At 40.9% G+C, this 461,373-nt stretch carries 370 protein-coding genes, 5 tRNA genes and 2 pseudogenes (2 of these 377 cut by a window edge); 208 read left to right on the top strand and 169 right to left on the bottom strand.

Going from position 1 to position 461,373, the window contains the following annotated elements; genetic code table 11:
• From AC6JAD_RS06810 to AC6JAD_RS06730, 17 genes are all read left to right on the top strand, one after another.
• Positions 1 to 1,249: the 3' end of an RHS repeat domain-containing protein gene (locus tag AC6JAD_RS06810; RefSeq protein ID WP_461304541.1), read on the top strand. The gene continues 3,134 nt to the left of window position 1, outside the view; 1,249 of the gene's 4,383 nt are visible here — the last part of the coding sequence; the start codon falls outside the window, past its left edge; it ends in the stop codon at positions 1,247 to 1,249.
• A gap of 627 nt (positions 1,250 to 1,876) precedes the next feature.
• Positions 1,877 to 2,560 carry a hypothetical protein gene (locus AC6JAD_RS06805; RefSeq protein ID WP_461304540.1) on the top strand — a complete coding sequence of 228 codons (684 nt, stop codon included), beginning with the start codon at positions 1,877 to 1,879 and terminating at the stop codon, positions 2,558 to 2,560.
• Positions 2,560 to 3,492 carry a hypothetical protein gene (locus AC6JAD_RS06800; RefSeq protein WP_461304539.1) on the top strand — a complete coding sequence of 311 codons (933 nt, stop codon included), beginning with the start codon at positions 2,560 to 2,562 and terminating at the stop codon, positions 3,490 to 3,492. The genes AC6JAD_RS06805 and AC6JAD_RS06800 overlap by 1 nt, the downstream gene beginning before the upstream one ends.
• A 7-nt stretch (positions 3,493 to 3,499) precedes the next feature.
• A complete protein-coding gene (locus tag AC6JAD_RS06795; RefSeq protein ID WP_461304538.1) occupies positions 3,500 to 3,964 on the top strand; it encodes a hypothetical protein in 465 nt (154 codons plus the stop codon).
• Positions 3,961 to 5,214 (top strand): hypothetical protein, encoded by a 1,254-nt coding sequence (locus AC6JAD_RS06790; RefSeq protein WP_461304537.1) that lies wholly within the window; start codon positions 3,961 to 3,963, stop codon positions 5,212 to 5,214. Before AC6JAD_RS06795 ends, AC6JAD_RS06790 begins: the two co-directional genes overlap by 4 nt.
• Complete coding sequence (locus tag AC6JAD_RS06785; RefSeq protein ID WP_461304536.1) at positions 5,202 to 5,528, top strand: hypothetical protein; 327 nt, start codon at positions 5,202 to 5,204, stop codon at positions 5,526 to 5,528. Before AC6JAD_RS06790 ends, AC6JAD_RS06785 begins: the two co-directional genes overlap by 13 nt.
• The gene (locus tag AC6JAD_RS06780) at positions 5,512 to 5,988 is read left to right on the top strand and encodes a PulJ/GspJ family protein (RefSeq protein WP_461304535.1); all 477 of its coding nucleotides are present in this window, start codon (positions 5,512 to 5,514) and stop codon (positions 5,986 to 5,988) included. The genes AC6JAD_RS06785 and AC6JAD_RS06780 overlap by 17 nt, the downstream gene beginning before the upstream one ends.
• Positions 5,978 to 7,108, top strand: a complete 1,131-nt coding sequence (locus AC6JAD_RS06775; RefSeq protein WP_461304534.1) for a type II secretion system F family protein — start codon at positions 5,978 to 5,980, stop codon at positions 7,106 to 7,108. Before AC6JAD_RS06780 ends, AC6JAD_RS06775 begins: the two co-directional genes overlap by 11 nt.
• A 96-nt stretch (positions 7,109 to 7,204) precedes the next feature.
• Positions 7,205 to 9,604, top strand: a complete 2,400-nt coding sequence (locus AC6JAD_RS06770) for a heavy metal translocating P-type ATPase (protein ID WP_461304533.1) — start codon at positions 7,205 to 7,207, stop codon at positions 9,602 to 9,604.
• A 113-nt stretch (positions 9,605 to 9,717) separates the two neighbouring features.
• Positions 9,718 to 9,888, top strand: a complete 171-nt coding sequence (gene ccoS, locus AC6JAD_RS06765; protein ID WP_461304532.1) for a cbb3-type cytochrome oxidase assembly protein CcoS — start codon at positions 9,718 to 9,720, stop codon at positions 9,886 to 9,888.
• Between the two features lie 40 nt (positions 9,889 to 9,928).
• Positions 9,929 to 12,133: a cytochrome-c oxidase, cbb3-type subunit I gene (gene ccoN, locus AC6JAD_RS06760; protein ID WP_461304531.1), complete on the top strand. Its 2,205-nt coding sequence runs from the start codon at positions 9,929 to 9,931 to the stop codon at positions 12,131 to 12,133.
• Between the two features lie 3 nt (positions 12,134 to 12,136).
• Positions 12,137 to 12,331 (top strand): cbb3-type cytochrome oxidase subunit 3, encoded by a 195-nt coding sequence (locus AC6JAD_RS06755; protein ID WP_461304530.1) that lies wholly within the window; start codon positions 12,137 to 12,139, stop codon positions 12,329 to 12,331.
• Complete coding sequence (locus AC6JAD_RS06750; protein ID WP_461304529.1) at positions 12,328 to 13,275, top strand: cbb3-type cytochrome c oxidase N-terminal domain-containing protein; 948 nt, start codon at positions 12,328 to 12,330, stop codon at positions 13,273 to 13,275. The genes AC6JAD_RS06755 and AC6JAD_RS06750 overlap by 4 nt, the downstream gene beginning before the upstream one ends.
• A gap of 1 nt (position 13,276) precedes the next feature.
• The gene (ccoG, locus tag AC6JAD_RS06745; protein WP_461304528.1) at positions 13,277 to 14,698 is read left to right on the top strand and encodes a cytochrome c oxidase accessory protein CcoG; all 1,422 of its coding nucleotides are present in this window, start codon (positions 13,277 to 13,279) and stop codon (positions 14,696 to 14,698) included.
• Positions 14,699 to 14,856: 158 nt separating this feature from the next.
• Positions 14,857 to 15,303 (top strand): FixH family protein, encoded by a 447-nt coding sequence (locus AC6JAD_RS06740; protein ID WP_461304527.1) that lies wholly within the window; start codon positions 14,857 to 14,859, stop codon positions 15,301 to 15,303.
• Positions 15,303 to 16,010: a sulfite exporter TauE/SafE family protein gene (locus AC6JAD_RS06735; protein WP_461304526.1), complete on the top strand. Its 708-nt coding sequence runs from the start codon at positions 15,303 to 15,305 to the stop codon at positions 16,008 to 16,010. Before AC6JAD_RS06740 ends, AC6JAD_RS06735 begins: the two co-directional genes overlap by 1 nt.
• 18 nt (positions 16,011 to 16,028) lie before the next feature.
• Complete coding sequence (locus AC6JAD_RS06730; protein ID WP_461304525.1) at positions 16,029 to 16,172, top strand: hypothetical protein; 144 nt, start codon at positions 16,029 to 16,031, stop codon at positions 16,170 to 16,172.
• A gap of 28 nt (positions 16,173 to 16,200) precedes the next feature.
• Here AC6JAD_RS06730 and hemN read toward each other — a convergent pair whose 3' ends face one another.
• From hemN to AC6JAD_RS06700, 6 genes are all read right to left on the bottom strand, one after another.
• Positions 16,201 to 17,562 (bottom strand): oxygen-independent coproporphyrinogen III oxidase, encoded by a 1,362-nt coding sequence (gene hemN / locus AC6JAD_RS06725; RefSeq protein WP_461304524.1) that lies wholly within the window; start codon positions 17,560 to 17,562, stop codon positions 16,201 to 16,203.
• A 7-nt stretch (positions 17,563 to 17,569) separates the two neighbouring features.
• Entirely contained in the window at positions 17,570 to 17,857 is a 288-nt protein-coding gene (locus AC6JAD_RS06720; protein WP_461304523.1) for a hypothetical protein, read from the bottom strand.
• A 130-nt stretch (positions 17,858 to 17,987) separates the two neighbouring features.
• Positions 17,988 to 18,764, bottom strand: a complete 777-nt coding sequence (locus AC6JAD_RS06715) for a class I SAM-dependent methyltransferase (protein ID WP_461304522.1) — start codon at positions 18,762 to 18,764, stop codon at positions 17,988 to 17,990.
• Between the two features lie 103 nt (positions 18,765 to 18,867).
• A tRNA-Ala gene (locus tag AC6JAD_RS06710) sits at positions 18,868 to 18,941 on the bottom strand.
• A 56-nt stretch (positions 18,942 to 18,997) separates the two neighbouring features.
• Positions 18,998 to 19,756 carry a universal stress protein gene (locus AC6JAD_RS06705; protein WP_461304521.1) on the bottom strand — a complete coding sequence of 253 codons (759 nt, stop codon included), beginning with the start codon at positions 19,754 to 19,756 and terminating at the stop codon, positions 18,998 to 19,000.
• A 109-nt stretch (positions 19,757 to 19,865) separates the two neighbouring features.
• On the bottom strand, positions 19,866 to 20,657 hold the full coding sequence (locus AC6JAD_RS06700; protein ID WP_461304520.1) for a universal stress protein: 792 nt from the start codon (positions 20,655 to 20,657) through the stop codon (positions 19,866 to 19,868).
• Positions 20,658 to 20,740: 83 nt separating this feature from the next.
• Between AC6JAD_RS06700 and AC6JAD_RS06695 the strand changes: the two genes are divergently transcribed.
• A complete protein-coding gene (locus AC6JAD_RS06695) occupies positions 20,741 to 21,244 on the top strand; it encodes a GNAT family N-acetyltransferase (protein ID WP_461304519.1) in 504 nt (167 codons plus the stop codon).
• Here the strand turns inward: AC6JAD_RS06695 and AC6JAD_RS06690 are convergent.
• Positions 21,234 to 22,967, bottom strand: a complete 1,734-nt coding sequence (locus AC6JAD_RS06690; RefSeq protein ID WP_461304518.1) for a T9SS type B sorting domain-containing protein — start codon at positions 22,965 to 22,967, stop codon at positions 21,234 to 21,236. The two genes, AC6JAD_RS06695 and AC6JAD_RS06690, sit on opposite strands and share 11 nt — an antisense overlap.
• A gap of 92 nt (positions 22,968 to 23,059) precedes the next feature.
• Between AC6JAD_RS06690 and AC6JAD_RS06685 the strand changes: the two genes are divergently transcribed.
• The 3 genes from AC6JAD_RS06685 to AC6JAD_RS06675 all read left to right on the top strand — a co-directional run bounded on the left by AC6JAD_RS06685 (position 23,060) and on the right by AC6JAD_RS06675 (position 25,825).
• Positions 23,060 to 24,403, top strand: a complete 1,344-nt coding sequence (locus AC6JAD_RS06685; RefSeq protein ID WP_461304517.1) for an MATE family efflux transporter — start codon at positions 23,060 to 23,062, stop codon at positions 24,401 to 24,403.
• Positions 24,404 to 24,559: 156 nt separating this feature from the next.
• Positions 24,560 to 25,009 carry a 6-pyruvoyl trahydropterin synthase family protein gene (locus tag AC6JAD_RS06680; protein ID WP_461304516.1) on the top strand — a complete coding sequence of 150 codons (450 nt, stop codon included), beginning with the start codon at positions 24,560 to 24,562 and terminating at the stop codon, positions 25,007 to 25,009.
• A gap of 63 nt (positions 25,010 to 25,072) precedes the next feature.
• The gene (locus tag AC6JAD_RS06675; RefSeq protein ID WP_461304515.1) at positions 25,073 to 25,825 is read left to right on the top strand and encodes a UDP-2,3-diacylglucosamine diphosphatase; all 753 of its coding nucleotides are present in this window, start codon (positions 25,073 to 25,075) and stop codon (positions 25,823 to 25,825) included.
• 84 nt (positions 25,826 to 25,909) lie between these two features.
• On the opposite strand, the gene AC6JAD_RS06670 is transcribed toward AC6JAD_RS06675, so the two are convergent.
• From AC6JAD_RS06670 to recJ, 3 genes are read right to left on the bottom strand one after another with little or no spacing between them, the layout of a single operon-like run.
• Complete coding sequence (locus AC6JAD_RS06670; protein WP_461304514.1) at positions 25,910 to 26,524, bottom strand: peptidoglycan-binding domain-containing protein; 615 nt, start codon at positions 26,522 to 26,524, stop codon at positions 25,910 to 25,912.
• 55 nt (positions 26,525 to 26,579) lie between these two features.
• Complete coding sequence (locus tag AC6JAD_RS06665) at positions 26,580 to 26,933, bottom strand: hypothetical protein (protein ID WP_461304513.1); 354 nt, start codon at positions 26,931 to 26,933, stop codon at positions 26,580 to 26,582.
• Positions 26,934 to 26,987: 54 nt separating this feature from the next.
• Entirely contained in the window at positions 26,988 to 28,679 is a 1,692-nt protein-coding gene (gene recJ / locus AC6JAD_RS06660) for a single-stranded-DNA-specific exonuclease RecJ (protein ID WP_461304512.1), read from the bottom strand.
• 207 nt (positions 28,680 to 28,886) lie between these two features.
• Between recJ and AC6JAD_RS06655 the strand changes: the two genes are divergently transcribed.
• From AC6JAD_RS06655 to AC6JAD_RS06640, 4 genes are all read left to right on the top strand, one after another.
• Entirely contained in the window at positions 28,887 to 29,078 is a 192-nt protein-coding gene (locus AC6JAD_RS06655) for a hypothetical protein (RefSeq protein WP_461304511.1), read from the top strand.
• Between the two features lie 12 nt (positions 29,079 to 29,090).
• A complete protein-coding gene (locus AC6JAD_RS06650) occupies positions 29,091 to 30,947 on the top strand; it encodes a tyrosinase family protein (RefSeq protein ID WP_461304510.1) in 1,857 nt (618 codons plus the stop codon).
• 188 nt (positions 30,948 to 31,135) lie between these two features.
• Positions 31,136 to 32,644 (top strand): T9SS type A sorting domain-containing protein, encoded by a 1,509-nt coding sequence (locus tag AC6JAD_RS06645; protein ID WP_461304509.1) that lies wholly within the window; start codon positions 31,136 to 31,138, stop codon positions 32,642 to 32,644.
• Positions 32,645 to 32,728: 84 nt separating this feature from the next.
• The gene (locus AC6JAD_RS06640) at positions 32,729 to 33,319 is read left to right on the top strand and encodes a carboxymuconolactone decarboxylase family protein (protein ID WP_461304508.1); all 591 of its coding nucleotides are present in this window, start codon (positions 32,729 to 32,731) and stop codon (positions 33,317 to 33,319) included.
• A gap of 50 nt (positions 33,320 to 33,369) precedes the next feature.
• On the opposite strand, the gene AC6JAD_RS06635 is transcribed toward AC6JAD_RS06640, so the two are convergent.
• From AC6JAD_RS06635 to AC6JAD_RS06620, 4 genes are read right to left on the bottom strand one after another with little or no spacing between them, the layout of a single operon-like run.
• Entirely contained in the window at positions 33,370 to 33,942 is a 573-nt protein-coding gene (locus tag AC6JAD_RS06635) for a uracil-DNA glycosylase family protein (RefSeq protein ID WP_461304507.1), read from the bottom strand.
• Positions 33,942 to 34,613 (bottom strand): 16S rRNA (cytidine(1402)-2'-O)-methyltransferase, encoded by a 672-nt coding sequence (gene rsmI, locus AC6JAD_RS06630; RefSeq protein WP_461304506.1) that lies wholly within the window; start codon positions 34,611 to 34,613, stop codon positions 33,942 to 33,944. Before rsmI ends, AC6JAD_RS06635 begins: the two co-directional genes overlap by 1 nt.
• A 3-nt stretch (positions 34,614 to 34,616) precedes the next feature.
• Positions 34,617 to 34,970: a DoxX family protein gene (locus tag AC6JAD_RS06625; protein ID WP_461304505.1), complete on the bottom strand. Its 354-nt coding sequence runs from the start codon at positions 34,968 to 34,970 to the stop codon at positions 34,617 to 34,619.
• Positions 34,971 to 34,989: 19 nt separating this feature from the next.
• On the bottom strand, positions 34,990 to 35,781 hold the full coding sequence (locus AC6JAD_RS06620; RefSeq protein ID WP_461304504.1) for a DUF8457 domain-containing protein: 792 nt from the start codon (positions 35,779 to 35,781) through the stop codon (positions 34,990 to 34,992).
• A gap of 100 nt (positions 35,782 to 35,881) precedes the next feature.
• On the opposite strand from AC6JAD_RS06620, the gene AC6JAD_RS06615 reads away from it, so the two are divergent.
• The 28 genes from AC6JAD_RS06615 to AC6JAD_RS06480 all read left to right on the top strand — a co-directional run bounded on the left by AC6JAD_RS06615 (position 35,882) and on the right by AC6JAD_RS06480 (position 78,971).
• On the top strand, positions 35,882 to 36,523 hold the full coding sequence (locus AC6JAD_RS06615) for a thymidine kinase (RefSeq protein WP_461304503.1): 642 nt from the start codon (positions 35,882 to 35,884) through the stop codon (positions 36,521 to 36,523).
• A 15-nt stretch (positions 36,524 to 36,538) separates the two neighbouring features.
• Positions 36,539 to 37,651: an alanine racemase gene (alr, locus tag AC6JAD_RS06610; protein ID WP_461304502.1), complete on the top strand. Its 1,113-nt coding sequence runs from the start codon at positions 36,539 to 36,541 to the stop codon at positions 37,649 to 37,651.
• A gap of 79 nt (positions 37,652 to 37,730) precedes the next feature.
• A complete protein-coding gene (mscL, locus tag AC6JAD_RS06605; RefSeq protein ID WP_461304501.1) occupies positions 37,731 to 38,138 on the top strand; it encodes a large conductance mechanosensitive channel protein MscL in 408 nt (135 codons plus the stop codon).
• Positions 38,139 to 38,270: 132 nt separating this feature from the next.
• Positions 38,271 to 39,260 (top strand): aspartate-semialdehyde dehydrogenase, encoded by a 990-nt coding sequence (locus AC6JAD_RS06600; protein WP_461304500.1) that lies wholly within the window; start codon positions 38,271 to 38,273, stop codon positions 39,258 to 39,260.
• A gap of 67 nt (positions 39,261 to 39,327) precedes the next feature.
• Positions 39,328 to 39,729 carry a DoxX family membrane protein gene (locus AC6JAD_RS06595; RefSeq protein ID WP_461304499.1) on the top strand — a complete coding sequence of 134 codons (402 nt, stop codon included), beginning with the start codon at positions 39,328 to 39,330 and terminating at the stop codon, positions 39,727 to 39,729.
• Between the two features lie 107 nt (positions 39,730 to 39,836).
• Positions 39,837 to 41,231, top strand: coding sequence for an Ig-like domain-containing protein (locus AC6JAD_RS06590; RefSeq protein ID WP_461304498.1), 1,395 nt, complete (start codon positions 39,837 to 39,839; stop codon positions 41,229 to 41,231).
• Positions 41,232 to 41,255: 24 nt separating this feature from the next.
• Positions 41,256 to 42,854, top strand: coding sequence for an FG-GAP-like repeat-containing protein (locus AC6JAD_RS06585; RefSeq protein WP_461304497.1), 1,599 nt, complete (start codon positions 41,256 to 41,258; stop codon positions 42,852 to 42,854).
• A 95-nt stretch (positions 42,855 to 42,949) separates the two neighbouring features.
• On the top strand, positions 42,950 to 43,327 hold the full coding sequence (locus AC6JAD_RS06580) for a DoxX family membrane protein (RefSeq protein ID WP_461304496.1): 378 nt from the start codon (positions 42,950 to 42,952) through the stop codon (positions 43,325 to 43,327).
• An 89-nt stretch (positions 43,328 to 43,416) separates the two neighbouring features.
• Positions 43,417 to 45,579: a prolyl oligopeptidase family serine peptidase gene (locus AC6JAD_RS06575; protein WP_461304495.1), complete on the top strand. Its 2,163-nt coding sequence runs from the start codon at positions 43,417 to 43,419 to the stop codon at positions 45,577 to 45,579.
• Between the two features lie 88 nt (positions 45,580 to 45,667).
• Entirely contained in the window at positions 45,668 to 46,603 is a 936-nt protein-coding gene (locus AC6JAD_RS06570; protein ID WP_461304494.1) for an ABC transporter ATP-binding protein, read from the top strand.
• A gap of 31 nt (positions 46,604 to 46,634) precedes the next feature.
• On the top strand, positions 46,635 to 49,430 hold the full coding sequence (locus AC6JAD_RS06565; RefSeq protein ID WP_461304493.1) for a triple tyrosine motif-containing protein: 2,796 nt from the start codon (positions 46,635 to 46,637) through the stop codon (positions 49,428 to 49,430).
• 244 nt (positions 49,431 to 49,674) lie between these two features.
• Complete coding sequence (locus AC6JAD_RS06560) at positions 49,675 to 52,722, top strand: SusC/RagA family TonB-linked outer membrane protein (RefSeq protein ID WP_461304492.1); 3,048 nt, start codon at positions 49,675 to 49,677, stop codon at positions 52,720 to 52,722.
• Between the two features lie 9 nt (positions 52,723 to 52,731).
• Positions 52,732 to 54,201 (top strand): RagB/SusD family nutrient uptake outer membrane protein, encoded by a 1,470-nt coding sequence (locus AC6JAD_RS06555; RefSeq protein ID WP_461304491.1) that lies wholly within the window; start codon positions 52,732 to 52,734, stop codon positions 54,199 to 54,201.
• Between the two features lie 10 nt (positions 54,202 to 54,211).
• Positions 54,212 to 56,236 carry a PKD domain-containing protein gene (locus AC6JAD_RS06550; protein ID WP_461304490.1) on the top strand — a complete coding sequence of 675 codons (2,025 nt, stop codon included), beginning with the start codon at positions 54,212 to 54,214 and terminating at the stop codon, positions 56,234 to 56,236.
• Between the two features lie 13 nt (positions 56,237 to 56,249).
• Complete coding sequence (locus AC6JAD_RS06545; protein WP_461304489.1) at positions 56,250 to 57,893, top strand: glycoside hydrolase family 16 protein; 1,644 nt, start codon at positions 56,250 to 56,252, stop codon at positions 57,891 to 57,893.
• 9 nt (positions 57,894 to 57,902) lie between these two features.
• Positions 57,903 to 60,194: a beta-glucosidase BglX gene (gene bglX, locus AC6JAD_RS06540; RefSeq protein ID WP_461304488.1), complete on the top strand. Its 2,292-nt coding sequence runs from the start codon at positions 57,903 to 57,905 to the stop codon at positions 60,192 to 60,194.
• Positions 60,195 to 60,953, top strand: a complete 759-nt coding sequence (locus tag AC6JAD_RS06535; RefSeq protein WP_461304487.1) for a glycoside hydrolase family 16 protein — start codon at positions 60,195 to 60,197, stop codon at positions 60,951 to 60,953.
• A 7-nt stretch (positions 60,954 to 60,960) separates the two neighbouring features.
• Positions 60,961 to 61,770 (top strand): T9SS type A sorting domain-containing protein, encoded by an 810-nt coding sequence (locus tag AC6JAD_RS06530; RefSeq protein ID WP_461304486.1) that lies wholly within the window; start codon positions 60,961 to 60,963, stop codon positions 61,768 to 61,770.
• A gap of 31 nt (positions 61,771 to 61,801) precedes the next feature.
• Entirely contained in the window at positions 61,802 to 65,200 is a 3,399-nt protein-coding gene (locus AC6JAD_RS06525; RefSeq protein ID WP_461304485.1) for a T9SS type A sorting domain-containing protein, read from the top strand.
• A 23-nt stretch (positions 65,201 to 65,223) separates the two neighbouring features.
• Positions 65,224 to 66,084 (top strand): T9SS type A sorting domain-containing protein, encoded by an 861-nt coding sequence (locus tag AC6JAD_RS06520; RefSeq protein ID WP_461304484.1) that lies wholly within the window; start codon positions 65,224 to 65,226, stop codon positions 66,082 to 66,084.
• 118 nt (positions 66,085 to 66,202) lie between these two features.
• Positions 66,203 to 67,093: a pirin family protein gene (locus tag AC6JAD_RS06515; RefSeq protein WP_461304483.1), complete on the top strand. Its 891-nt coding sequence runs from the start codon at positions 66,203 to 66,205 to the stop codon at positions 67,091 to 67,093.
• Positions 67,094 to 67,464: 371 nt separating this feature from the next.
• The gene (locus AC6JAD_RS06510) at positions 67,465 to 70,488 is read left to right on the top strand and encodes an RHS repeat domain-containing protein (protein ID WP_461304482.1); all 3,024 of its coding nucleotides are present in this window, start codon (positions 67,465 to 67,467) and stop codon (positions 70,486 to 70,488) included.
• Positions 70,489 to 70,499: 11 nt separating this feature from the next.
• Positions 70,500 to 74,576 (top strand): DUF6443 domain-containing protein, encoded by a 4,077-nt coding sequence (locus AC6JAD_RS06505; RefSeq protein WP_461304481.1) that lies wholly within the window; start codon positions 70,500 to 70,502, stop codon positions 74,574 to 74,576.
• The gene (locus AC6JAD_RS06500; protein ID WP_461304480.1) at positions 74,554 to 74,904 is read left to right on the top strand and encodes a hypothetical protein; all 351 of its coding nucleotides are present in this window, start codon (positions 74,554 to 74,556) and stop codon (positions 74,902 to 74,904) included. The genes AC6JAD_RS06505 and AC6JAD_RS06500 overlap by 23 nt, the downstream gene beginning before the upstream one ends.
• A gap of 119 nt (positions 74,905 to 75,023) precedes the next feature.
• Positions 75,024 to 75,944, top strand: coding sequence for a hypothetical protein (locus AC6JAD_RS06495; protein WP_461304479.1), 921 nt, complete (start codon positions 75,024 to 75,026; stop codon positions 75,942 to 75,944).
• A 296-nt stretch (positions 75,945 to 76,240) separates the two neighbouring features.
• Entirely contained in the window at positions 76,241 to 77,503 is a 1,263-nt protein-coding gene (locus tag AC6JAD_RS06490; protein WP_461304478.1) for an RHS repeat-associated core domain-containing protein, read from the top strand.
• 1 nt (position 77,504) lies between these two features.
• Positions 77,505 to 77,888 carry a hypothetical protein gene (locus AC6JAD_RS06485; protein ID WP_461304477.1) on the top strand — a complete coding sequence of 128 codons (384 nt, stop codon included), beginning with the start codon at positions 77,505 to 77,507 and terminating at the stop codon, positions 77,886 to 77,888.
• Between the two features lie 591 nt (positions 77,889 to 78,479).
• Positions 78,480 to 78,971 (top strand): hypothetical protein, encoded by a 492-nt coding sequence (locus tag AC6JAD_RS06480; RefSeq protein ID WP_461304476.1) that lies wholly within the window; start codon positions 78,480 to 78,482, stop codon positions 78,969 to 78,971.
• Between the two features lie 209 nt (positions 78,972 to 79,180).
• Here AC6JAD_RS06480 and AC6JAD_RS06475 read toward each other — a convergent pair whose 3' ends face one another.
• Positions 79,181 to 83,143: a M4 family metallopeptidase gene (locus AC6JAD_RS06475; protein WP_461304475.1), complete on the bottom strand. Its 3,963-nt coding sequence runs from the start codon at positions 83,141 to 83,143 to the stop codon at positions 79,181 to 79,183.
• 211 nt (positions 83,144 to 83,354) lie between these two features.
• Between AC6JAD_RS06475 and AC6JAD_RS06470 the strand changes: the two genes are divergently transcribed.
• Positions 83,355 to 83,819, top strand: coding sequence for a hypothetical protein (locus AC6JAD_RS06470; RefSeq protein WP_461304474.1), 465 nt, complete (start codon positions 83,355 to 83,357; stop codon positions 83,817 to 83,819).
• Between the two features lie 4 nt (positions 83,820 to 83,823).
• Here the strand turns inward: AC6JAD_RS06470 and AC6JAD_RS06465 are convergent, their stop codons facing one another.
• The 10 genes from AC6JAD_RS06465 to pdxA all read right to left on the bottom strand — a co-directional run bounded on the left by AC6JAD_RS06465 (position 83,824) and on the right by pdxA (position 91,455).
• Complete coding sequence (locus AC6JAD_RS06465) at positions 83,824 to 84,282, bottom strand: 3-oxoacyl-ACP synthase (protein ID WP_461304473.1); 459 nt, start codon at positions 84,280 to 84,282, stop codon at positions 83,824 to 83,826.
• Positions 84,263 to 84,952, bottom strand: coding sequence for a monofunctional biosynthetic peptidoglycan transglycosylase (gene mtgA / locus AC6JAD_RS06460; RefSeq protein WP_461304472.1), 690 nt, complete (start codon positions 84,950 to 84,952; stop codon positions 84,263 to 84,265). Before mtgA ends, AC6JAD_RS06465 begins: the two co-directional genes overlap by 20 nt.
• A 49-nt stretch (positions 84,953 to 85,001) precedes the next feature.
• On the bottom strand, positions 85,002 to 86,126 hold the full coding sequence (locus AC6JAD_RS06455; protein ID WP_461304471.1) for an NAD(P)/FAD-dependent oxidoreductase: 1,125 nt from the start codon (positions 86,124 to 86,126) through the stop codon (positions 85,002 to 85,004).
• The gene (locus tag AC6JAD_RS06450; RefSeq protein WP_461304470.1) at positions 86,123 to 86,359 is read right to left on the bottom strand and encodes a hypothetical protein; all 237 of its coding nucleotides are present in this window, start codon (positions 86,357 to 86,359) and stop codon (positions 86,123 to 86,125) included. Before AC6JAD_RS06450 ends, AC6JAD_RS06455 begins: the two co-directional genes overlap by 4 nt.
• A 93-nt stretch (positions 86,360 to 86,452) precedes the next feature.
• Positions 86,453 to 87,805, bottom strand: coding sequence for an acetyl-CoA carboxylase biotin carboxylase subunit (gene accC / locus AC6JAD_RS06445; RefSeq protein ID WP_461304469.1), 1,353 nt, complete (start codon positions 87,803 to 87,805; stop codon positions 86,453 to 86,455).
• Positions 87,806 to 87,875: 70 nt separating this feature from the next.
• Positions 87,876 to 88,364 carry an acetyl-CoA carboxylase biotin carboxyl carrier protein gene (gene accB / locus AC6JAD_RS06440; RefSeq protein ID WP_461304468.1) on the bottom strand — a complete coding sequence of 163 codons (489 nt, stop codon included), beginning with the start codon at positions 88,362 to 88,364 and terminating at the stop codon, positions 87,876 to 87,878.
• 28 nt (positions 88,365 to 88,392) lie between these two features.
• The gene (locus tag AC6JAD_RS06435; protein ID WP_461304467.1) at positions 88,393 to 89,391 is read right to left on the bottom strand and encodes a beta-ketoacyl-ACP synthase III; all 999 of its coding nucleotides are present in this window, start codon (positions 89,389 to 89,391) and stop codon (positions 88,393 to 88,395) included.
• A gap of 179 nt (positions 89,392 to 89,570) precedes the next feature.
• The gene (gene rpmF, locus AC6JAD_RS06430; RefSeq protein ID WP_461304466.1) at positions 89,571 to 89,768 is read right to left on the bottom strand and encodes a 50S ribosomal protein L32; all 198 of its coding nucleotides are present in this window, start codon (positions 89,766 to 89,768) and stop codon (positions 89,571 to 89,573) included.
• Positions 89,769 to 89,776: 8 nt separating this feature from the next.
• Positions 89,777 to 90,310, bottom strand: coding sequence for a YceD family protein (locus tag AC6JAD_RS06425; RefSeq protein WP_461304465.1), 534 nt, complete (start codon positions 90,308 to 90,310; stop codon positions 89,777 to 89,779).
• Positions 90,311 to 90,390: 80 nt separating this feature from the next.
• Positions 90,391 to 91,455: a 4-hydroxythreonine-4-phosphate dehydrogenase PdxA gene (gene pdxA, locus AC6JAD_RS06420; protein ID WP_461304464.1), complete on the bottom strand. Its 1,065-nt coding sequence runs from the start codon at positions 91,453 to 91,455 to the stop codon at positions 90,391 to 90,393.
• Positions 91,456 to 91,513: 58 nt separating this feature from the next.
• Here pdxA and AC6JAD_RS06415 point away from each other — a divergent pair, with 58 nt between their 5' ends.
• Complete coding sequence (locus tag AC6JAD_RS06415; protein ID WP_461304463.1) at positions 91,514 to 92,104, top strand: riboflavin synthase; 591 nt, start codon at positions 91,514 to 91,516, stop codon at positions 92,102 to 92,104.
• On the opposite strand, the gene AC6JAD_RS06410 is transcribed toward AC6JAD_RS06415, so the two are convergent.
• The 3 genes from AC6JAD_RS06410 to mce all read right to left on the bottom strand — a co-directional run bounded on the left by AC6JAD_RS06410 (position 92,085) and on the right by mce (position 92,974).
• Complete coding sequence (locus AC6JAD_RS06410) at positions 92,085 to 92,312, bottom strand: PID-CTERM protein-sorting domain-containing protein (RefSeq protein ID WP_461304462.1); 228 nt, start codon at positions 92,310 to 92,312, stop codon at positions 92,085 to 92,087. The genes AC6JAD_RS06415 and AC6JAD_RS06410 overlap by 20 nt on opposite strands.
• A 111-nt stretch (positions 92,313 to 92,423) precedes the next feature.
• Positions 92,424 to 92,497 (bottom strand) — tRNA-Ile (locus tag AC6JAD_RS06405).
• Positions 92,498 to 92,572: 75 nt separating this feature from the next.
• Positions 92,573 to 92,974 carry a methylmalonyl-CoA epimerase gene (gene mce / locus AC6JAD_RS06400; RefSeq protein WP_461304461.1) on the bottom strand — a complete coding sequence of 134 codons (402 nt, stop codon included), beginning with the start codon at positions 92,972 to 92,974 and terminating at the stop codon, positions 92,573 to 92,575.
• Positions 92,975 to 93,066: 92 nt separating this feature from the next.
• Here mce and rbfA point away from each other — a divergent pair, with 92 nt between their 5' ends.
• Positions 93,067 to 93,462 carry a 30S ribosome-binding factor RbfA gene (rbfA, locus tag AC6JAD_RS06395; protein WP_461304460.1) on the top strand — a complete coding sequence of 132 codons (396 nt, stop codon included), beginning with the start codon at positions 93,067 to 93,069 and terminating at the stop codon, positions 93,460 to 93,462.
• Positions 93,463 to 93,466: 4 nt separating this feature from the next.
• A complete protein-coding gene (locus tag AC6JAD_RS06390; protein WP_461304459.1) occupies positions 93,467 to 94,672 on the top strand; it encodes an ABC transporter permease in 1,206 nt (401 codons plus the stop codon).
• Here the strand turns inward: AC6JAD_RS06390 and dusB are convergent.
• Positions 94,669 to 95,661 (bottom strand): tRNA dihydrouridine synthase DusB, encoded by a 993-nt coding sequence (gene dusB / locus AC6JAD_RS06385; protein WP_461304610.1) that lies wholly within the window; start codon positions 95,659 to 95,661, stop codon positions 94,669 to 94,671. The genes AC6JAD_RS06390 and dusB overlap by 4 nt on opposite strands.
• Before the next feature lie 161 nt (positions 95,662 to 95,822).
• Between dusB and lepA the strand changes: the two genes are divergently transcribed.
• On the top strand, positions 95,823 to 97,619 hold the full coding sequence (gene lepA, locus AC6JAD_RS06380) for a translation elongation factor 4 (RefSeq protein WP_461304458.1): 1,797 nt from the start codon (positions 95,823 to 95,825) through the stop codon (positions 97,617 to 97,619).
• A 183-nt stretch (positions 97,620 to 97,802) separates the two neighbouring features.
• Positions 97,803 to 99,167, top strand: a complete 1,365-nt coding sequence (locus AC6JAD_RS06375; protein ID WP_461304457.1) for a putative outer membrane beta-barrel protein — start codon at positions 97,803 to 97,805, stop codon at positions 99,165 to 99,167.
• Between the two features lie 31 nt (positions 99,168 to 99,198).
• Here AC6JAD_RS06375 and AC6JAD_RS06370 read toward each other — a convergent pair whose 3' ends face one another.
• Positions 99,199 to 99,432 carry a hypothetical protein gene (locus AC6JAD_RS06370; protein WP_461304456.1) on the bottom strand — a complete coding sequence of 78 codons (234 nt, stop codon included), beginning with the start codon at positions 99,430 to 99,432 and terminating at the stop codon, positions 99,199 to 99,201.
• Between the two features lie 20 nt (positions 99,433 to 99,452).
• A complete protein-coding gene (locus AC6JAD_RS06365; RefSeq protein ID WP_461304455.1) occupies positions 99,453 to 101,282 on the bottom strand; it encodes a cation:proton antiporter in 1,830 nt (609 codons plus the stop codon).
• A 138-nt stretch (positions 101,283 to 101,420) separates the two neighbouring features.
• Here AC6JAD_RS06365 and AC6JAD_RS06360 point away from each other — a divergent pair, with 138 nt between their 5' ends.
• The 10 genes from AC6JAD_RS06360 (at position 101,421) to AC6JAD_RS06315 (ending at position 113,234) form a co-directional block, all read left to right on the top strand.
• Positions 101,421 to 102,269 (top strand): universal stress protein, encoded by an 849-nt coding sequence (locus AC6JAD_RS06360; protein ID WP_461304454.1) that lies wholly within the window; start codon positions 101,421 to 101,423, stop codon positions 102,267 to 102,269.
• Entirely contained in the window at positions 102,266 to 104,455 is a 2,190-nt protein-coding gene (locus AC6JAD_RS06355; RefSeq protein ID WP_461304453.1) for a SulP family inorganic anion transporter, read from the top strand. Before AC6JAD_RS06360 ends, AC6JAD_RS06355 begins: the two co-directional genes overlap by 4 nt.
• Before the next feature lie 77 nt (positions 104,456 to 104,532).
• Positions 104,533 to 105,393 (top strand): MBL fold metallo-hydrolase, encoded by an 861-nt coding sequence (locus AC6JAD_RS06350; protein ID WP_461304452.1) that lies wholly within the window; start codon positions 104,533 to 104,535, stop codon positions 105,391 to 105,393.
• Positions 105,394 to 105,403: 10 nt separating this feature from the next.
• Complete coding sequence (locus AC6JAD_RS06345) at positions 105,404 to 107,074, top strand: S8 family peptidase (RefSeq protein ID WP_461304451.1); 1,671 nt, start codon at positions 105,404 to 105,406, stop codon at positions 107,072 to 107,074.
• Entirely contained in the window at positions 107,074 to 108,867 is a 1,794-nt protein-coding gene (locus AC6JAD_RS06340; protein WP_461304450.1) for a M1 family metallopeptidase, read from the top strand. The genes AC6JAD_RS06345 and AC6JAD_RS06340 overlap by 1 nt, the downstream gene beginning before the upstream one ends.
• A gap of 72 nt (positions 108,868 to 108,939) precedes the next feature.
• Positions 108,940 to 109,296, top strand: a complete 357-nt coding sequence (rnpA, locus tag AC6JAD_RS06335) for a ribonuclease P protein component (RefSeq protein WP_461304449.1) — start codon at positions 108,940 to 108,942, stop codon at positions 109,294 to 109,296.
• On the top strand, positions 109,293 to 110,144 hold the full coding sequence (locus AC6JAD_RS06330; RefSeq protein ID WP_461304448.1) for a DUF4349 domain-containing protein: 852 nt from the start codon (positions 109,293 to 109,295) through the stop codon (positions 110,142 to 110,144). Before rnpA ends, AC6JAD_RS06330 begins: the two co-directional genes overlap by 4 nt.
• Positions 110,145 to 110,209: 65 nt before the next feature.
• Positions 110,210 to 110,767 (top strand): hypothetical protein, encoded by a 558-nt coding sequence (locus AC6JAD_RS06325; RefSeq protein ID WP_461304447.1) that lies wholly within the window; start codon positions 110,210 to 110,212, stop codon positions 110,765 to 110,767.
• Positions 110,768 to 110,779: 12 nt separating this feature from the next.
• Positions 110,780 to 112,402, top strand: coding sequence for a S41 family peptidase (locus AC6JAD_RS06320; RefSeq protein WP_461304446.1), 1,623 nt, complete (start codon positions 110,780 to 110,782; stop codon positions 112,400 to 112,402).
• Positions 112,403 to 112,406: 4 nt separating this feature from the next.
• The gene (locus AC6JAD_RS06315) at positions 112,407 to 113,234 is read left to right on the top strand and encodes a sterol desaturase family protein (RefSeq protein WP_461304445.1); all 828 of its coding nucleotides are present in this window, start codon (positions 112,407 to 112,409) and stop codon (positions 113,232 to 113,234) included.
• A gap of 56 nt (positions 113,235 to 113,290) precedes the next feature.
• Here the strand turns inward: AC6JAD_RS06315 and AC6JAD_RS06310 are convergent, their stop codons facing one another.
• The 6 genes from AC6JAD_RS06310 to AC6JAD_RS06285 all read right to left on the bottom strand — a co-directional run bounded on the left by AC6JAD_RS06310 (position 113,291) and on the right by AC6JAD_RS06285 (position 122,199).
• Positions 113,291 to 118,030, bottom strand: coding sequence for a DUF8693 domain-containing protein (locus tag AC6JAD_RS06310; protein WP_461304444.1), 4,740 nt, complete (start codon positions 118,028 to 118,030; stop codon positions 113,291 to 113,293).
• A gap of 174 nt (positions 118,031 to 118,204) precedes the next feature.
• On the bottom strand, positions 118,205 to 119,491 hold the full coding sequence (locus AC6JAD_RS06305) for an ammonium transporter (protein ID WP_461304443.1): 1,287 nt from the start codon (positions 119,489 to 119,491) through the stop codon (positions 118,205 to 118,207).
• 138 nt (positions 119,492 to 119,629) lie between these two features.
• Entirely contained in the window at positions 119,630 to 120,070 is a 441-nt protein-coding gene (locus AC6JAD_RS06300; RefSeq protein WP_461304609.1) for a GNAT family N-acetyltransferase, read from the bottom strand.
• A gap of 1 nt (position 120,071) precedes the next feature.
• The gene (locus tag AC6JAD_RS06295) at positions 120,072 to 120,983 is read right to left on the bottom strand and encodes a cation diffusion facilitator family transporter (protein ID WP_461304442.1); all 912 of its coding nucleotides are present in this window, start codon (positions 120,981 to 120,983) and stop codon (positions 120,072 to 120,074) included.
• A gap of 4 nt (positions 120,984 to 120,987) precedes the next feature.
• Positions 120,988 to 121,419, bottom strand: a complete 432-nt coding sequence (gene rpiB, locus AC6JAD_RS06290; protein WP_461304441.1) for a ribose 5-phosphate isomerase B — start codon at positions 121,417 to 121,419, stop codon at positions 120,988 to 120,990.
• A 540-nt stretch (positions 121,420 to 121,959) separates the two neighbouring features.
• A complete protein-coding gene (locus AC6JAD_RS06285) occupies positions 121,960 to 122,199 on the bottom strand; it encodes a DUF2007 domain-containing protein (protein ID WP_461304440.1) in 240 nt (79 codons plus the stop codon).
• Between the two features lie 82 nt (positions 122,200 to 122,281).
• Here AC6JAD_RS06285 and rnr point away from each other — a divergent pair, with 82 nt between their 5' ends.
• From rnr to AC6JAD_RS06260, 5 genes are all read left to right on the top strand, one after another.
• Positions 122,282 to 124,471, top strand: coding sequence for a ribonuclease R (rnr, locus tag AC6JAD_RS06280; RefSeq protein ID WP_461304439.1), 2,190 nt, complete (start codon positions 122,282 to 122,284; stop codon positions 124,469 to 124,471).
• Positions 124,472 to 124,575: 104 nt separating this feature from the next.
• The gene (locus AC6JAD_RS06275; RefSeq protein ID WP_461304438.1) at positions 124,576 to 125,100 is read left to right on the top strand and encodes a lipocalin-like domain-containing protein; all 525 of its coding nucleotides are present in this window, start codon (positions 124,576 to 124,578) and stop codon (positions 125,098 to 125,100) included.
• A 47-nt stretch (positions 125,101 to 125,147) separates the two neighbouring features.
• Positions 125,148 to 125,639: a hypothetical protein gene (locus AC6JAD_RS06270; RefSeq protein WP_461304437.1), complete on the top strand. Its 492-nt coding sequence runs from the start codon at positions 125,148 to 125,150 to the stop codon at positions 125,637 to 125,639.
• Between the two features lie 104 nt (positions 125,640 to 125,743).
• Positions 125,744 to 126,421, top strand: coding sequence for a head GIN domain-containing protein (locus AC6JAD_RS06265; protein WP_461304436.1), 678 nt, complete (start codon positions 125,744 to 125,746; stop codon positions 126,419 to 126,421).
• Positions 126,422 to 126,534: 113 nt separating this feature from the next.
• Positions 126,535 to 127,221 carry a LysE family translocator gene (locus AC6JAD_RS06260; RefSeq protein WP_461304435.1) on the top strand — a complete coding sequence of 229 codons (687 nt, stop codon included), beginning with the start codon at positions 126,535 to 126,537 and terminating at the stop codon, positions 127,219 to 127,221.
• A 50-nt stretch (positions 127,222 to 127,271) separates the two neighbouring features.
• On the opposite strand, the gene AC6JAD_RS06255 is transcribed toward AC6JAD_RS06260, so the two are convergent.
• Positions 127,272 to 127,342 (bottom strand) — tRNA-Cys (locus AC6JAD_RS06255).
• Between the two features lie 55 nt (positions 127,343 to 127,397).
• Positions 127,398 to 127,754 carry a dihydroneopterin aldolase gene (folB, locus tag AC6JAD_RS06250; RefSeq protein ID WP_461304434.1) on the bottom strand — a complete coding sequence of 119 codons (357 nt, stop codon included), beginning with the start codon at positions 127,752 to 127,754 and terminating at the stop codon, positions 127,398 to 127,400.
• Between the two features lie 94 nt (positions 127,755 to 127,848).
• Between folB and AC6JAD_RS06245 the strand changes: the two genes are divergently transcribed.
• Positions 127,849 to 129,882 (top strand): glutamine--tRNA ligase/YqeY domain fusion protein, encoded by a 2,034-nt coding sequence (locus AC6JAD_RS06245; RefSeq protein ID WP_461304433.1) that lies wholly within the window; start codon positions 127,849 to 127,851, stop codon positions 129,880 to 129,882.
• A 70-nt stretch (positions 129,883 to 129,952) separates the two neighbouring features.
• Here the strand turns inward: AC6JAD_RS06245 and AC6JAD_RS06240 are convergent, their stop codons facing one another.
• A complete protein-coding gene (locus AC6JAD_RS06240) occupies positions 129,953 to 130,918 on the bottom strand; it encodes an SPFH domain-containing protein (RefSeq protein ID WP_461304432.1) in 966 nt (321 codons plus the stop codon).
• Between the two features lie 81 nt (positions 130,919 to 130,999).
• Here AC6JAD_RS06240 and AC6JAD_RS06235 point away from each other — a divergent pair, with 81 nt between their 5' ends.
• Positions 131,000 to 131,677, top strand: coding sequence for a hypothetical protein (locus AC6JAD_RS06235; protein ID WP_461304431.1), 678 nt, complete (start codon positions 131,000 to 131,002; stop codon positions 131,675 to 131,677).
• Here AC6JAD_RS06235 and gltX read toward each other — a convergent pair.
• Together gltX and AC6JAD_RS06225 are read right to left on the bottom strand one after the other, a co-directional pair.
• Entirely contained in the window at positions 131,674 to 133,185 is a 1,512-nt protein-coding gene (gltX, locus tag AC6JAD_RS06230) for a glutamate--tRNA ligase (protein ID WP_461304430.1), read from the bottom strand. The genes AC6JAD_RS06235 and gltX overlap by 4 nt on opposite strands.
• Before the next feature lie 40 nt (positions 133,186 to 133,225).
• Positions 133,226 to 134,266, bottom strand: coding sequence for an alkane 1-monooxygenase (locus AC6JAD_RS06225; protein ID WP_461304429.1), 1,041 nt, complete (start codon positions 134,264 to 134,266; stop codon positions 133,226 to 133,228).
• Between the two features lie 52 nt (positions 134,267 to 134,318).
• On the opposite strand from AC6JAD_RS06225, the gene AC6JAD_RS06220 reads away from it, so the two are divergent.
• From AC6JAD_RS06220 to AC6JAD_RS06205, 4 genes are read left to right on the top strand one after another with little or no spacing between them, the layout of a single operon-like run.
• On the top strand, positions 134,319 to 137,756 hold the full coding sequence (locus AC6JAD_RS06220; protein WP_461304428.1) for a DUF4175 family protein: 3,438 nt from the start codon (positions 134,319 to 134,321) through the stop codon (positions 137,754 to 137,756).
• Positions 137,749 to 138,165: an rRNA maturation RNase YbeY gene (gene ybeY / locus AC6JAD_RS06215; protein WP_461304427.1), complete on the top strand. Its 417-nt coding sequence runs from the start codon at positions 137,749 to 137,751 to the stop codon at positions 138,163 to 138,165. The genes AC6JAD_RS06220 and ybeY overlap by 8 nt, the downstream gene beginning before the upstream one ends.
• Before the next feature lie 45 nt (positions 138,166 to 138,210).
• Complete coding sequence (mnmG, locus tag AC6JAD_RS06210; RefSeq protein WP_461304426.1) at positions 138,211 to 140,082, top strand: tRNA uridine-5-carboxymethylaminomethyl(34) synthesis enzyme MnmG; 1,872 nt, start codon at positions 138,211 to 138,213, stop codon at positions 140,080 to 140,082.
• Positions 140,083 to 140,118: 36 nt separating this feature from the next.
• Positions 140,119 to 140,967: a class I SAM-dependent methyltransferase gene (locus AC6JAD_RS06205; protein WP_461304425.1), complete on the top strand. Its 849-nt coding sequence runs from the start codon at positions 140,119 to 140,121 to the stop codon at positions 140,965 to 140,967.
• Between the two features lie 145 nt (positions 140,968 to 141,112).
• Here the strand turns inward: AC6JAD_RS06205 and AC6JAD_RS06200 are convergent, their stop codons facing one another.
• The gene (locus tag AC6JAD_RS06200) at positions 141,113 to 142,267 is read right to left on the bottom strand and encodes a DNA polymerase III subunit (RefSeq protein ID WP_461304424.1); all 1,155 of its coding nucleotides are present in this window, start codon (positions 142,265 to 142,267) and stop codon (positions 141,113 to 141,115) included.
• 97 nt (positions 142,268 to 142,364) lie between these two features.
• Between AC6JAD_RS06200 and AC6JAD_RS06195 the strand changes: the two genes are divergently transcribed.
• The 3 genes from AC6JAD_RS06195 to AC6JAD_RS06185 all read left to right on the top strand — a co-directional run bounded on the left by AC6JAD_RS06195 (position 142,365) and on the right by AC6JAD_RS06185 (position 146,211).
• Positions 142,365 to 143,552 carry a phosphoglycerate kinase gene (locus tag AC6JAD_RS06195; protein ID WP_461304423.1) on the top strand — a complete coding sequence of 396 codons (1,188 nt, stop codon included), beginning with the start codon at positions 142,365 to 142,367 and terminating at the stop codon, positions 143,550 to 143,552.
• 88 nt (positions 143,553 to 143,640) lie between these two features.
• Positions 143,641 to 145,209: a LysM peptidoglycan-binding domain-containing protein gene (locus AC6JAD_RS06190; protein ID WP_461304422.1), complete on the top strand. Its 1,569-nt coding sequence runs from the start codon at positions 143,641 to 143,643 to the stop codon at positions 145,207 to 145,209.
• Between the two features lie 18 nt (positions 145,210 to 145,227).
• Positions 145,228 to 146,211, top strand: coding sequence for a DUF4837 family protein (locus AC6JAD_RS06185; RefSeq protein ID WP_461304421.1), 984 nt, complete (start codon positions 145,228 to 145,230; stop codon positions 146,209 to 146,211).
• A gap of 77 nt (positions 146,212 to 146,288) precedes the next feature.
• Here the strand turns inward: AC6JAD_RS06185 and tatA are convergent, their stop codons facing one another.
• Positions 146,289 to 146,474 (bottom strand): twin-arginine translocase TatA/TatE family subunit, encoded by a 186-nt coding sequence (tatA, locus tag AC6JAD_RS06180; RefSeq protein ID WP_461304420.1) that lies wholly within the window; start codon positions 146,472 to 146,474, stop codon positions 146,289 to 146,291.
• Between the two features lie 104 nt (positions 146,475 to 146,578).
• On the opposite strand from tatA, the gene AC6JAD_RS06175 reads away from it, so the two are divergent.
• The 14 genes from AC6JAD_RS06175 to AC6JAD_RS06110 are packed head-to-tail and all read left to right on the top strand — an operon-like array spanning position 146,579 to position 161,468.
• Positions 146,579 to 147,445 (top strand): M23 family metallopeptidase, encoded by an 867-nt coding sequence (locus AC6JAD_RS06175; protein WP_461304419.1) that lies wholly within the window; start codon positions 146,579 to 146,581, stop codon positions 147,443 to 147,445.
• A gap of 2 nt (positions 147,446 to 147,447) precedes the next feature.
• Positions 147,448 to 148,941 carry a GH3 auxin-responsive promoter family protein gene (locus tag AC6JAD_RS06170; RefSeq protein WP_461304418.1) on the top strand — a complete coding sequence of 498 codons (1,494 nt, stop codon included), beginning with the start codon at positions 147,448 to 147,450 and terminating at the stop codon, positions 148,939 to 148,941.
• A 27-nt stretch (positions 148,942 to 148,968) separates the two neighbouring features.
• Positions 148,969 to 150,642, top strand: coding sequence for a DUF6909 family protein (locus AC6JAD_RS06165; protein WP_461304417.1), 1,674 nt, complete (start codon positions 148,969 to 148,971; stop codon positions 150,640 to 150,642).
• A gap of 14 nt (positions 150,643 to 150,656) precedes the next feature.
• Entirely contained in the window at positions 150,657 to 151,676 is a 1,020-nt protein-coding gene (gene rfbB, locus AC6JAD_RS06160) for a dTDP-glucose 4,6-dehydratase (protein ID WP_461304416.1), read from the top strand.
• Positions 151,673 to 152,530, top strand: coding sequence for a glucose-1-phosphate thymidylyltransferase RfbA (gene rfbA / locus AC6JAD_RS06155; protein ID WP_461304415.1), 858 nt, complete (start codon positions 151,673 to 151,675; stop codon positions 152,528 to 152,530). The genes rfbB and rfbA overlap by 4 nt, the downstream gene beginning before the upstream one ends.
• A gap of 2 nt (positions 152,531 to 152,532) precedes the next feature.
• Positions 152,533 to 153,078, top strand: coding sequence for a dTDP-4-dehydrorhamnose 3,5-epimerase (gene rfbC, locus AC6JAD_RS06150; protein ID WP_461304414.1), 546 nt, complete (start codon positions 152,533 to 152,535; stop codon positions 153,076 to 153,078).
• Entirely contained in the window at positions 153,075 to 153,935 is an 861-nt protein-coding gene (rfbD, locus tag AC6JAD_RS06145; protein WP_461304413.1) for a dTDP-4-dehydrorhamnose reductase, read from the top strand. Before rfbC ends, rfbD begins: the two co-directional genes overlap by 4 nt.
• Positions 153,936 to 153,938: 3 nt before the next feature.
• Complete coding sequence (locus tag AC6JAD_RS06140) at positions 153,939 to 154,940, top strand: hypothetical protein (RefSeq protein ID WP_461304412.1); 1,002 nt, start codon at positions 153,939 to 153,941, stop codon at positions 154,938 to 154,940.
• 42 nt (positions 154,941 to 154,982) lie between these two features.
• Positions 154,983 to 156,293 (top strand): MATE family efflux transporter, encoded by a 1,311-nt coding sequence (locus tag AC6JAD_RS06135; RefSeq protein WP_461304411.1) that lies wholly within the window; start codon positions 154,983 to 154,985, stop codon positions 156,291 to 156,293.
• The gene (locus tag AC6JAD_RS06130; protein WP_461304410.1) at positions 156,293 to 157,225 is read left to right on the top strand and encodes a sulfotransferase family protein; all 933 of its coding nucleotides are present in this window, start codon (positions 156,293 to 156,295) and stop codon (positions 157,223 to 157,225) included. Before AC6JAD_RS06135 ends, AC6JAD_RS06130 begins: the two co-directional genes overlap by 1 nt.
• Positions 157,222 to 157,911, top strand: a complete 690-nt coding sequence (locus tag AC6JAD_RS06125; protein WP_461304409.1) for a sulfotransferase family 2 domain-containing protein — start codon at positions 157,222 to 157,224, stop codon at positions 157,909 to 157,911. The genes AC6JAD_RS06130 and AC6JAD_RS06125 overlap by 4 nt, the downstream gene beginning before the upstream one ends.
• Positions 157,912 to 157,914: 3 nt before the next feature.
• The gene (locus AC6JAD_RS06120; protein WP_461304408.1) at positions 157,915 to 159,180 is read left to right on the top strand and encodes an O-antigen ligase family protein; all 1,266 of its coding nucleotides are present in this window, start codon (positions 157,915 to 157,917) and stop codon (positions 159,178 to 159,180) included.
• Positions 159,143 to 160,243 (top strand): DUF1972 domain-containing protein, encoded by a 1,101-nt coding sequence (locus tag AC6JAD_RS06115; RefSeq protein ID WP_461304407.1) that lies wholly within the window; start codon positions 159,143 to 159,145, stop codon positions 160,241 to 160,243. The genes AC6JAD_RS06120 and AC6JAD_RS06115 overlap by 38 nt, the downstream gene beginning before the upstream one ends.
• Positions 160,230 to 161,468 carry an O-antigen ligase family protein gene (locus AC6JAD_RS06110; protein WP_461304406.1) on the top strand — a complete coding sequence of 413 codons (1,239 nt, stop codon included), beginning with the start codon at positions 160,230 to 160,232 and terminating at the stop codon, positions 161,466 to 161,468. Before AC6JAD_RS06115 ends, AC6JAD_RS06110 begins: the two co-directional genes overlap by 14 nt.
• Positions 161,469 to 161,474: 6 nt before the next feature.
• Here the strand turns inward: AC6JAD_RS06110 and AC6JAD_RS06105 are convergent, their stop codons facing one another.
• The 4 genes from AC6JAD_RS06105 to AC6JAD_RS06090 form a co-directional block, all read right to left on the bottom strand.
• Entirely contained in the window at positions 161,475 to 162,212 is a 738-nt protein-coding gene (locus tag AC6JAD_RS06105) for a glycosyltransferase family 2 protein (RefSeq protein WP_461304405.1), read from the bottom strand.
• Positions 162,209 to 163,279, bottom strand: a complete 1,071-nt coding sequence (locus tag AC6JAD_RS06100) for an NAD-dependent epimerase/dehydratase family protein (protein ID WP_461304404.1) — start codon at positions 163,277 to 163,279, stop codon at positions 162,209 to 162,211. The genes AC6JAD_RS06105 and AC6JAD_RS06100 overlap by 4 nt, the downstream gene beginning before the upstream one ends.
• 127 nt (positions 163,280 to 163,406) lie before the next feature.
• Positions 163,407 to 164,468: an NAD-dependent epimerase/dehydratase family protein gene (locus tag AC6JAD_RS06095; RefSeq protein WP_461304403.1), complete on the bottom strand. Its 1,062-nt coding sequence runs from the start codon at positions 164,466 to 164,468 to the stop codon at positions 163,407 to 163,409.
• A gap of 27 nt (positions 164,469 to 164,495) precedes the next feature.
• Positions 164,496 to 165,995 carry a glycosyltransferase family 39 protein gene (locus AC6JAD_RS06090; RefSeq protein WP_461304402.1) on the bottom strand — a complete coding sequence of 500 codons (1,500 nt, stop codon included), beginning with the start codon at positions 165,993 to 165,995 and terminating at the stop codon, positions 164,496 to 164,498.
• A gap of 135 nt (positions 165,996 to 166,130) precedes the next feature.
• On the opposite strand from AC6JAD_RS06090, the gene AC6JAD_RS06085 reads away from it, so the two are divergent.
• The 6 genes from AC6JAD_RS06085 (at position 166,131) to AC6JAD_RS06060 (ending at position 173,002) form a co-directional block, all read left to right on the top strand.
• Positions 166,131 to 167,231: a glycosyltransferase family 4 protein gene (locus AC6JAD_RS06085; protein ID WP_461304401.1), complete on the top strand. Its 1,101-nt coding sequence runs from the start codon at positions 166,131 to 166,133 to the stop codon at positions 167,229 to 167,231.
• A 61-nt stretch (positions 167,232 to 167,292) separates the two neighbouring features.
• Positions 167,293 to 168,513 (top strand): O-antigen ligase family protein, encoded by a 1,221-nt coding sequence (locus AC6JAD_RS06080; RefSeq protein WP_461304400.1) that lies wholly within the window; start codon positions 167,293 to 167,295, stop codon positions 168,511 to 168,513.
• A gap of 47 nt (positions 168,514 to 168,560) precedes the next feature.
• Positions 168,561 to 169,862 (top strand): UDP-glucose dehydrogenase family protein, encoded by a 1,302-nt coding sequence (locus tag AC6JAD_RS06075; RefSeq protein ID WP_461304399.1) that lies wholly within the window; start codon positions 168,561 to 168,563, stop codon positions 169,860 to 169,862.
• A gap of 17 nt (positions 169,863 to 169,879) precedes the next feature.
• Positions 169,880 to 170,884 (top strand): UDP-glucuronic acid decarboxylase family protein, encoded by a 1,005-nt coding sequence (locus AC6JAD_RS06070; RefSeq protein ID WP_461304398.1) that lies wholly within the window; start codon positions 169,880 to 169,882, stop codon positions 170,882 to 170,884.
• The gene (locus tag AC6JAD_RS06065) at positions 170,884 to 172,230 is read left to right on the top strand and encodes an exopolysaccharide biosynthesis polyprenyl glycosylphosphotransferase (protein ID WP_461304397.1); all 1,347 of its coding nucleotides are present in this window, start codon (positions 170,884 to 170,886) and stop codon (positions 172,228 to 172,230) included. The genes AC6JAD_RS06070 and AC6JAD_RS06065 overlap by 1 nt, the downstream gene beginning before the upstream one ends.
• Positions 172,211 to 173,002: a glycosyltransferase family 2 protein gene (locus AC6JAD_RS06060; protein WP_461304396.1), complete on the top strand. Its 792-nt coding sequence runs from the start codon at positions 172,211 to 172,213 to the stop codon at positions 173,000 to 173,002. Before AC6JAD_RS06065 ends, AC6JAD_RS06060 begins: the two co-directional genes overlap by 20 nt.
• A 2-nt stretch (positions 173,003 to 173,004) precedes the next feature.
• Here AC6JAD_RS06060 and AC6JAD_RS06055 read toward each other — a convergent pair whose 3' ends face one another.
• Positions 173,005 to 174,312 carry a phenylacetate--CoA ligase family protein gene (locus AC6JAD_RS06055; protein ID WP_461304395.1) on the bottom strand — a complete coding sequence of 436 codons (1,308 nt, stop codon included), beginning with the start codon at positions 174,310 to 174,312 and terminating at the stop codon, positions 173,005 to 173,007.
• A gap of 68 nt (positions 174,313 to 174,380) precedes the next feature.
• Between AC6JAD_RS06055 and purD the strand changes: the two genes are divergently transcribed.
• Positions 174,381 to 175,652: a phosphoribosylamine--glycine ligase gene (gene purD, locus AC6JAD_RS06050; protein ID WP_461304394.1), complete on the top strand. Its 1,272-nt coding sequence runs from the start codon at positions 174,381 to 174,383 to the stop codon at positions 175,650 to 175,652.
• Between the two features lie 41 nt (positions 175,653 to 175,693).
• Here the strand turns inward: purD and AC6JAD_RS06045 are convergent, their stop codons facing one another.
• Positions 175,694 to 175,954 carry a DUF6341 family protein gene (locus tag AC6JAD_RS06045; RefSeq protein WP_461304393.1) on the bottom strand — a complete coding sequence of 87 codons (261 nt, stop codon included), beginning with the start codon at positions 175,952 to 175,954 and terminating at the stop codon, positions 175,694 to 175,696.
• A gap of 40 nt (positions 175,955 to 175,994) precedes the next feature.
• On the opposite strand from AC6JAD_RS06045, the gene AC6JAD_RS06040 reads away from it, so the two are divergent.
• The 3 genes from AC6JAD_RS06040 (at position 175,995) to AC6JAD_RS06030 (ending at position 178,689) form a co-directional block, all read left to right on the top strand.
• Entirely contained in the window at positions 175,995 to 176,918 is a 924-nt protein-coding gene (locus AC6JAD_RS06040; protein ID WP_461304392.1) for a DUF6427 family protein, read from the top strand.
• Positions 176,919 to 177,015: 97 nt separating this feature from the next.
• Positions 177,016 to 177,627, top strand: coding sequence for a DUF4254 domain-containing protein (locus AC6JAD_RS06035; protein WP_461304391.1), 612 nt, complete (start codon positions 177,016 to 177,018; stop codon positions 177,625 to 177,627).
• Between the two features lie 27 nt (positions 177,628 to 177,654).
• Positions 177,655 to 178,689 carry a glycosyltransferase family 9 protein gene (locus AC6JAD_RS06030; protein WP_461304390.1) on the top strand — a complete coding sequence of 345 codons (1,035 nt, stop codon included), beginning with the start codon at positions 177,655 to 177,657 and terminating at the stop codon, positions 178,687 to 178,689.
• A 6-nt stretch (positions 178,690 to 178,695) separates the two neighbouring features.
• Here AC6JAD_RS06030 and AC6JAD_RS06025 read toward each other — a convergent pair whose 3' ends face one another.
• Positions 178,696 to 179,745, bottom strand: coding sequence for a 2Fe-2S iron-sulfur cluster-binding protein (locus AC6JAD_RS06025; RefSeq protein WP_461304389.1), 1,050 nt, complete (start codon positions 179,743 to 179,745; stop codon positions 178,696 to 178,698).
• 187 nt (positions 179,746 to 179,932) lie between these two features.
• Between AC6JAD_RS06025 and porW the strand changes: the two genes are divergently transcribed.
• The 16 genes from porW to AC6JAD_RS05945 all read left to right on the top strand — a co-directional run bounded on the left by porW (position 179,933) and on the right by AC6JAD_RS05945 (position 194,226).
• Entirely contained in the window at positions 179,933 to 182,509 is a 2,577-nt protein-coding gene (gene porW, locus AC6JAD_RS06020) for a type IX secretion system periplasmic lipoprotein PorW/SprE (protein ID WP_461304388.1), read from the top strand.
• Positions 182,510 to 182,514: 5 nt separating this feature from the next.
• Positions 182,515 to 182,958, top strand: a complete 444-nt coding sequence (locus AC6JAD_RS06015; RefSeq protein WP_461304387.1) for a bactofilin family protein — start codon at positions 182,515 to 182,517, stop codon at positions 182,956 to 182,958.
• A 12-nt stretch (positions 182,959 to 182,970) separates the two neighbouring features.
• Positions 182,971 to 183,189, top strand: a complete 219-nt coding sequence (locus AC6JAD_RS06010) for an AtpZ/AtpI family protein (RefSeq protein WP_461304386.1) — start codon at positions 182,971 to 182,973, stop codon at positions 183,187 to 183,189.
• Positions 183,189 to 183,575, top strand: coding sequence for a DUF6168 family protein (locus AC6JAD_RS06005; RefSeq protein ID WP_461304385.1), 387 nt, complete (start codon positions 183,189 to 183,191; stop codon positions 183,573 to 183,575). Before AC6JAD_RS06010 ends, AC6JAD_RS06005 begins: the two co-directional genes overlap by 1 nt.
• A gap of 102 nt (positions 183,576 to 183,677) precedes the next feature.
• On the top strand, positions 183,678 to 184,775 hold the full coding sequence (gene atpB / locus AC6JAD_RS06000) for a F0F1 ATP synthase subunit A (protein WP_461304384.1): 1,098 nt from the start codon (positions 183,678 to 183,680) through the stop codon (positions 184,773 to 184,775).
• Between the two features lie 32 nt (positions 184,776 to 184,807).
• Positions 184,808 to 184,999, top strand: a complete 192-nt coding sequence (atpE, locus tag AC6JAD_RS05995; protein WP_461304383.1) for an ATP synthase F0 subunit C — start codon at positions 184,808 to 184,810, stop codon at positions 184,997 to 184,999.
• Between the two features lie 86 nt (positions 185,000 to 185,085).
• The gene (locus tag AC6JAD_RS05990) at positions 185,086 to 185,583 is read left to right on the top strand and encodes a F0F1 ATP synthase subunit B (RefSeq protein ID WP_461304382.1); all 498 of its coding nucleotides are present in this window, start codon (positions 185,086 to 185,088) and stop codon (positions 185,581 to 185,583) included.
• Positions 185,584 to 185,590: 7 nt separating this feature from the next.
• Complete coding sequence (atpH, locus tag AC6JAD_RS05985) at positions 185,591 to 186,127, top strand: ATP synthase F1 subunit delta (protein WP_461304381.1); 537 nt, start codon at positions 185,591 to 185,593, stop codon at positions 186,125 to 186,127.
• A gap of 71 nt (positions 186,128 to 186,198) precedes the next feature.
• Positions 186,199 to 187,773, top strand: coding sequence for a F0F1 ATP synthase subunit alpha (atpA, locus tag AC6JAD_RS05980; protein ID WP_461304380.1), 1,575 nt, complete (start codon positions 186,199 to 186,201; stop codon positions 187,771 to 187,773).
• A 70-nt stretch (positions 187,774 to 187,843) separates the two neighbouring features.
• Positions 187,844 to 188,719: an ATP synthase F1 subunit gamma gene (gene atpG / locus AC6JAD_RS05975; RefSeq protein WP_461304379.1), complete on the top strand. Its 876-nt coding sequence runs from the start codon at positions 187,844 to 187,846 to the stop codon at positions 188,717 to 188,719.
• Between the two features lie 98 nt (positions 188,720 to 188,817).
• A complete protein-coding gene (locus AC6JAD_RS05970) occupies positions 188,818 to 189,333 on the top strand; it encodes a hypothetical protein (protein WP_461304378.1) in 516 nt (171 codons plus the stop codon).
• 3 nt (positions 189,334 to 189,336) lie between these two features.
• Positions 189,337 to 189,771 (top strand): dUTP diphosphatase, encoded by a 435-nt coding sequence (gene dut / locus AC6JAD_RS05965; protein ID WP_461304377.1) that lies wholly within the window; start codon positions 189,337 to 189,339, stop codon positions 189,769 to 189,771.
• 36 nt (positions 189,772 to 189,807) lie between these two features.
• Positions 189,808 to 190,824: a sugar nucleotidyltransferase gene (locus tag AC6JAD_RS05960; RefSeq protein ID WP_461304376.1), complete on the top strand. Its 1,017-nt coding sequence runs from the start codon at positions 189,808 to 189,810 to the stop codon at positions 190,822 to 190,824.
• Positions 190,825 to 190,841: 17 nt separating this feature from the next.
• Positions 190,842 to 192,215, top strand: coding sequence for a tetratricopeptide repeat protein (locus AC6JAD_RS05955; RefSeq protein ID WP_461304375.1), 1,374 nt, complete (start codon positions 190,842 to 190,844; stop codon positions 192,213 to 192,215).
• A gap of 5 nt (positions 192,216 to 192,220) precedes the next feature.
• Positions 192,221 to 193,000, top strand: coding sequence for a lipoprotein insertase outer membrane protein LolB1 (lolB1, locus tag AC6JAD_RS05950; RefSeq protein ID WP_461304374.1), 780 nt, complete (start codon positions 192,221 to 192,223; stop codon positions 192,998 to 193,000).
• Positions 192,997 to 194,226, top strand: a complete 1,230-nt coding sequence (locus AC6JAD_RS05945; protein ID WP_461304373.1) for a murein hydrolase activator EnvC family protein — start codon at positions 192,997 to 192,999, stop codon at positions 194,224 to 194,226. Before lolB1 ends, AC6JAD_RS05945 begins: the two co-directional genes overlap by 4 nt.
• Position 194,227: 1 nt before the next feature.
• On the opposite strand, the gene AC6JAD_RS05940 is transcribed toward AC6JAD_RS05945, so the two are convergent.
• The 5 genes from AC6JAD_RS05940 to AC6JAD_RS05920 all read right to left on the bottom strand — a co-directional run bounded on the left by AC6JAD_RS05940 (position 194,228) and on the right by AC6JAD_RS05920 (position 201,395).
• Positions 194,228 to 194,650 (bottom strand): hypothetical protein, encoded by a 423-nt coding sequence (locus AC6JAD_RS05940; protein ID WP_461304372.1) that lies wholly within the window; start codon positions 194,648 to 194,650, stop codon positions 194,228 to 194,230.
• Positions 194,651 to 194,655: 5 nt separating this feature from the next.
• The gene (locus AC6JAD_RS05935; protein ID WP_461304371.1) at positions 194,656 to 196,047 is read right to left on the bottom strand and encodes an MBL fold metallo-hydrolase; all 1,392 of its coding nucleotides are present in this window, start codon (positions 196,045 to 196,047) and stop codon (positions 194,656 to 194,658) included.
• 96 nt (positions 196,048 to 196,143) lie between these two features.
• Positions 196,144 to 199,743 carry a S8 family serine peptidase gene (locus tag AC6JAD_RS05930; RefSeq protein WP_461304370.1) on the bottom strand — a complete coding sequence of 1,200 codons (3,600 nt, stop codon included), beginning with the start codon at positions 199,741 to 199,743 and terminating at the stop codon, positions 196,144 to 196,146.
• A 147-nt stretch (positions 199,744 to 199,890) separates the two neighbouring features.
• Positions 199,891 to 200,400 carry an acyl-CoA thioesterase gene (locus tag AC6JAD_RS05925; protein ID WP_461304369.1) on the bottom strand — a complete coding sequence of 170 codons (510 nt, stop codon included), beginning with the start codon at positions 200,398 to 200,400 and terminating at the stop codon, positions 199,891 to 199,893.
• Between the two features lie 62 nt (positions 200,401 to 200,462).
• Positions 200,463 to 201,395 (bottom strand): HU domain-containing protein, encoded by a 933-nt coding sequence (locus tag AC6JAD_RS05920; RefSeq protein WP_461304368.1) that lies wholly within the window; start codon positions 201,393 to 201,395, stop codon positions 200,463 to 200,465.
• Between the two features lie 147 nt (positions 201,396 to 201,542).
• On the opposite strand from AC6JAD_RS05920, the gene dprA reads away from it, so the two are divergent.
• Positions 201,543 to 202,649, top strand: coding sequence for a DNA-processing protein DprA (dprA, locus tag AC6JAD_RS05915; protein ID WP_461304367.1), 1,107 nt, complete (start codon positions 201,543 to 201,545; stop codon positions 202,647 to 202,649).
• A 53-nt stretch (positions 202,650 to 202,702) separates the two neighbouring features.
• On the top strand, positions 202,703 to 203,482 hold the full coding sequence (locus AC6JAD_RS05910; protein WP_461304366.1) for a hypothetical protein: 780 nt from the start codon (positions 202,703 to 202,705) through the stop codon (positions 203,480 to 203,482).
• Here the strand turns inward: AC6JAD_RS05910 and trpS are convergent.
• Complete coding sequence (gene trpS / locus AC6JAD_RS05905) at positions 203,479 to 204,450, bottom strand: tryptophan--tRNA ligase (protein ID WP_461304365.1); 972 nt, start codon at positions 204,448 to 204,450, stop codon at positions 203,479 to 203,481. The genes AC6JAD_RS05910 and trpS overlap by 4 nt on opposite strands.
• Positions 204,451 to 204,705: 255 nt before the next feature.
• Between trpS and AC6JAD_RS05900 the strand changes: the two genes are divergently transcribed.
• The 4 genes from AC6JAD_RS05900 (at position 204,706) to AC6JAD_RS05885 (ending at position 213,814) form a co-directional block, all read left to right on the top strand.
• Complete coding sequence (locus AC6JAD_RS05900; protein WP_461304364.1) at positions 204,706 to 205,281, top strand: lysophospholipid acyltransferase family protein; 576 nt, start codon at positions 204,706 to 204,708, stop codon at positions 205,279 to 205,281.
• A gap of 222 nt (positions 205,282 to 205,503) precedes the next feature.
• Positions 205,504 to 209,058 (top strand): RHS repeat domain-containing protein, encoded by a 3,555-nt coding sequence (locus tag AC6JAD_RS05895; RefSeq protein WP_461304363.1) that lies wholly within the window; start codon positions 205,504 to 205,506, stop codon positions 209,056 to 209,058.
• A gap of 12 nt (positions 209,059 to 209,070) precedes the next feature.
• Complete coding sequence (locus AC6JAD_RS05890) at positions 209,071 to 213,264, top strand: DUF6443 domain-containing protein (protein ID WP_461304362.1); 4,194 nt, start codon at positions 209,071 to 209,073, stop codon at positions 213,262 to 213,264.
• 4 nt (positions 213,265 to 213,268) lie between these two features.
• Positions 213,269 to 213,814 (top strand): hypothetical protein, encoded by a 546-nt coding sequence (locus AC6JAD_RS05885; RefSeq protein ID WP_461304361.1) that lies wholly within the window; start codon positions 213,269 to 213,271, stop codon positions 213,812 to 213,814.
• Positions 213,815 to 213,952: 138 nt separating this feature from the next.
• Here AC6JAD_RS05885 and AC6JAD_RS05880 read toward each other — a convergent pair whose 3' ends face one another.
• The 4 genes from AC6JAD_RS05880 to recA all read right to left on the bottom strand — a co-directional run bounded on the left by AC6JAD_RS05880 (position 213,953) and on the right by recA (position 217,696).
• Positions 213,953 to 214,258: a hypothetical protein gene (locus tag AC6JAD_RS05880; protein ID WP_461304360.1), complete on the bottom strand. Its 306-nt coding sequence runs from the start codon at positions 214,256 to 214,258 to the stop codon at positions 213,953 to 213,955.
• A gap of 114 nt (positions 214,259 to 214,372) precedes the next feature.
• Positions 214,373 to 216,004, bottom strand: a complete 1,632-nt coding sequence (locus tag AC6JAD_RS05875) for an outer membrane beta-barrel protein (protein ID WP_461304359.1) — start codon at positions 216,002 to 216,004, stop codon at positions 214,373 to 214,375.
• A gap of 25 nt (positions 216,005 to 216,029) precedes the next feature.
• Positions 216,030 to 216,566 (bottom strand): RNA polymerase sigma factor, encoded by a 537-nt coding sequence (locus tag AC6JAD_RS05870; RefSeq protein ID WP_461304358.1) that lies wholly within the window; start codon positions 216,564 to 216,566, stop codon positions 216,030 to 216,032.
• Positions 216,567 to 216,688: 122 nt separating this feature from the next.
• Complete coding sequence (recA, locus tag AC6JAD_RS05865; RefSeq protein ID WP_461304357.1) at positions 216,689 to 217,696, bottom strand: recombinase RecA; 1,008 nt, start codon at positions 217,694 to 217,696, stop codon at positions 216,689 to 216,691.
• A gap of 164 nt (positions 217,697 to 217,860) precedes the next feature.
• Here recA and trhO point away from each other — a divergent pair, with 164 nt between their 5' ends.
• From trhO to AC6JAD_RS05835, 6 genes are all read left to right on the top strand, one after another.
• Positions 217,861 to 218,892: an oxygen-dependent tRNA uridine(34) hydroxylase TrhO gene (trhO, locus tag AC6JAD_RS05860; RefSeq protein ID WP_461304356.1), complete on the top strand. Its 1,032-nt coding sequence runs from the start codon at positions 217,861 to 217,863 to the stop codon at positions 218,890 to 218,892.
• 85 nt (positions 218,893 to 218,977) lie between these two features.
• A complete protein-coding gene (locus AC6JAD_RS05855) occupies positions 218,978 to 220,225 on the top strand; it encodes a PSP1 domain-containing protein (protein ID WP_461304355.1) in 1,248 nt (415 codons plus the stop codon).
• The gene (locus tag AC6JAD_RS05850) at positions 220,218 to 220,706 is read left to right on the top strand and encodes a gliding motility lipoprotein GldH (protein WP_461304354.1); all 489 of its coding nucleotides are present in this window, start codon (positions 220,218 to 220,220) and stop codon (positions 220,704 to 220,706) included. Before AC6JAD_RS05855 ends, AC6JAD_RS05850 begins: the two co-directional genes overlap by 8 nt.
• Before the next feature lie 6 nt (positions 220,707 to 220,712).
• Entirely contained in the window at positions 220,713 to 223,037 is a 2,325-nt protein-coding gene (locus tag AC6JAD_RS05845) for a transglycosylase domain-containing protein (RefSeq protein ID WP_461304353.1), read from the top strand.
• 98 nt (positions 223,038 to 223,135) lie between these two features.
• Positions 223,136 to 223,837: a CoA transferase subunit A gene (locus AC6JAD_RS05840; protein WP_461304352.1), complete on the top strand. Its 702-nt coding sequence runs from the start codon at positions 223,136 to 223,138 to the stop codon at positions 223,835 to 223,837.
• Positions 223,837 to 224,493, top strand: coding sequence for a CoA transferase subunit B (locus AC6JAD_RS05835; RefSeq protein WP_461304351.1), 657 nt, complete (start codon positions 223,837 to 223,839; stop codon positions 224,491 to 224,493). The genes AC6JAD_RS05840 and AC6JAD_RS05835 overlap by 1 nt, the downstream gene beginning before the upstream one ends.
• A gap of 498 nt (positions 224,494 to 224,991) precedes the next feature.
• Here the strand turns inward: AC6JAD_RS05835 and AC6JAD_RS05830 are convergent, their stop codons facing one another.
• Positions 224,992 to 226,680, bottom strand: coding sequence for an ABC transporter ATP-binding protein (locus AC6JAD_RS05830; protein ID WP_461304350.1), 1,689 nt, complete (start codon positions 226,678 to 226,680; stop codon positions 224,992 to 224,994).
• 479 nt (positions 226,681 to 227,159) lie between these two features.
• Here AC6JAD_RS05830 and AC6JAD_RS05825 point away from each other — a divergent pair, with 479 nt between their 5' ends.
• From AC6JAD_RS05825 to AC6JAD_RS05815, 3 genes are all read left to right on the top strand, one after another.
• The gene (locus AC6JAD_RS05825) at positions 227,160 to 231,086 is read left to right on the top strand and encodes a M36 family metallopeptidase (protein ID WP_497866142.1); all 3,927 of its coding nucleotides are present in this window, start codon (positions 227,160 to 227,162) and stop codon (positions 231,084 to 231,086) included.
• 103 nt (positions 231,087 to 231,189) lie between these two features.
• Entirely contained in the window at positions 231,190 to 234,405 is a 3,216-nt protein-coding gene (locus AC6JAD_RS05820) for a choice-of-anchor B family protein (protein WP_497866141.1), read from the top strand.
• Between the two features lie 208 nt (positions 234,406 to 234,613).
• Positions 234,614 to 237,127 carry a M43 family zinc metalloprotease gene (locus AC6JAD_RS05815; RefSeq protein ID WP_461302081.1) on the top strand — a complete coding sequence of 838 codons (2,514 nt, stop codon included), beginning with the start codon at positions 234,614 to 234,616 and terminating at the stop codon, positions 237,125 to 237,127.
• A gap of 54 nt (positions 237,128 to 237,181) precedes the next feature.
• Here AC6JAD_RS05815 and AC6JAD_RS05810 read toward each other — a convergent pair whose 3' ends face one another.
• The 3 genes from AC6JAD_RS05810 to AC6JAD_RS05800 are packed head-to-tail and all read right to left on the bottom strand — an operon-like array spanning position 237,182 to position 239,574.
• A complete protein-coding gene (locus AC6JAD_RS05810) occupies positions 237,182 to 237,895 on the bottom strand; it encodes a 3'-5' exonuclease (protein ID WP_461302082.1) in 714 nt (237 codons plus the stop codon).
• 53 nt (positions 237,896 to 237,948) lie between these two features.
• Complete coding sequence (locus tag AC6JAD_RS05805; protein ID WP_461302083.1) at positions 237,949 to 239,088, bottom strand: serine hydrolase domain-containing protein; 1,140 nt, start codon at positions 239,086 to 239,088, stop codon at positions 237,949 to 237,951.
• Positions 239,089 to 239,097: 9 nt separating this feature from the next.
• On the bottom strand, positions 239,098 to 239,574 hold the full coding sequence (locus AC6JAD_RS05800) for a methylated-DNA--[protein]-cysteine S-methyltransferase (RefSeq protein WP_461302084.1): 477 nt from the start codon (positions 239,572 to 239,574) through the stop codon (positions 239,098 to 239,100).
• A gap of 118 nt (positions 239,575 to 239,692) precedes the next feature.
• Here AC6JAD_RS05800 and AC6JAD_RS05795 point away from each other — a divergent pair, with 118 nt between their 5' ends.
• Positions 239,693 to 241,909 (top strand): tetratricopeptide repeat-containing hybrid sensor histidine kinase/response regulator, encoded by a 2,217-nt coding sequence (locus AC6JAD_RS05795; RefSeq protein WP_461302085.1) that lies wholly within the window; start codon positions 239,693 to 239,695, stop codon positions 241,907 to 241,909.
• On the opposite strand, the gene AC6JAD_RS05790 is transcribed toward AC6JAD_RS05795, so the two are convergent.
• Positions 241,906 to 243,012 carry a CNNM domain-containing protein gene (locus AC6JAD_RS05790; protein ID WP_461302086.1) on the bottom strand — a complete coding sequence of 369 codons (1,107 nt, stop codon included), beginning with the start codon at positions 243,010 to 243,012 and terminating at the stop codon, positions 241,906 to 241,908. The genes AC6JAD_RS05795 and AC6JAD_RS05790 overlap by 4 nt on opposite strands.
• 42 nt (positions 243,013 to 243,054) lie before the next feature.
• The gene (locus tag AC6JAD_RS05785; RefSeq protein WP_461302087.1) at positions 243,055 to 243,579 is read right to left on the bottom strand and encodes a DinB family protein; all 525 of its coding nucleotides are present in this window, start codon (positions 243,577 to 243,579) and stop codon (positions 243,055 to 243,057) included.
• Between the two features lie 158 nt (positions 243,580 to 243,737).
• On the opposite strand from AC6JAD_RS05785, the gene AC6JAD_RS05780 reads away from it, so the two are divergent.
• On the top strand, positions 243,738 to 244,163 hold the full coding sequence (locus AC6JAD_RS05780; RefSeq protein ID WP_461302088.1) for a hypothetical protein: 426 nt from the start codon (positions 243,738 to 243,740) through the stop codon (positions 244,161 to 244,163).
• Between the two features lie 10 nt (positions 244,164 to 244,173).
• Positions 244,174 to 245,427 (top strand): hypothetical protein, encoded by a 1,254-nt coding sequence (locus tag AC6JAD_RS05775; protein ID WP_461302089.1) that lies wholly within the window; start codon positions 244,174 to 244,176, stop codon positions 245,425 to 245,427.
• Here the strand turns inward: AC6JAD_RS05775 and hemB are convergent.
• From hemB to hemA, 8 genes are read right to left on the bottom strand one after another with little or no spacing between them, the layout of a single operon-like run.
• Positions 245,414 to 246,406 (bottom strand): porphobilinogen synthase, encoded by a 993-nt coding sequence (gene hemB, locus AC6JAD_RS05770; protein WP_461302090.1) that lies wholly within the window; start codon positions 246,404 to 246,406, stop codon positions 245,414 to 245,416. The two genes, AC6JAD_RS05775 and hemB, sit on opposite strands and share 14 nt — an antisense overlap.
• Before the next feature lie 9 nt (positions 246,407 to 246,415).
• Positions 246,416 to 247,321 (bottom strand): oxygen-dependent coproporphyrinogen oxidase, encoded by a 906-nt coding sequence (hemF, locus tag AC6JAD_RS05765; protein WP_461302091.1) that lies wholly within the window; start codon positions 247,319 to 247,321, stop codon positions 246,416 to 246,418.
• On the bottom strand, positions 247,318 to 248,061 hold the full coding sequence (locus tag AC6JAD_RS05760) for an EI24 domain-containing protein (protein WP_461302092.1): 744 nt from the start codon (positions 248,059 to 248,061) through the stop codon (positions 247,318 to 247,320). Before AC6JAD_RS05760 ends, hemF begins: the two co-directional genes overlap by 4 nt.
• 1 nt (position 248,062) lies before the next feature.
• Complete coding sequence (locus AC6JAD_RS05755) at positions 248,063 to 248,524, bottom strand: DUF6973 domain-containing protein (protein WP_461302093.1); 462 nt, start codon at positions 248,522 to 248,524, stop codon at positions 248,063 to 248,065.
• Between the two features lie 23 nt (positions 248,525 to 248,547).
• The gene (gene hemE / locus AC6JAD_RS05750) at positions 248,548 to 249,585 is read right to left on the bottom strand and encodes a uroporphyrinogen decarboxylase (RefSeq protein WP_461302094.1); all 1,038 of its coding nucleotides are present in this window, start codon (positions 249,583 to 249,585) and stop codon (positions 248,548 to 248,550) included.
• The gene (locus AC6JAD_RS05745; protein WP_461302095.1) at positions 249,572 to 250,228 is read right to left on the bottom strand and encodes a uroporphyrinogen-III synthase; all 657 of its coding nucleotides are present in this window, start codon (positions 250,226 to 250,228) and stop codon (positions 249,572 to 249,574) included. Before AC6JAD_RS05745 ends, hemE begins: the two co-directional genes overlap by 14 nt.
• 20 nt (positions 250,229 to 250,248) lie before the next feature.
• On the bottom strand, positions 250,249 to 251,163 hold the full coding sequence (gene hemC, locus AC6JAD_RS05740; protein WP_461302096.1) for a hydroxymethylbilane synthase: 915 nt from the start codon (positions 251,161 to 251,163) through the stop codon (positions 250,249 to 250,251).
• Positions 251,160 to 252,431 carry a glutamyl-tRNA reductase gene (hemA, locus tag AC6JAD_RS05735; protein ID WP_461302097.1) on the bottom strand — a complete coding sequence of 424 codons (1,272 nt, stop codon included), beginning with the start codon at positions 252,429 to 252,431 and terminating at the stop codon, positions 251,160 to 251,162. The genes hemC and hemA overlap by 4 nt, the downstream gene beginning before the upstream one ends.
• Positions 252,432 to 252,615: 184 nt before the next feature.
• Here hemA and AC6JAD_RS05730 point away from each other — a divergent pair, with 184 nt between their 5' ends.
• The gene (locus AC6JAD_RS05730; protein WP_461302098.1) at positions 252,616 to 253,512 is read left to right on the top strand and encodes an AraC family transcriptional regulator; all 897 of its coding nucleotides are present in this window, start codon (positions 252,616 to 252,618) and stop codon (positions 253,510 to 253,512) included.
• Between the two features lies 1 nt (position 253,513).
• Here the strand turns inward: AC6JAD_RS05730 and AC6JAD_RS05725 are convergent, their stop codons facing one another.
• A complete protein-coding gene (locus tag AC6JAD_RS05725) occupies positions 253,514 to 253,936 on the bottom strand; it encodes an SRPBCC family protein (protein WP_461302099.1) in 423 nt (140 codons plus the stop codon).
• Positions 253,937 to 254,045: 109 nt separating this feature from the next.
• Between AC6JAD_RS05725 and hemH the strand changes: the two genes are divergently transcribed.
• Positions 254,046 to 255,086: a ferrochelatase gene (hemH, locus tag AC6JAD_RS05720; protein WP_461302100.1), complete on the top strand. Its 1,041-nt coding sequence runs from the start codon at positions 254,046 to 254,048 to the stop codon at positions 255,084 to 255,086.
• The gene (locus AC6JAD_RS05715) at positions 255,087 to 256,460 is read left to right on the top strand and encodes an MATE family efflux transporter (protein ID WP_461302101.1); all 1,374 of its coding nucleotides are present in this window, start codon (positions 255,087 to 255,089) and stop codon (positions 256,458 to 256,460) included.
• A 21-nt stretch (positions 256,461 to 256,481) separates the two neighbouring features.
• Here AC6JAD_RS05715 and AC6JAD_RS05710 read toward each other — a convergent pair whose 3' ends face one another.
• From AC6JAD_RS05710 to AC6JAD_RS05700, 3 genes are all read right to left on the bottom strand, one after another.
• Positions 256,482 to 257,468: a T9SS type A sorting domain-containing protein gene (locus AC6JAD_RS05710; protein ID WP_461302102.1), complete on the bottom strand. Its 987-nt coding sequence runs from the start codon at positions 257,466 to 257,468 to the stop codon at positions 256,482 to 256,484.
• Positions 257,469 to 257,589: 121 nt separating this feature from the next.
• Positions 257,590 to 259,650, bottom strand: coding sequence for a M13 family metallopeptidase (locus tag AC6JAD_RS05705; protein ID WP_461302103.1), 2,061 nt, complete (start codon positions 259,648 to 259,650; stop codon positions 257,590 to 257,592).
• Positions 259,651 to 259,725: 75 nt separating this feature from the next.
• Positions 259,726 to 260,304: a hypothetical protein gene (locus AC6JAD_RS05700; protein ID WP_461302104.1), complete on the bottom strand. Its 579-nt coding sequence runs from the start codon at positions 260,302 to 260,304 to the stop codon at positions 259,726 to 259,728.
• A 161-nt stretch (positions 260,305 to 260,465) separates the two neighbouring features.
• On the opposite strand from AC6JAD_RS05700, the gene AC6JAD_RS05695 reads away from it, so the two are divergent.
• Entirely contained in the window at positions 260,466 to 261,407 is a 942-nt protein-coding gene (locus AC6JAD_RS05695) for an NAD-dependent epimerase/dehydratase family protein (protein ID WP_461302105.1), read from the top strand.
• Between the two features lie 25 nt (positions 261,408 to 261,432).
• Here the strand turns inward: AC6JAD_RS05695 and AC6JAD_RS05690 are convergent, their stop codons facing one another.
• The 20 genes from AC6JAD_RS05690 to AC6JAD_RS05595 form a co-directional block, all read right to left on the bottom strand.
• On the bottom strand, positions 261,433 to 261,924 hold the full coding sequence (locus AC6JAD_RS05690) for a nuclear transport factor 2 family protein (RefSeq protein WP_461302106.1): 492 nt from the start codon (positions 261,922 to 261,924) through the stop codon (positions 261,433 to 261,435).
• Positions 261,925 to 261,936: 12 nt separating this feature from the next.
• Positions 261,937 to 262,008 (bottom strand) — tRNA-Arg (locus tag AC6JAD_RS05685).
• Between the two features lie 153 nt (positions 262,009 to 262,161).
• Positions 262,162 to 262,959: a tetratricopeptide repeat protein gene (locus AC6JAD_RS05680; RefSeq protein WP_461302107.1), complete on the bottom strand. Its 798-nt coding sequence runs from the start codon at positions 262,957 to 262,959 to the stop codon at positions 262,162 to 262,164.
• A gap of 3 nt (positions 262,960 to 262,962) precedes the next feature.
• Positions 262,963 to 263,514 (bottom strand): RNA polymerase sigma factor, encoded by a 552-nt coding sequence (locus AC6JAD_RS05675; protein ID WP_461302108.1) that lies wholly within the window; start codon positions 263,512 to 263,514, stop codon positions 262,963 to 262,965.
• A gap of 123 nt (positions 263,515 to 263,637) precedes the next feature.
• A complete protein-coding gene (locus tag AC6JAD_RS05670) occupies positions 263,638 to 266,394 on the bottom strand; it encodes a CHAT domain-containing protein (protein WP_497866132.1) in 2,757 nt (918 codons plus the stop codon).
• 119 nt (positions 266,395 to 266,513) lie between these two features.
• The gene (locus tag AC6JAD_RS05665; RefSeq protein ID WP_461302111.1) at positions 266,514 to 267,776 is read right to left on the bottom strand and encodes a S8 family serine peptidase; all 1,263 of its coding nucleotides are present in this window, start codon (positions 267,774 to 267,776) and stop codon (positions 266,514 to 266,516) included.
• 372 nt (positions 267,777 to 268,148) lie between these two features.
• Positions 268,149 to 269,429 carry an acetyl-CoA hydrolase/transferase family protein gene (locus AC6JAD_RS05660; RefSeq protein WP_461302112.1) on the bottom strand — a complete coding sequence of 427 codons (1,281 nt, stop codon included), beginning with the start codon at positions 269,427 to 269,429 and terminating at the stop codon, positions 268,149 to 268,151.
• 97 nt (positions 269,430 to 269,526) lie between these two features.
• Positions 269,527 to 272,253, bottom strand: coding sequence for a formate dehydrogenase subunit alpha (fdhF, locus tag AC6JAD_RS05655; protein ID WP_461302113.1), 2,727 nt, complete (start codon positions 272,251 to 272,253; stop codon positions 269,527 to 269,529).
• Between the two features lie 11 nt (positions 272,254 to 272,264).
• A complete protein-coding gene (locus AC6JAD_RS05650; protein ID WP_461302114.1) occupies positions 272,265 to 273,917 on the bottom strand; it encodes an NADH-ubiquinone oxidoreductase-F iron-sulfur binding region domain-containing protein in 1,653 nt (550 codons plus the stop codon).
• Between the two features lie 9 nt (positions 273,918 to 273,926).
• On the bottom strand, positions 273,927 to 274,763 hold the full coding sequence (fdhD, locus tag AC6JAD_RS05645; RefSeq protein ID WP_461302115.1) for a formate dehydrogenase accessory sulfurtransferase FdhD: 837 nt from the start codon (positions 274,761 to 274,763) through the stop codon (positions 273,927 to 273,929).
• A 63-nt stretch (positions 274,764 to 274,826) separates the two neighbouring features.
• Entirely contained in the window at positions 274,827 to 276,494 is a 1,668-nt protein-coding gene (locus AC6JAD_RS05640) for a formate--tetrahydrofolate ligase (RefSeq protein ID WP_461302116.1), read from the bottom strand.
• Between the two features lie 68 nt (positions 276,495 to 276,562).
• Positions 276,563 to 277,570, bottom strand: a complete 1,008-nt coding sequence (moaA, locus tag AC6JAD_RS05635) for a GTP 3',8-cyclase MoaA (protein WP_461302117.1) — start codon at positions 277,568 to 277,570, stop codon at positions 276,563 to 276,565.
• A complete protein-coding gene (gene moaCB / locus AC6JAD_RS05630) occupies positions 277,567 to 278,481 on the bottom strand; it encodes a bifunctional molybdenum cofactor biosynthesis protein MoaC/MoaB (RefSeq protein WP_461302118.1) in 915 nt (304 codons plus the stop codon). Before moaCB ends, moaA begins: the two co-directional genes overlap by 4 nt.
• Positions 278,482 to 278,516: 35 nt before the next feature.
• On the bottom strand, positions 278,517 to 278,960 hold the full coding sequence (locus AC6JAD_RS05625; RefSeq protein WP_461302119.1) for a molybdenum cofactor biosynthesis protein MoaE: 444 nt from the start codon (positions 278,958 to 278,960) through the stop codon (positions 278,517 to 278,519).
• Complete coding sequence (locus AC6JAD_RS05620; RefSeq protein ID WP_461302120.1) at positions 278,947 to 280,008, bottom strand: ThiF family adenylyltransferase; 1,062 nt, start codon at positions 280,006 to 280,008, stop codon at positions 278,947 to 278,949. Before AC6JAD_RS05620 ends, AC6JAD_RS05625 begins: the two co-directional genes overlap by 14 nt.
• 33 nt (positions 280,009 to 280,041) lie before the next feature.
• Entirely contained in the window at positions 280,042 to 280,248 is a 207-nt protein-coding gene (locus tag AC6JAD_RS05615; RefSeq protein WP_461302121.1) for a MoaD/ThiS family protein, read from the bottom strand.
• A 10-nt stretch (positions 280,249 to 280,258) separates the two neighbouring features.
• Complete coding sequence (gene mobA, locus AC6JAD_RS05610) at positions 280,259 to 280,843, bottom strand: molybdenum cofactor guanylyltransferase (RefSeq protein ID WP_461302122.1); 585 nt, start codon at positions 280,841 to 280,843, stop codon at positions 280,259 to 280,261.
• Between the two features lie 2 nt (positions 280,844 to 280,845).
• Positions 280,846 to 281,589: a sulfite exporter TauE/SafE family protein gene (locus AC6JAD_RS05605; RefSeq protein ID WP_461302123.1), complete on the bottom strand. Its 744-nt coding sequence runs from the start codon at positions 281,587 to 281,589 to the stop codon at positions 280,846 to 280,848.
• Positions 281,586 to 281,924, bottom strand: a complete 339-nt coding sequence (locus AC6JAD_RS05600; protein ID WP_461302124.1) for a winged helix-turn-helix domain-containing protein — start codon at positions 281,922 to 281,924, stop codon at positions 281,586 to 281,588. The genes AC6JAD_RS05605 and AC6JAD_RS05600 overlap by 4 nt, the downstream gene beginning before the upstream one ends.
• 6 nt (positions 281,925 to 281,930) lie before the next feature.
• Entirely contained in the window at positions 281,931 to 283,109 is a 1,179-nt protein-coding gene (locus AC6JAD_RS05595) for a molybdopterin molybdotransferase MoeA (protein WP_461302125.1), read from the bottom strand.
• Positions 283,110 to 283,318: 209 nt separating this feature from the next.
• Between AC6JAD_RS05595 and AC6JAD_RS05590 the strand changes: the two genes are divergently transcribed.
• From AC6JAD_RS05590 to AC6JAD_RS05565, 6 genes are all read left to right on the top strand, one after another.
• A complete protein-coding gene (locus AC6JAD_RS05590; protein WP_461302126.1) occupies positions 283,319 to 284,026 on the top strand; it encodes a hypothetical protein in 708 nt (235 codons plus the stop codon).
• A 58-nt stretch (positions 284,027 to 284,084) separates the two neighbouring features.
• The gene (locus AC6JAD_RS05585) at positions 284,085 to 284,603 is read left to right on the top strand and encodes a hypothetical protein (RefSeq protein ID WP_461302127.1); all 519 of its coding nucleotides are present in this window, start codon (positions 284,085 to 284,087) and stop codon (positions 284,601 to 284,603) included.
• Between the two features lie 45 nt (positions 284,604 to 284,648).
• Positions 284,649 to 285,218 (top strand): hypothetical protein, encoded by a 570-nt coding sequence (locus AC6JAD_RS05580; RefSeq protein WP_461302128.1) that lies wholly within the window; start codon positions 284,649 to 284,651, stop codon positions 285,216 to 285,218.
• Between the two features lie 22 nt (positions 285,219 to 285,240).
• Positions 285,241 to 286,353, top strand: coding sequence for a DUF2911 domain-containing protein (locus tag AC6JAD_RS05575; protein WP_461302129.1), 1,113 nt, complete (start codon positions 285,241 to 285,243; stop codon positions 286,351 to 286,353).
• A gap of 12 nt (positions 286,354 to 286,365) precedes the next feature.
• The gene (locus AC6JAD_RS05570; RefSeq protein ID WP_461302130.1) at positions 286,366 to 288,621 is read left to right on the top strand and encodes a DUF5916 domain-containing protein; all 2,256 of its coding nucleotides are present in this window, start codon (positions 286,366 to 286,368) and stop codon (positions 288,619 to 288,621) included.
• Positions 288,622 to 288,737: 116 nt separating this feature from the next.
• Entirely contained in the window at positions 288,738 to 290,138 is a 1,401-nt protein-coding gene (locus tag AC6JAD_RS05565) for a tetratricopeptide repeat protein (RefSeq protein ID WP_461302131.1), read from the top strand.
• Between the two features lie 27 nt (positions 290,139 to 290,165).
• Here AC6JAD_RS05565 and AC6JAD_RS05560 read toward each other — a convergent pair whose 3' ends face one another.
• Complete coding sequence (locus tag AC6JAD_RS05560; RefSeq protein ID WP_461302132.1) at positions 290,166 to 290,864, bottom strand: LytR/AlgR family response regulator transcription factor; 699 nt, start codon at positions 290,862 to 290,864, stop codon at positions 290,166 to 290,168.
• Complete coding sequence (locus AC6JAD_RS05555; RefSeq protein ID WP_461302133.1) at positions 290,854 to 291,900, bottom strand: sensor histidine kinase; 1,047 nt, start codon at positions 291,898 to 291,900, stop codon at positions 290,854 to 290,856. Before AC6JAD_RS05555 ends, AC6JAD_RS05560 begins: the two co-directional genes overlap by 11 nt.
• A gap of 289 nt (positions 291,901 to 292,189) precedes the next feature.
• Here AC6JAD_RS05555 and AC6JAD_RS05550 point away from each other — a divergent pair, with 289 nt between their 5' ends.
• The gene (locus AC6JAD_RS05550; RefSeq protein WP_461302134.1) at positions 292,190 to 293,968 is read left to right on the top strand and encodes an FG-GAP-like repeat-containing protein; all 1,779 of its coding nucleotides are present in this window, start codon (positions 292,190 to 292,192) and stop codon (positions 293,966 to 293,968) included.
• Positions 293,969 to 294,143: 175 nt separating this feature from the next.
• On the opposite strand, the gene AC6JAD_RS05545 is transcribed toward AC6JAD_RS05550, so the two are convergent.
• The 11 genes from AC6JAD_RS05545 to AC6JAD_RS05495 all read right to left on the bottom strand — a co-directional run bounded on the left by AC6JAD_RS05545 (position 294,144) and on the right by AC6JAD_RS05495 (position 312,259).
• Positions 294,144 to 294,680: a hypothetical protein gene (locus AC6JAD_RS05545; RefSeq protein WP_461302135.1), complete on the bottom strand. Its 537-nt coding sequence runs from the start codon at positions 294,678 to 294,680 to the stop codon at positions 294,144 to 294,146.
• Between the two features lie 116 nt (positions 294,681 to 294,796).
• Complete coding sequence (locus tag AC6JAD_RS05540) at positions 294,797 to 296,614, bottom strand: FG-GAP-like repeat-containing protein (RefSeq protein ID WP_461302136.1); 1,818 nt, start codon at positions 296,612 to 296,614, stop codon at positions 294,797 to 294,799.
• Positions 296,615 to 296,946: 332 nt separating this feature from the next.
• Positions 296,947 to 298,095, bottom strand: a complete 1,149-nt coding sequence (locus AC6JAD_RS05535; protein ID WP_461302137.1) for a helix-turn-helix domain-containing protein — start codon at positions 298,093 to 298,095, stop codon at positions 296,947 to 296,949.
• Positions 298,096 to 298,323: 228 nt separating this feature from the next.
• Entirely contained in the window at positions 298,324 to 299,748 is a 1,425-nt protein-coding gene (locus AC6JAD_RS05530) for a TolC family protein (protein ID WP_461302138.1), read from the bottom strand.
• Positions 299,749 to 299,759: 11 nt separating this feature from the next.
• The gene (locus AC6JAD_RS05525) at positions 299,760 to 300,437 is read right to left on the bottom strand and encodes an ABC transporter ATP-binding protein (protein WP_461302139.1); all 678 of its coding nucleotides are present in this window, start codon (positions 300,435 to 300,437) and stop codon (positions 299,760 to 299,762) included.
• A 40-nt stretch (positions 300,438 to 300,477) separates the two neighbouring features.
• Positions 300,478 to 302,868, bottom strand: coding sequence for an ABC transporter permease (locus tag AC6JAD_RS05520; RefSeq protein ID WP_461302140.1), 2,391 nt, complete (start codon positions 302,866 to 302,868; stop codon positions 300,478 to 300,480).
• Between the two features lie 29 nt (positions 302,869 to 302,897).
• Positions 302,898 to 305,330, bottom strand: a complete 2,433-nt coding sequence (locus AC6JAD_RS05515) for an ABC transporter permease (protein WP_461302141.1) — start codon at positions 305,328 to 305,330, stop codon at positions 302,898 to 302,900.
• Between the two features lie 30 nt (positions 305,331 to 305,360).
• The gene (locus AC6JAD_RS05510; protein ID WP_461302142.1) at positions 305,361 to 307,769 is read right to left on the bottom strand and encodes an ABC transporter permease; all 2,409 of its coding nucleotides are present in this window, start codon (positions 307,767 to 307,769) and stop codon (positions 305,361 to 305,363) included.
• A 21-nt stretch (positions 307,770 to 307,790) separates the two neighbouring features.
• Positions 307,791 to 310,190, bottom strand: a complete 2,400-nt coding sequence (locus tag AC6JAD_RS05505) for an ABC transporter permease (protein WP_461302143.1) — start codon at positions 310,188 to 310,190, stop codon at positions 307,791 to 307,793.
• A gap of 117 nt (positions 310,191 to 310,307) precedes the next feature.
• Entirely contained in the window at positions 310,308 to 310,985 is a 678-nt protein-coding gene (locus AC6JAD_RS05500; RefSeq protein WP_461302144.1) for an ABC transporter ATP-binding protein, read from the bottom strand.
• Between the two features lie 23 nt (positions 310,986 to 311,008).
• Positions 311,009 to 312,259 (bottom strand): efflux RND transporter periplasmic adaptor subunit, encoded by a 1,251-nt coding sequence (locus AC6JAD_RS05495; RefSeq protein WP_461302145.1) that lies wholly within the window; start codon positions 312,257 to 312,259, stop codon positions 311,009 to 311,011.
• Positions 312,260 to 312,463: 204 nt separating this feature from the next.
• Between AC6JAD_RS05495 and AC6JAD_RS05490 the strand changes: the two genes are divergently transcribed.
• A complete protein-coding gene (locus tag AC6JAD_RS05490) occupies positions 312,464 to 313,816 on the top strand; it encodes a sigma-54-dependent transcriptional regulator (protein ID WP_461302146.1) in 1,353 nt (450 codons plus the stop codon).
• Positions 313,806 to 315,146 (top strand): sensor histidine kinase, encoded by a 1,341-nt coding sequence (locus tag AC6JAD_RS05485; protein ID WP_461302147.1) that lies wholly within the window; start codon positions 313,806 to 313,808, stop codon positions 315,144 to 315,146. The genes AC6JAD_RS05490 and AC6JAD_RS05485 overlap by 11 nt, the downstream gene beginning before the upstream one ends.
• Positions 315,147 to 315,284: 138 nt before the next feature.
• Here the strand turns inward: AC6JAD_RS05485 and AC6JAD_RS05480 are convergent, their stop codons facing one another.
• The 3 genes from AC6JAD_RS05480 to rseP form a co-directional block, all read right to left on the bottom strand.
• Positions 315,285 to 315,569 (bottom strand): GIY-YIG nuclease family protein, encoded by a 285-nt coding sequence (locus AC6JAD_RS05480; RefSeq protein WP_461302148.1) that lies wholly within the window; start codon positions 315,567 to 315,569, stop codon positions 315,285 to 315,287.
• Between the two features lie 116 nt (positions 315,570 to 315,685).
• Positions 315,686 to 315,759, bottom strand: a tRNA-Asn gene (locus AC6JAD_RS05475).
• Positions 315,760 to 315,832: 73 nt separating this feature from the next.
• Entirely contained in the window at positions 315,833 to 317,173 is a 1,341-nt protein-coding gene (rseP, locus tag AC6JAD_RS05470) for an RIP metalloprotease RseP (RefSeq protein ID WP_461302149.1), read from the bottom strand.
• Between the two features lie 150 nt (positions 317,174 to 317,323).
• Between rseP and AC6JAD_RS05465 the strand changes: the two genes are divergently transcribed.
• The 3 genes from AC6JAD_RS05465 to feoB all read left to right on the top strand — a co-directional run bounded on the left by AC6JAD_RS05465 (position 317,324) and on the right by feoB (position 320,421).
• Positions 317,324 to 317,998, top strand: a complete 675-nt coding sequence (locus AC6JAD_RS05465; RefSeq protein ID WP_461302150.1) for an SCO family protein — start codon at positions 317,324 to 317,326, stop codon at positions 317,996 to 317,998.
• 93 nt (positions 317,999 to 318,091) lie between these two features.
• The gene (locus tag AC6JAD_RS05460) at positions 318,092 to 318,319 is read left to right on the top strand and encodes a FeoA family protein (RefSeq protein ID WP_461302151.1); all 228 of its coding nucleotides are present in this window, start codon (positions 318,092 to 318,094) and stop codon (positions 318,317 to 318,319) included.
• 2 nt (positions 318,320 to 318,321) lie between these two features.
• The gene (gene feoB, locus AC6JAD_RS05455) at positions 318,322 to 320,421 is read left to right on the top strand and encodes a ferrous iron transport protein B (protein WP_461302152.1); all 2,100 of its coding nucleotides are present in this window, start codon (positions 318,322 to 318,324) and stop codon (positions 320,419 to 320,421) included.
• A 171-nt stretch (positions 320,422 to 320,592) separates the two neighbouring features.
• Here feoB and AC6JAD_RS05450 read toward each other — a convergent pair whose 3' ends face one another.
• The 9 genes from AC6JAD_RS05450 to AC6JAD_RS05410 form a co-directional block, all read right to left on the bottom strand.
• Entirely contained in the window at positions 320,593 to 320,997 is a 405-nt protein-coding gene (locus tag AC6JAD_RS05450; RefSeq protein WP_461302153.1) for a hypothetical protein, read from the bottom strand.
• A gap of 52 nt (positions 320,998 to 321,049) precedes the next feature.
• Positions 321,050 to 322,210, bottom strand: a complete 1,161-nt coding sequence (locus AC6JAD_RS05445; protein ID WP_461302154.1) for a metal ABC transporter permease — start codon at positions 322,208 to 322,210, stop codon at positions 321,050 to 321,052.
• Positions 322,191 to 323,327, bottom strand: a complete 1,137-nt coding sequence (locus AC6JAD_RS05440; RefSeq protein WP_461302155.1) for a metal ABC transporter permease — start codon at positions 323,325 to 323,327, stop codon at positions 322,191 to 322,193. The genes AC6JAD_RS05445 and AC6JAD_RS05440 overlap by 20 nt, the downstream gene beginning before the upstream one ends.
• Positions 323,328 to 323,335: 8 nt before the next feature.
• Positions 323,336 to 324,070: a metal ABC transporter ATP-binding protein gene (locus AC6JAD_RS05435; protein WP_461302156.1), complete on the bottom strand. Its 735-nt coding sequence runs from the start codon at positions 324,068 to 324,070 to the stop codon at positions 323,336 to 323,338.
• Positions 324,071 to 324,985: a metal ABC transporter solute-binding protein, Zn/Mn family gene (locus tag AC6JAD_RS05430; protein WP_461302841.1), complete on the bottom strand. Its 915-nt coding sequence runs from the start codon at positions 324,983 to 324,985 to the stop codon at positions 324,071 to 324,073.
• 6 nt (positions 324,986 to 324,991) lie between these two features.
• Positions 324,992 to 325,789: a transporter gene (locus AC6JAD_RS05425; protein ID WP_461302157.1), complete on the bottom strand. Its 798-nt coding sequence runs from the start codon at positions 325,787 to 325,789 to the stop codon at positions 324,992 to 324,994.
• 1 nt (position 325,790) lies between these two features.
• Entirely contained in the window at positions 325,791 to 326,447 is a 657-nt protein-coding gene (locus AC6JAD_RS05420) for a metal-dependent transcriptional regulator (RefSeq protein WP_461302158.1), read from the bottom strand.
• 104 nt (positions 326,448 to 326,551) lie between these two features.
• Entirely contained in the window at positions 326,552 to 327,001 is a 450-nt protein-coding gene (locus AC6JAD_RS05415; RefSeq protein WP_461302159.1) for a YHS domain-containing (seleno)protein, read from the bottom strand.
• A 41-nt stretch (positions 327,002 to 327,042) separates the two neighbouring features.
• Positions 327,043 to 327,780, bottom strand: a complete 738-nt coding sequence (locus AC6JAD_RS05410; protein WP_461302160.1) for a TerB family tellurite resistance protein — start codon at positions 327,778 to 327,780, stop codon at positions 327,043 to 327,045.
• Positions 327,781 to 327,957: 177 nt separating this feature from the next.
• On the opposite strand from AC6JAD_RS05410, the gene AC6JAD_RS05405 reads away from it, so the two are divergent.
• The 3 genes from AC6JAD_RS05405 (at position 327,958) to AC6JAD_RS05395 (ending at position 329,815) form a co-directional block, all read left to right on the top strand.
• Complete coding sequence (locus AC6JAD_RS05405) at positions 327,958 to 328,368, top strand: BrxA/BrxB family bacilliredoxin (RefSeq protein WP_461302161.1); 411 nt, start codon at positions 327,958 to 327,960, stop codon at positions 328,366 to 328,368.
• Positions 328,369 to 328,434: 66 nt separating this feature from the next.
• Positions 328,435 to 329,172, top strand: a complete 738-nt coding sequence (locus AC6JAD_RS05400) for a lysophospholipid acyltransferase family protein (RefSeq protein WP_461302162.1) — start codon at positions 328,435 to 328,437, stop codon at positions 329,170 to 329,172.
• Positions 329,156 to 329,815 (top strand): HD domain-containing protein, encoded by a 660-nt coding sequence (locus tag AC6JAD_RS05395; RefSeq protein WP_461302163.1) that lies wholly within the window; start codon positions 329,156 to 329,158, stop codon positions 329,813 to 329,815. Before AC6JAD_RS05400 ends, AC6JAD_RS05395 begins: the two co-directional genes overlap by 17 nt.
• On the opposite strand, the gene AC6JAD_RS05390 is transcribed toward AC6JAD_RS05395, so the two are convergent.
• The 8 genes from AC6JAD_RS05390 to AC6JAD_RS05355 form a co-directional block, all read right to left on the bottom strand.
• Entirely contained in the window at positions 329,816 to 330,883 is a 1,068-nt protein-coding gene (locus tag AC6JAD_RS05390; RefSeq protein WP_461302164.1) for a PA0069 family radical SAM protein, read from the bottom strand.
• A 75-nt stretch (positions 330,884 to 330,958) separates the two neighbouring features.
• The gene (locus AC6JAD_RS05385) at positions 330,959 to 331,693 is read right to left on the bottom strand and encodes a hypothetical protein (RefSeq protein WP_461302165.1); all 735 of its coding nucleotides are present in this window, start codon (positions 331,691 to 331,693) and stop codon (positions 330,959 to 330,961) included.
• Positions 331,694 to 331,794: 101 nt separating this feature from the next.
• Positions 331,795 to 332,577 (bottom strand): enoyl-CoA hydratase/isomerase family protein, encoded by a 783-nt coding sequence (locus tag AC6JAD_RS05380; protein ID WP_461302166.1) that lies wholly within the window; start codon positions 332,575 to 332,577, stop codon positions 331,795 to 331,797.
• 78 nt (positions 332,578 to 332,655) lie between these two features.
• Complete coding sequence (locus tag AC6JAD_RS05375) at positions 332,656 to 334,110, bottom strand: sensor histidine kinase (RefSeq protein WP_461302167.1); 1,455 nt, start codon at positions 334,108 to 334,110, stop codon at positions 332,656 to 332,658.
• Between the two features lie 65 nt (positions 334,111 to 334,175).
• A complete protein-coding gene (locus AC6JAD_RS05370) occupies positions 334,176 to 334,721 on the bottom strand; it encodes a CopD family protein (protein WP_461302168.1) in 546 nt (181 codons plus the stop codon).
• 18 nt (positions 334,722 to 334,739) lie between these two features.
• Positions 334,740 to 337,781 (bottom strand): VPS10 domain-containing protein, encoded by a 3,042-nt coding sequence (locus AC6JAD_RS05365; RefSeq protein ID WP_461302842.1) that lies wholly within the window; start codon positions 337,779 to 337,781, stop codon positions 334,740 to 334,742.
• Positions 337,782 to 337,888: 107 nt separating this feature from the next.
• Complete coding sequence (locus tag AC6JAD_RS05360) at positions 337,889 to 338,692, bottom strand: Rossmann-fold NAD(P)-binding domain-containing protein (RefSeq protein WP_461302169.1); 804 nt, start codon at positions 338,690 to 338,692, stop codon at positions 337,889 to 337,891.
• Entirely contained in the window at positions 338,685 to 341,033 is a 2,349-nt protein-coding gene (locus AC6JAD_RS05355) for a M20/M25/M40 family metallo-hydrolase (protein ID WP_461302170.1), read from the bottom strand. Before AC6JAD_RS05355 ends, AC6JAD_RS05360 begins: the two co-directional genes overlap by 8 nt.
• A 140-nt stretch (positions 341,034 to 341,173) precedes the next feature.
• Here AC6JAD_RS05355 and AC6JAD_RS05350 point away from each other — a divergent pair, with 140 nt between their 5' ends.
• Positions 341,174 to 341,638, top strand: a complete 465-nt coding sequence (locus AC6JAD_RS05350; RefSeq protein WP_461302171.1) for a CBS domain-containing protein — start codon at positions 341,174 to 341,176, stop codon at positions 341,636 to 341,638.
• 2 nt (positions 341,639 to 341,640) lie between these two features.
• Here the strand turns inward: AC6JAD_RS05350 and AC6JAD_RS05345 are convergent, their stop codons facing one another.
• Genes AC6JAD_RS05345 through AC6JAD_RS05335 form a run of 3 tightly spaced genes read right to left on the bottom strand, consistent with a single transcriptional unit; the run spans position 341,641 to position 343,608 of the window.
• Positions 341,641 to 342,330 carry a hypothetical protein gene (locus tag AC6JAD_RS05345; protein ID WP_461302172.1) on the bottom strand — a complete coding sequence of 230 codons (690 nt, stop codon included), beginning with the start codon at positions 342,328 to 342,330 and terminating at the stop codon, positions 341,641 to 341,643.
• 1 nt (position 342,331) lies between these two features.
• Positions 342,332 to 342,682, bottom strand: coding sequence for a DNA gyrase inhibitor YacG (locus AC6JAD_RS05340; protein WP_461302173.1), 351 nt, complete (start codon positions 342,680 to 342,682; stop codon positions 342,332 to 342,334).
• Between the two features lie 11 nt (positions 342,683 to 342,693).
• Positions 342,694 to 343,608: a DUF6268 family outer membrane beta-barrel protein gene (locus AC6JAD_RS05335; RefSeq protein ID WP_461302174.1), complete on the bottom strand. Its 915-nt coding sequence runs from the start codon at positions 343,606 to 343,608 to the stop codon at positions 342,694 to 342,696.
• Between the two features lie 127 nt (positions 343,609 to 343,735).
• Here AC6JAD_RS05335 and AC6JAD_RS05330 point away from each other — a divergent pair, with 127 nt between their 5' ends.
• The 5 genes from AC6JAD_RS05330 to AC6JAD_RS05310 all read left to right on the top strand — a co-directional run bounded on the left by AC6JAD_RS05330 (position 343,736) and on the right by AC6JAD_RS05310 (position 349,530).
• Positions 343,736 to 344,278, top strand: coding sequence for a hypothetical protein (locus AC6JAD_RS05330; protein WP_461302175.1), 543 nt, complete (start codon positions 343,736 to 343,738; stop codon positions 344,276 to 344,278).
• 160 nt (positions 344,279 to 344,438) lie between these two features.
• A complete protein-coding gene (gene ileS / locus AC6JAD_RS05325; protein WP_461302176.1) occupies positions 344,439 to 347,843 on the top strand; it encodes an isoleucine--tRNA ligase in 3,405 nt (1,134 codons plus the stop codon).
• A gap of 1 nt (position 347,844) precedes the next feature.
• Positions 347,845 to 348,228: a TraR/DksA family transcriptional regulator gene (locus AC6JAD_RS05320; protein WP_461302177.1), complete on the top strand. Its 384-nt coding sequence runs from the start codon at positions 347,845 to 347,847 to the stop codon at positions 348,226 to 348,228.
• A gap of 52 nt (positions 348,229 to 348,280) precedes the next feature.
• Positions 348,281 to 348,910: a DUF4097 family beta strand repeat-containing protein gene (locus AC6JAD_RS05315; protein WP_461302178.1), complete on the top strand. Its 630-nt coding sequence runs from the start codon at positions 348,281 to 348,283 to the stop codon at positions 348,908 to 348,910.
• Positions 348,911 to 348,942: 32 nt separating this feature from the next.
• Positions 348,943 to 349,530 (top strand): lipoprotein signal peptidase, encoded by a 588-nt coding sequence (locus AC6JAD_RS05310; RefSeq protein ID WP_461302179.1) that lies wholly within the window; start codon positions 348,943 to 348,945, stop codon positions 349,528 to 349,530.
• Here the strand turns inward: AC6JAD_RS05310 and AC6JAD_RS05305 are convergent.
• The 5 genes from AC6JAD_RS05305 to AC6JAD_RS05285 all read right to left on the bottom strand — a co-directional run bounded on the left by AC6JAD_RS05305 (position 349,527) and on the right by AC6JAD_RS05285 (position 353,615).
• Positions 349,527 to 349,952, bottom strand: coding sequence for a response regulator (locus AC6JAD_RS05305; protein ID WP_461302180.1), 426 nt, complete (start codon positions 349,950 to 349,952; stop codon positions 349,527 to 349,529). The genes AC6JAD_RS05310 and AC6JAD_RS05305 overlap by 4 nt on opposite strands.
• A 20-nt stretch (positions 349,953 to 349,972) precedes the next feature.
• Positions 349,973 to 351,112 carry a PAS domain-containing sensor histidine kinase gene (locus AC6JAD_RS05300; RefSeq protein ID WP_461302181.1) on the bottom strand — a complete coding sequence of 380 codons (1,140 nt, stop codon included), beginning with the start codon at positions 351,110 to 351,112 and terminating at the stop codon, positions 349,973 to 349,975.
• A gap of 87 nt (positions 351,113 to 351,199) precedes the next feature.
• Complete coding sequence (locus AC6JAD_RS05295) at positions 351,200 to 351,772, bottom strand: 5-formyltetrahydrofolate cyclo-ligase (protein WP_461302843.1); 573 nt, start codon at positions 351,770 to 351,772, stop codon at positions 351,200 to 351,202.
• Positions 351,772 to 352,743 carry a succinylglutamate desuccinylase/aspartoacylase family protein gene (locus AC6JAD_RS05290; protein ID WP_461302182.1) on the bottom strand — a complete coding sequence of 324 codons (972 nt, stop codon included), beginning with the start codon at positions 352,741 to 352,743 and terminating at the stop codon, positions 351,772 to 351,774. The genes AC6JAD_RS05295 and AC6JAD_RS05290 overlap by 1 nt, the downstream gene beginning before the upstream one ends.
• Positions 352,740 to 353,615 carry an ATP-grasp domain-containing protein gene (locus tag AC6JAD_RS05285; RefSeq protein ID WP_461302183.1) on the bottom strand — a complete coding sequence of 292 codons (876 nt, stop codon included), beginning with the start codon at positions 353,613 to 353,615 and terminating at the stop codon, positions 352,740 to 352,742. Before AC6JAD_RS05285 ends, AC6JAD_RS05290 begins: the two co-directional genes overlap by 4 nt.
• A 180-nt stretch (positions 353,616 to 353,795) precedes the next feature.
• Here AC6JAD_RS05285 and AC6JAD_RS05280 point away from each other — a divergent pair, with 180 nt between their 5' ends.
• The gene (locus AC6JAD_RS05280; protein WP_497866103.1) at positions 353,796 to 354,350 is read left to right on the top strand and encodes a hypothetical protein; all 555 of its coding nucleotides are present in this window, start codon (positions 353,796 to 353,798) and stop codon (positions 354,348 to 354,350) included.
• Positions 354,351 to 354,398: 48 nt separating this feature from the next.
• On the opposite strand, the gene AC6JAD_RS05275 is transcribed toward AC6JAD_RS05280, so the two are convergent.
• Entirely contained in the window at positions 354,399 to 355,007 is a 609-nt protein-coding gene (locus AC6JAD_RS05275) for a hypothetical protein (RefSeq protein WP_461302185.1), read from the bottom strand.
• Position 355,008: 1 nt separating this feature from the next.
• Positions 355,009 to 355,317, bottom strand: coding sequence for a hypothetical protein (locus AC6JAD_RS05270; RefSeq protein ID WP_461302186.1), 309 nt, complete (start codon positions 355,315 to 355,317; stop codon positions 355,009 to 355,011).
• Positions 355,318 to 355,484: 167 nt separating this feature from the next.
• Between AC6JAD_RS05270 and AC6JAD_RS05265 the strand changes: the two genes are divergently transcribed.
• The 7 genes from AC6JAD_RS05265 to AC6JAD_RS05235 all read left to right on the top strand — a co-directional run bounded on the left by AC6JAD_RS05265 (position 355,485) and on the right by AC6JAD_RS05235 (position 373,935).
• Positions 355,485 to 356,873, top strand: a complete 1,389-nt coding sequence (locus AC6JAD_RS05265) for a cytochrome c peroxidase (RefSeq protein WP_461302187.1) — start codon at positions 355,485 to 355,487, stop codon at positions 356,871 to 356,873.
• A 239-nt stretch (positions 356,874 to 357,112) separates the two neighbouring features.
• Complete coding sequence (locus tag AC6JAD_RS05260) at positions 357,113 to 357,565, top strand: hypothetical protein (RefSeq protein WP_461302188.1); 453 nt, start codon at positions 357,113 to 357,115, stop codon at positions 357,563 to 357,565.
• Positions 357,566 to 357,727: 162 nt separating this feature from the next.
• Positions 357,728 to 359,035, top strand: a complete 1,308-nt coding sequence (locus tag AC6JAD_RS05255; protein ID WP_461302189.1) for a beta-helix domain-containing protein — start codon at positions 357,728 to 357,730, stop codon at positions 359,033 to 359,035.
• 101 nt (positions 359,036 to 359,136) lie between these two features.
• Entirely contained in the window at positions 359,137 to 360,603 is a 1,467-nt protein-coding gene (locus tag AC6JAD_RS05250; protein WP_461302190.1) for a T9SS type B sorting domain-containing protein, read from the top strand.
• Position 360,604: 1 nt separating this feature from the next.
• Complete coding sequence (locus AC6JAD_RS05245) at positions 360,605 to 363,142, top strand: PorP/SprF family type IX secretion system membrane protein (protein WP_461302191.1); 2,538 nt, start codon at positions 360,605 to 360,607, stop codon at positions 363,140 to 363,142.
• Between the two features lie 79 nt (positions 363,143 to 363,221).
• Positions 363,222 to 372,902 (top strand): T9SS type B sorting domain-containing protein, encoded by a 9,681-nt coding sequence (locus AC6JAD_RS05240; RefSeq protein WP_497866099.1) that lies wholly within the window; start codon positions 363,222 to 363,224, stop codon positions 372,900 to 372,902.
• A gap of 46 nt (positions 372,903 to 372,948) precedes the next feature.
• The gene (locus tag AC6JAD_RS05235; protein WP_461302193.1) at positions 372,949 to 373,935 is read left to right on the top strand and encodes a PorP/SprF family type IX secretion system membrane protein; all 987 of its coding nucleotides are present in this window, start codon (positions 372,949 to 372,951) and stop codon (positions 373,933 to 373,935) included.
• Between the two features lie 28 nt (positions 373,936 to 373,963).
• On the opposite strand, the gene AC6JAD_RS05230 is transcribed toward AC6JAD_RS05235, so the two are convergent.
• From AC6JAD_RS05230 to AC6JAD_RS05215, 4 genes are read right to left on the bottom strand one after another with little or no spacing between them, the layout of a single operon-like run.
• Positions 373,964 to 374,809: a 5-oxoprolinase subunit C family protein gene (locus AC6JAD_RS05230; protein WP_461302194.1), complete on the bottom strand. Its 846-nt coding sequence runs from the start codon at positions 374,807 to 374,809 to the stop codon at positions 373,964 to 373,966.
• Positions 374,802 to 375,530, bottom strand: coding sequence for a 5-oxoprolinase subunit PxpB (gene pxpB / locus AC6JAD_RS05225; protein ID WP_461302195.1), 729 nt, complete (start codon positions 375,528 to 375,530; stop codon positions 374,802 to 374,804). The genes AC6JAD_RS05230 and pxpB overlap by 8 nt, the downstream gene beginning before the upstream one ends.
• On the bottom strand, positions 375,530 to 376,261 hold the full coding sequence (gene pxpA / locus AC6JAD_RS05220; protein WP_461302196.1) for a 5-oxoprolinase subunit PxpA: 732 nt from the start codon (positions 376,259 to 376,261) through the stop codon (positions 375,530 to 375,532). Before pxpA ends, pxpB begins: the two co-directional genes overlap by 1 nt.
• A complete protein-coding gene (locus AC6JAD_RS05215; protein WP_461302844.1) occupies positions 376,261 to 377,490 on the bottom strand; it encodes an Nramp family divalent metal transporter in 1,230 nt (409 codons plus the stop codon). The genes pxpA and AC6JAD_RS05215 overlap by 1 nt, the downstream gene beginning before the upstream one ends.
• Positions 377,491 to 377,712: 222 nt before the next feature.
• Here AC6JAD_RS05215 and AC6JAD_RS05210 point away from each other — a divergent pair, with 222 nt between their 5' ends.
• The gene (locus tag AC6JAD_RS05210; protein ID WP_461302197.1) at positions 377,713 to 378,246 is read left to right on the top strand and encodes a hypothetical protein; all 534 of its coding nucleotides are present in this window, start codon (positions 377,713 to 377,715) and stop codon (positions 378,244 to 378,246) included.
• A 69-nt stretch (positions 378,247 to 378,315) separates the two neighbouring features.
• On the opposite strand, the gene AC6JAD_RS05205 is transcribed toward AC6JAD_RS05210, so the two are convergent.
• From AC6JAD_RS05205 to upp, 5 genes are all read right to left on the bottom strand, one after another.
• Positions 378,316 to 379,011 carry an ABC transporter ATP-binding protein gene (locus AC6JAD_RS05205; protein WP_461302198.1) on the bottom strand — a complete coding sequence of 232 codons (696 nt, stop codon included), beginning with the start codon at positions 379,009 to 379,011 and terminating at the stop codon, positions 378,316 to 378,318.
• A gap of 9 nt (positions 379,012 to 379,020) precedes the next feature.
• The gene (locus AC6JAD_RS05200) at positions 379,021 to 380,283 is read right to left on the bottom strand and encodes an ABC transporter permease (RefSeq protein ID WP_461302199.1); all 1,263 of its coding nucleotides are present in this window, start codon (positions 380,281 to 380,283) and stop codon (positions 379,021 to 379,023) included.
• Positions 380,280 to 381,368 carry an efflux RND transporter periplasmic adaptor subunit gene (locus AC6JAD_RS05195; protein WP_497866094.1) on the bottom strand — a complete coding sequence of 363 codons (1,089 nt, stop codon included), beginning with the start codon at positions 381,366 to 381,368 and terminating at the stop codon, positions 380,280 to 380,282. Before AC6JAD_RS05195 ends, AC6JAD_RS05200 begins: the two co-directional genes overlap by 4 nt.
• Before the next feature lie 9 nt (positions 381,369 to 381,377).
• On the bottom strand, positions 381,378 to 382,016 hold the full coding sequence (locus AC6JAD_RS05190; protein WP_461302201.1) for a WG repeat-containing protein: 639 nt from the start codon (positions 382,014 to 382,016) through the stop codon (positions 381,378 to 381,380).
• 539 nt (positions 382,017 to 382,555) lie between these two features.
• Positions 382,556 to 383,209 (bottom strand): uracil phosphoribosyltransferase, encoded by a 654-nt coding sequence (upp, locus tag AC6JAD_RS05185; protein WP_461302202.1) that lies wholly within the window; start codon positions 383,207 to 383,209, stop codon positions 382,556 to 382,558.
• 81 nt (positions 383,210 to 383,290) lie between these two features.
• On the opposite strand from upp, the gene uvrC reads away from it, so the two are divergent.
• From uvrC to AC6JAD_RS05140, 9 genes are all read left to right on the top strand, one after another.
• Positions 383,291 to 385,078 carry an excinuclease ABC subunit UvrC gene (gene uvrC, locus AC6JAD_RS05180; RefSeq protein WP_461302203.1) on the top strand — a complete coding sequence of 596 codons (1,788 nt, stop codon included), beginning with the start codon at positions 383,291 to 383,293 and terminating at the stop codon, positions 385,076 to 385,078.
• Between the two features lie 27 nt (positions 385,079 to 385,105).
• Positions 385,106 to 387,340 carry a patatin-like phospholipase family protein gene (locus tag AC6JAD_RS05175; protein ID WP_497866091.1) on the top strand — a complete coding sequence of 745 codons (2,235 nt, stop codon included), beginning with the start codon at positions 385,106 to 385,108 and terminating at the stop codon, positions 387,338 to 387,340.
• A 162-nt stretch (positions 387,341 to 387,502) separates the two neighbouring features.
• Positions 387,503 to 388,663 carry a homogentisate 1,2-dioxygenase gene (locus tag AC6JAD_RS05170; protein ID WP_461302205.1) on the top strand — a complete coding sequence of 387 codons (1,161 nt, stop codon included), beginning with the start codon at positions 387,503 to 387,505 and terminating at the stop codon, positions 388,661 to 388,663.
• Positions 388,664 to 388,754: 91 nt separating this feature from the next.
• A complete protein-coding gene (gene hppD, locus AC6JAD_RS05165) occupies positions 388,755 to 389,918 on the top strand; it encodes a 4-hydroxyphenylpyruvate dioxygenase (RefSeq protein WP_461302206.1) in 1,164 nt (387 codons plus the stop codon).
• 102 nt (positions 389,919 to 390,020) lie between these two features.
• A complete protein-coding gene (locus tag AC6JAD_RS05160) occupies positions 390,021 to 390,791 on the top strand; it encodes a DUF3108 domain-containing protein (protein ID WP_461302207.1) in 771 nt (256 codons plus the stop codon).
• A gap of 3 nt (positions 390,792 to 390,794) precedes the next feature.
• The gene (locus AC6JAD_RS05155) at positions 390,795 to 391,727 is read left to right on the top strand and encodes a tryptophan 2,3-dioxygenase family protein (RefSeq protein ID WP_461302208.1); all 933 of its coding nucleotides are present in this window, start codon (positions 390,795 to 390,797) and stop codon (positions 391,725 to 391,727) included.
• 13 nt (positions 391,728 to 391,740) lie between these two features.
• Positions 391,741 to 392,976, top strand: coding sequence for a M23 family metallopeptidase (locus tag AC6JAD_RS05150; protein ID WP_461302209.1), 1,236 nt, complete (start codon positions 391,741 to 391,743; stop codon positions 392,974 to 392,976).
• A 184-nt stretch (positions 392,977 to 393,160) separates the two neighbouring features.
• Positions 393,161 to 395,776, top strand: a complete 2,616-nt coding sequence (locus AC6JAD_RS05145; protein ID WP_461302210.1) for a TonB-dependent receptor — start codon at positions 393,161 to 393,163, stop codon at positions 395,774 to 395,776.
• A gap of 102 nt (positions 395,777 to 395,878) precedes the next feature.
• Positions 395,879 to 396,322 carry a hypothetical protein gene (locus AC6JAD_RS05140; RefSeq protein ID WP_461302211.1) on the top strand — a complete coding sequence of 148 codons (444 nt, stop codon included), beginning with the start codon at positions 395,879 to 395,881 and terminating at the stop codon, positions 396,320 to 396,322.
• Positions 396,323 to 396,376: 54 nt separating this feature from the next.
• Here the strand turns inward: AC6JAD_RS05140 and AC6JAD_RS05135 are convergent, their stop codons facing one another.
• A complete protein-coding gene (locus AC6JAD_RS05135) occupies positions 396,377 to 397,438 on the bottom strand; it encodes an endonuclease/exonuclease/phosphatase family protein (protein WP_461302212.1) in 1,062 nt (353 codons plus the stop codon).
• A gap of 127 nt (positions 397,439 to 397,565) precedes the next feature.
• Between AC6JAD_RS05135 and AC6JAD_RS05130 the strand changes: the two genes are divergently transcribed.
• Positions 397,566 to 400,421 (top strand): carboxypeptidase-like regulatory domain-containing protein, encoded by a 2,856-nt coding sequence (locus AC6JAD_RS05130; RefSeq protein ID WP_461302213.1) that lies wholly within the window; start codon positions 397,566 to 397,568, stop codon positions 400,419 to 400,421.
• Between the two features lie 33 nt (positions 400,422 to 400,454).
• The gene (locus AC6JAD_RS05125) at positions 400,455 to 401,924 is read left to right on the top strand and encodes a DUF5689 domain-containing protein (protein ID WP_461302214.1); all 1,470 of its coding nucleotides are present in this window, start codon (positions 400,455 to 400,457) and stop codon (positions 401,922 to 401,924) included.
• Positions 401,925 to 401,990: 66 nt separating this feature from the next.
• Here AC6JAD_RS05125 and AC6JAD_RS05120 read toward each other — a convergent pair whose 3' ends face one another.
• Positions 401,991 to 403,364, bottom strand: a complete 1,374-nt coding sequence (locus AC6JAD_RS05120) for a glycoside hydrolase family 113 (RefSeq protein ID WP_461302215.1) — start codon at positions 403,362 to 403,364, stop codon at positions 401,991 to 401,993.
• A gap of 385 nt (positions 403,365 to 403,749) precedes the next feature.
• Here AC6JAD_RS05120 and AC6JAD_RS05115 point away from each other — a divergent pair, with 385 nt between their 5' ends.
• From AC6JAD_RS05115 to AC6JAD_RS05060, 12 genes and pseudogenes are all read left to right on the top strand, one after another.
• Positions 403,750 to 406,878, top strand: coding sequence for a hypothetical protein (locus AC6JAD_RS05115; RefSeq protein WP_461302216.1), 3,129 nt, complete (start codon positions 403,750 to 403,752; stop codon positions 406,876 to 406,878).
• Between the two features lie 12 nt (positions 406,879 to 406,890).
• Positions 406,891 to 407,388: pseudogene (locus AC6JAD_RS05110) on the top strand (DUF6443 domain-containing protein); the annotation flags it as partial.
• 1,167 nt (positions 407,389 to 408,555) lie between these two features.
• Positions 408,556 to 411,006: an RHS repeat-associated core domain-containing protein gene (locus AC6JAD_RS05105; protein WP_497866289.1), complete on the top strand. Its 2,451-nt coding sequence runs from the start codon at positions 408,556 to 408,558 to the stop codon at positions 411,004 to 411,006.
• 154 nt (positions 411,007 to 411,160) lie between these two features.
• Entirely contained in the window at positions 411,161 to 411,565 is a 405-nt protein-coding gene (locus tag AC6JAD_RS05100) for a hypothetical protein (RefSeq protein WP_461302218.1), read from the top strand.
• A gap of 119 nt (positions 411,566 to 411,684) precedes the next feature.
• Positions 411,685 to 411,939, top strand: a pseudogene (locus AC6JAD_RS05095) (RHS repeat-associated core domain-containing protein); the annotation flags it as partial.
• A 273-nt stretch (positions 411,940 to 412,212) separates the two neighbouring features.
• The gene (locus tag AC6JAD_RS05090; protein WP_461302219.1) at positions 412,213 to 412,671 is read left to right on the top strand and encodes a hypothetical protein; all 459 of its coding nucleotides are present in this window, start codon (positions 412,213 to 412,215) and stop codon (positions 412,669 to 412,671) included.
• Positions 412,672 to 412,674: 3 nt separating this feature from the next.
• On the top strand, positions 412,675 to 413,070 hold the full coding sequence (locus AC6JAD_RS05085) for a hypothetical protein (protein ID WP_461302220.1): 396 nt from the start codon (positions 412,675 to 412,677) through the stop codon (positions 413,068 to 413,070).
• Between the two features lie 153 nt (positions 413,071 to 413,223).
• Positions 413,224 to 414,201 carry an RHS repeat domain-containing protein gene (locus AC6JAD_RS05080; protein ID WP_461302845.1) on the top strand — a complete coding sequence of 326 codons (978 nt, stop codon included), beginning with the start codon at positions 413,224 to 413,226 and terminating at the stop codon, positions 414,199 to 414,201.
• A gap of 3 nt (positions 414,202 to 414,204) precedes the next feature.
• Positions 414,205 to 414,564: a hypothetical protein gene (locus AC6JAD_RS05075; protein ID WP_461302221.1), complete on the top strand. Its 360-nt coding sequence runs from the start codon at positions 414,205 to 414,207 to the stop codon at positions 414,562 to 414,564.
• 504 nt (positions 414,565 to 415,068) lie between these two features.
• Positions 415,069 to 415,620, top strand: coding sequence for a hypothetical protein (locus AC6JAD_RS05070; protein ID WP_461302222.1), 552 nt, complete (start codon positions 415,069 to 415,071; stop codon positions 415,618 to 415,620).
• Between the two features lie 584 nt (positions 415,621 to 416,204).
• A complete protein-coding gene (locus tag AC6JAD_RS05065; protein ID WP_461302223.1) occupies positions 416,205 to 417,092 on the top strand; it encodes a hypothetical protein in 888 nt (295 codons plus the stop codon).
• Between the two features lie 211 nt (positions 417,093 to 417,303).
• On the top strand, positions 417,304 to 417,783 hold the full coding sequence (locus AC6JAD_RS05060; protein ID WP_461302224.1) for a hypothetical protein: 480 nt from the start codon (positions 417,304 to 417,306) through the stop codon (positions 417,781 to 417,783).
• A gap of 277 nt (positions 417,784 to 418,060) precedes the next feature.
• Here the strand turns inward: AC6JAD_RS05060 and AC6JAD_RS05055 are convergent, their stop codons facing one another.
• The 7 genes from AC6JAD_RS05055 to AC6JAD_RS05025 form a co-directional block, all read right to left on the bottom strand.
• Positions 418,061 to 418,672 (bottom strand): hypothetical protein, encoded by a 612-nt coding sequence (locus AC6JAD_RS05055; RefSeq protein WP_461302225.1) that lies wholly within the window; start codon positions 418,670 to 418,672, stop codon positions 418,061 to 418,063.
• Positions 418,673 to 418,733: 61 nt separating this feature from the next.
• The gene (locus AC6JAD_RS05050; RefSeq protein WP_461302226.1) at positions 418,734 to 419,267 is read right to left on the bottom strand and encodes a hypothetical protein; all 534 of its coding nucleotides are present in this window, start codon (positions 419,265 to 419,267) and stop codon (positions 418,734 to 418,736) included.
• A complete protein-coding gene (locus AC6JAD_RS05045) occupies positions 419,268 to 419,882 on the bottom strand; it encodes a hypothetical protein (protein ID WP_461302227.1) in 615 nt (204 codons plus the stop codon).
• Positions 419,883 to 419,921: 39 nt separating this feature from the next.
• On the bottom strand, positions 419,922 to 421,298 hold the full coding sequence (locus AC6JAD_RS05040; protein WP_461302228.1) for a T9SS type A sorting domain-containing protein: 1,377 nt from the start codon (positions 421,296 to 421,298) through the stop codon (positions 419,922 to 419,924).
• Between the two features lie 123 nt (positions 421,299 to 421,421).
• Positions 421,422 to 422,159: a LytR/AlgR family response regulator transcription factor gene (locus AC6JAD_RS05035; RefSeq protein ID WP_461302229.1), complete on the bottom strand. Its 738-nt coding sequence runs from the start codon at positions 422,157 to 422,159 to the stop codon at positions 421,422 to 421,424.
• The gene (locus AC6JAD_RS05030) at positions 422,152 to 424,032 is read right to left on the bottom strand and encodes a tetratricopeptide repeat-containing sensor histidine kinase (RefSeq protein WP_461302230.1); all 1,881 of its coding nucleotides are present in this window, start codon (positions 424,030 to 424,032) and stop codon (positions 422,152 to 422,154) included. The genes AC6JAD_RS05035 and AC6JAD_RS05030 overlap by 8 nt, the downstream gene beginning before the upstream one ends.
• A gap of 424 nt (positions 424,033 to 424,456) precedes the next feature.
• Positions 424,457 to 425,917, bottom strand: coding sequence for an eCIS core domain-containing protein (locus AC6JAD_RS05025; protein WP_461302231.1), 1,461 nt, complete (start codon positions 425,915 to 425,917; stop codon positions 424,457 to 424,459).
• Between the two features lie 888 nt (positions 425,918 to 426,805).
• Here AC6JAD_RS05025 and AC6JAD_RS05020 point away from each other — a divergent pair.
• From AC6JAD_RS05020 to AC6JAD_RS05010, 3 genes are all read left to right on the top strand, one after another.
• Positions 426,806 to 427,783: a helix-turn-helix transcriptional regulator gene (locus tag AC6JAD_RS05020; RefSeq protein ID WP_461302232.1), complete on the top strand. Its 978-nt coding sequence runs from the start codon at positions 426,806 to 426,808 to the stop codon at positions 427,781 to 427,783.
• Between the two features lie 388 nt (positions 427,784 to 428,171).
• On the top strand, positions 428,172 to 428,348 hold the full coding sequence (locus tag AC6JAD_RS05015) for a hypothetical protein (RefSeq protein WP_461302233.1): 177 nt from the start codon (positions 428,172 to 428,174) through the stop codon (positions 428,346 to 428,348).
• Positions 428,349 to 428,426: 78 nt separating this feature from the next.
• Positions 428,427 to 437,267, top strand: coding sequence for an HYR domain-containing protein (locus AC6JAD_RS05010; RefSeq protein WP_461302234.1), 8,841 nt, complete (start codon positions 428,427 to 428,429; stop codon positions 437,265 to 437,267).
• 516 nt (positions 437,268 to 437,783) lie between these two features.
• Here AC6JAD_RS05010 and AC6JAD_RS05005 read toward each other — a convergent pair.
• From AC6JAD_RS05005 to AC6JAD_RS04995, 3 genes are all read right to left on the bottom strand, one after another.
• Entirely contained in the window at positions 437,784 to 439,544 is a 1,761-nt protein-coding gene (locus AC6JAD_RS05005) for a hypothetical protein (protein WP_461302235.1), read from the bottom strand.
• Between the two features lie 503 nt (positions 439,545 to 440,047).
• Complete coding sequence (locus AC6JAD_RS05000) at positions 440,048 to 440,797, bottom strand: LytR/AlgR family response regulator transcription factor (protein WP_461302236.1); 750 nt, start codon at positions 440,795 to 440,797, stop codon at positions 440,048 to 440,050.
• Positions 440,794 to 443,571, bottom strand: coding sequence for a sensor histidine kinase (locus AC6JAD_RS04995; protein ID WP_461302237.1), 2,778 nt, complete (start codon positions 443,569 to 443,571; stop codon positions 440,794 to 440,796). Before AC6JAD_RS04995 ends, AC6JAD_RS05000 begins: the two co-directional genes overlap by 4 nt.
• A 304-nt stretch (positions 443,572 to 443,875) precedes the next feature.
• On the opposite strand from AC6JAD_RS04995, the gene AC6JAD_RS04990 reads away from it, so the two are divergent.
• The 5 genes from AC6JAD_RS04990 (at position 443,876) to AC6JAD_RS04970 (ending at position 452,571) form a co-directional block, all read left to right on the top strand.
• A complete protein-coding gene (locus tag AC6JAD_RS04990; RefSeq protein ID WP_461302238.1) occupies positions 443,876 to 445,903 on the top strand; it encodes a trypsin-like serine protease in 2,028 nt (675 codons plus the stop codon).
• 11 nt (positions 445,904 to 445,914) lie between these two features.
• Positions 445,915 to 446,931: a LamG-like jellyroll fold domain-containing protein gene (locus tag AC6JAD_RS04985; protein WP_461302239.1), complete on the top strand. Its 1,017-nt coding sequence runs from the start codon at positions 445,915 to 445,917 to the stop codon at positions 446,929 to 446,931.
• 89 nt (positions 446,932 to 447,020) lie between these two features.
• Positions 447,021 to 447,572 carry a hypothetical protein gene (locus tag AC6JAD_RS04980; RefSeq protein ID WP_461302240.1) on the top strand — a complete coding sequence of 184 codons (552 nt, stop codon included), beginning with the start codon at positions 447,021 to 447,023 and terminating at the stop codon, positions 447,570 to 447,572.
• Between the two features lie 23 nt (positions 447,573 to 447,595).
• On the top strand, positions 447,596 to 449,089 hold the full coding sequence (locus tag AC6JAD_RS04975) for a hypothetical protein (protein WP_461302241.1): 1,494 nt from the start codon (positions 447,596 to 447,598) through the stop codon (positions 449,087 to 449,089).
• Between the two features lie 521 nt (positions 449,090 to 449,610).
• Complete coding sequence (locus AC6JAD_RS04970) at positions 449,611 to 452,571, top strand: M4 family metallopeptidase (protein WP_461302242.1); 2,961 nt, start codon at positions 449,611 to 449,613, stop codon at positions 452,569 to 452,571.
• A gap of 80 nt (positions 452,572 to 452,651) precedes the next feature.
• Here the strand turns inward: AC6JAD_RS04970 and AC6JAD_RS04965 are convergent, their stop codons facing one another.
• Positions 452,652 to 452,879: a hypothetical protein gene (locus AC6JAD_RS04965; protein WP_461302243.1), complete on the bottom strand. Its 228-nt coding sequence runs from the start codon at positions 452,877 to 452,879 to the stop codon at positions 452,652 to 452,654.
• 697 nt (positions 452,880 to 453,576) lie between these two features.
• On the opposite strand from AC6JAD_RS04965, the gene AC6JAD_RS04960 reads away from it, so the two are divergent.
• Complete coding sequence (locus AC6JAD_RS04960) at positions 453,577 to 454,287, top strand: T9SS type A sorting domain-containing protein (RefSeq protein ID WP_461302244.1); 711 nt, start codon at positions 453,577 to 453,579, stop codon at positions 454,285 to 454,287.
• Positions 454,288 to 455,004: 717 nt separating this feature from the next.
• On the opposite strand, the gene rpsU is transcribed toward AC6JAD_RS04960, so the two are convergent.
• Complete coding sequence (gene rpsU, locus AC6JAD_RS04955; protein ID WP_461302245.1) at positions 455,005 to 455,202, bottom strand: 30S ribosomal protein S21; 198 nt, start codon at positions 455,200 to 455,202, stop codon at positions 455,005 to 455,007.
• A 209-nt stretch (positions 455,203 to 455,411) separates the two neighbouring features.
• Positions 455,412 to 455,606: a cold-shock protein gene (locus tag AC6JAD_RS04950; RefSeq protein WP_461302246.1), complete on the bottom strand. Its 195-nt coding sequence runs from the start codon at positions 455,604 to 455,606 to the stop codon at positions 455,412 to 455,414.
• Between the two features lie 628 nt (positions 455,607 to 456,234).
• Here AC6JAD_RS04950 and AC6JAD_RS04945 point away from each other — a divergent pair.
• Entirely contained in the window at positions 456,235 to 456,609 is a 375-nt protein-coding gene (locus AC6JAD_RS04945) for a nuclear transport factor 2 family protein (protein WP_461302247.1), read from the top strand.
• 69 nt (positions 456,610 to 456,678) lie between these two features.
• Here AC6JAD_RS04945 and AC6JAD_RS04940 read toward each other — a convergent pair whose 3' ends face one another.
• The 3 genes in view from AC6JAD_RS04940 to AC6JAD_RS04930 are tightly spaced (at most 38 nt apart) and all read right to left on the bottom strand, a layout consistent with a single transcriptional unit that may run on beyond the window.
• A complete protein-coding gene (locus AC6JAD_RS04940; RefSeq protein ID WP_461302248.1) occupies positions 456,679 to 458,565 on the bottom strand; it encodes an OmpA family protein in 1,887 nt (628 codons plus the stop codon).
• Positions 458,566 to 458,585: 20 nt separating this feature from the next.
• Positions 458,586 to 459,500, bottom strand: a complete 915-nt coding sequence (locus tag AC6JAD_RS04935) for a PorP/SprF family type IX secretion system membrane protein (protein WP_461302249.1) — start codon at positions 459,498 to 459,500, stop codon at positions 458,586 to 458,588.
• Positions 459,501 to 459,538: 38 nt separating this feature from the next.
• Positions 459,539 to 461,373 carry the end of an NIDO-like domain-containing protein gene (locus AC6JAD_RS04930; RefSeq protein ID WP_461302250.1) on the bottom strand. 1,930 nt of this gene lie beyond the right edge of the window, so only the last 1,835 of its 3,765 coding nucleotides appear in the window; its start codon lies off the right edge, out of view — the gene reads right to left on this strand; the stop codon is at positions 459,539 to 459,541.

Genomic DNA, 461,373 nt, shown 5'->3' with positions numbered 1-461,373 from the left:
TATTATGGAAATTGTATATAATGACCGGCGTCAACGTACCAAAAAAACTGTTTACAACCCCAACGGGAATACCTACTCCACCTACTACCTGAGGGATTTGGGCGGCAACATAACGGCTGTTTACTCTGCAACAAACACCAATGAACCGGATATAAAAGAAATCCCAGTGTACGGCTCGAACAGAATTGGGGATTACTTATTCAATTCTTTTCAGCCGGATCCCCCCTCGGGGAACCAGGGAACCTACCGGTACCAGATCACTGACCACTTGGGCAATGTGAGAGCCGTGCTCTCAAAAGCTATAGACGGAACGCCGATCATGCTGGCCAAAACTGATTATTACCCTTTCGGGATGCCCATGCCCAGCAGGACCCAGGAGGGAAGTTACCGATACGCCTTCCAGGGACAAGAAAAAGACCCCGAAACGGGGATGGAGGCTTTCCAACTCAGGTTGTGGGATAACAGAATTGGACGGTGGCTATCAATTGACCCTGCCGCTCAATTTCATAGCCCATATCAGGGTATGGGAAATAACCCTATAAATGGTGTTGATCCAGATGGCGCTAAGTTTGTGCCCATCGGAAAAATCGCAAAAACACTTTGGGCATTTTATAAAAGGAGAATCGCACGGACAGAAAGAGGAAAAGAAATAATTGATATGATTGAAAATGATGAGGATTGGATAGTCAAGGTAAAATACAAAGAAAGTGCCTTTGGTTTTATTTATGATAGCGATACAAAAACCCTATATTTAGGGGAAATGGGTAGTGGTTTTACAATGGGAGCTCTTGCGACGGAAGGTCTATATGATGGAAATTGGGCTTTTTACCACTCTGACTGGGTTATAGCCGCCCACGAGGTATGGCATTCCTGGGAACACTACATTACCGATAAAATTAACGGACATGGAACATTCAATAGGAATTTACATTACTATAATACCCGAACTGGGGAAAGATTAATGCGCCCAGAAGTGTTAAAAGCAATAGAAACAAATGCTGTGGCCTTTCAAAATTATATATATTCAGTTTATACCGGTAAAGACAACTATCGCAATTCATACTCTCGTTGGGATAACCTATTTGACAACCCCACTACAGAGTTTTTCAACCCCAAGTTTGAAAGAATAACTGAATTTTATTCAACACACATAAATCGTTCAAACATGGAACAAATGCCAACGACTATTATGAAGATTTTTGACGGATATAGACAGACCTTTGGAAAGGATAAATGCGGATGTAAATAAATGTTTGCCCTTTTACAAAATAACAATAAATATTTCCTTCTTGTACTAGGATTGACTCTAATCATCTTACTTGAGCCAATCCTAATTAACTATTATTTGTCAAACCAAAAATTCATTCTATTAGTTAATCCTGATAGATTAATCAATACAAGTTCCTTAACCAAATTTTCTTATTATTTAATAATTCTTGTTTTTATGGCGCTGGCATTGCTTGAGGCAAAAGGAAGGGATCAAACCAAATTAAGGCTAGTTTTATTATGTGAATTTTTTTTGTGGTTAGTAAAATTTCTTTTAGTTAGGAATCACTATTACATTCAGGATAATTTACCCAATATTTTATCTCCAAATCCCGTTCTGTTTATTTATGATTTTATTTCGTTATTTTATAGATTATTCGTTATTTTTTTATTGGTATATAGTATTACAAAAACCATTAGATTTTTAATCGTAACAGTTATTAGTATTGGAGTCACTCTATTTAAACAATGGGTTTTTTCCAAACCTATTATATACTTAGATTGGCTCTAATAATTAATTGTCTTTCTCGATGCCCGAATTAACATAAATAATTATTTTACCTAATTCTCATTCATATAAGAATCCTATCTTTGAGTATAGATTAGACATATGACGCTTAGAAAACTATTCATTATTGTTGGGGGAGCACTAGTAATGAGTGCCTGCAGTACCATCACCCATAAAACCACAACAGAAACCCAGTACCCCGAATTGGGGACATTGGGAGTTTATAAAAACTATGCCTTGCAGACCGTTGCCAATTCCAAAACCGTGTTGGATTTGGAAACCCCCTTGCGGCTAATGGCAGTACAAAAAAAGGTGTCCAAACGAAAAATCTTTACCAAAAAAGACTCCCTTCCCCATACCAAAAAGGATAGCTCGCTCGTTTCCCTAGAAATACTGGATAAGATCGCCATGGTCGATATACTCAATAAAGACAAGGAATTGGTGCGCTACCTCAAAGGAGGTTCCAGTTTTGGTGTGGTAACCGGAATCACGATACACTTTCCAGAAGCTTTAAGAGGCAGTATTGCCAAGGCAGAAGAATTGTATTTGGTTCAGAACAAGGAAAAAACACTTTCCATCGAAATTCGGAACCAAAACAAAGTGGCCCAAACCATCGAATTCAGTCAAGGGAAGATTGTATCTTACGAAGCCTCGCATTTTTGTTGGGGAACGTCCAACGGCTATAAGGTTCGCATTATGGATTTGGTGGAACAAGGTAGTAGCTGTGGCGAAGATCAGTACAAATCGGCCAAGCGGGCAGAACGTAAAACGGAGATTAGATTTTAATGAAACGGATTTTTTTTTACTTAGTGATAGCAGTAGCATTTTATGCCTGCGATGAAGAGGGTGGATTACTCATAGAAACGGACATTAGTAATCGGACGGTCACGCTTATTGCTCCCTCCAATGATACCGAGATCTCATCCAATACGGTCTTTTTCGATTGGGGAACCGTGAACGATGCCACTTCTTACGAATTTCAGATTGCGACACCCAATTTTGAAAACCCAGCACAATTAGTGGCCAATACGGTAGACTCGCTTACCACGAGTCAAGTAGAATTGAATGTGGGCACTTACGAATGGCGGGTGAAAGCTCTAAACAGTAATTCCGAAACAGCCTATAGTTCGGCTGCCTTTCAGGTAGTTCCCATTGAAAACTTTCCAGATAATACTGTCATCCTTTCCAATCCAACCAATAACTTGGTTACCAATAGCGCAAACCAAACATTGGAATGGCAACTCATAGATGGGGCGACGCTTTATCGAATTCAGATCTTGGAAGATGGTTCGGTCATTGACGAACAGACCACTTCTACCAATCAATTTTCGGCCACTTTTTCTGAAGGCGAAAGTACATGGCAGGTGCGTGCCGAAAATGGTACTGAAAATACCTTATATTCTGCTAGGAATATCCTTGTGGATCTAACAATCCCGAATACCGCTTCCCTAACGGCACCGGTTGATGAAACCATACTTACCTCTGGAGACGTTTCTTTTGAATGGTCCCGCACACCTATCTCGGGAAGTATAGAAATAGATAGTATTTATGTGTATCGGGATGAAATCCTCACCGATTTGGTGTTGAAAGAACAAGTTACATCCCCTTTTAATGCCACCTTGGAAAATGACACCTACTATTGGCAAGTTCAAGCTTTCGACGAAGCAGGAAACCAAGGCACAGGAAGTTCGGTATTTAGTTTTACGGTAAACCAATAGCTCTTTCTTGAAAAGCAAAAAGAACATACGGATTTTACTACCTCTGGTAGTTGTTATTTGGGCCCTTCTTATCTACCGAATGGTAGATGCATTTGCCCCAGATGACAACGCTTTGGCGCAAACTCAAATCGGCTCCTTTAAAGCCCCAGATATAAAACCAAAGGAGCAATTCGCACTGCTAGCAATAGAAAGTGATCCATTTCTAGGGACGGTGTATAAAAAAGAACGTAAAAAAACTACTTCGAACACAACATCCAAGCCAAAAGAAGAAATTGCTTGGCCCAATATTCTGTACCAAGGATTGGTTTCGGATGAAGGTTCTGATGACAAAATCTTTGTATTGACAATTAATGGCCAACAGCAATTAATGCGTGAAGGAGAAAGCCTTGAAAATGTACAAGTAATCCGAGGGAATAAAGAAAAAATCACCCTGCGTTTCGAAGGAAAGACTCAAGAATTTTCAATAATGTGATGTGGTCCAAAAAAATAAAAGCTTCTGCCCTTCAGTTTGCCATATTGGCGTCTGTGATACTGGCGTTGCTTTTAGGTTCCTTTATCACATTAACCCATACCCATCGTTATTTTGGTCTTCAGTCACAATTGTTTATGGATGTGGTAATCCAAAGCCAAATGGGGCTGGAACAATCCCTTTTGCCAAGTACACAAATACAGGACTCCATTTCTTTAGAACTGGGCAATTTCACTACTGTTCTTAAAAAAGGATATTGGGGCGGGTTTGTTACAAGCGCTAGCACGAGCAAAGCCAAGAACAAATCTTTTACAAAAATGGCACTGGTTGGAAGTGTAAATGAAGACCCTAAAACTGCTTTACATGTTGCAGATCCGCAACTTCCCTTGGTAGTTGTAGGCGACACCAAAATTGAAGGAGCAGCCTACATATCGGACAAAGGTATAAAAGCTGGGGTCATTTCAGGACACTATTACAATGGCAAAGAACTGGTTTCTGGGAGCATCAGAAGAAGTAATGGATCCTTACCCGAGCTGGACACTCAATGGCAATCCCAAACTGAACAACTATTGCTTCCCGGACCCATCCCATCAGAGTATATGACGGCCCTTAAAGACCGCAATGTCCAATCTTTTCAAGAACCCTCTTTGATAATATATGATACCAATACCATATACCTTACGCAAGAATGTATAGGTAACGTGATACTTAAAAGTGAAACGGAAATCATTATCTCCCGTTTGGCAAAACTAACCGATGTGGTCCTGGTTGCTCCTAAAATTACTATTGAAAATGGCTTTCAGGGAAATGGTCATTTCATGGCCAGTGAAAAAATAATGGTAGAAGAAAATGTGATTTTAGACTATCCGTCCTCATTGGTGTTATTCAATAAAAAGGAAGAAGAAAGTACTCCAATACCGAAAGGAGAAGAGCCCTTGTATATTTCCAAGAATAGCAATGTACAAGGTAATGTGATTTACCTTCCAAAAGCCTTCGAAAACCATTCTAACACCAATGTATACATCCATGAAGATTCGATAGTAAGAGGAAGCATCTACGTTAAGGGAAACCTCGGTATGGCGGGTACCGTAATAGGAAGTACTTATACCAATAGATTCATCACCAATGAATTTGGCTCGCGCTACATTAATCATATTTACAATGGAAAGTTACTAGGCACTAAAATTCATGATGCCTTTTGTGGATTACCTTTTCAGAACACAAAGAAAGGAGTGGTGAAATGGTTGTACTAAAGAAAATACGGGCTGCCACTATCGTAGAGATTTTAGTGGCTTCTGCCATTATAGTAATTGTATTTACAATTTCGAGTTTAAGCTTGAATAATGTGTTTAAAGGTGTGGTAAAAGGAAATGATGCCGAGTTTCAAAACCGAATGAAAGAACTCACTTACCTTGCCAAGCATCAAAAAATATCCATCCCATTTTATGAGGATACGGAACAATGGGACATAGCTATCGAAAAAACAGGCACAGCAATCATGATGGAAGCTGTTCACAAGGCTTCAGAAAAAGGAACACAAAGGAAAATAGGTGAAACAGATCGCTAAAATACCGGCTTTTACCCTCACCGAAATGATGGTTGGAATGGCACTTTCTACAGTCGTCATAGGCTTGGCATATATGATCATGAGTTTAATGGGACGCAATGTATCTGCCATTCAGGATAATTACAGCACTACCACCCAAATCGATTTGTTGGAACAACAAATGACCGTAGACTTTAACCACTATCACGATATTGCTTATGATCCTATTGAACAAGTTTTAAAATTAAAGACCCCGATAGATTCGATCACTTATACTTTTTTAGATAAAGCAATACTGCGCAAAACCGACACCATACTTTCGCAGGATATGGAACCCACCCTATTTTGGCAAGGAACAGAAGTGGTAATGGGTGCTGTAGATGGCCTGAAATTGGAATGGGGTTCTGAAGAAAAGAAATCCTTTTTGTTTCTTTACCAAGAAATCGATGCCGCACGCTATATGACTGCCAATGGGAATTAAGTTAGAGAACATATCGAGTAAACACCAGGGTAAGTCCAAAGAGGAAAAGGTGAGTTTTATGAATAGGGAAATCAGCCTTTTTGGGAAGGGGATGTCCAATCGTGCCAAGGAGGAATTTTATGCCGAGTTAAGTGTCTTGCTTAATTCTGGCATTAACCTAAAAACGGCATTGGATCTTATTTCAGAAATGCAGCGAAAGCCCAAGGATCAAGGATTGATCATGAGGATTTCCAATGAAATTGTGTCGGGAAGCTCTTTATATGATGCTTTAGAGAAGGATTCCAACTTTTCCGCTTATGAATATCAGGCGATAAAAATTGGGGAACGAACAGGAAAACTTCCAAAAATTGTGGAAGACTTGCGGGAATATTTCAACCGAAAGAATGAGCTCCGAAGGCAATTGGTTTCTTCCTTGTCCTACCCAATCATTGTGTTAATATTGGCGGTTGTCGTGGTGTTTTTTATGCTTCGCTATGTAGTCCCAATGTTTGTTGATATTTTCACGCAGAACAAAGTAGAACTGCCTTGGCTCACTCAACAGATCGTAAAATTATCCAATCTGGTCACTGGGAATGGTTTTGTGATTGTTCTTATAGTGAGTGCCATCGGGATTTTCTTTAAATGGGCCTCCACAACCGATTGGTATTATAGATTGATTGGTAAATTTCAATTGAAAATCCCCGTACTCGGGAATTATTTTCAGAAAGTATACCTTATACAGTTTACCCAGGCAATGGCCTTATTGACTAATGCCAAAATACCAGTAGTGAATGGGATTGCACTAGTTAGGGATATGATTCGATTCTATCCTTTGGAAAAAACACTGTATGCCATTGAAAAGGATATCATTCAAGGTACGAAATTGAATGATAGCTTTGCCAAACATCCCTTCTATGACAAGAAAATGATTGCGTTGTTGAAAGTGGCCGAAGAGACCAACCAGACAGAGTATATTTTTCAAAAGTTATACGATCAGTACTCCACCGAGATTAAGTACAAAGGGCAAATGATGACCACGGTCTTCAACTTTATGCTCACCCTTATTGTAGGGGTTATTGTGGCGGTTATACTTGTGGCCATGTACCTTCCTATGTTCAAGCTTAGTAGCCTAATAGGCTAATCGCTCATGGTATATAAGCTAATGCATGATAAATGTCATGGTTTCTCCTGTTTTTATGATTCAATTTTGTAGCTGGTATAAGCAAATTGGATTACTATGTCTACCTGTTTCCACTGTGGGGATACGTGTACTACAGACACCATAACATGTAAGGATAAGTCGTTCTGTTGTAACGGCTGCAAAACAGTATATGAAATCCTTCATGAGCACGATCTTTCCTATTACTACGATTTAGAACAAAATCCTGGTACTTCGCCATCAAGGATAGAGCACAAATTCGACTTCCTTAAGAACGATCAAATAGCAAAGAAGCTATTGGATTTTGATGAAGATGGGGTTCAGGTAATCGATTTGTATATCCCTTCCATTCACTGTAGCTCCTGCATTTGGGTGCTTGAGCACTTAGGGAAGTTGCATCCTTCCATTAAAAATTCGCAGGTAAATTTCCCGAAGAAAAAAGCGCGTATCACCTTTACCGAAGACAATTTTAATCTTTACCAATTGGTTCGTCTTCTTTCCAATTTGGGATATGAACCCTATATCTCCCTAAATGATACCACAGGGAAAAAGAGAAAGACAGATAGAAGCCTAATCTATAAATTGGGTGTGGCCGGTTTTGCGTTTGGCAACATCATGTTCCTCTCCTTTCCGGAGTATTTTGAGGTAAACGAATTTTGGCTGGAACGCTTTAAACACTTATTCCGATGGCTCATGTTTGCCTTTTCGATCCCTGTTGTATTCTATTCGGCTAGCGATTATTTCGTGTCCGCATACAAAGGATTACGTTCCAAAATACTGAATATAGATGTCCCCATTGCCATTGGGGTTTTCGTCCTCTTTATCCGATCTACCTTTGAAATCGCATTGGACGTAGGTACAGGGTTCTTCGACAGTCTTACTGGGCTGGTCTTTTTCTTACTGCTTGGCAAATATTTTCAACAAAAAACCTATGCCTTTCTCTCCTTCGAAAGGGATTACAAATCGTATTTTCCTGTTGCGGTAACGCGTTTAAAAAATGGAGATGAGGAGCAAACCCCAGTTGGGGAATTACGCCGTGGCGATCGCATTCTCATAAGAAATGAAGAATTAATTCCAGTAGATGGTATCCTAATTAAAGGGAATGCCCTTATAGATTATAGCTTTGTTACCGGTGAAGCTGACCCCGTTTCAAAAGTGTCTGGCGATACGCTGTTCGCTGGAGGAAAACAACAATCCGGCATACTGGAATTGGAAGTGGTTAAGTCTGTAGAGCAAAGTTATTTGACCCAATTATGGTCTAATGATATCTTTCAAAAGAAAAGCACAAGCCGGTTTCAGAGCATTACTGATGATATAAGTAAATACTTCACCCCTGCCATCCTGCTCATTGCCTTTTTGGCCGGGACTTTCTGGTTATTCTATGATAGTACCATGGCGTTAAATGTTTTTACCGCTGTACTTATTGTGGCCTGTCCATGTGCGATAGCTTTGGCGGCCCCCTTTACTTTAGGAAACCTACTTCGGATTTTTGGTAAACACCGCCTTTTTCTAAAAAACAGTCCCATTATTGAGCAAATGGCCCAACTTGATACCCTTGTCTTTGACAAGACAGGCACACTTACCAAAGCTCATAAAAATGTGATCACATATAAAGGGGTTACCTTAACAGAGGAGGAACAAAAACTACTCACTAGCACACTACGGGCCTCCAATCATCCTTTGAGCCGCTCCCTATATGAACTCCTTAAAGAAAATGGAATTGGTACGTTGGATGGATATTCTGAAACCATAGGTCAAGGGATTCAGGGCTCTTTCAAAAATGAGCATATTAAAGCAGGTTCGCATGCTTTTGTCTCAGAAAGCTTAAGTAATCAAGCCATCGCTTTTCAAGATAAGATAAACCGAACCACTGTTCATATAAGTACGAAGGATCAATATAAAGGATACTACACCTTCTACAACGATTACCGGGATGGAATGGAAGCCATGTTTTCCTTACTCACTAAAGAATATAAACTCATTGTATTGTCTGGTGACAACGATAGTGAAAAACGATCGTTGCAATCTTCCCTTCCGCCAGAAACACAGTTATATTTCAATCAAAAGCCTGAGGATAAGCTTGTGTTCATAAAATCGCTTCAGGAAAAGGGAGAAAAGGTCATGATGATTGGAGACGGTCTCAACGATGCTGGGGCTTTAGCCCAGAGTGATGTAGGTATTGCTATATCGGAAAATGTAAATGTATTTTCTCCAGCGTGCGATGGTATTCTGGATGCTCAACAATTCGAGCGATTTCCACAATTTCTCTCGCTTTCAAAAAAGGGGATGCAGGTTATTAAGTATGCCTTTTTGTTCTCCTTTCTATATAATCTAGTTGGTTTAGGGTTCGCATTAACAGGCTATTTAAAACCCGTTGTGGCAGCCATACTCATGCCTCTTAGCTCCATTAGCATAGTGGTATTTACAACGGTATTCACTTATGTGCTTGGTAAAAAACTGAACAATAAGAATCGTTAGGGCAATGGCTGGAATTTCACTTTTTTACTGTCATAAATATTTTTCCAAAGCTGACAAATGTCATCTTTTTTCAGGGGATTCCCCTATAGTTTTACACCTCATTTCAGGTAGGTATGAGTATCATTTATATGCTTTTAGCAATTAGTGTAGTCGTGGCATTGGTCTTCTTTGCTGCTTTTATCCATTCCGTTAGGAAAGGACAATACGACGACACCTATACCCCATCTATACGGATGCTGTTCGATGAAGAAGTAACTACCGAAAACGATGATCAAGAAGAATAACTAAAGAAACCAAACAATAAACGAACAATAGTAGATATCTATGGAAGTACAACAGTTTTACTATGATAACAAGATTGTCCGGAAATTCATTGTCGCAACAATGTTCTGGGGAATTATTGGAATGGCAGTAGGTCTTTTGCTGGCCTTCATGTTTTTATTTCCCAATTTAACAGACGGAATATCGTGGCTTAGTTTTGGGCGTTTACGGCCATTGCACACAAACGCCGTGATTTTTGCATTTGTAGGGAATGCCATCTTTGCAGGGGTCTATTATTCCTCCCAACGCCTATTAAAAGCAAGAATGTGGAAGGATTGGTTGAGCAACTTCAACTTCTGGGGTTGGCAGCTTATCATCGTTGGGGCAGCGATTACTCTCCCCTTAGGATACACCACCTCCAAGGAATACGCAGAACTGGAATGGCCTTTCGATATTGCCATTGCATTGGTCTGGGTTGCTTTTGGTGCCAATTTAATAGGAACCATCTTAAAAAGAAGACAGCGCCATTTGTATGTTGCCATCTGGTTCTACCTAGCCACATTTGTTACGGTAGCCGTGCTACATATCGTAAACAGTATCGAAATTCCTGTAAGCGCTTTAAAAAGTTATTCTGTATATGCAGGGGTACAAGATGCTCTTGTACAATGGTGGTATGGTCATAACGCGGTAGCATTCTTCCTCACCACACCATTCTTGGGGTTAATGTACTATTTCGTTCCCAAAGCGGCGAACAGGCCAGTATATTCCTATAGACTATCCATTGTGCACTTCTGGTCCCTTATTTTCATATACATCTGGGCTGGACCACACCACTTATTGTATTCCTCGCTTCCTGATTGGGCTCAAAACCTAGGGGTAGCATTTTCCGTTATGCTCATTGCTCCATCCTGGGGTGGTATGATAAACGGACTCTTGACACTGCGTGGTGCCTGGGATAAAGTTAGAACAGATCCAGTATTAAAATTTATGGTAGTCGCCATTACCGGTTATGGTATGGCCACATTCGAAGGGCCCATGCTTTCCCTTAAAAATGTGAATGCCATAGCCCACTTTAGTGACTGGGTTATTGCCCACGTACATGTCGGTGCCTTGGCTTGGAATGGATTCCTGACCTTCGGTATGGCCTATTGGTTGGTGCCAAAATTGTTTAAAACAAAACTATGGTCCACGAAACTAGCCAACGCACATTTCTGGATCGGCACCTTGGGTATTATTCTTTATGCATTACCCATGTATGTGGCTGGATTTGTCCAAGCTTCTATGTGGAAACAATTCAACCCCGATGGCACCCTAACATATGGTAACTTCTTGGAAACCGTAAGTGAAATTATTCCCATGTACTGGATGCGTGCTATTGGAGGAACCATGTTCATTATCGGAGCTTTAATTGGTGTATACAACATCATCAAAACCGCTAGAGCCGGTAAAAAAGTGACCGATGAACTGGCAGAGGCCGCTCCATTACAACGCGTAACCAAAAAGCGTACCTCTAAGGAAGGTTATCATACTTGGTTGGAGCGTCGTCCAGTAAAACTGACCATCTATGCTACTATAGCTATTCTTATCGGAGGAATTGTTCAAATTATACCATCCCTAATGGTAGATGATTACGTGCCTCAAATTACCAGTGTGAAACCATATAGCCCATTAGAATTGGAAGGTCGGGATCTCTATATTAGGGAAAGCTGTAATGCCTGTCATTCTCAAATGATTAGGCCTTTCCGAAGTGAAGTTGAACGCTATGGCGAATATGCAAAAGCGGGTGAATTTGTGTACGATCACCCATTCCTTTGGGGTAGTAAACGAACAGGTCCGGACCTACTACGAATAGGTGGGAAGTACAGTGATACCTGGCATCTGAACCATTTCTACGATCCCCAGAGCACCTCATCGGGCTCCATCATGCCCTCTTATAAATGGCTTATAAAGAATGAATTGGATAAAGGAAAAACCGAAGCAAAAATGGAGGTTATGCAAACCCTTGGGGTTCCATATACGGTCGAGGATATTGAAAGGGCTCAAGAATGGATGTTGGAGCAAGGAACGCAAATTGAAAAAAACCTATATACAGATCCCGACTTCGCCAAAAGCTACGAAGCCGATAAGAAATATGCAGCCGATAATGGTGAAGAATTCATTGAAATGAGAAATCGGGAAGTAGTGGCCCTTATTGCCTATCTGCAACGACTCGGAACCGATATTAAGGTGAAATTACCTGAAGAAAACACAGCACAACTAAATCAATAAGCCATGTTGAAATTCGTAAAACAAAATTTAGAACAGATCGATGGGGTAGCCATTTATCCTATGATCTCCTTACTGATATTTTTCGTCTTCTTTACGGCCTTGTTTTGGTGGGTATTTACAGCCAAAAAGAAGCATATTGAAGAAGTAAGCAATATTCCACTAGATGATTCAATCATAACCAATGACCAAAACCTATGAGAACGATAGCATCATACATTCGAGTACTCTTTTTTATTACCATAGCGGCAGTATTCCTTTCATTCATTGTTTCCCCAGATGCTCCTTTGGAGGCATTCGGCGAACTGTGGTTTTGGGGTGTTATTGGGTTATTGGCAACACTACTGATTGTTGCCGAAATATGTATAGGAGCATTAAGGGCCATTCTTTTCAGGAGTTTAGACGAAGAAGCAAAGCAAAGGTACGAGGAACAAAAAGCGGCAGACAATGCCAATCAATTTAAGTGGTTCCGCAAGACGTACAAAAAACTTCTGGGTAGCAAACCCATTGAACAAGAACATGAGATCATCTTGGACCACAATTACGATGGTATCAAAGAATTAGACAATAGACTTCCGCCATGGTGGGTATATAGTTTTTATATCACAATTGTTTTTGCGGTCGTCTACCTAGTCCGATTCCATGTTTTCAACGACTATACGCAGGCAGAAGAGTACGATACCGAAGTTGCCATTGCCAAAGCCGAGATTGAAGAATGGAAGAAAACGGCAAAAGATCTGGTAGATGTGAATACCGTGACCTTACTTACAGAAGCTGGTGATCTTAATTCTGGAAGAACCATCTTCGAGGAAAAGTGCGTTGCCTGTCATAAGGCAGATGGCGGTGGAGGAATTGGCCCTAACCTAACGGACGACTATTGGATTTTGGGAGGCGGAATTAAAAACACATTCCAAACCATTTCTGAAGGGGGTAGGACAGGAAAAGGAATGGTCCCTTGGAAAAGCGAATTAAAACCTTCAGAAATTGCACAAGTGGCAAGTTATGTATTGAGCCTTCAAGGAACGACTCCTGCAGAGCCCAAAGAAGCTGAAGGTGAGGTTTGGATCGATCCAGATGCGACCCCCACAGAAGAAGAGCTTCCTATAAAAGTAGAAGATTCAACCATAGTCCAAGAACCCAATTAAATTGGAAACTCCGGAAAACGAAATATTCAGGGATAGTATTAGTACCGTTACCGAAGATGGTAAACGGGCGTGGGTATTTCCTAAAAAACCGGTAGGGAAATATTACGAATGGAGAAAAATAGTGAGCTATGCATTACTCACTATTCTTTTCGTTTCCCCCTTCCTAAAAATTGGGGGAAACCAGTTCTTAATGTTCAACGTTTTAGAACGCCGTTTCAATATTTTTGGGCAACCTTTCTGGCCGCAAGACTTTCATCTTTTCGTGATCATGATGATCATTGGAGTCGTTTTTGTGGTTTTCTTCACCGTGGCATTTGGACGATTATTCTGCGGGTGGATTTGTCCGCAAACCATTTTCATGGAAATGGTCTTTCGACGCATAGAGTATTGGATCGATGGAGATAGAGGAAAGCAAATCCGGCTGACTAAAATGCCTTGGAATGCCGAGAAGATTAGAAAAAGATCCTTGAAATGGTTCATTTTCTTTATCATCTCATTCCTTATTGCCAATGTCTTTTTGGCTTATTTAATAGGCAGTGATCAACTAGTAAGATACGTTACCGATGGGCCCTTGGCTCATCCCAGCACCTTAGTTTCCCTGCTCATTTTTACTTCAGTCTTCTTCTTTGTGTTTGCTTGGTTTCGAGAACAAGTATGCATCATAGCTTGTCCATACGGTCGATTGCAAGGTGTTTTGTTGGACACAAAAAGTATTGTGGTGGCCTATGACCATAAGCGCGGTGAGAAGGAGAAAGGACGGGCCAAATTCAAAAAGAATGAAAAAAGGGAAGAAACTGGCAAGGGAGACTGTATCGACTGTTTTCAGTGCGTTCACGTATGCCCAACAGGAATCGACATACGAAATGGAACACAATTAGAATGTGTTAATTGTACTGCTTGCATTGACGCATGTGACAAAATGATGGATCATGTAGGCCTGCCACAAGGACTTATAAGGTATGCAAGTGAGGAAAATATTGAAAAGAAGGTCAAGTTCCGATTTACCCCGCGCCTAAAAGGGTATAGTGCGGTACTTGGGATACTTACTGCGGTTCTTATTGGGATGTTATTTTTAAGAAATGATGTGGAAGCTAATATATTAAGGCTGCCAGGACAACTATACGAGCATAAGGAAGGAGGTATTATAAGTAACGTGTACACCTATAAATTGATCAATAAAACGACATTGGACATTGAAGACGTGACTTTTAAACTGCTTTCACATAAAGGAACTATTTCGGTCGTATCCCATGAAGAATTCCTAGTTCCGAAGCAAGGTTTGGCAGAAGGCACCCTCTTCATCGAAGTCAATGCAAGCGCTTTAACCGGGGATAAGGATAGACTGGAAATTGGGGTGTATAGTGGAGAAGACCTTATTGAAACAACGACCACCGCCTTTTTGGGCCCAAGAAGCTATAGGTAATTATGGAAACTGAACACAAAAAGAACTGTTGCAAAGACTGTAAGTCTGGACATGAAGGGAACAATCCTACATGTAAGGCCAAATTGATGTTGGAAAAAATAAAAAAGGCCTCCGCTTCTAAAATCGAAAGCAAGGAACAACCGTAAAAAGAGAGTATTATGAAATGGAATTGGGGAACGGGTTTAGTAATTGGAATGATGGCATTTATTGCATTCATTCTCTACTTCGTCATAACTATGACCACCCAAAAGGAATTTGAACATGATCTGGTAACCGAATCTTACTATGCCAAGGAAATGGTATATCAAGAAGAAATTGATGCGGAAACCAATCTTCAGGATTTTAAAGAACCTATGAGGGGTACTAAGGTAAGCGATGGGTGGCAAATTAGTTTTTCACCTGAAATTGATCCTTCGTTAGTGCAAGGAACAGTGTTCCTATATCGACCGTCTAACCAAAAGCTGGATGTGGACTTTCCATTAGTTCTTTCCGGATCCAATTTGCTCATACCTGACAAACAATTGGTAGACGGTCGTTGGAACATTACCATAGACTGGGAGTACAAGGGAAAGCCTTATTTGTATAAACAATCCATCATGTACTAATGTTATACTCTGCCCTCATATTTGGTCTTTTGGGAAGCTTCCATTGTGTGGGTATGTGTGGTCCGATCGCCTTTTTGTTACCCATAGATAGAAAAAGCCCAACAAAACGTTTTTTCCAAATCCTAAGTTATCATTTTGGAAGACTATTGACTTACTCTTTGTTGGGACTGGCCATCGGCTGGATAGGAAGCAACCTTGAGTGGTTCGGTTTTCAACAACAAGTTTCCATAGCCATTGGTATCCTTATGATAACGGTGGTTCTATTGCCAGTAAAAACCTTTAACAAATACAATGTATCAAAGCCCATCTACCGGTTTGTTAGCACTATTAAAAGTGAGTTGGGTGTTCGACTAAAGAAAAAAGATCCAGGCACTTTTTTTACGCTGGGTTTCCTAAATGGCTTATTACCCTGCGGTCTCGTGTATATGGCCATTTTTGGGGCATTGGCCCTTGGCAATACCTTACAAGGAAGTTTATATATGGCTCTTTTTGGGTTGGGCACGATACCATTAATGACCACTGCTGTCTATCTGGGAAACTTCCTTAGCGGAAAGGCAAAACAGCAAATTGTAAAATGGATTCCTGTAGTGGTAGTCCTCATAGGGGTCCTATTCGTTCTCCGGGGAATGGGATTAGACATCCCCTTCGTATCCCCTTCCGAAATGGTAGCCCTCCAACCCGTGGGAGGTGAAAACAATTGTCATTAAAACCTAATTTAAAAGCGTATGGAAATAGTAAGATTACCTTTAGTAGATTGGAGCATGGGAGCTATTCTCATTGCCGTATTTGGCGTCGTCGTTGTGGCCATGGTGTTCATTGTATTAAGTATGACGAACAGTAAAAACAAAAATAATACGGATGGATACTAATGCATAAAGAACCTATAAAGATAGTTCGTTACACAGTCATGGAGAATAGTTTGGTATCTGGCTTTCTTCGTTGAAGCCGTAAATCGAATGGAAGGCATATATTCCGGACATAAGCACGTCCTTCTTGGGTAACCTTAATTCCGTGCGGAAGGAATTCAACCAACCCATCCTTTTCCATTTCCTGAAGTTTAATCAAAACATCCGGCACCTCATCAAAATATAATGAGGTCTTTTCCCACGACGTTTCAAATCGGCACATAATATTCAAAATATGCTGTCTAATGATAAGGTCCTCCTGGGTAAGAAGATGCCCTCGATATATGGGCAAAATACCTTTTTCGACCAATTCCTGGTATTCCTCTACATTCTTAACATTTTGGGCAAATCCATACCAGCTATCACTAATTGCAGATACCCCCAATCCCAGCATTAGATGCGAATTATGGGTTGCGTAGCCCATGAAGTTTCGATGTAGCTTTCCTTGTTCCTGAGAGATGTAAAGGTCATCGGAAGGCAAGGCAAAATGATCCATTCCAATTTCCACATAACCTGCCTTAATCAATAGGTCTTTACCTATCTCGTATTGCAAGCGTTTTTGTTCGGCACTAGGTAAATCCGTGTCCTTAAAACCACGCTGTCCATTCCCTTTCATCCAAGGGACATGGGCATAACTATAGAATGCAATGCGATCTGGACGTAACAATATGGTTTTTTCAATAGTATTTATTACATCTTTCTTTGTCTGAAAAGGCAATCCATAAATGATATCATGCCCTACGGAAATATACCCTTCTTCACGTGCCATGGTCGTTGCATTTACCACATTTTCGAAAGGCTGGACCCTATTAATGGCCTTCTGGACGGTTTCATTATAGTCCTGAACCCCGTAACAGACCCTTTTGAACCCATGCGAGGCAAGAACTTTCAAATGCTCCCTTCTCGTATTGTTGGGGTGGCCTTCAAAACTTCCATCAAAATGTTTCCCTTTTTTGGCGATACTGAAAATTCCACTTAACAACCTATCCAAGTGTTCCGCCGAGAAAAAAGTAGGGGTCCCTCCGCCCAAATGCAATTGATTTATAAGTGGTTTTTCTTGCAACAAACCCACGTACAATTGCAATTCTCGAATTATAGCCCTCAAATAAGGGACCTCTACTCCATGATTTTTGGTAATGCGTTTATTACATCCGCAAAAGGTGCACATGCTTTCACAAAAGGGTAAATGGATGTACAAACTGATCCCTTCTGTATCCCCGCTTTCCTTAAAACTTTCAACTACCGAACCTTTCCAGCCCGAGAGCGAAAAAGTATCCTTGTCCCAATAAGGTACTGTGGGATAACTCGTATACCTAGGCCCTGGAACATTGTATTTGGAAATTAGGGTGCACATATACCCCCTAGAATAAGAAGTTTAATGCTGCCAGTATAGTACATACCACTAAACTAACAATAAGTAGATTGAGAACTATTTTGGGTTTTTGAACCGAAATTATAGAAGCTACTAAGGCATTACACACGGCTACTACCACAAAAATTTGCAGCATTTGTAACAAGGCATTGCCATGGGTGAAAATCGCCATCACTGCCATAGATCCCAAACAAGTAGAAACGATAATTGAAAGTGCTGCGTATAGCATGAAATTCTCGTTCCAATCACGGCTCATTTTATTATAAAGTGCTTTCATCTGTTTTAATTTTTATTTGATGGATCAAAACTAGAATACACTCGAATTTTAAAATATGACGAAAGTCAGTTTTTGGGATATTATGGAAGACCTCAATTATGTAATCATATTCCCTAAATAAGGGTTGTTTCTACGATTTTGAAGCTTTCTTCAATACCACATAGGCATAGCTTGTAAAAAAAGATTTTGGATGGCTTACCAGATAGTTGGTTTTAAGATTGTGCAATTTCTTGAGGGGTTTTATCCTGTTGTAGTAACTATGCCCGAAAAAGCCTCGGTATTCTACAATCTCATATCCCAAGGAAATAAACCTATTCAGTTGTTTGCGGGAAGGGCCATAGCACCAATGATAATACGCTGGGAATTTTCCATATTGGTATCGATCCCTAGGCGAAAAAAGGTTTAATAGTTTATTGGCCAGTCGTTCGGGGATAAGATAATTCACTACAAAAGGAAAGGCAAACAAAGTTGGAAAGAAATGAACGGCCATGCCTTTATCGGACAACAAGCTCAACACATTTTTATGGAAATTTTCGGCATCGTAGATATGCTCTGCTAGCATTTTACTGAAAATAAGATCGAATTCCTGATCCGAATGGAATTCTGGTGAAGAGATATCTGCAAGTATTTTCCTGTAATTCTTGGGCGCTTTGTCCAATTCACCCTGCGATATGTCGAGCAAGGAATAATCCAACCCTTGCTGTGATACATACTCCTTTTCTAACATTGGATTGGCACCTCCCCCTACATCGCATACCTTATTAAGGCTATGTTTTTCGATACATTCTTTTAGGAATGGCACAAATTCGTGCCAGCCTACCTTGGAAGATGCGTATGAAATTTTTGTGCTCAATAGTGCCTTATATGTATCTAAATTGGATGCTAAAATAAGAAAAGCGGGTAACATGAATTCAATAATGGAATTACAGTATATATCATGGCATGTTTTACAATACGTGCTTTTCGGAAACAAAAAAATCCGTACTGTCGCACGGATTTTCTATTTGATGTGGAGAAGATGGGACTCGAACCCACGACCTCTTGACTGCCAGTCAAGCGCTCTAGCCAGCTGAGCTACATCCCCATGAATTTCCAAATGCTGGAAATATCGAAACGTGAATGCGAAAATAAGAAATTTTCCTATTCCCTTTCCTTTAAAATCAATAAAGGTTTAGTGGTATGAAAATCCTTTTTCAAAATCTCATTGTGTATGCCCCACAGCTTTCTAAAGAACCCCATTTTTTCCTTTCTTCTCAAAATACAAAGCATCTCAGGGTTCATGGTATTGAAATGTTCCACAATTCCTTCAAAAACCGTCGCATTCTCTGTGGTCATTAAAGTCCCATTCAACCTTGCAACAGGTTCGCTTAAGGTCCTATCATTGGTAGCGGTATCCGGTGTTACCACTTGTAATAAATGAAGTTTCGAGTGGAATATCCCCAATATAGACTCTAAGGTGTCCGATGTTTCATCGGACTCAATTGGTGCGTTCTTAAAGGCAAACAACATACTGTCGAACCTTCTGAACAAATAGTCTTTGGGCACAATAAGCAATGGAATTTCCGTTTGTCTCACAATTTTACCGGTTACCTTACCCAGATACACCTCATCTCTAATGTCTACACTTTGCGGAGAAAGGATCATGAAGTCAATGTTAAGAACTCGGGAAAGTGAGGCAATACCTTCAAAAATATCCCCCGAAATTCGTTTGGACACTACCTGAATGTCCTTGGTATCTACACTATCCAGAACTTCCCTAAGTACGGCCTCGGTATTTTCATCAGTTTTAATACAAGTAACATACACCCTTGCTTGTGTGAAGCTGGCAAAATTTACCGCATAACGAAGATTGTTTACTCCGTTTGCCACGGAGCCAACAGGAACGAGAATATTTTTCATTTTGAAATAAAAGTAGTTTTTTAGTCTATAGTTATGAATTTTTCAAAAACTGGGTGCAAAAGTACGATTTTTCTGAAAAATTCTCAATAAACCCAAGCTAAAAAACTAGCTATTGGACACTTAGAACCAACAGGGGTTTGGTGGTGTAGAATTGCTTTTTAGGTACCGTGTTCTTTTCCCAAAGCTTTTTGAAAAACCCTCTCTTTCGCCTAACCACGCAAATCATGTCTGGATTATGCGATTGAAAGTGCTCCAGTACGGCCTGAAAAGTGGTTACATTGGTAGATTTGATATAGGAATCGGCAAGTTTCTTAAGTTTCCCACTCACCTTAAGCATGTCGTCATCGGATTCTGGTGTTTCTACATGCAGCAATTGCACTTTCGTATCAAATTGCTGAATAATGCTTCGTATAGGCTCAAGCATTTTCTTCTTTGGAAAATTACCACTTTTAAAAGCCATCAACATCCTAGCAGGGGCTATAAAAGAAGTGCCTTCCGGGACGATCAATGCAGGAATATCGGTATCCTTCACCAACTTTCCAGTGGTGTTTCCCAAATATAGTTCCTCATTAATAGAATTGCTTCTTGGTGAAAGTATCATAAGATCGATTTCCACATGTTTGTTGAAACGCTCGACCGTATCTAACACTCCTCCTTTTACAGGATGCGCAATTACAGTCACATTCTTCTGATCTACTTTGGCCAGTACCTCATCTAAAAGATTTTCGGTGTCTTCCTTAATAATGGTATTTACCTTGGTAAGTCCACCAACTTTCGAAAATTCCTGAAAAACTGACAGCACATAGACATAAGCGCCTAATTTTTCGGCCAAATCTATTGCGTATTGTAATGTGCCTACTGCGCTTTCTGAAGAACCTACTGGAACCAAAATATTTTTCATCTCTGCTACTTTAGGATTATCAAGTGTAATTAACTTTTCAAAGAAATAGTATCTTTAAATCTGTTGCAAAATTAGCGCATATTATGATACAAAAGGGGAAACTTTCCCAAATTGAGGAAATTATGGCCATGACGCAGGCCTGTGCCGTCAAAATGATACAAGAAGGTATTTATCAATGGAACGAACATTATCCAAGTGAAGACGCTTTCAAAAAAGACGTGGAAAGACAAGAACTGTATGTCCTTTCTAATGAAAACAATATCATAATGGGCACATTGGTTATTTCTTCCCTAAAAGATGAGGAATATGAGGATATCGAATGGCTTACGCCAGAAGGCGCCAATTATTACATTCATAGATTGGCCATTCATCCAGACTTTCAACATCAAGGGTTGGCCAAAAAACTTATGGACTTTGCAGAGGAAACCATCAAAAAAATGAATGGTTTATCGGTTAGGCTAGATACCTTCAGTCAAAATCCCAGAAACCAAAGATTCTACGAAAAAAGAGGGTATCAAAGATTAGGGGACATCTATTTTCCGAAGCAAAGTGAATTTCCTTTTTACTGCTACGAGCTTATCTTATGAGGGAAAAATGACCTCGAATCTCTTTTCCATCCCACAATTGGGCGCGATACCAATATTCTGAAGAGGGCAAAGGATTACCCCTATATAAGCCGTCCCAGCCTTGACTGTCTGGTTTTATGATAATCATAAGCTTGCCCATACGGTCATAAATAAAGATGTAGCGAATATTCAAAGGGTCCTCCTTTGGTGGTATGTATTGCCAAAGGTCATTAAAACCGTCTCCATTGGGAGTAAAAAATTGGGGGAACCCCGGTGGTCGCAATCTTAATTGAAATGTTTCTTCAACCACACCACAACCGTTCCTATCGCGCACATATACCGTATAAGTTCCGGCCTCTAAATTGCTAAAGGTATTGTTATCTGAATATCCACCCTGACTATCGAGTAAGGAGAATTCGTAATCCCCAATACCTGAGACTTCTATCGTAACATTGAATCTTTGTCCCACAATTTCGATATCGATATCATTAATAATGGCAGTTTCTGAAGATACTACATTGAATTCCTTAGAGGTTGGGCATTCGATAATAACCCCATCCTGATTCACAATGGTATATGCTTCATAGATGTAGGTTCCGGTGGCAGAAATATCTACTGAAGCAGACTCCGAAATAAGGGTTTCATTCCCCGTGGGTCCAATTTCATACCATCTAAATCCATCTGCCTCATCAGAAGTAGTGATTCTGGTAGGCAATTCATTCTCACATATACTCACAATATCCGGAAAATCGATCTCCGGATTTAAATATACAATCTCTCCAGTATCATCATCGATAAAGGGTCCACAGCCCAATATGGTTGAAAATGATTCTTGCCCACATCCTTGGGCCGCCCCCGCTTTATTGAATGGAATAATACGAATGAAGTAGGTATTATTGGCTTCAAAATTAATTACAAAGGTAGAGTTGGTAAAAAAGATGGTTCCATCTAACACATCATTTTCGAAGGGTGTTCTCCCCATATATACGATATAGCCCGTTGCTCCCGGCACGGCGTCCCATTCCAATAGTGGGGAAAGTTCAACATTGGTGGCTCCGTCTAATGGACTAATTAATTGTGTACAGGTGGGAGGATCCCCCAAATCTGCAGTCGTAAAGCTTTGTTCTTGGCAAGCCAATGCATTCCCATTTTCATTATAGGGGGTGATTTTTACATAAATAAGAACCCCAATGGGCAGGTCTGTGGGAGGATTGTAATTCAACACATTTCCAATATCCTGATTGTTCAAAATATCCCCGGCTCCTGGTGAGGTGCCAATCCGCAACCTATAGCCGGTGGCAAGAGGGGCATAATTCCAAAACAGATTGGTTGAGGTAGGAACATCTATATCACCATCCTGTGGACTCGTAAGTTGAGTACAGGCCGGCACCACAGTAACATTTACGGTTCGAAATGACTCACTCGGACAGACAATATCGTCTTGATTAAAAAAGAAAAGGGTAATAGTGACAAAAACCTCGGTTGATTCCGGTAAACCCAAAGGAGGAACAAATGTAGTAGCATTTCCCACATTTTGATCATTAATGATATCCCCTGCCCCTGGAGAGGTCCCTAAAGAAATTCGATATCCTGAAACCCCTACCACACTTTCCCAACTAATAGATGTAGTAACTGGAACATCTATCGCTCCTGGAAGGGGTTCCAAAAGGGCAGGACACTCTTGCGAGAAAAGCAATGAGTGCACCAAAAGTGTGAGGATAAAAGCAAATCTCTTAATAATCATAGCAACTCCTAAAGATAATCATTTTGAGAATGATATTTTATTTGGTCACCAATATATTGCATTGGCAACAAGATTTCAAGTAATTTTGCGGTTTGAAATCTACAGCAACAGATATTTCATTCTCTAGGATCCAACAACTGGCGATACCTGCAATTATTGCAGGCATTGCAGAACCTGTATTGTCCATTACCGATACCGCCATTGTGGGGAATATTCCGGAATACGGAACCGAATCGCTTGCAGCGGTCGGAATAGTAGGTACTTTCCTCTCTGCGCTTATTTGGATTTTAGCCCAAACCAGAAGTGCCATATCGGCGATCGTTTCCCAAAACCTCGGGGCAGGAAAGATTGAGCAACTGAAAAGGTTCCCAGCTCAGGCAATTGTATTCAACATCGGACTTAGTATTACCGTACTTGCATCCACTTATTTCTTTGTGGAGGAGATTTTTATGTTGTTCAATGCCAAGGGAATGATTCTGGACCTTAGCGTAGACTATTATAATATTAGGGTGTGGGGCTTCCCATTAACTCTATTCACCTTTGCCATATTTGGGCTTTTCCGTGGGTTGCAAAATACCTTCTGGCCTATGATCATTGCCGGGATAGGAACCGTAATAAATATAGCACTGGATTTTGTTTTGGTATATGGTATTCCCGAGTTTATTGAGCCGATGAACGTGGAGGGAGCCGCCTGGGCCAGTCTAATCTCACAAATTATCATGGCGCTACTCTCATTGATTCTCTTGCTGAAAAAGACCAATATTTCCCTGAAATTGGAGAGGAATCTGCATCCAGAAATACAGCGTTTAGCCATCATGAGTGTCAATCTTTTTATTAGATCCATGGCCTTAAACGCTGCCCTTATTTTAGCAACAAGGGAAGCCACCGCGCTAGGGAAAGAATACATTGCTGCCCATGTTATCGCCTACAACATCTGGATATTTGCTGCTTTCTTTATAGACGGATATGGTGCGGCAGGCAATATTTTAGGAGGCAAGCTATTGGGTGAGCAAAACTTCAAAGCCCTTTGGAACCTTACAAAAAGGGTGAATGCCTACAATATTGGGGTGTCCCTTATTTTGATTGTCTTGGGCATAATAGGATATTACGCAATAGGAGGCTTTTTCAATAATGACCCAAAAGTAATTTCCCTTTTCCAGGATGTTTTTTATATGGTACTCATAAGCCTTCCGTTCTGCTCCCTTGCGTTTACATTAGATTCCATCTTTAAGGGACTAGGCGAAATGGGCTTCCTTAGAAACGTACTCTTGGGGGCTACGGTTTTCGGGTTTATCCCCGTACTTTATCTCGGTAAATACCTTAATTGGGAGCTATTTGGTATTTGGCTGGCCATGATTGTTTGGGTGGCCTATAGGGCACTCGCCCTGATCATTAAATTTTGGAGAAAATACATCCCATTGCTCGAAAATAGATAACTTTACACAAAATTATGAATACGTGGATATACTTCAATTTTTAAGTGGAAACGGACTGTTCATGGTCCTTGGACTGTTTGTGGTTTTGGTGGTTCTTTATAATAAATTAAAGGCGAGGCGATACCATAAACCTTCTTCAAAAAAGAAACAATAGCAATGGCAAAGATTAGGATAACAAAAATGTTCTCTTTTGAAACCGGTCATGCCTTGTATGGGTACGACGGGAAATGCAGGAACGTACATGGCCATAGCTATAAATTATCGGTAACGGTTATCGGACAACCCATAGCAGATTCGAACCATGTGAAGTTTGGGATGGTCATCGATTTTGGAGATCTTAAAAAAATAGTAAAGGAAGAAATAGTGGATGTATTCGATCATGCCACTGTTTTTAACAAGAACACACCACATACAGAATTGGCCAAAGAGTTGAGCGATCGGGGCCATAATGTCTTATTGGTAGATTATCAGCCAACCAGCGAAATGATGGTGATGGATTTTGCGGATAAAATCATACGTCGCCTACCCGAAACCATTGCACTTCATTCCTTAAGACTTCAGGAGACCGAAACCAGTTATGCCGAATGGTTCGCAAGCGATAATTAACCTTTATTTTTCGAAACTCAAGAAAGGCTGTTAGCTCGAAACTCTTTTCATTATCTTTATCCAATGCAAATTCCCAAGGGTAAAAAGATTTACTTTTCCAGTGACAACCACTTAGGGGCTCCTACCATTGAAGAGAGCAGGCCTAGGGAATTGAAATTTGTTCAGTGGTTGGATGACATCAAAGAAGATGCTGCCGCCATATTCCTGCTCGGTGATCTTTTCGATTTTTGGTTTGAATACAAAACGGTAGTTCCCAAAGGGTTTGTGAGGGTTCTGGGGAAATTGGCCGAACTTTCCGATAAAGGCATTCCCATTCATTTCTTTGTCGGCAATCACGATCTGTGGATGCGCTCCTATTTTGAAGATGAGCTCAATATCCCGACGTATCGGGACGTCAAGGAATTTACATTTAACGATAAGCAATTTCTAATTGGGCATGGTGACGGAAAAGGACCAGGCGATAAGGGCTACAAGAGAATGAAAAAGGTGTTTACCAATCCTATCTTCAATTGGCTATTCCGATGGTTTCATCCAGAATTGGGCATGCGCCTCGCGCAGTACCTGTCTGTAAAGAACAAAATTATATCCGGGGATGACGACAAGAAATTTTTAGGCGAAGAAAACGAATGGTTGGCACAATATGCGAAAAGGAAACTCAAGGACAAACACTATGACTATTTCGTGTTTGGCCATAGGCATTTACCTATGGAAATAAAAGTGGGAGAGAACTCCACCTACTTCAATCTTGGCGACTGGATTACCCATTTCACCTACGGGGTTTTTGATGGCGAAACCTTTCAATTAAAGGAATATTGAGAATAGGAATACACGCTTGAATCAAATTATTGCTCAACTGGAAGCATAGGTAACACCAAGGTCACCATGATATGTGCAAATACCTTATCGAAGTAAATAATCCAGGGTAATGGCATCTAATTTACCGTCTGGGAACAACCCATTCTTTTCTTCAAAATTTCGTAGGGAGTTAAACGTTTCCGTTCTAAATAACCCATCGTGTTTTATGGAATCACCGTGTTTTATGAGAAGCCGTTGGACTTCGTACACCAAAGCATTCTGCTCTCCCAATCGTAACTCGTTGGCCTTAGGGTTGGCATAAAAAGACTTGAGTATAAGTTGTTTTTTATGGGCCTCTTTGGTCATAATATCCTTTTCCTTCACTTCTTCCTTTGGACGATTTATAAGAGCTTCGAAATAAGAAACCGTTGCCAGCTTCTTTCGGTATTCGGCTACGGCAGCCTTTGTAACTTCATTGTCTTTCTTAGGATTTCGAACATCTATTTGGTTGGTGCTCCACTGCGTGATCACATATCCGTTAACTGCCTCCACGGCTTCATAGTAGTGTAATAAATCGGTGCGGTCTGCGGAATCCAATCTTAGATCACTTGGGATTTGGTATTCATATTCCGCCAATGAGAAACGTTTATACTTTTGGTATACATTGTAACCCATGATTCCCACAATGACAAGCAGTAAAAAGATAATGATCTGTTTCATTTCGGTTAGTTTCCATAAAAATAAGAAACCTTTGCAACAAAAAACAAGACAATACCTAGTTTAAAGAAACTGTACGCAAATACTCCCGCAGATTTAAATGAAAAAGGATCCCTTTTAACAGGTCATCCACTGCCTCTAATTCCGTAGGGCTTATTGCTAAGTCCACTAATTTCGAAGGTGTTTTAAGCAATAGAGATCGGCAGCAATTTGCTTTACAGGAAGCCCGGCAATGGCCTTGTTTTCTAACCTCATCCACTTGTTTGGAAAAATGCAATACCTCTTCCTTCTTTAGATAAAATCCAATATCACGAAAAATGATCTGTACCCTATTATCCAATGTTGTGCCGGATTTCTTCCAATGGAAACCTAGACCAAAGTCATTCTTATATATGGGATCAATTTCTTGCATGGACCGTGTATTTGACCACAAATATACTTATTTAGAATAAATCTAAATAATAAATTACGATTTTATGTCCTTTAACCGCAACTGCAAACTTACCGTCCCCTGCCATTCATTCTCGTCAACCGTATATGCGATCTTAAATGGTTCGCCATTGCATGCGATATCGCTTTTATCACCAAGCCCAAAACCAATCCCTGTAATGGTTTGGGAGTTCCCCTGTTGCATCACCAGTCTTAAATGACTTCCGTCTTCCCCAACCCGCTTTCCATTGCCTGTGTCCGAAATATGGGTGCTCATAAAAACAGGTGTTCTATTCTCTGGACCGAAAGGAGCCAATTGTTTTAAGATTCTATAGAATTTTGGGCTTATATCCTTAAAATGAAGTTCTGCATCTATCGTGATTTCAGGATCCAGTAACTTAGGGTCTATCGTTGATCGTACGGTTTCCTCGAATGCGTTTTTGAACGTTTCGTAATTTTCCTCCTTTAAGGTCAATCCCGCTGCATATTTGTGACCTCCAAACTGTTCAATATGTTCGCTACAGTTTTCCAATGCTTTATATACATCGAAGCCCTTTACCGATCGAGCCGAGCCTGCAAGCGTATCACCGCTTTTGGTAAGGACTAAGGTGGGGCGGTAATAGGTCTCCGTAAGCCGGGAAGCCACAATTCCAATCACGCCCTTGTGCCACTCTTCATTATATACTACCGTGGTAAAACGATCTTCCTCTTTAAGCTCCTCAATTTGTTGCAAAGCCTCCGTAGTAATTCTCTTATCGGCTTCCTTTCTGTCGACATTGTATTGTTCAATCTCTGCCGCCCAAACCGCTGCCTTGTTTATATCACTCTCCACAAGTAACGTGACCGCATGATTTCCATGCTTCATGCGTCCCGCTGCATTAATGCGTGGTGCAATGATAAAAACGACATCGGTAATGGTGAGTTTTTTCTTTTTTACCTGTTTCAGAATGGCTTGAAATCCAATACGAGGGGCTTCATTGATAATCTGAAGTCCGTAATAGGCAAGTATTCTATTCTCTCCGATCATGGGAACAATATCGGCTCCAATGGCCGTAGCCACTAAATCCAAATACGGCGTAATCTCTTGGAAAGGTATTCCCCATTGGGATGCCAATGCCTGAATTAATTTAAATCCCACGCCACAGCCACATAGTTCTTTGTATGGATACGTGCAATCTTCCCTTTTAGGGTCTAAAACAGCAATTGCGCTAGGAATTTCGACCCCAGGCCGATGATGGTCACAAATAATAAAATCGATTCCCTTTTCGGAAGCGTACGCCACCTTGTCGATTGCTTTTATCCCACAATCCAATGCAATGATGAGACTGAAATCATTATCATCGGCAAAGTCGATCCCTTGATAGGAGACCCCATAGCCCTCTTCATACCTATCGGGAATGTAGGTGGCTATAGTTGGTGACAAAGTCTTTAAAAACGATGCTACCAGAGCAACGCTTGTGGTACCATCTACATCGTAATCGCCATACACCAATATATTTTCCTCGGAGCGAATCGCCTTTTCAATCCTCTCTACTGCCTTTCGCATATCCTTCATAAGAAAAGGGTCGTGCAAATCCTCCAACGAGGGCCGAAAGAATTTCTTTGCCTGCTCAAAATCTTCAATACCCCTTTGCACTAGTAAATTAGCTAGGATTGGGTCTATGGTAAGTTCGGTAGCTAGTTTGGTTACCTCCTCTTCAGAAGGCTTTGGTTTTAAATTCCAACGCATAATTCCATTTCATTGTACGTACAAATTACATGAATTCCTTTTTCCCTCAAAAGAATTCAAATCCTAAAAACAAAAAATCACCTCTAGATAAGAAATAAACTCCATGAAAAAGGGGCTTTTTCTGGTGCAGAAATAGTCTTTTACATGTTGATTATGAATTGTTTGGGTTCTATTTTTGGATCGAAGTAGGTTTCAAAAAACACCATTATGAAAAAAGTGAATTATAAAGGGCGAATAATCGAGATCGCAGAAAAGGAAGGAGACAGCCACAAAGCTCTTATAGACGGAAAAGAAGTCTTGGTGAATGAAAAGAATGGAAAATTTGGAATCTTTTACAATCAAAATCACGACACGGTAGAAGCTGCCTTGAAGGCTTTTATCGATACTCAAAGCCAATAAAAGAACCAGATTATGTACAGAAAAGATTTTACACAGCTCACGAGTACCGAAAGAACCGCCTTAGCAAACGCTTTTAATCAGTTATGGACTAATGGTACCATTCAGAACTACGCCAGTCTGCACAACATAAATTTTAATGGAGGTCAAATCCATTGGTGCCCTTCTTTTCTACCTTGGCACAGGGATTTTTTAAGAAAGCTTGAACTCGATCTACAAGCTGTAGATTCTAGCGTTACCTTACCTTATTGGGATTGGACGAGAGCCGATTCGCGGGATTTAGATGTTGGGGTATGGAAGTCCTTTTTTGGTGGTCGCAACAATACGGGAGGAGAATTTGATCATTGGAGTTATACAAGATCTAGTGGGACTGGAGGCAATGTATTGCCTTCACTTGGCGATATAGTTGACGAACTTAAGGAAACCAACTACTTCGAATATAGGAAGATGGAAACAGGGAGTCACCCTCCTGGACATACTTGGATAGGTGGCACCATGGCTACTGGAAACTCCCCCTTAGATCCATTATTCTTCTTACATCACTGCAATTTGGATAGACTATGGGCCGTTTGGCAACAGAACAATCCTGGGGCTGCACAATATGATGATGCGCTAAATACCAGTTCAGATATTAATCCAAATCCAAACGTGGTCGGGCTTAACGATTCCATGCAAGTGGGCACTACGGCCACTCCTAATAGTGTGTTGGACCATACATCCTTGGGATATTTATATGAAAGGGATATTTTGCTTGAGATTGCATGGTACGAAGCTGAAGGAACTGTAATTCAAACTGGCGATGCTAGATCCGCAAATCTATTTATTCGCGACTCCAATTCCGATATAGGAGCATATCCCAGTCCTATTCCACACTGGGAATCCCCTGACATTTGGGTAAGAAATAATGATCCCATAACACCTGGAGAGGATCCAAATGACGGACATCAACACCCCATCGTAAATCAGGTTAACTATTTATACGCAATTGTAAGAAACAATGGAAGCGCGCCCGCCAATAGTGTTTCGGTAGAAGCGTTCAATTGTGCCCCGGGAACCGGTATGATTTGGCCAACAGATTTCAATTCCATGGGGATTCTGAATGTTCCTGGAAGTATTCCTGTAGCTGGCGATGTACGCGTGGGCCCTTTCTTATGGACCCCAACCGTGTTGAATCATGAGTGCCTTATGGTAGTTGCCGACTCCATAGATGATCCAAATGATATCAGGATGTTTCACAGTCCGGAACCACATTGGAAACCCATTCGATTCGACAACAACGTTGGGCAGCGAAATGTGTCTCCTGTTACCGCATTTGCCGGAGGCCTAATAACAGAATCCATTCGCGTTCGTGGTTCTATTATTGAAACCATAAACGATTTCGAGCTGGATGCCACATCCTTCCCTCCCGATACCGAAATCACACTAAGAGTTCCCATTAGTATAACTGATGGAATTTCACTGGAAAACTTCGTCGAGATTAGCCAGAACTCCATATATATTACCTTTTTAATGAACGGTGGCACCACAGGGAAATTAAGGAACTTTACATTGGCTGCCAATGCAGATAAAAACTTCAAACTCAAAATTGATTTTTCTGTGAATGCCGAGCACGAAAAATTATACCCCATGGTGGCTACTCAAATACAGAATGGAGAAATCGCTGGTAGGATAACCTTCGATATTATGTCCATTAAGGATTCTGAAGATTATGTATTCGGAAATCCCAGAAGTCTAGAATTACATACGATTCACTGTCCTTTTTGGGAGGTGATTTCAGACAAAAATAAAATACCCTTTAAGGAGATTCAAGATGGTATTGATCGGGGATATAATGGCTGTGCTTTCTGTTTAAGCGAGCACGATACAGGTTAAATTTAAGAAACGTTGTGGGCATCACCCTCAAAATGAATATAAGTAGATAAGTTAAGTTTAGTTGATTTAGTCAAAAGCCGATAAGGGAATTAGCCCTTTCGGCTTTTCTTGGCTTAAATTCATAAATCCCGACTACGTTTTCTTAAAATTGCTAAAAAATAGGATTATCTTGTATGGAAATGAATTCTATGTTACCAAAATATGCAGCTTCTTTAATCCTATGCCTTGCCCTTACATTTTCATTAATAGCACAGGACGGAACGTTAGATGTTTCCTTTGGAAATGGAGGCGTTTTTGAACTGGAGGATACAAATACCGACGTCCGTGCTGGTGGAATAGCCCTTACCGAAGATCAAAAAATAATAGCGGTTGGCAATATCTCCGATGGTACTGACACTTACAACAGTATTTTAAGACTTAACAGCGACGGCTCGTTAGACACAACTTATGGGACGAATGGCTATACCCTAATACCTTTCGGGCCTTCATTGGCGAATAGGTATATAGAGGTTTTCATACAAGCTGATGGTAAAATTGTTGCTGCTGGGCATGTATTTGGTTCAGAAGATACTATTGTCATTTCAAGGTTTTTGCCGAACGGTTCTTTAGATACCTCATTTGGCGATTCCGGGCACATTATAATTGAGATTTCACCAATCCAATACTTCGGTTCCATTATATCATCGGAAAACTCTTTTTTTGTTACCGGTTTTAGTGGAACTTTAGATATGGAAATGAATTTATTGCTTGCCAAATATGACGCAGATGGTTCATTAGATCCTACATTTGGAAATGACGGTATTGTTCTCGAAGATTATGGCCCTGATTCCGTATGGTCACGAGAAGCTATCCTAGACGGTCTGGGCAACTTGTATATATGTGTAAATACCTCTCCAGCATTTCCAGATGATCCGTATCAAACACAAATATTAAAATACCAGCCGAATGGAGACATAGACACCTCCTTTGGGGAAAATGGAACATTGGTAATCGATACCAACGAAAGTTACACCCGAGGCACCATTCAATTTGATGGAGACGGAAAATTACTGGTCGCCTACACCAATGATAATGGAGATATTTTCTACAATCCTACCTTTATTAGCCGTTATTTGGAAAATGGTGATTTAGACCCCTCTTTCGGATATATGGGAATATCTGAGGTAGATTTCAATGCTTTAATCCCTAGAAAAATTATAGTGCAGCCCAATGGAAGGATCATCCTAGCAGGAAACCTAAGCGGATCGGAAGCAGGCACATTTGCCATTGCCCGTCTGTATCCCAATGGCAGTCCCGATATCTTTTTTGGCGACGGGGGAAAAGTCTCGGAATCTTTCGAAATGACAGACGTACTCTTGCAGGAAGATGGTAAATTACTAGGGTTTGGTCATACGTGGTGGTTTACCAATGAATTGAATTTCGTCTGGGCACGTTATAACAACGACCCCCTTAATGTAGCGGAATTCTCCAACAGCATAACGAGCATATCCCCTAATCCTTCTCAAGGAGAATTTGTCCTTCAATTTGAATCGGAATTAGCCCAAGAACTGCCCTACCAAATTGCTGATGTAACCGGGAAAATAGTTCAGGAAGGTTTTATTTCCGGATCAAAAAGTTCAATTGACCTCAGCAATACCCATAATGGAGTGTATTTCCTGAATATTGAAAATTCTACCTTCAAACTCATTAAGGAATAACCGTACCTAATTTCCTATTTTGTATCATCGGTTTTTCCATTGGGAAATCGTATTTTCGAGGCGCTTAAACATAAATACAAACCTATGCCTTTAGTAACTCCACTTTCTGCAGATCACGATTTAGAAACCAAAGAACTGGCCGAGTTTTTTAATGAAACCCTGGGCTTCTGCCCCAATAGTGTGCTTACCATGCAGCGCAGACCTGCTATAAGCAAAGCATTTATAAACCTAAACAAAGCTGTAATGGCCAATGAAGGCCGGGTAACTTCTGCTTTAAAGCGGATGATTGCTTGGGTAAGCAGCAACTCTACAGGATGTCGCTATTGCCAAGCGCACGCAATTCGAGCTGCCGAGCGCTATGGAGCCGAACAAGAACAGTTGGACAACATTTGGGAATACAGAACCCACCCTGCTTTTAACGATGCCGAAAGAGCTGCATTGGATTTTTCATTGCAAGCTTCCCAAGTGCCAAATCAGGTAGATGAAGAAATTAAAAGACGCTTGTACCAGCATTGGGACGAAGGGGAAATTGTAGAAATGTTAGGGGTAATTTCCTTGTTCGGATACCTAAACCGTTGGAATGACTCTATGGGAACCTCTATCGAAAATGGTGCCGTGGAAAGTGGCGAACAATATTTGGGCAAGCACGGGTGGAACAAAGGGAAACATCTTTAAAACGCAACTCAAAACGAACATATTAACGTCTTGAAATTCTCAAGGCGTTTTTATTTTAAAAGGGTAGAGACTTTTTCCCTAAGAACAGGAATTACCTCTGCCTCGAACCAATCATTTCGTTTCATCCATATCCTGTTTCGTGGTGAAGGATGGGGTAAGGGAAGATAATTGGGAAGGTATTCCGAATAATTCTGAACCGTTTCGGTAAGCGTTCTTTTAGCAGTCTCTTTCAAATAGTATTTCTGGGAATACATTCCAATAAGAAGGACCAGTTCAACTTTTGGCATTTTGGTGAGCAACACTTCATGCCATTGAGGGGCGCATTCAGGTCTTGGAGGTAAATCCCCACTTTTGCCTTTTCCAGGATAACAAAACCCCATGGGTACGATGGCAATATTTGAAGTATCATAAAAGACCTCGGGTGATATATCCAACCATCTTCGTAACTCTTTACCGCTGGCATCATCCCAAGGAATGCCCGAAGCATGTACCTTGGTACCTGGAGCCTGTCCAATAATGACTATCTTAGATTGAATGTTCCCTGTAACCACAGGCCTAGGGCCTAGTGGAAGGTGTTTTGCGCAAATGGTGCATTGTTTTATTTCGGAAAGTAAGTCGTCCATTATTTTTTGCCTTCTACCACAATAACCAGCTCCCCTTTAGGAGCTTTCTTTTCAAAATGGGCCCTTACTTCTTCTATGGTTCCCCGAAGGGTCTCTTCATGTAGTTTAGTCAATTCTCGGGATACAGATATACGGCGATCCACTCCAAAATGTTCGGAAAAGTGTCCAAGTGTCTTTACCAATTTATGAGGGGATTCATAAAAAATCATGGTTCTAGGTTCTTCTGCCAACAATTGAAGTCGGGTTTGTCTCCCTTTCTTTACAGGAAGGAACCCTTCAAAAACAAATCTATCATTTGGGAGACCACTATTTACCAAAGCTGGAACGAAGGCAGTGGCCCCGGGTAAACAATCTACCTCTATCCCTTCTTCTACACAAGCCCGGGCTAACAAAAACCCTGGGTCGCTTATGGCAGGAGTGCCTGCATCACTAATTAGCGCCGCCGTTTCACCTGTCTTAATGCGTTCCACGATTCCCTCCACCGTTTTATGTTCGTTATGCATATGATGCGAATGCATAGGGGTGGTGATATCGAAATGCTTCAATAGTTTCCCACTGGTGCGGGTGTCTTCGGCAAGAATAAAATCCACTTCCTGAAGTACCTCGACTGCACGGTAGCTCATATCCTTGAGGTTGCCAATGGGTGTGGGTACGAGGTATAATTTTCCCATACGTTAGTTTCGAACTTCCTTTCCAAAGAAATAGGAAAGCAATAAAAAAACAAGGGTGCCCAAGGTAAGGGTAACATCATCGCCCAACATATAATGTGCAAAAAATGCCAGAACCACATCGAAAAAGAATCCAGCATATGCCCATTCGGTGAGCCATTTGCTCTTGCGCCATAATACCATAATGACTCCTAGTACTTTTGCAACAGCTAGTGGTATGATTAAATAGGTTGGATAGCCAAGCCGCTCATAAAAGCCCTCTACCATTTCTGTATTGGTGAAATACATATTGGCAGAATAAAGCATTACTGCACATAATAATAGGGTGGCGACCCAATAAATAATCTTTTGAAGTTTCATGTTGGTTGGTCTATTTCTTCTAATTGAAGCTCTTCTCTATGATTTTCATAAAGCGCTTGGCCACATCTTCCTTGTTAAGCCAATAATTGTAATCAGGTTTTACTTTCCCCTTTATAAATGTTTCCGCTTCCTCAAAAGTTCCAAAGGTACTTATCTGAGATAGTACGCGCGTATAATCTTCAGATTTGCCATCGAAAAGGTGCTTTACGAAAGCCAATCGATCGTTCAAGCCAATCTGCAGTCCTTTTCCAACGGCCTCATTTATTGATTTCGGTCTATCCACATCGTTAGTGGTCACTTTTTCCTCAATTTCGGGAGCATTTTCCTCTTGGGTTTTGGTTTCAAAAACCGGCTTTACTTCGGTAGCCACATGGCCCTCCTCCTTACGCTCAAAAACGGGCATTTCCTGATAGGAAGATGCAAATTCTTCCAAGTCATTTTTATGGTACTCCTTCTTCGGCAAAACCTCTTCCAATAGTGCATCTACACTTTGGGTTTCTTCTGGCATTTGAGCCACGATGTCCTTAATTTTCTCGATGGCAGGTTCTACCAGTTCTTCCTTGTGTTCGGGTTGTGGTACGGGTATTGGCTCTTTGAACCAATTGTTTTCCCTATAGCTTTTAGAATCTAACGACTCTTCTGCAGAGTCTCCATCTTCTCCCAACAATTCAACTTCCACATACTCCAGCACAGTAAGCTTCTCAAAAAGCTCACGAGCCAGTTCTTTCATTTTTCGGGTATTGTTTTCGGAATTCTCAGAAAGGATTTGTGCGGCCAATTCCTTAATCTGTAACCGAAGTTTCTTCTTCATAACTTTTCCAATTAAAGTGCCTTCCTATTTTTTGTTTTGTTAAATTTACGCATCCTTTACGTAAACGTCAAAGTTTTACGTTTTATTCTGAAAGTAAGTTATGTTTCTCGAAAATACAGTAAACCAAAAGGAGCAATTTGGATGGATTGAAGTCATCTGTGGCTCCATGTTTTCGGGAAAAACCGAGGAATTGATCCGCCGCTTAAAGCGCGCCCAATTTGCTAGGCAAAAAGTTGAAATCTTTAAGCCTGCCGTCGATGTTCGTTACGACGAGGACAAAGTGGTTTCCCATGACAGTAATGAGATTAGATCCACTCCTGTACCTGCTGCAGCTAACATTCCGATATTGGCTGATGGCTGTGATGTGGTGGGTATAGACGAAGCCCAATTTTTTGATGATGAAATCGTAAAAGTGTGCAACGATCTAGCCAATCAAGGCCTTCGGGTAATTGTCGCCGGATTGGATATGGACTACAAGGGCAATCCTTTTGGCCCCATGCCAGCCCTTATGGCCACCGCAGAATACGTTACCAAAGTACATGCTGTTTGCACACGAACAGGAAACCTTGCCAATTATAGTTACCGAAAAGCCAATAGTGAAGACCTTGTACTCTTGGGAGAAACAGACGAATATGAACCCCTAAGCCGTGCAGCCTTTTACAAGGCACAATTGCGCGAAAAGGTTCGAAAAATGGATGTAAAGGATCCCGAGCAAATCACTCCAAAGAAAAGAGCCCAATAAGACCGATTCCCAAGTATGAGCAAAACGCAAGAAACCGTTCTCGAAATTCATCTCGACGCGCTAGCACATAATTACCATTTCCTTACCTCAAAATTAAAACCCAGAACCAAGGTAATGGGCGTGGTAAAAGCTTTTGGTTATGGTAGTGATGCTTGCGAGATTGCCAAGGAACTGGAACAATTAGGGATCGATTATTTTGCCGTGGCTTACACTAAAGAAGGTATCGCTCTCCGGGATGCAGGTATCACATTACCCATACTGGTGCTCCATCCACAGCCCATACACTTTGATTCCCTCATAGATCGTTGTTTGGAACCCGCTCTTTATAGTGCCCGCATTATGAAAGCCTTTATTGAAGTGGCAGAAAGAAAGCAACAAAAGGACTATCCTGTTCATATTAAATTCAATACAGGGTTAAACCGATTGGGCTTTTGGGAAAACGACACTTCATGGATTGAAGATCGACTCTCTGAAACTAAGGCTGTAAAAGTAAAGTCACTTTTCTCGCATTTGGCAGCAAGCGAGGATATGGATGAGAAGGCGTTCACCCTTCATCAAATTGCAAGTTTCAAGAATATCGCGGTAGACATGACTTCTCGTTTAGGGTATGCACCTTTGCTGCATCAGAGTAACACTTCCGCTATATTAAATTATCCAGAAGCGCAATTCGATGTAGTTAGAACAGGAATTGGACTGTATGGATATGGGAATTCTGAAGCTTATAATGCACAGCTACGACCTGTGGCTACCCTAAAGAGTATTATTTCCCAAATTCATATGATAGAACCTGGAGAAACCGTTGGTTACAACAGGGCCTTTAAGGCTCCTCATTTTGCCAAAACCGCTACCATTCCCATTGGACATGCAGATGGAATCTCAAGAAAACTAGGGAATGGCGTGGGTCATATTCTGGTTAATGGGCAAAAAGCACCCATCATAGGAAATGTATGCATGGACATGCTCATGATAGATATTACTGGAATTGATTGCAAGGAAGGAGATGGGGTAATTGTAATTGGCACCTTACAGCCTGCGAACGAATTAGCTGAAGCTATGGGAAGTATTTCCTATGAAGTACTCACTGCAATCTCTCAAAGGGTAAAGCGTGTTGTTTATCGAAAACGATAAGGGTAATTCCTACACATTGTTGTGAAAGCTAAAGCTTTTATGTAATTTGGGAGTTATTAACCCTCAAAACCAATCAGAAATGCTTAAAGAATTCAAAGAATTTATCATGACTGGCAATGTCATCGACCTAGCTGTAGCCGTAATTTTGGCAGGGGCAATCGGTGGTGTTGTTTCAGGATTTACCAATGACATAATGATGCCAATTATTGGCCATTTTACGGGAGGAATGGACTTTTCCGCCATGAAAATTATACTTGCGGAAGCGGTTGTCGCTGCAGATGGTTCCGTTACCACTCCAGAGAATGCCATTTTATGGGGTAAATGGGTAAATACGCTTATAAATTTAGTTATTGTCGGCTTTGTATTATTTATGATTGTAAAGGCTTACAACAAATCGAAGAAGAAGAAAGAAGAAGCTCCGGCTCCAGACCCAGGTCCTTCCGAGATTGACTTATTGACTGAAATTAGAGACGCGCTTAAAAAATAAGACGCAAAGCGACCGCTACACTACATATTTTAACAAAACCATCCTGTTTTTCGACAGGATGGTCTTTTTTTTCGTTGTAATTTTACAGGCCAATTTCATAAACATTTACATTTGATGGAAAACCGCCCAAAAATGAGAATAGCCGTTGTAGGTGCCACCGGAATGGTAGGCAGCGTAATGCTGAAATTGCTGGAGGAACGACATTTCCCCATAAAAGAAATGCTTCCCGTGGCTTCACAGCGATCTGTGGGTAGGGAAATTGTTTTCAAAGGAAAACTTCACAAGATTATTGGATTGCAGGACGCTATTGATGCAAAACCTGATATTGCCATTTTTTCTGCTGGAGGGAATACTTCTTTGGAGTGGGCTCCAAAATTTGCTGAGGCTGGTACCACGGTAATAGACAACTCTTCTGCTTGGCGCATGGATCCTAATAAGAAATTGGTAGTCCCCGAAATCAATGCAAACTTGCTTACCAAGGATGATAAAATTATTGCCAACCCAAACTGTTCTACCATCCAAATGGTCATGGCTTTAGCTCCATTGCATAAAAAATACCAAATGAAGCGCGTGGTGGTTTCTACTTACCAGTCTGTTTCAGGAACAGGTGTTAAGGCGGTGAAGCAATTGGAAAATGAAATTACGGGACAACGGGGAGAAATGGCGTATCCATACCCCATTCATAAAAATGCCTTACCCCATTGCGATGTTTTTGAAGCTAACGGCTATACCAAAGAAGAGATGAAACTAGCACGGGAACCTCAAAAAATATTGGATGACCGTACTTTCTCGGTTTCTGCAACAGCAGTTCGTATTCCCACAGCTGGAGGTCATAGCGAAGCTGTGAATGTAGAGTTCCGAAATGATTTCGATCTTAAGGAAGTTCGCCAAATCCTTCATGCTACGCCTGGCGTAACTGTTCAGGATAACCCAGATACCAACACCTATCCCATGCCCATATATGCTCATGATAAGGATGAGGTTTTTGTGGGGAGATTGCGAAGGGATGAAACCCAGCCCAACACACTTAACCTTTGGGTGGTAAGTGATAACCTGCGAAAAGGGGCTGCTACCAATGCCATTCAGATCGCAGAATATCTGTTGCACCACGAATTGGTCTAAGGTATTGAATTGTAAGTGTTTTTGAAAAGCTGCGTCTAATCGCCCATAACCATTTCAAAAAACAACAATGAAAATCTTTCACATCATTTTACGCGTAGGGCTAGGAATTATGCTTTTGGCTTTTGGCTTCAATAAATTCTTCTGGTTTTTGCAGGACTTCAATTTCGATGGATTCCCTGTAGCAGAGCATCTCTTTGACACCTTGCGTTATTCATCCCATGAAGAAACTTCAGGGCAAGGCTACATTATGCACCTTGTTGGGCTCACAGAAGTGGTCGTTGGCCTTCTATTGGTAATTAAAAAATGGGTGCCTTTTGCCTTGGTCATGCTTGTCCCAATTTCAATAAACATTGTGTTGTTTCATGCCTTCGTAAATTTACCCAACATTGGACCTGCCATTTTGGTGGCACTTATCAACGCATATTTATTATATAAGCATTGGGATCATTACCGTCCCCTTTTCTCATAAAATTCCCACAAATTCTTATGTAAAGGCTTGTAAACAAAAGTTTTTAGTACTTTTAGGGGATTCTATTTCGAATCCCTTTTTAATAAAAAATTGTTTACAAGCTAATTATGAAAAGAATTTGCCTACGATTCTTTGGATTGTTATCCCTTACTGTTTTGCTTTTTAGTTGCGATAAAGACGATGGAAGTGGAGGTGATGACTATGTCCCTTTAACCATTACCACACAACCCGACAGCGCTGAAGTATTTCAGAATGCAACAGTGGATATCGCCATTTTTTCTAATGACATCAATGTTCCAACAGATGGACAACTGGCTTTAAGCTCCCCTTCTTCGGGAAGCGCTACCATTTTAGACAATGGCACACCTTCCAATGCCTCAGATGACTTGGTTAGATACACCCCAAGCGATACCTTCTCTGGCAATGTCACCTTTCAATATACTATATGCGATGTGAATGGCGAAAGTTGTGAGACCGAAACGGTAACCATAAACGTATTACCCATTTCACCAGTGGTTCTGGATATTGATGCCATTCCATACCCCAAACTTTCCGATTATAATTTCTTTGAAGGAAATATGGCAGACCACACACCCGTTTACGGTGTGCTCCCTTACGAACCGACCAGTACTTTGTTTACAGATTACGCAAAAAAGAAACGCTTTGCCTGGATGCCCATGGGCACCTCAGCTTCCTATGTAAGCGATAGTGATTTATTGGATTTTCCTGTAGGTTCTGCACTTATTAAAACATTTTACTATGAAAATGTGCAGCCAGGAAATACGACACAAATAATAGAAACCCGTTTACTTATTAAGAAATCGGATGGCTGGATCACGGCAGATTACATTTGGAATGATGCCCAAAGTGAAGCGGATTTAGATACTACAGGAGATGGCGGATTTGTGGATATAACATGGCTGCAAGATGGTGTAGAAAAATCGACCAATTACCGTATTCCCGCAGATAGCCAATGTTTTACTTGTCACAAAGCCGACTTTGCCAATGCGCCCATCGGTTTAAAGCCACAAAGCTTGGATTCCGACTACAGCTTCGATGACGGTGTACAGAACCAAATTCAGAAATGGATGGATGTGGGCTACTTAACAGGCACTGTTCCTGCAACCATAAATGGCGTTGTAGACTATAATGACACTTCGCAGCCCATAGATTTAAGGGTTCGTTCTTATTTCGATATTAACTGCGCTAGTTGCCATAGTGATGAAGGACATTGTAATTATCGCGCAGTACGATTTGCCTTCAACGAAACCGAAGATCCCCTTAAAATGGGTGTGTGCGATACACCACAAACCCCTATTCCCGGATACGACAACAGTAAAATTGTTACCCCAGGTGATCCGGACGATTCCGTCCTGTTTTTTAGGATGAGTACCATAGAAGAACAATACAGAATGCCCTTGTTGGGCAGAACTATACAACACGAAGAAGGTGTTGCTTTAATTGAGGAATGGATCAATTCCTTATCAGAAAATTGTAATTAATCAACTATTGAATCTATTAGTATCATGAAAAAAATTATTCTATTAGGAGCACTTTTGACAGCCTTCCCTTTGATGGCGCAAGATGTATCCTTTTCAACACAAGGAATTGCGACCATTGGTTCGTATAGCCGCACAATGGTGGATATGAACGGAGACCATTTAGACGATATTGTTTCGGTTTCCAGTAACAACATTCAAATATTCTTTCAGCAGGAAGACGGTTCGTTCGACATGACTAACATCACTACGACCAATGCTGACAATCTTCCTTCATGGAGTCTTGCTGCCGCAGATTATGACCGTAATGGGTACACCGATCTTTTATATGGAGGTGGAAACGGGGTTACTTTCATGCGAGCAAGCGATGATGGAACTACGTACACGGAAATCTCTGGAAGCGAATACGTGTTTTCACAGCGTTCCAATTTTGTGGACATAAATAATGATGGACATTTGGATGCATTTGTCTGCCATGATGTGGAGCCTAACGTATACTACATAAATGATGGAGATGGAAACTTGACTCACTTTCAAGGTGGATTAGGGGATTACCCAAGTGGTGGTCACTATGGTTCCGTTTGGATCGATTATGATAACGACCGTGATGTAGATTTGTTCATCGCCAAGTGTGGTGGATCTTCTGATCGACGTGATAACGAACTTCACAATAACAATGGTGACGGCACCTTTTCTGAAATTGGAGCCATTGTAGGTTTAGAAGACGATATGCAAACTTGGTCTTCTGCTTGGGCAGATTATGACAATGATGGAGATATGGATGCATGGGTAGGAGCTAGTAGTTTAGGCGATGGTTTCCACCGTTTAATGCGTAACAATGGTGATGGTACATTTACCGATGTAATTACAGGATCTGGATTGGAAGGATTTACAAGTACCGACATCGAAAATGCTACACACGACTTTAACAACGACGGTTATGCAGATATTGCCAGTGCAAATACCATTCTATATGGAAATGGAGACTTAACCTTTACGGTAAGTGTTACCCCAAATTTCATTAATGGTGCATTCGGGGATGCTAATAACGATGGATTTGTAGATGTATTCTTGGGAAGTACTATTCATTTTAACAATGGGAACTCCAATAACTGGTTAAAAGTATATACAGTTGGTACCGAAAGTAATGTAGACGGTCTTGGGGCACGTGTAGAAATCACTTCGGCCTTAGGAACACAAATGAGGGATGTGCGTAGTGGAGAAGGTTTTGGAGATATGAGCAGCATGAACACTCACTTTGGACTGGGAACGGACGAAACAGTAGATATTACTGTTTATTGGACTTCTGGTATCATAGATATTGTGGAAGGCGTAGAGGCCAATCAGGCTATCGAAATCGTGGAAGGAACTACCTTAGGGTTTGATGATACACTAGTAGACAATCTAATTCTGTATCCTAACCCAACCTCAGACATCCTTAATTTAGGAACTGTGACCGAATTTGACAATCCAATCTATACCATTTTCGATATCAATGGGAGACGTGTGGCAAATGCCAAATTAGAATCAGAGTCTATAGATGTTACCCGTTTAGCGCAAGGAAACTATATCTTACGTGTTTTCGATAACAATACAATCAAAACACAGCGCTTCATTAAAAAATAATACAGGGTTGTAAACTCCTGTGCCTGAACACCGCTTCAAAGTTTTTGAGCGGTGTTTTTTTGTATATTTAGAGGACATCAACAACCTCCAGACTTATGAATTCCACATTTACAACCATCCTTCGTGTCGTACTCGGTTTATGCCTTCTAATATTTGGCATGAACAAATTTTTTGATTTTATACACATGTTCGAAATGCCTCCAGCTGCAGCTAATTTTTTAGAATCCCTAAGAAGCACAGGGTATGTCTTCTATTTGGTAGCCATCTTGGAAATTGGTGTGGGTATACTGCTCATTCTAAAAAAATGGGTGCCTTTCGCACTTATAGTATTAGCACCTATATCCATAAATATTCTGTTATTCCATGTATTCTTGAATATCTCCGGGTCCTTGGTTGCGATCCTCATCGTGGTGTGCAATATTATTTTAATCTATAAATACTGGAAAGCCTATCGACCCCTATTTCAATATTAATGAAGTACAGAAGTATTCTAACACAACCCTAACATATTTAGGGCTAATAATTACGTATTTTTAACGTCGTTAAATTCCATCCAAAAAAAATGAAACAGTTATTTTTATCCCTAATCGCACTTACCCTTTTGCATTCTTGTGCGGAAACCGAAAAAAAAGATCCTATTGTTGTGACCTATCATAAGACCAAGAAAGTGGATACCGTAGACACTTATTTCGGTACCGATGTAAAAGACCCTTACCGATGGCTAGAAGATGACATGAGTGAAGAAACCGGTGAATGGGTAAAGTCCCAGAATGCCGTCACATTTGGATATTTAGATTCGATCCCTTTTAGAAAAGAATTGAAAGACCGCCTTTCTTCCCTTTGGAACTACGAAAAGGTAGGATCTCCTTTCAAAGAAGGTGGCTATACCTATTTTTACAAAAACGATGGGCTACAAAACCAGTATGTCATTTACCGCTATAAAACCGGAGAAGACCCAAGCACTGCTGAAGTATTTCTGGATCCAAACACCTTTGACGAGGAAGGAACAACCTCCTTGGGAGGCCTTACTTTTTCGGAGGATGGAAAAACGTCCGCCTATAGTATTTCTGAAGGCGGTAGTGATTGGCGTAAAGTATTGGTCATGAATGCAGAAACCAAGGAGATTATTGAAGACACCTTGGTAGATGTAAAGTTTAGTGGCCTTTCCTGGAAAGGCAATGAAGGGTTCTATTATTCTAGCTACGATAAGCCTAAAGGAAGTGAGCTTTCGGCCAAGACAGATCAGCATAAACTGTACTATCATAAATTAGGCACCCCACAAACGGATGACGCATTGGTATATGGAGGAACAGAAGAAGAAAAGCATCGATATGTAGGTGGATATGTAACGGAAGACAACAAATATTTAGTGGTTACGGCGAGTGTATCTACTTCTGGTAATAAGTTATTCATTAAAGATCTGGAAAACACAGAAGGTGCATTCGTTACTGTTTTAGATCATACGGACAGTGATACATATGTGATGGAAAATGAAGGATCTACCCTTTACCTAAGTACCAATCTAGATGCCCCTAATAAAAAGATTGTAAAAGTAGATGCCTCCAATCCTACGCCAGAAAACTGGGTAGATTTTATTCCAGAAACCGAACACGTGTTGAGCCCGTCTAGCGGTGGAAAGTACTTTTTCGCTGAATATATGGTTGATGCCGTTTCAAAAGTGCTGCAGTATGATTTTGAGGGCAACATGATTCGGGAAATCGAACTTCCCGGTGTTGGTAGTGCCGGTGGTTTTGGTGCCAAGAAAAAAGAAACGGAACTATATTATTCCTTCACAAATTATGTAAATCCATCCACGATTTACAAGTTCGATATGGATAGCGGAAAGTCTGAACTCTATCGAAAATCAAAAATCGATTTCAATCCTGAGGACTACGAAAGCAATCAGATTTTCTATACATCCAAAGATGGAACAAAAGTTCCTATGATTATTACCCATAAAAAAGGAATTGAAATGAATGGTAAGAACCCCACCATACTCTACGGATATGGAGGGTTCAACATTTCCTTGACCCCAAGTTTTAGCATTGCAAATGCAGTATGGATGGAGCAAGGAGGAATCTATGCAGTACCCAACTTAAGGGGTGGTGGTGAATATGGAAAAGAATGGCATAATGCAGGAACACAAATGAACAAGCAAAATGTGTTTGATGATTTTATCGCCGCAGCCGAATATTTAATTGAAAATAACTATACATCCAGAGATTACTTGGCAATTCGCGGAGGTTCTAATGGTGGGCTTTTAGTAGGAGCTACGATGACGCAGCGACCAGATCTTATGAAAGTTGCATTACCTGCTGTTGGAGTACTGGATATGTTACGCTACCATACATTTACCGCAGGTGCTGGATGGGCATATGACTACGGAACTGCCGAGCAAAGCGAAGAAATGTTCGAATATCTAAAAGGATATTCTCCCGTTCACAATGTAAAAGCAGGAACTAGCTATCCCGCTACGCTGGTGACCACAGGTGATCATGATGACCGCGTAGTGCCCGCGCACAGTTTCAAATTTGCTGCAGAACTTCAGGAAAAGCAAGCCGGTCCTAACCCAGTCCTTATTCGAATAGAAACAGATGCAGGGCATGGTGCCGGAACTCCTGTGGCAAAAACCATCGAACAATATGCAGATATTTTCGGGTTTACCCTGTTCAATATGGGGTATGAAGTACTTCCGGAAAAGGTGAATAGCCAGATTAAGGAATAGATTTCGTTTATAATAAAAATATAAGGTTGTCTTATTGAGCATACTTCAAGCATCTCAAAAGACAACCTTTGTTCTTTTGCAATAACATATGCTGCACGTACATATCTCCTCTTTTGCATACGATGAAATCCAAATCCTTGGAGACGTCACATTTTCATTGAAGAAAGGTGAGCATATGGCGGTTCTTGGAGAAAGCGGATGTGGAAAATCGACATTGCTTCATATTATTTACGGATTACTTCATCTAGAACATGGTTCTCTTTCGTGGGATTCCAAACCACTGTTAGGACCAAGACACAATCTCATTCCAGGGGAGCCATTTATGAAATTGGTGGAACAAGAGTTTAATGTGATGCCTTTCATTACGGTAGCGGAGAACATTGCTACGCACCTTAGCCGTTTGGATACAGCAAAAGATGAGCAAAGGGTAGCGGAGTTGTTGGAAGTGGTAGACCTGAAAGCACATAAAGATCGTATGGTAAAAGACCTAAGCGGGGGGATGAAACAGCGTGTAGCTTTGGCCAAAGCCTTGGCAAAGGAACCCGAATTACTATTGTTGGATGAACCCTTCAGCAACATCGATACTTTCAGAAAAAATAAGCTAAGAAGAACCCTGTTCCATTACTTGAAGGAGAAAAATATTAGCTGTATTACGGCCACTCATGATAGCGAGGAAGCATTGGCTTTCTCCGATATATTACTTATACTTCAAGATGGGAAAACCGCAGCCTACGGTGCTCCCAAAACAATCTACAATGCCCTTCCCTCTACTTTTGTGGGTCGTTTCTTCGGAGAGGTCACGGCAATTCCTCCGGGAATCTTTTCTAAGGAAAAACAAATCCTACTTCCACATCAATTGGGCATCACAAATAGTGACTCTCCTATTAAAGTAATGGTAGAGCAAAGCTATTTTAAGGGAGACCATTACCTTGTAAAAGCCAAGTGGAATGAAAACGATGTGTTTTTTAATCACAAAGAATCCCTAGGCCCTGGCTTTATATGCTTTTTGCAAAAAATCCAGTAAATTGTAAGAATAATTTTATTCCCTTAAGAGGTTGTCAAAGTATTTCATTTACACTTTTCTGTCACTGTTTTCGGTGATCATTAATGCGCAAGAGTTACCTCCTGTGATCCAATTTCCACCTGAAGTGTACGGCGCTGACAATCAAAATTGGATGATTTCCCAGGACAACTCCGGAAGTATTTTTGTGGCCAACACAAAAGGCCTACTTGAGTATAACGGTACTTCTTGGAATCTGTATCCTTCCCCAAATGAAAGTATAATTCGATGTGTTAAGGTAATTGGGGAGAAGATATATTCTGGCGCATATATGAATTTTGGGTATTGGTCGCGGAATGAATTGGGAACCTTGAACTACCATTCCCTTAGTGAAGAATTGAACGTTGATATTATAGATGATGAACATTTCTGGAATATCCTGGAGCATCATAAATGGGTGCTTTTCCAATCTTTAAACAGGATTCTAATTCTAGACACGGAAACCAATTCGATTGAGAGCATCAATGCAAACTCGGTCCTGACCAAAATGTACCCCTATAAAGACGATATCTTTTTTCAGGTGATGGGCGAAGGGCTCTATCGCATGGAAAATGGAAGGGGGGTTCTTGTCAATGAATCCGAATCGGCAAAGAACAACCGACTAATAGGGTTGTTCCAATTGGAGGAGTCGCCTGTTTTTATCTCCGAAAACAAGGGATTCTTCAAACTAATAGATGACCAGCTTCTCCCTTGGGATACCCCATCGGATGACGTTCTTTCATCACAGACCATATACAATTCCCTTCAAATGGAAAATGGGAACCTTGTGCTGGGAAGTATTGCCAATGGAATCTTCATTCTTTCTACTAAAGGTGAATTACTTTATAATCTTACCCAAGGCAATAGTTTAAGTAATAACACAGCTCTCAGTGTTTTTGAAGATAAGGATCACAATATATGGGTAGGTTTGGACAACGGTTTGAACTGCGTAAATATGGATGCTCCATTTCAAAATTATACGGACCCAAAAGGCAGATTGGGTACCACGTATGGTTCTGCACTCCATCAAGGAGCCTTGTACCTAGGCACGAACCAAGGTCTATTTTATAAGCCCTTAATGAGTTCTAGTGAGTTTGTACGCATAGAAGGTACCGAAGGACAGGTATGGTCACTTGTAGTAATTGATGATACGCTCTTTGCTTGTCACAATTCAGGAACATTTGTAGTGGAGGGGAATCAAGCCCAATTAATTTCAAATGTGCCAGGAACATGGGACATTAAAAAAGTCCCGGGTCGAACGGACCTTTTGCTTCAAGGAAATTATGAAGGGTTTCATACCCTACAAAAAAGTGACTCCCAATGGTCCTATGGCTCAAAGTTGGAAGGTTTTAACATTTCTGCGAGACAATTCGAATTTGCCTCTAATAATAAGGTGTTTGTAAACCATGAGTACAAAGGTGTATATGAGTTAACCCTAAATCCAGATTTTCGAAAAGTAACTCAATACTCCAAATTGGATAACCCAAAAAAAGGGGCCAATTCCAGTATCGTTAAATTTATGGATACCATTTACCATTCGAGTAGAAATGGTATTTTTTCTTATCATCCCACTTCCGAAGAGTTTATAAAAAATGAGTCCTTGAGTTCTATATATACCCAAGATGAGTTTATCTCAGGAAAGCTCGTGACCACTGGAGACAAACTTTGGGCTTTCTCTAAAAACTATTTATGGTTTGTTACTCAGGAGAAATTGGGAAAATCCTATCGCATTGAAAAGATCTCTATCCCACAGGAAATCCGCAATGAGATGGAGGGATACGAAAATATCGTACTATTTAATGATGACCAGTATCTTTTTGGCACCTCCAGTGGATACCTTATCCTAGATCCATACAAGAACCCCCTAACAGAATTGGATATTTCCATTCATAGGGTACAAAGCTCTCCCTTCTCCGGAGAAACCACCCTTCTTCCTATTTCAGGGAATCAAGTGCTTGCTTCAACGCGGAAGAATATTTCATTTCACTACCGTGTTCCCGAATACCAAAAATACCTAATTACGGAGTACCAATATATGCTCGAAGGAAGCTATGACTCATGGAGCAACTGGACGTTCGATAGCCAAGCCTCTTTCAGAAACTTAGAACATGGAGATTACACATTTAAGGTTCGAGCCAAAACAAATAATACCAATTCTAGAAATATTGCCTCCTATAGTTTCACTATTAAACGGCCTTGGCACTTATCTTATGGCGCCATTGCGGTTTACTCTTTCTTTGGGTTTTTGGTAGTTCTGCTAATTAACAGTCTGTACAAAAGATATTACAGAAAGCAACGGGAGCGTATTTTGGAAAAAACGACCAATGAGTTAGAACTTAAAGAACTGGCTGCCCAAAAGGAAATTATACAGTTAAAAAATGAAAAACTGAATCAGGACATCGAATCAAGAAACAGGGAACTTGCCATTTCTACCATGAATATGATTAGGAAGAATACATTGTTAAACCAAATTAAGAGTCAGCTTTCCAAGGAGCACGATCTTGCACAAAACAGTTCCGTTATAAAATTGATTGATGACAGTATTAATACAAAGGAAGATTGGAAGTTCTTCGAAGAAGCCTTCAATCATGCCGACAAGGATTTCTTCAAAAAATTGAAAGAATTACATCCAGATTTAACTCCAAATGACCTAAGGTTATGTGTATATCTCCGCCTTAATCTTTCTTCGAAAGAAATTGCTCCATTACTCAACATTTCCCCTAGAAGTGTAGAGATAAAACGTTACAGATTGCGCAAAAAGTTAGGCTTGGACAGGGAAACCAACCTTAACGACTATTTTATTGGTCTCTAAAGGCCACATCATTCGTATCAAAAAACACAACATCACTACAACATTCTTCTCTTTTTGATTAATTTTTCGCATTATCAATTAAACAATAATTTGGTTGATTTTTTGGTAAATCCCCATTTTTAGGGGTGTTTTAAGAGCATATCGTCAAATAATACATCATTTTATTGGCTTGTATAATTTTTGTATAACATAAAATTAACCTCATCATAACGTAACAAGGTATATTTCAGCAATTAATCAGCTTATGAAGAATTGCTTCTTTTTTTTATGTGCCTTCATTGTCTCATCCGTCTCTTTCGGACAGACAATTAGTGTGAGTGGAACCGTTCTCCAGAAGGGAACAAACGAACCCCTTTTAAGTGCCTCTGTGGTGCAAAAGGGAACCAATAACGGTGTAACCACAGATTTTGACGGAAACTATACCATTTCCGATGTCTCCCAGGGCGATGTGCTCGTTATCTCCTATCTCGGGTTTATAACCCAAGAAGTAAAAATTTCGTCTACCAATGCCATTACCACCTATTTAGAGGAAGATATTGCTTCTTTAGAAGAAATCGTGGTTATTGGGTACGGAGCTAAACGAAAAAAGGAGATTACTGGAGCTGTAGCCGTAATTTCTGCCGAAACAATCGAAGAATTACAACCCGCTAGGATAGAGCAAGCCCTACAAGGTCAGGTAGCTGGGGTTCAGATTACATCGCAATCCGGTTCACCTGGTAGTGCCTTGGATATTAGAATTCGGGGTATTTCTACCAATGGGGATAACAGGCCCCTTATTTTGGTCGATGGAAACGTAATTGAAGACTTGAGTGTTATTAACCCAGGGGATATCGAGACCATAAATGTATTAAAGGATGCCACAGCGGGTATTTATGGAGTTCGGGCTGCCAATGGAGTAGTTCTAATTACTACCAAGACCGGGAGGAAGCAGTCTCCCTTAACCTTGGAATATGATGTCTATGGAGGAATTCAGGAAACAACTCGAAGTCTTCCGGCATTAAATGCAACCGAATATGCCTTACTGGCCAATGAAGCTTTTGCGGCCAATGGAGAACCTATTGTCTTCAATAACATAAATGGTCTGGGCCGTGGAACCGATTGGCAAAAGGAAGTCTTTTCAAAAGCCCCAATTATTAACAATAGCGTGACCATTAGAGGAGGAACCGAAAAGTCTACCTATTCTGGTGGGGCTTCCCTTTTAACTCAAGACGGTATTGTTGGAGGTGATAAAGCCAATTTCACAAGATATACTGCCAGGCTAAATTATAATACTGATTTACTGGATAACCTAAAATTTAAATCCAGTCTATTATATACCGGGATCAAGCGGAAGACTCTACAGGAAAATGCCATTGGCTCTGTATTGTACAACGCTGTAAATATGGATCCTACCCTATTGCCACGAACCGAAAACGGTTTTACTAGGGCGGAAAACCTTCCCATTGAAGTTATTAACCCTTTAGCTCAAATAGAAAACACCTTTAACAGTACCAAAGTGGACAAGATTAGTGGTGTATTCGGTCTTAATTACCAATTCCTGAACAATTTCACCGCTGAAGTGAATTATCAGTGGAATTACTCCGAAGTACGCGGGCGATTCTATTTCCCAGTAGCCGATTTTGGGGTTCAAGGGGTCTCTGATAAGGTTTTTGATCGTGAAATAAGTGTTTTGGTTGAAAATACCGAGTTCTTTAGGGACTATACTTTTGATGCGTTTGTATCTTACCAAAACAACTTTGACGATGACCATAATGTAAATCTTACGGTAGGGACATCGGTATTCAAAACCACCGGGGACACTTACAGTTTTACTGGGATTGATTTACCCAATCTAAGTTTTGCACAATTAAGCATTAACGATGCCGAAACAGTCGAAGACAACTTCATAAACCGAAGTAACCGCGTATTCGATTCCCGCCTTCTATCCTATTTTGGGCGTCTACAATATGATTACAAAGGAAAATACCTGTTCTCTGCTGTTGTGCGTCGTGATGGCTCCACTGCCTTTGGTCCAGATAATAAGTTTGGTGTTTTCCCATCCTTTTCAGCTGGGTGGATTATATCGGACGAAGGCTTCATGGAAGATAGCAATACGTTCAATTTCCTAAAACTGCGTGGTTCATATGGAATCATTGGTAATGACAGAATCCCTGCATTTGGATTCGCCTCCCTACTCAATGGAGAAGGTGTATATGTGTTCGATGAAGAAAGGGAATTCGGAACGGCTATAGGAGTGATCTCCAACCCAGAAATTAAGTGGGAAGAGCAACAAACATTGGATATAGGGCTGGATGCACGATTTCTTCAGAATAAATTAAGCCTCGAAGTGGACTACTTCAACCGCGAGACAAAAGACTTGCTTCTTGTTGTTCAAACATCGGGTACCACGGGGTCTACTGCACCTGGATCTGGAAATCCATTGGCCAACGCAGGAACCGTAAGAAATACCGGATTGGAAATGGCCATCGGTTATAAAGGAAAATTTTCAGATAATTTCTCATTCAGTGTAAACTACAACGCCACTTGGCTAGAAAATGAAGTGCTAAGCGTAAACAATGGAATTGGATTTGAACCTGGGGGTGCTTTTGGTATCGGTCAGGAATTCCCTGCGCGTATGGAAGAAGGTTTCCCATTGGGTTATTATCACGGCTTCGAAACCGATGGAATTTTTCAGAATACCGAAGAAGTGAACAACCATCCTTCCCAAATTGCCTTGGGGGCGGAAGCACAACCTGGGGATATTCGTTTTGTGGATAAGAATGGCGATGGGGCCATTAATGAAGATGACAGAACCAATATCGGGGATCCCATTCCAGATGTTACTATGGGTCTCAACCTTTCTTTCGAATATAAAAACTTCGATTTTCAATCCTATTTCTTTGCCACACTGGGTAACGAAATTGTTAGGAATTATGAGAGAAACCATCCGCGAACCAACCGCACTACTAATTACTTGAACCGCTGGACGGGACAAGGAACTTCAGATTCCTTCCCTAGGGTAACTACGGGAGCTACCTCTAATTTAATCTTTTCCGATTTCTATGTAGAAGATGGTTCGTTCGTCCGAGCCCAAAACATGCAATTGGGGTATTCGGTTAGTGAGGAAGCGCTAAAGAGATTGGGAATAGACAAACTACGATTCTACGTGTCGGTAAGCAATGCCTTCACGCTAACAAAATATAGAGGATACGATCCTACCGTTTCAACGGGCGCACCTATTGGTGGTGGTTTCGATCAAGGACTGTATCCTACTCCAAGAACCTATTTACTTGGGGTTAACCTGAAAATATAAGATGTCGTCATGAAATTAAAAATCTTTTATACATTCGTTCTTCTCACTGTTTTTGCATGCAGTGACGATTTTGTTGATGTAGAATCACAGGATCAGAACTCAGAAAACTTCTTCAATTCTGAAGCAGACTATCAAAACGCACTTATCGGGGCCTATGACATGCTGCAATCTTCCTATCTCAATGTGATGGTTGGTGAAATTGCCTCCAACAATACACTTGCGGGAGGGGAAAATGCAACCGATGTGGTCGGTATTCAGCAAATTGATGACATGATACACACTCCCGTAAACCAACAATTAAGGGACATCTGGAGCTGGATGTACGCCGGGGTTAATAGGGCCAATTACATTATGGAATTTCAGGATAAAACGGATTTTCCAAATAAAAACAATGTATTGGCTCAGACTAGATTCTTACGGGCCTATTACTATTTCGAATTAACAAAGTGGTTCGGGGATGTGCCTATGGTAGTAGACCAACGTATTGATTTTGCACTGCAAACGCAATTGGACAGGACGCCAAGAGCCGAGGTGTATGCACAGATTGAGGCAGACCTTATCTATGCCTCTAATAACCTTCCATATACACAAGCACAAACGGGACGGATTACCAAAGGTGCGGCACTCGCGTTACTGGGTAAAGCATATCTATACCAAGATAAATTTCAGGATGCGGCCAACACCTTGGATCAACTCATTAACGAAGGTCCGCATAGCCTCATTTCCGATGTTTCCACACTATTCGAAAACGACAATGAAAATACAACGGAATCCGTATTCGAAGTACAATACACGGATGAAGAAGGCGCCGGGTTCGATTGTCTTCAATGTAGCGAAGGAAACGTGGCGGTTGGTTTTAATGGGCCGAGAAACTTCAATGGGCCGTTATTTGAATCCGGATTCAGTTTTAACGTACCTACTCAGGAGGCTTACGAAAGTTACGATGAAAATGACTTAAGAAGGGACATTGCCATCCTAAACATTGAAGCCTTCGCTGAAGCTAATCAAGACTACAACAACGGAGCTGGAGTTACATGGACGGAAGGCTTCGAACACACCGGATACTTTAACAGAAAATACATCCCGAGACAAGGAGACACCAATATTGGTGACCAAAACCTTACCAATCCCAATAATTATCGAGCTATTCGCTTCGCCGACGTATTGCTAATGGCGGCAGAAGCACATAATAGGGGAGCAGGAAACGATGCCATAGCCCTTAATTATGTAAATCAAGTACGCCAAAGAGCTGGATTGGGTGACCTTTCTGTGGGAGGGAATGACCTAACTCAGGCCATTTACCAAGAAAGAAGATGGGAGCTCATGGGCGAAGGCCATCATTTCTTCGATTTGGTAAGAACAGGACGTGCAGGTGGTGATATAGATGGTTTCATGACAGGTAAGCATGAGCTTTTCCCAATACCACAAATTGAAATTGAATTAACAGGAAATCGTTGGGAGCAAAATCCAGGGTACTAAAGAAAAAAGCATGAAGAAAGTAACACATTTCATTGGTATAGTTTGTATGATCCTTCTTTTCGCAGGATGTGCAAACGATGATGACTTGGGCCTAACCGCTGAGACTGCGGTTCCCTCTAATTTGTCCTTACAAATACAATTAACGCAAGACAACTCTGGGCTTGCTACCTTAACCCCGAGTGGGGAATCCTCTTCACTTTTCACCATAGATTTTGGTGACGGATCCGAAACAGCAGAAGTATCTCCGGGTAGCAGTATAGACCATATCTACGCAGAAGGTTCTTACGAAGCTAGACTAACCGCTCAAAACATCAATGGAGAAACGGCTGAGTTTGTTCAGCCTGTAGAAATATCATTTTTACCTCCAGAAAATCTTGAGATTACCCTAAATCGAGTAGCTGGGGATAATTTTTCTATTACAGTATCGGCCACCGCAGATTTGGCGGTAGGTTTCGAAGTGCTATTTGGTGATGTAGATGGAGAGATTCCATCACCCATGATGATTGGAGAAACACTTACGCACACCTACGCAGATGTGGGTGAATACGAAGTGACTGTAACCGCATTAAGTGGAGGTAGCCAAACCATTCAATCTACTGAAACAGTGCTCATCGATGATCCTATTGCTTTGCCTATAGATTTCGAATCTGAGACCGTGGACTATCTATTTACCGATTTTGGAGGTGGATTTGGTTCTGTGATTACAAACCCAGATCCATCAGGCATCAATGCCAGTGCTAACGTTGGGCAATTCTTCAAGGAAGCAGGTGCAGAGGTTTTTGCCGGTACCATTCTTAATCTTGGAGATCCAATAGATTTTAGCAGCGATACTTCCTTTAGAATGGATTCATGGTCGCCAGCTGCGGGTCTTACTGTAAAATTGAAAATAGAAAACGCAGAAGATTCCAATATCTCTGCTGAAATAGATGCCGTAACATCGGCAGTAGGGGCATGGGAAACCTTATTCTTTGACTTCTCCGCCATAGACCTATCCCAGGAATATTCAAGAATTGTAATCTTCTACGATTTTGGAAACCCTGGAGCAGACACTACTTTCTATTTCGACAATATTGCATTGACAACGGTAGCAACCGAGGCATTCGATCTTTTTGAAAACTTTGAAGGAACCCCTCCCGTATTTACAGACTTCGGGGATATTGGGGAAACGGTTGTCACTGCCAATCCTCAAATGGGTGGTGTTAATGAAACTGCCAATAGTGCCCGACTCACCAAGAACATAGGATCCCAGGTTTGGGGCGGAACCTTCTTTGAGCTCACCGATGCCCACATAGAATTTGCGTCCGTAAAGAAAATGAGGTTTAAATCGTATTCGCCATTTGCTGGAAAAGTGATAAAACTGAAATTGGAAAATGCCGATGCAAGTATCACTCATGAGGTCGATGTAAACACTACTGTCGCCAATTCATGGGAAGAACTGGTATTCAATTTTGCCGATGCCCCAGATGCACAGTACAATCGGGTGGTCGTATTCTACGACTTCGGAACTGAAGGCGATGGATCCGAATATTATTTCGACGAAATGGAAGTGGGCGAAGGCGCATTGGTTTCTACCTTGCCCTCAGGCCCTGTAGAGGATTTCGAAGGAACCGCACCCACATTTACCACTTTCGGAAATATTGAAGATGCCCAAGTGGTTGCCAATCCAGACCCATCTGGGATAAATAGTTCGTCCATGAGTGCTAGCCAAGTAAAAACGGCTGGCTCCGAAGTATGGGCAGGAACTTTCTTCGAGGTTTCTTCCCCATTGGACTTGAACAACTTTAGTAAGATAAATGTGATGACCCATTCACCTACATCGGGAATCACCATAAAACTGAAATTGGAAAATGCCGATGCCAGCATTACCCATGAAGTAGATATTGTAAACTCTGTTGCCAATGCATGGGAACAATTGAGTTATGATTTTAGTGGAGCACCCGCAGCAGATTATACCCGAATCGTCATATTCTTTGACTTCGGAACAGCTGGAGATGGCTCTACCTATTATTTCGATGAAATAGAATTAGCAAATTAAAAGCACTTGCGATATGAAGAAGATTATAAAAACCCTTGGAATTTTATCCCTTATTTGCCTAGTTGTGGCATGCCAAGAAGATGATACGGAGTTTGGTGCCATTGTCACACCATCCAACCTTACGGTGAATGTAGCCATAGCCGATGACCAATCAGGGAATGTAACGGTGACCCCAGATTCGGAAGGAGCCACCTTGTATCATGTGTTTTTTGTTGCCGAAAGTGATCCTGTAGTGATTTCTCAAGGACAACAAGCTTCTTATCGCTATACACAATCCGGACAATACTCTCAAGAAATTGTAGTAGTAGCCTTTGGTACCGGGGGAGCATCCAGTACACAAGCAGTTGTGATAGACCTGGATGTGATTTTGGAGATTGAAGCCGTAACGCTTCAGAATATAGCCGGTGATGCCAATGTTGGAAAGCGCTGGGTATGGGATGCATCCAATGCCGGGCATTTTGGTGTGGGCGATCCAGCAGTGGACTTTCCAAATTTCTTTAGTGCCTCACCCAATCAGTTAGATCCTTGCTTATACGATGACACCCTTATTTTTCAGCATGACGGACAAGGTAATTACTCGTTTCAACTTGAAACGGCAGGTTCTACCTTCATTAATTGGGCAGAAGTAAAACGCTTTTTCCCAGACGCCAGTCCCGGGGAATTTGTTGATGAATGTAGGGATATCAATAACCAACTGGCAACAGAAACGGAGTTTGTGATCGTAGAGGAGAATGGAACCTCTACCCTAACCGTGAACAATAGCACCATGTCGTATTGGTCCGGTGCAACTTCATACGAAATAGTTGAACTTACTGAAAATGTATTGACCATTCGTGGGCTTCAAGACCCTTTCGACCCACCTGGATCCCAGCTTGCCTGGTACCATACTTTTGTGCCAGATGACGGAACCCAAGAACCAGAATGTGACTCAGGTCTTACAGGTGATACTGGAAGCGGAAATATGGATGTTCTTGTTTGGGCCGATGAATTTAACGATGATGGGGCTCCCTGTTCCGAAAACTGGACCTACGATATAGGTACCGGAAATGGCGGTTGGGGTAATGGCGAATCTCAGTATTACACCGACAGAGCAGATAATATTATTGTGGAAGATGGTGTTCTGAAGATTACTGCCAAGACTGAGGATTTTCAGGGAAGTAGCTATACGTCTTCCCGTATAAAATCTGAAAACTTATTCGAATTTACCTACGGGAAAGTAGAAGTCCGAGCAAAATTCCCAACTGGTGCAGGAACATGGCCGGCCATTTGGATGTTAGGAGCCAACTTCGATATCATAGGATGGCCCAACTGCGGTGAGATCGATATTGCCGAGCATATCGGAAATGATCAAGACGTGGTATATGGGACACTCCATTACCCCGGTATGTCCGGCGGTAATGCTAACGGGGATGAAATCGACGTTCCCAATGCCTCGACCGAATTCCATAACTATTCGGTACAATGGGACGAAAATGAGATTGTAATTTCCGTAGATGATGTTCCCTATCACACTGTATTAAACAATGGAAACCTTCCCTTTAATGGAGACTTCTTCCTTATTCTAAATGTAGCCATGGGAGGAACTTTTGGTGGAAGTATAGATCCTGCATTTGTAGAATCTACCATGGAAATAGATTATGTAAGAGTATATCAATAAGCCAACACTATGAAAATCTTTGCCAGTATTTTAATCGCTTTTCTTTTTCTCTCCCCGGGGGAAAGAAACCAATCTTCTGAGACCCTCTCAGAAACAAAACCAGACCCTAGTGTTATAGAAAGGAAGGTAGACTCCCTACTAGCTATAATGACTCTTGAGGAGAAAATTGGACAAATGAACCAATACAATGGGTTCTGGAATGTCACGGGCCCCGCACCAGAAGGAGGCGATGCTGCCAAGAAATATGATCACCTGCGAAAAGGATATGTAGGATCCATGTTAAATGTTCGTGGTGTGGAACAGGTTAGGGCGGTTCAAAAAATTGCGGTGGAAGAAACCCGCTTGGGTATCCCACTCATTATTGGGTTCGATGTCATTCACGGTTACAAAACCATGGCCCCGATACCTTTGGGTGAAGCAGCAAGTTGGGATTTGGAGGCGATGGAAGCTTCTGCTCAAGTAGCTGCAAGGGAGGCCGCCGCTTCAGGCATACATTGGACTTTTGCTCCTATGGTCGATGTTTCCCGCGATGCACGATGGGGACGTGTTATGGAAGGTGCTGGAGAGGACCCCTATTTAGGATCCAAAATTGCTGCAGCTAGAGTAAAAGGATTTCAAGGAGATGATCTTTCCTCCGAAAAAACCATCATTGCCTGTGCGAAACATTTTGCTGCTTATGGGTTTGCAGAAGCTGGACGTGATTACAATACTTCAGATATTGGAACCTCTACATTATACAACACTGTTTTTCCACCATTTATGGCGGCTAAAGAAGCCGGGGTAAGGACATTTATGAACTCTTTCAACGATTTAAACGGCATTCCAGCTACAGGTGATAAATTTCTTCAAAGGGACATTTTAAAAGGCCAATGGGACTTTCAGGGTTTTGTGGTTTCCGATTGGGGATCAATTGGCGAGATGATCGCCCATGGATATGCGAAGGATGGAAATCATGCGGCAGAATTAGCTGTTTTGGCTGGTTCAGACATGGACATGGAGTCTTCACTTTATGTAGAGGAATTAGCCAAATTGGTAAGGGCGAACAAGGTAGATGAAGCATTGATAGATGATGCCGCTAGAAGGGTGTTGCGTGTAAAATACGAACTTGGGTTATTTGATGATCCTTTTAAATATTGCGATACCGAACGCGAGAAAAAAGAAATCAATTCCAAGGAAAACCATGATGCCGTTCTCGATGTAGCCAAGAAATCCATCGTACTTCTCAAAAACGAGGGCAATCTGCTTCCCCTAAAAAAATCGGAAGAAAAAATTGCTTTGATTGGACCCTTAGCAGCCGACAAAAACAGTCCTCTTGGAAGCTGGCGTATTGCCGCAGATGATAATACTGCTGTCTCTGTCTTAGAAGGAATGCAAGAATATAAGGGCAATGAGCTAGTCTATGCAAAGGGTGCAGACATTGCTAAAGGACCTACAAGTTTCATCATGGAGGTGGTAATAAATGAAGATGACAAAAGTGGTTTCCCTGAAGCCATAGCAGCAGCCAAAAGTGCCGATAAAGTAATTATGGTACTGGGCGAACTAGGTTTCATGAGTGGGGAAGGCAGGAGTCGTGCCCACATAGATCTGCCTGGGGTTCAATTAGACCTGTTGAAAGAAATTCATAAGGTAAATCCAAATATAATATTGGTATTAAACAACGGCCGTCCACTCGAATTAACATGGGCCGACGAGAATATTCCTGCCATAGTGGAAGCATGGCACTTGGGAAGCCAAAGTGGTCATGCCATCGCTCAGGTGCTGCACGGGGATTATAACCCCAGTGGCAAACTCCCAATGTCATTTCCCAGAAGTTTAGGTCAGGTGCCTTTATATTACAACCATAAAAACACGGGGCGTCCGGTAATTCCAGCTCCCAACTTGGTGTTTTGGTCCCATTATACAGATGAAAAAAATACGGCCCTGTATCCATTCGGGCACGGATTAAGCTATACCACTTTCAAATACAATAACCTCACTGTCGATAACCAATATGCCGCCAACGGGACTGTAACGGTTAGCGTAGAAGTGAGCAACACAGGAAAGATGGAAGGAAAGGAAGTAGTACAACTCTACATTAGGGATTTATATGCTTCTGTAACTAGGCCTGTGAAGGAATTGAAAGGATTCGAACTTGTGAACCTTGCGCCGGGTGAAACCAAAAAGATATCATTTCCACTTACCCAGAAGGAACTGGGTTTCTATAACAATCAAGGAAAATACCTTGTGGAACCAGGCGACTTCGAAGTATTTGTGGGTGGAACCTCAGCAACCGAATACAAAAAATCCTTTGAACTAAAGTAGATGAAACTCCTTTTCCACATATCACTATTAGCAGTGCTTGTTTCCTGCAACTCACAACCGGAATTATTGTTCGAAGATCAATTTGAAGGAAATTCACTCAACGAGGAAATTTGGAATTACGAGCTCGGTGATGGTTGTCCTAACCTATGCGGCTGGGGGAATAACGAAAGACAAGTGTACAACAAAAAGAATCTTCGTTTGGAAAATGGCTTCCTTAAAATTTCTGCCACCTATCAAGATTCCATCTATAACTCCAGTAGGATTACCACCAAGGACAAACTGGAATTTCAATATGGTACTGTTGAAGTAAGAGCTCAACTGCCCCAAGGTCATGGCCTCTGGCCAGCTATATGGATGCTGGGCAATGATATTGACACCAATAATTGGCCAAAATGTGGTGAGATAGATATCATGGAATATGTAGGTCGTGAACCTGGGGTTATTTATACCTCATTGCATACCCCTGCAAGTTTTGGCAACACCATTAACTCCCAGAAAACAGAGCTTCCGGGAGTAGAAGTTGGCTTTCATACCTATAAAATAAATTGGACCGTAGAAGCCATCGACTTCTACATAGACGATGCACACGTATATCACTTTTCGCCCCAAGAAAAAAATGACGAAACGTGGCCCTATGACAAGCCCTTCTATATGTTAATGAATATGGCCATTGGAGGGAATTTTGGTGGCCCCGAAGTAGACGACTCCATATTTCCACAAGAATTCGTGATCGATTATATAAAAATTTACAAACCCTAAAAACGCAATGATGAAAAAATACGCTTGCATACTGCTTTTATTAATTGCACCCCTAGGGTTTGCACAAATAAATCCTATCGATTTTGAAGACTCTGGCAATGGTGGGTTATGGACATGGACGGTATTCGAAAATGATACAAATCCTCCACTGGAAATCATCGCAAATCCAGACCCAACAGGTATTAACACCTCTGCAACCGTTGCTAAGTTTACGGCATTGCAAGCGGGACAGCCCTTTGCTGGCGTAGAATCCATGCACGGATCGGACATCGGAACCTTTTCATTATCCAGTGAAAATGCCATTGTAAAAATTAAGGTGTGGAAATCTGTTATAAGTGATGTCGGCATCAAATTCGCCACACCAGAAGGAGCTTCCACAGGAGAAATCAAGGTTGCTAACACCTTAATCAATACTTGGGAAGAATTGGCTTTCGACTTTACCCCTGTTATTGGGGAACCTTCTTCCAATGGGATAGATCAGATTATTGTTTTTCCCGATTTCAACAATCGCTCTTCCGATAATGTGATCTACTTCGATAGTATTACATTTTCCGATTCCATTTTAGGCAGCAATGACTTAGAAGAGAGCTCGATTTCATCTGCTCCCAATCCCGTCAATGATTCTTGGCATATAAAGTCCAATGAGGTAATAAATACTCTCACTTTGTATAATATATCCGGGCAACGCATAAAAGCAATTACGCTTAATGATTCGTCCGCAAATGTAGATTTGACCCAATTAAAAACAGGGATTTATTTTGTTGAAGTTACTTTTCAATCGTCCCGCAAATCCACATTAAAACTTCTTAAGAACTAGTTATACGCAATTCATATTTAGAAACTCTGTTATGAAAAAAATTACCATCCTAATTGCACTCCTAATAACATCCCTAGGGTATTCCCAGGTGATATTCGATTTTGAAGGTGCAGCCCCAACGTTTAACGATTTTAATGGTTCAGCAACCCAAGTAATTGCGAACCCAGATGCCTCTGGCACCAATACTTCGGCCAACGTGGCGGAAAATACGGTTCCCGGCAATGCGGCTTTCGCGGGGGTTAACATTCCTTTCTCACTCGATATTTCAACCGCCAAAGGATTTATCATGGATGTGTGGTCGCCTTTGGCCAATACACCCGTCCTCTTAAAGCTCGAGAACTCGGTGACAGGAGTGAATGTGGAACGACAAGCAAATACTACCGCCGTGGGTGCTTGGGAAGAACTCTCATTTGATTTTGGGTCTGAAGGGGCACTAACCTTCGATTCAATTACGGTCTTCATGAATTTCAATGTTATAGACCCTAATACACAAGTATATTTCTGGGATAACCTAGAACAATTCATATTGCCTCCCTCCCTTCCCTTTAATTTTGAAGGGCAATCTGTCACATTCAATGACTTCAATGGATCATTTACCCAGGTAATTGGAAATCCAGACCCTACAGGGGTAAACCCTAGTGCCAATGTGGCCGAGAACACCGTTCCCGGTAATGCGGCATTTGCAGGTGTAAATATTCCTGTAGAATACGATATAATTACGGACAAAGGATTCATAATGGATGTGTGGTCCCCATTGGCCAATACCCCGGTTCTTTTAAAACTTGAAAACTCCGTGACTGGAGTAAATGTAGAACGACAAGCAAATACCACGGCAGTGGGCGCTTGGGAAGAACTCTCATTTGATTTTGGGTCTGAAGGGGCATTAACCTTTGATTCCGTAACCGTTTTCATGAACTTCAATGTGGTAGACCCAACTACACAGGTCTACTATTGGGATAATCTGGAACAATTCAATTTGGGAACACCTCCGGCTTCGCTTCCCTTTACTTTTGAAGGTGGCCAGACCCTAACATTTAACGACTTTAACGGATCTGTAACCCAAGCCATAGCTAATCCCGATGCCACAGGTGTAAATACCTCGGCCAACGTAGCAGAAAATACCGTTCCTGGAAATGCAGCCTTTGCAGGTGTAAATATTCCTGTTGCCGTAGATATTTCAATACAGAAAGGGTTCATCATGGATGTGTGGTCCCCATTGGCCAATACCCCGGTCCTTTTAAAACTTGAAAACTCCGTAACTGGAGTGAATGTAGAACGACAGGCAAATACCTCTGCAGTAGGTGCTTGGGAAGAGCTTACCTTCGATTTTAGCACGGAAGGTGCCTTGACTTTCGATTCGGTAACGGTATTTATGAATTTCAATATGGTAGACCCCAATACACAGGTGTATTTTTGGGATAACCTAGAACAATTCGATATCGGTGCCACCGTGGTGCAATTACCTTTCGATTTCGAAAGCACCCCACCCGTTTTTAACGATTTCAACGGATCTTTCACTCAGGTAATCCCTAACCCAGATGCGTCAGGAGTGAATCCTTCTCCCAATGTGGCCGAAAACACGGTTCCGGCCAATGCCGCCTTTGCGGGTGTGAACATTGGCGTAACTACAGATGTGGATATTACAACAGACAAGGGATTCCGTATGGATGTATGGTCTCCATTGGCCAATACCCCTATATTATTGAAACTGGAAAACTCTACCACTGGGGTGAATGTGGAGCGTGAGGTGATTATGACAACCTCCAATGCCTGGGAAGAGCTTACGTTCGATTTCAGCACGGAAGGAGCATTAACTTTTAACTCCATTACCGTGTTTATGAATTTCAACATGGTAGATCCTTCCACACAGGTCTACTATTGGGACAATCTTGAGCAATTCAATTTTCCGGCTACCCTTCCCATCGATTTTGAAGGAAACCAGCCTCCATTGAACGACTTTAATGGTTCTGCCACCCAAGTTATTGCAAACCCGGATGCTTCAGGTGTGAACACCTCTGCTAATGTGGCGGAAAACACAGTGCCTGCAAATGCAGCATTTGCCGGGGTTAATATTCCTGTTACCACTGTGGATATAAGTGTAGACAAAGGCTTCCTTATGGATGTCTGGTCTCCCTTAGCAGATATGCCGGTATTACTTAAACTGGAAAATGCCGTAACCGGTGTGAATGTAGAACGAGAAGCGATCATGACACAAACCAATGCCTGGGAAGAGCTTTTTTTCGATTTTAGCGACGAAGGTGATCTTACCTTCGACTCGGTGACTGTTTTCATGAATTTCAATGTGGTCGATCCGAATGCCCAAATCTATTATTGGGATAATCTGGAACAAATACCTGTAATACTGCCTCCGTCTAATGACCTATGCGAGAATGCCATCGAGATCAACTGTGGCGATATGATCATGGGAACTACGTTGGATGCCACAGACGATACTGCAGCAGCTCCCGATTGTGATACAACAACAAGTGCCCCAGGAGTGTGGTACGTATTTAACGATACTTCAGGATTCCCGGCAGACATCACTATATCTACCTGTAGTGTGAATACAGATTATGATACAAAAATCTCGGTGTACACTGGTGATTGTGGTGCGCCACCATTAACCTGTGTGGTTGGAAATGATGATGATGGAGATTGTACCGATTTCCAATCGAGCGTAAACTTCTTGAGTGACGGAGCTTCGACCTTCTATGTCCTGGTCCATGGATTCTCTGGTGATACAGGTAATTTTGAGTTAACAATGACCTGCGATTTCATCCCGCCATTAAACGACGAGATCGGAGATTCGATCGATGTGGACGAATTGGGATGCCCATACACAGATACCAACGTAGCCTTACAATTTGCTACCCAGGAAGGCGATAATCCCCAGGGATGTACAATAGATGGTGCCAACGGGGTTTGGTATAACATTACGCCCGAAAATGATGGGTTCATCTCTGCAACTTTGGCTTCACCTTCTGGAGCGAGTTTTGTGAATTTCTTTACGGCTCCTAACGAAAGTGCCTCAGTAAGTGATCTTGTATTGGTAGATTGGGTAGATAATCAATGTGCCCCTGCCACTTCCTCAAGTATTCCGGTAACCGCAGGACAGGCCTACTATATCTATGTAGTAAATACAGGAGGTGCCAGCGATGTTTCCATAGATTGCGAAATATTGGGATTGAATGAAAACAACCTATCCAACATTCAGGCCTTTCCAAACCCTATAGATACGGCATGGAACGTTCAGGCGAATGATCCCATTCAGTCCATTTCCATTTATGGTATCCTAGGGCAAAAACTGATGAGCTACCAGCCCAACAGTACTTCCTTCGAAATGGATATGTCATACCTAAACAGTGGAATATACTTAGCAAAAATAACAACCGATAAAGGAACCAAAACGGTTCGTATTCTCAAAAATTAAATAATAACTAAAAACTCGATATTATGAAACAGATTTATGTAACCTTAGTACTACTACTCGCTTTTTCCTTTAGCGTTCAAGCACAAAATACCGTTGAGGTAGATGCCAGCGCTACATGGGTTGGATTTGCCAACGTATTCGATCTTCCGTCAGACGGTGGAGGTTATGTCTTTGGAGAGTCTTGGGGCGTGCCAGACTTAAAAACAACCATCGATGTAGGTGCCGGAACCGTTACCCTACAACCTAATTTTAACACCTATGCAGATAACCCTACAGATCCTTTCTGGGTAAACCAAACTACGGGTGAAGGAAACAAAATTTTCGAAGGAAACACCTTTGTTGAGGACAACACACTTGTAGGAAGCGAACTAACCTTTAACGGATATGTACAGAGTAACGATTTAGATTCAGAATACACCGCTATGGCCTTTATTAAGGTATTTAATGGCGATTTTTCTGTATTGAAGATTGAAACTGCCGAACTAACCGCAGGGCAAAATTTCTCTATAGTGTATACAGATGTAGCTCCAGAAGATGCAGTAGTGCAGTATGGATTCTACGTTTCTGGAGTAAATGCCAACCCGGATGATGAAGGTGCTTTGGGAAGCATCGTAGTAACAGCTCCCCTATTAAGCGTGAACGATTTAAATGCAGTTAATGTTTCTGTATATCCAAATCCATCGGCCCGCGTGTGGAACATTTCCAGTGCGAATCAGAACATTCAAAAAGTGGTGGTATATGATGTGTTAGGGAAAATGGTTGCTCAAACTACAGCAAACAGCAATGAAGTTGCCATTAATAACGAAGCATTGGCGCCAGGGATTTATATGGCCCAAGTAGCTACAGATGCTGGAAAACAATCCATCCAGCTTATCAAAAAGTAATTTTTTTTCATTTTTTATATTTTATTAGGTTTGAGTCAAAGAGGGCGTTTATAACGCCCTCTTTCTATTTCCGAATACTTTCATATTGTTGTAACTTTAAGAGGTAAAATTGCTAGTTATGGGAAACAACAAAATGCTCGTAGGGGAACGTTCCCGGGATCTTGGGAATTTTTTGGTAGGAAGACTGCTTCCATTCAGAAAGAAAAGGCAGGTAGGCCCTTTCACGTTTATAGATCATATGGGACCTTCCGAAATTGGCCCGGGCAAGTATATGGACGTAGATCAGCATCCCCATATAGGCCTTTCTACCCTTACCTATCTTTTGGAAGGGGAAATTGAACACAAGGATAGTACCGGAGCTGTAAAGCACATAGCGGCAGGCGATGTGGGGTTTATGACCTCTGGCAAAGGGGTCTCCCATACCGAACGAACCCCTCAGCACCAACGCAATGGCCAAACGTATCCCGTTCACGGGTACCAAGTATGGGTAGCCATGCCCAAGGAGAAAGAAGAAATGCAACCCCGTTTCGATTTTGTCCCTAAAAACGAGTTGCCCCACTGGAAGGAAAACCATCTTGAAATTACCTTGGTGGCAGGCGAAGGCTTCGGTCGAAAATCCCCACTTCCAGTGCATTCGCCGTTGTTTATGGTAGATGTGTTGGCCAACGAAGAGACCTGCTTAGAGATTCGTGGACAGTTGGAAGGCGAAATCGCCATTGTGGTGACCCATGGAAAAGTCTTGGACGCAGGGGATCGTGTAGAACAGGGCCAAATGCTTATTTCCAAAACCGAAGACGAATGCACCATTACCCTCGAGAAAGGAAGTCGTGTACTGCTTTTTGGAGGGAAACCCTTTCCCGAAGAACGCTTCTTGTTCTGGAATTTTGTGTCCTCTTCTAAAGAACGTCTGGAGAAAGCCAAAGACGATTGGAAGCAAAAACGCTTTCCTAAGGTACCTGGAGATGACACCTATATTCCATTGCCTACACCCAAAGGTCCATTAAGGTAGACGGGGAATTTTAAAAAAGTTTTAAAAATTTAATAGTCAATTATTTAGGTGCTTTTCAGAGCACTGAATTCATGAATTCAGTGCATATATCCATTCCAATAACGTAACATACCTCTTGCATTCAAGACAAATTTTGTACATTTATACAACGTTGAAATTACCAACGTGTTTACTCCCTCCTAACATAGTTGCCAAAATCACTTGGCAGTGTTTATAATGTAGGCCGTCCTTACAACGGCCCAGCGAACATATTATTAATGAAATTAGAGCAAGAGAAGTTATCTCAACTTTATCTGGGGCCAATTTGCGAGGTAGCAACGCAAAGCCAATCCTGCACTCTTTTTTTAAATTTTTAATCAAAACAACTATCAATGAAAAAATCATTTTTCTATTTGCTCCTTTTAATTGGAGGTGTATGCTTTTCCCAAGACGAGGGAGGTGAATTCAATTACACCAATGAGGTAAACCGAATGTTGACCATACCGACTTCATCTGAAGCGGCCGCCTTCGGCACCTATGGGGAGACAGCCGTATCCCTTTTTGAGGGAAAGCCCAATGTTGCCATTCCCTTGTATACCTTCAAAGGTCTTGAGATGGATCTTCCCATCTCACTGACCTATGATATCGATGCACGGAAAGTAGAGGATATTGCTCCAGGTACCGGGCTTGGATGGAATCTAGCTTTGGGAGGGAGCATCACGCGAATTACCAATGGGCTTCCCGATAGCTACACTAACGTTACGGTCGGTCTTGGGGGTTATTCTACCTTATTGGATAGTGCGATTCTCAGAAATAAACTTGGCACTTACAATGATAAGGAAATTAACGGAGCGGATACTTTTGCAGATGTTGCGGAGGCATTGGACTATGTGGATTTTCTGGACAAGGTGCAGACGGGATCTTATGATGTCGCTTTGGATAGTTACGTAGTGAGTGCTCCAGGACTAACGGCAAAAATCATCATGGTATTCGATAACACCAACAATACGGTATCTCCAAAAGTTATGGATAATCCACGAATTAAAATCAATAGTTATGCGACAAGTGCCAATCATACCTGGATTATTACAGGTGAGGACGGAACCCGCTACACGTTCTTGGCTAGCGGTGGTGGAGAATTAACAACGTCCGAAAGTTTTAATGATACATTCAGTATCGGTCAAAATTCCTCGGCCCCCTACATAATGAGCTATTATTCGGCCTGGAAATTGACAGAAATGATATCTCCCAACGGAAAGGACACCTATAAGTTCATCTATGACGACTTGGACACCTGGACCCAAGAGGTCTTCACTTGGCATAACAAGCGAATAGATAATGACCCTCCGCCTACGGACCCGAACAATTGGATTTACTTCGATGAAATTGAATCGGGAAACAAGTACAAGATCATTCAGCAAGCTCTTTTACAGGTAAAGCATAATGAAGACGTAATTGTGGATATCACCTTAGGTCAAAGGGATGATTTCGTACTGGACAACAAAATTGAGTCTTTGGAGGTAAAAAGTCCATTTAACGGTACTACCATCAATTTTTTCAAATTTACCTACGATCATTTCGGAACGGGCAGTAATGAGGAAGAGCTTAGGTTAAGGCTCGACAAGATCGAGATCGCTGGGAATGGATATACGGGAACCACCCATGACTTCGAAAAGGAATACAATTTTACCTACGACAATCCAGAAGATATGCCAGCGAGAGACTCTTTTTCGCAAGATCGTTGGGGGTATTCTAATGGGGCGCCAAACAATAACGGGGGTACGCTTTTTGAAGAATGGGTGGTTGGTGGCCATACACTAATTGGTGCCGACAGGAACTTTAGCTTTAGTGATGCCCTTGTTGGGATCTTAACCCGTATCGATTACCCAACTGGGGGCTACACAGAATTTGACTATGAACAGCATAAAAAAACAGTAGGCGGCGTGGATACGTACTATGACGGTATTCGTATAGCAGGTATTACCAATTACACAGATTCGGGTACTTTCTCCACAAAAAAGACCTACGAATATGAAGAGCTCTATGAGGAGGGATACTTGCGGCCCCTGTTGAAATACAACACTACAGAGCAAAGGGAATTTGGTGGGCCTACCCATACACGATACCACCGTCTGGCTAAGGCAAACAATGGTGACGTCCCCTACATTAGCTATGGCAGGGTAACCGAAAGGGATATCAATTCATCGGGTTCGGCGTTATTGGGAAAAACAGTGCATGAGTTCCCAACCGGGCTGTCTAATGGAGCGATAGTAGATGTAAATCAACCCCCTTTTGCCACCAGCCATTATGGCCAGGTGGGTGCTGGGCAACTGGAAAAACAAACCGTTATAGATCATGGTAACAATACCCTGGTTGAGATCCAAACCACTTACACATCCGATGTTGAAAGCTATTCGGGTTTTGCGGTAAAGGACAATCCCAACAATGCCTTCAATTTTATCATGTTTTCCGAAACCGGCAACGGCGACGAGGTAGTAGGGTCTTATGTTATAGCTTCCACAGGTATCGGTGGGGTCATTACGACCCCCGCTGTATGTTCCGACCCCGGAAATACATGTACCAACGTGTTGAGCTATTCAAGAATCCAGCCTTTCCATACCAACTTCAATCCCGAATATTTAAAGACCTCAACCCAGGTATCAAAGCAGTTATTCGGGACCGATGAAGTGACCACAACAATGACTTCTGAATATGACGATGTAGGTATAGATTACCTCTTGCGCAAATCGACCACTACGACCAGTAGGAGCGGCGAGTCAAAAATAACCAAGTACTACTATCCCAATGATTTTGCTTCAACAGACACGGACATGCAGGCCCTTGTTACTGCTAACCGCCTCTCTACTCCCGTGAAGACCGAGTATTACCACAAGGAAACCACAGAGGAGTTAAAATACACCCAGGAAACCAAGTATGACGAATTCGGGGCTTCCCCGGCCTATTTGATGCCCGATAAAATCATGGCCTACAGGCTGAACGATACCCCAGAATCCCGCATGGACTTCAGGGCTTATGACCCCCACGGGAACCTATGCGAGGTGGCAAAAACCAATGGGCAGTCCACGAGCTATGTCTGGGGATATGATGGCAGGCTCATCGTAGCAAAAGTGGAGAACGCTACCTATGCAGAAATAGAAGCTCTTTCCTTTTTTGGGAACGGTTTTACCCTTTCAGGGGCATTGAGCCAGCAACAAGAGGATCAACTCAGGGCACTGGGCAATTCGTTGGTGACCACCTATACCTACACCGATTTTATGCAGGTAGGTACGATTACAGACCCAAGGGAATACAAAACACATTTCCACTATGACGGTGAGAACCGCCTTTTGTATGTAACCGATGGTTCTTCGAAGGTGCTGAACAGCAACGAATACAACTACAGAATCAACAACTAAACCCAAAAGAGATGAAAAACACAATATACACCCTAGTACTTTTATTGGTTTTCCCAGCTCTTGTTTGGGGACAAAGCACCGACCAAAATTATGTAAAGAACACGGCTTATCAACAGCCACACACCTGGTCTGAGGTACAGGCAGGGATCCCCGAAGATGACAGGATCGAGGCCGTGACCTATTTTGATGGTTTGGGCAGGAACATTCAAGCCGTTTCCCAACGAGCGGGCGGGGATCGTGAAGACCTTATCGTTCCGGTCTACTATGACTCCAAGGGACGAAAGCCAAAAGACTGGCTCGCCCTACCCGTTACCGGAAATACCGATGGAGAGTATTACGAAGGTTCCGGGGGGAACACCATTACCGATGAAATCATCACCTATTACCAGGCCAAGTTCTATGATGATTTCATTCAGGGGTTCGGTCCCGACTACGAAAACCCCTTCTCCCAGGTTCGTTATGAAAATTCGCCATTGGACCGTACATTGGAAATGGCCGCACCGGGATCGGAATGGCGTTTGGGCTCCCATACCATCCGTAATGCTTACGAGACCAATGCTACCAACGAGGTGCGTGATTTTTCGGTTAGCTATACAAGTGGCTATTCCGGCCCCGATATCGTGTACAATGGGTATTATGCCACTGGGGAGCTCTTAAAAACCATCACCAAGGATGAAAATTGGCAATCCTCCGATGGCAATGACAAAACAGCTCAGGAATTTACGGACAATCAGGGTAGAACGGTTTTAAAAAGGACCTTTAACAGTAGTATTGCCCACGACACTTATTACATATATGACGATGATGGGAAACTGGTGTATGTGCTCTCACCCGAGGGTTCGGATAAGATTATGGATGGCTCTGCACTGGATATAGATTACAAGGATATCCTTGACGGCCTATGCTATCAGTACATTTACGATAGCAGGGGCAGGCTGGCCGAAAAGAAAATCCCCGGAAAGGGATGGGAAAGCATCATATATGATAAACTGGACCGTCCCATCCTTACGCAGGATGCCGAGCAGGCCAAGAACAACGAATGGCTCTTTACCAAATACGATATCCTAGGGAGGGTGGCCTATACGGGTATCCTGAGCAACCACAGTAAATCGCAGGTGCAGAGCGGCCTGAGTGGGTTACCCCTGTACGAGAACCGGCAGACGGGCACAACGACCATAGACGGGACACCCGTTCACTACAGCAATCTGGCCTTTCCGCAGAACGATATCGAGGTCCATACGGTGAGCTACTACGATACCTATATAGACACGGGCACATTGGGCAGCCCGCCGGCACAGAACATCTATGGAACCACCATCACCACCGATACCCAGGGACTGCCCACCGTGAGCAAGGTACGGGTGCTGGATGGCCTGGACCAGCCTACCCCTAGCCAGTTCTGGATCACCACGGTAACGGGCTATGACGATAAGGCCCGGCCCGTACACCTGTTTACCGAGAACAACTACCTCAGTACCAAGGACAAGGTGGAAAGCCACCTGGACTTTACGGGCAAGCCCATGGAGACCAGGACCTTCCACGAGGTTACGGGCATTTCGCCCAATAGCGTGACCACCCTCGATTATTTTACCTACGATCATATGGGGCGTCTCGTAACGCACGAACAACAGATCGACAACGAGCCCGTACAGCTCATCGCCAAGAATTACTACGATGACCTGGGCCAGCTGTACAAAAAGGACGTGGGGGGCGAGACCTTTATCGATGGCTACACCGGCATCGAGAAGGCCGACGTGACCTTCGACGGCACCATTACCCGCAACGACGGCGGTGGTGACTGGACCTCGGGGGCCAAGACCAAGGGGGAAATTACGGCCGATGGCGGGGTGCGCCTTACCGTACCACAGACCGACAAGGCCCTGCGTTTTGGGCTTCGCAAAACCATCGTCCTGGGAGCCAACGGTTGGGATGCCTACGACTATGGGCTTGAGCTTAACCCCAGTGACAGCAATGGGGACGGAAACCGTGACGTGAAGGTGATCGTGAACAATGTGGTACAGGGGGTGTACGGGACCTTCGATACCGATGACGGGTTCTCCGTGGAACGCTCGGGCAACCAAATACAGTTTAAAAAGAACGGGGGATCGCCCTTTTATACCCATACCCTAACAAGTACCGTGGACCTCGTTGGGAAAGTGGGGCTTTACAGTACCAGTGTTAGTGCCGAGGGATTTGAGCTCTTCGGGGACAGCATAGACAAGGTACTGCAGGAGGTGGACTACAGCTATAACGTTCGGGGCTGGCTCCTGGGCATCAACGACGTGGATGCCCCATGGCAGCTGCAGGACCTTTTTAGCTTCCGTATCAATTACAACGAGGTTATTGAAGGGGGCAGTTCCATGACCCCCGTGGAACCGCTCTATAACGGGAATATCTCACAGACGGTGTGGCGCACCAAAAGCTCCGACAACCAAAAGCGCACCTATGGGTACACCTACGATGCGCTGAACCGTTTAACGGCCGCTTACAGCCGAAGGGGAAGTGCCCTTACCGTTACGGACGAATATGGACTGTCGGGGCTCAGCTATGACCTTAACGGGAACATCCTACAGCTCACCCGTATGGGGGCCAACGATGACGGTACGGTAACGGGTACCTGGGACGGCCTTACCTATACCTATGACGATGGCAACCAATTGCTCAAGGTGGACGATAACAGCCCGACCCCGGGGTTGATCGCAGAGGGCTTTAACGATGGCTATGTGGGATTGCTGGACGATTTCGATTATGACGACAACGGGAACCTGATACTGGACCGCAACAAGGGTATCACGAACATCGGGTACAACCACTTTAACCTGCCCGAAACGGTCACGGTGAGCGGGGGCCAAACGGGGACTATTTCGTATATTTACGATGCCATGGGGACCAAATTGAAAAAGACCGTGACCGAGGGGAGCACCACACATACCACCAAGTATGCCAATGGGTATGTCTACTTGGACGACGAACTGCAGTTCTTCCCCCATCCGGAGGGGTACGTAAAACCGGTTGTCGGCACTACGGAGGAGGTTAAGGGCTTTAAAGGGGGGCAGACCACCACCAGTGGGTATCAATATGTGTTCCAGTATGTGGACCACTTGGGCAACGTACGCCTGTCCTATGCGGATAGCGACCTGAACGGCTCTGTGGGCACCAGCGAGATCATAGAGGTAAGCCATTATTATCCCTTTGGCCTCAAACAAAAGGGGTACAATACCACAATTTCTACCCAAGGGAATGCGTTAGCACAGAACTATAAATATAATGGAAAAGAACTCAATTCAGAACTCGGTATGGAATGGTACGACTTCGGTGCGAGAAACTATGATGCTGCATTGGGTAGATGGATGAATCTTGACCCATTGGCTGAAAAAATGAGAAGGCATAGTCCTTATAATTTTGCGTTTAATAATCCTATGAGGTTTATTGACCCAGATGGAATGGAACCAATTGATACTAATGGCGATAATGATAAACATATTCATAGAGTCAGAGAAGTTAATACTACTCAAAGCGTAAATGACGATGGTAGCTTATCTGTAACTACAGTTGAAACAAACATTATTCAAACTGTGGAATCTTTAGAAAATGGAGATACACAAAGTACATATGAGACTGTTACAACTACAAGTAATTATACTGTTTCTGCTTCTGTTGATGAGAATGGAGAAATTCAAACAAATGAATCTTCAACTCAAACTGTTAGCAGTAATAAAAGAGTTGTAACATTAAGTGCCGAAACAGGAGAAAGAACTATAACAAATGAGGCAAATATAAGTGGTGTAGATGGAACAAAAAATGTTGCTTTAGATATGCAACAAGCAGATGTAAAAAATTATGGTAGTCAATTAAAAGCAGGTTTAAAAACTGATGTTAATTTTACAGGAATGAAGTTTAAATATAGTGGAACAGAATCAATATTGGGAGGTGCTGTTGGAGCTTTTATATTGAAAAAAGTACCTGGTGCAGCACAAGGAATAGCAGGAGGAGAAGTTCTTGGAGGACTATACAGAGAGTATGTTTCAACAAATAATTTTAAAGGAAAAAAAGTCACATTACGTAATGAAGTTAAAAGATATAAGTAAATATATATATTTAATCAATACCTTTTTATTGGTATTTATTATAGGATTAGAGTATTATTGGAATATAGATATACCTGATTTTATTACTTATTTGATTATTATATTCATTGTATTAACAGGTATAAATAACTTTTTTGTTACTTATGAAAATAAAAAATATAGCGACTTTATTGGTTTGAAAATTCTCAATAGCGGAAAATTTTTATTAGGCTTAGGGATATTAGTATTAGTTTTTAGCTCAATGGAGGAAAGGTCTCAATTACAAACATATCTGATTTTAAGTTATGCTTTTTATATGATAACCACTATTAGATTAAAAAGAAAGTAAAAGAAAACCACCTTGGTAGTGTTTCAAAATGGTGCTTTTATAAAAACTGCTATTTGGAATACTGATCTTCAAAAATTTAATGGAAAAAGCATATGAAAATGACCCAAATCCAACACCTATTGAAAAAATTAAAAATTAATAGCATAGTAAAAGTCTTAATTGTGCTATTTGTTTCAGCTTCATGTGTTGAACAAAAATGTACTGATTTTGAAATTGAAAATTCTTCACCTTATTTTTTTGGTGAACTCGAAGGCAGGAGCAATATTTTTGAGATTAATGGCGATAGTGTTTCTAGATATATAATTCAAGATTCCCTGCTTCTTAAAAATATTGGCCATCAATCTATGATTAAGTCTACAAAGGAAAACGAATATCATATTGTATTAAATGATACAATTATAAAAATTGATATTCTGAGTATTAATATTAACGACAACTTTGAAAATTTGTTTAATGGGTACTGGGTATTGAAGAAAGAAAGGTTTCAAGTATGGAAGAAATTCATTCCGAACAATATATACTCTGGTAATTTCAGGGTAGAGGAAGGAGAATTAATTGAACAAGGAGCCTTTTTTCCTACTTACATTGGAACGCTTTTCGACAGGTTTCATTTAATTGGTTTTAAGGATTATTCTCAAAGCCTATATTTGGTAACCTCTTTTGATGAAGAATCGATGTTTTTGTATAATATGACTAAAAACGGAAAAGAAAATTTAGAACTAAAAAAATATAGTTTTAGCAACAAATCTATTATCGGTACTTATGAAATAGTTGAATTAATGGAGAACGATGAAAATTTGTTTAAGAATTTTGACCTTGACAAAAGCCATCATGGAGTTATTAAAGATGGTTTTTATAAAGGCGATTCTATCTATTATTTCCAAAAAATAGATTCTACTGGTTTTTATATGTTTATTAATAATGATGAGCTATATGACAACACTCTGGAGTTTTATTTTACTTCAGAGAATAGAGATACAATTTATACGAATCATATCTATGATGACCGAAAAGTCTTCTACTCCAAAAAAGGCAATTAAAGGGGATAATAAGTCAAAATAGGACATGGTCTTATAATAGAGTTTAAATATTTGAAAAACAGTAGTTCCCTGCTAGCTCCCTTCTTGAGACGGGTGCTCACATAAGAGTGGGCTAAGCTAGAATCTTTAAATAAATACTGTCTTTATAAAACTACCGCAACCCTTCTTGGGGGTTGCGGTTTTTTGTTTTTTTTTGGTTCTTTCTTTTGGTAAAAGAAAGAACACTTTGTAAGGATGAAGAATATTGCACTTAGCTAGAGATCGGTCACCTGGCGGAGTCAGGAACTATTACCTACGTGTACGATGCGGTGGGGACCAAATTGAAAAAGACAGTGACCGAGGGGAGCACCACGCATACCACCAAGTATGCCAATGGGTACGTCTACCTGGACGACGAACTGCAGTTCTTTAGTCATGCGGAAGGGTATGTTCAACCCGTAGCGAATACCACGGAGGAGGTTAAGGGCTTTAAACAGGGGCAGACTACAACCAGTGCCTACCAGTATGTGTTCCAGTATGTGGATCACTTGGGCAACGTACGCCTGTCCTATGCGGATAGCGACCTGAACGGCTCTGTGGGCACCAGCGAAATCATAGAGGTGAGCCATTATTATCCCTTTGGGCTCAAACAAAAGGGGTACAATACCACAATTTCTACCCAAGGGAATGCGTTAGCACAGAACTATAAATATAATGGAAAAGAACTCAATTCAGAACTCGGTATGGAATTGTACGACTTCGGTGCGAGGAACTATGATGCATCATTGGGAAGATGGATGAACATCGATCCTTTGGCAGAACAAATGAGAAGGCACAGTCCGTACAATTATGCTTTCGATAACCCTATTTATTATATAGACCCTGATGGGATGGCTCCTGATACCGTAATTGTGAATGGTGATTTGGCTGATGAGGCAGTAGAGGATTTAAATGCTTCATCGAACACTTTGGCTATATCAAGAGATTCGGAAACTGGAGAACTTAGTGCAGCAATATTTAGTTTCGGTGCTGCGGAGGTCACAGCAGCGGACATGAAGCTTTTTGAAGCTATTAACAATCCAGATATTGTGGTTGATTTGAACGCGACATCTGACAATTTCGATGAAGACGGACTTGCAATTACAGGAGGAACTTTTGGAGGAAGTGAAGTAAAGGATGGAGTAGTAATTGCTACACAAATTGTCAATCCAAATCAAATGGAGATAATTGATCGTGTTGCTGAGAGAGGAGAAGGAGTAGGAACATTGCACGAAGTATTAGAGTCGTATGTAGGTGCTGAAGATTCTCGTGGAGCATCTAAAGCTGTTGAAGGAATCACCAATGACGCATATACAAATGCTCATAACAAAGCAGATGCTATAGACCCAAGACATAAGGCTGATTACAGTGTAACTAACACTTTAGTTAGTAACGGAAATAATGTTACAGTAATAAGATCTATTAGCTCTGGTAATAGAGCTGAGAATTTGGTAAATCAGACTATGACCAGAAAGAAATACAATAAATTGATAAGAAAGTCAGATAGAGCTTTGAAAAGACTCAAAAAAAGATCAAATTAAAATGAAAAAACTTGTAATTATTATTGTTGCCATTGTTGTAACAAGTTGTTCTTCATCATATGAAGTGGTTCATATTGCAAATGCACCTAATGAACCGTCGATAGTCTATGCAAAAAAAATAAACTCAAACTCTGATGAAGTCTTTGAATTAATTTCGCTGCCTAAAAAAGAAAATACTCAGAATTCTGTATTGATTAAAGAGGGAGGGGTTTATCGATTTAAGTTAAAGAAAAGCTTAAGAATAAATTTAGCAGCTTATAACGGTAAAACGAATCCAAATAATACACTGAGAGATTCAATTGATGGCTATAAAGTGAAAGGAGACTATTACTGTCCTGACCTATTTGGTTTAAATCTATATGGTAGCAATAGAAGGTCCAAGTAGATTTATTGGATAGGCTTATGCAGGATTGGGCAGGGCTGAGTATATTAAAAAAACTATATTTACAAAAACCACGACCCCCAAAACGAGGGCCGTGGTTTTTTGTTTTTCCTTGGGTCAGCTACAGGATGTGGTTTATGAAAAGGTGGTGGTTACCCGACTGGAGACGGGTGTCGGCTGGGAGATTAAATTAAAAAACCATGAAAGCAATAAATAACGAAAAGCTAATTATTGAGCTAACTAAGGAAGAGGTTGTAGTCCTATTCCCCCCTGCTAGCGCCCGACTCTGTCGGGTGCTTACACAAGAGTGGGCAAAGCTAGAATCTTTAAATAAAATACTATATTTACAGTACTACCACGACCCCCAAAACGAGGGTCGTGGTTTTTTGTTTTTTCCTTGGGTCAACTAAAGGCTGTCGTTTATCATAAGATATTGGTTACCCAACTGGAGACATGTGCCAGCTGGGGGAATAAATACAGTAAGGACAAAGATCATACTCATAAATCAATACATTATAAAGTACATGATGATGGAACACTCAAAAAATTATAACTTTTGAAACCCATAGAAATAATAAAAAAAAGACTAGTATAATGTTGTATTGTAAAAAGGGGGTGTCGATCAATTTACTTATTTTATCATTAACTCTATTTTTTTCATCTTGTAATTTTTGGATTGAAAATGACGATCCAATTAGCGGAAAATTACCCCCAATATCAGACCAAACCTTTCCTGTAGAAAATTGTGACAGTGATTTTGATGTTTTTTTTGAAAGCTTTTCTTGTAATGAGGAATTTCAAAAAAGAAGTTTATGGATTCCTTTGGAATACGCTTATCTAAATAGAAAGGATCCAAGTAGAAAAAAGTTTGTCACTGGCTATCTATGGAAAAAAGATTATACTTACATAGATCTATGTTTAATAGAAGAAAATAACAACTTTAGTGTTGAGAATGAACTACTAAAAGACGATCTGATTAGATGTAAATATCTAGATGCCGAAAACAATTTGTTTTATACGGAATACATTTTCAAATTTGATCATGGCTGCTGGTACTTAACCTCTATCACTGAAAGGTTATATTAGATCTCTATGAAATTTGTTTTTGGTATATTAATCATTTCTTTTTATCTACTGTATTTTTTTGAAAAGCCAACCCATCAAACATGATCATACAACAACCCCACTAGTGCCCCATTTCAGTCGGGTGCTTAGATAAGAATTAATAAGTCCATAATCATTAAACAAAAAGCCCCTCCTTACGAGGGGCTCATTGGTTATACAATCTTATTCAATTAATGAACGATGACTCGTTTCATAATAGCTCCTTCATGTGTTATAAACTTCACGAAGTACACTCCTTTTCTTAGATATGGACCTTCCCATGATACGGAAGTAAGCGTGTCTACAGACGTACGCATCTGGAATGCATTCACCTTTTCGCCGTAGAAGTTGTACACCTCTATGGTCACATCGGTTTCATGATCTGTTTGTACGTTAAAGGACATATCCCCATTGGTTGGGTTGGGCGTAACCGTAGCTACCAGCTTTTTAATGCCCCTTCCTCCTACGCATATGAAGTCTGATGGGGCCGAAAGGGATCCGTCGGCACAAATAGCCCTTACCTGAAGCACATAGCACCTTCCTTCTCCTAATGGAATCGGCGCACTGGTTTCAGTAGTCTGGAAGGGTACAATGGAGCTAGGCGCATCACATCTGCAATCGCTTGGCCAAACCATGGCATTTTCAACCACATATCCCTGTGCACCCGGCACTGGATCCCATGATAGGACTCCTTCCGTATATTGCACATTAATAGGTTGCTGTACCTCACAATCGGGATTCGGATCGTCTATAAAGCTACAATCGATCGGTCCACAGATTTCGCATTCCTCCCGGGTTTCTCCCTTACCGGCAAATCGACTCTTGTAAATGGCACGCATATAGCACACCTCTCCACAATCGCTTATCACTTTGTGCAGTAGGAAATAGTATACACCATCCTCGGCTGTTCCCCAGCTAAAGTTAACACCCGTTTGCATGGTAATAAAGGTAAAATCACCAGAATTAAGCTCTTCCCTAGAGTACAGATACCATTCGTGTACCACACTGGAGTTGTTTTCATACTCATACAATGGCACTGCATTGATGATATTATCCAAGGTGATTTCATGCTCAAATTCGGCAGTAAAATCGATAGGCTCTCCCGGTCCATTTGGCCAGTGTTCGAAAATAAGACAGCAGTCTACTTCCGCAGCCCTTACATTGCTTCTACCTCTGTTACACCATACTTCTACAGAGAAACAAAGCTCTCCACAATCCTCGGTAATTACTTTGTGGAATACCGTGTAGTATAGCTCATCTGCAAGGCCTGTTGCCAACACATGAGGTCCTGGCCCTGTGGTGGTCGTACTGGTTACTGGAGTATAAGGTCCCGCTCCTTGATTAGGACTGGACACAATATACCATTCGTGTGTGGCATTGAGATCGTCGTATAATTCGAAATCTGATACAGAAATCTCTACCCCTTCACTGCTGCACGTTTGGGTAACGGCAAAATCGGCCGAGTCGAACTTATCGCAATCAATACAAGGATCGAAACAGATATTGTCCAGTCCCCATTGTTCGTTACCGCTATCCACATCTACATAGAACAGTAATGATTGTACATTCTGAATAAGCGCATCCCAATCGGCTGCAGATCCCGTATTGATCACCCAGTGACCTACATCGTTACTTGGAAGTTCTCCTGCATCCGACACATCAATCGGTGCACAAATATTCACCCAACCATCGGCTACACTAATAGGGTTATCCAAGACAAAGGTTGCCGTGATTGTGGAAGTACAGTTATCAACTCCGTTTCCAATTCTCAGGCTACTGGATCCCGAAATGGTACTTCCCACATGGAAGGCATTTAAATCGAAACAGATACAGTTTCCTCTCTCGGTCCAATCCCCTGCAAAATCATCATGATTAAACATAAAGGACCCTGCGCTGCTGCATCCTCCATCGTCAATAAACAAATAGAAATCATCTGGTCCACCTATACTGTCATCATTTCTGTAGGCAACCCCATCGATATTGGAGCCTCCCCATCCATCTAACAAGTTAGGGTAACATTGCGCATCGCAAGACGTACCCATTAAGTCCGTGTACTGCTCACAATTAAAGTCGATACAGCCTTCTGGGCCATCGTCGCAGGGAGGACAAATAAGGTAGTCCTCAGCTTCCCCACAAACCGGTATGGCATCGCACGTAATTGGGCTATCGCTAACCACTACCCGTACGACCTCATCGCCCATAAGGGTTCCCGTATTTATTAAATCGGTAAAACTAACTCCTGTTCCTCCATTTGCATCAAGCTCGTTGTACAATTCCTCATCAGCGTCGCAGAAATCACCATCGCCATTAAGGTCAATGAACATTGCCAAATACACATTATCGGTAGAGGCCTGAACATTGATCTGTGGGAAGTCTGTTTCAAAAATTGGAATACAGCCTTCTTGGGTGTAATCGGTGTAATTGTCTGCACTTTCCCCTGAAGGGTTTTGATAGGAATCATCCCAAAGGCGAACCATTTCCACGAATGGACAACAGTTTTCGTGCTCCTCTCCAATTCCTACTGCATAAAAAGCATTTTGTGTGGAAATATGTTGTTGGGAACAATCCCCAAATAGATCGATAGCTGACTGAATTCCATATTCCCGAGCATCTGCATAATTGGAACTGGACGTAAGGTATACCGTTTCCATACGGTAAGCAATTTGCTCCGCATCCTCAATACCAATTCCAACCACATTGAACAAATCTCCATTGTCATTTACGCCATCTGTAGCTCCAGACCCTTCGGTCAAGAGGTAAAACCAGTGATTTAATACACTACTATTGGTGTGTACCCCTCCATTGTCCCCAGTTCCGAAAAACCAGAAATTACCATGGTACGTGTCGGGTAAACTCAAGGCGTTTGGATTGGACATATCCCTTAGCGCATATTGAAAAAGGGTAACTTCTTCCCCGATTAACCATCGGCTTTTCTCAGGAGCCGCAAGACTTTCTGCACAGGCACCCCAGATATCGGCTAATCCTTCATCTAACGCTCCAGATTCATCCTGATAGGTTAAATTGGAAGAGGTCTGATCTACTGCATGTCCCATTTCATGGGCTGCCACATCTAAAGAAGTAAGCGGGCTGAAAAAGGATCCGTCGCCATCCCCAAAGACGATATTGCTTCCGGTCCAGGCGGCATTATTAGGGCTTCCGAAAAAGCTCACATGGGCATAGGCACTAATAAAAGCTCCATTGCCATCATAACTATCCCTGCCGTGTACATCGTTGAAATAATCATATGTCATTTCCAGACCCCAGTGTGCATCTAATGCTGCTTGGTCCTGATTGGCATTGTTCCATTCTGCTGCAGTCCAATTGTCATCGTTATCAATAAACATTACAGCGCCACTTAGGTCGAAGAATTCGGCTCCTTGGTTGTTTAGGGTTCTAATACCATTACCGCGGGTAACGTCTACCAAGGTAAAGCCACCACCTACGACAGCTTGTGTTTCAATAATGCGATCACCACTGTACATCGTTTCGGCAGGTGCGGTACACATGATTTGTTCCCTGGCCACCACTATTCCTGTACGGGCATCCACAAAATAATGAGCCCTGTCTAAAGGGTCGTTGGAGAAGATATCGAACTTATATGTCAACGCATATTCATACGAATCGGAGTTTTCTTGTTTAATGGGTAAAATTACCAATTCGCCACTTGGTCTTTCGTAGTTCATTTCTGCGGCCGACTCGGCATGCTCCCATACATAGGATCTTGCGCCAATTCTGCTTAAAAGGGTTCGCAATGCCGCTTCGGCAGATAAGGAAGTACTTGTAGATGCGAGCACCACATTAAAGTATTCGCCATTGGCCGTTTGCAATAAGTTATCCTTTGCATGTACCTTGTAAATTCCATGCTCCACTTTTATACCCTTATGGTACTGCTGATAGGTATAGTGATTATAGGAAAGTTTGTCTGTTTCCTGCTTCACTTCCCTGAATTCCGTATTGCCATTCATTTTTAATTCTTCGGAAAAGAAACTTTGAATTTCCCCTACCTGGTAGGAGTTGCTTTTCTGAAAAACAATCATGCTGGCATTTCCATCTTTGGATTCAACCTTTTTCTTAACCCTGGAATCTTGGGCATCCCCATGAAAGAATGCTCCAAACAGCATTAAGAACAATAGAAGTTGTTGGATTTTTTTCATAATACATTGTTTATGTTAGCTCTTACTCTTTTCAGGCTTTTCAGAATCCGCCTTTGGAATCGATTCACCTAGAAGAGCCGTGGAAGTCATTTTGTTACCCCATTTTATATCAGGCACTATCAAAAGAAATAGTTGGTTACGTAGGAAAAGAGGCCATTTTACATCTTAGAAATTCACTAAATTTTATAGCTTAGCCAAAAATCACACTGTAATGATGGAACCCATAAGACATCTCTATCCTTTAAACAAAAGCAAAGCATTTTTTGCTGCTGTGCTTACCTTATTTGCCCTTTACATTGCTGTTGAAGAAGGGCTTCTTTATGGCTTTATCTTACTGGGAATTGGAGCTAAACTGGCAATGCGCCAAGGAATCGAACTGGATTTGACGGGGTTGGCGAAATACCGAAAGATAAATTCACTGTTTGGGTGGGCTATAGGTTCTTGGAAAATACTGCCAGAAATAGAATATATCTCTGTGTTTAAAACCAAAAAGAAAACCAGAACTAGGGGAGTATCTGCCGAAGCCACCATAGACTCTATTGTATATAAAGTGAATTTGTTCCACAATACCAATCAGCATATAGAAGTGTTTATGAGTGATGAAAAGGAGGCTGCCTTTAGGATGGCCGAACAGTTAAAGGAAACTTTACAATGCGAAATTCATGATGCCACTTAGTTACTTAGTAAAGGGCGAGTACTTCCATGTTTTTCCCATTAAAGTGAATGGTATCCCCTTTCTTCTTTCCCAAGAATAATTTCCCAATAGGTGTTCCGGGGGATATACAGTAACAATCGGTTTCCCCTAGGGTCATTTTTCCTGCTGAAATAGCCATAAAGTAGTTTCCATGGGTTGTTTCAAAATACGTTCCCAATGCGATGTGCGTGGGGAATTGTGCCATATTTATTTTGCCGAGAACCAATTCCAGGTTTTCTATTGCCAAAAGTTGTTTTCCCGCATTTTCACGATCCAATTGTAGCATGGCCCTCCCAGTATGGTGCTTATCTCCGGCCGTACTCTTCCCTTCATTGAATAGGGATTCTTCTATTCGGCCTATTTGATCTTGGATTTGCTTCTTCCTTTGGGAGACAAACTGCTCACAAAAATTCAAAAGTTGATCCTTAATTTTTTGCGGTTTCATGGGTTTTGAAATCAAGAGAGCCAAAGTTATACATTTGTCTCAAGACCCATTGCTTTCTTGTTTCCAAATAGGGAGTTCGGGGGTTGGCTTTGTATTCCCGCGGGTTCGGCAAAATTGCCGCAATTGCTGCTGCTTCGTGACGGGTTAGGTCCTTGGCTGGCTTGTTGAACCAATGTTGCGCCGCTGCTTCCACGCCATACACACCTTCTCCCATTTCTATGCTGTTTAGGTACACTTCGAGAATGCGTTCCTTGCTCCACAACAATTCAATTAGAAAAGTGAAATAAGCCTCAAATCCCTTCCTCACATAACTACGGCCGGGCCACAAAAATACATTCTTGGCAGTCTGTTGAGAAATCGTACTACCTCCGCGAAGGGTGTTTCCTTTTCGGTTTCTTTCGTAAGCAGCCTTTATGGCATTGTAATCAAAGCCATTATGATTCAAAAAGTGTTGGTCTTCGGCACAAATAACTGCCAACTGCATGCTTGGGGCCACCTTATCCAAGGCTATCCAATCATGTTGGGTGTCGGGGCCACCTTGCGCTGAGCGAATGGCCATTAATGAAGTGTACGGAACTGGAACAAACTTGTAGGCAAGCACCCAAATCACGCTCAATACCAGAAACCAGAGTAGGCCCTTAACTACTATCCTAGCAAATTTTTTAAGCATTTTTAGATTCTACCGCATACCAAAAGAATTGATAATGACGGCCTGTTTTTTAATTGGTGAATGATGAAAGTTGCTCACCGATAGAACTTCCTAAGGCGACACCCATACCACCCAATCGAACTCCACAATATACATGCGGCTCCAATTCTTTTACAATGGGTTTCTTCTGGGTGCCAACTCCCATTATACCACTCCATCGGCTGCTTATTTTAAACGTAAGATTGGGTAAAATTGTTGTGCGCAATAGCGCTTCTAACTCATTTTGAATACGTTGGGTGGTTTCCATTTGGGTAGTGGTTTCACCTTCGAAATCCAAATTGCGGCCACCGCCAAAGAGAATGCGGTTATGGATATTTCTAAAATAGTAGTACCCTTTTTCTAGGTGGAAGGTTCCTTTAATGTGCAGTCCGGGTATAGGTTCTGTTATTAAGACCTGTGCCCTTGCTGGTGCAACTGGCTCTTCCAGAAGTTGTCTTGCAAATCCATTGGTCGCTATAAAAAGCTCCTTCGTTGAAACTTCGATGGATGTATTAAGCAGTAAAGAAACACTATCCTTTTCGCTATTGAAGGAGGACACCTCAGTGTTATTGAGAATAAGAATATCGTTCCGAACGCATTTCTGCAGTAGGGCACGCATCATTTTTCCCGTGTCCAGTTGTCCTTCAAATTGATTAAAAATGAGCGAGTTTTGCACATTTTGGAAAGAAAATGGGTCGTTTTTAACAGAAAACACCTCTTTTTTGCCCGAAAAAGTCTCTTTTAGCAAATTATTGAGATAGGGAATTTTCTCGTTGCATTCGTCGAAAAGGGCACTGTCCGCGTTGCGAAAAAGTTCGTATCCGCCAAGTTCCTGATAGTCCAATGCATCGTCGCCTAAGTTCTCGCGTAGTAGTCGCAGTCCATTAATTCTATTCTGGACCAAGGAAACCACTTCTTCCTCCGTGTGGTGCTTTAGATCATCTAATAGCTCGGATGCGCTCCCAAAGCAAGCAAAGCCCGCATTTTTGGTGCTTGCGCCCGAGGGCAGCATTCCCCTTTCAAAAACGACAATTTTCCCTTTCGGGTGTTTTTTTCGAAGGGATAATGCACAGCTCAATCCCACGATACCACTTCCAATAATGGCGAAATCGATGTGGCGAAGCCACGTTTCTTGTTCCCAATAGGATAGGTTCATCTTCTTATTTTTTTTCGCCCTACCAATATTCCGATTATGATCAATACGGGAATGCTAAACACAAACTCCAATCCGGCAAGGACCAAAAGGGCTATGCAAATTCCTGCAAAAAAAGCGAAAAGAAAAAATTGACGGACTCCTTTTTTAACATTGCCCACACGATACCCATCGGAAATGAGAACTAAAGCCGGAATTAGGGAAAGTGCAAAAAGGACGTCCATGTACTGTAGCATAGGGAAAAGATACAGCAAACGGGTAAAAGAAAAAAGCACCGCCTTCAAATTGTAATGAATGCGGTGCTTTGCTATTGTTTAGAAAGGGTACGTTTATTCTTCTTCAGGTTCCCCCATTTCAAAATCATTCATGAAGGCTGTGGTATAGTTTCCTTCCACATAATCTGGGTGATCCATTAATTCCCTATGAAAAGGAATCGTTGTTTTAATTCCTTCAATAACAAACTCATCCAAAGCCCTTTTCATTTTGCTTATGGCTTCTTCACGGGTTTGAGCCGTGGTAATGAGCTTAGCAATCATCGAATCGTAGTTAGGAGGGATGATATACCCCGCATATACGTGCGTGTCCAACCGAACTCCATGTCCACCTGGTGCATGCAAGGTGGTAATTTTTCCAGGAGAGGGCCTAAAATTGTTATAAGGGTCTTCGGCATTGATTCTACACTCGATGGAGTGAAGTGATGGGTAGTAGTTTTTTCCCGAAATTGGAATTCCAGCCGCCACTTTAATCTGCTCACGTATAAGGTCATGGTCCACCACCTGTTCGGTAATAGGGTGCTCTACCTGAATACGCGTATTCATCTCCATGAAGTAGAAGTTTCGGTGTTTATCTACAAGGAATTCCACCGTTCCAGCTCCTTCATACTTTATAAATTCTGCAGCTTTTACCGCAGCTTTCCCCATGTCGTCTCGCAACTTATCGGTCATGAACGGGCTGGGGGTTTCTTCAGTCAGTTTTTGATGGCGTCTTTGCACGGAACAATCACGCTCACTCAAATGGCATGCTTTTCCGTTGCTGTCACCCACAATCTGGATTTCTATATGTCGAGGCTCTTCAATTAACTTCTCCATATACATATCGTCATTACCAAATGCAGCTTTACTTTCCATTCTGGCACTTTCCCAAGCATCCAGAAGATCATCTTCGCTCCAAACGGCACGCATCCCTTTTCCACCACCCCCGGCACTAGCCTTAAGCATTACTGGGTATCCTGTTTCTAATGCTACCTTCTTACAGGTTTCAAAATCTGGGATTACTCCGTCGCTTCCTGGCACACAGGGAACTCCGGCTGCTTTCATGGTGGCCTTTGCCATCGCTTTATCCCCCATTTTTTCAATCATGGAAGCGCTCGCGCCAATGAATTTTATGCTATGTTCTTCACATATCTTGGAAAACTTTGCATTCTCAGAAAGGAATCCATATCCCGGGTGTATGGCATCTGCATTGGTTATTTCTGCCGCTGCAATAATGTTGGCCATCTTCAGGTAACTTTCGGTACTTGGTGCAGGACCAATACAAACCGCTTCGTCTGCAAACCTAACATGCAGGCTTTCTTCATCTGCCTTCGAGTAAACAGCTACCGTTTTAATTCCCATTTCCTTACAGGTACGAATAACGCGTAGCGCTATTTCCCCCCTATTGGCAATAAGTATCTTTTTAAACATATCTTGGGTTATTTGAAACTCCAAGCCTCCCAGTGAAATGTACTAGTCGGCATAATGGAATTAGGAATACTTAAGATGGATCTATAATAAATAAAGGCTGATCGTACTCAACTGGAGAGGAATCGTCTAGCAATACCTTTACGATCTTACCGGAAATCTCACTTTCAATCTCGTTAAAAAGCTTCATCGCTTCGATAATACAAAGTGTGTCTCCCACACTAACGGTATCGCCCACTTCGAAGAAAACAGGCTTGTCTGGTGAAGGTTTTCTGTAGAAGGTTCCAATCATTGGGGATTTTATCGTAACGTATTTAGAATCATCTGCTGCAGGTGCTGCTTCTTGTGGAGCCGCTGCCGGGGCCGCTTCTGCAACAGGCGCAGGTGCTGCTGCAGGTTGTGCTGCAGTCATGGCAGGAATCTGCTGAATATACGTCGTCTCGGCTTTTCCGCCTTCTCCCGTTCGAATGGTGATTTTTACATCTTCCATTTCAAGCTTTACTTCGCTAGCTCCCGATTTGGCCACGAACTTGATAAGGTTTTGAATGTCTTTTAATTCCATAGTATGTTATTCTTGTTGATTGGTCTAATTAATTTGAATTATAGGCCCATTTTAAATAAAGTGACCCCCAGGTAAATCCGCCTCCAAAAGCAGCAAACACAATGTTGTCTCCTTTTTTAAGCTGCTTCTCGTAATCGCGTAGACATAGCGGCAAGGTGGCCGATGTCGTATTTCCGTATTTGTCAATATTAATCATCACCTTCTCTTCTGGAAGGTTCATTCTATTTGCCGTGGCATCAATAATCCTTTTATTGGCTTGGTGGGGAACCAACCAGTGTACATCGTCTCCAGAAAGGCCATTTCGCTTCATGATCTTCTCACTTACGTCTGCCATATTAGACACGGCGAATTTAAAAACGGTTCTTCCGTCCTGAAAAACATAGTGTTGCTTGTTGGCTACGGTTTCTGCAGATGCAGGGAGAATGGATCCTCCCGCATCAATTTTGAGATGCGGTCTTCCCACGCCATCTGTTCTAAGAAATTCATCCTGTACCCCCAATCCTTCTTCGTTGGGTTCGAATAATACCGCTCCAGCACCGTCGCCAAAAATGATGCAGGTCGCCCGGTCTTCATAATCTATAATGGAGGACATTTTATCTGCTCCTATTAATAGCACTTTTTTGTACCTCCCTGATTCGATATACTTGGCCGCTGTAGACATTCCAAAAAGAAAACTGGAACAGGCTGCGACTAGGTCATATGAAAAAGCGTTTACGGCTCCTATCTCTGAGGCAACGTAAACGCCTGTTACTGCTACTGGCATATCGGGTGTGGCCGTGGCCAAAATCACCATATCGATATCCTTAGGATCTGTATTGCTTTTTTCGAGAAGGTCTTTTGCCGCCTGGATGGCGAGGTAAGAAGTCCCTTTGCCTTCGTCTTTTAAAATTCGGCGTTCTTTAATTCCAGTTCGAGTGACAATCCACTCATCATTGGTATCCACCATTGTCTCCAGAATCTGGTTGGTGAGAACATACTCTGGGACATAGCCCCCTACAGCTGTAATCGCCGCTGTGATTTTACTCATAAAATCGAATTAAAATTCACTAAAAAGGCAAAAAACCTTTAAAAAGGAGTGAAAATTACTAATTTTTAATCAAAAACTACCTAAAAAATATTCGTTTTTGATGTTTGATGAGTGCTAATAAAAAACTCTCACATCCATCTTCGGGATCGTGAGAGTTTTTTATTAATATGTATAAGGTTTTAAGCCTCTACTTCTTCGGTTGCATCAATTACTACCTGACCTCTGTAGTATAGTTTTCCTTCATGCCAGTGCGCTCTGTGATATAGGTGAGCTTCTCCAGTTGTTGGGTCTGTAGCAATTTTTGGGGTTGTGGCTTTGTAATGCGTTCTTCTTTTATCTCTTCTTGTTCTTGAGATTTTTCTCTTAGGATGTGCCATTACTAATATTATTTATCCGTTAATAGTTTCTTTAAATCATCCCACCTTGGATCGGTTTCCTCTTCGGTTTCCTTTTCCTCTTTGGGACTTAACTCTTCAAGTTTTTCGAGTATATCACTTTGTAAGCTGCCATCTTCAATTCCGGGGTGAATCCTGCGGGAAGGCATGGATAACACAATAGATTCATAGACTTGCTGTTGGATATTGACCTGGTAACTTCCGTGAGGTAGGATCACTATGTCCTCTAACTCATCGTTAAAAGCTTCACCAAACTTCACTACAAAATGATATTCTCCCTGTAAAGGTTGTTCATAGGGTTCATTGGTGAGGTCGCAATTTACATTTACTTGTCCTTTAAACTGAAGGGTGAACTCCAATAAGGTAGTTTTCTTATTCAGCAAAACATCAAGAACAAGCGCAGCATCATTAAATTCGTCATACTCAAAATGCTCAAAGAACGTATTTTCGATATCCATTTTAAAGGTGTGCTCCCCAACTTTCAATCCTACAAAAGGAATGGTAAATTCTTTCAGTTCCTTCATATTCACACCTAATTTTATGCTATCTCCTTACGAATAAGGCGGCTGCAAAGATAAAAAATATTTTAATTCTCCAATTCTAATTATGAATTCTTTTTTGGAGCAGGTTTTTTTCTGTTTACCATCAACGGATTCTCAGAAAAAGCCTTGTAGTCATTGCGTTTTCGAAATATATGAATAGCTGTAAATACCGCTTCCTTGAAGGAATCGGGATTGGCAATGTTCTTCCCTGCAACATCGTAAGCCGTTCCGTGATCGGGAGACGTGCGAATTTTGTTGAGCCCAGCAGTGTAATTTACACCCATGCCAAAGGACAATGTTTTAAAAGGAATAAGCCCTTGGTCATGATACGAGGCAATCACCACATCGAAGTTTTTATAATTGCCGGACCCAAAAAAACTGTCTGCGGCATAAGGTCCCATCACTATTTTTCCATTGTTTCGAATATTGTCCAGCACAGGCTTCATTACCTTGTCATCCTCTTCTCCAATAACACCATTGTCCCCATTGTGTGGATTAATTCCCAATACGGCAATCTTTGGTTTAATAATTCCAAAATCCTCTACCAGTGTTTTGTGAATGGTGTTGATCTTCTTTTCTACAAGTTCCCTCGTAATGGTTTGGGGTACGTCCTTCACCGCCACGTGATCCGTAAGCAATCCCACTTTTAATTCCTGAGACACCATTAGCATGAGGCTATTACCCCCAAGTTCTTTTGCAAGATAATCTGTATGGCCGGGAAACTTGAAGGTGTCAGACTGCACATTGCTTTTATTTATTGGAGCAGTTACCAACACATCTATGTGGGAATCTTTCAAAGCCGCCGTCGCCGCTTCCAAGGACTGCACAGCATAAGAGCCTATCTTTGGATCTTCTTTTCCAAACTCAATATCTACAGGCTCCTTCCATACATTGAGCACATTAATCTTTTTGTGAACGATACTTTGAAGGTTATCGATACCATGTAAACTTAAGTCAAGCTCATATGTTTTTTTGAAAAAAGACATGAGTTTCACCGAGGCAAAAATGACCGGGGTACAAAACTCCAGCATTCGGTTGTCTTGAAAAGCTTTCAAAACTACCTCGCTGCCAATTCCATTAAGGTCCCCAATGGAAATCCCGACTATCGTTTTTTCGTTTTTAGACATACGTCCTGCTACTTATTAATGTGTTATTTTTGCACTACAAATGTAACCAATTGAATTCATGTTTACAGGAATTGTAGAGACTATTGGAGAAATTACCGCACTTACCCAAGAAGCCGAAAACCTTCATATAAAAGTAAAGTCCTCCCTTACCCCCGAATTGAAAATAGACCAAAGTGTAGCCCATAATGGTGTTTGTCTTACTGTTGTGGCTATAGATGGTAGTGAATATGTAGTGACCGCCATTAAGGAAACGTTGGACAAAAGCAATCTGGGCGAACTTGTTGTTGGAAGTTCGGTAAATCTGGAACGTGCCATGAAATTAGGTGATCGATTGGACGGTCATATAGTACAGGGACATGTAGACCAAAAAGGAAAATGCCTCAATGTTGCTTCAATGGATGGCAGTTGGGTCTTTACCTTCGAATACGATCCTTCTTTGGGCAATGTAACCATTGAAAAAGGCTCCATTACTGTTAATGGTGTGAGTTTAACCGTTGTTAACTCTAAGGATAAAGAGTTTAGTGTCGCTATTATTCCCTATACCTATGAACATACCACCTTCAATAGTATACAGGTTGGAACTTCGGTTAATTTAGAATTTGATGTTGTAGGAAAATACTTAAAAAGGCTTAGTCAAGGATATCTTTAGCCTTTCTTCTTTGCAGTAATACGTAGGCGCCGTAGATAATTCCAGCGATTAAAAGGATATATAAACTGCTATCAATAGGAAGTTCGCCTGGAGTTCTTTGGGCAGGTGGCGGAGGGCCCGCATCCTTTCCTGAGGATTGTCCAAGCATAAGAGTACTATTTGCTAGAAATAGCACAAAGGTCACTATAGTTACGATTTGGGGTCGCATATACATCGGCTAATGTAATAATTTTTTTTAAACAACAAAGTAAATTTGAAGTTATCAAAAATATATTAACTGCTTTTTTTAAAATAAATTGTCCTTCCTATCAAAAAAATGTGGTCCCACTTGGGCTCGAACCAAGGACCCCCTGATTATGAGTCAGGTGCTCTAACCAGCTGAGCTATGGGACCTTTCCGCTTTCCGCCATTATTCGGTAAAAACGAGCGGCAAAGGTATAATACTTTATAATTTTAGCAAAACTATTTCTAATTTATCTCCTGACAGAGCTCAACCAGCACGCCATGCGACGATTTAGGGTGTAAAAACACCACCCATTTATTGTCCGCACCGCGCTTAGGCTCTTCATTCAAAACCACAAAACCCTCTTTTTTAAGACGTTCCTTTTCTGCATGTATGTCGTCTACAGCAAAGGCGATGTGGTGAATCCCCTCGCCCTTCTTTTCAATAAACTTGGCAATTGGGCTATCCTCTCGGATAGCTTGCAACAATTCAATTTTACTCTCGCCACAGGTAAAAAAAGAAGTCATTACACCTTCTCCTTCTACGGTTTCTGTTTTGTAGTGCTCATAGCCCAGCAAGCTTTTGTAGGTTTTGTTGGCTGCTTCTATATCTTTAACGGCTATTCCTATATGTTCTATTTTGTTCATGAAAATTTCATTTTCCTTCTATTTTCCAAAATTACAAAACCCAAGTGTATGTGATTGAGATCATTCCTAATTAATTGTAGTATTTTTGCAGCATGACAGAAAGTAATAGGCAAAAGAAAATCGCAGGGGTTCTTCAAAAGGACTTATCTACCCTGCTACAAAATATGTTGAAAGAAGCTGGGCAGCAAGGAATCATTATATCCGTTTCCAAAGTGAATGTTACGGTAGATTTATCTATCGCTAAGGTATATGTAAGTGTGTTCCCTTCGGAAAAGGCGGAGGCTATCGTGGCCGAAATCAATACCATAACCCCTTCCATAAAACATAAAATGGCACAGCTCACAAGGGATCAGCTGCGTAAAATGCCCGACCTCAATTTTTACAACGATGATTCGTTAGACTATATAGATCGTATTGAACAAGCGGTAAAAGGGGAAGAAAACCCTTTGAAAAATCCAGACCTATTGGAACAGCGGAAAAAGAAATAGTCTTTTGAGGTACCCCATATACATTGCGAAACGCTATTTGTTTTCCAAAAGCAACCGAAACGCGGTAAATATCATTTCCTTTATTGCCGTAATCGCCGTTATTGTGGGATCCATGGCTCTATTTATTGTGCTTTCTGGGTTTTCTGGGTTAAAACATTTTGCCCTTCAGTTTACCAATGTGTTCGATAGTGACCTAAAGGTAAGCCCGGCCAAAGGGAAAACCTTATCCATTTCCCCAGAACAGTTCCTGCAATTACAACAGGTTGAAGGAGTCGATGCCGTATCCAAAATAATAGAAGAACGTGTATTTCTTCAATATCAAGGGAAAAACCACATTGCTTTCATTAAAGGGGTCGACACCCAATACGCCGCCGTAGTGCCGACAGACAGCATTCTTTTTACTGGAGACTGGATCATTCCCAACCAAGATGAGGTGGTCGTTGGGTTTGGGATTTCTAATAAGCTTTCCCTACCCGCGAGGGATTATGGCAACCTATTGGAAATCTACGTTCCCAAGCCTGGGACGGGTCAAATAAATATTCTAGATCCTTCCTCGGCATTTTCCCAAAGGAAAGTGGTAGCCAGTGGAATATATGAGATAAACGATGACCTGAATAGTAAGTACGTTTTTTCGGACCTTCCTTTTGCTCAAGAACTGTTGGGGCTGGACTCCTTAAAGGTTTCCTCATTAGAATTTAAACTAAACCCTTCTAGTGTTGAAGGTGATCTTTCCGCTGCCATTACTGGTATTTTTACCGAAGAAGTAGTTATAAAAAATCGCATTCAGCAGAATGATGCCCTCTACAAGATGTTGAATGCGGAAAATCTTTTCACTTATCTTTTTGTAAGCCTCATTGCCGCCATTGCCATTTTTAACTTGGCGGGGACCATTATTATGGTAATTCTAGAAAAAAGAGGCAACATTAGGACCTTGTTCTTTCTGGGACTCACCATTCGTGAAATTCGGAAAATCTTTTACTACAATGGCCTTATGATGACCTTACTTGGTGTTGGCATCGGGCTTTTTTTAGGTTCCGTAGCTGTTCTAGTGCAATTACAATTTGGGTTAGTTCCCATCACTCCCACGCTTGCCTATCCCGTTAAATACAATATACTAAACCTGCTCTTGGTACTGGTTACCATTACAGCTTTGGGCGCTATTGCTTCCAAAATTGCGTCCTTAAAAGTGACCGAAAAATTGTTGGATTAAACAAACTGAAAGTCCCCAAACTTCTCCAATACCTCATCGAAGGCATCGAAAACAGATGCTGAATCATCGCTGGTAACCATTTTCATTCTGTATTTTTTAAAATCTGGGATCCCTTTGAAGTAATTGGTATAATGCCGCCGGGTTTCGAATACGCCCAACTTCTCGCCTTTCCAATCAATGGACATTTGCAAGTGCCTACGGGCAGCCTCAACCCGCTCCACCATGGTGGGTGGGGCTAGGTGTGTTCCCGTTTCAAAATAATGTTTTACTTCCCTAAAAAACCATGGGTATCCTATGCTGGCCCTTCCTATCATGGCGCCATCCAATCCATAGGCATCCCTCATTTCCATTGCGCGTTCAGGGGAATTAACATCTCCATTCCCAAAAACCGGAATGTGCATCCGAGAGTTATTCTTTACTTCGGCAATGGGTGCCCAATCGGCATCTCCCTTGTACATTTGTGCCCTTGTTCTCCCATGAATGGAAATGGCTTTGCACCCTACATCTTGTAAGCGTTCCGCCACCTCAACAATTTTAATGGAATCGTGGTCCCAACCCAATCGGGTCTTTACGGTCACGGGCAATTTGGTATGCTTCACCATGGCTTCGGTAAGTGAAACCATGAGGTCAATATCCTTAAGTATTCCTGCACCGGCTCCCTTGCTCACCACCTTCTTAACAGGGCATCCAAAATTAATGTCAATGATATCTGGACCACTAGCTTCAACAATTTCAACACTGCGAAGCATGGATTCCAATACTGCACCAAAAATCTGAATCCCTACGGGGCGCTCCTTTTCATAAATGTCCAACTTCATAACGCTTTTGGCCGCATCACGAATAAGCCCTTCAGAAGAGATGAACTCCGTATACACCACATCGGCTCCCTGTTCCTTGCACAAAGCCCGGAATGGTGGATCGCTTACATCCTCCATAGGCGCAAGCAATAATGGAAATTCTCCAACCTCTATGTCTCCAATCTTTACCATAGCTGCTGCAAAAATACTGAAATAAAGAATCTTTCCCACCCCATATTGATGTATTGCCAAGTAGGTTAATGAAGTGAGGTATAAAACAATAGACTATATTTCAACAAAAAAGCAGTTAAATTGCACTATATTTGCCGCCTAATTGCCGCAGGAAAGAACCTATGAAGAACATTCGCAATTTTTGCATTATCGCGCACATTGACCATGGTAAAAGTACCTTGGCAGATCGTTTATTGAGCTTTACCGGTGCTGTGACCGAAAGGGAGGAACAAGCGCAATTGTTGGATAACATGGATTTGGAGCGTGAGCGTGGAATTACTATTAAGAGCCACGCTATTCAAATGAATTATACATACAAAGGGGAGGAATATATCCTGAACCTTATCGATACTCCGGGCCACGTAGATTTCTCCTATGAAGTATCAAGGTCCATCGCGGCTTGCGAAGGGGCACTATTGGTAGTAGATGCTGCACAAAGTATTCAGGCACAGACCATTTCAAATTTATACTTAGCGCTGGAAAACGATCTTGAGATCATTCCAGTTTTGAACAAGGTAGACCTACCTTCGGCCAATCCGGAAGAGGTTACCGATGATATTGTAGACCTACTGGGTTGTGATCCGGACGAGGTCATTCCTGCCAGTGCAAAAACAGGAATTGGTATTGAAGAAATCCTGTCGGCTATTATTGAAAGGGTCCCTGCACCTGAAGGCAATCCAGATGAATCGCTACAGGCATTGATCTTCGACTCTGTATATAACCCATTTAGGGGCGTGGAAACGTACTTCAGAGTCATTAACGGTTCTATTAAAAAAGGGCAGCAAATCAAGTTTGTCGCCACAGGGAAAAATTATTTTGCAGACGAAGTAGGAACCTTGCATTTAACCCAAACCCCTAAGAAAGAAATTGGATGTGGCGATGTGGGATATCTCATTACCGGGATAAAGGACGCCCGTGAAGTAAAGGTGGGTGATACCATTACGGATGCCAAAACCCCAACCGAAAATGCGATTGAAGGATTCGAAGATGTGAAACCTATGGTATTTGCAGGGATTTACCCAGTAGACACCGAAGACTATGAAGAACTTCGGGCCTCCATGGAGAAATTGCAACTAAACGACGCCTCTTTGGTCTTTCAACCAGAAAGTTCGGCAGCACTTGGATTTGGTTTTAGGTGTGGTTTCTTGGGTATGCTTCACTTAGAAATAATACAAGAACGCTTAGAACGTGAATTCGATATGACTGTTATTACAACAGTGCCCAACGTATCCTATCATGCCTATACCAATAAAGCCCCCGATGAAATTATCTTGGTAAATAACCCCAGTGATTTGCCGGAGCCTTCTACCTTAAATCGTGTTGAAGAACCCTACATAAAGGCAACCATTATAACCAAGGCCGATTTCGTGGGTCCGGTTATGTCATTGTGCATTGAAAAAAGAGGTCAAATCACCAATCAGACTTACTTAACTACAGAGCGTGTAGAACTAATGTTCGATATGCCTCTGGCAGAAATCGTGTTTGATTTTTATGATCGTCTCAAGACCGTTTCCAAAGGATATGCCTCTTTCGACTATAGTCCTATTGGGATGCGTTCTTCTAAATTGGTGAAAGTGGATGTCTTATTGAATGGGCAAACTGTAGACGCCCTTTCTGCACTATTGCATCAAGACAATGCTTATGACATTGGTAAGAAAATGTGTGAAAAGCTGCGCCAGCTCATTCCACGGCAACAGTTCGACATTCCGATTCAAGCAGCTATCGGTGCCAAAATTATTGCGCGTGAAACCGTGAAGGCATTGCGAAAAGATGTTACCGCCAAATGTTATGGTGGGGATATTTCCCGTAAACGAAAACTTCTGGAGAAGCAGAAGAAAGGTAAAAAACGTATGCGCGCTGTGGGTAATGTAGAGATTCCGCAGGAAGCCTTTATGGCCGTATTGAAGCTGAATGATTAATCCTTCTTCGATAACTAAGGCAAGGCGCTCTGTCTTTCATTCATAATTACCTTACTTACTTTTTTCTCATTCCTATGGTGTAGTGCCTCGTCACTCATCATCCTTTTCATGTTACTCGTCCCATTGTTTTGGAATTATTGGACTTTAAGGGAATATTTAGGCAACTCTAAAAAATGTCTAAAAATGAAAAACCGAATAGCAATTCCTTTAGGCCTGTTCATTTTCCTATTTATTTCGGGTAACCTGTACGCTCAAAAAGATTACCAACGCATAGAAAGCGGAAAGAATCTCCGCAACACTGTTCTATACATCCTACGAACCGCTAAGAAGGAAAAATCGAATCCCAAAACCTGCGATGCTTCTGGATTGTTAAAGTCGATTCCTAGGAAAAAGTTGGTCGCCTCAAAAGAAGACCTAGCCAAGGAAATTAATCGAATCATGGACACCATTTTGTTGCCTGATGAGCATTTAATGCTACAAGGTAAGTATGGCCACCTTGCTTTCGAGGTCTTTGGAAATTCAAAAAAAGTAGAGGATTATGCTTTCGGCATATTTGTAAAACGTTACAAGGATATTGAACCTGCAAAACAAAAGATCATTAAAAAGCACTTTGACAGGCTTAGTCGGTTCTTTAAGAAAGGTATAGATTTAAAACCGGTTACATTTAAACACAAGGGATGCGATATTACTTCCACTACTAATTTAACGCCTTTATCCTGGAAACAGGGATACAGAAAGAGACCATCCTTTATGACCATTAATTGGAAAATAACTTTGGAGCTGAAAATAAACTGCCCTTGCAATGAAAAGAATAAGCATAAAGTTAAACAGGCCATTTACCGCTACCAAGGAAAATCATCTGGCCCCTATACCAGATTTACCGGAGATATTATTAAGGGTGTGAAGGGATTTGGTGTTCGCTTCGGAAAGGTGAGTGAAGCGAAGTACAAAAGGACCAAACTGGAATGCTGTCCAGAAAAGACGAATCCGCCAGAGGACGGAAGCTACATATCCCCAGATGAAGATATTAGCCATGAAAACATATTCATTGATGCCAATGTCGGAATTAGCCTTGCGAATGACGAGGAAACAGAGATGATAGGAGCTACAGGTATTTTGTTCTACATGACATCTATTGCCAATAATCCCTTCTATTTGGGTCCCAAAGCCACTATACAAACTACCGCACTAAATGGAAATGACATAAAAGCAACCCGGACGCTCATTGGACCGGTAGTTGAATACCAAATACCCATAGGCCAAGGAAACACACATATTTTAGGCGGCATACACTCTGGGTATTCTTTCGGGAGTATCGACAGCTTTGGGTTCAAACAAACCACCTCTGGATTTGCTGTAAACCTATATAGTGGTGTTGAAATGAAATTAACCGAAAAGGTAGCTCTAGGACTACTCTTAAATCTCTTTGAGTATAACAACACACAATTCAAAGCAGAAGAGGGTGGTATGAAAACGAACTCTAGTAATGCTCTTTTTATAACGGATAGAGCGACCGTTTCCTTAGGGGCTAGAATAGATTTGGACTAAGGTGCGCGCCTAACTAGTTTTTTATTTGGGATTATCCGCCACAATTGGTGCCAACATCTTCAAGATCTTGCAAGTAGACGTCGTAGTCCGTGCCGGTATCCTGACCATTTACCGATGCGTTCCCGTTAGCTTCGCGACACAATTCAAAGCTTGGGGTTTGCTCATTGGTGCATTGGGTGCAGCTTCTAGTATCGTCTTTCTTGCAGCCAAACACAAAGGTGAGGCAAATACTAAAAATAAACAGGTAGGTCTTTGGGGTTTTCAATGCTTGCGTGTTTTAGTTGTCTAGAAGTTCTCTTGCAATGGCTTACCTATATAAACCAAGGAAAAGCCTTCCTTTATATCTTCAATAGCTTTGTTATATGATGAAATGATGCGCAAATCACCCTTCGGTTCTTTTATAAACAAAGGAATGCTTTCCCTAACAGCGTCGATTTTATCTATTAAACTGTCGTAATGCTCTTTGCTTTTAAGTGGCAGCTCCATAATATTTGGATATTCCTCGGCAACCTTATTTACTGATGTAAAATCGTCTATATGTGAAAACAGTCCCTGCTCAGGATTATTGTTTGGGTCTTCCATTTCTTCGGAAGTAATCAAACGAAAAGCACCATTTTCACCAAACTGTTTCTGAAATTTATTTAGAGTATATTTATTGATGTCTGCGTTGCCCGTAAGTGCCATGAGGTAACCTACATCGCTCAGTTCTACATTATCCGCCAGCGATTCTGAATATACATTAACCGTAAATGCCTCTACTCCCATTTCGGTGGCCTTTTTCACATTGTTTTGGTTACTGTCTATTAAAACGACATGCCTTCCGTTGGTATGAAGGTACTTTGCCAACAACCTCGGAAATTCTGAAGCTCCTACGATTAGAATCCCTTCCGAGTTTTTTAGGAATACACCCACAATCTTGGCAAAATACCTAGCAGTGGTGGCGTTCAATAAAACCGTTGTAAGTACCACAGCAAACACTAAAGGGGTAATGTACTCTGCCCCTTCTACTCCTTTTTGAACCAATTTGCTTCCAAAAAGTGATGCAATACCCGCGGCAACAATACCCCTTGGGCCCACCCAACTAATGAATAATTTCTCATTGGTTTTTAGTGGGGATTTCACCGTGCTCAAGAATACCCCAACGGGTCTAACCACAAATATGACAATTGCAAAAAGGATGGCCGTTTTATAGTTGGCAACCAAGAACAAATCGTCCAGTGTTATGTTTGCTGAAAGCAAAATGAACAGGATGGAAATAAGCAGGACACTCAAGGATTCCTTGAAATAAAGCAACTCTTTTAGGTTAGGTAGATCACTATTTCCCAAAAACATACCCATAACGACTACAGAAAGTAATCCCGATTCATGGGCAAACACATCACTTTCAACAAAAATTAAAAGAACTACCGAAAGTGACACCACATTCAATAAATAGTGAGGAATAAGTTTTTTCTTAATGGCTAAGTAAAGGGCATACCCTCCCGAAATACCAAAGGAAAATCCAATGAGCAAAATTTTGCCAAATTCAACAAAAGCCTGTTTGGTAAAACCCAGGTCACCTTTCACCGAAATGAACTCAAAAACAAGTACGGCCACCAAAGCACCAATAGGATCGATCAATATTCCTTCCCATTTAAGAACTGCGGAGATGTCTTTTTTTAACGGAATATTTCTCAATATGGGAGTGATAACCGTTGGGCCCGTGACAATAATAAGGGAAGAAAAAAGAAACGAAATCTTCCAGTTCAAGCCCATGACAAAATGAGCAGCCACACCACAACCAACAAAAGTGACAAAGGAGCCAAGACTAATAAGCTTTCCAATAATTCCTCCTACCCTTTTCACTTCACCAAACTTCAGGGTAAGTCCGCCTTCGAATAAAATGATACCAATTGCCAGGGAAACAAAATAGAAAAGGCTCTCTCCAGGAAACAACCCTTCGCTTCCATTCCATATGGGTTGAATCCACTGTGTGCCATCTTCAGATATAAGGGTAGAAATGGGCCCTACCAACAACCCGATTAAGATGAGGGGTAAAATGGCCGGTATTTTAAAACGCCATGCCACCCATTGGGCCAATATGCCTAGAATAATAATTCCTGCCAGTTCTACCATAGTTTTCTAGTTTGGTTTATAAAAATAACCTAAAACTTTGATAGTCATAATTCTTTTTTATTTTGTTTTGCTTAGGTTACACTCTTTACCTTCTAAAGAAAAATACTATCTTTCAAAAATTACCAGACAACCTATTTCTTGAACACCAATCCTTTTAAAACCATTGCCATCGGGGTGGCCTTTTCTCCCAACCTGAAGGCCAACCTCTATGAAGCCTCTAGGCTATCGCTTTTTTTTGGATCCAAATTATTGCTCATTCACGTAGGGGATACCTCGGAAGAAAAGGAGCATGAAGTTAAGGAGATCCTAGCCCCGTTCATTGCACAAAACCTTGACTTTGAATGGGTTTTTAAGCCTGGCAATCCTGTTTCCGTCATTTTGCAAACGGTTTTGGATAAACATGTAGACCTCTTAATTCTTGGAGCATTACAACGTGAAAATTTCCTAAAGTATTACGTGGGGTCCATAGCTCGAAAAATTACTCGCAAGGCGCTTTGTTCGGTACTATTGCTTATTAACCCATCGATTAATCGGATTCAATGCAAACATATTGTCGTAAATGGGTTACAAGATGAAAAGACCCAACAAGCCATTTCGGCTGCTTTTTATGTGGGGCACGCCCTGAAAAGCGAACAGCTTACCATAGTAGAAGAAATAACGCAACAAGAATTGGCGGTTGCCATAGACGACGACAAATCCCTACGTAAAGCCAACTTAATGAAGGAAAAGCTTAGTCGAAGGGAGGATAATAGGGTCATGCAACTGCTGGAAATGATTCCTGAAGAACGTAAAGAACAAATTAGGGTAAACACACAACCCATTTTTGGAAAACGTGGCTATTCCATTGGGCACTATGCGCAAGTGGTTAGAGCAGACCTATTGGTAATGAATGCCCCTGGGAAAGTCGGGTTTTGGGATCGTTTTTTTCCACACGACATAGAACATATTTTAACCGAGCTTCCAACCGATGTACTTATTATTCAATGAGCGCTAAAAAAAGTCCATTTAAGGAATTCTTGGTAACGCTCCCTAAAAATGTTTTTTCTGGATTTGTGGTTAGCCTTATTGCCCTTCCATTAGGGCTCGGTTTGGCCATGGCCAGTGAAGCTCCTCCCATAGCAGGAATAATTGCCGCAGTCGTTGGGGGCCTAATGGTTGCACTTATCGGTGGAAGTCATGTGACCATTACGGGGCCGGGAAATGGGCTCGTTGGTGTGCTTTTGGTGGCCATAACCACCCTTGGACTGGAAGCAACGTATGCAGCTATTATATGCTCTGGTTTGCTTTTAATTGTGCTTGGCTTTCTGCGAATGGGTAAGCTTGCCGATTTCTTTCCCTCGTCGGCCATTCAAGGAATGTTAGCTGCCATAGGATTGATTATCCTTGGAAAGCAATTTCATATCATGATGGGAAACAGGCTTTCCCTTGATGGAAGTATCGATTATCTGTTGGCCATTCCAAAAACCATATTGGCTTCTTTTCAGTTTCAGGATATGGGGTTAACCTATGCGGCCATTGCAGGAGTATCTTCTCTTGCTATTATGGTTATGTACTCGCGTATTAGGAATAAATACTTTCAATTGGTCCCTGCCCCCATGTGGATTGTTTTACTCTCCATCGGAATTAGTTATTACTATGAGCTCATTCTAAAACAACCGCATCCAATAAATCCGGAATACATGATTTCTGGTATTCCTAAAGCCCGTGAAATAATATCTCAACTTCCCATTCCAAATTTCGAGCCCATAGGCAGTTTGTCCTTTTGGACCAGTGTGCTGGCATTAACTTTAATAGCCAGTATAGAATCCTTGCTCAGTATTAAGGCAGTGGATAAGCTAGATCCTCAAAAACGAAGATCTAATGTAAATCGGGACCTCAAGGCGTTGGGCCTTGCCACTGTGGGTAGTGGATTCTTGGGCGGACTGAATGTGGTGACAGTCATTGCCAGAAGTTCGGTAAATGTAAATAATGGGGGAACCAATCGTTCGTCCAACTTTTTTCACGCGTTATTTTTAGTCATTTTTATAGTACTGTTCAGTACACAGCTCACGCGAATCCCTTTACCTGCCCTCATGGCTATTTTGGTGTACACCGGGTATAAGCTGGCATCCCCAAACTTAATCCGCAAAATATTTTCGGTAGGAAGGGAGCAATTGCTCATCTTTTTTGTCACTTTATTCGTGACCCTTTTTATCGACCTCATTACGGGAATAGCCGCCGGTGTGTTCATCACATTTATCATTCACATTTTCATCAATAAAAGTGTCGCCCTATTCCTTAGGAACGTACTCAAGCCCAATGTGCTTATGTACCATGAAGAAAATGAAAACTATTATGTTAGTGTAAAGCACTTCTGTAGCTTTTTGAATTTTTATAAACTAAAGCAAAAAATAGACACTATTCCCGAAAATAGGGACGTAGTGGTAGATTTCTCCCTCTGCGAATTTGTGGATCATACCGTAATGGAAAACCTAAGCAATTATCAGGAACTGTTCTTAAAACGGGGAGGGCATTTCGAAGTGATTGGGCTCGATATGCACGATACAGATTCGAAACACCCTTTCGCCTTGCGGAGAATGATCCCGGGTTTAAGCTTTTTGCCCAATAACCTCACAAAACGACAGACAACGCTTCAGGAGATTGCCGTGGACTATGGGATTCATTATAAAGCTGAAAAAAAGCAGGATACGCATTTTCTGGATTCCTTTTTGTATTTCAAAACCAAGAAAATCGAGAATGTCTATAACCGACTTTATAATACCGAAAATACCTTCAAATTATTCGACATCAATTATTCCGAAGGTGAATTCATCGCCAAAGAGAATGTGCGCACCACCATGCTCCATATTAAATTGGATCACCAAATTCCGGATTTCACATTGGATCGTGAAGGGTTTTTAGAGCGGATTTATGCATTCGCTGGATTTAAGGATATCCCTATTGAAAACCACAATGATTTCTCAAAACGATTCTATTTGTTGGGTGACGACCCGGCTGGAATTAAGTCTTTTTTCACAGACGAATTGGTTCACTTTTTTGAAAGTAACCCATACTACCATGTGGAGTCCAATGACGCCGGTCTTTTGGTTTTCAGTAAGGAAAGAGTCGCCGGAATCAAGGAGATTAAGGCGCTTTTTGACTTTGGAAAACGATTAAGGCTTATTGTTAACTAATAGACTTCTCACTTAAGTCTTAATAAAGCCTTAACATCCCTACGCAATCCCACTCCTTTTTGTATTTTGCGCAATCTATGAAACTGTACCCTGTAGAAGCTGGTTATTTTAAGCTAGATGGTGGCGCAATGTTTGGAGTGGTTCCGAAATCCTTGTGGAGCCGAACCAATCCTGCAGATAATAACAATATGATCGATATTGCGGCGCGCTGTCTTCTTATAGAAAATGGCGATCGACTTACGCTTATTGATACTGGCATGGGTAATAAACAGAGTGAGAAATTCTTTGGCTATTACTATCCGTGGGGAGAATTCGACCTAGATGATTCGCTTAAAAAAATAGGGTTTCACCGCGATGATATTACCGATGTGTTCATGACTCATTTGCATTTTGATCATTGTGGCGGAAGTGTCCAGTGGAATAAAGACCGCACAGGGTACGAGCCAGCCTTCAAAAATGCTCATTTTTGGAGCAACGAACGACATTGGAATTGGGCTACTAACCCAAATAGAAGGGAAAGGGCTTCTTTCCTAAAGGAGAATATCCTTCCCATGCAGGAAAGTGGGCAGCTAAAGTTTATTGCGGATCCCATTGGAGACTTTTCCGAAAAGAATGAAATGGATTTCGGCATTTTCTTTGCAGATGGTCATACCGAAAAACAAATGATTCCACACATCACATACAAGGACAAGACCATTGTTTTTATGGCAGACCTACTACCTACAGCAGGTCATTTGCCGGTACCGTTCGTAATGGGCTATGATACCCGCCCCTTACTTACCCTCCCGGAAAAAGAAAAGTTTTTGAATGCCGCTGCAGATCACCATTATTATTTGTTTTTGGAACATGACGCACACAACCCAATAATTACCGTAAAACATACCGAAAAAGGTGTTCGTCTGGACGAAACCTTTACTATTGACGAAATATTTAATTAAATACCTAAAAATGAAATTTGTAAAAGCTTCTTTGTTTACCCTGGCAACCGCTGCCTTATTAGCTGGTTGTACCGGTGGAGTTGCACCTATTGTGTCTACTCCTGTTGAAAATATCGACACCCTTCCATTAAAAGCAGAACCCTTAACCGACACGCAATTGAAGTCATGGGCTGCAGCTGACTTACTAACCGATACCATTCCGGGAATGAGTGTGGATAGAGCCTACACCGAAATCCTAAATGGAAGAAAAGGACAAAAGGTTATTGTTGCGGTTATTGATAGCGGGGTCGACATTGAACACGAAGACTTAGCAGATGTTATTTGGACCAATAAGGACGAAGTGCCTGGAAATGGAAAGGACGATGATAAAAATGGATATGTAGATGATATTCACGGATGGAATTTCCTTGGCGACATCATTGCAGAAAACATGGAATACGTGCGCTACATGAAAAAGCTCGGACCTAAGTTCGAAGGCAAATCTGAGGCCTCTATTAGTGCAGCAGATCGTGCAGATTTTGATATTTACCAGAAGGCGAAGGCAGAATATGACAAGGACATAGCCGAAGCCAATGGGGTGGTTCAACAATACACTCAAATCCTATCGCAAGTAAAACCAGCTCACAAGGCGATGACGGCAAAGCTTGGTAAGGAAGATTACAATCAGAAAGACCTTGCTGGAATTCAAAACCCATCTGCAGAGGAACAACAACAAATCGGGATGCTATCCCAAATGTTGAACTTTGGGGATTCTGTTCCCGATGTCATCGAACAAATTTCGGGAGGTATCGATTACTACAAAGGACGCCTTACTACCCATTTCAATATGGAAGCTGACTACAGAAAAGTATTGGGTGACAATCCAGATAATATGGATATCATAAACTACGGAAACAATGACGTAGATGGTCCTGACCCGAAAGAGGAAGATGCGCAGCACGGAACCCATGTCGCTGGAATTATTGCGGCAAAGCGAAATAATGGCATTGGAATGAATGGTGTGGCAGACAATGCTGAAATTATGGTGATTCGTGCAGTGCCAGATGGCGATGAGTATGATAAGGATATTGCCCTGGCTATTCGTTATGCTGTAGACAATGGTGCAAAAGTAATAAACACCAGCTTCGGTAAGTATTATTCCCCACATCCAGAATGGGTTTGGGATGCTATAAAGTATGCAAGCGATAACGATGTGCTTATCGTGAATGCCGCAGGGAATGAATCGTACGACCTAGATACTATTCAGGTATACCCAAATGATCAGAAAGGCACGGGACAGGAAATGGGTGATACTTTTATTACCATTGGAGCCTTAAACTATGATTATGGAAGCGAAATGGTGGCTAATTTTTCAAATTACGGAGTTTCCAATGTGGATGTTTTTGCCCCTGGTGTAAAAATCTATTCTACTACCCCACTAAACGAATACGAATATTTACAAGGTACTTCTATGGCGGCTCCAGCAGTGGCCGGGGTTGCAGCAACGATTCGTTCGTACTTTCCAAAACTTTCTGCAAAGGAAGTAAAGCAAGTGCTTATGAACAGTGGATTGACTTCTAAGACACCTGTAATTTTAGGTGGGGATGCTTCTAACCAGAGTAATTTCAATACCATCACCAAATCTGGTAAGATGGTGAATCTATATAATGCCTTAATTATGGCAGATAAAATGTCTCGATAATGAAATTTTTAAAACAAAGTTTATTCGCCCTCCTGTGCGTAACATTTGCACAGGCTCAAAACAGTACTTCGTATTGGCAACAGAAAGTCGATTACAAAATGGAAATCGATGTGGATGTCGAAAACTGGCAATACAAGGGATCACAACAGATTACGTACACGAATAACTCACCCGATGTGTTAGATCGTGTGTTCTACCATATGTATTTCAATGCCTTTCAGCCGGGAAGTGAAATGGACGTTCGTTCCCGAACTATTGGAGATCCCGATTCTCGGGTTGGCGATCGCATTTCTAAATTATCCCCTTCAGAGATTGGTTACATAAAACCCACCTCGCTTACTCAGGACGGAGCCGCTGTAAACCATGTAGTAGCCGGGACCGTTTTGGAAGTTGATTTGGCAAAGCCCATACAACCGGGTGAGAGTACTGTATTAGCAATGGAATGGGACGCCCAAGTACCTGTACAAATTAGAAGAAGCGGACGTAATAGTAAAGAGGGTGTGGCCTTGTCCATGACACAATGGTACCCAAAATTGGCAGAGTACGATTTTCAGGGCTGGCATGCCGATCCTTATATCGCAAGGGAGTTCCATGGAATATGGGGAGACTTTAACGTAAGTATTTCAATAGATAAGGAATATATTGTTGGAGGTACAGGGTACCTTCAAGGGGAACCTAAAAAACGAAGGGGTAAGAAAACCTGGGTTTTTGATGCACCAAACGTTCACGATTTTACGTGGGCAGCAGATCCAGATTATATTCATGATACCTACGAGGGTCCTGATGGTGTTGTCTTGAACTTCTATTACAAAAACAACCCGGATATTTTAGAAAACTGGAAAAACCTTCAGCCCAAAACAGCTGCTTTAATGGAGTACTTCAACAAGCATATCGGGCCCTACCCATACAAACAATATTCGGTGATTCAAGGAGGTGATGGCGGAATGGAGTATGCTATGTGCACGTTAATTACTGGAGAACGGAAGTTTGGAAGCCTTGTAGGCGTTACGGCCCATGAACTTGCTCATACCTGGTTTCAGTTTGTATTAGCTACAAACGAAGCCAAGCACGAATGGATGGATGAGGGCTTTACCTCTTATATCTCTTCTTTTGCGGAAACAGAGGTGATGGGTGAAAACAATCCGAATCCCGTTGCTGGATCCTACAGGGGTTATAATTTCTTGGTCAAAAGCGGACAGGAGCAACCTGCCACCACACATGCCGACCGTTATGCCAGCAATCGATCCTACGGAATAACCGCCTATAGCAAAGGATCTGTTTTTATGGCACAATTAGGGTATGTAATTGGAAAGGAAAATCTTGATAAAACCATCAAGAAATATTACGAAGATTGGGCATTTAAGCACCCAACCCCTAACGATTTTATTCGTGTGGCAGAAAAAGTTTCTGGAATGGAGTTAGATTGGTATTTAATGGATTTTATGCAAACCACCAATACCATCGACTATGGAATCCAAAGTGTGACAGAGGAAAACGGAACCACTAAAGTAACGCTGCAACGTATCGGCTTAATGGGAATGCCAGTTGATGTGTATGCCGAATTTGAGGACGGATCCCAAGCTTCTTACTATATTCCTTTGCAAATGATGAGGGGCGAGAAGAGCAATCCTACTCCTGCTATAAACAGGACGCTTTTAAAAGATTGGGCTTGGGCGTACCCAACCTATGAATTTGAAATTCCCGGAAACAAAAAGGTAAAGCGCTTAGTCATAGATCCATCTAAACTAATGGCAGATATCGCGCCGGAAAACAATACCTACGAAGCCAACTAGTTTCGTTTTAACGCTTCAAAACCTCGCTTGGTCATGAACTCAGCGAGGTTTTTTTATTTCTATCTTTACCACGTGAGCCAAAAATTCCACAAAAAAGAGCGATTAAAATCGCGCAAGGTGATAGATCAGTTATTTTCCGAAGGAAAATCGATCAAAAAATTTCCCTTACGGCTCATCTTTATGGAACAGGAATCAGCAGAAACTCACCAAGCCACCTTTGCTGTTCCCAAACGTAATTTTAAGCTTGCCGTCTCAAGAAACGGAATCAAAAGGCAACTCCGTGAAGCATATCGTCTTGAAAAAATCGTGTTAGAGACCCACAACGGCAAGAAATTTGCGTTGCTCTTTATGTATATTAGTAAAGAGAAACCGCAGTTTGCCCAAATTTCCTCCTCCGTTAAGGCCCTGCTTAAAAACATTACATCATGAAATTTTTTAGTCTATTAATTTTTAGTCTTGCTTTGGCCTGTTCGGGAGGATCGGGTGATTACGTTGCAGAATCCGAGGAGAAGGCTGCGGCCGATGGCCTTACTTTCACTACGTATAAATACGATGAGGCCTCGGGCGCCGATGATCTAGATAACGCTGGTAAACCCATTGAGGTAAATCAACAAACAAGGGAGCAACAAATCATAAAAACGGGGCATTTAGAATTCGAAACTTCGAACCTAGACACAACCCATGTAAAAATTATGGGATTGGTGAACCGTTACCAAGGGATTGTTCAAAATGACAATTCGGGCAAAAGCTACGGTAAGCTATATCAAAATGTGACCGTGCGCATTCCATCGGAATATTTCCAGTCATTTATGGACGGAGTTTCTGAAGGGGTCAAATATTTCGATCGTAAGGACATTAGTCAAAAAGACGTCACTGAAGAATTTGTAGATCTAGAAGCACGCCTCAAAGCGAAAAGAGAATTAGAAAAACGCTATCTGGAATTGTTGAAACAGGCCAAGAATGTGAAGGAGATGCTCGAAATAGAGCGCGAGCTTTCAAATATCCGTGAAGAAGTTGAAGCCAAGCAAGGTCGCCTTAACTATTTGAAAGATAGAGTCTCTTTAAGTACCATCACCCTGCATTTTTATAAAACGACTTCGCAGACGGGGGTAACCGTTTCGTACGGTCAAAAAATGAAAAATGCCTTCAAAGGTGGATGGGACGGGATCTCAGTGTTCTTCTTGGGTCTTCTCTACTTATGGCCACTGTTCCTGCTCCTACTTATTGGAATACTTATTCTTAGGAGGTACCTAAAACGTAAGAAGGCTAAAAATTAACAATTGCTTATTACGCTATCCCCAAAAAGCTGATTATCTTTTGATCCTATAAACCCAAACAATTCATGAAAGGCTTTTGGATACTATTTTGTGCATTCACCATACTGGCATGCGCTAACAACGATGACAGTTCCGATAGTAATGCCATGAATGATGACGACGGTCCCATGATGACAGAAGTCGAAGCCTTGGGTTTGGTGACAGGGGTAAGGGCTCGTCAAACATTTGATCAAAAGCCTCTTTTACTGGGAAACCCTAATGTATTTGTGTCGGGGTTGGCCCTAACTGCTGTTCCAAATCCTGCTCGGGATATCATGTTTTTGTATTCAAATGGGACCATTAACGATGTTTGGGTTATACCGGCAGAGGCTGAAAAGATTTATCAAGATGAAGATTTTAATGCCGTCTATTCATCGGATAGCTATTCAATTAATGATGTTGAAAATATATCGGTGGTAACTGCCAGTACCATTAATGAAGGCGGTGCGACCGTCAATTTGGAAGACCTTGACCCTGGTTATTATAGAATATTTGCATTGGTCGACGGGACGCTTCAATGGGAAAACCTTTACATACAAAGCGACTCCGAAGATATAGATGACTTAATAGAATTTTGGAATTAAAAAATACGGATCATGAAAAGAAGAATCCTGGTACCGATCCTAGCCATTGGATTATTGATTACCTCATCCAGTTTTAGAAGCGATTTTTTTGAAATCGCGAAACAAATAGAAATTTTCACCACGCTCTACAAAGAGCTGAACATGAATTATGTGGATGAAAATACACCTGCTACCCTTATGGACAATGCCATAAAGGGTATGCTCGAAGACCTAGACCCCTACACAGTGTACTGGAACGAGCAAGCCGTAGAGGACGCGCGAATAAAGAACTCCGGAACCTACACGGGTATTGGGGCTTCGGTGCGTACACTTAAGGATAGAATCGTAATCACTGAACCCTTTAAGGACTATCCGGCCGATAAAGCGGGCTTGAAGGCCGGTGATGAAATCGTGAAAATTGGGGATATTAGTTTATCCGATTTCGAGGATGACGCCGGAGACTTAATGAAAGGAGCGGCTGGAAGTACAGTAGAGCTAACGTATAGAAGGCAAGGTAAAACGCTAACCACTACTCTAACTCGTGAAAAAGTGGACGTAAAAGCGGTCCCTTATTACAAACTCATAGAAGGCGATATTGGATACATCGTATTGCGAAAATTCAATCGCAGAACTACCGTCGAAACCAAAGCAGCCTTAGAAGAGCTGAAGCTAGACGGGGCTAAAAAAATCATTTTGGACCTGCGTGGTAATCCTGGCGGATTGCTTAATGAAGCCATAAATGTGGTAAATCTATTTGTTCCAAAAGGAGAAGTAATTACCACTACAAAATCGGTTATTGAAAAATACAACAAGACCTATAAAACCAGAAACCAGCCAATTGATACCGAAATTCCTTTGGTGGTATTGGTAAATGGTCGTTCTGCCTCTGCCAGTGAAATTGTATCCGGTAGTCTTCAGGATTTGGACAGAGCGGTGGTCGTGGGGGCCAGAAGTTTTGGCAAAGGCCTTGTACAGCGACCCAAAAAATTAGCTTACGGTACTCAGTTAAAAGTAACCATTTCCAGGTATTACACGCCAAGCGGAAGATGCATTCAGGCCCTCGATTACTGGAATAGGGACGAGAATGGGGACCCTGTTCGATTAGACCCAAAAGAATACAACCAATTCAAGACCAAAGGAGGGCGAACGGTTTATGATGGCGGTGGAATTTTACCAGATATCGAATTGGAATCAGCTAAATTTAGTCCGATCACAACAGCATTGCTACGTGACCATGCCATCTTCGATTTTGCTACCGAGTACCACTATAGGAATGAAATGACAGATTGGAATGGATTCACCATAAACGATGCTGTGTTTCAGGACTTCATAAAGTATTTGAAAAAGAATGGTTTCGACTATGAAACAGAATCTGAAAAGAAGTTTGAAGAAGCACTTCGAAGAGCCGAAGATGATGAATTAAAAGATGATATTCAGGCAAGTTATAATTCGTTAATGGAATCCATTGATCGTGCAAAGGAAAAAGATTTAGTCAGCAAAAAAGCGGAAATCAAATCGTTGTTGACCGATGAAATTTTAAAGCGCTATTTTTACAGGGAAGGGCTATATGACTATCAAGTGAAGAATAACCCTGAAATTTTAGAAGCCATCTCCGTGCTTAATAATACGAGCCAATATCAAAAAATATTGAAGTAATGCCATGCAGGAATTCCTGAATTTTTTTGAAACCATGCCCATCTGGATGAAAGCGGGTTGGATTTTCCTAGTACTTGGGTTTTTCTGGATTTTGGAAGGACATTACTCCTTATTTCAACTACGATATAAAAAGTGGAAACACGCTAAGGTAAACCTTGTGCTCCTACTTTTTGTAATGATAATAAATGCCATTTTCGGGATAGTAACTGCTGGTGTTTTTACTTGGTTACAAGCTTCTGAATTGGGATTGCTTCACCTAATTGAGGCTCCCGTCTGGATCGAATTGATTATCGCCATTCTCATCTTAGACCTCATAGCTCAATATGGCGTTCATTTCTTCCTGCATAAAATTCCGGCCATGTGGCGACTTCATATTGTGCATCATAGCGATAAAAACGTGGATGTTACTACGGGAACGCGTCATCACCCCATTGATTTTATTATTCGTGAAAGTTTTGCCCTTATTGCGGTCCTAATTACGGGCATGCCTATCGCCTTCTATTTGTTTTACAGAATACTCAGTGTGCTGTTTACGTATTGGACACATGCCAATATTTCATTACCCATTGCAATAGATAAGGCCTTGAGTTATTTAATCGTAACGCCAAATATGCATAAATTCCATCATCATTTTGAATTGCCATGGACGGACAGCAACTACGGGAATATGTTTTCCATTTGGGATCGAATATTTGGAACATTCGTTTATGGCGACCCAAAAAAGATTCAATATGGTGTAGATCTGGCAGATCACACGAACGATGAAAGTATTGCTGTGCAGTTGGGCATTCCATTTAACAAGGACGTGAAATCCAAAACGAAGGGTATATAATAAATCCCAATTCCAATGGGGAATCGGGATTTATTTTCAATGCTATATTACCTAAATTATTCTTTACTAATTCGCTTAATGGTTTCTACCCCCTGATCTGTCGATAGTTTGAGTAGGTAGGTGGCACTACTGAATTCTGAAATATCTATAGTGCCCAAAGTGCTATTCACCTCAACTGTCTTCAAGACCCTTCCGTGTAGGTCCATCAATTGTGCCTTTGCAATTATCGTGTCCGACGTAGATACTATATCCAGTCTTCCCGAAGTAGGGTTCGGATATACTTTTAGGTTCGAACTATGCAATATTCCGTCAATCCCCAAAACAGCTCCTTCGAACAACAGCGTAAATCGGTTTTCGAATGTGCCCTGATCGGCAGTAAACTCGTAATCACCCTCCGAAAGATTCGTCAATAGCTGAAGCTCATTATCAAATAAATATACTGTTGCTTGTTCAATTAAAGGTCCATCGCTTTTTATCATGGACACTTTAAATCTCGTTTCTTCGGCAATCAATGTTGAAAAGCCAATGGCTACCTTACTATCTTCCCTTAATTTGGATAGGGATTGAATTCCCATTTCTTTCGAAAGATCAGAGTCTAGATGTGAGTACAATGAAACTACACTTGCCAATCTTCGGGAATCGTATCCAGCATCAAATTCAGGAGTGGTAGTATCCGAAAAACCGATTAAGGTTGTACTGTACAATTCGTGCTCATCGGTCTTTACCTGCAGCCAAATACGGTCCATTTCCTGGGATATTCTCAAGGTGTTGTTCCCAGAAGTGAGTCGCATGGTATTATTAAATTGTGCCGTGCCCGCAGCTGTCGCTTTTATACCAAATCCTTGACCAGTAGCTATTACGCCATTAGGCTCTGTTAGTGTCCCCGTTAGGTCTGCAGCCGCAGCCGTTCCTCCCGTTAAATTGTACATTGAAATATCCTGCATGGAGAAATTCATGCTCCCAGCTCCCGGTAATCCAGGACTTGGAGGCGTTAAATGCTCCCAGAAATATACCTCATCAATCATTGAGTTCGCAGCAATAAATGCATCCGCAGAAATTGCAGAGGCGTAAGGGTTTGCCATTATATTCGGACTATCATTTTTACTGGTATTGTACGCTACGTTAAAATTGACGATCCCATTATTCAAGGTACCCTGTTGAAAATCGTATGAAAAGATTCCGCCCGGTTGTCCGTATCCGGCTTGTGGCCTTACAATATATCCTTCTCCCGGAGCAAGATTGCCCGTGACCACTTCGCTCCAAAAATCATTGTTATCATCTGCAAAATTTTCTGCCGCAGGAAATTGAATGGTTACATCGGGATGTGGTACGAAGTTGGCCGTAATGGCCTCTAGCACCAAGAATGCAGAGCTCCATACGCTCTGGCGGGTTTCTATAGTCATTGGGCTTCCCATAACCATAAAATCACGACTGTCAAGATCTGGAGTGGTTACCCGAACACTGATCGTTCCATTATTTGTAACTGGGGCCGATGCGTTGGTTTGAACCACGTTCCCAGTATGTGCAATGATCAAATTTCCGTCAACCGTAATATCTCTCTCCACCTTAATATAGCTGTCGGACGCCACATCCAAAGTGAAACCAGAATTTACAGTTAACGTGCATGCATTAAGGTTGCCATTTATGGCGGTATCGTAGTTGCCGTTGATAACCACGGCATCGTTCTCTATTGGATTCCCAGCTGGACTCCACGTAGATCCATTCCATGTTTTTGTAACCCCTGTGCACGGTATTTGGTCGAAACTAATATTGTCTATCGCTATATCACTGGACCATCCATTTCCTGTCGTTCCAACGAATCGTATTTTCATATCTTCATTGTAGCCACTCAAATCTATGGTTTCATTAATCCATAAATCTTGACTCGTAATAATGGTTGGGGTACTATACAAATTGATCCAATTGCCTTCGGTTGTGCTTCCCTCGACTACCAAGCTGGCATTAAATACGTCACTGCCATATGCATGATAATCAAAAGACAATTGCACATTAGAAATAGTTGATAGTGCCACACAGGGCCCTTCCAAAATAGCGGTCGCATTTGGACCAATTTCACCATCGGAACCATTTAAAGAAGCCTCTAAAAACATATAATAGGAACCATCGCTAGCCGAACTTGGACCCGTTGAAGTTGAAGGGGTAACCCCTGTATTTTGTACCCAATCACCGTCATCATCCGTAACTTGTACCCAAAACCCTAAATTTCCTAGGGTTTCGAAACTTTCACTATAGGGCAAGGTAGAAACAGTATTCGTGCAACTTACAGGGGTGGGATCCAAAGTAGTTACACCTAAAGGAGCACTTGGCGAAGAAACATTTCCAGCAGCATCGTAAGCAGTTACCGTATAAGTGTAGGTTGTGGAAGGGCTTAACCCTGTTACATTATAACTGTTGGTTGAAGAGGTTCCGATACTGACACCATCCTGAAAGATTTCATATCCAATAACTCCAACATTGTCGGTAGAAGCATCCCAGCCCAGATCGAACAGCGTTTCATCGATATTGGACGCAACTAAATTCATTGGGGTTGAGGGTGAATCAATATCTGTTGCCACATCGGGAAGCAAAGATCTGAAAACCCCTCTTCCGTAAGTTCCGGCATAAATCATGCCTTTGGTTTCATTTATTTCCAATTCGTAAACACGTACATTAGGGAGGTTGTTAGAAAATATTTGCCATTGCGTAAGGTTGTCATCAATATAGTAGATGCCGTAATTCATCCCAACAAACAGCCTATTTACTGAAGAATTTTCCCAAACCAAGGAATAGGCAGTATAGCTTGGTAAGTTCAGTAACATTGACGTCCAAGTGGATCCACCGTCTTCAGAAATAAATATGAGATTGGAACTGTTGGTGGCAACCGCCACCCGATTGGGATCTGTTGGGTGAATAGCAATATCATTTATAAAAGATCCGCCGTAACCAGAAAGACTTGTCCAATCGGTGGCACCACCGTCTGTGGTTTTATACAAACTTCCATCCACGGACCCATACATAATTTGATTATTGCTCGGAGCAATTTTAAGATAGTCCATATTGGGTCCAAAATCTTGGGATATGGCCGACCAAGTGCCTCCACCGTTGGTAGATTTGTAGACTTCGTCATACCCTACATAGATAACATCGTTATCTGTTGGGTCCTGTTCAAAAGGGGTCACCCAATTTCCAGTACCTGGTGGGGTAGGTAACTCAACACGGGTGGCACCTCCATCGGTGGATTTGTATAGCGTACCGTTTTGGGCGGTGCCATAGAAAATATCGCTGTTGTCTTTATCTACAAAACCCTCCATTCCATCGGCACCCAACCAATCGAACCAATTCCCCGAAGTATTGTAAAAGGACGACCCATTGTCCTGGGAACCACCCACAATTATTTCGGGATTTGTTTGAGATACTCCAATTCTATAAAACTGGCGGATCCCCAAACCAAAAGTGAGGTCGGTATAAAAGAAATCGTTCATGACTTCATCAGAATCTGTAGCAACAAAAATTCCACCATCCGTTCCCAGATAAAGGTTATTCCCGACAAATTCCATAAGATCGACATCGGCATGGCAATACCCTACATCTAGACTTGCGGCTCCCGAATCCGTCCAAAACGAGGAAAGTTCAAAGGTAACACCACCGTCCAAAGAACGCCAAGAATGTATTCCTGCAATATGCACCTCGTCAATATCAACTGGGCTTATGACAATATCCATATCACGGGGCGCTTGGCCGTATGCATCGGATGCTGTAGCGCTATATCCAAAATAATTAAGGCCGCTATGGTCAAGTTCAGAAAAAGAACTTCCGTCGTTGGTAGATTTGAATAAACCACCAAAAAGACCGCCATTTTCTTCGATCACGAACACTACATTCGCATCTGCTGGTGAAACAGCAATCATCTTGGTCTGAGCGGAATTGAAAGAGGATGAGACTTCTGAAAAACTACTGCCACCATTGGTAGAAACATAAAAGCGATTTCCCGAAGCATAAACCGTATTGGTGTCACCAGGTTTAAACTCTAGATCGAATCCCGTGGCTTCACCGGTTATGGGCCCAGACCATGAAGTTCCTCCATTTGTGCTTCTGAAAATTCCACCACTTTCTACAGAGCAAAAAATCTTGGAGGTGTCTGTCGGGTCGATGAGAATTCTATTCACATCCGAACCGGAAAGATTCACCAACTGATTCCAGGTAGCCCCTGCATCGGAAGACACGAAGATGAGCCCCGAAGATGAGCCCCAATAGTAGAGGTCTTTGTCTACTGGATCTATGGCAAGTGAATACACATCCATATTAATGAAGGAATCCGTAAGTACGGTCCAATTGGTTCCTCCGTCGATTGTTTTCCAAACTCCTCCCGTTTGCGATCCAACAATGATGTGGTTTTGATCTGCAGGGTCTACAGAAAAGGCCGTGATTCTTCCCACCCCTGGATTCCATCCCGATGTCGAGTTCCAAGTGGTAGGGCCAAGATCCTCCCAGTTACTTGTATCGACCAATGACATATTTTGTCTTGAGGCCCTTGCCGCAAAAAATTCAGTTAACAAGGTTTCATTGGTAGGCAAATAACCCTCTTCATTCATCGTGTGAAGGGCGCTATATTCCCATCGTTTGTACGGATGGTATCCCGTTCCTCTTCCAGTGCCTACAACATCGAAATGCGCTTCGGCGGCGGCTTGGATTTGCTGAACCGTAAAGGTTCCTTTTTGAATCATTTCTAGGTACCCCTGGGAAAAGATAGAAGTAATAGATAAAGCGAAAATGCTTAATAATAAGATCTTTTTCATGTGGTTAAGTATTTAGATGCCAGGGGTAGCATCTTATTTTTATGGGAGGGGTCAGGGCAGATTCAAATGTAAATATATGGAAATAATCGACAAAAGAGCGGTAAAACACCGCCCATCCGCACAAATTGGAAGTAATTAGTAATAACAGTATTGAAATACGCCTCGGCCTATGCGCTAAGTATCTATAAACTCACCGTGTTGTGAAGCATCGAGTCCTCGTTCCTCTTGATCTTCCCGTACCCTCATGGATAACAATGCATCAGTAAGTTTGTATAGCAAAAGACTTCCGAAAAAAGTGAAGAGGGAAACCAAGACCAAGGCAATACAATGATACACGAAAGTGGATGTTTCTCCATAGATTAATCCTACGTCCTTCGCGAGGATTCCTGTGAGCAGCATTCCTACAATACCTCCTACCCCATGACTTGGGAATACATCGAGGGTATCATCAATTTCAGATTTCTTATGAAACCGTATCGCAAAATTACTTACAATCGCTGCCACAAAACCGATAAAAATACTCTGCCCAATACTCACAAAACCTGCCGCGGGTGTAATGGCAACCAGCCCTACTATGGCGCCAATACATGCTCCCAATGCCGACATTTTTCGATTCTGAAAACGATCCAAGAATATCCATGCGATCATACTGGTTGCTGAGGCTAAGTTGGTATTGGCGAAAGCAATTACCGCATCAGTGTTTGCCCCAAGTGCAGACCCCGAATTAAACCCGAACCAACCGAACCAAAGCAGTCCTGTGCCCAAAATTACGAAAGGAATGTTCGCGGGCTTTTCAATTCGTTGACGGCGTTTTCCTAAGTAAAGAGCGCCCGCTAGGGCCGCGATTCCTGCAGACATGTGTACTACAGTTCCTCCTGCAAAATCCAAAACCCCCCAATTGCGTAGCAGACCGTCGGGGTGCCAAGTCATATGCGCAAGGGGGGCATAAATAAACAAGGAGAATAATACCATGAACAAAATATAGCTTCGGAAACGGATGCGTTCAGCAAAACTTCCGGTAATAAGAGCTGGGGTAATTATTGCGAATTTCAATTGGAAAAGTGCAAACAACAAAAAAGGGATGGTTTCTGCAAAATCTGGGTTTGGGGAAACGGTAACCCCATTAAAATTGAAAAAGGTCCTAGGGTCGCCAATAATACCATATATACTATCTCCAAACGCCAAACTAAACCCGACAACCACCCAGAGTACACTAATTACGCCAAGGGCTACAAAACTTTGCAACATGGTGGATATTACACTCTTTTTACTGACCATCCCGCCGTAAAAGAAAGCCAACCCCGGGGTCATCAACAAAACAAAGGCACTCGCCACCAACATCCAAGCTGTGTCACCTTTGTCAATTTCGGTCGAATTTTCAATAAACTGGTATTCTGTACCCAGCAACAAGGCAATTACTACTAAAATAATTAAACCAAAGAAATTTAGTTTCCTTCCCATACCCCTATTATTTTATTAATTTATTCGAATAAAAGTATAAAAATGGGAATATACCCCCTAAAAATTAGGGGTAAATGTTTAAAATTTATGGATTATAAAATATAAACCCCTGTTTATTGAAAAATTCTCAATAAACAATCAAGATTTTATCATTCCTATATGCGGAATTCCATCTTCAAGGTACTCCTCCCCTACTTTTTCAAATCCTAGGGATTCGTAAAATCTGGTGAGATAGGTTTGTGCAGACAATTTTATGGTGGTTGTTTTGTAGTGATTTTCTATGGCTTCTATGGAGGCCTTCATGATATCGGCACCATAACCATATTTCCTTTCAGGTCCGGCCACGACTACCCTTCCAATAGAAGCCTCTTCAAAATAATCGCCCGGTGCGAAACATCTGGTATAGGCCGCTATGCGGCCCGATTTTTTTCCGAAGACATGTAGGGCCTTTTCATCCTTCCCATCAATATCCTGATACACACAATCCTGCTCTACTACGAAAACCTCGGAACGAAGCTGCAGAATATCATATAATTCATTAATTGAAAACTGATCGAATGTCTTAACCTCTATTTCCATACTAGTCTTGGACAATGGTTTCTTTTGCGTCACTTTTATTGTATTCCGGTTGAATATTCACATGATTAATTCCGAAATCATGGAACAATAGTTCCTCTATTTTATCCAGTATAATTTCAAATTCGGACAATGATATATCTTCCTTAAAATCTATATGTGCTTCTAGGTGTACTTCCTTTTCGTTCAATTGCCAAATATGAATATGATGTATATTCTTAATCTCCGGAAACTCAAGTACGGCTGATTCCAATTTTTTCAAATTTACATCTTTGGGAGTAAACAGCATGAGTACCTGAAACGAGCTTTTAAGCAAGTCGAAACCGACCACCACCAAGTATATTGCAATGAGCAGGGTCAATACGCTATCTACCCAAAACCATCCAAAGTATTTCATCAACAATCCACCTACCAAAACAGCCACCGAAGCAGACATGTCTGTAATAAGATGAAGGTATGCAGAACGCATATTCATATTATCCTTTGCATTCTTTTGTAGTAGCAAAACACTAAAACCATTGGCGACAATGCCCAAGAGCGCCAACCAAATAACCAACCCGCTTTCTATTTCTTGTGGTTCGATAAATCTTTCAACGGCCTCGAAAACCAAATAAATGGCGACCACAATCAAGGTGGCCGAGTTAACGAATGCTGCAATGATTTCAGCCCGCTTGTATCCAAAAGTTTTATCGAGGGAAGCCTCCTTTCTGGAATAAATACTTGCGATGTAACTCACAATTAATGAAAGAACGTCACTAAAATTATGAAGCGCATCGCTCAACAATGACAAACTTCCAGAAATGACACCGCCTATGGCTTGAGCCACGGTGATGATAATATTAAGGACAATGGATATGAGCAAATTTCTTCCCGTTACCGCTCCGTGGTCATGATGGTGGTGATGGGAATGTGCCATAATTTTAAGAACAAGCTATTTTATCTACCCTTCGTTGGTGACGGCCCCCTTCAAAATTGGTAGCCAAAAATGTCTTAACCATTTCTACGGCCTGGGGTATGGCGGTAAACCGGGCAGGAATACAAAGAATATTTGCGTCATTGTGCTGGCGGATTAACTCGACAATTTCCTTAGTCCAACAGAGACCTGCGCGCACTTTTTGGTATTTGTTGGCCGTCATGGCAACGCCATTGGCGCTTCCACAAATAAGAATACCCTTCTGAACCGTTTCATCTTCTACACCCTTTGCCACTGGATGTACGAAGTCTGGATAATCCACACTGTCAAAACTATCCGTTCCATGGTTTTCGACCTCAATTCCTTGAGATTCCAAAAATTTTACAATAGCAAATTTATAGTCCGTTCCTGCGTGGTCGTTTCCTATGGCGATTTTCATGGTGTTTGTTTTTACAAAGATACTCCAAGGAGTTTATTTATCTGTTTTTTCTAATTTCAATATTATCAATTCTTTACCTTTTCTTAAAACTTAGGTGATAATTTAGTTAACAACATTGTTCATATTTGTTTCCGTAAAAAGCATAAAAATATTTGGAGATTAGGATTGAATTTCCTGATTGAAAAATTACGGGAAAACCGCAAATAAGTTTGTCTTATTTTATTGTTGACTTTTCCGCTACCTTCTTTCAGTTAACAACATTATTTTTCAATTTACTTATTAAAATTCCATTGTTAATATACCTTGTTCACAACTGTGGATGAAATGTAAAATTTCCTATTTTTCAACTGCTTACATACAAGGTTTTTTGTTCATAACCCCTTCGAAAAAAAGCATAAGTCAAATTCAAAACAATCTTCCATAAAGTTATTCCATATATCAACAACCCATCATCATCATCATTTTTATTTTAAATTTCAAAAAAAAGAAAAGAGATGTTTATTTAATTGTTGAAAACGTGGATAAGTGTTTTAGGAAAAATTATACGATACGTAAATGTGAAGAGCTATTAAGATCTTCAATTACCTGGTAGGCATGAGGAATATCCTCTTCGTGAACCTTGAGTTGAATACCGCCAATGGCGTTAGAGTGAAACGGAAGTATTCCTATTGTCGTTTCGTTTTGAAATACAAACCGGATCCCCTTTTGTTGCAACAAATGTTGAAGAACTGTGTACTCACTAGCATAAGTAAAGATTGCAATGGTTTGGTAACGTTCCATATGTACTAAGTTACTAAATTTTAGTGTGTATTGAAGTTACATTCACTTAATAAACGTACTTTTAAAAATTATTACAGTAACCATGCCGAAAAGGAAAAAGAGAAGTAAGAGTAAACACACTGAAGGACTTTCCCAACTCATTTTAGAAATATTTAGAAAGAACCGAAATACGGGTCTCAACTACAAGCAGTTAGCTGCTAAATTGGGAGTTACCGATGCCAGTGGAAGAAATCATATCATCAAAACCCTGAAACGATTACAGGGAAAAGGAACCCTTCAGGAAATTGAAAGGGGAAAGTACATTTTAACCCCTTCCATGAATTATCATACCGGAATATTGGATATGACCAGCAGAGGTCAAGGATATGTGATGGTTGAAGGAATGGAGCAGGATATTTTTGTAAAAAGCAAACACATAAATCGCGCATTTCATGGAGATGTTGTAGAAGTTTATGTGTTTAAGCGAAAAAGAAGTGGAAAGATAGAGGGTGAAATTACCCAAATACTCGAGCGGAAGAGGAAGGAGTTTGTAGGGACCATTACGGTATCCGACCGGTTTGCTTTTGTGGAATGTACAGGGTACAATATGTATACGGATATTTTTGTTCCAAAGAGTAAAATAAATAAAGCCCAGAATGGTGATAAAGTTCTGGTAAAAATGGAAGGCTGGGAAGAGAATAGTGAATCTCCAGTTGGATCCGTGATCAAGGTACTCGGGAAACCTGGGGAACACAACACAGAGATTCATGCCATTTTGGCCCAGTATGGTCTTCCGTATGAATTTCCTTCAGAAGTGGAAGCCTATGCCAATGGTTTAGATACCTCCATTCAAGCTCAGGAAATAAAGAAGCGTAGGGATATGCGAAAGGTATTAACCTTTACCATAGACCCAAAAGATGCCAAGGATTTTGATGACGCACTTTCGTTTGAAAAATTAGAAAATGGGAACTACGAAATTGGAATTCACATTGCAGATGTATCCCATTATTTAAAACCAGGAACGGTATTGGATGATGAAGCGTATGAGCGGGCTACTTCTGTATATTTAGTAGATAGAGTGGTCCCAATGTTACCGGAAATATTGAGTAATGGAGCCTGTTCCTTGCGACCCCATGAAGAAAAATATACGTTTTCGGCTGTGTTCGAGATGAACGATAAGTCGGATGTTGTTAACCAATGGTTCGGTAGAACAGTTACTTATAGCGATGCCCGATTTGCATACGAGGAAGCCCAACATTTAATTGAAAATAAAGACAGTAAAACGATACCTGATAGTATTTCCCTCACAGGGAAAGCTTATGAAGTAGATTCGAATATTGCAGAGGCAGTTTTGGAACTGGATCGTTTGGCAAAAATTCTTCGCAAAAATAGGATGCGACACGGTGCTATTTCCTTCGATAAAGTGGAGGTGAAATTCAATCTGGATGAACACAACGAACCAGAAGGTGTTTATTTTAAGGAAAGCAAAGATGCCAATAAGTTGATTGAAGAATTTATGTTATTGGCCAATAGGAGTGTTGCTGCGTATATTGGAAAACAGAATCCGAAGAAAACCTATGTATACCGTGTTCATGACGAACCGGATGATGAAAAGATTGCTGCTTTGGAGAATATCATTAAACGCTTCGGTTATAAACTCAACACTCAAGATAGGCAAAGTACTGCTGCATCATTGAATAAACTACTAAAAGACGTACAGGGAAGAAAGGAACAGAATATGATCGATACTTTGGCAATTCGAAGTATGAGCAAGGCCGTTTACACAACCAACAATATTGGGCATTATGGTTTGGCTTTCGATTATTATACCCATTTCACTTCCCCAATAAGAAGGTATCCCGATGTGATGGTACATAGATTACTACAACATTATTTGGATGGTGGAAAAAGTGCCAAGCAAGAAGAGTTCGAAGACAAATGCCGACACTCCAGCGATATGGAACAATTGGCATCCAATGCAGAGCGAGATAGCATTAAGTATATGCAGGTAAAGTATATGCAGGACCACCAGGATGAAGAATTTTTAGGTGTTATTTCCGGGGTGACCGAATGGGGAATCTATGTCGAAATTATTTCCAATAAATGTGAAGGAATGGTTCGTTTGGCAGACCTAAAGGATGACCATTATGCCTTTCATAAAGAGGAATTTGCCGTGATTGGGGATCGGACCAAGAATGCGTATACCCTTGGGGACGAAGTCTATGTTAAAGTAAAAAATGCCGATTTGGTTAAGAAGCATTTAGACTTTACCATGTTGGGGCATAGGGAATAGATATAGTAGTTGAGTAGGTTAAAATTCAGTTATATTTTCAAAACAAAAGACAGCACTAGTATTTTTTATAGAAATTAGTATTTAGCATAATAACTGATATAAAAATGATAAAAAGCACACTGCAAATAGTTTCTCTCTCTTTTTTAATTCTATTTTCTTTATCCTGTTCCTCAGACGATAATAACAATTCCAACACGAATCAACAACAACAAGAAGAGGAAACACCAACAAATTTATTATTAGGTTCTTGGAGTCCTAATCGATTTATTATAATCTGTGATTCTGGAGCATTCACAGAATATTCTACAGAAGAATGTACTCAGAACTCAAGATTTATTTTTACGTTGGGAGATGATCCTTCAAATGTAAATGAAGGTAATTTTAGAGATATTCCGTATCGTTTAGACAGTGAAAATAATTGTATAGAGGAAATAGAAACTAATGGAACCTGGGAATTAAATGGTGATGAACTAACTATAAATTTCAGCGGGAACTCAAACACATCTTCTATTTCAGAATTAACAGAAACAAGTTTTAGAATTAATAACAACCCTAATCCATATACAAGTAGTCCCTGTACTGATTCGGATCCCGGACTTGAATATTTGGTGATGGTTAAAGTTGAATGATATTTGGATTGGTTTTTGATTGAATTATCCTAGAAACCTATTTAAGGATGCGACCAATTCTTTCCTCATTGTTTATTCTTTGTTTTCTAAATATTTCTGCTCAAGATAATTTTGGTAGATCGGAAGCCTATAGGGCAAAGGTTATTAGGGATGTTGGTTATTTAATGCATTCATGTAACACGGATAGAATTCTAACGCCCAAGGAAATAAAAGGGGATACACTCATAGAGTCTTGCGAGATAACCTATGAAAGTGAAGTAGAACCGTATGTGAAAATTCGAAAAATGCACTTTTATGCTGCACCAATGTATCATCAGGATGTGTATTATTCTGAAGGAGATACGCTCATCTATGCAAAAGAAACTGAATTATGGATTACTGCGGATCATAGAGATACCATTGTCTGGAACTGCCAGTATTTCTTTGAAAAGGGAGAACTTGTTGATTATATTTCCCTAGGTCATGGAAGAACCGAAATGGAAGATTGGGATCCCGAATATATACTGAAGAAGTATACTAATCTGCTTGAAGATGAATAATTTGAAATTAGTACTAAATACTGTAACATTCCCTTTAAAAATTCATCTTTAGGGGGAAATCAAAACAAACACTACCCACATTCGTGGATAAATAACGAACAGATATGAAACCGATTGTAACCCTTTGTATAGCACTACTTACCCTTACCACCATAGCACAACAAAGAGAAGTTGTAAAGAACGTAGGCGATTTCCATGAATTGAAAGTATTCGATCTTATGGAAGTGAACCTAATTCAATCCGATGAAAACAAAGTTGTGATTAAAGGAGAACACACCTACAATGTAAAAGTGATTAATAACAACGGTACCCTAAAACTTCGCATGGAAACCGATACCCGTTTCCGCGGGGAAGACACCTATATTGAAGTGTATTTTACCGAAATTGAAACGATCGATGCCAACGAGGGATCCCAAATCGTTGCCAGTGAAATGATAGAACAGGATGAGATAGAACTGAAAGCTCAGGAAGGCGGACAGATTAAAGTAGGTCTTCAGGTAGACAGAACCAAAGTTCGCGCAGTGACCGGTGGAATTGTAGAAGCGTCTGGACTATCTAAAAGCCAGGAAATCAAAATCAATACTGGAGGTATTTTCGAAGGCCGCGAACTATTAACCCAAAGAACCAAGGTGGGTATTACCGCTGCAGGTGAAGCCGATATCAATGCCAGTGACAAAGCTGAAATTCGTGTAACCGCAGGCGGAAATGTAAATGTTTACGGCAACCCAAAAGAGATTGACGAAAAGAAATTGGCAGGGGGTCGTATTATAATAAAGGATTAATTATTGGTTGCAGATGTAGGCCACAATTCTCGAGAATACCTAAGGATAGCATCTGAAAATGAATACAAAACAAACCCTCTAACAACCCAAAAGTAATTTGTACTTTTACGGTAATGTTAGAGGGTTTACCATATGCAGCTTTGTACGGGTTCCTATTGGCTTTTGCCGTGGGCCCAGTATTCTTCACCCTCATCGAAACGAGTATCACAAAAGGCTTTCGTGCCGGTGTATTCTTTGATCTCGGGGCTATTTTTGCTGATATCATTTTTATCTTAATCGCTTATTTCAGTACCAATAAAATCTTGGAACGGGTAAGGGATGATCCTGCTTTATTGGTGTTTGGTGGAGCCATACTCATAGTATATGGGATCATTTCCTACATACGTACGGCCAAATCCTTTATTAAAATTGTAAGGGAACATTATGCCGTACAGGTAAAAAAGAACCTATGGGGACTTTTCCTCAAGGGGTTCCTGCTTAATTTCGTGAACTTTGGAGTATTGGCGGGTTGGATAGGAACCTTGATTATGGCCAATGCCCTGACCACTTCAGAAAACGGGGTGTTTCTTTTTCTAACCACGGTTTTGGTCACTTTCTTTCTTACGGACATTGCCAAAATATCGCTTGCCAAAAAACTGAAAAGTAAAATGACCCCTAGGTTTATTTTCAAAACCAAAAAGTGGGTGAGCATTTTAATCATTTTGTTCGGGGTGTTCCTACTAATTGAGGGTATTTTTCCGGACCAGGTGCAAAAAGGATTGGACCGAATCCCAAAAACCAAACTTCCCCTTCAGGAATAACCTAATAGCATGGCATAAAAAAATCCAGCCATTACAGCTGGATTTTGTTGAGGCGTCTAGCGGATTCGAACCGCTGTACAAGCTTTTGCAGAGCTCTGCCTAGCCACTCGGCCAAGACGCCATGATTTAGAGGGCAAATATAAAAATATTACCCATAATAAACCTAATAAATGCGATTATCGTTGGGACTTCATTGTAACACTTACTTCCTCCACATCACCGCCAATAGGAGGGTTTAGTTTCGAAATAGTCACTTTCGCTTTGGTCACCAGATCAATTTCCAGGAAGATCCGATCGATAATACGCTGTCCTACGTGTTCCAATAACTTAGAACGAACCGCCATTTCATTTTTTACAATATGCTGTAAATGAACATAATCTACCGTGTCTTTTAGGTGATCTGAAGTCGCAGCTTGAGAAAGATCTGCTTTCACCTTCAAGTTCACCAAGTAATCACTACCAATTTTCTCTTCTTCGATCAGGCACCCATGATTGGTAAAAATCCGAATGTTTTTAAGCGTAATCGTGCTCATGTAAAAAGTTTTGGCAAAGATACTTTTTTCAAGTTATTGGTTACCTTTGCAGCTATTATTCAGGGGCTTTTCCCTGATATTTTTGTTTTATGTTATGGCAGAAGAAACCAAATCGCTCAATTTTCTAGAGCAAATCATAGAGGAGGACCTAAAGAATGGGTTGGACCCCAAAAAGCTACGTTTCCGTTTTCCTCCAGAACCCAATGGATATCTTCATATTGGACATACCAAGGCGATTGGGATTAGCTTTGGCCTGGGCGAAAAGTACAATGCACCTGTTAATCTGCGTTTCGATGACACCAATCCAGCCAAGGAAGAACAGGAGTATGTAGATGCCATAAAAAGGGATATTGCTTGGTTGGGATACACATGGGCCAACGAATTGTACTCTTCAGATTATTTTCAGCAATTGTATGATTGGGCCGTTTTGTTGATTAAGGATGGAAAGGCCTATATAGATTCCCAGTCCAGTGAAGCAATGGCCGAACAAAAAGGAACACCCACACAAGTAGGAACTAATAGTCCCTACCGGGATCGTTCGGTAGAGGAGAACCTAGATCTATTTGAGCGGATGAAAGCTGGTGAATTCGATGAAGGCACCCATGTACTCCGTGCCAAGATTGACATGGAAGATCCAAATATGCTTATGCGGGATCCCATTATGTATCGAATTTTAAAGAAACACCATCATAGAACAGGGGAAGCTTGGTGTATTTACCCAATGTATGACTGGACCCATGGGGAAAGTGATTACATAGAACAAATTTCGCACTCCTTGTGTTCTTTGGAATTTAAACCACACCGTAAACTCTATAATTGGTTTCGGGATGAGGTGTATAATTATAGCAAGGACGAATATCCAAGACTACCCATTCAAAGGGAGTTTGCGAGACTCAACCTGAGTTATACCATCATGAGCAAGCGAAAGCTGCTGAAATTGGTAGAAGAAGGAATTGTAAACGGTTGGGACGATCCGCGTATGCCAACGATCTCAGGACTGAGAAGGAGGGGCTATACCCCAAAATCCATCCGAAAGTTTGTGGAAACTGTTGGGGTGGCCAAACGGGAAAATGTAATAGATGTGTCTTTGTTAGAGTTTTGTATTCGCGAAGATCTTAACAAGACCGCCAATAGGGTAATGGCCGTATTGGATCCGGTAAAATTGATTATTACCAATTATCTCGATGGTACGGAAGAAATGCTAACTGCAGAGAATAATCCAGAGGATACCTCGGCAGGAAGCCATGAGGTTCCTTTTTCGAAGGAACTCTATATAGAAAAAGAAGATTTTAAGGAAGATGCCAGTAGCAAGTTTTTCCGATTGACCTTAGGAAAAGAAGTTAGACTGAAGAACGCTTATATCATAAAAGGTGAAAGTGTAGTGAAGGATGCCGAGGGAAACATCACCGAAATACACTGTTCCTACGATCCAGATAGTCTAAGCGGCAGTGGTACCGAAGCAAGCTTACGCAAGGTGAAGGGTACCCTTCATTGGGTGTCTGTTGCCCACGCTAAGACGGCAGAGGTTCGTGTGTACGATCGTTTGTTTAGTGAAGAAGCTCCCGACGGTCACAAGGATAAAACATTCATGGACTTCATAAACCCGGATTCCCTATCAGTTTCTGAAGCCTATATTGAACCCTTTTTAGCTGGTGCGAATCCTGGGGACCGTTTCCAATTTCAACGTTTGGGTTATTTCAGTGTCGATGATGATAGTACCCATGACCGATTGGTATTCAATAAAACAGTGGGATTGCGTGATTCCTGGGCCAAGAAAAAGCCAGTGGAGAATCAGGCAAAGTCACAGCCCAAGCCACAACAACCTCAGCGACCGGCTATTGAGGAAATAAAGCGAATGGGTAAAAAGTATACCAATCTGCCACCAGAAAAACAAGAAGTTACCAAATCAAAGATCAAGGAATTGGCCGCTACTGTGCCTTATGAAGATCTTGAACCTTTGTTTGCTACGGCTGCAAAAAAGGCTGGAACACGTATCGCAGCAATGATCACCCTTGGGGTGTTGTTAGATAATGGGCAGGAACGAACAACAGCGGCTTCAGAATTTATTGATAAAGCCCTAGAAGATAAGAACGAATTATTGGTTGCCGAAGCTAAGGCACTCGTATAAAAAAACCGCTGTGTTTACTGAATATTAATTTTCAAGACAACACAGCGGTTTTATTTATTTTAGAAAGGACCTACATCGAGAAATCATCCGATGGAGGATTGTTCTTTTTACCAATTCCTTTGGCAGCATTTGTCTTTTTCATTTCCTCACCAATTTGATTGCTGGCCACAAACGAGGCAATCATATCGTTTAGCATATTGCTTCCAGCTTGAGGTGAGTTCGGCAATAGGATAAGGTTGCTGTTGGTTTCCTCACCAATACTTTGTAGGGTATCATAGTGCTGGGTTACCACAATAAGGGCAGAAGCTTCTTGGGAGTTAATCCCAACGTTGTTCAACACTTCTACAGACTCTTCCAAACCACGTGCAATCTCACGTCGCTGATCTGCTATACCCTGCCCCTGTAGGCGCTTGCTTTCAGCTTCTGCTCGGGCTTTGGCCACAATTTTGATGCGCTCTGCTTCTGCTTCATATTCTGCTGCCACCTTCTCGCGTTCTGCTGCATTAATTCGGTTCATGGCCGCCTTTACTTGAGTATCGGGATCAATGTCGGTTACAAGGGTTTTTATAATATCGAAACCATAATTGATCATCGCTTCGTTCAATTCTTTTTTAACCGCAATGGCGATGTCATCTTTTCGTTCAAAAACATCATCCAGTTTCATTTTTGGAACTTCGGCCCTTACCACATCAAATACATACGAAGTAATTTGATCGTGGGGGTTCTCCAGCTTGTAAAATGCATCGTATACCTTCTCCTTTATCACCTGAAATTGCACGGAAATCTTTAATCTTACAAAAACATCGTCTTTAGTTTTAGTTTCCACAATTACATCTAACTGTTGGATTTTCAAGTTGATACGACCTGCAATTCGATCTACAATAGGAATTTTAAAGCGCAGCCCAGAAGGTCGTATACTTTGAAACCTTCCGAAACGTTCTATTACCGCTGCGGTTTGTTGTTTTACAATGAAAATAAACATTAATAGGATAAAGAAACTGAATACCAGAATAGGTACTAATAAATAACCGCCCATAGATTTAAATTTTAATTGATTAGAACTTTTTGAAGGTACAAAATTTACGCTACTTTTGCGCCTTTCTAGAACCTCCAACTTATGAGTCTTAAAAACATTCTTTTCGTTACCATACTCTGCATAGGACTGCAGGGATTCGCGCAACGCAACTACGATGAAAACAACCACTTGGGACTTCAAGGGGGTTTTGCTTTTTTCGATATAGATACCGATAACTTTACCACTACACAGGGCACAGGGTATATGATGGGTTTCACCACACGTGGATCTTTTTACAATGCCTTCGACCTTATCTATGGAATCAACTTTGTTCAAACGGAGGTGGGAATCTTGGGTCGTGACCTTAACAACACCCAGCCTGGGTTTTTTGAGCAGGAAATAGACTATACCATCCAATCTGCCCAAATAAACATTTTGGGTAGCTTCAATATCGTTCACAAACACCTGAGCCTAGAGTTTGGGCCGATCCTTAATGTGAATGGAAAAATGAAGTTAAAACAAGATACTTTCGAAAGGTTTATTCTTGATGGGTATGAGAACCTGGAAGCCCAGGACATTCAGAACATTTCCCGTGTTCACTTCTATGTGGCGGGTGGTGTTACGGCAGGGCTTGAGAACTTTAGATTGAGTGCGCAATACCAATATGGGGTAACCAATTTATTTCAGCGGTTTAATGACTCGGAAAGTATTAACGAACCGAACGTAAATTTTCAGGGAAATCCACACACCATCATTGCGATGGCCATTTTCTACTTCTAGGAAATTGTTTCTATAGTATGCTTTATTCTTGCTGAGGATTCTTCCTTTCCAAGAACAGAGGCTATCTCAAAAACATCGGGGCCCTTCATTTCCCCAACCAAGGATAAGCGCAAAGGCATCATTACTTTGCCAAATCCCATTTCTTGGGAGGTAATCCATCCCTTAATGCTTGTTGACAGGCTTTCAGCGTCAAATTCTGGCGCACTTTCCACAAGCTCCAGCACACTTGTTAGGATGCCAGCTGTTTCTTCTTTAAACGCTTTCTTTGAGGCTTTTTCATCATATTCGGCGGGTGCTTCAAAAAAGAAAGAAGCTTGCTCCCAAAGATCCTCCACAAAAGTTGCCCGTTCTTTTACCAAGGAAACTATCTTACCAATTGGTAAGGAAGTTACCACGCCTTTGGATTTCAAAAGGCCGCTAAACTGATTCGTAAGCAAATCATCCTCTTGTTGCTGAAAATATTGTTGTTGAAACCACTTGGCCTTTTCGGGATCGAACTTGGCCCCCGCCTTATTCACTTTTTCTAAACTGAAGGCTTCAATTAGGCCATCCAGGTCGAACAGTTCCTGCTCTGTTCCTGGATTCCAACCCAGAAAAGCCAACATGTTTACAACAGCCTCTGGAAGGTATCCATCTTCCCTATACCCAGATGCTGTGGTCCCGTCGGGTGCATTCCATTCCAAGGGAAATACAGGAAATCCGCCAGCTTCTCCATCCCGTTTGCTCAATTTTCCCTTACCGTTTGGTTTAAGAATCAAGGATAGGTGAGCGAACTGGGGCGCTTCCCAACCAAAGGCATCGTATAGTTGCTGATGCAAAGCCAACGAAGGCAACCATTCTTCCCCACGAATGACATGGGTAATCTGCATAAGATGATCATCCACAATATTTGCCAAATGATAGGTGGGCATGCCGTCACTTTTAAACAGGACTTTATCGTCTAAGGTGTTCGTGTCTATTTGTATGTCCCCACGAATGATATCCTTTAGCTGAAGTGTTTCATCTTTTGGCGACTTAAAACGAATCACGTAATGATCCCCTCGATCCAAGCGCTCCTGAACTTCAGTTTCAGAAAGGGAAAGGGAGTTGTTCATTTGTTGGCGATTGTGCCAATTGTAAATAAAGGTCCGTTTCTCGGCTTCGTACTGTGACCGTTGTTGTGCAAGTTCATTAGGCGTGTCGAATGCGTAATAGGCATTACCTTCTGCAATCAATCGCTCGGCATATTGTCTGTAGAGGCCTTTACGTTCACTTTGTCTATAGGGGCCAAAACCGCCATCTTTACCTGGCCCTTCATCGAAAGGGATTTTTAACCATTCTAAGGCTTCTTTTATGTAGTCTTCGGCACCTTCCACATAACGGGTTTGGTCGGTATCCTCTATTCGAAGCACAAAATCACCCCCGTGCTTTTTGGCAAAAAGATAATTGAACAATGCAGTACGAACCCCACCAATATGCAAGGGTCCTGTTGGGCTGGGTGCAAAACGTACGCGAACTTTCTGAGCCATCAGAATGAAATTATAAATTTAAGAGGGCAAAGATACAATTCTAAGGCTTCATCTCCTCAGGAATTCGCTTGTTCATGATAGAAAACCACAACGGCGGAACAAGACTCAATACCATGGAAGTTGGGTAGCCAAAAGGCATTTGCGGGCTGGTATCATGATAGTCTAAAAGCTGGTATTTTTTATGGGCCTTGAAATGATGGTCGCTATGACGGGTGAGTTCGTATAACATCATACGACCTAAAATATGGTTGGAATTCCAGGAGTGTATTTCACTTACCCTTTCGTAACGTCCACTATCCCTTTTTTGCCTGCTAAGCCCGTAATGTTCAATATAGTTAATAGTTTCCAGCAAAAGAGCGCCTACCAATCCTACGACAAAGGCCACCCAAGTTGCGGTAAATCCAAGAAGAACGTAAATAGTTGCCAAATAGGCTATTTGAAATAGGGTATACCAGAGCATGTCGTTTTTTATACTTATGAAAGACAACCCTTCACGCTTCAATAGGTTTTGCTGAATCCTCCAAGCACTTCCATATTGACGAAACATGGAAGTAAACCAAAATGCATATACGCTCTGGTTGTACTTAGCACTTGCAGGATCTTCCGGGGTCGCAGCATGTAAATGATGGCCATAGTTGTGTTCTATGTAAAAGTGCATATATAAAGAGGGCAACAGCAATAGCTTGCCAAGTGTTTTTTCCCATTGCAAGGTTCTATGGCCAAGTTCATGCGCCACATTGATTCCGTTGGAACCTATGACGATCCCGACCGAAAAGATGAGCCCGGACAATTCCAGAGTACTGTAAGAGGTTTGTGTAAGGCTCCACAAAAACCATAAAACGATACCATAAACCAAAGGAAGGTTTAAATAGAGAAGAATATTGAAGAATTTGTTTTTGGCTTTGGAATGTACTTCATCCTCAGAAAGGTTATCGGTTTGAACCGGTAGGATGGTTTCCAAAACAGGAATGAGCACAAAAGCAAAAATCGGGGTAAAAAAGGACCAATACCCCTGTAAGGTAAGTCCCATTATGGCAGCCAACGGAATGGTAAAGGCTGTTAAATATTTTAAATCTTTCATAATATCCTATTTTGGAGCAATTTTTGTGCTATTTTAGAAGTTCTGTTGTACCATGAGCACATTTAATATCATCCAGCAAAAGCTGGAACAATTTATTAAAAAATACTACACCAATGAGTTAATCAAGGGAGCGATTCTCTTTTTTGCTACAGGTTTACTATGGCTTATCATCACCCTTCTGGTTGAGCACTTCCTTTGGTTGGAGCCAGCTGGGCGAACTATATTGTTTTGGACTTTCGTTGCCGTAGAGGTTGCTCTTTTTGCTAGGTTCATTGCGTTTCCTTTGGCTAGGCTTTTTAAGCTGCAACAGGGAATAGGTTATGAAGAAGCCTCACGAATTATTGGCAGTCATTTTCCGCAAGTAAACGATAAGTTGCTCAATGTTATTCAGTTGAATCAAAACCAACGGGAAAGTGAGTTGTTGGCAGCAAGCATAGATCAGAAAGCTTCAGAATTGCAGCCAGTACCTTTTAAGAGAGCGATCAACTTTAATGGGAACGCCAAGTATTTAAAGTATGCCGCCATACCGGTTATTGTAATAGTCTTGGTGAGCCTGCTATGGGATAAAGATATATTTTCAAATAGTTACGAACGGGTAGTTAATTACGATACTGCATACGAACCGCCGGCACCATTCTCTTTTGTGCTGGTTAATAATGACCTAACCGCTATAGAGAATAAGAATTTTACTGTTAAGGTAATTACAGAAGGCGATGTGATGCCGGAAAATGCAACCATCAGCTTTAACAACGAGAGTTATTATTTGGAACAAACGGCCCCAGGTCGTTTCGAGTATACGTTTGCGCAACCCACAGAACCCATCGCCTTTCGTCTTCACGGCAACAAGGTTTCTTCTCAGGAATACCTGTTGGACGTGCTTCAAACCCCCTCATTGCTCGGGTTCGAAATGGTACTGGACTACCCTAATTACACAGGTAAAAAAGATGAAGTATTAAACAGTAGTGGTAATGCAACTGTTCCAGAGGGAACAAGAATTAGATGGGAGGTAGCCACTAGGAATACAGACAAAGTAGCACTAAAGACCCAAGACACCTCGTATGTGTTTAGTGCCGAGGAAGAAGGTTTTAGCTTTCAAAAGAGTGTGTATCGCAAATTGGATTATGCGATAACTACATCTAACCAGCATTTAAAGGAATATGAGAATTTGTCCTTTGCAATTGGGGTTATAAAAGACGAGTATCCTGAGATTGATGTACAGTCACGTGTGGATAGTACCGACAGCCAGATCAATTATTTTCTAGGCCAGGTCTCAGATGATTATGGGCTTACCAAACTTCAATTGGTCTACTATCCTGTAGGGGATAATGAAAATAAACAAGTAGAGCGCATTTCGATTGGAACGAATAATGTGGATCAGTTTGTATATACTTTCCCGGGAAGCCTTTTACTTCAAGATGGGGTTTCTTATGAGTACTATTTCGAAGTATTCGATAATGATCGCATTCACAATTTCAAGTCTGCCAAAAGTGCATTTTATAGCTTTAGAAAGCTTTCGGAAGACGAGGAAGAGAATCGCCAGTTAAATGAGCAGCAGGAGAACATTAAAGACATGAACAAGTCTTTGCGCGATTTAAAGGACCAGGAGAAGCGTCTGGAAGAGATCAACAAAATGCAAAAGGAGAAAAGTGAACTGAACTGGAATGACAAGAAAAAACTTGAAAACTTTATAAAGAGACAGAAGCAGCAAGAGGAAATGATGAAGAATTTTTCCAAGGAAATGAAAGAGAATCTGGAAAAGTTTCAACCAGAAAATGAGGAAGAGGATCCTTTCAAGGAACAGTTAAAGGAACGACTCGAAGAAAATGAAGAGCGACTTGAAGAAAATGAAAAGCTATTAGAAGAGTTGGAGCGGTTACAGGAAAAGATTGATGAGGAAGAGCTTAGGGAAAAGTTAGAAAAACTCGGTAAGCAGAATAAGAATCAAGAGAAGAATTTGGAACAGCTCGTGGAGCTTACCAAAAGGTATTATGTGGCCAAGAAGGCAGAAAAGCTATCTGAGGAAATTTTCAAATTGGGTAAGGAACAAGAAAAATTGGCAGAGGCTCCCGAAGAAGAGAACACGAAGGAAAAGCAGGAAGAACTGAACAAGAAGTTTGAAGAGTATAAAGAGGAAATGAAGAATCTGCAGGAGGAAAACAAAGGTTTAAAAGAGCCCATGGACATTCCTCAAGACAAACTTGGTGAACAGGAAATAGAACAGGAACAGCAAAAGGCATCAGACCAGTTACAACAGCAGAATAAACAACAAGCGAAGCCAAGTCAGAAAAAGGCAGGACAGAAAATGCAACAAATGGGGCAGCAAATGCAGATGCAGATGCAAGCTGGGCAAATGGAAACAATAGAAGAGGATGTTGAAATGTTGAGGCAAATTCTGGACAATCTCGTTGTCTTTTCATTTGAGCAAGAAGATGTGATGGAGGATTTTAAGGCTATAGATTATGGCAGTGCAGCCTTCGGTAAAAAGTTGAATTCCCAGAACGATCTTAAACTTAACTTCCAGCATATTGACGATAGTTTATTTGCATTGTCACTTAGGCAGCCGATGCTCGGGGAAAAGATAAATGAATCACTTACGGATATCGAATATAATATAGATAAATCCTTGGAGCGTTTAGCCGAAAACCAAATGCGTCAGGGAATTTCCAGTCAACAATATACGGTAACTGGCGCAAATGAGTTGGCTATATTGTTGAGTGAATTATTGGGCAACATGCAGCAACAAATGATGAACATGCCTGGTATGGGAAAAGGTCAAGGTAAAGGACAAGGCCAAGGTCAGGGACAGGGCCAAGGTTTTCAATTACCAGATATAATTAAGCAACAGGAGAGCTTGTCACAGCAGATGCAAGAGGGAATGAATAAAGGTGAAGGAAAAAGCGGAGAAGGCGAATCGGGTCAGGAAGGCAAGTCAGGTGAAGGTGAACAAGGAGGCCAAAGTGGACAATCTGGTGAAGGTAATAATGGTGATGGCAACAGTGGTGATGGAGGTGACGGTAACGGTGATGGAAAAGGAAATAAAGATGGAAAGGGCAGTCAAGGAGAGGGATATAATGAGGACATGAATGGCGAACTATATGAAATTTATAAACAGCAACAACAGCTACGAAATCAATTGGAAGACAGATTGAGCAAGGAAGGACTTAAAGGTGTAGGTGGAAAGCTCATAAAGGAGATGGAGGGAATAGAGCAGCAGCTGTTAGATAAAGGATTTAATCAACGAACATTGGAGCGTATGCTTAACCTTCAATATGAGATGTTGAAATTGGATGAGGCAGATTTAAAGCAGGGTCAGGAAAGTAGAAGGGAGTCACAAACCAATAGAAGGGATTACGATAACACCTTGCGCCTCAGCCCTGAGGACATAAAGAAATATTTCAATACTACAGAAATCCTCAATCGAGAAGCCTTACCTTTGCAGCAGAAATACAAAAATGAGGTAAAGAAGTATTTCGAGGGTAAGAATGATTGAATTCCACAGCCAGAATAATTTTGAATTGAAGCACCATAAAAGTATCCAGCAATGGATATTGAAGGTGGTTGATGATCTAGGATATGAATTGGGCGAGATAGACTATGTGTTCTGTTCCGACGAGTATCTTTTACAGTTGAATCAAAAGTTTTTAACTCATGATACCTTTACCGATATTATTACCTTCGATTACTCAATGGGTAAATTGATAGCTGGTGAAATTTATATTTCAACAGATCGTGTGCAAGAGAATTCTAAGGATTTTGATGAATCTTTTGATAGTGAATTGCACAGGGTAATGATTCATGGAATACTACATTTGTGTGGTTATAAAGATAAATCCCAGGAAGAGGAGCAAATGATGCGTGAAATGGAGAATTTATCACTGGAAAAACTAATAATAGGCTAAAAATCAGATAGTTAAGTAAATTGTTTCACGTGGAACATTGTTGTTATGTTTGATAAAGAATATGATGTTATTGTGGTAGGCGCAGGCCATGCGGGTTCTGAGGCTGCTGCTGCTGCCGCAAACATGGGCTCAGCCACCTTACTAATTACAATGAATTTGCAGAATATTGCTCAAATGTCATGTAATCCAGCAATGGGAGGTATAGCTAAAGGGCAGATTGTTCGGGAAATTGATGCTCTTGGGGGATATAGCGGAATTGTTTCAGATAATACCGCGATTCAGTTTAAGATGTTGAATAAGTCCAAAGGACCGGCGATGTGGAGTCCAAGGGTTCAAAGTGACAGGATGCGTTTTGCAGAGGCATGGAGATTGAAACTTGAGGCAACACCCAATTTGGATTTCTACCAAGAAATGGTTTCAGGTATCATTGTTGAGAACGATAAAGTTGTTGGAGTAAGAACATCTTTAGGGTTAGAAGTTAGGGCTAAGGCTGTGGTACTTACTAATGGCACATTCCTAAATGGCTTAATTCACATAGGTGAAAAACAATTTGGTGGTGGAAGAGCTGGTGAACGAGCCGCAACTGGAATTACGAAGGACCTGGTTGATTTGGGTTTTGATTCGGGAAGAATGAAAACCGGAACACCCCCAAGGGTCGATGGACGATCTTTAGACTTTAGTAAAATGATTGTGCAACCAGGTGATGAGGATCCACAGAAATTTTCGTTTTCTGATGAAACAGCGCCCTTGAAAAAACAACGTGCATGTCACATGAGCTATACAAGTTCTGTGGTACATGATTTGCTGCGCGAAGGGTTTGATCGATCTCCAATGTTCAATGGATCCATTAAAAGTATAGGCCCGAGATATTGTCCTTCTATAGAAGATAAAATCAATCGTTTTGCAGATAAGGATCGGCACCAATTGTTTGTGGAGCCCGAGGGTTGGGATACGGTAGAATATTATATTAATGGGTTCTCTACATCCTTGCCGGAGGATGTACAATTTAAAGCCCTAAGGGAATGCGATGGGTTTGAGAACGTAAAGTTCTTTCGTCCGGGTTATGCCATAGAGTACGATTATTTTCCGCCGACACAATTGAAACATACGTTAGAAACTAAATTGGTTTCAGGGTTGTTCTTTGCCGGCCAGATTAATGGAACGACAGGATATGAGGAAGCAGCTTCCCAGGGATTAATGGCGGGTATGAACGCCCATTTAAAAGTGCAGGAAAAGGACCCTTTTATTTTAAAAAGGGACGAAGCCTATATTGGAGTTTTAATAGATGACCTGATCACAAAGGGTACTGAAGAGCCCTATAGAATGTTCACATCTAGGGCCGAGTATAGAACTTTGTTGCGACAGGATAACGCAGATTTTCGATTAACACCCAAGTCTTTTGAAGTTGGGTTGGCGGGAGAAGAGCGTATGCGCAGAATGGAAAAGAAGAGAGAAGAGAGCGATGCATTTATAAAGTTTTTCAAGGACACTAGTGTACAGCCAATTGAAATTAATCCCATTTTGGAAAGTAAGGGTTCTGCGGTGGTGAAGCAAAGTGATAAGATGTTCAAGCTGTTTTCGCGACCCAATATTACAATGGAAGACATGCGAAAAGTGGAAAGTGTAGATAGGTATATTAGCAATAATGAATTGGACACCGAGGTGCTACAGCAAACAGAGATTCAGGTGAAATATTCTGGATATATTAAAAAGGAAAAGTTGAATGCAGACAAACTGCATCGCTTGGAAGGGATTCGAATCCCCGACAATTTTGATTATACAAAATTAAAATCCTTGTCTTTCGAAGCCATGGAGAAGCTGTCCGAAATAAGACCGGTTACCATTTCTCAGGCATCAAGAATTAGTGGTGTTTCTCCCAATGATATTTCCGTTCTATTGGTATATATGGGAAGGTAGTTTTAATTATGTTCCACGTGAAACATTCAGGCAACATTGAAGCATAAAAAAGAATCATTTCATATAACAACTAAAGACTTCCTCGTGTCCCAGGAGGAATTTTCTTTGGTGCGAAACGAGGAGTACGGTTTTCTGGAAACCATACCCCGCCCTAAACAAGAAGAGCTTTTCAAGTATTATGAAAGCGAAGAATACATTTCGCATACCGACTCCAAAAAAGGGGCGCTTTCGTTTTTGTATCAAACCGTAAAAAGATATTCTTTAGGAAAGAAAGTTTCTTTGATATCCAAATTGAATAGAGGAAAGGGCTCCTTGTTAGATGTTGGGGCAGGCACGGGTGAGTTCCTGAAGTTCGCCCAAGAGAAAGGATGGAATATAGACGGGGTAGAAGTAAATGAAAAGGCCCGGCAGTTTGCTTTGGAAAAAGGCGTCCACCTGCAACAGGGGTTAGATGCTTTTTTGGGCAAACAATTCGATGTGGTTTCCCTTTGGCATGTGTTGGAGCATTTGCCAAACTTAGAAGAGGTAGTAAGTACATTAGAGGATCTGGTACGACCAGGTGGAATATTGTTGATAGCTGTTCCCAATTTCAATTCTTGGGATGCCAAACACTATAAGGAATTTTGGGCAGCATATGATGTGCCCAGACACCTTTGGCATTTTTCAAAACCCTCCATGCGGAAATTGATCCCAAGGAAATTCAATATGGTTTCTGTTAAGGCAATGCCGTTCGATGCATTTTATGTAAGTCTACTGTCCGAAAAATATAAAACCGGAAATGCATTTTCTTTGAAAGCATTTTGGATGGGGTTTCGCTCCAACCTGTCGGCTATATCATCAAAAGAGTATTCCTCACTACTTTATTGCTTTCAGAAAGAAGATTAAGGCCTTTTTCTTGCCAGTAACACGAGTTTGGGCGCAAAGGGGCGCATCTGGGCGTTAATTCTGAGAAGTGCGCTTAAAACGCTTAATTTGAGGTCTTTTTTAATAAAGCAAGGTTATTGAAGCCAGCACAAACAATAGAGTTTGTTTATACTTGTTCTTTTTTATGAATAAGCCGTGTTAGTTGAATGGAAAGATCTGTGAAAATGATCTTGGCGTTTCCATTTCGTTCTACATGATAAATGGCATCTTCCAATCCCTTTATAATCTCAAAAATGTTATTTTGATGTACAAAAGGAGCAAACTTGTCCAAGGAGAATTTTGGATCTTGTGTTTCCAAATAGACCATGGAATCCAAGCCGTAATTTTTTAGAAGGGATTGCCTAAAAAGTTCCAGACAAAAGTGTAGAAAATTCTTCTGTGTTTCACGTCCCTTTCCAGCCATAAGATCGCTCCAATTCAATAAGTCCTGAATGGCACTTTTATTGCCCTTTGCCTTAAAGGCCGAACGCACCCAATTAACAAACCATTCTTCAAAAATGATGTCCTCGTTATCTTTGGATAGAATATGCAATGCCTTGTTGTAATCTCCATGCGCTTGCCTACTAATTCGTAGGGCTTCAGGTTCTGGAACGTTCATTCTAGAAACTAAAGCTTTAACAATCTCACTCTCTGGCAACAATGGTATTTGCAGGAGCTGGCATCTGGAACGAATGGTATTTATTACAAGTTCGGGTTCTTCGGTCAGTAATAACAATACCGTTTTCTTCGGAGGTTCTTCTACCAGTTTTAAAATCTTGTTGGAGCACTCGGTATTCATGCGATCTGCCATCCAAATGATCATAATTTTAAACCCGCCCTCGTAAGATTTTAATGCTAGTTTTTTAGAAATATCCTCAGCCTCAAGCACACTAATATTGCCCTGTTTGTTCTCAATACCCAAATGCTGAAACCAATCAAAAAGCGACCCGTAGGGAGCATCGTTTAAAAAGGTTCTCCACTCTTGCGAAAACAGACTGGAAACGGCATTCTTCTTTACAGAATCATTGGTGTTCACCGGATATACAAAGTGAAGGTCTGGATGTGAATAGTTGGCCACATTTCGGGCACAGCGCTCATAAGCTTCCGAAGTCTCAGGGTATTCACTGCAGAGCAATTCTTTGGCGTAAGCAATTGCCAATGGAAGCAGTCCGCTTCCTGCCGGTCCGTGAAATAACTGTGCGTGTGCAACCCTTTCTTGACTTACCGTTGTGCGCAGATGGTTCTTAATGTGACCATGACCTATAATTTCGGAAAAATCCATAGGCAAAACTACACATTTTTTTCAGGGAAAATTGATACCCGACCTTTAATAGGCCACCCACGAAAATCAATTATATTTGTGCAGTAAAAATTCACCTATGAGGACAGTTAATGACTATAATTTTCAAGATAAAAAAGCATTGATTCGGGTAGATTTCAATGTTCCCTTAAATGAAGACCTTGAAGTAACCGACACAACAAGAATCGAAGCTGCTAAACCTACTATTATCAAGGTTTTAGAAGATGGAGGAAGCTGTATACTTATGTCTCATTTGGGTCGACCCAAAGCAAGGGAGGAACAGTTTTCCTTGCGGCATGTGTTGAATAGTGCCTCCGAGATTTTGGGAGTGCAGGTGAAGTTCGTTGAAGATTGTGTGGGTAGTGCCGTTGAGCAAGCTGTTCAGGAATTGCAACCCGGGGAGATTCTTTTGCTGGAGAACCTACGTTATCATCCCGAAGAGAAAGCAGGCGATGAAGGTTTTGCCGAGAAGCTATCCCAATTTGGCGACATCTATGTAAATGATGCCTTCGGAACAGCCCATAGGGCGCACGCCTCTACAGCCGTTATTGCAAAGTTTTTCCCAGACAATAAGTGTTTCGGAAACCTTTTGGCCTCCGAAATCGTGAATGTGAATCGGGTTTTAAGTGATGGCCAAAAACCCATTACGGCGATAATTGGTGGCGCAAAGGTATCTTCCAAAATCACCATTATTGAAAATATTCTGGATAAAGTAGATCATCTCATCATTGGCGGAGGAATGGCATTTACTTTTGTGAAGGCCAAAGGAGGGGCTATCGGAAACTCCCTGGTTGAAGATGATAAGCAAGAATTGGCCCTTGAAATCCTGCGGAAGGCACAAGAGAAGAATGTTGAAGTTCACCTGCCGGTAGACTGTGTGATTGCTGATGACTTTTCCAATGAAGCCAACATTGACACCGCTGCAATTAACGCTATACCAGATGGTTGGATGGGACTGGACGGTGGCGTTCAAACAAGGGAATTATTTGCCAGTGTCATCGTAAAATCCAAAACGATTCTATTTAATGGTCCTATTGGTGTTTTTGAGATGACAAACTTTTCCCAAGGAACCATAGACGTATGTACTGCCATTGCAGAGGCTACGAAGGATGGCGCTTTTTCACTTGTAGGTGGAGGCGATTCCGTGGCAGCCGTGAAGCAATTCGAATATGGAAACAAGGTAAGTTACGTTTCTACGGGTGGTGGGGCGATGTTGGAAATGCTAGAAGGAAAGACCCTTCCCGGTATTCAGGCGATATTGGACTAACTGTCAAAAGGATATTAAATTATTTGGCCCTAAGGGCTAATTCCTTACATTTATCAAAATTTAGTCGCAAACACTGCGTTATTCCTCTATGAAATCACCTTTTACATTATTACTGTTGTGCTTTTCGTTGACCCATCTTTGGGCTCAGGAAACCAATGAGCAGGTTGTGGACTCCCTTCCCGTAAAGACGATTCAGGTAATTGATTCTATTACTGTTCAACGTATAGATAGCGATCTACCCGAGACGATCGTGGCCACCCAAACCAAGGACTCTACTGTTTTTGATTTAAAGGATAACGCCTTAGCACGAAAGGTGGATTCTGTATGGCTGGACCAGTTATATAACAATGACCTTTTTGAGGAAGTTTACGGAGCTATAACACAACAGACCTATGAACCTGTTGATTATGAAGAATTGCCCACCGAAGTTTTAAAGGAGCGACTAAAAGCATTGGACGCAAAAACCCCTTTCAACGTAGAATACAATCCTTCTTTGGAAAGTGTGATAAAAAGCTATTTAAAGAACCGGCGAAGGACGATGGCGAATCTCATGGCATTGAGTGATTATTATTTTCCGATGTTTGAGGAAGAACTGGCCAGGCAAGGACTTCCATTGGAGTTGAAATATCTCGCCATTGTAGAGTCGGCCTTAAAACCAACTGCGACCTCTCGTGTAGGGGCACAGGGCTTGTGGCAGTTTATGTTTAGTACAGGAAAGATCTTTGGATTGGAAGTGAACAGTTATGTAGATGAAAGGTCAGATCCATTAATGGCCACCGAAGCTGCTGCCAAGTATCTAAATCGATTGTATGATAGTCTAGAAGATTGGGATTTGGCCTTGGCTGCTTACAACAGTGGCCCGGGGAATGTGGCAAAGGCCATAAGACGATCTGGAGGCCATAAAAATTATTGGAACATCCGTCATCATTTACCCCGTGAAACAGCGGGATATGTTCCTGCCTTCTTAGCGACGATGTACATTTTTGAATATGCAGAAGAGCATGGTTTCGAGAGCAATGGACCTAGGTATCCTTATATAGCTACGGACACAATTCGAGTTAAAAAAATGATCTCCCTAGAACAAGTATCACGTGTCACTCAACTGGATTTGGCCGAATTGGAATTTTTGAACCCATCGTATAAACTGGGGATTATCCCTGAGATTAAAGATGAAAACTATGTGCTTCGTTTGCCCATTGAAGAAGTGGGAAAATTTGTAAATAATGAAGATGCTATTTATGCCCTAGCCGAAAAGGAGTTTAATGAACGTGAAAAACCACTGCCCAAATTTTTTGAACAGAATGATCGGATTCGTTATCGTGTTCGAAGCGGTGACTTTTTAGGAAAAATAGCAAATAGATATGGCGTTTCAGTCCGAAAAATCAAACAATGGAACGGGTTAAGAAGCGATAGGCTTCGTATAGGCCAACGACTTACCATATACCCCAGAAAACTAGCCAAGACCCCTTCAAATTCTGGAGTTGCAAGCAACGCAGTGGTGAAATCTGGCAAGACTTATACGGTTAAAAACGGGGATTCCCTTTGGAGCATATCCCAAAAATTTCCAGGGGTATCCGTAGAGCAATTGAAAAAGTGGAACGATATTAGTGGTACAAAATTGAAGCCAGGAATGACCCTGAAGGTTTCAAAAGGTTAACTAAAAGAATTACTTCTAATGAAAAAGTTTTATTATTTCCTATTTATGGGACTGTTACTATTGGTAGGATGTCAACAATCTTCCGATTCGAAAAGGGATGTTTCCATTCTCACAGACTCCGTAGGAAGGATCAATGGACTTCAGGTTGTTATCTCCAATGATCTTTGGAATGGTCCGGTTGGGGAAAAGGTTAGAGAGCATTTTGCAGGTCTAGTCGATGGACTTCCCCAGCAAGAACCCCTTTTTACAATCAATCAGTTAAACCCAGATGTATTTGATGGGTTCGCACGCAAATACCGCACCTTCATTCATGTTAAGTTAGGGGATAAGGATACGGTAATCCTAAAAAAGAACTCCTATGCCAAACCTCAAATAGGAGCTTTTATTACAGGAACTTCAGAAGAAAAAATCATTGAGCTCATAGATAACCAGCAAGCCCGAATGGTTGCAGAATTTCGTAACTCGGAGCTTAAAGAGAGGCAACGACGTACTAATATTTCCATCAAGGAAATTGACTCTTTAAAAGAACGGTTTGGTGTAAGTATTCGTGTTCCCAGTGCGTATCGAGTGGCCGCAGCTAGTGATGATTTCTATTGGTTGAGAAAAGATTTGAAGCAAGGAACCACTAACATTTTGATTTACGAAGTTCCCTTGTCTTTCATTTCCAAAGATTCTACAACCATTGCAGATATTATTAAGATGCGCGACTCTATAGGATCGGGATATCTCCCCGTAGAAGATGATGCCTTGTTTATTACGGAGGAAGCATATGCTCCCTATTTATTTACTACAGAAATTAATGGCAAATTTGCTTATGAAACCAAGGGAACTTGGGAAGTTAAGGATGAGTTTATGGCGGGACCCTTTTTAAATTATGCGATAAGGGACGAAGCAAAAGGACGGTATCTCATACTAGAGGGCTTTACGTATGCGCCTTCTGTAGAAAAAAGGGACTTACAATTTGAATTGGAATCTATCTTGAAAACAGCCAAGATTGATTAAATAGAAACGTTGACAACACTAAAAAATAAAGCCCGTGAATCTTCACGGGCTTTTCTATTCTTAAGGCAATACATTGCCTATTTTTTGTCTTCTATTTGGTCGCTTGCCTCTTCCTTGGAAGCATCTTTAAATTCTTTGATGCCGCTTCCCAAACCACGCATTAATTCTGGGATTTTTTTTCCTCCAAAAAGCAACAATACAATTACAACGATCAATACGATTTGCCAAGGACCAATGGCTAAGGGTAATACTAATGATTCCATTTGCATAAATTTATGAGGCAAAGGTAACAAGAATTTCGTAGATACAACGTTTTCAGGATAAGTTTAACGGCAAAGCCTTACATTTGCACCAAGGATATTCTTAGATGGCCAAAAAGGAAAAAAGAGGAAAGAAAATAAGAAAAAAGCTGTTGCATAAGTACAGATTGGTGGTACTTAATGAGGCAACTTTTGAAGAACGTTTTTCCTTTAAATTGAATCGACTTAATGTATTCGTGTTCAGTTCCATTTCGGCTCTTGTGCTTATCGTTCTTACGATCCTTCTTATTGCTTTTACCCCATTAAGGGAGTATATACCCGGATATTCATCTACGTCCTTAAAGAAACAAGCGGTAACGTTATCATTCAAAACCGATTCGCTGCAACAAGCGCTTAGCGTAAACGAACAGTATATTGCTTCTATTAAAAAAGTGCTCACGGGCGATGTGAAAACAGTCGATTTCAATCGTGATTCTATTATTGAAGCCGCCCAAAGGGATACGGCCGGATTCAATTTATCTCCCTCCAAGGAAGATTTATTGCTGCGGGAGATTGTTTCCCAAGAAGACAAATACAATCCATTGATAGATAGTGAACAACCTAATTTTGTGCTATTTGCTCCAGTGAAAGGACCCATTTCAGAAAATTACGACCCTAAAAACAAGCACTTCGCCGTAGATATTGTTACCACCAAAGACAGCCCAATAAAAGCGGCAGGGGACGGTACGGTAATTTTTGCCGAATGGACCGCAGAGACGGGAAATGTAATTATTGTTAGGCACAACAACAACCTAATTTCGGTGTATAAACACAATGCCTCACTAAGCAAGGAGCAAGGCGATTTGGTGAAGGCTGGAGAAGTGATTGCGAGATCCGGCAATACTGGCGAACTCACCACGGGCCCACATTTGCATTTCGAATTATGGAGCGATGGATATCCATTGGACCCAACCAATTTCATTGATTTCGATTAACTATGTCCTTAAAATCGTTTGGAGCTAAAATTTTTGCCAATCGGGTTGTTAAGAAAATGAACCGATGGATTTCTAAACCTATAGAAACCCAGGAAAACGTTTTTAAAGAATTAATTCATAGGGCCAAGGACACCCAGTTTGGCAAGGACCATGATTTTGAAAATATCACCTCCTTTGGTGAATTTGCCGCTAAAGTTCCTATTCGGGACTATGAACAACTAAGGCCCTACGCAGACAAGGTAGTACAAGGAGAGGCCGATATCCTTTGGCCGGGAAAACCCCTGTATTTTGCCAAAACCTCTGGAACCACCTCTGGTGCTAAGTACATTCCACTGACCAAAGACTCTATGCCATCGCATATTGAAGCAGCCAGAAACGCAATACTCTGTTATATACATGAAACCGGCAACACACAGTTTGTGGATGGGAAGATGATATTCCTTCAGGGAAGCCCCGTGATGACTGAAAAGAACGGGATTAAATTGGGAAGATTGTCCGGAATAGTTGCGCATTATGTGCCAAGTTACCTTCAAAAAAACCGATTGCCAAGTTGGGAAACCAATTGTATTGAAGACTGGGAAACCAAAGTAGATGCTATAGTAGAAGAGACTAAGAACGAGAATATGACCGTTATTAGCGGGATCCCTTCTTGGGTCCAGATGTATTTTGAACGACTGCAAGCGGTTGGTGGCAAGAAAGTAGGAGATTTATTTAAGAACTTCAACCTCTTCATTTATGGTGGGGTGAATTATGAGCCCTATCGAAAGAAGTTTGAAGGCCTTATAGGCAGAAAGGTGGATAGCATCGAATTGTTTCCTGCCTCCGAAGGGTTTTTCGCATTTCAGAATGAACAAAAAGACCCAGGGCTATTACTATTATTGAATTCAGGTATTTTCTATGAATTTGTACCAGCAGATCGATTTTTTGAAGAAAACCCACCAAGACTAACCATTGGTGAGGTAGAATTGGATGTAAATTATGTGTTGATTATCTCTACCAATGCGGGCTTATGGGCCTATAATATTGGGGATACAGTCATGTTTACTTCAACCAATCCTTATAAATTGGTAGTCACGGGAAGAATTAAGCACTTTATTTCAGCATTTGGCGAGCATGTCATTGGAAAGGAAGTAGAGCAGGCCATGCAGGAAGCGATGAAACAATTTGGCTTTTCCATTTCCGAGTTTACTGTAGCGCCAAAAACCGAGGTGAATACAGGATTGCCCTATCATGAATGGTTAGTGGAGTTTGAAGAAATGCCGGAAAACTTGGAAGAAATTTCAGGTGCAATTGATGCGTCCATGCAAACACAAAATAGCTATTATTACGATCTTATTGATGGCAAAGTACTCCAAAGACTAAAGATTATCACCTTGCGCAAGGATAGCTTTAAGGATTATATGAAATCCCAAGGAAAGTTAGGAGGACAGAATAAAATCCCAAGGCTCTCAAACGACAGAAAAATTGCCGATATCCTCCTGAAACTACAAGGATAAAATAGTGTTATCTTTGTCGCGAAAAGAATGAGCCAATTTCATATTCATACTAGAACGAGAGCGCAGGAAAGTTCCAGCGCCATTGAACGCATGTACATTACCATGCGTCATTTATTTAATCGCGGTTTCTACAAACCCATGGGGGTTAGTGGGGAAACGCTAAGGGAGGCATTATTAATACTGCGCCCCGAAATCTATGGTTCCATTGCAGAGGATAAAATAGAATTACAAGGTTTAATGTACGTCATAGATCGTCTTCCCTATGGAATCGAAGAGTGTCGTTATATCAACCTTACTAGCGATGAAGGATATAAAAACTCCCACTTCGAACCCATTATTCCGTTAAAGAGAAGACGGCAATGTTACCGCATCGATGAGGAACAGATGAACATAGAGGTAACGCGCGGGCGTAGTGAGATCTATGACATCCTGACCCACCTCACTTTTCTGTATGTGGAATCGCATAAAATCATGCGTCAGGTATTGATCAATGATGAGGGAAGTTTAATCCGTGATTGGGAAAAACTGGAGGAAGCTGTTCAGAAAAAAGGCAAACTCAACCAAGAGCAGAAAGAAATTGCACTTACCCATACTGCGAATTTCCTAGGGCGTACGTTCGAAGAAGTATCCGAGGTATATCCGCAATTTTCATGTAAAGAAGACCCAGATAGGTTTCTAAAGATTATTTATTTCTTGGGGAAAGGAGCCATTGCGGAACATTTAAGGGATGAAAAGAGGCTTATCACGTTCAGTCCTGTATTAAGGGAACGCCTGGGGCATCATATCCATGGAGAACGATGGGCGTATAGGATTAAGCAGGAACTGCTCAACAATGGCCTTATAGGTCGTCCAATACACATTATAAGTGCGAATATGCACAGTGTAATGAATTCTTTATTTGCGGAGCATTCACTTACTACCGAGAAACGAGGTAAATCGAGGTTGGATATATTTGAAATGTTGAGTAAGTCCGAGAGTCAAAAGCTACGGGACAAGGTTAGCAAAAAGGCATCCGAACACGGAATGATATACCTTGAAGATGAGAGTGGCACCAATATAGATGTGCAGATTTTTGACACAGCAAGACTTCCGGACACAGTGTACCAGAAAAAAGAAGGCGTAGAAGCCCCGGTTATCATTGTTATGGACTATGCCTTTGGTGAGCAAGCGTACGAAACCATGGATGAGCTTCTTAAGCCACTAATGCAACAGGGTAAGCGAACATTTCTGAACGTTGATTCTGTTTCCATAATGGGAAAGGCAGGAATACTTGAAGGAGGCAAAGGGGACATCATGATACCTTCTTCCCATATTTTCGAAGGGACGGCGGACAATTATCCGTTCAAAAACCAGTTAAAGAGACGGGATTTTGAAAATGACGGACTTAATGTATGTACGGGCTCAATGATAACCGTATTGGGTACTTCCCTTCAAAACAGGGACATTCTCCGATTTTTCCATGAATCAACATGGAATGTTATCGGATTGGAAATGGAAGGTGCACATTATCAAAAAGCCATTCAATCGGCTTCTAAAATACGGGGAAGTATTAATCCCAAAGTAAAAGTAAGGTATGCCTATTATGCCAGTGACAATCCTCTGGAAACAGGAAGCACTTTGGCATCGGGTGGATTAGGAACCACAGGGGTAAAACCCACGTATACCATCACGGAAAAAATGTTAACGCAAATTTTAGAGTAACCTAAAAATATATTTTGATAAACAATAAAGTCTTAATTACTGGGGGAGCAGGATTCATTGGATCCAATTATGTGGGCTATGTTTTAGAGTCTACCCAGGATGAAATTTACGTCTTAGATAAGCTTACCTATGCGGGCGATATGAGAAACTTAGGAGGTTTTGCAGATCATTCCCGCTATCATTTTATACAAGGGGATATCTGTGATGAAGTATTGGTGAACGATCTGTTCGCAAAGCATCAATTCGATCGGGTGATTCATTTCGCTGCCGAATCACACGTAGACAACTCCATTTCTGGACCCGGTACTTTCATAAATACGAATATCGTAGGAACCTTCACTTTATTGCATGCAGCCTATAATACATGGATGAATGGACCTAATGACTTCAAAGAAGGCTTCGAAGCAGCACGATTCCTGCATGTGTCTACGGATGAAGTTTATGGTACTTTAGGGGAAACGGGCCTGTTTACGGAAACTACAGCCTATGCTCCAAACAGTCCATATAGTGCCTCTAAAGCATCATCAGACTTCATTGTGCGAAGCTATTTTCATACATATGGTATGCCTGTAGTAACCACAAATTGTTCGAATAACTACGGACCCAACCAGCATAAGGAAAAACTTATTCCTACCATAATTAGAAAGGCCATTTCTGGGGAACCCATTCCTATTTATGGAGATGGACAAAATATTCGGGATTGGCTGTACGTGCGTGACCATTGTGTTGGGATTAAGCTTGCTGTTGATAAAGGTGAACTTGGGGAAACCTATAACATAGGAGGTAGGAACGAACGCAAAAACTTATATATCGCACACACTATTTGTGATTTGCTGGATGAACTGAATCCAAAAGAAGGTTCTTATAAAGACCAGATTAGTTTTGTTACGGATCGTCCAGGACATGATTTTCGTTATGCCATTGATGCCACTAAAATAGAAGGGGAGCTTGGATGGCAAGCTGATGAAAATTTTGAAAGCGGTATTCAGAAAACCATTGAATGGTACCTAAACAACCAAGATAGATTGCTATGAAAGGAATCATACTAGCAGGTGGCTCGGGAACCCGATTGCACCCGTTAACACTAGCAGTAAGTAAACAGCTCATGCCAGTGTATGACAAACCAATGATTTATTACCCTCTGTCCACCCTTATGTATTCGGGTATTCGGGAAATACTTATCATTTCCACACCACAAGACCTACCCTTGTTCGAAAAACTATTGGGAGACGGAAAGAAATTTGGCTGTGATTTTCAATATGCAGTACAGGAACACCCAAATGGGTTGGCAGAAGCCTTCATTATTGGGCGCGACTTTATTGGTGATGATAAGGTAGCCCTTATTTTGGGGGACAACATATTCTACGGTAGTGGTCTTAAAAAGCTTTTACAAAGTAATAATGATCCAGACGGAGGGATCATTTACGCCTATCATGTTCAAGATCCCGAACGCTACGGAGTGGTAGAATTCGATGCCAATGGTAAGGCTCTTTCCATAGAAGAAAAGCCGGCAAACCCAAAATCGAATTATGCTGTACCCGGAATTTACTTTTTCGATAACAGTGTGGTAGAAATCGCTGCAAACATTGAACCTAGCGCAAGGGGTGAATTGGAAATTACTGACGTAAACAATGTGTACTTGCAGCAAGGAAAACTGAGCGTAAGTATATTGGACAAGGGCACCGCTTGGTTGGATACTGGAACGTTTGCTTCCCTAATGCAAGCATCTCAGTTTGTTGAGGTTATTGAAGAGAGGCAAGGTCTCAAAATTGGCGCCATAGAAGAAGCTGCCTATGAAATGGGCTATATTACCAAGGAAGAACTAATAAAACTTGCAGAACCGCTACTTAAAAGTGGTTATGGCAAGCACTTAATTCAATTGGACTAGTTTTGGAAATTATACAAACCCCGCTAAAAGATTGTTTTGTTGTAAAACCCAGGGTTTTTTATGATGATCGAGGTTTCTTTTGTGAAACCTTTAATGAAAAGGCCTTTACAGCAGCCACTGGTATAACCACCCCTTTCGTTCAGGACAATCAATCCGTATCTTCAAAAGGAGTGCTTAGGGGGCTTCATTTTCAAACCGGGGAAATGGCCCAGGCAAAATTGGTGCGCGTTATTCAGGGCGAGGTAATGGACGTAGTTGTCGATATCCGTAAGGATTCGGAAACCTTCGGAAAGCATTATTCAATTGTTTTGAGCGACGAAAACCATCTTCAGTTATTCGTACCACGAGGATTTGCACATGGATTTATTACCCTTTCTGAAAAATCCATTTTCTCTTACAAATGCGACAATTTCTATCACAAGGAAAGTGAAGGCGGAATCATTTATAATGACGCAACCCTGTCGATCGATTGGCATCTTGCCAAGGAAGATTTGTTAATTTCAGAAAAAGACCTAGAACTTCCCTCTTTTGAGGAAGCAATTCAATGAGCAAAGTACTGGTAACAGGTGCCAATGGACAGTTGGGCAAGTGCATAAAAGATGCCTCTAAAAACTTTAACGAACATTCTTTTGTTTTCGTAAGCCGGGAACAACTTGATGTGGCGGACAAAGTTGCCGTACTATCGACTTTTGAGAAAGATTCCTTTGACTATTGCATTAATGCCGCTGCGTATACCAATGTGGAAAAGGCTGAAAGCGACAAGGACAATGCGTACAGGGTAAATGCAGAAGGAGCAAGGAATATAGCCGAGGCCTGTAATGAAACCAAGACAAAGCTCATCCATATTTCCACAGACTATGTGTTCGATGGAACTAAGACATCCCCGTATGTGGAATCTGATGCAACCAACGCTTTAAGTGTATATGGGGCATCAAAACTGAAGGGTGAAGAATGGATACGGGAAAAATGCGCAAGACACTTTATCCTGAGAACTTCTTGGTTATACTCGCAATACGGACATAACTTTTATAACTCTATGTTGCGATTTGCGGAAGAAGGAAGGAAGCTTTCCATAACCACGGAACAATTGGGAACGCCTACGAATGCAAACGACTTGGCAATGGCTGCCTTGCAAATAGTAGACGCATCCAGTGAAGCGTATGGAATATATCATTACAGTAATGAAGGAGCTGCTACATGGTTCGATTTTGCAGAGGCCATATTTAGGCATACGGGAAAATTAGATAGTGTAACCCTTGAAAAAACCGACCATTACCGTACTTTTGCAGCCAGACCGGCATACAGTATACTGAACAAGGAGAAATTCTTTCAGCAGTTCAGTGCTCCACGGTTGGATTGGCAAGAGTCGTTAAAGATTTTAATTGACAATAATAAACGTGTTTGACCCATGGATCAGAACAAAGAAGAAATTGATATTTTTTATGTCTATCAGGCGTTCCTAAAAAGGCTTAAAAGCTTCTTTAGGGAGTGCTTCAAAGCATACGATTTTATAATCAAGAAGTGGGTATTGTTACTTATACTCATCCTGGTTGGGCTTGGAAGTGGGTTCTTCCTCAATTCCCTTAAAAATGATATAAAGGAAGCAGAGATCTTGCTAAAGACAAACTTTAAGTCTGCAGATTATGTATATAGTGTGGTAGAATCCCTGAATGCCAAGATTACGGAGAAAAGGGAAACCAAGAAAAGATTCTTTAGGGAAGAAGGGATCCCAACAGTATTTGCCGAAATGGGTGAAATGACCCTAGAGCCTGTAATAAACCTAAGGGATTTGGTAGATGGTTATGAACCCAACTCACCTACTTTCGATGGGATATTACGCTATGTAGAATTCGAATTTGAGGAGGACGGCGAGATTACCCAAATTGCGGAAACGTTTACCGGGCAGTACAAATACCATAAACTTAGGATTTTAGTGACCGATTCTACCCAGAATAGTGTTATTGATACCTTGGTATCTTACATTAACAGAAGTAAGTACCTAACGGATTATAAGAACATTTACCAAAAAACCTTAGAAGATGGTATCGTAAACAATAAGGAAACCATCAAACAGATAAATTCGGTCATTGAAACTTACAACAGAAATGAATCGCTGCCCACTAGGTCAAGTGATATCTACGTGGTAGACAAGAATTTCAGTGTAGCACAGCTTTTGGCGACTAAGGTAGAGCTCGAGAAAGAAATTGAAACCTTTAGAAGGGAAATTGTAGAACTGGATCAGGTAGTGGTCAACATGAACCACCCTACCCTGTACAAAAAAGAGCGACCCCTTTTCGAAAATAATATGTTCCTTATCCCAATACTTCTGGTGTTTGGTTTCTTGGGCATTGCGTTCGCTAGGTATGTCTACAGATCCCTTAGGAGCTTCTCAAGCGAACAGGGTTCATAAACTAGCAATTGCGTTTGCTTACGGGCAAGCAGGGTAAGGGGTATGGATATTCAGAACAAGTTGCTTGGTTTTTTTAAGTCTACGGTAGTAGGCAGAAGCATCAATGTTCTGTTACTTCGAGTCTTAGGGGTAGTACTTTTTTTTTTAGTTACCACCCTTATTACCCAAAACTTTCCAGCTTCCCTTGTGGGGGAATATGATTTTAGTAGATCACTATTACTTGTCTTGGGTACCTTGGCCATCTTCGGGATGCAGTCTTCTGTTATATATTACTCGGGCTTTTTAGCCTCATTGGGACGACTATCCTATATAAAGAGAGTGTATGTACAAATGATAGTTATCGTGTTCGCACTTTCGGTATTGATCCTTTTGGGAAGTCAATTATTTCGAATTGAAGCTATTTCAAAGTTCACAGGTTTTGATCTTTCATCCAATGTAGCAAAAACCATTCTTGCGGTTTTCTTTTACGGTGTTACCATGTTGAATATTGATACCTTCCGAGGAATGGATAAGATTTATGTTTCGGAGGTGTTTAGAAATGTATTGCGATATATCTTTTTCTTTGGAGCCGTTTGGTATTTATTCAAAATGGGAGAATCGGGGCACTTGGTTGATGCGTTCCTGCTCAATTTTGTACTACTGGCATTGCTATCATCAATTGTTATTTTGTGGCATTTTACCAGATTGCGGTTTGAAGAATCCGGCAAGACCATATCGATAAATTACAAGGATATTTTGAAGCGATCCGCTCCAATGGCGGTAAGCGCTGCTTCTTTTCTGCTTATGCAGAGCTTAGATGTGTTAATGCTAACGTATTTCACCGATTTTGAAACTGTTGCCTATTACAGTGTTGCCGTAAAGCTAACCCTGCTCATTTCAATTGTGCTGTCTTCCGTTAATGCAGTTATAGCACCAAAAATTGCCGAGCTTTTTGCATCGAGTAGTATGGAAAAGCTCAAGAACACCATAAAAAAAGGAACACAGCTTATTTTCGTGTTGACCGCACCCGTGATTATACTGTTGGGTATTTTTTCCACGCATGTGCTAGGGTTTTTTGGGGAGGGATATGCAGTAGCTAAAATGGCACTAATCATTCTATTGGTTGGACAAATAGTGAATACATTCTGTGGATCAATTGGTGTGTATTTGAACATGACCGGAAAGCAAAAGAAATTTCAAATCATCCTCATTTCCGCCTTAGTAATCAATATTGTTCTCAATTATATTTTAATTCCGTTATATGGGATGGTAGGAGCAGCGATTGCTACCTCTGCCAGTATGATATTATGGAATGCAGTTGCTGTACTGTATGTATACAGGACAGATAATGTTAAAACCTTTTTAAGCTTTTGATGGAACAGTTTGCTATAGATTTTTTTGTTGTAGGGGCCGCTAGAAGCGGAACGACTTCCCTGTACCAATATCTGAAACAGCATCCCAATGTTTTCCTATCGGAGGTCAAGGAACTAAATCATTTTTCGGAAGTAGAATCCAACGATCATTCGGATTACAAAACACCCAAAAAAGGGGAAAGCTATCATACCAAAATCATTAAGTCCTCGGAGATCTATGAAAGTCTTTTCTCTGAAGCAGGCCCAGAACAGAAAAAAGGGGACATAAGCCCTTCCTATTTATGGGGCAATACCACGGCCCAACGGATTTATAGCCATAATCCCGAAGCGAAAATCATCATTACATTACGAAACCCAATAGATAGGGCTTTTAGCCATTACGTTATGAACTACGGAGTGGGTTACGACCGTGAGGATAGCTTTAGAAAGGCCCTTAATGCTAAACTGGATCGTGTTTGGGGTGGCGGCAATTTGTATGTGGAATGGAGCACCTATTTCGATGCAGTGAAAAGTTACTACGATACTTTTCCAAGGGAGCAGATTAAATTGCTGGTTTTTGAAGACTGGACCCGAAATCGGGATCAAACCCTGAGGGATATCTTCCAATTCTTGGGAATTGAATCTACCATTGACATAGACCATGACACACAGCACAATAAAAAGACAGCATATAAGAATATTGGATTGTTGAACTTTTTACGTGGTAGATTCATTAAAAATGTAGTAAAAGCATTGATTCCCCATTCTCTTCGTGATCGTGTTAAGGATCGCTATTTTTCGGCCACGGAAACGAACTTGAAATTGGACGATCAATTGAGGGCAGAACTGAAACAACAATTTGAAGAGGATGTTCGAAAGCTTCAAGAATTAACAGGAATTCATTTACTGGAAAAATGGGGCTTTACTGAAGGCAAAAAGGCAAAGATAGAATGATAAGCAAACAACATAAGGTAATTTTTGTTCACGTTCCCAAGGTGGCGGGTCAAAGCATTGAGACGATGTTCCTCAACGAATTGGGCCTGGACTGGGAAGGCCGCGGAAGTTTGTTACTCCGTAAAAAAGAACCTTCTGAAAAAGGCCCGTATAGATTGGCACACCTTACCGCTTCCGAGTATGTCGATTTGGGATATATTGACGAGACCCTTTTTAAGGAGTATTTCAAGTTTTCCTTCGTGAGGGATCCCTATAAAAGAGCGTTCTCATTTTATAACTTTTTGGGGTATGCGAAGATCATCAGCTTCAAGGACTTTGTGTACCAAGTACTACCTAAAAAACTTGAGGAAAACCAGTTCTTTTTCAAATCCCAGTATGATTATCTTTACGACTCTAGCGGAGAGTTAATGGTCGATTATTTGGGACGACTGGAGACTATAAAGGACGATATTGAAAAGGTAAAGGAAATTTGTGGGTTGCAAAGCGCAACCCTGCCACATGTAAACAAATCTAAAGGGGAGTGGAACCGTGCTGTAGGGCATTTGGTGCGGACTCCTTATTTATTGAAATATTTGAAACTAAACAGTAAAAAACAGCAATTTGAAACTGTTTTTACACAAGAAATAAAGGATAAAGTATACCAATTATATCAGAAAGATTTTGAAGCTTTCGGGTATGAAAGATAGATTATGAGCCAAAACCTCGTACGACTGGGAATTGTATTGCTTATCGTGGCGCTCTGGACAGAGAACCTCGAGATTTCCTTTTTGGTCTCAATAGGGGTGTTGTTCCTAAACTTTAGCACGAAACTCTCTAAAGAGACTTTTACCATAACCTCCATTCTATTTGGTTTGCTCGGGATTGGTCTGTTGAGCCTATTTACTTTCGATGGTGGTATATATGATTTTGTAAAGGACTTTGTCTATTTCCTGCGCCCCATCACAGTCCTTCTTGCGGTGTATTTTTCCGTGAAGAACCTGGAGAAAAAAACAGACTTTTTTAATTTGTTGGTACTCACTGGCTTCGCTTTTGCTTTTATTCATATAGTTCATATTTCGGTAGAAATCATTGGTATGAGACCCAATGTGGAGAAATTCAGGAACAAATTTGGTCGCTTTAACCATGTGGAAATGCTTGCGTTGTTTTCAGTGATATGTGTTAAGGGAATTCCTGTAAAAAAGACAAGGCTCAAGGTGCTATACCAGTTCTTTGTCCTTTGCTTAACAATTTCCTTTCTTCTGTATTTTTCAAGAACCATGATGGTCGTTCTGGTCCTGATGGTTTTAGGATACTACGGTTATCTGAAATTGAATGCACGAGGAGCCATAGCCTTGTTCGGAATGTTCGTAATGGGAGGATTGTTCATTCTGTTCCTAAGTCAATATGAACCTACCGAAACAAAAGACCCTGGGCTTATCAGTACGTTTCTAACGAAAATGAAGAACTCGTATACCGAAACCCTCGAGCCTATCAAGTTTGATAAAAACCAATTGGATAGAAGGGAATTGTGGCCCAGGTGGAGAGCCTATGAAGCCAGTTTGGTATGGAATGAAGTAAATGAAGAAAAATCTTGGTTTACGGGTAAGGGTTTTGGCTCGACGGTAGATGTAGGGTTCGACATTTTTCTTCAGGGTGAGGAAATAAGGCACCTTCCTACGGTACATAATGGAGTGGCGTACGTATACATGAAGACCGGCTTAATTGGCTTGCTGGTGTACCTTTCCATGATAGGAATGCTGTATATGCAATATTACAAGGAGGAAAGTATCGGGAATAATGTCTCCTTTAACCGTCTATTGGTGGGATGTGCATTTTATATATTTGCGTCTAGTTTGGTGGTGACAGGGATATTTAAGCCATATGATATGGCAACATTTTTAATTGGCGGTATTTTGGCCTTAAAACAGTACAACGATTTTGAAAATAGGAATATTAGGGACGAGGGGAATTCCTAACTATCATGGTGGTTTCGAGCAATTTGCCGAGTTTTTTGCTGCGTTTCTTGTAGCTAAAGGGCATGACGTATACGTGTATTCCTCGCATACACATCCATACCAGGAGAAAACCTTCAAGGGTGCAAATATCATTCATTGTAAAGATCCTGAGGAGCGAATAGGAACTGCTGGCCAGTTTATATATGACCTCAATTGCATTCTTGACGCCAAGAAAAGGAATTTCGACATTTTGCTTCAATTGGGATATACCAGCAATTCAGTTTGGTACAAATTACTACCCAAAAAACCGTTGATCATTACCAATATGGATGGATTGGAGTGGAAACGCTCCAAATACAGCAAACCAGTGCGGTATTTCCTGAAACATGCCGAGAAATGGGCGGTTAAAAGCAGTGATTACCTTATTGCCGATTCCATTGGAATCCAGAACTACTTGAAGAAAAAGTACGATCGGGAATCCCGGTATATCGCATATGGCGCCGAAAAGTTTGCCAGCCCAGACGATTCTATATTGAATGAATACCATCTTGAACCACAAGGGTATAATATGCTTATTGCCCGAATGGAGCCGGAAAATAATATCGAGACCATATTGGATGGAGTAGCCAAGGCAAAAAGCACCACTCCTTTTTTGGTCGTTGGGAAGCACGATACCAATGCTTTTGGAAAGCACCTCACCCAGAAATTCGAAAAGGTAAAACACATCAAGTTTTTAGGCGGGATTTATAACTTCGATCACCTCAACAACCTAAGGTACTATTCCAAGTTGTATTTTCATGGTCATAGCGTAGGGGGAACCAACCCTTCATTGTTGGAAGCAATGGCAAGTAATGCACTCATTATTGCACATAAAAATGAGTTCAACGGAAAGATATTGGAAGAAGATGCGTTCTATTTTACAAGCCCCGATGAGGTCGCAAATTATATTGATACGATTAAAGAGAAGTCTAGCTACGGCAATTTCTTACGGAACAATTGCGATAGGATAAAGAACCAGTTTTCCTGGGATATTATTAATAACAAGTACTTAGGTTTTTTCGAAGAAGTACATGCAAAGGATTAAGGAAATATTACGATCCGAAGACACTTTCGGTTATGTGTTGGCGGCCTTGCTAATAAGCCTCCCCTTGCCGTATGCGTACAGTTCGATTGCAACTATTGTTTTGGGCAGTTTGTCCTTCTTCTCCTTTCTCCTTCATAAAAAAATTACTTGGAAGACGGCCTATTGGGTTCCACTTGGCATGTTTGCCCTTATGGCCATTTCGTTATTGTGGAGTGAGAATGTAGATAAGTCGATTCGTGGAATAGAGCGTCAACTTCCCTTTTTAATTATTCCCGTGGCATTTCTATTGATGCCTGAATTATCAAGGGATACTTGGATAAAAGTATTGTATCGTTTTACAGCAGGCATGACGATTTTTGCATTGTTCTTCATTGGTGTTGGGGCTTTCCAATTTATAAGCACAGGTAATTCGGAAGTATTCTTTTACCATCAGTTGGTTTCAGTGTTTGAACTGAATGCCATTTATGTATCCTGTATGGTCGCGCTAAGCCTTCTTTTTGTGGCCTTTTATTCAAAAAGAAGCCTCATAAACGTGGCCATAGTTACAATTCTTTTTGCTTTTCTCTTATTGTTATCCTCTAAAAACATGGTAGTTATCACACTACTTTGTGGTTTCATAGGTCTTTGGATTAGTAAGCGATTCTTTTCGAAAAAAAGACTGATAGTATTGGGGATTGTTGCCTTCTGTGGTGTTCTTGCTTTCTTATTTAGCCCTTTGAAACAGCGTATGGAAGAAGAGCTTACGTCAAATGTGAAGGAGGTGCTAACCTGTGAAAGATTTAATAGGGTATATCCTTGGACAGGAACAACCATTCGGTTATTTCAGGCGCGTATTTTCTATGAAATGGCAGATGAAAACGATTCCTTTTTAACGGGGTTTGGAATCAACGCTTCCCAGGAGAAGATCGTTGAGAAACAAAACCATTACAATCTGTATTGGGGGTATAATGTATATAATTTCCACAACCAATATATTCAGGCTTTTTCGGAACTGGGGATATTTGGGTTTATTGGAATTCTATTGCTGCTTTTTTTCATTTTGAGAGGCTATCTTGACAACAGGGAACTCTTTCTTTTGTTCTTTTTTATTGTAATGGCCTCTGTTTTTGTGACCGAATCCTATATCTGGAGGCAACGAGGAATGCTGCATTTCCTTATATTATTTGGTATGATGGTAAAAATCACACTAGGAACGAAAGACCATCACCAAAAGATAGCTGAATAGGATTGGCTACCATTTTTTCTTAAAATCCCCTCGGGAGAAATACTTTTCGATAAAGCAATACATTAGAATAAAAAAGTACCGACTCCCCATCTCTCGAATTTTAAGCTTAGATTCACCATAGGCCCTGTTTTGCCAAGAGTTGGGCACTATGGTATAGCTATAGCCCCTAATAATGGCTTTTAAGGGCAGTTCGATGGTAAGATTAAAGTGTGGCGACAAAAAAGGTTGAATGCCGTCTATGGTCTTCTTTTTGTAAAGCTTGAAGGCATTAGTGGTGTCATTGTACTTAATGTTCATGACCATACGAATGATCATGTTGGCAATTCGATTTACGAATTTTTTAACCCGAGGATAATCGATGGTTTTTCCACCTTTCATAAAACGGCTTCCAAAAACACAATCGTAATCACCTTCTACCATGGTATTATAGAACTTGATCAAGTCCTCAGGCGAATCGGAAAGATCTGCCATCATAACTGCAACACAATCCCCGGAAAACCGTTCTAGGCCATAACGCACGGCATATCCAAAACCGTTCGGGCCTTCATTCGTTTCATAACGTATTGCGCTATATTTCTTTTTTAGCTCCCCTAGTACTTGAAGGGTGTTATCCTTGGAGTTGTCATTAACAATAAAGATTTCATGATCAATTTGGGTATTGGCTAAGGCCGTTGCAATCTGATCAATAGTTCCCGTGATTGATTCCTCTTCATTATAGGCCGGAATAACAACACTTAGTTTCATGCTTCCTGACGAACTTTAAACGCTTCGTGAATTTGCGTAAGGATATCTTTAATATTGTATTTGGGAGACCAGTCTGGGTAGTGTTCCTTGAATTTGCTCAAATCGCTTATCCACCAAATATGATCCCCAATTCTATTGGTTTCGGAGTATTCGTAATTCATCTTATTTCCAGTAATTTCCTCACACATATCGATGGCCTCGGCCATGGAACAGTTGGAAAAACGCCCTCCTCCAGCATTGTATACTTCTCCCATTCTTGGATTCTGATAGAAATGCCAGAACATATTTACTAAGTCCCAACTGTGAATGTTATCGCGTACCTGTTTTCCTTTGTATCCAAAAACAGTGTATTTATCACCTGTAATGGCACACTTCATCAAATAAGAAAGAAATCCGTGCAGTTGGGTACCCGAATGATTTGGACCAGTTAAGCATCCGCCCCTAAATGTTCCAGTATTCATCTCGAAATACCTTCCATACTCTTGCACCATTACATCGGCCGCAACCTTGGAAGCACCAAAAAGGGAATGCTTGGTTTGGTCGATGCTCATATTTTCGTCAATACCTTCTTTGTAATAAGGATGGCTTTCATCGATTTCCCAGCGTTTTTCCAATTCAACCAATGGGAGTCTATTGGGGGTATCTCCATATACCTTGTTGGTAGAGGTAAATATGAAAACGGCTTCAGGGCAATGAAGTCGGGTCATTTCCAAGAGGTTCAAGGTTCCATTGGCATTTACCGTAAAGTCGGTAAAAGGCTCATTGGCAGCCCAATCATGGCTGGGCTGGGCCGCAGTATGAACAATTAGGTTTATGGAATCTCCGTATTGCGAGAACAATTTTTCCAAAGATTCAACATTTCTAATATCTATCGAGTGGTGTTCAAAGTTAGGGATGGTTTCAACCAATCTATTGGCGTTCCATTTTGTGGAAGCTTCGGGCCCGAAAAACTGGGCACGCATATCATTGTCGATCCCTACAACTTTATCGAATTTCTCACTGAAGAACTTTACCGATTCACTTCCTATTAAGCCCGAAGAGCCGGTAACTATACAAATATTGTTCATAACGTGTGTACTGCTAAATGAAATGGTTCAATTTGGTGCGAAATAAAGACATTATAGCGGCAAAAACAACTTTAGTAGCCCGTAAAACATCATTACCGAGAAAAACAGGGTAAATGAAACCTCGGTGCTATTTCAGAATTTTTTCTAATTGGGCTTCATTTTCTCGAATCCAATCATAAATATCGGAGAATACGGTTTCCACATTTCTTTTGGGAGACCACCCTATTTCCGATTCAATTTTGGTATTATCCGTGATATAGATTCGAAGATCTGCAGGCCTATTTTCCAGCTCTGCCGCTATATCGATCCTGTTTCCCGAAATTTGTTCACAAATACGTGTCATTTCCTGCAATGAGGCAGAGTGTTTCAATCCACCTCCAGCATTAAATACCTTCCCGTTAAATTGCTCTATGTTGTGAATTTGTAAATCGATAAGTTCGACCACATCGTCTATATGAAGAATATCACGCACCTGTTTTCCCAATCCGCCATATCCAATATATTTTAGGGGTTGTTGCCAGAAGTGTTTGGCCATCCAAAGGGTGACGACCCCTTGATCTGTTTTCCCCATCTGTCTAGGTCCAGCAATGACCCCAAAGCGCGTCACGGCCGATCTAAGGTTGTAAAATGCCGAGTATTCTTCGATAAATAATTCTGAAGAAAGCTTAGTTGTCCCATAAAACGATCTCGACCCCTGAAGGTTTAGTGCTTCAGAGATTCCTTTACTAGATATTCCCGCTTCCTTTTGTGTGTCAGAAAATGAAAAACGGGTGGATTCCTCTACAAAATCGGCAGCTTCTATACTTTCAATAGGATACACGCGACTAGTTGAAAGGAAGATGAGCTTTGCTTTATGTTTTAAACAGGCATTGAAACAGTTAATGGAGCCATACAAATTGTTATTGATAACATAATCAGGGTTGGAGTTCAGCCCTGCCATAACCGAAGGTTCTGCTGAGGCTTCAATAAGCACGTCGAATCCACCAACGGCCTCTAGATCTTCCGCATTTCGTATATCCCCGTGAATGAAATGGATATCAAGATTTTTGAAGTCAACCAAATTGAGCTCCCCGCCTCTTCTTTTAAGGTTATCGAAGGCAACTATGTCGTAGCTTGGGTATTTTTTCTTGAGTTGCAGGCATAGTGATGAGCCTACGAAACCTGCCCCACCTGTGATTAAAATTTTCATAGAATTTTGTCTATTCCGAACCTTGGATTAGGGTTCGATTTGAGTTATAATAGTGTCTTTTACTTTAATATATTTAATGACCTTGGTACATTCCCTGCCATAGGAGTTTTTATATATTTTGGATTCCACTTCTTTATAGCCTTTTATGGGAGCAATTGTACTATCCTTAAATTGATTTAATAAAGGCCTAAGGTTTAGAAGCCCGTAATATTCTTCTGGGTTGTCCTTTTCAATAAGTTTTTCGAAATGGGCATTGCGTCCGTTCACATCATAACCTTCACTAATGTTTTCAAAATCATTCTGGCGTAAGTAATAGTCGAAGTAGAACCAGATCTTACCGTGTTGAAGTACATAGGCATTCGGGCTCGTCTCCTTCAATTCCTTGGTAGCTTCACGATACATATGTGTTTGGGTGTAATAGGGGTTCTTGTGAGAAAAAAGTATATATACACTGTATCCCACTAGGGCTAGAAACACACCATTTCTGAGAAGGGCACCATTAATCTTGCTTATATAAAAGCTCATAAGAATGAGCACTGGAGGCACCAATGGAATAAAATACCTGTTGAACATCATGGTACTGGATAAACTGGATTTGAGATATGGCAACATGAAATACACAATAATCCATGTAAGCAACACAATTAATGCAACATGATCGGGCTTTAATTGTTTCTGAATTTTTTCAAGATTATAGTGTTTGCGTAACAGAAAGTACAACAGGGTCACAAAAAGGACGACAATGGCGATAATTGCCAAATAGGTATCATTGAAAAAGTCCCTAGCATATTCATATACCAAAGATAACTGAGCCTCGTCGCGCCATGCTCCCCGTTCCTTTTTTAGTCCATCCAGGATGTTCGGAACCCAAAATAAAAAAAGCAGATTGGGCAATGCAAAGGTGATAAGGTATGATTTTAAGTTTTTCCTAATTTCGCTCCAATCTACCAAGAACAAAAAGGCAAAAAACTGAGCGCCAATAACAAAGAGGGAAAAATAATGCGTGTACAACATAAAAGTTGTGACAATTATATAATTACGAGCTCTTTTTTTACGGAACCCCTCGCGCACAATTTGAGTAAAAAAATAAAAGGAATAATTGGCTAAAAGAATAAGCAAGGAGTAAGACCTCACTTCCTGACTGTAGCGAATGAGATAAAAATTTACAGCAGCAAAAAACAAGGCAAAAAGCGCTGTTCTTTTATTGAACAGTAATCGGGTTACATGGTAAATTGAAATGACAGCAATAAACCCCGTGATCATATTGAATAAGCGAACGGAAAGATCGTTAAATCCAAAAACACGACACCATAAATTATTGATGAGGTTGTGAAAAGGAGGATGAATATCCTTCCTCAAAAAATTGATAACATCTAAAAGGGAAAGCCTGGGGTCGGATGTATGAGCCGTATATAATTCATCGTTCCAGAGGCCGTCATAATTAAGATGGAAAAGCCGAAGGGCAAATGCTACACCAAGGATAATTAAAACGAATATTAGGTGGCGCGATTTCGAAACAAGTGCCATGCAACACGGTGGTTTGGTATAAGTTGTTTTCATGGCAAATGTAACCAATTGTCGAATAGACATGTTCTTATTTCTTGAAAAAAGAGGCGCTCTCACCAATTTTTATAGCTTTGCCAAATAAAAGCTAGCACGTTTATGAGGATATTGATCGATGCTCATGTTTTCGACGGAAAATTCCAAGGTTCCCGTACCTATATTCTTGGAATTTATAACGCCATGCTAGATCTTAGGGAAGAATGGGAGTTTTATTTTGCCGCACAGGATACAGAGGCACTAAAGGAAGCTTTTGGCACCAAACCCAACGCCCATTTCATTAAACTGTCTACGGGGAATAAATATCGCAGATTGTTGTTCGAATTCCCCAAACTCATCAAAAAACACCAAATAGACTATACTCATTTTCAATATATAACTCCTTTGTTAAAAAAGGGGAAATACATGGTAACCACGCACGATATTCTCTTTGAAGAAGCACGATTTGAGTCCTATTTTCCCAAAAAATACAGGTTCCTAAACGGAAAGCTTTTTAGGAGATCGGCCAAAAAAGCAGACATACTATTTACGGTTTCGGACTACTCTAAGCAAAAAATTCATGAGTATTACGGAATTCCCAAAATGAACATTTATGTCACCCCTAATGCAGTAACCCTTCACGATGATACCGAAAATGCATCTTCTTATGTGAGTAAAAAATTTGGTTGCTCGAAGTTTCTACTTTATGTGAGTCGTATAGAACCAAGGAAAAACCACATTGCTGTGTTACGAGCTTTCGTTGCGTTACAACTGCAGAAGGCAGGTTATCAACTTGTATGCGTTGGCAATCGTGATATTGCGTATCCAGAAATGGATTCCTTTATAGAGGAAAACAAACAAATCTTTGAAGAAAGCCTTAAGTACTTTTCAGGAATTTCAGACGAGGACCTCAAGCATTTTTATGCGGCTTCGGAGGTTGTATTGTATCCTTCTTTTGCTGAAGGGTTTGGAATTCCACCATTGGAAGGGGCTATGTTCAGAAAGGCGGTTATATGCTCTTCTGCCACAGCAATGTCCGAATTCGATTTTTTCCCCTATCACATAGATCCCAACAATCAGAAAGAATTAGAAGAAGCAATCAAAGCAACCTTATCCGGAACATCGTATCCAATTAACGACATTAAAGACATCGTTGAAAAACGATATAACTGGAATCGATCTGCAGAGGTGTTGGCGCAAGCCATCGAGGCAGATACTAGATAGCCATCCAAAAATAGGATGCTTCGGTATTCTTTGTTACTTTTATTCACTCATATACGAGCCTGTGAGAATCCTTTTTGCATCAATATATCCTTATGTATTCCTGTTGTTGTTTTTTACAATTCCATTCGATAATTACTTAAGGGCACTACCAAACATACTTCTGATCATCTTAGCGGTTCTTTTTCCATTTGTGGTGAAGAAAGCCGATGTGCTCAAGCTGAAGAAGACCCCCACAGTATTGTTGGGCATTTTTATAGCGTACCTTTTGTCCAGTGCGTTATTCTTCGGAAGGATTGAAGAGGATTGGGTAATACTAAAAAAAATAATGCTCTCCCTAGGATTGGTGGTTCTTTACATCCCCATAGACGGGTTCAAGAAGATATACAAGGCCATCATTTATTCGTCCTTGGCAGCTATTCTGTTTTCATTGGTGAAATTAGTAATGGTTGTAAACCAAGCGGATACTTTTAATTTTCTCGATTCGGCCGTTATTATAGAAGCCCTTTTAATAGATCGGCTCTATCTAGGGCTGCTTTGTGTACTGAGCATATTGGCATCATATCAATCGATGAGTGCTACCTATCATCCAGATAATAGATACTATGTGGCGAATATAATCCTGAATGTACTGTTCGTCTTATTGATTGTTTCTAGGATGTCCATCATTGTACTTATCCTAATATTCCTGTTGAGTTTCTTCTTCAAAAAGAGACGCCTGCCGCAGCTGTTTTTTGTGACTGGCGGATTTCTTTTGGCGATCGTTCTCACATTTATCCTCAACAATGATTTAAGAAATCAAGTCTTTTATTCAGGCTCAAAACAGAACAAAGGGTTGGTTGAAAATACCTTGGCAGTAGAACCTAGGGCGGTTATATGGGATTGCGCCCACCAAGTCTCACAAATGGAAGGTACCTTTTGGAAAGGACAAGGATTTACCCAGACGAATGCAGAAATGTTGAATTGTTACGAAACGAGCGTAAAGGATGAGCGCAAGAAGGCTTGGTTCCTCTCTCAAAAATATAATACGCACAATCAATGGATCGATTTTTATTTGGCGAGTGGATTCATAGGGGTAGTATTGTTTTTCGGAAGTATTTCACTATTGTTCATACAAAACCGAAAGGAATACGTCCCCACGGCTTTATTGGTTACATTGGTTTGTTTTGCCTTGGTCGAAAATCTGTTTCATAGACAAATTGGGGCGTATTATGTAGGAGCCATATTTATTTTGCTCTTAATTAATGGAATAAATAAAGAAAACAATACGGTAAAAGAACCGTAAATGCTGGGCAAATTGTATTTTTGCCGAGTTTAAAAAAATAGAACTTAATGAAAATAGCAGTCGTTGGAACAGGATATGTGGGTTTGGTTACAGGAACTTGTTTAGCCGAAACAGGTAATGAAGTAATCTGTGTAGATATAGATGCCGAAAAAGTAGAAAAAATGAGAAATGGCATTGTTCCCATTTACGAACCACACCTTGATGTTTTGTTCGAAAGAAATATAAAAGCAGGTCGGCTTCGTTTCACCACATCTTTAGATGAAGGATTGGAACATGGTAATATAGTGTTCCTAGCATTGCCAACACCCGAGGATGAGGATGGCTCTGCAGATCTTTCCTATGTGCTTAATGTGGCCGATGAGATTGGAAAGAAAATAAAGGATTATAAGGTCATTGTAGACAAGAGTACTGTACCTGTGGGCACCGCGGAGAAGGTTACCAATGTTATTGCCAAAAATGCCAAAAGCGAATTCGACGTGGTCTCAAATCCTGAATTTTTAAGAGAAGGGTTTGCAGTAGATGACTTTTTGAAACCAGAGAGAATTGTTGTGGGGTCAAGCAGTGAAAGAGCCACAGCACTTATGCAGAAACTATATGCGCCATTTGTAAGATCGGGTAACCCAGTGATTATTATGGACGAGAAATCGGCCGAGCTTACCAAGTACGCCGCCAACTCATTTTTGGCTACCAAGATCACTTTCATGAATGAGATTGCTAACTACTGTGAGAAGGTAGGGGCAGATGTGGATAAAGTGCGCGTTGGAATGGGAACCGATTCAAGAATTGGAAAGCGTTTTTTGTTCCCAGGCATCGGGTATGGAGGCTCGTGTTTTCCTAAAGACGTAAAAGCACTTCAAAAAGCAGGAAGGGATGCAGCCTACGATTTTCAGATATTGGATTCGGTGATACAGGTGAACCAAAAACAGAAAACAGCACTTATCCCCAAGATAAAAAACCACTTTGGCAATGATCTTAATGGGAAGAAATTGGCTGTTTGGGGATTGGCATTTAAGCCAGAAACCGATGATATTAGGGAAGCTCCTTCCATTTATATAATGGAGGATTTGTTGGAAGCGGGAGCAAGTCTTACCGTATTCGATCCAGAAGCGATGCCAAATATTCAAAAGAGGTTTGGCGACAAACTTACGTATGCCCCTTCAATGTACGAAGCGATTGATCAGGCTGAGGCATTGATTATCTGTACGGAATGGAGTATTTTCAGAACCCCCAATTTCAACAAACTAAAAGACTTATTGAAAAGCCCAACTATTTTCGATGGGAGGAATCTTTACAACGTAGATGAAATGAGGAATGAAGGGTTTACGTATCAATCAATAGGTCGTAATTAATTAAATAGAGCACAGATTTGGAAACCAACTTAAAGAATAAGAGAGTTTTAATTACAGGAGCTGCGGGATTTTTGGGATCTCACCTTTGTGATAAGTTTATTGCCCAAGGATGCGAGGTAATTGGAATGGATAATCTGATTACTGGAGAGCTCAAAAACATTGAGCATCTTTTCGGATCCGAAAAATTCTCATTCTACCATCATGACGTTACCAAATTCGTCCATGTACCAGGAAAAGTAGATTACATATTGCATTTTGCATCGCCTGCAAGCCCTATAGATTATCTTAAAATCCCTATTCAGACCCTAAAAGTGGGCTCTTTAGGAACCCATAACCTTTTGGGATTGGCGAAAGAAAAAAATGCACGTATTCTTATAGCTTCAACTTCTGAGGTATACGGCGATCCTTTAGTCCACCCACAAAATGAAGAATACTACGGAAATGTAAATACGATAGGCCCAAGGGGAGTATATGATGAAGCCAAGCGTTTTCAGGAATCAATTACTATGGCCTATCATCGCTTTCATGGTTTGGAAACAAGAATCGTTCGCATATTTAATACTTATGGGCCCAGAATGCGGCTCAATGACGGAAGGGTAATTCCGGCTTTTATGGGTCAGGCACTTCGGGGTGAGGACCTTACTGTTTTTGGCGATGGTAGCCAAACGCGATCTTTTTGCTATGTAGATGATCAGGTAGAAGGGATTTTTCGATTACTACTTAGTGACTATTCACTTCCGGTAAACATTGGGAATCCTGATGAAATTAGTATTCTTGATTTTGCTCAGGAAATTATAAAGCTAACAGGGACTGAGCAGAAGATTATTTTCAAACCATTGCCAAAGGACGATCCCTTACAGCGTCAGCCGGACATTTCGAAAGCAAAGGAGATCCTGGGATGGGATGTAAAGACCCCAAGATCTGAAGGAATGCGTAAAACGTTCGAATACTTTAAAAGCCTAACGGAAGACGAGTTGTTCAAAAAGGAACACAAGGATTTCTCAAAACACAATAGACGTTAATGATTTTTAGGACAGGGAGATATTCAGGATTTTTAAGGCCGATTACCTATGGTATCGACCTTATACTTATCCACGCCCTGGCATATTATTTACTGGATTGGGACTTCCCGTTTCTCAACTTTACCATTTTTGTCTCGTTGGCATGGATCGTTGCCGCACTCAGAACACACTTCTATGAGATATATAGATTTACGCATGTAAGTAACCTCCTTAGCCTTATTGGCAAGCAGACCATCTATTTTCTACTTATTGTATATACTTTTTTTGGGATTTACATCGATCCGGATACGAACCCATGGAAAGTACTGTACTATGTGCTCATGGTGATGGGATGTATCTCTGCAGTGAAATTGGCAATTTTCTTTTTACTGAAAAAGTATAGACGCCTTTGGGGAGGAAATATACGAAGGGTGGTGATCCTAGGATTGAATCAAAAGACAGATCGCCTTCGCACTTTTTTCGAGAACAGAACAGAATATGGATATCAATTGCGAAAGACTTTTGATATTAGCGTAACCCCACTCGAAGAATGCTTTGAATACATCACCGAGAATAATATTGATGAGATTTACTCCTCTGTGGCCGAATTGGATAACGAAAACTTGGTGAAACTCATCGATTATGCAGATAACAACCTAAAGATTTTAAAGTTTTTACCGGACAATAAGGAAATTTATACCAAGCGTTTGGATTTCACTTATTATGGGGTGTTGCCCATTCTTTCCTTGAGGAAAATTCCAATTGATGAGCCATTCAACAAGTTTATAAAGCGAAGCTTCGACATTGCTCTTTCCCTTATCATTATTGTGGGACTACTTTCTTGGCTCACACCAATTTTGGCAATTATCATAAAACTAGAGTCCCGTGGGCCTGTATTCTTTAAACAGAAAAGGAATGGATTGGACTACAAGGAGTTTTACTGTTACAAATTCCGGTCAATGCGACCCAATCCGGAAGCCCATCTCCACCAGATACGAAAAGGAGATCCCCGTGTTACGCGAGTGGGAAAGATCATCAGAAAAACAAGCATTGACGAACTGCCACAGTTCATTAATGTATTGAAAGGTGAAATGTCGGTGGTTGGACCCCGTCCGCATATGGTAAGCCACACACATATGTACGCAGAACGAATCGATAAATTTATGGTGCGTCATTTCATTAAACCAGGGATTACGGGACTGGCTCAAGTGAGCGGGTATCGTGGAGAGGTTGAAGATGACAATCATATCATAAACCGGGTGAAGTACGATATTTTCTATCTGGAGAATTGGTCTCTTTTCTTGGACATAAAAATTGTGGTTCAAACCATATACAACGCCCTACGAGGTGAAGAAAAAGCCTATTAACAAACAGCCGCTTGTTTCCATCATTACACCTTTGTATAATGCAGAGGCATTCATTGCCCAAAATATGGAGAGTGTATTGGGTCAAACCTACGAAAACTGGGAGCAGATTATTGTAGACGATGTTTCTACAGATGCGTCTTCAGAAATTGTAAGGACTTTTGCTGCGAAAGACGACCGTATTCAGCTAGTTCGAAATCCAGAGAACAAAGGCGCAGCATTTACACGCAATAGGGCTACCGAACTAGCCAAAGGAGATTACATCGCATTTTTGGATAGTGACGACTGGTGGCACCCAGAAAAGCTTGAGAAGCAAATTAAATTCATGGAAGCACATGATTTGGCGGTATCCTTTACCAGTTATCTTCACATGGATGAGGCGGGCAACCCCTTGAATAAACGGATCAAGGCACTATCAGAACTTGGATATAAAAAACAGCACTCCAACAACTATATTGGTAACCTTACGGGCATATATAAATGCGCAGAGATTGGTAAAATTGAAGCGCCTGCCATACGCAAGCGGCAGGATTGGGCGGTTTGGCTGGAAGCCATCAGGAAAAGTGACCGGCCTGCCATGGGAATACAGGAAGATCTAGCATTTTATAGAGTGCGAAAAGGATCCATTAGTGCAAACAAGATGGGGCTGGTAAAATACAATTACCGGTTTTACAAAGATTATCTGGACTATGGGGTGTTGAAATCCATCGGGTGTATGCTTGGATTTTTTTGGGAATATTTTGTGGTCCGTCCAAAGCAAATTGAACGCTGGTAACACTATAGCTTAGATATAAATTGCTTTAGTTTCCCCCGATTAGTACGGTCTAATACATCAACTCTTTCAAAAGAAAGGGAAAGACCTGGTTCTAGGTATTTGTAAAGTGCATCTTCTATCGTTTTCCTTTTATCATCTGTTAAGATCTCTTCCGAGGTATAAAGGATTTTAAATGAATCCAATGCGATTTGTTCTACTACAAACTCCTTGACATTGCCATCATCCTCAATTACGCTTTTGGTAACATAGTAAAAAGTAAGCCCGGGAACCGTTTTTCCACTAGGCAATACTGCAATGTCGTTGGTCCTTCCAACCAGTTTTTCCAGAATGGGTTTTTTAAACGAACCGGAAGGGGATAAAATGCCCGTATCTCCTATATCGTATCGAATCATTGGGTGTGCCTTATTGTAAAGGGAAGTGATTACAATTCGGCCCGGATTTCCATTTGGAACGACTGTTCCATTTTGATCTACCACCTCTACCAGCAGCCCTTCACTGTTCACTACAAATTCATCATGTTTGTTCGTGAAACCAATGAGGCCGAGTTCGCTTGCCCCATATTCGTTGACAATAGGGATTTGGAACACTTGTTCCAATAAGTTTTTATCACTTTCAAAAAGCATTTCGCTTGTTACCAAACAACTTGTCAACGTAGGACAGACTTCTTTTAGAACGAGCCCTTTTTTTCTGAGGAATTTTGCGAATAGAACGATAGAACTGGTATAGCCACTTATGTAGTCAAACCTTTTTTTGGAGAAGGCCCTAAGGATCCTTTCCAACTTGGCATTGGAAAGATCAAAAATTGGAAAACGATACCGCTTGCTCAAGCGATCCTTTAGTCGTTCTTTTTGGTAACCTAGGGTGTCCAACGGAATTCCATAAAATCGGGCCTGAAGACTTTTATCCAGGTGTATATCGAACCATTCGTAGCGGTCCATGAATTCTGCCCATGACAATGCATGGGAGAATTTGTCTTTGGCGAATATAAATGGATGCCCGCTCGATCCCGAAGTTTTATTGATGTAGCAGTTCCTTTTCGAATACCCTTGCGTTAATCGTTTTGTAAGGGGTTGCTGTAAATCCGATTTCTGCATGACCGGTACATCTTCCCAGCGGTTTGGTCTTTTATTACCAAGAAAATTCCTGTAGAAAGCATTTTCTTGAAAGTGAAAATCCAAAATGGCATTTCGTTTTTCGGCAATGTAATCTTGGTACTGATTCTCGGGAATTGCTTGAATTTCTTTTAATCTTCGTTTGGCTTCCCGAATTGGAAAACCGTTGAGCCGCAGTGTAATTTCGAATACATTCAAGGTAAAAAAGATTATGGGGTCAATTTACAAACAATTACTTTTGCAGTTCAAAATTTAAACTGTCTATCATGAACATTTTGGTTTTAGGCTCTGGCGGGAGGGAACATGCATTTGCATATAAGATTGTTGAGAGCCCTAGATGTGAGAAATTATTTGTGGCTCCTGGAAATGCCGGAACAGATGCTATTGCCCAAAATGTGCCCATTGGGGTAAACGACTTTCAGGCCATAAAGGAATTCGTGCTCGAAAACGATATTCAAATGTTGGTGGTAGGACCGGAAGATCCACTTGTTAGAGGGATTTACGATTTTTTCACCAATGATGATGCCCTGAAAGATATAATGGTCGTTGGCCCCTCAAAAAATGGAGCTACGTTGGAAGGAAGTAAGGAGCGAGCCAAGGAGTTTATGAGCACTCATGGCATCCCAACAGCCGCCTATCAAAGTTTTACCACGTCCACTTTGGAGGAAGGAAAGGCATTTTTAGAGACCCTGCAATCACCTTATGTATTAAAGGCAGATGGGCTGGCAGCAGGAAAAGGGGTACTTATCCTGAAAGATTTGGAGGATGCCAAGACTGAATTGGAAAATATGTTGTCACATTCCAAGTTTGGCGCGGCTAGTGAAAAGGTGGTCATCGAAGAATTCTTGGATGGAATTGAATTGAGTGTTTTTGTGCTAACAGATGGTAAGAATTATAAAACCCTTCCAACTGCTAAAGATTATAAACGTATTGGCGAAGGTGATACTGGACTAAACACAGGGGGAATGGGCGCCATCTCACCCGTGCCATTTGCAGATGAGGTATTCATGCGAAAAATTGAAGACCGCATCGTGAAACCAACGGTAAATGGTCTTCAAAAGGAAGGGATCGATTATAAAGGTTTTGTTTTTATTGGACTGATAAAGGTTGGAGAAGATCCTTTTGTGATAGAATATAATGTTCGTATGGGCGATCCGGAAACTGAAGTGGTATTACCACGGATTAAGACCGATTTAGTGACCTTGTTGGAAGCCACGGCTCAACAACGTCTGGATACGGTTACTTTAGAAATTGATGAACGGGCTGCAACAACGGTTATGGCAGTATCTGGGGGTTACCCTGAAGCGTATGAAAAAGGGAAAGAAATAATTGGGATTGAACGTATAGGGAATTCTATTGTTTTTCATGCAGGTACCACGTATAAAGATGGAAATATCGTAACCAATGGCGGAAGGGTACTAGCGGTTACTTCCTTGGATAAAGACTTTAGGCAAGCCCTTGCCAAGTCTTATGAAAATATGGATGAAATTTCCTTTGATAAGATGTATTATCGAAAGGATATAGGGTTCGATTTATAAAAGAAGCATAAAAAAAGCCCCTCAACGAGGGGCTTTTACTATTAGGATCGGTTTAAATCCGAATCTTTTCCTAGAAAGGAGTGCGAAATTTGCGTTCTATCCTCTTCGTTGTTATCGTTGAAGGATTTCAATTCTTTCATCCAATAGATGAACGCTACGAAACCAATTAGGGTGAATACCCAACTCATGGCGTTTGCGCCCCACCAACTTTCCAGCTCCATTGCCCTGAATGCATCAAAAGGCAAGAACAAAACACTCTCGGTAAAATCTTGAATTCCGTAAAAAAGTTCTTTTAAGGACATATCTTTATCTTTAACGGCACAAAAATAGAAATAAACTTAGATGCTTACAAGCTTTTTTAGGAAATCAGGACCACTAAATTTTATAGTGGTAAGTGCCTATTTGTTTGTATTCGCATGTATATGGTTCATTCTGGAAGCAGAAATCGGTTTCACAGGGTACGAAATAGGGAAAACACTGGCGACAGTGTTACTTTTGATTTTCGCTCTTTTTCTACTGGATTTCATCGTGCGCAAGAATGGATTAACACAGATAAACGGGTATTCAATTCTACTGCTTGCTTCCTTGATCTGCTTTTTTCCCCTAGTATTTTCCAAATTTAAGTTGGTAGGTGCGAGTGTTTGCTTGCTTTTTGCACTTAGGCGCATATTTAGCCTTCAATCATTAAAAAACAATGAGCGCAAGATTCTTGATGCCTCATTATGGATTGCTGCTGCTACACTTTTATTTCCCCCTAGTTTTTTTATGATCCTGGGATTATTATGGTCAATTTTTGTGATGCCCATGACCAAGCTTAGGTACTTTTTTATTCCGGCGGCTGGTATTCTGGCCGTATTTGTAATGGTATCGGCCTATTGTTTATTGAGATACGATGAGTTGCAATGGATATTCGACCTTTTTGTAAAACCCTCATTGGATTTTACGCATTACGGAGATACAGCAACCCTCATCGGAATTGCCTTTGTAGCAGGATCATTGATCTGGGTCTTGTTTATGCGAATTGGGGCATTTTCTAGAATTCAGAAGAAAGAACGTCCGAACTATCTTCTTGTGGTGATCATTTGGCTGGTTTCCTTAGGGATCATTATAATGTCCAATCCAAAGGACACTTCAGAGCTTGTAGTAGCGTTTGCACCCATGGCGATCATATTTTCCAATTATATTGAAACCGATTCCGAAAAATGGTTCAAGGAGCTAATACTTTGGCTGTTTGTGCTGTTACCGTTTGCTCGTTTTGTGGTATAACCTGCCATCTGCAACCTTCGCGTATTTGCCGCATCCTACTATAAAATGTGGTACCTTTGCTGCCTAATTAATTATTCGACACGTTCAATTTAAAAAGATGACATTTACAGAAATTGCCAACGCTATTTTTAAAGAGGTAATCGACACCTATCATATAGTAGATGATCCCTATCAACCTTTTACCAATCCCTATAACAAGGATTCAGATTTGTTAAAGCACCTGTTGTATCGTAAAAGTTGGATAGATACAGTGCAATGGCATTACGAAGACATAATCCGTGATCCAAGCATAGACCCAGTGGCTGCATTGGACTTAAAACGAAAAATTGATGCTTCCAATCAGGACCGAACGGATATGGTGGAATATATAGACAGCTATTTTCTTGATCAATATGGAAATGTTCAAATTCAGGAAAATGCCACTATTAATACCGAAAGCCCCGCATGGGGTGTAGACCGTCTTTCCATTTTGGCACTTAAGGTATATCATATGCATGAAGAGGCAACTAGGGAAGATGCGTCAGATGATCATCGTGCCGCCTGTCAGAAAAAATTGGAAGTACTATTAGAACAGCGTGTCGATCTTAGCACAGCCATACAGCAGTTGTTGGACGATATTGCTCATGGAAGAAAGTACATGAAAGTGTATAAACAAATGAAGATGTACAACGACGATGAATTAAACCCTGTTCTAAGAGGCCAGAAATAGGCCTTTTCTGTTGACTTCGTTTTAATCATGAAAGCACCCAAACACATTCTCGTTGTCCGGCTTTCTGCCCTTGGGGATGTGGCAATGATAGCTCCTGTACTTCGCGTATTGGTCGCTGCCTACCCCGGGATCAAGGTTACCGTGCTTTCCCGTAAGCAATTTCAACCTCTTTTCATCGACATTCCAAATGTCAATTTCTTTGCAGCAGATGTAGATGGAAGGCATAAGGGTTTTTTCGGTCTTTGGAGACTGGCTAAAGAACTAAAGGGATTAGGTGTAGATCATGTGGCAGACCTACATAATGTGATAAGATCGAAGGTAGTTACCCGGATATTGTCCCTTAACGGAATTCCATACGCTACGCTTGATAAGGGTAGGAAAGAAAAGAAAAAGCTTACGAATGCAGGCGGAATGGGTTTGGTCCGACTTAAAAGTACCCACCAGCGATATTCGGACGTGTTTTCGTTGCTACAACTTCCCATCGATTTATCTTCTCATCAATTTCCTGAGCGGCAAAAACTGACCCCACGATTACTTACCATAGTGGGAAATGAACCCAAAAAATGTATCGGAATCGCTCCTTTTGCAGCATATCCCAGTAAAATGTACCCTCTTTCACTTATGAAAGAAGTACTTCAGGATTTAGATAAGTTGAATACCTTCAAAATACTTCTTTTTGGCGGAGGTTTGGTTGAAGAAGAACAACTGAATGAAATGGCCTTGCAATTCAATGCTGTTACCAATGTGGCGGGGACATTGACTTTTGAAGAAGAACTCGCCCTCATTTCTAACTTAGACCTTATGGTTGCTATGGATAGTGCCAATGGACACCTAGCTGCAATGTATGGAGTCCCGGTTTTGACCCTCTGGGGCGTAACACATCCGTATGCGGGCTTCACACCATTCAATCAAACGGAAGATCGCCAACTAATGGCCGATCGAAATACATACCCATTGATTCCTACTTCGGTTTATGGTAATAAGTATCCGGAAGGTTATGAAAATGTGATGGGAAGTATATCCCCTGGATCTGTAGTTCAAAAGATTCAGGACATACTATAAAAACAACTAGACATCGTCGTAATCCACGACCAAGGTCGTTGTGGTCGGATGGGATTGACAAGTAAGAATTAAGCCTTCCTCCAATTCAGAATCTGTTAGAATTTGGTTTTTGCGCATTTCAACCTTTCCTTCCTTAACCCGTGCAATACAAGAACTACATATTCCGCCCTGACAGGAATAGGGAGGATCCAGATCTTGGTCCAAGGCCGCATCTAGGACACTTTGTTCCTGTGACATTGTAAACGTTTCCGTCTCATCATCAACAATGATGGTGATTTGGGTATTACCCTCATGGGATTCTTTGAGTTCTCCTTCTTCAGATGTAGTGAACAATTCGAACAAAATATGTTCTCCATTTACCCCTCTGCTTTTAAGGGTTTCCGATACTACATTGATCATTTCTTCGGGACCACATAGATAGTAACGGTCAAAACTGAAGTCTTGGAATCTGTTTTTCAATAGATAGTTCACCACCGAACGATCTATACGTCCGCGCATCGCGTTTTGTTCTTCACTTTGACTGAAAATATATTCAACAATAAGGCGATCGGAAAAGCTCTCTTTTAATAATTCCAGTTGGTCGAAAAACATAGTTTCCACCTTGCTTTTATTTCCATAGACAAGCGTGAAGCGACTTTGTGGTTCTCTTTCCAAGACGTCCTTTATGATTGAAAGTACTGGGGTAATCCCACTACCTGCAGCAAAGGCAGCATAATGTCTGCTTTCATTTTGCTGCGGCTCGAACATGAAATTACCTTCTGGAAGCATTACCTCCAGCGTATCTCCTACTTTCAAAACGTCATTGGCAAATACAGAAAAGGTACCACCTTCAACCTTTTTCACGCCTACGGACCAAGTTCCACTTTCTGGACTACTGCAAAGGGAGTACGCGCGCCTAACTTCTTGGCCATTCAATTCGGTTTTGAGGGTGATGTATTGGCCCGCCTTGAATTTGAATGTTTCCACAAGATGTGAAGGGATGTCAAAGGTAATACACACAGCATTTGGGGTTTCCTTTTTCAATTCAGAAATGGACAGCAAATGGAATTCGCTCATAGCAAAAAAATTTTGGCAAAAGTACGAAGGAAATTTCGTCTACAACGCTTTGAAAATGGCAAACCACGGCAAATTTTATGCAAATTCAGTAGTCATCTCAAAAAGAAACGTATTTTTACGTTTCCTTTGGACGAATTACATACTAAAAACAAAGGATTTAAGTTACAGTATCATAGAATTCTAAAGAATGTTGAAGTACGCGAAAAAAATTACGATACTTTTTGTTACGGTTATCCTCCTCGCATCCTGTTCGAGAAAGAAAAATTCCTTTATGAGCCGCAACTTTCATGCGGTAACTGCCGAATACAATGCGCTTTATAATGGCGATGTTGCATTTGCGGAAGGAAAGGAGCAATTGGCCCTTACTTTTAGGGATAATTTTTGGGAGATCCTTCCAGTGGAACGCATTGAGATAAAGGAAAAGATTACCAAGCCCGGAGAGAAACCGAAAACGGAATCTAAATTTACAAGAGCTGAGGAAAAGGCCGCTAAGGCCATTCAGAAGCATTCCATTTATATAGACGGCAAGGAATACAATCCACAGATAGATGAAGCCTATATGTTATTGGGTAAATCCCGATACTACGATGAGCGCTTTGTGGCTTCTCAGGATGCCTTCAACTTTATTTTGAACCGGTATCCGACCAGTAATAGTATTAATGAGGCGAAAATGTGGAAAGCCAAAACCAACATTCGTTTAAGCAATGAAGAAGGGGCTTTGGAGGAATTGGCCGAACTTCTTGAAAAAGAAGGATTGAGCGATGAAGATGCAGCAGATGCCTCGGCTATTATGGCGCAGGCTTATATCAATTTGGATTCGATCGAAGAGGCACTTCCGCACATTAAGTTAGCCTCGGAATATGTAAAGGATAATGAACTAAAAGGACGCTATTCCTTTATTAAAGGACAGATCTACGATCATTTGGAGCAGAAAGATAGTGCCAACATGGCCTATCAGGAAGTGATTGACCTTAACAGGAAGTCACCCAGAATCTATATGATACAGTCCTACATTAAGCAAGGGCGTAATTTCGACTACGAGAAGGGAGATCGTATCGCCTTCTTGGAGCTGCTTCAGGATTTAGAAGAGGATCGTGAAAACCGACCCTTTAAAGACATTATATACAATGCGATGGGTGAATACTATCGCAATACGGCCAATATTGATACCGCAGTTATCTATTATAACCAATCCATTCAGAATTATGCGAACGATCGCATTCTACAATCGGTAAATTACTCAACGCTTGCAGAAATTAGCTTCGATAGGGCACTATACCAAAGAGCAGGAGCGTATTACGATAGCACATTGACTTTTCTGGAGCCTAAAACCAGATTATGGAGACGCGTTAAAAAGAAACGCGAAAATTTAGATGATGTTATTAAATATGAATTGATCGCATCGCGAAATGATTCTGTATTGCGGATAGCTGCCATGAGTGAAGCTGAGCAGGTAGCGTTTTTTACGGATTACACCAATAAATTAAGGGAGAAAGCGATTGCAGACTCCATTGCCCAAGCAGAGGTCGATGAGCGTGTTGCCAACAAGGAGTTTTTCAAGAAAAATTCGGCAGGTGGTGACAAACAAAGTGAAGGGGGCAAGTTCTACTTTTACAACAGTACCACAGTTGCTTATGGAAAGGGAGAGTTCCGCAAAATATGGGGTGATCGGAAATTGGCAGATGGCTGGCGTCTCTCTTCCCGAAGAAGGGGTACGATGCAGGGAGCCGAGGAATTGGAATCCGTGGAGCCTATTGCCAACAACGAAAGGTTTAATCCAGAGACGTATTTAGAAAAGATTCCGAAAGATCCTAAGGTCATAGATAGCTTAACTGGGGATAGGAATTTTGCCTATTACCAATTAGGGCTTATATACAAAGAGAAATTCCGTGAATACGATTTGGCTACCAACAGACTGGAAAAGCTGCTGGGTTATGGACCTGAGGAACGTTTGGTCTTGCCTTCTAAATACAATCTTTTCAAGATTTACGAGTTGACTGAAAATACAGCGATGGCAGATAAATGGAAAAATGACATCCTTACCAACCATCCAGATTCGCGCTATGCCGAAATATTAAGAAATCCCAATGTGCAATTGGCGACCGATGAATCCAGTCCGGAATTTAAGTACAAAGCACTTTACAAGGAGTTTGAAGCTGGCAAATACCAGTATGTGATCGATACGGCAGATGAATACATCACTATTTATACGGGTAATGAAATTGTCCCGAAGCTGGAAATGCTAAAAGCTACTGCCATGGCCCGAAAAGATGGCTTTGAAGCCTATAAGAAGGCGTTGAATTTTATTGCTCTAAATTATCCCCAGTCTGCCGAAGGAAAGCAGGCACAGGAAATCTATAATACGGTACTTCCCAAATTATCCGTCAAAAATTTCGATGCGCCCAAGGAAGGCGACAAATGGAAGGTGGTTTATCAGTTCACTAGTTCTGAAAGGGAAGAGGCCGATGAGCTTCAGGCCAAATTGGAAGAGGCCATTAAAGAATACAATTATTTCGACATGTCTACCTCTATAGACTACTATGACCCTAATACTTTATTTGTAATCATACACGGGTTGAATACAAAACTGGGAGGAAATGGGTTCGCAGAAGTCTTGAAAGAGAAGAAGGAGTACAGGATAGACCATCCTCACTTTGAAATTGCATCCCCTCATTACAAGATTGTACAGATCCACAAAAACTTAGATTCTTATTTAAGTAGTGCTGGTAATGGGCAAGAGGAAAACAGTAATCCCCAAAATTAACTACAATGTTTTCAGACAAAAAAGACAAAAAAATTATGGAACCATCAGCAAGCCAAAACAGGATTAACGAAGGAACTAAATTTACCGGAGACCTTGTGTCTAATGGGTTTTTTAGAATTGACGGAACCGTAGAAGGTACCATTAGCAAACCATCGAAAGTGGTCTTGGGAAAGTCGGGAGTGATCAAGGGAAAACTTAGCTGCGAAAATGCGGACATTGAAGGCCGGTTCGAAGGTAATCTGGATGTCTCAGGAACCTTAACCCTAAAAGCTACCGCTCATATTGAAGGAGAAGTGGTGGTAGGCAAATTGGCTGTTGAACCTGGAGCCACTTTTAATGCTTCTTGCAGCATGCAAGGCGCGAAGAAAAGCGCACCTCAAAGTGACAAACCTAACCCTTACGATCGGCAGCAGCGCTTGAAAAAAGACGCCGCAGAGGTGGCTAAGTAAAAATTTGCTGTTATGCCCAATAAGAAAAACAGCGGCCTTAAACGTTGGGCAGTCCTAAGTGCCATCGCTATTGAAATGGGTGTTATTATCTACTTGTTTGTTAAACTGGGTAAATGGTTAGATACCCAATACGATCCAGATGGAAAACTATTTCTAATCCTTAGCACTTTAACAGGTGTGGGTATTTCCATGTTCTTAGTTGTAAAACAAACCAATAAATTGAATTCTTAATGAAGGCTAATCTGAAGTTTCTGATTACCCTTCTATGGGTTTTGATTGTGGCTTTTGGGATTCATATACTTTCATTGGACGCCGCTCAGAAACCTCTGTGGGATCATAAGATTGTGATAGCCTATATCACTAATTTTGCCCTTGCCGCAATCATTTTGTTCTTGGTGCTTAAAAACGTGAAACCAGGATCGGCTCAAGCGGGGTTTATTTTTTTCGGAGGTAGTTTATTGAAGTTTTTAGTTTTTTTCTTAGTTTTTCAGCCTTCTTATAAAGCAGATGGAAAGATGCAAACCATTGAATTTGCTACGTTCTTCATTCCATATGCCATCTGCTTGGTAATGGAAGTTTACTATCTTTCAAAAGTACTTAATAATCAGTCTTCTTAGCTTCTCATTTGAGTACTAAAAAAAGAGTCCAAAAACTTTTTTCTTTCTAAGGAATAACAGTATTTTTGCACCGATTTTTAAGGACACTATTTACTGTTCGGTATGCAAAGAAAAATATTAGTTAGATTACTGCTCATTTTTATATTCATTGCCCCACTTTCCGTTAGTGCCAAGGATGAGACTGGTGACAAAGACAAAAAAACGGAAATCAAAGAGTATATAGATCACCACCTTAAAGACTCTTACGACTTTAGTTTGTATTCTTATACAGGCGATGATGGAAAGCATCACTATATTGGTTTTTCTCTACCCGTTATTCTTTGGTCAGATGGATTACATGTTTTTGCTTCCGGCAAATTCCACCATGGAGAGGACGTGGTCGAGTCAAACGGTAAATATTTCAAACTATACCACAGTAAGATTTATGAAACTGATGCCAGTGGAACCATAAATTATGATGAAGACCACCATGCAATCAATGCCAAACCGTTAGATCTTTCAATCACCAAGAGTGTATTTATGATCATTTTGACGGGGTTGTTAATGATTTTGCTGTTCAGAGGATTGGCAAAGAGCTATGTTAAAAACAACGGAATCCCTTCGGGTGTTGGGAGATTCTTTGAGCCTATCGTAATTTACATTCGTGATGATATTGCAAGACCTAACATTGGTGAAAAGAAGTACAGAAAGTATATGCCTTTCTTGCTTACTGTTTTCTTTTTTATCTGGTTTCTGAACATTTTTGGTTTAACACCGCTTGGGGTAAATGTTACGGGGAATATTGCCGTTACGACTGCATTGGCCTTGTTAACATTTTTGATCACAAATTTTACAGGAACAAAAGATTACTGGAAACACATTTTCGATCCATTAGGGGACAGTATGCCTTGGATTGCTAAGATACCATTATATATAATCCTAATTCCAATTGAGGTGTTAGGGATATTCATTAAGCCTTTCTCACTTTTAATTCGTTTGTATGCGAACATGCAGGCGGGACACATTGTATTGATGAGTTTAATAGGTTTAATGTTCATTTTCAAAAATTGGATCGGTAGTCCGCTATCGTTCGGATTGGCTTTTGCAATTTCATTGATAGAAATATTAGTGGCTTTGTTACAGGCTTATATTTTTACAATGCTTTCTGCGCTTTACTTTGGTTTTGCTGCGGAAGAGCACGACCATGCAGAGGCACACTAAAGAAGAATGTTTAATTTTTAAATAGATATATTATGACAATTCCAGCTATTGTTGGTGCAGGACTAGTAGTAATCGGTGTTGGTATCGGTATCGGACAAATTGGTGGTAAAGCGATGGAAGCTATCGCTCGCCAGCCAGAGTCTTACGGTAAGATCCAAACAGCGATGTTAATTGCTGCGGCACTTATTGAAGGTATTGGTTTTGCTGCATTATTTGCAGTATAAACAAAATACACTATAAACCAGGCTGCAACGGTTGGTTGCAGCCAAGGTTTTAGGTTAAACATTGAATTACACAATATAATTACGATATGGGATTACTCGACGAATTTTCATTAGGACTTTTTTTCTGGCAAACTTTATTGTTCCTGCTATTGCTTTTCTTATTGAGAAAGTATGCATGGAAACCAATTCTTAATGCTGTGAACGACCGTGAGCAAGGAATTAAAGACGCCTTAGCTTCGGCCGAAAATGCAAAGAAGGAAATGGAAAACCTTCAGGCAGATAATGAAAAACTTCTTAAGGAAGCACGTGCAGAGCGTGATGCTATGCTTAAAGAAGCGCGTGAACTTAAAGCCAAGATGATTGCAGATGCCAAGGAAGAAGCGAAAGCAGAAGGAGATAAAATGGTTGCAAATGCACAAGCAGCAATTGTGAGCGAAAAGAAAGCTGCATTAGCCGATATTAAAAATCAGGTAGCTTCCCTTTCTGTAGAGATTGCAGAAAAAGTTGTGAAGGAAGAACTATCCAACAAAGACAAGCAATTAAAACTTGTGGAGACGATGTTGGGCGATGCCAAACTAAATTAAGAAATTCATGAGCAGAGCAGCCATACGATACGCAAAAGCAGTTTTGCAAAAGGCCCAGGAAACCAATGCTATCGACACCGTTTTTGGTGATATGCAAGATGTGCAGGCGACCTTAGATGGCAGCAAAGAGCTACGCACCTTATTGAAAAGCCCTTTAATTAAGGTAGACGATAAGAAAGCCGCTTTACTTCAGATTTTCGATAAGCAATCCGAGGATATCAAACGCCTTATAACGGTTTTGGCAGATAATCAAAGAGCCAATATACTAGGTGCAGTTGCCAATAGTTACATTAACCTTTACAACGAAGCAAAAGGAGTAAAGGTGGCTCAAGTAACTACTGCCGTAGCACTTTCTTCCGAAATGGAAACAAAGGTTTTGGCCAAAGTAAAGGAAATGACAGGAAGCGATAATGTTTCCTTAGAAAATACAATAGACGAATCCATCATTGGTGGATTCATCCTAAGGGTTGGCGATATGCAGTACAACGCTAGTATAGCTAACCAATTGGGAACATTAAAAAGAGAATTTAGTAAGTCAATTTAAATTGAAAAAAGATGCGGCAAAAGTCGACATCTCCCCTAGCACTGGCGTGGGGTTTATAAATCTAAAACAAAATGGCAGAAGTTAAACCAGCTGAAGTTTCAGCAATCTTAAAGCAACAACTTACAGGTTTCGAAGCAAGTGCTTCATTAGACGAGGTAGGAACGGTACTTACCGTAGGAGATGGTATTGCCCGTGTATATGGACTTTCCAATGCTCAATACGGGGAATTGGTAGAGTTCGAAAACGGCTTGGAAGGAATCGTATTGAACTTGGAAGAGGACAACGTAGGTGTCGTATTGTTAGGGCCTTCTAAAGAAATTAAGGAAGGTGCTACTGTAAAGCGTACCCAACGTATTGCATCCATCAACGTAGGTGAAGGTATCGTAGGACGTGTGGTAAACACCCTAGGACAACCTATCGACGGTAAAGGAGCGATAGAAGGTGAAACTTACAAAATGCCTTTGGAGCGTAAAGCACCGGGTGTAATCTACCGTCAACCAGTAAACGAACCATTGCAAACAGGTATCAAATCTGTGGATGCCATGATTCCGGTTGGAAGAGGGCAGCGTGAGTTGGTTATTGGTGACCGTCAGACAGGTAAGACGACCGTTTGTATCGATACCATTTTGAATCAGAAAGAATTCTATGATGCAGGTGAGCCAGTATATTGTATCTACGTTGCTGTAGGACAAAAAGCTTCTACCGTGGCAAACATTGCAAAAGTATTAGAAGATAAAGGCGCTTTGGCTTATACCACAATTGTGGCAGCCAACGCTTCCGATCCTGCTCCTATGCAGGTATATGCTCCTTTTGCGGGTGCAGCTATTGGTGAGTACTTCCGCGATACAGGACGTCCAGCTTTGATCGTTTATGACGATCTTTCTAAGCAGGCGGTGGCTTATCGTGAGGTATCCCTATTGCTTCGTCGTCCTCCAGGACGTGAGGCTTATCCTGGTGATGTATTCTATCTTCACTCCCGTTTATTGGAACGTTCGGCAAAAGTGATTAATGACGACGCCATTGCGGCTAACATGAACGATCTTCCAGAATCTTTGAAAGGAAAAGTAAAAGGAGGAGGTTCCTTAACGGCACTACCAATTATTGAAACACAAGCAGGTGACGTTTCTGCGTATATTCCAACCAACGTAATCTCTATTACGGATGGACAGATTTTCTTGGAATCCGACCTGTTTAACTCTGGGGTTCGTCCAGCGATTAACGTAGGTATTTCGGTATCTCGTGTGGGAGGTTCTGCTCAGATTAAGTCTATGAAGAAGGTAGCAGGTACACTTAAATTGGATCAAGCGCAGTTCCGTGAATTGGAAGCATTTGCCAAGTTCGGTTCAGATTTGGATGCTGCCACCATGAATGTAATTGAAAAAGGAAAGCGTAACGTAGAGATCCTAAAGCAGGCTCAGAATGATCCTTTTACCGTAGAAGATCAAGTAGCTATCATTTATGCAGGTTCGAAAAACCTGCTACGTGATGTTCCTGTAGAAAAAGTGAAGGAATTCGAAAGGGATTTCATCGAGCTTTTAAATGCAAAGCACAGGGATACATTAGATACCCTGAAATCAGGTAAGTTATCCGATGAGGTTATTGATACGTTGACTTCTGTCGCGAAAGACCTATCGTCTAGATATTAAGATTTAAAATGAATGTCGCCCTTCAATAATTGAGGGGTGGCATCTTTCTCATAACTCATAACTTGAGCGAATGGCAAACTTAAAAGAAATCCGTAATCGAATCTCTTCTGTAGGTTCCACTATGCAGATTACCAGTGCTATGAAAATGGTATCTGCTGCGAAACTGAAGAAAGCTCAGGACGCTATTACTGCCATGCGACCTTATGCCGATACACTAACGGCACTCCTTCAGAACTTGAGTGCTACCTTAGATGGGGATAGCGGAAGCAAATTTGCAGATCAGCGAGAGGTACAAAAAGTATTGGTGGTAGCTATTACATCAAACCGTGGATTGGCTGGCGCTTTCAATAGTAATATTGTGAAGGAATCCAAAAGAGCTATTGAAGAAACCTATGCCGGAAAACAAGTAGATTTTGTAACCATTGGTAAAAAAGGGAATGACATCTTAAGTAAAACCGAGACAATTATCGAAAATAACAATGAGATTTTCGATAATCTAACGTTCGACGCTTCTGCTGAAATTGCCCAAAGATTGATGGACCTGTTTGTTGACGGATCCTATGACAAAATCGTTTTGCTTTATAATAAATTCAAGAATGCTGCCACACAAATTGTGATGCACGAACAATTCTTGCCCATTGTACCCGCCGAGAATGATGATAAGGCTGGGGATACTGCAAGCAATTCAGATTTTATTTTCGAACCTTCAAAGGAAAAGATAGTAGAAGAATTGATTCCTAAGAGTTTGAAGACTCAACTATTCAAGGGAATTAGGGATAGTGTGGCCAGTGAGCATGGGGCACGAATGACCGCTATGCACAAGGCAACAGATAATGCAAGTGAACTGAAAGCAGACCTAACATTGGAGTACAACAAAGCCCGTCAAGCTGCTATTACAGGAGAGATCCTTGAAATTGTAGGTGGTGCAGAAGCTTTGGCTGGATAACCCATTTGATTATAACAAGAACTCATTATAAGCAAGCCTTCCTTTTTAGGAGGGCTTTTTCGTACCTTTATGGCAAGGCTTTTGAAAGCATCTTTACTATGAAGTATTTAAAACAAATTACCGCACTGTTGGGGCTGTCGGTTTGCATCGCTGGTTTTTCAGGTTGTGCAGGTGGCAAAGACACTGTGTATTCGCTAGAACAACAACCCCCGTTTAATATAACAGGGAGCTATTTCCAAAAATGGGTGGCTGGTGTACAAGAAGGAGGATCTGGCATAAACGTCCATCTAATTATTGAAGGCATTTCCGAGGAGATTGAGGTCCGAAATGTATACTTTCGGGGCCAAATTACAAAAGCGAATAGTATGCCAGAGCAACCAGATAAATTTGTGGCATACTTTAAAAAAGGACAAAACAGGGATGTTATTATGGATTCTGATATCACCAAGGAAGCAAAAAACACACCTTTGGGAGACTTCCCGTTCGACCTTGATGACGACGAGGCAGTGATTAGCTACTTTCATAAGGATACTGAGAAGTACTTTAAAATATCAGATATTGAAGAAAAACCCCTTATCGCTTATCCCGGAACCAACCCTAATGGAATAGATTGATTTATGACTATAAAACTCATTAACAAATCCCACCATCCCGCACCACATTATGAAACGGAAGCCTCTGCGGGAATGGACCTAAGAGCCCAAATTGAAACCCCTATTACCCTTAAACCCCTTGATCGGGCAATCATTAAAACTGGACTGTATATTGAATTACCCATAGGGTATGAAGCTCAGGTTCGTCCTAGAAGCGGCCTAGCAGCCAAAAAGGGGATTACCGTTTTGAATTCCCCGGGAACGATAGATGCCGATTATCGTGGGGAGATAGGTGTTATTCTTGTGAATCTGTCTAATGACGAATTTGTAATTGAAAATGGTGAGCGCATAGCCCAACTGATCATTGCAAAACATGAAAGAGCAGAATGGCAATTGGTAGAAGAACTGTCTAATACTGCCAGGGGTGCTGGTGGTTTTGGAAGTACCGGAACAAAATAAAGCAGATCCCAATCTTAAAATAACCTAATTCAGAGTATGAAAATTATTGTCCCAATGGCAGGTAGAGGAAGTCGATTGCGACCGCACACCTTAACCATACCCAAACCCTTAATTCCTGTGGCTGGAAAGCCGATTGTACATCGACTAGTGAGCGATATTGCCGAGGTATTAAATGAACCGATCGAAGAAATAGCCTTTATTTTAGGTGCGCCAGCATGGTTTGGCGACGATGTGGTGAAAAGTTTACAAGACCTAGCGGAAGGATTGGGGGCCAAAGCCTCAATTTACCGTCAATTAGACCCAAAGGGAACTGGACATGCTATTATGTGTGCAGAGCCTTCCTTGAGTGGACCAGCCGTAATTGCATACGCTGATACGCTGATACGGGCAAATTTCGATTTGGACCAAGAAGCCGATAGTGTAATTTGGACCAAGAAGGTAGACAATCCGGAAGCCTATGGCGTAGTGAACTTGAATGAGAAGGAAGAAATCGTCGAATTAGTAGAAAAGCCCGCAGAATTTGTAAGTGATCAGGCTGTTATCGGGATTTATTATTTTAAGGATGTCGGGGTGCTCAAAAATGAGCTTCAATATGTCCTGGATAATGATATCATCCATGGAGGGGAATACCAAATTAATGATGGCATTAAAAGGATGATGGCTAATGGCAACATATTTAAAACGGGCACGGTAGACGAATGGATGGATTGTGGTAACAAAGAAGTAACCGTAGACACCAATGCCAAAATGTTGGGCTTTTTGGCAGAAGGAACCGAAAAGCTAATCTCCAATTCCATTACAAAGGAAAATGCGACGATTGTAGAACCCTGTTATATCTCGGATGATGTAGTACTGAAGAATTGCACCGTTGGTCCGTATGTTTCCCTCGGGAAGGGCACAATAATTGAGGATAGTATCGTTAAAAATAGTATAATTCAGTCACAGACAGTAATTAAAAACGCTACTTTAGACAATGCGATGATTGGAAACCATGCCCATTTTAATGGAAAGTTTACCAACGTGAGTATTGGGGATTATTCCCAATTGAAGTAGTTGAATCCAGATACCCTTTGTTGAGAATAAAATTTACATACCTGTTTTTCATTTTTGGACTCATTGTGAGTGCTCCTATTATTGCTCAGGACACCGAATTGGAAGAGCCCACCGATGATTTGGGAAATGTAAGTGATGCCTTTCAGGAAAATTTCTTCGAGGCCCTGAAGCAAAAAGCCATTGAAAATTATGAGGTAGCCTTAGAAGCTTTAAAAAGGGCAGAGAGGGCGGCAAAAGACAATATTGCTAGTAAAGCGGTTGTGTATTTCGAAATGGGGAAGAACCAAAAACACCTGAAGCAATATGACGATGCCGAGGAGAATTTCAAAAAGGTATTGGAGTCACAAGGAGAACGTTTGGATGTCATGGAGGCGCTATATGATCTGTACTACATAAAACGTGATTACGATGCAGCGATTCCCTTGGTGAAGAAACTAATCGTAAAGGATGAAGATTACAAAGAAGACCTTGCTAATTTATACCACCGTACAAAACAATATGATGCAGCCTTGGGGCTTTTAGATGAGTTGGATGAGTCCTGGGGTGAAACGAGTTATAGGAATGCCCTGAGGCGACAGATTTACAAGATTACGGGTAATAGCGAAGGGGCTATTCAGAATTTGGAAAGTAAAATCGATAAAAACCCCAAGAAGGAACAGGATTATCTTAACCTCATCTTTTTATACAGTGAACAAGGAGAGACGGCCAAGGCCTTCGAAACGGCAAAAGAGCTACTCAAAAATCAGCCAAAATCGCAATTGGCCCATTTGGCGCTCTATAAGTTTTATTTGGAGGAAGGTAATACCGTCGAGGCCATGAAGTCTATGAATATTGTCTTCGGCGCCAATAAAATTGACCGGGAAAGCAAGTATAAGGTACTGGGGGACTTTTTGAATTTCGTCGGGGAGAATCCAGATTATGAATCCGACCTGGATCGCTTAATTGCCCAATTTTCTTCAGAAGGAAATGGACGTGTATACGAACAGCTGGGAGATTACTACCGGTCTAAAAAGGACAAGGAAGCGGCGCTTCGCTTCTACGAAAAAGGAACTGCGATTGACGAGGACAACTTTAGCCTCATAAAGAATACTTTGTTGCTTCAAATTGATGTGGAGAAATACACGGAAGCAAAACAATTGAGCGAAGATGCACTGGCTACCTTTCCTGCTCAACCCTTGTTGTACCTCCTTAATGGAGTTGCCAACAATAGGTTGAATGAATCTGATACGGCCATTGATAGTCTTGAAATGGGGATTGATTTTCTATTGGACAACCCAAAAATGGAAAAAGACTTCTATGAACAATTGCAGATAGCCTATTCTAATAAAGGTAATGTGAAAAAAGCAACAGAGTATAAAAAGAAAGCGGAAGGCATCAACCTTTCCAATTAACTAAAATGAAAGGATTTGTGTACATGATGATGTTGAGTTTCCTTTTCCTTTCCTGCAAAGGATCTAAGGCAGTGGTTGGGTCTCTTCAACCAGATTCTGGATTGGCGCTTAAAGGGATCATTACCGCTCATACGGCGGCAACCCCTAACTTTTCTACCATGGCCTCTCGCGTAAAAGTGGCCTATCAGGATGAAAAACAAAGACAAAGCATAACAGTAAGTCTCCGCATCGAAAAGGATGAGAAAATCTGGATTAAGGCATCCATCTTGGGAATCACACTTGCCAAAGCGCTCATTACCCCTGAGAAGGTAAGTTATTATGAGACGTTGGGGAACACCTACTTTGATGGGGATTTTACCTTATTGAGCGAATGGCTTGGTACCTCTCTGGATTTTGATAAAACACAAGCCATTTTGCTGGGACAATCTATTTTCACGCTAGATAGGGGAAGCTATCAGTCATCGGTTGCTTCGGGGAGTTATCAATTAGAGCCTAAAAGGCAGCCTTATAATTTCGTTCATTCACTATTATTGAGACCGGAAAATTTTAAGGTACGATCTAGTGAATTGACTCAACCAGAAGACGGGCGACAACTGTTCCTTACCTATGGCGAATATCAAGAGCTGGAAGGTAGTCAATATCCTTCGCAAATAGCGATTCGAGCCTTAGAAGGTAATAGTGAAACGACTATCGATGTGGAATTTAAAAAAATTGATCTCAATGTTTCCGTAAAATTTCCGTTTAGTATTCCTGAAGGATACAAGGAAATTGAACTTACCAAATGAAAATAAAGCTTTATCACATAGCATTTTTGTTTTGCTTCTTAATGGCTGTTCCCCTTTCTGCGCAATCAAAAAAGCAGAAACAATTGGAGGAAAAAAGACAATTGCTTCTTAAGGAGATTGAGAAGATCAATACGCTGTTGTTCAAAACCAGAGGGGAGAAGAAGAATATTTTAGCTGAGGTCGAGGATTTGGACCAACGCATTTCTGCACGACAAAATCTTATCAGGGTTACAAACCAACAAGCCAATTTGCTTACGAGGGAGATCAATGAGAACCTGGCGACTATTGACCAATTGCGGAATGAACTAACAAGCTTAAAGGAAGATTATGCTTCCATGATCAACAAATCGTACAAAAGTAAATCCCAGCAAAGCCGATTAATGTTTCTACTGTCCTCCCAGAACTTTTTACAGGCTTATAAACGGGCGCAGTATATGAAACAATATACACGTCATCGTAAAAAACAAGGAGAGAGCATAAAGGCAAAGACGGTAGAACTTCAGGAATTAAATACAAATCTCATTCAGCAGAAGAAAGATAAAGAGAAGTTGCTTGCAGAAAATAGGGAGGCCAAAAAGAAGTTGGATAAAGAGAAGAAAAATCAAGAAGCACTGGTGGCTTCACTGAAGAAGGACGAAGGGAAGTTTGCCAATCAAATTAGGAACAAGCAAAAGGAAGCAGATCGAATTAATCGGGAAATCGATCGTCTTATTCGCGAGGCAATTGCCGCTTCTAATAAATCATCGGGAAACACTACGGCAAAGAAGTCTTCTTCCACATTTGCACTTACCCCGGAGGCCAAGGCATTGGCAGCTGATTTTAAAAGCAATAAGGGGAAACTGATTTGGCCGGTAGAAAAGGGAAAAGTGTTGAATTCGTATGGAACAAGACAGCATCCACAGTTTCCCAATGTAAAGCAGACATTCAATGGAGTAGAGATCATTACAGAATCCAATGCTACTGCTCGGGCTGTCTTTAAGGGTGAGGTAATGCAAGTACAGCAACTTAAAGGTGCAAATAAGGCAGTTTATATACGGCATGGTAACTATATTACCATTTACAACAATCTGGCCTCTGTGAGCGTAAAAAAGGGTGATAAAGTAAATGCCAAGGATGCGATTGGCAAAGTATTTACACATCCATCAACGGGAAGGGCGATCTTAAAGTTCTTTGTATACCAGAACACCAAAAAGATGAACCCGGCAGACTGGGTATACCGTATGTAACTTAGCGCCGTAGTGCTTGTGCTGCACCAGAATTTAACTGAAAATCTAAGTCTGAAATGAATGAATTGAGTTTTCCGTAAGGGAAAGAGGGTTTTAAAAAGGAAATCCGTTCTGTAATTTCACCATAATAGGTTTCTACACTTGGGTTGCCCGAAAATCCTTGATGCTTGCACCAAACATTATAATCTTTTGCGTCATCTATTAACTCCAATTCCCGCAGGACAAGTACCACATGAAGTAAGGGGTTTTGACAATTTAGATCATGGTATTCGTCCAAGACCTGAATTATATATTCCTGGCCTTTACATTGAAATGAAACAGGGACAAGGCTTTTATGAATGACATCCTTAGTTTGCCTAATTACGACCTTGTTTACTGAGACAAAGTTCTGTAACGCATCAATTTCGGGATATTGATTGCTCATGTACTCTAGGCAGATAAAGGAATATTGGTTTCCTTAATATCCTTAAACCCACCGGCAATATCTACCAAATTGTGAATGCCTCGACTTTTTAGGATGGAGGCTGCAATGACACTGCGATACCCTCCCGCACAATGCACGTAAAAAGTCTCTTTCTCAGGGAATTCCGATAAGTGATCATTCAGAAAATCCAAAGGAGTAAGGGAAGCATTTACAATATGACTTCCATTATATTCACTGTCTTTTCTCACATCGAATATGGGAGTATTTGCGTTAGCGCTTAGAATGTTTTCCAATTCAGTAGCTGGGATGGAAGACAATGAATCGGTTTCTTTATTGGCGCTTTCCCAAGCAGTAAATCCATCTTTTAGGTAACCCAAAGTTTGATCGAACCCAACACGGGATAAGCGAGTAACGGCTTCTTCTTCCCGACCCTCGGGTGTTACCAATAGAATGGGTTGTTTTACATCTGCGATGAGTGCACCTACCCAAGGAGCAAAACCACCGTCGAGCCCAATAAATATTGATCTTGGTACATGGCCTTTTACAAATTCATCTTGATGGCGTACATCTAAAATAACCGCGCCGCTTTCATTGGCGATTGCTTCAAACTCTTTCGGGGATAGGGCACGGGTTCCTCTTTCGATGACCGTATCTATATGGTCGTAGCCTTCTTTGTTCATTTTCACATTAAGTGGAAAATAGGAAGGGGGCGGTAGTAAGCCGTCCGTCACTTCTTTAATGAACTCTTCTTTGGTCATATCTTCCCTTAGGGCATAGTTCATCGTTTTCTGATGTCCTAAAGTATCTACCGTTTCCTTCATCATATTTTTACCACAAGCCGAACCTGCTCCATGCGCTGGGTATACGATTACATCGTCTCCCAAAGGCATAATTTTGGTTCGCAAGCTGTCGAATAATGTACCCGCCAATTCTTCTTGCGTCATACTTGCAGCTTTTTGGGCAAGATCTGGACGTCCAACATCACCAAGGAACAGCGTGTCTCCGGTAAAGATGGCATAATCCTTTCCATTTTTATCTTTCAGCAAATAGGTGGTACTTTCCATGGTGTGGCCTGGCGTATGCAAAGCCGTTATTGTAATATCTCCAAGCGGGAAGGTTTGTCCGTCATCGGCAATGACTGCTTCAAACGAAGGATTTGCCGTAGGGCCATACACTATGGGAGCACCTGTTTCTTCCGAAAGGGTAAGATGGCCACTCACAAAATCGGCATGGAAATGGGTCTCAAAAATATATTTGATAGAAGCGTTGTTGTCCGCAGCTTTCAGCATATAAGGTTTAACTTCTCGCAAGGGATCTATTATAGCGACTTCGCCATTGCTTTCAATATAATAGGCACCTTGAGCCAAGCAACCCGTATAAATTTGTTCAATGTACATACGATAAGTTCTAAAAGAAAGTACAAAGATACTATTAAAAAAGACCGTCTCACAAATTGCAAGACGGTCTTAGTGTTAAATAAATAAAGCGAAGTTTTACTTCACCAACAATTTTTTGGTGGCGCTTTGGTTTCCATTCTGAATTTGTACAAAATAGAGACCTGCAGCATATCCAGAAACATCGATAGTTGCTTCTTTTCCATTAAAGATAGAAGCATCATAAGAACCAATTTGCTGTCCTAAACTATTTATAAGATTCACTTGCAATCTAGAATCTATTTCAGCCTCCATAGAAATAGTAAAGGCATTGGAAGCAGGGTTTGGCGTTAGGGACAATTGCGAAAGACTGAAATCTTCCGTACCTAAAACAGCATCGATCAAGATATTATCAAGGAAAGTACTGTTTCCATTGTTGTTGTCTACTACGAACCTGAAGATTACATACTCACCGGCATAGGCATCGATGTTGATTTCATCTGTTCTCCAGTCAGCAGCGGAGGTCGGCTCCCATTGTCCAGAGTTATCATAATCTGGAATAGTAGAGAGATCTAATCCTCCTTGCCCATACACCAGGGTAAAGGATTCTCCACAATCTGTAGAAATACCCACATACATTACGTCACTGGCACTTGAAGACCTTTGGGCTTTTGCCAAATCGAATCTGAAGAATCCAGAAACCATCTCTGAAAGGTCGTAAGCATCTGTCCAGAATTGATCTTCCTGAGATACATTGGTATAATTAAAATTGTCTAAGAAAACTGCAGTGGTACTCGACCCATCGCTTCCTGTAACTCCCGAAGCTTCCTCCCAAGTGATTCCGTCATCAGGATTTGCGATTACCCAACCTGGAGGAGGTACTCCATTGGTTTCAAAGTCTTCTGCCAAATCTGTCGATCCAACAACATAAGCCACAAAATCTAAACTTAATTCATTGTTGAATTCGTTTTCATCTCCAGGTAAATCCACCGAAGTGGTAAGTACATACGCTCCGTTAGCCGAAATTGAAACAGGAGTTGTAAATTCATATGTGGTCTGCTCACCATTAGCAAGCGTGCCCGTAAAGGTTTCTACTACTGGAGCTTGCCCAGAAATTTCATAGCTTACAGGGAAATTACTTTGGGAAGAAGTTCCCGTGTTCTGAATAACAACAGATACTGTATTGTTTCCTGTGCCGCATAAAGTAGAGAAGTCATCAGGACTATTATTGATAACATTTAAAGACAGGTCATTGGCCAAAGAGCAATTAAATAAACCACCTGAGTAGAACGTTCCTAGATTTCTTTGACTGTACCAACCTTCGGCATCATTCTTAGCAGCCACTGCATACCACATTTCTGCATCTGGATCGGCTATGGTAACATTTATAGAGTTGGTATTGGAACTTCCTACAACTTCCATATAACGATCTCCCAATAAATATAAATCATAACCATCGGCACCCGCCACAGCATTCCAGCTAAAAGCGGCCTCTGTCGGACACACTTGTGTGATGTTCATACCAGTAACGACAGGAGCAATACTGAAATCTCCATCACTTTCATCAGAGAAAGAACCACTCGTAATTCTAATTCTGGCCTCACCAGTAATTTCTGAAGGGACATTCCACAAGTAATTTGTGGTGGTAGAAGAAACAGTCACAATGTTATTCCAGTTACTCCCTCCATCTGTAGAATACTCTAAGGTAAATCCTGAAGTTGTGTTTATAGCATCCCAGTGAAGGTTTTCATTAACGTTAGGATCGAAACTTTCACCGCCGTTAGGATAAGTTAATGTCAAGTTCTCGGTAATGATCTCGTATACGATGAAATATTCCTGAGGTCCTTGAGGAACATTAAATCCTGTAATTTCAAGATCATAGCTTCCAGCTGCTGGATTATTGATCAATACTTGCTCCATATTGTTCAAGTGATCGGCTCCATTCGTTGCTGGTAAATCCAAGGTTGTTGGATCCGGTGTTGAATCCAAAATATAAGGTAGGTAATCGTTATTTGACGGATCGGTAACCACAAGATCCAAATCATTTACCAATGCAGGACTCGCTCCTGGGGAAGCTTCTGGATCTGTCCAGTATAACATGAAACGAACTTGGGTGGTTCCTGAAGGTACATTGATGGAATGGTTATTGGAATTCCCCTGACTCACTTCATCAGATAGGAACCTACCATCCTCAATTAAAATACCGGCACGAAGACCGTTCACAATTCCCCAACCAAATTTAAAGTCAGGACCTACATTTCCGTAATCGTTGGCCGTATTCAATAAGGTAGCTTTAATTAAACCAGAAGGAGGATGAACTCCACCGTGGTTTTCCGCATACGCTTGGTACAATTGAGCCGAAACTCCAGCAATTCCTGGAGCAGCCCCCGATGTACCACCAAAGGTAAGGTACCCATGGTTTTCGTTGGTAGACATCTGGTTTTGGCCATTTGCAGTAATATCCGGCTTTATTCTTCCGTCATGGGCTGGGCCATGGCTACTAGATGATGCTAATACACCATTAAAAAATACATTGGCAGTAGCAATACAGTTTTTACCTTGCTTGTGTCCACCAGTAATATTACCCCACTGATTTCCTGCACCATATCCGCAGTTACTACCATTAGAGTTTCCACAAGAGAACACATGTAAAAGACTCTCGTTTTCATGAATTTGCTGGTCTACATTTCTTGCATTTGAAGTATATCCTGCATTACAACCATCTCCATATGAAGAATTGGTTATTTGTACACTTCCGTTGTTTATAAGGGTCTGGGTTGCAGCATCCATAAAATTGGACCCATAATTGGTCACGTATACATCGGCCCCAGCTGCCATACCACGCATCGTTGGGTTTCTATTTCCAGCTCCAGCTAAAATACCTGCTACACCGTCACCATGTGTCTGTCCAGATCCTGTGGCAAATGAATTGTCAATTCGTCCTTGAAAATCGATATGAGGACCTACGATACCATCATCCCTAACCATAACTCCTACACCTTCACCAGTATAGTCCCTACCTGCTCCTTGTGTATCCAGACCATTAGCTCTATGTAAACCTCTTCCTCTCGTATCTTCCTTAACAGCTGGCGGAGGAACTAGCTCGACCCACTTCACATAAGGAAGGTTGGAAAGTTCATCCAAGCAGTTATCTGGAATGGAAAGATCCAAGGTGTTGAATCCTGTGTATTCTTGACGCAAGGCAATTTGTTTTGTTGCCAGATCATTAATAACCCAATCTGTGTTTACATTTTGGTGGTGAATAAGGGTTACTAGAATATTGCTTCCTTCCTGTGCCCAAGAACCGATATCACCGTTTTTAAGGTCCTGAGCCAGTTTAAATCTTCCTTCAACAGGAACAATAGCCCTTACTCCGCTGCTTCTAAGGAAGTCTACCGAAGTATTATTTGGAAAATAAAATAGATAGGTGTGATGTGGGATGTAATCGATCAACTTCATTTGGTTGGCCTTGAATGCATCCTGAATGTCTTGGGTTGGGGTTTCGTAAAACTGAACCCAACCAAAATACCCATCTCCTAATTGAGATGATTCAGGCATCTGGTCCCATTGAAAAGACTGAATATTCTCCTGAATATCAATGGCTTCGTCTTGATACTGAATAGTGTATGAATCCTGTGCAAAGGAAAAACCGAATACGAGCATCATTAGAAAACTCATAGCAATGATTTTCCCATTTGAAAAAATTGTAGTTTTTTTCATGGTTGGAATTTTAGGTGAATTTCTTTAAAATGTACTTTGCTAAATAGCAATTTTTTACAAAGCAATTCCAAATATATCCATTTGAAACCTAAAAAACGAAAATCTAGGGGGCTTTTAACAGTCTAAAACCTACTGAATTAGTAGGCTTTAAGTGAAAAGTGCTTTTAATTCGGTTGCATCTTCCGGAGCTAATTTACCAGCCAGAACCAAACTTAATTGTTTTCTTCTTAGTGCGCCCTCGAAACGTTGTTTTTCCAGCGCTGACTCTGGTTTTAGTTCGGGAACAGGAACTGGACTTCCCATTTCATCCACAGCCACGAAAGTATAAATCGCTTCATTGGCCCTGCTGCGAAGACCACTCTCCCGATCTTCGATCCAAACATCCATGTATACTTCCATTGAACTTTTAAATGCTCGGGAAACATGGGCTTCTACCGTAACCACGCTTCCCAGCGGAATCATTTTGTTGAATGCAACATGATTTACTGAAGCCGTAACCACAATTCTCCTACTATGCCTTCTGGCAGCGATACTTGCCGCACGATCCATTCGGGCCAATAATTCTCCACCAAACATATTGCCAATAGGATTGGTTTCACTGGGTAGGACCAAATCGGTAATGATGGTTCGGGAATCTGAAGGGGATTTTGCTTCCATGTACGCTATTTTTTTTGCAAAGGTACGAAGCTGAGGTTTTTCAGAAGGAATATGGAAGTAATTTATCGATTCAAATCCTGAACCAACAACCAAGCGTCTTTATTTTCGGAACGTTTAATTGTACGAAGTGTTTGCAAGGCATCCAAACGGTCACTATGGGAGCTATATACCACTTGGTGCAGTCCATAACGGTTCTGCCCAATAAGACGGGCACTAAAACCTTTATCGGCTAGTTGCTTAATTTTCTTTTGAGCATTGGACTCTATACGGAAGGCCCCTGCCATAATGTGATATTTGCCAGTTTCCTTGGTCACTCCAATGGTTAATGCCGGCAATGGATTATCAATTAAAAAAGTAGCTTCCTGTATTTGGTTATTTACAAGGGAATCCGCTTTTTGCTTTTCTGCAAAATTGTGCTTTTCAACTTGACCTTCATACACTTTCAGACCACCAATACCTCCTAAGGTAATTGCTAATAGACCAATGGCTGCATAGCGCAAGAATGGATATGAAGTTTTTTTCTTTTCCTGGTACAACCCTACAACATCCTTTTGTTTTTCAGAAATAGGCAGCGTGCGTTGCGTTGGTGGAGAAACAAATGAAGTTAACCCGAAAGAGTTTGTATTGAAGTTTTCAACACTTACGGGCGAAAATTGCACCGTTTTTTCATGGTTTAAAAGGAAATCGCCAATGTTCTTGATCGTAACCGTTTTTCCCTCAGATAGCTCCAAAGAAATGGACCCTGTAAAGTTACGGATTTTTTGCAGTGCCAATTCATAACTGCAATTTTCGACGGAGGCAACATAGTTTGCCAAAATTCCATCATTGGTCTGCAATTGTCTATTAAATGATATGGTTTTACCAGGAGGATAGAACGTATGGGATGCGTCATCTATCCTTGCGGAATGGGTTTGCGTTAAAAAAGCCCCAAAACCCGGAATAATAACACACTCATAACGATAGAGTAAATCCTTAATATAGCTTGCCAACTGCATAAAACAAACATAGATTATTTTGTGGAAGCATTCAATAGTTCCCGAACGAACTTATTAACAACGGAAAAATTTGTAGCTTTAAAAACTCCCTTTAATATACCTAGTGCCATTCTATGACTTTGGCACTCAGGATTTCATATTGCAAGAATGTTATCAGAGACTGATTTGTTGTATGTTTTGGCATTACAACGCGTTACCAATTTGGGGGATATTTCTGCTAAAAAATTAATTCAAACGGTTGGCTCGGCCGAGGCTGTTTTCAAAGAAAAGAGAACTCGCCTATTGAAAATACCAGGCATTGGAAGTCTGAAATTGAAATATTTGAATGAACGCGACTGTCTCTCCGAAGCAGAAAGGGAACTGGTTTTTATACAGAACAATAAAATAGATTGTTCCTATTTCCTGGATACTACCTATCCTGACAGATTGAAACACTGTATAGATGGGCCTCTTTTGTTATTTCAAACTGGCAATATTGATGTAAAGAACAAGAAAATAATAAGTATTGTTGGAACACGTAGGGTAACAACCTACGGTAGCAGGTTTTGTAGGGAATTGGTTCAAGAATTAGCATCCCTTAATCCAGTAATTGTGTCTGGATTTGCCTATGGGGTAGACATTACCGCTCAGAAAACCGCTATGGAAATGGGGCTTCAGACCATTGGGTGCCTTGCTCATGGGTTCAATCAGGTGTATCCCAAAAGCCATAAGAAATATGTTTCGAAGGTGAATGAAAATGGTGGGTTTCTCACGGAGTTTTGGAGTGATGATCAATTCGACAGGAACAATTTTCTGAAACGGAATCGGGTAATTGCCGGAATTAGTGAAGCGACTATTGTGATTGAATCGGCAGAGAAGGGCGGTAGTTTAGTGACGGCAGATATAGCCAACTCCTACAATAGGGAAGTATTTGCTGTACCAGGCAGGGTGGGAGATGTGCAAAGCCAAGGTTGCAATAACCTGATTAAGACCCAAGGGGCTCACCTATTAACATCGGCAGCAGATTTAATCTATCATCTAGGATGGAATTTAGAACAAGGACATGGGAAGCCGCAACAGACAAAGCTGTTCGTAGAATTAACTGATGAAGAAAAAAATATTTTGACACATTTAAAGGGAAAGGACAAGGAGCTTCTAGACAGCATAGCCTTAGAATGTGCCTTGCCAATTTATAAAGTAGTAACCATTTTGCTCTCCTTAGAACTAAAGGGGTTAGTACGGCCATTACCCGGTAAATTATTTGAGGCACTATAATTATTAAATGAAGGGCGAATAGGCACCAATTTATTTTTTTCTATTTTTGGGATATGATCTTTTCCCCAAGAAATGTATTCCGTGGATTACTATTGGCTTCCGCCATTGGATATTGTCTCTCGGGCTACTCAAACGGGCAACTCATTTTCGTTTTTTATTTACTGCTCTATACCTTGGGTTTAACGTATCATCTATTGTTCGATAAGGTTCGCAGCAAACTTTTTATTTGGGTATTTTCCCTCTTCATTGTTTCCTCTGCTTTTGGCGTATTTTTTTCTTTTAACGGAATTCCCAAAGGGGAAAGGGGAGCGATCATCTATCTATACACGGTACAGCTATTTTGGATACTAGGCTTTATCCTTATTTTTCTGAAAATGATAAAAGAACATCCATTTAAGTTTAGGCTTAATAAATGGAGTTGGGTTATTATTATCATTTTGGCTTTAGATTTACTTTTCGCTAATAAAATTATCACATGGGCCGATTCATTTGGACTTAGCACCATGCATATTCTCTATAGCTTTGCCTATACGATATTGAAAATGGTTTTACTGAGTATTGGGCTGATTTATCATATTGGAAATATGAATACCTCTATAAGGATATCATTGATTACAGCGGCATTTTTATTTTTCTTCCTTAGCGATATTACCGACGTATTCAATACACTGTTCTTCTACGAAAATCCAATATTTGGAATATCAATTCTAAAATCTGGAATGTTTTGTATTGCCCTGGTGTTTTTCTACATGTATTGTGTCACCCCTGAACCTGCAGGAATTCTGAAAAATGAATTCAAAGCCTATAACAAGAATGTAGGCAAAATGGCTTAGTAGCCTACCTTTTCCCTAACCCGGGATAAAACAGCTTCAGCGACGACTTTGGCCTTTTTGGCACCTATGGCAAGAGCAGCATCTATTTCCTCAAGGTTTTCCATGTAGTGGTTATATCTAGCACGTTCTTCTTCAAAACGGTCGATCAGACATTCATACAACGCTTGTTTGGCATGTCCATATCCATAGCCGCCAGCCAAATAATTAGCTCTCATTTCTTCAATTTGATCCGATGTAGCCAATAGTTTATATAACGCAAAAACGTTACAGGTATCTGGGTTTTTAGGCTCTTCCAGAGGAGTACTATCGGTCTGAATACCCATTACCTGTTTTCGCAATTTTTTGTCTGGTAAAAAGATATTTATGATGTTGTCCTTAGACTTGCTCATTTTGCCTCCATCTGTACCCGGAATGAGCATGGTATCTTCTTGTACCTTGGCATCTGGTAATACGAATGTTTCCCCACCAATCTTTGCATGAAAACGTGAGGCAACGTCGCGGGTCATTTCTAAATGTTGTAATTGATCCTTTCCAACGGGCACTATCTCTGCATCGTACAGAAGAATATCGGCAGCCATAAGCATAGGATACGTAAAAAGGCCGGCGTTCACATCCTCTAACCGGTCTGCCTTATCCTTAAAGCTATGCGCTAACGTAAGTCGCTGGTACGGGAAGAAGCAACTTAGGTACCAAGAAAGCTCCGTCACCTGTGGGACATCACTCTGTCGGTAGAATACTGTTTTTTCAATATCCAACCCAAATGCTAACCACGCAGCAGCAGTACTATATGTGTTACTTCGCAGTGTTTCCGAATCCTTAATTTGGGTAAGGGAGTGCATATCGGCGATAAATAGATACGAATCGTTTTTAGGGTTGTTGGCCATTTCTACAGCAGGTAAAATGGCTCCCAAAATATTTCCCAAGTGCGGGGTTCCAGTGCTCTGTATTCCAGTTAGAATTCTTGACATAATTGCTTTCAGCTCAAATTTCAAGCAAAGGTAATTTTTTTGAAGTATTTGCAACTTTCAAATTAGTATTTTTGGCATCGAATGAAATTACTTCGCAACATAGGGTACGTTTTCTATAGGATATGGTTTTACATATTGGTCACACTGCCCATAGTAATCTTATTTCCAATCTTGGTATTGAGCATCCTAAGGGATAACTGGTATCCCTTTTTCTTTCGTTTGGCCAGATTTTGGTCTAAAATCATCTTATTCGGCATGGGGTTTTACCCTAAGGTGAAACGGGATGTTTCTTTTGAAAAAGGCATGAGTTATATGTTCGTGGCCAATCACACCTCCATGACGGACATAATGTTAATGCTGTATGTGGTTTCCAAAAACCCATTTGTATTTGTGGGCAAGGCAGAGTTAGCCAAAATCCCTCTTTTCGGCTTTTTCTATAAACGTACTTGTATCCTCGTAGACAGATCGGACGCCAGAAGTCGCCATAATGTGTTTATTGAAGCACAGAAACGCTTGCAACGCGGATTGAGTGTATGCATATTCCCTGAAGGTGGTGTGCCGGACGATGAGTCCTTACTTTTAAATGAGTTCAAGGACGGAGCCTTTCGTTTAGCAATAGAGCACAAGATCCCTATTGCCCCAATGTCTTTTCACGATAACAAGAAACGGTTTTCTTATACCTTTTTTAGTGGAAGTCCTGGTGTCATGCGTGTCAAGGTGCACGATATCATTCCAACGGGAATATTGGAGTTGGAAGATAAACGCATGTTGCGGGAACAGACTCGGGAGATTATTTTGGGAGAATTACAAAATCCCAGCTTTCCCAGCTGATTTTCAATTGCTTCAGATTCTTTCAAATACAAATTGCCCTTTTAAGATTGCAAATTTGAAAAGAATCCACGCACTTATACATTCTCTATTTTTTTCCCACCCCATACCTTCTATTTTCGTCAGTAATCTTTCTTAGGGCGTCATTAGGGTGTTCCAAGAGCTCCTTTAGGGCGAGTCCCTCAAGAAGTATAATCAGTGTTTAATCGCTAAAATTTATTTGCTATGAAAAAACTCATTTATCTGGGGCTGTTATTGTTTGCAATAACAGTCCATGCACAAGATCCTTTTGTGCCCACTGGCGACAGTTTCAGCCAGGATGTTACTTTACCAAACTCTCCTGAAGTTGCTGCCCTTACCAAGTATGGGGATTATGATTCTTCCCTTTATACGGGAACTCCAAACATTAGTATCCCTTTGGGGGCCGTGTCCGGTCGTGAATTTGGGGTTCCAGTGAGCCTTACCTATGATGCCTCTGGAATCAAAGTAGAACAAATGGCTACTTGGGTGGGGTTAGGATGGAATCTTGAGGCAGGTGGTGCCGTTAGCCGTGTAAACCTTGGGCAACCCGATGATGCATATATCTCGCGTTTTCCCTACTATCCGCATTATGATCCAGTGGTGAAGAATAAGATGAATGAATTTGTGAATCCTATTGGCGAGTATGGTGATGAACCCGACGGACGAATCAATGATTATTTCTTCTTCAAAGAAAGAGTGGTAGATGGCCGCTACGATACCCAACCCGATTATTATAGATTTAGTGCTCCAGGGGGACTGTCAGGCCGGTTCTATATAGACTATGAGAATGACATAGGGATATGTTTGGAAAACCCAAACATTAAAATCATTCCATACTTATCCGGAGGAGGAGCTACATATCATAGAATACTTACAGGATTCGATATTATTGATGACTCCGGTAATAAATATGAATTCAAAGAAGAAGAAAGGAATAAATCATGGTATTCTGGAGTTGTGCCGGGATCTGCACCGCCATATATAGATGACAACCATAAGGACTTTGCCTCTGCTTGGCATTTAACAAAGATTATTTCTGCTGTTAAAAAGGACTCTATCGTTTTCAAGTATCATCCAAAGGTTCAATGGGCCAAACCGCAGCGTTATCAGGAAATAAGTTTCATTTCAAATTGCCTTCCATCAGGTACTCCAGGTTGTGACCCTTCCCTTAATAATTCAACTATAAACTCCCCTATCACCTATGAGATCGATCAAGTATTTCTTAAGGAAATTGAGATAAACACGGTTAAGCGGGCAGAATTCTTATTTAGCCCTAATCCGCGAACTGATCTACCAGGCTCTCAAAGCCTTGGCGAAATAAAGATGTACAACAATATGGGGGACCTTATTTCGAGTACGGTGCCAAGTACAAGTTACTTTCAAACTACCCAATCGAATCCGGAAGAAACGGATTTGCGTTTAAAATTGGACCAAATAGTTCAAACCAGCTATGGTTCCATAGAAGGTGAATCTGAGGCATCTGAAGTAAAGAAACATACGTTCGATTATGAAAAGCATCAAGGAGATTACTTCATCCCGAACCGTCACTCTTACGGACAGGATTTTTGGGGATACTATAACAACTATGATGGTAATTCCACCTTGGTGCCTCGGGAAGTTACAGACGATTACACAATGTCTGGAGCTATAAGAGATGCGGATCTTACATATACCCAAATCGGAACGCTGAATAAAATTAGTTACCCAACCGGAGGGTATACGACTTTTGATTATGGATTGCACCTCATTGGTTATGAAACGAGTGAAACCACTATCTGGGACGATATTACTGGTTCAGGCGGTTTTCAAGGCGGGCTATCATCAAGCAATCCTTATGGTCTAATAGATGATTCTTGTCCTGGAACTCCATTGGGAACGGACGGATCATTTACTGTGAACACTCCAAATCTTTCAAAACGATTCAGGGTTCTATCACAATTTGATGACGATGGAACGACAGAACCCTGTCAACATTGGAATGTGCTGGTCATCTACCCCACTACCAATACGACCCCTAATATTGAAGAATTTAAGAACGATCCTAGTTCAAGATTCTTTTACAGGGAAATGATGGGAAGCCTTAACGAATTTGAAGTTGATTTACCGAATGGCACGTATAACTATTTAATTATGAATAGTAGCGATAAGTATACCTACTGGTTTCAAAAAGCAAATGACATTAACTATCAACCCCAACCAGTATACGGTGGAGGTCTTAGGATAGATAAAATAAGGAACTATGACGACGACGATAATTTATTGGGGTATAAAAGATATTACTATGATGATTTTTCCAATACAACGGGGAACCTGAGCGAAACTGATTTTAAGCAAGCTTCCTCTGCCATTTTACAGCAGCCGTTAAAGTTTACGGAAACAGTGTACTCTGTGACCTATGAGCAGGCATCATGGAACAATTGTGTTCTGCTAGAAAATCAAAGATTGAATCTGTATCGCTATGCGAACAATCAAATCACTTCTGCCAGCAATACAGTAACCTATGATGTTGTTACCGAGTTTCAGTACTCTTTGTCGACGAATAATCCTGATCCCAGGGGTTATACCGTAACACACTTTTATAACAATTTCGACCTAGTGGACAAGTCTCCTTTCCGGGATGAATCTTTCCTTAACGGACAGGAACGTAAAAAGATCCTATACAACAGTAATAAAGAAATGGTACAGTCTACAGAGACTATTTATGAAAGCATAGAAACGCCCTATTCCCTTTACGGAACTACATACACTTTGCAAGGTTCAAAGGATGGATACTTGGCAGTTTTTGAGGACACCGACAACTCGGCCAACGAATACTACTCCTACAATCAACCTGGGGTTTCTGATATTGGTAATGGCGGCGGATTCAATTGTTCCAAGACGTACTGTCATGCTACGACCATGCCGGATTTCCAATACTGTATTACCTATCCTAATGTAAGCTATCATGAAAAGAACAACTTCTATTTAAAGCCTTTCTGGCATAGACCCAAGAAGAGAATCGTGAAGGACTATTTCGACGCAAACTTTGTAGAAACCTCGACAAACTATTTCTACGATAGTAACTCTCATAGATTGGTTACAAGAACCGAGACCTTGGATAGTAAAGGGGATTTGGTAAAGATGAGGTATACCTATCCACAGGATTTCTTGGGCTTGAACTCAGAAATCACAACACTAATTAATCAAAATAGATTGACGGAGTTGGTCAATTTAAGAAACGAGACTAATGGTAAGGCATCCGAGACACAGTTCACGTATACCAATCATAATGGAATCATTCTGCCATGGAAAGTCATTCAGAAGAAAGGAAACGAAGCGACAACGAATAGGATATTCGATGAGTACGATAGCTATGGAAATATTCTTCAAATGAGCCGAAAGGTGGGAGCCACTGAGGCTATACTTGCTCAAAAGACAAGCTATGTTTGGGGATATGACCACACCTATCCAGTGGCAAAAGTGGATAATGTAACATATTCACAGTTGTTTTCCTGGATCTTTACGATAGACCTATCCGTGCTCAATAACAATCCAACAGATCAACAGGTGCGTGATGAGATAGATAAGATTCGCCAAGCATTTCCAGAGGCCATGGTTACTACCTATACCTACAAACCAGATGTAGGGGTGACCTCTATTACAGGTCCCAACGGACAGGTACAGTATTTTGAATACGACGCACCCAATCGCTTGGTAAACATGAAGGATCAGGACTTGAACCTTGTAGGTTCTTACGAATACAATTACAAAACAAATTAATACCCGAGAAAGATGAAAAAGCTATTATATATATTAGTCATAACCGCATTTGTCCCTTTCTTGGCAAAAGGGCAGGATGCCAATGAAAATTATGTAAAATCCACAGCATATTTAGTGGAAACACAAGATGAATCGGTTTTGGAGGACTCTAAAATCGAGACTGTAACCTATTATGATGATATCGGCCGACCCATTCAAACGAAAAATGCTCGCTCAGGGGGAAACAGGCAGAACATTGAAGTCCATATGGAATACGATGATTTGGGATTGCAACCTAAGCAGTACCTACCCTGGGCTAGTAGTTCGCAAATATCTAATGACCTGGACTTTACGGACCCAACTGCGCTGAAGAACAACATATTCAGTTTTTACAATGCTCCCAAATACGACAATACTTCTAACCCATATAGCGAAACATCCTTCGAATCTTCACCTTTATTAAGGCCACTTCAGCAGGGAGCGCCGGGCGATGATTGGAGGTTATATGTATTGTCTGGAGACAATCATACCGTGAAATATGAATACGATACAAATGGTTGGATAGTTAAAAAGTTTCGTGTGCAATTTACAGGAAGTGATTATGATGCTCCCGAGCTTATCTATGACGGTATTTATGATAATAGAGAGTTATACATAACACAGACCAAAGATGAAAACTGGGTTCCAGCAGATGGAAATTATGGGACCGTTTTCGAATTAAAAAATAAGTCGGGCCAGGTTGTGCTGAAACGCATGGTGGCAGAAAAGCCAGGAGGACTTCCCGCCAAGGCCTCATTAAATCATGATACCTATTATGTGTATGACGATTTTGGGAACCTCACTTATGTGCTTTCCCCAGAAGGCACAGATTCCATTTTGGACACTAATGACAATGTGGTTCAGTCCAATTTAGACAAGTGGGGGTATCAATACAAATATGACAAGCGCAATCGGTTAATTGAAAAGAAAATTCCCGGGAAAGATTGGGAATACATTGTGTACGACCAGTTGGATCGCCCGGCTTTTACCCAAGATGCCAATCTAAGGGCTACCAACCACTGGTTATTCACCAAATATGATGCATTGGGAAGGGTGGCCTATACAGGTAAGAATACCTATGCAAGCACCCGTTCGGACCTGCAGGCATTAATGGACAATGAAAATGATATTTATGAGGAGGTTACTGCAACAGAGCAGACCATCAACAACCAGGCAATATATTATACCAATAATGTGATCCCGAATGTGAATAATTATGATATTCACACGATTCATTATTATGATACGTATCGCCATTTGGATGGACTCGGGGTGCCAACATCTGTGCTTAACCAAATAACTACAGAAAGTTCGGCCTCTCAAACAACCACCCAAGGATTGCCCACGGTAACCAAGACTAGGGTTTTGGGAACAGACGATTGGATTTCTTCCTTCAGTGCCTACGATGAAAAAGGCAGGGTGATTTTTACGAGATCTGTTAATGATTTTCTGGAGACGAATGATCTAATTAGCTCCGTACTGGATTTTTCAGGAAAACCATTGAAAACCATTCACAATCATCAGAAAAATGGGGTTCCTTCGGTTATCACTCATGACTATTTTTTATATGACCATATGGGTCGTTTGGTTTCGCACAAACAGAAAATTGGGAATAACCCCGTGCAACGCATTGCCGAGAACCATTATGACGAGCTCGGTCAGCTTACCCAGAAATTAGTTGGAGGTCAATCTTTTGTAGATGGTTTTGAGGATATGGAACATGTAGAGGTTACGCATGATGGGTCAATTACGAATACCTATCCTAATGGATATGCGGAGGCATGGCCTTCCCTAGCGATGACACGGGGATCGATTCCATCCTCTGAAGATGGCGGTATTCAGTTTCGCCCTCAACAAACAGATAAACATGCAGTTGTAGGGTTGGTAAAATCGGGGAACAGTAACAATTCCGATAATCTTTATATGGATTATGGTATTCATCTTCACTATTCGGGATTGACTGGTGTGAAGATAAAATTACGTGTAGATGGGGCGGCATATCCAAATGGCTCCTTCAGCTATGGAACGTATAATGCGAATGACCTATTTAGTGTACAGCGTGTAGGGAATACCGTAAAATTTCTTAAGAATGGAAGTGAATTCGAAAGTGTAAATATTACATCCAATAACGATCTACTATACGGGAAGGTTACTTTTACAGGGGATGAAGGTGCGCAGCTAACGAACGTCACTTTATTCAGTAGTGCATTCGATGGAGGCCTACAGGATGTAGATTATGACTATAATATTAGAGGTTGGTTAACTGAAATTAATGAGGTAGATCCTGGCTTAGCTGGAGGCCTAATTCCCGACCTGTTCAATTTCAAGATTAATTATAATGAAGTTAACAGTACCGTAGGAGACAGTCCTGTTGCTCTATATAATGGTAATATTGCCCAGACCCTTTGGCAGACCGAAAGTGCAGATGATGATATTAGGGGGTACAACTATGTGTATGATGACCTTAATAGAATAGCAACCGCAAAAAGCATAAAAGGAACTACATTATCTGCTATGGTACTCAATAATAACCACGACTTGGGGAATCTGTCTTATGATCTAAATGGAAACATTAAGACCCTGAATAGGAGAGGATTTGATGATAATGGCACCTTTACAGATATGTGGGACGATCTAACGTATTATTATAATGGTAATCAATTAATCCGGGTGGTGGATCAATTGAATGGCACTCCTTTAGAAGATTACGGTTTCAAGGATGTAAGCAATGGAATAGATCCAGATTATTCATACGATGCAAACGGGAATATGACCTTAGACAAAAACAAGGATATAACCAGTATCGAGTACAATCACTTAAACTTACCGACAGAGGTAACTTTTAGTAACGACCCGTATAAAAGGATAGAGTATACCTATGATGCCACTGGCATTAAGTTACAGAAGAAAATCATTGAAGGAGTAGGAGTAGAAACCACGGTATCTTATGCGGGAAATTTAAAATACAAAAAACCGTACTCAGGTGCTGGCATCGAAACATTGGAGTTTATGAACCAACCAGAGGGGTATCTTGTACCTGGGCCCATAACTACAGGAGGACCCAAGGGCGGTTCTTATTATGATGGGTATAAGTATGTTTTTCAGTACAAAGACCATCTGGGTAATATACGATTAAGCTATAGCGATGATAATGGGGATGGTAGTATCGATGAAACTACAGAGATTATTGAAGAATCCAATTATTATCCTTTCGGTGTAAAACAAAAAGGGTATAATACCACGTTCAACCCCATTGGGAATGATTTGGCGCAAAACTGGAAGTTCGGAGGGAAGGAGAACAATGAGGAACTTGGATTAGAGTGGTATGATTTTAGCGCACGTAATTACGATGCGGCATTAGGTAGATTTATGAGTATTGATCCTTTGGCTGATTTTGCTCCTGAACTAACTCCTTATAGATATGCTGCTAATAATCCAATTGTTTTTAATGATCCAACTGGATTATGGGAGTTCTCGTATGATGAAGAAAATAAAACTTTAAGTATCGTAAAAACAAAAGATAAAGATGGCTGGAAAACATTCAAAAGAGAATCAGGATTAAGTAAATCGCAATTAAAAGAAATGTTTGGAGAGAATTATAAAGAAGTTTTAGACGGGGTTAAAAATGATGGGGAAGATGGTATTGGGGTTAAAGATATTGGTGGAGAAGTTGGAGAAACTTTACAATCTTTTGAAACTGCACTTGGAGAATATAATGACGGTTTAAAAACTGCCAGTGCGGACCCCGAAGCTGAAGGTAAAAATAATTGTTGGGGGACTTGTGAATCTGTTTCTAAAACAGGTAAAGTTGATCCCAATGGTATCCAAGGTAGTCCGGAAGAATTTGATAAATTTTTAGAGAATAATACCACTAATGTATCATCTGGAGGAATGCTTGATGTAATCCGATACAAATTCAACATCAATGGCGCACCTGATAATAAGTCATCTCATGGGTCAATATTCTTATTTAAGAATGAAAAAGGCACTCAACTTTTTACAAAAAACGGTTCAAATAATTCAAGATTATATCAAGTCATGTATGAAGTAGAGATGTTAAAACAAAACCCAAACTATGGAGAAAGATCTGGGATTAGTCGACTCCAAACTGTAACTAATCCTGAAACAGGAGCCGTTACAAGAGAGCGAGTTACAGATCAAAGTGCTTTTTATAGATCAAGAAATTGAAATTATGAAGAATATTGTAGTATTAATTGGGATTATTAGCCTCATAACAATAAGTGATATAACATCCCAAGAACTGTATTCAATTTTTCCCATAAATGGAGAGAGATATAACAAAAAAAATGGAATCTACTTTCCTGAACATAATGTAAAGATCAAAGAAGGATCAAAGGTTTATAATAATGATAAATTACTTTTTGACCTCAAACTCAATGGATATTTTCAATACATATATGAAATATTTGAAGACTCAAAAAAAGAAAAGTTTTTAATAATCTCTGCAGTATCTCAACGAGAAGATATAGGTGGTTATGCAAATTTTTCTGAGGTAAAAAGAGGCTTAGTCTATGTTATTCCAATAAGTATTAATTCCTCAATTCCCATTCTTTATGGAGATTTAGAAAACTTAACTTTAAATACCAAGAGTGAGACTGAGTATTATAGTTTTGGAAACTATATAGAATCGATTAATGTCTTAGAAAATCTTTTAGATTTAAGAACAGTAAAAGAAAAAGAGGAGTCATCATTGGAGATCAAACTATTTGAATTTTAGGCAGGTCCTTGGGCCTTGCAACCTCTACGGTCATTTGCATTAACATGTCCAATTTACGGGATTCATTATAAAATGAGATAGTTGCCAAACCCCATAGCTAATTGCTATGGGGTTTAGTGTTTTTAAGGGAAGCCAACACTAAAACCGATCACTTATAAACTCATAAATACTTATGACAATAGCGGTCACTACAAATCCTGCGAAGCAGAATGTGATGCCATAAATGGTCTTCCATAAGTGGCTCTCTTCAATCTTAACGGCCAACCATTCCCACGAAGTCCCAACCAGTTGTTTGGGGATGTAAATAGCCAGGCCAATAAGAAAACCGGCAGCAATGATGCTTAAGAAATAGGTAAAAAAGTTGACCGATTCATTAGGATCGGAAGATCCCTTTAAAGAGTTCCTAAGCTTTTTTCGTGTATCGCGGTTTGGAAGTTTAAACATAGCAGTAAATTAGGAAATATACACGAATTAAAAAACCGTTCCTATGGCGATGGGAACGGTTTTTCTTTCATCATTGTTTGGTATAATCCAAACCTAACCAACTAAAAAACTAACCTAAAACTTAAAACTCAATCCACTATAAACCCCTAAATAATAAGGCCTAAAATCCACGGACGAATCCGAATACGGATTGAGTTGGTATTTAAACATAGGTTCGATATTAAACTTTAATCTATTACTAATTTTGTAGTTAAACCCTAACCCAACATTGGTAGAAAAACTTACCGAATTTAGGTTATTGGCTTCACCAAGTACTTCACGGAAATTGCCGTCATTTGCCACAATTTCATTATTACCCAAGAACAGCGTGCTAAACCCTCCTATCATATTAATGCCAAATCGCTTATCCAGCAAGGCATAGTTCAATTCTAATGGAACTTCGAAATACGAAAGGTTCTGGGTTAATTCTGCATTATCGCCACCAGTAGACTTCGGGCGTAGGTTCTCGAATGGGTTCATATCGTCCGAAGGAGGAGTCGTAGCAAGCGTCCCTTTATCAAGGGCCGTTAACACATTGGATCGCCCTCCATAATCTACAGTTGCCAGAGCGGAAGCTACAGGTCCCGTTGCCAACTCAATATCCCCGGTAGTATACCCAAGGTTTACATTACTAACCCCCGAACGGATACTCAGGCGATCATTAATGGCATAACTTACCTGTACCCCATAACTGAAGTTGGTGTCACCACTCTGCGAATTGTCTGCAAACATGGGATCTATAGAAGAACCACCATCTAAGCTGTTGTAAAATACAGGGCCAAAATTAGGGGTTACTTCCCACTGTCTAGCATCGGGATCGTCCACTTTTGCTACTTCCTTCTCTTCATCCTCCGCAATTGCATCGAAAATGGATTTTTTGTTTTCTTCAGGAATGACTTGGGTTTCGTCTTTTTTCTCTTCTGTCTGGGTTACGGCCGTTTCGGCATCTTGGATGATCACTTTTGAAGGATCCTTGTCCTCCATTGGGTTCTTAAATCGTTCCTCGTCCAGTTGTTTACTATCCTCTTTCTCCTTTTTTAGATTCTCGACAGCAACACCAGTTTGCACCACCTCATTTTTCTGTGTATCTACAACATCCTTATTCAACTTAGTCGAAGGATTTTCGGGATTTGATTTCTGCTTTTCAACATTTTCAGAAATCGCTACCGCATCTTGAGCATTGCTCATTTTATCAAAACCAGTATCCTTTTTAAGGAGTTTGTTTTCAGGAGAAGGGGAGGACGTTTTTTCTTGATCCTCTACCGCAATGGCCTTTTGACCGCTTCGGGATTTTTGAAGAACCTTTTCTTGAGTATCTAACGTTTCAATGTCATCTGTAGTAGACTTTTCTTCAGTGCTTTCCTCCAATTTGTCTTCAGAGGAAATCGCATCATCCTTAATCTCTTTGTCAATAATAGGGGTATTGTCCTGTTGCTGTTCAATACTTCGTTCAGTATTGTCATCTACAAGCACAGGGCCTTCCGTTCCGTTGCCAAACGGATCGAACATCATATTGCCCACAGTAAGTAGCAAGGCCAGCAATGCGGCCACACCACCCAAGCGCCACCACAGAGGAATCACCTTACGGTCGTCCTTCTCTTTTTTCATTTTGGCTTGGATAGAGTCCCAAACCTCTGGAGAAGGAGCCGCTTCAAAATGCTGCAGTTGCTCTTTGAACAAATCGTCTATGTGTTTCTTGTCACTCATCAAAATCACCTTTTTACAAGGCGGGTTACTGTTTATTTTGGTCGTTAAGAAACGATTCTACTTTCTTTTTAAGGATCATTCGGGCCCGAGCCAAATTAGATTTGGAAGTTCCGTCCGAAATTCCCAGCATCTCGGCTATTTCTTTATGCGAATAGCCATCTAGCACGTACAGGTTGAACACCAATCGGTAGCGGTCGGGTAATTCCTGAATAATCTTCAGTAAAAAATCCAAAGGAACCTGCGTGGTCTCTACCTCAACATCTACGTCCTCCAACCGTTCCTCATTCGAAATATCGAATACCTTTTTCTTCCTGTATTTTTGAAGCACCGTATTTACGGTTATGCGCTTCATCCAGCCTTCAAAAGAACCTTTTCCTTGGAACTGCTCAATCCTATTAAAAATAGTGATGAATGCATCCTGTAAGCTGTCTTCAGCCTCGGCTCGATTCGGGGAATATTTTAAACATATTCCGAACAAGACACGGGAGTATTGCTTATAAAGCGCTTCCTGTGCTTTAGCGTCGTGCCGCTTGCATTCTTCTATGAGCTGTTGTAACGTCAAATATGGTTGGCTTGTTTAGTACACTTAACTACCTTATAACGTAAGCAGGCAACCATATCGCCCAAGTTGCTACAATGGGTAGATACGTGACGAAATAAATGGTTGCGTGGGGCAGAAGTTTTTTAACTGGCTACAGCTGCTATTGCTTCCTTGATTTTTTGCTCTAGTTCTTCCATTAACTCAGGATTATCTAGAAGCAAGGTCTTAACCGCATCTCGACCCTGGCCTAATTTGGTATCGTCATAACTAAACCAAGATCCACTTTTCTTCACTATTTCATACGCTACACCCAAGTCTATGATTTCACCCACCTTAGACACCCCTTCGCCATACATGATATCGAATTCGGCCGTTCTAAATGGCGGTGCCACTTTGTTCTTTACAATTTTTACTCGGGTTTTATTCCCCAAGATACTTCCTTGGCTATCCTTAATCTGTGTAGATCGTCGTATATCCAGCCTTACAGAGGCATAAAATTTCAATGCATTACCTCCCGTTGTGGTTTCAGGATTTCCGAACATCACCCCGATTTTTTCCCTTAATTGGTTAATGAAGACCACAGTACAATTGGTCTTGCTAATGGAGGCAGTTAACTTTCTGAGTGCTTGGGACATTAATCGAGCATGCAACCCCATTTTACTATCCCCCATTTCACCTTCGATCTCACTTTTTGGGGTAAGGGCCGCTACCGAATCGATAATAATGATGTCTATGGCACCACTTCGAATTAAATTATCTGCTATCTCTAATGCCTGTTCCCCGTTGTCCGGTTGTGAGATAATAAGATTTTCTATGTCCACCCCTAATTTTTCAGCATAATACCTGTCGAAGGCATGTTCTGCGTCTATAAAAGCTGCAATTCCCCCACTTTTTTGGGCTTCCGCAATAGCGTGTAAGGTAAGGGTGGTTTTACCAGAAGATTCGGGACCGTAAATTTCAACAACCCTTCCCCTTGGATAACCCCCAACACCCAAAGCTAAATCCAATCCTAAGGAACCTGTTGGAATCACCTCAACTTCTTGTACGGCGGCATCGCCCATCTTCATCACGGTGCCTTTTCCGTAGGTCTTATCTAGCTTGTCAAGTGTAAGTTTTAATGCTTTTAATTTTGCGTCTTTTTCGCTGCTCATGTGTCTATCTATTGAAAATTCTTAAAACGTTAAAGGTAGCATTTCTCCATATTTGGCACAACAGGAAAAAGCCTTGCCTCCCTTTTTTTGTCAACAATAGGACAAAAGTGTATTTTTGCCCCAATTATTATAAGTTTTCATCTTTTCACCTTAAAAAGTATAGCATGCAACTGTACAACACACTAAGTGCAAAAGAGAGAGCGGAATTATTGGAAAAGGCCGGTGAAGACCGACTTACGCTTTCTTTTTATCAGTACGCCAAAATTGGCAATCCAGAACTTTTCAGGAATCATTTATTTATCGCTTGGGACGATATGAACGTCTTGGGGCGTATCTATGTGGCCAATGAAGGAATTAATGGACAATTATCTGTACCGGCTAAGAATTTTAATGACTTCAAGAAATTTTTGGACGGAATCTATTTCCTAAAAGACGTACGCCTCAACATTGCCATTGAACACGATCTAAAGTCCTTCTTAAAACTGAAGGTGAAAGTCCGCAAAAAAATTGTGGCCGATGGATTAAACGATGACACCTTCGATGTAACAAACAAGGGGGTGCATGTAGACGCCGAAAGGTTTAATGAGCTTATTGAAGACCCTGAAACGGTTTTAGTCGATATGCGAAATCATTATGAAAGTGAAATAGGGCATTTTAAAGGAGCAGTTACACCAGATGTGGATACCTTTCGCGATTCTTTGGATATTATTGAAGAAGACTTAAAAGAGCATAAGGAGGACAAAAAGTTGGTGATGTATTGTACAGGCGGTATTCGCTGTGAAAAAGCTAGTGCTTACTACAAGCACAAAGGATTTAAAAATGTGTTTCAATTGGAAGGCGGTATCATAGAATACGCCCGTCAAGTACAAAACAAGGGGCTTGAGAATAAGTTCATTGGTAAAAATTTTGTGTTCGATCACCGCAGGGGTGAGCGTATTTCTGAAGATATTATTGCCCAATGCCATCAATGTGGTAAACCGTGCGATACCCATGTAAACTGTGCTAACGAAGCATGTCACTTACTGTTTATTCAATGTGAGGAATGTGCCAATACAATGCAAGAATGTTGCAGTAATGAATGTGCAGAAATCATACAGTTACCCTACGAAGAGCAGAAGCGATTGCGAAGCGGCAAACACAACAGCAACAAGATTTTCAAGAAGGGCAGGTCGGAAAAATTAAAGTACAAACAGTAATTCTTTTATTGGTATATTTACTGATTGTAAGTATGTTTAATCTTCGTCTCTTTTTTTAATTGAAAAAGAGCTATATATAAAAAATATGGGCTGTACCAGCTGCGCTACTGGCGACAATGGACAACCAAAAGGCTGCAGAAACAATGGAACCTGTGGCTCCGATGGCTGTAATAAACTGACGGTATTCGATTGGCTTTCCAATATGTCGCTTCCTGGCAATATGGAACCTTTCAATGCGGTGGAAGTACGTTTTAAAAATGGAAGAAAACACTTCTATCGCAATCCCGACAATCTTACATTGGGCATTGGCGATGTGGTGGCTACCGAAGCATCACCAGGTCATGACATAGGGATCGTAACCTTAACGGGGGAACTGGTTCGGGTGCAGATGAAAAAGAAAAAACTGCAACCGACCATTGAGGAATTACCCAAAATATACAGAAAGGCATCCCAGAAGGATATCGATATATGGCAAAAGATGCGGGATAAGGAATTGGATGTTCAAAAGCAGTCCCGTGAAATTGCCATGAGATTAGGATTGCAGATGAAGATCAGTGATGTAGAATACCAGGGCGACGGATCTAAAGTAATCTTCTATTATACTGCGGAGGAACGAGTGGATTTCCGTCAGCTCATTAAAGATTTGGCACGAGCCTTTAGTACACGTATCGAGATGAAACAGGTCGGATTTCGACAAGAAGCAGCCCGTTTGGGAGGTATTGGTTCTTGTGGAAGGGAATTGTGTTGCTCTACATGGCTTACAGACTTTAGAAGTGTAAATACTTCTGCCGCCAGATACCAACAACTTTCATTGAACCCGCAAAAGTTGGCCGGACAATGCGGCAAATTGAAATGTTGCCTTAATTATGAACTTGACACCTATTTGGAGGCTTTGGAAGAGTTTCCTAGAAGCGACGTAAAACTAGATACCGAAAAAGGACGGGCCCATTGCCAAAAGGTCGATATTTTTAAGGGCCTCATGTGGTTCTCTTATGAAAAAGAAAACATGACATGGCACGAAATGGAAGTGGCGCGTGTTAATGAGATTGTCGCTCTTAACAAAAAAGGCAAAAAAGCGACAAGCTTAGAGGACTATATAGAGGATAAAGTATATGCGACCAAAGAATTGTTCGAAAATGTAGTAGGACAAGATAGCCTTACAAGATTCGACCAACCAAAAAGACGAAGAAAAAGCCGCAGGAATAAAGGGAATAAGAAAAAGACCGAAGCTACTGCCTCCAATAATTCTGGAGGGAATAAAAAGTCCAATTCTGGAAGGAATAAAAACCGAAATCGCAATCGGAACAGAAACCGCAATAACAAGAATGCGTAAATTAATCTGCACCCTGTTTTTACCGCTACTTTTTATAGGTTGCGACTCCCAAATCGTTGTGAGCGATATGCGTGACTTGCCGGGCAATTGGCATAAGGATGAGGTTTTGGAGTATCAAATACCCCAATTGGATTCCCTTAAAAAGTACAATGTGTTCTTTCACCTTCGCAACACGAATGAGTATCCTTTCAACAATATTTTCTTAATAGCTTCTATGGAGTTTCCACACGGAAAAACCGTTACCGACACCTTAGAATACAGGATGGCCGCTCCAGATGGTACATGGCTGGGTAAAGGAATTGGCAGTGTTAAGGAAAGTAAGCTTTGGTATAAGGAAGAAGTTTCATTTTTTGAAGAAGGAACTTATAAACTGACACTCTCCCACGCAGTACGCAATAACGGCGAGGTGCATGGCGTTACCCATTTGGAGGGCATTACGGAAGTAGGCTATAGTATAGAAGAAGCAAACCATCAACCCTAACATCCCATGGCAAAACAAGTAAAGAAAAAACCCGCTGCGAATAAGGAGCAAGGCTCTGTTAGAAAGCACATTAAACTTTTTTGGATGATCTTCGGCTCAGGAGTTGTATTATTTTTTCTGCTTTTCTTGTTGGTGTCCTGGGGGATCTTCGGAAGTTTACCTGATGAAACAAGTCTGGAAAATCCCGAGAAAGATTTGGCCACACAAGTGATTTCATCAGATGGACAAGTTATAGGCAAGTTTTTTAAGGAAAATAGGACGCCAGTAGACTATGAGGATTTACCAGATCATTTGGTCAACGCATTAATTGCGACCGAAGATGTTCGTTTTTTTGATCATGCAGGAATTGATGGTAAAGGAACTGTAAGAGCCGTGGCTTTTCTTGGTACCCGAGGAGGGGCTAGTACCATCACACAACAATTGGCAAAACAATTCTTTACAGGTAGAGCTGCAAAGAATATAGTTGAACGTCTCATTCAAAAATCCCAAGAGTGGATTATCGCAACTCGTTTGGAACGTCGCTATACCAAGGAGGAGATCATTACCATGTATTTTAATACTTATGATTTCCTTAATCTGGCGATTGGAATTGAATCGGCAGCGAATATCTATTTCAATAAGGCGCCACAGGACCTCAATATTCAAGAATCTGCTATGCTGGTTGGAATGTTTAAAAACGCATCTTATTTTAATCCAAGAAAAAGGGCCGAAAAGGTTAAGGAAAGAAGGGATGTTGTTTTATTTCAAATGGCTAAATATGATTTTATTTCTGAGCAAGAAAGAGATTCTATTCAAGGCATTCCGTTAGAGATAAACTATACTCCACAAAAGCATATAGATGGTATAGGAACTTATGTCCGAGAGTATATTCGTGGTTATATGAAGGAATGGGCTAAGGACAATCCAAAAGCCGATGGTACGAGGTATGATATAGATAGCGATGGATTGAAGATTTACACAACTCTTAATGCGCAGATGCAAATATATGCAGAGGAGGCGGTCGATGCGCATATGCGAAGACTCCAGGCTGAATTCGACAAACAGAACGAGAAAAACAAAACGGCTCCTTTCCGTGATATTACTGCAGATGAAATTGAGGGAATAATGAATTCCGCCATGAAGCGAACCGATCGCTGGAGGGAGATGAAAAAACAGGGCAAAAGCGAAGCCCAAATCATTGAAAGCTTCAAGAAGAAAACCCAAATGCGTATTTTCTCTTGGGGAGGCGATATCGATACCCTCATGACCCCTATGGATTCCATTCGCTATTACAAGAATTTCTTTAGGGCTTCTTTGTTGTCCATGACACCACAAACCGGAGAGATCAAGGCCTGGGTGGGAGGCATCAACTATAAGCACTTTAAATATGACATGGTTAAAACAGGGCGACGCCAGATAGGATCTACTTTTAAGCCTTTTGTGTATGCCACTGCCATAGACCAAATGCATATGTCACCTTGTGATACACTGCCCAATACACCTTATACTATTCCCGCAGGCAAGCATGGCAATATGAAGGATTGGAGCCCGAAAAACAGCGACGGCAATTATGGAGGTATGATGACACTTAGGAACGCCTTGGCAAACTCGGTAAATACAATTACTGCTAGACTTATAGATCGTACGGGACCGCGTCCCATTATAGACCTAGTTGGAAAAATGGGGGTGGACACTGAAGATGTCCCTGAGGTGCCTTCCATCGCATTGGGAACACCGGATATTACTTTATATGAGATGGTAGGGGCGTATAGCACCTTTGCCAATGAAGGAGTTTTCGTAAAACCTATTTTGGTACAGCGCATTGAAGATAAGAACGGAACGATTCTGTTTCAGAATATTCCAGAGACCAGGGATGTAATTAGCAAGGAAACGGCGTATGTTACGGTAAATCTAATGCAAGGTGTGACCCAAGGAGGATCTGGGACACGATTGCGTCACAGTTGGGCAGGTAATCGATCCGATTACAAGAGCATAATTACTGGTTACCCCTATGAGTTTTCAAATCCAATTGCCGGAAAGACTGGAACCACGCAGAATAATAGCGACGGATGGTTTATGGGAATGGTTCCCAATCTTGCAACCGGAGTTTGGGTAGGAGGTGAAGACCGTGCTACCCATTTTGGAACGACACGATACGGTCAGGGAGCTGCGATGGCATTACCCATTTGGGGGGTGTACATGAAAAGTTGTTATGAAGACGAGACTTTAGATGTCTCCAAAGGGAATTTCAAGAAACCCCAAAAAATCTCTATTGAAACGGATTGTGAGAAATTCAAGAACCAGAATAAAGGGGATACCGATGAAATTCCAGCAGACGAAATAGACTTCTAATCGAAGACAATAAATACTTGAAACCTCTTTGTTTTATTTGCACAAGGAGGTTTTTTTATGCCTTGAAATTTCAGTACTTTTAATGAAAATTTGAAAGAATGATTACAAAAACGGTGGCTAACGTTGAAGAAGCTTGTCAAGGTGTTCAGGATAGTATGACATTTATGTTGGGAGGTTTTGGTTTGTCAGGTATTCCTGAAAATTGTATCGCACAATTGGTGGCACTTAATGTCAAAGATGTAACCTGCATTTCGAACAATGCTGGAGTCGATGATTTTGGATTGGGTTTGTTGCTGCAGAAACGACAAATAAAGAAAATGATTTCTTCATATGTGGGTGAAAACGCGGAGTTTGAGAGGCAGATGTTGAGTGGGGAACTTGAGGTTGAACTCATTCCTCAAGGAACCCTAGCCCAACGTTGCAGGGCTGCACAGAGTGGCATCCCGGCATTCTATACTCCCGCGGGTTATGGAACAGAAGTTGCCGAAGGAAAGGAATCAAGGGAGTTCAATGGTAAAATGCACATTTTGGAGCATGCTTTTAAGGCCGACTTTGGCTTCATTAAAGCGTGGAAAGGGGATACGGCTGGAAATCTTATATTTAAGGGAACGGCTCGCAATTTCAACCCTAATATGTGTGGAGCGGCAAACATTACAGTAGCTGAGGTCGAAGAATTAGTTCCTGCGGGTCAATTGGATCCGAACGAAATTCATATCCCGGGCATTTTTGTGCAGCGTATCTTCCAAGGAGAGAAATATGAAAAGAGAATTGAGAACCTAACCGTGAGAAAAAGAGACTAATGGCATTATCTAAAGAACAGATCGCACAGCGCATCGCACAGGAAGTTAAAGACGGCTATTATGTAAATCTTGGAATTGGTATTCCAACATTGGTGGCCAATTTTGTACGCGAAGATATTGATGTTGAATTTCAAAGTGAAAATGGAGTACTTGGCATGGGCCCATTTCCTTTTGAAGGTGAGGAAGATCCAGATCTTATAAATGCAGGTAAGCAAACCATTACAGCTCTTAAGGGAGCCTCTTTTTTCGATTCTGCCATGAGCTTCTCTATGATACGCGGTCAACATGTAGATCTAACTATTTTAGGAGCTATGGAAGTGGCGCAGAATGGAGACATCGCTAATTGGAAAATTCCAGGAAAAATGGTGAAAGGCATGGGCGGTGCTATGGATTTGGTAGCTTCGGCCGACAATATCATAGTAGCCATGATGCATACCAATAGAGCGGGAGATTCTAAACTTCTCAAAGAATGCTCGCTACCATTAACGGGGGTCAATTGTGTAAAAAAGATTGTTACGAACTTGGCAGTTCTTTCTGTAGAGGACAATAGTTTTCGCTTGTTAGAAAGGGCTCCGGGTGTGAGTGTTGAGGAGATCAAGGCGGCCACTGCTGGCGATCTTATTATTGAAGGGGAAGTGCCCGAAATGAGCCTTTAAACAATTTACCAAGTCCTACTAGGCCATAATTTTATGGAGACCATGCCATCCAAACTTCATTAGGATGGTAAAAATCATGGCATAATTACTTAATATGGCACCCATACCACTGGGTGTCTTTTACTTTTGTGGACCTCCGTACTTGGGTTATATATGGGAAAATGGACCATTAGAAGCTGTCCCAAAAGCGATATTTCATTTGATATGTTAAAAAAAATAGCATTTCATCGAAAAAATCATGTCTTTTATCTTGTTTTTATAATTTTTTCACAAATTAGCTATCCCAAAAATGATAACCAGCTTAACCTACTTATGAAAACATTTGCCAATTCAATAAAAGGTACCATTCAACTTATTAAAAGTATAATGTACGTTGCCAAAAAGGTGTTTTTATTGATGTAACGTTGAGATAACTTTTTTACCCCAAGTCTGCAACGATTCAGATAAAGGTAGGCCCGTTCTTTGTGAGGTTAGAACGGGCTTTTTTATTTTCTGTATTTAAATCCCTTTGGGTATAGCTTCAATGAGCTTTTTGGTATACGGACTATTGGGGTGGGCATAGATTTCATCTGCATCACCCAGTTCCTCTATTTTTCCATTGTTCATGACCAGTAATTGATCTGCCATGAATTTGACCACGGCCAAATCATGCGAGATAAAAATATAGGTGAACCCGAAATCCTCTTTTAATTCGTTGAGAAGATTGAGTACCTGGGCCTGCACGGAAATATCGAGTGCAGAAACAGATTCATCGCATATGACCAATTTAGGCTCTAGGGCAATGGTTCGGGCAATACCCACACGTTGTCTTTGCCCTCCGGAAAGTTCATGCGGATAGCGATGAAAATAACTTTCATCCAGACCTACACGTTCCAATAGGGCAATTGCTTTCTCCTCACGGTTCTTTTTGGATGTTCCAATTTGGTGAACCAGCATGGGTTCTACAAGCGAAGCACCAATAGTCAGCCTAGGGTTAAGGGATGAGTACGGATCCTGAAAGATGAGTTGAATTTCTTTACGGAGTCTTCGTATTTCACCTGCGGATAGGCTACTAAGGTTTTTACCCCTATAAAGTATAGCTCCTTCAGACGCCTTTTCCAGTTGCAAAATAGTCTTGCCCAAGGTGGATTTTCCACACCCCGACTCTCCCACCAAGCCTAGTGTCTCGCCTTCAAAAACAGAGAAACTGACATCGTCAACTGCTTTTACCACTTGTTTGGGACCAAACATTCTTGCGTTTCCATAGTATTCCTTTTTAAGGTTATGAACTTCAAGAATGGGTGTTTGTGTATATAGTTTTTTATGTTTTAGTGCTCTTTGTTGGGGTAAAACCTCTTCAGGGGAAAAGCTTTTGTCCTTTAGGGAGGCTATGGTAGGAAGTGTTTTAAATCGTTTTTCCATAGAAGGCCTAGAGGCCAACAATGCTTTCGTATAATCTGCCTTAGGCAACTTAAATATAGAATAAACGCTCCCTTCCTCTACAATTTCGCCCTTGTACATGACCACAACACGATCTGCGATCTGACTTACCAAATTAAGGTCATGTGAAATAAAAATAAGACTCATTCCAGTGTCCTTTTGAATGTCTTTCAACAATTCAATGATTTCCTTTTGAACAGTTACGTCTAGCGCTGTTGTGGGTTCATCTGCAATGAGCAATTTAGGTTTGCAGGCAATGGCCATGGCAATCATGACCCGTTGCATTTGCCCTCCACTAATTTGATGAGGGTAGCTGGAATATATCTCATGTGGCCGTGGCAGCTTTACCTTTTCAAATAAAGAAAGTGTTTCTTTTTTTGCCTCTGCCGAAGAATAGGAAAGATGATGCTGCAAAATTTCTGCAACCTGTTTTCCACATTTCAATGATGGATTGAGGGCACTCATGGGTTCCTGAAAGATCATTGCAATATCTTTTCCCCTCATTTTCCGGAGCGCAATGGGGGATTGCTCAATCAATTCTTGATCTTCAAAATATAGCTGTCCTTCTACTTTCGAATTCCTCTTTGGGAGTAATCCCATGATGGCTAGAGAGGACACCGATTTTCCGGAGCCTGACTCACCAACAATTCCAAGAATTTCGTTTTGCGCCAACTGAAATGAGATACCATGAACTACCTTGGTCAATTCTTTTTTCTTCCCGAAAGAAATGGAAAGATTCTCAATGCGTAAAAGGGGAGTGTCGGACATGCCTCCAAAGATAGTTTTTTGTTTGTAAATCCAACGGAACGGACCTTTAGCCTACCAATTTGGTAGGTTATAATATTTTAATAATGAGTGTATTACTAAAATGATGTTGCCGTTCATCGAATAAAATTTGATATATGATAAAAAAACATTTAATTTGTTGAATAATCTGTAAAAATATACTCAATATTGCTAAAAATGTTTAATCAATTGGTTAAAAAGATTAACATTTGTAAGAATATGAAAAACAGCTTTTATGCGTATTTGCACAGGTTTTCTTCCCCAAACCAACAATACAGCTTACGAAATTATTAATTAACAAACCTAATCTATGAAACGAATACGATTTTTCTAGGCAGTTTTCCCCTTAGCAACTAATTACTCCCTTTATCGTTGACCCTTTACCTTGTTTTCCCCATGGAAGACACTGGAGACGTATGCCTTTTTTGGTATGAAAACACACTAATCATAAACTATTAAAAATGAAAAAAATGTACCTCTTTGTGCTACTATGTATGGTAGGACAATTAACCATTTCCCAAAGTTTGATGGATGGGATAGTACAAGACTATTTCAATGTCCTTAAGGGAGAATCCCATTTCAAACAAGGAGATTTAACACAATGGAAGATAACCGATGTAGTTCCTTCCTTGAATCCTGATGTAAAGCACGTTTATGTGCAACAAATGCTAAACAATATTCCGATTCAGTATGCCACCTATAAACTGACGGTGAAAAATGGAAAAGTAACTTGGCATATAGACCAGTTCGTTTCCAATGTATCGGAGAGGGTCGCTACAACCCAGGCGTCATTAACACCAGAAGCAGCCGTAATGAAAACGGTTCAGCATCACGGCCTAATGGCTCCCGCACTTCAGGGAACACGTAATGCCGAAGGCACTTTTGTGTATAACGACACTAGAGCAGCTCTGGAACCCATTAAAGTAAAACCAATGTACCAAATGTACAATGGGGAAATTCGATTGGTTTGGAACGTAAGTTTCTATCAAAAGGATGGTCAACATTGGTGGAACGAAAATATTGATGCCACGAATGGTCAGGTACTCCGTACCGAAGATTGGGTTATTACCTGTAACTGGGGAGAAGATCATGAAAACCATAATCATGGCGCAGAGTCTGTTGTAGAGGAAGCACCAGTGATTGAAGGCCCAGCAAACTTTGTAGCTGGAGAAAGCTATAATGTATATCCAATGCCATTAGAAAGCCCACTTGATGGAGGGCGTAGCATTGTAAACGATCCTCAAAATTTAACGGCATCTCCTTTTGGTTGGCATGATACCAATGGTTCTGCTGGAGCCGAATACACAATTACACGTGGTAATAATGTGTGGGCACAAGAAGATGCAAATGGAAATAATGGAACTGGTTTCTCCCCAGATGGTGGATCCGGTTTGGATTTCAACTTTCCTATAAATTTAAGTAATCAGCCTAGCACGTACCAATCAGCGGCCATTACCAACCTTTTCTACTGGAATAACATCATGCACGATGTATACTACCAATATGGATTTGATGAAGCCAGTGGTAACTTCCAAGAAAACAACTATGGAAAAGGTGGAGTTGGAGGCGATTCTGTAAATGCCGATGCTCAGGATGGCTCAGGGCTTAACAATGCTAACTTCTCTACCCCTACAGAAGGAGGTAATCCAAGAATGCAGATGTTCCTTTGGTCTGGAAATCCACAAATTGATGGTGATTTGGATAATGGAATTATAGCTCATGAGTACGGACACGGTATTTCCATACGTTTGGTTGGTGGACCTGGAACCAATGGTTTAGGTGGATCAGAACAAATGGGTGAAGGATGGAGTGACTGGTTTGGTTTAATGCTAACCATGAAAACTGGAGATGCAGGAACCGATTCCCGTGGAATTGGAAATTTTGCCTTAGGACAGACTTCGAGCGGTAGCGGAATTCGACCAACACCCTATTCTACAGATACCTCTATCAACGGTACTACCTATGGCGACATTGGTGGATTGGCTGTTCCTCACGGTGTGGGATATGCTTGGGCAACCATTATCTGGGATTTAACTTGGGCTTTGGTAGCTCAGGATGGATTCGATACAGACTTTTACAACGGAACAGGAGGTAATAATGTAGCTATGGCCTTAATTATTGAAGGTCTCAAAAATACGGCTAACAACCCTGGTTTTGTATCAGGTCGTGATGGAATCCTTCAGGCAGATCAAGACCTTTACGGTGGAGCCTATAATTGTATTATTTGGGACGTTTTCGCAGCTCGTGGAGTTGGGGTAGATGCCAATGAAAATACCAATGGAGGAACCAATACAAATACCGACCAATCAACATCATTCACAAGTGGATGTGGCGGAGGAAGCCCAGATGCTTGTTCTGGTACCGTAGCGACTTATCCTGATGATGAGAGCTTCGAGAGTGATCTTGGAAACTGGAGTCAGTCCACACAGGACGACCTTAACTGGACCCGTGATAGTGGGGGAACCCCTTCTAACAATACTGGGCCTGCGACTGCGGCCGATGGAACGTTCTATATATATGTAGAAGCTTCCGGAAACGGTACTGGGTACCCAAGCAAAAGGGCAATCCTAAACTCTCCTTGTTATGACCTAAGTGGGGAAACGGGAGCTACTTTCGATTTCAGCTATCATATGTTTGGAGCTGCGGATATGGGAAGTATCGACCTGGAAGTTAGTACCGATGACGGTGCCACTTGGTCAAGTGTTTGGAACCAAACGGGCAACCAAGGGAATCAATGGAATGCCGAAAGCATAAACTTGAATAGTTATGCTGGGGAAAGTAATTTCCGAATGCGTTTCAATAGAGTTACAGGAAGTACTTGGCAGGCAGATATCGCTTTAGATGGATTTAGCATGCAAGGTGGAAGTACTGCAGATACTGAAGCGCCATCAGCACCAACAGGTTTGGTTGCTTCTAACATAGCGGATACGACCCTAACACTGAACTGGAATGCATCGACGGATAATGTGGGTGTGACAGGATATGAAGTATTCGAAGGAGGTTCCAGTATTGGGACAGTGACAGCTACTACTGCGAACATCACAGGCTTAACTGCGGCGACTTCTTACAGTTTCACGGTTCGCGCCTTTGATGCTGCTGGTAACAACTCCGGTTTCAGCAACACTGCCAACGCGACGACCACCGGCGGCGGCGGCGGTTGCACCGGCGGGGTATCGGTTGGATACAGCGAAGGGTTCGAGAGCTCGATCGGTGCCTGGACACAGGCTTCGGGCGACGACCTTGACTGGACCCGCGACAGTGGTGGTACGCCCTCGAACAACACGGGCCCATCGAGCGGTTCCGGCAGTACCTGGTACATGTACGTTGAGGCCTCCGGCAACGGAACGGGCTACCCCAACAAGCAGGCCATACTGAACTCGCCCTGTATCGACCTAGGCGGGGAGACCGAGGCCAGTTTTACCTTCGACTACCACATGTTCGGTTCTACGGACATGGGGAGCATCTCCGTTGAGGCGAGCACCGACGGTTCCACTTGGGCTAGCCTTTGGAGCCAGACGGGCAACCAGGGCAACCAGTGGAACGCACAGAGCGTGAGCCTTGATGCCTATGCGGGCGGTACGGTCCAGTTGCGATTCAACCGCATCACGGGGGGCACCTGGCAGGCGGACATTGCCATAGACAACGTTGCGGTGACCTCCGGCGGGGGCGGTGGTACCCCACCGACGGGCTACTGTGCCTCTAACGGCAACAACACCAGCGACGAGTACATACAGCGCGTCCAGATAGGCAGCATCGACAACAGCACGGGCGCTTCGGCGGGCGGTTACGGTGATTTCACGAGCCAGTCGACGAACCTGTCTGCGAGCAACAGCATCACGATCACCCCGTTGTGGACGGGCACGGTGTACAGCGAGGGCTATGCGGTCTTTGTGGACTGGAACCGGGATGGTGACTTTGGCGACGCTAACGAGCTTGCGTACTCGAGGGCGGCGACCACAGCGACCCCGATCACGGGCAGTTTCAGTGTTCCGGCCGGGGCATCCCCAGGTCCGACCAGGATGCGCGTGTCGATGAAGTACAACGGAATACCTACCTCCTGTGAGAGCTTCCAGTGGGGAGAGGTGGAGGACTACATTGTGGTGATCCCAACTTCATTCCAAGGATTCTCTGGAGACAGCGAGGATAGTATCCAAAGTGCAAGCATAGACTTCACATTATATCCAAACCCTGTTAATAGAGGTGTCTTGAATGTAAAAGTTGCAAGTACGAATGTATCCGATTATACCATTTATAATGTGGTTGGTCAAATGGTGGCAAAGGGTGCCTTTGCAGAAACCATTGATGTGTCACAATTACAAAGTGGAATGTATATGCTTCAAGTAACTGTCGATGGACAGAAACTAATTGAAAGCTTTATAGTGGAGTAGTAAGTTTCCTTACTACCTGTAATTAAACAGTCCCCACCTTCCTGCAAGACTCAGTCGTGCAGGAAGTGGGGACTTTTTTTCATTAATTTTTAAAAACATAAAGATGAAAAGATCATTTTACTTTATCATTTTTTCATTGTGTAGTTTGATAGGTTTCGGACAGACCCCATGTCAGAATGGATTCGCCGGATCTTATCCATGCAATGATTACGATCTTATGTCACATATAACCCTTGCCGAGATGAGTGCGGGAGCTGGAAATGACAGCTGGGGATGGACAGATAGCCAAACGGGAAATGAATATGCTATAATTGGATTGAATAATGGGACCGCATTCATTGATATTTCAGATCCCGTAAATGCCGTGTATTTGGGAAAACTCCCAACAGCTACATCCAATAGCTCTTGGCGGGATGTTAAGGTGTACAATAACCATGCATTCATAGTAAGCGAAGCAGCAAACCACGGGATGCAGGTTTTTGATTTAACCAGACTTAGAAATGTGACCAATCCACCGCAAACTTTTACTGCGGATACGAGATATACGAATTTTGGAAATGCCCATAATATTGTTATTAATGAGAGCTCGGGATATGCCTATGCCGTGGGGACTTCTACCTTTAACGGAGGACCCCATTTTGTGAATATCCAGAATCCAACGAACCCAACGGCAGCTGGAGGATATTCAATGGATGGATATAGCCATGATGCACAAGTTATTACCTACAATGGACCCGATTCCGATTATACAGGTAGGGAGATATTAATAGGCAGCAATGAAAATGAAGTGGTGATTGTCGATATTACGGATAAGGCAAATCCAACGGCAATTTCGTCTATTAATTATCCCAATGTAGGTTATACACACCAGGGTTGGTTTACTGAAGATGTGCGCTATTTTATTCTTGGGGATGAATTGGATGAAACCAATATTGGTTTCAATACCCGAACCATTGTATTCGATTTTTTAGATTTGGATAATCCGCAACAACATATGATCTATAATGGACCAACACCCGCGATAGACCACAATGGATATGTAAAAGGGGACATTTTCTATTTAGCCAACTACCGTGCAGGGGTTCGAATACTCGATGTGTCTACTATTGGAAGCCAGAATATGACAGAAATAGGATATTTTGACACTTATCCTTCAAGCGATTCTGCCGCATTTAACGGAGTTTGGAATGTGTACCCCTATTTTGATAGTGGTAACATAGTTCTTAGTGATATTGAAGGGGGATTCTTCTTAATCAAAAAAAGTACTGGCGGTGGCGGTGGCGGCACTTGCACAGGAACAGAATCTGCTCCATATGGTGAGAGTTTTGAAAGCTCCCTGGGTGCTTGGACACAATCTGCTCAGGATGACCTTAACTGGACCCGTGATAGCGGGGGAACCCCTTCTAATAATACGGGACCCTCTTCCGGTAGCGATGGTACGTTTTATGTTTATGTAGAGGCTTCTGGAAATGGTACTGGGTATCCAAATAAAAGAGCGATTCTAAATTCACCCTGCTTTGATTTGACCACAGAAACCCAGGCTACTTTCAATTTCGATTATCACATGTTTGGAGCTACGGATATGGGAAGTATCGGCCTGGAAGTTAGTACCGATAACGGTGCCACTTGGTCAAGTATTTGGAGCCAAACGGGCAACCAAGGGAACCAATGGAATTCAGAATCCATAAGCCTAAATGCGTATGTCGGGGGAACAGTACAACTGCGATTTAACAGACTTACGGGAAGTACATGGCAGGCAGATATCGCATTAGATAATATTCAATTGCAAAGCGGAGGAGGCTCAGACACCCAAGCACCTACTGTTCCTACAAACCTAACGGCATCCAATATTGCAGAGAATTCACTTATGTTAAATTGGAACGCTTCTACAGATAATGTGGGTGTAACGGGATATGAGGTTTTTCAGGACGGATCGAGCATTAGCACTACGTCCAACACCTTCTTTGATGTCACAGGCTTAACTGCGGCGACTTCTTACAGTTTCACGGTTCGCGCCTTTGATGCTGCTGGTAACAACTCCGGTTTCAGCAACACTGCCAACGCGACGACCACCGGCGGCGGTGGTGGCGGGTGCACCGGCGGGGTATCGGTTGGATACAGCGAAGGGTTCGAGAGCTCGATCGGTGCCTGGACACAGGCTTCGGGCGACGACCTTGACTGGACCCGCGACAGCGGTGGTACGCCCTCGAACAACACGGGCCCATCGAGCGGTTCCGGCAGTACCTGGTACATGTACGTTGAGGCCTCCGGCAACGGAACGGGCTACCCCAACAAGCAGGCCATACTGAACTCGCCCTGTATCGACCTAGGCGGGGAGACCGAGGCCAGTTTTACCTTCGACTACCACATGTTCGGTTCTACGGACATGGGGAGCATCTCCGTTGAGGCGAGCACCGACGGTTCCACTTGGGCTAGCCTTTGGAGCCAGACGGGCAACCAGGGCAACCAGTGGAACGCACAGAGCGTGAGCCTTGATGCCTATGCGGGCGGTACGGTCCAGTTGCGATTCAACCGCATCACGGGGGGCACCTGGCAGGCGGACATTGCCATAGACAACGTTGCGGTGACCTCCGGCGGGGGCGGTGGTACCCCACCGACGGGCTACTGTGCCTCTAACGGCAACAACACCAGCGACGAGTACATACAGCGCGTCCAGATAGGCAGCATCGACAACAGCACGGGCGCTTCGGCGGGCGGTTACGGTGATTTCACGAGCCAGTCGACGAACCTGTCTGCGAGCAACAGCATCACGATCACCCCGTTGTGGACGGGCACGGTGTACAGCGAGGGCTATGCGGTCTTTGTGGACTGGAACCGGGATGGTGACTTTGGCGACGCTAACGAGCTTGCGTACTCGAGGGCGGCGACCACAGCGACCCCGATCACGGGCAGTTTCAGTGTTCCGGCCGGGGCATCCCCAGGTCCGACCAGGATGCGCGTGTCGATGAAGTACAACGGAATACCTACCTCCTGTGAGAGCTTCCAGTGGGGAGAGGTGGAGGACTACATTGTGGTGATCCCAACTTCATTCCAAAGTACTGGAGATACCCCACAGGCAATATCCCTTAGCACTCAGGAATTATTCCTATATCCCAATCCTGTTCGTGGAGGATATTTAAATATTGCCATTAAAGGAGGCAGTGCAAGGGAATACACTATATATAATGTTGTGGGTCAGTTGGTTGCAAGTGGCACCATACAAAAGGCCATCGATGTATCGCAATTACAAAGCGGCATGTACTTGCTGCAGGTTACCATAGATGGTCAGAACATAGTCAAAAACTTCCTAGTGGAATAACATATTAATTTTAGGACCTTATAAGCCCATTTCCGAAAGGAGATGGGTTTTTTATATTATGGATAAACCATACAAAATGTAGGAATTTTCCATTTCAACCATGATTATATGCACTTAATCGAAAAATGTTTGGCAGTTTGTAAGAATATATTTACTTCGCTGTCAATTCATTAAAACCAAATCACTTTATAACTAAATCCAAACTGAAATGAAAAAAACTACTCAATTCCTATTGTTTAGCTTTCTAATGGTATCTATGGTGACATTTGCACAGGAACGTAATTGTGCAGCCATGGACGATCTAGATAGAAGACTTCAGGAAGACCCCCAATTAGAAATGCGTATGCAACAAATCGAGGATTATACGCAACAGAAAATTCAAGAACTTAATAGCAACAGGGAGATTAATGGTGATATCATTACCATTCCTGTGGTAGTACACATTCTTTACAACAACTCGACTACCAACATCAGCGATGCTCAAATTTTGTCGCAAATTGATGTACTTAATGAAGACTTTAGAAGAACAAATAGTGATGCCGATAATACGTGGTCACAGGCGGCAGATACTCAGATAGAGTTTTGTTTGGCAACTGTAGATCCAAATGGTAACGCAACAACTGGGATTACTAGAAAGTCTACAACCCAAGAAAACTGGTATCAATCTACCAACAACATGAAGAAAACTGCGCAAGGAGGAATTGATCCTTGGGATACCAGTGAATATTTAAACATGTGGACTGTACCAAAATTACTTCGTGACAACGGGCAAACACTACTTGGTTTTGCTCAATTTCCAGGAGGACCTGCTGCAACCGATGGTGTTGTAATGGGATATAACTATTTTGGACGAATTGGACAGGTAAGCCCGCCATTCGATTTAGGAAGAACGACAACTCATGAGGTTGGACACTTTTTAAACCTTAGACATATCTGGGGAGACGGACCATGTGGATATGATGATTTCGTAAGTGATACTCCGGAATCCGATCTTTACAATTACGGATGTAATCCGTCGCACGTTTCTTGTGGGACTGTAGATATGGTTCAGAATTATATGGACTATAGTGATGACTCTTGTATGAATTTATTTACACAAGGACAAACGGATAGAATGAGGGTAACCTTACTTCCTGGAGGTGTAAGAGCTGCTTTGGGAGCTTCTTCCAAATGTGGACCACCACCGACACCAACTTGTGACGATGGTATTCAGAATGGAAATGAAACTGGAGTTGACTGTGGAGGACCGGACTGTGCTCCTTGTCCAGAACCAACTTGTGACGATGGCATCCAGAATGGAAATGAAACTGGAGTTGACTGTGGAGGACCGGACTGTGCACCTTGCCAGATCGCATGTAGCTCTACCATAACTGATTTCCCATACAACGAAAGTTTTGAGAATACATTGGGAGCGTGGACTCAGGATTCTGGAGACGACTTTAACTGGTCATTAAACTCTGGAAATACTCCATCAAATAATACAGGTCCTTCTGGAGCAGATGACGGTTCCTATTATATTTATATGGAATCATCTTCACCAAACTATTCTAACAAAAGAGCCATCTTAAATGCTCCTTGTTTAGATTTGAGTGGTGCAACTGAACCAAGCATCTCTTTCCAATACCATATGTATGGATCTTCAGCAATGGGAAGTTTAGCATTAGAAGCGACTATCGATGATATTAACTGGACTACGATTTGGAGTAGATCAGGAAATCAAGGAAACGCGTGGATGAGTGCCAATGTAGATCTTTCGGCCTATAATGGAAGCCTACTGAAACTTCGTTTCAATGGGGTAACCGGGACCACTTGGCAAGGAGATATGGCAATCGACGATCTAACTGTAATTACATCGGTACCTGCTCCAACTTGTACAGATGGAATTCAGAACGGTGATGAAACCGGTGTAGATTGTGGAGGAAGTAGTTGTGCGCCTTGTCCTGTTGGATGCGCCAATGGAGAAAGCTTACCATACGATGAAGGTTTTGAAACTTCAATTGGTCTATGGACTCAAGCTTCTGGTGATGACCTTAACTGGACAAGAGATAGCAATGGAACTCCATCTAATGGAACTGGTCCATCTTCAGGTTCAGGATCTTCATGGTACATCTTTGTAGAAGCCTCTGGAAATGGTACAGGTTATCCAAATAAGCAAGCAATCATTAACTCACCTTGTTTAGATTTAACTGGAATGTCCTCAGCAAGTTTCGACTTCAATTATCATATGTACGGTTCTTCCAATATGGGAACTATCGATCTTGAGATCAGTACAGATGACGGAGCCTCTTGGTCAAGTATCTGGAATGAATCCGGAAACAAAGGAAATAGCTGGTTATCTGCAAGTGTAGATCTTACAAGTTACGTAGGTGGAGGTGTTCAGTTACGCTTCAATCGAGTAACTGGTGGAACATGGCAAGCAGACATAGCTATTGATAATATTTCAGTAACCGCTACTGGAGGTGCTAGAAATGGAAATGACACTGCTTTATCTAATGTTACTGAAGTGGTACTTTTCCCGAACCCAGTAAGTAAAGGTGTATTGAATGTTGAAGTTACGGGTAGTAAAGCTACAGCGTATGCCATTTACAATATGCTAGGTCAACAAGTAAGCAAAGGTGCTTATAATGAGCAGATTGATGTTTCTCAATTACAAGCAGGTATGTATGTAATACAACTTGATATTAATGGAGAAAAAGTAATAGAAAGCTTTATTGTAGAATAACCAATCTAGAATAATTTTTTTTCAGAAGAACGCCCGCTTTATGCGGGCGTTTTTTTATACAGAAAGTACTTCACTATCGTCTAAAAGCGTTTCATTTCTAAGCTTTAAAAGGATTTGGGCAACTGTTACCGTATCCTTTTCACAATACATGATAATGCGATCTATATCCCTTTCCTCATAATACACATTGCGTACCTGACTCCCGTCTATGTCCTCTTTTGGAGATGGAATACCCAGTACATGTGCCATAAGCTTGAGAGAGGTAAATGTTTTGTAGTCCCCAAATTTCCATAGCTCTAAAGTATCTAGATGAGGGACTTCCCATGGTTTTTTTCCAAAGAGATTCAGTTTAAAGGGAATATCAATTCCAAGAATGATCATGCGACGGGCGATGTAGGGAAAGTCAAATTCCTTTCCATTATGTGCGCACAATAAATGCTGTGGCTTGTTAAAATGGGTTTCAAGCAGTGTTTTAAAATCAAGTAAGATCTGTTTTTCATCCCCATGAAAGCTGGTCACACGGAAATTGCGAAGGTCTCCATTCAGCTTAAAGTATCCACAGCTGATGCAGACAATTTTCCCAAATTCTGCCCAAATACCCGCCCTGTCATAAAATTCTTCCCCAGTAAAGGTGTCCTTGCGTTGATATTCGGTTTTTTTCTCCCAAAGCTCCTGAGTCACCTCATCGAGTTCCTGATAGTGTTCATGTTGGGGAACTGTTTCAATGTCCAGAAACAGTATATGCTCCAGATGGATGCGTTTCACCATTTGTCGAGTTATTTAATAGAGAGGGAGAGAATTAAAATTACTAAAAAAAGACGTTAATTCAACATCTCATATGCTTCTTCCACATAGATATAGAAATCACTGCTGAAATCCCGGCTGTCCCAAGGCCCAATGGAGTGCCCTAATCGAACAATGATGATGTCGTCTTCAGGAATAGTGATGACATATTGGCCTAAAATTCCACGCATAACGAATATGTGCTTGTTTAGGTGATCGCTCAGCCAAAAACCATACCCGTATTCGGGATCATTTTCGAAACGTTTATGGGTAGATTTGGCCACGAATGTCGAATCTAAAATTTGTCTGCCATTCCAATTTCCGTGATCTTTATACAGCTTTCCAAATCGGGCAAAATCCTTGGCATTACTAGCAATACAACAAAACGTTTTGGCCAGTTTATGCTCTTTGTCGTCTATTTGCCAAATGGCCTCATTTTCAAACCCCATGGGTTTCCAGAAACTTTCTGAAAGATAGTCTGCGATTTTTTTGTCAGTGGCTTTTTCAATAATCATCCCCAATAATTGTGTGTTCCCACTTAGGTATTTAAATTCTTTTCCTGGTTCTTCGGTAACTTTTTGCCCCAAAATCGTACTTCCTAAATCATCGTCGTAATACGCTCTAGCTGTTATGCTAAAGGGGCTGGTATAATGTTCTACCCAATCCAAACCAGATGCCATGGATGATAAATCCCCTACAGTGGTTTTCTCTCCTTTGTATTGTTCGAAAAAATCACCGATGGGTTGTTCTAAGGAGGTAATATATCCATCTTGTATGGCTTTTCCCAAAAGTGCTGAAGTAATACTCTTGGCCATGGAAAAAGAATTGGTTTGTGAATTGACGCCATAACCTTCTGCGTAGTCTTCATACCAAATACTGTCATTTTTTATGATAACATAGGCCACAGTCCCTAATTCCTTATTTGTTTCCTGAAGCTTATTTGTAGGCTGGACCGAATTATAGTCGATATGATTTGGCCAAGGTTGAGGCGCGTTGCCCTTGGCGATCGACATGTTTTCAAAATGTGGATGATCATCTATATAGGCCGTGGTATGACCCGTCATGTAGACCACACGAACACCTTTAAGAATATATTCATGATCCGTAGCATAGGCCAGTAGAACCAAGGCTATGATTAATATAAAAAACCATTTGAAGAATTTTTTAATGCGTCTCATAATTTCAAATTAAAATAGCTTACCCTGTGTTATGGGGCTTTCGTGTTCCAGCAGCCATTTTTTTCGATGCAACCCACCTGCGTATCCAGTTAGGGAACCGTCCGACCCGATGACCCGGTGGCACGGAATAATGATTGAAATTGGATTTTTTCCGTTTGCTGAGGCTGCAGCGCGAATAACTTTAGGATCGCCCAACCTATTTGCCATTTGTTGATAGGTAGCGGTTTTGCCGAAAGGGATATCGGATAATTGGGTCCAAACTTTTTTCTGAAAAGCGGTGCCTTCAGGATTAAGTTTCAAATCAAAATGAGTCCGGGTTTTATTGAAATATTCCTTGAGTTGGGTAATTGCCGGAAGCAAGGGCTCTGGAATAATTTCGGTGACTGCCCCGACATCACTTTCCTCAAATATTACAGAATGTAAACCGTCCTTATCTCCTTGTATCGCAAGACGGCCAATTGGGGTATGTAGGTATGCTTTTTCCACATATCTAAGGTACGTGTTTTTACGTATTTTTAGCTAAATGAGCCCTTTAATTGATGTAATTGCTTTGTAATCAGATGGTTTATACTTAGATTTATGCCCAAGCTCCAAACTTAACCTTATGCGAATCTCGTGTAAACTCCTTATCGTATTTATTTTTTTTGGTGTATCCCAGACGTATGGTCAACAGGATATTTCTAAAGATAGTCTTACCTCCTTATTAAAGCAGATAAAAGATTATTATTACGACTATAACTACAAAGATGCTATCGAAACGAGTGCCATCCTTGTTGAAGAAGCCACCAAATCCAAAAACGAATATTTTATCTTTCGTGGATACGATGAACTAGGCTTGGTTCATTATGCGGTTCGTGATACTGCGAAGGCACGATTCTATTTTGAAAAAGCAGTGGAACAGGCCGTTTCTACCCGAGTAGATAGCCTAATTTCTTGGTCATACAACAATTTAGGGAATGTGTATTCCGAGGACACCTCCAGATACCAGAAGAGCATTGACTTTTATGAAAAAGCCATAGCAGTAAATCGTAAAGCAGGCTTTCATGATGTGGAGAATTTGGTGCAATACATGAATATAGGCTGGACCTATTTAGATGTGAAACAGCATGAAAGGGCGTTCCCATTTCTAGAGAAGGCAGAGGCATTAATTGAAGTAAAGGAGCAGCATCCTCTTTTGATTCTAAATCTCGATATTTTATTTGGACGTTATTATTACTACAAGGGGAATAATGCACTTGCTACCGAAATTCTTGTAAAGGCGGCTGCCACCGCCGAAGCCGATAATTACTTGGAGCAGGCATCCCAATCCCACGAATACCTTTCCTTGGTTTACGAGCGCGCCGGGAAATTTGAATTGGCGAGCCAAAGCCTTAGAAAACAAAGTGAAATAGACAAGGAAAGATATGAGTTGGGGAAAGAGCTCAGTATGTATGAGGCCAGTGCAAAGTTTGAAGTAGAACAATACCAAAAGGATTTGGAGATTGCCAAAAAAGAGGAGGCACTAAAGGACGCTCTTGTGGCAAAGTCCCGTTTGGTCCTTGCCATTTTTATTGCGGCTTCCCTTGTGTTGTTAATTGGGCTTATCTTGTTCTACCGACTTCTAAAAACACGAAAAAAGCTAATACATAAACTAAGGGAAAACAATAGGGAGCTCACGGAAGCCAAAAACCAAGCAGAAAAGCTTTCAAAACTAAAAACCCAGTTTTTTTCTACGGTGTCTCATGAGTTGCGTACTCCATTATACGGAGTCATTGGGCTTTCCTCTATTTTAATGGAAGACAAAAAACTCTCTTCCCATAAAGACGACCTAACCTCCTTAAAATTCTCTGCAGATTATTTATTGGCACTCATTAATGACGTGCTTACCCTAAATAAGATGGATGCCGACGGGATCAGGATTGAAAAAACACCATTTGTGCTCAATTCGCTTTTAAAAAACATAGCAAAATCGTTTGCCTTCAGTTTAGAACAAAACAACAATAGAATTCATTTGCACATGGACGAAAGTCTTCCTGTACAAGTACTGGGGGATTCTGTACGATTGTCTCAAGTTTTGATGAATTTGGTTGGCAATGCGGTTAAGTTCAATGAAAATGGAAATATTTGGGTATCGATTAATTTATTGGAAGTGACCCCTTCAGGTTTATACAGAACCCTATTTACTGTTAAGGATGATGGTATTGGAATTCCGAAAGACAAACAAGAAACCATTTTTGAAGAGTTTTCGCAGGTAGAGCAGAATAATTATAATTATCAGGGGACTGGATTGGGGCTACCTATTGTAAAGAAGTTACTGGCATTGTTTAATAGTGAGGTTCAGCTTATTAGCGAAGTTGGAAACGGAGCTAGTTTCTCTTTTGAAATTGATTTGAAGGAATATATAGCAGAGGATGAGAGCGGGATGAGCGAATTCACGCCAGAAGGCCTCATGCAAACATCTTCTTCTTTAGATAACTTGCATGTGTTGGTAGTAGATGATAACCGAATTAACCAGAAGATCACGCAGAAAATATTAGAGACCAGGCATTTCCAGTGTAGTTTGGCCAATGATGGTTTGGAGGCAATCGAACTGGTGAAGCAACACGAATATGATCTTATTCTAATGGATATCCATATGCCGAACATGAATGGTGTAGAGGCGACCCGTATTATTAGGGAAATGAATGATGTAACACCTATTGTTGCACTAACTGCAGTAGAAATTGCTGAAATAAGGAAGGAAGTAATGGAGGCAGGAATGAATGATATCATTCTAAAACCCTATGATGTTTCCCAGTTTCTAACGACCATCCTAAGGAATGTGAATACCATTCAGGCTTAGGAGTCTTCTTCAGGTTTATCCTTAGGCGTGGTATCTGTAAGTTCAATCCCCATGCGTTGCGCCCTTCGTGCCCAATTTTTTCTAGCGGCCACCTGCATGTCTTCAATTGCATCACTTTCATCCATGATTTCGAGGCCTAGCAAGGTTTCAATGATATCTTCCATGGTTACAATTCCAATGGTATTGCCAAATTCGTCAACGACCAATGCAATGTGCCCGCGCTTCTTAATGAAAGTCTCAAATAATTCCGGGATGGGCTTTAGGGCATCGACCACAAAAATATCCCTGCGTAATTCGCTTAGTGCCTTGTTTTCATGATCTTCAACAATTTCCTCAAGGATATCATCTTTCATTACAAATCCAGTAATGTTATGTGTCTTGTCCTTGTAGATAGGGATCCTAGAGAAACGTAGGTTCTTATGTTCGTTGTAGAAATCCTGCAGAGATGTCGTCTCATCTTCAGAAACTACCACGGGAAATGGCGTCATTACATCTTTGGCCTGAACAGACTTAAAGACCAACAAATTCCTAATTACATTGCTTTCGCTTTCCTCAAAAACCCCTTCTTTTTCGGCGGCATCGGTGATGGCGATAAATTCTTCACGGCTCATGGTATTTACATGCGCCGATTTACCGATAAGCTTGGTAGTTAGGGTCAAAACCCAAAGGATACCGGTGTATTTTAATGGAAAGATGATGGCATTTAGGGTAATGGCTGTAAATCGCCCTAACTTTTTCCAATATGTAGCTCCAATTGTTTTTGGGATAATTTCCGAAACCACAAGGATAAGAATAGTCATTATAGCAGAGACGATCCCAACAATATTGACACCTAATATTTCAACCTTATAAGGAAGCTTTTCTGCTTCAACACCTACCAGAATTGCACCTACGGTATGGGCTATTGTATTTATGGTAAGAATTGCGATTAAGGGCTTGTCTATATCTTTTTTCAACTTTGCTAATGTAGTAGCGAAGCCCTTGCCCTCGGTAGCCTTCATTTTAATGAAGGACGGAGTGAAACTAAGTAAGGCTGCTTCCAGAATAGAACATAGAAACGAGAAAAAAATGGAAAGTATCGCGTAAACGATTAATAGTGTCATTCCTTAGAAATTTCAGTAAAGATACTACTTTGTATAAACCTATTACCAACCTGAATATCTGGGGGGTTCAATTTCTTTCAAATTTAGATATACGATTAATTGGCCTCGATGATGCGTTACATGATCCTGAAGTAAATTGAGAATTTGCAATTTGCTTTTGGGGCCTGCAAAGAATTCGACGGTTTCCCCAAGGGATTCCTCAGAGGCTTTTTCTACATGAGCTGCTGTAGCATCAAAAGCGGCTTTTAGTATGGCAACAGTTTCTTCTTTTGTAGCAGGAAGTTCCCCTTTTTTTCTTTCGAAAGTTTCCTCCGAAAAATAAGTGGTACTTAGCCAGTCCATATTTCCTTTTATGTGCATAAGCTGTTCCTTAAAACTCATTTGCCGTTCGGTAGGGCTAAAATCATAAGCTTCCTCTGGCATGGCTTCCGCAATACCAATAAGGTAGTTTTTGGAGTTTTCCCATTTCTCCAAAAAGACCTCCTTTGGCGATGATTTTTGGGAAAATGCTGTAAATGAGAACACTAGAGAACAAATGAATACCGACTTTTTTATAGATTCTGTCATAATTTTTAGAAAATAGCGGGTAAAGGGTATGGTTTTTAAATAGATTGGTTATAAATTTACTGTAAGAAATTGAATCCTTGCCATAGGATTAAAGAATTAATCTCCCCAGTTGTGCTTCGTGCTCCCCAGTCGCGCGTTTAACTAAACAATTTTTAACCATGGAAAACTATCAAACACCCAAGGATTCCAATCCTTTAGACATTATTATTGAACCGTCAAGTGATGCCGCATTAGATGGCCCAAATGAAGTTATGGTGACCGTGTATCATGAAGATACTCCGAGACAGTGGCGTAAAATTACTGTGACCGAAATTTCTAACGGCATCTACAAAGCGGAAGTGGATAAGGAAATGCTTACGGACCGTCCCATCATTAAAATAAAGACCAGCTTTATTGTAGATTCCACTCAGATGCCCAGTAAAGAGCTGGTTATGCAACAAACAACAATAGACTATAACTTTGATGGGGGAGCTTCAGTGGATTTTAAATCTGCATTCGGACAGGACCCATCGGAGTATGATGATGGAAGGGCCGACGATGAAACTTTTATGGTCATTAAAAAGGTATCGATAACACTAACCTAAAAAAACAGTCATGAAAAAGTCACTATTCCTCCTATTCCTATTTGGAGCTGCAAGCCTATGGGCACAGGAAAATGCCTCTATAAACGATTTTAATTTCGAAAGTGTGAGTAATCCAGCATTTACATTGTTGGATGAAAGCCCTACACAGATTTATACCCCAGATAATATTAAAAGCCTTGCCTTGTACCTATCCAATGGCTTTGAGAACACCAATATTGCAGTAGAATTAAACCCATATTGGTACATTGATTTTGAAGGGAAGCGTTCCTATCGAAGATTTCGGGGAATACGATCGGGAAAGGATGGGGAAGACCGCATCGATCCTTTTATTGGTTTGAAAACGGACTGGTCTGTTTCCTTGGGTTATATCAACAAAACATTTACGAGTATTGATACGGCCCGAAATGTAGTGGGTTTTGGAGCTAGGACTACTATTGTACAATTGTATAGTAAGGATCGGGTAAAGAAAGTAAATGATGCTATACAACGTATCAAGGGGGGTGTTCAAGATCCACTTAATGTTAAGTTCGAAGAATACTATACCACCATGTACGATGTTGCCAAAATTGGGACAGGGAGTTGTTACGGTGTCAGAAATAGTACTGATGAGGCGCTTAAGAAGGAATTCCTGAAGTATGCCAAAGAGTTTATTGCATGGAAAGACGAGGGAATGGGTGTAGATATCCCCGAGCTTTTGAAGAATATGGGATTGGAGAATATTACTTCAGAGGATATGCTCCAGCGATATTTAGACGAACGATGCCCCTTGGTAGAGAGCTTTGTAAACAATCCAAAAAACGTTAAGCCTAACTTTAGGCTGGACGGGGCGATTGGTTACAGTATTTTATTCAAGGATAATGATATTAATTCGTCAACGGCCAATCGTTTTGGAAGTTGGTTAACGGCCGATGTGGCTTTGGGCATGTCTAAAGATCGTTACTTACACATTTTGGCCATTGGAAAATATATAGACGATGGTTTTCAGTTGGATGCCAATGGGATGTACACAAGTACTACTTTCTGGGATTATGGAGCTAAGGTGGAATTAGAGATAGACAAATTCACTTTTTCCTATGAATATTTGGAACGTTCAGGAAATGATGATCAGTTCCGTTCCGTGGGGAATATTACCTATCAGCTAAACAATAACTTGTCCCTTGTGGGTGGTTTTGGAAAGGATTTTCCAGTTGACGACAATTTAGTGTCTATTTTAGGAATTAACTGGGGCTTGAATTCTGGAGAAAAATCGTTTAACCAGCAATAAGCTTCACCACGTCTTTTGCAAAGTAACTTGCTATTATGTGAGCCCCGGCCCTTTTAATAGCAGTTATTTGCTCCATCATTACTGCATCATGATCTAGCCACCCTTTTTCGGCGGCGGCTTTTATCATGGCGTATTCACCACTTACCTGATATACCGCAACGGGGACTTCGACTTCGTTTCGAATTTCACGAACTATATCCAGGTAGGCAATTCCGGGTTTGACCATCACAATATCTGCACCTTCATCTATGTCCATTTCCGTTTCCCTAAGTGCTTCGTCCCGATTGGCGGGGTCCATTTGGTAGGTCTTTTTGTCCTTTGGAATATTGGCCATATCTACGGGAGCACTATCCAATGCATCCCTGAACGGGCCATAAAATGCGGAAGCATACTTAGCACTGTAGCTCATGATTCCAACATTTGTAAAGCCTTCATCTTCCAAAGCTTCACGAATCGTCAATATCCGCCCATCCATCATATCACTTGGTGCTACAAAATCGGCACCGGCTTCTGCATGCGAAAGGGACATATCGGCAAGTATTTCTGCAGTATCATCGTTTACTATAATGCCGTTTTCAACAATACCATCATGGCCATAACTGGAATAGGGATCGAGTGCGACATCGGTCATGACCAGCATATCCGGGCAAGCATTTTTAATTGTTTTAACGGCCCTCTGCATTAAGCCATTAGTGTTCAGCGCTTCACTACCCTTATTATCCTTCAAGGAATCAGGAACTTTTACAAAAAGCAATACACTTTTAAGGCCTAGTGACCATAATTCCTTAACCTCCTTCTCCAATAGATCTAAACTGTAGCGATAGTAGTTGGGCATAGAGGTTATTTCTTCTTTTATGCCTTTTCCCTCTACCACGAAAAGGGGAACTAAAAAGTCGTTGGGTGTAATAATGGTTTCGCGCACAAGGCTGCGAATGGCTTCAGAAGTTCGTAAGCGTCTGTTTCTACGTAAAGGGTACATATATTTGAATTAATGAACCCACATTTTTGGGCTCTGTAAGACTTTAATCAACTTTTCTTCTTCACTACCCGGTTCCGGATGATGATCATATTTCCACTGCACATGAGGGGGAAGACTCATTAAGATACTTTCTATTCGGCCATTGGTTTTCAATCCGAACAAAGTGCCTTTGTCGTGCACCAAATTGAACTCAACATAACGCCCCCTTCTTATCTCTTGCCAATTCCTGTGATCTTGGGTATACGGAATATCCTTTCTTCTTTCCACAATGGGAACGTAGGCTTGTAAAAAACTGTTCCCAACTTCGGTCACAAAATTATACCAAGATTGCATGTTCATGGATTCACTTTTTTTCAGATAATCGAAGAACAAACCTCCAATTCCCCTTGATTCGTTGCGGTGACTGTTATAAAAATATTCGTCACAACGTGTCTTGTATTTTGGATAGAATTCTGGATCGTGTGCATCGCAAGCCTTCTTGCAAACCGAATGAAAGTGGACGGCATCCTCTTCAAAAAGATAGTAAGGAGTAAGATCCTGCCCGCCACCGAACCACTGATCTACAATAGCACCATCCTTGTTGTACATTTCGAAATATCGCCAATTGGCATGTACGGTGGGAACAAAGGGATTTTTAGGATGCAACACCAAACTTAATCCACATGCGAAGAAATTGGCATCTTTTACACCAAAGTACTGCTGCATGCTTTCGGGCAAAGTCCCATGTACTTCACTAATATTGACACCCCCTTTTTCGAATACTTTTCCGTTTTCAATAACACGGGTGCGTCCACCACCACCTTCGGGTCGAACCCAAGGATCTTCTTTGAATACCGCTGTACCATCTATGGCTTCTAATGAAGCTGTAATGCTATTCTGTAAGGTTTTTATATAGGAAACAAATTGCTTCTTCATGATTTTTTTTCTGAATGGATAAGCCGTAGGGTTTCGGTAGTAGCTGCGGTTACAGATAACGGGAGTACAAGTATAATACCGATAACGGGGATGATTAACATAGCCATGAATACAATTCCGTTACCCGTGGCAACGCCACTATGCTTTCTTACAAATGGAAGGCTTTCTGAATAACTATAATGCCGTTCTAAAGTGTAGTCCATATTTCCAAAACCGGCGTAATACGACTGTACCAAGAACAGCAAAGGTGTGGTCAAGATATTCACCAATGGTATTAAGCTTAGCAATAAAATAGGAATAGACAGAAACAATTCCATTAGAAGATTGCGAACATTTATTCGAATACCACGCCACAATTGTGACATAAAGGATGTCTTGCGGTGTGAATGGCTCACTCCAGTAATATGGGCTTCTATTTTTTCTGAAACAGGGCTCATGAAGGGTGCACTTAAAGCCATTACTATATGTTTGTACAGAATAAAACCGATAGCCACTATCAAGAAAACACCTAATACTTCACCGATAGTGTGAAACGTCTGCGAGCCCCATTCCCAAATCCAGATTTTATCGATGAGGTTAGCTATATTATCTTTCCATCCCCAAGCTGCAATTCCGATTACAGAGGCTGTAACAAGACTAATGAGCATGGGAATGCCGAAGTACTTCCATAGCCCGAGCTCACCTATTAACTTGAAGGTGCCACTATATGCCTTTATCCCTCGAAAAATGTTTTTTATCATCTCATTCAGTTATGTAGACAAGTTGGGTTTCGTACTTTCGTATTTCTTCAATATGCTTCACTTTTTGCGCATTTTCCGCCATTTTCTGAACCAAATTAACCATTTCTAACTCATTTTTGTCCAAAATCGTTAAAAACAGTTCCCTTCCAATTCGATTGTTGTGGAAATCCATTTCCTGATCGAAATTGTCATTTTTTGTTGCTTTTTCGTATAAATCGGTTACTTTTTGAGTGAAAACGATACTTTTTTGAACATTTTTTGTTCTTTTCAGTGTTTTATGGCTAATCCATATATTCCATAAGGCATGCCTGAAAGCATTTGCTTTATTGCTTTTATGATGACTTTTACCATACAACTCATTACAAATTGTAAAGGTCTTTTTCGTGGCTTCCCAAGTGGGCCAAATTAACAAAGGGTGTGTTAAAAACAACCATCCGAAATGGAGGATTCCTTTTAGACTCAATCTTTGTATGCGCGCCCAAAGGTTCAAGCGTCTTCTGAATATTCTTTTACTGCCTCTACAAAGGCGCCCGCATTTTCGATCGGGATATTAGGCAGAATTCCGTGTCCCAGGTTCACTATGTATTTGTCCTTACCAAATTCCCGGATCATTTGAGTGACCATTTTCTTTATTTCTGAAGGTGGGCTCAATAGGCGGGAAGGGTCGAAATTTCCTTGCAATGTAATATTCCCCCCAGTTAAATAGCGTGCATTTCTGGCGGAGCAAGTCCAATCCACCCCAAGGGCCGAAGCCCCACTTTTGGCCATTTCATTAAGGGCAAACCAACAACCTTTACCAAAAGCGATAACATGGGTGTCGTCTTTTAAGGCATCAATAATTTGCTGAATATATTGCCAAGAAAACTCCTGGTAATCGGTTGGGGATAACATTCCACCCCAGCTATCAAAAACCTGAACTGCATTCACCCCATGTTTCACTTTTTCCTTGAGATAGGCAATTGTGGTATCGGTAATTTTCTGAAGAAGCTCATGTGCCGCAACGGGCTGGGTAAAGCAGAATTCTTTGGCCATGGCAAAATTTTTGGACCCTTGCCCTTCCACACAATAGCATAGTATGGTCCATGGGCTTCCTGCAAACCCGATTAAGGGAATGTCGTTATCTAGCTTTTCCTTGGTCATATCAATGGCATCCATTACATATCCAAGGGTTTCATTTACGTCTGGAACAATAACGCGATCTAAGTCGGAGGGTTTCCTAATGGGGTCTGGCAACCATGGGCCAATACCCGCTTTCATTTCCACATCTATATTCATTGCTTGTGGAATAACCAGTATATCACTAAAGAGAATGGCCGCATCCATACCATAGCGACGAATGGGCTGCACTGTAATTTCACTCGCTAATTCTGGGGTTTGACAACGTGTAAAGAAATCGTATTTGGCCTTAATTTCCATAAATTCCGGAAGGTATCTTCCAGCTTGGCGCATCATCCATACGGGAGGGCGTTCTACTGTTTCTCCACGAAGGGCTTTCAGAAAAAGATCATTTTTAATCTGGGTCATATTGTAAGGTTTTTACCGCTTTGGCAATCACGCTCTCTATACGAGTCGAATTTGCTACGATTACGTTACGGGTATATTTTTTTGCTTCTTCTGCGGTGGTTTCTCCAATGCAAAAGGAAATAGCATCTTTAGTGTTGTTTTCGGAAAAATAACTCTGCACTCCACTAGGGCTAAAAAATAGGATTCCATCCCATTTTTGATCGAATTTTCGTGGTTTTTGCTCAGTTTTATAGGTTTTTATTTCAAAAACCTCAATTTTTTCATCTTTTAGTCGATCTGGCAATTCGTCCCGTCTTTGCTCTCCACAGAAATAGAAAAAAGTTTCTTTTTTATAGTTTTTTGCTATAAAATCACCCAATTCAGTTGAATTTGAAGCCATTTTAACCACATTTTGATCATTTTCTTCCAAAAAGGACATTGTTTTAGGTCCTACGCAAAACCAATTTGAAACACTTGTTTCACTTTCCAAAACGGGTTTTGTACCATTCATACTACTAACAATGGCATTATCTATTTGTTTGGGAGCATCGAAATGAAGTCGAACGATCGATATGGCATCATATTCCACAAATCGAACCCCGGAATTAAGCAAAAGCTCCTTTTGGAAAAGTGACAATTTTTTAGTGGATAGGATGGTTTTCATTTGCTTTAGGTACCGGCCTTTTATTTCTGGGTTTGGGCTTTAATTTCGGACATCAATTCTGCACCACCAGCTTGCAATAGTTTCCTTGCACATTCTTTTCCGAAGTTATTGAATGCTGCGGTTGTAATGGTTTCCTCGACTGTCAAATTTTTAGTGCCATCCAGAGCAAGCAGACATCCTTTAAAATGTATGTTGTCACCATCAATTTTGGCTAGGGCCCCAATGGGTGCGGTACAACCTCCTTCTAACACCTGCAGAAATTCCCGTTCGACGTGTGTTTCAATTTCGGAGGGCCTGTGGTTTAGTTTTGAGGTGGCATCCGTACAAAAAGCATCATTGGCTAGGGCAACAACTACCATTGCCCCTTGAGCAGGAGCTGGGATCATCCAATCCAATTCCAAATGATTTTCCGGAAGTACGTCAATACGTTGGAGGCCCGCTTTGGCAAAAACTGCCCCTTGCCAAGTGCTATCCTCGAGCTTTTTCAATCTAGTGTTTACGTTGCCTCGTAAACCCACCACTTCGTGTTGGGGATAGCGATTAAGCCATTGGGCTTTTCGCCTTAGGCTTCCAGTTGCTATGGTGCACTTTTCATTTGTATTAAAAGAGCCTTTCGTTACTAAAACATCCTGTACACTGGCTCGCGGTAGCACTGCGGTTTGAACGATACCCTTTGGCAACAAGGTAGGCACGTCTTTCATACTATGAACGGCGATATCTACCGTGCCATTCAGCATGGCTATGTCTAAGGTTTTGGTAAAGATGCCAGTAATTCCAAGTTCGTACAATGGTTGGTCCAATACCAAATCCCCTGTGGATTTAACCGGGACTAATTCCGTGAGATATCCAAGATTTTCCAATTGTTCCTGTACGGTTTTGGCCTGCCATAGGGCCAATTGGCTATCGCGGGTTCCTATTCGGATGATTTTGTTCACGATTGCTGGTTTTCTAATTGGAATACCTTACGGATAAGATGAATACTTTCAGAGGTTTCTATCGAATCGTCCTTAAGGTGGTTAGCGAAATGCTTGGTAATTTGCTGAATGATGCGATCGCTAATAATTTCTGCCTGTTCCGTATCGAAATTGGCCAGTTTTCGTCTCTGATTATCAATTTCACCTGCTTTTATCTCAGAAAGCTTAGCCTTTAAGGCTTGTATGGTAGGCGCAAAACTGCGGTGTTCGGCCCAAACATTGAATTCGGATTCGATTTCCTGAATGATAGCCTCGGCCAAAGGCACTTGCGATTGGCGATGTGCAAGGGTTTGGTCGGTAACACGCGAAAGTTCGTCCAGGTGAACAAGGGTTACCCACTCATTTTGTGTGACATTGGAATCCACATTCTTCGGAATGGACAGATCCAATATAAGTAGGGGCTTTTTAAGATGTAACAGTGATTTATTGATTGTAGGCCGATCAGCACCTGTGGCTACAATAAGTACATCGCTTTGGGCAATTTCACTCTGTATATTGGCAAAGTCCTTCACGAGGAGGTTGAATTTACCGGCCATCTTTTCCGCCTTAATTTTAGTGCGGTTAACGAGGGTAATATGATCGTTCTTGGTATGTTTTATAAGGTTTTCACAGGTATTACGTCCTATCTTCCCGATACCGAAGAGGAGAATATTTTTTTCGGAAACGTATGGCACGCGGGCCATAATATATTGTACTGCTGCAAAGCTTACTGAAGTTGCTCCCGTTGAGATTTCAGTTTCGTTTTTTATTCGTTTACTGGCTTGGATCACAGCGTTCGCCAGGCGCTCCATAAAAGCATTTAGCAACCCCTTTTTCTTCGAATTTCGGAAGCTTTGACGAAATTGACTGATAATTTCGAAGTCACCCAAAATTTGGCTGTCCAATCCTGTCCCTACTTTGAATAAATGCTGAATGGCATGTCTTCCTTTGTGCACGTAAGCCACTTTTTCAAATTCCTCCACTGTTCCATGCGTATGTTCACAAAGGAGCTTAATAAGTTGAAATGGGTGCTGTGCAAACCCATACATTTCTGTTCGGTTACAAGTAGATATGATACTTAAGGAAGTGATTCCTTCCTCTTTGGCTTGCTCAAGGATATTGTTTTGCGCAATTTCAGAAACACTGAAATGCCCCCTTATTTCGGCATCGGCCTTTTTGTAATTAAGGCCAATAGCATAGAAATGTCCTTCTGAAGTAATTGAAAAATGTCTTTTAGCGTTATTTTTCATAGCAACGATGCAAAAGTAAAAGAACCCAAAATGAAAAAATAACGCTAGCGGTATCAATAATATCGAAAACTGTTAATTTTGCACCAACCCATGCCGAAAGGTGATAAATGTCATTATATTTAGGGGTTGACAGCTCATAATGAAAGATTCAGTTTAGAATGATTCTAAATAAAAAGATAAAACTATGGAACTAGATGCTCAAAAAAATATCGCTCAAGGTATTTATGAAGAAACCATAGTCGAGGAGGGTTTTTTAATCTTGAAATGCAGTAATGAAAGTGATGATAATCAGTTGTTTAAGCGCGAGGTTAGCTCTAGTTTTATTCAATTTCATTTTTGTGTAAAGGGCAATGCGTCCTTCAGCTTCAATAATGGAAACTACAGGTTGCCCATTCAGGATAATACCTCTCTTTTATTGTACAACCCTGAGCGCGATTTACCCATAGAAGTATCGGTAAGTCCTCATTCTTGGGTGCTTTCGGTGTTATTACCTATTAAGAAGTTCCATACGTTTTTCTCTACCGATGCACATTATATCACCTTTTTGAGTGAAGAGAATAAGGATCGGAAATATTACAAGGACGGGCGTATTTCCCCTTCCATGTCCATTGTCCTCAATCAATTGGTACACTATAACTTACATCCTTCGGTAAAATCCTTGTATTTCAAGGGTAAGGCGTACGAACTTTTAAGTCTTTATTTTAACCGCGAAGAAGATGTGGATGTGGAGCAATGTCCCTTCCTTGTAGACGAACAGAATGTCGCGAAGATTAAAAAGGCCAAGGAGATTGTTATTTCCAGAATGTCCGAACCGCCCACCTTGCAGGAAATTGCGGATGAAATTCAGTTGCCCATCAATAAATTGAAAGAAGGTTTCAAACAGATTTATGGGGATTCGGTATTCAGTTTTCTATTCGATTATAAAATGGAAGTGGCACGACAACTTTTGGCATCAGGCACCCACAATGTAAATGAGGTAGGCCATAAAGTGGGGTATAGTACCGCCAGTCATTTTATCTCGGCCTTTAAAAAGAAATTCGGAACCACACCCAAGAAGTTCGTAATGGGATTGAACGGTTAAGTTAGTCTTTTAGGTAAGCGGCGAGACGCTCTTTGATGAAATAATCCCAACCGCCTTGACAACTTTCCCTTTTGAATTCCGGAATGTCCTGAGGAAAGGAGTCCATGCCCAAGGCAGAAACAGTCAATTGTGAGCCTTCAGGAATTCCTTTAAGTTCGAAGATCACCGTGCCTTCACCGTCGTATTCTTCATAACTCCAATGATAGGTTATTCTTTTCAATGGAATCACCTCGGTTATCTCCCAAAGGTGGGTAAAAGTACGTTCCCCGGTGGATACGGGGAATTGCACTCGAAACCTTTTTTCGGCCTTAAAATCTGGAATATTTTCGAAAAACCATAGTGTCATCTGTTCAAGCTCGGTGATAGCCTTCCAGAGGGTTATTTGGGGGACTGGAAATGATGCTTTTGTGATTATGGGTTCCATCTTATTTCTATATATTCTAAAGTTACGAAGTTCATTTCAACTTTACCATCTTTTTAAGAAGCCTGTATCGCTATAGAAGTTATTTTTGTTCCTCTTGAAAAAGCCAATTATGAAGAAAGGTGTACTACTTGTGAATTTGGGTTCCCCAGATAGCACCGATCCTAAAGACGTAAAAAAATACCTGGACGAATTTTTAATGGATCCTCGTGTAATTGATGTACCCCGCTGGGCTAGGATCTTATTGGTTCGCGGTATTATATTGAATACACGTCCCAAAAAATCGGCCGAAGCCTATGCCAAGATATGGTGGGAGGAAGGTTCGCCGCTCATCGTAATTTCGGAACGCCTTCAGGCAAAGGTTCAGGAACGGATCAATATTCCGGTCGGTTTGGCAATGCGTTATGGTAGTATGACCCTTAAGAAGGGGCTACAAGCTTTGGTAGATCAGGGTGTGGAGGAAGTGCTTACCATACCTTTATATCCACAATTTGCAATGGCCACTACCGAAACGATCGATGTGAAGGTAGCTGAGCTGCAGCAGGAATTTTTCCCAAACTTAAAGGTTACCTCCCTCCCTGCTTTTTATGAACGTGAGGAGTATGTTGAGGTGCTTTCCAAGAGTATTGAGGAAAACCTGGATGGATTGGATTATGAACATCTTTTGTTCTCCTATCACGGTGTTCCCGAGCGGCATATCAAGAAAAGCGATATTACAAAATCCCATTGCCAGATAGATGGTAATTGTTGTGTAACTGCTAGCAAGGCGCATCAGTTCTGTTACCGCCACCAATGTTTGGAGACGACCCGTAAAGTGGCAGAGCGTCTTCAGCTTAAGGAAGGAACCTATTCTACTTCCTTTCAAAGTCGTCTCGGATTCGATCCGTGGTTACAACCCTATACCGATCGAACTATCGAGCGTTTTGGAAAAGAAGGTATAAAAAAGATGGCTATTGTCACCCCTGCGTTTGTAAGCGACTGTTTGGAAACGCTGGAAGAAATTGCCATGGAAGGGGAAGAAATATTTCATGAAGTAGGAGGAAAGGAATTCACAACCATCCCTTGTTTAAATGATCGGGAGGACTTTGCTCAATTGCTTGCCAATTGGATTGAAGAATGGCGCATGGTAGATGTAGAAACGGCGATCGCATAAATGGCGAGAAAATCCACAAAACTGGGCACGGAACCCATTAGCAAACTGTTGATTCAACAGGCGGTTCCGGCTTCCATAGGTATTTTGGTTATGTCCCTGAACATGATCGTGGATACTGTTTTTGTGGGACGCTGGATCGGTTCCTTAGCCATTTCGGCCATTACTGTGGTGGTACAACCCACTTTTTTTATTGCCGCCATTGGTCTTGCCCTGGGTATAGGAGGAAGCTCCGTCTTGTCGCGGGCATTGGGAGCGGGAAACCATGCCAAGGCACTTAGGGTATTCGGAAACCAAATTACCCTTACTTTTTTTATCGCCGGAACTCTAGCGGTACTCGGATTGATCTTTCAGGATAGGCTTATTGTTTTTTTTGGTGCCGATGAATCCTTTAAGGAAATAGCGCTTACGTATTATCGTATTGTCCTTTATGGAATCGTAATGTTGGCCATGTGTATGATGGGGAATAACGTGATCCGTGCCGAAGGCAAACCTAAATTTGCCATGTACGCCATGCTGTTGCCAGCCATTGGTAACATTGTTATGGATTATGTGCTCATCAAGATCTTAGGTATGGGAATGGAAGGTGCCGCTTGGGCCACTTTCATTAGCTATGCTATTTGTTTGGCCTTTATCCTTTGGTTCTTCATTTTTAAAAGTGAATTACGCCTTCGTTGGTCATCATTCGTTTTGCAAAATAAGCTTGTCAAGGAAATTGCAGGGTTGAGTTTTGTTACGTTTGCAAGACAAGCAGTCATTGCAGTCTTGGGGATATTGCTCATTAATGTACTGATTCGTTATGGCGATGCACTGGATGTGGCTTCCTATGGGATCATTAGCCGTATGCTTATGTTTGCCCTTTTTCCTATCATTGGTGTAAATCAGGGGTTTTTGCCAATTGCTGGGTACAATTATGGAGCGGGAAAATTTGGAAGGGTTCGCGAATCTATAAACACCTCAATAAAGTATTCTTTGATTTTGGCTATATTGGTGTTTGCCGTTATCATGTTCTTTCCTTCCGAAATTGTATCTGTCTTTTTAAGTAATGCAGATAATCTGGATGCAGAGACCATTGCCAATAATGAAGAAATCTTAAAGCGCACCCCGTCTGCATTGCGATGGGTATTTGCACTTACCCCCGTTATCATTATTCAGTTAATTGGAACGTCTTACTTTCAGGCCATTGGTAGGGCAGTACCTGCATTATTGCTTAGTCTAACCAAACAAGGCTTTTTCCTGATACCTTTATTGTTAATTCTTCCCCCTTTTATTGGAGTATTTGGGGTGTGGATATCCTTCCCCATAGCCGATTTTCTGGCAACTGCCGTTACGGGGTACTACTTAAATAAAGCGGTACGAAAGGAATTGCTGGAATAACGGGGATGTTTTGGGGGATCACTACTCCTTGATTACCTTCTCAATCAATGTACCGTAAGGCGTTGCAACCTTTAATATTAGAATGCCGGTATCCAGATGGGCAAGGCTAAGGGATGGCGTAAAACCTTCCTGTAGTAAGAGTAATTTTCCCGATAGATCGTGAACGGAAATACTATTAATTTCTAGAAGCCCCGAGTTATTTATATTCAAGTTGTCTTTAATAGGATTGGGATAAAGCCGAATAAGGTTGGCCAAGTAATCTTGAGTGCCGAAGCTACAGTCATCGGTAATGATGGGGTTGTTGTCTATGGTCCAGCTGTCGTAAGGGGGGTCGGTACCTGCAATAACGGCAGCAGGGTCGTCCACTTGTATGCATTGCAGGTTTGGACTAAGAATTATTTGTAGCCAACTCAATCCTGTGTTGTTACCACTTTTTAAGTTTAAGTTAACTAAGGACTCCATTTGACTAAGTTCAAAAAATGTAATATTGGGATTATTGGAAGCATCAAGAAATTGTATATCCACTAGGGATAGGCTAAAATGTTCCAATAAAGTGTTTGCCGAGATGTCCAGTTCATCGATAGTGCTTGTATAGGTGCCCAAAGGACTATTTAAAAAGAGAGAGAAATCTTCTAAATTGATATTGTTACTAATATCCAAGCTGTTCAAGCTTACATCCTCGATGTTTAACTCCCTTAAATTAAGATTGTTGGAGATGTTTAACTCCTCTATATCCATTATTTCAATTTTAAGAACTTCCAGACTGGTGAAATCCTCAATGCCAGTAAGGTCGGTTATAGGCATCCCAAGAAATATGAGCTGTAATTCATCTTCTATGTCACTGGTTAATACTTGCCCATTTACCACCCCGTCGGTGTCTATGCCCGAATCAATTAGAAACTGTTCAAAATTGGTATCAGGAATCAAGGTAATTTGGGAGAACGCACTCCCGAAGCATAGCAAGCATATGGAGGTAAGTATTACTTTCTTATAAATTAGATGCTCCATAACATCTAATATAATATAGTACTGACCAAAAACTTCGGCTAATCAAAAGTTTTTTGAGCAACATCATAAAAAAAGGAGCCCTTTTTGGGACTCCTTTCCTTATTTTTTATCGATGTATGAACTACCAGATCCTAACTCGATCTTCTGGAGCTAACCACATGCCATCCCCATCTTTAATATCGAACGCTTCATAAAAGGAATCGATGTTCAATAGTGGTTGAATAGCACGGTACTCTCCTGGTGAGTGCGTGTCGGTTTGAACCTGAGTGCGCAAAGCCTCATCTCTAATCAAGGTTCTCCAAACAGTGGCCCAACTCATAAAGAATCGTTGTTCTGGGGTGAAACCATCAATGTTTTCAGGACGACCGTTTTCACCCATGAATTTTTGAAGGCCATCATAGGCTCCCAATACACCACCTAAGTCACCAATGTTTTCACCTAGGGTATATTCTCCGTTAATAAACACACTATCCATTACCTCTATGGCGCTGTACTGATCCGCTAGTTTCTTTCCACGGGTTTTAAACTCTTCCAGATCACTATCGGTCCACCAGTTCACTAAGTTTCCGTCAGAATCGAAACGGGAACCACTATCATCGAAAGCGTGAGAAATTTCGTGTCCAATCACTGCTCCAATTCCACCATAATTTACGGCCTCATCGGCTTTGTAATCGTAGAATGGAGGTTGTAAGATAGCTGCCGGGAATACAATTTCGTTGTTAAATGGGTTGAAATAGGCATTCACCGTTTGTGGGGACATTCCCCATTCGGTACGATCTACGGGTTCGTTAATTCTGGATAAGTTATCATTGAAGTCCCAACGATCTACAGCTATCATATTGTCGTAGTAGCTATTTCCTGGAGTTACTTCCATGTCCGAATAATCTTTCCACTTATCGGGATACCCAATTTTAACGGTGAATTTGTCCAATTTAAGGTGAGCTTTGGTCTTGGTACTATCGCTCATCCAATCCAGTGCTGTAATTCGATCCTTAAATGCTTCAATCACATTAGCGATCATTTTTTCTGCCTTTTCCTTGGCTTCGGGAGGGAACATTTCATCTACGTATAATTTCCCAAGGGCTTCCCCAACACTTCCATTAACAGTAGCCAAGGCACGTTCGTCCGCTGGTTTTTGTTTTTCGGCACCCCTTAGGTATTTGCTGTAGAATTCCCAATTGGCTTTTTCGATATCTGTGGTTAAGTATCCGGCAGCTGCATCTAAAGTGGACCAGCGCATCACGGTTTTCCAAGTTTCCACATCGTTTTCTTCGAAAATTTCCTGAAGGGTTTCCATATAGGTAGGCTGCATTACCAATACAGTATCCACTTTTTTGGTTACGCCCATATTCTTAAATACATCCGACCAAGTTATGGCTGGCACCATTTGCTGTACTTGATCCATAGAACGGGGATTATTGAAATTCCTGAAATCCCTACTGGCTACTTTATCCAATCTCGGTGTTGCCAATCTGGTTTCGAAGGCCAAAATGGTTTCAGCTTGTTTTTGGGCATCTTCCTCACTGTCTCCCAAGAATTGAAGCATACGGCTTATATGATCCACATACTTGGCTCTTGTCTCCACGGATTTTGCATCGGTTTTTAAGTAGTATTCCCTTTGTAAACCTAAGGCACCTGGAGTGATATAACAGGCATTCATACTACTATTGGATGGGTCAGAAAATGCCGCAAGGCCTAAAAAGGGCTGTCCAATTTCGACCGCATTTTCGGTAATTACTTTTTGGAAATCCTCCATATTGGTAATGGAAGCAATTTTTTCCATGATGGGCAAAATGGGAGTTACACCTGCTTGGTTTCTGGCAGCGGTATCCAATTTTGTTTCGAAAATAGCAAGAGCTTTTGCTTGGTCCGTCTCCGGTGCATACTTCCCACTTTCTTTGGCTTTGGCCAAAATTTCCAACACATTTTTGTCCGTAGACTTACGAAGAACCCCAAACCCTCCCCATCGGGTCTGATCATCTGGAATGGAATTTTCTTTAAGCCATGTTCCATTTACATAATTATAAAAATCTTCTTTAGGGCTCACGGTAGTGTCCATATTGGCTAAAATGATACCATGTTCCTCTTCACTTTCCTTTTCTTTCTTTTGACCCTCTGCACAGGCTCCGACTAATATGAGGCCGGTCGATACAAGAAGGTATTTAAATACAGTTGTTTTCATTTTTTTGGTTTAAGTTAAAGGTACTTAACGTCTTTTTGGATGACGTATAAGTAGGGAATTTTCGTATTTGTTACATTATTTGGGTTGCTGATCCTGAAGTTCCAACTGCTGAATGGAATCCAAGTATCGTTTTTGTTTTTCCAGTTCCTTTTTTTCATTTTCAATTTGTTCTAGATCATATCCATCTTTTCGCAGTTTCTCCTGAACTTGAATGAAAAAATTATTTACGGCAATATTAGCTTCTTCTATATATGTTTCGATCTTTTCGGCATCTACCTTTCCTTTTTGGCTTTCTAAACGGAGAAGTTCGGCTCTAGTTTTTATAATGGATAAACGTGATTTTATGGAAAAGGTGTTCAGGGTATCTGGCACTTTCTTTATGAGTGAATCGGTATGGGCCAAAAGTTTCCCAGTCTTATTTTTAAGCTGTTCCAAATCAAGTTGATAGAGGGAAGTTGCATCATCATTAAAATCTTGGTAGTATACCCAGTTTTCCAAAACCTCGGCGATTGCAGCATCTGGTTGGGCAAAGGTATATTTGGACAGGCCGTAGGTTAGGGTGTCTTTTTGAATGGGCACATCATTTGCACTGTCCTGAGCAGTTTCCCCACAGGAAAGAAGAACGACAAAAGTGAGTATTAAAAGATGTTTCATATCCTAGAAAGCCCCACAAATATAAGGGTTCTAGGCGCAATTCAAAGTTAATTTTGTACTAAGCCACAAAGACACGTCTAACTGTGATAAAAAAATGAGAAAGTACCCATGAATATACCTATATTTATGCCGCTTAAATCTCGCCCCATATACGATTAAATATGAAAAAAAGAATTCTTATCATAGGTGCCTGCGGGCAAATAGGTACTGAATTAACCTCTGAATTACGTAAAAGATTCGAGCCTCGAAAAGTAATTGCAAGCGATATCCGTGAAGGGGATGATGAATTAATGCAAGGTGGCCCTTTCGAAATTTTGGATGCTACGGATTACGATGCCATAGAGGATGTAGTGATCCGGCATGAAATAACCGATGTGTATCTAATGGCGGCGATGCTCTCTGCCACAGCAGAGAAGTTCCCAATGCGAGGATGGGAACTCAATATGACGTCGCTGTTCAATGTACTGAATTTGGCTAAGGACGAGAAGATTGAAAAGGTATTCTGGCCATCTAGTATTGCCGTTTTCGGCCCCTCTACACCTAGAATCGATACACCGCAAAGAACGATCATGGAGCCTACCACGGTGTATGGAATTAGTAAACAAACTGGGGAACGATGGTGTGAGTATTATTTTGAACGGTATGGTGTAGATGTGCGTAGTATTCGCTATCCAGGTTTAATTAGCTATAAGACATTACCTGGAGGAGGTACTACAGATTATGCGGTAGACATTTATCATAAGGCCATTAAGCACAAGAAATACATCAGTTTTTTGAATGCGGAAACTACCTTACCTATGATGTTTATGGATGATGCCATTAGGGCTACCATCGGAATTATGGAAGCACCCACTGCTGAAATAAAAATTAGAAGCTCCTATAATTTGGCAGCGATGAGTTTTAACCCTGAAGAGTTAGCCCAGAGCATTAAGGAGCATATCCCTGAGTTTAAAATAGGTTATCAAGAAGATTTCCGTCAAGCGATAGCCAATACTTGGCCCCAGAGCATAGACGATTCCGAAGCACGCAAGGATTGGGGTTGGGCACATGAATTCGATTTAAAGGAAATGACCCAAATAATGATCTCCAATTTGCAGGGGTAATAGATTTACGGCTGCGTAATGGCGGCTAGTTTTTTAATCGGTTGAAATCCTCTGCAGTGACCTTATGTCCATTAATATTATTGGTGTCCCAATCTTGGGCAATACGCCATTGTCCATTTTCTTTTCTTAGCAGGACGGTAAATCGTGCATAATGCGCTTTTTCTTCATCGCCATTATACACAATTTTGTAGTAGCCAATTTCATAGCCCGTTTCTTCAGAATATATTCGATGTTCGAACACGAAATCGATAGTCCTTGATTTTCGGTCGGCTTTTGAGAGCCATTGTGTATTCGAATCTTTGTAGTCTTGCCCCTTCTGTATACCACGAGGGGTAATTCGCATGACATCATCGGTATGGATGGAATTGAAGGTTACGGCGTCTCCATTGCTATATGAATTTTTGAAAGGCTGCCATATTTGTTCATCTACCTCTTTGGCAAGGTCTGGATTGGTGATATTTTGTCCCCAAGCGGGCATCGAAATAAGAAGTATAAGTAAGAGCGTGTTTTTCATCATGTTAATATTTTGTAGCCCCGCCAGGACTCGAACCTGGATCTAAAGTTTAGGAAACTTCTATTCTATCCCTTGAACTACGGGGCCTTTGTGGGAAGACAAATTAGTTAAAAAAGTTGAAATTTTTAAGGCTTCTGCAGTAAGAAGTTTTTCTTTGGAATAGGGAAGGGGTTTTTAGTACTCAGCGGCTTTTCTTTTTGAATAGAGGTACTGTTTTTTAGTTTTTAGAGAACGACCAAATCACCGAAGTTTCTTCAGCAATACGATTGCCTCATCATTCCTAAAATAAGTCGGATTCTCGACGATAACCTCCAAGGCTTCTATGGTCTTTTCTTTGTCCCTTTGTTTTAAGAAAACAAGCGCTTTGTACCAATACCCTTTATGGAAGTCCAGGGAATTACCTTCAATTACACGATCAAAGGATGCAATGGCTTGGTCATATTGGGCCATTTCTAAATGAGCCGCACCCACGTATAACAATGCCTGCGGTGTATCATTTAGGGAAAGACTCAAACCGTCCGCTAAGAGAATCACACCTTCATAATTTTTCTCGCGAAAGCGCATTTCCAATTCCTTCAAGGTATCTACATTATCCCCTTTGGTACTCATGGAAGGTAACTCTTCCCAGCTACTATAGTCATTGTACAAGGACTCCAGACTTGGGTCCTTTGGGTAGAACACAAAAATGGCAATAATTAACACGGCCGCTATAGCCCCAATTAAAGATTTAGATAACCAAGGTCTTCTTTGGGGGTTTTCTATAGAAGTATCGTTTCTGAACTGCTTTAACTTTTGGGCAAACTCTTGGGTTTCCTTGGCGCGAAATTGGGCAACTTCCTTTTTCAGAAGTTCGGGATCACCATCAAATTCGAGCCAACTATTTTCGTCGTCCATTGCATGAATCACGGTATGAAGGGCGATTTGCTCCTTGAGTTCAGGATTATTTGCGGCCTCATTTTCGAACGCAGCACGCTCTCCTTCAGTCATGTCGCCCTGTACATAGCGCTCTATTTTAATATATAATTCTTCTTCCTCCATAATTTAGGTTTTGAGGCGTAGGTATCTAGGATCCCTTTTAATAAGCTGCACCAATCTGGACTTGCATTTAAAAACCCGCTGTCTGGCCACCGTCTCCGATGCATAACTAAAAAATGCCACGATCTCTTTGTAGGCTACTTTCTTAAAGGTCATGCCCAACAGTTTCCTGCAATTTTCAGATAATTCCGAAAACTTTTCACGATACAGATCCCATTGATTTTGCTCTAAGGAAAACTTCGCCAGATCTACGCTTTCATCTACAAGAGGGATGGAGTCGATATTTGTTACCCTATTTTTTGAACATTCCCGTCTCCATAAATTTCTACAAATAGTAAACAAGTAACTATCAAAGGATTGTATTTGTAATTCCTTGTTCTTCAATTTTACAAAAAGGGTCACCAAGGCATTGTGAAAAATATCTTCGGCTTCTGCCTTCGAACCGTTATGGCTCATAATATACCTCCGTACGACAGGAAAAGTATTGGTGTAGATTTTATGAAGTACATCAGGCTCTCCCCCCAGAAAGCCAAGGATATAAGGATCTTCTTTATGCATATATTGGAATGCCTTGAAATGGGCAGACTAAAATTAGGTGAAAATTATCTCGCAACAAAACAATATGTATAACAAGTTGATTCATAGATTTTTTGAAATTATCATTTTCCATTCGACACAGGATCATACCCTGAATTTCCTAAAAACAAACCCCAGTAGGACCAAAAGCAAAACCCCAATAAGAATCCACAAGACCATGGGAAATTTTGCAGCCAAATCTACAGGTTCATCAAACCCAGTTAGGGTAATAGCACTCCAATAATAAGGAGAGGCCTCACTCGTATTGGCGTGTTTTTTTAAATAGGAAATTTTGGCATTTTGCAAGGCTACGGACTTTGAGTCCCCAGATTGCAGGTTGCTATAAAAATCATCCATGATTTCCATACTGGCTTTTTCGTTCACATCCCAAAGAGTGGATACCACACTTCTTGCACCAGCCCTAAAGAACCCTCTTTTTATGCTAAAAACCCCTTCCCCCTTTTTATGTTCACCAACGTCCGTTTTGCATGCGCTCAATACGATAAGCTCTTTTTGGTTTTTTAGAAAGTAAAGTTCTTCCAAACGCAATTTGGTATCATAAAAGCCCAGCCATGGCCCTTGCGCATCGGTTCCCCCATGAGTGGAGATATGAACGATCGAACTTTTATCGAACTGATCCATGAAAAATTCTTTGGTCGCGACCTGCTGGCTGTAAATATTTTGATCGAAGTATTTCGTCATCATCTCGGCTTCCTCACTACTAAAAGGCAGTTTTTCCAAATAATCATTTTTAAATTGAACGGGTAGAAAACCAGTGTGATTGGAATTTCTTCCCTTATGCAGTGCAGCAATCTGCATATCTAGGGAATGAGAGTATTTGTATGAAATGGGGTGTCGAGAAATTAGGTAGCTATCCGGTAAGGGAATTTCGTTGGAATAGGTTAGGGCCTCGAAGGGAACTTGCTGAATAATCCCATCGGGAATTATGGTCAATAACGTATTGTCAATGTTTTCTGAAAACCCTTTAAAGGGAATTAGCACTTCATATAATTGTGTAGCTTTCCTTTGGTATTCGGAAATGGCCTTGGCACTTGTAATTGGCTGTTTCAAATGTTTTTGAAAACGATCTATTCGCTCTGAAAGTTCAGAAACGGTTAATTGGATTTCCTTGAAATCGATCGTATCCTTTGTAATTAAAAGCACATATCCCAGATCATCTCCAATGGCATAACTTATTACTTGTTCTTTATCGCCTAAATGGTCCCGTATGTTCTTTAAGGTTGAAATAGTGAGTCGCTTTTTAGAACTTACGTACATAGGGTATTCTACCTCCAGTGAGTCTATGAATTTTCTGTAGCGATTCTTTTGGGAGAAGATTCGCTCTTTAATTTCATCAATCTCCTGCGAGGAAGTGTTCTCGGCCGTTGCTTCTGCCAAGGTGAGCATGTTGATCTTTAAAGTTCCTAAGAGAGCCCGTTCCTTGTCAAGGGTTTTATTGGGAATATTTGCTCTCTGTTTGGCCAACACATCGGTGGTATTTTCCAACAGCAACACACCTTTGTTTTTTTCAATATAGTATAGGGCTTGTTCTGGTTTTCCCAGAAGATAAGCAACCTTAATAGCATTCATATACAATTTTGAAGCTCTATTTCGCCAGGTGAGTTTAGACACTTCTTCCTGACTCTCCAAGAATAATTCATCTATGGTGGTATCGGTTAGCGCTAATAGCTGTTCTGCCTTACCAAGGTGAGTCGTATCACCCGTTTTCTCGAAATAGGCAATCCAAGCTTTGGAAAGATCACTTAGATATCCAAATAGGCGCTTTTTTTCGGGGGAGATACTTATCTCTGACTGAGAAGGGAGATCCCTATTTGAGGTTTCGTTTCCTTCAATAATCCAAAAAATGGCATCATAATAATGATCCAGTGCGTCTTCAAAATTATGGGAAGCGAGCTCTAAATCCCCTAAATTGTTCGAAATATTACTTAAGAGAATTCGATTGTTTTCGGCATAGTTTAGAGCGCGATCATAATAGTTTCTTGCAGCTCCAATAGCACCTTTTTTTACGGCTATAACACCCAGAAGACTGAGTGATTTGAAAGCATTCTCTACATCCTCTGAAGCTTGAAATAAAGTAAGGGCTTTGTGTGCATTCTCTTCGGCTTCCTCCAATCTATCAGCTATCTGGAACATAGCTGCCGTGTTGTATAGAATTTTCCCCTTTCGCAACATACCGATCTCTAAACCTTCCAATGAATCTATTCTGTTTCGGGCCGCAATAAATTCGTTAATTCTATCGGGATCATTTAGGTCTACATAAGTTCCCAAAATATTGATCAGCGTAATTAACTGAAGCCATTGCTGATCTGCTTTTTTTAATACTTGCTCTGATCGAAAATGGTGATCCAACGCATTTTGAAAATCGCCCCAATCGCTATAAATATTCCCTAATTCACGATATGCATTTCCCGTACGTCGCTCGCTATCTTCAGATACCGAAACAAGGGTGTCGTAATAGGCCTTGGCTGCCCAAAGATCAGGCTCTGAGGCATAATAGTGAAAATAGCCTAGGTTGTATAAATTTCGTTTTGTCTTGTCATCATTGGGAGGATATTTTTCCAGCCGCAATTTTCGTTCTTTTTTACCATAATCCTGTGCCCGGGAATCATCCCCATTTCGAACCTTGCACCACTTTGCGAATTCATAACAGGCATCTTCCAGTTTGGGTTCATTTTCAGGTAGTTTCTTGAGGTAAGCTTCTACCAGCCCAACTTTTTCAATGTTGGATATCTCAAGGGTTAGGATAGAATCTACAAACTCATGAGCGTTTTGTTGAGATAACCCATTCGCTATCGAAAAGATAAGGCAAAGCCCCAATATCGTTTTTCTTATTTCCCCCATGAGTAAAAACGTTTTATGGTAAAGATACTATTTAGTTAGGGGAAGGAAGGCGAAAACCTTCCTGTCCCCAGTGGTCCAAATAATAATTGGTGTACCTAAACCTAATTATTCAAACCTCACTAATAGTAAATGTAAGAGTGGTACTTAATGTTTTGAAGATTGTTGTCGGGTATACTATTGCTTATAATCGTTGTAATATGCTCGTTTGGTGACATACCAGGCACGTATAATCCAGCCGCTACACCCGTAGTAAAAGCACTGGCATAAGAAGTACCATGCAACAATATGAAATCGTTTGGTGTAAGGTAGAATGGGATATTCTCACCCGGTGCTGCTAGGTCTACGGAATTTACTCCATAATTGGAAAACCGGGAAAGCCCAACTTCTGTAAAACTACCATTCCATGATGCAATCGAGAGCAAGTTTTCTTCGTCATAGGAGGATGGATAATGAGGGGTTGTATCATTATCGCTCGAAAGGTTTCCGGCTGAGGTTAGGATAACTTTTTTATCCCAAGTCTCCTCCATAAACCGCTCAAGGAGGCTATAGTGTGTATTGTACCATCCAAAACTCATATTTATGAGTTTCACATCTTCATTATTGGCAGCGTATTTAAAACCACAAAGAATATCGAAGTAAGCTCCATCTCCGTTGCCATCAAAAACTTTCACCGGGAGTACTTGAAAATCTATGTTCTGTTCATCCAGTTTTTCATATATCATTGAAATTACTTGGGTGGCATGCCCGTGCTCATCAAATGGATTGTTATCCTGTTGCACGAAATCCCAACCAAAATAATCGGTCATCCCATTGTCGTTGCATGCAGTGCCACTAGCATCACTATTGTAAAGAAAGGGTTCTTCAAATTTGAAATAGTTATAATCAATACCTGTATCCAATACAGCAATGGTTACCCCATTGTTAGCAGGCGACATTAGATCAATGGCGGTAGTAATATGATCCGTGCCAAAGGGGGCACTCAATTTATACCCGTTATGCTTAATCACAGGGTTAATTTCTGAGCCTTCTACTCCCGAATTGTCCTTAGAGGACTCTACTACTCCCTCTATGGATAATCCACTGGGAGTGTCTCCGTTTGCATCGACCTCGAAAATCCATAATTCTAATGTAGGATCTGCACAGCTGCAGTTTTTATAATTTTCTACACCATATTGATCCCTAATGGCCTGTTTTTCTATTTCTGTCAATAAGGGATCGTATTTTATAACCACTTGACCGGGCATCACGGTTTGAGCTCCTGTAAAATCGGCAGTGGTTTCATTGTCTACGTATTGTTGTGTTTCTGTATATGTCAAGGTTTCTTTTTCACATGCTGAATGGAATAGCAGTATTATTACCGCCAAAAAATGTACTTTTTTCATGACTTTTGATTTAATAATTAGGTTTAGGATTTTTTTGATTTTTATCCCCTTAGGGATGATGAGGACACCTTTGGTGTTTTTTGGATGTCCAGGGTTCCTTCCTACTCTTTTACAGGCTTTTCGGATTGGGCCTATTAATGAATCGATTCATTCATATGAGGGAGATGAAAAGGTTTGTTACCCTATAAGTTCACATTTTTTTAACTTTTGCAACAATAAATGGGGATACTACATAAAACAATTATGGTTTTACCTTTCAAGTTGAATAATAAAATGGGATAAAGGGAATTATTAGGGGGATTCCAATATGAAGAAACACCAAATTCCGAAGTAATTCAGGATACCTTGTGGAAGTTATTTTCGGATCATTGGTTATCCATGGAATCGCTCGAAAGCAGCTTTTTCCAATAACTCGCGATGTTCGGGATGAGCAATGGAAATGAGCGCCTTGGCTCGTTCTTTTAAGCTTTTTCCGAAGAGGTTTACCACACCGCACTCTGTTACCACGTAATGTACGTGAGCCCTTGTAGTGGTTACGCCAGCACCTTCCTTTAAAAAGGGTGTGATTTTGGAAATTCCCTTATGGGTAGTAGAGGACATGGCGAAAATAGGTTTCCCGTTCTCCGACAGTGCAGCCCCTCTTATAAAGTCCATCTGCCCACCAACGCCAGAGTATTGATAGGTTCCAATAGAGTCCGCACAAACCTGTCCCGTGATGTCAATTTCTATAGCACTATTTATGGCAGTGACTTTTGGGTTAAGCTTTATCAGGGATGTGTCATTGGTATATCCAGCTTCCTTGAAATGTACTATTGGATTGTCATCAACAAAGTCGTACAATTTCTGGGAACCTACGGCAAAACACGTAACGATTTTACCTGTTTTTAGTTCTTTATCCTCACCTGTTATAATGCCCTTTTCAACAAGGGGAAGAATGCCGTCAGAAAACATTTCGGTATGTATGCCCAATCGTTTATGGTTCATTAGATTATGGAGGACCGCGTTTGGGATGTTTCCAATGCCCATCTGTAATGTAGCTCCGTCCTCAATCAATGAGGCTACATGCGCACCAATTTTTGATTCTATTTCCGAAGGGGTCGTCAATGGGGAACTATGAATGGGGTTGTTTGCCTCAACGGCATAATCAATGCGACTTGTATGTATAATGCCATCGCCATGGGTTCTTGGAACATTTGGGTTCACTTGCGCAATAACCTTTTTCGCCTTTTGAATGGCCGGAATGGTAATGTCTACGGAGACCCCTAATGAGCAATATCCATGTTGGTCTGGAGGTGAAACTTGTATAAAGGCAACATCCAACGGATAAATATCCCTGCGGAATAACCAATGAATCTCGCTAAGAAATATAGGAATATAATCGCCATTGTTAGTGTTCACCCCTTTCCTAACATTATCCCCAACAAAACAGGAAACAAGTTTAAAAGAATCGTTATACGGAGACTCTAAATATTTGGCCTTACCATGTGTGTGGATCTGTATGATCTCCACATTTTTTAGTTCTGCATAGCGTTCGCAGAGATGATCAATGAGCACATTAGGGGTCATTGCCGCTCCTTGAAAGAACACTTTGTCGCCTGATTTTACTATGGAAACCGCATCGTGTGGTGACACCATTTTTAAATTCCCGGTCATGAGGTAAGGATTTATTTGGCCACAAAAGTAGAAGCTAAATAAAGCCCATAAAATGATCTAGGTCATGGAAAAACGCAAAAGTTTATAGGTCTATAACCTACTTGGCCATTGCCTTAAACTTCCCTTTACTCTTGCGGATGCGAACTGCAACGACTTTGTATTCCGGGCACATAGCTTCAGAATCATGAACATCTCCCGTAAGGTTATTGATCATAATTTCAGGAAAGTGGAACGTGGTACTTAAAACACCTTTTTTTACATCGTCCGTTATCCTCGCTTTTACATCTACCTTTCCTCGGGGCGATTCTAAACATACATAATCCCCTTCATTAATAAGGTGATCTTGCGCATCTTCTGGATGTATCATGAGATAGTCATCCGAAAGGATTTGCTCGTTGGCCGTACGTCGTGTCATGGCACCACAGTTGTAATGCTCCAATTCACGATTTGTAGTTAATATGTATGGATAGTCTTTGGCATGTTCAGTTAGCTCCTGGGTTTCTTCCCAATTGTGAAACTCGAAATACCCCAGACCTCGCTTAAACTCGGTAGTATGAAGAATTTGTGTGTCTGTGCCGTCTTTAGCCACGGGCCATTGTAGGCCATTTTGACCCAAACGATCCCAACGTATTCCAGCAAAGAAAGGAACGATTTGTGAGATCTCATCCAGCATACCATCTGGTGTATAGTCTGGCTGGGCATAGCCCATTCTGTTCATTATATCTACAATGATCTGTCCGTCTGGTTTGCTTCCCTCGATAGGTTCCACTACTTGGCGAACCGCTTGTACCCTTCTTTCCCCATTGGTGAAAGTCCCGCTTTTCTCCAAGAATGAAGCCCCTGGAAGTATAACATCCGCATACTTTGCGGTTTCGGTCATGAACAACTCCTGAACAATAACCAGATCGGTTGCCTGCAAGGCCTTAATTACTTTTTGCGTATTGGGATCGGTTTGTACTACATCTTCGCCAATGATCCATAGGGCCTTCAATTGCCCTTGCAATGCTGCATCGAACATTTCTGGAATTTTGTACCCAATATTTTTGGGTACGTTTACTCCGTAAAATTCATTATATCGTTTGTTAACGGAATCATCTGTTATGTCTAAATAACCCGCGCCTTGGTGCGGTTGCACACCCATATCTGCACTTCCTTGTACATTGTTTTGGCCGCGCAAAGGATTTACACCTACTCCTTTACGACCGATATTTCCAGTAAGCATTGCCAAATCAGCAATTTGCATAACGGTAAATGTTCCTTGAGAATGTTCGGTAACACCTAGCCCATGAAATGACATGGCATTAGGTGCTGTGGCATAGGCTATGGCAGCTGCCCGTACATCTTCTCGATCTACTCCGGAAACAGATTCCAAATGGTTAAGGTCAATATTCAGCAGTTCTTTTTCGAAAGCTTCATACCCTTCGGTTCTTCCTTCAATAAAGCTTTTGTCTACCAATCCTTCTGTAATGATATAATACATCATCATATTGAGAACAGCCACATTGGTGCCTGGTCTCAAGGCTAAATGATGGGTGGCATAGCGGGCAAGCTCTGTTCTTCGAGGATCGATCACAATAGAAACATGATCGGACTTCATGGCGAACTGCTTTAGCTTTGCCCCGGTCACTGGATGTGCATCTGTAGGATTTGCGCCGATGACCATGATGCAATTGGTATGCTTTAGGTCCTCTATAGAATTGGTTGCGGCTCCAGTACCGTAGGTTCTTTGCATTCCCAATGCTGTAGGGGAATGGCATACCCGGGCACAACCATCAATATTATTGGTTTGTACGACCGCCCTGAAGAATTTCTGCATCAGGTAGTTTTCTTCATTAGTACATCGTGAAGAGGAAATTCCGGCAAGGGAATCGGGTCCAAATTCTTCTTTGTATCCGTGAAATTTAGAAGTGATATAGTCGTATACCTCATCCCAGCTTACTTTTTCGAATTCCCCATTGCGTTTTATCATTGGCGAATCCAAGCGTTCTGGGTGATCGTAAAATTTGAAGGCGAAACGGCCTTTTAAACAGGTATGGCCTTGGTTTACTTCAGCATCGTAAGGAGCCGTAATACTCAATATTTCGCCACTACTAGTTGCCACATCTAGATTGCAACCAACCCCACAATAGGTGCAAATGGTTCTGGTGGTTTCGGTGGCTTGAATGGCTTTCGATTGGAATACATCCGAAATGGCTGAAGTTGGGCAGGCTTGAGAACAGGCACCACAACTGACACAATCGGAATCCATAAAGGATTGATCGAATCCTTTAATAATATGAGAATCGAATCCTCTTCCGGCCATACTTAACACAAATTCTCCCTGAACTTCATCACAAGCACGGACACAACGATAACAATTAATGCATTTTGAAAGATCGGAGGTCATATAAGGATGACTCAGGTCTTTCAGTTTATAGAGGTGATTGTCTCCTTCCGGATAACGAACATCCCTAATGCCGACTTGCGCGGCCACAGTTTGTAATTCGCAGTTGCCATTTACTTCACAGGTCAGGCAATCTAATGGGTGATCCGTAAGGACCAGTTCGATAATGTTTTTTCGCAGTTCTTTTACGGCAGCCGTACTAGTATAAATATACTGCCCTGCAGCAACAGGGGTATGACAGGAGGCCATAGTCTTCACAGGACCATCTTCACTTAAAGCCACTTCTACGCTACAAACCCGACAAGAACCAAAGGGATCCAGGTTAGGGGCATCGCAAAGTGTGGGAACCAAGTTCTTTTCTTTATATCTTCTAATAAAGGAAAGCATGGTCTCGCCTTCCACAATCTCAAATTCCTGATTATCTATATATGCCTTTTTCATAGTCATCAAATTTAGTTGAAGAATGCTTTTAGTTCATCCTCAAAATAATGCAGCGCATTTTTTATAGGTAAGGGTATCCCTCCACCATGGGCGCATAACGATCCTTGCTCTAGGGTAGTGAGCAAATCGTTAAACAATTTTCTATCTATTTTGTAATCCGAGGTCAATGCTTTTGTTGAAAGTTCGTGCCCTCTTTTAGTCCCTAATCTACATGGAAAACATTTCCCACAACTTTCGTAAGCTGCGAAGTCGAAAAGATGCTCAATAAATTTCATTATTGGGAAACTCTCTGGAACACTTACCACAGATGCATGGCCCAATAGAAATCCTTCATTGGCGAAAGATTCAAAATCGACCGATAGGTCATCAATTTTTGAAACAGGAACCAATCCTCCTAAAGGCCCTCCAATTTGAAGTGCTTTTACAGGGGTTTTAAATCCACCTCCCAACTCATGTACAACGGTGGCCAATGGAGTTCCCATTTCCACTTCGTACATACCGGGTCGGTTAAAGAAACTATCCAGACACACTAACTTGGTGCCAGAAGAACGTTCTGTACCAATTTGCTTCCAGGCGCTCCCTCCATTTTCCATAATAAAATGAAGCGCTGCAAGGGTCTCTACATTATTTACAACGGTAGGCTTATTGAAAAGCCCTTTTTGGGCAGGGTAGGGAGGTCGAACCCGAACTTCGGGACGTTGTCCTTCGATGGAAGAAATTAAGGCAGTTTCCTCTCCACAAATATAGGAACCTTGTGCTTGAATGATCTTAAAATCGAAATCGAAACCGCTGCCATCTATATTCTTTCCAATAAGACCATGGTCCTTTAATTCATTGATGGCGTTTTGAACAATTTCTACTGCTTCAGGGTATTCTGCACGTATGTAGAGTATTCCGTAACTCGCATGGGTTACATATCCAGAAATCAACATTCCGAATAATACCGAATGAGGACGTTCCTCCAGTAGGTAGCGATCTGAATATGCTCCTGGGTCTCCTTCATCCGCATTGCAAATGATGAATTTGGTTGGATTTTCCACTTTTCGGCAGAACTCCAATTTTAATCCCATTGGAAAGCCCGCACCACCACGACCCCGTACATTGGAGGTTTTTATTTCTTCGAGCACATCTACCGAGTCTTTTTTAAGAGCTTCTAATAAGGGTTTATAGTAATCGGAGATGTGGGTAAATGGAGTCGTTAATATGGCCTTTCCACTTGCGGTAACATGATATTTATCTTGATTGAGATGGTCAGTATCATTAATAATGTCGTCAAGGTTTCCAAGGGCAGCTCCCGAGTAGTTTTTTCCTTGGTAATGAAACGCACTGTTTTCATGGCACCTTCCCAAACAGGTCATATGGCCAATCTCTTCTTCCTTAAAATGATTTTTCAAGGTAGTATTTACATCTTCCTGGGTGCCAGCGCACAAACAAGCGGTACCATTGCAGACATAAACCTTTTTCCCTTTGTTTTCGGGCTTTAGAAAATCGTAAAAGGTGGTGGTTCCAAAGACATTGGCCTTCCCTACCAGGAATTCATCGGCTAGAATGGCCAGTTCTTCTTCACTTGGGGCTCCGCTGGGTTTGGCAAGCACACCCATTTTATCGAAAAGATTTTCGTCCAGTCCTCTTCTACCTAATAGTTCACTTAAATTATCTGACATGTATTTTGTTTAGCTCGCTTTCGTATCGAGATTCTTTATTGATTTATTGATTCGGGTACGTTGGGCATGTGAATAACAGGTAGCCCTATTGTCCCGGCAAAATCCGAATATGGTAATTCCCAGTTCTTTGGCATAATCTACCGCCAAGGATGAGGGTGCAGAGACCGCCGCTAAAAACGGCATTTTTCCCTTAAAGCACTTCACCACAATTTCATAGGAAATCCGACCACTTACGGTAAGGACTTTTGCTTTGCCCAATTGCTTCGACAGAATAAGCTTGCCAATGACCTTATCTACGGCATTATGCCTTCCAATATCTTCCATGGCATACAGGAGCTCTCCATCCAATGTAAAAGCTGCTGCTGCATGGGTGCCACCAGATTGCTTAAAATCATACTGCTGGGTATTCATTTTTTCAAAAAGTACAGGCATAAGTGCCATGTCTATTTTTTCGGTATCATCTAGGATGCTTCCCATAAAGGAGAGATCTCCCAATTCTGTCTTTCCACAGATACCACACGAAGAAACAGATAGTAAGCTTCGGCTATTGGAATAACCTTCGCCCAGCTCTTCTTCCGGGATCGCGACATTTACAATGGTCACAATTCCATCTTCATTTTCCTTTTTCAATACCACATCTGGAATGAAGTCCTTGCTTTTTATGATCCCCTCGGAATGCAGTAAACCACGAACCAATGAAATATCATCTCCGGGCGTCCGCATGGACACCGTAAAAGGGGAGTCGTTGATATTTATTTGCAAGGCTTCTTCAATATTCAAGGAATCAAAAATGTCTTTTGCACTTTGTCCTTCGTATTTTCTGCCTTGATATTTTCTTGTGGCCATTATTGTGGTATGCTGATATATAGGGTTTTACACAAATTTAGTGGAAAATTCGCTTCCAAGTTGTTAAAAAAGCCCCGTGATATTACCGTGGTTATCTATGCTAATATTCTCAGAAGCAGGGTGTGCGGGAAGTCCGGGCATACGCATCATATTGCCCGAAATGGGGACCAAAAACCCAGCTCCAGCGGCAATTTCGATTTCTCGAATTGTAATGGTAAAATCTTTGGGTCTACCAATTAGTTTGGGGTTGTCTGAAAGGGATTTCTGTGTCTTGGCAATACAGACGGGTAATTTTTCAAGTCCCAGATCCGCGATGGTACGCAAGTTCTTTTTGGCCAATGCAGAATACTCCACATTTTTGGCTCCGTAAATTTTTGTCGCTACGGCTTCAATTTTTGCCATAACATCCATATCCCAAGTATAGGTTGGAGTGAATTTAGAATTACAGGCTTCGACTACATCAACCACATGTTGGGCCAATTCTAAAGCACCTTTACCTCCTTTAGCCCATACTTCAGCAAGTGCAACGCGCACTCCTTTGCTTTCTGCAAACTCCTTAATAAGTGCTATTTCATCATCGCTGTCCGATACAAATCGGTTAATGGAAATAATGGGGGTAATGCCAAACCCTTGTACATTTTCAAGATGCTTCTCTAGGTTGGGAAGTCCGGTACGCAAGGCCTCCACATTAGGTGTGGTCAACTCTTTCAAATCGGCTCCACCATGATACTTTAAGGCTCTAATGGTAGTGGTTATGACCACTGCTTTAGGAGATAACCCAGCGCTCTGGCATTTAATATCCAGAAATTTTTCGGCCCCTAAATCGGCTCCAAAACCAGCTTCCGTTACCGTATAATCCGACAATGACATTCCCATTCTTGTGGCAATTACAGAGTTGGTTCCTTGTGCAATATTGGCAAAAGGACCTCCGTGGATAATGGCTGGATTCCCTTCTATGGTTTGCACCAAATTAGGTTTAATCGCTTCTTTAAGAAGAGCGGCCATAGCACCTTCAACTTTTAACTGACGGGCATATACGGGCTCCTTAGTAAAAGTGTAACCTATAAAGATATTACCCAAACGGCGCTTAAGATCTTCCATATCATCTGCCAAACACAATATGGCCATGATTTCTGATGCTGCTGTAATATCGAACCCAGTTTCCCTGGGCACGCCAGAAGTTGTTCCGCCAAGACCTACGATAATGTTACGCAGAGCCCGATCATTCATATCCATAACACGTTTCCAAGTAACGGTTCTGGCATCAATTCCTAGCGAATTGGTTTTGCTCTGTATGTTGTTGTCAATAACTGCGGAAAGCAGATTATGTGCTTTTTCTATCGCGGAAAAGTCTCCCGTAAAATGAAGATTGATATCTTCCATAGGGAGAACTTGTGAATGCCCACCTCCTGTGGCTCCTCCTTTTATTCCAAAAACAGGTCCCAAAGAGGGCTCCCTAAGAACTACAGTGGTTTGTTTCCCCAATTGGTTTAATCCTTCGGACAGTCCAATGGACATGGTCGTTTTTCCCTCTCCTGCTGGAGTGGGCGAAATAGCGGTTACTAGGACTAAGTTGCTCTGTTGCACTTTGTCCATGTCAATAATGGAATGCGGTAGTTTTGCTTTGTGTTTGCCGTACAATTCCAAATCATCGGGATTCAACCCTAGTTTTTGGGCAATTGAGTTGATGTGTTTTAATTCAACTTGCTTGGCAATCTCTTGGTCGGTCATATCGATAACGTTTTCGACCTATAATATTAGCTATATTATTTTGAATTTTAACCTAATTGTCCAATGTTTTAGCCTCCAATGGCAATCATGCTCCTGTTTTTCCCATGAAGATCTGGATTTTGGAGCTTTTCCATAGTATCCATTCCTCCACGGATTTTGAGTTTGGCTTGTACTGCTTTTTGAATAATTGGCTCAATCGATTTTCCTTCTCGCAACGGAGTGAGCAAATCGGATTCCGAAGCAGAGAAAAGACAGTTTTTAAGATGTCCATTGGCAGTAAGTCTCAATCTATTGCAGGAATCGCAAAATGGATTTGTCACAGAACTAATAATGGCAAAGGACCCTTCATATCCTTCAATTTTATAATTTTTGGAGGTGTCATTTGGAGCATCTTGTAGACGAATGACACGATCTTCGGGAAAATGGGAATGTACCTTGTTCATTACTTCTTGGTATGACACGGTCTTTTCCAAATTCCACTTATTGCCATCGAAAGGCATGAATTCTATAAAACGAACTGTGACGGATTGGTTTTCGGTAAAGTGAACAAAATCGATAATTTCATTATCATTAAAGCCTTTCATGAGGACTGCATTCAACTTTACCTTGAAACCTTCAGCGATAAGATGGAGAATGTTTTTGTAGGTTCTATCGAAATAATCGCGTCGTGTGATCTGCTTGAATTTTTTTGAATCAAGGGAATCGAGACTGACATTAATACTCTGTATCCCACATTTTTTAAAGGTTTCTATAAACCGATCTACGGAAACGGCATTGGTGGTAATGGCCAATTCTGCGGGTAATGTTGCCAACTTTTCCAGAATGACTGATGCATCCTTGCGCACAAGGGGTTCCCCTCCAGTAATCCTAATTTTGTTTACACCATGATCCACAAATGTTTTGGCAATGGTATAAATCTCCTCAAAATTCATGAGGTGCGATTTTGGTGAAAGTGCAATTCCATCTGCGGGCATGCAATAGGTGCAACGCAGGTTGCAACGCTCCGTAAGTGATATCCTTAGGTAGGCGTGCTTTCTTCCAAAAGTGTCTTGCAATATGTTTACATCTTTACTCATGAATCGTGTCTTGCTCCTTTAAAAATCCTAAATAGGTGGAGTAGAGGGGGAAAAACGGCATCCATGGATTCCTTCGCTCCATTAGTAGATCCGGGTAGTGCCAATAAAAGGCTATCTCCGAAAGCTCCGGCAACACTTCTGGAAAGCATGGCATATGGCATTCTGTTTTGTCCATAGGACCGTATGGCTTCCTCAATTCCCGGAATACGTCTATCAATTAAAGGAAGTAGGGCTTCAGGCGTCACATCGCGGGACGAAAGACCTGTTCCCCCTGTATAAATGATTAGGTCGATCCCCTGTTCTTTGTATTGTTTGGCCTTTTGCTGAATAGTCTCTCTTTCATCTGGAATGATAACATATTCCGAGACCACCACATCGCATGATTCCAATTTTTCAATAATGGCCTTTCCAGCCTTATCCTCTTTTTGTCCTGCCGAGATAGTATCGGAGCAAACAATAACAGCGGCCGTAATGTCCTTTCTAAACCGATCTTTAAAATCGGACTTTCCACCCTTTTTATTTAATAGTTTAATTTGGTGAATCTCGACGCCCTTATCAATGGGCTTTAGCATATCATACATGTTCAAGGCCACTATACTAGCGCCATGCATGGCTTCCACTTCCACTCCGGTTTTGTAAATGGTTTTTATGGTGCAGAGCACCGTTATTTCCAAATCATTTATTTCGTATTCAATTCCCGTGAACTCTATGGGTAAGGGATGGCAGTCTGGAAGCAAATCTGGGGTTTTCTTCACCCCCAATAGACCGGCAGCCTTGCTCATGGCAAAAACATCCCCTTTGGGAACGGTTCCATTTTTTATGGCGGCTATGGTTCCGGGCGCACTTACCTTTACAATGGCCTGTGCGGTTGCAATGCGCAGGGTACTTGTTTTATGGGTGATGTCTACCATAAGGTTTAATAGTTTTCTTGTTAATTAATTCGACATTACGAATTCACTTTCCATTGGTGCGAAGCATCTTCAAAAACTTCTTTTCCGAAGATGGGGACTTTGGCTTTTACCTCTTCTACTACATATTGGATCGCCTTGAAGACTTCTTTTCTTCTTGGAGACGACACAAAAATGAACATACATATTTCCCCTACTTTCACCTCGCCTAAACTGTGATAGATATGCATGCAGGTTAAATTGAACTTTTCGAAAGTCGCTTCCCGAATTTCATGAAATTTCTCATTAGCCATATCTTCATAGGCCGTATACTGAATGGCCTTTACTTTTTTGCCATCTATCTCATCGGCCCGTACTTGGCCCAGAAAAATATTGTGCGCCCCAATGGTTGTTTTCGATTGGTGCTTGGCAATGGAATGGCCAATGAATTCTGAAGGAATGGCACCTTCTTTAAATACGTTTTTAGGTTTACGCTCTTTCATGTTCCTTATTTTTTAAGTGATCCAAAAGGGTTTGCACCCCGCCTTTAATAGTATAGCAATAGGACAAGCCTTGCTCTTGTAATAGAGCCACTGCCTTTGCACTTCGAACCCCCGATGCACAAAAGAAGACCTTTCTCTTTTGGGGATCCAATTCTTGGAGTCGAAGGGGGATTTCGCCCAATGGGATTTGAAGTAGCCCATGATGAACTACTTTTGGGCTTTCGTCATATTCACGTACATCTATAATTTGGATATTGCTATATAACAATAATTCCTTGATATTCGGATCATGTACGTCCGCATCACAATAAAATGGCATCTTCATATCCCGAAAAGTAGTGGATTGGGCCCTAATCTTTTCTATTTCGGTTTCGGATCGCTCAATGCTCAGCTTGTTGGTTTGTGTAGTCAATGTATTATACAGCAGAAGTGTCCCGCTTAAAACCGTTCCTAAGCCGAGAATGATTTTTAATACTTCATTGGCCTGCATACTCCCAATAATACCTGGAAGCACGCCCAACACTCCTATTTCGGAACAATTTGGAATTGTGCCTTGGTCGGGAGGGTTAGGGAATAGGCACCGATAACTAGGGCCATTTTTATAATTAAACACGGTAACCTGTCCTTCAAATTTGAAAATGGCACCATAAACCAAAGGCTTTCCAGTTATGACGCTGGCATCATTTACCAAATACCTTGTTGGAAAGTTATCGGAACCATCGACAATGATATCGTATTCTAAAAAAAGATCTAGTGCATTTTGATAGGTGAGTTGGTATGGATAAGCATGAATGGCAATCGTGTCGTTTAGCTTTAAAAGATGTTCCTTGGCTACGAGCGCTTTGTTCTTTCCCAAATCCGATACTCCAAATAACACTTGTCGCTGCAAATTGGAGGTTTCTACCTGATCGAAATCTACTACCCCAATTGTTCCCACTCCAGCGGCAGTTAGGTATTGTAGTATGGGGCATCCTAAGCCACCGGCCCCTATAACCAATACCTTGGCACGGGATAATTTATCCTGACCTTCCTGGCCAATTTCTGGCATGATAATATGTCTACTATATCTTTTCACTATAAATCATCCTCCAGCAAATGGAGGTAATAATGCAATTTCCGTATGGGTTATAACGCTTTCTTTATTTATAATTTGGTTGTTTTGGGCTACTTGAAAGTCCTTTTTCTTCAATTCAGGATACTTCATGTACAAAGCCTTCAATAAGTCTGAAACTTGTTCCTGTGAAAATGGAAAAGTTTCCTCTTCGCATTGTGTTACCTCGACTAACATGCCAAAATATTTAATTGTCAAATTCACTTTTAAGTTGTTTTAGGTCCTTTTTTGTATTCACATTTGTTGCTTGGATTGCAGTGACTTCATCCAGAACTATTGTATGGGTGTTCAGTCCTATAACGAATACCCTTAATCGTCTTTCCCCTGATTCCAACAAATGGTAGCACGAATGCATACATCTCTTTTTATACATGGCAATTAGGGGCATTGTTTTATCTTCAATTTGAAACTGGACGGCATCGTATTCAGTTTCGTTTTCGGTAATTAGCCGTTGTAACAGTGAGGGTTTCAACAATGGGACATCACAGCTCACCACAATATTATTTTCTGTTTCCGTATGGTATAACCCAGAATATAGACCAGCCAAGGGCCCCGCGTTTTTCACAAGGTCGTCTACCCGCCTTTCACCAAACTGATCGTATTCCGTGCGATCACTAACAATTATGATGTCATTCACCAAGGGCTTCAGGGCATCGATAATGTGTTGCAAAAACGGCTTGCCCTTAAATGGCAGTAATGCCTTATCATGTCCCATGCGTTTGCTCTTGCCTCCGGCTAGGATAATACCTGTGATATGTTCGCTGCTGTTCATTTTTAGGTGACAAATAATTTAAACGATGCAACAATGAGCACGATGGCCAATAGATGTCTCAGGTGTTTATTATTCAATTTTTTACTGCCTACGTAACTTCCAAAGAAACCACCTAGAATGGCAATTCCCACTAAAACCAATGATAAAGATGAAAGACGAACTCCATTGCTGAATTGCCCAATGAGTCCTGCACCAGAATTCACCCAAATGAAGAGGGCAGAAACGGCCGCGGCTTCTTTCATTTTGCCCCAATGCAGTAATAAGATAACCGGGCTCAATATAATGCCACCCCCAATACCTATAAGTCCAGAAAAGAAACCAATAAGGCCGCCCACTAAAAGACCCTGCCAAACCTTTACCTCACGAATAATGGAACTTTCTTTGCCAAATACATTCAGCATTTTTAGTATGGCAAAGATCAGTAAGACTCCCAAGATCTTTTTATAAATGGAAGCATCTACTTCTATCATTCCCCCTAAAAAAGCCAGGGGAACCGATGCTATGGCAAATGATAGGAAAAGCTTTTTATTGAAATACCCCGCTCGATAATAATGAACAAAGGCAATGGCCGCCACAAAGAGGTTCAGGAGCAATGCAGTTGATTTCATTACCTCTGGCGCAAACGAAAAAATTGCCATCAAAGCCAAATATCCACTCGCACCACCATGGCCAACACTTGCGTACAAGAAGGCGACGACAGGAAGGATGACCAAAAAAGGCCAAATGGCTATGATATCATTCATCATAAATTTTCTAATTTTTGAAGTTGGGTGTCTAAATAATCCCAGCAACCTTGGTTAATTTCCTCAAAGGTTGAGATTAACGCTTTTCCATATGGAGTGAGTTCTGCACCACCGCCATTTTTCCCACCGATGCTTGTTATTAGGACTGGCCTTTCTGTTGATTTATTGACAGAATCGATAAGGTTCCATGCCTTTTTGTAAGACATTTTCAAAGTTTTGGCGGCTTTGGAAAGGGAACCCGTTTCATCGATTGCCTTTAAAAGTCGGACCCTTCCTTCTCCTAAGAATACATGGTCATTTGCCTCAATCCAAATTCTACTTCTAATTTTTAAACTCATAATATATCAGTTAGATAAATGTATCACTTCTACCAAGTCACCTTTTTCCATTTCAACCATCTCTTCTGGCGCATACACCAATGCATTGGCCAAGGCAAAAGTCTGCAGCATTGCGGAGCTTTGTCCATCTAGAATGGTGACCACACCATTTTTAAAACTTGCCTTTAGAAATTGTGGACGATCCCCTTTTCTATTGAAAGAAACTGCAAGTTTTTCTACTGTTCTTATCAATGAGAAGCTGAGGTTCCCAGACATTCGCTGCATCGCAATGCGCACATAGATTGTAAAACAAGTGAGTGCTGCGGCAGGGTTTCCAGGAAGGGCAAAAACAAATGTCTCGGCCCTTTTTCCAAAGAAAAGCGGTTTACCGGGTTTTTGCACCACTTTATAAAATAATTGTTCGACCCCGATTGCATTCAAGGCCTTCCCTACAAAATCATAATCACCAACCGATATCCCCCCAGTAATAATTACCAAATCACTGGAACCTATGGAATCCTTCAAAACGGAAAGGGTTTCCTTGTAATCATCTGCAACTTTATTGATCGTGATTGTTTTATGTCCCAAACTGTGTAGGGCAGCTACCAACATGGTTGCATTGCTTTCATAAATTTGCCCTTGACTCAGCGGTTCCCCAGCCTTTTTAAGTTCATTGCCAGTAGTCACTACGGTGATAGAAGGTTTTTTATACACCTTCACCTCTGTTATTCCCAAGGAAGTTAGAAAACCGATACCCGCTGCAGAAAGAGGTGTCCCTTTCGCCAAAGCTATTGCCCCTTTTTTTACTTGTTCTCCCAATGGGCGGATGTTCTTGTTGGGAGCTATGGTTTCTTCTATCGTTATTTTTCGGTCATTAACCGAAACCTTTTCCTGCATTATAACAGCATTGGCAGTGTTGGGTACAGCGGCCCCCGTAAAAATCCGAACGGCTTCTCCCTTTTTAAGAATAGGGTTTTGAGGATCGCCAGCTTTAATTTCACCAACAAGCGTGTAGGTGCTTATTTCATGAAGATGAAGAGCGTATCCGTCCATAGCAGACTGCCTGAAGGGTGGCATGTTAATAGGAGATTCAACAGATTCAGCCAGGACATATCCTACCGCATCGGAAACTTTTTTAGTTTCTACCTGCGATGTAGGAAACACATTGTCTTCAATAATCTGAAGGGCTTCTTGTATGGAGATCATAGCAGTCGTTATATCCTATCAAATATAACGATTATTTCAGAAAGAAAAATAAGGAGAGTTAAGATTGTCGGGCTCTGCAAGACTCTCATATATGTGATTTTGCGAATCAGGTTAAATAGAGCGATTCAAATAAAAATCGCGTAGGTTCAAATAAAAACTTTTCAAGTGCTGGACAACCTTTGGTAATTGTATATCCCTAAACATATATAATGAAAAGAATTGTCCTGATTATTTGTTTGATTTCCTATGTGGGTGGCACCGCACAAAATGATTGCATTGCTTCCGAAATTCTTAATAAGAAACAGCTCAAGGAAACGGAAGATGCCGTTAAACTATTTTGGAAATGGGATACAATCGATGAACCTGAAAGAGCGGTTCGCATGTTGTCCGATATCAATAAAAGAGACCCCTCCAATTGGATAGCCCCTTTTTGGGCATCTTATATTACAACACAATTGTCCAATCAACGGGAAGAAATTAAGGAAAGCCTTGAAGAACTAAACAAGGCGCAGGAATTTTTAGACGAAGCCAATAAGATCTATTCAAAGGGATCGCTCCCATGCTTTAAGCCATATTTTCATGCACTTCAAACATTGATTTACACCTTGAAGCGCTATGCTTATGAAGGTCTAAAAGAGCAGGAGAAAGTAAAACATTTTGCAGAACTGCAGCTTTCAGAATTAAACAAAGGGATAAAACTGGACATAAATAACCCTGTATTGATGGTTCTTGCAGGAACCGGTTTGGCCTCTCGAAGCAACAATGATTTAAGCTCCATCATAGCGGCTATTTCACTTTTGGAAAAGGCAAAAAAGGAATTTGAACAAATTCAGAATAGAAGTCCAGCGGATATAGGCTATATGAACGAGCATTGGGTTGCCCCATGGCTTAAGCGATTAGCGCCTCCTTCCAACTAGATTTTTAAGAACGAAATTGAGTTCAATGCGTCGCGTGTTTTTAATAGTATTTATTTCGATGAGCTTTCTGGGTTCAAAAAGCGTTCTTGCCCAAACCGAACGGCCGAATATTCATAATGCTCGATCATTTTTTCAAAAGATTACTAAAAACGGGGGCGTTTGGTGGAACAAGAATGAAAAGTTTGATCCTAAGAATAAGGATGATTTTTCCCATTTCATTATTGAGTTTTATTTGGATGAAATAGGAGGTTTGACCGGGACCATCTTAGGCCTAAATGGTCACGGTGAAAAGATCGTCTTTTGGAAAATTAACGAATTCATCAACCCAAGCAGTGGTGAGGTTGTTTTCATTCAAAGGAGCAACTTTGGGTTCGCGGTAGCCTCTTCCGTTTTTTCCGAGAACGACACAAGAAAGTCGGAATTTGAACTTATGTATAATAATGGAGGATCCGAAAGGCATAGGGACCGCCATTATTTTATCGATGAAAATACGATGATTTCAGAATCAGAAATTTTTAACCCAACGACAAAAGATTGGATAAAACAACCAAGTCAGAAATGGACCAGGAAATTCTAATTTGATCCTTTAACCTGAATTCCATTCCTGCCAAATTCTAACGAAATGAAAAATAAACGAACAATTTGGCTTTTACTGATGCTTTACTTAATGACCGGATTAACATTTGCTCAGGAAAATCCACTCGAACAACTCGAATTTTATATGGGGACATGGAGCATACCGGAGGATGAGCCTTTCATCGTTAAAAACCCAAAGTATAAAGACCTCAAGGTCATCGATTTTGAGTGGGGCTCTGAAAAAAGGGTGATCCATTCAAGAACTGGGATTTACGCCAAGAACGACACCATAATGTTTTCTGAGGGGATTATTACCTATAACCCAACAACAAATAAATTAATGTGGTTAGAATTTCAGATAGATGGTAACATGTTATTTGAAGGTGAGTATAGAATTTTGGATGGAAATACAGTTCAAAGGGAATATACCGTGCATTACCCCGTAGGAGATAAAACCATTCCTCATCCGGAAGTAGCGGGTTGGACCCGCTTGTATAGGGAAACTTTCATCCGCACCTCCGATAATTCAATTGACTGGATTACCAAAACATTCATTAACGGCAAGTGGATACCCGGAAGTAGTGGAGGGGATGCCAAGGCGGTGAGGGACAAATAAATGGCAATAGAACTGGGAATAAATGATGAGAATAAATGAGGGTTGCATTATGGGAATTTCAATGAGGAAGCAAAGGCGGATAACTCTGAGCGCTTTTTGCTTTCTACTAACCTTTACAGTTTATGGCCAATGGGAATACCGAAAAATCATTACTAACGATAATATAACATATCCCGAGACAAGCAAGCTCGCCCAAATAACGAACACTATCGGGATAACAGAAATTAGCATAAAGTACCACAGACCCGCCGTTAGAAACAGGATAATTTTTGGGACTTTAATCCCCTATGGAAGTGTTTGGAGGGCAGGGGCAAATGAATCGACGACCATTAGCTTTCAAGATGATGTAACCATAAATGGTCAACCATTAGAATCTGGTATATATGGTCTTCATATAATTCCGAATAAGGATGAATGGACGATTATTTTTTCCAAAAATAATACGCAGTGGGGGAGTTTTTATTTCGATGAAAGTGAAGATGCCCTAAGAGTTAGCGTGGTGCCAGAAAATAGTGAGCATCAGGAATATCTGAAATATGATTTTCGAACTATAAGCGATAATAGTACCCATATAACTTTAACATGGGCAGATACAAAAGTTACATTCACAGTTGCGGTTGATGAAGTGGCTACCACTTTAGCAGTTATTGAAGATGAGCTAAGAACCTTGCCTAGATTTTCATGGCGGGGTAATCGGGAAGCAGCATTTTATCTTTGGCTACATGATATTCATTTGGATAAAGCCCTGAAAATGGTAGATAGATCCATTAGCTATGAACGTCGATTTGAAAATGTATATCAGAAGGCATTAATCCTAGAATCCTTGGGTAGTACTGTTGAAGCGGAAAAACTCTTCAATGAAGCCAAAGCCTTAGGCAATGAACGGATGTACTTGTATGTGGGGAGAGAAGCGTTAGGTCATCATAACAGCGCGGAAAAAGCAATTACATTGTTTGAAAAAGCTTTAAAGTATTATCCCAATTCCTTCCAAGCCATGATGCTGAAGGGAAGGGTTTATGGATGGATGGGAAAATTCGATGAGGCGATACGGCATTTTAATAAAGCACTTGTTTTGGCACAAACACAAAAGGATAAAGATCGAGTGCAAAGTGAGAGAAACGTATTTAAACAATAGTTATAAAACTCGATGGGGAACGATCGAAGAATTGGAGTGGTAAGAGGGATATGTGTCATATGTGTTACTTTATTGCACAGTTTGTTGGTTGCTCAAACCGTAGAGGAAATCCATAGAACTTCAGGAACTTTTCGGTTAGATGGTGTGTTACATGAACCGGAATGGAAGAGTGCCTTAACATTGACCAATTTCAAACAGATCGAACCTAATATCGGGATGTTATCTACCGAAAATCTTGAAGTAAGTCTAATGTATGACGAGCGGTTTATGTATTTCGGTGTGAATAATGTGTATGAAAACACACAGGACCTTTTTGCTACTACCTTAGAGCGTGATGCTCCTCAGGACAGGGATGATTATGTAGAGTTTCATATAGACACCTACAACGATAAGATCAATGTGTTGGTGTTTAGGGTGAACCCGTTGGGGACGCGCCAAGATTTGGAGGTGAGCAGGAATGGAGAAGAATTCAACACCTCCTGGAATACCTTCTGGGATACCAGGTCTCAGGTAAATGATCGTGGTTGGACTTCCGAAATTCGTATTCCGTTTTCATCATTAAGATTTCATAAAGCCTCCGAGAATGTCATGCGAATTCGAGTGGTTGCCAAATACAAGCTGAAAAATGAATTGGTCATAACGCCACTGATCAACGCAGATGTTACGCAGCCCACGTATAACTTCAACAACTCTGTTGAGGTAAAATTTAAAGACCTTCCTTCGTCCAAACCCCTTTACGTTACTCCATATACCAAGGCTAGCTTGATTCATCAAAATACCCTGAATGGAGAAGGAATTGCGTATGAAAGTGAAGTCTCGGTGTTGGAACGCAAACAGTACTTCAAAAATGAAACACTGGACAAATTGGGAAGCAATATAGGTATTGACCTAAAGTACAAACCAAGCGCCAATCACACTTTGGACGTTACATTCAATACCGATTTTGCAGAGGTGGAATCCGATGATCGGATTATCAATATTTCAAGATTTCCCATCCTTCTACCAGAGAAGCGTTTATTCTTTCTCGAAAATGCCGATTTGTTTAACTCTAACCAGTTCGACCATAGGCTATTTAATTCTAGGGCCATTGGCATTGAAGAAGGACAATCGGTTCCAATCATTGGGGGCCTTCGATTTACAGGAAGCAATTCGAAGTGGCAATATGGTTTTATGGATCTGCAAACCCAAAAAGTCCAAGGTTTGGTTTCATCCAATAATATGAGTGTCTTACGGTTGCGAAGGAATTTCGGGGCACTGGGCAGTAATATTGGCATGATCAATACCAATAAGATTGGCAGTGAGTCCAATAATCACCTTGTAGCATTCGATACCAACATAAACCTATCAAATACCGTGAGAACGTGGTTTACGATAGGGACCACCTTCGACAAGGAAACGGGCAATTGGAAACCCATGTATGGTGCTGAGATCAACACGTTTAGGGCCAACGGCTTTGGTCTCAATTACCGCTTCAGGGAATATACCGAACACTTTAATCCCGAACTAGGCTTTGTGGAACGGCCCAATACCCAAAGACTCACTTTGAACAATGGATGGAGAAGAACCTACACAAGGGCTACATTCCTAAGACACCTATCTGTTGGACACTACTTTAATAAGTTCTGGGTATCTTCAACTGGGCAAAACGAGTTCTTCCAAACAAATATTTACTTGAACGCCGTGCATAAAAAGGGTTATCGATTTACGCTATTTGCACCAGTCTATCAGAAAGACAATCTCTATGAAGATTGGGAAATAGCAGAAGGGATTATAGTATCGAAGGGAGCCTACGAAATGTGGAATGTCGAACCTAGGTTCTCTACCGGTAATGCAAGGCAGTATCAACTAAATGTAAATACATTGATTGGTAAATTCTACGATGGCAACCGGTTCACGTTTTCCTATAGACTTTCCTATGATTTCAACAAAACTCTTTCTGCTGAGATCGGTGGTGCTTATAATAGCTTGAGTTTTCCCAGTGAATTTGCAAATGGGGTTTCAGACAAAGTAAATCTTAGCCGCTATTTCTCAAGATTGAAACTTAACTTCTCGTCCAAAAGTAATTTAAATAGTTATTTTCAATACGATACACGGAATGATCAATTAGGGATTAACCTAAGGTATAGATACAACCCTATAGAAGGAACAGACTTCTTTCTGGTATACAATCACAATGCAAATCTGGATAGGGACATGTTAAGCCCTCGGGCTCCTTTTACCCAGGATCAGGTTGTGATTTTAAAGTTTTCCAAAACCTTAATTTATTAATGATTTACATGATGATCAATCCCTTTCCCAATTCTCTTTTTAGGTTAAAAAAAATCGACAGTGTTGTTTCTTGCTGCCTGAAAATAGCACCCTTTTTTACATTGCTCGTTATGGTAATGAGTTGTAAAGAGGAACCACATGTTATTCCCACAACCACATTTTCGGAGGAAGCCAGGAAGCATTTTCAGCACGGACTCCAATATGAAGGGGTACTAAACATTACTGAAGCCGAAACTGAATACAGAAATGCTTTGAAATTAGACCCTTCCTTCGTGAAGGCAAGGCTTCGTCTTGCCATGCTTCGTGGTAATTTCGAAGCACGACAAAAGCATTTGGACACAGCCATGCAGGACCTTCCGAAGATCTCGAAAGGAGAACAACTTTGGTTGTTGGGAAGGAATAGTTTCTACGGGAAAAAGGAGTTGGGACAAAAAGAGGAGTACGACTATTTCAAAGAACTGGTATCGTTATATCCAGAAGATCACAACGCCAATTATTTATTTGGGTTTGTCAACATTCATCATGGCAGACATGAACCAGATACAGCTATTCGATATTTTGACAGAGCACTGCAAATTAAGCCAAATATGGCCAACTACTATAACGAATTGGCGTATGCCCATCTTGCTAAGGGCGATATTGAGAATGCGGAAAAGGTGGTGGCCGACTATCTCCGGTTTTTACCAAATCACATAGACCCATTAGAAATTAAGGCTGAAATCGAAATGCGCTCACACAGCTATGAGGCTTCGTTGGCCAGCTATAATGAGGTGTTGAAACTTGATCCGGACTCACCTTGGACGCATATTGGAGTAGCTACCAACTTGAGCTTGCTTGGAAGGTATGATGAGGCGAGAAAGGCCTTAATTCCTCTTGGTGAATTAAAGCTAAGTGATTACGAATATCGGCACCGATGGCGTGCCGAGGTATGCAGCTATCTGATGGAAGGAGACATGGATTCGGCCATAGTAACGCTGAGATCTCAGCAGAAACAAAGTTTGCTGGAAAGCCCGCCGAGAGAACCTATTTTTCATCGATATATCACGGCATCACGAATAACCCGCTTGTATTTTGAAAAAGGCGATTGGCAAAGTGGAATGCAGAGTTATAAGGAATGGTTGGATTTTGTTGAAAACAATCTAACCAATCAGGAAACGATACAAAATGTTCGGGATATGGTGGTATATTTTGAAGCATATTCGAAGCTTCTACAGCGTTTGCCAGATGATGCGATAGAATTGTTAGAACCCTTAACATTCAAAACGGAAGATGTAAAACTCCTTCTTGCTAGGGCACAGATGGAGAAACAAGAATATATTGCGGCCATAGAACTACTGGAAGGTATAGATTCTCAAAATGCTTATTACCTTTATTGGCTGGCTAAAGCATATCAGGGAAATGGGTCGATAGCTCAATTTCATGCCACCTTGGAGCGAATACCTTCCCTTATTGAGACAAATAACTTAGACTATGCAATAATCCAGGGCCCGTTTAGTGTTCTGATCGAGAAGAATTAGGATCTTTCATTGGACGTGCTTAGGATTTTAACCTCGCTGGGAAAGCTTGCTTATAATACCGTAAAAAGATTCACGAAAAGTATTTCCAACCGATAGTTGTTTGGACCCTATTTCTACATAATCGCTTCCGTAGGCTGTAATTTTATCTAAAGCGACAATATAGGATCTATGTATTCTGATAAAACTTGCGCTAGGTAACAAAACTTCCATATCCGACATACGATCGTACGTAGTTATTATCCCATGTACTGTATGAACTTTTACATAATTTCCCAATCCCTCAACCATAAGAATGTCTTTAAAGAATACTTGAATATTCTTTTTCCCGGATTTGAAATAGGTGAAATCGTTCATACTAAATGAAGTGGTTTCACTTTTCTTAAGGATTTTATTTACGGAAGTGACAAAACGCTCGAAGGATATGGGTTTTAATAAATAGTCTGTCACGTTAAGGTCATAACCTTCTAGGGCGTATTCCCTGAATGCTGTTGTAATAATAACCTCGGGCGGATATTTCAACGTTTTAAGAAAGCTCAATCCGGACAATTTTGGCATTTCAATATCGAGGAAGATAACGTCAATTTGCTTTTCATTCAGAACATCCATTACCTCAAAAGCATTCTTACATTCAGCAATTAATGATAATCCAGGTATATCATTGATGTACCTTTTTAAGATCTTGCGAGCGGATATTTCGTCGTCTACAATAAGACAGTTAATTTTCATCTTCATTTTTTAGTTCGAGCCTCACTCTAAAAGTATTACTGGTTTCATTGATGCGAAGTGAATGTTTCTCTCCGTAGAGAAGTTCTAATCGCCTTTTTATGTTTACAAGCCCTATGCCTCCTTTATTCTCACTTGCCTCTTGGATGTTTTCTGGTTGGGAGTTTTCTACTTCCAACGACAATGTATTATTATTTTCAGACAAGCGGATATTAATAAACGCTTTTCCCGTTTCGTTTTTCAAACTATGCTTGAATGCGTTTTCAACGAAAGGGATCAAAAGAACGGGTGGAATCTCCAAGAAATTCTCGGGTTCCTGAATATCCACTAACACCTCAACCCGATCGGCGAACCGATCGGTCTGTAATTCGATGAAATTTAGAATCAGATCTATTTCCTTCTTTATCGGAATGGTTTTATTGCTTGTTTCGTAAAGGGAGAAGCTGAGAAATTCGGATAGCTTTAAGATAAGATCAGAAACCTTCTCAGATCTTTCCAACGATAGGCTATAAATATTGTTGAGGTTATTGAATAAGAAATGTGGATTGACTTGTGATTTTAGGTATTTAAGTTCGGTTTCCTTTTTTTCAATTTCAAGTTCTTGGGTTTCTTTTTGTTTCCTATTCCAATCAATTAATAGTTTCCAGCCTGTAGCAATAGCTGCCGGGAAAGAAATGATAAGCATGTTCTGTACGATGCGGGTTAATTTGAATACGTGAATATGCGCATCGCTCATCCATTGTGGAAAGAACAACGGATATGCCCAATACAGTTGTACGACCCTTAACAAAATGCCTAAAATGATTAGAATTAGAATGAACGTAATGCCGAATTTATAGTATTGGTTTCTATGCAGGAATTTGGGGATAAGAATAAACCATGTTACATATACGAGAATCAGCCTCGCTGGTAGCAGAATTAATTCAAATGTGAATGCATCTCCCAGAGAGTAATTATAGCCCCATTCGGAATAAGCAAAACAGAACATAAAAAGGACCCAGAAAATCCCATGATGAATAAAATTAATTCGATGTTTCATGGCTCAAAAATAAATCTATATCAGGGTTCATCTCCAAATGCGCCGTCTTTTTATGTTAAGACGCTAAATCTTTATGCGAATACACTTATGGCGGGTTTTAACACTTAAAATCTGGTGTAATTGTGCCATTTTCTTAGCAAAACCTAGAGGATTCTTGTATTCAATATGAAATAGCAAATAGGCCAGTCAGCATCAAAATATGCCAAGTATATGTAAAAAAAGTAAGGTCACGGGATCATTGTGATTTCTTAGCAAAGTAAACGTGAAATTCATTTAATAATCATAGGCAATGAAAAGAAATCTATTAATTCTAATAACGAGTTTAATTACATCAATCACTTCGGCACAGTACTTCGAGTTGGACAACAATGCAGGAGATCTTGTAAATACAGCACTGCATCAGGCAGGAGGAACCTGGATGGATTACAACAATGACGGAATGGTCGATATTGTAGTTATGGGTTATGACAATCCTGCGCAAAACAGGACCAGGATTTACGAAAACAACGCAGGGGTTTTCACGGCTTCAGGCACTTCAGATTTTTATATAGTTGGAACCGGAGGGCCCACTTCTGTTGCTGGAGATTTCGACAATGATGGGGATCTTGATTTGTACCAAATCAATTATCAAGAAAACAACGGAAATGATCCCTCTGCCAACATTTTGTATGAGAATACTGGGGCTCCGGACTACGAATTCATAGCGACAACTTTGGTTGGAGGCCCTGGCGAAGAAAACTATAGCAGTACCGGAACTTGGGTGGATTACGATATGGACGGAGACTTAGATTTATTTTCGACAGGTGGGAACGGGACCACCGATATTTTCTACAGAAATGACAATGGAGTATTCACATCGGTCACAGATCTTTCTTTTCTGATGTCGCGTTTTTGGGCAATTACAACAGATACATGGTTCGATTTTGACGGGGATGGTGATCTAGATGTTTATTTTACCAATTTCTCTAACCAAGACAACAAACTATACCTAAGTCAGTTTGTGGAAACAGGTGATCCCGACAACTTTGTTGAGCTTTCCATACCCGAGGTAACAAACAATGCGGGCACTAATATTGGCTGTAATTGGGTTGACTATGACAATGATCGTGATCTAGATTTATTTCTAAACTATTTTAACAATCAAGACAGATTGTATCGAAACAATGGGGACGGGACATTTACTGAAATCAACGATCAGCCTATGACACAAAACTCAGGTTGGACTACAGTGAATTCCTGGGCTGATTTCGATAATGATGGAGATTTGGATTTATATCAGAACACCCGAACCAATTCCACTTTCCCTGGTTTTCTATATGAAAATAATGGGTCTGGAGAATTTACAAGTGTCGAAAGTGCCATAGCAGGAGATATCACAAACACCGTTGTATCACCGCAGGGCGGAGGTTGGGCAGACTATGATAACGACGGGGACCTTGATCTTGTGGTAATAACTTGCTGCACTACTTTTCCATCGGGGGCGGCTGTAGCCAATGACTTATTTGAAAACAAGATTGGACAGGATAACAATTTTGCAAAGATTAGTCTTCAGGGAGTTGCTTCGAACACAAATGGAATTGGAGCAGAAATTCATGTTTCGGCTACTATAAATGGAAGTAGTGTATGGCAAACAAGAAGAATAAATGGAGGTGTAGAAAGCTTTGGAATGCAAGAACAGCAAATTGCTCACTTTGGTTTGGGGGATGCTACTGTTATAGATTCGCTCATAGTTAAATGGCCCTCGGGCCTTACCGAAGTATGTACAGATGTTGCCTCCGGCGATATACAAATTATGGAAGGATCATGTGACGAATTGGGCATTACCGACATATCACCTGCTGAAGGCATTAGGATTTATCCGAATCCAACCTCTGAAGAATTGCATATAAAGTCCGTGTCCTCATTACTCATATCCAACTGGGAGATAATTGCTATGGATGGCAAGATTGTAAAAACTAGCAGTAGTTATACGGGTGGAATTGATGTAAGTGAGCTAACTGAAGGAATTTATTTTTTATCCGTAACAGTGAATGGACAAAACAAAGTAGTAAGGTTTATCAAGGAGTAGATTTCGTTTGGTTTGATTAGTGACACTTCTTATTGCAAAAGGCACCATGATGGTTAAGGAAATTAGTGCTTGCTGCATATAGGGGTGTCCCTTTTTTAATAATAGGGTTTTGAGGATCGCCAACTTTAGTTTCGCCGATAATCTGAAAGAATCCTAGTAGGAAGCAATTTTCACCTTAGTCAACAAAATCCAATTCTGTAAAGGAACCCGATAGGGATAAGGTGTTGATACCATCTATAGTGGCCGCTGTAATATTAAAAGTTCCTGATAGTAGACGATGGCCAGTTTCACTAGGATGCTCCCTATTGTTGGTGATGGTAACACTACCTCCATTAGAAAAATAGGTAATCTGAGGACTTGCTTGTCTTACTGTGGCAAAGGTTGTAAAACTATCAGCATCCACATCCCCCATTTCTTTAACGGTTCCGCTACTAAATCCATCGGTACCATTTAAAAATAATGAGACCATTTCTCCATTAATATCACCGGTATTGATACTTAATGTATTTCCTGTGGTGCCCTTTACCACTTCATATACTCCAATGGTAAAGTCATAATTGGAATAGGTGTCTCCGTCTATGGTAGCTTGAAATACGGCCTCTCCAGCCGGTGAATTATCAGTGGAATTGTCATCGGAATTATCGTCGTTTTTACTACACGATACATTGAATAGCATTAATAGCGACAATACAAATAAGAATGAATGTCTCATGGTATTTGGGGGTATTAGGGTTTTGCATTAAATCATAAATAGGTATATGCAATGTACCAAATATTATTTAGAACGGGAATGGCCTCACGATTTCTCGTGAGGCTTATCAAATTACTTTACTTCGAAATCACTAGTTTTTGATGATAAATTACATGGTCTCCATTGTGTATCGTGAACATGTAAACACCGATGGCTAGTGGGCCCAATTTTTCTTCTGGAATAACCCGCGTTTTTTGGTTCTCCAACCCTTCCATTGTAAAATTTAAAACCTTTTCACCATTAAGGTTATACAATGAAATATGAAGGGGGTGGTTTATTTCTTCCGTGAAGGTAAGAAGGAGATCAGAGTCTACTGGATTTGGGGAGATCAAAATCGTACTCTCGGGATCAAATTGGGTTACCGATAGTATTCCTTGCCCTTCTTCCAATACGTGGGTGTCGTTGATACCAAAGCCATCGAATAATTCCGTTAGTCCTGTGGGCCATTGTACAAGTATTTGATCAAGACTTGTTGCCAACCCCAATCCAAAATGCTGGATCAAACTGTTCATTCCAAAAAAGGTACTCGAAGTAGATACTTCCCTCATTTGGGTGGTTCCAGAAGAAGTTATCCAAACCTTCGACCCAATTCCTGCTTTATTGGAAACTGTGCCTAGCAGTTCGAATTTTACCCAGTTGTTTCCATTGGAAAGGTCATTTCTGAAGAAAGAGTTGTCCGCGCCAGGCCCCGGAATGAAGAGATCTAAGTCCCCATCATTGTCATAATCCCCATTAGAACATCCACTTTGGTTTTTATCGGTTGTGCCCAATTCACCCGCCATGATTTTTGTGAAATTACCATTGCCGTCATTTTGATAGTAATCGAGGGTATGCCCAGCATCGCAAACGGTAATGGCATCTAAGTCCCCATCATTGTCATAATCTCCCCAACTTACTGTAGAGGTTAGGGAAGGATCGGCAGCAATAATATCGATAGTGTCTTCTATATACGAACCCGAATTGTTGCGGTACAAACTATTTTCTTTAGGAATGGTATTGCCTTGGCTATCCGTTGTGGCCCAATTGGTCAAATAGGCATCCAGATCCTGATCGTTGTCTATATCTATAAAGCTCCATTGGTTGCCTTCGACCAAATCATCAGATAGGGTAATCCCCGTAATGCGTTCAAAATCCAAAGTTCCAGTTTCACTGAAGCGATTTCTGTACATTAAATCTTGCATAGGCATACCACTTCCCATTCCAATAAAAATGTCCAGATCGCCATCACTGTCAAAATCGGATAAGGTGGGATGCAGATAGGTCCCATCGGTGGGATCGTTAACCTCAGTACCCAATAAACGATTAAATGTGTAATTAGGGGGCCCTTCATTTATCATAATCCAAGGGGAACCAGGATCACCCGTACTAGGAGGCCCTGCCAACCAGTTGGGACGAACCTGAATAAGGTCTAAGTTGCCGTCATTGTTGAAATCGCCAAAGGCGGCGCTAATCCCAGCCAATTGGGGATCGGCGACCTCTCCTACTGTGACCTTTTCAAATGTTCCATTACCCATATTGGTGAATAGCCTTCCGGGGTATCCAGCTACGAAGACATCCATAAGACCATCGTTATTGTAATCTCCCCAAGTGTTACCAAACCAAAATCCCAGTTCATTTACCAACGTACCCGTTGTTATTTCGGTAAAATTCCCAGCTTCATTTAAGTATAATTTGTTTTTTCTGGGAGTGGTCCCAGTAACCCGATTGGTTAAAAATAAGTCGAGGTCATCATCATTATCCACATCGATCCAAGCTGCACCTGTCCAATAATCATCAAGATTAGTAATTGAGATGGGTTGCCCATTTACCTGAACAAAATTTTGAGCATAAGATGTTTTCGAGAATCCGAATACAAGACAAACAAGCGTGATAAGAAGTGTACTTTTCGTTTTCATAGTGATTGAATTAAAATTATTTGATTCAAAACTATGGTTGGACTAATCTGCTATGGGTACTATTCTTAAGCATAAAGTCCCAAATTATTAGGATGGGATAAAATTGTAAACTGTTCGATTCATTTTCTATGGTTGTAATCCCGCTCTATACGATGAATGAGATTTACATGGCATCAATTTACGAATTGAGATATCTTAATTGGCCATACCCAATATAGCAACCTACACCATTTGTATACCATTGAAAGGGATGGGGAAAATGAACGGCAAACTACTTTAGTAGAGGCCTATTATGGAGAACCTGAGTGGATTCCTGGAGAGTAGTATTTATATTACCTATCTTGAGAATTGGAGCTAAGGACATTCTGGGAAAATGTCGGTTCTTTTTGTTGAGACTTAATATACTCTTTTGGGGTAAGCCCAGTATGCTTCTTAAAAACCCTATAAAATGAACTATTACTTTGGAAGCCCGATTCCCTTGCAATTGCGAATAATGTTAAATGGTTTTTCGAAGGATCCAAGAGTGTGGTTTTTAATTCTTCTATCCTTAGTTTATTGATGTAATCGAAAAAGTTATGCCCGTAATGTTGGTTTATGGCGGCAGAAAGGATGTGCAAATTAACCCCGACTTCGTGGGCAACTTCCATTATTTTTAGTTCAGCATTACGGTAGAGTTTCTTGTCTTTCATGAGTGCCTCCATTCTCTCAATTATAGCACTGTGATCCCCACTGAGATTGCCCCTCCTAACTGGCTTTTCTGTTAATCTTTTAATGGGCAGTTCGGCGCCTTGGTAATACATGTAGAACTGAAACAAAAGCACTAATATAATAACCCAGGAGAAGGTGTAGAAGATGTATCCGCTTAGGTAATTATCGGTAAGATCCAAAAACAGGCAAAGAAGAAAACTAAGAATCGTTATGGCTGAGAAGACTCCGTATAGATTCTTCAGGGATAATAAATATGAACGTGTCTTGACATTGGACCCATAATTTTCGAAAGATCGCGAATGGGTGTTCATTGTCCGATAACCGAAATACAGATAGATCCCAATGTGAAGTAGGTAAAAATAAAATAGCAGACTTGTGCCTTGCTGCAGGACCATTCCAAAAGTTTCTTCCATGTAGTCGATTTTTTCCGATCCACTTTTAATGTAGAATGGCAAGAGGTAAATCATCATGGCCACAGCTGGAATGAAATGAAAGACGTGACTCCAGTTCGACTTTCTTTGCAGGTATAAATAAAATAAAGGCCCAAGTATATACAAAATAGGAGCGTTAATCCATTGAAGGTGTGGGAGATAGCGATAGTAAGCGGACAATTCGAATGCGTAGCCAAAAAAGCAAATGGCCGATAAAACAATGGCTATAGATAGGAGCTTATTGGTTTTTCTTCGAATGGCTCGAATAAGTTGATACAGCCCGAAATTAAATGTGCTAAAAGCCGCAAAAAGTACAAGGAAAATAAAGGCTTGCTGTGGCATTGCAGAGAGAAATTACAGAGATATCAAATCAAAATTAAACAAATACTCCGGCTGGATTGCTTAATAATTGTTAATGTTTTCAAGGATCTCAGGCATAGATTTGAGGCACCCTGCCATATCTCAAATAAAAAATCAAGCCGAGAAAAGGTTGGTTTGAATATTCCATTCCCACTGTATTACTATCGGATCGAAGATGGTTCCCGATAGGGATTTTTGTCGAATTAAATTCTAGAAGATGTTCTCACCCCTGTAATAATCTAATATCTTAACCCGTAACCAGTAATCGAATTTGGCATTGGTAAGATTGATTTTTGCATTATCCAGATTATTTTTACTTGTGATATAGTTTAGAAAATTGGAAACACCATTATTAAACCTAATTTCGTTAATACGATAGGATTCTTGATAGGCCGTTACTTGATTTTCTAGACTTCGACAGCGGTTGAAAGCAGCTTCCATATCGAAGTGAACCAGAACAATAGCATTCTTAATTTCTAGAGTTGTTTGTTCTAATTGAACGAGAGACTCCTCTACCCTGATTTTTTCGAGAGCTACATTGTTCTTGGCACTAAAACCATTTATTAAAGGAATATTGACTGCTACCCCAATCACCGTATTTAGATTGTTGTCTAACTGATCCGTATAACCGATTTTTTGAGATTCGAATGCGGTGCTTTCTGTAAGAACATTGAAATCTTCCCCATCAATAGTTACAAAATCCCCTGTTTCTACAATGCTGGTCCCTGTAGCCGTAAAGGTTTCGGCAACGCTGGAATAATTTGTGTTTACCCCAGCAAATAAAGATACTTCTGGAGTAAACTGTGCCTTTGCCACACTTACCCCTTTTTTGGCAGCCTCAACCCTTAATTCGGTTGCCTTAAATGTCGCTAAATGCTGCAGTGCTTCTTGATACACTTCGTCTGCCGAAAGCGGGTATTTTTCAAAATCCAATATAATTTCTTCAGGGTCGATCGCTACATTATCCGGGAGATTTAACAATTGAATTAAGCTGAGTTTGGCATTGTTCAATGATGATTCTGAAGTGAGAATATTGGTTTCGTCATTGGCGATCTGTCCCAATATATCGGCATAATCGGCGGGGTTTCCCGATTCATTTTTAAAGAAGTCTTCCTGAATTTTTAGCTGCTTTTTCGTTGCTTCAAGACGTTGTTTATTCAGGTTAAGAATGGCGTTACTATTTAATACTTGTAAATAAGCTAGGGTAACATTTAGAACAAGATCTTGTTTAGCAGCATCAATCTCCAATTCAGAAGCTTGTCGGTTTAATCCGTTTTGTTTCGCTGCGTTTAGGAGTCTGAATCCGTTAAATACTGTCATGTTTAAGTTCAAACCCATATTCGAAAAGGTCAACTCTTGCGTGATGAAGTCGTTGGTGAAAGGATCTATACTTCGCCCATCATTCACCCCTAAATTAAAATTTCCATTTACGCTTGGCAGTAGATTTGCCTTGGCCTGCCGATGATTAATTTTGGCTGAATTAGCACGTAAATTCGCTGATTTTAAATCAAGATTATTTTGAAGTGCTATTGAAATACATTCATCTAAAGAGTACTTCTTTTCAGTGATTTCTTGGGCATGGCTTATCGTACCCATCAGTACAATGAGTGTGAAAATGATGATTTTATGTTTCATGATTTCTTTACTTATTGAGAGACTATTTTCCCGTCGAGTAGGTTTATTATTCTTGAGCCATACGCAGCATTGTTTTCAGAATGTGTGGCTTGTATGATGGTGACACCTTCTTTATTCAGTTCAGCAAAGAGGTCCATGATTTCGGTACTTTGTTTTGAGTTCAGGTTACCTGTTGGTTCATCGGCTAGGATTAATTTTGGTTTACCAATGAGGGCTCTCATTATTCCAACCAGTTGTTGTTGGCCTCCACTCAACTGTTGCGGAAATAGACCTTTTTTACCCACTATACTGAATCTGTCCAGCATGTCAGCAACCATGGCTTTGCGTTCAGAAGGCTTCACACCTTTGTAAAGTAGAGGGGTTTCAATATTCTCGTAAACCGTTAGTTCATCGATGAGATGATAGGCTTGAAAAACAAAACCGATATACTCTTTGTACAATTTAGATCGATCTTTTTCCTTCATGCGATGAACGGGTTGCCCTAAAAAGGTATATCCGCCATCCGTAAATGCATCCAGCATACCAATACAATTGAGGAGTGTGGATTTCCCAGAACCTGAAGGTCCCATTAATGAGATAAATTCACCTTCTTCAACTTGTAGGTTGATCTCATCGAGTATAGTTACTTTGTTGCTACCGGATTTGACCGTTCTTGAAGCTTCCTGTAAACTTACTATTGTATTTGCCATTTTGACTTTTGGTTTTTTTGATTAATGAATGAATACAGAGTTACTCCGTTCTTAAACTATTCACAGGATTGGCTATTGCGGCTTTAATGGCCTGGAAACTTACGGTAATTAGCGAAATACCCAGAACAATGACTCCGGCACTAATGAAAATCCAAATGTCCATGTTCATACGATAACTATATTCTTGCAACCACTGCGACGAGAAGTAGTAGCCTAAAGGAATGGCAATGATCAGTGAAATTAATACCAATACAATAAATTGCTTCGACAATAATTGCCATATCGCTTGTATGGAGGCCCCAAGCACTTTGCGTATGCCGATTTCCTTTTTCCGCTGAATGGCCATATAGGTCGATAAACCTAATACTCCCAAACAACTAATGAAGATGGCTACTAGGGCAAATATGGCCACTAATTTGGCAATGCGTTGTTCGGCATTGAACTTGCGCTCGTATTCTTCATCTGTAAATACATATGCAAACAGGTTTTCAGGATTATACTTTTGAAAAACTGTCTCCATTTTGTCCAAAGCACCTTCAATAACGCCAGCATTGTCTGAGGCGATTTTTACATTGACCCAATTGAGAAAACTTCCCTTATGCAATATATATAACGAGGGCACATCGGGATCGAAAGGAGATCGGGTAACCATATTTTGAACTACGCCAATAACCTTATACTTTCTTTCGCCCCAACTTATGAATTCGCCTACAGGGTTTTCAAGGTTCATGTATTTCACGGCTGTTTCATTGACAAGAAAGGCCAAGGTGTCACTGGGGAATTCGGCAGAAAAATCCCTTCCTTCAAGAATATTCCAGTCGATCATTTTTCCGAAACCTTCGGTAGCGCGAATCGTATAAAATTCTGGTTCCAATTCTGGGTCTTTATTTTTCCAATTGAAATCACCTCCATTGGTAGTGTACGTGCTCGTTATTCTCACATCGGACGCAGTGACCTGATCAATGTGTGTAGAGGACAATAGTTCATTCTTAATAGCGTCATAACTTTGCAACACTTTCTCCGTATAAATAGGAACGCTTACCAAAAGATCCTTATCAAAACCAAGAGGCCTGTTCTTTGCGTGATTGATTTGACCAACAATGGTTATGGTTCCAATAATGAGAATACTTGAAATAGCAAACTGAAGCACTATAAGCCCCTTTCTAAGATTAACGGCGGTTTTATTATTACTGCTCAACCCTTTAAGAACTCTTACTGGTTTAAATGCCGATAGGTAGAAGGAAGGGTACAGACTACTCAAAACAGCCGTAATTCCAATTAATAGCAAACAAACCATCCAGAATGCGGGCGTTGCAAATGGAATGGCTACCTCTTTTAGTGTTAATTTATTGAATGCGGGTAATAATACAGTGGTCAATATAAGGGCAATACCAAATGCGAATAATATGATTAAAAATGATTCAGTAAAGAATTGAAAAATAAGTTGTCCTTTGGAAGAGCCCAGTGTCTTTCGTACGCCCACTTCTTTCCCTCGTTTTAGGGCATGAGCAGTACTTAGGTTCATGAAATTGATACAGGCTAAAAGCAGAATAAATATGCCGATAATACCAAATATTTTAACGTAGGATATCCTCCCGCCAACACTTACACCGTTTTCAAAATCTGAGTATAAATGCCATTTGGACATAGGATACAAGAAGACTTGATAATTTCTATCATTGGTTTTCTCGATATATTTTTCCATAAATACATCCTCAATGGCAGCGGCTGCATTGGTAAGCCCATTGGTGTCGTTAAGCTTTACATAAACCTGAAACCAATAGTTTCCCCAACTCAGTCTTTCTTCATAGTTTTCGGTTTTTTTAAGTAGTTCGAAAGGGGCGATAAAGTTTAAATCGGCAAAGCTCGAATTATTGGGCAAGTCTTCATAAACACCTGCGACCTTCACATCCATTTCGCCGCTGATGGTGATCACTTTTCCCATGGGATCCTCCACGCCAAATATATTTTTTGCGGTACTTTGAGAGATAAGTACAGAGGAAATATCCAATAGGGCTTCCCTGCTGCCAGCAAGTAGTTTCAGATCCAGAATATGTGCTAGGTCAGGCTCCGCAAATCGACCCTCCACAACGAGCATATCATTATTGTACTTTATGTTGTAATTCCTGGATCTTGCACTGGTTGCCACATATGTAAAGTGATTTCCGTATTCCTCCCGTAATACAGGTGCCATTTGCATGGGCTGACCCGTGTATGTTCGGATTTCATCTGCCCGACTCTGATGTTGCATAACAGCAGCAATATCATTGTAATGCGTTAAGGACGAATTATAACTGAGCTCACTATACACCCAAAGACTAATAAGTAAAACAGCTGTTAAACCAATCGTTAAACCTCCGGCATTCAATGAGAGGAATGCTTTGTTCTTAATTATATTTCTGAATCCAATTTTAAAATGAGTGAATATCATGTTCGTTGTGTTTTTGATTGATGATGAATCTATTCTGACCTGAGGGAATTAACCGGATTGGCAATAGCGGCTTTGATTGCCTGAGAGCTCAGGGTTACAAAGGCTACAGTTAAGGCGATAAGTCCTGTAACTACAAATATCCACCAGTTCAAAGGGATTCTAAAGGCAAAATCCTGTAACCAAGTATTCATGAACCACCAAGCGATTGGTGCCGCAATAACAAATGAAATCAGTACTAGCTTAACAAAGTCCGTGGAAAGCATTTTTACAATATTACTGACCGAAGCACCCAATACTTTTCTTATGCCAATTTCTTTGGTGCGCTGTTCTGCAATGTACGTGGCCAATCCGAAGAGCCCTAAGCAAGCAATAATAATGGCAAGTATGGCAAAAGTCAATGCTACCTTTCCTACACGTTGTTCCTGCCGGTACATTACGTCAAAGGCTTCATCCATGAATTGATATTCAAAGGGCATTCCAGGCGCAGCAGCTTTATATTTGGTTTCAATTAGACTTACCAGTTTATCAACATTGGCTGTATTGAACCTGAATGCAGAAACCCAACTATTATTACCCAATCTAAAACTCAAAGCACCCACATTTTGTCTCAGGGATTCGTAGTTGAAGTTCTTGACAATACCAATAATTTCGTAAGCGATTTGCGAATTATTACCATTGGTCGTGTAGATTTTCTTACCTATGGGATTGTCAAAACCAGTTAATTTGGCAGCAGTTTCATTTAATATAATGGCGGTGGAGTCTGCACCAAACGACCTAGAGAAAAAGCGCCCCTCAACCAGTTCCATATCCATATTGCTGAGGTAATCGTAATCAACTCTCCAATACTGCATATTAAAACCATTGGTTTGGGTCATCACGGATTCCGTAGAAAAAGTGGTATCCGATCTGGATGAATCTGAAACCGGGATATAACCGGCAAACGAAGCTGATTTTACATCGGCTTGTTGTTCGATTTCTGTTTTTAAGGATATCCGGGTTTCCTGGGGTAATCCAGAATTACTTACCAGTAACACCTGATCTTTATCAAATCCAATATTGGTTTTTTGTATATGATCAATCTGCTTATAAATAACGATGGTTCCGATAATTAAAATAATGGAAGTAGCAAATTGGAATACAACCAGAAAATTCCGGAGATAGTTTTTTTGATATCCAGCGGATAGCTTTCCTTTTAGCACGGTAATTGGTTGAAATGATGACATGAAAAACGCAGGATATATCCCGGCTAAAACGCCTATCATGAAAGGAAGGAATAAAAGAAATAACAAAAACTTCGGGTTCAATAAGGAAGATAGGACCATTTCCTTTCCTGAGATATCGTTAAACCAGCCTAATGTTAGCCAAACGAAAAAGAGCCCAATGATGAGTGCTATTATGGTTACTATGGTCGATTCAATTAAAAACTGGGATATCAAGGATTTTTTATTTGTACCCAGTACTTTCCTAATACCCACTTCCCTTGCTCTGCCCGTAGATCTTGCAGTGGTCAAATTCATGAAGTTTATACATGCTAAAATCAAAATAAATAGCGCAGCAGTAGAGAATATATAGACATACTGTATGTTGCCATTAGGTTTTATTTCCACGCCTCTTGAAGATTTTAAATGGATGTCGGTAAGTGGAAATAAAGAATATTCCAGTCTATTTCCTTTTTGCTCAAACTCTTCAATGCTTGCAATGTCCACGTATTGTCGAATTTGCGGAAGCATGTGTTTTTCAATAACCTCGTCAAAGTTCTTATTGAACTCCTTATAATCTGTACCTGGTCTTAATACGACGTAGGTATAAAAATTATGACTTGAAAAATTTCCGAAATCGTAATCTACATTATCCATCGAAAAGAAGAAGTCATAATTGAAGTGAGAATTCTGGGGAATATCCTCTATTACAGCGGTGACTTCATATAAGGTTCTATTGTCATCATCGGTATCCAGCATTTGCCCTAAGGCCAGTTCTGCCGAACCAAAATACCGTTGAGCAACAGTTTTGGTTACGACTACAGTATTTGGTTCGTTTAGTGCTGTCTGCGTGTTACCTACAATACTAGGAAGGGTAAACACATTAAACAATGTAGAGTCGGCATGAACCACATTTTCTTCTTTAATGTATTCATTGCCTTTTTTTATCAGCTTTGCTCCACCACTACCATAAAATCGCACGTATTCTTCTACTTCAGGGTAGTCGTTTTTTAGTGTTTCTCCCATAGGATCCGCACTTACAGCCATATTCAAATCTGTACCTCCAAAACTGATATCTGAATGTATTCTGTAGATGTTATCCGCTTTTTCGTGAAATTTGTCATAACTCAACTCGTCTGTAACGAACATGGCAATGACGATAAAACAAGCTATACCCAGAGACAGGCCTATAATATTTATTGCGGTAAACCCCTTGTTCTTAAGAAGGTTTCGCCATGCTATTTTGATATAATTCTTGATCATGATTTTTTTAATTTTTTCGATTGATGCCTTCTATTCCGTGCGTAATGATTTTACTGGATTAGCCAAAGCTGCTTTGAAAGAATGGTAACTGATGGTTATTATCGTAATCAATACCGTTACGAGGCCTGCAATAAGAAAAACGTGCAGTTGAGGTTCAATTCTATAGGTGAAATTCTGAAGCCAATTTTTAGCGGTCCAATAGGCAAACGGTGAAGCTATTGCCACCGCTACGGCTACAAGAATCAAAAAATTCTTGCTTACGAGCAGCATAATATTACCAAGGTTTGCACCTAAGACTTTTCGAATACCTAATTCTTTTGTTCGCCGCACAATACTAAATGCTACTAAACCGAATAACCCTAAACACGCTAGTAAAACCGACAAGCTAGCAGCGACAGTAAATAGGATAGAGCTTCTCTTTTCAGATTGGTATAATGCATCGTAATCCTGATCTAAAAAATGATAATCAAAAGGTTTGTCAGAAACACGCGATGACCAGGTATTTTCAAGACGAGCCAAAGTGCCTTCTACATCTGTATTCGAAATTCGCACCATATAGTTTCTGGAGAAATTTCGATTCAAAAAAATGAGTAATGGCCCAATAGGATCATGTAAACTGCTGAAATGAAAGTCTTTGACCACGCCCAGTACGGGACCTTCGGCGCGATTCTCAATGGTTCTCCCAATAGCTTCCTCAGGTGTCCAGCCAATTCGGTTAGCCAGGGTTTCGTTTATCAAGTAAGGTATTTGGTATTTTTTATTGCCCGAATTAATGGTGTCCATTAATGCAAAATCTGTAGTAGTGAAATCCCGACCAGCCACGAGTTCCATTCCCATGGTTTCTATGAAGTCTAAATCCACTGGCATGGCATTGACAGAAACATCATGTTCACCATTTTCATCAACGGCATAAATGCCATCGGACCACTCCACAAATTCGGGTGTTTCATAAGAAGCTGTCACCGATTTAACGCCTTGAACCTGTTGAAAAGCTTCCTTAATGGACGTGAAATCATTCAACATCTTTCCGCGTATAGGCATTACTACGATATGGTCTTTGTTATACCCTAAATCTTTACTTTGTACATAATTCATTTGCTGAATAATGATCAGCGTGAAAATGATTAAGAACACGGATATAGCAAATTGTCCTACGATTAATGACTTTTTAAGCAAACCATTTCCACCTGTACCCGTAGATCGAAACCCTTTTTTAAGAATTGAAATTACTTTCGAATTTGAAAGTATAAGCGCTGGATATAACCCTGCCAAAGCACTTACTACAATGCAAAACATGAGTAGTAAGAATAGGGGTAAAGGTTGTAATAGCTCTAACCTGGAAAATGATTGTCCTGTAATGTTATTGAAATATGGAATACTTAAGATGCTTATACTAAGTGCTATAATTGTGGAAATGATAGTTACTGTGGTTGCTTCACTTATAAATTGAAAAAACACCTGTTTTTTACTTGCTCCCATCACCTTTCTTACACCAATTTCTCCACTTCGCATGGTAGACTGCGCTGTTGCCAAATTCGTGTAATTGGCAATGGCTATCAACAAGATGAGAATGGTAATGATTACAAAAACGTAGATATACATAAGGCTTCCATTAGGCTCAAAACCTGCTAAATCTGATTTTAGGTGTACATCTAAGAGCGGCTCTAAATTGTATTTTAAATAATCTCCTGCATCGAGTCTTGCTTCTTGCTTTACAAGGTCCGAAGCCATATAATCACCGATCTGTTGTTCTACATTGGCAATTTCAGCCGAATTGTTAAGCAGTAGATACGTTATCCAATTGGCAGACCACCATTGTTCATTTTTAACATTATTATTTAAGTTTAAGAACTGCGTAACAAAGTCAAATTTTATTTGCGAATTTTTGGGAGCGTCCTTGCATACCCCAGAAACCACTAAATCCCTTCCGAAGGCATTGATGACCTTATCAATTGGATTATCGGAGCCAAAATATTTTTGTGCCATCGATTCTGTGAGTACAATTTTGTTTGAAGCATCTAATGCGCTCGTTTCATTTCCTTGAATTAATTGGAAGGAGAAAATGTTGAAGAAGGAAGGATCTGCAAATAGGATGCGATCTTCTACGAAAGAGTTGTTTTCATATACCACATTTGCACTACTAATGTACGTTCTTACATAGTCCTCTACACTAGGTATTCTTCTTTTAAATTCGGGTCCAACTTTCGTTCCAGTGACCGCAGCTGTATTAATCTCGTTGGAGAGTTTATACTCCATGGTTGCCCTGACAATTTGAGATGATTTTTCATGAAACGAATCATATGTCAATTCACTGTAGATGTAGAGGGAAATCAAAAGGCATGCAGCCAAACCAATGGATAAACCAAAAATATTTATGGTCGTATATAGCTTGTTCTTTTTTAAGTTCCTTAACGCTATTTTGAAATAATTTTTAAGCATGACTCCTTTTTTTTGATTGATTTATTCCGTGCGAAGTGATTTAACAGGATTAGCTGTGGCGGCCTTAATAGCTTGGAAACTTACTGTAATCAGAGTGATAATGAGTGCGCCTGTACAAGCAATGACAAACACATCCCAACCCACAGATGTTCGGTAAGGAAATTTTTGAAGCCAATTGCTCATTACATAATAAGCCAATGGAGAGGCTAGTACCAAGGCGATGATAACTAAGGTGATGAAGTCTTTCGAGAGGAGTAACCACAACTGACGAATGGAAGCACCCAAAACTTTACGCACACCGATTTCTTTAGTGCGTTGTTCTGCCACATAGGACGCCAAACCAAACAAACCTAAACAACTTATAAAAATGGCCAATAGGGTGAAGACTTTTGAAAGGCTTGCAATACGTTCCTCAGCCCTGAACTTCTTTCCGTACTCTTCATCTACAAATTGATAGGCAAAGGGTATGTTAGGAAAATTGGCTTTAAAGGTGCTTTCAATTAATTCTAGATTCTTACTAACACTATTCTTGGGATTTAGGCGAAGATTGTAATAGGATATATTGCCATACCTTTCAAAAGTATACATGGCTTGTTTCACCGGGGTGTATGGAGATTGCATAATCATATCATCTATTACACCAATGATTTTCATAGGTTCTGCTTCCGCATCTTCATTTTCATATCCTATCAATTTACCAACAGGGTTCTGAATCTGCATATATTCCACCGCGGTTTTATTGAGGATAACTGCATTGGAATCTGTGGCAAATTCACGGGAAAACCCTCTTCCATCAATTATATTCAACCCAAGGGTTTCAACAAAATCATAATGAACAGAGGTATAGGCAAAATCTTCTTGAAAACCTTCAGGTTTGCCTTCCCATTTATAACCGCCTCTGTTCGACCAAATTTGGGTTGTAGGACTACTCATGGCAGTCATTTTTATCGCGCCACCAGAAGCGATGAATTGTTCACGCATCAAGTCCTGCTTACCCACAAATTCTGTACTCATTACTGGAAGCTGCACGAGTCCTTCTTTATCATACCCCGTAGGTCTGTCCTTACTAAACTGAATCTGATTCATGACAACCAAAGTGCCTATTATCAGAGCCACAGAGATGGTAAATTGTGCAACAACAAGTACTTTTCTGGGTAAGGACGAATTACGACCCGCTTTAAATGTGCCTTTTAACACGGAAACGGGGTTGAAGGATGAGAGATAAAGAGCAGGATAACTACCGGCAAGAATTGCTGTAAATAGCACGAAAATTAAAGTTGCCAGCCAGAAAAAACCATTGGTCCAAGGGAATATAATTTCCTTACTGGCCAGATTATTGAAACCATTTAATGAAATCAAAACAATACCCACGGCAAGGACAAAAGCCAACAACACGATGATAAAAGATTCTGTCAAAAACTGAAAAATAAGTTGCCCTCGATGCGATCCAATGGATTTCCGAATTCCAACCTCTGTGGCCCTTTTTTCGGAGCGTGCCGTACTTAGATTGATGAAATTGATACATGCTAAAAGAAGGATGAAAATACCAATGATACCAAACAACCAGACGTTTTCAATTCGACCTCCTGTTTGCTTTCCGTTTTCCCAATCACCCTTCAGATACCAATCGTTCATTGGAAACAAGAAAATTTGAGGATTAAATTCAGCTTCTTCTGGGGAATTTCTTTTTTTGATGTCCAGGATTTTGGCAGAAACCTCCTCCATGGAGGTGTTTTCATTTATTTGGGCGAACATTTGAAAAGAGTTGTTCCCCCAACTATCTTCGGCATTTTTAACCCATTCCTCTGTCGCTACATAAAATTTCCATGGCATTAAATAATTTAATCCGTTGAAGGAATTGTTCTCCGGCAAGTCTTCATAGATAGCTGTCACCTTGGCTAGGTTGGCATTGTTTATTTTCACCATTTCCCCAATGGGATCCTTGTCGCCAAAAAGTGTTTTGGCGGTCTCTTGTGAAAGTAAGATCGAATTCGATCCTTCCAAGCTGTTTTTGTCTCCCTGTATAACATTAAGCTCAAGCATTTCCACAGCACCCTCTTGCATATAATTCCCAGAAACATTGATATTCTTGTCTCCATAGCTTATATATCTGGTGAAGTTCCATGATGACATGATAAGATGCTCGAAGTTATCTGAGAACTCCTCGCGCATGGCAAATTCTAAAGCTCGTGGAATCGCCGGGCCTGTTCCAGTAACGTTATTGGACGACTCATGCTGAAAAACCTGCGCTATGGTCGCTTTCTCATTAAAATAGCTGTCGTAATTTAATTCATCAAATATCCATAGACTGATGAGGATAGTGGCGGCCATACCAATTGCCAAACCTGAAATATTGATGAATGAATAGACCTTGTTTTTAAATAAATTTCTGAATGCTATTTTGAAATAATTTTTAAGCATGATTTCTATGAATTACTGTTCGTTGTTTTGAATGGTTTGGAGAAAAACTGCGATATAATTATGGTGATTCGTTCTATACCGATGTGCGCTCCAATTCTTGATTGATGAAATTTTTCATTAGGCCAAAATATTTTCAGTAACCTTCTGACCGTCTAACATTCTTATGATACGATGACTGTACTTAGCGTCATGCTCACTATGTGTTACCATGACTATGGTGGTGCCTCCTTCATTGAGATCAATTAATAAATCCATTACTTCATTTCCGTTGATACTATCTAGATTTCCTGTAGGTTCATCTGCTAAAATGAGCTTGGGGTTATTTACTACCGCTCTAGCTACTGCAACGCGCTGTTGCTGCCCACCGGAAAGTTGTTGTGGAAAGTGGTTTCTTCGATGCATGATTTGCATTTTTTCGAGAACCGCTTCCACTTTCTTTTTACGTTCTGCAGGTTTAACCCCAGTGTAGATTAATGGAAGTTCAACATTTTCGAATACGGTAAGCTCATCGATGAGGTTAAAACTTTGGAAAACAAATCCTATGTTGCGCTTTCTCAATTCTGAACGTTTGCGTTCATTATATCCTGAGACCTCTTCTCCGTTAAATTTAAAGCTGCCGCCATCAGAATCATCGAGTAAACCTATGATGTTTAATAAGGTGGATTTTCCGCAACCTGAAGGACCCATAATGGCAACAAACTCTCCTTCTTTAACTTCAAATGACAGTTTATTCAAGGCAATGGTCTGTACCTCTTCAGTACGATAAAATTTCTCTAGATCTTGTATTTGTATCATCGTTATGATTTTTTGATTGTGTTTTATTTTAATATCAATTCTTCTACGTCTCCATACGAATCGTAACTCGATGTTACCACCTTGTCACCAGGAAGTAAGCCTTCAAGCACTTCATAATACTCTGTGTTCTGACTGCCAAGTCTTACGTCAACCCTGTAAGCTGAGTTGCCATCTTCACTCACTTTAAACATCCAGTTTCCGCCAGTTTTCTGAAAGAACCCTCCTTTGGCAACCAGTAGTGCTTCTTTCTCTGCGCTTAATGCTACACGAATCTGTAGGTTTTGCCCTCTTCTAATACCTTCTGGGGTTTCACCATCAAATTTCATATCTACTTGAAATCGACCATTAGTGACTTGCGTAAATACTTTTTTAATTACCAAGGTGTAGGCTTTGTTGTTCAGTGTAAAAGTTCCTATTTGTCCATTATAAATTCGAGAAATGTAATGTTCATCAATATCAACCCTTACCTTGTAGCCAGTAGTTACGTCTACTTGACCTAGGCGTGTTCCCTTGGTAATGGATTGACCTATCTCAGCGTCTAACGAGGTTAATTGTCCATCTATTGGAGCGCGCACAACTAGATCACCTACTTTTTTGCGCATAAGCTCCAGGGCACTTTGGGTTCTGGCGTATGAATCCCTGGCCTGACCGATTTCTAGTTTAGAAGAAATAGAATCTTCGGACAATACTTGCTCTGCCAATTTCATACGTTCGAGCTGGTACTCGTAATTATTTTTCGAAGATTCATAATCCTGTCTGCCAATGGCGCCTTTTTCATGAAGCCTTTCATTGAGTTCGTACACACGTTTCGCTTCTATAAGCCCATTCTCCACATCTGTGAATTGATTCATTCGATTGATGGTATTTTGACGTGCCTGATTCTGGGAAATCTGCATTTGGGTTAACAAATTATACACTGAAGTTTCCTGATTGATTAGACTTAATTCCAGATCAGTGTTTGATAGTCTCAAAATAGGTTCCCCCTTCTTCATCATTGCGCCATCCTCAACGAAGATCTCTTCTACTCGGCCACCTTCTAAGGCGTCGAGATAGATGGTAGTAACTGGAAGTACAATTCCGCTGACGGGAATGTTCTCTTGAAAAACATCATTAGAAACTGTATGTATCGAGATACGCTCTTTATCAACATTCAGCTTTGAACCCCCAGAAGTCTTTACAATAACAAAAACAATTAAGGCAACGAGCAACGCAATACCTCCATAGAGTCCTAATTTTTGGTTTGAAAACTTTTTCTTTTCAATTGGTACATCCATTTTTTTAATTCGTTTTGACATTATATAGTGGGAATAGCGTACCAAAAACTTATTTACTTGACAATCAAGTGATTATGAATTTTATAAAAAAAAGAAGTGTTCGGTTTTGATACACCTTGTGTTCAAAAATGTACACCACTAGGTGTCACAAACTTCTAATCTTTATGTCTTTACCTCTTGAGTAGAAAATCGTAATATTGTATAATGATCTTGAAAAATGCCAGCATACTTGTTGTAGATGATGATTCAGATGTACTCATGGCATTGCGACTACTGCTTAAACCTATGGTAAAAGATGTAGTTACGGAAAGGAACCCCAATAACATTACGGCTTTAATTCAGAGAAATGCATTCGATATCGTTATTCTGGATATGAATTTTAGCGGTTTGGTGCATACCGGCAATGAAGGGATCTATTGGTTGAATTCCATAAAAAATGTAAAACCAGAGATCGCAGTCATTCTCATGACAGCTTATGCAGACATTGACTTGGCAATCAAAGGGCTCAAGGAAGGTGCGGCAGACTTTTTTGTGAAGCCTTGGAAAAATGAAAAAATAATTGAGACGATCACGACCATTCTCTCTAAAAAAAGGTCTACTGATCAAAAGACGCAAGGGTTGCAACCTTCAGGCACAAAAATCATAGGTGATAGTGGGGTAATGCAGGATGTCTTTGTAAAACTCAATAAAGTGGCACCAACAGATGCCAACGTCCTCATCTTAGGCGAAAATGGTACGGGTAAGGACTTAATTGCAAGAGCACTTCACGATAGTTCGAATCGAAGGGATAAGCCCTTTGTGAAGGTCGATGTGGGAGCATTGACAGCTTCCCTTTTTGAAAGTGAATTGTTTGGTTACAAAAAAGGTGCTTTCACAGGAGCTTCCGAAGATCGGGAAGGTCGCTTTGAAGCCGCAAATGGCGGAACATTATTTTTAGATGAGATTGGGAATATTCCTTTAGGTCAGCAAGTAAGACTGCTTACTGTTTTGCAGAATAGACAAGTGACCCCATTGGGTTCTAATATTGCCATTCCTATAGATATTCGGCTGATTTGTGCTACCAATGTAGCTCCAGAAGCCCTTGCCGATGAGAAGAAATTTAGAAAAGATTTGATTTATAGGATTAATACAGTGGATATCATCATTCCGCCGTTGAGGGATCGAGGCACTGATATCACTGAGTTAACACATTATTTCGTTTCCCTTTATGCAGAAAAGTACAATAAGGGAGGATTCAAACTTGGTTCTAATTTCATAAAAAAATTGAAAACTCACGATTTTCCGGGTAATGTAAGAGAGCTTCAGTATGTATTGGAGCGTGCTGTAATTATGGCCGATGACAACGTCTTGGAAGCGGAGGATTTGGTATTCTCTTCCATCGAAAGATCGACGAAATCCAAAAGCTTTGAGACTTCAAGTTTAAACCTGGACGATATAGAAAAAAATGCCATTCTCACTGTACTGGAAAAGCACAAAGGGAACGTTTCTAAATCTGCAAAAGAATTGGGCATTACAAGAGCTGCCTTGTATAGAAGATTAGATAAGTATGAACTATAAAGGCTACATCTTAAGACTCTATTTTAGAATCTTTGTATTAGTCGGTCTCATCCTTGCCTTGGGTTACAGCATTTATGTTGAGAATACATTGTATGCGATTCTGGCGGGAGTGTTGTTATTGTACCTAATTGTTGACACCTACACTTTCGTAAAACGCCGATTCGTAGCCATGGATGATTTTTTTGAAGCGGTGAAATACAGGGATTTTTCGCGTTGGTTCCCTGAAGATAGAGGCCCAAAAGACATTCGCTTTTTATACACAGGCTTTAATGAAATAAACCGAACCATCAAGGAAATTAATGCGCAAAACCAAGCACAATACGTCTATTTGCAAAAGATCCTAGAGATGGTCGATATCGGAATCATCGCCTATAATCTGGAGTCTGGCGATGTGTTGTGGAGCAATGATTCCTTTGGTGATATTTTAGATTTACCTTCCTTTAAGAACATACGTTTTGTAGAGAACAGAAAACCTGAGTTGTTCAATACCGTTTTTGAAACCTATCACAGAGAGCCGGATTCTGTAGCAATTGCATTACAGAACGAACGTATAAAGATTCTAATTTCAGATACTGTATTTCAAGTAGATGATGATGCATTCAAGCTTATTGTAATTCAGAATATAGAGGATACCTTAAATAAAAATGAATCTGAATCATGGAAGAAGTTATTGAGTGTCATGACACATGAGATCATGAACTCTATTGCACCTATATCTTCGCTTGCCGATACGCTTCAATCTAACGTAGCACATGCCATTCAAAATTCAGATGAACCATTAGAATTGAATGACCTGAACGCTGGTATTCGTACGATTAAAAAAAGGAGTGAAGGCCTATTGCAATTTGCAAAAACGTATCGCAGTTTGAACAAGGTAACGAAGCTAAATCTGCAAAAAGTACGAGTCACTGAATTGTTTGAGAATATTCAGTTATTGATGGCGCCATCCATTGAGGCAAAGAATATTTCAGTTGAGTTTAATGTGTCGGGTTCTCGATTAGAACTGGATATAGACGCCTATCTCATCGAACAAGTGATGATTAACCTAATCCTAAATGCGGTAGATGCTTGTAAACATAAGGAAGATGCACAAATTAAAGTATTAGCCTCACAAAGCCGGAATAGGGATGTAGTTATAAAAGTTTATGATAACGGTTCCGGTATTCCCCAGGATATTTTAGAAAACATCTTTGTGCCTTTCTTTACGAGTAAGGAAACAGGTAGTGGCATTGGCCTAAGTCTGTGCAAGCAGATCATGATGCTACATAGGGGTAGGATATTGGTAAAAAGTATTGAAGGTGAAGGAACGGTTTTTAGTTTGGTGTTTTAGCGGGAGCTTTATTTTTTACAAAGCCCTTGAATTTGACTCCAAATCATATAAAAGAAAAAACCCACTCAAAATGAGTGGGTTTTGTTTTGCTCCTCCACACCTCGGTTGCGCTCAGCATAAACTTCTCGTCCAAGTTTTCTAATTGGTTTTAGGATAGTTTATTTGATGTAGTGTTTCCCTTAACATCAATTTCAACATTCTTTTGCCTTGACTGGTCTTAAGATATTTTTCCCTGCGCATGGCGTCCTTTTTGCTGAGATAGAATTCACAAAAAACCAACCTTAGTGGTATTCTTTTAGAGGTACTTATTGTTTTTCCTGCATTATGATCTCTAAGTCGTTTCTCAATATTGGTAGTAAACCCATGATACAGAAGAAGATCGTTTTCACTTTGAAGTACATATACGCAAAAGGGAAGAATCATAAATTATACAAACAAAAAACCCCTAGTAAAACTACTAGGGGTTGGGTTTTCTCTCGCAGCAAAGTAGAACTTTGTTCACTTTGCCGCAATAAAGCGAGCTCTGCTCTACTTTATTGCTCCTCCACTTGGACTCGAACCAAGGACACCCTGATTAACAGTCAGGTGCTCTAACCAACTGAGCTATGGAGGAAGGTTTAATTCCTTTTAAGCGGATGCAAATATAAATTAATTTTTATCTGCGCAAAAAAGAAATTTATATTTTTTTACTTCGTAATGGCCCTGTAAATATCATTTCCGTTTGCAAAAAGCAATAGTGCAATCAACAAAAAGAAACCAACTACCTGTGCATACTCCATAAATTTGTCTCCAGGTTTACGCCCAGTCACCATTTCCCAAAGTAAAAACATAACATGCCCACCATCTAAAGCAGGAATGGGCAATAAGTTCAATACCCCTAGCATGATGGATAGGAAGGCCGTAATACTCCAGAATGCTTCCCAACTCCAGAAGTCAGGAAATATATCATAAATGGCCTTGAAACCACCTATACCTTTATACGCTTTAGTGCTTGGATTAAAGATTTTCCTTAATTGGTTCCCATACCAAGCGAACTTTGCAGTGAATTTGTTCCACCCTACACCAAAACTCTCCAAGAAGGTATATTCCTTGCGAACCACTTTGTAATAACCCATTTCTTCGAATTTCTTGGGGTTTTGTTCGTATAGAACTCCCAGCGTCCCTTCCTTACTGACGTTAAGGGTAACTTCTTTTTCGTTGCCATCATTTACAAATGTGGCAGCGATGGTTTGTCCCTTGGCATTATTCAATACCGCCAACAATTCATCATAGTATTCAACAGGCGAACCATTCACTTTCCTCAAATGATCGCCTTGAACCAAGCCCGCATTTTTATTTGCAGAAGAGTCTGGCACTGCTGCAACTATAAAAGGGATTCTTAGATCGAAAAGCCCTTGATCACTAGTTTCACTTAAACGTCCTAAAAAGTCTTCAGGAAGCGTAATGGATTGTTCAACTCCATTGCGTTTTATGGTCACCTCGTCCGCAACGATGAACGCATTTCTAATATCAGAATAGTTCTCATATGCTTCCCCATCTATGGATACGAACTCATCACCGGTTTGAAAACCAATATCCTCCAGGGTTGTATTCTCAATATGCAGTCCAGATTTTAGACTACTGGTTGCAACGTCTGTATCCCCGTAAAATGCGGAGGCAAAAATATAAATGAGTAGGGCCACAATGAAGTTAACTATGACACCTCCAAGCATAATAATTAGACGCTGCCATGCCTTTTTACTTCTAAATTCCCAAGGCTTGGGTGGTTCGGCCATCTGTTCTTTGTCCATGCTCTCATCGATCATTCCAGATATCTTAACGTATCCTCCCAAAGGAAGCCAGCCAATACCATAAACGGTTTCCCCAATCTTCTTCCTAAAAAGTGCATACTTTATATCGAAGAAGAGGAAGAACTTCTCCACACGGGTCTTAAAAAGGCGTGCAGGAAGAAAGTGCCCAAATTCATGTAAAACAATGAGCAGGGAAAGGCTCAATAGAAATTGGGATATTTTTATAACGATTTCCATATTCTAGTCTCAAAAATTGAACGACAAAAGTAACTGAAACTGGGCGGTTAAAAAAATTAATAAAACCCCATAACCACTCTATTAGAAAAGTTTTAACGCTTCACGGGAGCACAATACTTTTTTAGATGGTAATTTTGCAAAAAAATACAGATGCTTCGGTTCTTTGCTAAATATAAATTTTTCGCCCTTGTACTGGCAGGATTGTCTGTCATTATCATATATGGAATGTATACGGCATTGAGGCCAGTTCCGAAACTGAAGGTGTATCAACCTTCCGAAATCGATCCTGTATTGGTCGATTCTACCCTTCAGCATGTAAAAAAATACCATACCATTTCAGATTTTTCCTTAGTGAACCAAAATGGAGCAGAGATAACCCAAGAGGATTATGACGGTAAAATCTATGTGGCCGACTTCTTCTTTACGACCTGTCAGACCATTTGTCCAATTATGACCGATCATATGAGGGAGATTCAGCAGAAGCTATCAAAAGACAAGGATGTCCTGCTATTGTCCCACACGGTAACCCCAGAAATAGATACGGTTGCGCAATTGAAGAGATATGCTTTAGAGAAAGGTGTGGATGATGAAAAATGGAACTTGGTTACAGGAGATAAGAAGCAAATTTATGATTTGGCAAGGAAGTCCTATTTGGTGGTTAAGGATATTCCCGGGATCGATACCTATGGCATGATCCATACAGAGAATTTTGTGTTGGTGGATACCCAAAGGAGAATCCGGGGGCTTTATGATGGTACCGATCCGGAGGAAATTCAGCGACTCTTGGAAGAAATTGAAATTCTAAAGAAGGAAAAGAAATCATAGATAGCATCCCAAAATGAATCCAGGAAAATACTTTTACCATTCCACAATTTTCCATTACATTTGCATTGTTTAAAATCAGTCTAAATAAGAAACATGCCCACCATTGCTCATCTTAAGAAAGGGGAACGTGCCATAATCAAGGAGTTTTCCATTGATTTGGTCCCTTTAAAGCTATTGGAAATGGGCTGCCTTCCAGGAAATGAAGTGGCATTGGTGCAAACCGCACCTTTTCACGATCCTCTTTATCTCAATATAAACGGAAGTTACTTAGCCATTCGAAAAGATACTGCAGCACAGATTGAAATTGAATTGATTCCCTAAGTATGGCCAAACAGTTTAATGTTGCACTAATTGGTAACCCAAACACGGGTAAAACCTCCGTTTTTAATAGACTTACAGGTCTCAACCAAAAGGTAGGGAATTATCCTGGGATAACTGTAGAGAAAAAAGAAGGTATTTGCAAGTTAGAAAGGGGTGTACGAGCTCATATTCTGGATTTACCCGGGACCTATAGTCTTAATGCCTCTTCACTCGATGAAAATGTGGTCATTGAGTTGCTGCTAAATAAAAACGATAAAGACTATCCCGAAGTAGCGGTAGTGGTTTGTGAAATTGAAAACCTGAAAAGGAATTTATTACTGTTTACCCAGATAAAGGACTTGGGAATTCCTACGATCTTGGCGATCAATATGTCCGATAGGATGAAACGGAAAGCGATTTCGTTGGATATTGAAAGGCTCGAAGAACGACTGGAAACCAAAATTGCACTCATTAGTTCGAGAAAGAACACAGGGTTTGATGAGCTAAAGAACCTCATAGCCAATTATAAACAGATCTCGACCAAACCATGTTTGGACGCTTCGGCCATTGCTCCCGAATATTTTGAAAGCCTTAAAAAAACCTTTCCCAATCAGGATCTATATAAGCTGTGGTTGGTTATAACGCAAGACGTTAATTTCGGGAAACTGGATAGAAATGAGTTTAAGGGAGTAGGTTCTTTCAAAACGGAATCTAAAAGCAATTTAAAGCGCTTACAGCAAAAGGAAACCGTAAAGCGGTATCAATTTATAAATGAGGTGCTCAAGGAATCCTTAACCATAGATACAGCGAATGCCAAGGATTTTAGGAGTCGATTAGATCGTATCCTAACACACAAAGTATGGGGTTATCTTATTTTCTTTGGGATACTTCTGCTCATATTTCAAGCCATATTCGATTGGAGCACCTACCCAATGGACTTTATTGACGTGTCATTTGCATCGCTTAGTGAATGGGTAAAGGAGACCTTACCCCCGGGTGATTTTACCAATCTCTTGGCCGAAGGAATTATTTCTGGATTAGGGGGTATAGTTATTTTTATTCCTCAGATAGCCTTTTTGTTTCTCTTTATTTCCGTACTGGAAGAAAGTGGATATATGAGTCGTGTGGTTTTTTTAATGGATCGCATCATGCGGCGATTCGGATTGAGTGGAAAGAGTGTGGTGCCGCTTGTATCAGGGACTGCTTGTGCTATTCCCGCTATCATGGCCACCAGGAATATTGAAAATTGGAAAGAACGCCTTATAACCATTTTAGTAACACCATTCACCACTTGCTCAGCCCGCCTTCCTGTTTATTTAATTATCATTTCATTGGTGATTCCCGAAGAACGGGTACTAGGTATTTTTAGTTTGCAGGGTCTTACTCTAATGTTTTTATACCTGCTGGGCTTCGGAGCCGCTATTTTCTCAGCCTATTTGCTGGACAAGATACTCAAGATTAGAAGCAGAACGTTCTTTGTGATTGAAATGCCCAACTATAAGGTTCCCATGCCTAAAAATGTATTAATTACTGTAGTGGAGAAAACAAAGTCTTTTGTGTTGGGAGCGGGAAAGATCATTTTAGCAATATCCATTATTCTTTGGGTGTTAGCTTCGTATGGTCCGGGCGACTTTAACAATGCAGAAGAGATTGTAAGACAAGAAAATAGCAGTTCCTCTTTAACAGAGGAGGAAATGGATACCAAGATTGCATCCTATAAACTGGAAAAATCATATATCGGTATTCTTGGTAAAGCCATAGAACCTGCTGTGGAACCGTTAGGCTACGATTGGAAAATTGGAATAGCGATCGTAAGCTCATTTGCCGCAAGGGAGGTATTTGTTGGAACCTTAGCGACTATTTATAGTGTGGGCAGTGAAGAAGAGGAAACCATAAAGAACAGGATGGCGGCCGAGATAAATCCAATTTTGGGGACACCAAGATTTAATTTTGCCAGCGGGATCTCACTATTATTATTTTATGCCTTTGCGATGCAATGCATGAGTACACTCGCCATTGTTAAGAGGGAAACCAATAGTTGGAAGTGGCCCATGTGGCAGTTAGGGGTTATGACCATTATCGCTTACGTAGTTGCCTTAGGTGCTTACCAAATTTTAAATTGATATCTTTAACGTATGCAGACCATTTTAGTTATTATCACTTTTTGTCTTGCTACAGGTTTCTTGCTCAAGAAGTTTGTTTGGAATCCCATTTTTGAAACCCGCCAAAAAACTACAGGTACCTTAGACGGGGAAAAAACCAAATGTGGAAATAAAGACTGCGGTTGCCATTAACTAGCTTCCTTCACAAATAAGCAAGGTGTAAGGTTCTTTTTCCTTACCATCCTCAGGATATGGATTCAGTGCCATTACCTTAATGAAATAGTTGTCCTTTTTGAAAAAGGTCTTATTCTTGGAAGATGCTTCATTGGCTCCAAGAGTAATCTCTTTTGTAATGGTATCTTTTCCCTTTTCCGAAATCATCACCTCAATGCGAGCCTGTCCAGCCCACATGCAATTTACATATTTAGGGCAACGGGAGTCTTCCAATACCTTTACAAAAGTAATGGATACCTCACCAAGCGTGACTGTTTCATCTATGTCCATTTTAATCCCAATTTGCGGGGTGGAAGCTTTGTCATCCTGTGCCATAAGTAATGTTGGAATTAATAAAACCAAAATGTATAGATACTTTTTCATGGTATAATCAATGTATGTATAAAGGTAATGGAAAAACCGTGCCAATAATCTGTTATCCCCTGAAAAGGAAGAAGTCGTCTTTCATGGGTTCTATCTTCTCGTCCTTATTCGTAATAATGTATTCCAAGGCCAATTCTGTAAATTCCCGACCCTTTTCAGTGAGGGATACCACATGGTCTTCAATGGAAACCATATTGTTCTTTAGAGCCAATTCAACAACCGTTTTAGAACGTACTTTTTGCCAGTTGATGTGTTCATTGAGGTGATTAATATGCCGTTCACTTACATCCTGGTGATTGTTGAGGTGCAATAGGAAGGTAAGTAACGAAACTTCGGTGCGTTGTTGTTTCTGCCTGTAGAGTACAGATATTAGTCCTTTTTTGGGCGCAAACAAATAAACTCCAAGAAAGACCAATCCCAATACGGTAGTCATGGCACCAGAAATCGAAGCATCCATTAAGTGGGCAGCCCAATACCCGATGAGGGCAGAGGCCATTCCGAATACAATAGATAATGCGAGCATTTTCTTCAAATCACTCGTTAATAGGTAAGCTGTTGCCGCTGGGGCAATCATAAGCGCTACGACCAAAATGGCACCCACTGCGTCAAAAGCCCCAACAACTGTAATGGATGAAACGGACATGAGCCCGTAGTGCATAATAACAGGCGAGATTCCCAATGCCGAAGACAAACCTGCATCGAAAGTGCTAACTTTTAGTTCCTTGAAAAACAGAAAAAGTAGCGTTAGGGTACAAAGCAGAATGATGCCCATAACCCAAAGTGATTTGGGTCCTACATCTGCACCAAATAACAACAAACGATCAAAAGGGGCAAAGGCTAATTCGCCCAACAACACTGCATCTACATCCAAATGAACATCATTGGCGTTTTTGGCAATTAGGATGACCCCAATACTGAAGAGAGCTGGAAAAACAAGGCCTATGGCCGTGTCTTCCTTAACTAGACCCGTTTTCTGAATGGCCTCAACCAATACTACGGTTATGACGCCTGTAATTGCTGCCAAAAGGATAAGCCAAGGAGAGTTAAGGTCATGGGTAAGAAAGAATCCCAGTACAATACCCGGTAAAATGGAATGACTAATGGCATCACTTATCAGAGCCATTTTTCTTAGCACTAGAAACACTCCTGGAATGGCACAGGCGATAGCTACTACCACTGCTATAAGTTGTATTTCAATTTGTGGTGCGTTCATCTGAAAATTGCTGGTTGAATAAATTCTCTGCCCGATGAAAACCTTCGGGTGTCATGGCCCATTGTTGCCCGGTAAGGGTAATCCAATCCTTCTCCTCAAGTTTCTGAAGGGTTTTTCTCGTAAATCCCTGAAAGTTATTGAGGATTTTTATGGCATGCGGGTGTTCAATGTTTTCATGGGTTACCGCGATACTGTGCATAAATTGCAATGTCTTTTGAAGTTTTAGATCCCTTCTGTTCTTACGAAATCGCAGTTGACGAAATAGAATTCCCCTGCCCGGTGAAAAAATGAACGAAAAAATAACAAACACGGCTGCCACTAACACAATAACAGGTCCAGTAGAAAGGTTGTTCTGGGATGCACTAATTGCTGTTCCGAAAACCCCGGAAAACGCACCGAAAATGGCTGCCAAAAAAATCATCGTACTCAATTTATTGGTCCATTGTCGCGCAGCAGCAGCAGGAGCCAATAACATGGCGCTCATAAGCACCACTCCAACGGTTTGAAGGCCGAGTACAATGGCCAAGACAATGAAAAAGGTTATTAGGATGTCAATAAACCGCACATTGAAACCCAAAGTTTTTGTGAAATCAGCATCGAATAACATGATTTTGAATTCTTTCCAAAACAATAATAGCACCACAAGACAAATACCCGTAACGGAAGACATAAGAATCACATCTTTTTCGACCAATGTAGCGGCCTGACCGAAAAGATATTTGTCAAGCCCCGCTTGATTGGCATTGGGCTGCTTCTGAATAAAAGTTAGTAATAGCATTCCAAAACCAAAGAAAAGGGATAGGATGAGCCCAAGTGCTGTATCTGTTTTAAGGTGGGTTTTGGTGATCATACCACGAATCCAAAAAGTACCAATGAGACCACTTATTAGTGCTCCCAGCAAAAGAATGTTGGTATCCTTAGCCCCCGTAATGAGAAAGGCCAATGCGATACCAGGCAATGCAGCATGTGAAATGGCATCCCCCAAGAGACTTTGTTTACGCAATACCGCAAAACTTCCCAGCATACCACAAATGGCTCCTAATACCGCAGTTCCCAGCGTTATGGTGCGAAGGGTGTAATCGGAGATTACCAGTTGAAAGTATTCACTTAATGACATGATGTTGTCTACTTGCTAATCGCTACTTTGTAATTGATCCCATAGGTTTTTGTAAGGTTATCATCATTAAAGATTTCCTTTACGGGCCCAGTGGCAATTTTTTTAACATTCAGAAAAGTAACCCAGTCAAAATATTCCGGGACGGTTTGCAAATCATGATGCACCACCACCACCGTTTTACCTGCTTTCCGAAGTTCCTTTAATATATTTATAATGGCTATTTCCGTGGTGGCATCTACTCCTTGAAAAGGTTCGTCCATAAAATAAATGGAGGCATTTTGTACTAAGGCACGAGCCAGAAAAACCCGCTGTTGTTGTCCTCCACTTAATTGACTTATCTGCCTGTTTTTAAAGGACAACATACCTACCTTCTCAAGGGCTTCCAAAGCCACTTTTTTCTGCTTGGCACCGGGGCGTTTTATCCAGCCCAAACTGCCATACGTTCCCATCATTACAACATCCAATGAAGTAGTAGGGAAGTCCCAATCTACACTGCCCTTTTGCGGGACATAAGCAACCAGTTTCCGCTGTTTTTCATAGGGTTTTCCGTAAATGGAAACGCTTCCAGCAATAGGATCTATGATCCCCAGGATGGATTTAATAAGTGTGGATTTTCCTGCCCCATTGGGTCCTACGATAGCCATAAGGACACCCTCGGGAATAAACAAATCGATATCCCAAAGTACTGGCTTATAGTTATAAGCTACGGTAAGGTCATCTACTTGTACGGCTATCTTTTCCATTTATTTTAGTTCGTCTACTATGGTGTTCACATTGTATTGAAACATACCGATGTAGGTTCCTTCTTCTGTATCTGGACTTCCGAGGGCATCACTAAACAATGATCCCCCTATTTTCACGTCAAATCCCTTCGATTTTACAGCTTCCTGTAGCGCTTCGATGGTTCTTCTAGGCACAGAACTTTCAACGAAGATAGCCTTCACCTGCTTTTCAATAATGAAATTGGAAAGGCGTTGCACATCTTGCACACCGGCCTCTGTAGCCGTAGAAAGTCCCTGTAATCCTACGACTTCAAAATCGTAGGCGGACCCAAAATAATTAAAGGCATCGTGAGCTGTCACTAAAATCCGTTGCTCTTTTGGAAGGGAAGCGATCTTGGCTTCCACGGCTATCTTAAGATCATCTAATTTGGCCAAATATGCCGTTTCGTTCTTCACATAATTCACGCTATTTTCTGGGTCTTTCTCGGCTAGTGTAGCGGTAACTTGGCGGGTAAATTCCTTGAAATAATCGATATTAAACCATACATGTGGGTCATAATTGGATGCAAAATATTCGGACCCTATAAGGCCCGACTTATCCAATGCTTCACCAAGGGCAACTTGGGTTTTGGTTGGACTTTCCATTTTTTCGAATACTTCTACCAATTTTCCTTCCAAATGAAGCCCATTGTAAAATATGATATCTGCATTGTATAGTTTAGAAACATCCCCTTCACTGGCTTTATATAAGTGAGGGTCTACACCTGCACCCATAAGTCCATCTACTTCAATGTTATCACCCCCTATGTTTTTAACTAGATCCGTAACCATGGTCGTAGTTGTTACTACCTTCAACTTTGAGGTTCCGTCGCTTTCCTTGCCTTTACAATTCAATAGGAGTAAACTTAGGCACGCAATGTATAATGTCTTTTTCATCATATTTTATTTAGGGATTCGATAACTGGCCCCAACAGAAAGCAATAGATCCTGTCCTTCGGTAAAACTAGTGCCCACAGTAGCATCCAATTGAAGATTGTTCTTAACCAAGTAGGTAAGTCCTGCATCCCATAAATGATTTGCCTTATTGTCCTCTGGAAAATCGCCATATACTTCGGCATACAGTCCAAACCTGTCCGAAATACTGTATCCATATGCCAAGGTGTAGATGTAGGCAATTTCTGGGGAATCATTCCCCCATTGAGCCCCAATGTTATAGGCAATGCTTGAACTTTCGGAGAGGGTATGATCAAAGGAAAACCTAAAATCTGCCCCAGTGGTTTCCGGGCGATAGTCTGACGAGGCACTTAATGGAAGGAAGACATGGCCTATAAGCCCAATAGTGGGCAACCAGCCTTCTTCTTGGGTTATATTTACCTTCATCCCCGCCAATAATGGAGAGAATCCGCTTTGTACATCATCCAATTTGTTGCCTCCTATAGAAGTGCGTCCTTCTTCAAAGTTCCATCCCAGTCGCAATTCGAAATTTTCGAGCAAACCGTAACGTAAGAGAGTGGTATTGTAACCCAAAACCTCTTGTTTAACATTATCCTTTTCAAAAGAGGTGTAAAATGCGCCGGTTTCAATCTGTAAGGAACCCAATGGAACTGTAGAAGGTGCTTCCGTAGCATCTGGGCGATCCGTAATAAGCTCCGGTTCGCTGTTAAGCTCATCATCTTGGGCAAGTACCTGAAAAGTACAAGCCAGAAAGAAGAGCACACTAAATAGTTTGGTTGGTTTCATATTATGTTGTCTGGATATATAAATTTTCGGCTGTTTTCTTCGATATAAAAAATTGATCCCGACCTACTTGTATGATCATGGATCCGTCGAAAAACTCCTTCCCAAGCACCGTAAGTTTTGTGCCTATGGTAATCTTCCTTTTATCTAGGTACTGAAGAAATTCACTGCTGGTTTCTTTTACGCCCACACAAACCCCTTTTTGTTTTTTGGTCAGTTCGGAAAGCAGTTTCTTTTCAGTTTTCTTGACGTTTCCATTTTTGTCGGGGATAGGATCGCCATGAGGGTCAAAATCGGGATGGCCCAGAAATTTGTCCAATCGTGTAATGAGCTCTTCACTATGAATGTGTTCCAATTGCTCAGCAATTTCATGTACCTCATCCCAGTGAAAGTCCAGTTTATCCACCAAAAAAACTTCCCACAAACGATGTTTGCGAATTACCCCGGCTGCCGTTTTTCGTCCTTTGGAAGTAAGCGTAGTTCCTTTGTATTTTTTATAGGAAAGCACTCCTTTTTCTGCCAATTTCTGAACCATATCGGTTACAGATGAGGGCTTGGTGTCCATTTTATCGGCAATGGAATTGGTGCTTACACCACCTTTCACATCTTGCTCCAAGTGGTAAATGGCTTTCAAATAGTTTTCTTCAGCTAATGAATACATATGACAAAGGTAAACATATTTTTTGATTCATATATATAAAATATTTAGTCTAGCCTAAAAATAGAATCAAAAGAAAACCCCTACTGTAATGTAAGGGGTTCAATTTATTGTGTTTTTACTAGGTCCTGCCAACGTTTGTCGGCCTCTTTTTGCAATTGTTCCGATCCTTCGTCATTCCATTTTTCCAAGGTATTTACTCCCCAACTATTGTAAAACAGATAGAGTTTTCCGTCGGTAATAACGAAAGTCTTTGGATTTACCCCTACTTTTTCACCTTTCTTGGCAATGGCATAGGCACAGTATCCTCCATATTGAGGGATATATTTGTCTGGACTGTCTTGAAATATTTTTAGGTTTTCCTGAGAGGCAAACTTATAGCGCACGCCTTCATGCGTATGTGAAAACTGTTTATCTCCCTTTTGGGGATTGTCCTGAAAGTAGGAGACCACATCATATCCTTCTGCGGCATAATTGTTTTTAAGGTTTACATGATCTTGAGCCCATGTAACAGTACTTACGGCAAAAACAGCTAATACTAAAATTAATTTTTTCATGCCCTTTTAGTAGTGTAAAAGATGTAATCCTTACTTAGATACTAAAATCCTTTTTCTTTTTGAAGTTGTTCATAGGCCTCTTGAACTTTCCTGAACTTTTCTTCAGCACCTTTGGTGTAGGCCTCATCCATATGGCGAAGCTTGTCGGGGTGGTATTTCTTAACCATTTCACGGTAGGCTTTTTTGATCTCCGAGACGGATGCAGTTCGTTCGATTTCAAGGATTTTATAGGCACTATCCGGATTTTTGAAAAACATCGCTTTAATACTTTCAAAATCACGCATCTGAATTCCCAAATACAATCCAATCTTATGTATTTCCTGGACCTCTGGCTGAGAAACATGACCATCTGCATTCGCAATGCTGAAAAGGAAATGAATCACTTGCAACCGCGATTCATAACGCATGCGCTGTTTTAGTAGCTGCGCAATGTTCTGGGCTGAGATCTCACGCTTTTTAATAACCTCATTAAAAACTTTGAAGGTCGCATTGGCTCGCTCCTTACCATAGGCCTGCACAAAATATTTTCGAACGTAATCCAATTCTGTTTGGTTTACGTTACCGTCTGCCTTAATAACAATAGAGGCCAGTGAAAGAAGATTTAATTCGAAATCTGCTGGCGTTACCTTATCCCTTGTTTGACTGAATACAGTACGTCTTCGGGGGCGCGTCTTTCCAGCATTCATATTGTCGAATATACTTCCCAATACGAACCCAATGATGGCTCCTGGAAATCTAAAGAAGGAATAACCTAAAACTGCGGCAAGCCAACGAATCATTCTTTTTGCGAATTAAAGTGGTAAAAGTACATTTTTCTTGGAGAGTGCCGCTGGCGTTTTCAGTAGCAAGAAAACAAAAGTCACTTTATCAACTCTTTAACGTTTACCATCCAAATCCTTGTCCTTTAAATTAGTTATCTTTGCATTCTAATTGTTACACATTTAAAACAGATATATATGTATCCACCAGAGTTGGTTAAACCCATGCGAGAAGATCTAACCAATATCGGTTTTTCCGAATTGTTTACTGCCCAAGATGTAACCGATGCACTTGCTAAAGAAGGCACTACCTTGGTAGTTGTTAATTCCGTATGCGGATGCGCAGCAGCCAATGCACGTCCTGGCGCAAGAATTTCTTTGCAAAATGCCAAAACCCCTAATCATCTGGTAACCGTGTTTGCTGGAGTAGATTTTGAAGCTGTAGATGCAGCTAGGGCGCAAATGGTACCGTTTCCTCCAAGTTCACCTTCCATGGCACTTTTTAAGGATGGGGAATTGGTGCATATGCTAGAACGTCATCACATTGAAGGAAGATCGGCCGATTTGATCGCTGAGAACCTGAAAGGTGCGTACGACGATTATTGTTAAGACATAATTTTTTCGAAATAAGAAACCGTCCTATTAGTTTGGGGCGGTTTTTTTTATTTTTGAAGTATGACCAAGTTGCTTGCATATCCCATATCGGTTATTTATTTCATTTTCTTTGGGATTACCTTGTTGGTATTTCATCCGTTGCAATGGGTGGCATTGAATGTGTTCGGATATACAACACATAAGGTAGTTGTAGATGCCCTGCAATTTTGTTTGATGCGCTGCCAGAATTTACTGGGCACTCGTTTTTCTTGTGACCATCCGCACAAAGTACCCGACGGACATCCTGTAATTATTGTTTCCAATCACCAAAGTATGTTCGATATTCCACCCCTTATTTGGTATTTGAGAAAACACCACCCAAAGTTCATTAGTAAAAAGGAGTTGGGAAAAGGGATTCCAAGCGTTTCCTATAACCTTCGTCATGGAGGTTCGGTCCTAATAGATCGAAAAAACCCTAAGCAAGCCATTATAGCCATTAAGGAGTTTGCCAAGTATATTGAAACCAATAATAGGGCTGCAGTAATATTTCCGGAGGGAACACGGAGTCGGGATGGTAGGCCAAGACCTTTTCAGGTAAAAGGATTGCATACTTTGTTCGAAGGAATTCCATCTGCTATCATACTTCCCGTATCAATTAATGATTCATGGAAAACCATTCGGTATGGTAAATTCCCAATGGGCTTAGGAACCCACCTAAAACTGAAAATACACCCTCCCATTAAGTTGAGTGATCACCCAGATCATGCTGCTCTTATAAAGTCCATTGAAACCCAAATTAAGGATGACCTCAAATACTAGTTCCCTAATAGATCGCACCAAAGCTTTTGTTCAGAAAGAATTGAAATCTGCCGAAGGGGGACACGATTGGTTTCACATAGAAAGGGTATTTAAAAATACCTTGGCAATCTCTAAAACGGAAAAGGTGGATGAGGAAGTGGTATTATTGGCCGCATTACTTCATGATATCGCCGACGCCAAATTCCATAACGGAGATGAGAGCATAGGGCCTAGAATAGCGCGAAAATTCTTGGAGGATGAAGGGGCCTCCTCAGTCACCATCGAGCATGTGGTTTCCATTATTGAAAATGTGTCATTTAAAGGAGGCAATACCCTAAAGACATTCGATTCGCCTGAGCTCCGAGTGGTACAAGATGCGGATCGGTTGGATGCTTTGGGAGCCATTGGGATTGCCCGCACTTTCAATTATGGAGGGTTTAAAAACAGGAGCCTATACGATCCTTCCATTCCACCAAACTTGCACATGACCCCAAAAGAATATAGAGCCTCTAAGGCCCCAACGATTAACCATTTCTATGAAAAATTACTGCTTTTAAAAGATCGAATGCATACAGAAACTGGAAGGCGGCTGGCCGAGAAAAGGCATGAATTCATGGAAAATTTCCTCTCACGGTTTTATGCCGAATGGGAAGGTGAGCAGTAACTAAAATAACTTTTGTTGAGGATTTTTAAGGTTTAGGTAGTGAGTGTTGTCCAACACGGGCATTTTTTTCCCTTTTAAATACTTTGTTCTTCCCAGACGCACCGTATCTGCAATTTGCTTGGCCAGGATTCCCTCACCCCTCATCCTACGACCCCATTCATTGTCGTTCAACTTTCCGTTGTGACATTCGGCAATCTGATGCAACATTCTATCGGCTTTATTCGGGAGTCTTTTCTTGGCCCAATCGGAAAATATTTCTGCAATTTGGCCATTTAACCGAACTATGGTGTGGGCAACACTAATGGCCCCTAGTGAAGCCACTTTTTTAATGATTGGTAGGATTTCATGGCTATTAAGTGAAGGAATAATTGGGGCGATCATCACATTGACAGGAATATTGTGCGATGATAGGACTTCTACGGTCTTCAATCTATTTTTAATGCTAGAGGTCCGTGGTTCTAATAGCCTGCGGGTATCTTCCGAGAGAGAGGTTATTGAAATATGTACGCCAATAGTGTTGTAACGAGCCATTTCCTTCAACAGATCTAGGTCGCGAAGTATTAATGCATTCTTGGTAATGATGCCTGTTGGATTTCTCCATTTCAGCATTACCTCAAGACATTTTCTAGTAATCTTGAGCTTTCTTTCAATGGGTTGGTAGCAATCCGTATTTCCAGAGAACACAATGGTATCACCCATCCAATTTTTGCCCCTAATCTTTTTTTCCAGTAGGGATGGAGCGTTTTTTTTTATTAGTATGTTTCGTTCAAAATCAACGCCGGCACCATATCCCCAATATTCATGGGAATTCCGTGCATAGCAATATACACAACCATGCTCGCAACCCTGAAAAGGATTGGCCGAATACATCATACCTACATCCGGACTGGTAACCTTATTTACAAATGTTTTTGGGAATACATCTATATACTGCGTGCGACTCTTATCGGCTTCTTCGCCTTCAATCTCACAAAAATTGAGGTACTCGTTTAAGGGCTCGTGTTCGAGCGCTTGAAAACGATTATGCACTTTTTTTTGGGCGCCACGCCCGTGAATGGATTGGGACATAATTTACTTTGTAGGATGTCTTCCTCAAAGTTAATTACAATTATGGAATAATTCCAATTTTATTTGGAATATATCCTAATCTCTATAATTGTAATCCCAAGTGTAGATGATGGTTTCATTATCTACAAAAGAGGTGGAAGTAAATGTGGCAAAAACAGGGTAATCATCGGAATCGTATGAATAATCTGCAACTACCTGATGTACAACAACATTGTTCGAATTCCTGAAAACGATTTCCTTGGGGTTATTTAAAGGGAATAACATTCTGGCCTGTACGATTTCAGAGGGTTGTGGTGCCATTGAGAAATCAACGTCAACACGATCCAAAACATCGATCATTCTAGCAGCATCTAAAGTATAATAGTATGGATTGTGGGTGTTATCGTAGCCAATTTCTGCAGTATATTCTTCGGTACCCTCAGATGTTTCTTCTAAAAGTAACACCCGAATCGGATTGCCATTGGAATCATATTGCAACACATCGCCATATTGGAAGCCTTCGTAGGGAGATTGATACAGATCATTAATGCTGAAGGGTTCGCCGTTGCCTGTTAGCGTTATTAATTGGTCATTTTCATAGACCAAAACACCCGTCTCCTCACCATTGCTCGCGCTGGTTACACGATTGTTTACATAATTAATCTGAAAGGTTCTGTTTACAGTTGGGTCTTGAACCGAATTCATGGTAACTTGGGAGATCAATCTAACAGGGACGTCTCCATTTACCTCTTCGAATTCATCGGAGACACTATCATCACTGCATGAAAAAATAAAAAAAGAACAAAATATCAGGGTGAATAGTTTGCGCATAAGGTGAATTTTTATCTAAGAATTAGTGTAGCGAAAAGTACTATTAATGGATGGTTCTCACAAAATAAACCTAACAGAATACTTGAAGTTTTAAGAAGCGCTTATTTCCCGGGAAATTCTGGCTTGCGTTTCTCCAAAAAGGCCTGCGTCCCTTCTTTGAAATCTGCGGTACCAAAGCACTTACCAAATTCCGTAATTTCGGTATCGAAACCATTTTCACCATCTTCAAATCCAGCATTTACCGAATTAATAGCGGCAGCGACGGCCACAGGAGAGTTCCTCATAATTTTGCCAGCAATCTTTTCTGCCAATGGGAGCAATTCGTCCTGGGGTACTACATGATTTACCAATCCGTAAGATGAAGCATCCTCAGCAGAAATCATCCCTGCAGTCATGATCATTTCCATAGCCCGACCTTTGCCCACCAATTGGGGTAAGCGTTGAGTTCCTCCATATCCCGGAATTACACCGAGAGAAACTTCAGGCAATCCCATTTTGGCATTATCGCTCGCAACCCTGAAGTGTGCAGACATTGCCAACTCTAAACCTCCACCTAAAGCAAAGCCATTTACGGCAGCAATAACAGGAGTTCCTAAATGAGCTACAAAATCGAACAGAAGGGCTTGCCCCTGTGCAGCTAATCGCTCCCCCTGAGAAACGGAATAATCTGCAAATTCACTGATATCTGCACCAGCTACGAAGGCCTTTTCACCACTTCCAGTTATGATGATCACCTTAGTGTCATCATCTTTATCAGCTTCCTTAAAAGCATCGTGAAGTTCTTTGATGGTTGCCCTGTTCAGGGCGTTCAATTTGGAAGGTCTGTTAATGGTTATTGTGGTAATACCATTGTTGAAATCGCATAAAATATTTTCGTAATCCATCCTGCATTTTTTTGGGGAGTTTCAGGTGCAAGTTAGCCAAAGATGCGCCTTTATCAAAACCAAAATGCAATTGATAAGTTATTTGGGGATGGAAACGGTAAAAGTGGTTCCTTTGCCTTCATCGGTAGTAAAGGTTATGTTTCCTCCATAGGTTTCCACAATATTCTTTACCATAGCCAATCCCAACCCCATTCCACTAGACTTGGTTGTAAACTTAGGCTCGAATATTTTATCCTTATTACTGTCCAGAATTCCAATTCCATTATCCCATACGGTAATATGGGTTTCATTATCTTGGGATGAAACCGTAACATCTATCCTAGGATTTTCAGGTCGTTTCTGCTCTATTGCCTGAATACTGTTTTTGACCAAATTGGTTACGACACGAATTAATTGAGTCCGGTCAAATTTTGAAATGATTTCTTCCTCATCGGAAAAGAAATAAATATAATCTTCATTAAAGATTTCAATAGCGAGCTTGGTAATTCTAACAATATTCAAGGTCTCATCCTGCTGGGCAGGCATATCGGCATAGGTGGAGAATGCCGATGCAATAGAACTCATGGTGTCAATTTGTTGAATAAGGGTATTGCTGTATTCTGCGAGTTTCTGATTTATATTCTCATCGGTCGGATCAAATTTTCTCTGGAAACTCTGTACCGTAAGCCTCATGGGTGTTAGTGGGTTCTTAATTTCATGAGCTACTTGTTTTGCCATTTCCCGCCATGCTGCCTCTCGTTCACTGGCGGCAAGCTGCGCTGCGCTTATTTCTAATTCGTCGATCATACCATTATAAGCAACAACCAGATTCGAGATTTCCTGGGTAGTATTGGAGTCTAGATCAATTTTCTTGTTCCGTTTATTAAGTCGGGTATCCGTTATTTTTTCACTTACCTGATTTAGGGAGCGGGTTATATATTTGGACAGAAAATAGGCCAGTGCTATGGCGAAAAGTAACATGACCAAGTAGGCAATCCCCATGCGAGTGAGACTTTCCTTTAGCTCCTTATTAATGAGGTCGTCATCTTCAATATACGGCAAATTGAGTATGGCCAGCGGCTTGAATGAAGGATCTGTTATGTAGAAATAGGAGGACTGGTACTTTTGACCGTCTTCCATGAACTCTATGAGGTGCCTTTTATCTGCAGAGTTCTCCAAATTTTCAAGAATTTGTTTGGGAAGTCTAGCATGAGAAGTGTCCTTTAAAAACGACGCGCGGGAGGACTTCAGTAGCTTCCCCTGAAGATCATAAAAATAAATCTCCAGGCCATTTACATCCTTTATCTCATAAATCTTGTTCTTGAAGATTAGCGGAATGTTTTCCGTTTCAATGGGATAAGTGGTATTTCTAAGAACGTATTCAATGTTTTTGGTAATCGCAGTTTCCTTACGTGACAAACGTTCCCGGTGATAATCCTGCGCTTCCTCCCTATATTGATATACGGTTACTACCGCTATGAGAATGGAGGCGGTTGCCACCAACAGTAACATGGATAAGAAAATTCGGAAACGTAATGATTTCAATAATCCCATAGGGTTAGATTTGCTTCAGATGATAGCAATAATTGAACCAAACAATAGAAACGTAAATATCCATGCTATTTTGTGCTGTTTTTTTCACGAATACGCTTATAAAACCTGAAACCAAGCATTATTAGTACGCTAAAGGCAACAATTCCAACGACGCCATATATCCAATTTACCGCATTTTTCAATATTACCAAGAAAACCACAGCAAAGAGAATGATGGTAGCGCCTTCATTAAAAAGACGCATAAAATTGGAAGAATGCTTCACTACATCTTGCTGTAACTGTTTGAAATAATGATGGCATTTTATGTGATATATGATCAATAAAACCACAAAACCCAATTTTACCTGCATCCACGCATCGCTTATATAAAAAGGCCGAATGTAAAGTAGCCAAATCGCAAAAAACAGACTTAAAATCATGGATGGCCAAGTAATGATATACCACAGCCGCTTTGCCATTATTTTTAGTTGAGCCCCAAGTATTTCCTTATCTGGGGAAGGTTTGTGGAAAGCCTCTATTTGGTATACGAACAATCGTACGATATAAAACAAACCTGCAAACCATGTGATTACAAATATGAGGTGCAGGGATTTTATGTAATTGTATTCCATAGGGCCACAAAGATACGCTTACTTATCCTCTTCAATAAAAAGATAATTCAAATTGAGTTCATTGAATGCGGTATTGAACGAAGCTACTTCCTTCGAGACCAGCGCTTCAAATTTGGTGAGTTCTGCATTGATCTTTTGTGTCAATTCGTTTTTTACAGCTATATCCTGATCTGTCGGGGGGAAATCATCCATGCCCACTAGACTATTTAGATGCGCCAATTTGTTGGTCAATCTTATGGGGAAATTCAACGGATCCTGACCACTTCGGTTTTTGGTTTGATACAGCGCTTTTTCAATTTCCGAAAATTGTTCGCTCAGCGTCTTTGCCCTATCTAAAAGATCTTTTACCTGTTCGTTTTCCTTGTATTGCTTCTGAAAGGCCTCAAGCTGCGTATTGATCTTCCTAATTTTTTTGATGGACTTGTGGGCACGATCTACAGTTGCATTAATATCTGTAATGAAATCGAACTGAACCTGCATACCCCTAATATCCGTCTCTGCGTTTTCATCTGGTGAAATGGTGAAGTTCTGCACCTGTACTTCGTCTTCTACCTGCAGAACCACTTTGTATTGTCCCGGCACCGCTTTGGGGGCATTGGTGCTGGCCCACCATAAGATCATTCCCTTAAGTCGCTCGGCACCTTTTCCCCGAGTGTTCCAAGCAAACATGTTTGCGCCCTTCTCAACAGTCAACTTATCGTCTTTACTTTTGGTGCTAAAGGTTTTAATCGTGTCATTTTTAGAATTGAGGAAACTAAGTTTTACTTCCTTATCCTTGGGGTCTTCTAAATTAAAATAGGTAATAACTCCTGCGGGATGATTGGTTCCTGTGGTTAAGGATTTCTTAGTACTATTACCTCCCATTCTATACGTTTCCTTGGGTTTGAAAAGGTAATTTGGCTTTCCTTTGGCCGCATTTAATTGATGCAAAACGGTAAGATCGTCTATAATCCATAGGCTTCTTCCTTGTGTAGCCACAATGAGATTATTGTTTTTTAATGCTAAATCGGTAATGGGAACAATGGGCAAGTTGAGCTGAAATGGTTGCCAATTATCTCCATCATTAAATGATACATACATTCCGGTTTCTGTACCGGCATACAATAGACCTTGCTTAGTTTGATCTTCCCTAAGAACACGAGTAAAATGCTCGGGAGCAATGCCATTGGTTATTCGTTTCCACGACTTTCCGTAGTCTGTAGTCTTATAAAGGTAAGGCGTAAAGTCTCCTGTTTTATATTTGGTGCCCGCCACATAACAGGTCCCTGCATTGAACCTTGAAGGCTCAATACTGTTAATCATCATCCATTCGGGCATTCCTTTTGGTGTAACATTATTCCAATTTTGCCCACCGTCTTGAGAAACGTGTATAAGACCGTCGTCACTTCCTACCCAAAGCAATCCAGGTGTTATGGGACTTTCGGCTGCAGCAAATATGGTACAGTAATACTCTACGGAGGTATTGTCTTTGGTTATTGGGCCACCCGATGGACCCAATTTTGAGGGATCATTACGGGTAAGGTCTGGGCTAATTAATTCCCAACTTTGCCCCTCATTCGTGCTCATGTGCAAATGATTGGAGGCTGTGTACAGTTTATTGGGATCATGAGGAGAGAAGAAAATCGGGAAATTCCATTGAAATCGGTACTTCATGTCCTCTGCTCCATGACCCATGGGGTTGTCGGGCCATACGCTGATGCTTCGTACGGTATTGGTCTTATGATTGTAGCGCGTAAGGAAGCCATCATAGCTTCCTCCGTACACCACATCGTTATCTTCTGGATCGACAGCGATATGTGCACTTTCTCCACCAGCAGTTCTTTCCCAATCGTCCTCATCAATATTCCATCCTTCGGTTCTATGGGGAATACGAATTGTACTATTATCCTGCTGGGCAACATAAATGCGGTATGGGAAGGCATTGTCCGTAGTCACACGATAAAATTGTGATGTGGGCTGATTGTGATAGGTACTCCAAGTATCGCCTCCATCGTAGGTAACCTGTGCACCCCCATCGTCGCCAATGATCATGCGATCTGGATTTTCGGGTGCGATCCATAAATCGTGATGATCTCCATGAGGGGCATTATACGTTTCATAGGTTTTTCCCCCATCCGTACTTTTATGGTAGCGAACATTAAGGACATATACAATGTCCTCATCCTTGGTGTCCGCATAAATACGGGTGTAATACCAAGCTCTTTGCCTTAGTTTACGTTCACTGTTTACCTGTTCCCAAGTGTCTCCTCCATCATCACTTCTGTAGACTCCTCCTTTGTCCTTGTTTTCAACGATGGCCCAAACACGTTCACTATTCACTGGTGAAACGGTCACCCCAATAATTCCTAAGGTGTCTTTCGGAAATCCTTTGTTTTCTGAAATCTCCTTCCAGGTTTCACCACTATCGGTACTTTTCCATAGGGCAGAACCTTCACCGCCACTGCTAAGACTATAGGGGGTCCTTCTTACATTCCATGTAGAAGCATATAGGATTCTAGGATTATTAGGATCCATGGCTAGGTCTACAGCACCCGCATTCTCGTTGGAGAATAGTGTTTTTCGCCAAGTCTTACCTCCGTCCGTACTTTTATAGACACCGCGCTCTTGGGTAGGCTTGTAAATATTGCCCATCACTGCTGCAAAAACCACATTGTGGTCTTTGGGATGGATGGCGATTCTTGGGATGTGCCTTCCTTTTTCCAAACCACTTTGTGTCCAAGTCTTCCCTGCGTTTTCCGATTTCCAAATACCATACCCAGAGGATACATTTCCACGTACGGTCTTTTCGCCACCGCCCACATAAATAACATTTGGATCACTTTCGGAAACTTCAATGGATCCAATGGAACCGCCGAAAAAACCGTCGCTTATATTTTCCCAAGTTCTGCCACCATCCTTGGTTTTCCAAATACCACCACCTGTGGCCCCAAAATAAAATAGATTGGGCTTGTTGGGGACTCCTGTAACGGCAGCACTTCTTCCACCTCGAAAAGGACCAATTAGTCTATATTCCAGTGCATCAAATAATTTCTCGTCATACGTTTGTGCGTTTATGGACATAAGGGTTGCCAAAAAACAGCAAAGAAAAATCAATGAGGGATGTAAAAATCGTTTCATGAGGATGGTTTAAAAATTGGATTCCTAAAGATAGCCATTATTGGCAAATCCTAAGGCTCTTGTGTGAAGTGGAAATCTAAAAGGGCTTTAAGATGGATAGAATCTACTTGCTTGAATTGTTCTTCCGCAAGGTCTGGGGCATAGGTTGGAGGTTCCAAACCAAGATCCTTTGCTTTTTGAATGTAATATGAAGACTTTGATGGATGACTTGGATGCACCGCATTGAAGATATGCCCGAAAGCCTGCCGTTTTATAATTGTCATTAATAGTTTAATACAATCATCCCTGTGAATTAAATTGACCGGAGCCCTTCCATTACTTAGGTTTTCCCTACCCGCTAAATAACGTGCGGGCTGTCTGCTTCCACCAAAGAGTCCACCAAACCGCACTATGCTTGTATTGAAGCGCGAAGTAAAAAATAATTGCTCTACTTGCAATAATTGTCGACCTGCTTCAGTGTCTGGTTTTGGAGGATCTTTCTCGGTAACTGTTCCCTGTGCGTCACCGTACACTGATGTGCTACTTACGAAAATGATATTTTCAACGCTGGAGTGTTCTATTTCCGACAAAAAATGTGACATTTTCAACACATAATCCGCACCTGAGTTTCTTCGTAGGCCCGGGGGAATCATGATGATCATATCTTGAACTCCGTTCAGGAATTCTTCAACAGGTCCGGACACTCCATCTTCTGAGATCATGATGGCAAATACGTCCCATCCGTTTTTTACTAATTGATCCGCTTTATCCTGTGATGAGACACTTCCTCTTATGGTATAACCAAAAGTCTTAAGTTGATGCGCTAATGGCCAACCAAGCCAACCCATCCCTGCAATCGCAATTGTTTTACTCATTGTCTGGTATGGATAAAGTGTCTTTAACGGTCCTTAAGCTCTCCAAATCCAGCTGTTTCTTTACAATGACTGCATCTGTAGTTACAAAGGCTAATGGCATGGTGTTCGCGGGTCTCTTATTTATAGTGAACAAAGGATTCTTGGTTAAATCGAGAGAGTATTCCAACACACTAAAATTAGGATTAACACCATCCGGAAGTGAATACGCCACTTCTAGGGAATCACTTTCAGACACATTGTAATGCATCATAAAATTGCTTTCCCTGTTGCCCAATACCGCACCTGTACTATCGGGTTCCACTTTCATACCGTTATAGGCCAAAGAATTGAAAACGACCGTGGAGTCCGAATACAATCGAAGTATATGCACATCCCTTTTCGGAATTAAGGTAAATGTGACCTCTTGGTTGCCATTTACCAAAGTATCTCTTTCCAAACGAAGGTTAAAGGATGGAATATTTATGCTGGGCGCCGGAGCTGCATACCTATATCCCGTATTGTATTTACTACCTGCAGAGCTCGTTACATATTTGGAGGCTTCCTCTGGTGTATCACCTAGATACCCACGAACCCATTCATCCGGATTTTCATCGTAAGTAACCCAATATGAATTGCCTTCATCTGCATTTTGATAATAGAGTAGGCTAGTGGGTTTTTGTCGTCCTTCATTATAGCCACTGTCGAAATGTGCACTTATGAAAAAACCGAATGCCAGGATAAAGAAAAAGATAGAGAACAGGCGTTTTCCACGATAAAACCCGATGACATTGTAAACCAATCCGAAAAGCAGTACCGTAAAGACACAACTAATCACTAGCATTTCCAATCCTAATCCAACTGGAAAGAATTGAATGAGTGGTGCAAAAATGAAAATGGCGGGTGCACTAAGAATTGCCATTAGCAATAAATTGGGTTTTTCCTGTCGGGTCAAAACCCAAAGTCCGAGTAACCCAAAGAAAACAGGAATGATAAAAAATGCGCCCCCTTTAATCACGAAGAAAACAACAGTATTAATGATGAGCCATAAGAATAGTGGGGCGATGTAGCCACTTGCCACATTTTTAATCCCGAACCTTCGATAGATCATAAATGTTATGGCGAGCGAGAGTACTACAAAGAAGGCGATGTAGGTATGTCCGTTATAGGTAAACCCATGATCTATTTCATTATATTGAGGATAGATTTTTAGCAGAAGGGTCCATCCAAAAAACCCAATTAAGCCACATAGAATAAGCGATATGAGCAATGCCCCGAAACCCTTGCCTATTTCTTTCGTGTTCAATTTATCCTTTTTTATTCCTTGAAACACGAGCAAGAAGAAGGCAATAGCTGCAAGCAATAACATGGGAAGAATCCACGAAAACGGATAGCTTATCATATTTACAAAGGGGAGGTTTACGTACACATCATCTTGATCACTTTTCATATTGGCAAGGTCCGCTTCGGCATAGTGATGCAATAGTGGAAGCAAATAACTTCCTTGATGTTGTAATGTCTTCCTGTCTAAGTTCTCAAAATTATCATTGGCCGTATGGTAATCGTAATGATCATCAATAAAAGCAAAAAACAACCCATCTATATCCCCATCTTCCCTCAGCACTGTGGAATCAGTATCGTTAGGTAACATTTTGTAGATGCTATACATTAGGGAAGAGGCTACTGGAAACTTCACGCCAGCATCTATAAAAGATTGAATTATATGATGATTGCCTTGATTGCTTTCCAAAATCATATTGCTAGGGCCACCGCTTCCTCGGGCTTCAAAATTCAAGGCTAGTCTTATGTCCTTTGCCCAAGGATGTTGGTTCACAAAAAGATCGGCACCATCCAATCCAATTTCTTCGGCATCTGTAAAGAGTACTACAATGTCATTTTTTGGTTGAATTCCATTGGCACGATACGCCCGAAGACTTTCCAAAATGGTAACAATACCACTTCCTGCATCACTGGCACCAAACGAGGGAACCATGGCACTGTCGTAATGAGCAAAAATCAATAGGGCATTACCAGGTTGTGTCCCTTTAATTCGCCCCATAATGTTGATGGGTTTTACCAATCCACCCCAATCATTGTAAATAAAACCTTCTTGTGTTTGCACGTCGGACAAACCTAAATTCTGTAGTTCTTTAACCAGATATTCGCGGACCCTGGCGTGTTCATCATTACCAATAAAGTGCGGAGCTTTGGTAATTTCCTTTAGGGGTATTAAGGCCCTCTCTGCAGAGAATTCTGTGTCTGGAGCAGAGGCTGGCGTTGCCTTGCTAGGCATTAGGCTGTAAAAGCTATAATAAGTAAGGGCCAATAGGAGTAAAAGGGAGAGGAAGGCGTATTGTCTTTTCATTAAATTGGGTTTGGTTTCCTAAAAGTACGGATTATTGGGGAAATCATTAAGGGTTAGTCTATGAAGTTGATTTTCAAATAAAAACGAATGATTCAGTTCATAATTTTTGCTATCTTTAAAATGATAAAAACCTAAACCTTATGGGAATTAAAAGCTACATTGGTAAAAGAGCGAAGCCTGCCAAAGGCTCTGCAGAAAATATAAAAGTCTCTGACTATATGAGCACGAACCTCGTTACATTTAGACCAGACCAAAGTGTGTTGGAGGTTATGAACACACTCATTAAAAAGAAAATTTCGGGAGGACCCGTGGTAAATGAAAAAAATGAACTCATTGGGATCATTTCCGAAGGGGATTGTATGAAGCAGATAAGTAATAGCCGTTACTATAATCAGCCGATGGAAGATATAAAAGTGGAAGAGCATATGGCGACAGAAGTTGAGACTATTGATGGCGATATGAATGTGTTCGATGCGGCCGATCGGTTCCTTACATCAAAAAGAAGGCGTTTCCCCATAGTTAATGAGGGAAAGTTAGTGGGTCTCATTAGCCAAAAGGACGTGTTAAAGGCTGCACTTCAATTAAAGGGCAATAGTTGGAAGTAGTATTATTTGGGATCTTTCAGGGCGCTCTTATGATCTGTGATTAACAACTTTTTTTCCTTACTTCCTTTAAGGTTCAATATTTTTGAATAGCGGAATCCTTCAATGGGCTCTTTCAGGGTTTTCCACTCGGCTATTCCCTTAACTGCTACTATTTCATTTAGTTCAATAATTCCTTCCCTGTAAGAAAGATCTTTTTTGAGCCCAATCCAATAGGTGCTACTTTCTCCATTTCTCTGAAGGTATTTTTCTAAATGCTCCTTCTTTTCCCCAAAGATTCCGGTATTGAACTGATGGTCCTGCACCAAATGAATTTTTCGAAACCTATTTGCCTGATCCATTTTCACCATGACCATTTCTCCATTTTGCTCTATGAAAAAATCCTGTGTTCGCAATTCATCGATAATGGTTTTTCTGTTTTTGCCACTGCCATGTATCACTTCCGTATGATAAAAAATGCATTGTCGCCCACTAATGGGAGCAATAAGGGGTTCCTTAACATGCAGAGCCTTTCCAATTATTTTGACATATTCCCCATTTCGAACGGAGCCAATGGGTTTGGCCTTACTCTTGCGCATCTCTCGCAGGATAATTGCCTTTTTGTTAAAAAAGATCCCGAATATAAAAATGCCCAAAAAGACAACCAGGAATAGCGCTATGAAATAAGGATTTTTGGTTCCCTCTAGTAGGAGCATATTAAAATTCTCTTTTTACCAATAAATAAAAATCATTGTCCAATGCTAAATACCCTTGATCGTACACGTAAAAATAGGTATCTCCTTTTTTGGTGGTGTACAAGCCTGTAAAATAATCGAACAAAAAACCATGTTTGCTAAGGGAAGATTTGGCCACTTTTGTTTTCTCTTTGGTATTTAGTGCCTCGAGAATCCTGTGGTTTTTGCGAAGTCTATTGTTGGTAGTTCGGATAATATTTTTGGTATCCTTGTTCAATGCATTATTATGTGCATTGCGACAGGCATCGCTGCAAAACTTCTTATCGGCACGTCCAATGATTTTATCCCCGCATTCTGGACAAAGCTTTTCCATACCTAAAGCTATCAATTTTTTTCTGAATCGTCTTCCTGCTTGGAAAGATTGAAACGATAAATGGCTTCAAAACGCAAAAAGAACCCTCCACGAATCGTTGGATTAAGCTGGGTTCGATCATCCCCAAAACTGAAGGCAGCCAGCCCCAAGTCTATTTTCTCACCCTGCGCATACACCTCGTAATCATTGCTGGCATAGCCGAATTTGGCCCGTAAGAGTAGACTTTTTTCCACTGCATTAAACTGTAAATAGGCGGCAAATTCGAGCGAGCTTAAATCTGCATACACATTGGCATCGTTTTCATCTATGTTAAAACTGCGCCCAATGCCGATATAGTCCAATCCATAGGTAAAAATACCTTGCGTATAATTAATGTCGCCTGCGACAGGAAGGGAAATGTCCATTTCAAATTGGGAGCTCGGACTGAGATAATACCAGCCAAAAATAGGGACGCTGAATACGCCAAACGCTTCGGAAGACGCATAGAGTCCAAACTTGTAGATGAGGTTTTCCTTTTTCTGGTACTTAAAAAGTGCGATCCCACCTATATAGAAGTCGTCTCCATCAATATCTTTATAATCCGATGCTATTTTTGGCAGTGCTACCAGGGTTGTGCTCCATTTTTCGTCCCAGCTGGCAGCCCAACCTAACTTTAGCGTACTACTATATAGACTGGTGAACTCTGCTTGTGGAAACAGCTGAAGATTATTCCGGCTAAATAGTCCTCCCGTAATAATAGCATGTTTATCATTTAAAACTATGGGAAAAGTGATATCAGCTTCAAAGGTTTTCACCTCTGTACTGTTGTCCGTTCCTTCAAAATCATTGTTAAAGGTCTGTCCGTATCCAATTTTTACTAAGTCTACATAATCCTGCGCTTGGATGGAAACAGATAATAGCAGGAACGCTAGCAATAGTTTTTTCAAGATCTTTTTATTGGTTGTTAGTCGTCCTAAAGATAGAAAAATGTGTTAGTAACTTGGGGAAATAAATTGATTTTGGTTCAATTACACCATTCAAAAACAAAGTATCTTTACCCAAAATCTACTACTTATGAGCTTTAAAAAATTACTTTTTATTTTCACGATCGTCCTTGCCGTGACGAGCTGTAAAAAAGATGACGATGGAGGGGACGATACCTTTCTACTGAACAGTGAGAACCTTGCTGGAACCTATGTAATGAATTCCTATATTGAAAATATAGATGAAACATATGTAATAAATGGGGTTCCCATAGATTCGAACACAAATATTGTTGGAGATACTTTCCAAGGGACAACGACTTTTGATGCTGATGGTAACTTTACTATAGATGTGCAGTACCGAATTACGGAAACCATAACCGTAGCTGGAGAAACACCATTGATAGATACTGAAATCATTATAGAAAATTACTCAGGAACCTATACATTGAATGCAACAGCAGAGACTATTACGCTTACATTTGTAATAAATGGTTTTACAGAAAATGAGATGTACGATGTGACTGCATTTTCCAGAACCCAATTTGGGATTGGGTATGCCGATATTGCAAACAACCAGACTACTGGAGAATCCTATGAGTTGGTTGGAGAGATTATGTTCGATAGACAATAGACGTTCCACATAATTTATGGTGCCATGGTTGCTAGATCATTGGCACCTTTTTTTGTGCGTCTTTATTTTTGAATTAAATTCTCCTGTCAAGTCCCTCTATGTGTGGGTTTTTTGCGTAAAAATTCCGTAAATTCGCACCCTTATTCAAAAACAAGGCCCGATGAGCACAAAATTTAAGGAATACAAAGGCTTGGACCTTCCTAAACTGGGAGAGGAATTACTCGATTTTTGGAAACGTGAAAACATTTTCGAGCAGAGTATTTCCATTCGCGAAGGAAGCGAACCTTATGTGTTTTTTGAAGGGCCACCATCTGCAAATGGACTGCCCGGTATTCATCATGTAATGGCTCGAGCCATTAAGGATATCTTTTGCAGATACAAGACACAGAAAGGATTTAAAGTTGATCGAAAGGCAGGATGGGACACTCATGGATTGCCCATAGAGTTAGGCGTAGAAAAAGAATTGGGCATCACCAAAGAGGATATTGGCAAGAAAATATCCGTAGAAGACTATAACGCCGCCTGTAGAAAGGCAGTGATGCGCTATACCGATGTGTGGAATAAAGTGACCGAAAGTTATGGCTATTGGGTAGATATGGACGATCCATATATCACCTACAAGTCAAAATACATGGAAACGGTTTGGTGGTTATTGAAGCAAATCTATGATAAGGATCTGTTGTATAAAGGATATACCATTCAGCCCTATTCCCCTAAAGCAGGTACTGGATTAAGTTCTCATGAGTTAAACCAACCGGGTACTTATCAGGATGTGACGGATACAACTGTAGTTGCTCAATTTAAAACAGAAGTAGGGACCTTACCCGATTTCCTTCAGGGATTCGGAGATGTTCACATATTGGCCTGGACTACCACACCTTGGACCCTGCCAAGTAATACAGCGCTTACGGTTGGCCCTAAAATAGATTATGTGTTGGTTAAAACATTTAACCAATATACCTTCGAACCCATTCATGTGGTTTTGGCCAAAAATTTGGTAGGAAAGCAATTGAGTGGAAAATACGAATTGGCAGAAGATGAAAACGCACTTTCATCCTATGAACAAGGCGCAAAGAAAATTCCGTTTTTGGTACTAAAGGAGTTCAAAGGTGCCGATTTGGTCGATATCCGTTACGAGCAGTTATTGCCGTATGTGTTACCAAACGATCACCCCGAAAATGCCTTCCGAGTTATTGCGGGAGATTTTGTAACGACAGAAGATGGTACTGGAATTGTGCATACGGCCCCAACATTTGGTGCAGACGATGCCAAGGTGGCAAAGGAAGCCACTCCTGAGGTACCGCCCCTATTGGTAAAGGATGAAAATGGAAACTTGGTGCCATTGGTCGATTTACAAGGACGTTTTCGACCCGAAATGGGCGAATTTGGTGGTAAGTATGTAAAGAATGAGTACTACGATGACGGCAAAGCACCAGAAAAGAGTGTAGATGTAGAACTTGCCATAAAACTCAAAATTGAAAATAAAGCCTTTAAGGTTGAAAAATATGTGCACAGTTATCCCAACTGTTGGCGCACCGATAAACCCATATTATATTACCCTTTAGATTCGTGGTTCATTAAGGTTACTTCTTTCAGGGACCGAATGCATGAATTAAATCAAACCATTAACTGGAAACCCAAAGCTACAGGAGAAGGTCGCTTCGGGAACTGGTTGGCCAATGCCAATGATTGGAACCTTTCTAGATCGCGCTATTGGGGAATTCCTTTACCTATCTGGCGAACAGAAGACCGATCTGAAGAAATTTGTATCGGTTCTATCGAAGAATTGAAAGCAGAGATGGCCAAAGCTGTTAATGCCGGGCTAATGGAGCGGGATATTTTCGAGAATTTTGTTGCTGGTGATTTCTCAGAGGGGAATTACGATACGGTCGATTTGCACAAGAATATTGTGGATCAAATCATATTGGTATCGTCCTCTGGACAACCTATGAAACGCGAAGCCGATCTTATCGATGTTTGGTTCGATAGTGGTTCTATGCCTTATGCCCAATGGCACTATCCTTTCGAGAACAAGGAAAAGGTTGAGAATACATGGAGAAAAGCAGATTTCATTGCCGAAGGAGTGGATCAGACTCGAGGATGGTTCTATACCCTACACGCCATAGCGACCATGATATTTGATGATGTGGCTTACAAAAATGTAGTCTCCAACGGATTGGTTTTAGACAAGAATGGACAGAAAATGTCCAAACGCTTGGGCAATGCGGTAGACCCTTTCGACACTTTGGCTCAATATGGTCCGGATGCCACAAGGTGGTATATGATTAGTAATGCCAATCCTTGGGATAATCTAAAATTTGATAGTGATGGTATTGCTGAGATTCGAAATAAATTCTTCGGGACACTGTACAATACGTATAGCTTTTTCAGCCTTTATGCCAATTTGGATGATTTTAACTACGAAGAGGCCAATATCCCATTGGATCAAAGACCAGAAATAGATCGATGGATACTTTCAGAATTGAATACCTTAATTCAGAAAGTAGATGCCGCCTATGGAGATTATGAACCTACAAAAGCAACACGGGCCATATCTGAATTTGTTCAAGAGAATCTGAGCAACTGGTTTGTACGTTTAAGTAGAAGACGTTATTGGAAAGGAAGTTATGGTGAGGACAAGATAAGTGCCTATCAGACACTATATACCTGTTTGGTAACTGTAGCCCAATTAGGAGCACCGGTGGCACCTTTCTTTATGGATCGCTTGTATAAGGATCTTACCTCGGGAGTTACTCAGGAAGCACCTATTTCGGTACACTTAAGTAACTTTCCAAAAACGGATGCGACGTATATTGATAAGGAGCTCGAGCGAAAAATGCAAAGGGCCCAGACAATAAGCTCATTGGTTTTATCGTTACGACAGCGCGAGAAGATCAAGGTGAGACAACCGCTTCAGAAAATCATGATTCCAGTTTTGGATGAATCCGAAAGGGAAGAGATACTGGCGGTTTCAGATCTTATTACCAGTGAGGTAAATGTGAAAGAGATTGAGTTGATAGATGAGGGCTCTGGAATTTTGGTAAAACAAATAAAACCTGATTTCAAGAAATTGGGTCCGCGCTTTGGAAAGGATATGAAATCTATTGCTCAGGCTATCAGTTCGTTTGGACAGGAAGAAATCTCTCAATTTGAAAAAGAAGGGAATATTTCTATTTTGTTTAACGAAAAAAATGTTACATTAACCCTCGATGAGGTACTAATAAGTTCTCAGGATATAGAAGGATGGTTGGTCGCCAATGCAAGTGGAATAACCGTGGCTTTAGACGTGACTATAACGGATGAACTGAGGAATGAAGGTATTGCAAGGGAATTGGTAAACCGCATTCAGAATCTTAGAAAGGATTCAGGATTCGAAGTTACCGATCGTGTAGAGGTCATCGTACAAGAGGATAAAAACCTGAAAACTGCTGTTGAGCAGAATATAGCTTACATTAAACAAGAAACGTTAACCGAAGTGCTGCAATTTGAAGAGAAAGTAGGAGAAGGAACGGAAATTACTTTCGATGACATTGCCACTAGGCTAAGTATTAAAAAACACAATTAATATGGCTCAAGAAGTTAAGAATCGATACAGTGATAAGGAACTTGAGGAATTCAGGGTACTTATACAAGACAAAATTGAAAAGGCAACAGAACAACTGCATCTTATAGAAAGTGCCTATAAAAATGACAGTAATAATGGTACGGATGACACATCACCTACTTTCAAGGCTTTCGATGAAGGGAGTGAGGTAATGAGCAAGGAAACTTCCTCGCAATTGGCCATTCGCCAAGAGAAGTTTATTCGCGACCTAAAGAATGCCTTGATCAGGATTGAGAATAAGACCTATGGAATTTGTCGTGTAACAGGAAAATTAATTAATCCGGAACGCCTAAAATTGGTTCCTCATGCAACGTTAAGCATAGAGGCCAAGAATATGCAGAAGTAAGGACTTCTTCCATATCCAAAATTAATTATGCCCTACGTTGTAGGGCTTTTTTATGAAGAAAATTGGAATTCATATAGCCGCATTCTTTGGGATCATTTTTTCATGCCAATCCCAAAAGGTGATTCAACGATCTTTGGATGCTGAAAACATTGAAAAGATAGAAATCGCAAGCGATCAGGTATTTCTGATCAAATTACAGACCATAGCTACCGAAACTATCGAGATTCTTACCGAAGTGGAAGGTGAAAATTATGAAAATGTGTTGCTTTCTGCACATGAGAAAAATGGGACTTTATATATAAAGACTGGTTACACCCCATATTTTGAGGCAGCCAATGATAAATTGGCAGCGCACAAGGTTATTTCTATAGAAATGACCTTGCTTATTCCAAAGAACCTTTCTGTATATGTAAGCTCTTTCATTGCATCGGTAGAAGCTCAGGGGGAATTCAAGAATCTCTATACAGGGCTGAATAATGGAAATTGTACGCTCACGAATTTTCTAGGTGATGCCCAACTCAACTCACGACATGGCTTTATATCAGTTCATGCGGATTTGGGGGTAAAAGGGAAGGCATTTTCTCAAAGGGGGAAGGTAGAAAACACACTTCCTAAGGAGGGATGGTATGAGGTCTCAGCACAAAGTGTTAATGGAGATGTAATTTTGAAGCCCACCCAATAATTATTCTTTATTTTTGCGCAATTACATACACTATGTCTTTACGAAAAGCCCTATTAATTGTTATCCTGATTCTCATTGCAGATCAAGCGTTAAAAATTTACATCAAGACCCACTTTATGTTAGGAGGGGGTTTTGAAATCTTTAGCTGGTTCGATATAAACTTTGTAGAGAACCCTGGGATGGCATGGGGTGTCGAAATTCCGGGACAGTATGGGAAACTTGCCTTATCTATCTTTCGGTTATTCGCCATAGCTGGTATTGGGTACTGGTTGTACGACACGGTTCGAAAGAATGCGCCCGCCCTGTTAACATTTGCACTAGCGTTTATTTTTGCTGGAGCCCTTGGAAACATTGTGGACTCGGTGTTTTACGGAATAATATTCGAAGATAGCATGGGTCAGGTATCCCAAATTTTTCCAGAGCAAGGGTATGGAACTTGGTTTCATGGAAAAGTAGTGGATATGTTCCATTTCTCCTTTTTTCCACCTGTTTTCAATATAGCCGATGCAGCCATTAGTGTTGGCGTGGGTATCCTTATTGTATTCAATAGAAAAGCATTCCCCAAAAAAGCAAAGGAAGAAGCCAGTCAGGAAATTACAGCTCAGGAGCCTGAGGTTTAAGCACTATTTCTTACGAAAATCGCCTCGAATTCATCCAGATTTACAGGCTTAATTAAATAGTCCGTTACCAAGGAGAAATTCTTGGCACGATCAAGATCAATTGGGTTAATGGAGGAGCTTACAATGTATAATGTGGTTTTAACATCCCTTCCTGTTTTAATTTTTGTGAATTCCTCAAGAAAACGCCAGCCGTCCATAACGGGCATATTCAAATCTAACAAGATGATTTCAGGAAAAATGCGATCATCCTCTTCCTTAATAATTGGAGTAAAGTATTGAAGTGCTTCCTGCCCATTCTTGAAAATGAGCAAGTTTTCTGAAAGTTTTCGAATGTTAATCACTTTTTTAATGAGATTGATGTAGACATCATCATCATCTATAATACAGGCTAGTTTAATTGGGGTGGGGGTAAGGTTAGTCAAAATGGAGGTTGTTTTGTTTGCTAAAATACGATTTTAAATGTGGTTCCTTCGTTTACGGTGCTTTCAACATGAATGCTTCCCTGCAAGGTTTCAATTTGGTTTTTGGTTATAAAGAGTCCAATCCCTACAGACTCTTTGCCCGTATGGAATGTTTGGTACATATTGAATAGGTCATCCCCATGCTTTTCGAGGTCTAGTCCCAGACCATTATCCTTTATCATTAAACAAGTTCTCTCGCCTTCGAGAAAACTGCAGATATCAATTATAGGGGTCCTATCGGGATGCCTATATTTTATGGCATTCGTAATTAGATTTAAGAAGATACTTTCCAGATAGGAAGGAATGTATTGTATTTCCGATACTTCTGTAAAATCCGAGAAAATCTCCGTTCCGGTCTCCTCGATCATTCTGCTGATCGAACTTATTGTGTTTTGTAGCACATGGTCGAAACTCAAAATTCTTCTCTCGTCCAGTGATCGGGACTGAGCTGTTACAATTTCATTGAGGTGGTTAATCGTTTCATTGAGACTTTCAGAGATATCGTACAAGCTCGATTTCAATTCTTCCTCTTCGGCTGCATCTTCGATAGATTTCAGTAAATCTAAGGTTAATCCCAAATTACTGGCATGCGACCTAAGGTTGTGGGAGACGATATGCGCAAAATTAAAAAGTCGGGAATTCTGTGACTCTATAACTTTTACAGAGGTTTGCAAACCAATTTCCTTAAGTTTCTCTTCATCTACATCCTGAAATACACCTTGTATTCCGACAATCTCTTTATTTTCATCATAAATGGGCCTTCCCACAGCTTTCGCCCAGAATTCACGCTGGTCGTAAGTAAGCATTTTTACAGTGGTGTTAAAAGGGGCACCCATACTACAGGCCATGAAAGCCTCGGTAGCCTTAGCTTTGTGCTCTGGGGCATAAAAGTCCAGCGCCGTTCGCAAGGAAGGACGATAATCGTCGGGAGCATTTAGAATCTTTCGTGCTTGAGGATCTAGATAGCTTTTTTTTTCTTTGAAGTGGATGGACCAACCACCTACGCCTGTTAATTCGGCGACATCTTTATAGTAGAAATTTCCAAAAGGACTATCCATTTTTTCTTTAGTCGATTCTTCAATATCGGGGCCCTTATTTTTCTTTTTTTGGGTCAAAAACATGGTTAATTAGTGTGATTAGGGGGCCTCAATATAGCATAAAAAAAAGAAATCCCTGGAAGTGAAGGCCATAGGCACTAAGCGAGGCAATTACTTTTTTTCGAAAAAAGAATGGATTGTTTTTGGGGTAATGCAATAATCTAATGCAATATCCATGGAGTCATGAGGTACAATATCTTCAGCGTCAAAAAACGAGAGCCCTATTTTTATACAATTTTGATTGCATTCAGAAAGAAACCGATCATAAAACCCCTTGCCATAACCAATCCTATTCCCCTGTTTGTCAAAAGCCAATAATGGAACAAAAACCACTTCCATTTGGGAGGCCTGTATTTCAATTCCGGAAACAGGCTCGGGTATTCCATAATTTGATACTTCCAGTGAGGTGTTTTCTTGCAGTAGTATATGTTTCAAGTCATTCGTATCGAAATCGGCCTTAGGGACAACCACACTTTTTTCCCTACCCATTAGAATATGCAATAGGTGTTCCGTGAGCACCTCTTTTTTTTCCAAAATGGAAAGAAAGACATGGTAATAGGTAGCGTTCCAAATGGGCAAGGATAGAGCGTTATTGGCAATCGCAATGCTATAATCTTCTATTTGGTCATCTGATAGTTGTTCCCTTTTCTCTTTATAGGATGTTCGAAGGTCTTTTTTACTAATCATTGAACCTCGGTTGAAATATGGAATAAGGCATCGCCTTGGTACACCAAAGGAGCTTCGTTAACATTGATCACATATCCTTCCTGATTGGACTTTATCCAATGATGAATTTTTCCATAGGGATCGGTAATGTGCCCAATAACCTCTTGTTTTTTCACATAACCTCCCACCTTTATGGACGATTTAAACATTCCCGAGGCACTGGCCCGAACCCATTTGCTATGTGTAATTACGACCGATGACTTCCTAGGTGAAGAAACCTTGAAATTGGATCGAAGCATTCCCAAATGGTGCAATACCCTTTTAGATCCGTTTACTCCGGTATTACTCACAACCGTATCTATGGAATTGGATTTGCCCCCTTCGAACAATAATAAAGGAATCCCCTTTTTTTGACACGCACTACGGAAGGACTTCTTTAGGTTTTTTGAATGTAGAATAAATGGAGCATTGAACTCTGTGGCCAACTCTACTAGTTCCTTTTGTTCTTTTTCAATCCGAATGTGAGGCACGTTAAAACGACTGGACCCACCTGTATGGAAGTCGATACAATAATCCACGTGCGGAACAATGTCATTCATCAATTTGTAAGCCACCCGAGCTGCTAACGATCCCATTTTACTACCGGGAAAAGAGCGGTTTAGGTCCCTGCCATCCGGGAACTCACGGACCTTTTGCAGGAATCCAAAAATATTAATAATGGGAATGCAAATTATAGTGCCAATTTTAGGTTTGTTGATGCCTTTTGAAACCATCTGGCGTACGATTTCGATTCCATTAACCTCGTCGCCATGAATTCCTGCAGTAAATAGGACAGTAGGACCCTTAAATTTGGAACGTTCAATTATAATTGGAACGTCCACGGGTGCATTGGTATGCAGATTGGCAAAACTAAAATTGAGTTCCCTAGAGCTTCCTGGGGCAATCTCTTGTCCCATGAGTGTAATGGATTCCGCCTTCTTTTGGGTCATATACGTCTGTTGCGTTCAATATAATTAATGATCTGGGTAGCTACATCTATTCCTGTAGTATTTTCAATTCCTTCGAGTCCAGGTGTTGAGTTTACTTCCAAAACAATGGGCCCCTGTTCCGATTCTAAAATATCCACGCCGCATACACCCATCCTCAGCGCCTTGGCAGCTCGTAAAGCCATATGTTCTTGGGCTTGACTTAAGGTGATTGCTTCCGCGGAACCCCCACGATGCAGATTGGATCGAAAATCGCCAGCACGGCTTTGTCTTTTCATGGCGGCTACGATCTTGCCATCAACCACTATGGCCCTAAAATCGGCTCCATTGGATTCGGCAATAAATTCCTGAATAATGAAACGAACTTTTGCAGCCTTTAGTGTTTCTATCGTAGAAAGGGCTGAGGCATGGGTTTCGGCTAGAATTACGCCTTGCCCGTGTGTGCCCTGCAGTAATTTTATGATCACAGGGGGTGAGCCAAATTTGGATAAAGCATTTTCAATATCCGGGGTATTCCCTAAAATGGTTTGTGGAACTGGAATTCCGGCTTTTGCCAAAATTTGAAAACAGGTCCACTTGTTTCTGGATTGCAGGATGGGCTCTGCGCCCACAACACAAAACACCCCCATAGACTGAAAGTGTCTTACCAAAGAAGATCCATAAAAAGTATTGGATGCCCCTACACGTGGAATAACAGCATGTAGATCGTCCACAATCTCATTATAATAGTATAATACCGCCTTGCCGTTTTCGATGCCCAAGGTACAATGACCGGGATCCAAAACTTCCATGTCGTGGTTTCGTGCCAATCCTGCTTTTAGGAGGCTTTTGGTAGAGTAAAGGTTTTCCCCTCGGGAAAGTACGGCGATGTTCATGCGCTGTGCTTAGTGCCTGCAATTTAGGAAAAAAGAGATTTAGATGCTATATATGAGAAAAACGGGTAAAACCCTTTTTGTATTTAAGGGGAATACCTACAGAATTAAGTTGCTGTATTACATAACTTTAATCTCTAATCAACATTGGCCAATGTTGGGCTAAATCATGTTAAACAATAAATGATGAAAAGAGGAATAGTTACAAGTTTGATAGTACTGATAATGGCTGTGGGTTGTAAAACCACAGTCCCACCGAGGGATACCCGACCCCCAGAATTTATTCTTAAAATAATAGGAGATGGTCTTAATGAAGAAATCACGGAAGACTTCGATTTTGACAATAAAGCACTGTATTTAAGGCGTGGGGCGTCATATCGTGTTATCTTTACATATACGGATAGCGGTGGGCTAAAGGAAATGTCTTGGATCTATACAGGAGGAGTCATTCACTTAGGTGGTGAAACGTCTGCTGTAGGGCTTTTAACTATAGCCAACTCTGGAGATCCTTACAAGAGCCAACGAAAATGGCAGCCATTATTGGAAGATGAGACCGAAGCCTATCGAAGTAATATTGTAACCTATACAGATTTTCAGGCCATTGGAGGTCCATTGGGTGAGGGTATCGTAGATCATGAATGGGAAATAGTTGTCATCGATGTTCGTGATAATGAAACCAATAGAAAAATGGTCTTGCGAATTACCAATGAACCATCAAGAATAGGGTCTATAGATTGAAACTAGTGTTGGGAATCCATTGGCAAGGTAAATATTTTCATAGCGCATTTATTTCCCCTTTCTTTTTTCCTCAATAATAAAGGTCGTGGTTTTCTTCCCCACCTTAGTTTTCTTTATAAGTCGCTTTATTATTTTGATGATAAATCTCTGGGCTACATCATTAATGTCTATATATTCCTCTTCGGGGTTGCTGGGGCTATCCCCGTAATGCTTTTTCAGATAATCTTGATCTAATGGGCTTGCCCAAGCTTTTGATCTGGATTTCCAACCCGTAATCTTGGTGTCTTTTTGCAGTTCGATGGCACCTTTTGGTAAAGGATAGCCCTTTGGGCCACAAACCTCCATGGAGTCGAACACAGCATGCATACTTTCGTGTAGTAAGGTATCTGCCAATTCCATAGGGTTTTGTTTGTGTTCCGGTTTAGTGGGATTCATGTATAATTCTCCCGGATCACCGTCAACATATCCGCCAAATCGTTCTTTATTACGAGTGGTCAACCCAGGCTTTATTTTTAACTCAAAAATCTTTTTGCAATTCTTTAAATAGTCCCAAATCTTTTTGAAATCGGGATCCTGAAATAAAGCCTCAATAGCCTTTTTTTGATTTGCATTTCCCTTTAATCCCTTTAGGAAATCCTTTTCGCCCTTAAATGCCATATTAAGTAATTTTAAGGGTTACGAAGTCGGTCTTTTCAACAAGGTCTTTGTTAAAACGAATTCGGTAGTGATTGCTTTCAAAAACGGAAGGATAAAACCAACTATTGTCCACTTCGAGAATGGGATCTCCCAGCATATCCCTAATCTCTTTTGGTGTCATCCCTAACTCTATTTCAACACCATCGACCAAGTGCAACAAATTATCCAGATGCTCACATAGGGTCACCACTTCTTCCAGGTTCATTCTGTAGATTTTGCCGGAATGAAAATAATCCTTTATAAGCTCCTTTATTTCCGAAGTATGAGACATAGGCGACATATTACTTAACTAATATACAATTATTTATACGTGATAATTGATGCGCTAATTATGCACAGTATGCCAAATTTTGGTTGATATGGATTCATTTTATGCTTCAACTTATTGGAATTCCACATGAATTACTATCTTCGGGTGAAGTCGAATACATAGCCCTAATGAAAAATAAATTTGCAAATTCACTCCTTCTATTGGCTTTTGGATGGATATTCATAAGCGCAACCATTGATTTGGATAATCTATTTAATTATGCCAATCAGGATGTTCCAGACTATATTACACACGATAATACTGATGGCAATCCCATAGATGATAGGACAGCTACATTGGGCCGTGTTCTTTTCTACGATAAAAACCTATCTAAAGATGGTACCATCGCATGTGCTAGTTGCCATATTCAGGAGCGTGCTTTCGGTGATCCAAGTGTTCAAAGTACAGGAGTTAATGGAGTTACGGGAAGACATTCTATGCGATTGATCAATCCAAGATTTTCACGTGAGGCTCATTTCTTTTGGGATGAAAGGGCAGAAACTTTGGAGAACCAGACCAGCCAACCCATTCAGGATCCTATAGAAATGGGCTTCAGCGGCACCAATGGCGACCCCGATTTTGAAGACCTTATAAATCATTTGGAAGGAATTGATTATTACAACACCCTTTTCGAATTTGCATTTGGCGACATGGAAATCACCGAGAACCGAATGCAATTGGCCCTTGCACAATTTATTAGGAGCATGCAATCTTTCGATTCTAGATTCGATGAGGGGCTTGCACAGGTTGACAACTTTACGCTGCCCTTTCCAAACTTTACGCCACAGGAGAATATGGGGAAGGACCTGTTCATAAACACTCCGGGAACAGGTGCCGGTTGCGCGGGCTGTCATATTCCCCCAGAATTTTCCATTACCCAAAACACGCAGAACAATGGTGTGATCACAGTTGCTGGCATGCCTGGTGAAATAGATTTAACGAATACACGGGCACCCTCCCTAAGGGATATCGTAAATCCTGACGGCACTTTAAATAGCCCATTAATGCACGATGGTAGTTTTACCAGTCTCATAGATGTGGTTAACCATTATAATAGTATTCCAGATAATCCTGAAAACACAAGTCTGGATGGACGATTAACGGATGCCAACGGAAATCCGCAGCAGCTCAATCTTTCGGAAGAGCAAAAACAAAACCTGGTCGCTTTTTTGGGAACACTAACGGGATCTGACATCTACACCAATGAAAAATGGTCGGATCCTTTCGAACCGGATGGCTCCATAAAAATAATTGGAGGAACCCTGGGGATTTCTGAAAATGATATTCCTGCTTTTGTAACTATTTCACCCAATCCTGTTGTCCAAAATGCAATAATTGAGACTAATCTTGGCCATTTTAAGATATGGGTGTATGATCATACCGGAAAGCTTTTGTTGCAGCAGGATTCAAATGCCCAAACCACATTGGATTTTAGTAGCAGGACAACTGGACTGTATTTCGTAACCATTATTTCGGAGAATGGTATACAAATCACCAAACGTTTATTGAAGGTCTAAACGGATATCTAAAAGTCTTATTCCATACAAAGGATAGAACCTCCTTTGGTACATTGCATGGTTGAAACTATACCTTCATAGGCGAGCGCAAAATGTGTTTTTGAACGATGCAACGTAGGAAATTACTTATTATTATGTTAAAAAATGTATTTTATCGATGAAATTTGCATTTTATAGGATTTAATTGTAGAATTGATGCGTAGAAGCCTATTGCCCCCAACTATTAAATCTAAATTATTATGAACTTAAAATCAAAACTTACTCTACTCACTGTTGTGCTAATGCTGTGCACAACATTTGCTGTTGCTCAAAAAAATGGGAAACAACCTTCAATTATTTCGGGTGATGTCGCCATTAGTAAATATCATGAGCGCGAAGAACTTGAAAGGATGCGAAAAGGTCAATTGTTACAATTGTACAATAAGCGCATCGAGGTAATCATTAAGATTCTACCAAATATTGCATTCGCAACAAAACCAGGTGTTACCATGAGTTCATTGGGAATTCCTGACACTAAGGAAAACCGTATTGCCCTAGAGGAAAATACGAATGCCACGACTACTTATTTTCAGAACACTTTGAAGTTTCAAAGAATTGTGCTGCCTTATTCAGACAAGAGTAATTTAATTGCGGCCATTTTATTCTACGAAGAAACCTTGAAGGCATTGCATACCTACGACGATTTTAACTAATTAGAAAGGTACACTTTTAAATTTAACATTTCCTACGCAATTTAAAGGAATTGTACTCGTTATGTTAAATTTTGTGTATTTCATCGTATTTATTTGCATTTCATGGAATTTGAAGTATATTTATAATCTTGTTTATGAAGTATTTAACATAATTGATTGCATATGGACAAAAACTACCCCCTGACAATTTTTATCCTTTTTTTTCCTCTTCTCTGTTTGTTTGCACAACAGGAAAAGGGAATATATGGCAATGAAAATTGGTTAAGTATTTGGACCGAATTCAATTCGAGCGCCAACGAATACCCAGAACCTACTCAGATTCTCTCCGGATCAATTACAAAAGATACCAAGTTGCTAAAAAAGGAAACGTATCTATTGTTGGGAGATGTATTTGTGACCGATAGCACTACCCTTTCTATAGAACCAGGTACAGTGATACTTGGTGATTATAAGTCTAAGGCTTCGTTAATTATTAGCGATGGATCGAAGATCATGGCCGAAGGAACCCAAACAGATCCCATCATCTTCACATCGAATAGAGGGATCAAGAAAAAAGGAGATTGGGGAGGCATTTTCGTGCTAGGAAATGCACCAGTAAACAAAACAGGCAATTCCTGGGCATTGGATTATGGACTTAAACCTCCAGCTATGGATGCCATACGTTATGGTGGAGACAATGTGGAAAGCGATTCCGGTATTATGAAATATGTTCGTATAGAATATGCTGGGAAACGCACCAAAAATCATGGTTACTTAAACGGCCTCACCTTAGCGGGTGTTGGTGATGCAACGGTGATTGAAAATATAATGGTGTCTTATTGCGAAGGAAGTTCCTTTTATGTACTTGGTGGGAATACTATTCTATTCCAACTTGTATCCTTTAGGGCAAAACGTAATGATTTTATATTCAACTATGGCGCACAAGCCTTGTTGACGAATTCTATTGCAGTTAAATCACCCTATCATACCACTTCAGGTGAAGCCAGCAGTGTGTATTTGGCTTCATACAACGAAAAGGAAGAAATAGATCCTGAGAAAAAAGGGACTTACCTTTTCGCCGAGAACCTTACTCTTATGGTTCTTAGTAAAAATTTGGAGGCGGATACAAAAGTTGGACTTGTTCATGAAGCTATGTATGTGAAGGAAGGAGCATCATTTTCCATTGATAAAAGTATTTTTTCTGGCTTTAATCCTGGAGTAATTCTGGATAACAAAATTCAGATAAATGATGAGAACCTGCGTAACATGCGATTCACGAATATGTATTTCAATAATTGTAAAGGAAATATTTTCACCGAAAATGTATCCAATAATGAAGATCTCGAAAACTGGTATGGGAATAGTGCCTTTGGTAATGTGTACTCCCGTGGAATGGATTCAGAGACTTTCATTGATGTGAAAAACATGGATGACCCGGATTTTAGATTACGAATCAATAAAATTATAGCCAGCAGCCTTCCTGAGGAATAAAAAAAACATATATCTAAAAATATTCTGACTTATGTCTGGTAAGGCCCCAGATGTAAGGTTATAGCATACCCCATTGCCTATAAACACTTAAAATCATCTGGATGGCCAAAACTACTTATCTAAAATTTCTTTCTTTCTGTCTGCTCTTTTGTGCGATTTCCAATATGGCATCATTAGAAGCACAGATAGTGATTGGGACTCCAGATCTGCAGTTCACACAGGCCTGTGCCAATGAATCTTTCAATTCATTCACAGTAAACTTTGTGTTCAATCCAGCATCGGCTTTAGAGCCATCCAATCAGTTTACTGTCGAGTTGTCGGATGCCGAAGGTAACTTTGATGAAGCGGAAATTGTATTTACCTCCAATCCAGGTACCATAAGCACATCTCCTGCGTCCATCGATTTCTCCTTGCCAATTACAACAGGGGGCGAAGGTTACAGGGTACGGGTAAAAAGTAGCTATCCGGTAGCATCGAGTACACCATCAGAAAGTTTTTCAGCATATTATAAATTACAGGATAGTCCGTTTACCATTAACAATCTTGTGGCAGAAGCCAGTTACTGCCCAGGAGGGAGCTATCTCCTAACGATAGACAATCCAGGTTCAGATGGCAATGACTCACCATTAAACTATCCTTCCTTAACCTACAATTGGTTTAAGGAAGTGAACCCTACCACTTTTGTTTTTGTGTCCGAAGGTTCGACATTATCCGTGACCCAAGAAGGGGTATATTTTGTTGAAACGAATTATGGAAGCTGTACATCCAATTCTTTTTCGAATCGGGTAACGATAACTGAAGCCGTTTCCCAAGATGAAGTCTTTGCTACCATCGTTTCCAGTTTAGGAAACCCATTTTGTGCGGCAGATGGCCCTACTGTGTTGAGTACGGTTGAAGGAAATAGTTACCAATGGTTTAAAGAAGGCACTCCCATTCCAGGCGCTACTAGCCAAACCTATGAAACCGATGTTTCTGGAGCCTATGCTGTAGTAGTAAATTTTGGCAGTTGTGAAGCTACAGGCACTATAGACCTAGAAACAGGCGACTTCACAAGTAGTCTTGATGTTCCAGATGTGGCATTGCTGGAAGAAGGGGATACCCTTGTAGCTACGGTAACCACAGATGCCGTAAACCCTGAATTTCAATGGTATCTGGATGGTGAAACCATACCCGGTGCAACCCAGAGTGTATTGAACATAACGACCTTCGGTTTTTATAGTGTCATGATTGCACAAAGCAATACATGTCCTATTTCCGATGAGCTATTCTTTCAGGTGGAAGAATTTATAAACCCTTTTCCCGAAGTTGCCAATATTCCAAATCTTATCAGCCCAAATGGGGACGGTATCAACGATACTTGGGTAATTCCCATTCCCTATGTAAGTGGCAGTAATACGGAAGTAATAATATACTCCAGTAGAGGAGATGTGGTGCTGAGTACGAAGGACTATCAAAACAACTGGCCTGAAGATCAACTTAATTATGGAAGTGTAAACCAAATCTATTATTACATGATCGTGCCAGAAGGACAAGAACCTAAAAAAGGATCAATAACCATTGTAAAGTAACGTGAAACGATTTGTCTTCCATATCGCCCTATTTTGCTGTTTCATGCAGACAGTCTGTGCGCAGGTGGAAGATGGTGTGGTGGCACTTAATATTCCCGCTAGAAATTCACTAATGTTCAACAGGTTTGTAGCGCAACCCACTTTCAGTTTTGTACGTGAACAAAATAAGTATATAACGGTTACCAACAAAAGGGAACTGGTTGCGGTAGAAGATGCCCCACTCACTTATTTCTTCAATTATTCAGGTCGAATAAAAGAGAACATTGGTGCTGGTGTTGGATTGTACCAACAAAATTATGGAGTGCTCACCACCTTTGGAGGAATCCTCAATTTTGCCTATAACATCAGGGCTCAAGAAGACAGTAATTTTACATTTGGAATTAACGTAGGGGCCTATCAAAGCGGATTGGATACTGGAAAAGTAGTCACCAATATTGATGATCCAGCGCTCAATAATATCCCTTCAAATTTCCTGCTAACCATTCATCCAGGATTCAATTACGGAACCGGATTCATGGATTTCGGGATTTCCCTAAATAATATTGTTACCTACAACTTCAACGCTTCGGCATTGGTAGAGGATAATCCACAACAAGGGATTCAGGGACATATGATGTACACGGGCTATTTTGACGGATATGGATTTTTCGGTCAGAGTAGATTTTCAGCCTTGGCAAGATCAGAATTTCAAAAGGATGAAACCATTTTATCTGGAGTAGTTATGCTTACCGTACCAAAAGGAATTTGGGCTCAGGTAGGATACAATTCCATGTATGGAGCATCGGGAGGGCTTGGAATTAATGTGACACCTCAAATTGCATTAGAATACAATTATGAAAGACCGATTGTGGGTCTTACCAATTTGGGTGCAGCCCATGAAATTACCTTAGCTTATAGGTTTAAGAATAACAATTACTACGAATATAGCAGGGACGATGATTTATCTGGCTTAATTAGCCCTAATAGAAGCAGAAGGAAAAAGAGCGCCAAAAAGAAAGAAGTAGTGAAGGAGCCTGTACAACCTTCAGTAGAAGAGTTGGCCCAGCAGGAAGCCGAAGAGCAAGCCCGATTGGCTGCTGAGGAACAGGCCCGACAGGAAGCCGAAGAACAAGCCCGATTGGCTGCGGAGGAACAAGCCCAACAGGAAGCCGAAGAGCAAGCTCGATTGGCTGCTGAGGCACAGGCCCGACAAGAAGCCGAAGAGCAAGCCCGACTGGCTGCTGAGGAACAAGCCCGACAAGAAGCCGAAGAACAGGCCCGACTGGCTGCTGAGGAACAAGCCCGACAAGAAGCCGAAGAACAGGCCCGATTGGCTGCTGAGGCACAGGCCCGACAGGAAGCCGAAGAACAGGCCCGACTGGCTGCTGAGGAACAAGTCCGACAGGAAGCCGAAGAACAGGCCCGATTGGCTGCTGAGGCACAGGCCCGACAGGAAGCCGAAGAGCAAGCCCGATTGGCTGCTGAGGAACAAGCCCGACAGGAAGCCGAAGAACAGGCCCGATTGGCTGCTGAGGCACAGGCCCGACAGGAAGCCGAAGAGCAAGCTCGATTGGCTGCTGAGGAACAAGCCCGACAGGAAGCCGAAGAACAAGCTCGACTTGCTGCTGAGGAACAAGCTCGACTTGAAGCTGAAAGGAATGCAAAAGACAATTTAATTAAAAATCCAACAGATGCTATTGGCAAATCCATAAGTGAGCTGACCGAACAAACCCAGGAGGACAGGAGAGCACAAACGGAATTACTGAACAAACTGGAAGATGCAGTTGCTGTAAAGGAGAAAGACTTGAGGGAATTAAAAGAGGAAAATGATCTTAGTGAGCAAAACATCTATGTAGAACCTAAACCTTTCAAGAGTGTTACGGCAGAGAATCAAGCTATTGAACTCCTGAAAATTAACTTGGATACAGTTATTCTGAGAAATAAAAAGAAAATTGCACAATTAGAATCATTGTTGGAAGACCGTGTTAGGACCATTAATGATCCTTCAGACGAAACTAATATCTATTATCAAAATGAGTTAGTTAGGTTGAAGGCAGAACAAGCTGAAGCTATAAGAAAAAGGGAATCTTTGGTTTCTTCCTTAGAACAAATCTCTATTGCTACCGATTTTGAGCGTAAGCGAAGAATTAAGCGTGCAGAATACGACAATGATCAAGATAGGTATACACAAGACAGGACAACCTTAAATAGTCTAAGGCAATCCGTTACCCCAAGTGAAACCGTTCTTACCGAGGATGATTATGATTATGGTAAGGACCGAAGTGATAACATTCAAATTCTCAAAAACGTAAAGAATACAGAAAGTGGATACTATCTGGTACTAGCCGTACATAGTGATGTGCTAAAACGTGACAAATTTTTGGTTCAGGTAATTTCATCTGGATACAAAGAAGTGGATTTCTTTTATGATGTTAATACTAGTGAATATTACATCTATTCCAAGAAATTCAATAGCATAAATGCGGCAGAAAATGCATTGGAGAACAAATCCAATGAAGCTTACAATCAAAAGACAACCATTATTAAAATTGAAAATTAGCCATGACATAAGAAAGTAAAACACAGCCCCCACATATTAATATTGATTTAGGAGATATTAGAACAAAACACTAATCGCCATGAACAAACCTACTATTAAAAGAATCCCCTTACTCCTTATATTCCTGTTTTTAGGCTTACATGCTTATGCTCAAAATTTTGTCCCTTTTACCCCTAGGTTCGATCAGGACCTAAAAGGAGACATTGTTTTAATTGGAAATAACATTTTAGGTCCCGACAATAATCCTTACAATGACAATTCTACATATAACCATAATGTAGATATGCAGTATATCGATATTGATGGGGATCCTACTACTTTCAGTTCTTCCAGTGCCGATTTGGAGATCCCAAATCCGGACTGTTATGTCATTAGGCACGCTAGCCTTTATTGGGGAGCGGTGACCAAAGGAGATCAACCGTTCACCAGTGTAAAATTTAAAGGCCCAACCGGGGGATACAATGATATCACTGGAACAGTAATTTTTGATGCAAACGGAACTTCTGTGGATGGTGGTGATAGCTTCCCTTATGCTTGTTATGCCGATGTAACCGATATTGTAACCAACCTCCCCAATGATTTAGGTACGTATACACTGGCGAACGTATCCAGTGCCTTAGGTGAAACAGGTACTTTCGACCCGTATAATGGAACAGGATATTCTGCAGGTTGGTCCCTCTTCGTAGTATATGAAGACCCAACCCTTCCTGGGAAATCCATTACCAGCTTTGATGGTTTTAGCGCCATAAGTGTCCCAGGAAATAACCCTAATTTGGATATCCCTGTTGATGGATTTAGAACCGTCCCAGCACCAGCACCAGTAAGAGCCAACTTCGCTTTTGCAACCTTAGAGGGGGATAAGCCAATTGTTGGGGACCGTTTATTACTGAATAGCACTGTGCTTTCTACCGTAGACAGACCAGCAACTAATTATTTCAATAGTTCTGTAACCCAATTGAGTGCGACCCCTGTGGATAATAGAAATCCGAATAGTACCAATACGCTTGGGTTCGATACAGGTGTTATGAGTGTCCCCAATCCGGGGAACACAGTGATTGCCAACGACGCCACTTCGGCAACTGTGCGTTTGGAAACCAGCGGAGATACTTATTTTCAATACTTCTTGGCCTTTGCCGTAGAGATTATTGAACCGAATATTGTACTTACGAAAATTGTGGAAGATGAATTCGGAAACAACATTGGCGGTCAAACCGTCAACTTAGGTCAGGAATTGAATTATGTTATCGGTTTCCAGAATACAGGAAACGATAACGCCACGAATTTTACGATTCGGGATATTCTCCCAATTAATATTATTTACAATCACCCCACGGACTTAGTGCTGCCAGCTGGCGTTACCGTGCAGAGTTATGACCCCGCTACTAGGGAACTCGTATTTGCTATCGAAGATTATTTGGTCGAAGAAAATGACCCCGTGTATGAAATCCGAATTGAAGTGCAAGTGGTGGATACCTGCCAGCAATTGGCCGAAGCTTGTTCAGATATCATCAATAACCAGGCTTTCGCTACCTACCAAGGAACACTAAACCCTACTTTTATCATTACCGACGATCCCAGTCACAGTTCGAATACAGGATGTCTTATCACACCACAGGCTACCAATTTCTTGGCAGACCTTGACGATTGTGTGTTTACACAGAACGAAATTCTTTGTGGAGATAGCATGGTGTTAACCGCTGCCGATGGATATGATTCTTACACCTGGTCTACAAGTCCTACTGGAACCCCAGTTATAGGAACAGGTCAATCTATTACGGTTACAGCAACCGGCACCTATTACTCCTTTAATAATGCCATCGCTCCATGTAGATCCATTGTTCAGGAATATGTGGTAGAGCTTTATGGCGCAAGTATTACTAACCCCGTAATTCCCTTCGCGGATGAGGTGGTTACCTGCCCGAATGACGGTAAGCTATTACCCAATATCTATTTGTGTGGTGAAGATGATTTCAGGGAAATTACAACCGATATTGCCAGTGCGGTAACCATAATTTGGGAACGATTGGACGAATCCAGTTGTCCGCCAGTTGGAGATCCCGATTGTGCAAATGAGGATAATACCTGTACCTGGAATCAGGTGGGAACGGGTGCTGATTATATCGCAGATACTGCTGGGCAGTATAGGTTAACTATAAACTATGACGGCGGATGTTTCAATCAATTTTATTTCAATGTATACCAAAACTTACTGGATCCAGTTGTGGAGGCAACCGATATTATTTGTACTACTCCCGGAACGATTACGGTAACAAATGTCCCTAGTAATTATGAGTATAGTTTGGATGGTATCAACTTTCAAAGCAGTAACGTATTTACTGTTACCACGCCTGGTTTGTATACTGTTTACATTCAACAAGTAGGCGTTCCTGCGGGAGCATGTTTGTTTACAGTGCCAGATGTGTTGGTACGAGCAAGAGATTTTACGGTTTCATCTATTATTAAGCAACCTTTGTGTTTTGGAGATAAGGGAAGTATCAATCTAGCGGCTAATGACGCAGAGCCTCAATATTTCTTTTCTCTTTACTCAGGGGGTGTTTTAGTAAATGCGGTGGGTCCCATTGTGGAAAATACGTACGAATTCGCCAACCTGAACCCGGGAAGTTATACTGCGGTCGTAGAAACGGAAGATGGATGTACACATACTGAAGATCTTACCATTGTGGAGCCTGACTTGCTCACGACCACAGCTGCAATCACTATCCCATTAACTTGTACTGATGGTGAAATTACGGTATATCCAGTAGGAGGAACACCTCCATATTTCTATTTTGTAAATAGTACTACGATATTTCAAACAGTTCCAGAAATTGTAGTCACAACCCCGGGTGTTTATAATATTACGGTGGTAGACTCCAATAACTGTAGTGCGGAAACTTCAATAACTATCGAAGCTACGCCACCTCCCGAATTCAATGTAGAAACGACAGATATTTTATGTGCGGATGCCGGGGATACTGGAATCATTACCATTAATGTGACCAATGCAAATGGAAATAGTTTACAGTTCAGTATAGATGGAGGCGCAACTTTTTCTAGCTCGCCTGTATTTACAGGCCTTGCGGCTGGAAATTATGATGTGGTGGTAGAGTATACCACGGGTCCATCTGTTTGTCTTTCAGAACCACAAACAGTAACCATAGATGCTGCGACTGCAATATCAGGGGTTGCCGAACTAACCACTCCTTACACGTGTACCACCAATGGGACCATTACGGTCACCAATGTAGTAGGAGGATCACCTCCTTATACGTATAGTATCGATGGGGTTACCTTTCAGTCAAGTCCAACTTTTTCTGGATTAACAGCAGGGACCTACACGATTACGATCATGGACGCCAACGATTGTACAGCGGTTACTAATGATATAACCATTCCACCGCTAGACCCACCTACAGATCTTATGTTTAGCAATTCTCCGGTGACATGTCCAACAAATCTAGTTACCGTTACTATTACAGGAACCACAGGAGGTGTTGCGCCATTGGAGTATCAAATTATTGCGCCAGCGGCAGCAGCTACGCCCTATCAAACTTCAAACATTTTTCCAGGATTGGCTCCAGATGTATATACGTTTCAAGTAAGGGATGCAAACGAATGTACCTATGTCGAATCGTATGCCATTGAGCCATTACCAGTCATCGACGTTTTTGCTGAAACTATAAATGATGTTAGTTGTGTGGGTGCCGCAGATGGAACAGTACAATACACGGTATCTGGAACGACTAGTTTTGAATATACAATTAATGGCGGAGCACCCGTATCGGGAACGTCTCCCATTGTTTTGTCCGGCCTAACAGCTGGCAGTTATACAATAGTTGTTACAGATACTACGACAAATTGCGATGCTACTGCCACGGCTGTAGTTAATGAACCTACAGATCCTTTGGCAATTACCTTGGACGTATCTCCAATTACTTGTATTGCAAGCGGAAGTGCCATTATAAATGCCACAGGAGGTTGGGGTGGATATAGTTATACACTTACACTTCCTGATACCACTGTTTTGCCAACCCAATCCAGTAATACGTTTACTAATTTAACCCAAGCTGGAACCTATTCCATTTCGGTTGAGGATGCTAACGGATGTACCGTTACTGATACCTTCGACTTGGTAATTCCGGATCCGCCTGTTGCTTCAATTAGTACCTCATCTGATATTTGCTATGACACAGGTGACAATGCGACCATTATTGTTGATGTGACCTCTGGGGAAGCTCCATTCGAATTCAGTTTAAATGGAGGTCCATTTCAGGCGAGTAATGTGTTTTCAGATCTTGGCCCTGGGAGTTATATCATAACAGTTAGGGATGCCTTTGGATGTGAAACAGTCTTGCCTGCTGAAATAATTGCTCCAGAATTAACTGTGGATGCCGTATTATCGGATTCACCAGATTGTACGCCAACACCCGATGCCGCAATCACCGGGACCATTGCTGGCGGAACAACACCGTACACCTATGCAGTGTCGATAAATGGAGGAGCTTATAGTCCATTAGGGGCTACGGGCACAACATTTATTTATACCACTACGACCCCTGGCACGTATCAATTTGAAGTAACTGACGCCAGTGGTTGTAAGGCCACCTCGCCAATTGTAACCATTAATCCAGTGGTGCCACCGGTTATTGATCTTATTACGCAAACCCAACCCATTTTGTGTAATGGGGATGAAAATGGGGCCATAGACATTTCTTTTGATCCCACAGCAGGGACACCTCCATTTTTGATTAATGTTTTCAACGATACTACAGGAACCGATTATGGAACACAAACTACAGGATTGCCGGCGGGGGATTATACCGTAACCCTTACCGATGCCAATTCTTGTATGGATACGGAAACAATAACCATTTCGGAGCCAGATCCTATAGTGGTAGATTTCACCACTATCGATATCACCTGTTTTCCAGGAGGAACATCTCAAGGATCGATAATAATTAATAGCGTTACAGGTGGAACAGCACCATATAACTACTTTGTAACGGGGTCCAATGGTTACTCGGCATCCGAGTTTAATGCATCTGGAACCACTTCAGTTACCTTTAATGTGATCGATTTTGGTTTATATGAAATCAATGTAGTCGATTCTAACGGATGTTCCGTGCTTTTCCAAGATGTGTTAATTGCGTCTCCACCAGATGATTTGGATATTACAGTTGCGAGTACTGTAGACTGTACTTTAGGAGGTGAAGCCGTGGTAACCGTAAGTTCAATTCTGGGTAGTACGGGTCCTTTCTGGTTTACAATTTACCAGGGCCCAATTTCGGTATATCCGAACCCTCCCGGTTCATGGATACCAGAGGATGCACCTGGGAGTCAATCTGCAACATTTACCGGTTTAACACCTGGAATCCTGTATACATTTATAGTATATGACGAATCTACCATGTGCAGCTACTATGAACCAGCTACGACACCTATTCCAACCAACTCTACATTGACCACTTCGGCGGAGAGTTCGGATAACGTCACTTGTACAGGAAGCGACGATGGGGACGTATCCTTTACGGTGAATAGCTCGTATGCCTCGGCCGTAGATGTTACCTATGAAATTTTCGATTCACTGACATTAATCTCAACGGGAATAGCAGGTGCCGGAACGGTTCCAGCTGGAGGATCCTTAGTTGTAAACGACTTGGGTCCTTTACCATTCGGATCTTATTTTGTATTAATAGAGGAAACCACAGGGCCAAACACAGGCTGTGGTGTGGCTACAGCGCCATTTTCAATAAGCGAGTCTGCCATATTGTTGAGCCTTACAGCTTCTGTAGATCAGAATGCCAACTGTAATCCAAGTTCAGGTGTGGTAAGTGCCGTAGCACAAAACGGAACGGCGCCTTATGTATACCAAATAACCACCACTCCCGGAGCGCCAGCACCAACAGACCCATCTTGGGATACACCAAATACATTCAATGTAGACGCTGGGAGTTACTACGTGCATGTGATGGATGCGTACGAATGTATCATTACAAGCCCGGTACAAGTAGTGGATTCAGATCCAGAGCCTGTTATAGATGCCTTAACAACGAATCAATGTGATACGGTGCAGGGACAATTTGAAATCGATGTTACATTGACCATTGCAGGGATTCCTCCCTATAGTGTTAGTATTGATGGTGGTGGATTTCAGGCGCAAACGTTCCCATTTACCATTACAGGATTGTCTTCAGGAACGCACACGGTAGAAGTAAATGATGCCAATGGATGCGGAAACCTAGTAACAGTTGATGTTGAATCACCTCTAGGACTAACATCTGCTGTAACAGCTTTGCCAAGCTGCGACGACGACGATGGAGAAATTACAGTGACTGCACATGGGGGTACAGGAAATTATACCTATGCCATTAGTCCCAATCCTCCTACGATTGTTCTTACGGGTAACGTGTTCTCTGGTGTTCCCTCAGGAACGTATACTATTACTGTAACGGATACGGTTACTTCATGTACCGAAGATGTTTCGGTAACTTTAGATAGTGCTATACCGGTAACTTTCGATACCACCGTGACCGACGTTAGTTGTCAAGGTGGTGGCGATGGTCAAATTATCGTTGAATTGCTTCCCGGAAATGACAACCCTGTTTATACCTACGAAATAATAGCACCGATAGTGGCTCCTCCCCAAACCAGTAATATTTTTACCGGATTAACAGCGGGGACCTATACGGTACAAGTAACTTCAGGAAGAGATTGTATTGCTACGGCAGATGTGCCCCTAGGAGAGCCTTTGTTATTGGAAGCAAATGCAACGGCAACAGATTTTGTATGTACTGCAGATAATACCCCTTCTACTTCGACCATTACGATTACTGAAAATGGAGGTACTGCTACCTATACGTATAGTATTGATGGCACCAACTATTTCGATACCAATGTGTTCGAGGTTCTGGATACTGGAGCTGTGCAGGTAATTACCGTATATGTGAAGGATGCAAATAACTGTATTGCAACCAATACCGTAACCATAGATCCTTTACCCACGATTACAGCGACCTCATTTACCATCGTGACCCCAATAGATTGTAATCAAACAGGGTCTGTTGCCATAAACGTGACTGGCGGATCTGGTAATTTTGAATATCAGCTTTTACCAGATGGTGCCGTTCAGGCTTCCAATGTATTTGATATACCCGGACCTGGCACCTATTATTATCAAGTAAATGACCTAGATACCAACTGTTATTTCTTAACAGATGCTTTTGAAGTGCCCCCATTCGATGAAATTGATGCTACATTGGCCGTAACCCAACAAAATGATTGTTTTGGGGACTCCGATGGTGAATTATCCCTGACCATTTCCGGATATACGGGCGCATATACATACCAACTTCTGGATGGAACAGGTACACCTATTGGAGCTCCCGTTGCGGCCAATACATCAACAAATCCACAGACGATTACAGGACTACCCGCTGGAAACTATTCGGTGAACATAGTGGAGACAGAAACACCATTCTGTACAACCGATACCAATGTGGTAACCGTTGGTTCACCACCAACACCATTGGCATTGGATGCCACAGAGACGGCGAATGTAACCTGTAATAATAATGAAGGGGTTATCACTGCATTGGCCAGTGGTGGAACAGGCCCTTACGAATATGAATTAACAGGAGATGCTACCGTTCCATATTCATCCAACAATGTATTTGAAAACCTGAGTGCAGGAAATTATGTAGTAAATACTAGGGATGCAAATGGATGTATAGAATCAGAAGCACTAGAACTTCTAGAGCCGGATCCAATCGATGCGGATTTCATTCCGAGTACAACCACATTGTCCTGTTTTAATGACCAAGACGCATCGATAACCGTTCTAAATGTTACCGGAGGTCAAGGAGGTAATTATTTATATACTTTGAATGCGATAGATCCCGGACCATCAACTTCAGGACCTCAGGCTTCAAACGTATTTGAAGGATTGGGAGCAGGTATTTATGCGGTGACGATTACAGATGGATTCGACTGTATACTTACGTCTGTGCCTATTGTAATTGGCCAACCCGATCCAATTGTGTCCAGCTTAGTTGTGGACGCAACACCAACTTGCGAGGTAGATGCAGCACTAACATTAAGTGCAACTGGCGGAACAGGTCCTTATGAATATAGCGATAGTTTAGATTTTACCTTGGTCTTGGGAACTTTCGTAACCTCGGTGACCATACCAGTTACTCCAGGTGTTTATACCTATTATGTAAGGGATGACAACGGATGTATCGCCAATGTCTCCAATGAAATTACGATCGATCCACTTCCAGAATTGGAAATAGACTTGCTGTCTACCAATCCACAGATTAACTGTACAGGCGATAACAATGGATCTATTGTGGCGACTGCTCAAGGGGGTCTTGGTAATTATGTATATGTCTTGCAGGATACGAATGGAAATACCATTCCTGCCGATCAAGATAGCCCAGGAGTATTTACCGGATTAACAGCGGGCACGTATGTCGTGTATGTAGAAAGCGGCGATTGCGAAGCTACCTCCGAAATCATTACGATTACGGAACCTGATAATGCCTTGGATGCCACTTTCGAGGTGACCGATGTAATTTGTCAAGGCGAGAATAATGGAAGATTGGAAGTTTTAACAGAGGGTGGAACAGGTACGATCCTATATGCGATTTCGCCGAGATTGGATCAGTATTTTGAAACCAATGTATTCGAAAATCTCGCCCCAGGAAACTATGATGCGATCGTTCAAGATGAACTAGGTTGTTTCTTAACCTTCAATTTTGAAGTTGAGGAGCCACCGGCCGTCTTAATTGCTATCATTCCCGATTCTACTATTCCGGAAATATGTGAAGGGGACCAAGATGGATTCTTCAGTATTGATATCGAAGGAGGAACACTTCCTTATAGTGTGAGCCTGGATGATTACAACGGAGAGTATATTACAGGAGGTCCTGATCAGACCATTTTCGATTTTGACAACTTGGGCGGTGGAGATCATATCGTCTATGTTCGTGATAGTCTGGGATGTGAGTCTGAATGGAATATTACCTTCCCGGAATCCGTATTTATAGAGCCTAGCATTGATGTCGAAATTTTATGTGTGGATAATGTCTCTGTCAATTCGGTAACCGTAAACGTGGACGAAGATCTTGTCAATGTTGCCGAGCTAGAATATTCGTTGAACGATGGCCCATTCCAATCTAGTAATGTATTTACCAATATACCTCCAAGCGTAGGTAATCATATTACAGTTAGGCATACCAATGGCTGTACGCGAATTACGGAGCTATTCGATATTGATCCATTTACTTCCGTAGCACTGTCGCTAGTAGAAGGAGAGCTAAACGAAATCATAGCGTATCCATCTGGTGGTAATGGGGAATATGTGTTCACCTTTAATGGTGTGGATTATGGAAGCACAAGTGCATTCACCATCACAGAATCAGGAACCTTTGAGGTAATCGTGACCGATAGTAGTGGATGTATGGCCGTTGCCATAATTGAAAAAGATTTTATAGATATATGTATCCCAAATTACTTTACTCCTAATGGAGATGGTGTACAAGATGGATGGACCATAGGATGTGCCCCAAATTATCCGAATCTGGTATTCTCCATTTACGATCGATACGGCCGTAAAGTAGCAACCCTACGAGCCGGTGAGAAATGGGATGGAACTTACAACGGTAATGAACTTCCTGCAGGAGACTATTGGTTCATTGTCGAAACCGATAGAACAGGTGAAATACGTGACTTCGTAGGTCATTTTACACTATACAGATAACAAACCATAGCCCAATGGACTTAACCGTGACCCAAAACTTATCCCTATGAAAAAACTATTACAATACCTCTTTTTTATAATCCTAGCCCAGAGCTATGGTCAAGAACTTAACTTACCTGTGTTTACACAGTATTTAGCAGATAATGATTTTGTAGTGTCTCCCACATTCGCAGGAATTGGCGATAATTTTAGAATCAGGGCCAATGGGCTGACCCAATGGGTTGGGATTAAAAACGCACCGCAGAACATGGCATTGTACGCAGATATTAGAATGGGGAACCGTTCTGGTGCCGGCTTGTCTGCCTATGCGGACAGAAACGGGAATACACGGCAACAAGGTGTGAAGTTCTCCTTTGCCCATCATCTTATTCTCGATATTAAAACAGACCAGTACTTGTCTTTTGGGTTATCCTATAATGTAAATAGTTTCAGGATTGCCATCGAAGATTTTAATACTACCTACGAAAACCCAACGATAGACCCCAGGGTTACGGACGATCGTTCAGTGACAAATCACAATTTCGATGTAGGAGCGCTCTACAGAATTGGAGAGTTTTGGTTAAGTGCCAATGCCAATAATATTCTGCCGAAGGATATCGATTCTTTTAATGGATTCGAACCCAATGGGCTTCTAAACCTTCAGGTCTATTCTGGATATATTATTAAGAAGTCGAATTACGCCGAATTTGAACCTTCTGCCTACTTTCAATTATTTGCTAGTGATGGCAGATCGAGTACCGATTTCAATTTTAAGTATAGAAAATACAATGGTAACAACGATTTTTATTGGTTGGGCGGATCCGTACGCTTTTTAAACGATCAGTTCATGTCTCCTTTAAATATCGGGCCAATGGCAGGACTCAAGAAGTCCGTATTTTATATATCCTATGCGTACCAAATAACCTTAAATGATTTAACCACGTATAATACAGGTACACATGCGATCACAATTGGATTCGATTTGCTTCAATCCTTGAGTGACTGTCCCTGTACAAAAGGAAGGTACAGGCAAGGAAACAAATTGTATCAATAAATAGATAGGGATAATATTTGGTCTGTTGTTATTTGAAGCGAAACATCACTTCTTCGTTGGGTCTCTTTTGCGCTATTTTATTAATGGCACTATCGCTTAATTGAAGAATTCGGGCATAGCCTCCAGTGGTTTGAGCATCCCGCATAAGCACCATTAGTTTTCCGGAAGGAGTTAATTGAACGGTTCCGGGTTGCACGGGGGCCGTAATAATTTCTGGAGCAGACATGTTTAGGTCGGAGTTTAATATATAGGCCATACGGTTGCTTTCTGAGCTAATGGTAAAGGTGGTGGTTTTCAATTTCTTTTGTGTGTTTTTGGAGAGCATATGGAACTCTGGGCCTCTAAACAATTCTATCTCTTTCGATGTAAAATGTTCCTTAGGGACCCTTACGGATGCATGTAGCAATGCGCTGGATAATTCGCTCTTTTGCATTTCAATAGTATCCCCTTTTTCCAACTTTCCTTTTTGTGTGATGCCTGCATACATGCTGTAGCTATCTAATACTTTTTTGGTCTTAATTCCACCGGCTATGGCCAGATAGCAGCATACTCCATAATTAGGTGGGCCGAAGCGTAATTCACTTCCCTTTGGGATTACCAGTGCCTTGTTCATGGAAACGGGCTTGTCATCTAGTAATGGGCTTAGATCCGCACCGGTTATGGAAACCAACAGATCTGAATTAAACCGAAGAATGGGCCCACTCAAGGTAATTTCAATAACGGCTTCATGCATTTCGTTCCCAACCAATCGATTGGCCAATTCAGCCGAATACCGATCCATCGCACCACTTATGGGAACCCCATATTTGCGCTGTCCAAAACGTCCTAAATCCTGAAGACTGGTATATAATCCTGATGAAATTACCTCAATCATGATACGGCATTTTATTTGGAAAATAGAGGTCGTTTATAACTAGTGTTTTAATATGTTCGAACTCTTCTTTCGCAACAGATTCAAATTTTACATAGTCACCTGCCTGAATAAAGGTTGGTGGATTTTTTACTGCATCAAAAAATGACATGGGGCTTCGTCCAATAATATGCCAGCCACCTGGTGATTCGTTAGGATAAATTCCCGTTTGTTTTCCACCTATGCCCACCGACCCCTTGGGAATGCTTCGCTCCGGCTTTGTTTTTCTGGGTGTATGGATTCTTTCATTTAACCCTCCCAAATAGGGGAATCCTGGTAAAAATCCCATAAAGTAAACCTTGTAAATAGGTTCCGAATGAAGCCCAATTACCTCTTCAACCAATACATTATTCTCATGAGCCACATATTCAATATCCGGAGCAAAATGGGCGTCATAGCAAACCGGGATGGTAATTAGGTGTGACGGGAAGGAATGCTCCGCTGTTTTCATGGTTGCATAAGATGATTTCAGCTCTTTAATAAATTTATTCAATTGGATCCCATGGGTAAGATATATAGCAAGGGATTGATAGGTAATAACTGTTTCCAGAATCTCTTTGCCGAACTTTTGTAAGATCATACGATCAAAATTCACCACATTTTCATGGATATCCGGCTTTATAAAAGCTTCCCAAGTTACGAGGATGGCTCTTTCACCAAATGGTTGAAAAGTGGGTGTTTCCATTACACTAATTTGATTGAATGGTCTTTCATTTGGGTCGTGATATATTTCAAAATTGAAATGGAATTTTCATGATCCCCATGTATACAATAGGTAGAGGCTTTTATCTTTTGAAGTGATCCTGAAAGGGTTGTCACTTGTTGCCTTTCTACCATCCCCTTTAGCTGTTGCCAAGCTTCTGCTGGTTCATGAATCACGGCATTTATGTTGTCCCTAGATACTAGGGAAAGGTCATCATGATAACGTCTATCGATAAACGCCTCATATTCCAAGGGAATAAGGTTTTCAGCTTTTTTAGCTAAGACTGAGTTGTGAAGCACATACAATTTGGGTCGGGTTTTAGTGGCTATGATTGCTTCTACCACCGCATCGGCTGTAGGGGCATCTTTTGCGGCATAATTGTAAAGTGCCCCATGCAATTTAATGTGGTTCACTGTGACTCCTTCTGTTTCACAAATAGCGTAAAAATGTAAAAGCTGTTCAAAAATGGAATGTGTAAGTTCGTTTTTGGTAAGCGTCAAAATTTTTCTTCCGAAATTGTTTCTGTCTGGAAAGGAAGGATGCGCACCTACTTTAACCCCATGTTTCAAAGCTAATTTTATGGTAGATCGCATACTTTCTTCGTTTCCATAATGACCTCCACAGGCGATATTACAGGAAGATATTAAAGGCATTAATAGCGGGTCGTTTCCTGTGCCTTCTCCTAAATCAGCATTAATATCTATAGCAATCATTAAAAATCAATATTAAAAACCTTGAAAAGACTCTTCGCTCCCAATACAAGGGTAACCAACACGATGAGCCAACCAATAATATTCTGAAAAAAGGTGTTTTTGTATGTTCCCAGTACGGAAGATTTGTTAACGATCCACAAAAGGAAACCAGCTATGATAGGAAGCAAAAGCCCATTTGCCACCTGGGCGAATTTAATAATCTCGATGGGTTTAAAGCCTATGGAAGAAAAAACAACACCCAAAAAGAGTACGAAAATCCAAACCGCCCTAAATTTTGGTGATTTTAGTCCTACTTCCCAACCAAAACAACCACGCACCACATAGGCCGCTGCCAATGGTGCAGTAATGGCAGAAGTGACACCCGCAGCGAACAGGCCGATACTTAAAAAATATTTAGAGAAACTACCATACAAGGGTTCGAGTCCTTTGGCTAAATCGGATGCATTGTTTATTTCATCAGAATTGATGGCAGCTGCACAAATTATTATGGCCATGGAGACCAACCCTCCCAATACAATTGAAATTTTGGAATCCGTCCTTGCTGTTTTTAAGTCTTCGACTCCTTTCCATTTCTCCTTAACCAAGGAAGCGTGCAAAAATAAGTTGTACGGCACTACCGTAGTCCCAATCAAGGCAATGACGGTAAGCCAACCTTCTTCTGGTACTTTTGGTATGAAAACACCCTTTAAAACTTCCATAATATTAGGTGCTGTTAGCACGGCAGTGATTAAGAAAGAAAGACTCATTAGGACTACGAGAAATACAAGGCTTCGTTCCATAAACCTATAATTGCCTATAAATAAAACCGCGAAAGCAATTAGGCCTATTGCAATGCTCAATGTGTTCAAAGAAGCACCAAAGAGGGTAATTTTTGGATTAGCTATAATAGTTTCAAGACCTAGGGCACCACCACTAATATTTCCGGCTTCGTAAGCGGCATTTCCTATTAAAATGGCCGATAGTATAAGAAAAATGGCAATCCATTTGCCTGCGGATGAACGTATATGATTTCGAACTGCCTCCGCCAACCCTTTTCCAGTTACAAGACCTAATCGAGCCGACATTTCCTGTAATACGATGGTTGCTAGCATGGAAAGTAACATGGCCCACAATAATGTAAATCCGTGGTTTACCCCGGCAAGGGTACAAACCGTAACTGTACCGGGCCCAATAAATGCCGCTGCAACCAATGTGCCTGGACCAATTTTCGAAAACAGTTTCTTCATTATCATGTTTGTGTTTGATATAAATGTAAGACAAGTTAATGAAGTATCTATGGTGAAAGCCAAAGCAAAAGGCTCAAATTAGAATTTTGGGAATCGTTCAATAGATCATTGCTTGTATTCAAATTAAGGGGCATTTGCCCCTTTGAAATAGGTGTAGCACCCCGTGTTTTCCTCCTTGTTACTTCAGTTATTTGCCTCATTATTAACCATTAAAACCTTTTTATTATGAAAAAGTATTTCAATTTAGTACTTGGCATGGTAACCATAATTATGGTTACAGTTGCCTGCGATAAGGACGAAACCGCTCCCGTAGAAAGTGCAGATCTTGTACATCAACAAAACGATAACAACCGAGGGCTGTATTTTCCTTGGGACTATGTTATGGACTGGCGATATAGCCGACTGGAATGTGCCACGGGTCCAGGGGTATGTTTCCGAAATGGATATGGGGATATCTTCCGCTTTTACACAAAGGGAGATGATCCTGTAGGTGAAGTTACCGATACAATGAACAGACTCATGGAGGGTAATGACGATCCGGAAGATGGATTGATTGTTTTCAGTATGGAGGGAAACACCCTGCATCTCATCTTCTCAAGAGATTTGGAAGAAGGCCAGTTTATCGTTGAAAGCGATGAGGTTATTCGTGGGGAATTGGCTGCGAGTCTAGGAAGGGATCAAGTTGTAATTCCTGCTGGTGAGTATGAGGTTCAGCACGGTAATTATGAATATGGAGAAACGTTTATTGAAATCGAGTAAGTCTAGAAACCCAACATTTTAGACCCTAAGGATAAGTCTTCTAAGGAGGGCTTGTCCTTTTTTCGTGACCTACACAATAATGGTATTTTGTTTTGGAAGTATCCTACCATCGCTCATTTCAATAATGCGGTCAGTGCGGTCTGCAAAATCCTTGTCATGAGTTACAACCAGTAATGAAAGACCTTCCTCTTCGCTTAGTCGTTTAAAGATATTGAAGACATTGTCTGCATTGTAACTGTCCAAATTTCCAGTGGGTTCGTCCCCCATAATAATAGCGGGATTGTTAATAAGCGCCCTCGCTATGGCCACCCTTTGTTTTTCTCCTCCGGATATGCGAGAAGCTCTTTTTTTATACAGATGATCTATCTCAAGAATCCTTAGTTTTTCCATAGCATTGTGCTCCATTTCCTCAGGAGTTAATAGCCCTAATTTTTTTGCCGGGAGTAACACGTTTTCAAGCACGGTAAACTCGGATAATAAATAATGAAACTGGAATACAAACCCAATATCTTGGTTCCGTATATGTGACAAGCGCTTCCTGTCCAAACCCGTTGCCAATTGGCCTTTTAAATACAGCTCCCCTTCATAATCTGTGTCCATTGTAGATAGAATATAGAGTAGCGTGGATTTTCCACAGCCGGATTTTCCCATTATGGACGTAAACTCTCCTTTTTTAATGCTGAAGTTGATATCCTTTAGCACATGAAAAAGCACGGGTTTTTTGAAGTATTTGTTAATATTTTTTGCCTCGAGTACCTTGTCCATAGCCCTTATTTATTGTCCTCTTATTATACGTACCGGATCAATCTTTTTTGCCTTTCTCGATGGGAGATAGCCAGCGAGAAAAGTGGCTACCATGGCAAAAACAATACCTATGACATAAAACATTGGGTTGTGGTTCACGGGATATGTGTTTATGGTGGGAAGGGCTTCTGTCTCAAAAGGAGTTTGGTCTATTATAAGGGAAAGCCCCAACCCAACCAGCAGTCCTAATATTCCACCAACAAAACCTATAATGACGGCTTGGCTCATAAAGATTAATTCAACGTCTTTACCTGAGAATCCTGTAGCTTTCAGAATAGCGATATCATTCATTTTCTCATAAATAAGCATGTTAAGAATATTGTAGATCCCAAAACCGGCAACAATAAGTAGTGTGATGGATACGGCATAGGTGATTAAATTCCTAATGGTGGTCCCCGTTTCAAATTGAGCGTTGGCTGTTTTTATATCAATAGCCTTCAACCCGAATTGATTTTCTATGCTCTTGGCCAATGGAATGGCGTCTTCAATATCATGAAGCTTAAGATTGATATCCGTTATATAGTTTTCGGGTTCACCAAGGATGCGTTGTACGGTTTTTATATTCGCAAAACTCTGAATGTCATCAATTTCGGCAATACCACTTTGAAAAATACCTACGATTTTTAAAGGGAACACCTCTCCTTTACTATTGCTAACTTGAACCCTATTACCAACTTGAAGGGACATTTTTTTGGCTACGCCTGCACCTAGCAAAATGCCGTTGTCATTTTGCTGCAATGCCCTAGGGGTGCCAGAGACGATGTAATCTCCAAAATTGAACAAGGAAACCTCTTTTAGGACATGGATGCCTGTGAGGTTCCCGCCTAGTTCGATGGTGCCAGAGATATAAAATATTTGAGAGTTAATTTGTGGAATTGCCCCGCGGACCTCTTCTTTTTCATTGAGGTAGTGTAATAAGGGCAGGGCATTGTGAATGCGCTTTTGGCTTTGTTTGGGTTTTATCGAATGCACTATATGAATGGCCTCTGTAAAACCGTCATATATATCTACGGGCTGCTCGGCAGATGGCTCAATTTCATTGAAAACATGTATATGCGGGGTCTGGTTTAGAATGAGGTCGTCCAACATTTTGTTAAGACCTGTCATAAAACATACAAGCGTTATATAAGCTCCTATACCAAAAGTTACGCCCAAGGCGGCGGTGGTCGTTTGTTTAATTTTGGCCAAAAGGTGTGTTTTGGCAATGCTCAGTATGACTTTCCAATTGATCATGGCGAGTCTGGTTTATAGATCCAGGTGTCGGGAGTAATTCCAGAAAGCACCTCTATGCTATCCATGCTCTGAAGCCCAAGGGTAACCTGCACATTTCCATTCTCGGTAATGACCTCCTGGTCATTAAGAAGAAAAGACTTTGGGATAATTAAGGCTTCTTCTTTATGGGTAAGAATGATATTGGCTTCGCCTGCCAAACCTGGATATAAAACTTCGGGGGTTTTCGTAAAAAGGGCTTCTACTAAAAAGGTTTGGTTGCGCTCAAACTTTCGCGGGTATATCTTGTGAACTTTTGCCTCGAAGACCCTACCGTTATATGCATCTAAGGTGACCAAAACCTTTTGCTCCTTTTTAATTTTTACAATATCCACTTCGTCCACTAGCAATTCTATAACAAAGGAAGATGCACTTCCAATGAGGGCAAGTGGTTGTTGCGGGGTAACGATCTCACCTACATTTTTATACAAGGCGTACACCTTGCCATTTATTTTGCTGGAGACCGTGTAATCCTCTGTTTGAATAAGGGAAGTTTCGTAGTTGTTCTGAGCCTGTTTCCATTGAGTTTGCAGCTCACGTTCGGTTCTAACATAGGTGTCTTGTAGAGCGATCAATTTATTGAAAGAGAGATCATAACTCAATTTTTTACGGTCGAATTCAACTTTGGAGCCAATGCTTTGATCCCAGAGGTTTTTCTGCCTAAAAAAGGAAATGGAATCGTCAATAAATGTAAGTTCAGCAGCATGGATTTCGTCGGCAATCCCTGTAAGAATAGGAGAAGTTCCGTACAAATTCTCGCTTGCCAATTTAAGCGATAAACGAGCATTTTCGGATACAATTTTGGGATTGGTATTTACAATTTGCACCAAAGGTGTTCCCTTTGATATTGCGTCACCCTCTTCTACTAAGTTTTGCTCCAGTAGGCCGTTTACAATGGCAAAAGCTTCATACAAACTATCCGGTTGAATGGTTACCGAAGAATACACAGATTCGGAAATGGCCTTTTTTGTAGGCAGAATTTTATGTCCCCTTTGATGGCAAGAACCCAGCCCAGCCAAAACAGCACAAATAATGAACGAATACTTCATTTGAAAAGATTATTGCTCAATGGATTTTATTTTCCATAGCCCGTCGTTAGATTGAATAGCGATAACAACTCCGTTTAGGCATTTAGATGTAATGTTCGGAGGGGTTTTCATTTTTTCTTTGGAGTATAGTAGATTAAAAGGTCCTCTTAGGTAGGTTAATGTATTGCCGTTGGTATCGATAAATAACTCATTATAGGAATAGGTGACAACGTTCTTGCCCAATGCCTCATTTCTTCCTAAAGTTTCTTTGACCACTTCCAAAACAATAGCTCCATTTTCATGAAACGGAGTGGCATTAATAAACTGAGGCTCTATAACGACTTGCCCTTTTGTGTCTATATAACCATAATGTGAGATACCGTTTTCTTTTGAAACAATCATGCTACGGCCATTACTGAAGAATGGATAATCATGAGCTGTACCTGCAGGACAGCATGCCCTATTGCTCTGTTTGTCCACGACCAAGTCACTTCTGAAATCGATCGCAACATTTCCCTTGGTATCTATAAATGCCCATTGAGTTCCTTTTTTAACCGCAGCAAGGCCGTCGTGGAATGGGGATACATAGTCCAAATTTGAAAGTTCTTGAGAAAAAAGACCAAGGGGGATGAACCATAACATTACGTATAAAATCGTCTTATTTTTCATAGTAGTAAGGTTTGAAAATTGAGTAGATAAAAGTATACAGGACAGATTGCCTAAGCAATGAGAATTGTCATGAAAATCAGATGATTAAGATACTTAATTAAGGAAATGGTATTCTATCTGAAAAGTTTCCAAAGACTGATATTTGTCATTTTTTGAAACATATAAATGACCTACTTTGGTGTTCAGAAATATGGTAAATTTCTTTGAAAAATTGGAAAGCTAAGAATGGGTTACAAATTCTTGCGATGTACCACCTTCGTCTCACCATTGGATTGAACAGGTTGGATTATCGGTTTTTATTTCCCTCGTGATACGTTTCCGAAGGTACCATCGTAATGCTTTCATGTGTTAAGCGCAGAAATGTGCGAAGACAAAAGTGTATGTTAAATGTACCCTGTTTCCAGATAGTTCTGTGATGCGCCCTAAAGACTGGACGGTTTATGGAATTTTGATCCAGGCACAGAAGTAGACTTAGCATATGCTGGGATACGGGCAACCTAATGGGTTGCCTGTTTCTTTTTCAGCCCAATTGGTGTGAGTTAAAGCTTTAAACCAAAGGCCAAATCGCCTGCATCGCCCAATCCGGGAATGATATAACCCTTGGGGTTGAGTGTTGCATCTATGGCTGCAATCCACAAGTGTGTGTTTTCGGGAAAGATAGCCTTTATATAATCGACGCCTTCTTCGGAACCAATTATGGAAACAATATGGATTTGTGAGGGTTCTCCATTTTTGCGCACCGCATTGTATACATTTTCCAATGTTTTTCCGGTAGCCAACATGGGATCGGTAAGAACCAAGGTCTTGCCCTCTAAACTAGGAGCAGCGAAATAATTGACAATAACATCAAATTCATCTCCGCCATCGGGATGGTGCCTATAAGCCGATATAAAGGCATTTTCAGCGGTATCAAAATAATTAAGCAGCCCTTGATGTAAAGGCAGTCCAGCCCTGAGTACGGAGCACAAAACAAGATCATCCTCCGGTAGTTGCAAATCCTTTTTCCCCAATGGGGTGGTAACCGTCTGTTTTTTATAGTCCAGAGTTTTGCTCACTTCATAGGCTAGGATTTCACCAATACGTTCTATATTCCGCCTAAATCGCATAGAGTCCTTTTGTATATGGGTATCCCTAAGTTCTCCCAAAAAGGTATTGAGCACTGAATTTTCGTTTTGGAAATCATGAATTTGCATAATGATCTAAGAATATCTTTTATATGGAAAGATAACGAAACGGTTCTATTTCAAAATAAAAATACCCAGTATCTTTGAAGTATGGAAGAAGCGTCTGTTAAACTTCAGATTTCCACACTGCCCAATGACCCTGGCGTATATCAATATTACGATAAGGAGGGAAAACTTTTGTATGTGGGTAAGGCAAAAAACCTAAAAAAACGGGTGAGTTCTTACTTCACAAAAGAACATGATAATGCCAGAACCCGCTTATTGGTTAAAAGGATTCATTCTATAAAGCACATTGTGGTGGCTACGGAGACCGATGCCCTGCTATTGGAGAATAATTTAATAAAGAACTACCAGCCCAAGTACAATGTTATGCTTAAGGATGATAAGACGTATCCTTGGCTTTGCATAAAAAAGGAACGTTTCCCCAGGGTTTTTTCGACGAGGAGATTAATCAAGGACGGAAGCGAATATTATGGACCCTATACCAGTATGAAAACGGTCCATACCCTTTTAGATTTAATAAAGGGATTATATCCTTTGCGCACCTGTAATTACGATCTGTCCGAGGAAAAAATTAGGGCCGGAAAATATAAGGTGTGCTTGGAGTATCATTTGGGGAATTGTTTAGGGCCCTGTGAAGGAAAGTATTCTGAAGCTTCTTACAACGAGAACATTCAATCTATTAGGAATATTATAAAAGGAAATTTCAAGGAATCACTTTCGGGGTTTAAGCAACAGATGAAGGAACATGCTGAAGCCCTTCAATTTGAGGATGCTCAAAGAATAAAAGAAAAGATTGATGTACTCGAGAATTACCAAGCAAAGTCGACCATAGTCAATCCAAAGATCAATAATGTGGATGTTTTCTCCATTGTGAGCGACGAGAGTTATGCCTATGTAAATTATCTTCAGATTTCCTTTGGAAGCATAATCCGTTCACATACCTTGGAAATGAAGAAAAAATTGGACGAGACCGATACCCAACTAATGGAATTGGCTATCGTTGAATTAAGGCAACGGTTCCAGTCTATGTGTAAAGAGATTTATGCGCCCTTCCGGGTACATGTGGAGGAAGGAGTCAAATTACATGTTCCCAAACTAGGGGATAAAAAGAAGATACTGGAGCTATCTACACGGAATGCCAAATACTATCGAATGGAGCGATTTAAGCAGGCCAAAATTGTGGATCCCGATCGCCATGCGAATCGCATCATGGCTCAAATGAAGAAAGATCTTAGGTTACAGGAAGAACCCCGACATATAGAATGTTTCGACAACAGTAATATTCAAGGTTCTAATCCTGTGGCGGCATGCGTGGTATTTAAAAACGGAAAGCCAAGTAAGAAAGAGTATAGAAAGTTTAATATTAAGACAGTTGAAGGACCCGACGATTTTGCCTCCATGGAGGAGGTCGTTTACAGACGTTATAAAAGATTGAAAGAAGAGGGGCAACCGTTACCCCAATTAATCATCATAGATGGGGGGAAGGGACAATTGTCATCTGCTCTTAAAAGCTTGGATAAATTGGAACTAAGGGGAAAAATTGCTATTGTCGGAATTGCCAAAAGACTGGAGGAATTATTTTATCCAGAAGATCCAATTCCATTGTATTTGGATAAAAAATCCGAAACTTTAAAGATCATCCAACAATTAAGAAACGAGGCCCATCGTTTTGGTATCACCTTTCATCGTGACAAGCGGAGCAAGGAAGCACTGGAGTCAGGCCTGGAGACCATACCCGGCATTGGTGATAAAACCATCGTGGAACTGTTGAAGCACTTTAAAAGTGTTAAAAGGATAAAGGAGGCCAATTTTGATGCCTTGGAAAAGGTTGTTGGAGCAAGTAAGGCCAAAAAAATTGTAGCACATTTTCAATAAGTGCGTCTAATAAAATAAAACGAAACATTGAGAAAGGCCCTAACCATCTGTATACTTCTTATACATTGCTTTTCTTTTTCACAGGAAAAAGAAGATGTAAAAGTAGGTGTTGTACTCAGTGGTGGTGGAGCCAAAGGGCTGGCCCATATTGGGGCTTTAATAATTATTGAAGATTCCGGAGTAGAGATAGATTATATTGGTGGTACCAGTATGGGAGCCATTATAGGAGGGCTTTATGCTTCGGGCTATAACGCACATCAACTCGACTCCATTTTCAAGGTACTGGATTTCGAAACCCTGATTCAAGATGAGGTGCCACGAGGGGCCAAGACATTTTATGAAAAGGATGAATCAGAAAAGTATGCCCTTACTTTACCCTTCGATGATTTTAAACTGAAAGTTCCTTCAGGGATATCCAAGGGACAAAATGTCTACAACTTATTGTCCCGGTTGTTACTGCACGTAAAAGATATAGACGATTTTAATGAACTTCCGATTCCCTTTTTCTGTGTTGCAACCAATATTGAAACCGGCGAAGAAGTGATTTTGGATAAAGGATATTTACCCCGCGCACTTACGGCAAGCGGAGCTCTGCCTTCCCTTTTTCAACCAGTGACCATAAATGATACAATTTATGTAGATGGGGGTGTAGTTAATAATTATCCATTAGATGAGGTACTGGCAATGGGTGCCGATGTGGTAATTGGTGTAGATGTTCAGGATGAATTGCGGGATCGTGAAAAATTGAAGAGTGGCGTCGACGTGTTGGTACAAATCAATAATTACCGAACCATCAGGGACATGGAGACCAAAAAGGAGAAAACCGACATTTATATAAATCCATCCATTGATGATTTTTCCGTGGTTTCCTTCGATGAGGGACGGCAGATTATTAAATCGGGAGAAGTAGGGGCTGAGGAGGTGCGATCTCAGTTGGAAGCACTGGCGAAAAGGCAAATTAAGGGGGAAAAGAAATATATTCCTTTTGTCAGTAAGAACTCCCTGTACATTAAAGAGGTATTTATTTATGGTAATAAAGACTATACGCGATCATATGTCTTGGGGAAGTTAAAGCTTAAAACACCTTCAGATATTACATACGAAGCGTTCAACAATGGAGTTAATAACCTTTCGGCCACGGGAAATTTTGACGGTATTGATTATAAATTGGTAGAGGATCCCGACAATACAGGGGAATATTCGATAGAGTTCTATTTGCGGGAAAGTGAATCCAGAACCCTGTTTCGTTTAGGGGCTCATTATGACGATCTATTTCGTTCTGCGGCATTGATAAATGTGACCCAGAAGCGATTGCTTACCAATAATGATGTGGCTTCCTTAGATTTCGGTATCGGCGATAATATTCGTTATAACTTCGATTATTATATAGATAAGGGGTTTTATTGGAGTGTTGGTCTTCGGTCTACTTTCAACAGTTTTGACAAAGACGTAGCTATCGATTTTATACTTACCGAGGATAATGTTCCGGACACAGCTGAGATTAATGAGGTCAACCTTCAGTATGATGATTTTACCAACCAAGTGTTCGTGCAGACCGTATTTCAGAGGCGGTTTTTACTCCGACTGGGGGCAGAACATAAATGGTTGCGATACCTTTCGGAAACCATTGGGATCGATGAAAATAACTTGCCGAGAACCGTATTCGAAAACACCAATTACTACAGCTCTTACGGTATTCTGAAATATGACACTTTCGACAATAAGTACTTTCCAAGGAAAGGCCTATATTTTGAGGGCGACTTTCATTGGTATTTATTTGCGAATGGCGGCAATACGGAGTTCGAACCCTTTGGGATCGGAAAGGCCCAACTGGCCTATGCCCATTCCTTTACACCCAAATTATCGATGGTATTCACCAATGAAGGAGGACTCAAAATTGGAAGCCGCACAACACAATCACTGGATTTTTTCATGGGGGGATATGGGTTTAAACCCCTAAATAATATTGTGCCCTTTTATGGGTACGAAGGGCTTAGTTTGCGAGGGGATACCTACCTTAAAACCACCTTTTTGCTGGATTATGAAATATTCAAGAAACACCATATTAGTGTTGCAGGAAACATCGCCAATATCGGGGATGATTTGTTCGAAAGAGGAGAGTGGATTGATGGTATTGATTATAGTGGATATGCAATAGGATATGGCCTAGAAACCATATTGGGTCCTGTAGAAGTGAAATATTCATTCTCTCCAGAACGCGATACCAACGAATGGTATGTGAATGTAGGCTTTCGCTTTTAGGCATTTCTTAATCCGAAGGAAGCTTTTTTTTCCGATATTTGTATCATGGCAAACAAAACTTGGAAATACTTATTACTTCTTCTCAAGTTTCTTCTGAAGAGAAATCCAGAGTAGTACACATCTTTTTTGCTGAAAAACAAGTACTAACGTAAATTTACTACTATGCCATTTTATCATAAATTAGGGAAGATTCCTCCCAAACGACATATTCAATTTCGGAAACCGGATGGCAGCCTTTATGCAGAGCAATTATTCGGAACCATTGGGTTCGATGGGATGTACAGTAACTCCTATCATGAACACCGTCCTACCCAAGTAAAGGCCATAAAAAATCAATACAGTGTGGCACCAAAGATTGCTAAGGAGAATAATATGCAGTCTTACCGTTTTAGGGGTTTTCAAGTACCGCCTCAGGACGATTATTTAGAAAGCAGGAAAATTGTTTTAACGAATAGCGATTGCCACATCATTTTGTCGGCGCCAAAGAAGTCTCAAGACGATTATTTTTATAAAAATACCGATGCCGACGAACTTATTTTTGTTCATAAAGGAAGCGGAAAATTGAGAACCCATATGGGAAATCTCGATTTTAAATATGGGGATTATTTGTTGATTCCTAGGGGTATGATTTATAAATTGCAATTTAACGATGAAGACAATAGACTATTCATTGTAGAGTCCAGGAGTCCCATTTATACCCCAAAGCGCTATCGCAACTGGTTTGGGCAATTATTGGAACATTCACCTTTCTGTGAAAGGGACATCCGAAAACCACAGGAATTGGAAACTCACGATGAAAAAGGGGACTTCCTGATAAAGATTAAGAAGAATGACGAGATCATAGATATGGTATATGCCACACATCCTTTCGATGTGGTGGGATATGATGGGTATAATTATCCATATGCCTTTTCCATTCATGATTTCGAACCCATCACCGGGCGAATTCATCAGCCGCCCCCAGTACATCAGACCTTCGAGACGAACACATTTGTAGTTTGCTCCTTTGTTCCAAGACTGTACGATTATCATCCAGAAAGTATCCCTGCACCTTATAATCATAGTAATATTGATAGTGATGAGGTGCTGTACTATGTAGATGGTGATTTTATGAGCCGTAATGATATTGATGCAGGCCATATTTCCCTGCACCCTGCCGGAATTCCGCATGGACCCCACCCCGGTGCTACAGAACGTAGTATTGGACAGGTGAAGACAGACGAGTTAGCCGTAATGGTAGATACTTTTAAGCCATTAAAGGTTACTGAAGAAGCTTTGAAAATTGCAGATGATAGCTACTTCCAAAGCTGGTTAGAAGAATGAAAAACCTTTTAGACATAGCACCCCATTTTAGGGCCATGTGGTAATTGGGTCTTTTCTTTTCATGAAGTATTAATTAAAAAAATTTAAAGAAATGGCACGAGAAATAAAAGATCTAACAGAATTACAGAATACAGAATATTCATTAAAGAAATTATTCGAAGAAGCAGAAGATTTCCTTCCGCTTTTGGGAACCGATTATGTCGAGTTATATGTGGGTAATGCCAAGCAGGCTGCTCATTATTATAAAACGGCATTTGGATTTCAATCTGAAGCGTACGCTGGATTGGAAACAGGAATGAAGGACCGTGTGTCCTATGTGTTAAAACAGGACAAGATTCGTTTGGTACTCACATCTCCCCTAAATAAAGGAGGCGATATAAATAGGCACATCAACGAACATGGTGATGCTGCCAAAGTCATTGCGCTGTGGGTAGATGATGCTGCACAAGCCTTCGAAGAGACTACGAAACGTGGAGCGAAACCTTATATGCAACCCACTCGGGAAGAAGATGAACATGGACATGTTATCCGCTCAGGAATTTATACCTACGGAGAGACGGTTCATATTTTTGTGGAACGAAAGAATTACAATGGTATTTTCCTTCCAGGGTATGAAAAATGGGAGTCTCACTACAATCCAGCACCCGTTGGATTGAAATTTATTGACCATATAGTAGGAAATGTGGGTTGGAACGAAATGAATACTTGGTGTAAATTCTATGCCGAAGTAATGGGCTTCGCTCAGATTATTTCGTTCGTTGATGACGATATTGCTACAGAATATACGGCTTTAATGAGTAAGGTGATGAGTAATGGGAATGGACGTATTAAGTTCCCAATCAATGAACCGGCAGAAGCAGAAAAGAAATCCCAGATCGAGGAGTACCTCGATTTTTACAATGGAGCTGGAGTGCAACACTTGGCATTGGCAACAGACGATATAGTGGCTACCGTTTCGGCCATGCGGGAACGCGGGGTCGAATTCTTGTATGTGCCGGAAACCTATTATGATGACATTTTAGAACGTGTGGGTAAAATTGATGAAGATATTGAAGTCCTTAAAAAGCACGGAATTTTAATAGACCGCGATGAAGAAGGCTATTTATTACAATTATTTACCCATAATGTATTGGATAGACCTACAATGTTCATAGAAATTATACAGCGTAAAGGAGCTCAGTCCTTTGGAGTAGGGAATTTTAAAGCCCTTTTCGAAGCGATAGAGCGCCAGCAAGCTAGAAGAGGAACCTTATAAACCGTAACATTGACAGGACTCCATCGTCTAAGTAGATGGAGTCTTGTTCATTTTGGAACAGTCCTTGCGTAAGCCTTTACGATGACCTCAAAATCTATACGAATGAAATATGCAATGTTCCTCCTTTTTGCCATGGTTTTTGGTGCTGCTCAAGCCCAGACCAAAGCCTACGATGCTGGTGAATGGTTTAAGTTCCGAATTCACTATGGTTTCGTAACCGCAGGATATGCCACGTTGGAAGTGAATGATGTGGTGCTTGATGATAAGGAAGTGTTTCATGTAAAGGGTTATGGCAAAACCACCGGTCTTTCAAGGGCTTTCTTTAAAGTAGAAGATGATTACCAGTCATATATAGACAAGGAGAAGGATATTCCTTATCGTTTTATTCGAAATATTGATGAAGGTGGATATACGAAAGACATTCAGATTGATTTCGATCACAACACAAATAAGGCACTGGTCCATAACAAAAAGAAGAACACCAAGGATTTGGTAACCTTCCCTGAGGAAGCCCAAGACATGGTGTCCGCATTTTATTATTTAAGGAACCGATTGGATACATCCTCCCTCAATATTGGGGAGACCATAGACATAGATATGTTCTTCGATAAGGAGAATTATAAATTTCGTTTAAAATTTCTGGGAAGGGAAGTAATCCGAACCAGATTCGGCAAGGTGCCAACATTAAAATTTAGACCTTATGTGCAATCGGGAAGGGTATTCAAGGAAAAAGAAAGTTTGACCGTTTGGGTCTCCGATGATGCCAATAAAATGCCCATGTTGATCAAAGCCGATTTAGCAGTCGGATCCTTGAAAGCATCCTTAACAGAATTCAGGGGATTGAAAAACTCATTTAAGATATACGTAGACTAACCCATGGAATTACAACCAGAAACCAAAAAATTACTAGAACAATTAAAGAATAAATATGACGCCATAGACCAAGATTTGGATACCCACTTGGAGGGACTGCTATATGGAGAACCCATAACCTATTGGGACTACATACAGACCGAGGCGCTGCTTAATCTTCAGGTACAACGTACCACCCTTCCAGATGAGATGGTATTTATTATGTATCATCAGATCAATGAATTGTTGTTTAAGATGATACTTTGGGAAATTGGTCAGGTATCCCATCATGAAAACTTAACAGCCAAGTTCTTTTCGGAGCGCTTAATGCGAATTAGCCGTTATTTCGATATGCTCACATCGTCCTTTAACATTATGTCTGAAGGGATGGAAGTAGGGCAATATCTTCAATTCAGAAATACGTTAACACCTGCCAGTGGTTTTCAGAGTGCGCAGTACAGGAAAATTGAATTCGCCTCTACAGACCTGATAAATTTAATAGATGCCAGATATAGGGCTACCATAGATAGAAATACCCCTTATGAGCATGCTTTGGAGCATTTGTATTGGCAAGCCGCGGGGAAAAATTTTAAAACTGGAAAGAAGAGTTATTTGCTGAAAGCCTTTGAAGAACAGTATAAAAATGAATTTATAGCCTTTACAAAAGAATATAATACCATAAATTTGTATGCGAAATTTAAAAGTTTACCTGAAGACGTCCGGAATAATCCGAAATTGAGGGAAGCGATGCGGCATTACGATTACACAGTGAATGTTACTTGGGTAATGGCACACTATAACACCGCTGTGAAATACTTGAACCATGGTAACGAACCCGAAGAGGCAACGGGGGGAAGCGATTGGGCAAAGTATATGCTACCCAAATACCAAAAAAGAATCTTTTTCCCCGATGTTTGGACAGCCGAGGAAATTGAAAATTGGGGCCAGGACGTTTAGAAAAATTAAAGTATTGAAGTATTTCTTATTAATCCCCATCCTCTGTCTACTCTTTACTTCCTGTGAAGACGTTAAGGACGATGTAGACCCATTAGAAACAACAATTGAAGAGGAGGCGCCCGTCGTCTTAAATGAATATGGGTATATCCTCAATGACTTTAACGTTGTACGCGATACCATTCGCAATGGCGATACCTTTGGTGGTATTCTTGATGCAAATGGTGTTCCCCAAAATAGGATTTTCGAAGTGGCTACGGTTTTCAAAGACAGTTTCGATGTGCGCAAACTGGTTGTGGGCCGCCCTTATGTGTTGCTGAATTCAAAAGACACCCTGCAAAACACCCAAGTATTTATTTATGAAAAGAACCGTGTGGATTATGCGGTAATCGATCTAAGGGATAGCATTGCGGTGTATAATGAAAAGAAACCGGTTAGCTATGTGGAAAAGGAGGCGTCGGGAATCATAACTAGCTCCCTGTCTCAAACAATGGCCGAGAACAATCTTAGCCCATATATGACCGAACGCTTGGCAAATATTTATGCTTGGACCATTAACTTTTTTGCCTTGCAAGCAGGGGATAATTTTAGGGTAGTTTACACCGAAAAGTATATTAATGATACCATTCCTGCGGGCTTGGACGATATAAAGGCAGTGTATTTCGAACATCGTGGGAGGCCGTTGTATGCCTTTAATTATGAGCCCGAAGTAGATTCTACCAATGTAGTGGCAGATTTCTATGACGAGGAAGCCAATAACTTGCGTAGGGCATTTTTGAAGGCTCCGGTGAAGTTCAGTCGAATTTCCTCCCGTTATAACCTGAAAAGAAGAATTGCCTATTACGGGTACAAAGTGCGCCCCCATAGAGGGACCGATTTTGCTGCACCCATTGGGACACCCATTTTGGCAACCGCCGATGGTGTAGTTACCAAATCTGAAAGAAGGGGAGGTAATGGGAATTATGTCAAAATAAAGCACAATAGCACCTACGAAACCCAGTATCTACATATGAAGGCCCGAAAATCTAGGGTTGGGGATTTTGTCCGACAAGGGGATGTTATTGGATGGATTGGTATGACCGGAAATACCGGAGGTCCCCATGTATGTTATCGCTTTTGGAAAAACGGAAAGGAAGTAGACCCGTTCAGGGAAGACTTACCCGCTTCCAAACCCTTGGATGAAGTATACCATGAAGATTATTTCTCAAAAATTGGCATTCTAAAAGAGCAATTAGACTGCATTGCCTACTAAGTTTTTTCTGTACTAAAAATTGTTAATAACATTGTTCCTATTTAACGAGCACGTTTACAGCGAATAACGTTAATTTCTGTTAAATTTATTGATAATACTGTTAGCCTTTTCTTAACACATAAAATTGGTCATGAGTTAGGTTAATAGTATTTTTGCAAACACTTATTTAATTAAACAAACAATTATGAAACAACTTTTACTATTTGTAATGCTATTGGGAAGCGTTGCTACCTTTGCACAGGGGACGGTTTCCGGTACAGTAACCGACGCTGAGCTTGGAGGCCCAATGCCCAGTGCTACAGTAATTGAAGCGGGAACCAGTAATGGTACCGTAACAGACTTTGACGGGAATTTTTCCATTTCCGTTAGCGCCAATTCTGGTGCCATCGAAATTTCCTATTTAGGATACGAGACCAAAACTATTTCGTATACTCTTTCTGGGGGTACTGCAGATTTAGGAACCATCGCTTTAGAAGCAGATGCCAACACCTTATCTGAGGTGGTAATTGTAGGGACAGGGGTAATTGACCTTGCGGAAGACCGCAATACACCAGTTGCTGTATCTACCATTACAGCTCAGGAAATTCAGGAAAAAGTAGCAGGTAACGTAGAAATTACCCAAGCGCTTAAAAGTACACCTTCTGCCTACATTTCTGGGCAGTCTGGTTTTGGTGATTCACAATTATTCTTACGTGGATTCGACAACAGTAACATTGCCGTTCTTTTAAATGGACAACCTATTAACGCAATGGAAGATGGTCGTATTTTCTGGTCTAACTGGTCAGGAATTGCCGATGTGGCCAATGCTATCCAGGTACAGCGTGGATTAGGATCTTCTAAATTGGCGATCTCATCTGTTGGGGGTACAACTAACATCGTAATGAAGGCAGCTGAGCTTAAGGAAGGTGGTTTTGCACGTTTCCTTGGAGCTAATGACAGTTACATGAAGGGAACTGTTTCCTATAATACAGGAGTTAGCGATAGTGGATGGGCATTCTCAGTATTGCTAGATTACTGGCAAGCACACAGAAAATGGTCAAGAGGAACATATGGAGAAGGACAAAACTATTTCTTCGCTGTAGGATATAAACCAAACGAAAATCACAATTTCAATTTCTTGGTAACGGGAGCACCTCAGTTGCACGGGCAAAAATGGTCACAGTCCAGAGAGTCTATTGCAGCAGATCCTAAATTTAACCAACACTGGTGGTATGATGAAGATGGAATTACTTCAGAAAGACAAAACTACTACCACAAGCCAGTAATGAACCTTAACTGGGATTGGAACATGGGTGAAAAGACTGATCTTTCTACCGTAGCCTACGCCTCTTGGGGGCGTGGAGGTGGAACAGGACCTAGAGGGGTAAGTACTTCAAGAGGAAGTAGTATCTTAAGAGGACCGGATCTAGATGGAGACGGACCTTTGTTCGGTCAGTTGGATAGAGACCTTATTTTCGAATATAACGCAGGAATTGGTATTGGAGACAATGCAGAGCGTGAAGGATACATTCGTAGATCCTCTGTAAACAATCACCAATGGTACGGGTTAGTAACTAACTTAACCCATGAATTCTCTGAAAACCTTGTAGCCAATGTTGGAGGGGATGTAAGATTGTATACTGGAGACCACTTTAGACAAGTTGCTAACTTCTATGGATTAGATGGATGGGCTAACGACAGACCCGATGGAGCTACTGTGACCAATGCATTCGATCCAGACCCATGGGCGGCACTTTCTAATTTCGCAGATGAAGGAGATCGTATCGATTATGACTATTCTGAAGATATCAACTACGTTGGAGGATTCGGACAATTGGAATACAGTACAGATTCATTCTCTGTATTCTTCCAGGGAGCTGTATCTACACAGTCTTACCAGAGGGAAGGACGTTTCCAAGTAGACGCCAATGGAAATCAGGTAACTGAAACTTCTGAAAAACTTAGTAAACTAGGATATAACCTTAAAGGGGGATTGTCTTATAATATAGACGGTATCCACAAGATCTATTTCAATGGAGGGTACTATTCAAGACAACCATTCTTGGATAATATTTTCACCAATATTAGAACTTCTAACGATTTGGTTAACCCAGAAGTAGATAATGAGATCATCCGTAGTTTTGAAGGAGGTTACCATTTCGAAACGGGTGACATTCGCGCTCAGTTCAATGCTTATATCACAGATTGGGCAAACAGAACTACAGTATCTACCGGTGAGATCGATCCAGATCCTAAAGTAGAAGGCGATGAGATCTTCACGAACAGGTTGCAAAGAGGAATTCGTCAGTTCCATAGTGGAGCGGAATTGGATTTCCAATGGAGAACAACACAGTGGTTAACCCTTAATGGATACCTCTCTGGAGGTAGCTGGATTTTCAAAGGAAAGTCTACAGTAGCTGAATTTAACGATGATACAGGTGAATTAATTTCTGAAGTAGCTGGAATTGACCGTCAAGGTGTAAAAGTTTCCAGAGCACCTCAGTTTACTACTGGTATGGGCTTTAGAGCTAAGATCGTAAAGGGATTAAGCGTAGATGGTAACATCAACTACAGAGCGAGTCACTATGAGTTTACAGATGAGTTCACAAGTGCAGTAGATTACACTCCTGCCGAGTTGAAGCCTTACTCTGTAACAGATGCGGGTCTTACCTATAGATTTAGCTTAGGAAGCAACAAACTAACTTTAAGAGCGAATATGTATAACGTATTCGATTATATCGGAATTTCGAACACAGATCGTTTCGGTTACTTCACAGAAAACGGAAGAACCTACAACGCATCCCTTCGTTACACATTCTAAGATTAGTTTATCCTTATAAATTAGTAAGAGGCCGGCTTTAGTCGGCCTCTTTTTTGTTTAATAATCCCTACCTTTGGTAGGAAACCAAAAACACATCGACCTATGTACACGACCGTTCAATTTTTGCACTCTTATTGGGCTTATTTGGTCCTTTTCATTGTTTTAATTGCAACACTTAATGCCTTGGCCGGGTTCTTCGGTAATAAGGAGTATCAACCCAAGGACTTTAGGATTTCCCTTTTCGCACTTATAGTGACGCATATTCAACTGCTCATTGGATTGGTATTGTATTTCATTTCCCCCCTTGGGCTAAAGTCCATTACCAATAATGGAATGGGAGCAGTTATGAAAGATGCTACCCTGCGCCTGTATGCGGTAGAGCACATCACTGTAATGATATTGGCTGTGGTGTTTATTACCATAGGATATTCAAAACACAAAAAGAAACTGGTTTCCAAACCCAAGTTTAAGATGCTGGCCATCTTTTATACGGTAGCTTTGGTCTTCATGTTAAGCAGAATACCGTGGCAACAATGGTTTTCATAAGCGCATAAAAAAAAGTCCTGATTCAACAGGGCTTTTTTTTATATGTCCATACCATTAGTTGGTAGGAGTAGTTTCTTTGATTAAGTAGATGTATACTGGGAAGTGATCACTATAGCCTCCAGTAAATGCCCCGTTCGAAAAACTTCGGTAAGGATAACCCTTCCAGCGTCCCCTTGAGTTTGCCAAATAGGTTTTGTTGAAAATACCTGTTTTGTACAAACGATACGACGAATAGTCCTTTTTAGTCAATTCTGTAGAAACAATAATCTGATCGAAAAGGTTCCAGCCATCCCTCCATGCTAAGGTACCAAGGCCCTTCTTGAACATGTCTTCCATAGGATTGTAAAGGTCCTTAATATCCAGTTTACTCTTTTTCTTCTTGGTATCGAGCACATCTTTTACACTTGGGCTTGTAGGGTCATCATTAAGATCACCCATGGTCACAATTTTCGCATAGGGATCTTCGCCGAACAAGGAATCGATAAGACGTTTATTGAGCTTGGCGGCTTTTATTCTTTTAGGCCTACTGCGTGCTTCCCCACCACTTCTGGAAGGCCAATGATTTACGATTAAATGAATCTTTTCTCCATCGAGGAGGCCACTAACGAGCAACTGATCCCGAGTAAAGATGCGCCGTGTGGCATCATTGTTATCATAAATTTTGAGCTCATGGTTTTTGTAGTTCGTAGGGGTAAATACTTTTTTCTGGTACAGCAACGCCACGTCAATACCCCTGCGGTCCGGTGAATCGAAGTGAATAATGCCATAGTTTTTGTCCAATAATGGTTCTTGCACAATGAGATCCTCTAGCACCCTACGGTTTTCAATTTCGCAAACCCCTATAATTGCTGGTGAAGTACCGGTAACGTCTTCCCCTATTTCGGAAATTACCTGCGCCATGTTCTTTAGCTTTGCATTATAAATTTCCTCGGTCCAATGATCCTTTCCGTCCGGCGTTCGGTCATCATCAAAAGTAAGTGGATCATCCTCAAAATCGAAGAGGTTTTCCAAATTGTAAAAGGCAATCGTATTTACTTTATAACTCTTTTCTTCTTGAGAAATACCTGAAAAAATCGCTGTAAAGTAAAGAGCGATAAGGGTATAGATTAATTTCATTGTTACGTTGTATTAAGTTTGCGTAAAGTCCTTAGCAAAAGCTGAGCCAAAAGTACTTAATTCATTGAAAATATGTACTTTTGCAGCCCATTTATAACAATTTATTAAACCAAACACAATTAACTAAATGAAACACGTACTAGGAGCTCTTTTCTTACTGTTTTTCAGCGGTTTCGTAACCGCACAGGAAGCAGTGGTGAAAGGAAGAGTGGTGGATACCAACTCCAATGACGCGATCCCAGGAGCAGAAGTTCGCATTCAGGGAAGCACATTGGCGACGCAGACCGATGCAGAAGGGTTGTTTTCTATCACCGGAACGGATCTCCCCCAAGGAGAACAAGTTCTAATTGTAGCAAAGCAGGATTACATTCTACAGAGAATACCTATTACCATACAGAATGGTAGTACGGTAAATCTGGATCCCGTTCTTCTACAATTAGACCTGAGCGAGGTGGAGGCCCAGATTGGGATTATCAGTCTTTCGGACAATGAATTGAATCAAGACGAAGGAACTTCCTTCAATATTTCTGGACTTTTACAAGCCTCCAGGGATGTATTCTTGAGTGCTGCTGCTTTCGACTTTAGCGCTACCTTCTTCAGACCAAGGGGATTGGACAACGCTAATGGAAAGGTGCTAATTAACGGTATTGAAATGAACAAACAATTCACCGGTCGCCCACAATGGGGTAACTGGGGAGGATTGAACGATGTGCAGCGTAACCGCGAATTCACTATGGGCTTGAAAGCCAACGAATATACCTTTGGTGATTTGGCAGGAACCACCAACATAATTATGAGGGCTTCCCAATACCGTGAAGGAGGAAGGGTTTCTTATGCTATGGCCAATAGAAGTTATGAAGGACGGATTATGGGTACCTATAACAGTGGTCTTTTGGGAAGTGGATGGGCCTATTCTGTCTCTGCAGCAAGACGCTTTGGGGAAGAAGGATATATAGATGGAACCCTATACGACGCCAACTCATTTTTTGCATCCGTAGAAAAGAAATTGAATGACGATCACAGCCTTAATTTAACCGCATTCTATACACCAAACAGAAGAGGTCGTTCAACTGCGATCACACAGGAAAATAGGGACTTAAAAGGGATAAGGTATAATCCCAACTGGGGATATCAAGATGGGGAAATACGCAATAGTAGGACCCGTGAAATCCAAGAACCTATTATTACCTTGAACCACTACTGGAACATTTCAGAAAACACTTCTCTAAATACCAATATTGGATATCAGTTCGGAACCATTAAGGACAGCCGAATTGACAACAACGGTACGCGATTGGTAACTATTGATGGACAAGACTTTTTCGCCGGAGGGGCCAGAAACCCTTTAGGCAACTATTACCAGTTGCTTCCTAGTTATCATTTAAGAAATGAAAACCCAACCGAGTTCGAATATCAGCAGGCTTTCTTGGCGCAGCAAGAATTTGTTAATAATGGACAGATAAACTGGAACCAATTATACGAGGCCAATATTGATGGAGCGACAGGTTTGGCAAGAAATGCTACTTATATTATTCAGAACGACGTGATTGAAGACACCCAATTAACCTTCAATACGATTTTGGATACACGAATCAATGAGAATGTTACATTGAATGCCAGTGCTTCTTATAGAACATTGAAAAGCGAAAATTACGCAGAAGTAGAAGACCTTTTGGGCAGTACAGGATATCTGGATATCGATAACTTTGCCGAAGCTGCTGCCGAGGATGCTACCGAGGAGTTACAAAGCAATCTAGCGCAGAGTGATGTACGTAACCCAAATAGAATTGTTACTGAGGGAGATCGCTATAAGTACAATTACGACCTTAATGCAGATGTCATTACTGGTTTTGCCCAGGCACAATTTAAATACAATACTGTAGATTTTTACCTAGGTGCTACTGCGAGCCAAACTACTTACCAAAGAACAGGTCTTTATGAGAATGGAAACTTTCCTGGAGCCGATTCCTTTGGGGACGGTGAGGAATTAAGCTTTACCAATTTTGGAGCAAAAGGAGGATTGGTTTATAAAGTAACTGGACGTCACCTTATCGATCTAAATGCTGGGTACTTTACCAAGGCACCTACCTTAAGAAACTCGTTTACGAATGCCCGACAGAACAACAATGTGGTGGCAGACCTTACCGAAGAGAAAGTGCAAGCATTGGACCTTAGTTATATATACCGCTCCCCAATTGTAAAAGCACGTGTAACTGGGTTTTACAATACCATTCAAGATCAAACCGAAATCGGATTCTATTTCACCGAGAACCTATCTGGGCTTGGTGTGGAGCAAGATGCATTTGTACAGGAAGTATTATCAGGAATCGACACCCGAAGAATGGGAGTGGAAGTTGGTATAGAGGCGCAGGTAACCCCTACCGTAAAATTGAAGGGAGCTGCTTCTGTAGGCCAGTATGTATATACCAACAATCCCAACCTTTACTTAAATAGCGACGATTTTGATGGTAACCTAACCTTTGGTGATGGTACGGCAAAATTAAAGGATCTTCACGTAGCAGGTGGTCCAGAGCGTGCCTATCAAATCGGGATGGAATATCGCGACCCGGATTTCTGGTGGGTAGGAGTAACAGGTAACTATTTTTCGAACGCATACATCGACGTGAATAACTTGGCAAGGACTTCCAACTTTACGAGCGATTTCGATGGGCAAACCTTCAACGATTATGATGAGGAGGTTGCACGTGGATTATTGGAGCAAGAGCAGTTCGATAGTTATCCACTGGTAAATGTCGTAGGTGGTAAATCTTGGAAGATCAATCAATACTTTGTTGGTTTCTTTGCCACGATTAACAACGTCCTTGGCGAAGATTACGTCACCGGAGGATTTGAGCAAGGAAGAAATACGAATTATCGTGATGTCTTGGTGGATAAATCGAGACCAAATGGACCTGTATTCGGACCAAGATATTTCTTCGGAAACGGTACCACTTATTACCTTAACGTATACGTACGATTTTAAAAAACAATTCAGAAAAAAATAACAGCATATATCATGAAACATTTAAAAAATTATAAACTGATCTTGTTCCTAGCGGTAGTAACCTTTGTTGCTTCCTGTGTGGAAGATGATGATTTCGGAACTCCCGATCTTACGGTAAACGATCCACAATTGGAAACGACTCCAATTACTATAGAAGGGTTGTACGGACAGTTTTTACAGGAAGCCATTCAGGCGGTCGATGACCTTGGGGTAGATCCGAGCGATCCAAATTATGAAGAGGTATTAAATGGAGTACTTCAAGACCTTAAAATTACGTTCGATGAAGGCACTACCTATATTGAAGGTTATGTAATTTCAAGTGACGAAGCAGGAAACTTCTTCGAGGAGATTATCATACAGAATGCACCTGCAAATCCAACACGTGGGGTACGTTTCTTAATAGACGTTAATCCGTTGTTTACGGCTTATGAGCCCGGACGAAAGGTATTCATTAAAATGGATGGTCTTTCTATGGGTATCTCCAATGGATTGTTCACTATTGGTGTACTGGATGCCAACGACCTTGAAAAGGTAGCATCTTCTCAACTGGAAGAGACGTTGCTTCGTTCTTCGGAAATTGCAACCTTGGAGCCACTTCCTATCACATTTGCAGATTTTTCTGGCGATTTGACCAACCTTTATGTTCGGTTGAGCGATGTTCAATTCAATAGAAACCAAGTATTAGGGGATGATGTACTCACCTTTGCGGCAGAACCCACAGATGAGTTCGATGGGGAACGAATCTTGGAAAGTTGTTCTACAGGTTCCAATGTAATTTTTAGCACCAGTACTTTTGCAGACTTCAAGGCTATTCAGTTGCCTTCTGGAAGAGGAACAATGGATGGAATTTTCACGTACAACTTCTTCGGCGATACCTTCAATATGGTAGTTAATGATCCTTCCTATATCAATTTCGATAGTGCCGATCGTTGTGATCCAGATGTATATGTATGTGATCAGCCAAGCGGCGGAGGATCTGATATCTACAGTGAAAACTTCGAGCAGTTTAATGCTATCGAGGACTATGTAAACTTGGGATGGACAAATGTAAATGTGGCCAATTCGAATGGTGAGCTATGGGTAATTGGAAACTTCAGTAATAACAATTACGCACAGATCACAGGATTTAATTCCAATGAGGATATTATCGATACTTGGTTAATTACACCAGCTATTGATATGTCTGCGACTACAGGAGAGGAACTATCCTTCGATCTTCAGGTAAACTTCGATAATGGAGAAATCCTTACGGTATTGTTCTCTAATGACTTTACGGGGGATCCTACCGCAGCTACTTGGTTCCAATTGGATGCAGATATCCCAGAAGGACCATCCGGAGGCTTCGGTGATTTTGAGCCTGTAGGACCCATAAATGTATCTTGTGTAGAAGGAACCATGCACGTGGCGTTCCGTTACCAAGGAAGTGATCCAGATGCAACCACACGTTACCACGTAGACAACGTAACTGTAACAGGTAACTAGGAAAACGATACGATTAGAAATTAAAAAAGCGTCCCATGGGACGCTTTTTTTGTTTTGTAGATGAGGTTAGGGGGTATAGAACCTTTTAGCCACTAAGTTCATGGCGGGTTTGTATTCTATGGTGAAACTCGTGTTTTCACCGTTACTGGAACCGCCTTGCCATTCCCAAATATGGATGCCTGCAAACCAGGGTTGTTGCCAAACCGTATTGAAAAAGGACTCATAGCAATGGTATTGCTCCTTTGTTGAAATTTTGGAAAACCAATGGGAGACGCTTCCCCATTCCCAAGGAATTTGTGAGGTGCCTTTTAAGGAACGATAGCCCATTTCTGTAAATAGAATGGGTTTGTGGAATTGTTTGCTCACCTTTTCCATGTCGGAAATAAACGGTTGCCAAGCACTTTCTAATTGATCCAGTGAAGGGTTTTCGCCATCGCTCAGTGGAAAATATGCCTGAATCCCTATGAAATCCAATGCATCCCAAAATGGGATTTCTTGGTATTCCTTGTTCCAATTAGCTGCGTAGGTAAGTGATCCCGTATACACCTTTTTTATCTTTTCAATAAAGGCGAGCCATTTTTCTGGTCGTTCCCTAACGGTACTTTCCAACTCGGTGCCAATACAGAATTGCTCGAACCCCAATTCTTGAGCAAGTTCGGCATACATTAGCATGGTTTTTTCGTAGTTGTCGAACCATAGATCCCAACTTTTATTATCGGCCATCTGGATATTGGATCTCCATTTTCCTGGAACATTCTCACGCATCCAGATATGTGGTTTTAACATGATTTTAATGCCGTACGCATTGCATTCCTTCTTAATTTTAGCATAGCGCATCTGGGTTTCCTGAAACCGATCTGCAGATGGAACACCCACTTCGGGAGAATTGTATTGTCTTTGCCAAATAAAGGGAGTAAGGGTAATCCATTCAAAATTATTGGTTTTCAGTTTTTCAATGTCCTCAAGATTGCTTGAAATATTAAAGGTGTGAATACCCCGTTGTTTGGTATCTATGCACCCCAGGTCCCGAATGTAATTGGAGGTATTATCGACAGAGGAATCCCATGTGTATTGAAAGGATTCCGATAAGCGATAGTGCTGCAATGATTTCATGGAAACGGTAATCAATACTAGCGGTAAGACGACCTTTAAACCTATACCCACCAGCAGTCCTTTACCACCTTTTTTTCTGTAATTAATGACCAAGCTTCGTACCAATAGAAAAACCAAATAGGGAATAAGGAGCATGCCCCAATAGGCAGGATGGGAAAGGATGTTTCCTGCAATATCCTTTAGGAGGCTCCATGCCTGTCCTGTAGTCCTGTCACCACCTAAAAAGATAAGAAGAAATAGTGCCGCCCATGATATAACAAAGGTGATTCCGTAGATGAAAACGAACCTTTTCAACCGTTTTTTTAGGGTGGTTTTTTGTATCCTCATACCTAATGTATTTATAGTTAGTAGCTATAAGTTATGTTTTGATACAGCATCCCTTTCTTTTTAAGTTGAAAATTACAGTATTTACATTAAACCTGTTTTTTCCACTATGATATTACCGTAAATAATTTATGTTTTTTTAACATCTGTGTAAATTATTGAGGATCAAATACCTGTAGTGTTGCAATGGTCTGGATTCATGAATATCGTGCATGCGGCAATTTACCAAGCAGCATTTTACCGTAATTTTTCAGTAGCTTTAATCGTTCTATTATTAGAATACATTTTATCTCCCCTCCAGAATTAATGACAATAGATTAATGTTAAGGCAATTTGCCTTGGCACCAGGTTCCGTTGTTTTCATGTTTTACAATTAAATTCAGTTTTTATGAAGAAAATTTTTGTTTTAGCGTCTCTTATAGTGGGTGTGCCCAGCTTATTTGGCCAAGATCAGGCCAATTATCCCGAACAGTTTTCTAAGATGGTACAGGTTCCTCCCTCACCTGAGGCAGCAGCATTCCAAAAATATGGGGACTATGAAGTAAGTCTTCATACAGGTACGCCCAATATTTCTGTTCCATTGTATGTGTACAAGGGCCGTGAGATGGACCTTCCTATTTCCCTTACCTACGACGCTTCAGGTATTAAGGTGAATCAGGCATCAACGAACGTGGGGCTGGGCTGGAACCTGAATGTAGGAGGGCGTGTGACTCGACAAACACGCGGGTTGCCCGACCATGGAGTAGCTACATTAGGACCAAAAAATGCGACCATTAGAAATAAGGTAGTAAAATATAGGGATTACAATGGGTTCTACGATGATACCGGGAATATTTTCGACAATAGCAGTGTTGCAGCCGCCAAGGATGATGTTCAGGAGTACTACGAATTTTTAGAAGATGTTAGTAAATCTGAAATTGATATTGAACAGGACTATTTCAGCGTTAATGGAATGGGACTCAATGACATTATCTGGATGGATACCCAAAACTATACACCGCACCCTCTCAAGGACATTAATCTAAAAATTGTTTCACCCGTTTCTCCTACGGGTTGGGACATAAACCATTGGGAATTTATTGATGGCAGTGGTAATAGGTATTTTTTCGGAAATTATTTCGATGGGTCCGAGCCTTATGATATCGCGACCAACCCAACGAATGCAATTGAGATTATACAGAGAAAAGACGACAAGGATACCCAGCCTATCCCCAACTCTAACATTACATATAATTCCTCTTGGCTATTGGCCAAAGTGGTGTCGGCCAATGGGAAGGATGTATATCACTTCAATTATACCAACAATACGGAAGCAGATTTCCCAGAGCTCCCAAGTGTGATTAACCAGACCACCACCCATAATAAGGATCACATGGGCGGAGGGGTTTTCCAGTATACAGGGGCAGGAAGTTTACCTCAAAGCAATAAGATTAGTTCGGTGAAATCATACAATACCCTCCAGGTACTTGAATCCGTATATCACAATGGTCGAGAGGTGATCCGATTCGAGGTTATGGATCGGAATGACCTCCAAAATGGCACTGACAAAGGTGTTAAAGCTATTCGTGTATACGAGGACTACGCATCTTCTACTGTGCCATTGCAGAAGATCGAACTGGAGCATACTTATTTTGAATCTGGGTCCGCTACCGAATATTACCAGAAAAGATTGAAACTGGATAGTATTAAGATTGGTACGGGCACAGACCTGAAAAGGTACGGTTTTGATTATGATAACCCCACGAGCCTTCCTGACCGTTTTTCTTATGATTTCGATATCCTCGGATATTTTAACGGTGCAGGTAATAGCACGGCCTTTCAGAAATGGCCCAGCACAGGAACCGTAGAACTTCCGGGGGGAGATCGTACGGTTTCGGAACAACACACCAAGTACGGTACACTTAATAAAATTTCCTACCCTACAGGTGGTTATACCGAATTTGAGTATGAAAATCACAAAACGGCAACGGAAACACTACCAGGTCTTCGTATAAAGAGTATCAGCAGTTATGCCGATACCGGGGTTCTTGCTACCAAAAATGCGTATGAATATCCAGATAGTGCATTGCATAAAAGTTTCGCACCCATCCTATTTATTGAGGAGGAACTGGAACTTAGCCCTTGTATTAGCAATTCTTTTGGGGTAACTCCTGGCACCCTATACCGTTACGTTATGCCTCCCAATATGGACGATGGGGCGTACATTAATTATGACAAGGTAATCCAACGAAGGGTGGACGGTACTACTGACCATGGTTATACGGAGTTCGATTTTGTAACGGGTACTGGCAATGAAAATTGGGTGAATAACAACCAGATGCCATTCTATAATTACTACACGTCAGGTCAAGGGATTGGAAACCCCAAGGGATCCAAAGTGGTTAATGATCAAAATGCTACCCTTACATCTGAAGTCAACACCTATTCATCCAGTGCAGATATTTATTTGGACCAGACCTTTGTGGTCAAGCAAAATCCATTGAAGAATTATTCCTATATATGTGTTTCCAAGAATGGGAGTACTATAAATGTGTTTTCGGGGGATGGCAACGTACAGCCTGATACTTCTTCATGTCCAACATTGGTAACATGGCAAATTGAATCACAGGGCCATGAATCTATGGCTGCGGGTTATTGTACTGGGCCAGACTCCGAGGGCATCAATATATCTACCTTGGCTAAGTTCGAGCAACGCCCTGTTTCGATACAGGCAAAATCTTCACATCTTATTACCGCTGTAAAAACAGAGTATTTCGGTGGGCAATCGGTGACCACCACCACCAATAACACGTATACGATAGATACACATTTAATGGCATCAACAGAAAGCGATATTGGGGACGGGGACCGCCTTCGTACTGAGTACACCTACCCATTGGATATCCCATTGGGCATCAGGACGGTTGCGGAAGATTCTCTTATTGATGCCAACCGACTATCCGCACCCATTATGACCAAGACCAAAAGGGTGGACGACCAGAACAATGCGACCCTGCTCGCTACCCAGAAGACCATTTACAAAAAATGGACCATAGATAGTGTCAAACACTTACAACCAGAGTTTGTTAGGAGCGAAAAAGGCGGTACGGGCAGTAGTCTTGAGGACCGCATCGAGGTCATTGCCCTGGACCCCCATGGCAACATCCGGGAGGCGAGCCTTACCGATGGTCCCTCCGTGACCTACCTTTGGGGCTATGATGGGCGTTATCCGGTGGCCAAGATAGAGGACCGTAGTTACGCCAGCTTGAACAGCGCCCTCTTGGTGGCGGTAGAAGGTGCCTCGGAAGCCAATATGGCAACGGCCCTACAGAACCTGAGAAACCATGTAGACACCACAGGAGGGCTCATGACTTCCTATACCTACCTTCCCATGGTAGGGGTGAGCACGGTAACGGACCCCAGGGGCTATACGATGTATTACCATTACGATGAGCACCATCGCCTGAAGTACGTAAAGGACCCCGATGGGAACGTCCTTAGCGAGAACGAATACGTGTACAGAACCAATAACCCTTAAAAGACCGAGAAGATGAAAAAGTCAGCAATTACATTCATGATAGCCGCCATCCTTCCCTTCTTGGCAATGGGACAGGACCAGAACCATGTAAAATCCACTAGTTACCAGGAGCCCTATAACCAATCCCAGGTGGAGGCCGGTGGCATCTATGAGGACCACAAAATAGAAGGGGTGACCTACTACGATGGCCTCGGAAGGCCCCTCCAATCTGTTTCCATGAGGGCGGGCAACAACAAAGAGGACCTTGTCACCCCAATGCTGTACGACGGGCTGGGCCGCCAGGACAAACAGTACCTGCCCTATCCGGTGGTGGGGAACAATGGGGCCTTTGTTACGTCTCCCATTGGCGCACAGGAAGCCTTTTACAATACCGCCTTCCCGGGAGAGCTGGACCCCAACGACATAAATGCTTTCAGCCATACGGTTTTTGAGGCCTCGCCCCTGAGCCGTCCCCTAGAGCAAGGGGCCCCTGGCGAAAGCTGGAAGGTGGACACTTCGAGCAACAACGACCACACCATAAAGTACGGTTACCAGCTCAACCTGGGCGACGTGGAGCACTTTTCGGTAGGCTTCGGCTTGGACACCGAGGATCCACAGTTGCAGCACAAGGGAGGGTACCCCATTAACCAGTTGTACGTGACCGAGACCCGGGACGAGAACTGGCAGACGGGCGATGGTATCCATGGGAAGAACTATGAGATCAAGAACCGCATCGGGCAGGTACTACTTAAAAGGAACACCGTGGCGGACCCCAGCAAGGGCCCCACCCAGCCCAACAACCACGATACCTATTACGTCTACGACAATTTCGGGAACCTAACCTATGTGCTCTCCCCGGAGGCCTCTGCCCAGATCATCGACGGCAACGGGAACATGGTCACCCATTACCAGACGGTACTGGACGAACTGGGGTACCAGTACAAATACGACTCCCGTAACCGTCTGATCGAGAAGAAGGTCCCCGGAAAGGGCTGGGAGCATATCGTGTACGACAACCTGGACCGGCCCATCCTTACCCAGGATGCCATCCAGCGCACCGACGACGAATGGCTGTTCACCAAGTACGATGCCCATGGGAGGGTGATCCTAACGGGGGTCCTTCCCTCGACAGAGGACCGTAGCACGCTACAGGGATGGGCCGACAACGAGGACGAGCCCTACGAGGAACGTACCCCTACCGCAAGCACGACCAACGAGGGCGTGTCCTACTACTATTCGAACGGTGCGTTCCCCACGCCGCTCAACCTGGAGATCCATACCATAAACTATTACGACAGCTATGTGGACCACAGCCCCACGGTGCTCCCCACGGACGTACTCGGACAAACGGTGACCACCAATGTCAAGGGACTGCCCACCGTGACCAGGGTAAGGACACTGGGCACCACGGACTGGGCCACCACCCTTACCGCCTATGACGAAAAGGGCAGGGCCATCTATGTGGACAGCTATAACGATTACCAGGACAGCCGGGACATCGCCAAGAGCCTGCTGGACTTTGCGGGGAAGGTCACCCAGAGCGAGACCCAGCACCTAAAGACGGGGAAACCCACCATAGTTACCAGGGACTATTTCACCTATGACCATATGGCGCGCCTGCTCACACACCGACAGCAAGTGGACAGCGAAGAGGTACAGCTCATTGCCCTCAACACCTACGATGCCCTCGGGCAGTTGGTGGAAAAGGGCGTAGGGGGGATTTCCCTGCTGGACGGGTACACGGACCTCACCAATGCGACCGTGGCCGGGGACGGCACCATTACCTTCAGCGGAAGCGGGCAGGCCTATAATGCGCACGTTAAGACAATGGGGACCATACCCAGCGAGTACGCAGGGTACATAGAGCTGATCGTGGACCAGGCCGACGAGCACCTGCGCTTCGGTTTCGATACGTCGGGCAGTACCAATAATGGGGAGGACTATGACTACGGCATCCACCTTAGGCTCAACGGCCTCGTTAACTACTGGAGCTTGGATACGGGCTCCGGCAGTCCGGGCTGGGCCCAGGCCAACATACTGGGGTATGCTGCCGGTGACCTCTTCCGTGTGGAGCGTACCTTGGACAACGGGGTGTACACCCTGAAGTACTGGCACGGGAACAACAACTTTTACAGCCATTCCCTGAGTTCCGCACAATGGGAGGAGGCCCTGGTGGGCAAGGTATCGGCCAGTAGTACCGATGCCAGCGTGTCCGGTGTGAACATGGACGGCCCGTTGCTGGACAACAGGCTACAGCGCATCGACTATACCTACAACATCCGTGGCTGGCTCACCGATATAAACGATATCGCAGCGGCCAGTGCGGGGGCCAAGGGGCTCAACCAGTACAGCGACCTGTTCAACTTCCGTATCAACTACGACCAAGCCGATGGAAGCACCGGGGCCACTGCCCTGTACAACGGGAACATTGCCCAGACCTTCTGGAAAACCGAGAACAGCGATACGGATGTGAGGGGATATGACTATCTTTACGATGACCTTAACCGTATCCTCGGGGCATCGGGCCACAAGGGTACCAGCCTCAACAGTATGAGCACCTACGACCACCACGATGTGAGCGGCCTGGGCTACGACCGCAACGGGAACATCCTGTCCCTGGAGCGCCGTGGTGCCGATGGCACCGATACCAATGCGGGGGTTTGGGATGATCTCGGTTACGCCTATAAGACAGTGAACGGGATCACCACCAACCAGCTCCTGAACGTGCTGGACAGTGCCACCGACCCTGCCTACAGTGGGGAGGGCTTTAAGGACGGCAATGTAGTGGGGCTCACCACCAACGACGATTATGTATACGATGCCAACGGGAACATGGAGGTGGACCGCAACAAGGGGATCTCCTCGATCGCCTATAACCACCTGAACCTGCCCGAAGTGGTGACCATAGACAACGGGACGGAGTCCGGGACCATTACCTACGTGTACGATGCCGCGGGCACCAAGCTCAAGAAGACCGTTGCCATCACGGGGCAGGTGGCCAAGGATATCCTGTACGTGGGGGGCTATGTGTACGAGGATGGAGACCTACAGTTCTTCCCGCACCCAGAGGGGTACGTGGAACCCGTAGCGGGCACCAGCAAGAGCATTGGCATAAGCGTGGGTGGGAGCACCAGCTATACGGCCTACAACTATGTCTATCAATATAAGGACCACTTGGGCAACGTAAGGCTGAGTTATTCCGACAGCGATGGCAACGGCAGTGTGGGCACCGGTGAGATCATCGAGGAATCGAACTATTATCCCTTCGGGCTGGAGCAAAAGGGGTATAATACCACAATTTCTTCTAATGGAAATACGTTAGCACAGAAATACAAGTACAACGGAAAGGAACTCAACGAAGAACTAGGTATGGAATGGTATGACTTTGGAGCAAGGAACTATGATCCTGCTCTTGGACGTTGGATGAATATTGATCCACTAGCCGAGCAGATGAGAAGGCATTCACCATACAACTATGCTTTCAACAATCCCATTTATTTCTTAGATCCTGATGGGATGGCACCAATGGGGCCACAAGATGATTACAAACTATTAAGTGATGGCACTTTTGAAAGAATTGCCGAAACTGATTCTCCAGACAGAGTTTTTGCAACTGATGAGAATGGAGAGGTTATTACCGATCAATTTGTTACCTTGGAAAGTGATGGACAGATTGATTCGATGACTACTAAGGTTGTTGAGGCACTTGATTCTGAGGGTAATGAAGTTGATCTTGAAGTGAAGCATTTAGAAATAGAGAATGGAGATAAAGCGAAAGAAGTTTTCGAATTTTTCGCTGATAACTCTTATGTTGAATGGTCTAAAGTAAATGCCGAAGATTCAAACTACTTTATAGGAACAATGAATGAATATGAAAGGGATGCCTCTGGAGTTTCTAGTGTTGTTGATTTACTCAATAGTGGTCACAATAATGTAGTAGCGGATCACTCTCACCCATATACAGATGAAGATATTAATGCGTTCAAAGAAAGTGGCACGAAATTGGGTGGAGCTTCAGAAGATGATATAAATGTGGCTAAATGGTTTAAAAAAGTTGCTCCAAACCATAATATTGAAACGAATGTATATGTCCCTGCAACGAAATCCTATTATAACTATGATCACACAGGAAATAAACCAAAAAATTGATTCCTTTTTGTGTTCAATTTTAAAGAACTTAATTTTTTCATTAATTATTTTGATACTTTCATTTACCTCATATTCCTGTTTTGGGCAGAAGAAAAATGATTTGAAGTATTACAAGTCATTATCACCTACCCATGTCATAAATTCTGAGGTTTTATTGCAACCAATCAAAGGATATATTGAGGATGAAATTGTTGGCAATCCACCTTACAATATTCTATTGGTTTATGTTGAACGTTTAAGTAAAAGGGACTTTAACGTTTATATAAGGGCAAGTGATATCAATTTGGAGAAGGAGTATTATCGATTAAAAATTAATCCTTATAAGCCGAAAGGATATGTGGTGTTAAATAATGTCCTCGTATTATTATATAAAGATGTTGATTATCTTTTTGAAAAAGTTGGATATCCAGAAGACATCATAAGTACCGATGAAAAAATTAATTTGATCTTTAGCAATCACAAAAATTATCAATGTTATTTCTTTAGAAAGAATTTGGAAGAGGAAAACATCTTAGATTATATTGAATACAAAGGTGAGATATCTAGTATTCCGGACTAAACTAGGAAGGTGATGTTACATAAGACTCAACTTATATAAAGTTGTAAGTAATTGGAAGGCGGCAAGCAAAATACTCTTTTGCTTGCCGACGCTAGAGCCGGACTTTGCATGGCTTCTAGATAACGCTCGACCCTGTCGGGTGCTTACACAAGAGTGAGATCATCGAGGAATCGAACTATTACCCCTTCGGGCTGAAGCAAAGTGGGTACAATGCCACGGTTTCCGGGGGCAACAGCCTCGCACAGCAGTGGAACTTCCTTGGGCAGGAAGAACAGACCGAACTTGGCCTCGGTTGGCTTACCTTTAGGTATAGAAACTATATCCCAGAGATTGGGAGGTTCTTTGGTAGTGACCCAATAACCGAGGAGTTCCTTTCCATTACGAATTATCAGTTTGCGCACAACAGTCCAATCTGGAAAGTAGAGATCGAGGGCCTGGAAGGTGACGTTACAACACCTAATACAGAAGACACTCAAAATAGTGAACCCATTGTTCTAGTATTTCAAGGAAAAGGCACTTTTGGAGAGGTTGGCAAAACAGGTGCAACAAAAGTTGTAAAGAAGAAAGCGAAAAACGCTATAGCAAAAAAAGCTGGCCAGATATTAGGCGGCATTGTAAAAATTGGGGCACATGCTAATTTAATAGGCATGTTGTTATGGACTAATGAATTGAATTCGAACCAACCAGGTGGGGATAATCCATCTCTTAACCCTGAAAATTTCAAAATCGATGAGAAACATCAGGTAGATAATAAACAGATCGATGTTGAAGGAGATGATACTGGGAGTCCAATAAGAAGATTAGAAGATGACATTTTAGAAGATGCAGAACCAGGAAGAGAAACGTCGGGGAGAAGCACTCAATTTGAAAAGGAAGGTGGTCTAGACCAGGCCATTATCGATTTTAATAGTCTTGATCCTAGTGATGTGAAATTCATCGAAGGTCTAGGCGGCTTTCTTAAAACGGGTAAATTGGAAGATGGAAGACATATTACTGTGCGAGAAAAGAGTTCAGACGGGAGACCTACTTTGGAAATTTTTAGCCCTAAAGGTAGAAGAAGAACAAAAATTAGATATAACATAAAAACTTCAGATGAAGAAGAATAGATTATGAAAGATGTACTTAAAAAATGGAATTTAAACGTACTCGACAATAATGATAAATTATATGTTGAAAAACTGCTCAATGATTCCGCTGGGCTAACTATCATTCTAAAGAAAGAAAAAAGTGACAAAAAGTATTTGAAAATATTCTTTGACGATACTCTTTCTTACCGGAACACGAATGAAAGTTTTTTATTGAAAATCTGGCATACAACGCAAAAAGAAAATCTAGGTAAAACATTCTATTCTGTTGAGAACTCTAGCTATATAGATTTTTTTCATGAAATGACTCAAAAAATATATCTAGATTGGGATATAATCCACTATGCCATTTATACAATATCCGAATGTATAGATATCTTATCCCAAGTCCCTCCAGTTATATCATGGGAAGAAGAGTAGATATATATTTTTCCAAACGAACATTTTACTGAAGTTCTTAATTAAGAATACTAATTTCAAGTAGATTAATAAATGAACAGGAATAGGAATCTATTCCTGTTCATTTTCTTTGATAATACGATATGACATTTTAAAAAAGTGTGAAAGGTCTAAATTTTTGAGCCTCGTTACTATCCCTTCGGGCTGCGCCAAAACGGTTACAATGCCTCGGTTTCCGGGGGCAACAGCCTCGCACAGCAGTGGAAGTTCGGGGGCAAACAGATACAGGAGGAGCTCGGGCTGGGCTGGTACGACGTTTCGGCAAGGAACTACGATCCCGCACTGGGAAGGTGGTTTGTGGTGGATGCATTGGCTGATGCAGTTGGGCAGGTTCACAATACACCTTATGGTTATGCACTCAACAATCCAATTGCACTTAATGATCCCGACGGGAACTGTCCCCCTGGTGTTGATTGCTTCTCTTTTGCGAAGGGATTTATAGTAGCGGCAAAAGATGCAGTTGTTGAGGCAATAAAAACTCTCTCAGCAAAAGGAAACCCTGGTGCATACACCCAAATGGGTGCTGAGATGATGCCTGTTATAAACAGCGTAAGAGAAGATCCAGAGGGGACGGGACAAATGATAGTTGATGAGGCTAAGAAATCAATTAGTACTCCTGAAGGACTAGGCTATGGAGTTGGATCAGTAGTGTTTGCATTAGCCGAACCTAGTCCGAGGGGTGAGATGAATGCTTTAAATAAAACGGTTAAGCAATTAGGTAATTTAGATTTTGATGTTAATGTAAAAGCTGATTTTGTTGCCGCACCTGATGGGAATATCAGCACATCAAGTCCAGATTTTGTTGTAACTTCAGACGGAACTACTGTACCTATTCCTGATGGTGCTGTTGGCCCAGGACCGCCAAATAAAGGATCAGGTATGGTATATCAAAGCGGCTCAGGAGGGAAGGGGATGGACAGCAGAACCACGGGTGTTAGGATTATGGACCCTAATGCGAATCAAGGAAGACGCGTCAATTATATGAATAATAATAGAACTACCGCTCAAACAGTTGATCCAATGACCGGTAAAACTATATCTAATAAGGACCCTAGAGGGCATTTACCACTTCCAGTTGACCCACAATTTTAAACTATGAGTGCTAACGATAATATTAAAAACAGTTTAATGAATGAAGAGCTCAATGCTATTCAATTTGTCATGGACTATTTACAAGTTCATTTCAACTCCAAAGGCTTTACTTTTTATATATGGCCTTCAATAAATGTCGATAATGAGATTTACCACTATGGTGACATTGCGTATAGGAATAAACTTTGTGAGTTTATTGAAAAAAAGGTCGTTGATGTTTTCATACTGGATGATTTTATCTTGGTTATTGAATTTAAAAATGGGGATAGTATCCGATTAAGTTTAGACTCTGATAATCCCGATATAATAAGTGAAATAGCGATTTTTCATGACGAAGATGGTACTCTTAGCATATTTGAATGAAGTTGGTAGTGCAGTAAAATAGGTCATGGACTAACTCACGACCCTAAATAACTGAAATCCAGCAGCTCTTAAGGTATAGAGCTGCTGGATTTTAATGTTCTTTGATATGTTTAAGTAAAAGAAGTCTTGTTAAATCCCTTAAAAAAAAGGATGTTTAACGCACATGTTCTAAATTAGGTCATGGGAAAATACAGTGTCCCACGCTATTCCTAATATAGTTGGAACTGATACTGGTAATGCCGTAGAAAATGAGAATAAAGTAAGAGCGCAGCAAGAAAAAGCAGATTGTGCAGAAAACTGTTTAAGAGCTCCCCCCGCTAGCGCCAGACTCTGTCGGGTGCTTCCGTAGGAGTGAGCGGGAATTTAATTAAAAATGCTACCTTTATAGAACTATCGCAACCCCCCGTAGGAGGTTGCGGTTTTTATTTATGTGGTCTCCCGTCTGGAGACGGGCGCCAACGAGCGGAAGAATGGGAAACCAAAAATGACCTAGAAAATTAAAAAATGAGATACAACATATTATTAATCGTTTTATTTGGAATTGGACTTTCTGGAAATGCCCAGAAATTGAGTTATAAAGATTCAACCTCAATCTTGTTCAAATCAAAGTTGCTTACAGTAAGCGAATTTGGTATTGGAGATAAACAGCAAATATTGAATGATTTGGAAGGTCAGAAAGCACAATTTTTGGAAAATAAATATGAGAACTTCGTATTTGTTAAGGTGGTTTTTGACCAACCATATAGGTTGTTAAATCAAAATATCGTATCGTTTAATCGAAATTGCTCATATTATTTGGCTTATAATATTATTGATTCTCGCTATTATCGCTTGGGAGGGTTTGGAGAGTTGGATATTGATTCATTTTTCAAGGATTTAAAGTTAAGAGAAACAACAATCTTTAAGAGTCATACATCGGCTTCGGATATTGAAGGGATAAATATTTATTGCCTTTACGATTATTATAGGATGAAGGATAAGAAAAGAATGAGGAAAGGATATGAATGCTTTGATAACTGTAAAAATGTAACAGAGAGTATCATTATTGTAAATTGAGATTTCCCCCCGCTAGCGCCCGTCTCCAGACAGGTGCTTACACAAGAGTAAGCAGGACCTGAAATCTTAAATAAATTGGTATATTTACAGTACTACCACAACCCCCTGGAAGGGTTGTGGTTTTTTGTTTTCTTTGGTTCTTTACTCATGGGTAAATTATATATTTTGGAATTCGTGAATCTCAGCTTTGTAAGCTTCGATTTCTTTTCCAAAAGAAAGAACTTAGGTTTCCTAGCGTGATGTGGTGGTCACCCGTCATGAGACGGGCGCCAGCAGGAGGAAGTAGAAAGTTTTGAAATAATAATTTATCAGGGGTCTAGTAAAGCTGCAGTAGATGATCCAGATACAAATCTTACTTCTGAAGAAGCAAAAATAGTTAAAGAAGGAAACCTTACCAAAGATGAGTTTACCATTTCCACTTTTGGGCACGAAATTGACCATGCGAACATTTCAAACCGTAAATTATTTGATAAAGAGAGGAGCTCAGGGAAAATAAACCATATATTAAATTCTGAAACAATTCCAACGAAAACAGGCATTGAGGTCATGAAAGAGATAGCAAATAAGAAGAAAAAAAGTAACTAATGAAAAAAACTTTAATGATCATTTATCTTTTGTCGACAGTAAGCTGTATGTCCCAAAAGAACACGGAATTTAGTAAACTCAAACAAAGCATCGGTAAAATCTTATTAGCTAAAGAGAGTATAACGTTAGAAGAACTTAATTTAGGAAAGGGGTTTTCAATTTATGGTTTACACCAAGGGAAAATAAATTATGAAAACCCTAGAAAGGGTATTTATGGGATTTCAACAGGAACTCACAATCCCGTAAACTTATTTATTTATGAAGAAAGTAAAATAGTTTTTTTAGATATTACTTCTTTTGAAGAACTTCTGATTTCATTAAGAGAAGTATTGGAATATTCTTTTAAAAAGAATTATTGTCTTGAAGTTACAAACGATTATATATTTCGGCTAATAAGATTGCATTACAATATCAATAGGAATCCAAAAAGCCGATTAGATATTAATTGTAAATTACCTAAAAGAACATTAAAAAGCATTTATAATTTGATGGACCTTAAACTAGAGTTGGCTGAAGAATTAGTGACTCTGGGGAAAATAGAGAACATAAATGTTTTTTTGGATAACACAGTCTCACTTGCTCTTCAAAAACTAGGCATGTATTATGGCAATGTAGATTTAGATAATAAGCTAGATATTGGCATCTACAATTATACAATTATAAATACAGAGCAAAAAACAAACAAATATTTTGTATTAAATGAGGGGCATTATAGGTTACTAAAACTTGATAATCCCGAAGATTATATTAAAACTTTGCAAGAGATTGTTCTTTTTGGAGAAGATAACAATATCTGTTCTGAAAAAATTATTTGGTTAATTGAAAAAATCTCAAATGATTTTCTTGCAAACTCTTGTTTTAAAACAAGTGTAAAGGATTTACCATGAAGAGAAGCCCCCGCTAGCATTTGTTTTTACGGGGACTTACACCGGAGTAAGCTTACTGCTTGAATTAAAATAAAAAGCGCTATTTTTATACTACTGCCACAACCCCCTGGAGGGTTGTGGTTTTTTGTTTGTGCAGTACACCCGTCGGGAAACGGGCGTCACCATGGGCAATATGATAGATTACTTGAAAGATTAAATAATTTGGATGAAAATGGAAGCCAAAAAAAAGAAGCCAATTAAAAAAGGGACATTGATTTGTTTGCTATTAGCAACGGTTTTTTATGGGTGCTCCAATGAGTACTGTAATGAATTGCATTCGGCAGTGGTTGATATTTATAATCCTGACACCGATAAAAATATTGTAGATCTCAAAGAGGTTTACGATTTTGAATGGGACATACTTTACATATTTAAAGAGTATGAACATCCCGATACGATTAGTGAAATTATTGGGTTCGATTGTCATTGTGAGCAGGTAGGGGATTCGGAAGAAATGTATTTGTTTGTAAAAGATAATCTGGTAGTTGAAATTGATACAGGAGAGTGTGATGGTTATTCCTTAAGTACCAACATTACTATATGTTGTGATGGCGCAAAAAGAATTGATTCGTATGATTCTAAGTTTAGTATTGGTAAAGGAAATGAAATTTATGGTCTTTGGCCCTTGAATGAGAAAAAGAAAATGGATTAAATAATTGTGCATTGAATCTGTTTTGAAAAGCACCTCAATTTGAGGTGCTTTTTCATTGAATTCTTCCAACCAAATTTCTTTGACTTTTTCAAGCCACACCATTGGTGTTCTTTGTTATGGTCACGACAGGCCAGTTCGCAGCGAATCAGCTTTTCCAAAGGAATACCATAGTGAAGTATAAACCGCAAGAGTTTACCGTTCATGACGGTGAACACGCCAACGATCTCCTGCCAAAGGTGCTAGCTAAAGACATTTTGCTTGAAGGGTCGGTGCCAATTTAACATTCAAGATAACTTTCTATACAGCCCTGCATGGTCCAGAGCGCATCGGCTTCTAACGTAAGCATCGCTTCCCAGCATTCAGAACCTGGATTCCACTCACAACCAATACCACCAATATCATCTAGGTCTTCTGCAAAACTTACAACGGCATCGATTAAGCATCCAAACATAGTCCATGCACAACTTTTCATTCTTGGGTATCGAGTCAATAATTCATCTTTGGATTTGTCTACAAGTTTAGAGCTCAACTCTTGCAATTGTACTTTCGACTCCAGATTGTAATCTGCTACAATCCTATAGTATAGTTCTGAATTTTCTCGCTGAAAGGCTCTAAACTCTTCGAGTTTGGAAAAGCCAGCCATTAGCAATACTACCTCCGTATTTAGATTACCTGGGGGTTCTTTGTAGTCATCAGCTCCGAACCAGATCTTTTCTGCCAGCGCCGAATAGTTGTCGACAAGAGTAAGGAAATTTGGGTCAGAAGTGTAATTAGAAGCCCTTAAATTGGTAGTGGTGGGGTCCGTAAAATTTTCTGTTGAATTGGTGTCTTTTGAACAAGAAACTAGAGTTGTGATACTAAGAAATAGCACTAAAATTCTGTTTTTCATTATCATCTTATTTAGGATTAATATTAATTTTTTATTGAAAGCCCGAAGAGTTCTTTTTACCTCATTTGAAGCACCTGGAATTATAAAATTTAACTGCCTCAATTGTATCACGGTACGTATATTCCTTATTCTTTATTTTTTTTACCAGTGATGGGCAGTCTGAAAAAAACTTAGACATACGTTTTACAAAGGGCGTTGTTAGACTATTTGGAAGGTCTTTAACCATTTTACCATCTTCTTTGAGTAGATAATAAGAAGAGGCATAACTTCTAGAGGCAGCATTATATTTTACTGTTACGTAATAAGACACCTTTCCTTTTATTAACTCTCCAGAAAACACATTGCGGAGTCCTTTTATCTCCCTGATCCTGTATTCAATTTTATTCCCGTCGGTATCATCGATTAACCTTTTTATTTTCTTCTTATACCATTTTCTTTCACCAGTATCAGAATTCTCAAAGTAAACTTTTGACTTTTGTAATTGTATCACAGATCCTTCTATGAAAGAGCCATCGGAAAAATAAATTGTGTCTTGTGCCTGCCCAGTGTATGCAACAATCAAAAAGAGAACGCTCGCTACTGTTAGTTTATTCATTTACTTACATTTATAATTACTTATTCCTTTAAACATCTTAATATCTGCATAAGCTATTGATCCGTAGAGTATTCGATAATCTCCATTTTTAATATTGCTCTTAACAATAGCCAAGGCCTCATTACAGTCGGGAAAATACTTGGATACTTTTTTCTCTAAAGATGTATAATCCTTTTTCTTCTTTTTGGAATGTTTCGTCTTAGATTCGACCATCTTACCATCGCTTTTACTAAAAATGTAGAAATAATTGACCAAAAAATAGTAGCTGGTGAGCACATACGTATCATTCTCCATGATTACTTCATGCAGTCTCTTTGCTCCGGTGCGTGTAATTGGAAAATTGCGATATAGTTTACTTCCAAAATGCACTTCTTCTATCTTCTTTTGCTTTATCTTTTTAAACTCTTGCTGAGCATCATAGTAAAAAAACAATTCCCCCGAAAATCCTATATCACCTGTAATTCTATAATTTTTATAGGCCTGTGTTTTTTGTTTTTCGTTCTCGTAAATTTTAATCATTTCCCCCTGAACGGTAACAAAGTGTCCAACCTCACTTTGTGAATATGCCCAAATTGGAGATAGACATACCATGGATATAAAAAGGTATAGTTTCATGCTTTTTTGATTATACGGATGCTATAGCGTGATTCAAGGTTATTCTTTAACAAGTTTTTTGTGGATGATCCCAGAACTAGTAATAATTTGTACAAAATAAATTCCTGGTGAAAAATTCGATATATCTAGGATTGTATCTGAAGAAGTTAATACCTCTTTCCCATTTGCCGAAAAAAGATGAACCCTCCCTAAAATCGTATCTGAGTTAGGAATATCTATTAGGACTAATTCTGAAGCGGGATTAGGCGTTACAGAAATGGCGTTTAAAGAATGGGTTTCAACTGCCAGGTTGGACCCCGATCTTTCAAGCCATCCCATAGCTCCGTAAATATATGAGAGAACAACAAAATCTATATCTCCATCATTGTCTATATCCTTAGGATACATAGACCTAGGGTCTGGAAAAAAACCGAAAGGCTGTTGAGGCCCAAAAATTTCATCACCCAAATTTTCAACCCAAGAAATAACACCATTATTTCCGGAAAGAACAATATCTATGTCGTTGTCTCCATCAAAATCGTATGGAAATATGGTCGTAGCCCTATATCCTACATCTGCGATTATTTCCGGGGATCCAAAATTCCCCAACCCATCTAAATTTCGAATTAACATAATATCTCCATCATCGTTTCCATATGTATTGGTAAGAATATCCAGGTTGCCATCAAGGTCCATATCAATGATAGAAATCCATGTAGGGGTTTCGATTAGATCGGTAATTAATATTTGAGGCCCAAAATTCCCCTGCCCATCTATATTTTTAGACCACCTTATGTATCCGCTAAGACTCTCACAGAGTAGGAAGTCCATATCCCCATCGCCATCCATGTCTCCGGCTCTTACCATTTGGGTCCAAGAATTATTTGGTATTACTGAAATACTTGGTCCAAAACTGCCGAGACCATCCAGATTTTCGTGCCAGGTCCCTCCAATACCAGAATCTGCAGCAACTAGCACATCCAAGTCATTGTCGTTATCCAAATCGGCTACATCGAGGTCCATTGGTGAAAAAATGGTATGAGAAAAAATCTGTCGAGGCCCAAAAGTTCCTAATCCATCCGTGTTTTCGAACCAAGAAATTTCATTATTATCCCGGGAACTAGCCACTATATCCATATCTCCATCAGCATCTAAATCTGCAGCGATGACATCTGTCAATTTATCAAAACCATCTGCCACAAAATGCGAGGTGTCAAAAGTTCCCGATCCATCTATATTTTCGTACCACTGTATACTATTGTAGCCATGATTTCCACAAATGATATCCATATCTCCATCACCATCCAAATCGACCGAAAACAAATCGGATGGATACAATTGTGAGTCAAATTCAATCTCATGCCATTCCCATTCAACCTGTCCAAAAAGTTGAGTTTGGATTAAGACTAATGCAATGAGTAGTATATTTTTTTTCATGTCGTCATATTAGTAATTAGAACCTAACACCTTCAAAAATGCATATTTGAAATGCTGGACACAAAAAAAATAAAAATACGTTCGCGTTTTTAAAGAAAGCGCTTCAATAAACTTGAAACTCGTTTAAAAGATCTGCCTTAAAGTAGACTCTTTTCGACGTGAAGACACTGGTATTTTCTGTAGATTCTTAAGGACAAGATTTCCTTTCTTATCGTATTTCACAACCTTTAGTTTATTCACAATATAAGATTGGTGGCATCGTATGAAGATGTTTTGAGGTAGAAGCTCCAGCATTTTCTTTAAATGGCCCAGAATTAAAATAGCACCATGTTCCTTTGTGAAAACTGTAGTATAATTACCTTCGGATTTACAATAGAAAATTTCCTCTTCGGAAACAGCGAATACTGCTTCTGTGGTTTTCAAAATAATTCTATTAGTACCTATACCTTTATAACGACTTTGAGAGACTTCAATTAACTTCTGTAAGTATGCATCTTTATGAGTTGTACTAATAGCTTTATCTACGGCCGCTTTAAATTCATCATCATCTATAGGCTTTAGAATGAAATCTAATGCTCCTACTTTTATCGCGCGTATAGCATTCGTATCATACGCAGTAATAAATATTACCTTATAGTTTTTATAGGGACTTTTTTCGATAAGGTCAAATCCTGTTTGATTGTTTAATTGAACGTCCAAGAAAATTAGTTCAGGCTTATAGGTTTCAATAGCGATCAAGGCATCATTCACATTAGAAGCCTCCGACATAATTGCAATCTCCGTTGGATAGAAGAGTTGAATACGTTCCTTAACTTCCTTCAACATTTGAGGTTCATCATCAACGATAATAGCTCTAATCATTTGGGGTTTCTTTAAAAGGGAAAGCGAAATTAACAATAACGCCTCTTCCTTCCTTAGAAAGATCCGCTTTATTAATATATTCCATTTTGGTTTTACTTACTTTTTCCAGAAAAGATTGAATAAGTTCCATGGAGGAAGCCCCATTTTTCTTAGCAATATTATTTTCAATTCCGCGACCATTGTCCTCAATTTTACAAAAAATGAAACGTCCGTTTTGCACTAGTTCAATCTTGATTTCACCTAGGTATTCAATGCCTGAAAAACCATGGATAATACTGTTTTCGATGACAGGTTGTAGTAGCATTCCAGGAATGTATACCAAATCGGGTTCAATTGTGTTCAATTCAATTGTGTAATTGAAACCTTTTTCAAAACGAAGCTTTTGCAGCTCCATATATTCCTTTAACGCTTCCAATTCTTTTTCGAGGGATACATAATCAAAGGTTGAATTTTCGAAGATCGTTCCGAGCAATCTTGAGAACTTTAATAGATATTTCTTTGCTGTATCCGGCTTTTTATCAATCATCCGACCAATAGTAGATACAGTATTGAACGTAAAATGGGGATTCATTTGAGCACGTAATAGGCGTTGTTGTGTTTTTAATTGTTGTTTTTCCAACTTCAACTTGTTGTTTCGGTAATAAAATACGGCTACAAATGTTAGGAGAAGTACTCCAATACCTCCCCATAGCAATGCCGTCTTCATTTTAAAATTTTTGTAGTTGGCTTCTGTTTTCTCCTGTTCCAGTACTTTTTCTTTTTGATTGGCTTCCTTGAGGGCATTCAATTCTTCACCAAACTTCTTTTCATAATCATTTTGCTGGAAATCAAATATTTCCTTTAAATCGTTAACGACCACCTTAACATCTGTATTAGTAGCCGCCGTATACCTAAGCTTATATTCTAGATATAATTTTTGATTGCTGAGTTCCATATACTCAAACCCTATCCCTTTTACAGAGTCCAAATATATCTGGGCATCATTATATTGTTTAAGATCGATAGAGGCTTCCGCAATATTCATATACATTACAGCTAAATCTGATCGCATTCTTAACGGGTCCGGCTTTTTCTTTATGTATGGGATCGCTTTCTTGTAATTATCGATGGCGGTTACATAGTCTCCATCATAGTATTTGTATATACCATAGACATTATAAATATCTACATAGATAAAAGGTCTATAGCTTTTGTTATCGGAGATCAGGGAATCTAACAGAGAAAATGCTTTTTCTTTTTCTCCTGAATAATATAAATACTTCGCTTTTCTAGCGATGATAGCGGGAATATAGGAGGTATCGTTAATCTTGATAGTTTCTCGGAGTTCAAGTTCATTATATTTCAATGCTTTTTCGTAATCACCCATCAAACTGTAGACATCAGTATACATAAAATAAAGCATCGTGTTAAAACCGTGTTCCTTATCCAGATCATACCTGGTTTTAAAATCCTCTACAATTGCCAAGGCATCTCCAAACTTATTTTGTTTTGTATAACTCTCGTATGTATAATAAAAATAATCTACTTCTTGTGAGTAGCGTACCGAGTCTTTGATCTCATTTATCGCCTTGTTATAGTAAAAAAGGGAGCTGTCCGTTTGTTGTCTATTCCTAAAATGATGGCCCAAAATGTAGTTGTTTACTGCCTTTAAACTATCCGTCACCCTTGGGTTTTTAATGATTATTTTTTTTGCAGAAGTAAGATAGTGATAGGAAGAGTCTTCCAAACTAAGATACTCCACTTCAAGAGGACCGTTTACTGCTTTTGAGTGTAATAATTCGATACTCCCCTCTATGTCCGAAATACTTTTTTTAGTATCACAGCCAATGAACAGGGAAAGACAACACAAAAAGGCAAATCGAACTTTTTCCATATTAAAATAAATTGGAATGAAAGATAATTCATGCCATTACGGGGTAATAATCATTTTCAATACTAATGTATTCATTTTTACATATTCACATCTTAATTTAAAGTAGTTTATGCAGCTTTTTATAATCGAGAAGCTTAAGTACTGGTAACAAAGTAAGTTAATACTTAGTAACTTAATGCCTGAAGAAAACAGAAGATAGGTTGAAATTCCTAATTCAGGAATCCGTTCATTGAAATGACCCCACCCTCCAAGAAAGACTGAGATATTGAAAAGAGGCAAAAGCCCTAAAAATCTGGTGTAACTGTTCACCCTTATATGAAAGACAATTATAAAATTTAACCATCTTCAACGAAAGCAATAGCCTAGAACTCTTAACTAAACAATCAGTTAAGAGACTGATGGCCGAATTTTAGATTATGAAATTTTAAAACATACCTCTAATGCCAAGATTAAAGTAACCTTCACTTTTCCCTTGAGACGAATCGGCATTAAAGCCACCTCCCAAAACAGGACCTAAAAAGACTTTATGTTCTTTATTGCCTACATTACCTCGCAGATAAATAGACGCTCCAGTATCTATAAATGCACCGCTTTTCGGCTCTTTGTCTTTGGTGCCATAAAGAGAATAGCCTCCAGAAAGATATATATTGGCTTCCCAAATGTTTCCAGTATAAATAAAATTGCCTGTAAGTCCTAAATTCATGGAACCAAAAGGTTTTGTTTTATCATCTTCGGTTTTAAAGCCTCCAGAGCCTGCTAAGTAAGGTCCCATAGTAAGGCTGAAATTATCTTGTTTGACTAAAAAATCCAGCATGTCTAATTGAAACTTTAAACCAGCTTCAAACTTTTCTTTTGCTGGACTATCTAAAGATTGCTGCCATTTAATAAAGGGCCCCGTCTTTATAGCAAATTTAAAATAATCTAAAAAAGGGCCACCCAAGGGTATCTTCAACTTTGCGTCTGCACTGGCAGCAAGACTAGTCCCTTTTTTATCTGTTTTTGTACCTCCTGCGGCATTAATCACAGTTTTCAGTTTTTTCTTCTGTTCTTTTTCTTTAGCAGTATGTTCCGAACTGGTTTCTTTGGGTGCTTCTTTGGGTGCTTCTTTGGGTGTTTCCTTAGTTTCAACATCGTTTTTACCAACTAACCATAGACGGTAACCTTCTGTGTATTGCAAACCTGGTTCATAAGGCACACCTGTTTCTTGACTATATTGTCTGGTAAGATCTTCGTGTAGGCCAGCAGTCCCCCCACCAAAATCAGGAGTTTTTTGTATTTGTTGAATACCCTGTTGCTGTACTACATGGGTAAGCTCATGTGCCAATAAGTGCTTGCCCTGTTGATTATTAGGACTGTATTGCCCCTGATTAAAATAAATATCGTTACCAACAGTAAAAGCCTTGGCTCCAAGTTGTCGGTTCATCTGGATAGATGGTTGGTCTGTATGTATGCGTACATCTCCAAAATTAGTCCCGAATTTTTGGCTCATTTCTGTTTGTGTGTCAGTATCCATAGCACTTCCGCCGCCTTTGCTAGTATTTATTTTACTTTCAAGTTGACTGCTTGCCATCAGGTTTTTGGAGTTCGATTTGCTTCCATTGGTGTTGGTAGTTTTGCGCTGGGTAGAACAAGTATTTAATGGGCTTATCTGCGAAACCAGACTGTTAGACTGTGTTGACGTGCTAATAACCTTATTAGCTATGCTATCTGCTTCTTTTTCGTAGCTATCATTTACCTGTCCAATAGCTAGTTTTGGCTGGATGTTAGCCGGAAAAAAAAATGGCGATTCTGGCTGCTTAGAATTTGATATAAAATGGGCAGGTTTGTTAGTGCTAATAAGTGACTTTGGTGTAGCGTTGTATTTTCTGGCAAATGCGTTACTCATGTCGTATTCGTTTTTTAATGCTGATTATGTTAAGCTACTGTTACATATAAACCACCAAACAGTCTAAAGAGTTGGTTTCTAATATAAAAGAAGCCACAATAGCCAAAGATAATGCCTTAGTGTTTATCGGTTGCTATTAAAGTGTGTTTTGTCTAAAAGGTTAAATCAAAGAGGAATATCAAACCGTTAATGGATATTATCTTGCAACTACGTTAAGAGTACCGTCAAGCTTCTCTGTTGTTATACCCTATTTCACTTTCTGAAAATTCTATCATCTTCTGTTTCATACTTGTGTCAATCAATCTGGCACTTCCTATTTAATATCAATTAATTGCCGAAAGAGTATTGATTTTCATTTGGTAAAGTACCAAAGGTAAAAACCATAGCTCGATAGTTTTAAAGGGGAAAACCTATATTTACACGGGAAAAATCACCTAATTTTTGAATTTCAAGTATAGAGTATCAATTGTTGGAAGTGTTTTAATTTAGGACATAACCCAAGAATAATTATTAACCAATCAGAAGCCAAGGGTTATCAAAATGATGGATCCATGGCTTCCCTCATTTTTTGGTATTACTGTATTATGAACAATTCCAAATGGAAGATTCACAAATAAAGTATTCGTCCTAGGACAATACGATAAACTTCAGTACAAATGGCGGAACCCTCCTTCATCAAACCTCTGGAGTGTTTTCATTTTAAACTTTCAGATTACATAGGTATTTTGTTCCTTTAGCGAATCATAATTTCATGATCCTCAAACTATACACCAATTATACTTGCTTAAAAGGATAAGAACATATCACAATACCATTATAAATAAAGGTGTAGAGTACGTATCTACAGAATTCGACAAGCGTTCCTTACGACTTCTTAATCTTATTTGTTTGTATGGCACTCTTTTTATTATTATTCCAGTTTTAGTTAAAAATAGTATCGACCAGAATTATTGGATAGTATTTTTCGTATCCCTTGCTTTAATTATTAATTCGGGAGTAGTTTACTTAAATTCTATAGGAAAGAGCCAAATTTCTTGCCTAGTATTTTCTTTTGTAATAAGCACTTTAGCATATGTAGCTATTTACCTTGAGACCGAACAAGTAGAAGTGCCCTTTGCGGCTTTATGCATAGGGTTCTTTAGCATATTCTTGATAAAAAATAAGACATGGAGATTACTTAGTTTTGCCTATTCCTTTATCACGTTTTCGATATTGCACTACATCCAATTAACCCAAAAAGAATTTGGTTTAGCGGGCTTTGTTCTTACCCTTGTTGTTCTCTTGATTTATTCCTTTTCTCTTCAATTTGTAAACAGAATGCGTAATGAAGATGAAAAAACCATTTTAAAACAAAATGAAGTATTAAAAACTCAGAATGAAGTCATCAAAACCAAATCTGAACAATTACTGGAGTTGGAAAAGGAAAAGCATAAACAAGCATTGTTGTTAAAGCAAAAAGATATGGAGATGGTTTTAACAAATAATCAAGTTCAAACCCAGTTGAATGATAATATTATTAATAAGCTGAAACATGCGCAACAATCCGATGAACTTCATAATCAAGTAAATCAAGTAATACTAGAGCTTCGTAAACAAAATGAAGTAAATACCCGTATGAAGCTCATTGAGCAAAATATGGATATAGTAAATACTAGTTTCTTTGAAAGCTTGTCGAAAGCACATCCTAAAATAACAAGGGTAGATAAAGAATTTTGCTCCTATTTAATGATTGGTCTTTCCTCAAAAGAAATATCCATCATTAGAAATACGACAGTAAATACAGTTAATGTTACCAAAACACGCCTTCGTAAGAAATTAAATATTGATAATGACATCAGCATCGTATCCTATTTAAATTCACTATAACTCTTTTAGAGAGTACCTTCACATCTCATCACCTTCCATTTTAAAGGCAAACACGACAACTTTAACATGTTGTTAATAGTTTGTAAACAGGCCTTCGTGCCGCTTATAAGTTCAAATTCCAAATATTTGCCCCCAAAATCATGACGACTATTTAATAGAGGTATTACTAATGGTTTTACTCTTGGTACCCTGGTATTTTTTTGGTCAATCCCGCGGCGAACCGATAATGAATAGATCTTTTGTGAATCTTAAATCATCTCTGGCTTGTCCCAACGGAATATGAAATTAACCTAAAACCAAATACGTAATTAAAACATGTGACCCACTACTTATGAAAACTAATGTTACTTTATTATTCACCTTAATACTATTGTCAACTTCGATGACAATGGCTCAAGAAACACTTTCTGTAATACATGCAGGAACTAATGCCGCTTCAAGTTCGGAGTCTATTAGAAACACCAACAATTCAGAAGAACGTACTCAAATTACCGATGCTTTGAGAAAGCGTCTCGCTAAGCGAAATGATGCTAATACTACGAATGATGAATTGCCTAAGGCATGAAGGCAAAGAGCAAACTTAACTCAACAAAGAGTTGCTCGCTCAGCTAAACTAAAATCAAAGTAAAATTAATAGCCTACTATGAAAAAAACTACACTAAATTTTAGAGTTGCACTTTTAATTGCAACAGCTCTACTGGTTTCGTATACAGTAAATGCCCAGAACACCCCTTTGGGAACACCAGCTGCTCAAAACCCTGATGGAACCACATCAATACCAGGTACTCCTGCAGCCTGTGCTACAGGATTTAGTTTTTACACTATTGACCATGAGGATGAAAATACCGGAGCATTTTTACCTGCGGGAATAGGAGTGACAACCAGTTTAGTAAACAATGGAACTACCGATATCACAATTACTGGTACTCCAGGTGGCGCAGGAATTGGGGATGTAGATAATATAGTTGCAAGTGGAGGACGTATGAACTATAGAAGCACAGATGGCGGAAATGCAAATGCTACCTACAATTTTGATGTTACTATAACCAATCCTTATATTTTTATTGGGGACATGGAAACTTTTACAACGCTAAACATTTTTGATTGTACTGGAAATCCGGTCAGCGTAAATTTAATGAATGGTCAATCCAGATTTGGAGCACTTGGTAATTCAGCATTTATTACGGGTAGCACTTCCACAAACCAAGATGGGTATATACAAGTGCCAGGATCTTTTGATTGCCTGGTCATAAACATTGACAATCCAGCTCCTTTTACACTTGATGTTATTCAAGTTGCTGTAGGTGTTTGTGCACCAGATATCTCGCTATTTTCTAATATTGAAATTGATGCCAATGGTAATTTAGTATATACAGATAGTGATGGAGTAGATGATGAAATTACTATGTTCGTAGATGGTTCAAGCTATAGACTTATTGACCCCAATGGAACTTTAGTAGCGGGAAATGGTACTACCCAAGACGGTACAGATGTTTTAGTTCCTATTGCTTCCGTTACGGGAAATATCAATATAAATACACTTGACGGAGATGATAATTTTATTGTTGACTATTCTGGTGGTGATTTTACAGATAGCATCAATTATAATGGAGGAAACCAAACCACAGGAGACATATTGACCCTTTTTGGTGATGGTACTTTAAATGAAGTAACCCATACTTTTATCAATGCCAATGACGGTTCTATAGCCATTACAGGCAATAGCTTACTTAATTATGTAGGCTTGGAACCAGTTTTAGATAATCTAGATGCAAATAATAGGATCTTCAACTTTACTGGAGGTGCAGAGACCATTACACTAAGTGACGATGGTAATGCCAACGATGGAATTTCATTCATTGATTCAACCTTAGGAGAGAGCGTCACTTTCGTAGATCCTATAGCGAGTCTAACCATTAATGCGGGTAATGGAAATGATAGATTGAATGTAGAAGGAGTAGATGGTACTTTTGATGCAGGACTTACAATCAATGGAGATGATGATAGAGATGCGATCGTTTTTCAAGGTAATCCAACCAACGTAGGCAATGGTGCCATTACGGTTAATGGAGAACAAATCTTTGTGAGTCAGAATGTTAGTACTACGGGTGCTATTTCCTTAACAGGAACTTCAAATGTTGAGGTAATTACGAGTGCCGTACTGGCTTCTACCGATGGAGATATTACGATTATAGGTGGTAACGCTCCAGCGGCAAGTGATAACCTTCTAGGAATGCGTGTTGACAGTGGAACTGTAAGAACGACCGGAACCGGTAATATTAATATTACAGGTACAGGTTCGTTTACTAGTATATCCTTTAGACACGGTGTTCAACTGCGTAATGCAGGAGTGGTTGAAACTACAGGTACAGGAAGTATTACAATTAGTGGTACTGCAGCAGCTTCCCAACAAGCTGAAGCTATACAAATGCTGGAAGGCTCCAGAATTGAATCCAATGGTGGAGGTATTTCTTTAGTAGGTCAAGGTGGGAATAGTGCTTTAGGAGGGAATAGAGGCTTAAGTTTTAATGACAGTTTCATTCAAGATGTAAACGGAGGAGCCATAAGTCTGAATGGTCAGGCCGATGGTACAGGAAGTAACAACCAAGGTTTATTTATCAGCAATACACCAATTACAACATCAACAGGAACTATTGATATTGTCGGAAATGGTTCGGTAAATGGAATTGATAACAACTATGGTGTTGGTTTTTTAAATGCCTCAGTAGTAAGTTCTTCAGGCGGTAATATTAGTATTACAGGAAATGGATTAGGCTCTGGAAACATTAATCGGGGTTTGAGAGTAATTGGGGGATCTTCAATTACAAATACAGGAACTGGTAACATAACTATAAATGGTAGTGCCATATCGGGTGTTGAAAACAATGACGGAGTAGAAGTCAATGGTGGAACCATAAGTACTGTTAATGGGGCCATTCAAATAACGGCTAATGGCTTCGGGGATGGCACAGGAAGTTCCAATCGTGGGATTCGAGTTAGAAATGGTTCAAATATCCTTGCATCAGGAACAGGTGCTATAACCATAAACGCTACAGGAGGAAATGGTATAAATGCCAACCAAGGTATTTTTATCCAAAGCCCAGGAACTACTATTTCTGCGGTAGATGGAACCATTACCATAAACGGAACTTCAGGAACGGGTTCAGGAAATAATAACGAAGGATTTACACACATATCGTCCGCGTTAATTCAAACAACTGGGAATGGAAATATAGTGATTTCCGGAAATGCAAACGGAGGGAACAATGTAAATAAAGGATTGGTCGTAGCAGGAGCAGAAATTTCTGCCTCCAATGGAAACGTTACTCTAAATGGTACCGGGGATGGAACCGGTAATAATAATTTTGGAGTACAACTTGAAAGTTCAGCATTGATATCGAGTGCTGGAAGCGGAACCATTACTATAACAGGTCAAGGGGGTAATGGTGTTAATAGCAATCAAGGAATCCGAATAGAAGATACTGCAACCAGAATTGCTGCAGTAAATGGAGACATTACCTTGAATGGAACTTCTGGGGTTGGTACTGGATTTAATAATGAGGGGATCACCCATTTGTCTGGAGCTTTAATCGAAACCACGGGAACTGGAAATGTAAGTCTAACAGGAGTTGCTTCAGGGGGTAATGATGCCAATAAAGGAGTTGTGCTTGCGGGTGCCTCTATAACATCATTGAATGGCGATGTAATCCTAGATGGAACCGGGGAAGGAACGGGAGAATTTAATACTGGTATTAGTTTAGAATTTAGTTCGTTGATATCTAGTACCGGTGGTAGTATAATAATTGCAGGCACTGGAGGCGCTGGGACTAATTCCAACACGGGTGTTTTGATTGAAGAGGGAAGCACAGTTCAAACCAATGCGGGTGGAATAGCCATCAGTGGATCAGGAGGCAATGCAACCGGAAATAGTAACCAAGGGGTGGTGGTTAATGATCAGGCATCTGTGCAGGATCTTTCGACGGGTAATATAAGTATCATTGGACAGGCTGGTAATGGTGTGAGTTTCAATCGTGCTATAGACATCAATAATGCCAATACCAGTGTGACTTCTAATGGAGGGAACATCTCCTTTAATGGTACTGGAAGTGTTGCTACCACTGGAATTTTCAATTTAGGAACTACTATCAGAAATTCAGCCAATGTCTCTACAACGGGTACTGGAACTATCAATATAACTGGGATAGGAGGGGTAGGAACCGACACCAATTATGGAGCCGAAGTGGTAGGCTCTGCCGCTGTCACCACACAGGACGGTTTGATTTCCATTACAGGAACCAATGTTGACAATACAGGTGCTGGGCAGATTGGTTTTAGATTAAACTCGGTTATTTCTGCAACAGGAACTGGCAACGTGGTTATTAACGGAACAGCGGGAACAGCAACAAGTAGCGGTATAGAACTATCGAATATTGACGCCAGTATTAGTGCAGGAGGCGATGTTACCCTTTCAATCACCAATGGACCACTTACCTCGCCTACTGGCATACCGACCAGTAATCTGATAACGGGAACCAATGTAGTGATCAATGGAGCCATTCAACCTGGTTTTGAAGGGGAAGGAACACTTCCTGTAGCCGGAACCCTTGCACTTTCTGCAGGAGATGAATTTGCACCGAGCATTGCTGGGTTCATTACTGCGGGCATCGACTATGATCAACTGGTAGTTACCGGAGTAGTAGACATTACCGGCGCAACACTAACCCTAGTGAATAATACTGGCGCTCCTGAAAACCAATGTGACACACTGGTTTTAATCGATAACGATGGAACCGACGCCATTACAGGAACTTTTGCAGGCTTGCCTGAAGGAGCCTCGATAAGTTCGGGAGGTATTACGGGGAAAATATCTTATGTGGGTGGCGATGGAAACGATGTTGTAATCGACCTGGACGATACTCCACCTACCCTTACTTGTCCAGCAGATATTACGGCCGAATGCCCACAAGTGATTACTTATCCGCTTCCAACGTTTTCTGATAACTGCGGTATTGCGGGAGCACCACCAGCTGCTGTTCCAGGATTTACCCTTTTTGGAACCTTCGGAAACAGCACCTATTTTATTTCAAATGCTAGTGACAGAGCTGATAATAACTTTGCCAATTCCAATGCCAACAACTACAAAATTATAACCATCAATTCTGCTGCTGAAAATGATTTTATTACTAGTGAATTAAATAATCAAGGAACAGGCAGTGTACTTATAGGATATAACGATCTGGCTATTGAAGGCGATTTTGTTTGGCAAAGTGGTGAACCTTTTACCTATGATAATTGGGCCAATGGTGAGCCCAATGATAATTTAGGGAATGAAGATTATACCGAGTTTAGAACCAATGGTCAATGGAACGATGTAAGCCCAAGTTTTAATTCTCCTGTACTCATTGAATTTGTAGATTACAGCGGTGGTCCTATACAGCTAGTAGGATTACCTTCTGGAGCCACGTTCCCATTAGGAGTCACTACAAATACCTTCATTATTCAAGATACTTCTGGAAATATTACCACCTGCTCATTTGATGTAACGATTACCGATACTAGTGCGCCTACTATCTCGTGTAGTTCAGATATTACAGTAAGCAATGATCCAGGGGTTTGTGAGGCAAATGTTACTGTGCCCTTACCTACACTGGCTGACAATTGTGGAAATACTGTTTTGATATATGGTAGAGCAGCGTTTAATTTCGATTTTGATGGCGATTTAATAGATACTCCCAATACACTTGCCGGCTTATCCTCATCTGTAGTAGATATGGAATTAGATCTTACATTTAGTGGAGATTTTAACATCAGTTCAGAAGATTTTGTATTAACGGGCCCAGATGGTACTACCATATTTAGTGAAGATGATATAGATCCGGTTTGCGTTATTACAAACCGAACCATTACCATTCCTGTTGCCACCTGGAATTCCTGGATTACCACCTATGGATCGAGCTTGACCTTCACCTTATTAGGAGATAACTCGGTGGATGATGATCAATGTAGTTCAAACCCCTCAAACTTTTATGAACTTTCCATACCGCAACTTGGTGGAAACTTGATTCTTATCAATGATTATAATGGAACAGCCGATGCTTCGGATACATATCCTGTTGGAACCACTACAGTAACTTGGACAGTAACCGATTTGGCTGGAAATACTTCAAGCTGTACACAAAATATCACTGTAAATGATACAGAGGCACCTGTAATTACATGTCCAACAGATATAATAGTAGATAATGACCCAGGTGTGTGTAATGCAGCAATAACAGTGCCTGCGTTACAATTTACAGATAATTGTCCAATAGGTAACGGTTCTAACATTACTACCATTACAGGACCACTTACCAGTTTTGTTAACAATGGTTCTGAACTAGATGATACTCCTTCCACAATAACGGGAGTTGTTTATACCACTAGTCAAGTAACCGTAGATATAGTGACTAATGGTGATTTTGAAGATGATGATGAATGCTTTGTATTGACAGGGCCAGATGGATCTATAGTATTTAGTGAGTGTGAACTTGTACCCAATGATTGTGATACTGCAAATCGATCATTTATGGTTGATTTTGCAACATGGAATACCTGGATCGATACCTATGGTGCCAATCTTACCTTCGAATTACAAGCCAATGATGAGGTAGATATAGGGTTTACAGGTTGTACAGACGACTATCAATTAATAGCCAATATTGACGTGTCTTCAACGATTACCGTCACTAATGATTATAACGGTACAGCAGATGCATCAGATACTTACCCCGTTGGAACTACGATTGTTACCTGGACGGCTACTGATGCTGCCGGGAATAGCAGCACCTGTACTCAGGAAATTACAGTGAACGATGTAGAGGATACTGCCATTGTATGCTCCAATAATATAATGGTGGATACTACGTCAGCAAATCTTTGTAGCGAGGTAGTAGACTATGATGTTTTTGTGGTAGATAACTGCCTACCCAGTATTCCAGGTTTTAGTACACTAGGTGCTTCACAAGATCGAATCTTTTACCTCTCAGAGAATCCTTTTACAGGTGCAACTGCAAGAACAGATGCAGAAAACAATGGAGGCTTCGTAGCAACCATTACCTCTAGGGAGGTACAAGATTTTGTAAAAGCAAGAATAGATTTTCTTGGAAGTACGCAAGCACACATTGGCTATAGCGATCGTGATGCTGAAGGTACTTTTGTGTGGCATAGCGGATCTGCTTCAACCTATACTTTATGGGGAACCAACCAGCCAGATAATAGTGGTGCAGGAGCTACAGATGCAGACTATGCAGTTATGTTTAATGGCGCTCCTGGCGCTTGGGGTGATTATGGGGATAGTTATAGCAGGCCCTATGTATTAGAAGTGTACACAACAGGTTCTCTTTCGCAAACAGCAGGTTTACCAAGTGGGTCTGCCTTCCCGGTAGGAATCACTACCAACACTTTTGAATATACTGATGCACAAGGAAATACAGTTTCGTGTTCGTTTGATGTTACCGTAAATGATATCATTCCGCCTACTGCCATTTGTCAGGACATCACAGTTCAATTGGATGCCACCGGTAATGTTTCCATCACCGCAGTCAATGTGGACAATGGTTCTAGCGACAACTGCGGTATTGCAAGTTTGGCAGTATCGCCAAGTGCATTCGACTGTAGCAATGTGGGATCCAACACGGTGACTTTAACGGTAACCGATGTGAACGGAAACGTTTCCACCTGTACCTCAACCGTCACGGTTGAGGACAACGTAGCTCCAGATGCTGTTTGTATGGACATCGATGTGTTCCTCGATGCAACAGGCAATGTTTCCATTACCCCAGCAGACGTAGACGGAGGTTCCAGCGATGCCTGTGGCATTGCCAGCATTGCCATCGACATCACAGATTTCACCTGTGCCGATGTGGGGCCAAACAACGTAACGCTTACTGTGACCGATGTCAATGGAAATAGTTCCAATTGTGTTGCTGTGGTGACCGTAATCGATAATGTATCTCCAACGATCTCTTGCCCTGCCGATGTAGTGACGGGTACCGATCCGGGACTGTGTTCCGCACAGGTGGTCTTCAGCGATGCCATCGCAGGTGACGAATGCGGAATTGCTTCTGTAGTACAAACTGCAGGACTACCTTCTGGAAGCGACTTCCCCGTAGGGGTAAACACCATTGAGTTCACCGCCACTGACGTTAACGGGAACACGACAACTTGCTCATTCACCATCACAGTAAGCGATGATGAAGATCCTGTAGCTGTTTGTCAAGATATAACTATTCAACTGGATGAATTTGGAGATGCTACAATCACCGCAGCTGACGTGTCAGGGGTCAGTACCGACAACTGCGGGGTAGCCTCCACTTCTATCGATATGGACACCTTCGACTGCTCGAACGTGGGCAACAATGTGGTTACGCTCACCGTGACAGATGTAAATGGGAATTCCAGTACCTGTACTGCAATAGTGACCGTGGAAGATGTAACCGCACCAGAAGTGTTCTGTCAGGACATCATCGTAGACCTCGATGCCACCGGTACGGTGACCATTCTGCCTATTAACATCGACAACGGTTCCACAGATGCTTGTGGTATTGAAACCTATGAACTGGATATCGACACTTTCGACTGCTCGAACGTGGGCGATAACACTGTGACCCTTACCATCACAGATGTGAACGGAAACAGCGCAAGTTGTACCGCCATCGTGACCGTACAGGACGTGACCGATCCCGTGCTCACCTGTATGGACATTACTGTCGAACTGGACGAAAACGGCGAGGCCGTTATTGAGCCAGAGGACGTGATCGATACCATCGAAGATGCCTGTGGCATCCTAACCACCGCCATCGATATCTTCGAGTTCAACTGTGACGATATAGGAACACCTATTACGGTTCAGGTATTTGCCAACGATACAAACGGAAACTTGGCGACCTGTACCGCTCAAGTAACGGTAGTGGATATATTGGCTCCGGAGATCACCTGTCCAGCAGATCAAACAGTAGATCCTGGGCCGGGGAACCTATTTTACGAGATTCCGGATTATTTTGCCACAGGGGAAGCAACTGCAGTAGACAACTGCACGGATCCAGTGACAGACTTGACGCAGGACCCCGCTCCGGGAACATTGGTGCCGGATGGGGTGTATACCATTACCATGACTGCTACCGACGACAACGGAAACACGAGCACTTGTGAGTTCGAGCTTACCGTCGAGAGCACACTGGGAGTGGACGACCTACCCGTAGACCTGTCTACGATCGTGGTGTACCCGAACCCAGCTACAGACATAGTGTACATAAGCAATCCGCAGAACATAGTACTTGAAAGTGCAGCAATCTACGACCTTACTGGGCGGTTGATTCGTACGATAGACCTCATGGCAATGGGGGTGGAAAAGGCAATAGATGTTTCCCTATTGCCAACCGCTACCTACGCAGTAGTCATGACAGGTGAAAATGGGCAGATTATAAAACGATTTATTAAGGAGTAATATTTTTAGGTTAATTTAATTGTACCCGCCCCTTAGTTTGGGGCGGGTTTTTTTCAGGGACCAGAACTATTTAGAACAGCTTAGATGGGTAGATCGATGTACCCCCACCAGCGCCCGTTTCGAAAAGGATGCTCACGCAAGAGTGAACAGAACCGAGTATATTGCAGCAAAAACACTATCTTTATTAAACTACCACGACCCTTAGAATGGGTTGTGGTTTTTTTGTAGGCATCCAACAAAGTCGGGCGTCAGCAGTGGGAAAATAGTTGCGTAAAATGGGATTCATTAGATTTTTAGTAGGCATTTTGTTGATCGGGGCCTCCATCTTATATTTTGCTTATACATACAAGGATTCAAAAGGAAAGGGTAAGGATTATCTCCGATGGTCTCTCGATATTGAGATTTACTTCGGTATTATTGTTTTTTTGGTAATTGGTGTGATAATGGTCTACAGGGAAATAAAGGATGTTCTATGAGAAAGAGTGAGTGTGTTTTCTTTTTATTGCTAGTATTCGGTTAAGGTTTTAGTGCGACCTCAAAGTTGTCATTTTCTACATCATAGTAAATAAAAAATACTGCTGGACCGGAGAAACCAGTTGATACCCAGGTCGAATCTCCCCCATTAATTGTGGTACTATCTTTTTTTGTGGAAAACTCTACTTCAGTTGGCGCAAAATCCGGTGCGGAAGTGCCAATTATGGTTAGTTGCCCCGAGTCAAACCCAAAAGCCTTATGCCACTTCAGATTGATATCCAATTGGATTTTTGGTTGATTGTGCCTATAAATTTGAGAGATGTATTTATTGTTAATGACAAAATCAATTCTTGAATACTTTTCCGTTCGATTGTTATTTTTCTTCTCATGTGAGGCGAACTCAGCGCTCTCACCCCTTACAAACGTAAGTCTGGGCAAACCATTTTCATTAAAGGCTATTCCACTGGAGTCTCCTCGACCGAGGTAACGGATATTTTTTATCATATCCACTTCTTGAACCCCTGTAATGGCAATTTTCCCACTTGGTGAAATTAGTGCAGCGTGATTTCCTTCGCAATACAAACTATGAACAATTGCCCCCATGGTCGTTTCTTTATTTGCAATTAGGGCAACGAAACAGTAATGATTTACAAGCCTATCTACCACAGGACCATAAAATGTTAATACGTCCAAGCCAATAGCGCAATTTGTTACGTCAACGCCGCTAAATTTACAGTTACCTGCATCATCACCTGTTAAAGCGATGCCACCTCCAAAGATCCATTTCATTGTTGTATCTGTAAGTGTAGGGTCAATGCTGGGCTTGATTATAAATTGATTGGTAGACCTATTAATAGTATCTCTAACCACGTAATGTAGATCTCCATTTGACATTACCACATAAGGTCTTTTTCTGGCTTGTTCTAATAATTCCTCAGGCGGTAATTCGTCCGTTGTAATGAGCGTAAATTTTCGAGGCCCATAACGAGGATTCACGGTCCTGGGATCTCCTGTATGGGTCCAATTGGAAATAAAATAGAAACCAGCGCTGTCCTCGTGATTCCCCGAACCACATCGAGTGAATCGACAATCCCCAAGATTCATTTGAGAGGTATTGCCATTTCTCCCTTGAAATAACCTCGAACTGCATAGCAATCCATACGCTTTTGCCTTGGAACCTATAAATCCACCAAATACAGTTCTTGAACAGTTGCTTATTTTGATACAAAAGCCACATTTTCTTTGCTCCCAAGTTCCTCCTTTTCCTTTAACGGAAATAATCCCGTCCCATTTACTAAATGAAAATCCGTAAATAGTAAAAATAGTATCTACATAATCATTGCCTTTATAGGATAGCGTAGGGGACCCAATTATATGAGTAGTAGCAACTTTGTTCAATAACTCACCGCTACGGTCTCTTCCAAGAAAAATTTCCCCATTAATATCAAACATTCCAGTAAAAGCCGCTGTTCCAACATCAACTTCTGAAACATAAATTAAAAACGAATTGATCCCATGTGTATTTATTGCAGGAATATCTAATGAGGTTACCCCAACTCCTTTGGGTAAAGCGCCAAAATGTTCAGGACGAACCGGAAAGGAAACCAACTTCCATAGAACGCCATCTAAACTTCTGAATTCTGCATCATCACCCCTTGCATCACCAGTAGAATCTATTCTTATATATTCTGCAGCTCCAACACCCTTTACAGTATGACCCAATGTGTTAATTTTCAGCACTTCGGGTTCGCTGGAAAAGTCATGTAACTTTAAATCATTTATGGTTTCAAATATTCTAATCATATCCCATTGCTTTATGGCATTGTTCTTTCTTCCAACCTCTAATCGAGTTTCTATATTTGTTATACCTAATCTTGCTTTCTAAGAATTTTATTAGCTTATATTCCATACTCACGTTAATTAATCTGGTACTTCCTATTTAATATCAATTAATTCCCTAAAGAGCATTGTTTATCATTTTTACAATACCAAAGGTAAAAGCCATAGCTTGATAATTTTAAAGGTGAAAACCTATATTTACATGGGAAATCCCCCTAATTTTGAATTTCCAGTAGAGGGCGGCAATTGATTCGTTATTCCAATAATGGAAAACTTTCATTGAAAGAACCCTACTCTCCAAGAAAGGCTAACATCTCAAAAAGAGGCAAAAGCCCTAAAAAATCAGGAGGAGCTTTTCCCCCTTCGTACTGAAGCAATCGGGATATAATAACCAGGTTTCCAACCAATGAATGCCCCACGCTAGCACCCTCTTGTAACGGGTGTCAGCTAGGGAACCTTTGAAAGGTCTACAATAACCCCAGTTGTTGGATTTTTTCTTTGAACAACGCTTTGTTCCTGTATGAAATTGGGAGTGAAATTCCACCGCACATATGAGCGTTTCCTCCACGTCCATTATCCCATTCGTATACTTTATTTAGGTTTATGGCATAACTTTTATGGATTCGAAAAAAATAATCAGGGAGAATCTCAAGCATTGTTTTCATGGTTTCATGAACAAGAACCTTCCTATTGTTCGACAGATAAATTTCGCAATATGGATCATCATACCCAATGTAAATGATGTCTTGTGTAGTAATTATTTTTGAACCCCTAGAGGACTTTACGATTAGTTTGTTCTCCGAAACCAAAACACTTTCTGCACTGTTTTCTATCTGTTTTAGAATATTGTACGTGTCTTTCTTGGTTTTTGCCCTTTCTACGGTATTTCTTAACTGTTCTATGGAAAATGGTTTTAGTATATAATCGAAAGCCGTATGCTTGATGGCTTTAAGCATGTACTTGTCATAGCCCGTTATGAATACAGTTAAAAAAGAATAGTCTGGGAATTCTTTCAATATATCAAAGCCATTGCCATCTTGTAATTCAATATCGATAAAGACCAGATCCGGTTTGGTTTTCTTTATTAATTCAATTGATTTTATAACCGAATCACAGGTTCCTAAAACTTTTACGCCCGGGCAATAATGGTGCAACAAATTATGCAAAAGTTCCTGGCTATGTTCTTCGTCCTCAATAATTACTACCTCCAGATTCATCTTTTCAATATTGGTAAATTCAACGCTACTTTCGTTCCCTGTTGGGGAATGCTTGTAATAAACAATGTGGCCTTTGAGAAACCATGGATTTCATTCAACAGATCTATCCTCTGACGTATTATTTGTATTCCCAAAGATTTGGAGCCTGCCTTAAGATCTTTGGGATTGAAGCCTACACCGTTATCAGCAATTGCTATTCCCAAGATATCTTTTTTTATGGTGTACGTTATACTTAGCTCTCCTTTATAATCAACGTCCTTAAAAGCATGTTTAACGGCGTTTTCCACTAAGGGTTGCGACATCAGTGCGGGGATATACACCTGATCGCAATCTATAGATTCTTCTACGGTTACATTATATTCGAACCTATCCTTAAATCTCATGTTTTCAATGGATAAATAATCCTCTATGAAATCAATTTCTTCAGATAAGCTAGTCCTTTTGATTCTGGAGAACCTCAAACTTTTCCGTATCATCTTGGAAAAGGTATAAATGTATAGGTTGGCCTCCTCCTTTTTATCTGAAAAGATATAGTTCTGTATGGTATTTATCGAGTTGAAAATGAAATGCGGATTGATTTGGTTTCTTAATGTGGTCAACTCGGCCTCTTTGGCCCGTAATTCCAAAGAGAGGTTCCTTTTAAGGTTTTTTGTACGTAATTTCCAAACCAGAAATACACTCAATATCCCAAGGATCATTGCAAATAGCCTAAAGATACCGGTCTGGGAATAATGTGGTTTTATTTCAAATTTCAATTGGCGGATATCACTATAAATATTATCCGAATTTTTACACTGAATTTTGAAAGTATATTTTCCGGGTTCTAAATTCGGGTATTCCAACTCTCTGGTATTTGTTTGGATCCACCGTATGTCTTTTTCTGTCCCCTCTTTATAAAGTTGGTATGTATAGAAATAATCGTGGTTTAAAGGTTTAATACTTGAAATTCCCGTATATCGAATTTTAATATCGTTCTGCTGATGGCTAAAGGATGCATTAAGGTTGGGGTTTGAAACGGAAACAGGAACCTTATTCACCACGAATTCGTCTATGCTTAAAATCGGCTTTGGATAGGTCCTTTCCTTGGGTTGAAAATAATTGATCCCCTTATCGGTGGCAACATACAGATTTTCATTAAAAAAGGTTAGGTCTTTAATATAATTTGAGCTCAAACCTTTGGAGGTGTCAAAATATTCGATCGATTCAATTTTGAGTTTATCCATAGAATACTCCAACTTATTCAATCCGTTATTAGTACCCACCCAAAGAATGCTATCGTTTTGGGCATATAAAGCATGTATCGTATTTGAAGATAAGTTTGCATCCAACACATTCCAGCGATCATCCAGTTGATACAAAAGACCATCCCCCAATGTTCCTGCCCAAAAAATGCCACCAGAAGATACCAGATCGTTGATTCTCATGTTTTTTGTTTCTGAATAGTGTTTTACCGGGATGGAATCCTCATTCCTGTTAGGGTAACTTAATTTGAAGATGCCTTCATAAGTACCTAAATAGACATTTTTAAGACTGTCAATGGCAGATGACCTTACTCTATTAGGCTGTGAAAGGAGAATTAGATTGCCTCCCGACCTGCTTTTACTATAATACTTAAAACTAGAGTAATCGTATTGAATATATTTTGAACTATCAATTGGGCGAATATTTACTTTTCCGCCCAAGGACAATTCTAATTTTCCATTTTTATACCGAGTTGCTCCAAAATAAAAAATCTCTGCGTCATCTGGATCTTGAAACCCTTCATGAAACCCTGTTCGGTCTAAAAAGGGGAATAACTTAATGTTGCCCTTTTTGTCAATGGATGCTATTTCACCTTCTATGGTTTTGATGTATAATTTATCCTTTATTCTGTATAGGCCATCAACATTACTTTCATTGCTGTCCAAAATGATCTTTTTAACATAAATGGATGGGATCCTAAAGATTCCTTTCGACCTGCTTGTGGCCCAAATTTCTCCATTCGCAGTTATTGCTGCCGAAGTAATACTTACATCCTTAAGATAAAAGGTTGCGCCATTACTAAAGTTTAAAAGGTTGGTATGAGAAGAAAGCCCCTTTTCAGACATTATGAAGAGTTCTCCCTTGTCTGATACGAATTCATTGTAAATTTCCAAAAAAGTTCCATTTGGGGAGATTAAAATATCTTTCCCAGTTGAAAAAGAGTAATTCTTGGCAAATTGTTTGAAATTTTTGAATTCTTCTGGGTCAAGTGCGTTCCAAATCTTCACACTTCTTTTGGTCTTGGTACTACAATTATCAGAACAAACTACGGTGTCTTTTTCAAGCGTTTTTATTTGCCCATCCCATCTATTTATCGAATATGCTTTCTTCTCCGCAGAAATTACGCTAATAAAGTATATATAATCTTCATCTAAATCTATGATTTCAAACCATTGAAAAAATTCTTTTTTCAACTTTTGCAATTCTGAATTGAATTTAAAAGGCTTAAAATGAGATCCATTCCAATGGGTAAAGGAACCATCAATTCCGTTCACCCAAAAGGTGTTGTCGGACTCCCTGAAAAAAGTAAAATTGACCAAATTGGAAAGCCCATCTTCCAGTAGGAACTCTTCAAATTCATTGCTGTTATATCGCACGATCCCACGATCTGAAGTAAACCATGCATAGCCCTTCCCATCAATAAGAACATCGTAGAATTCCGAACTTGGAAGCCCATCCGAGGTATCGTATCGTTCGAAATGGAATTCCTGGGAATAGATGTGAGTAAAACAGAAAAAGAGAAAGAAACACAAGAATATTCTTTGGGGGCAACAACTCTTGTTTTGCTTGATCGTCAACATTTAATTAAAAATACATCAAAAAGGGTAAAGGTGTTTACCCACTCACCATAGTTTTTTTACCCGTTTATCATTATGATATAGTTATAGGGTTTTAGCTTCAGGTAATAACACATTGTATGTGACTTCACGTTGACCTGTAATTTATTACGCGATTACCCAATTATATATGTTATAAGAGGTCATTTAAAAGCCAATAGTGTTAATTGGTTTAGGACTAAAATTTGCAAACCTTTTTAAAAATCCAATTTTACTTATTATGAAAAAGATACTACTTATCATTGTTTGTTTTAGTGTTATTCAAACAGCTTTTGGACAAAATCAACGTATTTATGGAGGAGAAACTATCGATATTTCTGAAATTCCGTATCAAGTAGCTCTACAATCAGAGTCGGGAGCATTTTTTTGCGGAGGGACGATCATTAATGAATCTTGGATATTAAGCGCAGCTCATTGCTTCGATGAATTTTTAACTGATGATCCAAGAAACTTTATTGTTGTAGCGGGAGCTACCGATAGAACTGATTTAAATTCAGGACAAAGAATCAAGCTTGCTCAAATTACTCCCCATCCCAACAGGAATGGGGATACCAATGACTTAGTCCTTCTTAGGTTGGAAACTCCGTTAGAGTTTAATAATAATGTTAACTCAATAACTTATGCCAATCCAGATAATACAAGTTTAGAGGATATTATGCCGGGGGGGATCGTTCGAATTTCTGGATGGGGAGACATGGGAGGTGCAAGTAATTCAACAGATATTTTAAGAGCTACAACATTACCAATTATCTCAAATGAACTTGCCGAGAGTATGTTAGGTGATCCGGTAAATGAAACTATGATTTCTTTTTTTGAAGATGGAAAGTCAGCAGGAAAAGGCGATAGTGGAGGTCCTGGTGTGCTTAACTATAATGACGACCCATTATTAATTGGAATTTGCAGTTGGGGAGGGTATCCAAGAAACGAGAACCCATCCATTTACGCCAATATTAGGGCGCTTTCCAATTTCATTGATGAAAAACTCTACGAATGTGACCCAGAATTTATTAATGCAAATTTTACTATAGAGGATCAATATGGTAACGAAAAAAATCAATTCTGTTTTGAAACTCAAGACATCATCATAAATACTGATTTTGAATCCAATATTCCCTTTCCGACGTCATTTATTTTGACTGTTCGTAGCGAAGTTTCTTCCGGAATTAATCAGGTTTTTGAAAAATCTTTTAGTCAACAAACCGTGAATTTAACTCAGGCATTACAGGAACCTTCAAATTATATAATAGAACAAGGTATTGACTATGAAGTTACAGTTCGATATACCGATTCTAGATGTGGTAGTATTAGTAATACACAGATTTTTACTTATGGAGACTGTTGTTCTGAGGTTACCGATGCCAGTTTTTCCACTCAAATATCGCCTGTCGATGGTACTAATCCTCAGGAGTTTTCTTTAACAGCACAAGATTTTGAACTTTACGATTTTGCCAATGTAAACCATCACTGGTATATGTATGTAAGCACAAACCCTATAGGAGGGCCCTATACTTTGGCAGACTATCAAGTGGGCGATAATTATAGTTATACCCCCGTTTTGGAAAACCTCTATTATTTTTTGCAACACAAAATTATGGGCGACTGTGACGAAATTTGTTCCACCACGGTGAGCTGTTTGGACAATTGTATCATACCAGACAGTATCCCTTGCGAAGAATTGGATTGTTTGGCAAATCCGCCATCAGACTTAGCCTACAATTCGCTTACCAATAGCATCAGTTGGGATGCTACTTCCAGTACCGGTTTATACGATATTACCATCGTTAGAAATGATCAATTATGCTGTCGTGGTTTAGAAGTGCCTAGCACCGAAACCTGGACTAATTATGAAGGCACAAGTCTTATTGTGCCCTTGCCACCCAATAGCTGTTTTAGTTGGAAGGTGCGCGCTCGTTGCAGTAATAACAGTGAAGGACCTTGGTCCGAAACCCAATGTGAAAATGATGAAATAGGCTTAAGGTCAACCGTGCCTTTAAATGGATTTGATGTTTTTATTTACCCCAATCCCAATAATGGGAGAATGACAATAAAGACCGAAAGTTCTAATGGAGAAAATTACGCCTTGAATGTGATAGATTTTTCAGGGCATAAAGTAATTCAATTAGAAGGGATAAGATTTGGTGAGACAATGGAAATAGACCTTCAAAAGTATGGATTGGGAAAAGGCCTTTATTTCTTTAATATCCAAACGCAGAATAGTAATGAAATTAGAAAAGTAATTGTCTATTAATTTTCACACGAATGAAAAGATATCTCGTTCAAATTATTGTATTCCTTGCATTTGCCAGCTACGGACAGAATCATTCCTTAGAATTTGATGGTAATGATGATTATGTTTCATTAGGAGATCGGTTTGATTTTGGATTAGAAGATTCCTTTACTGTCGAAGCTTGGATAAAAACGGGACCAAGTTCAGTTCAGCAAATCATATCAAAAATTGGATCTGAATCGGACAGCCCTTATAGGGGTTGGGGTTTTCAAGTTGTTAGTAAAGGGGTTATTTCCGGGTATTTATCGTTTATATGGGATTCTAATATATACTTTACCGAAGGTTCGACACCCATCAATGATAATAATTGGCACCATGTGGCAATGACCTACAATGGTTCGGAAATCCAATTGTTCGTGGATGGGTTGGACGATAACACTATATGGTGGAATACGGGAATATTAGAAACAATTAATACCAGTGGGGAATCTAGAATTGGAGCTTTAGATTTAGCACCGTCTGCAGCGGAGAACTTTAGTGGTAGTATCGATGAGGTAAGGATCTGGGAGGTAGCAAGGACACCAGAACAAATAGCCGATTTTTACGATACCGAACTATCTGGTAATGAGCCTGATTTAATCGCTTATTACAAAATGGATAGAATTGATTCCCCTTGCGATATTGAAGATTGTAGTGTTAATCAATGGCACGGCGACAGAAACGGATCGGAGGGACAATTACCACAGTTTGCAGATGATTATCCCTCACTGGCTAATGTGATATGTGGTACCGATATTAGTTGTTCTCTTTCCATCGAAAACTTCATCGACGAAGCTAAGCCAATTTTTGCCTCAAATCCCGTAGAGGACGTTTTAATTCTCAATCCAGACATACGGATAGATTATCTGGAAATCTACTCAATTGACGGAAAACACCTATTCAGGTCTTTTGATTCTGAAATAGACGTATCCTTTTTGAAATCTGGAAAGTATCTCATTCGAATTTTTGCCAATGGAAATAGCTTAATCAAAACGCTAATCAAAAAATAGGACTTACTGGCCTTGAAAATACTTCGGAATAAGGAGGCAGCTGAAGTAGAACAGAATGAAACCCTTAATAATATTAAAACCTTTTAGTTATGAAAATACGCTCTTACCCTTTATTTGTAATGTCATGTTCACTAATATTCCTAATTTCACTTTCGTGCAGTGGTGACAGTCATACTGAAGAAAAATTAATTTTAGAGGAAACAGATCTCCTATTTGTCACTGATGAATCTAGTAACCAAAATGGAAAAGAAATAATTGAAGAATTTTCTTCTTTAGTAGGTTGTTATGCTGGCATAAACAATCTTGATGTCGATATAGCTTGGTCAATAGATTGCTCTACAGCTTCAGTTACGCTCTCCCTATGTTGTAATTGTCTTTCAACTGGTGGCCCAAATGGTGGCAATGAATCCAGTTGTACTTTGGAACCTGGTCTTCTAACTATGCAAACTGAAGAGTGTCCATTCGATTTTTATACTTACGATCACAATATTCCTGAAATTATGATTCGAGAAGGTAATTGTTATGAAATAGTCTTTGAAATAGAAAACAAGGGGTGCAATGTTGTATATGTAAATAGACTGTGGTTTAATGGAGAACCCTTTGAGTTTTCGTATGAACAATCACAATCTATATGTCAATAAATGATCACAAAATATGATTCGATATGAAAAATCTATTTTTTCCGTGGATACTACTTTTTGCAGTTTTGCTCTTTTCTCAGTGCACTTTGGAGTCTAAGGATTCCGAAGAGGTACCGTCAAACCTTCAAAGTAAAATAGTTAGTAAAAGTAGTGGGGTAACAGTGATCCAAACGCCACATCCAATTTATGACAATGAGATACAATATTCCATAGGCCCAAATGCCGATATAGGAGAAAACGACCTTGTTGTTTGGATCATGCCCAATGGACACCAAAGGACAGGTCATACCATAAGCCAAGTATACTCCCCGGGTAGCGAATTGAATACCGGACAGGTCTTTTTTGTTGAAAAAGGTAAGTGGGGACTAGTCGATTTAGGAGAGCAATTTGAAGCCAACGACATACCTCTCCATGGAAATTTTAACACAGACATAACGAGTCCTATTGTTGATTTTGAAGGCTTAAACATTAAAGCCGAATCTACATGGAATTTGGTTCCCAACAATTGGACTTTTGTAATGCTCTCCTTTACAAATACCCTAGGTATTGATATCCCTTCAGGATCCATAAATCTTCGGGCTCCGTATTATCCCGATAATATTTTGGCTTTTGACAATCAAAAATCAATTATTCCAAATAACTGGGCATCCTTTTTCGAATATAATCTTGACAAGCCTGGCATACAAGAAATTACTTGGACATACAATGATTTAGCACCTGGAGAAGTCCGTACGATTTATGCCTACTTTTCTTTAGGAAATGAGTCCACAGATGACTTCGATTATTTAGATGGAATTGACGCTGTCATTCCCTTTTATGTCTCACATGATGGACAAGAATCCTCCTTGGTATTGCGCAAGACAAACCCTCCACATGACCCGAATCGTCTAGACCTTCTTAATGTGGCTGATTTGGACCCTAAAAGCGGGGAATATACATTTCCGGAATACAATACTCCATATTTTGATGCTTCTGTATGGACAAAGGAGTTGTCTGTTTTGGGAACTGATTACCTGAACTTGCCTCCAGATACTGAAAAGCCGGCCTTTTACCAAATGGCATTTCCAAAAGAACAAAACTTATTATATCGTCTTTCTTTTGAAAACGATGGTGCCGGTAAAGCTCGCGATATGATAGTATCCTTGCCCTTTTTGGTTTTGCCAGAATATGATTTTGACCTTTCCTCTTTAGAAATCATTGGGGCAGAACATTACGACCCCAACGATATTCAAATACAGCATACAGAGAAGGACATTCAGTTTTTGTTACCTGATATTTTTCTTTATGGAAAGCAAGATCCGTATACCACCCGCAAATCAACGGAGGTGAAAGGGTATGTCGATTTTAAGATTGGGGTTAATAATACAGCACCGAAACCCATAGTTTCAAATGCTACTATTACGCTTTATGAAGGCTGTACGACAGTTGATGCAAATCAACATTATTGTTATGCTGTTGATCCTATACAAACTAATGATGTAATTGTTTTTTCCTTAGGGGTCGATGAAATAAAGTAATCTTCCAAATTATTTTCTCACGTCCTACCGTGTTGAAGGTTTTTATTATTGATAAAACTTGAGGATGGTATGGTAGGTGGCGCTACAAATTACGGCTTCTTGTCAAAAGAAAGCGCTACACCGTTGAGATGGTTCTTATAAATGGAAAGAGTAACGGTTATCCCCCCGCTAGCGCCTGCCTGCGGCAGGCGGGGGCCAGCGAGGGGATCACAACGCATGATAATTTTTTTTACAATAACAATAAATTGATAAAAAAATTGTCAATTTGTTTGCCTGTGCGGTCAACAGACAAACCCTTGAAACTATACCCATTAGAATTACACAATACGCACCAATACCTATTTATTAAGTGCTAGTACGTATTTTTTATATAAGCCACAATACGTTACTTGAGCCATCATAACAATTTCCCCTAGTCATTCATAATAAATACAGTTGCAATAGCTGGATTCAAAAAGTTTATTGATGTCCAATTATTGCACATTAACAACCCGTAACCATCTAACATAAACAATATGATTATGACTATTTATTTTAACAAACCGAACCCCGTATTACGAACCTACCTACTACTATTGCTCTGTCTTAGCGTAAGCTTCTATGGCTTCTCACAAGTAGACAACAAAACCAACACAGATCCGGCAAACAACCAAGAACCAGGACTCGAAAAAATGGTTTACATAACCGTTCCTGCAGAAAGATCGCAAGGAAAATTATCCTCGGATGTCATCCTAAACGAGTTAAAATTATCCAATGACTATAGCTTTGTGCGTTCTGCCAAAAGCTCGTATCAAGATAAATTGGGATACACCATTGTAGAAATGAACCAATTCTATAAAGGGGTTAAAGTGGAAATCGCCCACATGAAAGCCCATTTTAAGAATGGCCGAGTGGCAAAAATAAACGGTTCCTACCTTCGGATGGAAGCCATCTCTACCCGCCCGGCAATAGCGCCCGAAAGTGCCTTGTCCAAAGCCGTGTCGCAACTCGGCATAGACACACCTATGTGGATGTACCCAGAGGGAGCCGCCTTGGCCAATTACGAAAAGCCCACTGGGGAATTGGTAATCCTTACCGATTTCGAAGACTATACCGTAAACAGATTGGCATGGAAATTCGATGTTTTTGCTGCTGGACAGCCTATTCGCGACATTGTATACATGGATGCCCGCACCAATGAACTCCTGTACAGAAACCCCATTATTAAACATGCCAACGGCTTTGGGCACGATGCCAAAAAAGCCAAGCCAATTGCCTATGTCCCTAGAGAGGATGTAGCAAAGCGTATTGATAAAGCCTATGAATACACTCCCATGCTCGCAGCAGGTGATGCCGATACCAAGTACAGTGGTAATAACCGACAGGTAGAGACGCTGACCATTAACGGTACCTATAGTTTGGTTTCCCTACCTAATGGTGTTACCGTACGTACTTACGATGCCAATAATGCACCCGCAAATTCCACCTCCGGAATTACAGACATTACCGACCCCAACAATGACAACGATTGGGAAGCTTCCGAATTTCCTGGAAAAGCCCAAGGGGAGCTGGATGCCCATTGGGGAGCGGAAGAAGTATACGATTATTGGGATGCGGTACATGGCGTAAACAGCTTCGATAATGCCGGGGCTTCCATTTTTAGCTTTGTACACGTACAAACTAATTACAACAATGCCTTTTGGAACGGAGCGTGGATGAGCTACGGAGATGGTTCCTGCGATACTTCTGAAGGATGCAACGGATTCGATATCCTTACCTCCATGGACGTTTGCGCCCATGAAATAGGGCATGCAGTAATGAACAATACAGCAAATTTGACCTATCAGCGGGAATCGGGTGGACTTAATGAAGGCTTCGCCGACATCTGGGGAGCGGCCATAGAATTTAGATCCAAAGGAAATGGTAACAATGCCGACCCTAATGACGAGGTTTGGCTTATTGGTGACGAAATAGATAGAAGAAGTGGTAGCGTCGCGCTTAGATCCATGTCTAACCCCAACGAAAGATTTCAACCAGACACCTATCGCGGAACCTATTGGGAAGCAGCGACGGTTGCCGAAGGATGTATCACCCCTAATGGGAATCCTTCCAGTCCGGACTATAACGATTACTGTGGGGTGCATACCAACAGTGGGGTGCTCAACTACTGGTTCTACCTCATTGTTGAAGGAGGCAGTGGTACCAACGATAATGGTGATGTGTACAACGTGTCCGGTATAGGTATGGCAAATGCAGAACTCATTGCCGATCGCATGCAACGTGTAAACATAACCAATGTAGATGCCACTTATGCCGATGCCAGGATAGCTGGAATACAATCGGCGCAAGACTTATATGGTGTAGATTCCCAACAGGAAATCACAGTAACCAATGCTTTTTATGCTGTTGGGGTGGGAGATGCCTACAGCGGGGGAAGCTCCGATACGGAAGCGCCTTCTATGCCCAACGGACTCACCTCCTCTAACATTACCAATGCCAGTTTCGATGTTTCATGGAATGCATCTACCGACAATGTTGGGGTAACCGGCTACGAGGTATTTTTGGATGGTGCCAGCCAAGGGAATACGGCTACTACGAGCTATAGCTTTTCAGGACTTAGCGCCAGCACTACCTATGCGGTAACCGTTGCTGCGTATGATGCAGCTGGGAATTCCTCCAATGAGAGCAGTGCTCTTAATGTCACTACGCTCTCCAATGGTGGTAGCGGTTGTACCACGAATACCGTGAATTCTGAAGATTTTGAAGGCGGATTCTCTTCCAGTATTTGGAACGACGGCGGATCTGATGCGCGAATTAGCATCAACGACCAGGGATTTGCAAATTCTGGGGTATTATGTGTGCGCTTGAGACGTAATTCGGGCACTTCGAACATTAGTACCGACAATCTGGATTTGTCCTCCTTCGAAGAGATTACGGTTAATTTCAGTTATATCACTGCCAACCTAGAAAATGGCGAAGGCTTTAACTTTCAGGTTTCTACCAACGGTGGCGCCTCTTATACGGAGGAACAGTCTTGGACCCGTGGCACCGACTTTTCCTTTAACAATTCTAGGGAAAGTGGATCGGTAACCCTTACGGGGACATTTAGCAGCAACACACGCCTAAGGTTTCAAAATGATGGCAACAGGGCCAACGAAAGAACGTACCTGGATGATATCGTGATCACGGGTTGCTCCAACGGATTCTCCACTGTGATCGCTACGACCAAGGTTGCAAACAGTCCAAATACCAACCTGGGTAGTATCCCATCATTGCTGGATGAGGTGAAGGTATATCCAAATCCTGCGGACCAGCGACTAAACATTGGAAACCTTCCGGCCAACAGCCGGGTGGTATTGACCAATATATCGGGCCAAATGATCATGGATGCGGGGAATTCGACCCAATTGGATGTATCAGCATTGCAAAGTGGTGTCTATTTCCTACATATTGCTCATGAAGCGGAAGGAAAAACAAGAATTATAAAAGTGGTTAAAGAATAAAAGCCCTACGAGCGCCTTTCCCAAACGGGTGCTCGCAAAAAAGAAAGAGAGTGGGAGCAACTTACTAATAAGTACTATCTTTATACAAGAACCGCAACCCCCAGTAGGAGGTTGTGGTTCTTGTTTTTTTCCTGCCTGCCGGCAGGCAGGTTTGGTTCTTTCTTTTGCCAAAAGAAATAAGCAAAAATATAGGTCAAACAGCTTGAAAGATGCTGATTAGGACCTCTGAGACCTTCTAAACCATCTCCAAGCCCATCCATACCATCTAGAAGGTGGTTTTTATAACCAACATAGGTGCTTTTTTGCACCTTAAAGCTGCTAACGACTATCTATAAGATCAAAAGAATAATCCCCCGCTAGCGCCTGTCTCCAGACGGGTGCTTTCGTAGGAGTGAGCAAAACCAGAAAATTTTAAATAAAACACTATCTTTATACAACTACCACAACCCCCTGGAAGGGTTGTGTTTTTTGTTTTTCCCTGCCTGCGGGTAGGCAGGCTTGGTTCTTTACATGTGGGTAAATTGTATATCTTGGAATTCGTGAATCTCAGCTTTCAAGCTTCGATTTCTTTTTCAGGAAAAAGAAATAACTTTTATTCAGTCGGAAAGCCGTACTTTATCGAAGGAAGGTGAACACCCGACAGAGTCGGGCGCCAGCAGGGGGAGCTTACTGCGTAAATTAAAACAAAAATGCTATTAGGATCTATAACAAACGATCCTACTACAAAATTGAAATAAGGCAATGTAAATACTTATATAACATTGTTGAACAAGACATCGGTTTGTGAAGAGGGGAATCACTAGAGGTCTTGGGTTCAAGAAATTTGAATCTGCCGGTAGGACGTTATCTGGAATCGCAATGGTTCGCATGATTAGCAAAAAACAATTAGTTTCTAATAGGAAATCAATATTTATATCATTCTACTCATTGGCTCGTTAGAAAACCATGATTACTTATTATCTTAGAATCAAGTTTATAGATGCGACAGATACAAAAATAATTACTATGAAAAAATTATTCCTTTCCATACTAACACTAATAGCTGCATTACAAGCGCAAGCGCAAGACCCGGACCCTAGAATATTTAAAACCTGGTATATTACAGAGTACGTTGAAGAAAACATTTCTTATTTCCCTTTGGAAGGATATCCCATTGAAATTTTTGAAGAAGGAAGCGGAAGTTGTGCATATAATTTTTATTTACCTAATCCTTGGGTATTAAGTGATGCCTGTATAGGATCTATTACTAACACATATTTTACAATTCAATACTTAGGCGTATTGGATACTCCTTCTCTATGTCTAGACGGGCCCGCTGAGTGCTATGATTTTTTTGAGCTATACTATCCTTTCTATGAAAATGCTCACATAACAGGTGACCCTCTATCCTATGTTATACAAGATAATCCTGATAATACCCAAAGCTTGGTTGTCACTAACTTGCAAGGTGATCAAGCCATTTACAACAATACCTATTTATCCCTAAATGAATTTTCTATAAGCAATACAATAATTTTCCCTAATCCGGTGAATAACTTTTTAAACTTGGAGTCTCAATATAATATTGAAAAAGTCAATATTTTTTCCTTACAAGGCCAACTACTAAAGCAATCCTTCAATACTCGTATTGATGTTTCCGGTTTATCTCCGGGACTTTATCTTATAAATCTATTTGTTAATGGACAGATTATTACTAAAAAGTTTGTAAAGTCTTAATCAAAGGTTCTGTCGCATCTGTGAGAAAAAGGTCAATTTTAACCAGAAAACAATCAAAATAAAACCGCAAACTATTGATTTTCAGCATCAATTTATTTTTAAAACTAGAGTAGTTTAGGATAATAATAACAAACGGGACAGAACCGTGGAATTGCTCTTTATTCTATTCATTATATAGTAATAACCATAATATGTTTATTAGCTAAGAATAGAAAAGATAATGCAATAACCATAATTCTATCTTTTTTCTTGTTAGAATTGATTTTGTATCTGTTATCAGGGGGCTCATTAATATTGTCAATATTCAGTAATGGTAATATTATTATGCCCCTAGTATATCATACTATACCATTACTTACAATAGGATTTAGACATTTGATAAAAAGGAAAAGTGGAAATATTTAGGGTAGTGTCCTAGATTAGGGCATAGCCTAGGAATTATTTTTAATTGCCTAGAAACCAGCAGTTATAAATGATGGACTGGCACTGGTTTCACCAGTTCTTTCAAAAGCGATATGACCCCTTAACAAATGGGAATAGACTCAAATTTTGAGCCTAGTCACTATCCCTCTGGGACAGAAAAAAATTGAAGATACTATTGCCGGCTTCTTGTCAAAAGAAAGCGCTACACGGTTGAGATGGTTCTTATAAATGGAAAGAGTAACGGTTATCGTACTTAATTCGATAACGATACGACACCGTCGTTCAGTTTAAAGATCAGTCCTTGCTGTTTTCTTCCAAAAACCTATTTCTGTAAATGGCTTTTTTCTTTAATTCCCTTAGGCGAACAGATTTTTTCTTGTATTCGCTACGTTCGCGTATTTCCTGCATTTGTTTAACGTTCCTGTGTTTTCTCTTGTATCGTTTCAGGGCTTTTTCGATACTTTCTCCGTCGCGAAGTATTATTTTAAGCATATGGCTGGTTTTATTCTAACTGTTTTTAAATTGGGTTTTCAATATTTTCTCGAATGTCAAATCACTTTTCCCCTGTCTGTTTCGTACTTCCCACATAAGGTAGTAGCAAATCGATAGACTATTCATTGATTGAAATAGCTACCATTCGAGAAGGCAAGGGGTTTAAAAAAAGCCCTAACCTACAATTAGACCAGGGCTTTCGGAGGTCATTAATTAATCAATGATACTCTTACAGCATTCAACCCTTTTTGGCCTTGCTCTGTTTCGAATTGCACCTTGTCGTCTTCACGAATTTCATCTATGAGACCCGTTTGGTGTACGAAGATATCTTGATTAGAATCTTCTGGCGTAATAAATCCAAATCCTTTGGAGTTGTTAAAAAACTTTACTGTTCCTTTTTTCATGGTATTAAAATTATTGTTACTAAATCTTTTCTTTATTAATGTGATTATTTTCATTGTTGTATTATTTAAAAATATGGCAGTTACTTCAGCCATTTTAAAAGCAACATTTCCGCAAAGGGACCTTTCTTGGGTGTGGTGCTTTTATGATTTGTTTATATCCCAGCTTGGATACTAGCCATTCGAATTGAATGGAAGGTGTTTAAATGATAATGAAGAAAGAAATACTGATTTAAAAAAAGAAGGGACTAATTAAAAAGAAGATAGTGCTTGCTTGGTTATCCTTAAAGGGTACTAGAATATAAGTGTTATTTGATACTGTACTGTTTTAAAAAGAAAGCAAGGATAAGTAAAGAAATGGTTCTAGACCGAACGCAGCTGTCTTGTAATGAGGCACGAAGGTATTGCTAATAATGACAGCAACGCACAATTAAATGTTAAATCTTTTTTGTGCTCAATGCTTTCGGCAATTGTTTTTAGCAAATTCCTGGCCGTTATGAGGAGCGTTAGAAGGAATTCCCAAGCACGTTTCAGATTACTTTAAATCACCAATTTTGGAGAGGCAAAGAAGACTGAATTCAAAGGAAATAGTAAGGAAGATATATATGGTTTTATCCTGTATTTTTGTACCATGGAACTACATAATATAACCTCGTCTTATTTAGAAGCACTCCGCAAGGGGGACTTGACCGCTGTCATAGACCTTTTTTCGGATGAAGGAATAGTTATTTCGCCCATCTATGGAACCATGCTTGCTACGGAGTTTTATGAACGTCTGTTTAAAGACACCCAGGAATCGACGCTTACATTAAAAGGAATCTTTCAGGACATAGATCAGTCATACCAGTTTTCTATCTATTTTAAGTACCAATGGACCTTGGCCGATGGCAATAAGGTGTCTTTTGATGTGGTCGATGTTATAAAACTAAATAATGAAAATAAAATAACCGAACTCACCATTATTTACGATACCAGCGAAAGCAGACCGGCGGTAGCAGGATTATAATCATAAAAAACCCTCTTAGGTTTAAAGAGGGTTTCCATGGTCATTTGGTTAGTTGTGGGGATAAAAAGTTTAGCGTTCCACAATTATAAATTCAGAACGTCTGTTGGTTTGATGATCTTCTTCCGAACAATTAGCACCGCATGCAACAGCGGGTTTGTCCAAACCGAATCCTTGACCACTAATTCGTGAAGCATCTACACCTTGTGAAATTACATATTGAACGGTAGACTGTGCCCTACTGTCGGATAATTTTCGGTTGTAGTCCGCATTACCCCTAGTATCTGTATGGCTTTCTACCTTAATTATCATGTTTGGGTATTTTTTCATGATGCCCACAAGTTTGTCCAATTCGAAAGCGGCTTGCGGCTTAATGTTATGCTTGTTGTAATCGAATAATATAGGATTCAATACAATCTTATCGTCTACAATAATGGCCTCAATCGGGCGAAGTTTTATGGTTTTGGATACAGATCCATTGCCACTGGCTTCTACTGCCACGGCATTACTTTCAAATCCAGACATTACTGCCTGTACAATATGTTCCTTTGCACATTCGGCCAGTAAATTTCCATGACCATCTTCGGCAGTGGTTTTAGAACTCAAGCGGTTCTCCTGATCGTCATAAAGATCTAATCTAGCTCCAAAAATTGGCTCATCTGTGTATTCGTTTATCACCATAATGTCCATATCCACATCGCAAGGAGGTTCTACTGCGGTGATTCTATAGATATCATGGTTTCCTTGGCCACCATCCCTGTTAGAGGACATGAAGCCGGTTTCTGTTGCAGGGTCGAAAGTAAATGCAATATCATCTGCTTCACTATTGGCCCCTTTTCCTAAATTGATAGGAGACCCAAAAGAACTGCCTTTTCCTTCGGCAATAAAGCCATCCAATCTTCCCAAACCTTGGTGTCCATCGCTAGAGAAATATAGATTTCCATTCGAGTCCACATATGGGAACACTTCATTCCCTTCCGTATTTATATGGTCGCCCAAGCGCTCTGGGGTTCCTATTTCACCACTACTTCCAATAGAAACCTTGTACAGGTCGAATTTGCCCTTACCACCGGGCATGTCGCTGGAGAAATATAAGGTAGATCCGTCCGCACTTAAGGCTGGATGCTGATTGGAGTATTCGGTACTATTGAAGGGGATAGAAAAAACACCTTTCCAGTTACCGTCCACCAACTCCGTGTAGTATAGATTAATCTGATTTATTCCTTCTTCGCTTTTCTGGAATTTACCATCTAAATAATCATTTCTGTCAAAATACATACGTTGACCATCCTTGGTAATGGCGACAATCCCTTCATGGTATTTGGTATTTACATCGCCTTCCAATAATTCAGCATTTTTAATGGTATTACCTACAGTCTTTGCTTTGTACACATCTAGGAATGGTTGTTCGTCCCAGTGGTATTTTTTCCGGGCTTCATTTCGGGCAGAAGAGAAGTAAAAGTCCTTCCCAATTAGAATCCCTCCAAATTCTGACGATTCAGTATTTAAGTCTTCTAGGTTCTTCGCTTCATAACGGGCAAAGGCCTCCATGATTTGGGGTACATAATTAGGATTCTTCATGAATTCGATAGCCCGGGAATCGTTGGGGGACATTTCTGAAAATTGCTTCATCCAGGTATTGTACTCACTAAACTTACCATTGGCTTTCAATGTCTGTGCGTAGTTGTAAATAACCTCAGGTTTTGCTTTTCTTCCCCTGGCAACCCGTTTGTAATATGTCTCTGCCTTTTTGGTGTCGTTTATAAAATAGTAGCTATTGCCCAAGCGTTCGAAGACATAACGACTTCCCTTTCCTTTTTTCAAAAGCTTTTGGTAAGCTGCTGCTGCATCGGTATACGCCAAACGATCGTATAGTTGATCGGCTTTTTTGGTATCCTTATTTTGGGCATATCCTATGGAAACTGCCATGATAAGAATGAGTGTGATTATATTTTTCATCGGAATGATCATATTAACAATTAGAAATAAAGGGGTGAACGAAGTGATTTTTTCTTGAAGATCAAGTCAAAAGTGAGAATGACCTCATGAGAGGCATTCGCAACAGCGTCTAAATCACTTACTACATGGTCATAAGCATATCCAATTCTTAGGTTTGGTGTTGCCTGAAATCCAACCAAGCCACTAAATGAATCGTCCAAACGATAGGAAGCTCCAATTTCGAATTTTTCATAGAACAATGCATTTAGGTTTCCATCGTAGGACAGTGGTGCATCGAATGCCGATTTTACCATGATTGAAGGTTTCAGTTTTACATTATCCGAAACCTGGAATACATATCCAGCAGTGGCGAAGTAATGATTGGTTTCAGAACCTACTTTCAATCCATTCTCATCAATATGCACGGAGTTTAATAAGTTGGGTACGGAAAGCCCCAAGTAAAAGTTTTCTCCATAGAAGAAAGCTCCTGCTCCCACATTGGGATACACATTGTTAATATCCTGACTAAAGAAAGGATCGTCCGGATCTTGAAGTTCCAATCCCGTAAGACCTACATCGTGAAAAGTAGCTCCTGCCTTAAGTCCCAATGCCAATTTGAGGGCGTCGGACACTTGAAGGGTATAGGAGAAATCTACAAATACATTGGTTTCTTTTACGGGACCCAGCTCATCTTTAATGGCCGAAAGCCCTAATCCAATATTATCGTCTATTGGTGAGTGCCCAGAGAACGTAATGGTTTCGGGAGCTCCATCCAGACCTGACCATTGCTTTCGGTAAAGCGCAGTAAGGGATAAATTCTCCTTAATACCAGCATATGCTGGATTAATTACATTCATGTTGTACATGTACTGGGTATACTGGGGATCTTGCTGGGCATTCATGTCATGCAGAAAGAACACTGCCAATAAGAAGGGTACTATATATATTTTTTTCATTGTATACATGTTGACTATTATTTTTCGGTTAGCAGTTATTAGCGTTCTTTATTTAGGTAAATCCATCCTGAAGCTTGAGGGCCATATACTGGATCCTCGTTCAGGAAGTCGATAACATAGAAATAAGTTCCTGTGGGTAGCTCATTTCCGTTTTTATCTTGCCCAACCCATTCTTTAATGTAGTTGGACTTTTCGAACACCAAAGTTCCTAACCTATTGAAGATTTGAAGATTCGTTATCCCTCCGGTTCTGTCGGAAAGGAATTCTAAATCCAATTCATCATTTAGTCCAGGAGATCCATTTGGAGAGATCCCTTGTGAAATTACGCAATTTCCGACATCGTACAAAGTAACCGCAACTTCATTCTCACCGGTGCATTCCCCTTTGGTGGCAATTACAGAATAAATCTGTGTTCCCATGGTTCCGGAAGGGATGGTGAATAGTAAAGTGCTGGCCGTTTCTCCGGTAAGTATGTCACCATTTAAGTACCACTGGTACGTTGCTTCGGCATCACTAGCCGCAGCAGTCAGGGTTCTTTCCTCTTCAGGACAGGTCCTAAAGTCTGGTGTTACATCTATCGTAAGAGGGTCGCTAATAAATATATCGATACTGTCGGTTACCACACAGGGTCCCACAGTTATTTCCAATGTATATGTGCCGGTCGCGTCTACCGTAATAGAAGAAGTAGTTTCTCCTGTGCTCCAGTTATAAAGAATGTCATCCGTATCTGCAGTAATACTTGGGATGATATCGAATATTCCTCCATCACACAAAACTTCGTCTGGACCTAAGTCCAAAATTGGACTTTCGGTAACATTTATGGTAGATGCATGTGTTTCTGAAGTACAAGGAGGGGAAGTAACCACCGCTGTATATGTTCCTGCAGAAGAAGGAGTATAGGTGGCCTCTGTAGACACTACAGTGCCATTACCATTGGTCCATTCATAAGTCACTAAGGACAGATCCACATCTGGATTCTGAGGGGTTGCATCCAATGTTGGGAAAGCATCCGTGCTACATAGGTCATACGAAGGGGTTAAGGTGATGTCTAGGTCTACAATGAGATCAAGCATCAAATCAAAATCTACGATGCTGAAACAAAGTATCTCATCTACATCCGAAACCCTCACGTAAATGGTCTCGGGGTTTGCTACATTGGAATAGGCGTCTGGAGTTGCAATTGCATTAATTCCAACTTCTGCCTCCAATTGATCGGTATGAAATGATATTGTGAATAGGGAAGGGTCTTGACCATCTAGCACGGCATCGATTACCGAGGTTAAATCGAAAACGGCGCTTCCTGGGTCTTCCTCACACAAGGTGATGTCATCCGGTTCTACGAGGACAGGAGGCGTACTCTCCAATGTAAGTGTAATATCATCTATGGCAAGATCGTTTCCACATCCTCCCGGAGCATTATTAATGAGCACCAATTGAATGTCCGTGTTGGTACCAGTGTTAAAATTGATAAAGAATTCTTGCCAATTAGGTTCGGGTCCATTGGGGATATCGCCTGTATTCGTCTCGGCAATAAGATTGCCCCCTGGATCTTCTATTCTGAAGATGACGTTGGATGGTATGCTACTTCCACCGCAAATGCCAGTATCGGTATCATAAACTGTAGTGATCCAAGCACTAAAGGCGTAATCATTATCGGCATCTAAGGAAATGGTTCTTCTATAGAATTCGCCCACGGCAAAATCCGCATTTACAAAAAGGGCATATCCTGAAGCATCTCCGGGCGTATGGTCTTCCATATTTTCGTGCCATCCAAAATTAAGATCGGTTGACGTACTAGAGAGCGTGTATTGCCCGTCTTCAACTTGCGAAGTATCGTTACAAATATAAGTGGTGGTAGCCGTTCCCAAATCAC

This window comes from Aureisphaera sp., assembly GCF_059726885.1.
The sequence above is the reverse complement of the archived record's forward strand: the minus strand, read 5'-3'. Positions and strand labels throughout refer to the sequence as shown.

Coding starts and splice junctions, on each gene's coding strand:
- folB (WP_461304434.1), bottom strand. CDS start 127,754: ATGAGCACGATTACGCTTAAAAACATTCGGATTTTTACCAATCATGGG.
- AC6JAD_RS05400 (WP_461302162.1), top strand. CDS start 328,435: ATGACCAAGTTGCTTGCATATCCCATATCGGTTATTTATTTCATTTTC.
- AC6JAD_RS06310 (WP_461304444.1), bottom strand. CDS start 118,030: ATGAAAAAGATCTTATTATTAAGCATTTTCGCTTTATCTATTACTTCT.
- AC6JAD_RS06665 (WP_461304513.1), bottom strand. CDS start 26,933: ATGCAAGAAATTGATCCCATATATAAGAATGACTTTGGTCTAGGTTTC.
- AC6JAD_RS06315 (WP_461304445.1), top strand. CDS start 112,407: ATGCAGGAATTCCTGAATTTTTTTGAAACCATGCCCATCTGGATGAAA.
- AC6JAD_RS06095 (WP_461304403.1), bottom strand. CDS start 164,468: ATGAAAATTTTAATCACAGGTGGGGCAGGTTTCGTAGGCTCATCACTA.
- AC6JAD_RS05010 (WP_461302234.1), top strand. CDS start 428,427: ATGAAAAAAACTACACTAAATTTTAGAGTTGCACTTTTAATTGCAACA.
- AC6JAD_RS05990 (WP_461304382.1), top strand. CDS start 185,086: ATGGGATTACTCGACGAATTTTCATTAGGACTTTTTTTCTGGCAAACT.
- mnmG (WP_461304426.1), top strand. CDS start 138,211: ATGTTTGATAAAGAATATGATGTTATTGTGGTAGGCGCAGGCCATGCG.
- AC6JAD_RS06675 (WP_461304515.1), top strand. CDS start 25,073: ATGCAAATTCCCAAGGGTAAAAAGATTTACTTTTCCAGTGACAACCAC.
- AC6JAD_RS05050 (WP_461302226.1), bottom strand. CDS start 419,267: ATGAATAAACTAACAGTAGCGAGCGTTCTCTTTTTGATTGTTGCATAC.
- AC6JAD_RS06655 (WP_461304511.1), top strand. CDS start 28,887: ATGAAAAAAGTGAATTATAAAGGGCGAATAATCGAGATCGCAGAAAAG.
- AC6JAD_RS05330 (WP_461302175.1), top strand. CDS start 343,736: ATGAGCTTTAAAAAATTACTTTTTATTTTCACGATCGTCCTTGCCGTG.
- AC6JAD_RS06500 (WP_461304480.1), top strand. CDS start 74,554: ATGAAGTTAAAAGATATAAGTAAATATATATATTTAATCAATACCTTT.
- AC6JAD_RS05565 (WP_461302131.1), top strand. CDS start 288,738: ATGAGTTGTAAAGAGGAACCACATGTTATTCCCACAACCACATTTTCG.
- AC6JAD_RS04980 (WP_461302240.1), top strand. CDS start 447,021: ATGAAAATACGCTCTTACCCTTTATTTGTAATGTCATGTTCACTAATA.
- AC6JAD_RS05680 (WP_461302107.1), bottom strand. CDS start 262,959: ATGGAGGAAGAAGAATTATATATTAAAATAGAGCGCTATGTACAGGGC.
- AC6JAD_RS05885 (WP_461304361.1), top strand. CDS start 213,269: ATGAAGAATATTGTAGTATTAATTGGGATTATTAGCCTCATAACAATA.
- AC6JAD_RS05520 (WP_461302140.1), bottom strand. CDS start 302,868: ATGATATTCACTCATTTTAAAATTGGATTCAGAAATATAATTAAGAAC.
- AC6JAD_RS05510 (WP_461302142.1), bottom strand. CDS start 307,769: ATGCTTAAAAATTATTTCAAAATAGCGTTAAGGAACTTAAAAAAGAAC.
- AC6JAD_RS06005 (WP_461304385.1), top strand. CDS start 183,189: ATGAAGGCTAATCTGAAGTTTCTGATTACCCTTCTATGGGTTTTGATT.
- AC6JAD_RS05775 (WP_461302089.1), top strand. CDS start 244,174: ATGAAAAAGTCACTATTCCTCCTATTCCTATTTGGAGCTGCAAGCCTA.
- AC6JAD_RS05570 (WP_461302130.1), top strand. CDS start 286,366: ATGGGGAACGATCGAAGAATTGGAGTGGTAAGAGGGATATGTGTCATA.
- AC6JAD_RS05505 (WP_461302143.1), bottom strand. CDS start 310,190: ATGCTTAAAAATTATTTCAAAATAGCATTCAGAAATTTATTTAAAAAC.
- AC6JAD_RS05535 (WP_461302137.1), bottom strand. CDS start 298,095: ATGCCACAGCAAGCCTTTATTTTCCTTGTACTTTTTGCGGCTTTTAGC.
- accC (WP_461304469.1), bottom strand. CDS start 87,805: ATGTTTAAAAAGATACTTATTGCCAATAGGGGGGAAATAGCGCTACGC.
- AC6JAD_RS04935 (WP_461302249.1), bottom strand. CDS start 459,500: ATGAAAAAAATATATATAGTACCCTTCTTATTGGCAGTGTTCTTTCTG.
- AC6JAD_RS05760 (WP_461302092.1), bottom strand. CDS start 248,061: ATGATAAAAAACATTTTTCGAGGGATAAAGGCATATAGTGGCACCTTC.
- pxpB (WP_461302195.1), bottom strand. CDS start 375,530: ATGGAAACACCCACTTTTCAACCATTTGGTGAAAGAGCCATCCTCGTA.
- AC6JAD_RS05135 (WP_461302212.1), bottom strand. CDS start 397,438: ATGAAATTAATCTATACCCTTATCGCTCTTTACTTTACAGCGATTTTT.
- rseP (WP_461302149.1), bottom strand. CDS start 317,173: ATGGAAATCGTTATAAAAATATCCCAATTTCTATTGAGCCTTTCCCTG.
- AC6JAD_RS05710 (WP_461302102.1), bottom strand. CDS start 257,468: ATGGAGCATCTAATTTATAAGAAAGTAATACTTACCTCCATATGCTTG.
- AC6JAD_RS06345 (WP_461304451.1), top strand. CDS start 105,404: ATGAAATTTGTAAAAGCTTCTTTGTTTACCCTGGCAACCGCTGCCTTA.
- AC6JAD_RS05285 (WP_461302183.1), bottom strand. CDS start 353,615: ATGAACATCGCCGTACTTTCCCGAGGGGAAAACCTTTACTCTACCAAA.
- AC6JAD_RS05925 (WP_461304369.1), bottom strand. CDS start 200,400: ATGGAAGCAAAATCCCCTTCAGATTCCCGAACCATCATTACCGATTTG.
- AC6JAD_RS05825 (WP_497866142.1), top strand. CDS start 227,160: ATGAAAAAAATGTACCTCTTTGTGCTACTATGTATGGTAGGACAATTA.
- AC6JAD_RS06340 (WP_461304450.1), top strand. CDS start 107,074: ATGAAATTTTTAAAACAAAGTTTATTCGCCCTCCTGTGCGTAACATTT.
- AC6JAD_RS05160 (WP_461302207.1), top strand. CDS start 390,021: ATGAAATATGCAATGTTCCTCCTTTTTGCCATGGTTTTTGGTGCTGCT.
- trhO (WP_461304356.1), top strand. CDS start 217,861: ATGCAACTGTACAACACACTAAGTGCAAAAGAGAGAGCGGAATTATTG.
- feoB (WP_461302152.1), top strand. CDS start 318,322: ATGGCCAAACAGTTTAATGTTGCACTAATTGGTAACCCAAACACGGGT.
- AC6JAD_RS06755 (WP_461304530.1), top strand. CDS start 12,137: ATGTTGAAATTCGTAAAACAAAATTTAGAACAGATCGATGGGGTAGCC.
- mce (WP_461304461.1), bottom strand. CDS start 92,974: ATGAACAAAATAGAACATATAGGAATAGCCGTTAAAGATATAGAAGCA.
- recA (WP_461304357.1), bottom strand. CDS start 217,696: ATGAGCAGCGAAAAAGACGCAAAATTAAAAGCATTAAAACTTACACTT.
- AC6JAD_RS05730 (WP_461302098.1), top strand. CDS start 252,616: ATGGAACTAGATGCTCAAAAAAATATCGCTCAAGGTATTTATGAAGAA.
- AC6JAD_RS05420 (WP_461302158.1), bottom strand. CDS start 326,447: ATGTATTCATTAGCTGAAGAAAACTATTTGAAAGCCATTTACCACTTG.
- AC6JAD_RS06410 (WP_461304462.1), bottom strand. CDS start 92,312: ATGCGACCCCAAATCGTAACTATAGTGACCTTTGTGCTATTTCTAGCA.
- AC6JAD_RS06355 (WP_461304453.1), top strand. CDS start 102,266: ATGAGCGCTAAAAAAAGTCCATTTAAGGAATTCTTGGTAACGCTCCCT.
- hemE (WP_461302094.1), bottom strand. CDS start 249,585: ATGACCCAGATTAAAAATGATCTTTTTCTGAAAGCCCTTCGTGGAGAA.
- AC6JAD_RS05745 (WP_461302095.1), bottom strand. CDS start 250,228: ATGAAAACCATCCTATCCACTAAAAAATTGTCACTTTTCCAAAAGGAG.
- AC6JAD_RS05360 (WP_461302169.1), bottom strand. CDS start 338,692: ATGAGTAAAACAATTGCGATTGCAGGGATGGGTTGGCTTGGTTGGCCA.
- AC6JAD_RS06485 (WP_461304477.1), top strand. CDS start 77,505: ATGAAAAAACTTGTAATTATTATTGTTGCCATTGTTGTAACAAGTTGT.
- AC6JAD_RS05415 (WP_461302159.1), bottom strand. CDS start 327,001: ATGAAAAAATTAATTTTAGTATTAGCTGTTTTTGCCGTAAGTACTGTT.
- fdhF (WP_461302113.1), bottom strand. CDS start 272,253: ATGAAAAAGGCATATATAGATAATCAGGAATTTGAGATTGTGGAAGGC.
- AC6JAD_RS05805 (WP_461302083.1), bottom strand. CDS start 239,088: ATGAGACGCATTAAAAAATTCTTCAAATGGTTTTTTATATTAATCATA.
- AC6JAD_RS06200 (WP_461304424.1), bottom strand. CDS start 142,267: ATGGATTTTTCCGAAATTATAGGTCATGGTCACATTAAGAACCATCTG.
- AC6JAD_RS05815 (WP_461302081.1), top strand. CDS start 234,614: ATGAAAAAAACTACTCAATTCCTATTGTTTAGCTTTCTAATGGTATCT.
- AC6JAD_RS06525 (WP_461304485.1), top strand. CDS start 61,802: ATGAAAAAAATTACCATCCTAATTGCACTCCTAATAACATCCCTAGGG.
- AC6JAD_RS05315 (WP_461302178.1), top strand. CDS start 348,281: ATGAAGAAAATTGGAATTCATATAGCCGCATTCTTTGGGATCATTTTT.
- AC6JAD_RS05895 (WP_461304363.1), top strand. CDS start 205,504: ATGAAAAAACTCATTTATCTGGGGCTGTTATTGTTTGCAATAACAGTC.
- AC6JAD_RS05190 (WP_461302201.1), bottom strand. CDS start 382,016: ATGAAAAATAAGACGATTTTATACGTAATGTTATGGTTCATCCCCCTT.
- AC6JAD_RS06175 (WP_461304419.1), top strand. CDS start 146,579: ATGGCCAAAAAGGAAAAAAGAGGAAAGAAAATAAGAAAAAAGCTGTTG.
- AC6JAD_RS06570 (WP_461304494.1), top strand. CDS start 45,668: ATGCTGCACGTACATATCTCCTCTTTTGCATACGATGAAATCCAAATC.
- AC6JAD_RS05550 (WP_461302134.1), top strand. CDS start 292,190: ATGAAAAGAAATCTATTAATTCTAATAACGAGTTTAATTACATCAATC.
- AC6JAD_RS05210 (WP_461302197.1), top strand. CDS start 377,713: ATGAAAAAGTATTTCAATTTAGTACTTGGCATGGTAACCATAATTATG.
- AC6JAD_RS06265 (WP_461304436.1), top strand. CDS start 125,744: ATGAAACCGATTGTAACCCTTTGTATAGCACTACTTACCCTTACCACC.
- AC6JAD_RS05945 (WP_461304373.1), top strand. CDS start 192,997: ATGAAAATAAAGCTTTATCACATAGCATTTTTGTTTTGCTTCTTAATG.
- AC6JAD_RS05405 (WP_461302161.1), top strand. CDS start 327,958: ATGTATCCACCAGAGTTGGTTAAACCCATGCGAGAAGATCTAACCAAT.
- AC6JAD_RS05070 (WP_461302222.1), top strand. CDS start 415,069: ATGAGATACAACATATTATTAATCGTTTTATTTGGAATTGGACTTTCT.
- AC6JAD_RS06480 (WP_461304476.1), top strand. CDS start 78,480: ATGTTGTATTGTAAAAAGGGGGTGTCGATCAATTTACTTATTTTATCA.
- AC6JAD_RS05345 (WP_461302172.1), bottom strand. CDS start 342,330: ATGCTCCTACTAGAGGGAACCAAAAATCCTTATTTCATAGCGCTATTC.
- AC6JAD_RS06010 (WP_461304386.1), top strand. CDS start 182,971: ATGCCCAATAAGAAAAACAGCGGCCTTAAACGTTGGGCAGTCCTAAGT.
- AC6JAD_RS05875 (WP_461304359.1), bottom strand. CDS start 216,004: ATGAGTGACAAGAAACACATAGACGATTTGTTCAAAGAGCAACTGCAG.
- AC6JAD_RS06580 (WP_461304496.1), top strand. CDS start 42,950: ATGAATTCCACATTTACAACCATCCTTCGTGTCGTACTCGGTTTATGC.
- AC6JAD_RS05495 (WP_461302145.1), bottom strand. CDS start 312,259: ATGGATGTACCAATTGAAAAGAAAAAGTTTTCAAACCAAAAATTAGGA.
- AC6JAD_RS05015 (WP_461302233.1), top strand. CDS start 428,172: ATGGCTCAAGAAACACTTTCTGTAATACATGCAGGAACTAATGCCGCT.
- AC6JAD_RS05625 (WP_461302119.1), bottom strand. CDS start 278,960: ATGAAAGAGCGTAAACCTAAAAACGTATTTAAAGAAGGTGCCATTCCT.
- AC6JAD_RS06595 (WP_461304499.1), top strand. CDS start 39,328: ATGAAAATCTTTCACATCATTTTACGCGTAGGGCTAGGAATTATGCTT.
- AC6JAD_RS05230 (WP_461302194.1), bottom strand. CDS start 374,809: ATGATTGAGGTAATTTCATCAGGATTATATACCAGTCTTCAGGATTTA.
- AC6JAD_RS05480 (WP_461302148.1), bottom strand. CDS start 315,569: ATGATTCTTCCCTTTTGCGTATATGTACTTCAAAGTGAAAACGATCTT.
- AC6JAD_RS04990 (WP_461302238.1), top strand. CDS start 443,876: ATGAAAAAGATACTACTTATCATTGTTTGTTTTAGTGTTATTCAAACA.
- AC6JAD_RS05275 (WP_461302185.1), bottom strand. CDS start 355,007: ATGGCATTTAAGGGCGAAAAGGATTTCCTAAAGGGATTAAAGGGAAAT.
- AC6JAD_RS05440 (WP_461302155.1), bottom strand. CDS start 323,327: ATGTCATTAAGTGAATACTTTCAACTGGTAATCTCCGATTACACCCTT.
- AC6JAD_RS06090 (WP_461304402.1), bottom strand. CDS start 165,995: ATGGCACTTGTTTCGAAATCGCGCCACCTAATATTCGTTTTAATTATC.
- porW (WP_461304388.1), top strand. CDS start 179,933: ATGTTGAAGTACGCGAAAAAAATTACGATACTTTTTGTTACGGTTATC.
- AC6JAD_RS05395 (WP_461302163.1), top strand. CDS start 329,156: ATGACCTCAAATACTAGTTCCCTAATAGATCGCACCAAAGCTTTTGTT.
- atpA (WP_461304380.1), top strand. CDS start 186,199: ATGGCAGAAGTTAAACCAGCTGAAGTTTCAGCAATCTTAAAGCAACAA.
- AC6JAD_RS05460 (WP_461302151.1), top strand. CDS start 318,092: ATGCCCACCATTGCTCATCTTAAGAAAGGGGAACGTGCCATAATCAAG.
- ileS (WP_461302176.1), top strand. CDS start 344,439: ATGAGCACAAAATTTAAGGAATACAAAGGCTTGGACCTTCCTAAACTG.
- AC6JAD_RS06365 (WP_461304455.1), bottom strand. CDS start 101,282: ATGGTAGAACTGGCAGGAATTATTATTCTAGGCATATTGGCCCAATGG.
- AC6JAD_RS06515 (WP_461304483.1), top strand. CDS start 66,203: ATGGGAAACAACAAAATGCTCGTAGGGGAACGTTCCCGGGATCTTGGG.
- rfbA (WP_461304415.1), top strand. CDS start 151,673: ATGAAAGGAATCATACTAGCAGGTGGCTCGGGAACCCGATTGCACCCG.
- AC6JAD_RS06085 (WP_461304401.1), top strand. CDS start 166,131: ATGAGGATATTGATCGATGCTCATGTTTTCGACGGAAAATTCCAAGGT.
- AC6JAD_RS05280 (WP_497866103.1), top strand. CDS start 353,796: ATGATGAAAAGAGGAATAGTTACAAGTTTGATAGTACTGATAATGGCT.
- alr (WP_461304502.1), top strand. CDS start 36,539: ATGAGCAAAACGCAAGAAACCGTTCTCGAAATTCATCTCGACGCGCTA.
- AC6JAD_RS05370 (WP_461302168.1), bottom strand. CDS start 334,721: ATGGAATACAATTACATAAAATCCCTGCACCTCATATTTGTAATCACA.
- AC6JAD_RS05590 (WP_461302126.1), top strand. CDS start 283,319: ATGAAAAGAATTGTCCTGATTATTTGTTTGATTTCCTATGTGGGTGGC.
- AC6JAD_RS06590 (WP_461304498.1), top strand. CDS start 39,837: ATGAAAAGAATTTGCCTACGATTCTTTGGATTGTTATCCCTTACTGTT.
- AC6JAD_RS06235 (WP_461304431.1), top strand. CDS start 131,000: ATGAGTCTTAAAAACATTCTTTTCGTTACCATACTCTGCATAGGACTG.
- atpH (WP_461304381.1), top strand. CDS start 185,591: ATGAGCAGAGCAGCCATACGATACGCAAAAGCAGTTTTGCAAAAGGCC.
- AC6JAD_RS05650 (WP_461302114.1), bottom strand. CDS start 273,917: ATGTCAGATAATTTAAGTGAACTATTAGGTAGAAGAGGACTGGACGAA.
- fdhD (WP_461302115.1), bottom strand. CDS start 274,763: ATGGCCACAAGAAAATATCAAGGCAGAAAATACGAAGGACAAAGTGCA.
- AC6JAD_RS05130 (WP_461302213.1), top strand. CDS start 397,566: ATGAAACACGTACTAGGAGCTCTTTTCTTACTGTTTTTCAGCGGTTTC.
- AC6JAD_RS06035 (WP_461304391.1), top strand. CDS start 177,016: ATGACATTTACAGAAATTGCCAACGCTATTTTTAAAGAGGTAATCGAC.
- AC6JAD_RS06785 (WP_461304536.1), top strand. CDS start 5,202: ATGGTTGTACTAAAGAAAATACGGGCTGCCACTATCGTAGAGATTTTA.
- AC6JAD_RS06585 (WP_461304497.1), top strand. CDS start 41,256: ATGAAAAAAATTATTCTATTAGGAGCACTTTTGACAGCCTTCCCTTTG.
- AC6JAD_RS05665 (WP_461302111.1), bottom strand. CDS start 267,776: ATGAAAAAAGTACATTTTTTGGCGGTAATAATACTGCTATTCCATTCA.
- AC6JAD_RS06545 (WP_461304489.1), top strand. CDS start 56,250: ATGAAGAAGATTATAAAAACCCTTGGAATTTTATCCCTTATTTGCCTA.
- AC6JAD_RS05260 (WP_461302188.1), top strand. CDS start 357,113: ATGAACTTAAAATCAAAACTTACTCTACTCACTGTTGTGCTAATGCTG.
- hppD (WP_461302206.1), top strand. CDS start 388,755: ATGGCACGAGAAATAAAAGATCTAACAGAATTACAGAATACAGAATAT.
- AC6JAD_RS05140 (WP_461302211.1), top strand. CDS start 395,879: ATGTACACGACCGTTCAATTTTTGCACTCTTATTGGGCTTATTTGGTC.
- AC6JAD_RS06375 (WP_461304457.1), top strand. CDS start 97,803: ATGAAAAACCGAATAGCAATTCCTTTAGGCCTGTTCATTTTCCTATTT.
- AC6JAD_RS05525 (WP_461302139.1), bottom strand. CDS start 300,437: ATGGCAAATACAATAGTAAGTTTACAGGAAGCTTCAAGAACGGTCAAA.
- ccoN (WP_461304531.1), top strand. CDS start 9,929: ATGGAAGTACAACAGTTTTACTATGATAACAAGATTGTCCGGAAATTC.
- atpB (WP_461304384.1), top strand. CDS start 183,678: ATGCAAAGAAAAATATTAGTTAGATTACTGCTCATTTTTATATTCATT.
- AC6JAD_RS05940 (WP_461304372.1), bottom strand. CDS start 194,650: ATGAGCAATCAATATCCCGAAATTGATGCGTTACAGAACTTTGTCTCA.
- AC6JAD_RS05705 (WP_461302103.1), bottom strand. CDS start 259,650: ATGAAAACAACTGTATTTAAATACCTTCTTGTATCGACCGGCCTCATA.
- mscL (WP_461304501.1), top strand. CDS start 37,731: ATGCTTAAAGAATTCAAAGAATTTATCATGACTGGCAATGTCATCGAC.
- AC6JAD_RS05790 (WP_461302086.1), bottom strand. CDS start 243,012: ATGACACTATTAATCGTTTACGCGATACTTTCCATTTTTTTCTCGTTT.
- AC6JAD_RS06075 (WP_461304399.1), top strand. CDS start 168,561: ATGAAAATAGCAGTCGTTGGAACAGGATATGTGGGTTTGGTTACAGGA.
- AC6JAD_RS05045 (WP_461302227.1), bottom strand. CDS start 419,882: ATGAAACTATACCTTTTTATATCCATGGTATGTCTATCTCCAATTTGG.
- AC6JAD_RS05005 (WP_461302235.1), bottom strand. CDS start 439,544: ATGATTAGAATATTTGAAACCATAAATGATTTAAAGTTACATGACTTT.
- hemA (WP_461302097.1), bottom strand. CDS start 252,431: ATGAAAAATAACGCTAAAAGACATTTTTCAATTACTTCAGAAGGACAT.
- AC6JAD_RS06140 (WP_461304412.1), top strand. CDS start 153,939: ATGGATCAGAACAAAGAAGAAATTGATATTTTTTATGTCTATCAGGCG.
- AC6JAD_RS05250 (WP_461302190.1), top strand. CDS start 359,137: ATGGCCAAAACTACTTATCTAAAATTTCTTTCTTTCTGTCTGCTCTTT.
- AC6JAD_RS04960 (WP_461302244.1), top strand. CDS start 453,577: ATGAAAAAATTATTCCTTTCCATACTAACACTAATAGCTGCATTACAA.
- AC6JAD_RS06300 (WP_461304609.1), bottom strand. CDS start 120,070: ATGGAAATAGAGGTTAAGACATTCGATCAGTTTTCAATTAATGAATTA.
- AC6JAD_RS06455 (WP_461304471.1), bottom strand. CDS start 86,126: ATGAACCTATCCTATTGGGAACAAGAAACGTGGCTTCGCCACATCGAT.
- AC6JAD_RS05030 (WP_461302230.1), bottom strand. CDS start 424,032: ATGGAAAAAGTTCGATTTGCCTTTTTGTGTTGTCTTTCCCTGTTCATT.
- AC6JAD_RS05910 (WP_461304366.1), top strand. CDS start 202,703: ATGATCTTTTCCCCAAGAAATGTATTCCGTGGATTACTATTGGCTTCC.
- rpiB (WP_461304441.1), bottom strand. CDS start 121,419: ATGAAAATCGCCATAGGAAACGACCACGCAGGAACGGACTATAAATTT.
- AC6JAD_RS06740 (WP_461304527.1), top strand. CDS start 14,857: ATGAAATGGAATTGGGGAACGGGTTTAGTAATTGGAATGATGGCATTT.
- AC6JAD_RS05845 (WP_461304353.1), top strand. CDS start 220,713: ATGGCAAAACAAGTAAAGAAAAAACCCGCTGCGAATAAGGAGCAAGGC.
- AC6JAD_RS05340 (WP_461302173.1), bottom strand. CDS start 342,682: ATGGAAAAGCTTTGTCCAGAATGCGGGGATAAAATCATTGGACGTGCC.
- AC6JAD_RS06470 (WP_461304474.1), top strand. CDS start 83,355: ATGATGGAACCCATAAGACATCTCTATCCTTTAAACAAAAGCAAAGCA.
- pdxA (WP_461304464.1), bottom strand. CDS start 91,455: ATGTCTAAAAACGAAAAAACGATAGTCGGGATTTCCATTGGGGACCTT.
- AC6JAD_RS06305 (WP_461304443.1), bottom strand. CDS start 119,491: ATGGGAAGGAAACTAAATTTCTTTGGTTTAATTATTTTAGTAGTAATT.
- AC6JAD_RS06505 (WP_461304481.1), top strand. CDS start 70,500: ATGAAAAACACAATATACACCCTAGTACTTTTATTGGTTTTCCCAGCT.
- AC6JAD_RS06775 (WP_461304534.1), top strand. CDS start 5,978: ATGGGAATTAAGTTAGAGAACATATCGAGTAAACACCAGGGTAAGTCC.
- AC6JAD_RS05170 (WP_461302205.1), top strand. CDS start 387,503: ATGCCATTTTATCATAAATTAGGGAAGATTCCTCCCAAACGACATATT.
- AC6JAD_RS06750 (WP_461304529.1), top strand. CDS start 12,328: ATGAGAACGATAGCATCATACATTCGAGTACTCTTTTTTATTACCATA.
- AC6JAD_RS06040 (WP_461304392.1), top strand. CDS start 175,995: ATGCTTACAAGCTTTTTTAGGAAATCAGGACCACTAAATTTTATAGTG.
- AC6JAD_RS05115 (WP_461302216.1), top strand. CDS start 403,750: ATGAAGAAAATTTTTGTTTTAGCGTCTCTTATAGTGGGTGTGCCCAGC.
- AC6JAD_RS06800 (WP_461304539.1), top strand. CDS start 2,560: ATGAAACGGATTTTTTTTTACTTAGTGATAGCAGTAGCATTTTATGCC.
- AC6JAD_RS04970 (WP_461302242.1), top strand. CDS start 449,611: ATGACTATTTATTTTAACAAACCGAACCCCGTATTACGAACCTACCTA.
- bglX (WP_461304488.1), top strand. CDS start 57,903: ATGAAAATCTTTGCCAGTATTTTAATCGCTTTTCTTTTTCTCTCCCCG.
- AC6JAD_RS05155 (WP_461302208.1), top strand. CDS start 390,795: ATGGAATTACAACCAGAAACCAAAAAATTACTAGAACAATTAAAGAAT.
- AC6JAD_RS05820 (WP_497866141.1), top strand. CDS start 231,190: ATGAAAAGATCATTTTACTTTATCATTTTTTCATTGTGTAGTTTGATA.
- AC6JAD_RS05450 (WP_461302153.1), bottom strand. CDS start 320,997: ATGAAAAAGTATCTATACATTTTGGTTTTATTAATTCCAACATTACTT.
- AC6JAD_RS05120 (WP_461302215.1), bottom strand. CDS start 403,364: ATGAGGATACAAAAAACCACCCTAAAAAAACGGTTGAAAAGGTTCGTT.
- AC6JAD_RS06170 (WP_461304418.1), top strand. CDS start 147,448: ATGTCCTTAAAATCGTTTGGAGCTAAAATTTTTGCCAATCGGGTTGTT.
- purD (WP_461304394.1), top strand. CDS start 174,381: ATGAACATTTTGGTTTTAGGCTCTGGCGGGAGGGAACATGCATTTGCA.
- AC6JAD_RS06465 (WP_461304473.1), bottom strand. CDS start 84,282: ATGAAACCGCAAAAAATTAAGGATCAACTTTTGAATTTTTGTGAGCAG.
- AC6JAD_RS05960 (WP_461304376.1), top strand. CDS start 189,808: ATGAAAATTATTGTCCCAATGGCAGGTAGAGGAAGTCGATTGCGACCG.
- AC6JAD_RS05585 (WP_461302127.1), top strand. CDS start 284,085: ATGAGCTTTCTGGGTTCAAAAAGCGTTCTTGCCCAAACCGAACGGCCG.
- moaA (WP_461302117.1), bottom strand. CDS start 277,570: ATGAGTAAAGATGTAAACATATTGCAAGACACTTTTGGAAGAAAGCAC.
- AC6JAD_RS06065 (WP_461304397.1), top strand. CDS start 170,884: ATGATTTTTAGGACAGGGAGATATTCAGGATTTTTAAGGCCGATTACC.
- AC6JAD_RS06125 (WP_461304409.1), top strand. CDS start 157,222: ATGATAAGCAAACAACATAAGGTAATTTTTGTTCACGTTCCCAAGGTG.
- AC6JAD_RS05545 (WP_461302135.1), bottom strand. CDS start 294,680: ATGAGACATTCATTCTTATTTGTATTGTCGCTATTAATGCTATTCAAT.
- AC6JAD_RS06185 (WP_461304421.1), top strand. CDS start 145,228: ATGAAAAAGTTTTATTATTTCCTATTTATGGGACTGTTACTATTGGTA.
- AC6JAD_RS05410 (WP_461302160.1), bottom strand. CDS start 327,780: ATGATTCGTTGGCTTGCCGCAGTTTTAGGTTATTCCTTCTTTAGATTT.
- AC6JAD_RS05090 (WP_461302219.1), top strand. CDS start 412,213: ATGTTGTTATGGACTAATGAATTGAATTCGAACCAACCAGGTGGGGAT.
- AC6JAD_RS05695 (WP_461302105.1), top strand. CDS start 260,466: ATGAAAAAAAGAATTCTTATCATAGGTGCCTGCGGGCAAATAGGTACT.
- AC6JAD_RS06260 (WP_461304435.1), top strand. CDS start 126,535: ATGTTAGAGGGTTTACCATATGCAGCTTTGTACGGGTTCCTATTGGCT.
- accB (WP_461304468.1), bottom strand. CDS start 88,364: ATGGAATTAAAAGACATTCAAAACCTTATCAAGTTCGTGGCCAAATCG.
- AC6JAD_RS05300 (WP_461302181.1), bottom strand. CDS start 351,112: ATGTTTTTGACCCAAAAAAAGAAAAATAAGGGCCCCGATATTGAAGAA.
- AC6JAD_RS05615 (WP_461302121.1), bottom strand. CDS start 280,248: ATGTTAGTCGAGGTAACACAATGCGAAGAGGAAACTTTTCCATTTTCA.
- AC6JAD_RS05675 (WP_461302108.1), bottom strand. CDS start 263,514: ATGCATAAAGAAGATCCTTATATCCTTGGCTTTCTGGGGGGAGAGCCT.
- AC6JAD_RS05605 (WP_461302123.1), bottom strand. CDS start 281,589: ATGATGAATGATATCATAGCCATTTGGCCTTTTTTGGTCATCCTTCCT.
- atpE (WP_461304383.1), top strand. CDS start 184,808: ATGACAATTCCAGCTATTGTTGGTGCAGGACTAGTAGTAATCGGTGTT.
- dut (WP_461304377.1), top strand. CDS start 189,337: ATGACTATAAAACTCATTAACAAATCCCACCATCCCGCACCACATTAT.
- AC6JAD_RS06735 (WP_461304526.1), top strand. CDS start 15,303: ATGTTATACTCTGCCCTCATATTTGGTCTTTTGGGAAGCTTCCATTGT.
- AC6JAD_RS05830 (WP_461304350.1), bottom strand. CDS start 226,680: ATGTCCGACACTCCCCTTTTACGCATTGAGAATCTTTCCATTTCTTTC.
- AC6JAD_RS05270 (WP_461302186.1), bottom strand. CDS start 355,317: ATGTCTCATACTTCGGAAATAAAGGAGCTTATAAAGGATTATTTTCAT.
- AC6JAD_RS06645 (WP_461304509.1), top strand. CDS start 31,136: ATGTTACCAAAATATGCAGCTTCTTTAATCCTATGCCTTGCCCTTACA.
- AC6JAD_RS06560 (WP_461304492.1), top strand. CDS start 49,675: ATGAAGAATTGCTTCTTTTTTTTATGTGCCTTCATTGTCTCATCCGTC.
- AC6JAD_RS05715 (WP_461302101.1), top strand. CDS start 255,087: ATGGCGAGAAAATCCACAAAACTGGGCACGGAACCCATTAGCAAACTG.
- rbfA (WP_461304460.1), top strand. CDS start 93,067: ATGACAGAAAGTAATAGGCAAAAGAAAATCGCAGGGGTTCTTCAAAAG.
- AC6JAD_RS05620 (WP_461302120.1), bottom strand. CDS start 280,008: ATGCCAGAAATTGGCCAGGAAGGTCAGGATAAATTATCCCGTGCCAAG.
- AC6JAD_RS06425 (WP_461304465.1), bottom strand. CDS start 90,310: ATGAAGGAACTGAAAGAATTTACCATTCCTTTTGTAGGATTGAAAGTT.
- AC6JAD_RS06025 (WP_461304389.1), bottom strand. CDS start 179,745: ATGAGCGAATTCCATTTGCTGTCCATTTCTGAATTGAAAAAGGAAACC.
- AC6JAD_RS06285 (WP_461304440.1), bottom strand. CDS start 122,199: ATGGAACGTTACCAAACCATTGCAATCTTTACTTATGCTAGTGAGTAC.
- gltX (WP_461304430.1), bottom strand. CDS start 133,185: ATGGCTCAGAAAGTTCGCGTACGTTTTGCACCCAGCCCAACAGGACCC.
- AC6JAD_RS06450 (WP_461304470.1), bottom strand. CDS start 86,359: ATGCTACAGTACATGGACGTCCTTTTTGCACTTTCCCTAATTCCGGCT.
- AC6JAD_RS05600 (WP_461302124.1), bottom strand. CDS start 281,924: ATGAGTTTAAAAATTAGAAGTAGAATTTGGATTGAGGCAAATGACCAT.
- AC6JAD_RS06030 (WP_461304390.1), top strand. CDS start 177,655: ATGAAAGCACCCAAACACATTCTCGTTGTCCGGCTTTCTGCCCTTGGG.
- AC6JAD_RS06720 (WP_461304523.1), bottom strand. CDS start 17,857: ATGAAAGCACTTTATAATAAAATGAGCCGTGATTGGAACGAGAATTTC.
- AC6JAD_RS05350 (WP_461302171.1), top strand. CDS start 341,174: ATGGGAATTAAAAGCTACATTGGTAAAAGAGCGAAGCCTGCCAAAGGC.
- AC6JAD_RS06130 (WP_461304410.1), top strand. CDS start 156,293: ATGGAACAGTTTGCTATAGATTTTTTTGTTGTAGGGGCCGCTAGAAGC.
- recJ (WP_461304512.1), bottom strand. CDS start 28,679: ATGCGTTGGAATTTAAAACCAAAGCCTTCTGAAGAGGAGGTAACCAAA.
- AC6JAD_RS05355 (WP_461302170.1), bottom strand. CDS start 341,033: ATGAAAAGACAATACGCCTTCCTCTCCCTTTTACTCCTATTGGCCCTT.
- AC6JAD_RS05310 (WP_461302179.1), top strand. CDS start 348,943: ATGTCTTTACGAAAAGCCCTATTAATTGTTATCCTGATTCTCATTGCA.
- lolB1 (WP_461304374.1), top strand. CDS start 192,221: ATGAAAGGATTTGTGTACATGATGATGTTGAGTTTCCTTTTCCTTTCC.
- AC6JAD_RS06415 (WP_461304463.1), top strand. CDS start 91,514: ATGTTTACAGGAATTGTAGAGACTATTGGAGAAATTACCGCACTTACC.
- AC6JAD_RS05970 (WP_461304378.1), top strand. CDS start 188,818: ATGAAGTATTTAAAACAAATTACCGCACTGTTGGGGCTGTCGGTTTGC.
- AC6JAD_RS05235 (WP_461302193.1), top strand. CDS start 372,949: ATGAAAAAACTATTACAATACCTCTTTTTTATAATCCTAGCCCAGAGC.
- AC6JAD_RS06695 (WP_461304519.1), top strand. CDS start 20,741: ATGATACAAAAGGGGAAACTTTCCCAAATTGAGGAAATTATGGCCATG.
- hemF (WP_461302091.1), bottom strand. CDS start 247,321: ATGAAGAAGCAATTTGTTTCCTATATAAAAACCTTACAGAATAGCATT.
- AC6JAD_RS06730 (WP_461304525.1), top strand. CDS start 16,029: ATGGAAATAGTAAGATTACCTTTAGTAGATTGGAGCATGGGAGCTATT.
- AC6JAD_RS05200 (WP_461302199.1), bottom strand. CDS start 380,283: ATGATCAATTGGAAAGTCATACTGAGCATTGCCAAAACACACCTTTTG.
- mtgA (WP_461304472.1), bottom strand. CDS start 84,952: ATGCTTAAAAAATTTGCTAGGATAGTAGTTAAGGGCCTACTCTGGTTT.
- AC6JAD_RS05920 (WP_461304368.1), bottom strand. CDS start 201,395: ATGCAGTTGGCAAGCTATATTAAGGATTTACTCTATCGTTATGAGTGT.
- AC6JAD_RS05055 (WP_461302225.1), bottom strand. CDS start 418,672: ATGAAAAACAGAATTTTAGTGCTATTTCTTAGTATCACAACTCTAGTT.
- AC6JAD_RS06325 (WP_461304447.1), top strand. CDS start 110,210: ATGAAAGGCTTTTGGATACTATTTTGTGCATTCACCATACTGGCATGC.
- AC6JAD_RS05000 (WP_461302236.1), bottom strand. CDS start 440,797: ATGAATCTGGAGGTAGTAATTATTGAGGACGAAGAACATAGCCAGGAA.
- AC6JAD_RS05670 (WP_497866132.1), bottom strand. CDS start 266,394: ATGGGGGAAATAAGAAAAACGATATTGGGGCTTTGCCTTATCTTTTCG.
- mobA (WP_461302122.1), bottom strand. CDS start 280,843: ATGAACAGCAGCGAACATATCACAGGTATTATCCTAGCCGGAGGCAAG.
- AC6JAD_RS06535 (WP_461304487.1), top strand. CDS start 60,195: ATGAAACTCCTTTTCCACATATCACTATTAGCAGTGCTTGTTTCCTGC.
- hemB (WP_461302090.1), bottom strand. CDS start 246,406: ATGTACCCTTTACGTAGAAACAGACGCTTACGAACTTCTGAAGCCATT.
- AC6JAD_RS05840 (WP_461304352.1), top strand. CDS start 223,136: ATGATTACAAAAACGGTGGCTAACGTTGAAGAAGCTTGTCAAGGTGTT.
- AC6JAD_RS05595 (WP_461302125.1), bottom strand. CDS start 283,109: ATGATCTCCATACAAGAAGCCCTTCAGATTATTGAAGACAATGTGTTT.
- AC6JAD_RS05380 (WP_461302166.1), bottom strand. CDS start 332,577: ATGGATTACGAAAATATTTTATGCGATTTCAACAATGGTATTACCACA.
- AC6JAD_RS05700 (WP_461302104.1), bottom strand. CDS start 260,304: ATGAAACATCTTTTAATACTCACTTTTGTCGTTCTTCTTTCCTGTGGG.
- AC6JAD_RS05555 (WP_461302133.1), bottom strand. CDS start 291,900: ATGAAACATCGAATTAATTTTATTCATCATGGGATTTTCTGGGTCCTT.
- AC6JAD_RS05640 (WP_461302116.1), bottom strand. CDS start 276,494: ATGACCGACCAAGAGATTGCCAAGCAAGTTGAATTAAAACACATCAAC.
- dprA (WP_461304367.1), top strand. CDS start 201,543: ATGTTATCAGAGACTGATTTGTTGTATGTTTTGGCATTACAACGCGTT.
- AC6JAD_RS06680 (WP_461304516.1), top strand. CDS start 24,560: ATGGCAAAGATTAGGATAACAAAAATGTTCTCTTTTGAAACCGGTCAT.
- AC6JAD_RS06110 (WP_461304406.1), top strand. CDS start 160,230: ATGCAAAGGATTAAGGAAATATTACGATCCGAAGACACTTTCGGTTAT.
- AC6JAD_RS04945 (WP_461302247.1), top strand. CDS start 456,235: ATGGAACTACATAATATAACCTCGTCTTATTTAGAAGCACTCCGCAAG.
- AC6JAD_RS06555 (WP_461304491.1), top strand. CDS start 52,732: ATGAAATTAAAAATCTTTTATACATTCGTTCTTCTCACTGTTTTTGCA.
- AC6JAD_RS06295 (WP_461304442.1), bottom strand. CDS start 120,983: ATGGCACATTCCCATCACCACCATCATGACCACGGAGCGGTAACGGGA.
- AC6JAD_RS06670 (WP_461304514.1), bottom strand. CDS start 26,524: ATGAAACAGATCATTATCTTTTTACTGCTTGTCATTGTGGGAATCATG.
- ybeY (WP_461304427.1), top strand. CDS start 137,749: ATGATTGAATTCCACAGCCAGAATAATTTTGAATTGAAGCACCATAAA.
- AC6JAD_RS05240 (WP_497866099.1), top strand. CDS start 363,222: ATGAACAAACCTACTATTAAAAGAATCCCCTTACTCCTTATATTCCTG.
- AC6JAD_RS06350 (WP_461304452.1), top strand. CDS start 104,533: ATGAAACTGTACCCTGTAGAAGCTGGTTATTTTAAGCTAGATGGTGGC.
- upp (WP_461302202.1), bottom strand. CDS start 383,209: ATGCAAATTCATGATTTCCAAAACGAAAATTCAGTGCTCAATACCTTT.
- AC6JAD_RS05085 (WP_461302220.1), top strand. CDS start 412,675: ATGAAAGATGTACTTAAAAAATGGAATTTAAACGTACTCGACAATAAT.
- atpG (WP_461304379.1), top strand. CDS start 187,844: ATGGCAAACTTAAAAGAAATCCGTAATCGAATCTCTTCTGTAGGTTCC.
- AC6JAD_RS05255 (WP_461302189.1), top strand. CDS start 357,728: ATGGACAAAAACTACCCCCTGACAATTTTTATCCTTTTTTTTCCTCTT.
- AC6JAD_RS06100 (WP_461304404.1), bottom strand. CDS start 163,279: ATGAACAATATTTGTATAGTTACCGGCTCTTCGGGCTTAATAGGAAGT.
- uvrC (WP_461302203.1), top strand. CDS start 383,291: ATGGAAGAAGCGTCTGTTAAACTTCAGATTTCCACACTGCCCAATGAC.
- AC6JAD_RS05035 (WP_461302229.1), bottom strand. CDS start 422,159: ATGATTAGAGCTATTATCGTTGATGATGAACCTCAAATGTTGAAGGAA.
- AC6JAD_RS06190 (WP_461304422.1), top strand. CDS start 143,641: ATGAAATCACCTTTTACATTATTACTGTTGTGCTTTTCGTTGACCCAT.
- AC6JAD_RS06220 (WP_461304428.1), top strand. CDS start 134,319: ATGAGCACATTTAATATCATCCAGCAAAAGCTGGAACAATTTATTAAA.
- AC6JAD_RS05855 (WP_461304355.1), top strand. CDS start 218,978: ATGGGCTGTACCAGCTGCGCTACTGGCGACAATGGACAACCAAAAGGC.
- trpS (WP_461304365.1), bottom strand. CDS start 204,450: ATGTCAAGAATTCTAACTGGAATACAGAGCACTGGAACCCCGCACTTG.
- rfbD (WP_461304413.1), top strand. CDS start 153,075: ATGAGCAAAGTACTGGTAACAGGTGCCAATGGACAGTTGGGCAAGTGC.
- moaCB (WP_461302118.1), bottom strand. CDS start 278,481: ATGGTAGACATCACCCATAAAACAAGTACCCTGCGCATTGCAACCGCA.
- AC6JAD_RS06575 (WP_461304495.1), top strand. CDS start 43,417: ATGAAACAGTTATTTTTATCCCTAATCGCACTTACCCTTTTGCATTCT.
- hemH (WP_461302100.1), top strand. CDS start 254,046: ATGAAGAAAGGTGTACTACTTGTGAATTTGGGTTCCCCAGATAGCACC.
- AC6JAD_RS04940 (WP_461302248.1), bottom strand. CDS start 458,565: ATGAAAAATATAATCACACTCATTCTTATCATGGCAGTTTCCATAGGA.
- rpsU (WP_461302245.1), bottom strand. CDS start 455,202: ATGCTTAAAATAATACTTCGCGACGGAGAAAGTATCGAAAAAGCCCTG.
- AC6JAD_RS05725 (WP_461302099.1), bottom strand. CDS start 253,936: ATGGAACCCATAATCACAAAAGCATCATTTCCAGTCCCCCAAATAACC.
- AC6JAD_RS04975 (WP_461302241.1), top strand. CDS start 447,596: ATGAAAAATCTATTTTTTCCGTGGATACTACTTTTTGCAGTTTTGCTC.
- dusB (WP_461304610.1), bottom strand. CDS start 95,661: ATGGTAAAGATTGGAGACATAGAGGTTGGAGAATTTCCATTATTGCTT.
- AC6JAD_RS05935 (WP_461304371.1), bottom strand. CDS start 196,047: ATGTACATTGAACAAATTTATACGGGTTGCTTGGCTCAAGGTGCCTAT.
- AC6JAD_RS05430 (WP_461302841.1), bottom strand. CDS start 324,985: ATGAAAAAGACATTATACATTGCGTGCCTAAGTTTACTCCTATTGAAT.
- AC6JAD_RS05385 (WP_461302165.1), bottom strand. CDS start 331,693: ATGCGCAAACTATTCACCCTGATATTTTGTTCTTTTTTTATTTTTTCA.
- AC6JAD_RS05320 (WP_461302177.1), top strand. CDS start 347,845: ATGGCTCAAGAAGTTAAGAATCGATACAGTGATAAGGAACTTGAGGAA.
- AC6JAD_RS06270 (WP_461304437.1), top strand. CDS start 125,148: ATGCGACCAATTCTTTCCTCATTGTTTATTCTTTGTTTTCTAAATATT.
- AC6JAD_RS05835 (WP_461304351.1), top strand. CDS start 223,837: ATGGCATTATCTAAAGAACAGATCGCACAGCGCATCGCACAGGAAGTT.
- AC6JAD_RS06105 (WP_461304405.1), bottom strand. CDS start 162,212: ATGAAACTAAGTGTTGTTATTCCGGCCTATAATGAAGAGGAATCAATC.
- AC6JAD_RS06615 (WP_461304503.1), top strand. CDS start 35,882: ATGTTTCTCGAAAATACAGTAAACCAAAAGGAGCAATTTGGATGGATT.
- AC6JAD_RS06045 (WP_461304393.1), bottom strand. CDS start 175,954: ATGTCCTTAAAAGAACTTTTTTACGGAATTCAAGATTTTACCGAGAGT.
- hemN (WP_461304524.1), bottom strand. CDS start 17,562: ATGTGCACCCTAATTTCCAAATACAATGTTCCAGGGCCTAGGTATACG.
- AC6JAD_RS05490 (WP_461302146.1), top strand. CDS start 312,464: ATGATCTTGAAAAATGCCAGCATACTTGTTGTAGATGATGATTCAGAT.
- AC6JAD_RS06240 (WP_461304432.1), bottom strand. CDS start 130,918: ATGGGCGGTTATTTATTAGTACCTATTCTGGTATTCAGTTTCTTTATC.
- AC6JAD_RS04950 (WP_461302246.1), bottom strand. CDS start 455,606: ATGAAAAAAGGAACAGTAAAGTTTTTTAACAACTCCAAAGGATTTGGA.
- AC6JAD_RS05795 (WP_461302085.1), top strand. CDS start 239,693: ATGCGAATCTCGTGTAAACTCCTTATCGTATTTATTTTTTTTGGTGTA.
- AC6JAD_RS05125 (WP_461302214.1), top strand. CDS start 400,455: ATGAAACATTTAAAAAATTATAAACTGATCTTGTTCCTAGCGGTAGTA.
- AC6JAD_RS05690 (WP_461302106.1), bottom strand. CDS start 261,924: ATGATGAAAAACACGCTCTTACTTATACTTCTTATTTCGATGCCCGCT.
- AC6JAD_RS05205 (WP_461302198.1), bottom strand. CDS start 379,011: ATGGACAAGGTACTCGAGGCAAAAAATATTAACAAATACTTCAAAAAA.
- pxpA (WP_461302196.1), bottom strand. CDS start 376,261: ATGATTGCTATAGATATTAATGCTGATTTAGGAGAAGGCACAGGAAAC.
- AC6JAD_RS06435 (WP_461304467.1), bottom strand. CDS start 89,391: ATGAGTAAAATCACAGCGGCGATTACAGCTGTAGGGGGCTATGTCCCA.
- AC6JAD_RS06195 (WP_461304423.1), top strand. CDS start 142,365: ATGAGGACAGTTAATGACTATAATTTTCAAGATAAAAAAGCATTGATT.
- AC6JAD_RS06625 (WP_461304505.1), bottom strand. CDS start 34,970: ATGAAACTTCAAAAGATTATTTATTGGGTCGCCACCCTATTATTATGT.
- AC6JAD_RS04985 (WP_461302239.1), top strand. CDS start 445,915: ATGAAAAGATATCTCGTTCAAATTATTGTATTCCTTGCATTTGCCAGC.
- AC6JAD_RS05060 (WP_461302224.1), top strand. CDS start 417,304: ATGGAAGCCAAAAAAAAGAAGCCAATTAAAAAAGGGACATTGATTTGT.
- AC6JAD_RS05435 (WP_461302156.1), bottom strand. CDS start 324,070: ATGGAAAAGATAGCCGTACAAGTAGATGACCTTACCGTAGCTTATAAC.
- AC6JAD_RS06530 (WP_461304486.1), top strand. CDS start 60,961: ATGATGAAAAAATACGCTTGCATACTGCTTTTATTAATTGCACCCCTA.
- AC6JAD_RS06520 (WP_461304484.1), top strand. CDS start 65,224: ATGAAACAGATTTATGTAACCTTAGTACTACTACTCGCTTTTTCCTTT.
- AC6JAD_RS06510 (WP_461304482.1), top strand. CDS start 67,465: ATGAAAAAATCATTTTTCTATTTGCTCCTTTTAATTGGAGGTGTATGC.
- AC6JAD_RS05540 (WP_461302136.1), bottom strand. CDS start 296,614: ATGAAAACGAAAAGTACACTTCTTATCACGCTTGTTTGTCTTGTATTC.
- AC6JAD_RS06650 (WP_461304510.1), top strand. CDS start 29,091: ATGTACAGAAAAGATTTTACACAGCTCACGAGTACCGAAAGAACCGCC.
- AC6JAD_RS05195 (WP_497866094.1), bottom strand. CDS start 381,368: ATGAAGTATTCGTTCATTATTTGTGCTGTTTTGGCTGGGCTGGGTTCT.
- AC6JAD_RS06690 (WP_461304518.1), bottom strand. CDS start 22,967: ATGATTATTAAGAGATTTGCTTTTATCCTCACACTTTTGGTGCACTCA.
- AC6JAD_RS06320 (WP_461304446.1), top strand. CDS start 110,780: ATGAAAAGAAGAATCCTGGTACCGATCCTAGCCATTGGATTATTGATT.
- AC6JAD_RS06120 (WP_461304408.1), top strand. CDS start 157,915: ATGAGCCAAAACCTCGTACGACTGGGAATTGTATTGCTTATCGTGGCG.
- AC6JAD_RS06245 (WP_461304433.1), top strand. CDS start 127,849: ATGGCAGAAGAAACCAAATCGCTCAATTTTCTAGAGCAAATCATAGAG.
- AC6JAD_RS06015 (WP_461304387.1), top strand. CDS start 182,515: ATGTTTTCAGACAAAAAAGACAAAAAAATTATGGAACCATCAGCAAGC.
- AC6JAD_RS06550 (WP_461304490.1), top strand. CDS start 54,212: ATGAAGAAAGTAACACATTTCATTGGTATAGTTTGTATGATCCTTCTT.
- AC6JAD_RS05880 (WP_461304360.1), bottom strand. CDS start 214,258: ATGTTTAAACTTCCAAACCGCGATACACGAAAAAAGCTTAGGAACTCT.
- AC6JAD_RS06275 (WP_461304438.1), top strand. CDS start 124,576: ATGATAAAAAGCACACTGCAAATAGTTTCTCTCTCTTTTTTAATTCTA.
- AC6JAD_RS05780 (WP_461302088.1), top strand. CDS start 243,738: ATGGAAAACTATCAAACACCCAAGGATTCCAATCCTTTAGACATTATT.
- AC6JAD_RS06700 (WP_461304520.1), bottom strand. CDS start 20,657: ATGAAAAATATTTTGGTTCCAGTAGGTTCTTCAGAAAGCGCAGTAGGC.
- lepA (WP_461304458.1), top strand. CDS start 95,823: ATGAAGAACATTCGCAATTTTTGCATTATCGCGCACATTGACCATGGT.
- AC6JAD_RS06600 (WP_461304500.1), top strand. CDS start 38,271: ATGAGAATAGCCGTTGTAGGTGCCACCGGAATGGTAGGCAGCGTAATG.
- AC6JAD_RS05560 (WP_461302132.1), bottom strand. CDS start 290,864: ATGAAAATTAACTGTCTTATTGTAGACGACGAAATATCCGCTCGCAAG.
- AC6JAD_RS06135 (WP_461304411.1), top strand. CDS start 154,983: ATGGATATTCAGAACAAGTTGCTTGGTTTTTTTAAGTCTACGGTAGTA.
- AC6JAD_RS05075 (WP_461302221.1), top strand. CDS start 414,205: ATGAGTGCTAACGATAATATTAAAAACAGTTTAATGAATGAAGAGCTC.
- AC6JAD_RS05485 (WP_461302147.1), top strand. CDS start 313,806: ATGAACTATAAAGGCTACATCTTAAGACTCTATTTTAGAATCTTTGTA.
- AC6JAD_RS06715 (WP_461304522.1), bottom strand. CDS start 18,764: ATGTTACCCGCTTTTCTTATTTTAGCATCCAATTTAGATACATATAAG.
- AC6JAD_RS05445 (WP_461302154.1), bottom strand. CDS start 322,210: ATGAACGCACCACAAATTGAAATACAACTTATAGCAGTGGTAGTAGCT.
- rsmI (WP_461304506.1), bottom strand. CDS start 34,613: ATGGGAAAATTATACCTCGTACCCACACCCATTGGCAACCTCAAGGAT.
- AC6JAD_RS05065 (WP_461302223.1), top strand. CDS start 416,205: ATGAAAAAAACTTTAATGATCATTTATCTTTTGTCGACAGTAAGCTGT.
- AC6JAD_RS05890 (WP_461304362.1), top strand. CDS start 209,071: ATGAAAAAGCTATTATATATATTAGTCATAACCGCATTTGTCCCTTTC.
- AC6JAD_RS06770 (WP_461304533.1), top strand. CDS start 7,205: ATGTCTACCTGTTTCCACTGTGGGGATACGTGTACTACAGACACCATA.
- AC6JAD_RS05390 (WP_461302164.1), bottom strand. CDS start 330,883: ATGTCCCAATCCATTCACGGGCGTGGCGCCCAAAAAAAAGTGCATAAT.
- AC6JAD_RS06635 (WP_461304507.1), bottom strand. CDS start 33,942: ATGGACGACTTACTTTCCGAAATAAAACAATGCACCATTTGCGCAAAA.
- AC6JAD_RS05660 (WP_461302112.1), bottom strand. CDS start 269,429: ATGACCGGGAATTTAAAAATGGTGTCACCACACGATGCGGTTTCCATA.
- AC6JAD_RS05930 (WP_461304370.1), bottom strand. CDS start 199,743: ATGAAAAAAACTACAATTTTTTCAAATGGGAAAATCATTGCTATGAGT.
- AC6JAD_RS05465 (WP_461302150.1), top strand. CDS start 317,324: ATGCTTCGGTTCTTTGCTAAATATAAATTTTTCGCCCTTGTACTGGCA.
- AC6JAD_RS05810 (WP_461302082.1), bottom strand. CDS start 237,895: ATGGTGAAACGCATCCATCTGGAGCATATACTGTTTCTGGACATTGAA.
- AC6JAD_RS05025 (WP_461302231.1), bottom strand. CDS start 425,917: ATGAGTAACGCATTTGCCAGAAAATACAACGCTACACCAAAGTCACTT.
- AC6JAD_RS05040 (WP_461302228.1), bottom strand. CDS start 421,298: ATGAAAAAAAATATACTACTCATTGCATTAGTCTTAATCCAAACTCAA.
- ccoS (WP_461304532.1), top strand. CDS start 9,718: ATGAGTATCATTTATATGCTTTTAGCAATTAGTGTAGTCGTGGCATTG.
- AC6JAD_RS06805 (WP_461304540.1), top strand. CDS start 1,877: ATGACGCTTAGAAAACTATTCATTATTGTTGGGGGAGCACTAGTAATG.
- AC6JAD_RS06225 (WP_461304429.1), bottom strand. CDS start 134,266: ATGAAAGATTTAAAATATTTAACAGCCTTTACCATTCCGTTGGCTGCC.
- AC6JAD_RS05500 (WP_461302144.1), bottom strand. CDS start 310,985: ATGATACAAATACAAGATCTAGAGAAATTTTATCGTACTGAAGAGGTA.
- AC6JAD_RS05425 (WP_461302157.1), bottom strand. CDS start 325,789: ATGAAACCAACCAAACTATTTAGTGTGCTCTTCTTTCTGGCTTGTACT.
- AC6JAD_RS06705 (WP_461304521.1), bottom strand. CDS start 19,756: ATGAAAAATATTCTCGTTCCTGTTGGCTCCGTGGCAAACGGAGTAAAC.
- AC6JAD_RS05365 (WP_461302842.1), bottom strand. CDS start 337,781: ATGTCCATAAACGCACAAACGTATGACGAGAAATTATTTGATGCACTG.
- tatA (WP_461304420.1), bottom strand. CDS start 146,474: ATGGAATCATTAGTATTACCCTTAGCCATTGGTCCTTGGCAAATCGTA.
- AC6JAD_RS06620 (WP_461304504.1), bottom strand. CDS start 35,781: ATGAAGAAGAAACTTCGGTTACAGATTAAGGAATTGGCCGCACAAATC.
- AC6JAD_RS05515 (WP_461302141.1), bottom strand. CDS start 305,330: ATGATCAAGAATTATATCAAAATAGCATGGCGAAACCTTCTTAAGAAC.
- AC6JAD_RS05145 (WP_461302210.1), top strand. CDS start 393,161: ATGAAACAACTTTTACTATTTGTAATGCTATTGGGAAGCGTTGCTACC.
- rpmF (WP_461304466.1), bottom strand. CDS start 89,768: ATGGCACATCCTAAGAGAAAAATCTCAAGAACAAGAAGAGATAAAAGA.
- AC6JAD_RS06165 (WP_461304417.1), top strand. CDS start 148,969: ATGAGCCAATTTCATATTCATACTAGAACGAGAGCGCAGGAAAGTTCC.
- AC6JAD_RS05785 (WP_461302087.1), bottom strand. CDS start 243,579: ATGACAGAATCTATAAAAAAGTCGGTATTCATTTGTTCTCTAGTGTTC.
- AC6JAD_RS05290 (WP_461302182.1), bottom strand. CDS start 352,743: ATGACCCAAAAGAAGGCGGAATCCATTACACTCATGGGACAAGAGATT.
- AC6JAD_RS05530 (WP_461302138.1), bottom strand. CDS start 299,748: ATGAAACATAAAATCATCATTTTCACACTCATTGTACTGATGGGTACG.
- rnr (WP_461304439.1), top strand. CDS start 122,282: ATGCCGAAAAGGAAAAAGAGAAGTAAGAGTAAACACACTGAAGGACTT.
- AC6JAD_RS05850 (WP_461304354.1), top strand. CDS start 220,218: ATGCGTAAATTAATCTGCACCCTGTTTTTACCGCTACTTTTTATAGGT.
- AC6JAD_RS06330 (WP_461304448.1), top strand. CDS start 109,293: ATGAAATTTTTTAGTCTATTAATTTTTAGTCTTGCTTTGGCCTGTTCG.
- AC6JAD_RS06475 (WP_461304475.1), bottom strand. CDS start 83,143: ATGAAAAAAATCCAACAACTTCTATTGTTCTTAATGCTGTTTGGAGCA.
- AC6JAD_RS06640 (WP_461304508.1), top strand. CDS start 32,729: ATGCCTTTAGTAACTCCACTTTCTGCAGATCACGATTTAGAAACCAAA.
- AC6JAD_RS05265 (WP_461302187.1), top strand. CDS start 355,485: ATGAAAAATAAATTTGCAAATTCACTCCTTCTATTGGCTTTTGGATGG.
- AC6JAD_RS05580 (WP_461302128.1), top strand. CDS start 284,649: ATGAAAAATAAACGAACAATTTGGCTTTTACTGATGCTTTACTTAATG.
- AC6JAD_RS05900 (WP_461304364.1), top strand. CDS start 204,706: ATGGGGTTTTACCCTAAGGTGAAACGGGATGTTTCTTTTGAAAAAGGC.
- AC6JAD_RS05375 (WP_461302167.1), bottom strand. CDS start 334,110: ATGGGATTATTGAAATCATTACGTTTCCGAATTTTCTTATCCATGTTA.
- AC6JAD_RS05575 (WP_461302129.1), top strand. CDS start 285,241: ATGATGAGAATAAATGAGGGTTGCATTATGGGAATTTCAATGAGGAAG.